Raw genomic sequence first — 461373 nt, 5'->3', positions numbered from 1 at the left:
AAGGCCATCACCACGTCCATGTGGTGCTCAATCAGGATGATGGTGATGCCGTGGTCGCGGATCTTGCGAATGATGGCCATCAGTTCCTTGATGTCGGGCGCGGTCAGGCCGGCGGCCGGTTCGTCCAGCAGCAGCAGGCGCGGGCTAAGGCCAAGCGCGCGGCCGATTTCCAGCAGCCGCTGTTTGCCGTACGGCAGGTTGCGCGCCTCTTCGCCTGCCAGGTCGGACAGGCCGACGAATTCGAGGATGCTGGCGGCCCGCTGGCGCGCGCCCTGCTCTTCGCGCCTATAGCGCGGGGTTTGCAGCATCACGTCCAGCACGTTCGAGTGGAAGGTGTTGTGCAGGCCGACCAGGACGTTTTCGGTGGCGGTCATTTCGCCGAATAGCTGGACGTTCTGGAAGGTGCGGGCGACGCCGCCCAGCGCGATCTCGGACGGCGTGCGGCCGGAAATAACGGCGCCGGCAAAGGCAACCTTGCCGGCGGTGGGTTTGTAGATCCCGGTCAGCACGTTCATCATGGTGCTCTTCCCGGAACCGTTGGGGCCGATCAGGCCGTGCACCGCACCCTGGGCGACATTCAGGTTGACCTGGTTAAGCGCTTTGAGGCCGCCGAACTGCATCAGGATCTGGTCGACGGACAGCAGCGTGTCGCCGTCCTTGCCGCCTTGCGCGCGCGGGAACGGTTCGGCGCCGGCGCCTGATGCCAGCGGCTGCGCATGCACACGCGCCCTGCCCAGCAGTCCTTGCAGGAAGCCGACGATACCGTCCTGCAGGTAGTAGACGACGAACAGTGTCATCAGACCGAAGATGGTCAGGCGCCAGTCGACGATATTTTCCAGCTTGAAGGAGAACGCCGCCATGCCGATGACGGCGACCAACGGCACGGCGACGCTGCGCGCAGTGGCGCGCTGGCGGACGATGGCCAGTGCGGCGCCGATCACGCCCAGCACGGCGGCCACCACGGCAATCTTGCGGAACAGGTCAATGTCGGCCAGCAGGCTGGGCAGCATGACCACGATCAGCGCGCCGATCAGCGCGCCGGAGCGGGTCTTGCGGCCGCCCATGATGACCGCCAGCAGGAACAATATAGTCAGCTCGAAGGTGTAGGTGCTGGGGTTGATGTACTCCTCCGAATACGCGTACAGGCTGCCGGCCAGGCCGGCGAAGCCGGCGCTGATGATGAAGGCATAGACCTTGTAGCGGTAGACCGAAACGCCCATGCAGTCGGAGGCGATCGGGCTGTCGCGCAGCGCTTCGAAGGCGCGGCCCAGGTTGGATTTGAGGATGCGGTGGACCACGATCAGCGAGATCACCATCAGCGCCGCCACCATGTAGTAGTACTGCACTTCATCCAGCTTGGCGCCGAACAGCATCGGCTTGGCGATCTTGATGCCCATCGGGCCTTCGGTGAGGAAGGTCATTTCGTTGATCAGGATCTGGATGATGGTGCCGAAGGCCAGCGTGACCATCGCCAGGTAGGGCCCCGTGACGCGCAGCGCCGGCAGCGCGAGAATGGCGCCGAACACTGCCGCGCCGATCACGCTGGCCGGGATCGCGATCCAGAACGGCGCGCCAAGCTTGAACACCACCACGCCGGTGACATAGGCGCCGATGCCGAACAGGCCGGCGTGGCCCAGCGACACCTGGCCGGTGTAGCCGACCACGATGTCGAGGCCAAATAATAGTATGGCGTAGATCAGAATCGTTTCGAATAGATGGATATAGTAAGGATTAGGAATCAGCACCGGATACAGCACCAGCACCGCCAGTCCCACCACGCTTGCCGCGACGATCGTCTTATTCATGGGTCAGACCTTTTTGATGGCGGCTTTGCCGAACAGCCCGGACGGCTTGACCGCCAGCACCAGCAACAGCAGCACCAATCCCGGCACGTCCTTGTAGCCGGTGGAGATGTAGTAGCCGGCGGTGGTTTCCGTGATGCCCAGTATCAGCCCGCCGACGATGGCGCCGACGCCGGAGGTCAGGCCGCCGATGATGGCGACCGCGAAGGCTTTGAGACCGAGCGAGGCGCCCATGGTGGCGCCGGTCAGCGTCAGCGGCGCTACCAGCACGCCCGCGAACGCGGCCACCGCCGACGACAGCGCGTAGGAAAAGGTGATCACGGCGCGGGTATTAATCCCCATCAGGCCGGCCGCGTCGCGGTCGTTGGCGGTGGCGACGACGGCCTTGCCGTAGATCGATTTGCGGTTGAAAATCTCCACCGCCGCCATGATGGCCAGCGCGCCGACCACCACTGCGATCTGCATCGGCTGAACGTTGGCGCCCAGGATATCGATCGGCGCCGATGACAGCGGCGACGGGAACGTCAGGTCGTCCTTGCCCCAGATGTTTTCGGCGACGTTCTTGAAGATGATGGCCAGCGCGATGGTGGACATGATCCAGCCGAATTCGGATTTGATCTTGATCGCCGGCCGCACGCCGATCCACTCGACCAGCATGCCTTGCAGCGCGCCAAACACGATCACCAGCGGAATCATCAGCAGGTAGCTCATGTAGGGGCCGCCGTGGATGGTGCCGACCAGGCTCAGCCCGACCAGGGCGCCAAGCATCAGCGACTCCCCCTGGCCGAAGTTGAGTGTGCCGGAGGTGGCGAAGGTGAGCTGGTAGCCGAAGGCGATGACGGCGTAGATCATGCCCAGCGCGATGCCGCTGAACACCAGTTGCAACAGAATTTCCATGGTAAGCCCCCTGGACGACAAGAAAATGGCCAGGCTTGCTGCCGGAACGGCACAAGTCTGGCCACAGTGGCGCGATGCGGCCTTGCTGGCTTACTTGGCCAGCACCACTTTGCCGTCTTTGACTTCGCCGAAGACGGTGGTCTGGGCGTTGATGGCTTCGTGGTTGTCCTTGCTGTACGGTTTGTCGTAAGTGGTGACGACGCCGTCGACTTTTTCGCTCAGGTTCTCCAGCGCGGCCTTGACTTTGGGGCCGTCGGTGCTGCCGGCCTGCTTGATGGCGGCGGCCAGCAGGTAGATCGAGTCGTAGCCCTGCGCGGCCGACACCGGCGACGGCATGCGGCCTTGCGGCGGGTTGTAGGCTTTGACGTAAGCGTCGATGAAGGCTTTGCGTTTCGGCGTGTTGGGGTCCTGGATGAAGGTCTGCGGCATGCGGGTGCCGTTGCCGTTCTTGCCGGCGTTGTCGATGAAGTTGGCCATCGACAGGGTCCAGCTGCCGATCAACGGCACTTTCCAGCCCAGTTTTTCCATGCCGTTGGCGATCTGCGCCAGCTCAGGGCCAATGCCGTAGGTGAGCACGACGTCGGCGCCGGCCTGCTTGGCTTTGAGCAGCTGGGCGGTCATGTCGACGTCCTTGATGTTGTACTTTTCGACGGCGACGGCTTTCATGCCGCGCGCGGTCAGCACTTTCTCCAGGTCTTCGCGGCCCAGCTGGCCGTAATTGGTGGAGTCGGCCAGGATCGCGACCTTTTTGAATTTGCGATTATCGACCGCTTCCTTGATGATCATCTGCGACTGGATCTGGTCGTTGGCGGAGTTGCGGAAGATGTAATTGTCCGGCTGATCGGCGAACTGCTTGGTGATGATGGAGCCGGTGGCGACGTTGTTCATGACCGGGATCTTGGCGTCCTGGTAGAAGCGCTGCGAGGCCAGCGCGACGCCGGTGTTGATGTAGCCGACGGTGGCCACGACTTTTTCTTTGTTGATCAGTTCCTGGGCGATCTGCACGCCGCGTTCGGGCTTGGCTTCGTCGTCGCGTTCGATCAGCTGGATTTGCCGGCCGAGGACGCCGCCTTTGGCGTTGATGTCGGCTACCGCCAGTTTGACGCCGTCGCGCATCGACACGCCCATCGGCGCGGAGCCGCCGGTGAACGGACCGGCGACGCCGATCTTGATGGGTTCCGCCGCCAGCGCGGATGCCGAAAAACCGAGTGCCAGACCTGCTACAAGCATGTTCAACTTGAAGTTCATGTGCCATCTCCTGTTATACAACGATTTTTATCGTAGTCGTACGCTGGATAGTCGCCCCATCGGAAACCCATTGTAGGTTAGTAGAACTTCATCAGCAACAGATAGCTGTGCGGCATCGCAACAAGCCGCAGCGGCGGCCTGGCGTTGGATTAGCGGCAGATTAGCGGCTGGCGCCGGCCAGCTTGAGGGCGCGGTTGGCGAAGCGCATCTGGGTTTCGGCCAGCGCTTCATTGCGCTCGAAGCCCATGGAACCGTCGCGCAGGCCGATGGCCATGGCCATCACGGCTTCCGGGTAGTCGAGGTCGGCGGCTTTTTCGATCCAGCGGCGGGCCGCCAGTTCGTCGCGCTTGACGCCGTCGCCAGCGAGGTAGAGTTTGGCCAGCGCGAACATGGCGGCAGGGGTTTCGCGGTTGGCGGCGAATTGCAGCCAGTGGGCGGCGGCCGGCATGTTGCGCGCGACCGCCATGCCGTTCTGGTACATCATGCCGAGGTAGTAGGCGGCCATTGGGTCGCCTTTTTGCGCGGCGCCGCTGAACAGCTGGAAGGCGCGCGGCAGGTTGGCCGGCGTCTGGTCGCTGCCGCGCAGGCACTGGCGTCCCTCTTCCACGGGGCTGGCCGGCGTCGACCGGGACAGCGGCGGGCCAATCGATGCCGCACCGGCCGGCGCCAGGCTGGCGGCGAGCGCAGCAAGGATGACGGGGACGATGAAAGCGCGGCGCACGGTCTTCATTTGCTCAGGTCGATGCCGTAGAGGGCGAAGCCTTTGCCGCCGCCGTCGTCGGCTTTCAGCTGGCTGACGTTGGCCAGGCCGGCGGCGCGGGCCAGCTCCAGCTGGTTGGGCGCGGAGTGGAACACCACCGGGCCTTTGACGGCGGCCGGGGCAAAACGCCAGCTGCGCGTGGCGCCGTTGTTTGCGCGCGTCAGTTGGCCGGTATGCTTGATGTAGGCGATCAGCACGTCGCGGCTGGAGTCCGGCGCGGCGATGACGGTACGGCTGCCATCCAGGCCGGGGAAACCGCCGCCACCGCTGGCGCGGTAGTTGTTGGTGGCGATCAGGAATTCCTGCGTCGGCGACAGCGGCGCACCTTTGTAGTGCAGGCCGACGATGCGCTGGCCGACCGGCTGGGTGACGTCGATCTGGTAGCGGATGTCGGCATTGGTCAGCATGTCGAAGTTGAAGCCGGCAAAGCCGGTGTTGACCAGCTCCTGCGGCGCGCTGCTGGCCGGGTCGATGCGGTTGAAGCGCTCGGCGGATTTTTCCAGCCAGGCTTTCAGCTGGGCGCCGTTGAGTTTGACGGCGTGCAGCGCATTCGGGTACAGATACAGGTCGGCGGCGTTGTTGAGCGCCACCGCACCCGGCTTGACGTCGGTGTAGTCGGCCACGCCGGCGGCGCCGGTCTTGAACGGCGACGCCATCGACAGCACCGGCAGCGCGGCGTACTGCGGCAGGTTGGCCTTGACGTAGTCGCGTACGTAGGCGGTCTGCGCCTGGTTGACCAGTTCGATGGCGCTGATGTCGCCGACGTCGGCGAAGTAGCTGGTCATGCGGAAGTCGCTGGTGCCGACCGGCGTTTGCACGTAGCGGATGGTGGCGGCGTGTTCGCTGCTCACCAGCGCGGCGATGGCCGGGTCGGCGGCGACGTAGCTGCCGTCGGCCTGTTTGGTGCTGCGCGCTTCGACCGTGGTGCGGCGCTTGTCGACTACCCAGCGGCTGCCGTCATAGGTCAGGTGCAGGCCGATCACGCCCAGGTGCTTGCCCCACAGGTTGGCCATCACGGCCGGCACGCCGTAGATGGTGCCGTTGACTTTGTCGACGCCCGGCAGGTTGAAGCCGGCGCGCTGGCTGGCGGCGTCCGGGAATGGCAGGTGTTCGTGGCCGATCAGCAGCGCGTCCACGCCCGGCACCTGCGCCAGGTAGTAGTTGGCGTTTTCCATTTGCGGCGTGTACGGGGCGCCATCGACGCCGCCGTGCGAAACGGCGACGATCAGGTCGGCGCCTTCGGCGCGCATCTGCGGGATGTATTTTTGCGCGGTTTCGCGCACGCCTTCGGCGTAGACCTTCCCTTCCAGCCAGCGCTTGTCCCACGACAGCACGCCCGGCGGCGTGAAGCCGATCACGCCGACCTTGATGGTGGCGCGCAGCGGTTTGCCTTCCGGGCCGGTGGCGATGATCTCGCGGGTCAGGATGCGGTATGGCGCGAACAGCGGCTGTTTGGTCTTGGCGCTGTAGATATTGGCCAGCACGATGGGGAAGTCGGGACCGGCGCAGCGCGGCGCGTCAGCAGGTACGCCGTCGACGTCGAAGTGGCTGGCGGTGACCTGATTCAGGTAGGCCAGGCCGTAGTTGAATTCGTGGTTGCCGATGCCGGCGATGTCGACCTTCAGCTGGTTCATGGCCTTGTAGATGGCCAGCGTGTCGCCGCAGGCCACCGGCTGGACCAGCGCCTGATAGTCGGCCAGCGCCGTGCCTTGCAGGGCGTCGCCGTTGTCGATCAGCAGATTGTTCGGGTATTCGGCGCGCGCCTGTTTGATCAGCGTGGCGGTGCGTTCCAGGCCGAGGGCGGGATCGGCCTGCAGCTTGTAGTAATCATAACTGAGCACATTCGCGTGCAGGTCGGTAGTCTCTAGCAGCGCCAGCGTGGCCTGCGCCCCGGCGCGCGGGCCGTTATTGAACGGGAAGCCGGCGCAGCCGGCAAGCAGCAGGGGCAGAGCGAGGTAGACGAGACGCATGGGCTGGGCGAATTGGGCGAAATAGCGAATTTACAGGCTGCAGCATTCTATCTGGTTTTCGGCAAATATTGTGGCAAAAATGGCAGCATTGCGCGCGCGAAGCGGCCGGCGGCGCGCGGCACTGGGAGAGCCGGCCCGGCTAGCGTATAATTCAGGGTTTGATTTCAGCCTAAGAGAAGAAGAAAACCATGGAAGCCGAACGTATCAACGCCCTCACCTCACTGCTCGCCGATCTGACCACGCGCGAAGCCGAACTTCGGAGGTATCTTTGACTTCGATCGCAAGTCGGAGAAACTGGAACAAGTAAACGGCGAGCTGGAAGATCCAGCCGTCTGGAACGACCCGAAAAAGGCCCAGGACCTGGGCAAAGAGAAAAAATCGCTGGAAGCCATCGTCTTCTCGCTGACCAAGGCTGACGCCGACCTGAAAGACATGGCCGACCTGGTCGCCATGGCCAAGGAAGAAGGCGACGACGACACGCTGGAAGCGCTGATCCTCGACGCCGAGGAAGTGCGCAAGGTCATCGAAGGCATGGAGTTCCGCCGGATGTTCAACAATCCGATGGACCCGAACAACTGCTTCGTCGACATCCAGTCCGGCGCCGGCGGCACCGAAGCCCAGGACTGGGCCTCGATGCTGCTGCGCCAGTACACCCGCTATTGCGAACGCAAGGGCTTCAAGGTCGAGATCATGGAGCAGTCGGACGGCGAGGTGGCCGGCATCAAGACCGCCACGCTGAAGGTCGAAGGCGAATACGCCTACGGCTTCCTGCGCACCGAGACCGGCGTGCACCGCCTGGTGCGCAAGTCGCCGTTCGACTCGGCCGGCGGCCGCCATACCTCGTTCGTGTCGCTGTTCGTGTACCCGGAAGTGGATGATTCGATCGATATCGAGATCAACCCGGCCGACCTGCGCATCGATACCTACCGCGCGTCCGGCGCCGGTGGTCAGCACATTAACAAGACCGATTCCGCCGTGCGTCTGACCCACGGCCCGTCGGGCATCGTGGTGCAATGCCAGAACGACCGTTCGCAGCACCGCAACAAGGCCGAGGCGATGGAAATGCTGAAGGCCAAGCTGTACGAACTGGAACTGCGCAAGCGCATGAGCGAGCAGCAGAAGCTGGAAGACTCCAAGACCGACGTCGGCTGGGGCCACCAGATTCGCTCGTATGTGCTGGACCAGTCGCGCATCAAGGACTTGCGCACCAACTTCGAGACCGGCAACACCAAGGGTGTGCTGGACGGCGACATCGACGATTTCATCTCCGCTTCGCTCAAACAAGGCGTGTAATGACTACTCAGCGGACCACTCAGCGTGCTTTTATCTTCGACATGGACGGCACCATTGTCGACAATATGTCGTTCCATGTGAAATCGTGGCTGGAGTTTTTCCAGCGCCGCGGCCACGTGCTGGATGCGGAGGACTTCTTCCGCAACACGGCCGGCCGCCAGGGCCATGAAATCATGAGCACCTACTTCGGCAAGTCGCTCAGCAAGGAAGAAAGCGCGGCGCTCGATTTCGAGAAGGAAGCGCTGTACCGCGAGATGTACGCACCGCACCTGGCGCCGACCGCCGGCTTCGTCGACTTCATCGAACGCGCCAAGGCGGCCGGCATCAAGCTGGCCGTGGCCACCGCCGCGCCGAACGAGAACATCGACTTCACGCTCGACGGCCTCGATCTGCGCAAGCAGTTCCACGCCATCGCCGGCGCCGCCGACGTGGCGCGCGGCAAGCCGAATCCGGACGTGTTCCTGCTGGCAGCCGAACGCGCCGGCACGCTGCCGGCCAACAGCATCGTGTTCGAAGACGCGCCGTTGGGCGTGGAAGCGGCACGCCGCGCCGGCATGCGCGCGGTGGTGCTGACCACCACCCTGCCGGCCGAGGCGTTTGCGGAATTCGACAATGTGATCGCTGTCGTCAGCGATTTCAGCGCGCTGGATGTGGACGAGCTGTTCGCCTCCGCCACCAATTAATCATCACCTCAATCAAAGTAAAGACCATGACTACGGATCTTCAAGACCAAGCAGCCGCTCCTGACGAGAACAAAATCATTGCGGAGCGCCGCGCCAAGCTGGCCGCCATCCGCGAGCAAGGCATCGCCTTCCCGAACGACTTCAAACCGGAACACAAGGCTGCCGACCTGCACGCGCAGTTCGGCGAGAAGACGCGCGAAGAGCTGGAAGCGGCGCCGGTCACCGTCAAGCTGGCCGGCCGCATGATGCTGAAGCGCGAAGCCGGCAAGAAAGCCGCTTTCGCCACGCTGCAGGATTCGTCGGGCGCCAAGGCTGATGGCCGCATCCAGATCTACGCCACGCTGGACCTGACCGGCGAAGCCGCCATGGCCGCGCTGCACCACTATGACCTGGGCGATATCCTGGGCGTGGTCGGCACGCTGTTCAAGACCAAGACCGACGAGCTGACCATCAAGGTCACCGAACTGCGTCTGATCACCAAGTCGCTGCGCCCGCTGCCGGACAAGTTCCACGGCCTGGCCGACCAGGAAACCAAGTACCGCCAGCGCTACGTGGACCTGATCATGAACGAAGAGACGCGCCGCACCTTCAAGGCGCGTACCGCCGCGATTTCGTCGATGCGCCGTTTCATGGAAAAGAACGAGTTCATGGAAGTGGAAACGCCGATGCTGCACGCCATTCCAGGCGGCGCGGCGGCCAAGCCGTTCATCACCCACCACAATGCGCTGGACATGCAGATGTTCCTGCGCATCGCGCCGGAGCTGTACCTGAAGCGTTTGGTGGTCGGCGGCTTTGACCGCGTGTTCGAGATCAACCGTAACTTCCGCAACGAAGGCGTGTCGATCCGTCACAACCCGGAATTCACGATGATGGAATTCTACGCGGCGTACACCGACTATAAGTGGATCATGAACTTCACCGAAGAGATCATCCGCCAGGCGGCGATCGACGCGCACGGCACCGCAACGCTGACCTACGGCGGGCGCGAGCTGGATCTGGCCAAGCCGTTCCACCGCCTGACCATCGTGGAAGCGATCAACAAGTTCGCGCCGGGCTATACGCCGGAGCAGCTGGGCGATGCGGAGTTCATCAAGAAGGAACTGCTGAAGTTCGGCGTCAAGCCGTTCGCCACCGCCGGTCTGGGCGCGCTGCAACTGGCGCTGTTCGAGGAAACCGCCGAGGCGCAGCTGTGGGAACCGACCTTTATCATCGACTATCCGGCCGAAGTGTCGCCGCTGGCGCGCGCGTCCGATACCGCCGCCGGCATCACCGAGCGCTTCGAGCTGTTCATGGTGGGCCGCGAGATCGCCAACGGCTTCTCGGAGCTGAACGATGCGGAAGACCAGTCGGCGCGCTTCCTGGCGCAAGTCGCTGCCAAGGACGCGGGCGATGAAGAGGCGATGTTCTACGACGCCGACTACATCCGCGCGCTGGAATACGGCATGCCGCCAGCCGGCGGTTGCGGCATCGGCATCGATCGTCTGATGATGATCATCACCGACTCGCCAAACATCCGCGACGTGCTGCTGTTCCCGCACCTGCGCCGCGAAGAGTAATCTTCAGCATCCACGAAAAAGCCGCTCCATCGAGCGGCTTTTTTTTATCACAGGGGGAGAGAACTAGCTCCCCTCGCCCATGTTCTGCTTACTGGATCACGCGATAGCACGGCGTGTACGGCTTGCCGGCCAGCTTCATGCGCGACTGGGCGACAAAGGATGCCAGCAGCGCGTCCATGGGTCCCATGATGGCCTTGTCGCCGTGGATTTCGAAGTGACCGTACTTCTCGATCGCGCGCATGCCCTCTTCCTTCACATTGCCGGCCACAACGCCCGAAAACGCGCGGCGCAGGTTGGCCGCCAGCAGGTGCACCGGCTGGTCCTTGTGCAGGCTCAGATTGCGCATGTTCTCGTGCGTCGGCGGGAATGGACGCTGGAACTCGGCGTCGATCTTCAGGCCCCAATTATAGTAGTAGGCATCGCTGCGCGACTTGCGGAACTCGCGCACCGCCTTGATCCCGGCCTGCATCTCGCGCGCCACCAGTTCCGGATCGTCGACGATGATCTTGTAGCGCTGCTGCGCCTCAGGCCCCAGCGTATCGTGAATGAACTGGTTAATCTGCACGAAGTATTCGCGCGAGGTTTCCGGACCAGTGAAGATCAGCGGGAACGGAATCTCGGCGTTATCCGGATGCAGCAGGATGCCCAGGATGTAGAGGATCTCTTCGGCGGTGCCGGCGCCGCCCGGGAACACCACGATGCCATGGCCGGTGCGCACAAACGCTTCCAGACGTTTTTCGATATCCGGCATGATCACCAGCTCATTGACGATCGGATTCGGCGATTCGGCGGCGATGATGCCCGGTTCGGTGATGCCCAGATAGCGGCCGCGGTGCAGGCGCTGCTTGGCGTGGCCGATGGTGGCGCCCTTCATCGGGCCTTTCATCGCGCCCGGGCCGCAGCCGGTGCAGATATCCAGGTCGCGCAGGCCCATGGCGTAGCCGACTTCCTTCGAGTAGTTATATTCGGCGCGGTTGATCGAGTGACCGCCCCAGCACACCACCAGATTCGGATTGAGCATCGGCTTCAGCACCCCGGCGTTGCGCAGGATGTGGAACACGGCGTCGGTGATGCCTTCGGTTTTATCCAGGTCAAACTTGGGGTTGTCGGTCACTTCGTTGCTGACGAAGACGATATCGCGCAGCACCGAGAACAGGTGTTCGTGGATGCCCTTGATCATTTTGCCGTCGACAAAAGCGATGGCCGGCGCGCCCTTGATGTCGAGCTTGATGCCGCGCTCTCGCTGGACGATGCTGATGTCGAACGATTGATAGCGTTCCAACAGCTCCTTGCCATCGTCGATGGTGCTGCCGCTATTGAGCACCGCCAGCGCGCATTTGCGAAACACGTTGTACAAGCCGCCCTGGCTGGTATCGAGCAGTTTATTTACTTCCGCCTTGGAGAGAATCTCCAGGTGGCCTTCGGGGGAAATCTGGGTATCGACAACGTCATGTTCCATGATGCGTAAATCCTATTCAGTTTCTATAAGTGGTGCGCCACCAATATACGACAAACTCGTCACTTGTGGGCTGGCAAATGATTAACACAAATGACACAAGTTTGCAGGGGCAGCATCAAAAAGTGCATCAGCAGCCACTTTGTAGATTAAAATGGCGCCCAATTTGGCCGCCCCACAAGGGTGTCCAGTTCCTTAGACCATAATTATTAGGAGGAACCGCATGAGCGGTGCGACCACCACCAACACGGAAGCAGCGATTCCGGAGTTCAAGCAGATCCTGGGGCATCCCGCCCCACTGTGGATGTTGTTCATGACCGAGTTCTGGGAGCGCTTTGCGTTCTACGGCATACGCTGGGCGCTGGTGCTCTACGTGGTGGCACAGTTCTACAACGGCGATGCGGCGGGCGAATCGTCGGCCAACCTGGTGTACGGTTCCTACCTGGCGCTGGTGTATGCAGCGGCGCTGTTCGGCGGCTACGTGGCCGACCGCGTGCTCGGCTACCAACGCTCGATCCTGGTCGGCGCCGCCTTCATGGCGGCCGGGCTGTTCATGATCGCCTTCCCCAACGAGACGGTGTTCCAGTTCGGTCTGGCCACCATCATCGTCGGCAACGGCATGTTCAAGCCGAATATCTCGACCATGGTCGGCAAGCTGTACAGCACCGGCGACACCCGCCGCGACTCCGGCTTTACCGTTTTTTACATGGGCATCAACTCCGGCGCGATGGTGGCGCCGGTCCTGACCGAATGGCTGGCGACCGCCGTCTTCGGCACCGGCGGCATGCCGGCCTATAAAGTGGTGTTCATGTCGGCCGGCGTCGGCATGCTGGTCAGCCTGGTGTGGTTCTACATCGGCCGCGCCCAACTGAAAGGCATCGGTGCACCAGACGCCCGCAACGCCGATCCGAAACGCCTGCTGTACGTGGTGCTCGGCTCCGTGTGCGTGATCCCGGTGGTGTACTCGCTGCTGGCGACCGGCGCCAAGAACCTGCAAGTGGTGCTGTCGGTGCTGTTCGTGCTGCTGGCGGTGATGCTGCTGGTGGAAGGCATCAAGAATGGCAAAGTGGCGCGTGACAAAGTGATCGCCATGCTGCTGATCTTCTTCTTCAATATCATGTTCTGGTGCTTCTTCGAGCAGGCCGGCAGCTCATTCACCTTCCTGGCCGAGAAAATCGTCGACCGCGACATGTTCAACTGGACCTTCCCGGTGGCCTGGTTCCAGACCGTCAATTCGCTGGCCATTATCGCCTTCGCGCCGCTGGTGGCCTTCATCTGGGTGGCCATGGGGCGCGCCAACCCGTCGATTCCGCGCAAGTTCGGCCTGGGCCTGATCTTCAACGGCACCGCTTTCCTGCTGCTGATGTTCGCGCTATCGAGCCTGGTGGACGCCAACAACAAGATCCCGTTCTGGACCCTGTTCATGGTCTACGTGCTGCAATCGATCGGTGAGCTGTGCCTGTCGCCGATCGGCCTGTCGATGGTGACCAAGCTGGCGCCGACCCGTCTGGTGGGTCTGGGCATGGGCGGCTGGTTCCTGTCGACCGGCATAGGCAACAACCTGTCGGGCATCTTCGCCTCGGCGGTGTCGGGCGAAGGCGGCATGTCGGTGCCATCGGCGCTGCACGGCTACACCTTCGGCTTCTGGTCGCTGATCATCGGCGGCGCGCTGCTGTTCCTGATCGCCCCGCTGATCCAGAAGTTAATGCACGGTGTGAAATAAATCAAACGGCGCCCGCGGGCGCCGTTTTTATTTGGTGCTTGGCGGCCTAACGACTGAGCGGATGGACGTTGAGCCAGGCTTGCAGCTGGTCGGCGGCACTGGCCGGCAGATGCAGGCCAAGCTTGCTGCGGCGCCACAGGATGTCCTGCGCGGTGCGCGCCCACTCATAGCGGCGCAGGTATTCCACTTCCACCGCGTACAGGCCAGGGACGATTTCCTCGCCGAGGTCGGCCAGCGCGGCGCGGCCGTCCAACAGCGTATTGATGCGGGTGCCGTAGGCGCGGCAATAGCGCGTCAGCAGCGCCGCCGGCAGCCAGCCGTAGCGGCTGCGCTGGGCGCCGACCCAGCCATCGAATTCCTTGACCGCGCGGTTCTGCGGCGTGGCGCCAAACAGGTCGCCGCCCGGCAGGCAGGCGTCGTGGGTCCAGCCGCCGTGGCGGTTGTCGAGCGCCTTGGCGATGTGGTCGACCGCCTCCTCCGCCAGCTTGCGGAAGGTGGTGATCTTGCCGCCGAACACGCTCAGGATCGGCGGACCGTGACTATCAATCTCCAGCCGGTAATCGCGCGTGACGGCCTTGGCGTCGGCGCCATCCTCGACCAGCGGCCGCACGCCGGAATAGCTCCACACCACATCGGCCGGCACCACCGGCGCGACAAAATACTGGCTGGCCAGGCGGCACAAATAGGCGATCTCGTCCTCGCTGATGGCGACCTGGTTGGCGTCCCCCTCATAATCGAGGTCGGTGGTGCCGATCAGCGTAAACTCGCCCTCGTACGGAATCGCAAATACGATCCGCCCATCCGCATGCTGGAAAATATACGCGTGGTCATGCGCGAACAGCCGCTTGACGACGATGTGGCTGCCCTTGATCAGCCGCAGATGCCCGCCGTCCTCCTTCGGCAGCGTCGCGTGCAGCAACGCGGCGGTCCACGGCCCGGCCGCATTGACCACATAGCGGGCGTTGACCCGGATCTCGCCGCAACTCGGCTTGAACAGCGTGGCCTGCCAGTCGGCGGCCTGGCGCTCCAGCTTGGTGCACACCGCCTGGGTCAGGATGGTGGCGCCCTTCTCGCCAGCGTCGATGGCGTTCAGCACCACCAGCCGCGCGTCATCGACCCAGCCATCGGAATACACGAAACCGCGCGCAAATTCCGGCTTGAGCGGCTGGCCCAGCGCCTGGCCGCGCAGCTTGATGGCGGCCGAGGCCGGCAGCAGATCGCGCCGCGCCAGCCGGTCGTACAGCCACAGTCCGGCGCGGATCAGCAGCGCCGGCCGCTGGCCGGGCGCGTGCGGCATCACGAAGCGCAGCGGCCACATGATGTGCGGCGCGGCGCGCAGCAGCACCTCGCGTTCGCGCAGCGCCTTGCGCACCAGGTTGAATTCGTAATACTCCAGATAGCGCAGCCCGCCGTGAATCAGCTTGGTCGACGCCGACGACGTGTGGGCGGCCAGATCGTCCTTCTCGCACAGCACCACCGACAGCCCGCGGCCGGCGGCGTCGCGCGCAATGCCGGCGCCATTGATGCCGCCGCCGATGATCAGGACATCGCAATCGAGAATATGCTGGGGTTGCGCCATGTAATGCCTTGGGAGTTATATCCCTGTACGTTACGTCAAGTGACGCCAAGTAACAATAGCCTTGTTCTATAATCGCGCATACTTCCGCAACCGAGAGATAGTGCTTTGACAACCTCCAACCTGCCGGCGTGGGTCAACCGCCGCAATCTGATCCGTGCCGCCATCGGCGCCGGCCTGGCCGCCCTGGTGGGCGGCGGGCTGCTGCTGGCGTATCTGCTGCTGTACGTCGCACCCAATTTACCGTCGCTGGACGCCATCACCGACTACCGGCCGAAGATCCCGTTGCGCATCTACACCGCCGACAACGCCCTGATCGGCGAATTCGGCGAAGAACACCGCGACTTCATCCCGATCAAGGACATGCCGGAGCTGATGAAAAAATCACTGCTGGCGATCGAGGACAAGCGCTTCTACGAGCACAACGGCATCGACTGGAAGCGCGCGCTGGGGGCGGCCAAGGCCAACCTGGGCGGCGCCATGCGCCAGGGCGGCTCCACCATCACCATGCAGGTGGCGCGCAACTTCTTCCTGACGCGCGACAAGTTTTACAGCCGCAAGCTGACCGAAGTGATGCTGGCCCTGAAGATCGAGGCCGCACTGAGCAAGGAACAGATCCTGGAACTGTATATGAACCAGATTTACCTCGGCCAACGCTCGTTCGGCTTCGGCGCCGCCGCCCAGACCTATTTCGGCAAGCCGCTGAAGGACCTGGACGTGGCGGAAACCGCGATGCTGGCCGGGCTGCCGCAGAATCCGGCGCGCCACAACCCGGCCGTCAACCCGAAACGCGCCAAGCAACGCCAGCAGGTGGTGCTGCGCGCCATGCGCGACCTCGACTACATCACCGACGCCCAGTACCAGAAAGCGTCGCATGAAACCCTGCACATCAACCGCAAGGGCCAGGACTTTGACGTCCACGCCGAATATGTGGCCGAACTGGCGCGCCAGACCGTGTACGCGCAGTTCAAGGAAGAATCGTACACGCGCGGTATCAGCGTCTACACCACGATTCTCAAGGCCGACCAGAAAGCCGCCTACGACTCGATGCGCCGCAACGTGCTGAACTACGACCAGCGCCACGGCTACCGCGGCCCGGAAGCCTTCATCACGCTGCCGGCCAGCGAGGATGAGCGCGACGACGCCATCGAGGACGCGCTGCAAAAGCGTCCCGGCAGCGACGGCCTGATTCCGGCCGTGGTGCTGGAAGTCGGCGCCAAGGCCATCAAGGTGCAGAACCCGTCCGGCGAAGAAATCACCATCAGCGGCGACGGCCTGCGACTGGCCGCCGGCGCGCTCAGCGACAAGGCCAAGGACGCGATCCGGCTGCGGCCCGGCGCGGTGATCCGCATCCTGCAGGGGGACAAGGGCGGCTGGGCGGTCAGCCAGGTGCCGCAGGTCTCGGCCGGCTTCGTCTCGCTCGACGCCGTCACCGGCGGCTACCACGCGATGGTGGGCGGCTTCGATTTCAACCTGCAGAAGTTCAACCACGTCACGCAGGCGTGGCGCCAGCCGGGCTCGTCGATCAAGCCGTTCGTCTACTCGGCGGCGCTGGAGCGCGGCTTCTCGCCGGCCACCATCATCAACGACGCCCCGCTCAATCTGACCGGCGCCGAAACCGGCAACGAAGCGTGGTCGCCGAAGAATGACGATGGCAAGTTCGACGGCCCGATCACCATGCGCACCGCGCTGTCGGAATCGAAGAACGTGGTGTCGGTGCGCATCCTGCGCGCCATCACCGTGCCGTACGCACACGGCTACCTGGGCAAGTTCGGCTTCGACCTGGCCAAGCATCCGAAGAACCTGACCATGGCGCTGGGCACCGGGGCGGTGACGCCGGCGCAGCTGGCCGGCGCCTATTCGGTGTTCGCCAACGGCGGCTATTCGGTCGAACCGTATCTGATCGCCAAGATCGTCGATGGCGACGGCAAGATCATCTCCGAAGTCAAGCCGCGCGCCACGCTGCCGGACGACGCCCGCGTGATCGACCCGCGCAACGCCTACGTCACCGACTCGATGCTGCGCCAGGTGACCCGTACCGGCACCGGCGGCGCGGTGGCCCGCCTGGGCCGTCCCGACCTGGCCGGCAAGACCGGCACGTCGAGCGACGCGGTCGACGGCTGGTTTGCCGGCTACGGCGGCGGCATCGTCGCCGTGTCATGGATGGGCTATGACGACTCGCGTTCGCTGGGCGGCAAGGAATTCGGCGCCACCGTGGCGCTGCCGATCTGGATCGACTACATGAAAGTGGCGATGCAGAGCCGGCCGCCGCAAGAGCGCCCGGTGCCGGCAGGCCTGACGCAGGTGGATGGCGAATGGCTGTACGATGAATTCACCGGCGACGCCGCGCGCCATACGCTGGACATGGACGACCAGCCGGCCGGCGCCGAGAATGTGACGCCGGGCGAAGTGCTGACGCCGGGTGCGCCGGGTGCGCCGACAACGGCTCCGGCGGCAGCGCCGGGCGCGGAAAACATCAAGCCGGTGCCGACCGGGCCCGGCCGCTAAACTGGGCTTGCCGGGCCAGGCCGGGCTTCGCTAGGCCGCCAGATAGCCGCGCATCATCTGCACGGCGCTGTCGGCAAAGCGGTCCGGCCCGATGTCGGCGGCGCGGTACTTCCAGCGCTTGACGTACCAGTCCTGGAACGTGGCGAGAATATGCGCGGCGATCAGGTCTGGACTGCCGCGCAGTCCCGGCACTTGCGCGATCACCGCGGCAAATAGCGCCTGCACATGCAGCTCCGACTCCTTGGCCGTACCGCGCTGCTCGGCCTGCAACACGCGCGAATCCATGAAGACGAAGTAAAACCACGGCTGCAAAATCTCCGACACATAAATCGACGCGCGGATCAGCGCCTCCAGCCGGTCCAGCGGATCGGCGACGTCGGCGAACATCTTCGGCACCTCGTGGGTTGCGTGGCGCACCACATCCTCGATCATCTCGGCCAGCTGGTCCTTGTTGCTGATGTAGCCGTACAAGCCGCCCATCGACAGCCCGGTCTCGCCGCACAGATCGCGCAGATTCATGGCGCGGAAGCCGACCGCGTTGGCCAGCTTGAAGGTGGCGTTGAAGATTTTTTCCAGGTTCTCCAGCGCCGGCTTGCGGCGCTTGACCGTAATGCGGTCGGCATAGCGGTCGAGCAGATAGCCCCAGATATTGACGCCGTCGAGCGGCGTCATCGCCTGGAATTGGTGGAAGTCGAATGGCGCCGGCAAGGTTGTCCCTGTAGTTTATTTTTGGCTATGATTATAGCGCAGCCGATTGCCCCCACCCGCCGCCCGCTCAGCAGGCCTGCAAATTGGCTCCGCAGGCCCTGCGTGCGGACTGCAAGGCCCGCGCGCCGGTGCTACATTCGGAACACCGGGCCAGGCTGAGTCCGGCCACAACAACAATATCATCTCGGAGACCACCATGCGCCACCGCTTCCTGCAATGCCTGACCGTGTGCCTGATGTTATTTGCCGCCGTGCCATCGCCAGCGTCGGCGGCCGGCTACACGCAAACCCACTACCCGATCGTGCTGGTGCACGGCCTGTTCGGCTTCGACCGCGTCGGTCCGGTCGACTACTTCTACGGCATCGCGCCGGCACTGCGCAGCGGCGGCGCCGATGTCTACGTCACCTCCGTCTCAGCCGCCAACAGCACCGAAGTGCGCGGCGAACAGCTGCTGTTGCAGGTCAAGCAAATCCTGGCCGCCACCGGCGCCGCCAAGGTCAACCTGATCGGCCACAGCCACGGCGCGCCGACCTCGCGCTATGTGGCCTCGGTGCGGCCGGACCTAATCGCCTCGGTCACCAGCGTGGGCGGCGTCAACCAGGGCTCGCGCGTGGCCGACGTGCTGATCGGCGCGGTGCCGGATGTGACGTACGGCGTCGCCAACGCCGTGTCGGGCCTGATCAGCTTCCTGTCCGGCAGCCCGACGCTGCCGCAGAATGCGCGCGCGGCGGCGGTCTCGCTCAGCACCGCCGGCACGGCCGCCTTCAACGCCCGTCACCCGGAAGGTGTGCCGACCACGGCCTGCGGCGAAGGCGCGTATCAGGTCAACGGCGTATATTACTTCTCGTGGAGCGGCGCCAAGCCGCTGACCAATGTGCTGGACGCCAGCGACCCGGTGCTGGGCCTGACCGCGCTGGCCTTCAACGGCGCCAAGAATGACGGTCTGGTCAGCAGCTGCTCCAGCCACCTGGGCCGCGTGCTGCGCGACGACTACGCGCTAAATCACCTGGACGAGGTCAACCAGCTGATCGGCATCACCAACCTGTTCGAGACCAATCCAGTCACCTTGTACCGCCAGCAGGCCAACCGCCTGCAAGGACTGGGACTGTAATGCAGACTGTGACGCGCACCGTGCTGCGCCTGATGGTGGTCGGCGTGCTGGCGGGCGCTGGCGTCGGCCTGTTGCTGCACCATGATGCGCCGGCCGCGCCGGCCTGGTTGACGGCGACGGCCGGCGCTGGTCCCGCTGATCCCGCCAGCGACGCGGCTGCCGCGCCAGCGCCGGATGGCTCGCCCGTCGGCCGCGCCGCCGCCGACACGCAGCCGGATGGAGCCGTGCGCGCCGACGTAAACGACCGCCTGCAAGTCAACGCCGAACTGGCCTACCTGTTCGACTACTATCTGGCCGGCCTGGGCCAGCGTCCACTGGAAGCGATCCGTGCCGACATCATTCGTGAACTGGACAAGCGCCTGCGCCCCGCTCCGGCAGCCGAAGCGCGGCGCCTGCTGGACGCCTACCTGGCCTACAAGCGCGCGCTGGTGGACCTCGAACGTGACCTGCCGCCAGCCCCCGACCCCGTGCAAAACGCACGACAGCGCCTGGCCGCCGTTCAGCAACTGCGCAGCGCCTACTTCAGCAACGACGAAAGCGCCGGCCTGTTCGCCGCCAGCGACGCTTACGACCTGGACGCCATCGCCCGGCTCGACATCAACAGCGACGCCAACCTGAGCGACGCCCAACGCCAGCAACGGCTGGCCGCGCTGGACGCCCGCCTGCCGCCCAAGCTGCGCGAAGACCGCGAAGCGCCGACCCGCATCATCAAGCTGGAAGCGTTGGTCAGTCAGGCGCGCGCGCAAGGCGCCGACGATAACGAAATCTACCGCCTGCGCGCGACTGCGTTGTCGCCCTCGGCCGCCGCGCGCCTGGCCGATGTCGACCGCGAGGAAGCCGACTGGCAACGCCGCATCGGCGCCTACCAAACCCAGCGACGCCAACTACAGCAATCGACCAGCGACGCCAACGCGCTGCAGCAACTGCGCGACGCCGGCTTTACGCCCGACGAACAAAAGCGTTTGCCCGCCTACGAATAATCAATGCACATAGCGGGCGATGAAATACACGCCGCCCAGCATCAGCGAGGCAAAGCCGTACAGCTTCCACATATGGCTCATCAAGGACTTGTGCAGATCCTCACGTTGCTTGGCCAGCGCCGCATTGAAGTCTTCGCGCTGCTTGGCGAGTGCCGCGTTGGAGTCCTCTCGGTGTTTGGCCAGCGCCGCTTGAAACTCAAGCTTATTTTCATGCAACAGGGTCAGCACCCGCTGGATATCATCCTTGGTGGCAAAGCTGACGCGGATCACCGCCAGATCCACCTGCAGCGCAGTCAGGCGTGTTTCCAACGCCATCAGACGGACTTCAGTGGGCGGGCGTTCGCCGTTTTCCGCATGGGGCGGGCTGTCAATGGCTGGCATGATGGGCCTCCTTGATGAGTCACCAAGCTATCACCGCACCGCAGGCCGCGTTTGATGTGCATCAAACGAAAAAAAGGCAGCCGCGAGGCTGCCTTAGTGTACTACTACGCCAAACGTGGCTTACGTTCTTGTTGGTTAAAACTCTTCCCAATCGTCCGACGCCGCTGTCGCCATTTGCCGGGCCGGCGCCTTGGCCGCTGAAGAAGCTGAGGCCGCCGCTGGCTTGGTGGCAGCCGACTTCAGCGCCGGCCGCGATTTCGTCGCAGCCGCAGCTGCCGGTACCGTGGCCGTAGCCGTGCGCCGCGCCGCCATCGCCGGCGCGCGTGGCGCCGACACCGCATCCATGCGGAACACGCTGACCACCTCCGCCAGCTGCGCCGCCTGCTCCTCCAGCGATGCCGCCGCCGCCGCTGCCTCCTCCACCAGCGCCGCATTCTGCTGCGTCACCGTATCCATCTGCCCGACCGCCATATTGATTTGATCGATGCCCGTGCTTTGCTCCTGGGTCGCCATGCTGATCTCGCCCATGATATCGGTCACGCGCTGCACGCTGGTGACGATCTCGCCCATCGTCGCGCCGGCCTCTTCCACCAGCTTGCTGCCGGCGCCGACCTGCTCGACCGAATCGCCGATCAGCTGCTTGATCTCCTTGGCGGCCGCCGCCGAGCGATGCGCCAGCGTGCGCACCTCGCCCGCCACCACCGCAAAGCCGCGTCCCTGCTCACCCGCGCGGGCCGCCTCCACCGCCGCATTTAGCGCCAGAATATTGGTCTGGAACGCAATGCCGTCAATCACGGCAATGATGTCGACAATCTTGGACGACGACGCATTGATCGAATCCATGGTCTGCACCACGCGCGCCACCACCTCGCCGCCGCGCTGCGCCACCCCGGAGGCCGACGCCGCCAGCGTATTGGCCTGGCGCGCATTGTCGGCATTCTGCCGCACCGTCGAGGTCAACTCCTCCATCGACGACGCCGTCTCTTCCAGCGAACTGGCCTGCTCCTCGGTGCGCGACGACAAATCCAGGTTGCCGCTGGCGATCTGCGCCGACGCCGTGGCAATCGTCTCGGTGCCACCGCGCACCTGGCCGACGATGCGGATCAGGCTATCGTTCATTTCCTTCAGCGCCCCCAGCAACTGGCCGGTCTCCTCCTTGGTGGCCACTTCGATATGGCTGGTCAGGTCGCCCGACGCCACCGTCTGCGCCACCCGCACCGCCTCGTTGATCGGATTGGTGATGGCGCCGGCGATGTACACCGCGCAGCCGATCGCCACCATCGCCGCGATCACCGCCGCAATCAGCATCGCCCACTCGGCGCTGCTGACCGCCGCCATGCCCTCCCGCACGCTGGCATCGGAAATGCCTTCGTTGAGGCGTTCGATTTTCATCAGCGTGGACTCGGCCTTCTGGAACAACGGGCGCGACGGATTGAAGATCTGATAAAACTCGCCGAACAAGGCGTTCTGCGTCTGCTCGTCCTTGTTGACCGCCAGCTTGGCGATGATGGCGCCGAGCTTATCGTCGGCCGCCTTCCATGCCGCCCACTCGCCGGTGAACTGCTTCCACAACACCGCTTCCTCGTTCGTCTGCGGCAATGGCTCGTAGCGCTTCCAGCCGCGGTCGATATTGGCCCAGGCCTTCTTGCGCATCTCGATCGCCTCGGCGAACTTGTCCTGCGACTGGTACTCATGCGACCAGGTGCCCACATACAGCGTGGCCGCCGACACCGCCGTCTGTCCCTCGCTCATCACCAGCAACCCCTGGATCGAAGGCAGACGCACCACGCCGATCTCATTCACCGCGCCGCCCACCTTGGCAATCCCTCGATAGCCCGCCGCGCCCACCACCAGCAGCGCCACCATCATAATGGCGACCAAGGTCGCCAGCTTCCACTTGATGAGCAGATTTTTGAACATCCGGCCTCCGGCACATTGGTTAGATTTGGTGAATATTGTTCCTACCCAACTAATATGCGACCCCGACAACGTAACCGTCAATCACATTCGTGCCCAGTGTGGCGTGGCGCGCACAATCTCTCAGCCGGCGGCCACGCGGTTGCGGCCGGCCCGCTTGGCCTGGTACATGGCGGCGTCGCCGGCCGCAATCAGGCGGAACAGATCGTAGCTGTGCTGATCCGAGCAGACCACGCCCAGGCTGGCCGTGTAGCGTACCGACATGCCGTCCCACTCGACCACCTCGTGCTCGATGCGTGCGCGCACGCGCTCGGCGATATTCAGCGCCGCCGCGTGGTCGACGCCATCCAGCACCAGCACAAATTCCTCGCCGCCGAAGCGCGCCATCAAATCGTGCGGCCGCAGTTCCACCTTGAGCAGGCGGGCCAGATGGCGCAGCACCTCGTCGCCCACCGGATGGCCGTGGTTATCGTTAATCTGCTTGAAGTAATCGACGTCGATCATGATCACCGCCAGGCTGCGGCCGGCGCGCAAGGCACGCAGACCGACCCGCTTGCCCTGGGTTTCCAGGCCGGCGCGGTTCAGGGCGCCGGTCAGTGCGTCCAGCGCCGACAGCCGGCGCAGGCGCTCGGCATAGCGCCACATCACCATCTGGATCAGGCCGAAGGCGATGCAGATCTGCGCCAACGGAATTGCCAGCGTGCTCAAGCCCATCACCAGCGAACTGGTGTGGTCCATCGGATCGACGTGCAGCAGCATGTGCACGCCACGCAGGAACAGCGCCAGCCCCAGCAGGATAAATCCGGTCAGGCTGACGATGCTGACGCGCCACACGCCATGCCGCGCCACCACCACCGCGCACAGCCAGTTGAGCAGCGCGAAATAAAACCCGCTGAAACACAGGCGCGCGCGCAAGCTCGGCGCCACCAGCGTGAACCAGCCCGGAATCAGCAAGGCAAGCACGGTAATCACCGCGATGGCTTGCCACGACAAAGTGGAGGAACAATGCACGCGCAAGCCGCGCAAGGCCAGCGCCAGGCCGAAAGCGATCACGCCATAGCCGATCACGCCATGCAGCAGTACCGGCAGCGACTCGATGCCGGTCAGCGCCAGGCCGACGCACACCAGCACATTGCCGCCGGCCCACCAGCGCTGTTCCGGCGGACTTTCGGTGTAACACGCCGAGGCCACCAGCAACGCCGTGGTCAGCAGCGTCACGCAAACTTGCACCAGTAGAAGAGTATCGAGATTCAGCACACCAGCATCCATGTAATGAACTGTCAATGTAGCGCAGTGACTGCTTGGAGGCAATAATTAAATTGCAGAAAAGAAAGCCAACCGTCCGCCCCGAATCGGGTACAGTAACGCACATCATCCATTCCCTGTCGTTCCATGCCCTATCCTATCGAGCACAAGCTGGTGATCGGCATCGCCTCCAGCGCCCTGTTTGACCTGACTGCCTCGCACCAGGTGTATCTGGAACACGGCGCCGAAGCCTACCGCAAGTACCAGGAAGCCCAACTGTCCACCGTGCTGGACAAGGGCGTTGCCTTCCCCTTCATCCGCCGCTTCCTCAATATCAACAAATTCCACCCGCAGAGTGCGCCGGTGGAAGTGGTGCTGTTCTCGCGCAATTCACCGGAGACCGGGCTGCGGGTGATGAACTCGATCGCCCACTACGGCCTGGACATCTCGCGCGCCTGCTTCCTGACCGGCGAATCGCCGTACCGCTACCTGCCAGCGTTCAACACCTCGCTATTCCTGTCGGCCAACGAGGAAGACGTCAAGCGCGCGCTGGCGGCCAACTATCCGGCCGGGCTGGTGCTGCCGTCGCGCACCGAGGACGACGAGGCCGACGGCGAACTGCGCATCGCCTTCGACTTTGACGGCGTGATCGCCGACGACGAATCTGAAACTATCTTCAAGCGCAATAACGACGTCAGCGAATTCCACGCCCACGAGACCGAGCGGGTCGCCATCCCGCACCAGCCCGGACCGCTGGCCGATCTGTTCCGCAAGCTGTCGCTGATGCAGCAACTGGAGGAAGACGCCCAGCGCGCCGATCCGGCCTACAAAAAAATCCTGCGCATCGCCATTATCACGGCGCGCAGCGCGCCGTCGCACGAGCGGGTGGTGACCACGCTGAAAAGCTGGGGCGTGTCGGCCAACGAAACTTTCTTCCTGGGCGGCATGGAAAAAGCGCGGGTGCTGGGCATCTTCAAACCGCATATGTTCTTCGATGACCAGCTCAGCCACCTGCAATCGCCGGCAGGCAACATTCCGATGGTGCACATCCCGTTCGGCATCGCCAACCGCTAACCCGCACGGCGTTGCGCCGGGGTCTGACCCCGCACGGGGTCAGACCCCTTCTGCTGGGGGTTCGTCTATAATGTCGTGAGCGGCATGGCCACCCGGGCGATGCCTGGATAACCGTTGAATGTGTGTTGTGTCGTCAGCCTTAACTAAATCCATCCCAAAACCCGGCAACCGCTTTGCCCTGCCCGCGCTGCATGGCTCGGCGGACGCGTACGCCCTGGCGCAAATCGCGCTCGAACTCAAATCCCGCGGCCAGATGCTGGCCATCGTGGTGGCCAACGCCAGCGATGCCCAGCGCCTGCTGGACGAAATCCCCTGGTTCGGCGGCGCGCAGCTGCGCTGCCACCTGCTGCCGGACTGGGAAACGCTGCCCTACGATGCCTTCTCGCCGCACCAGGACCTGGTGTCCGAGCGCCTGGCCACGCTGCACGAAATCTCCAGCGGCCAGTGCGACGTCATGCTGGTGCCGGCCACCACTGCGCTGGTACGCATGGCGCCGCCGTCCTTCCTGGCCGCCTACACCTTCTTCTTCCAGCAAGGCGAATCGCTGGACGAAGCGCGCCTGAAAGCCCAACTGACACTGGCCGGCTACACTAATGTCACGCAGGTGATGTCGCCCGGCGAATACTCGGTGCGCGGCGGCCTGATCGACCTGTTCCCGATGGGCTCCGCGCTGCCGTACCGGCTCGACCTGTTCGGCGACACCATCGAAACCATCCGCACCTTCGACGCCGACACCCAGCGTTCGCTGTACCCGGTCAAGCAGGTGCGCCTGCTGCCGGGCCGCGAATTCCCGATGGACGAAGCGTCGCGCACCGCCTTCCGCAGCCGCTGGCGCGAGCACTTCGAAGGCGATCCGTCGCGCTCCGTGGTGTACAAGGACATCAGCGCCGGCATCGCCTCGGCCGGCATCGAATACTATCTACCGCTGTTCTTCGACGACACCGCCACGCTATTCGACTACCTGCCGCAAGGCGCGGTGGTGGCCACCGTGGGCGACATCGAAGCGGCCATCAAGCGCTTCTGGACCGACACCGGCTCGCGCTACCGCTTCCTGCGCGCCGACCGCGAACGCCCGATCATGGCGCCGGAACAGCTGTTCCTGTCGGACGAACAGTTCTTCGTGCTGGCCAAGCCGTATCCGCAGATCGCCATCCGCCAGAACGCGGACGCCGGCGCTTCCGAGCTGTCGGCGCCGGTGCCCAACATCGCCGTCAACCGCCACCTGGATGACCCGCTGACCAATCTGCGCGCCTACCTGATGCAGTCCGGCGCGCGCGTGATGATCTGCGCCGAATCCAACGGCCGCCGCGAAACGCTGCAGCAGTACTTCACCGAATACGGTCTGGAACTGGCGCCGGTGGAAGGCTTCGACGGCTTTATCGCCTCGGACGCCAAACTAGCGCTGGGCGTGGCGCCGCTGCACGCCGGCTTCGAACTGTCGGTCGACGGCAAGCCGCTGATCTTCATCACCGAGACCGAGTTGTACGCCGGCTCCGGCCGCCGCGCCGGCAAGAAGAAGCAAGAAGCCGTCACCCAGGTCGAATCGATGGTGCGCGACCTGTCGGAACTGAAGATCGGCGATCCGGTGGTGCACATCAATCACGGCATCGGCCGCTACATGGGCCTGACCAGCATGGACCTGGGCGAAGGCGATGCCGAATTCCTGCACCTGGAATACGCCAAAGAGACCAAGCTGTATGTGCCGGTCTCGCAGCTACACGTCATTTCGCGCTACTCCGGCGCCTCGCCGGACGACGCGCCGCTGCACACGCTGGGCTCCGGCCAGTGGGAAAAAGCCAAGCGCCGCGCCGCCGAACAGGTGCGCGACACCGCCGCCGAACTGCTCAACCTCTACGCCCGCCGCGCGCTGCGCCAGGGCCATTCGTTCGAGTATTCAGCGCACGACTACGAGCGCTTCGCCGACAGCTTCGGTTTCGACGAAACACCGGACCAGCAGGAAGCCATCAACAACGTCATCAAGGATATGACCTCGGGCAAACCGATGGACCGGCTGGTGTGCGGCGACGTTGGCTTCGGCAAGACCGAGGTGGCGTTGCGCGCAGCGTTCATCGCCGTCATGGGCGGCAAGCAGGTCGCCATCCTGGCGCCGACCACGCTGCTGGCCGAACAGCATGCGCAAACCTTCGCCGACCGCTTCGCCGACTGGCCGGTGCGCATCGCCGAAATGTCGCGCTTCCGCACCGGCAAGGAGATCGCGCAGGCGATCAAGGGCATGGCCGACGGCACGCTGGACATCATCATCGGCACGCATAAACTGCTGTCGGACGACGTCAAGTTCACCCGCCTTGGCCTGGTGATCATCGACGAGGAGCACCGCTTCGGCGTGCGCCAGAAGGAAGCACTGAAATCGCTGCGCGCCGAAGTCGACGTGCTGACGCTGACCGCCACGCCGATCCCGCGCACGCTGGGCATGGCGCTGGAAGGCCTGCGCGACTTCTCGGTCATCGCTACCGCGCCGCAAAAGCGGCTGGCGATCAAGACCTTCGTGCGCAGCGAGGGCGAGTCGATTATCCGCGAGGCCTGCCTGCGTGAACTCAAGCGCGGCGGCCAGGTCTACTTCCTGCACAACGAGGTGGAGACCATCCAGAACCGCATGGCGATGCTGACCGAGCTGCTGCCGGAAGCGCGCATCGCCGTCGCCCACGGCCAGATGCACGAACGCGACCTGGAAAAAGTGATGCGCGATTTCGTCGCACAGCGCTACAACATCCTGCTGTGCACCACGATTATCGAAACCGGCATCGACGTGCCGACCGCGAACACCATCATCATGCACCGCGCCGACAAATTCGGGCTGGCGCAACTGCACCAGCTGCGCGGCCGCGTCGGCCGTTCGCACCACCAGGCCTATGCCTACCTGCTGGTGCACGACGTGCAGTCGCTGACCAAACAGGCGCAGCGCCGCCTTGACGCCATCCAGCAGATGGAAGAACTGGGCAGCGGCTTCTATCTGGCCATGCACGATCTGGAAATCCGCGGCGCCGGCGAAGTCCTCGGCGACAACCAGTCCGGCGAGATGACCGAGATCGGCTTCCAGCTGTACTCGGACATGCTGAACGAAGCGGTGCGTTCGCTCAAGGCCGGCAAGGAGCCGGACCTGGCGGCGCCGCTGTCAACCACTACCGAAATCAACCTGCACGTGCCGGCGTTGCTGCCGGCCGATTTCTGCGGCGATGTCCACGAACGGCTATCGATCTACAAGCGCATGGCCAATTGCGAAACGCAAGGCAAAATCGACGACATGCAGGAAGAGCTGATCGACCGTTTCGGCAAGCTGCCGGACCCGGTCAAGGCGCTGATCGAAACCCACCGCCTGCGCATCGCCGCCAAGACGGTGGGCATCATCAAGATCGACGCGCATACAGAAGCGGCCAGCCTGCAGTTTATGGCGAAGCCGCCCATCGACCCGATGCGCATCATTGAGCTGATCCAGAAAAATCGTCAGATCAAATTGAACGGACAGGATAAACTGAAGATTACCGCCGCCATGCCTGACCTGGCCGCGCGCGTCACACAGATCAAGGCCGCCATCAAGCAGCTCACCGCATAACCACTACTGACACCACATTTATGCCCACGACTATCGCAAAAACCGCCATGAACCTCGTCCTGCAAGGGGTTGGCGATTGCAAGGCGCGGCTGGAGCGCATCGGCGCCCTCACCGCGTCCGCCAACCTGACCTGGCTGGGCGAGCGCGCGCTGCGCTGCGAAGGCATTGCCTTTTCGCCGGCGCTGCGCCAGACCCTGGAAGTGGCGGCGCAAGCCGCGCAGCTGGACGCCACCTATTCGATCGGCTTGCACAAGATGAGCGACTACAAGCTGGTGGCGATGGACATGGATTCGACGCTGATCATCATCGAGTGCATCGACGAAATCGCCGACATGCAGGGTTTGAAGGCGCAAGTGTCGGAGATCACCGAAGCGGCCATGCGCGGCGAACTGGATTTCGCCGCAAGTCTGCAACGCCGCGTGGGGCTGCTGGAAGGCCTGGACGCCTCGGCGCTGGAGCGCGTGTACGACGAACGGCTGCAACTGTCGCCGGGCGCCGAGACCATGCTGAAGGCGGTGCAGGCGGCCGGCATGAAAACGCTGCTGGTGTCGGGCGGCTTTACCTTCTTCACCGAGCGGCTGAAAAAGCGGCTGGGCCTCGACTACACCCACGCCAACGAACTGGAAATCGTCGACGGCAAACTGACCGGCAAGGTAGTGGGCGGTATCGTCGACGCCGAAGAGAAAAAGCGCACGGTGGAACGCGTGTGCAAAGAGCTGGGCATCTCGCCGTCGCAAGCGATCGTGATGGGCGACGGCGCCAATGACCTGAAGATGATGAGCATTTCCGGCATGTCGGTGGCGTTCCGCGCCAAGCCGGTGGTGCGCGAACAGGCCAACGTCGCGCTCAACTTCGTCGGCCTCGATGGCATCCTGCCGCTGCTGACCTGATCCGATTTAATGCCGGCGTTTGCGCGCCGCCTTGACCGCGTACATTTGCGCGTCGCCGGCGGCCAGCAGCGCCTCCACTGACTGCGGCGCGGCCGGATTGAATTCCACTACGCCCGCCGAAAACTGCAAGTCGTAGCCACGCGCCGCCCTGGCGTTGTAATCGGCCAGCAGGCTGCCGAACTTGTGCAGCACCTGTTCCGCGTCGTTCTTCCCGGCGCCGGTCAGCAGCACGACGAATTCGTCACCGCCCAGCCGCGCGAACAAGTCCGTACTGCGGAAGCTGGCCTGCATCACCTCTGCGAACGCCGCCAGCGCAATGTCACCTTCCGCGTGCCCGAACTGATCGTTGATCGGCTTGAAGCGATCCAGGTCGATGAACGCCAGCGCAGCCGGCTGGCGATTGCGCACGCAGAAATTCAGGCCATATTCCGCCAGCTGCAAAAAGCCGCGCCGGTTGGAAATGCGCGTCAGATCATCGGTGGTGGAAGTCTGGAATGCGGTGAATTCGTCCTGTACCATCGACGCCAGGTCCAGCAGCGCCAGCGCGTCTTCCTCGTCAAATTCACGCGGCACCGTGTCGATGATGCACAGCGTGCCCACCTTGGCGCCATCCGGCGCCCGCAGCGGACAGCCGACATAAAACCGGATATGCGGCGCGCCTGCCACCAGCGGATTGTCGGCAAAGCGCCGGTCGGCCAGCGCGTCAGGAATGAGGAAGATGCCGTCGCCCAGGATGGCGTGGCCGCAGAAGGAGATATTGCGCGGCGTCTCGCAGGCGTCCAGTCCCTGGGAAGACTTGAACCACTGGCGGTTCTCATCGACCAAGCTGACCAGCGCAATCGGAACACGGAACATGCGCTTGGCCATGCGGGTAACGCGGTCGAAGCGCTCCTCGGCAGGCGTGTCGAGGACATTCAACGACTTGAGACTTGCAAGCCGGACGGCTTCATCGAAGGGCATACCTGGCTGTTCCAAAGGATCTCCTATGCTTGTAAGGGCGTAGTCAGGGTCATGATACCTCAAAGCGCTGCGAGCTACTGTTTCTTCAACTTGGCGAGCAGACCGTCGCTGGCGTCTTCCAGATAGTCCAGCACATCGTCGAAACCGCGGCCACCGCCATAGTAAGGATCGGGCACCGCATCCACACCGCTGTGGGTGGCGTGCGCCATCATCATGCCCAGCTTGTGCCGATGCTGCGGCGGACAGGCGGCCAGCAGCAGCTTGAGGTTATCGTGATCCATCGCCAGCACATGATCGAAGTCTTCGAAATCCTGCACCGTCACCTTGCGCGAACGCTGCGCCGACAGATCGTAGCCGCGACGCGACGCATACTCCATCGAACGCTCATCTGGCGGCGCGCCAATGTGGTAGCCATGCGTGCCGGCCGAGTCGATCACGAAGCGGTCGCTCAAGCCGGCCGCCTCCACGCGCTGGCGGAACACACCCTCCGCCGTCGGCGAGCGGCAGATATTCCCCATGCAGACAAACAGCACCGATACTGGTTTCGCCATCGTCGCCGCTCCTTATATAATCATCATCGTTGCATTCTATGCGAAAAAGGATCGAGCATGAATTTGAGTTGCGGCTGCCGCGTAAGCAAGGTGCATGATGCTGTACAGGGCGCGGATATCCCGCTGGCGGTGCTGTATCCGGCACTCGGCGAGGAACATACGGAACACTTTGGCCCTTACTCGCTGGACGTGGCCAGCAACGCAGCGCCGGCCGTTGGCACTTACCCGCTGGTGGTGATCTCGCACGGCCATTCCGGCACGCCATGGGCGTATCGCCAGCTGGCCAAGCATTTGGCGCTGTCGGGCTTCATCGTCGCCCTGCCCGCGCATACCGGCAACACCCGCACCGACAACTCGCTGGCCGGCACCGCCGCCAACCTGGCCAACCGGCCGCGCCACATCACGCTGACTATCGACGCCGTGCTGGCGGATGCCACGCTGGCGCCGCACGTCAGCCGCAACGGCGTGGCGGTCATCGGCCACTCGATCGGCGGCTACACCGCGCTGGCGGCTGCCGGCGGCCTGCCGTGGACCGGCCCATATGAACGCAAGAACTCCAACGCGCTGCCGGAACCGGTGCCGGTCACGCCGGATGCGCGCATCCGTTCCTTGGTGCTGCTCAATCCCGCCACGTTCTGGTTTATCGCCGGTTCGCTGCGGCCGGTGCAAGTGCCGATTCTGATCCGCACCGGCGAGAAGGATGACGTTACGCCAATCGAGCACGCCCACAAGATCATCGAAGGCGTGGCCGAGCCGTCGCTGGTCGAGCACAAGGATATTCCCGGCGGCGGCCACTTCGCGTTCATGAGCAAATTCCCGCCGGAGATGACCAGGCCGAACTTCAAGCCGTCGCAAGACCCGGAAGGCTTCGACCGCGAAAGCATCCAGCCCGCGCTCTTCGCCGACGTGACTGCCTTCCTGCGGCGGACACTGTGCGACACGCCGGCCGCCGGCTAGCTATACTCAAGCCATCAACAAGGAAAGGAGAGATCATGTCGCAAGAACTCGTATTGGAAGGCCGCCTGGAATCGGCCAAGACCACCGCATGGTGGCTGTATGTGATCCACGCCGTCAGCTTTGTATTTTCGCTCGGCGCGTTCTCCATCATCCCGCTGATCCTCAACTACCTGCAACGGCCCAGCACCGAGGGCAGTTTCGTTCATAGCCATCACACCTGGATGATCCGTTCGTTCTGGTGGTATGTGGTGTGGGTGGTCGTCGGCGCCGTGTTTTTCATGACCATCATCGGCATTCCGGTGGCATGGCTGATCTGGATCGGCGCCTGGCTGTGGAAGGCATATCGCCTGATCGTCGGCATCAGCCGCATCAATCGGAACGAACCGGCCCCAGTGTAAGTGCTTGCCGCAGGCCTGCGACAATCACGTCGTAAGCCTGACGGCGGCTTTCCTCATCCCGCGCGCGCAGCACAAAGGACGGGTGGTAGACCGCTACTACCCAGCGACCTTCATGCTGGAATGGCGCATCGATCACGGCGCTCATCGTCGCGCTGCCATCCTGCAGCACCGACTTTAATGCGGTCGCGCCCAGCGCCACCACCACTTCCGGACCGACCTTCTCCAGCTCCTGCTCCAGCCAGACGTGGCATGCGCTGACTTCGCGCTGCGCCGGCGTCTTGTGCAGACGACGCTTGCCGCGCAGTTCCCACTTGAAGTGCTTGACGGCGTTGGTCAGGTAGACGCTGTCGCGAACTACGCCCGCTTCGGCCAGCGCGCGGTCCAGCACCGCGCCGGCGGGACCAACAAACGGCAATCCTTGCAGGTCCTCCTGGTCGCCCGGCTGTTCGCCGACCAGCATGATGCGTGCCTTGCGCGGGCCGACGCCAGGCACGGCCTGGGTGGCGTTGCGCCAAAGTTCGCAGCGGCGGCATTGGTCCAGCGTAGCCGGTTGATCGCGTTGCGGTTGCGCGCGTTCTGCCGTTACCGCGATGGTGGTGGCGCCGCTACGCTGGCCGACGGTGATGGTCTGGCCAGTGCGGCGGTCGCCGTTGGCGGCGGCGCTGATCATGGTCGGCACGATGGCGCCTTCGGGCAGATTCTTCCAGAAGCGTGATGGGATATGGCTGCGCAGCAGATCGGCGTTCAGGCGCGCCGGGTTGAAGATGCTGCGATAATAGGTGAGCCACAGCGCTTCGCCGGCGTCGTCGATGTCGGCGGCGCTGCGCATGCGGGGCGGTGCGTCGTGCAACTGCTGGCCGTCCCACAGCACGGTGGCGGTGGGCGTGGCGATCATCCAGGTGGCGTCGCCCATGCGGCGGGCGAAGTGCCGTGCCACTTGTGGCAGCACCTCGTGCGTCGGCTCGAACCAGGCGACGAAGCGTGGCGCGCCATCTTCCTCGTTACGTTCGCGGAATCGTACATAGGCATGCATGTCGTGCTCCTCGCGGCGGACGGCTTTGACCATGGTGTACAGGCGCGCACCATCCGGATCGGCCGCCGAGATCACATCGCGTTCGCCCAGCTGCCAGCGCCAGACTACCTTATACAGAAAAGCCCAGCGGTCGGCGGCACTGAAGCACGCCGCGCTAGCCAGCATCTCCACCAGTTCGCGCGGCAGACGCAACGCAGCCGTCGACGCGACCGGCTGCGCGGCGGCGTCGGAAGCGGGCGCCGTGGCGGCGGACGAGAACAAATCACCCTCATCCTCGCTGCCGGACCACTCCACCGACTCCGGCGGCACGCGCTGCGCGACCAACTGCCGCACCGCCGTCCGCCACTCGTCAAACGACTGCACCACCTTGCGTATCATGCTGCCTGCAACTCCGGCCACAAATTCATTTGCTGCGGCGCCTCCGCCATCGATCGCCGAAGATGCTCGGACGGGCTGGTGTCGCGCGCCGGGAAATAATCGGCCGTGATGATGAACGGCGAAATCTTCTTCATACTGCAACGCAAACGCGACAAGTCCGCATAGCGCACCTGCCGCAAGCGGCGCAAGTCCACGATGCGCTGCGCATTGCGTAATCCTATGCCAGGCACGCGCGCAATCATGTGCGGCTCCGCACGATTCAGGTCCAATGGAAAATGCTCGCGATGCGCCAGCGCCCATGCGAGCTTGGGATCGATATCCAGCGCCAGATTGCCACCGCTGTCCGGCAACAACTCCTGCGCCTGAAATCCATAGCTGCGCATCAGGAAGTCCGCCTGATACAGCCGATGCTCGCGCATCATCGGCGGTGGCGCCAGCGGCACGCTCTTCGGACTTTGCGGAATCGGGCTAAATGCCGAGTAGTACACGCGCTTGAGTTTATAGCTGCCGTACAGCGTCTCCGCCGTCGACAAAATCTGCTGGTCATCGCTGGCGTCGGCGCCGACGATCATCTGCGTGCTTTGCCCGGCCGGCGCAAAGCGCGGCGACTTCGGTTCCTCCGCCTTCTCATCCAGCTTGCGGCGGATCGAACCCATTGCCAGCTTGATCGTATGAACGCTCTTTTCCGGCGCCAGCTTCTGCACGCTGTCTTGCGTCGGCAGCTCGATATTGACGCTCAGCCGGTCCGCATAGCGCCCCGCTGCCTCGATCAGCGCCGGATCGGCATCCGGGATGGTCTTCAGATGGATATAGCCGCGAAACTGATGTACTTCGCGCAGTTCGCGCGCCACCTGCACCAGTTGCTCCATGGTGTAATCAGCCGACTGGATGATGCCCGAGCTGAGAAAGAGCCCATCAATGTAATTGCGGAGATAAAAATCGGTAGTCAACCGCACCACCTCCGCCACCGCAAAGCGCGCACGCGGCACGTTGGAGGTACGCCGGTTCACGCAATACTGGCAATCGTACAAACAGTAATTGGTCAGCAGGATTTTCAGCAGCGAGACGCAGCGTCCATCCGGCGTGTAGCTGTGGCAGATGCCCATGCCAGTGGTCGCGCCAAAACCGCCCTTGCCGATGGAATCGCGCTTCGGCGCGCCACTGCTGGCGCACGAGGCGTCGTATTTAGCCGCATCGGCCAGGATTTCCAGCTTGTCCTTGATCTCCATCACATTCCCGATACACTGTATTTTCATACAGTATATCAGCAAACCTCCCACAAAGCTTATTTTGTCATGGACAATCGGCGCGGCTGTGGCGCGGGCGCCATCAGCCGCCGCAGCGCGCCTTCCTCGTGCGAGTCAAGCTGGAACACGCTGACCAGCTCCGCCAGCGACGACGCCTGCTCCTGCATGCTCTGCGCCGCAGTTGCTGCCTGCTGCACCAGTTCCGCATTCTGCTGCGTCACCGTATCCATCTGCGCGATGGCCTGGTTGACCTGTTCGATGCCGTGGCTTTGCTCGCGGCCCGCATTGGTGATCTCGGAAATCAGATCAGTCACGCGCTGCACGCTGGAGACCACGCGCTCCATCGTGGTGCCGGCTTCCGCCACCAGCTTGCTGCCCTCCTCCACCTGGCTGACCGAATTGCCGATCAACTCCTTGATCTCGCGCGCCGCGCCGGCCGAGCGCTGCGCCAGATTGCGCACTTCCGACGCCACCACCGCAAAGCCGCGTCCCTGCTCGCCCGCGCGCGCCGCCTCCACCGCCGCGTTCAACGCCAGAATATTGGTCTGAAACGCGATACCGTCGATGACGGTGATGATGTCGCCGATCTTGCGCGATGACGCATTGATCGACTCCATCGTATTGACCACGCGGCCTACCACCTCGCTGCCCGCTTGCGCCACGTCGGAGGCCGAACCGGCCAGCTGATTGGCCTGCGCCGCCGCGTCGGAATTCTGCCGTACGGTGGACGTCAACTCTTCCATCGACGCCGCCGTCTCTTCCAGCGAACTGGCTTGCTGCTCGGTGCGCGAGGACAGGTCCAGGTTACCGGCCGCGATCTGGCCGGAGGCCGACGCAATCACATGCGTCGAGCCGCGCACGTCGGTGACGATCTTGGCCAGGTTGTCACGCATGGTCTTCATGGCGAACAGCAGGCTGCGGCTATCGCCCGACCGCAGCTCCACCTGCGCCGACAGATCGCCGGCCGCGATACGGTTGACGATATCCACCGCATACGCCGGCTCGCCGCCCAGGCTGCGCATCAAGCGGCGCGTGATCAGGAAGGCGCCGGCCGCACCGAGCACCACGCTGACCAGCATCAGCGTAATAATCAGCACCCGCGACGACGAGTAGCGCTTGGAACCTTCGGCCGCCGCGTCCTTCCCGCCCTGGGTGTAGAGGTCGACCAGCTTGTCCACCTGGCCGCGCATCGAGACAATCAACTTGTTCGAGTCGCCCCGGATCAGCTTCTTGGCTTTTTCCACATCACCGGCGCGCATGGCGGCGCGGATCTTAGCGTCTTCCTCCATATAACGCCCCCACTGCTCGGTAATTTGCGCATACATGGCTTTCTCATCCGGCGTTTCCATCAGCGCCTGATATTCATCCTGCATCTTTTTCAGATCATCCAGATCGGTGGCGATGACTTTATCGTATTTATCCATCTCACTGGCATCGCTGGAGATAATATATTGAAACTCCCGCGTGCGTATTCGCGCTATTTGAGATTTAATATCCTCAATAATTCTCACACTTGGTAACCAGCGCGAAGATAATCGTGTCGATATTTCATTTACTTGTGACAGCTCTACTATTGAAAAGATACCCACGATGGCTGTCATGGACAAAACCGCACAGAATGAGGCTGTCAGCTTGGTTGCAATAGGCAATTCAGTTAATCGCATGATGATATTCCCCGGTTAATAAGTCGCTTATCTCTTCCTTGAAAATCATCATAACGCAAGCAGATCATTTTTCGGAGTCACTGTCAGAATTAAACTACAAACCGATTATTAAAAATCCCTAGAATAAATTCAACAACCGGGGAGGTAATCATGTTGGCATCAATTAAATATCAAGGAAACATCGCGCAGGCGGAAGCAGATTTCTCATGGAATAATGATTTCAATATTATCTTTGAGATATTAGGCCGGCGATTCGATGGTTTTAATGACAATGGCTTTTATCCGCATCCGGACGAAGTGGCGCTGCGCCAGGAGCTGAAGGAAGTCGCAACGCTGCGCAAATTGAGCGAACGGATACGCGCGCTGGATGCCAATGCGCTGGTGTTGCGCGGACTGGGCCTGAGCGGCCTGCCGGAAGAGCGCCGCAACGCCGTGCTGTACGCGCTGACGCTGATGCTCGGCTACCCTACCTCCACCGACCAGCGCACCGGCCGCGTGGCGTGGGACGTCAAGGCGCGGCCGGACACCGGCATCGATGGCCGCTTCGTCACCTTCTCAGAGCGCGTGGGCAGCGCCGATATGCATACCGATTCGTCGTTCTATCCGATGCCGGAGGAGCAGTTCATTCTGTACGTGGTGAATGCGGCGCAGTGCCACGGCGGCCATTCGACTCTGATCGATGCGGACGATATCTATACCGCGCTGCATCGCACGGCGGAGGGCACGGCGGCGTTTGAACTGCTGCGCACGACGCCGGTGCCGTTCCGCGTGCCGGCTGTGTATGCGGCGGGCGATGAGACGATGGAGTTTCATGTGGCGCCAGTGTTTGGTCCGCCGTTGCGCGCGGGTGACCGCTTCACCATGCGCTGGCGGTATGACGCGATCAAGAAGGGCCTGGCGGCGCGGCCGGAAATGAATAATCCAGCACTGGCGGATGCGGTAGAGATCATGCACCGCGTGGCGGAGCAGGAAGCGCCGCGCTTCATGGAGCAGCTGCCGACCGACACGCTGATGTTGGCCGATAACCACCGCATGCTGCACGGCCGCACCACCTACACCGACGAGCGCCGCCACCTGATCCGCATCCGCATGTCGGACGTACCGAACGCCCAGCGCATCGGCCCTTCCGGCGTGGTGCGGGATTAAGCCAGGATTTGCTTGAGCGCTTCCACCAGCTTGGCGCATTCCTCATCGGTGCCGATGGTGATGCGCAGGAACTGGTCGATACGCGCCGACTTGAAGTGGCGCACCAGAATGGCGCGTTCGCGCAGCGCAGCCGCCAACTGCGCGCCATCGTGCTGCGGATGACGCGTGAAAATAAAGTTGGCCTGCGATGGCAGCACCTCGAATCCCAGCGCCTGCATCTGCGCCGTCAGCCGCCCGCGACTGGCGATGATGGCGTTCGACGTCTGCTCCATGTAGGCCACATCGTCCAGCGCCGCCACCGCGCCGGCTTGCTGCACCTGCCCCAGCGGATAGCAATTGAAACTGTTTTTCACGCGCTCCAGGCCCGCAATCAGGTCCGGATGGCCGAGCGCAAAGCCGACCCGCAATCCAGCCAGCGAACGCGATTTGGACAAAGTCTGAATCACCAGCAGGTTATCAAAGCGGCCCAGCAAGGCAGAGGCGCTCTGCGCGCCAAAATCGACATAGGCTTCATCGATTACCACCACCTGCTGCGGATGCGCCACCAGCAGCGACTCGATCTGCGCCAGCGGCAGCGCGATGCCGGTCGGCGCATTCGGGTTGGCCAGGATGATCGCGCCGCACGGCTGCTGATAATCCGCCACATCGATCTCGAAGCGCTCGTTCAGCGGCACATACACCGCCTCAATGCCATACAGGCTGCAGTAGGTTGGATAGAAGCTGTAGCTGATATCGGGCGTCAGCAGCGGCAAGTCGTGCTTGAGCAAAGCGTGGAAGGTATGTGCCAGCACTTCGTCCGAGCTATTGCCGACGAAGACCTGCTCGCGCGCCAGGCCGAAACGGCGCGCCACCGCATCCTTCACCACCGCGTTGAACGGATCGGAATACTTGCGCAAGCCATCGCCGGCCGCTTCCTGCATCGCGGCGATCGCCTTGGGCGACGGGCCATAGGGATTTTCGTTGGTATTCAGCTTGACCAGGCCAGGCATCTGCACCTGTTCGCCCGGCGTGTATGGCGTCAGGCCGTGAACGACTTTGCTCCAGAACTTGCTCATGCCATTTCCTCAAATGCCCGCTCGATATCGGCGATTAAATCATGGACGTCTTCCAGGCCCACGTTGAAGCGTATCAGTATGCCCTTGTCGGTCCAGTCCTTGCGCATATGCTGGATGCGGTACGGCATGACGAGGCTGTTGGCGCCGCCCCAGCTATAGCCGATCTTGAACAGCTTGAGCGCATCGACAAAGCGGTCGGTCTGCGCTTCGGTATAACGTTCGTCAAAGATCACCGAGAACAGGCCGCCGGCGCCGCTGAAATCGCGCTTCCACGTTTCATGGCCGGGACATTCCGGGAATGCCGGGTGCAGCACCCTGGTGACTTCGGGCCGCGTTTGCAGCCAGGCCGCCAGCTTGCGCGCCGCTGCGTCGTGCGCGTCGAAGCGCAGGCGCATGGTCGGCAAGCCGCGCTGAACCAGATACGCATCGTCCGCCCCCACACCCAGGCCCAGACGCATGTGCGCAAGGCTGATGCGGTCATGTAGCTCGCGGTCGCGCGTGATGACGGCGCCCATCAGCACATCGGAACCGCCGGACTGGTACTTGGTCAGCGCCTGCATGATGATGTCCACGCCCAGATCGAAGCCGCGCAACGCCAGGCCGGCAGACCAGGTGTTATCCAGCGCCACCAGCAGGCCGCGTTCATGCGCCGCCTTGCAGATGGCCGGCAGGTCCGGCACTTCCATCGACACCGATCCCGGCGCCTCGGTCCAGATCAGCTTTGTATTCGGCAGGATCAGCGCCGCGATGCCCGCGCCGATCAGCGGATCATAGTAGCGCGCAGTGATGCCGAAATCGGCCGACAGCCAGCGCCCCAGTTCCCGATTCGGGTTGTAGACGTTATCCGGCAGCAGCACATCATCGCCGGTTTTGAGCAATGCGAAATCCACCATCGAGATCGCGGCCAGGCCGCTCGGCGCCAGCAGGCAGTATTTGCCGTCTTCGATTTCCGCCAGACGTGCCTCCAGCGTAAACGTGGTCGGCGTGCCATGCAGCCCATAGGTATAGGCGTTCTTGTCTTTCCATTCGCCCGAGCGCATCGCCGCCACGTTCTTGAACAGCACCGTGGAGGCGTGATGGATGCCGACCGGGAAAGCGTCGAAACCTTCCGGCGCCTTGTAATCCGTGTGGATCAGCGCCGTCTGTGGGGATTTTTTCACGGTCGCCATCAGCGCATATTGCCGGTGTGGCCCAGCGAGTAGCGGCCTGGTTGCGGCCATACGGTCAGGCCGTGCGGCTCCTGTCCGACCTTGACCTGCTTGACGTCGCCGTTGGCGGTATCGATGCGGTAGACCACGTCATCGAAGCGGCCGGACAGCCACAGGTATTTGCCGTCGGCGCTGACGTTGCCCATGTCCGGGCTGCCGCCGCCGGGAATCGCCCATTGGGATACCACTTTTTCGCTGGCGAAGTCGATCACCGTCACGCGGCCCTTGCCTTTACGCTTGCCGTGAATATTGTGCGTGCCACGGTTGGCCACATACAGCTTGGTGCCGTCACGACTTGGATACAGGCCGTGCGCGCCAACGCCGGTCGGGATGAAGCCGACCTTGGTAAAGGTGGACGCATCGACGATGTGCACGCCGTCGGCGTCCATGTCGGCGATGTAGTAACGCTTACCGTCCGGCGAGACGCGGATATCCTGCGGCATGCCCTTCTTCTTGCTGCACACCTCATTCGCCAACAACTGGTCGATCGGGTCTTTTTCGGAGAAGCGCGTGGCCGGCATGGACAGCTTCAGATAGCCGTCCACCTTGCGGGCGGCGAGGTCGATGCGCGCCACGGCGCCGTCGAATTCGCAAGTGAACATGGCGTAGCGGCCGTCCGGCGAGAAGTCGGCGTGGTTGATGCCGCCGCATTGCGGCACATCGATCGCGTACTGCATCGCCATCGTCTTCGGATCGCGGAAGTCCAGGCGGTGCAACGCTTCCGCCACCACAATGGCGGATTTTCCGTCCGGCGAGAAGTACATATTGTATGGGTCGTCCACCGCCACCTGTGGGCCAGGCTTGCCGGTGCGCGGATCGATCGGCGTCAGGCTGCCCTTGTTAGTGCGCTCGGCGTTATTCGCCACCCACAGTGTTTGCAGGTCGTAGGCCGGCACCACGTGCTGCGGGCCGACGCCGACCTTGAACTTGTCGACCACCTTCAGCGTTTCCGGATCGATCACATACACGTCATTGGAGCGCAGGTTAGGCACGTAGACGCGTTGCAGCTGGTCCTTGGTGGCTGGGCTCATATTGGCCGGGCCGATGCCGGCGTAGACGTTGACCGGCGCCGCCGCAGGCGCAGTACCGGCGGCCGGCGCGGCTTGTGCAGCCTGCGCATTCTCCATATTGGCGACAGCCAGCAAACCGCCAGCGCCGATCAAACCAGCGACGGCCAGCGCCGCAAAGACGATACGATTAGTTTTCATTTGGATGCTTTACTAGAAGTAGACGGCGCGCCATGCGCCGCAAAATCGGAAATCGCTGCCACCGAGGCGTCGACAATGCGCTGCACGCCAAGCTTGCCCAATTCGGCGGTAGCGCGGCGCGCGTCACCGCGCACGCCTTGCGCTGCGGTCGGCGACGGCCCTTTGGCCAGCGCCTCGGTACGCACCAGGGATTTATCGGTAGCCAGCATCAGCGCCGCATCGGCCAGGCCGGCGTGCAGGCCGATTTCGGCCTTGCTGTAGCCGCGCTTTTCAAGGTCGGCGATAAACGGTTCCTGCGTGACGTCGTAGTAGGCCAGCAGCGCCAGGGCCGCAGCGTCGCCGTCCTTGGCCCAGGCCTTGTTCAGTTTCTGCGCCACGCGGGTTTCGCTTTTCTGGTAACCGCCATGGTCGCCGATGAAGACAATGCGGCGGAAGCCATGCTGGCGCAGGCTCTGCGCGGTGGCGACCAGCAGCTCTTCGAAGGTGGATTCAGGAATCGACAGGGTGCCGGCAAATTTCATGTGGCCGGCCGGCGGCGTGATGCTGCCTTCCGGGACGTAAGCCACTACCGGGGCGACCACCGCATTGCCGAGCTTTTGCGCGATCATTCGCGCCAGCACGGTGGCGCGCACATTGTGCTTGCCCAGCGCGATATAGGGACCGCTTTGTTCGGTGCCGCCGATGGGAATGATGGCGGTGGTGGCGCCGGCGTCGATGCGGGTGCGCAGCTCGGTGCTGGTCATCTCTTCCAGCATCACAGGTGCAATGACCGCCTCGGCGGCCATGACAGGCCGCGCCAGCAGGCAGGCCAGCAGGCAGGCGGCAAGCGCCGCCGGGAGTTTCAAGTCACGCATAAGGCTCACTAACAAAAAAAGGCGGACCGCGATAACGCCGGTCCGCCTTTATTATAGTGGATGTATCGAGAAAAACGCCTTAAAGCGCCTCGCCCCACAAATCATGCGCGTCGGACGTGGTGATTTTCACATCGACGAACTGGCCGACGGCCAGCTTCTTGTGCGGTTCGTACGGCGGCTTGACGTACACCACGCCGTCGATTTCCGGCGCGTCGGCAGCCGAGCGGCCCACGCCACCGGTACGGTTGACTTCATCGATCAGCACGCGCACGGTCTTGCCGACTTTCGCTTTCAGGCGCGCTTTCGAGATTTCTTCCTGCAGCAGCATCACGCGGCCGCGGCGCTCTTCGCGCACTTCTTCCGGCACCGGATTGGCCAGTTCGTTGGCGGTGGCGCCTTCCACCGGCGAGTAGGCGAAGCAGCCCAGGCGGTCGATCTGCGCTTCCTTCAGGAAGTCCAGCAGGTATTCGAATTCCTCTTCCGTCTCGCCAGGGAAGCCGGCGATGAAGGTCGAGCGGATGGTCAGGTCCGGATTCATTTTGCGCCAGGCCAGGATGCGGTCCAGGTTTTTCTCGCCGCTGGCCGGACGCTTCATGCGCTTCAGCACATCGGGATGCGCGTGCTGCATCGGAATGTCCAGATACGGCAGAATGTGTTCGCCCATCAGCGGGATCACCTGGTCGACGTGCGGGTATGGATATACGTAGTGCATGCGCACCCAGGCGCCGTAGGACTTGGCCAGTTCGCCCAGCGCTTCCATCAGCTGCGTCATGTGGGTCTTGATCGGACGGCCGTTCCAGAAGCCGGTACGGAACTTGACGTCGACGCCGTAGGCCGAGGTATCCTGCGAGATCACCAGCAGTTCCTTGACGCCCGACTTGAACAGGTTTTCCGCTTCCAGCAGCAGTTCGCCGATAGGACGCGACACCAGGTCGCCGCGCATCGATGGAATGATGCAGAACGAGCAGCGGTGGTTACAGCCTTCCGAGATTTTCAGGTAGGCGTAATGCTTCGGCGTCAGCTTGATGCCCTGCGCCGGAATCAGGTCGATGAACGGCTCGTGCGGTTTAGGCAGGTGCAGGTGGACCGAATCCATCACTTCAGCTAGCGCGTGCGGGCCGGTGACGGCCAGCACCTTCGGGTGGACTTTGGTGATGATGTCGTCGCCGGCGGCGTCCTTCTTGGCGCCCAGGCAGCCGGTGACAATCACCTTGCCGTTTTCGGCCAGCGCTTCGCCGATGGCGTCCAGCGATTCCTGCACGGCGGCGTCGATGAAGCCGCAGGTGTTGACGATTACCAGATCGGCGCCGGCGTAGGACTTGGCGGTCTCGTAACCCTCAGCACGCAGCTGGGTCAGGATCTGTTCGGAGTCGACCAGCGCTTTAGGGCAGCCGAGCGATACAAAGCCCACTTTCGGTGCTGGCGCGCCGGCGGCTGGCTGGGGAAAACGGGAGAGTGGTTGCGATTGCATATGGTTGCCTAAAGCTTCACAATAATTACGAGCAATCGACGATTATACCATGTTACGATAGTGGCTTAACGCCCATTGCTAGAGGAGATTGTGTGGCAACACTGAAAGACGTCGCAATGCTTGCAGGTGTAGGCATGTCGACAGCATCGCGCGCCATTTCCGGCGCCGGCCCGGTCTCGGCGGAAGCGATGAAGAAGGTGCAAGCCGCCATCGAGCAACTCAACTTCCGCCCCTCCTCCATCGGCCGTTCGCTGTCGGCGCAGTCGCTGGGCATGATCGGCATTTTCTGCCCCTCCTTCTTCGGCGCCTACTACGGCACCATCCTCAAGCAAACCGACATCGAACTGCGCGCCATGCGCCGCCACGTGGTGGTGGCCACCGGCTGCGGCGACGGCACGCCGCGCGATGAAGCCATCGAAGCGGTCAAGTTCCTGATCGGCCGCGATTGCGACGGCATCGTGGTGCTGGGTCACGATTTGCTGGATGAAGACATGCAGATGCTGCACAAGATGCATCCCAAGATGGCCTTCCTCAACCGCCGCAGTCCGGGCCTGGAGGCGTCGTCGTTCTGCCCGGACCACTACCACGGCGGCGAACTGGCGGCGCGCACCTTGCTGGACGCCGGCCATCGCCAGCTGGCGGTGATTTCCGGCCCGATCGGCACCTCGGACAATGAGGAGCGTTTGAACGGCTTCTTCGACGAACTGGCGCGCCACGGCATCGAACGCGATGCCGTGCGCCTGATCGCATCGGACTTCTCGCGCGAAGGCGGCTTTGGCGCCACCCAGCAGCTGCTCAACGAAGGCAGCCAGTTCACCGGCCTGTTTTGCGCGAATGATGAAATGGCGGTCGGCGCCATGTCGTGCTTCCACCGCGCCGGCGTGCGCGTGCCGGATGACGTGTCGATCGTCGGCTATGACGATGACTATTCGGCGGAATTCTCGTCACCGGGCCTGACCTCGGTGCACATCCCGATGCAGCAGCTGACGCAGAACGCGGTGCGCTGGCTGCTCAACATCTGCTACGGCACCCAGCACGAAATCGCGCGCGCGTTCCCGGTAACGGTGACGGTGCGCGGCTCGGTGGCGCGCCACGCCAATCGCTGAGCTATGTACGCCACGATACAGAAAACCCGCAAGCGCCGCCTATAATCGTTGCAACATCAACGATGAAAGACTCCCGTGGCGCTGAGCGGCATGCTGAAACGCGATTTGTCCTGGCTGTGGGCAGCGATTGCCGCCATGGTGATGGCGCTGATCTGGCTGCTGCTGCAACTGGGACGGCAAGGCGCTGATGCCCAGGTGGCATCGGCCCGCGCGCGCGCGGCGGTGATTTGCCAGATCATGCGCTCCGGCGTCGAACGCATGAATGTGCGCCAGACCGGCGGCGAAGCGCTGGAGCGCGCCGTGGTCGACATGGCACTGCGCGAGGACGCCGGCTTCGAAGGCGGCTTGTGGACGACCCAGCGCGGCGTGTATGCGTACGCCTTTCCCACGTATGACGGCAGCGGCGTCAAGAACGACGCCCCGGCAGCAGAACTGCCGCGCATTGCCGCCTTGTCCCAGCAGGCGCTGGCCGGCGGCGCGGCGGTCTTCGACGTCCGGCCTGGCCTGCGCGAGGCGGTCGTCTACAGCGCCTGCCCCGTCTCGGCCGACCTGGCCGGATGGACCCTGACCCGTGTCGCCACCATCGCCGCCGGCACCCTGAATCACCTGGTGCTGGCGGTCAGCCTGCTGCTCGGCTCATTGCTGCTGGCGGGCGGCTGGTTCGCCTTCCTGCTGACGCGCTGGGGCCGCGAGGCGCAGCGGCTCGGCGCTCTGCTGGCCGCCAGCGAACGGATGGCCGCGCTGGGCAGCCTGGCGGCCGGGCTGGCGCACGAAATCCGCAATCCGCTCGGCACCATCCGCATGAAAGTGGACAACGCACTGGCGGCACCGCCGGCCAAGCGCGAAGCACGCACCGACGCAGCCCTGCGCACCACACTGTTGCAGGTGCAGCGCCTGGAAACGCTGATCTCCAGCCTGCTGGCGCTGACACAGCCGTTTCATCCCCAGCGCACGCCGGTGGCATTGGACGACTGGTTCGCGCAGCGCCTGCTGGCCCACGCCGACGCCGCCGCCGACCTCGGCCTGACCACCGCGCTGGCGGTCCAGCCGGAACTGGCGCAAGCGGCGCGCGGCCTGCCCCTGTTCGATCCGGCCCACATGGCGCGCGTGATCGATAATCTGCTGTGGAATGCACTGGCCCATACGCCCGTCGGCGGCCATATCGAGCTGGGGGCGGCGCGCGACGGCGAGCAACTTCTTATATGGGTGGCCGACGACGGCAACGGCGTGCCGCCAGCGCTGCGCCCCACGCTGTTTGACCCATTGGTGACCGGCCGCGAGGGTGGCACCGGGCTGGGGCTGGCGGTGGTCAGGGAGGTGGTTCAGGCACACGGTGGCCGGGTCAGCCTGGACACCGCACGCCAGCGCGGCACCCGCATTGCACTGGAGTTGCCATGGCCTTGATACTGATCGTTGACGATGACACCGCATTCCGCATGACGCTGGCCGAGACGCTGGACGATCTGGGTTACCAGGTGCGCCAGGCCGGCAGCTGCGAAGCCGGCCTGGCCAGCCTGGGCGACGGCGCCATCGATCTGGCGCTGGTGGATTTGCGCCTGCCCGGCGACGATGGCCTGGCGTTCCTGCGCACGGCGGCGACAACGGCGCCTGGTCTGCCGTGCATCGTGCTGACAGCTTATGCCAGCGGCTCCAACACCATCGACGCCATGCGCCTGGGCGCCTTCGACCATTTGACCAAGCCGGTCGGCCGCGACGAGCTGGCGCAGGCGCTGGCCCGCGCGCTGCGCGCGCATCAGCCGGCGGTCGCCGAGGCGGTCGACGACGACACCCAGGCCGGCGAACAAATGCTCAGCAATAGCGCACCGATGCGGGCCATCTTCAAGCGCATCGGACTGGTGGCGGACAGCGATAACTCGGTGCTGGTGCTGGGGGAAACCGGCACCGGCAAGGAACTGGTGGCGCAGGCACTGCACGCCAACAGCGCCCGCGCGGCCGGTCCTTTCGTCGCGGTCAACTGCGCGGCGATTCCGGCCGAGCTGCTGGAGAGCGAACTGTTCGGCCATGTCAAAGGCGCGTTCTCGGGCGCCGCCAGCGACCGGCTCGGGCGCTTCCGCGAAGCCGACGGCGGCACCCTCTTCCTCGACGAAATCGGCGACATGGCGTTGCCGACCCAGGCCAAGATCCTGCGCGTGCTGCAGGAGCGCGAAGTGACGCCGGTCGGCGGCCGGCAGGCGGTGGCGGTCGACTTGCGGGTGGTGGCCGCCACCCATCGCGATCTGGAAGCGGAGGTGGCGGCCGGCCGCTTCCGCGCCGACTTGTGGTATCGCCTGCAGGTCATCACCATCAAGCTGCCGCCGCTGCGCGCGCGCGACGGCGACGTGGCGCTGCTGGCCGCGCATTTCCTGCGGCAGCATGCGCATGGCCGCGCCAAGCGTCTGGCGCCGGCGGCGCTGGCCGCGCTGCAAGGCCACCCGTGGCCGGGCAATGTGCGCGAGTTGCGCAACACCATACTGCGCGCCATCGCCCTCAGCGAGGGGGACTTGATCGACGTTGAACACCTCGGACTGGACGCGGCGCCAGCCACTGAGGCAGCGACAGCGGCGACAGCGACAGCACCAGTGACGGTGGCAGCCACGCCGGCCGGCACCGCGGAGATCGACTGGGACGGACCGCTCGATCGCGCGGTGGAACTGCTGGAATCCTGCATGCTGCGGCGGGCGCTGGCTGTCGCCGACGGCAACCGCAGCGAAGCGGCGCGGCGTCTGGGCCTGTCGCGGCAACAGCTGTACCGCAAACTGGCGCAATACGACATCGAATAGTGACAGTTGTCCGCTTTGGTGACGGCCCATCGTCACCAAAGCGGACACATTGTCTGTTGCGGCCGCACTGATTTGCGCAAATCAGGCACAGTCCGGCATGGCACGGGATCTGCATAGTCATGGGTACACCTCTTACAGAAGGAGTACATCATGAACGTTATCCAATCTTCCCTGCTGTCGCTCGCCCTGGGCCTGGCAACCCTGACCACCGGCGCCATCGCCGCGCAAGTGCCGCCACCGCCTGACCAGGCCGCGCCACCGTCACCACCGCCGGCACCCCCAGTTCCGCTGGAAGGGGCAACGGGCGTCCCGCCGGCACCACCTGCTGCGGCGCCAGCACCGCCGCCGCGTCCGGACAGAGCGGCTCGCCTCGCAGCCGCAGCGCCGGCCCGCCCAGCGCCACCGCCGCCACAACCACCGCGTGATCCGGGCGCGCGACCACCGGCACCCGGCGCGGACGCGCCTCCACCGCCGCCGCCACCTGCGCCAGGTGCGGATGTCCCGCCGCCACCGCCGCCTCCGGCTATTCCGCAACGTTAACCCGGCGCGAGGAACCGCTACCATGATCGTCACCCGGCATTTGGCTGCCCTGGTGCTCACAGCCGCGCTGGCGACCGTCGGCGCGGCCCCGGTGCGCGCCGATGCGCCGCCGCCAGCCACGTCGGACGTAGCCGACGGCGTCGTGCAGCGCTATCTGACCACGCCTTACGGCGAGCTCAATGGCCTGCGCCTCGCCGACGGCCGTGTGGTGGTGTTCGGTCCACTGATGGCGAACTCGGTAGCGACAGCGGCGCCTGTCGGCGAGCGCATCCGCGTGATCGGCAACAAAATGGCGGATGGCGCCATTCGCGCCGTCGCCGTGATCAACCTGGTTTCCGGGAGCACGGCGGACGACCAGCCGCCCAGCCCGCCCGCGCTGCCGCCATCCCCGCCGCCCGCGCGCAAGCCACTCGAACGCTGCGAAGCCACCGGTCCCATCGACCTGGTGCTGCACGGTCCGCGCGGCGAAGCCAACGGCGTCATCCTCGCCGACGGCAGCCTGATTTACTTCCGGCCGGACCTGGTGCGTGCGCCGTTGCGTCCCGGCCAGTTATTCGCCGCCATCGGCATCGGCTCGCGCGGGCCGCAAGGCCTGGCCATGGAAGCGATCGTCGCAGCAAGCGACCTGGCCACCGCCCGGGCGGCAGCCGCCACGGTTCTCAATCCCCCTTCACCACCACAGCCACCGTCACCACATGTCGACTGAACCCTTATTGTGGGCCATCACCGGCCTGACCATGACCGCCATCGTGTTGCGCCCATGGGGCCTGCCGGAAGCCATCTGGGCGTCGCTGGCGGTGCTGGCGTTGATCGTCTTCAAGCTGATTCCGCCGTCGCAGGTGCTGCCCGGGGTGGCGCGCGGCTATGACGTCTATATGTTCCTGGCCGGCATGATGACGCTGGCGGAACTGGGCCGGCGCCAGGGCGTGTTCGACTGGCTGGCGGCGCACGCCGGGCGCGCCGCCGCCGGCTCTGGCCGCAGGCTGTTCCTACTGGTCTACCTGGCCGGCACGCTGGTCACGGTAACACTGTCCAACGACGCCACCGCAGTAGTGTTGACGCCGGCCGTGTACGCCGTCGCGCGCGCAGTCGATGCGCCGCCGTTGCCCTATCTGTTGATCTGCGCCTTCGTCGCCAACGCCGCCAGCTTTGTGCTGCCGGTGTCCAACCCCGCCAATCTGGTGGTGCTCGGCGCCAACATGCCGAGCCTGGCGCATTGGCTGGCGCTGTTCCTGCTGCCGTCACTGGGCGCCATCCTCGCCACGTATTTCGCACTGCGCTACCTGCTGCGGACCGACCTGCCGGCCACCATCCGCGCCGACGTCGACACGCCGAGGCTGACGCCGGCCGGCCGCTTGACCGTCAGCGCGCTGGCCGGCACCGCTGCGGTGCTGGGCCTGGCGTCGGCCTACGGCATCGAGCTGGGCCCGGTCACGCTGGCCGCCGCCGGTGTCGCGCTGCTGCTGACCGCTGCGCGCGGCGGCGGCAATCCCATCGCCTTGCTGCGGTCCTTGTCGTGGGATGTGCTGCTGATGGTGGCCGGCCTGTTCGTGCTGATCGAAACGCTGCAGCAGCATGGCGTCGTCGCAGCGCTTGCGGTGCAGCAGCAACAACTGCAGGCCGCCGCGCCGAGCATGGCGAACCAACTCACCGGGACCATCCTGGCGGTCGCCTGCAATCTGGTCAACAACCTGCCGGCCGGCCTGCTGGGCGCCGCCACGCTCGACCATCTGGCCGCGCCGATGCCACTGCGCGCGGCCGCGCTGATCGGCATCGACATCGGGCCGAACCTGTCGGTCAGCGGCTCGCTGGCGACTATTCTGTGGCTGGCCATGTTGCGGCGCGAAGGCGTGCAGGTCGGCGCCTGGCAATTCCTCAAGCTGGGCGCCGTCGTCATGCCGGCCGGCTTGCTGGCGGCGCTGCTGCTGTTGCAGGTGACGTCATGATGCAGGCAGCGCGCGCACCGTCCCGCGCCAACCTGCTGGCGCTGGGCCTGCTGAATTTTTTCCTCGCCGATGCGCGCGATGGCCTCGGTCCCTTTCTGGACGCCTACCTGAGCACCAAGGGCTGGGCGCCGATGTATCTTGGCCTGCTGGCGACCGTCGGCGGCGTGCTGGGACTGGTGGCCGGCATGCCGGCCGGCGCGCTGACCGATCGCAGCCATGCCAAGCGTTTGCTGGTGGTGGCGCCGGTCACGCTGATTACGCTGATGAGTTTTTTGTGCCTCGCCGCGCCGAGCCGCTGGATGGTGTTCAGCACCCAGGCGCTGGCGGCGGTGGCCGGGGTGCTGATCGGACCGGCCGTCGCGGCCATCACGCTGGGGCTGGTCGGCGCCCAGCGCTTCGGCCCGCAATTGGGCAAGAACGAATCGTGGAACCACGCCGGCAATCTGGTGCTGATGGGCGGCACCTGGGCCGCCAGCGTGTGGTTCGGCCTGCCGGGCGTGGCGGCGCTGATGCTGGTTACCACCGCAGCCACGGTTGCCGCTACCTTGTCTATCGCGCCGGGCAGCATCGACCACGCGGCGGCACGCGGCATGGCCGGCGCTGACTGCGGCGGCGATGTCGGCGCCAGCGCAGTGGCCCAGCCCTCCTCTTTGCGCGCGCTGGCCGGCAACCGTCCGCTATTATGGCTGAGCCTGGCGTTGGCGCTGTTCCACTTCGGCAACGCCCCGCTGGCGCGGCTGATCGCGCAGCAGTTCGCGGTGCAGATGCAGCGGCCGTTCGAAACCACGGCCGTCATCACCATGGTGTCGCAAGTGGCCGCACTGGGAGCGGCGCTGGCGGCGCCATGGCTGCTGCGCGCGCGCCGGGCCGGTCCGGCCGCCGTGCTGGCCTTACTGAGTCTCCCGCTACGCGGCCTGCTGGCCTGGAATTTTTCCGAGTTTGACATGATCTACCCGGTGCAGCTGCTCGATGGCGTCGGCGTCGGCCTGCTCGGCATCCTGACGCCGTTCATGGTGGAGCGACTGACGCGCGGCAGCGGTCATTTCAACCTCGCGCTGGCGGCGGTGATGACGGTGCAAGGCATCGGCGCGGCGTCGAGCAACGTGGTGGCGGGCTACCTGGTCATGCGGTTCGGCTATCCGCTGACCTATCTGACGCATGGCGCGGTAGCCTTGCTGGCGATCGCGGCGTTGCTGCCGGCGCTGCGCGGCCTTCGCGCAGGCGACAACGACGCCAACCGCCGCGCCGGCGCCGCCATGGGCGCGAGCGCGGCGTCGGACACTTAGAACTTCACCGACACGCGACCACCAAAGGTGCGCGGGTTGTTGTAGTACGCCGCCCAGATCTGCTGCGTCGGCTGGCATGGTGCGCCAACCTGCGTGCAGACTTCGATCGCGTCGTACTTCACTTCCTTGTCGGTGGCATTGTTGACGAACAGCTCCGCCGTGTAAGCCTTGTTGCGCGGCTCGAAGCGCAGGCTCAGGTCCAGCGTGGTGTACGATTCCTGCATCTTCACGCCTGGATGGCCCGGCACGTCGTTGGCGAACGCGCCCGAACCGACAAACGACTTGGTCTCGTAGTGCGCCGAGATACGCGGCGTGATACGGCCCTTGCCGATGTCGAAGTCACGCTCGTACATCAGCGTACTGGCAAAGGTCGGCGCGTGTTTCAGCACGGTGCCGCCGACGTTGACGGTCGGCGCGGTGGTGCCGCAGGCCTGACCATTGGCGCGTGCCGCATCGACGTCGCACGACAGGAAGTCGTCATAGCGCGCCTTCAGCCACGTCGCGTTGCCGCTGAAGCGGTCGACGCTGGTCGGCCGCCACATCCACTCCGCTTCCACGCCCTTGACCGAAGCACCGGCCGCGTTGAAGTTTTGCAGCGTATTGTTGACCACTTGCGATTCCAGCTTGTCCTTGTACTTCATCCAGAAGGCGTCGATGTTCAGCGACAGCTGCTTGTTCAGCAGGTCCGACTTGAAGCCGAGTTCATAGCTGGTCAGCTTTTCAGGCTTGGTAGTAGCACCGCCGTCGCCGATGGCCGGCGAGTGGAAGCCGGTGGTCACCGAAGCGAAGGTCAGGATATCCGGCGATACCTTGTACTCAACCCGGCCCAGCCAGGTCGCCTGGCCATATGCCAGATCGGCCGTGTTGTCGCCATAGGTATTGCCGCAAGTGGCTTGATTCACCACGCCGCCCGGCCCGATGTTGTGGGTGTTGATGGTGCCCACGCCAGGCGTGACCAGTTGCGCGATCTGGCTCGGCGTCAGCGTGGCGCCGCGCGGCGCGTTGTCCGGCCAGTTCGGGCAAGCCCAGTTCTGGCCGCCGATGTCGAACTTGTGGTCCTTGGTATAGCGCGCGCCGGCGGTCAGCTTCCAGACCGGATCGATATCGTAGCTGGCTTGCGCAAAGGCGGCCTTGGAATGCAGCTCGCGGTCACCTTGAATGAAGGACATGGCCGATGCGTACTGGCCAACCGTCGGCTGGACGAAGATCACGCTGCCGTTGGCGATATCCTGCGCCAGCATGGCTTCTGAAATCTGGCTGCGGTCGATGTCGAAGCGTACCTTGTTCTTCTCGCGGAAGAAGAACAAGCCGCCCACCCACTGCAGCGGCGAGTCATATTCCGAACGCACCTGCACCTCGTTGGAGACGCTGTCGAACTGCGACCATTCGGTGCGGTTCTCGGCCTTGAAGCCTGGGTAGAAGCCGGCGTCCGCGTCGCTGGCGTTAGTCCGTTTCAAGCGACTCCACGCGCCGAGGTACTGGGTGGCGATGCCTTCCATTGGACGCCATTCGACCTTGGTCTTGGCGGTGATGATCGACTGGTCCAGGTTACCCGGCGTATCGATCAGCGCGGAGCGCAGGTTCTGGCCCGGCTTTGGTTCGGCCGACAGGTAGATATTGCCGGCGCCGGTGTCGCTGTAATAGTCGGCGATGAAGGTGGCCTTCAGCTCCGGTGTGAACTTCCACAGCAGCGAGGCGCGCGCGCCCGACTGGTTGCCCGCACCGTACTTCTGCGCGCCCGGCGAGACGTTGGAACCCTTAAGGAAATCGACATAGCCGTCATGCTGATCCTTGATGGCGGCGATGCGCAGCGCGATGTCGTCGCTGAGCGGGATGTTGATCATCGCCTGCGTCTGAATGTGATGATAGTCGCCGATGGTGACGCTGGCCGAGCCGAACACCTTGGCGGTGCTTGGCGCGCCGGACACCAGGTTGACCGCGCCGGCGGTCGAGTTGCGGCCGTTGAGCGTGCCTTGCGGGCCGCGCGCCACCTCGACGTGGTTCAGGTCATACATCAGCGCCGTGGCGCCTTGTGGACGTGGCACGTAGATGCCGTCCACATAGAACGCCACTGCCGGGTCGCCCAGCTCCGTGTGATTGGCCGAGCCGACGCCGCGCATGTAGACGTGGACGCCGCCCGAATCGCTGTGCGGCTCCACCACCAGACTAGGCACCATGGCGGTCATGGTCGCCAGGTCCTTGACCTGGTTGTTGGCCAGCGTGTCCTGCGTGTAGGCGGTGATGGCCAGCGGCGTGTCCTGCACCAGCGTGTCGCGGCGGGTGGCGGTGACGATGATCTTTTCCATGTTGTCGCCGGCGGCCGGGGTGGCGGCTGCAGGTGGTTGCTGTTGCTGCTGCGCGTATGCTACGCCGCCGCTCAACATCATCTGGGCGATACTTAAAGCTAGAACTGTTTTTTTCATTGATGTCTCCTCGCTTATTCCAAGTGGAACCGGTTCCACCACAAGACGCACCTAGGCGTCGGGCCATACCATGGCAGACCCGGTGATTTAGCAACTACGATTCTTTAGAGCCGCTGTTCGCTGGCTCCGTCAAACAGGGAAATACGATTGGTACGGATCGAGAAATGGATGTCCTTCTCGGTCTCGATCTGCAACTGGTCCTGCACGATGCCCGCAACCTGGGTGCCGTGGAAGTCCAGCCACACTACGCGGTGCGCGCCCATGGCCTCGATCAGCGAGACCGATGCGCGCACTGCTGCACCGCCAGCGACGCCGTCACCATGCCCGACGTCGATGTCCTCCGGCCGCACGCCCAGCACGCAATCGTGCTTGCCGGTGAGCGGCTGCTTGAATGGATAGCCGGTCACATCGACCGACAGGTGCTGGTTGCTGAAGATGGTCTTGCCACCCTGCTGCTCCAGCGTGCCCTTGAACAGATTCATGCCCGGCGAACCAAGGAAGGTCGCCACGAACAGATTGGCCGGGGTGTTGTAGATGACGTCCGGCGTGTCGAATTGCTGCACCACGCCGCCCTTCATCACCGCCATGCGCTGCGCCAGCGTCATCGCCTCCACCTGGTCGTGGGTCACGTAGATCATGGTGGCGCCGAGTTGCTTGTGCAGCTGTTTCAGTTCGCGCCGCAGCTCCGTGCGCAGCTTGGCGTCGAGGTTGGACAGCGGCTCATCGAACAGCATTACGTCCGCTTCGCGCACGATGGCGCGGCCGATCGCCACGCGTTGACGCTGGCCGCCCGACAGGTTGGCCGGCTTGCGCTTCAACAGCGGCCCGAGTTGCAGCATGTCGGAAGCGCGCGTCACGCGGCGGGTAATCTCCGCCTTCGGCGTGCCGTTGATGCGCAGGCCGAAGGACATATTCGCTTCTACGTTCATGGTGGGATACAGCGCATAGGACTGGAACACCAGGGCAATGCCGCGATCCTTCGGGTCGGCCCAGGTCATGTCCTTGCCGCCGATTTCGATCTGGCCGGCGCTGGTATCGATCAGGCCCGCGATACTATGCAGCAGCGTGGACTTGCCGCAGCCCGAAGGCCCCAGCAGCACCACGAACTCCCCCGCCTTCACGTCGAGGTTGAGCGATTCAATCACCTTGTTGCCGCCCAGCTGGATCTGCAAATTACGAATAGCTACGTTAGACATGATTTAACCCTTCACAGCGCCAGAGGCGATGCCGCGCACGAACCAGCGGCCAGAAATAAAGTAGAGCGCCAGCGGCACGATCGACGTCAAGATGGTCGCCGCCATGTTGACGTTGTACAGGCGCTCGCCGGTGGTGGTGTTAATGATGTTGTTCAGCTGGACCGTCATCGGCAGGTGTTCGGAACCGGCAAACACCAGGCCAAGCAGGAAGTCGTTCCAGATGCCGGTCACCTGCATGATCACCGCCACCACGATCACCGGCGTCGACATCGGCAGCATCAGCTGCAGGAAGATGCGCCAGAAACCGCCGCCATCGATGCGCGCCGCCTTGAACAATTCCATCGGCAGCGCCGCGTAGTAATTGCGGAACAACAGCGTCATCACCGGCATGCCGAAGATGGTGTGGATGATGATGATGCCCGGCAGAGAGCTGAACAGATTCACCGACGCCAGCACCCGCACCAGCGGATAAATCATCACCTGCACCGGAATGAAGGCGCCCATCATCAGGATCGCGAACAGTAGGCCGGCGCCGCGCGGACGCCAGAACGACAGTGCATAGCCGTTCACCGCGCCGATGGCAATCGACAGGATGGTGCTCGGTACCACGATGGCGACCGAGTTCCAGAAGCCGCTGCGGATGCCGCCGCATTCCAGGCCGGTACAGGCCGAGGACCAGGCTTGCACCCACGGCTCCAGCGTCAGGTGCTGCGGCAGCGCGAACAGCGTACCGAGGCGGATCTCTTCCATCGGCTTCACCGACGTCACCAGCATCACGTACAGCGGCAGCAGGAAGAACAGCGCCGCCACAATCAGGAAGCCGTACACGCCGAGGCGGGCCGGCGTCCATGCCGGGCTGCGGCGCGGACGTGGCGTCGGGATGCTGGCGTCGTTGGCGGCGGCCAGGCGCGCTGCTGCAGCTGCTGCGGTTGCGGCTTCTTCTGCCGCAGTTTTATCGAGTTTCACAACTTGTCCCATCATGCCCCCATTGCGGCGCGGCGATTGCGCACGAAGTACAGCGGCGCGACGATGGCCAGCACCGTCAACAGCAGCACGATCGAGGCGGCGGAAGCCAGGCCGATATTCGCACGGCCAAACAGATAATCCATGATGAACTTGGCCGGCACTTCGCTGGCCGTGCCAGGACCGCCCTGCGTCATGGCCACCACGGCGTCGAACACCTTCACCACCATGACGAACAGCAGCACGAAGGCGGTCGATACCGAAGGCTTCAGCATCGGCAGCACAATGCTGGTGTAGACGCGCCAGCGCGGGATGCCGTCGATGCGCGCCGCCTTCCAGATTTCGTCATCCACGCCGCGCAGACCGGACAGCATCAGCGCCATCACCAGCCCGGAAGCCTGCCACACGGTGGCGATGACGATGGTGTAGATCGCCATGTCCTGGTCAACGATCCAGTCGAACTTCGCGCTGGTCCATCCCAGCTTGTGCAGCACCTCCTGAATGCCCAGTTCCGGATTCAGTATCCATTGCCAGATCAGGCCCGTGGCCACGAACGACATCGCATACGGGTACAGGAAGATGGTGCGCAGCGCGCCTTCCGCCATCACCTTCTGGTCGATAAACACCGCCAGCAGAAAGCCGATGACCAGGCAGGCGGCGATGAACAGCACGCCGTACAGCGCCACGTTTTGCAGCGACAGCAACCAGCGCTCGTTGTTGAACAGGCGGATGTACTGCGAAGCGCCGACAAAATCGCTGGCCGGGAAGGTGCGCGAGCTGCTGACTGATACGCGCGCCGTCCACAGCATGGTGCCGAGGTAGGCCAGCAGCACGGTCAGCGCCATCGGCACCATGGCGATATAGGCCGCGAATGAAACGCTTTGACGTTTCTGTGTCATGGCTTATTCGCCCTTGATCGCGCGGGCGAACGCTTTTTGCGCGTCTTCCGGCGACTGGTTCTTGTTCCAATAGCTGGTCAGCACGTCCTGCAATGCGCCGGTGGTGTCCGGCGACGCCAGCATCTCGGTGTTAGGCAGCTGGCGCGACTTGTCCTTCATGATCGCCAGGCCCTGACGCGCGCAGATATCCAGCTGCGATTCGTCCACATCGCCGCGAATCGGGATCGCGCCCTTACGCGAAGCGAAGGCCACTTGCGCCGTTGGAGACGTTACCACATTGGCTAAAAGTTTTTGCGCCTTGATGGCATTGGCGTCGCTGGTCTTCGGGAAGACGAAGGCGTCGCCGGCCACGATGTACGGCGACTTCGGACCAAAGCCCGGATAGCAGCCGAAGTCCTTGCCCGCTACCTGCTTGGCGGCGGCGAATTCGCCCTTGGCCCAGTCGCCCATGATCTGCACGCCGGCTTTACCCTGAACTACCATGGCGGTGGCGTCGTTCCAGTTGCGGCCAGGCGAGCCTGCATCCACAAAGCCTTTCAGCTTTTTGAATTCGACCAGCACCTGCTTGAAGGCCGGCGACATCACGGCTTTCTGGTCGCGGTCGCGGTACACCTTCAGGTACAGGTCCGAACCGCCCACCATGGCGAAGATGGCGTCGAAGGTGATCTTCTCCTGCCACACCTGTCCGCCGAAGGCCAGCGGCACCACGCCGGCGGCTTTCAGCTTGCCCAGCTGCGCGAGGAATTCTTCCCACGTCTGCGGTTCGTTGGTGATGCCGGCTTTCTTATACGCGGCCTTCGAGTAGAAGAACCAGGCCGGCATGTGGATGTCCACTGGCGCGGCGTAGAAATGGCCGTTGATCTTGATCGCCTGGAGGATCGACGGCGGCATGATCTGGTCCCACTTGCCGGCGATGGCCACGTCATCCACATTGTTCAGCAATCCCTGTTCGACAAAGTCGCGGAATTGTTTGGAGGTGTTGAACTGTGCGGCGGTCGGCGCGTTACCGCCGACAATGCGGTTGATGGTGGTGGCGCGCGACTGGTCGGCGCCGGCCACGGCCTGGTCGACCCATTGGCCGCCCGCCTTGTTATAGGCTTCTGCAAACTGCTTGACGGCGGCGGATTCGCCGCCCGAGGTCCACCAGTGAATTACGGTTGCTTTCAACGGCGCTTGCGCTTGTGCGCCGCTTACTGCCAGGGCTAGCGCGATGGCGCTGCCCACTTTTGTGGCCTTCAACATTCTGTCTCCCATTGGGCGTCGTGCGCCCATTTTATTCGGATAGCTTACTGGCGGCTTACTGTGCGGCTCTCTCCGCCAAAAATTGTGTAACCAGTTTGGCGCTGCGCTTCAGCGTACGCTTCTGCGTGGCGTAATCGACATGGATCATACCGAAACGGCGCTCATAACCAAAGGCCCATTCGAAGTTATCCATCAGTGACCAGATAAAGTAGCCGCGCACATCGACGCCGGCCTTCACCGCCGCATCCACCGCCGCCAGGTGGCGACGCAGGAAGGAAATCCGCTGGTGGTCGTCCACTTCACCGTTGACGACTTTGTCATCGGTGGCCATGCCGTTTTCGGTGATGTAAATCGGCGGCAGGTTCGGGTAGTCGCGGTGGAAGCCGACCAGCAGGTGGCGCAGGCCCTCCGGATAGACTTCCCACCCCATCTGCGTGCGCTCCACGCCTTCCAGATCGACTTCGGTGTAGCCATGCTTGCCGTCGCTGATCACATTGGTGCGGAAGTAGTAGTTGATGCCTAAAAAGTCCAGCGGCGCGCCGATGATGTCCATGTCGCCGGCCAGAATGGTCGGCTCGGCGCCCGGCCACAGTTCCCACAGCGCCGATGGATAGGACTTTTTCAGCAGCGGATCGAGGATCCAGTTATTGTGCTGAAGCTCGAACAGCCAGGCGGCGCGTTGACCGGCGGCGCTGCTGTCGGTGCTGGTGCCACGTCCCACATTGGCGACGATGCCGACCTGCGCTTGCGGATCGTTGGCGCGCAGGTGCTGCACCGCCAAGCCGTGACCGAGCAGCAGGTGGTGCATGGCCTGGGTGGCGAACACCACGTCCTGCTTGCCCGGCGCGTGGTGGCCGGTGCCGTAGCCGTGCATGGCCGAGCACCATGGCTCGTTCAGCGTGGCCCAAGCGTCGACCAGGCCGGCCAGCTGCTTGCTGATCATGTCGGCGTATTCGGCGAAGCGGTAGGCGGTGTCGCGGTTGACCCAGCCGCCCTTGTCTTCCAGGTGTTGCGGCAGGTCCCAGTGGTACAGCGTGACGTAGGTTTTCAAACCTTTGGCGCGCAGCGCCGTCAGCAGCTCGCGATAGAATTCGATGCCCTTCTGGTTCGGCTGGCCGTCCTGCGTCATCACGCGCGGCCAGGAGATCGACAGGCGGTAGGCGCCGACCTTCAGCGCCGCCAGCAGTTCAACGTCGTCCGGCCAGCGGTGGTAATGGTCGCAGGCTACTTCGCCGGTGTCGCCGGCCAATGTCTTGCCCGGCGTGGCCGAGAAGGTGTCCCATATCGACGGGATGCGGCCGTCTTCATTGACTGCGCCTTCAATCTGATAGGCAGCGGTCGCCGCGCCGATCAGGAAATCCTTGTTCCACAGGACCGAGTCGGCCGGCGGCGTGAACTTTTCCTCATTTGCAACTGACACCACAAAAACTCCTTCGCTGAAACATGGAGTGGAAGCGCTTCCACTTGATGTTGTCAATAGTAATACTGATGAAATTGAGGTGTCAACGGAATTATCGGAATTTTGTAATCAAGTTACAAAAACGGCACAGCCACCGTGGTGTACTGTGCCGCTGAGCTACTGCAAAGCTGCGTAGCGAAATTACTTTTTGTCGGTCGGCGGCACCGGGACAAATGGGAAAGTACCGAACAGATTCTTGCTCTGGCTCTGCATCTGCTCCTGCATCTGCACGAACAGGCTCTTGCTCTGGTCGATGTAGTTGTTCATCATGCCCTGCATCATCGGGCCCTGGACGTTCATGAACTGGGTCCACATTTCCGGGCTGAACGGTTGGCCGCCCACGGCAGTGCCGGTGGTGAACTTGCGCTGGATGTCGGTGAAGGCCTGGACGTTCTTTTCCAGGTAGGAGCCCATCATGCCCTGCATGGCGTGGCCGTAGAAGCGGATGATCTGGGCCAGCACGTCGCTGGAGAACATCGGCGCGCCGCTGGCTTCTTCTTCCAGAATGATTTGCAGCAGAATGCTACGGCTCAGGTCTTCATTGGTCTTGGCATCGACAACGGTAAATACTTCGTTGTCCAGCACCAGTTGCTTCACGTCGGTCAACGTGATGTACGAACTGGTCTGCGTGTCGTACAGACGACGATTGGGGTATTTTTTGATCAGGCGGTCAGCATTTTTTTTCGCACTACTCATCACAAGTCCGTTTATTGCGCCGCAGCGCATGTCTCTTAAAAATCGGAAAGAAAGTGGACTCATGGTCCCCTTCCCGCGTGCCTACTTTTACTTATTATAGAGGCGAAACAGAATATCTTGCACAATCTGATATAAGTTTCGACCTTTATTGCAACGCAACTAATTTTCGCCGTTAATCGGCTTTTACTTTGACGTAGCGACCGGGCGCCGGTTCGATCGCCTGGTATTTGGCATTGCCGGGCTTGGCCTTGGCCTTGACCTTTTTGCCGCCGTTCTGGTTCAGGAACGCCGACCATTCCGGCCACCAGCTGCCCGCATGTTCGGCCGCGCCCTGGAACCAGGCGTCGGCGCTGTCGACCTTGCCGCTGTCGTTGGTCCAGTAATTGCGCTTGTTCTTGGCCGGCGAATTGATCACGCCGGCAATATGGCCGGAGGCGCCCAGCACGAAGCGCGTCGGGCCGCTCAGAATGGCCAGCGAATCATAGGCCGACGGCCAGGGCACGATATGATCCTCGCGCGAGCCGTAGACGAAGGCCGGGGCGTCGATGCGGGTCAGGTCGACCGTCTCGCCCGCCACCACCAGTTCGCCGCTCTTGAGGCGGTTTTCCAGATAGGTGTTGCGCAAGTACCAGCAGAACATCGGCCCCGGGAGGTTGGTGCTGTCCGAATTCCAGTACAGCAGGTCGAACGCGGCCGGCTCATTGCCCTTCAGGTAGTTGGACTGCACGTAGTTCCAAACCAGGTCGTTCGGACGCAGGCTGGAAAAGGTGCTGGCCAGATCGCGGCCCGGCATCAGGCCGCCGTCCTTGAGCTGCTGCTCGCGCAGCGCCACCTGCGTTTCGTCGACGAACACATCCAGCACGCCGGTGTCGCGGAAATCAAGGAACGTGGTCAGCAGTGTCAGGCTGTTGGCGACCTGTTCGCCGCGCGCGGCCAGCACCGCCAGCGCCGTGCCCACCAGCGTGCCGCCGACGCAGAAGCCGAACATATTCAGCTTGTCCTCGCCGCTGATCTCCTGCACCACGCGGATCGCCTGGATCACGCCCTGGTCGACATAATCGTCCCAGGTGGTGCGCGCCAGCGATTGGTCCGGATTGCTCCACGAAATCAGGAACACGGTATTGCCCTGCTCCACAGCGTAACGCACCAGCGAATTTTCCGGCTGCAAATCCAGGATGTAGAACTTGTTGATGCACGGGGGCACCATGAGCAACGGCTTCTGGTTGACGGTGGCGGTTTTCGGCGTGTACTGGATCAGCTGGAACAGCGGATTTTCATACACCACCGTGCCTTCGGTAATCGCCAGATTGCGGCCGACCTCAAACGCCGACTCGTCGGACAGCGAAATGTGGCCCTTGCCCATGTCGCCCAGCATATTGGCCAGACCGCGGGTCAGGCTTTCGCCCTTGGTTTCGATCAGCTTCTGCTGCGCTTCCGGATTGGTGGCGAGGAAGTTGGCCGGCGACATGGCGTCGACAATCTGCTGCACGGCAAAGCGAATCTTCTGTTTCTGCTGCGGCGTGACGTCGACGGTTTCCACCATCGCGTTGAGGAATTTGGCGTTGAGCAGATAGGCGGCGGCGTTAAACGCCGTCATCGGATTACCCTGCCACGCGGCTGAAGTGAAACGGCGATCGCTGACGGCCGGGGTTTTACCGGACAACAAATCCTGCCACAACGCGCCGAAATCCTGCAGATAGGACTGCTTGAGCGCCTCCATCGCCTCCGGCTTGATGTGGGCGCCAACATCCTGCATCATGGCGGCCATGGGATTAGACTGCATCCAGTTGGCAAAGGCTTGCGGATCGGGCAAATTCATCTGTGGTTCCCTAAAAGTGAGTTAAACACAATGCTGATTGTCGCTGTTGCTTGGATCTACGTGGTCGGCCTGATGGCGTTGACGGAACCGTCCATCGTTGCGGGAATTGTAACGTTTTTATTCTATTGCGTGCTGCCGCTAAGTACCCTGATTTACATCGCAGGGACGGGCAAACGCAAGGCCCGGCGGCGGGCTGCAGAGCAAGCCGCGCGGGATGCAGGTTCATTTGAGCCAGATTAAGGTGGCCTGGCGGCCCGTGACGCCGTCGCGCCGGTAGGAATAGAAGCGACCGGAGTTGGAGACGGTGCAGAACTCGCCGCCATGCACTTCCTTGACGCCGGCCCGGTGCAGCAGGTAACGGGCCAGACCGTAGATATCGGTCAGGTATTTGCCCGGCTTGCCGTCGATCAGGCTGAACGCGGCCTCGACGTGGCGCTGGTCCGAATCGTCCAGCGCGCCTTGCAGGAAAGCCTGCTTGACGTCCGGTCCGACCTCGAACTGGTACGGCCCGATGGCCGGCCCCATCCACGCCATCAACTCGCCGGCGCCGGCCGCGCGCATCGCTGCCACGGTATTTTCCAGCACGCCGGAGGCCAGCCCGCGCCAGCCCGCATGGGCAGCGCCGACGGTCTTGCCTTCCTTGTCGGCAAACAGCACCGGCAGGCAGTCAGCCGTCATGATCACGCACACCTTGCCGGGAATGGCAGTGAAGCTGGCGTCGGCGTCCGGCACCTGCTGCGGCCCGACTTCCGCCAGATTGACCACCGCGGTGCCGTGCACCTGCGACAGCCAGGCCGGATCATCCGGCAGCATGTCACGCAGGATGGAACGGTTGCGGGCGACGTTGTGCGGCTGGTCGCCGACATGCGTGCCCAGGTTCAGGCCGCCGGCGCCCATGCCGTCGCCATACGGCGCGGGGCTGACGCCGCCACGCCGGGTGGTCGACAGCACGCCCACATTGGCTGGCAAGCCCGGCCAGTGCGGGAACAACCACTGCTGCTGTGTAGCCATCAAATCTGTTCCGGTTCCTCAATTCCAGCCCGCGCCAGCAGGCCGGCAAAATCTTCTGCCAACGGCACGATCCATTCACATTGCTCACCCGTGGCCGGATGCACCAGGCCCAGGCGGCGCGCCTGCAGCGCCTGGCGCGGGAAGTAATCGGCCAGGTGCTGCTTGCCGTACACCGTGTCGCCCACCAGCGGGAAGCCGATCGACTGCATGTGCACGCGGATCTGGTGGGTGCGGCCGGTTTCCAGGCGACACTGCACCAGGCTCACCGGACGGCCCTCGCCCAGCTTGCCGCTGGCGATCAGCTGGTAATGAGTGATAGCCGGCTTCGAGCCCATGCCGGTCGAGACCGCCATCTTGACGCGGTCACGCGGGTGACGGCCCATCGCCGCATCAATAGTACCGCTAATCCGCGGCGTGCCCCACACCACTGCGAAGTACTCGCGCTTGACGGTGCGCGCGGCCAGCTGGCGTACCAGGTCGGTCTGGGCGGCCAGCGTCTTGCCGACCACCATCAGGCCGCTGGTGTCCTTATCCAGGCGGTGCACGATGCCGGCGCGCGGCACGCCGCTCAGTTGCGGATAGTGGTGCAACAGGCCGTTGAGCAGCGTGCCGGACCAGTTGCCATTGCCCGGATGGACCACCAGACCGGCCGGCTTGTTGACCACAATCAGGTGGTCGTCCTCAAAAACTATGTTAAGTTCCATCGGTTCCGGCTTAAAAGCCTCGTCTTCCGGCTCCGGTTGGGGCAGAATGACGATCTTCTCGTCGCCGTAGACGGTGTCCTTGGTGCTTTTGGCGGTTTTGCCGTCGACCGTCACGAAGCCATCGGTGATCCAGGTCTGCAGGCGGCCACGGGAAAATTGCGGTACCAGGCCCGAGATGACTTTGTCCAGGCGCTGGCCGCAGTGCTCAGTAGCGAGTTGCAGTTCGATGGGAGCCAGGCCGTCATCATCGTCGCCAAAGTCGCCGTCATTGACGATCACGTCAGTGTCGGCAGCGTGTTCGGAAGAAGATTCGGCCACATTCGGCTTTGCGTTTAATATCACGGTAATCCTATCGGCTATAATTAGCCTCGTAAAACTTTGGTTAAACAGTCTCTTGCAAAAGATATGCAAAAAAAATTAGCGGTAGTCGCAGCAACGGTTGTTCTGCTTGGTTTGTCCGGTTGCGGCCTTTTCTCTGAAAAGATCGACGAAACAAAAGGTTGGAGCGCATCGAAATTATACTCGGAGGCGAGCGAAGAACTGGATGGCCAGCACTACGAGCGCGCAATTCAGTTGTTCGAGAAGCTCGAATCGAGCTATCCATTCGGCACCTACGCCCAGCAGGCGCAGATGAACATCGCCTATGCGTACTACAAATCGCAGGACCAGGCGCAAGCCCTGGCGGCGGTGGAGCGCTTCATCAAGCTGCACCCGAACCATGCCAACGTCGATTATATGTACTACCTGCGTGGCCTGATCAACTTCAACGACCAGGTCAGCTTCCTGAACTTCGTCTACGAACAGGACGCCACCGAGCGCGACCCGAAAGCCACGCGCGAAGCGTACGCGGCTTTCAAGGAACTCGTCACCAAGTTCCCAAACAGCAAGTATACGCCGGATTCGCTGGACCGGATGCGTTATCTGCTGAATGCGATGGCGTCGTATGAGATCCACGTGGCGCGCTACTACTACCGTCGTGGCGCCTATCTGGCGGCGGCGAACCGCGCGATGGGCATCATGAGCGACTTCCGCGACACGCCGGCGATTGAAGAAGCGCTGTTCATCATGATCCGCAGCTACGACAAGCTGGGCATGACCGAACTGAAGACCGACACCGAACGCGTCTTCAAGCTGAACTACCCGAACTCCAAGTTCCTGGACGAAGGCAAAAAAGCCGAGCGCCACTGGTGGCGTTTCTGGAGTTCCAACGCCAGTATGTAAGACGGCGTAAAAAAACCGGGACCTGGATCCCGGTTTTTTATTCAGCCAGCTTGCGGCGGAACAGCCAGGTCTTGTCGTTGGAAGCGTCGGGCACGTAGGCATAGCCGTCGAGGTCGAACTTTTTCAGCTTTTGCGGATCGGTGATGCCTTTGACGGCGGCGTAACGCGCCATCAGCCCGCGCGCGCGCTTGGCGTAGAACGAGATGATTTTGTATTTGCCGTTCTTCCAGTCCTCGAACAGCGGCGTGATCACCGGTACATCCAGCAATTTTGGCTTGACCGATTTGAAGTATTCCTCGGACGCCAGGTTGACCAGCGTTTCGGCGCCCTGCTCCGTCGCCTGGCGGTTCAGCGCCTGGGTGATGGTCTCGCCCCAGAAGTCGTACAGGCTCTTGCCGAGTGGCGTGCTCAGGCGGGTGCCCATTTCCAGCCGGTGCGGGTGGATCAGGTCCAGCGGCCGCAGCATGCCGTACAGGCCGGACAGGATACGGATGCGCGATTGGGCATAGTCGAGCTGCTTCGGCTTCAGGCTGCGCGCGTCGAGGCCGTCATAGACGTCGCCGTTGAAGGTCATCACCGCCTGGCGGCCTTCGCGGGTGTCCTTGCGCCAGCTCGCATAGCGGGCCACGTTCAGCGCGGACAGATTGTCGGACAAGTCCATCAATTCGCCCAGTTCGGCCGGCGAAAATTCCCGCAGCCGGTCGATCAGTTGTTCGGAGTGGTCGAGAAACGACGGTTCAGTGTGCAGCTTGGTGGTGGGTGGCGTCTCCAGGTCGAGACTTTTTGCCGGGGAAAGCACTATCAGCATAAGATTCCAAATACATTTATACGTAACTAGCCTCCATGATACCTGTTCCAAAGAAAGTCGTTATCGACACCAACGTTTGCCTCGACCTGTTCGTGTTTCACGATCCGCGCTGGGCCAAGCTGGTGGCCGCCATCGAAAGCGGCGAAGTCGAGGCCGTCACCCGCGCCGATTGCCGCGATGAGTACAACATCGTGCTGCACTACAAGCACCTGCCGCTGGATGACGATAGCCGGCCGCTGGCCGCCGCCCGCTTCGACGCGCTGATCAAGGTGGTGGCGCCGCCGGAATCCAGCATCAAGCTGCCGGTGTGCAGCGACAAGGCCGACCAGAAGTTCCTCGAAATCGCCCGCGACGCCGGCGCCGAGGTGCTGATCACCAAGGACAAGGCGCTGCTCAAACTGGCCCGCCGCCTGGCCCGAGAAGGGATGTTCAAGGTGATATTGCCGGAGAAGTGGATTGCGCTAGAATAGGTCATCCATCATCTACTCAGCCGCCAATGAACAGCAGCACTTCCCTGCCGACCACGCCTTCGCTGACTACTCGCCTGCCGGCGGTCGGCACCACCGTTTTCACCCGCATGTCCCAGCTGGCCGCGCAAGCGGGGGCGGTCAATCTGGGCCAGGGTTTTCCGGATTTCGGTTGCGAGCGCAGTCTGATCCATGCCGTCAACGACGCCATGCAGGCCGACTTCAACCAGTACCCGATGATGAGCGGCGCGCCGGTGCTGCGTCAGGCCATCGTTGACAAGATCGGCGCGCTGTACGGCCACCACTACCACGTCGACACCGAAATCACCGTGACCGCCGGCGCCACCCAGGCGCTGACCACGGCCATCTTCTGCTGCGTGCATCCGGGCGACGAGGTTATCGTCATCGAGCCGGTCTACGACAGCTACGTGCCGGCGATTACGCTGGCCGGCGGGGTGCCGGTGGCGGTGGAAATGGAAGTCGGCGCCGCCGGTTATACCGTGCCATGGGCCAAGGTGGCCGCCGCCGTCAATAGCAAGACGCGCCTGATCATCATCAACACGCCGCACAACCCCACCAGCACCGTGCTGCGCGCCGCCGATATGCAGGCGCTGGCCGACATCGTGCGCGGCACAGACGTGCTGATCCTGTCGGATGAGGTCTACGAACACATGGTCTACGACGGCCATCAGCACCAGTCCGTCAGCCGCTACCCGGAACTGGCGGCGCGCGCCTTCGTGGTCTCCAGCTTCGGCAAGACTTACCACGTCACCGGCTGGAAGATCGGCTACGTGGCGGCGCCGGCGGCCTTGACGGCCGAGTTCCGCAAAGTTCATCAGTACAACGTATTCAGCGTCAATACGCCGATGCAACATGGCATTGCCAGCTACATGGCCGATCCGGCACCGTATCTGGAACTGCCAAGCTTTTACCAACGCAAGCGCGACCTGTTCCGCGACGGCCTGAAAAATTCGCGTTTTGAGTTGTTGCCAGCCGACGGAACTTACTTTCAATGCGTGCGCTACGATAAAATCTCATCACAGACGGAAGCCGAGTTTGCCGAATGGCTGACCACCGACATCAAGGTGGCGGCAATTCCCGTGTCGGCGTTTTACCAGCAGGGCAAGGAGTCGGGCATCGTGCGCTTCTGCTTCGCCAAAAAAGATGAGACCCTGGCACTCGCGCTGGAGCGCCTGGGCAAAGTTTAAGATTGGGATCCACCATGTCCGAGACCACCCAACTGGAGGCGCCGGTATTTGCGGAAGCCTCGCCGTCGGTGCTGCATCAGCTCAACCTGTGCAACCGCCGGCTGGAACGCCTGCTGCACAACCTGCGCAACGAGCACAATGCCGAGGCTGAAATCCGCGACATCGCGCGCGACGTGATCCGCGCGGTCGAGATCAATCCGGACGTGGCGCTGGCCTGCATCTTCCTCAGCCAGATCAACGGCACCTACGCAGTGCGGCACTGCATCGAAACCGCCGTGGTGACGGTGGTAATCGCCCGCAGCATGGACCTGAACCCGGCCAACTCGCTGACCGTGACCGCCGCCGCGCTGACCATGAATGTCGGCATGCTGCGCCATCACGAGGGCTTCCAGAATAAAAACTCGCCGTTGAGCCACGAGGAAATGGCCATCGTGCGCCGCCATCCGGAAGAAAGCGCCGACATGCTGCGCGACGTCGGCATCGACGATGACGACTGGATTTCCTGCGTGCTGATGCACCACGAAAATGACGAAGGCAGCGGCTACCCGGCCGGCATCGCCAGCCCGGAAGTGACGCTGAACGCCAAGCTGCTCAGCTTTGCCGACCGTTACTGCGCGCAGGTATCGGCGCGCAACTACCGCAAGTCCATCCTGCCCAGCCTGGCGCTGCGCAACCTGATCGACGACAAGCAGGCGCCGGTCGATCCGCATCTGGCCGACTGCTTCCGGCGCGAACTTGGCGACTTCCCGCCCGGCTGCCTGGTGCGGCTGGACGGTGGCGAAATCGGCGTGGTCAGCCGCCGCCAGGGCTGTAGCCGCGGCCTGCAAGTGCACTACCTGCGCGACGCCGCCGGCACGCTGCTGTCGCCGGCCCTGCCGCGCTGCCTCAATGACGGCCCACTGGCCATCGCCGAGGGGCTGAGCGAAGATCAGGCCGCCACCCGCTTCAGCATGAAACAGATCTGGGGCGCGCAGGCCAGCCTGTGATCAGCGCGACAGCTGTTCGATCTTTTTGTCGACGAAGGCTTTCAACTCCGCCGTGAGGCCGGCGTTGCCGCGTGCGCGGGTGTAGGCTTCGCGCGCTTCCGGCAGATGCTGATCGGCTTGCAGCGAGATGCCCAGACCCATCCACCAGATGGCGTTGCTCGGCGAAATGGCCAGGGCGTCGCGGTAATGCTGGGCGGCTTCGGCGTGACGCTGGTCGCGTTGCAGCACGCCGGCCAGGAAGGCTTGATAGTCTGCGTTAGCGGTAGCGTATGGCAGGGTTCTCAGCAGCGTGTCCAGCGCCGGGCCGCCTTTTTCCAGTTGCAGACGGGCCAGCACCATGGCCAGGCCGGGCTGGCGTGGCTCGATGCCGAGTGCCAAACGCAGTTGTCGGATGGCGTCGTCGGTGCGGCGGTTTTCCAGCAGCAGGCTGACGTAGGTCTGGCGCGCGGCGTCGTTGCGCGGATCGAGCTCGACGGCTTTGTCCAGATCGGCCAGCGCGGCGCTGACGCGGCCTTCCTGCAACGCCACCAGCGCTCGGCGATAACTGTTTTCCGACGCCTGCTTGGGCGTCAGTTCGCGCAGCAGCACGCCGTCAGCCGGCGTGGCTGCCGCCGGTCCGCGCGCAGCCTTGCGCGCGGACATTGGCGCTAGCGTTGCCGGCACCACCTTGACAGCGGCGTCGCCAGCCTCAGCCCCCTCGCTGTCCGCCGTGCGCGCGTGCGCGGCACGCAATGGCTTGGCGGCGGCGCGAGACGACATCGCTTGCACCGCATCGCTGTCTTCCGCCGACGCATCCTTGCGTGCGGCCAACTGCGCGCTTCGGGAAGACGCTGTGCCCGCGTCGCCGGCTGCTACGCCGTGCGCGGCAGCCGATGCATCGCCGGCCACCGAGGCTGGCGCAGCATCAACGTGCGCCGGTGCGGCAGCAGTGATCGCCTTGGCAGGCGGTTCCTGGAAGCGCGGTTTGTCCGGGGTGCGATTCCCCTGCACCGTCGGCACCGCCCCCACCGGCGCGCGGTGCGACTGCCAATACTGCCAGCCCAACCACCCGCCCGCCGCCAACACCAGCACGCCAACCGCCGCACCGCCCATCACCAACGGCCGACGATCGCGCTCCCCGGCCGGCACCGATTTCACATCCGCCTGCTGCACCGCCGACGCCGCGCCACCACCGCGCGCGTCCAGATCCTGCAGCATTTTATTAATCAAGCTCATTTCGTCAACGCCCAAGTCAGTCCGCCAGCGGCGATCAGCAAGCTGACACCCGCCGCCATCCACGGCCAGCGCAGTCCGCGCGCCGGCGCCACGGTATCGCTGGCGGCCAGGCTCACGTGCCGCCGCGTTACCTGCTGCTTACCCTCGCCAAAACACAGCATCAGCGACTTGTTCGCCATGATATTCACCAGCCGCGGAATCCCGCCGCTGGCCTTGTACAGCCGCGAAATCGCCGCCCTGCTGAACAGCCGCCCACCACCATAGCCCGCCACGCGCAACCGGTGCGCGATGTAATACTCGATATCATCCCGCGACAAAGGCCCCAAGTGATAGTGAAACGTAATGCGCTGCGCTAGCTGGCGAATCGCGGTCGCCTGCAAATGCTGGTTCAATTCCGGCTGACCGAACAGCACGATCTGCAACAGCTTGCGCTTCTCGGTCTCCAGATTGGTCAGCAGCCGCAGCGCCTCCAGGCTCTCGGTCGGAATCGCCTGCGCCTCATCCAGCAGCAACAGCACCTGCTTGCCCTGGCGTGCCAGATCCAGCAAGCGGTGCGTGATCGACTTCAACAGTTGATGCTGATCGACATCCTTCTCCTGCGGCACTTCCAGCTCATCGGCCAACGCCAGCATCAGCGTGCGCGGCTCCAGGTAGGGGTTGGGAATATACGCAGTGACGAACTCCGGCCCCACCGTGGCGATGAATTTACGGCACAACAGCGTCTTGCCGGTGCCCACTTCGCCGGTGATCTTGATGAAGCCTTCGCCGCTCTTGGCCGCCACCAGCAAAGTATTCAACGCCTCCTGCGAATGCGGGCTGGTGAAGAAATAGCTGGTATCCGGCGTAATGCTGAACGGTGCTTCGCGCAGGCCGAAGTGTTTGCTGTACATGATTAGCGTCCCTTGTTGCGACCGGGGTCCAGTTCTTTCAGGCGGCGGCCGCTGTCGAGCAGATCCTGGTTCCAGTCCGACGAGGTCTCGACAATGGTCGGCTTGATCAGCACCACCAGCTCGCGCTTTTGCAGCACCTCGCTCTTGCTGCCAAACAGCGCTCCCAGCACCGGCAAACTGTTGGCGCCTGGCACGCCGGAATTGTCGGTGGTCGTGGCCTGGCGCATCAGACCGCCGATGGCCACCACTTGCCCATTCTGGCCGCGCACCATGCTGTCCATCTCCGACGTCGACGACGCCGCCAGCGGCAGCGTGAACGTACCCAGCGAACCCAAATTCAAACCCTTGTTCACGGTCGACACCTGGCTGACCGACGGATGCACATGCAGGATAATGTTGCCGTCCTCATCGATCTGCGGCGTCACGTCCAGCACCACGCCTGAGAAGAATGGTTGCAGCGTCACAGTCGGCGTGGTGACCCCGGTGCCGGTGCCGCTGGTGGTCGTGGTGGTGCTGACGCCGGTGACGAAGAACTCATCGGTACCGATCTTCAGCAGCGCCTTCTGGTTGTTCAGCGTGGCGATACGCGGGCTGGACAGCACATGCACCGTGCCCTGCCCCTCAAGGAAGGAAATCAGCGCGGCGAAATTACTGGTCTGGAAGGCCATGCCGAACAGCGAACCGATCGCATCGCCCGAGGCGCCGATGGTGCTGCCCGGCGACGCGTTGATGCCGCCCGCCCCGCTGCTGCTCAGCGGCGTGCCCAGCGGCCCCAGCGTCGTACCCGGTTGCAGCGTGCCCGCCGAGAAGCGATTATTGCCACCCGCCGCAAACTTGCCGAACGCCGCCCAGTTGACGCCGCTCTGGAAGTTGCTGTTCAACTCCACCTCAAGAATCTTAGCTTCCAAAATCACTTGGCGGTCCACCGATATCTGCGTCGCTTTCAGGTACAGGTCGACATTGCGCAGCTCATCCGGCATGGCGCGAATGACGATCACGCCCGACTGCGGGCTGATGGTCACGCTGCGGCCATCCTTGCCGATATCGACCAGCGCTTCCAGAGCCGTCTTCAGCTCCAGCCAGAAATCGCTTTCCGACGTGGTGGAGACGTTGGCGGAATCGCGCTGCTGCTGGTTGCTGCCGCCGTTAGGATTATTCGGATCGTTGCCGCCGTTATTGCCGCCATTGTTATTGTTGTTATTCGAGCCGCTGTTATTCTGGCTGCCGCTATTGCTGGTGCCGGCACTGGACACCGAGGTCGACGACACGCGCAGGCTGGACACGCCCTTGCGCTTGGCGGTCAGATAATTAATCTTGAACATCTTGGTCTGCATGGTCAGCGGACGGATGTAGATGCGCGTGCCTTCCACCTTGTAGTCGTAGCCATACAGTTCGCGTACCGCGTCCAGCGCCTCGAACAGCGTCACATCCTTCAGGTTGGCGGTGATGTTGCCGGTCACCTCAGGATTGATCAGCATGTTGTAGCGCGTGCCGGCCACGATCGAGTTATAGAACTGCTGCACCGGCACATTGTTGAACGACACATTGAAGCGCTCCTCCAGCACCGCGCGTGCCTTCGGCAACTGGTCGGCCATCTGCGACACCGGCGGCAGCAAGGCGCTGGCGACCGCTTCGCTCTGGGTCACCACCGCCGGTTTGGCGGCGGCCGCGTTGACCTCGTTGCTGATCTTGTCGTAAGTGTCGCGCGTGGACGGCGTCTTGCAGCCGCTGAGCAGCAGCGTGGTCACGACAACGATGGTGAGGAGTTTTTGCATATGCATTCTTCGCGTTTAATAAGCTGCCTTGGGCGCCGGCTTCTTGGCGTCGTCAGGGAACAGGGTCAGCACTTGCTTGTGGCGGCCGCTTTGCAGCACGACAGAATTCTTATTGACCTGGACCAACGTGGCGCCGTTGAACTTCTCACCCTTGCGGATGGTCTGGCCGTCAATCACCGCCACCTGCCGGCCGTGCGATCCGATCAGCACCGATTGCAGCTGCGGGCCGCTATACACCGGCGCCATGTCCGCACCGGCCGGCAACAGGCGCGACTCCGGCGGCGGCTGGGTCGGGTCGGCCAGCGTTTGCGCGCCGGCGGCGGCGCTCAGCAGCACACCGGCGCACAGCATCAGCAGGCGGTTCATAGTTTCATCCATTTCTGATCCAGGCTCAGCGTGTACAGCGTCAGCGTCAGGCGCGAGTTCGGGTATTGCTGGGCGTCCAGGTTAGCCTTGCCCCAGAACAGTTGCACCGGCAATGACTCCAGCGCCGCCATATAGTTGACCATATCCAGGTAACTTCCCTGCACAACGATTTCCACGCCGTGGCGATACAGCAGCTCACGCGGCTTGGCGGGCGCCGGCTGGCCGGCCGGGGTCGGCGCGGGCACTGGCGTTTGTGCCGCCGCAGGCTTGGCAGCTTCGTTCAGGCCGGTCACCGGCAAGGTCTTGAGCGAAATCAGTTTCAGCCGGCCGTTGCCGCGCAACAGCTGCTCCAGCAGTGGCGCGATCTTGTCCGGCGCCACCAGGCCTTTTTGCACCGCCATCAGGCTGTTGCTGGTGGCGTCGATGTCGCGCCGCACCGTATTCAGTTGCTCACGCGTGGCGGCGTCCGGATCGACCTTGAAGCCCTGCGCCTTGGCGACGATTTCCTGGTCGATGCCGGTGATCTGGTTTTGCTGTTGCTTGATCTGCAATTGCAGCGCGCTCTGCTTCTTAAGCAGCGGCTCGGCCGACACCGTGTAGATCAGGAACAGGATGCCCGCCACCACGGCCGTAAACACCATCGCGCGTTCGCGCAGCGTCATCGCGTCCAGCCTGGTGCTCAGCTTAATCCATTGTTGCAACAGCTGCTGTTTCATTTGGCGGCCTCCTGCACGGCAGTCGATTGCAGGCTGAACTCCACGAACGGCGATGTCACCGGCGCGGCTGGTGCCGCAGTTACAGGCATAGCCGCCGGTGCCGGCGCCACCGCATCCGGCCGGGCGATATCCAGGCTGGCGAAGGTCTTGCCATGCATGACGCGCTCAGCGGTAAGACGGGCGATATAGTTGGGAATCAAGGTCGCCTGCATGGCCCTGCCTTGCACGCCGATATCGTTGCCGGCAGCGCCGATGGTCACGCCGGGCAGCCACAGGCCGCTGACGTTCTGGCGCGAGAACGCGCGGAAATATTCGGCATAGCCATTGGTATTGCCCAGCGCGCCGCCTTGCAGCACCGACGACACATCATGCAGCGCCTTCAACTCCGCCTGCGCATCGGCCAGCTCGGCCGCCAGCTTGGGATCGCTGGAGCGCGGCGCAAATTGCACATTGGCCTTGACCAAACGCTGTTCCCGTGCGGCCAGCATGGCCTTGCCCTCATCGGCTTCGCGCTGCAAGTCGGCCACCCGCTGTGCCGCATACCAGTTCAACAGCAGCGCGCCGGCGACGACGATGCCCAGCGCCTCGGCCATCGGCAAGGCGGTGAAAATCTTCTTCTGCTTGAGGAAGATCGGGTTGAACAGATTAATCTGCTGGCTCACAGCCGCACCTCCTCATGCCGCAGGGCCGCGCCCAGGGGCAAGAAGAAACGCCGCTGCTGCGCGACGTCCAGCAATTCCGGCGCCTTGCTGAGGTCGAACACATCGCCCAGGTCCATCGCCTCCACCGGCATGTACAGATTGCCGGTTAAGTGCTCGTGCAAACCCTCGGCCCCGGTCGGCGCCAGCAGCAGCTTGAGCACGTTCACAAACGAGAACTGGCGGTCGAAGTGATCCAGCGAACGCTGCAATTCCAGCGTGATCTTGTCGAAGTGGATTTGCTGGCGCATCGAATCCTGCTCCAGCAGATGATCCAGCGTCACATCGATGCGGCGCGACAGGTACAGTTCGCCCTTGTAGGTAATCGTCAGCAGGCCGCCATCGGCGTCGAACGACAGCATGGCCAGGCCGCGGTTGTCGGTTTCCAGCAGCGCCGAGATGTTCCGTTGCGCCATCTCGGGAATATCAATCACCGTCAGGTCCAGTTTGGCTTCGCTGAACAAGGCCTGGCGCGACTGGATCACCGTATTGCGCGCGGCGATGGCAAACATCGAATGCCCGCGCGAGGCGGCGGCGCTATCGACCGGGATGTCCAGTACATCGATGGTGGCGTCGTCGATATGGAAATCGAGCATATCCTTCAAGCGCCAGCGCACGGCGGTTTTCAATTCGTCCTGCGGCACGTTGGGGGCGTCGACCGTCAGCAACTGGTACTCGCCGCCGCTGAGCATGGTGCCGCAGCGATAGCTGCCGGCCTTCTGATCCTTGTTCAAGCGCTCCAGCGCTTCCGGCGAAAAACTGCTGTCGGCCGGATAGAACGCCGCCACCTCGACAACCGCCTTGGCGTCGCGCACGCGCTGCACGCGGCCCGCGCAGACGCCGTCCCTCAAGAAAGTGACAGTCAGCCAGCCATCGGTTTTTTTCGCTCTTTTAAAGAAACCCATATCTCAGTCGAGGTTTACGCGCTAGATGCTTGATTATATTCAACTTACCGGAAAGTTTATGCCCAAATTGGCAACACTTCTGCAAAAACAGCCACATTTCCGCACAGATCCAGCATTAAAGCTGCGCCCGGATCTCGCGCTGCACATAATCCGGCCCCGGCACCGTGTTCAGACAGACGCCGTTGACGGGCTGATTGCATGCGATCGACCTGATCAGGACGTGGTACGCCGTGGGATCGTTGGCGTCCTTGCCTGCGATGCCGCTGACCTGTCCGTCGCAAATAACCAGCACCGTCACTGTGAACGAAGACAGCGTATTCCCAGCCGGCATCGCCACGTTATTTTGCGAACCGCACACCAGGGAGGTGGCCGGCTGCGGCGGCGTCAGCCCCGATTGCAGGCCTCTATACAACGCCCACTCAATGCCAGCGCGCGCTGCCTGATAGGCGCGCATGCCTTGCAAATCCTTGCCCGACGCGTCTTCTTGCGTGGTCGTCAGCGAGACGATCGCAACCGCAAGTCCAGCTACCACTACCAACAGGAAAATCGCCGTCACGATGGCGATGCCGGCGGATCTCCGGCGTAGGAATATGGGTTGTCTCATGGCGTGTTATCCACGTGAATTTGCTGAGCTAGGGTGACTGTCTCGAAGCCATTGGCGGCGCCGGGTTTAGCACGCGCCAATGCAATGGCAAGGCCGACCAGCGCAGTCTGTCGGTTGGCCGTCGCCTGGACGGAGAAATTGCAACCCACCACGTTGTCCGCCAACAGCGCCATTTGCGCAGTCGCAGCTGGATCCCCCTGTGTCGCCATAAAGCCATAGCCCCAATACCGCCGCAACACACCCTTGCCACTGGGATCGTTCACGCAAGCGAAGGTCACCGGCGTACCGGCGACGATGAAACGCTTGCTCGGTGACGGATTGACGCGGGCGGCAAACGGATTGCTGGCAAGTGTGATCACCTTTCCGTTAATCTGACTAACAGTCGTGCGATTACTGGCGTTATTGGCATAGGCATCACCATCAGTAAAGCCTGTGCCAAAGTTGCTGATGATGACAATGTCATTCTGCACCAGTGCGTAAGGCGCCTGGGGCATAGGGCCGATCACCTCAAATGTTTTGGCGTTTGCATCGGTAAAGCTCAGCGCCGGATGCGGCTGCTGCGTCGTGTCCGCACCATCCTCTTCGGACAAATAGCGGCCGCCGGCCTTGCTGGGAATGAACTCCAGGAACGAGGTGCTGCCCGACGTGGTAAACCTAACGCTGTTGGGAACTGCGCCGTGGATCTCCCGCGCCATCCGGCGCAATGCGATTTCCGCCACATCGGTCAGCTCCGCCCGGCCAGCGCTATCGACATAGCTCTGCACCGGATTGCGGATGAACAGCACCATGATGCCGGCCAGGATCGACGTCAGCACGATGACGACGATCGCTTCCACCAACGTAAAGCCGTGATCGCGTTTGCGAGGCAGCCGCATCATCTCGCCTCCGGCGCGAAACGAGTGCGGTAGCCTTCCAGCGTAATGGACTGGCCCGGACCATAAGTGGTGGTGATCGTAATGCGAAGTGCAGTCAGATTCTGCAGATTGTTCGGAGCGGTATAAGTCGAATTCATGCCGCCCAATCCGGTGACGGTATTGAGTGCAAGCGTGGTGGTAATGCCATCCAGCGGGCTGTTGCCCAATACGCCACCGATCGAGCTGGCGCCCAGCGGGTTGCCGGCGACATCAACGTCGGTTTGTTTGCCGGACGAATCGGTCACCGCAAACGCGCGCAATGCATCACCCAACACATAGCCTGGCCGAACGTAGTCAAGGATGTTGTTGAGCGGCCTGCTGCTGTTGGCATTCTGGCCGAAGTTTTCCACAGTGGTGGCACATTTGGCAGGATCGTTAGCGTCAACAGCGGCGATGGTGGCGGTAGCGGCGTGGGCGTCGGCAGGATCGCAAACGGTGAACTGGGCTTGCTGGACCTCCTCCATGTACGCCTCCGCGATCAGCATGGCCTGCTTGCGGCGCAGCGGATCGGCACTATTTCTGGTCGACAGGTTCACCACCTGCATCAGGGCAGCCGCAGCAATGCCGACGATAACGATGAAGATCACCAGCTCGATGATCGTCACGCCCCGCTGACGGCGCGCGTTACGGGACATTTTGCACATAGCCGGTTTCCGGCCAGATCAGCGACTTGGTGGTATTACCGCCGCTAGCAAAGCTGAGCGTCATGGGATTCGTGACGGCCATGGGAGTGCCATCCTTGTTAAAAGGACGGCCCATCGAATCAAACGAGAAAAAGCCACCCGCAGCCAACTCAGGCCGCGCGCTGGTGGCAGTGACAGTCACGCCGGTTGGTCGGCCGACGCACATCCATTGCGGCGCGTAGGCATTGCCCTGCTGGCAGTAGAGTTTGGTTGAAGCGCTGCCGTTGTTGCTGCCGCCGGGAGCGAGAACGAGGCCGCTCGCATCACAAGCGGCGTTTGAGCAGACGGCAAAGCTGTTGCCGTCCGAGCGGACGAAGATGGAACGGTTTTGTGCAATGGCCAGCTTTTGCGCGTAGCGGATGATGGTCTTGGCCTGGTCGGCGTAGGTCCGGTTTTCGAAAACGCTGTTATCGAAAAACCGGGAAGCGCCGATCGCGCCCAATATCCCGACCAGGATGATCACCGTGATTAACTCCACCATCGTGAAGCCGGCAGCGCGGCGCGGAACGAAGGCGGAGGTTTGCACGGTGTCAGCAGGCGGGCATCAGACCGCCGTTATTGGCAATTGGTCGCGGTGGCGTTGACGGTGACCACTGGGGGCACAATAGCGCTAGTCGCCTGTTTATACTTGATCCAGCAGTTTTCGCCGGCAGCGGTGGAGACGCTCTTCGGACGCACCAGGATTTCGTCGGCGGCTACCGCAGGCGTGGAACCCGCAACCGCTGTGACCGGGCCTTGGTTGATCGTATAGTCAGCGGCAGTCAAACCGGCCGCCGTGGTGACGGTGGCGTCTGCAGTCGGGTAGGTAAAGGTCAGATTGACGACGGTGCCTTCCATGGTCGTGGTAGACCCGTTCGCCGCAGTCACACCAGGATTGTTGACCAGCGCCTGACCGTGCGCCATTGAGGCCACGGATTTGAGCGAGCCTGCCGCTGCATTCAGCGACGCAAAGCGGGCATCACCGCCCAGGTTGGCAAACTTCGGCAACGCGGTCGCCGCCAGAATTCCCAGGATCACGATCACCACGATCAGTTCGATCAGCGTGAAACCGCCTTGGGCGTGTTGACGGGATGCGATGCTAGCTTGCTTGTTCATTACTTTCTCCAAATCGTCCGAAAAATTTGCGCGGATTGCGCTAGTCCTTCACTTGCTCAAGGGCCACACCTACAGTTTCAGGTGCGCCTGACGGCTTGGCGGGGCTATGGGGCAAGCGAAGCAATTTTACCTTGAATTTCAAACGTTTCGTTTGAGCATCTATAAAAGAATTTCCAAAATTTAACAAATAAATCAGACTTTTATCAGTACGATCGAAACACCAATTGCCCGCGCCGACATCCTCGTTGCTGGGGCTAAACAACTCCCCTGCGTAATTCGCAGGCTTGGCTTTTAGTAAATCGAGCGGATTTTCTTCGGTTAAAAAGGTTAAATCGGTACTGCGCCCAGGCAATTTTGCTTGCGCCGCCTTAATTTCTAAGGCGGCGCGAACGCTGGCCACCGTCATCTGCACCGCTGCCTGTTCGGCTTCTCCCTGGTAGTACCAGAGCCGCTGCAGCAGCAAGCCCATCAAAATGCCCACCACAACGACTGCGACCGCGAATTCCAATAAACTCGCACCCCGTTGTTTTGCAGTCACAAATATTATTGAGAAAGCCACGTTTTTACAATCAATGATGCAAGGCAGCTTTGCCCAAGTCCCAAATCGGCAGGAAGATCCCCAGCGCCAGCACCAGCACCATGATGCCGAGGAACACAATCAGGATAGGCTCGATCTGCGACGACAAGGTCTTCAACTCGTAATCGACTTCGCGCTCGTACATCTGCGCGATCTCGTCCATGAGCTCGTCGAGGGAACCGCTCTCCTCGCCTACTGCGATCATTTGCAGCACGATCGGCGTGAACACATTGGTGGCGGTGGCGGTGCGCAAGATGCTCTCGCCGCGCTCGACGCCGTCGCGCATCTGCTCCACGCGGGCGGTCAGGTAGGCGTTGTCGACCGTCTGCGCCACCACCGACAGCGCCTGCACGATCGGCACGCCGCTGCGGCTGGACAGCGAGAAGCTGCGCGCAAACCGCGCCAGCGTGGCCTTCAGGATGATTTTGCCGGCGACCGGGATTTTCAGTTTGAACTTGTCCCACTGATACAATCCCTTCGCCGTGCCGACCCACATGCGGAAGCCCCACACCGCCGCCACCAGCGCCACCGCCATCACCGGCCAGTAGCGCACGGTGAAATTGGACGTCGCGATCAAGATCCGCGTCATCAGCGGCAGTTCGGCGCCAAACTTGGAAAACACGCCGACAAACGCCGGAATCACGAAGATGTTGACCACCACCATCGCCGCCACCATGGCAAACACCACAAAGCTCGGATAGCGCAGCGCGGTCTTGACGCGTTCGCGCATATCGCGGTCGAACTCCAGGTGGTCGAACAAACGCAGAAAGACTTCCTCCAGCCGCCCGGTCATCTCCCCCACCCGCACCATCGACAGGTAAAACGGCGTAAACACGGTCGGATGGCGGCGCATGGCGGCCGACAGTTCGCGGCCGGAATCCAGCGACTCGCGCAAATCCTTGATCACCTTGCCGAACGATTTGCTGACCGCCGATTCCTGCAAGCCCGCCAGCCCGCGCATGATGGGCACGCCGGACTTGAGCAGCGTGTACATCTGGCGGCTGAACAGTTGCACGTCCATCGACGTGACTTTCTTTTCCAGCAACTTGGCCCACCAACTGTCGCCATCGGCCACTTTTTTATTGGTGACGCTGATCTCGACCGGCGTCACGCCGGTATTGAACAGCTGATCGGCCACGGCGCCGCTATCGGCCGCCTCCAGCACGCCCTGCATCAGCTCGCCGCGCGCGTTGCGGCCCTTGTAGGCAAAGAAAGGCACGGCTTAGTCCTCGACCTGGTTACTGATGCGCATCGCTTCGGAAATCGTCGTGCGACCCTGTACCACCAGCTGCACCGCGTGACGGCGCAAGGTTTCGCCGGCCATCTGCTGCTGCGCCACCTTGAGAAAATGGGCCGGATCGGGATCGTTGGCTGCATCCACCACCGAGCGCGTCATCTCCAGCAACTCGTAGACGCCGGTCCGGCCGCGATAGCCCATGCCATTGCAATGCGAGCAGCCCTTGCCGTGGAAATAGCGCGCCTTGTCGACCTTGTCGTTCAGTTCCAGGCTGAGCCATTCGCGTTCGGTCGGCGTCGGCTCGTACGGCGTGGTGCAGCTTTCGCAGATTACCCGCACCAGACGCTGCGCCAGCACCGCCTGCAGCGACGAGCCCACCATATAACGCGGCACGCCCATGTCCATCAACCTTAGCGGCGTGCTGACGGCGTCGTTGGTGTGCAGGGTCGACAGCACCAGGTGGCCGGTCATGGCGGCGCGCAGGCCGATGGCGGCGGTTTCCTGGTCGCGCATCTCGCCGACCAGCACGATATCCGGGTCTTGCCGCAGCGCCGAGCGCAGCACGCGGGCAAAGTTCAGGTCGATCTTGTCGTTGACCTGCACCTGGTTGATGCCGGCCAGCCGGTACTCGACCGGGTCTTCCACCGTAATCAGCTTTTTCTCGACCGAATTCAGCTCGGACAGCGCGCAATACAGCGTGGTGGTCTTGCCGGAACCGGTCGGCCCGGTCACCAACACCAGCCCGTTCGGCCGCTGGACGATGGCGCGGAATTTCTCCAGCAGGCCGCGCGGCATGCCGATCGCGTCCAGCCGCAGCTGCGTGCCGCCCTGGCTCAGCAGACGCATCACCACCGATTCGCCGTACTGGGTTGGCATGGTCGAGATCCGCACGTCAATGCGCTGGTTTTTCACGCGGACGGCAAAGCGGCCGTCCTGCGGCAAGCGTTTTTCCGAAATATCCAGGTCCGACATCAGCTTCAGCCGCAGCGCCAGCGACGGCGCGATCTTCATGTCGGCCTCGGTTTGCAGGTGCAGCACGCCGTCGATGCGGAAGCGGATCTGCAAGCGGCCTTCCTGCGGCTCGATGTGGATATCGGAGGCGCGCACCTGCGCCGCATCCTCAAACACCGATTGCAGCAGCTTGACCACCGGCGCTTCTTCCACGTTAGGATTGGCTGCGGCCAGCGCGCCAAAGTCCACCGACACTTCACCGACGTCCTGTTCCAGCTCACGCGCCAGGTCGGAAATATCCTCGGTGCGGCGGTAGATGCGGTCGATCGCGGCCACCACCTCGGTCTCGTTGACCACCGCCAGCTCGATACCCTGGCGCACGATGCGGGCGATTTCGTCGTAGGCAAACAGGTCGGTCGGGTCGGACATGCCGACCAGCAGCGAGCCGCGCCGGTCTTCCAGCACCAGCGCGCGGAAGCGGCGGGCCTGGGTTTCCGGCAGCAGCCGCACGATTTCCGGATTGATGTTGAAGAACTTTAGGTTCAGGTAGGGAATGTTGAGCTGGCGCGCCAGCGCGCCGGCGATCTGTTCCTCAGTAACATAGCCGTTTTCGACAAACACGCGACCGAGCTTGCGGCCGCTGCGCTTTTGATCGGCCAGCGCCAGGCCCAATTGCTCCTCGGAGAGCAGCTTTTGCTGCACCAGAATTTCACCCAACCGTACTTTTTCTGGCCTCGACATGCCGACTCCCCGTGAATTGTCACCAAAACTTGCGGCCATTCTATGACAGATGGGCTGGCAGAGCGAGTTAGCGGGGGCCAGGTGTCGCTTTCTTTGGACGGATGCGCTACAGTGTGGCTCGTTTCTTTCATCCCTCGATCCATGACCGAACCTGCCCTGCGCTTCCAGCAAGTCGTCAAACGCTATGGCGCGGCCAGCGTGCTGCACGGCGTGGATCTGGAGCTGGGCGCCGGTGAATGCTTCGGTCTGGTCGGCGTCAACGGCGCCGGCAAGACCAGCCTGATCAAGTGCCTGCTGGATTTTTGCGCACTCGACGGCGGCCGCATCGATATCTTCGGCCAGCCGCACCATCAGCCGGCCGCACGCAAGCCGCTGGGTTTCCTGCCCGAAAGCTTCACGCCGCCCTACTACCTGACCGGCGCCGACTTCATCCGTTATCTGCTGACCTTGCAAGGACTGCCTTACCAGCCCGACGCCGTGGCCGCCATGCTGGCCTCCCTGGACCTGGATGCAGACGCCCTCAAACGCATGGTGCGCAGCTATTCCAAAGGCATGACCCAAAAGCTCGGCCTGGCCGCCTGCCTGTTGGCGCGCAAGCCGCTGTACGTGCTGGACGAGCCGATGAGCGGCCTCGATCCCAAAGCGCGGGCACTATTAAAAGAACAGTTGCGCGCGCTTCACCGCGCCGGCAGCACGCTGTTCCTGACTTCGCACGCGCTGGCCGATGTGGACGAGCTGTGCGACCGCATGGCCATCCTCCATGAAGGCCACATCCGCTTCGCCGGCACCCCGGCCGAATGCCGCGCCCGGTACGGCGCCGACACCCTTGAGCAAGCCTTCCTGGCTTGCATCGCGTGAGCGTGACCATGTACCAATCCCACTTCGGCCTGCGCGAGTCGCCCTTCAATATCACGCCCAACCCGGCGTTTTTTTATGCCGGCAACGACCGTGGCGACATTCTGGACGCCATGCTGTACGCCGTCAGCCATGGCGAAGGCATTATTAAAGTCACCGGCGAGGTCGGCGCCGGCAAGACCATGCTGTGCCGCATGCTGGAAAGCCGCATGCCGTCTCACATCGACGTGATTTACCTGGTCAACCCCAATCTCGATCCGCTGGAAGTGCAGCACGCCATCGCCGCCGAACTGGGCCTGCAAACGCACGGCTTGCGCGCCGATGAAGTCCAGCGCAGCCTGCAAGCCGAGCTGATCGCCCGTCACAGCGCCGGCCGCCAGGTGGTGTTGCTGGTCGAGGAAGCCCAGGCCATGCCGCTCGACACGCTGGAAGCCATCCGCCTGCTGACCAACCTGGAAACCGCGCGCAGCAAGCTGCTGCAAATCGTGCTGTTCGGCCAGCCGGAGCTGGACCAGAATCTCGACCTGTCCAGCATGCGCCAGCTAAAAGAGCGCATCACCCACAGCTTCCACGTGCCGCCGCTGCCAACCGCGCTGACCGGCGACTTCCTGGCCCACCGCCTGCGTGCGGCCGGGCATGACGGCGGCGCCATTTTCAGCCCGGCGGCGGCCCGGCTGATCGCCGACGCCTCGGAAGGCATCGTCCGCCGCATCAACATTTTGGCCGACAAGGCGCTGCTGGCCGCGTTTGCGGCCGACGCCGAGGTGGTCGAGGCCAGCCACGCCCGCCAGGCCATCGCCGAATCGCCATTTGGCCGCCGAAGCCGCATGGCTGGCCGCTGGCGCGGCGGCTTGCATTTCAGACCTGTTGTACTGGGAGGTTTGCTGCTGCTGTTAATTGGGGGAATTTGCTGGGCCATCCTTGCGGCGACACGAAATTTGTAAGATCATGTTACTCACAATTGCAAAAACGCAACAAAAAGAACCTCCTGCATCATGCTGGGCCGGAAAGATACGATGAAAAAATTCAGCTCCCCTCTTGCCCCTGTGGTTTGCAGTGTCTTGCTGAGCGCCTGCGCCAGCCATAGCATCCCCAATTCGCCGCTGCATATTACGGAAGCGCCGCCGGTGGCCGGCACCATTCCGGAGCCGGTGCAGCAAAGCGTGGCGCTGCCGCCACCCAAGCCGGCCGCCAAGGTCGAGACTTTCAGCGTCACGGTGCACAAGGTGCCGGTGCAGTCGCTGCTGTTTGCGCTGGCGCGCGACGCCGGTATGAACGTGGACGTCCATCCGGGGCTAGAAGGCACGGTCACGCTGAACGCGCTGGATCAGACGCTGCCGCAGTTGCTGAGCCGCATCCAGCGCCAGGTCGACATGCGCTATGAAATCAACGGCACAACGCTGACGGTGCTGCCGGATACGCCGGAGTGGCGCAACTATAAAGTCGATTACGTCAACATCGCCCGCAGCACCACCAGCAGCGTGAATATCGCCACGCAGATTTCCACCACCGGCGCCGGCGGCAGTGGCGGTAACGCGGTCCAGCAGGCGGTGCAGAACAATACGCAGCAACAGCAACTGGGGGCGAACGGCCAGCCGCTTCAGCAGCAGGGCAACAACGGCCAGCAAGGCAACGGCAGCAATAATTCGACCACCTCGGTCATCAACCGCTCGGACAATAACTTCTGGTACAACCTGGAGCGGAATATCCGCGACATGCTGCGTTCGTCCAACCTGAACGACAATCCGGTGGACCCGCTGGCAGGCCAGCAGCAAAGCGGTCCTGGCGGCACGCAGCAACCGCAGCCGCAACTGAACGTGCTGGGCGGCCTGGGCGGGCTGGATGCGGGCAACAAATCGCGCAACTCGGTCATCGTCAATCCGGAAGGCGGCCTGATCGCCGTGCGCGCCACCGCGCGCCAGCACGAGAAGATCCAGCAGTTCCTCGATGTGGTGCTGGGGGCCGCCAAGCGCCAGGTACTGATCGAAGCCACCATCATCGAAGTCAAGCTGAGCGATAGCTATCAGCAGGGCATCGACTGGAAGTCGGTCGGCCGTGGCGGCCTGACCCTGACGCAAAAGCAGGTTGGCACCACCACCCTGCCGAGCGGCGTGCAGACCAACGTGTCGCCCGGCGTGTTCCTGCTCAATTACACCAATCCGACCAGCCGCCTGGGCGACATCGCCGCCACCATCCAGCTGCTGGAGTCGTTCGGCAAGGTGAAGGTACTGTCCAGCCCGAAAATCAGCGTGCTGAATAACCAGACCGCGCTGCTGAAAGTGGTGGACAACAATGTATTCTTCTCGATCAAGGTGACGCCGGCGGTGCTCAATTCCAGCGGCGGCATCAGCACCCCCGCCGTGTATGAATCGACGCTGCAGACGGTGCCGGTGGGCTTTGTCATGAGCGTCACGCCGCAGATATCCGACAACGACGAGGTAACGTTGAACGTGCGCCCGACCATCACGCGCGTGGTGGACCACGTCAAGGACCCGAATCCGGCACTGGTCAACGTCGCCAGCGAGATTCCGGTGATCCAGGCGCGCGAGATGGAGTCCATCATGCGCGTGAACAGCGGCCAGGTGGCGGTCATGGGCGGGCTGATGCAGGATTCGGTGGATAACGCCAAGGACGGCGTTCCCGGTCTGAGCAGCCTCCCGCTGGTGGGCAACCTGTTCTCGTACCGCAATGAAAACAGCACCAAGACCGAGCTGGTGATTTTCATGCGCCCGGTGGTGATCAAGGACGCCAGCGTCAACGGTGACTACAAGGAGTACCGTTATCTGCTGCCGGGCCAGAAACCTGACGATGAACCGTACCCCGTGCCGAAGGCGAATGGATCATGAGTCTACTAATGCAGGCGCTCAAGAAGGCGGAGCGCGCAAAACAAAACTCGCTATCCGATGACGAGATCGACCGGCCGTCGGAAGCGTTTGATGAGATTTTGGCGCTGACGCCGGAGCCGGGGCCGAGCACGTCCGTCTCCGCACCCGCGTCCACGCCAGCACGCGCGCCCGCGCCCGCAGCGTTCAGCCTGGAGCCGATGGACGGCCTGAGCCTGGAACCGCTGGCGCCGCCAGTCTCCGCCGCTGCAGACGCCGCCACGCCACGCCCGGCGCCCAGCCCGCTGCCGCCCGTCAGCGACCATAAAGAGCCCGGCCTGACCATGGACCTGGCGCTCGATCCGATTGCCGCGCCGCCTTTGGCGAAGCCGACTCCGAGCGCGCCTGCGCCTGCGCCTGCGCCCGCCATTGCGCCACCACCGCCTCCGCCTGCAGCGCCGCCGCGTGCTGCCGCCGCCACGCCAGCCAGCGCAGCCCCAGCCGCTGCCGCAGCTGCCGCAGCGCCCGGCAAAAAAACCGCCAGCGAGGCCGCCAATGGAAAACCTCCCAGCGGCGCGCGCGCGCGCTCACGCACCGCCGCCGCTGCCGAACCAAGCAGCTTCGATCCAGAACGCCTGCGCCTGATTGGCCTGATCGCCCTGCTGGTGCTGCTGGTTGGCGGTTTCGGCATCTATTACTGGATCGCCCTGACCGGCCCCGGTGCAGGCGCCGGATTGCCGCCAGTCCCAATGCCACCGCAAAACGCCACCAGCGGCGCCACCAGCGCTGGCCAGATCATCGTCGCCAACCCAGGCGCCGGCAGCACTGCCACCGGCCCGGACGCGGCAAACGGCGGCAACACCGGCATCCCAGCCGACGCCGACGATCCCCTGCTCGGCCCCACCACCGCCAGCCGCGGCAACCAGCAAGACCTGGAACGCCGCCTGGAACGCACCGAGCAGGAACTGGCCGCCGCCCAGCAAGCCATCCAGGCCGCCGCCGCGCCACGTCCGGAACGCATGCCCGTGCTGACCGCGCCGAAAAATGACGACATCCGCGTCACCCGCATCGTGCAGCCAGCCCCGGTTGCGCCAGCGCTGGACCGCGCCTACCAGGCCTTCAACAGCGGCGACACCGCCGGCGCCCAGCAGCAATATGACGCCGCCCTGGCCCAGGACGCCAACAATCGCGACGCCCTGCTCGGCGCCGCCCACGTCGCCGCGCGCCAGAACCAGAAGGACAAAGCCGCCAGCTACTACCTGCGCCTGCTGGAACTGTCGCCCAACGACGCCGACGCCACCGCCGGCCTAATCGGCCTGCGCCAGGGCGACATCAGCCAGAGCGAAGCGCGCCTGAAAGCCATTCTGGCCAACACGCCGGACGCCGGTCCGATTCTGTTCGCCCTCGGCAACCTATACGCACAACAGGGCCGCTGGCCGGACGCCCAGCAAGCCTACTTCCGCGCCGTTGGCGCCGCGCCGGACAATCCGGACTACGCCTACAACCTGGCCATCGGCCTGGACCGCCTGAACCAGGGCAAACTGGCGCTCGGCTACTACCAGCGCGCGCTGGCGCTGGCGCAGGACAAGGCCGTCGGCTTCGACCGCAACGCGCTGCGCAAGCGCATGCATGAACTGAGCACCGTCCCCCACTGACACATGGCAGAACAACCCAAACTCCCACTCGGCAAACTGCTGATACAAAAAGGCATCATCAGCGAAGACCAGCTGCGCATCGCGCTGATCGAGCAAAAAAGCAGCAACGAGCCGCTGGGGAAACTGCTGATCACACTGGGCTTCGTCACCGAAGCCACGGTGCGCGAGGCGCTGTCGGAAAACCTCAACACCCAGAGCGCGGACCTCAACAGCCTGGTGGTGGACGCCATCGCCCTCAAGCTGATTCCCAAGGAAGTGGCCAAGCGCTATCGCGTGTTCCCGATCGTCTACGAGCGCGCCACCGATAATCTGATCCTGGCCATGTCCGACACCAGCAACATCGTCGCGCTGGACCAGATCAGCGCCATGCTGGTCAAGGGCATCACCATTACGCCGCTGCTGGTCAACGAATCCGACATCTCGCGCGCCATCGACCAGTATTACGGCTTCGAACTGTCGATCGACGGCATCCTGCACGAAATCGAAACCGGCGAAGTCAATTACGCCAGCATCGGCAGCACCTCGGACGAATACAGCCAGCCGATGGTGCGGCTGATCGACGCCATTCTGGCCGACGCCGTGCAAAACAGCGCCTCCGACCTGCACTTCGAGCCGGAGCAATCGTTCCTGCGCATCCGCTACCGCATCGACGGCATCCTGCGCCAGATCCGCAGCCTGCACAAATCCTACTGGCCGGCGATGGCGGTGCGCCTGAAGGTGATGTCCAACATGAACATCGCCGAAACCCGCGCGCCGCAGGACGGGCGCATCTCGATCAAATTCTCCGGCCGCCAGATCGACTTCCGCGCCTCGGCGCAGCCGACCACGCACGGCGAAAACTTCGTGCTGCGCGTGCTGGATCGCCAGAAAGGCATCGTGCCGCTGGATGGACTGGGCTTGGGCGAGAACGAACTCAATCTGCTCAAGCTGATGATCGCTCGTCCCGACGGCGTGATCCTGGTGACCGGACCGACCGGATCCGGCAAAACCACCACGCTGTATTCGATCCTGAACCACATCAACACCGAAAGCGTCAATATCATGACGCTGGAAGATCCGGTCGAGTACCCGATGAACATGATCCGGCAAACTTCGGTCAACGAATCGTCCAAGATGGGTTTCGCCGAAGGCATCCGTTCGATGATGCGGCAAGACCCGGACGTGATCCTGGTCGGCGAAATCCGCGACAAGGAAACCGCCGAAATGGCCTTCTCCGCCGCCATGACCGGCCACCAGGTGTATTCGACACTGCACACCAACTCCGCCATCGGCGCCATTCCGCGCCTGCTGGACATTGGCGTGCTGGCCGATATCATGGCCGGCAACATCATCGGCATCATCGCCCAGCGGCTGGTGCGCAAACTGTGTACCGCCTGCCGTGAGGCCCATGTAGCGGACGATGTCGAACGCCGCCTGCTCGGCATTTCGGAAGACGCCGCGCCGCAAACGCTGTACCACGCGGTCGGCTGCGACAAGTGCGCGCACCAGGGCTACAAGGGCCGCATCGCCATCATCGAGCTGCTGAAAATGACACCGGCGCTGGATGAATTGGTGGCGCGCCGCGTCTCCACCCGCGAACTGAAAAACGCAGCGGCCGCCGGCGGTTTCCACAGCCTGATCGACGATGGCCTGCGCCGCGTGCGCGAAGGCGTGACCACGCTGGAAGAGGTCGGCCGCGTGGTGGACCTCACCGAAAGGCTGGGCTGATGCCGCAATACCTCTACCGCGCGATGGACGCCACCGGCCATATCCAGCCGGGGAATATGGACGCCGCCAACGAGCCGGATCTGGAACTGCGCCTGACCCGCATGGGGCTGGACCTGATCGACTGCCGCGTCTCGCGCGCCAAGGTCATCGCCATCAAGCGCGTGATCACCCGCAAGGACTTGATCAACTTCGCCTTCCACATGGAGCAGATGACCGGCGCCGGCGTGCCGATTCTGGACGGCTTGAATGATCTGCGCGAGAGCATCGACCATCCGCGCTTCCGCGAAATGATCACCGGCCTGATTGAAAATATCGAAGGCGGCAAGCAGCTGTCGGCCGCGCTGGCCGAATATCCAGAAGTATTCGACCTGACGTTTACCAGCCTGATTACCGCCGGCGAGCAAAGCGGCAAACTGGCGGAGGTGTTCAGGAATCTGTCGGAAACGCTGAAATGGCAGGACGAGCTGGCGTCGCAGACCAAGAAGATCATCATGTACCCGGCCGCCGTAGGCCTGTTCGTCACCGGCGTGATGTTTTTCCTGATGATCTACCTGGTGCCGCAGCTGACGTCCTTCGTCAAAAACATGGGCAACACGCTGCCGCTGCATACCAGGGCGCTGATCTTCGTCTCGAATATCTTCATCAATTATTGGTACATCATGATCGCCATCCCGGTGATCGGCTTCTTCGGCGGCCGCGCCTGGCTGGCGCGCAGCGAGCAGGCGCGCTATGCGGCCGACGGCTTCAAGCTGCGCATCTGGATGATCGGCCCGGTGCTGCACAAGATTATCCTGGCGCGCTTCGCCACCTTCTTCGCCATGATGTACGCGTCCGGCATCACCATCCTCGAATGCATCCGCCTGTCGGAAGGCATCGTCGGCAACCGCGTGGTGGCGGCCGGACTGCGGCGCGCGGCGCAGCAGATCTCCGAAGGCCAGGGGATTACGCAGGCGTTCCAGAACACCGGCATCTTCCCGCCGCTGGTGATCCGCATGCTGAAAGTGGGCGAATCGACCGGCGCGCTGGATGGCGCGCTGCATAACGTCAGCTACTTCTACAACCGCGAAGTCAAGGAGATGATCGAGAAGGTGCAGTCGATGATCGAACCGGCAATTACCGTGGTGCTGGGCGTAATGGTGGGCTGGATCATGCTGTCGGTGATGGGACCGATCTACGACACGATCAGCAAGATCAGGACCTGAGGCCATCGTGTTCACCAAACATTTATTCTATCTGACCAGCGAACAGCTGTGCGCCTATGAATGGCACAATGGCCGGCTGTCGGGCGGCGTCTGTTTCGTCAACAACCGTGGCGGCATCGATGATTTCATGGACTACATCGACAGCCATCACCGCTTCTCGCCCGCCTACATCCTGGCCGACCTGATTGAAGAAGACTTCCAGCGCGTGACGCTGCCGCATGTCAGCGGCGCCGGCGCCCGCAAGCTGCTGCAACGGCGCTTGATGCAGCAGTACCGCGAAACGCCGTTCCGCCACCATGAAGTGCAAGGCCGCGAAGCGGCCGGGCGCCGTGACGACATCGTGCTGCTGTCGGCGCTGACCAATCCATCCTCGGTGCAACCGTGGGTGGAAGCGCTGGAACAGCTGCAAATGCCGCTGGCCGGCCTGTATTCGACCACGCTGATGAGCGAAGAGCTGGTGCGCAAGCTGCGCCTCAATGACGAGCACCTGTTGCTGGTGACGCAGCAATCGGCCGGCTGGCGCCAGAGCTACTTCCAGAACGGCATGCTGAAGTTTTCGCGCCTGACGCCGGCCATCGACCGTGACGGCAATCCGGTCAACATCGGCGTGGAAACCGCCAAGACGCAGCAGTTCCTCAGCAGCCAGCGCCTGATGGCGCGCGGCCAGGTGCTGGCTGCGGTGGTGGTCACGCCGGCCGCCGATACCGAGGCGCTGAACGAACAATGCGAAGATGGTGCGGAAACCGTGTTCCGCCTGCTGTCGCTGGAATCGGTAGCGGACGGCGTCGGCCTGAAAACCGACAGCGCCGACGTCGACGATCTCGCGCGACATCTGGCCGAACCCGCGCTGCTGGCGTTATTGGCGCGCAGCGCGCCGGCCAGCCACTACACGCTGGGCCTGTGGCAACGCTACTTCAAGCTATGGCGGGCGCGCGTCAACCTGTATGCGGTGAGCGCCACGCTGGCCATCTGCGGCGCGGCGTGGACCGGCGCCAACCTGTGGCAGGAACACGAAGCCAATAGCGACAGCAAACAGCTGACCGCCGAAACGGCCAGCTTTAATCAGCGTTATCGCGCCACCATGGCGGAGATTCCGCCGCGCGTGACCACCACCGCCAATATGCGAGCGGCCGTCAATGTGGAACGCATGCTGGCCACGCAATCCGGCTCGCCGCTGGGCATGGCGACGGTGGTCAGCGAGGCGCTGGAGGCGGTGCCGCAAATCCGCCTGCTGCAAATGGACTGGAAAGTGAACGCACCGAGCGCCAACGCGCCAGCGCCGGGACAGGACGCCACGCAGGCCACGCCGATTTCCTCGCTGGTGGCCGGCATTCCACAACGCGCGCCGCAGACACTGGTGCTGGAAGCGGAGATCATGAGCGAGCAGGATGACTATCGCAATGCGGTGGAAAGCATGACGCAGTTTGCCAAAGCGCTGGCGCGCCACCCGCGCCTGACGGTGGAAGTGGAGAAGCCGCCGGTGGACACGCGGTCGTCCGTCAAGCTGTCCGGCAAGGCCGGCGCGCAAGTGGCCGCGCCAAGCCGCGCGCGATTCACCCTCAACCTGGTGTGGAAGCCATGAGCATGAATCCTGTCCCCGGAAAAAAGAAAGCTGCGGCGGCCATCACGCTGCCGTACTGGATCGCGGAGTTTGCGTTAATCCGCACGGCGGTGCTGACGATGCTGGCGGCGATCACCATCTCGCTGACTGGCGTGATGCTGAGCCAACTGAAAAAACACGAAGCCAACGACACGCTGGAGACCAATCAGCGCGCGCGCGATGCCGCATCGTCACTGTACGCGCAGGTGGACAGCGAGAAGCGCGACATCCGCAACTACCAGCAGCGCTTTATCGCGCTGCGTCAGCGTGGCCTGGTGGGCGACGAGCGCCGGCTGGAATGGCTCGATGCGATCCGTCAGACGCAGGAACAACTCAAACTCGCGCCGCTGAGTTACGAGATTGAACCGCAACAGACCGTGCAACTGGAGTCGCCGCTGGACCTGGGCGACTTTGAGCTGCGCGGCAGCCGCATGCGGCTGCACATGGAGCTGCTGCATGAACTGGACCTGTTCAACTTCTTCCAGATGCTGCGCCAGCAAAGCTACTTCGCGGTGCAGGATTGTTCGATCAAGCGCATGGGCGTAACGGCCGGAGCGCCAGGCGCGCCGACGCTTGGTGCCGACTGCACCTTGAACTGGATCACGCTGAACACCGCGCCGAAAGCGCCGCGCCTGGCCGCGATGAAGCCAACGAAAGGCAAATCATGATGCGCCGCGCCGCCCTCTGCGCCGCGCCGGCGCTGCTGTCATTGCTGGCCGCCTGGCTGCCGTCGTCCGCGCAGGCGCAAGTCACGCTGGGCCGGCTGTTCTCGACGCCGGCCGAACGCGCCACCATGGAAGCCAGCCGTGGTGGCGCCGCCGCACCACCAGCCAATCCGCAAGATCCGCAGCAGCAGCCCGGCATGCCGGGTATGCCGGGTATGCCGGGTATGCCGGGTATGCCGCCAGCCAATGGCGGCCAACCCGGTGCCCCAGGCAGCGCGGCCGCCGTGCCTGAAGCACCGCCCCCGCCACCGGTGCTGCTGATGAGCGGCGTGCTGCGTCGAAGCGACAACCGCACCACCGTGTGGCTCAACGATGAGCCGCAGTACGGCGCGCAGAAAAGCACCTCGCAGCGCCCCGGCGCAGCCACGCCGAATGTCACGGTCACGCTGCCGTCCGGGAAAAAGATCATCCTCAAAGCCGGCCAGCGCTACGACCTGACGGAAGGCCGCATCAAGGACATCAATGAACCATAGGCTCACGCACCGCCGCCAGTCCGGCTTCACCCTGGTGGAAATCGCCATCGTGCTGCTGATCGTCGGCCTGCTGATCGGCGGCATGATGGCGCCGCTGGCATCGCAGCTGGAGCAGCGTCGCGTCACCGACACCCGGCGCGCGATGGAAGATGCGCGCGAGGCGCTGTTCGGCTTCGCGCTGCGCAACGGCTACCTGCCCTGCCCCGCCGTCTCGTCCACCAATGGGCTGGAAGACCGCACCGGAAACCTCTGCAACAAGCGCTTTGGCTACCTGCCATGGACCACGCTGGGCGTGAGCCGGCTTGATGGCTGGGACAGGGTGATGGGCTACTCCGTCACGCCGGCGTTTACCGACTCGCTCACCCCGTTTACCTTGCAGACACCGCGCGACATCACCATCGGCACCCGCAATACCGCCGGCCAACTGGTGCAGGCGACCGACATGAACGATATTCCGGCGGCCATCATTTCGTTTGGCCGCAACGGCTACGGCGCCACCAGCAACCAGGACACCCTGATCGCCGACGCCGGCGTCGGCAACATCGACGAGAAGGTCAACTTGCAAGCTGGCGGCACCACGCTCGTCGCCCGCGACATTGCCGAGGACGCGCGCGCGCCAGGCGGCGCATTCGACGACCTGGTGCTGTGGATTTCGCCCAACATTTTGTACAACCGCATGGTCGCGGCGCAGCGCTTGCCATGATGCGGCCGGCGCTCACCATCGCCCGCTACACGCTGCTGGAAGCCTTGCGCAACCGGCTGCTGTGGCTTGTGCTGCTGATGATGGCCGGAGCCGTCGCGGTCAGCGGATTTTTGAATGAACTAGCGCTGACCGAGAGCCGTCAATTGCAGGCGGCCTTGCTGGGTGCCGTGCTGCGCTTCGCGGCAGTGTTCTTGGTGGCGACCTTTGTCATCACCAGCATGGCGCGCGAGGCCAATGACAAAGGACTCGAATTGCTGATGGCGTTGCCGATGCCGCGCGCGGTTTATTTGTTCGGCAAACTGGCCGGATTTGGCGCGCTGGCGGTGCTGCCGGCGTTGCTGTTTGGCGCGCTGGGACTGTGCTTTGCGCCGCCCGAGCAAGCCGCGCTGTGGGCGTTTTCGCTGTTGTGCGAATGCTGGATCGTCGCGGCGTTCAGCGTGTTGTGCATGCTGACGCTGAACCAGGTGCTGCCGGCATTGGCGGCGTCGTTTGCGTTTTATCTGCTGGCGCGCGTAATCGGCGCGTTGCAGTTGCTGGGGCATGGCGCCGGCATCGTGCAAAGCGGCGGCCAGCAAATGCTCAACACCGGCATTGACGGCCTGGCGCTGCTGCTGCCGCATCTGGACCAGTTCACGCGCAGCGACTGGCTGGTGTACCACAGCGGCAGCGGTGCCGACCTCGCGACCATCGCCGCGCAAACCGCCATCTACGTCGCCCTGATGGCCGCCGCCGCGCTGTTCGACCTGCACCGCAAAGCCATCTGAGGCCGCACATGCCGTCCGCCACACCGCCTCCCGATCCAGCCGCCACAGCCGGAGCAATCAGCCCCGCCCAAGCGGCATCGCGCCACGCAGCACAGCGCGCCGCGCCGCGCCGTGTGCTGTGGGCCGTGCTGTTTGCGCTGACGCTGCAAATCCTCTGGCAAGCCAGCCGTCCGCCTGTCCGCGCGCGCGCGCGCGACCTGCCGCCGGCACCGTCGCTGGCCACGCTGCAACTGGCCGCGCTGGGCGACCCGGTCGCCCTGTCCAAAGCCACCATGCTGTACGTCCAGGGCTTCGACGAACAAGCTGGCGTCAGCATCGCCTGGCGCAACCTCGATTACGTCAAAGTTGCGCTCTGGCTGCAGCGCGTGCTGGACCTCGACCCGCGCAGCCAATACCCGCTGCTGGCCGCGAGCGAAGTCTATGGCGCCGTCAGCGACCCGGCGCGCGCGCGCCTGATGCTGGACTTCGTCTACGCCCGCTTCACCGAAGACCCCAACCGCCGCTGGCCATGGCTGGCCCACGCCGCGTTGGTCGCCAAGCACCGCCTGCACGATCTGCCGCTGGCGCGCCGCTACGCCGCCGCCATCCGCATGCAAGCCACCGGCCCCAACGTCCCCGCCTGGGCCAGGGAACTGGAAATCTTCATCGCCGAAGACATGAACGAACTGGACGCCGCACGCGCGCTGATCGGCGGCCTGCTGCAAAGCGGCCAGATCACCGATCCCAACGAGCTCAAATTCCTGGCCGCGCGCCTCGACCAACTCAACCAAAAACACTAGCGCTTGCTATACTACGAGCCATCATCAGAAAGGATTTCCCATGCGCCCACAATTCGCACGCCAACGCGGCTTTACCCTGGTGGAAATCGCCATCGTACTGGTCATCATCGGCCTGCTGCTGGGCGGCGTGCTCAAAGGCCAGGGGCTGATCGACAGCGCCCGCGTCAAGAACATCATCCAGCAATCGACCTCGCTGACTGCCGCCGTCAACGCCTATCAAGATAAATTCCGCGCCCTGCCCGGCGACGACGTGCAAGGCACCGTGCACGCACCCGGCGCCACCGGCAACGGCAACGGCGACGGCCAGATCGGCGAATACCTGCTGGCCCCGCAACACCTGGCGCTGGCCGGCTTCATCACCGGTTCCTACAACGGCACCAGCGACTTCATGACCAGCGCACAGGGCGGCGCGGTCTACATCTACAACGACGTGGTGGCCGGTCGCGGCGGCAACGGCATCCGCCTCGACAACCTGCCCGACTCGTTCGCCGAACAGCTCGATAGCAAGCTGGATGACGGCAAATACAACACCGGCTCGGTACGCGCCACCGGCGCCTACACCAACAACGGCAGCGTGATCCAACGCACCGCCGTGTTCTTCTAAGATTAAAAGCACAATCGTACTTTTTTAATCTAGAATGGCTGTCACCACCAACAAAGGCCGCTTTAAAAAGTGCACAGCGAGGCGTGGCGACGAAGACAGTGCGCCTGCACGGCAAGGAGCCGCAACGAAGCTGTGGACTTTTTAAAGCGGCCGCCAGCAGGAGACAGCATGTTTGAAGAATTCATCGGCACCAAACCGGTCTCGGCGCGCCACCAGTTCGACACGGTCGCCCTCAACGCCTGGCTGCGCCAGCACGTGGAAGGCTACCCGGACGGCGAACTGAGCGCCGAACAATTCAAGGGCGGCCAGTCCAATCCCACTTTCAAGCTGAGCGTCGGCGGACAACACTATGTACTGCGCACCAAGCCGGGACCGGCCGACAAGCTGCTGCCCTCCGCCCATGCCATCGAACGCGAATACCGCGTCATGGACGCGCTGCAACAGCACGGCTTCCCGGCGCCGAAACAATACGCGCTGTGCACCGACGAAACCATCATCGGACGCGCCTTCTACGTGATGGAATGCGTGGAAGGCCGCGTGCTATGGGACCAGTCGCTGCCCGGCATGACGCCCGCCGAACGGGCCGCCATCTACGACGAACTGAACCGCGTGATCGCCCAGCTGCACACGACCGACTACGCCGCCATCGGCCTGGCCGACTACGGCAAGCCCGGCAACTACTTCGCGCGCCAGATCGAACGCTGGACCAAGCAGTACCTGGCCTCGCAAACCGAAACCATCGAGGCCATGGACCAGCTGATCGCCTGGCTGCCGGCCCACATCCCGCCCGGCGACGACACGTCCATCGTACACGGCGACTTCCGCCTGGATAACATGCTGTTCCACCCGACCGAGCCGCGCATCCTGGCCGTGCTGGACTGGGAACTGTCGACGCTGGGCCACCCGTTCGCCGACTTCTCCTACCACTGCATGAGCTGGCACATTCCGCCCGGCCAGTTCCGCGGCATCGCCGGCCTGGATTTGCAAGCGCTCGGCATTCCGACGCAGCAGGAATATATCGCCCGCTACGCCGAGCGCACCGGCAAGACCATCCAGCTGAGCGATTTCAACTTCTACCTGGCGTTTAATATGTTCCGCCTGGCCAGCATCATGCAAGGCATCATGAAGCGCTACGTCGACGGCACCGCCGCCAGCGCCCAGGCGCTGGAATCGGGCAAGATGGCGCGGCCGATGGCCGAGCTGGGCTGGTCCTACGCCTGCGGCAAGCCGATCTAGCATACCGGGTCGAGGGCGATGTGGCGGCCAAGCGCCGTCCACGACAAAAGCCCTTTCTGAAACCGTTGTCCTCGGCTACTATCGTGCTGCCAGCACAAGACTGAGGCCAACCGCGTGCCAGAAACACAACGCAAACCATTACCATCCATCCGCTCGCAGATCGCGCTGCTGGTCCTGGCTTGCGCGCTGCCCACCGTGGTCGGCTTCGGCGCACTGGTCGGCCAGTTCTACAGCCGTGAGCGCGACACGCTCAAGGAAGATACCCAGCAAGCCGCGCGCGCCGTCGCCGCCGCCATCGACCGCGACCTGGTGCAGAGCGAAGGCGCGGCCACCGCGCTGGCCTCCTCGCCCAGCTTGCGCACCAACGACCTGGACGCGCTGCGCTTGCAGGCCGGCGCCCTGCTCAGTCCCCAGTTTCCCTCATCACAATTCATCTTGAGCGACAGCACCGGCAAAGCGGTACTGAACGTCGGCGCGGCGCTGCCCGATACGCTCAACCCGGTCGGCAACCACCGCCGGCTGGCGCCGCTTTTCGGCCACGGCCGGCCGCAGATGTCGGTTATCGTGGTGGAAGGCAGCGCCCTGCTGGCGCTCGACGTGCCGGTATTCATCGACAGCCACGTCGCCTACGCCATGACCGCGCTGCTGAAGCCGGACCGGCTGGCGCGCACGCTCAAGGATGAACACATCAGCGCCGACCAGGCCATGACCTTGTACGACGCCGACGGCAACGTGGTGGCCCAGGCCGGCGGCCCGCGCCTGCTGCTGGGCCATGCGGCGACGCCGGAGCTGCGCGCACAGATGCTCAAGGCGGCCGAAACCCTGCTCGATACCGAAGACGCCCAGGGCACGCCGGTGTATCTGGGCCTGAGCCGGGCCCCGGTGAGCGGCGCGGTGGTCGGCATCGCCACGCCGCAAGCCAAGGCCTACGAGGAACTGTTGAGCGCAGTGGCGCTGATCGCGGCCACCATGATCGCCGTGCTGGCGGCCGGCTTTTCGCTGGCGTGGGCAGTCGGCGGCCGCATCGCCCGCTCGGTGCGCGAGCTGGTGGCGCCGGCCCAAGCACTGGCCAGCGGCCAGCCGTTCGCCATGCCCGTCACTACCTTCCGCGAAGCCGAAATGGTGGCGCAGGCGCTGCACGCGCTGGAAGGCGACCTGCGCCGTCACAATCACGAACTGGAAAGTCTGGTGGCCGAGCGCACCAGCCAGCTCGAACGCAATCGCGCACAGCTCGAAACCCTGTACGCCACCGCCCCGGTCGGCCTGAGCTATGTGGACAACGAACTGCGCATCGTCCGCATCAACGAATACCTGGCCGCGCTCAGCGACCAAAAAGTGGTGGCCCATCTGGGCTGCCACATCGGCGAAGTGATCCCGGACCACGCGCTGCGCATCGCCGTGCTGGGCGACTACCGGACGGTACTGGAAACCGGCAAGCCGCTGACCAACCTGCGCCGCGCCGGCCACACCGCCGCCGCGCCGAACGAGGTGCGCCACTGGGTGATGAGTTACTACCCGCAATTCGGCCCCGGCGGCAACATCATCGGCATCACCTCGCTGGTGCTGGACGAAACCGACTACAAGCGCGTCGAAAGCGAATTGCACAGCTCGCGCCGTCTACTCAGCTCGGTGGTAGAAAACATCCCGGCCATGATCTTCCTGAAACGCGCCGAAGACCTGAGCTACGCCATGTTCAACCGTCACGGCGCCCGGATGCTGGGCCACAGCAACGAGCAGTTGATCGGCAAGAACGACTACGACTTCGTGCCGGCCGCCCAGGCCGACCAGTTCAAGTTGGACGACCTGCGCGTGCTCAATAGCGCGCCCGGCACCGTCGCCGAAATCGCCGAAGAACCGCTGGCCACGCCCGACGGCCCGCTGTACCTGACCACCCGCAAGGTGGCGCTGCGCGACGAGCACGGCATCGCCACCCACGTGCTGGGCATCTCGCTCGACATCACCGACCGCAAGCAGGCCAAGGAAGTGCTGCGCGCCACCGCCGAGCGGCTGGCCGCCAGCGAACACTTCGTCCGCACCGTGACCGATAACCTGCCCGGCATGGTGGCCTACTGGGACGCCGACCTGCGCTGCCGCTTCGCCAACCGCTACTTCCTCGAATGGCACGGACTGAGCCACGAGGCGGTGCTGGGCGCCCGCATGCCGGAGGTGCTCGCCGCCGACGAATACGCCGAGGGCGCGGCCTATGTTCAAGCCGCGCTGGGCGGCGAAGCACAGGGCTTTGCCGGCAAACTGCGCTGGCCGTCGGGCGACATCAGCCATACCTGGGTCAATTACATCCCGGATATGGACGATTCCGGAGCTGCAAAGGGTTTCTTTGTGCTAGTCTCCGATGTCACCGAATTAAAGGAAACAGAATTGCACCTGCAGGAAGTGAACGAAGAGCTGATCCTGGCGCGCGACCGCGCCGAAGCAGCCAGCCGCGCCAAGAGTGAATTCCTGGCCAATATGAGCCACGAAATCCGCACCCCGATGAACGCCATCATCGGCCTGGCGCGGTTGCTGGAGGAAGCGCCGCTGGCGCCGCGCGAACGCGGCTACCTGCACAAGATCCAGTTCGCCACGCAATCGCTGCTCAGCCTCGTCAACGACGTGCTCGACTTCTCGCGCGTCGAGGCTGGCCAGCTGGTGCTGGAGCATGCCCACTTCCATTTGCAGCACGTCCTCGACAGCATCAGCGTCATGCTCAGCGGCAGCGCCAGCGACAAAGGTATCGAGCTGGTGTACGACATCGACCCGGCCATGCCGACCGACCTGGCGGGCGATCCGATGCGCTTGCAGCAAGTGCTGCTCAACCTGATCAGCAACGCCATCAAGTTCACCGCCCACGGCGAAGTGGTGCTGACGGTGCGGCCGGCGCCCGGTTCGGCGCGGCCGGGCGACCGCGCGCTACTGGTGGAATTTGTCGTGCGCGACACCGGCATCGGCATCGCGCCCGAACAGCAGGCCGGCATCTTCGACGCCTTCTCGCAGGCCGACAGCAGCACCAGCCGCAAATTCGGCGGCGCGGGGCTGGGCCTGGCGATCTGCCGCCAGCTGGCCGATATGATGGGCGGCGCCATCAGCGTCACCAGCGCGCCGGGGCATGGCGCCGAATTCCTGTTCGCCTGCCCGCTCGAATCCATCGCCCCGCTGACCGCCGCCGCGCCGCCCGATACCACCGCCACGCTGTCGGTGCTGATCGTCGACGACAACGCCAGCGTGCGCAAGGCGCTGTACGACGCCGGCCGCAGCTTCGGCTGGCACACCGCCTGCGCCAGCGGCGCCGAACAGGCGCAAACGTTGCTGATCGAACGCGCGCGCGCCGCGCGTCCCTACGACCTGTTACTGCTGGACCAGGACATGCCCGGCACCGACGGCCCGGCGCTGCTGCACCAGCTGCCCCCCGACCTGCTGCTGCCGCCGGTGCTGATGATGACCTCGGAACACCGCGCCGCCACGCTGGTCCAGCAATCGGCCGCGCTGGGACTGGCCGGCGTGCTGTCCAAACCGGTCAGTCCGGGGCGGTTGCTGGAACGGGTCAGCGGTCTGCTGGCCGGCGACCAGGCCACCTCCGGCCTCATGGCCCAGCTGGAGCACACGCCGCTCAAGGATCGCCTGAACGGCATGCGCATCCTGCTGGTGGAAGACAACGAAATCAACCAGGAAGTGGCGGAATACATGCTGCTGCATGCCGGCGCCTCGGTGGAAGTCGCGGCCAACGGCCAGTTGGCGGTCGACCGGTTGGCCGCCGCCGCCGACCGCTACGACGTGGTGCTGATGGACGTGCAGATGCCGGTCATGAACGGCTACGACGCCACCCGCGCCATCCGCAGCCAGGGCCTGCTGACCTTGCCGATCATCGCCATGACCGCCAACGTGCTGGAAGACGACCGCCGCCGCGCCGCCGAAGCCGGCATGAACGCCCACGTAGCCAAGCCGATCGACGTCGAAGAACTCATCTCGGTGCTGACCCGGCTGGTGACCATCCGCGACGCCTCGCGCGACATGGTGGCGACGGTGCCGGCCAAGGCGCCGCACGCCATCCCGACGGCGTCGCTGATGCCGCCGCTGTCGCCGCTGCCGGGGATCGACGTCGACGCCGCGCTGGGCCGGCTGGGCGGCAACTATGAAGCGCTGACCGGCCTGCTCAAGCGCTTCGAACAATCGCAAGGCGGTGCTGTCAGCGAAGTGCGGCAGCTGCTGTCCGCCAACCAGCGCCAGCAGGCGGCGCAAGTGCTGCACCGTTTGCGCGGCGTGGCCGCCAACCTGGGGGCGTCGGACGTCGCCCGCCTGAGCGCCAGCGCCGAAGCCGTGCTGCACGACGCCAGCGCCGACTCGCTGGCCGTGCCAAGCGCGCTTAACCGGCTGGAACAAGCGCTCGACCTGGTGGCCCGCACCGCCCGCACGCTGGCTTCGCCGCAGCATGCTATTCCTACAAGCAACACTCAGCCTTCTGATCTAACGCAAAAACTAGCGGAGTTACAAGGATTGCTTCAGAATAACAATCTGAAAGCACTAGAACACTTCCGGGCCTTGCGACCGGCGCTGGCGTCGGCCAGCTTGGCCCAGGCCTTGAGTGAAGCAGTGGAAACCCTCAACTTCAAGGCCGCACGCCAGATGGTAGAAGACATGTTGCAGCGAAAGGAAAGTGCATGACTTGGACCGACCTGGCCCGTAACGGGCGCATTCTCGTGGTCGACGATGCCATGGAAAACATCCAGATCCTGCACCACGCACTGCGCGAAGAACATGAAGTGCTGTTTGCGCTGGACGGCGAACAGGCGCTGCAAATTGCCCACGACCAGCAGCCGGACCTGATCCTGCTGGATGCCGTGATGCCGGGCATGGACGGCTATGCAGTGGTGGCCGCGCTGCGCAGCTCGCCGCGGTTGCAGGACATTCCGGTCATCTTCGTCACCGCGCTGAGCCAGCCGGAAGATGAAACGCGGGCGCTGGAAGCCGGTGCGGTCGACTTCATCAGCAAACCGTTCAACGTCGCCGTGGTGCGCGCGCGGGTACGCAGCCAATTGACGATCAAACGCCAGGCCGACGCCATGCGCGAACTGAGCATGACCGACGGCCTGACCGGCGTCGCCAACCGCCGCAACTTCAACGATACCGTCGACGCCGAATGGCGCCGCTGCGCGCGCGCCGGCCTGCCGCTGTCGGTGATCATGATCGACGTCGACCACTTCAAGCTGTACAACGACCACTACGGCCACCAGGCCGGCGACGCCTGCCTGCAGCAAGTCAGCGCCGCCATGAAACGCTGCGCCAGCCGCCCGCAAGACATGCTGGCGCGCTACGGGGGCGAGGAATTCATCCTGCTGTTGCCTCAAGAGGCCAGCGACGGCACCGAAGTGGTGGCCAACCGCATCCAGGAAGAAGTGCGCAAGCTGGCGATACCCCACTCCGCCTCGCCGACCGCGCCGGTACTGACCCTGAGCATGGGTCTGGCCACTGCGACACCCCCGCTGGAAGGCAACGATCCCAGCCCCCTGATCCGCATCGCTGACAACAACCTCTACCGCGCCAAACAGTCGGGGCGGAACCGGTATTGCATCAGTCTGGATTAGCGCGAGCGGCGGTTGCCGCCCCAAGCCGACCTTCGTGAAGAAGGCCTCCATCAGAAGGCCATTTACTTGCACCATTGCTTCTCACATGGAATACCGTCATTATTGCCATCCATCTTGACGTTAGGGCAGTGCTGCAAAAAATAAGTAGCCTCCTCGCATGACTTCATTTGACTGCAAAAAGTGCGGCCGTCACATGCAAACGACGCCGCGCCTTCCATTTGAATCTTTGGTGCCGGTACAGGCTCCACCTGCACATCAGAAGCCAATGCCATCGCTTCAGCAGGCATCTTTGAACTAAAGCTGTATTTTTTATAGCCTGTCCATGCCAACGCAGCCAATATCACTATTAGAACAATTCTTCTCATCAAACGCGCTCGTAGGTGGCGATCGCCCCCAGCAACAGCAAGTAAAGTTTCGCTGTATTCATCAATTTAAAGATGACGAACTTCGGCTGGTGGTGTTTCCCAATTATCGTTTTTACCGTCCAGATAAGTGATCGGTATACTCACGAGTTCATCTGGGGTCACGTCGTCAAGGCAGCTCAGATTCACTGCATAAAACTCGCCCCAGCGCGGCGAGCGTCCGATGCCGAAAGAACGAATGCCGCAGTGCTTGCAAAACAGATGCTGGTCCGTCTTGGTCAGGAATTGGTATTTGGTGAGCTCAGCCTCGCCCGACAACAAGCGAAACGCGCTTGGCTGTACGATGGCAGGCCAAAACCTCGCTTTGGCGCAAATCGAGCAATTACAGCGGATAGAACCCTGGCTGAGGTCAATATCCGCCTCAAACCGAACTACACCACAATGACAGCTTCCATGATAGGTCTTCAATTGCGCTCCACGCGACTCCGTATCATCCAACTTTAACAGTCAATTGCCTGTTTTGCAATTTAGACTAGACCCGGAGTTTCGCGCGTTTGCTTAGGAATGCTGCTGGAACCCCCGCTGCGCCGTAAAGCGCTCCAGGTGATGATCCACATCCCCCAGCGTCAGCTCAATCATGGTCAAGCGCTTGAAGTGGTGCGCGGCCGGCAGTTCGTCGGTGACGCCCATGCCGCCGTGCAGCTGCACCGCCTGCTGGCCGATGAACTTGGCCGCCTGGCCGATGCGCACCTTGGCAGCCGACGCCACCCGCCGCCGCTCCTCGGCATCGCACACCATGCGCGCCGCCACCAGCATTGCCATGGAGCGCGCCTGTTCCAGGTGGATATACATATCCGCCATCCGATGCTGCAAGGCCTGGAAACTGCCGATAGCGAGGCCGAACTGTTTGCGCGTTTTCACATACTCCAGCGTGGCGTTGAACAGCGCTTCCATCGCCCCCACCGCTTCCGCGCACAACAGGCTGACGCCGTAGTCGGCGGCTTCTTCCAGCATGTCCCAGCCGCCGCCCAGCTTGCTCAGCAGCGCCGAGGCCGGCACCGCAACATGGTTGAACTGCACCGTCGCCGCGCGCTGGCCGTCGATGGTGCGGTAGTCGCGGATCACCACGCCCGGCGTGTCGGTCGGCACCACGAACAGGCTGATGCCGTTGGTGTCGCGCTGGGTGCCGGCGCTGCGTGCCGAGACGATCAGCGCATCGGCCTGGCCGCCGTGGATCACCACGGTTTTGGTACCGTCGATGCGATAACCTTCGCCATTGATGCCGGCGATGGTTTTAATATCCGCCAGATCGTAGCGGGAATGTTTTTCGCCCAGCGCGCATGCCAGCTTCAGTTCACCCTTGGCCACGTCTTCCAGCCGGTGATGCTGGTTACCCGCCAATTGCAGGAACTTCGCGCCCCACACGGTGGCGAAGTACGGCTCGACCACCAGCCCGCGGCCCAGCTCCTGCATCACCACCAGCATGTCGACCGCGTTGCCGCTGAAGCCGCCCTGCGCTTCCGGCACCGGCAGCGCCGTCATGCCCAACTCGGCCAGCATATTCCACGCCACATCCGACACGCCGCTCGGCGAGTGCACGATGCGCTTGCGCGTGTCGAAGCTGTAGTCCTTGTCCACCCAGCGGCGCAGCGCGTCCGCGAACTGCTGCTGTTCTTCGTTGAAAGTGAAATCCATTGCCGCTCCTTACAGGCCCAGGATCATCTGGGTGATGATGTTTTTCTGAATTTCGTTCGAGCCACCGTAGATCGAGGTCTTGCGGTAGTTGAAGTAGTAGCCGGCCAGCGGCGCGGCGGCGTCATCGCCGGTTACAGCGTGGTCGGCCTTGCCTTCCAGGTAGTCGGTGTCGAACGGCAGCGCGCCCGGTCCCAGCACTTCGACCATCAATTCGGTCAGTTGCTGCTGGATTTCGGAACCGCGCACCTTCAGCATCGACGCTTCCGGCCCCGGCGCGTGCGATTCGCGCGTGATCACGCGCAGCACCGTGGTTTCCAGCGCCATCAGGTCGATTTCCAGGCTGGCGATTTTGGCCGAGAACACCGGGTCCTGCATCAGCGGCTTGCCGTGCTTGTAGTGTTCGGAGGCGATCTTTTTCAGGAACAGCAGTTCGCGCTTGGAGCGGCCGACCGCAGTGATGCCGGTGCGCTCGTGGCCCAGCAAATACTTGGCGTAGGTCCAGCCCTTGTTTTCCTGGCCGATCAGGTTTTGCACCGGCACCTTGACGTTGTCGAAGAAGACTTCGTTCACCTCATGGTCTTCGTCCAGCATGATGATGGGACGCACCGTGATGCCCGGCGTTTTCATGTCGATCAGGAGGAAGGAGATGCCCTCCTGTTTGCGCACCGTACTGTCGGTGCGCACCAGGCAGAAGATCATGTCGGCGTGCTGGGCCAGCGTGGTCCAGGTTTTCTGGCCGTTGACGATGTAGTGGTCGCCGGCGCGCTCGGCGGTGGTTTTCAGCGACGCCAGATCGGAACCCGAGCCTGGCTCGGAATAACCCTGGCACCACCAGTCATCGCAATTCAGGATGCGCGGCAGATAGTGGGCTTTTTGCGCCTCGTTACCGAAGGCCATAATGACCGGCGCCACCATGTTGACGCCAAACGGCAGGATCGGCGGCGTGCCCGAGCGCGCACATTCTTCTTCCCAGATGTGGCGCTGGGTCGGCGTCCAGCCGGTGCCGCCGTACTCCACCGGCCAGGCCGGCGCCGACCAGCCCTGGCGGGCGACGATCTGGTGCCAGCGCACATAGTCCTGGCGACTCAGCCGCAGATGGTTACGGACTTTCTTTTGCAGGTCGCTCGGCAGGTTGGCGTCCAGGAATGCGCGCACCGTGTCGCGAAACGCCAAATCCGCCGCCGTGTAAGTCAAATCCATGCTGTCTCCTTATTATTCAGCCGATAAAAAAGCACGACCGTTCAAATAATTGTACTCCCATGTTCTTTAAAAGGGCGACGGTTTGAATAAATTTGTTCACTTTCTAACGATTTTTTTCACCACCGCCTGTGCCGGTTTGAGAATGTGCCCGTCGTGATCGCGTGGTTGCATAGGGCTCACGCGTTTGCCGCTGTCTTTTTCCAGCAGCACGGAGTGGGCTTCGCCAGCGGTGAACAGGTGGCGTTCGGCCCACTGCCGCAGCGCGACGATGGCCGGGAACAGGCTCTCGCCTTTGCTGGTCAGCACGTATTCCTGGTAGGCGCTGCCGTCGGAGGCGGGTTGGATGGTCAGCAAGCCTTCCTCCACCAGCGCGCTCAGGCGGTCGGACAGAATGTTGCGGGCGACGCCGAGGTTGCGCTGGAAGTCGCCGAAGCGGCGGATGCCGTCCAGCGCATCGCGCACGATCAGCATCGACCAACGGTCGCCCACCAGGTCGACCGCGCGGGCGACGGGACAGTCGTCTTGTTGTAAGGATTTTCGTTTGGCCATGGTTGCATTTTAAAACTGGTTTACGGTAGGCTGCAACCAGTTTTGTTTTGCAACTAGATTTGGAGGCTGATCGTGCCGCGTTCTTTAGTATTGTTGTTTGCCTGCGCCAGCGGGCTGAGTGTCGCCAATGTGTATTACGCGCAACCGTTGCTGGATGCGTTGGCGGCGGATTTTGGGATCCCCGATGCGGCGGTCGGCGGCGTTATCACCGCCACCCAGTTTGGCAGCGTCCTCGCATTGCTCCTGTTGGTGCCGCTGGGCGACCTGCTGCCACGGCGGCGCTTGATGCTGGCGCAGCTGGTGGCGCTGGCCATGGCATTGGCGGGAGTTTGCCTGGCGGCGGGGACAATTTCGCTGATGGCGGGCATGCTGGCAATCGGCATGCTGGGCACGGCGATGACGCAGGGTTTGATTGCCTACGCAGCCAGCGCTGCGGCCGACGACGAGCGCGGACGCGTGGTCGGCGCGGCGCAAAGCGGCGTGGTGGCAGGCTTGCTGCTGGCACGCGTGTTTGCCGGGCTGATCGCGGATCAGGCCGGATGGCGTGGCGTGTATGCCGCCTCGGCGGCGTTCATGCTGGCGCTGGCCATGCTGCTGTGGCGCGCGCTGCCGGTGCAGGCCCCAGCGGATGCTGCGCCACAGCGTGAGGGTGGCGTTCCGGCATCGCTGCCGCAGTCCTACCTGCGCCTGCTCGCCTCCGTGTTCAGTCTGCTGTGGCGCAACCGCGTGCTGCAAGTGCGCGGAATGATCGCGTTGCTGATGTTTGCTGTGTTCGGCACATTCTGGAGCGCGCTGGTGTTCCTGCTGAGCGCGCCGCCCTACAGTTATTCGCATACGACAATCGGCGCCTTCGGGCTTGTCGGCCTGGCCGGTGCGCTGGCCGCCGCCCGCGCCGGACGCTGGGCCGATCGGGGTCGCGCGCAACACACTTCCGCCATCGCGCTGACGCTGATGCTGCTGTCCTGGCTGCCACTGGCCTTCGCACCACACTCGCTAATCGCCTTGCTCATTGGCATCCTGGCGCTGGACCTGGCCGTGCAAGCCCTGCACGTCACCAACCAGAGTCTGATCCTGCGTTCCGGCACCGAGCACAGCCGGCTAATCGGCGGCTACATGGTGTTCTACGCCATCGGCAGCGGCGCGGGCGCGCTGGCCGCCACCAATCTCTATGCGATGGCAGGCTGGTCCGGCGTCTGCCTGCTTGGCGGCGGACTCAGCGTGGCCGCGCTGCTGTTCTGGCTCGCCACAAAGTGGCCTGTCCGGATTGCAAAAGTGGCCGGACCAATCTAGAATGGTCTGACCAAATAAACGTTTTACCAAAATAAAGAGACAAAAACCCGTGACCTCCCCATCCGCCCTGATTGCGGCTGTTGCCGCGACCCTGCTCGCCCTTCCTGCCCATGCTGAAGGCCCGTACCGCAACCCGGACAACAAAAGCGTCTACGACGCCGGCGAGGGCACCTACCCTGTGCCCTACAAAAAACCGACCGTCGCCGAAATCACGGCTTCGATGGACCGCATCCGCAGCTACCTGGAAGCCACCACACCAACCAAGGTCGTCCACAAAAGCACTGGCATCCAGATCACCGACTTTAGCCAGCCGGTGGCCGACGCTATTGTCGAGCCAAGCAGCGCGGAATGGAACTTCCAGGTCTACGAAATGGGTGTAGTCCACGCCGGCCTGATGAAGGCGGCGGCCGTCACCGGCGATAACAAATTCACCGCCATGACGGCGCGCCACTTCCAGTTCATCGCCGACAAGTACCCGTACTTCAAGGCGCAGGAACAGCAATTCCACCTGGAACGCGCCAACAGCTTCGCCCGCGTGATCGATCCGCGCTCGCTGGACGACGCCGGCTCCATGTGCGCCGCCATGATCCGCGCCAGGTTCGCCAAAGTCGGGCCGGACATGGGCCAGTTCATCGACACCTGCAGCAACTGGGTCGCCAAGAAACAGTTCCGCCTGAAGGACGGCACGCTGGCGCGCCAGCGTCCGCAAGCGGTATCGCTGTGGGCCGACGATATGTACATGGGCGTGCCGGCGCTGGCCGAGATGGGCCATCTGACCGGCAAGCGCGAGTACTATGACGACGCCGTCAAGAACGTGCTGCAGATGACGCACTACCTGTTCAATCCGCAGCTGAGTCTATACACCCACGGCTGGAACGCCAACAATCCGGACGCGCCGCGCTTCTACTGGGCGCGCGCCAATGGCTGGGCGGTGCTGACCATGAGCGACCTGCTGGACGTGCTGCCGAAGGACCACCCTGGCTATCCGAAAGTGCTGGCGCAGCTGCGCACCACGCTGCGCGGCATCGCCGAACTGCAATCGGGCGAAGGCCTGTGGCACCAGATGCTGGACCGTAACGACTCCTATCTGGAAACCTCAGCCAGCGCCATCTTCACCTACGTGATCGCGCACGCCGTCAACGAAGGCTGGGTTAGCGCCGCGACTTACGGCTCGATCGCGCAAGCCGGCTGGGTTGGTCTGACGACCCGCATCAACGCGCGCGGTCAGGTGGAAGGCACCTGCGTTGGCACCACCTTCGCCAGCGACCAGATCTACTACTACAACCGTCCGACCAGCGTTGATGCGCTGCACGGCTACGGCCCGGCACTACTGGCCGGCGCCGAGATGATCAAGCTGATCAACAATCCGAAGATCGATGTCCAGGTCAAGCTGCGCACCTACCACTACGTGCCGAAAGATGCCGGCGCCACCAACTACAGCCATGAATAAGGGGACGACCACCATGCGCACCTACCTGTTGCCGATTGCTTTCCTGCTGAGCGGCGGCGCCGCCCAGGCGGCCGAGCTGGCCAAGATCACCGTCACCAACGACCTGGACCTGGCACGGCCGTCGGAAACCATCGCGATACCCTGGAGCGAGATCAACCGCGCGCTGCCTGGTGCGCTGATTCAGAAAATCGCGGTCAAGGACAGCAAGGGCAATGTGCTGCCGTATCAGGTCAGCAATGTGGCGCCGCAGGCCAAGGATCCGAAAGGCATCGGCGTCGCTTATGGCGAGCTGTACTTCCAGCACAGCTTTGCCGCGGGCGAGAAACAGGCCACCTTCACGGTGGAAAAAACAGAGACAGTGACTCAGCCGTTCGCCCCAAAAACCTTCGCCCGTTACGTGCCGGAACGTCTGGACGACTTCGGCTGGGAAAACGACCACGTTGCGCACCGCACCTACGGCCCGGCGCTGGCAGCACCGGACACGGCCGGCGTCGGCAAGGAAGTGCTGGTCACCAGCGGACTGGACATCTGGTTCAAGCGCGTCGACTACCCGATCGTCGACCGCTGGTACAACAAGGGCCACGACCACTATCACCATGACGAAGGTGAAGGCATGGACATGTACAACGTCGGCAAGTCGCGCGGCGCTGGCGGCACCGGTGTGTGGGACGGCAAGCAGCTGTATGCAGGCCGCAACTACGCGTCGTGGAAAGTGCTGGCCAATGGCCCGATCCGCACCATCTTCGAGCTGAACTACGACAGCTGGGATGCGGCTGGCGCCAAGGTCAGCGAAGTCAAGCGCTTCACGGTCGATGCCGGCCAGGACTTCGACACCATGGACAGCACCTTCACCTTCAGCGGCCCGCAGCAGCTGACCGTGGCGGTCGGCCTGAATAAAAAGCCGTCCGACAAGAACCAGGATGAAAAGATCGCCGTCGGCCGTGACGGCGTGGCGGTAACGCAATGGGTCACGCAGGCGACCAAGGGCGCGTTCGGCACCGCCATCGTGCTGCCAAGCGCGACCGCCATTACCGAAGACGCGCTGAACGAGCTGATCGTCGCCCCGGTGGAGTCCGGCAAACCGCTGCGTTACTACATCGGCGCGGCGTGGGACCGCGCCGGCCACGTCAAGACGGCGGCCGAGTGGCAGGAAAAGGTCAAACTCATGACCGCGCGCGCCACCCACCCGCTGAAAGCCACCGTCGCGCCTTAACCCTATTGCATGATGAAGGTTTGCTGGGCAGTGTCGACGGCGTAGTTTTTGGCGCTGTCCCAGTAGGTGAAGGTGTAGCGCACGACATCGCCTGCCTTCAGGCCGCCGGCGGTGTAGCTGTTGATGCCGGCATTTTGCGTCATCCGCACGTTCTGCTGGCCGCCATTGTTGACGGTGTAGTGCACGTCGGCCCAGCTTGAACTGGTCAGCGAAAACTTCAGCATCGTTGCGCTGGCCTGGACGGCGGCTGGCGTTGGTGTCGGAGTCGGCGTTGGTGTCGGCGTTGGCGTTGGCGTTGGCGTTGGCGTCGGTGCAGGAGTCGGCGTCGGTGTGGGAGTTGGCGTCGGGGCCGGCACGCCGCTATCCCAGATGATGTCATCCACCGACATCTGGAACGCCGACTGCGGCAAGGCCGCGCCGTCACTGGCGATCTGGAACAGGTCCAGCATCGATTGCAACGCGACTTTGCTCCCTGCCAGGTCGGCAATCGGTATCGTCGCCGTACCCCAGTCGCCATTGCGCACCAGCCCGTAAGTGGTCGCATTCGCCGGGAATTTCACTGCGTTCTGGTTCGTGTAGGTATCCTGCACCCCTACCGTGAACGCGACGTTCGCAGGGATCTTGATCTTCAATTTCATATTGCCGTTGCGGAATCCGCTCATGTCGCGCGCCTGGCGCGATTCCACGCTGCCGCCAAACCACGAGCCCGGCTGGTTGAAGCTCCACGACATGGCGTTCGCGCCCTCATACGGCGCGATGGTGCCGGCCGTGGTCGAGGCGGTATTCCAGACGAAAACGTCCGAGGTGGTCCCCGCGTTCAGCTTGTTGTTGACCACGGTATTGTCCGTGAACACGCCAAACTTGCCCACTTCCGCCGGCGTCTGGTTACCCAGCTTGACCGACCCCTTGCCGTCCAGCTGATACACGCGCACGTAGTCGACGTACATGGTGCCCGGCAGCGGCGCCGTTACCTGCGCCGGCGTGGCCGCGTCGGTAAAGTTGCCGCCCACGGCCAGGTTAAACAGCAGATAGAACGGCGCCTGCAGCGCGGTCGAGTTGACCGGCAGCGGGCTGTTGTACATATCGTATTCCAGGCCGTTATCCACCACCGTGAAGCGCATCTGCGATTCGGTCCAGTAGAAGCGATAAATCACGAAACGGTTGGCCAGCGATTGCGCCGGCGTGTACCAGTTCTTGGTCTGCCACGCGGTGGAGGCGGCGCAGCTCTCGTTGCCGGTCACGCACGCGGCTTGCTGCCAGGTGATCACATTGGCGCCGGTGAAGTTGTCGATGGCTGGCGTCGGCGTGCCGGCCGCTGCGCGGCTGCTGGCCTTGTGCCCCATCTCGACGATGTCGATCTCGCCCTTGCGCGGCCACGCCTGCGGGCTGGTGCCCAGCATCCACGCAGCCGGCCACAAGCCCGTGCCCAGCGCCGGCGTCGCCATGCGGATCTCGACCATGCCGTACTGCACCTGCACCTTGTTGAACGAGTCCAGTTTGCCGGAGGTGAACACGTTGCTGCCCACCGTCTGGCTGCGCGCCTGGATCGCCAGCGCGCGCGTGTTCGGCTCGAACGGCACGTTGACCAGCGACAGGTTGTTGGGACTGTAGTATTCCAGCTCTTGATTGCCGTAACCGCACAGGTTGATCTGGCAGCCATTGCCGTCGTAGGTATTCCACAGGCTGGTGTTCAACGTGGCACCGTTGAACTCCTCCGACCACAGCAACTGCCCGATGACAGGACTGGTGACGCTGGCCATCGCGGGGGCCGCATACGCCAGTGCAATGCTGGCGGCGACGGCGGACAAAACGAATTTCTGGTGGTTCATTATGTCTCCTTTTATTATCACTCCACGCAAGTTGGAAACGATTCCAATTGCTGTTGAAAATATATTCCCATAAATATTTTTTGTCAACGGCGGTGCGCAAACGGAACGCGTTGCTGTAATAAATAGACAACTGCGACACAATTCCGTATGCTAGACCACGCAATACCCATTGCTAACGAGCATGGGAAATATGAAAACGGTTACTCGTGCGCAATTTCTTTTCCTTTTTAGCTAGCCGGGCAGCCTGGGCACTGTTGTGTGCGCTGGCGGCGCCGCTGGCCGCAGGCGCGCCGTCGCCGTGGAAACAGCTGGCGCCCACCATGTTCGAACACCTGGTGCCGGCCGAGCGTGGCTTTCCCAGCCCGGTCACCATGAGCATCGCCCAGGATGGCGACGGCTTCCTGTGGTTTGCCACCCAATCCGGTCTCGGTCGCTGGGACGGTTACCGCATGCGCAATTTCTTTTACCGTGCCAATGACCCGCATTCGCTGCCGGCCGACTTCGTGCAGACCTTGCACGTCGACCCGCAGGGCCGGCTGTGGCTCGGCACGACCACCGACGGCGTCGCCATGTACGACAAGCGCAGCGAGACCTTTGTGCGCTATCCGGCCGGCCCGAAAGGCCTGAGCAGCCCGGCTGTGGCCGCTTTGGCCAGCGATCCACGCGGCGGCCTGTGGGTCGGTACCGCCGCCGGCCTCGACTACATCGACCTGCCCCACGGCGGCGCCATCCGCCACTATCCGCGCGCCAGCGACGCCGCCGGCGGCGCGCGCAGCAACCAGATCCGCTCGCTGCTGACCGAGGCCGACGGCACGCTGTGGATCGGCTCCAACGCCGGTCTGGCGCGGCGCGACGCCGCCAGCGGCCAGGTCGCGGATCTGCCGGTCGCTGGCGTGGACGACGCCGTGCTGTCGCTGGCCAGCAACCGCGCCGGCGAAGTGCTGTTCGGCACCACCAAGAGCGGCATCGGCGTGGCCAGCGTGGCGGTCGGCGCGCGCCTGCTGCAACTCGACCAGGTCAAGGACGCCGCCGACACCATGGTGCTGTCAATCGCCGAAATCATGCCCGGCACCTGGTGGGCCGCCACCTATGGCGGCGGCCTGATCGAATTCGACATCAACGGCCACAGCCGCCGCATCCAGCACCGCCCGGCCATGTCAATCAGCCTGGCGCACGACCGCACCGCCGCCATCTGGCGCGACCGCAGCGGCCTGGTGTGGGTGGCCACCGAGCGCGGGGTCGACATCCACAACCCCGCCAACCGCACCGTCGACACCATTCTCGACGGCGCCGGCCTGGCCGAGATTTCCGCCTTCGCCTTCATGACCGACAGCGGCGGCCGGCTGTGGGTCGGCCTCGGCGACCAGGGCATCGACCTGATCGACGCCGACGGCCGCCGCCACGCCGGTCTGCGTCCCGACGCCAGCCGCCCGGACAGCGCCCTGCCCAACCGCCTGGTGCTGAGCCTGACCGAGGCCGAACCGCAGGAAGCCTGGATCGGCAGTTCGCTCGGCCTCTACCACACCAGCGGCCTCGGCACGCAAGTGCGGCGCGTGCCGTTGCCGCTGGGCGATCCCTATCCGCGCATCGCCAGCGTGCTGCGCCAGGGCGAGGTGCTGTGGCTGGGCCTGCCTTCCGGCCTGATGCGCTACGACCTGCGCAGCCGCAGCGCCACCCTGTTCACCCAGGGACCGCCCGGCAGCGGCGGTCTCAGCGACAACCGCGTCAGCGTCATGCGCGAAGGCCCGGACGGCGCGCTGTGGATCGGCACCCGCAAGGGCCTCAACCGCTTCGACCCGGCCAGCGGCAAGGCCGAACAGATCCTGCCCGGCGGCGATCCGGCCACCTCGCTGCCGGCCAGCTACATCGGCTCGCTGACTTTCGACCAGCAAGGCCGGCTGTGGGTGGCCAGCAGCAGCGACGGCATCGCCATCCTCGACGGCCGCAACGCCGACGGCACGCGCCGCTTCCGCCGGCTCGACGTCAGTTCCGGCCTGCCGGTCAATAACGCCGCCGCGCTGCAAACCGACCGCAGCGGCCGCATCTGGGCCTCGACCTCGGACGGCATCGCGTCGATCGACAGCACCACTTTGCAGGTGCAGGTGCTGGACCGCGCCGCCGGCCTGGTGTTCCAACCCTACATCACCAACGCCGCCGGCCAGACCGCCAGCGGCGACATCGTGTTCGGCACCTCGGGCGGCTACGTGGTGGTGCAGCCGGTGCCGGCGCAGCCGTGGGGCTACCAGCCGCCGCTGGTGGTCAGCTCGGTGCGGCTGGACCATGACATCGTGCCACCGGGCGGCCTGCTGGGCGCCGACGGCGCCGCGCTGGAGATTCCCCCTGGCACCCGCAAGGTCGAGGTCGAAATCGCCGCGCTCGACTATTCCGCCAGCCAGCGCAACCGCTACGCCTTCCGTCTCGACGGCTACGACAAGGACTGGGTCGAGGCCGACGCCAGCCACCGCGCCGCCACCTACGCCAACGTGCCGCCCGGCCACTACCGCCTGTACATGCGCGGCAGCAACCGCGTCGGCGCCTGGAGCCCGCACGAACTGAGCATGGAGCTGCACTTCCTGCCAGCCTGGTACCAGACCTGGTGGGCCCGCCTGGGCGCGCTGCTGGCGGTGCTGGTCTGCGCCTGGGGCACCTACCGCTGGCGGGTGCGCAACCTGCAACAGCAGGTGTACTCGCGCACGCTGCACCTGGAGCGGGTGCACGCCATCGTTAAGTCCATCAATGACGAGCTCGACTTCGACGCCCTGCTGCACACCATCCTGCGCGAATCGTCCGCCATCGGCGACGTCAACGTGGCCTATGCGCTGATTTCGCAATCGCCGGGCGGGCCGATGGCGATCCGCGCCCGCTGGGGCTACGACGCCCTGCCTTCGGCGCGCGACGGCGTCTCGCCGCGCGCCGCCCAAACCCAGTTCGTCGACGCCGCCGTGGTGATCGCACCCGATATGTTCCTCAAGCAGCGCACCATGCTGGCGGTGCGCATCCGCGTCGACAACCAGGTGCAGGGCTACCTGGTGTTCAAGCAGAGCGCGCCGTTTGTGCGCAAGGACCTGGAAATGTTCAAGGCGCTAAAGGAACCGTTTGTCTCGGCCTTCCAGAAAGCCAGCGCCATCAGCGCCATCCAGCAGGCCCGCGCCGACGCCGAGGCCTCGACCCGCGCCAAGAGCGAGTTCCTGGCCAATATCAGCCACGAAATCCGCACGCCGATGAACGCCATCCTCGGCTTTGCCGGGCTGGGCGTGCACCTCGACCTGCCGGCCAAGCCGCGCGATTATTTCACCAAGATCGGCCGCGCCGGTCAGAACCTGCTCAACATCATTGACGATGTGCTGGACTTCGCCAAGATCGAGTCCGGCAAGCTGGAACTGGAAACGGTGCCGTTCGACCTGTCCGAAACCCTGGCCCAGATCGCCGACCTGTTCTCATGGCGGGCGGCGGAAAAAGGCCTGGAACTGCTGGCCTGGGCCGCGCCGGAAGTGCCGCTGCAACTGGTAGGCGATCCGCTGCGGCTGAACCAGGTGCTGGTCAACCTGGTGGGCAACGCGCTCAAGTTCACCGCCGACGGCCATATCGGCCTGCGGGTGGAGCTGTTGGACGGCACGGCCGCCTCCGCCCCAGGCACGCCGGTGCGGCTGCGCTTCAGCGTCGAAGACAGCGGCGTCGGCATCAGCGCCGAGCAGCAGGCGCGCCTGTTCCGCGCCTTCTCGCAAGCCGACACCAGCACCACCCGCCTCTACGGCGGCACCGGCCTCGGCCTGGCGATTTCGCAGCAACTGGTACAAGCCATGGGCGGCGTCATCGGCATCAACAGCACGCCCGGCCAAGGCAGCTGCTTCTTCTTCGACCTGAAACTGCAACGCCAGGCCGACGCGCTGCCGGCGCCGGTACCGTTGCCGGCCGACGCCGCCGGCAAGCGGATCCTGGTGGTGGACGACTGCGCCATGCTGCGCGACATGCTAGGTCGCCAGTTGCGCGCCGACGGCTTCGCGGTGCACGCCGTCACCAGCGGTGCCGAGGCGCTCGATTACCTGGCCACACAATCAGCCGACCTGGTGCTGCTGGACTGGGATTTGCCCGACCTCGACGGCGCCGAGACCGCGCACCGCATGCACCAGCTGCCGGGCCACGCACAACTGCCGCTGGTGCTGATGATGACCGAATTCGCCCGCGATCCGGCGGCGCAGGCGGCCGGCCAGGCCGACATCGCCACCATCCTGGTCAAGCCGCTGACGCCGCCACAGTTGCTGGACGCGGTGCTGGTCGGTCTTGGGCTGGCAGCGCCGGCGCGGCCGCCGGTGGCGGTCTCGGCCTCGCTGTCGGAAGCGGCGCAGCGCATCGCGGGCGCCCACGTGCTGGTGGTCGATGACAACGTCATCAACCAGCAGGTGGCGCGCGAAGTGCTGCTGCGCGCCGGCGTGCGGGTCGAACTGGCCAGCAGCGGCGCCGACGCCCTGGCGCTGGTCGACCTGGCGCCGTTTGACGCGGTGCTGATGGATATCCAGATGCCCGGCATGGACGGCTACGAAACCACCGCCCGCATCCGCGCCCAGCCGCGCCACGCGCAACTGCCGCTGATCGCCATGACGGCGCACGCCGTACCCGGCTTCCGCGAGAGCAGCCTGGGCATGGGGATGAACGATTACGTCACCAAGCCGATCGACCCGGAGCGGCTGTTCACCGTGCTGGCCGGCCAGATGCAGCATACGCCGGAACGCGCCGCAGCCGCCGGCTCCGCCGTGACGGCCTTGACTGCGGCAGCCGTCGCGCAGGACCACATCCCCGCCCTGCCCGGCATCGACATGGATGCCGCGCTGGCGCGGCTGGGCGGCAACGTCAAGCTGCTGAATGTGCTGCTACAACGCTTTGTCGGCGACTTTGCGCCGGCGCCGGAGCGGCTGCTGGCCGCCATCGAGAGCGGCGCCTACGAGCAGGCGGCGCTGCTGGTGCACAAGGTGCGCGGCGCGGCCGGCAATCTGTCAATGCCGGAGTTGCACCGCGCGTCGGGCGAGCTGGAACAATTGCTGATGGCGCCGCAACGCGCGCCGCTGGAAGAGGCGCTGGCCGCCTTCGCCGCTGCGCTGGAACGCGTGCTGGACGGCGTGCAGGCACAGCGCGGCGAAACCCGGGATCAGATCGCGTCGGTTTCGCCGTAACGCAATTCCACCATGCTGCGCGGACCGTCCGCAGCCGGACCGCAGCCGCACATGGCCACCACCGCGTGGCGTAGATGATCCAGGCCCAGCGTCTTCTCGATGTCGGCGTCGTTGATGGCGGCGGTGATGAAGGCCGGCAGCCCGGCCTCGGTCGCCAGCAAGTAGAAGGTCTGCGACAAATGGCCAGCATCCAGCGCCACCGCGCGGAACGCCTTCTGGTGATTGCGATACTTCCAGTAGCTGCGCTCCAGCCGCGCCACCAGCACCACTTGCAGCGGCGCTCCCGACAGCCAGTGCTGGTCAGCCAGCATGTAGCGCGACAACGCGGCGGCGGCTTCATGGTCCATGGTCTCCAACGGCCGCAATTCGTGCGCCATCGGGTGATAGTGGTACAGGCCCGGCGCCACGCCGTCGACCCGCTGCGCCAGCACGAAGGCTTCGATCGGATGCAGGCCGCCGCCGGACGGGCTAGTCTTCTTCAGCACCTCGGAATGCGGCCCGACCTGGCGCACTTCCTGCGCGCCGAAAGTGCGTTGCAGCAGCCGCGCCACGACCTCCAGCGGCACACTGGCTTGCAAATCGTAATTCCTTCCGGTGTAACGTTGCAACAGCTGCTCGTCCATGCGGCCCGCTGCGGGCGCCGGCAGCGCGATGGCCTGTTCGGGATGGATGTCCAGCGTCGGCGGCGGCGGTTCGCCGAAGCGGTCCAGCAGCGCCTGGAAGCTGGGCGCCTCCATACCGGTTTCCTCGACCACGCCGCGCCAGCGACCAAAGGTATGCGCCAGCGCCGACAGCGGCCGCCAGTGGGTGTCGCGCAGCGTATCGTCGCGCGCGCGCTGGGCCGCGTACTGCGGCGTGTCGCCGATCAGCAATCCCAGTTCCAGCAGTTTGGCGATGCACACTTCGCCGTATTCCTGCTCGGCGGCGCTGCGTTCGCGCCACACCGTTTGACTGGCGCCGCCCAATGCGGCCAATTGCGCAGCATCAATCGTGATTTCCTGGTCCAGGTGCGGCGCCAGCGCCACCCAATGGCTGCTGGATGCCAAAGCGTTGCCGCCGGACAACACCGTGCGCCAGTCTATCGATAAATCTTCGCGCGACTCTATGTACAAGACGGCGCAGCGGCGTAGTTTCATGGGGCATCCTCTCAGGCCAAGATACGACGAAGTCTAGCGCACGGTTATTGATCTGGCAATTAAACTCTTGGCAAGCAGCACGCTTTGTCGTAGCATGGATTGGAAGCCACGACCGTGACTTCCTATCCTTTTGTAAGGGCTCATTCCATGCATACTTCGAACGAACTCCGCTCCATCCTCGACAAACTGGCCAGTGATGACAAGTTTCGCACGCAATTGCAGGCCGACCCGGTAGCCACCCTGGCCAAGCTCGGCATTACGCTGAGCGCCGACCAGGTGCCGGACCACATCAGCCTGCCATCCAAGGCCGATATCGCAGTGGAACAGCACGAGTTGCAACGTGAACTGGAAACCACCGCCGCCATGATTCCATTCCTGCTGTCAGGCGCGCTGGTCGCGGCTTAATCTCTTCCCTAGTCAATCGTCACCGCTACTTCGCGGTTACGATTGGCTGCATTCCCGGCATAGTCTTCGGCGTCGATACGCAGCAGATAATTGCCGGGACCTAGCTCCCCTACCTTCCAGCCGCCCGGCGTCAGTTTCCCGTTGATCAGCTTGTTATTGATGGCGTAGGCAAAACGCGTCTCGCTGGCGCCATGCACGGTGATGCCACTGTTCGCCGCATAGGCTAGTTTGACTGCTTCGCGGTTGCGCGGCAAGCGGTCATACTGCTGCGTCACCACCGGCACGCTCACGCCCGGAATGATCTCGCCATCCTGATTCAGCAGCTGGTAGCCCAGCTTGTACAGGCCGAGACGGCGGCGCGCCTGGTTGCCGTTGATCTGGTCGCTGGCCTCCACCACGATCTGCACCTGGCCCAGGCTGCGCGAGATCAACAGGCGGCCGTCGCGCTTCTCGGTCAACAGCTTGCCGTTGGCGTCGATAATACTGATGCTGTGGATGGTCGGCGCGATGCTGTCTTCCAGGTCGATGAACGGCAGTTGCAGCGGATTCAGTGCGCCACCGTTGGGCTTGTAATCCAGATGGACATGCGCCATGCGGTTGACCGTACCCAGCGTTTCGCCGGCCACGAAGCGCGTGCCGCGCCGCACCCGCACCGCGTCCGCCACGCCCTTGTCGTTCCTCGACAGCAGGAAGCGCGGATCATTGAACAGCTTGTCCTTGGCGTCGCGCCCGACGCGCAGGTGGATGTAATGCAGGCTGCCAAACGCCAGCCCTTCCGACAATTCACCATAGCCCGAGCTGGCGCGCGGATCGCTGACCTTGCCAGGCGTGATGGTCAACACCGGCGTGCCGATCGCCGCCTGCACATCCATGCCGGCATGGAAATGGTCGCGCCGCTCGCCGTTGAAATCGCCGCGCACCTCGCCCATCAGGCCGACCACCTCATGCGCCTTGTTCTGTGGCGCTACCGGCCACTGCATGGTGGCGCTGCGCGACGGCGCGCCCGGCAGCGGCTCGTCGGCCACCGGCTCGGTGTCGGCGCCGACCATGGCGATGTGATGCAGGCGGAACGTCGCGCCATCGGTGACGAACAGAGTGCCGTCCTTGAACACGGCGATGCCGCGCGGCGAGTACAGGCGCACGCTGCCATCCGCGCCATAGCCAGGCTGGGCCGGATGATCGACATCCTGCAAGGCCGCCACCTGCCCCTGCGGCGTGATCTGCGCCACACGGCCGTGGGCGCTGCTGGCGATGTACAGGAAACCGTCCTTGGTGACGGCGATGCCGACCGGCGAGCGCAGCAGCGAATCGCGCTCGTCGTCCTTGGCCTCGGCAATGGTGCTGACGTTGCCGTCCTTGCCCAGCTTGCGGATCGCGTGGTTGGAGGTGTCGGCGATATACAGTTCGCCGGTGGGGCCGAGCGCGATGCCGGTCGGCGTATCGAACAACGCCTGCTCGCCGGCGCCATCGGCCATGCCGGCACGCTTGCCGCCGGCGAGGGTGCTGACCGTGCCGTCCGGCGCGATGCGGCGGATGCGGTCGTTATAGGTATCGGCCACGTACACCACGCCAGCGCCATCCACTGCCACGCCCACCGGACCGTTAAACTGAGCGGCGGCGCCCTTGCCGTCCTTGCTGCCGGCCAGACCGTCGCCGGCCAGCGTCGACACCGTGCCATCGGGCTTGATCTTGCGGATGGCGTTGTTGCCGGTGTCGGCCACGTACAGATTGCCGGCGGCGTCGATCGCCAGCCCGGACGGCGTGTTGAACGCAGCCGCCGTGGCCGGGCCTTCCGCGTAGCCCTCCGTGCTGCCGGCCAGCGTGGTACTGATGCCGTTCAGGTCGATCTTGCGGATGCTGTTGTTATCGCCGCCATCGGCGACGTACAGATTGCCCTGTGCATCCAGCACCACACCGAACGGATCGGCAAAGCGCGTGCGCTTGCCGCTGCCATTGCTACTGCCCGGCAGACCGTCGCCAGCCAGCGTGGTGACACGCGCATGCCACTGCACCGGCGTGCCGTTGGCTGCGGACGGCGTCTGCGCGCTGGCCTCGGCCGCATGTTTGGAAGAATGCACCAGCACATATGCCACGCCGCCGCCGACCGCGGCGCCGCCCAGCATCAGGCCAGCCAGTAAGAGTTTGAATTGAGTAGGAGACACTTGCCGGAACCTAAACGTTGACTTATAGAAAGCTTAACCGATCTACGGCACGTTGCGGCGAAAAAAAAAGCCCGCTACTGAGAGCGGGCTGAAGTCTATTTCCTTGGAGGAGATAGAGGAGACAGGTGAATGATGCTGCATTGCGACATATAAAGCTAATTTATCTTAGCAATAGCAGAGATTCACCAGCCGCATAATGTCACAGCATCATGCCGCCCGAGGCTTCGATGCGCTGGCCGTTGAACCATCTACTCTCGTCCGACAGCAGCACCGCCACCGCGCCGCCGATGTCGTCCGGCAGCCCCACCCGTCCCAGCGCCGTGTTGGCCGCCACCATGGCGTTGACCTGCGGATTGTCGCGCACCACGCCGCCGCTGAAATCGGTAGCGATCGCGCCCGGCGCCAGCGTGTTGACGCGGATGCCGCGCTCGCCCAGTTCCTTGGCCAGATAGCGCGTCAACACCTCAATGCCGCCTTTCATCACTGCGTACGCCGCCTTGCCCGGCATCGAGAAGCGCGCCAGGCCGCTCGACACGTTAAGGATGCTGCCGCCGTCGGCCAGCAGCGGCAACAGCGTCTGCGTCAGGAAAAACACGCCCTTCAGGTGCACGTTCATCAGTTCGTCAAACTGCTGCTCGGTGGTTTCCGCGAACGGCACGTTGGCGCTGTTGCCGGCGTTATTGACCAGTGCGTCGAACGTCTGGCGGCCGAACTCCCTTTCCAGCAGCGCGGCGAAACTGGCCTTGAATGCGGAGAACCCGGCGATCTGACCGGCGTCCAGCTGCAGCGCCGCCGCCTTGCGGCCCAGCGCCCGCACTTCCGCCACGGTGGCGTCGGCCGCATCCGAGCGCGCCTGATACGTAATGACCACATCCCATCCGGCCCGCGCCAGATGCAGCGCAGCAGATTTGCCCAAACCCCGGCTGCCGCCGGTAATCAATGCAATACGGTTACTCATGATGTCTTCCTTTCTGGATGGCGGTCGCCATGTGGACCACCCAGACTAGAGTCTAAATCCGTATAATCAACAGATAAACTGCGTTAAATCGACATCACTGATCCAAAAATGAAGACAATCCCCTCCACCGATGACCTGCGCATTTTTCTGTGGGTGGCACGTCTGTCCAGTTTTTCGCGCGCGGCCGAGCAGTTGCAGCTGCCGCGCACCTCGATTTCCAACGCCATCCAGCGGCTGGAGGACAGGCTAGGCGCCCGCCTGCTCCAGCGCACCACGCGCCGCGTGCAGATCACGCGCGAGGGCGCCGAACTGCTGGAACGCGCCGAACGCCTGCTGGACGACCTCGACGACATCGGCGCGCTGTTCCAGCAAGGCAGCCAGTTGCAGGGGCGCATCCGCGCCGACATGCCGCTTGGCATGGCCGCCGGCGTCGTGCTGCCGCGTCTGCCCGAATTCCTGAAACGCCACCCGGGGCTGCAAATCGACATCTTCAGCACCGACCGCCGCGTCGACCTGCTGAGCGAAGGCTTCGACCTGGTGGTGCGCGCCGGCGCCGTGGTGGATGAGTCGCTGGTGTCGCGCCCGCTGCTGACGCTGGCGCTGATGAACGTCGCCAGCCCCGCCTACGTGGCCGCGCACGGCCTGCCGACTACGCTGGACCAGCTGGCGGACCACTGGCTGGTCAACTACCAGCCCAATCCGGCCAGCCAGCCGGCCGCGTTCGAATATTTCGACGCCGCCAGCGGCAATAGCGTGTACCTGCCGATGCGCCACAAGGTCACCGTCAACAACAGCGTCGCCTACAACGCCGCCACCCACGCCGGACTGGGCATCGCGCAAATCCCGGCCTCCCGGGCCCGCGTCGAGATCGCCGCCGGGTTGCTGGTGTCGGTGCTGCCGCACCATCCAGCAGCGCCGATGGCGGCTCGCATCCTGTTCCCGCACCGCCGCAACATCCCCCAGCGGGTGCGCGCCTTCGCCGACTGGATCGTCGACATCACACGCGCTGAAGCAAACTGATAACAGCATAAAAAAAGGGCCGAGTCCCGCAGTGCAGGACTCGGCCCTTCCAGTATTTCCAGCCTGACGCTTACTTGCTGTCGGCAGCGTACGGCAATACGCGCGATGCCATGCGGGTGTCGGTTTTCAGCAGGCCCACTTCATCGGCCAGAATGTGCACCGCTTCGTTCAGCAGCACATCCTTGGCCGCCTTGGCCTGCTTCTCCGCTTCCAGCTCGGCCGCCAGCGAACGCTCGGAACCCTGCAAGCCGTCATCGCTACGCAGCGCGCCTTTCACGCCCGCCACTTTCGGCGTTTGCGCCTGCTTGCCGGTCGGCGTCTTGGCCGATGCCGAGATCGCCTTGTTCAGCGCCTCTTTCGGATCCGGCACCAGGATCGGATCATCCGCGCCCGGCGTCGGCGACAGCAGACGTGCTTCGCGCAGCTTGGAGCGGGCTTCCTGCTGGTCGCGTTCCTTGCGGCGCACCACTTCGTTCAGCGACACCGAATTTTCCTTGCGCTGCTTCTTGACCAGCGCAATGTCCTCGGCCAGGTACTGGAAGTCCTTGTCCTTGGCGACGCGGGCGTCATGCTTCTTGTCCAGCAGCGGCACGATTTCCTTGACGTCGCCGGTCGGGATGTAGACGGCCGGCTTGATCTGCGTCCACGGCAAAGCGTTGTCGTAGCTCGACTCGCCGAAGGTGTCGGAATCGCCCATGGTCGGCAGCTTGATGTCCGGCGTCACGCCGCGCAGCTGGGTGGTGCCGCCATTGATGCGGAAGAACTGCGCAATGGTGAACTTCAGTTCGCCGTAATGCACTTTGTCGCTCTGTGCAAAGCGGTCCAGCCCAAACAGCGTCTGCACGGTGCCCTTGCCGAAGCTCGGCTCGCCGATGATGACGCCACGGCCGTAATCCTGGATCGCCGCCGCGAAAATCTCCGAGGCCGAGGCCGAACCGCGGTTGATCATGACGCCCAGCGGACCATCCCAGGCCATGCCGGGATCGGTGTCGCTCTCGACTTCGACCTTGTTCTCGCCGTTACGCTGCATCACCACCGGGCCCTTGTCGATGAACAGGCCGGTCAGTTCCACCGCCTCGGTCAGCGAACCGCCGCCGTTGTTGCGCAGATCGATCAGCACGTTGTCGACCTTGTCCTTCTTCAGCTCGACCAGCAGACGCTTGACGTCGCGGGTGGCGCTCTTGAAGTCCTTGTCGCCCTTGCGGCGCGCTTCGAAGTCCATGTAGAAAGTCGGCAGCGAAATCACGCCGACGCGGCGCTTGACGTTGCCGTCCTTGATTTCATACACGGCTTTCTTGGCCGACTGCTCTTCCATGCTGATCTTCTGACGCACCAGCGTCACGAAGGTGTGCTTGGCGTCCGGACCGGCGTCGGCCGGAATGATCTCCAGCTTGACGGTCGAATCTTTCGGGCCGCGGATCAGCGCCACCACGTCGTCCAGGCGCATGCCCAGCACTTCGGTGATTGGCGATTTGTCGTCCTTGGCCACGCCGACGATCTTGTCGCCGACCTTGATCTTGCCGGACAGGCCAGCCGGGCTGCCGGTGACGACTTCGCGCACCACGGTGTAATCGTCGCGGCTTTGCAACACGCAGCCGATCCCTTCCAGCGACAGGCGCATGGCAATGTCAAACGCATCGGCCGCGCGCGGGCCCAGGTAGTTGGTGTGGGGCTCGATCGACATCGCATACGCGTTCATGAAAATCTGGAACACGTCTTCGGCGGTCAGCTTGCGCGACGGGCTGAGGTAGCCTTCGTAGCGTTTGTCCAGCGTTTCTTTGATCGACTTGTCGTCCTTGCCGGCCAGCTTCAGGCGCAGCCATTCGTTCTTGACGCGCTTGCGCCACAGGTCCTTGACCTCGGCGTCGCTCTTGGTCCAGTCGGCCTTTTCGCGGTCGTACTGGTAGGTTTCGTCGGAGGTGAAGTCGAACTTGCCCTGCTTGACCAGTTCGCGTGCATAGGCGATCCGCTCGTTAAAGCGCTGCTGGTAGAGGTTGAAGATGCCGAACGGCACGCTGAGATTCTGGCCGGTGATGGCGTCATCCAGGCGGGTGCGCACGATGGCGTACTGGTCGATATCGGCCTGGGTGAAGAACATTTTTTCCGCGTCCAGCGACTTGAAGTAGCGGTCGAAGATTTTCTCCGACATCGCATCATCGAGTGGCACCGGCTTGTAATGCAGCTTGGTGAGGACCCGCGAAGCCCACAATGCCGCATCGGTCTGGCCGGGCTGTGGTTTGAGAGGGGTGTCCGCCGTTTTCTCTGGCACGGCGGCGCCGGCCTGCACTGACAGGGCCGCCAACACGGCCACCAACAGTAGTTGCTTCTTCATCGGCATTGCTCCCGGACATATTGATTAAGTTTTGCCCCATTTTACAGGCTAGCGCACGCATGGGGGGCTGGTATTTCAGAGTTTCTCTGGCTAAGCTTAAGGGCGGCTGAAACACCACATTCTTCACCCCGTTTTACTAGGTAGATTTACTTACGCTTTCACACGTTTTCATCCAAGTCATTGTTTTATAAATAGAAATCTTTTGAATAGCTCTTCGGTTTTATTGCTTTTTGGCAAAAATGTGCTATTCTTCTGATCTTAGTTTCATGTTGACGGCCCGCCAGGCAGCACTTACGGCAGTGTCCATCGCCTACGCAAACGCTCCCCCGCCCCTGGAGCCTGCTCGATTCCGAGCGACCTCAAACCGCTGTACCTTTTTCTCTAAAGAGATCAATGAAAACAATAATGATGAATCCTCGTAACTGGGGTGTCGGTACTAAGATTACCGTTTTTACGTTCGCCCTGATCAGTGTCATTCTGGCATTGCTGCTGACGCTGATTAACCTGAGCACCTCGGCCATGCTGAAAGACCGCGCCAAGGCCAATGTGGCGTACAACCTGACCGGGATCAGCAACACCGTCGAGGTGTTCAATTCCGCCATGATGAACGAAGCGTCCAGCTTCGCGCGCCTGTTTGCCTCCGACTTTAACGACGCCCCGTTCACGCTCGATCCGTCCACCACCGTCGAAATCGCCGGTAAGCCGACTCCGTCGCTCAAGCATGGCGGCAAAACGCTCAACCTCGACTTCAGCATTCCAGATAAATTCACCAGCGACACCGGCGTGGTCGCCACCATCTTTGCCGCCGATGGCGAGGAGTTCGTGCGCGTCACCACCTCGCTGAAAAAAGAAAACGGCGAGCGCGCCGTCGGCACCCAGCTGGACCACGCTCACCCGAGCTACCCGCTGCTGCGCGCCGGTAACAGCTACATCGGCCTGGCCACGCTGTTCGGCAAGCAATTCATTACCCAGTACGACCCGATCAAGGACGCCAGCGGCAAGATCATCGGCGTGCTGTTCATCGGCCTCGACATCTCCAAGAACATGGATGTGCTGAAGCAGAAAATCAAGGCCATCACGATCGGTGAAACCGGCTATATCTATGTGCTGAACGCGGCGCCCGGCAAAAACCTTGGCAACGTGCTGGTGCACCCGGCCAAGGAAGGCGACAACCTGCTGGAAATGAAGAGCGCGGACGGCCGCAACTTCGTCAAGGAGATGCTGGACGCCAAGGAAGGCAGCCTGACCTATGACTGGGCGGACAAAGACAACGGCGCGGCGCGCGAGAAGATGGTGGAATTCCATACCTTCAAGCCATGGAACTGGCTGATCGTCGGCGGCACCTATACCGAAGAAATCACCCGCGAAGCGGCGCAACTGCGCAACCGCTACGCGCTGCTGGGCCTGGTTGCGCTGGTGCTGTTCGCGGTGGTGCTGTTCCTGCTCGTGCGCGCGGTGGTGTCGCGGCCGCTGGCGCGTGCCGAGGAAGCCGCCGAGCGCATCGCCGCCGGCGACCTGGACGTGCATCTGGAAATCCACAACAAGGATGAAATCGGCCTGGTGCTGCGTTCGCTGAACAATATCAGCGACAACCTGTCCGGCGTGGTCGGCCAGGTGCGCCGTGGCGCCGAGCAGATCACCACCGCCTCCAGCGAAATCGCGCAGGGCAACCTGGACCTGTCGCAGCGTACCGAAGAGCAGGCCTCCAGCCTCGAAGAAACCGCCGCCTCGATGGAAGAGCTGAGCAGCGCCGTGACGCAGAATGCCGAGAACGCCTCGCAAGCCAACCAGATGGCGCTGGCCGCTTCCGGTATCGCCGCCAAGGGTGGTGAGGTGGTGGCGCAGGTGGTCGAGACCATGGGTTCGATTACCGATTCGTCGCGCAAGATCGCCGACATCATTTCGGTGATTGACGGCATCGCTTTCCAGACCAACATTCTGGCGTTGAATGCGGCGGTCGAAGCGGCCCGTGCGGGCGAACAGGGCCGTGGCTTTGCCGTGGTGGCGTCGGAAGTGCGCAACCTGGCGCAACGCTCGGCGACCGCCGCGAAAGAGATCAAAGAGTTGATCGACGATTCGGTCAACAAGGTGGAAACCGGCAGCAAGCAGGTGGAAAAAGCCGGCACCACGATGCAGGAAGTGGTCGATAGCGTGCGCCGCGTGACCGATATCATGGCCGAGATCAGCCACGCCAGCGAAGAGCAGCGCGCCGGCATCAGCCAGGTGCATGAAGCGGTGACGCAGATGGACCAGGTCACACAGCAGAATGCCGCGCTGGTGGAACAAGCCGCCGCAGCCGCGCAAGCCTTGCAGGATCAGGCGCATGAGCTGGAAGATGTGGTCAAGATCTTCAAGCTGGGCAGCCAGGCCGGCCAGCCCGCGCTGCGCCAGGACCGCTATCTGTCGTTGAAGTAATCCAGCTCGCCAGCCGCCAAAGCCGCCACGTGAAAACGTCGGCGGCTTTTTTATTTTATAATGGAAAAATGTCCACCTTCCTCCAGCGCCGGCGTCTGACCAGCCTGATCGTCTCCCTGGCGATCCTGCTGAACCTGTACGCCCCGGCCATCAGCCACGCGATGAGCGTGCTGTCGGCCACTCCGCTGGCACTGGACATTTGCAGCGCTGCAGCGGCCAGCGGCGCTGGCAAGCCCGCGCCAGGCGGCCTGCCAGCGCATGGCATGAAACACTGCATGCTGTGCGCCGTCCACAGCGGCAGCGACGCGCCACCGCCTGTCTCCAGCGGCCTAATGGCCGTACTGGAAGGCCACGACATCTATCCCGCGCTGCGCCCCGCCGCTGCGCCGCAACAGCCGATCTGGCCCGACGCTCAGCCGCGCGGCCCGCCTGCCGGCGCCTGACTCCGTCCGCCGCAGCGCCACGCGTCCGTATCGCCTCATGCCGGCATCGCCACATGCCCACGTACCGACGCAGCGCCTGCCTTAGTAACATCCCTACAGGATTATCTATGCAACGCCGTCTATTCATTTCGTCGTTGGCCGCCCTGCCATTCGTGGCCGGCAGTGCCCACGCCGCGTCCGGCTTCACCGCCATCGACATCACCGGCAGCGCCATCGGCCCGGATTACCAGCTGTTCTACACCAACGGCAAACCGGCCGCGCTGCGCGACTTCAAAGGCAAGCTGGTGCTGCTGTTCTTCGGCTTCACCCAATGCCCGGACGTATGCCCGACTGCCCTAGCGCGCGCGGTGGAAATCAAGCGTCTGCTGGGCGCCGATGGCGACAAGCTGCAAGTGGTGTTCGTCACGGTCGACCCGGAACGCGACACCGCGCCGCTGCTAAACGACTACATGCGCGCCTTCGACCCGAGCTTTGTCGCCGTGCGCGGCAACCTGGACCAGACCGCCAAAGCGGCCAAGGACTTCAAGATTTTCTACCGCAAAGTGCCGAGCGGCAGTTCCTACACCATGGATCACACCGCCCTCACCTACGCGTTCGACACCAGCGGCAAGATCCGTCTGGCCATGAAACACGCAGAAACCGCCCAGCAGTGCGCCGATGACCTGCGCCTGCTGCTCAACCCCAAGCAAGAAACCGGATTCCTGAAAGGACTCTTCAAATGAAAAAGATACTCTCCCTGCTGTTGATGGCCGCGCTGCCTGCGCTGGCTCAAGTGACTGTCGGCGAACCGTGGGTGCGCGCCACCGTGGCCGCCCAAAAAGCCACCGGCGCCTTCATGACGCTGACTTCGACTCAGGCCGTCAAACTGGTTGCCGTCAGCTCGCCGGTGGCCGGCACGGTCGAAGTGCACGAAATGAAAATGGTCGACGACATGATGAAGATGCGCCAGCTGCAATCGCTCGACTTGCCGCCCGGCCAACCGGTCAAGCTGGCGCCCGGCGGCTATCACCTGATGCTGCTGAACCTGAAGCAACCGCTGAAGGAAGGCGACAAAGTGCCGCTGACGCTGGAAGTGGAGGACGCGCAGAAGGTGCGCAGCAAGATCGTCGTCGACGCGCCGGTCAAGCCATTAACCGCAACGCACTGATCATCCACCACGCCAATCCGGCGATCAGCAGATAAGGCCACGACTGCAGCGAGATTTTCCAGTCTGTCGTCGATGGCCAGCACGCCAGAAACTGTGGCGCGACGGCGAAAGCCAGCGCCACATCAATCCACTGGAAATGCAGGCCGCTGCGGGTGCGCCACCAGGCCACCACAAACGGCAGCACCGCCACCGCAAACGGCGCCAATGCCGACGGCGCGGCGTTGTACCAGCGCACGTGCGTCAGCCGCACCGATCCCAACTCCCAGCCACGCGCGATACGACGCGGAATCACCGTAAAACTCGCCGGCCGCGCGCCGGTCAACTTGCCGGCGACCAAGTGCGCCAGCTCGTGGCAGATGGTGCCGGCCAGCGTGAACAGGAAAAAGAAGGGATGGCGCGCCGACAGGACGCGGATCACCAGCGCCAGCATCAGGGACGGCGCCAGGTAGATCAGGATGTCGCGATGGTCGCAGAACCACGAAGGCGCCAGCGCGCTGCATTCGAACAGGCTGTTCATGCGGCATCCTCGCACGGCGTTGGGATGGCGTCAATTCTGCCACCTATGAGAGAGATGGCCGCTGCCAGTTCAAGGGATTCAGAATGACCAGCGGCCGCCTACAATCTGCGATCCTCCCCTCATTGCGAGAACATACCATGCAAGATTTACTGACTCCCCAAAACGCCGCCCTGGTGCTGCTCGACCAGCAGGCCGGCCTGCAATTCGCCGTGCAATCGATGGAGCGCCAGACGCTGCTGAATAATTCGGTGGCGCTGCTGGAAACCGCGCTGGCGTTTGCCTTGCCGACCGTGATCAGCACTTCGGCCAGCAAGGTCTACAGCGGCCCGCTGCTGCCCGACCTGCACGCGCTGGCGCCCGACCATCCGGTGCTGGAGCGCCGCAACATGAATGCGTGGGAAGACGATACGGTGCGCGCCGCCATCGAGGCGACCGGCCGCAAGAAGCTGGTTTTCTCCGGCATGCTGACGGAAGCGTGCATCACCTTCGCGGTGCTGAGCGCGTTGGAAGCAGGCTATGAATGTTACGTGGTGGGCGATGCGTGCGGCGGTCTGACGTTGACCGGGCATGATCTGGCGCTGCAACGGATGGCAGGCAAAGGTGCGCAGCTGACCAGCTGGGTGCAGGTGCTGCTGGAACTGCAACGCGACTGGACCCGTCATGAAACCTATGACGCGGCCCGCGCGGTGATCGAGAAGAACGGCGGCGGCTATGGCGTGGGCTTGCGCTACGCCAAGCAGATGCTGACGCCGCTGTAACCCAAAAACGAAAAGGGTCCGACCCCGTATGGGGTCAGACCCTGGCCGCATCGGTGTGCGGGTTGCGCCGGTGCCGCATACGTGCATCGGCTAGCTTTTACACCGCGTCGATAGCGGCGTTGAACGTCGCGCTTGGACGCATCACAGCCGTGGTCTTGGCTGGGTCCGGCTGGTAGTAACCGCCGATTTCCTGTGCCGAACCCTGCACGCTGTTCAGTTCGTCAACGATCTTGGTCTCGTTTTCCGACAGCTGCTTGGCCAGCGGCGCGAACTTGGCGGCCAGTTCCGCATCATCCGTCTGCGCTGCCAGCGCCTGGGCCCAGTACAGCGACAGGTAGAAGTGGCTACCACGGTTATCCAGCTCGCCGGTACGGCTCGATGGCGACTTGTTGTTGTCCAGCAGCTTGCCGGTTGCAACGTCCAGCGTCTGCGCCAGGATCTTGGCTTTGGCGTTGCTGTTCTTGATGCCCAGCTCTTCCAGCGACACCGCCAGCGCCAGGAACTCACCCAGCGAATCCCAACGCAGGTGATTCTCTTCCACCAGCTGCTTGACGTGCTTAGGCGCCGAACCGCCGGCACCGGTCTCGTACATGCCACCACCGGCCATCAGCGGTACGATCGACAGCATCTTGGCCGAGGTGCCCAGTTCCAGGATCGGGAACAGGTCGGTCAGGTAATCGCGCAGGATGTTGCCGGTCACCGAGATGGTGTCCAGGCCGCGCGAGACGCGCTCCAGGGTGTAACGCATGGCGCGGGTCTGCGACATGATGTGGATTTCCAGGCCGCTGGTGTCGTGATCTTTCAGGTAGACCTGCACTTTTTTGATCACTTCGGCTTCGTGCGGACGGTAGGTATCCAGCCAGAACACGGCAGGCATACCGGACTGACGCGCGCGGGTCACGGCCAGTTTGACCCAGTCACGGATCGGCGCGTCCTTGACCTGGCACATGCGCCAGATGTCGCCCGCTTCCACGGTCTGGGTCAGCAGCACTTCGCCGGTGGCCAGATCGGTGATGTTGGCGATGCCGCCTTCAGCGACTTCGAAAGTCTTGTCGTGCGAACCGTATTCTTCAGCTTGCTGCGCCATCAGACCGACGTTCGGCACGGTGCCCATGGTGACCGGGTCGAAGTTGCCGTGCCATTTGCAGAAGTTGATCATCTCCTGGTAGATACGGGCAAAGGTCGACTCAGGCATGACTGCCTTGACGTCGGCGGTGCGGCCATCGGCGCCCCACATTTTGCCGCCGATGCGGATCATCGCCGGCATCGATGCGTCAACGATGACGTCGTTCGGCGAGTGGAAGTTGGTGATGCCCTTGGCCGAATCGACCATGGCCAGCTTCGGACGGTGTTCCAGGCAAGCGTGCAGGTCTTTCAGGATCTCGTCCTTCTGCGACGCTGGCAGCTTTTCGATTTTCTCGTACAGATTGGCCATGCCGTTGTTGACGTTCACGCCCAGCTCGTCGAACAGCTTGGCGTGTTTTTCAAACGCGTCCTTGTAGAAGATACGCACGCAGTGACCGAAGACGATCGGGTGCGACACCTTCATCATGGTGGCCTTGACGTGCAGCGAGAACATCACGCCGGTTTTGTAGGCGTCGTCGATTTCTTTCTCGTAGAAGTCCAGCAGCGCTTTTTTGCTCATGAACATCGAGTCGATGATTTCGCCGGCTTGCAGCGAAACTTTCGGTTTCAGCACGATGGTTTTGCCGGAGGCGGTGATCAGCTCCATTTTGACGTCGCGCGCTTTATCCAGCGTCATCGACTTTTCGCCGTGGTAGAAGTCGCCGGCGTGCATGTGCGACACGTGGGTGCGCGACGCCTGGCTCCATTCGCCCATCGAGTGCGGGTGCTTGCGGGCGTATTCTTTCACCGCTTTTGGCGCGCGGCGATCGGAGTTACCTTCGCGCAGCACTGGGTTCACGGCCGAGCCGGTGCACTTACTGTAGCGGGCTTTCAGGGCTTTTTCTTCGTCGGTCTTCGGATCGTCCGGGAAGTCCGGCAGCTTGTAGCCCTTGCCTTGCAATTCGCGGATCGCCGCTTGCAGCTGAGCAACGGAGGCCGAAATGTTCGGCAGCTTGATGATGTTGGCTTCCGGCTTCAGCGTCAGCGCGCCCAGTTCAGCCAGGGTGTTCGGGACTTTTTGCTCGTCGGTCAGGAATTCAGGGAACTCAGCCAACACGCGCGCAGCGACCGAAATGTCGCTCGCAACCACGTCAACGCCAGCTGGTGCGGTGAACTTCTTAATAATTGGCAGCAGGGAATACGTTGCCAGCAGTGGCGCTTCGTCAGTCAGCGTGTAGATGATTTTTGGATTTTGTGTTGCCATGTTCATTCCCTCGTAATCGATCGGTGCTATGGAGTAATTCCGCCCGTTATTTTAAACCCTCAAGGCCCGCTTTGTGCAAACGATGCCAGAGTATTCATAAGCAGGCTTGTCATCATACAACCCAGGCCTGCACTGCCGTGGTGCATGTGTATAGAAATCAACAAGTTAAACGTTTACTAGCAAGGCAGGAGTAGATATGTAGTTGTATGATGTCTGATATCTAGGCTATGATCGTCGCACCAAAAGTAAGGAGACCGCATGACCACGCAACAACCTCAAGCCACCCGCGTACGGTGGACTATCCTCGCCATCCTGTTCGCTGTCACCACGATTAACTACGCCGACCGCGCCACCATCGCGATCGCCGGCCCCGAACTGAAACGCCTGCTGGGCCTGAGTCCGGTGGAAATGGGCTTCGTCTTCTCCGCCTTTGCCTGGTCCTACGTATTGGCGCAATTGCCGGGCGGCTGGCTGCTGGACCGCTTCGGCTCCAAAATCACCTATTTCTTCAGTATTTTCCTGTGGTCGATCTTCACCATGCTGATGGGTACGGTCGGCTTCCTGACCGGCGCCGCCGCCGTCACCACGCTGTTTATCCTGCGCTTGCTGATCGGCGCCGCTGAAGCGCCCTCCTTCCCCGGCAACTCGCGCATCGCCTCGGCATGGTTCCCGACCAGCGAACGCGGCACCGCCGCCGCCATCTTCAACTCGGCGCAGTATTTCGCCACCGTGCTGTTTGCCCCGATCATGGGCTGGCTGGTGCACACCTTCGGCTGGGAAAGCGTGTTCTTCGTCATGGGCGGCCTGGGCGTCGTCATGGCCTTCATCTGGCTGAAAACCGTGTATGGCCCGAAGGATCACCCGAAAGCCAATGCCGCCGAGATCGCCTATATTGGAGCGGGCGGCGCGCTGGTGGACCTGGAGAGCAAAGACAAAGTCGCTGCCACCACCAAGCTGGACACCTGGTCCTGCATCAAACAACTGCTGGGCAACCGCATGCTGCTGGGTGTGTACATCGGCCAGTATTGCATCAACACCCTGACCTACTTCTTCCTGACCTGGTTCCCCGTGTACCTGGTGCAAGAGCGTCACATGACCATCCTGAAGGCGGGCTTTGTGGCCGCGCTGCCGGCGGTGGCCGGCTTCCTCGGCGGCGTGCTGGGCGGTGTGATTTCGGATCGCCTGATCAAATCGGGCAAATCGCTGTCGGTGGCGCGTAAAACGCCGATCGTCTGCGGCATGCTGCTGTCGACCTCGATGATCGTGTGTAACTACGTCGATGCCGACTGGCTGGTCATTACCGTGATGTCGCTGGCCTTCTTCGGCAAGGGCATTGGCGCGCTGGGCTGGGCAGTGGTGGCGGATACCTCGCCGAAAGAAGCCGGCGGCATGAGCGGCGCGCTGTTCAACACCTTCGGCAACACCGCCGGCATCACCACCCCGATCGTGATCGGCTACATCCTGCAAACCACCGGCACCTTCGCTGGCGCGCTGGTGTTCGTAGGCGCCAACGCGGTCGTGACCATCCTGTGCTACTTGCTGATGGTCGGCGAGATCAAGCGTTTTGAATTCAAGACGCCAGTGATGCGCAGCATCTAAGCTTTACCGCCCTGCGCCACAGCCTGTGCGCTGATGGCGTAGGAAAAACCGTGCTGCTGGAGGATGTCGATTAATTCCTCCGGCGCACCACCTAACCGCAGGTTCTCTGCGATCCAGCCCTGCCAGTCGGGCGTGATTTCCTTATCCTCTTCTTCCAGTTCGATGCCGGCGATGGATTTGGCCAGCAAGGCGTTGATGCGCTTGGTGTCGATCAGGTGCTGCACCACCGGGTGGCCGGAATACGGGAAAGGATACAGCGTGCAATTGCCCAGCGCCGACAGCCGGTGCGCGTGCATCGCGTCGAGGTTGACTGACTCGGTGCTGCCGTCCTTGTCCGGCCTGGTGCCGAACAGGATATGCATGTCAGGCAGCTTGTCGGCTTTGCTGCGGCCCAGCGCCAGCAGATCGTCGTAGCGGGATGGCGGCGGATTGGTGGCCAGGTCGCGCATCACCGACAGCCAGCGCCGTTCGTGATACAGCAAGGCTTGCGCCGGATCGAGGAAAGATAGCGGCCCGAAGGCGATCACCTGCTCCACCTCCAGCAGCAACCCATACATCAGCGCCGCATACGCCCCCATCGACTGGCCGATGGTCACCACTTTGCTGGGGCGGATGTCGCGTATCAGCGCGCGCAGGCTGGCGGCGGTCTCATCCGGATGCGCGCCGAGGCCGCCTATCGCGCGGTGATACCAGCTATTGCCGGAATCGCGCACCAGGATCTTGTTGATGTGGCGGCCGCTGAACTGTTCCAGCTTTTTCAGCCGGCCGTAGAAGTCGAAATCCGGCCGCTTGTCCCACGAGACGAAGCCAAAGGTAATCACCAGCAATTCGCCGGGAATGACATGGTCGACCATCACATCCTCGGTGCTGGTCTTGACGTGGCGGTTGTCCAGGGCGGGCAAATCGTGGATCAGTATCGGCATAAACGCAGAGTTTAGCAGCTTTGATTGTCAACCACACCACTCCTCCCCACCGTCGGCCTTGACCGGCGCCCCACCCTTGCCTCATCAAATCGACAGCAGGCTTGATACCGATCAAATCCACTTGTCAAAAAAGCCATAGCATAAGCATGCTTCAAGGTCAATCGTTCACTATTTGCTTTTTCTCAAACGAAAGGTATTTAAAATGAAACCTGTTATGCGGAAACTCAAATCATCACGGCAACAACTCGGTCAGGGGATGACCGAATACATCGTGATCGTCGCCCTCATCGCGGTTGCCGCCATCGCGGTCTACCAGCTTTTCGGCGCAACCATACGCAACCAGACGGCCGGCATCGCGCTGGAAGTCTCCGGCAAAAACGGCAGTACCGCCATCACCAAGGCGGGCGATGCCGCCACCAAGGCCGAGACGGCGGCGAAGGACACCGCGAAGAACTCGCTTTCCACCTATGGCGACCAAGCCACCACGGGCACCCAGAATTAAGCCGCTCCACCTCGACCAACTCGCCGGCCTACCTCTTGAGCGTCCGTCTATCATCCCACGCGCAACGCCATTCGTACCATGAAATCGGCACATTCATCCGTCACGACCAAAATCGCGCAACGCTGCCAGCAGGGTCAGGCGCTCATCTACGGCATCTTCGTTCTCATGGGCGGCCTGGCCGCCCTGATGTTCCTCTTCAATACCGGCCAGCTCACCGCTGAAAAAACCAAACTGGTCAACACGGCCGACGCCGTGGCGTACAGCGCCGGCATCCTGCATGCGCGGGCGCTGAATTTTGACGCCTATACCAACCGCGCGATGATGGCCAACGAGGTCATGATTGCGCAAGCGGTCAGCATTGCCTCCTGGTCGGCGCACGTAGTCAAGCATACCCAAAACGTTCCGCCGCTCAGCTGCTATACCTACTACTCGGTGCCGGTGGCCCTGGCGCTGACCGAATATATCCCCGTTTGCTATTTGCTCAGCCTGTATGGCGCCGACGTCACCGCCGAGACGGTGGATGCAGGCGTCCAGGCCGCCGCACAGGCCACCGTCGTCGCATCCGAAGTCGCCAAGGCCATCCTGCAAGGCGCGCAGGCCAATATGGCAGCCACCTTTTTGATCGAAAGAAAATTGCTGATGCAGCAGGTGGCCGATGCCAACTATGCCGGCGACGGCGCCGTCCACGTGGACACCATTCCCCTCACCGATAATTTCGTCAAATTCGACGACGACACCTTTATTCATGCCTACTCGGGCGAGGACCGCGGCCGCCTGAAGGACGCGGTGGTGGCGTCCGCCAACCGGGACGCCTTCGTTAGCCAGCGCTCCTGGACGTCGGCCAACAACTTCGCCTGCATCCTCGGCAACAAGGCCGCCTTCCGCCGTCGCGGCGGCACCGAGCTGGTCGACTTCGACGAATGGAAAGCCATGGACACGGCGTCCCTGCACCAGTGGACCTGGCACACGCACGGCATTTTCCACCTGCCCACCTGTGACGACAGCGAGATGGCGCTCGGCTACGGCACGCAGGCAGCGGCCAACGGGTCGCCCGACGACGCCGGCGCCAGCTATGGCAACTCGCGCGTCGACAATCCCGCCGCCAGCGCTGCGGCCAGCAGCACCGATTGGGGTTACAGCGGCCTGCCCACGTTCTACGACATCTCGACGGCGGCATTGACGTACACCTCCACCGATCCGAACCCGCGCCTGAAATTCGCCATACGCCTCACGCGGGCCAAGGATCAATTGAAAACCTCGGATGCGGCGTCGGACGTCAAACCGAGCGGCAGGTTCGCCATCGCCGGCCTGGCCGCTGGCGACGTGCTGGCGGCAGTCGCCACCTCGGAGGTTTATTTCGAACGGCCCAGCGGCCGCGCTGACGGCAAGACCGAACTCGCCAGCCTGTTCAACCCTTACTGGCAGGCACACCTGGTTTCCACCTCGTCAGCCGACATGGCCCTGGCAATGACCTTGGGAGGTCCACGATGAACACCCTGTTTCGCTTGCTGCTTGTCTGTCTCTGCGCAGTGTCGCTGACCGGCCGCGCCAGCACACAGGCCGAGGAGGATATGACGAGGGCGCCGATGCCGCACGCGCAGCTCGGCGCGCAGGGCACGCCGGTCAAGGTACACCTGGTCAGCTTGCAGGGCTATCTGGTCGGACGGCCAGACAACGCCGCGCGGCTGGCCATGCTGCACGCCGAAGTCGAGGACTGCGTGCGGCGCAATAGCGCGGCGGGCATGCCATCCAACCCGCCGCGTGCATGGCCCGACCATATCGACAGCCAACGCAGCGACGTTTATTCCGCCATCAACCGAACCATCCACTACACCAGCGCGCTGACCTACGGCGTCAACCAGCGCGATTGCAGCTTGATCGAGACGCGCCTGAGCGGCGCCAGCCTGTTCTCCAGCCAGGGAATCTGCGATATCGACCTGCTCAAGAAGACCGCCCACGGCGCCTGCGACGCCACCGGGCAAGCCAGCGCCAGGCCGCCCATTCGCCGTCCTGGCCTGAGCGCAGGGCAAATTGCCGCCATCCAGCGCGACGCAGCAAGCAACCCTTCCATGGCCGCCCTGGCGGAAGCCATCCGCACCAACCCGCCGTCCGGGACCGGGGAACGCAAGACCATCCTCGGCATCGAGTGCGAGGTGAGGAAAAGTCCGCTGAACCCGGACGGCACCGTTTGCCTATCCCGCGGCGGCACCTTCCCGGCGTCGACTTCGCCCAGCACCACGCAGCAATCGGCGATGACACTCGAAGAAGACAGCGCCACATCGGGCTTCAAACTACAGGCCACCAGCGCAAAATTGGACACGCTGGTCAATGGCGCCGTATTCACGCCTTATCTGGCCGGTGGTTTCCGCATTACCAATACCGGGGTGCGCCCATGAAGACCGCGCGTTGCGATGGCCAGGCCTTGGCTGAATTTCTCGTCCTCGCTGCGGCGCTGGTGCCGCTGTACCTGCTACTGCCGGTCATCGCCAAATACCAGGACGTCGCCAGCCAGGTCGCCATGGCCAGCCGCTACGTGACCTTCGAGGCGATGACGCGCAATGACGTCCAGAGCAGCTGGAAGACGCCGGCGGAGTTGGCGGGTGAAGTACGGCGCCGCTTTTTCGGCAACGCCGACGCCCCGATCAAGACCGGCGATGTGGCCGGCAATTTTCTCGCCCACCAGAACCTGTTCTGGCGTGGTCCCGACGGCGCCGCGCTGATTGCCGATTTCAACAGCGACGTGGCGGTCAGCTTCGGCCCCGACCAGAAAGCCACCCACGACGACGGGTTCACCCCGCTAACGACGGCAAGCCGTTCAACGGCATCGTGGCCAGCGCGGTCGGCATTCACACTGCGGAGAAGCTGGGCCTTGAGAGCCGCGGAATCTACACCGCGAACGTCACGGTCCGCCTGGCCAATATGCCGGCCGGACTGACTGCGTACAAGCCGCTCGACAGCATCGACCTGACGCTGAGCCGCCACACCAGCGTCGTCATCGACGGTTGGGCGGCCAAGTCACCAGCGCAGGTGCAGTCTCGCCTCGACAGCGGCGTGCTGGTCCCCGCCACCAAACTGCGTGCCATCGCCTCGGTGGTCAACGGCAGTGTCGTCCTGGTCGAAGCGGGCCATATTGCCGGTCCCAAGCTGGGCGAACTCGGGTTCTGGACCGACGTCGTACCGGCCGACCGGCTCAAGTAGCCAAGGACCAGCAATATGGACTCGCAACGCAGAAGAACCATCGCAACCGCCGGACGGCTGGCCTTCAGACAGGTTCGCCCCCTGTTGGCTGTCGTGCTGATGCACGGCGGCGCCGCGTCAGCCGCGCAGACATGGCCGACCGTACCGATCCCTCAAGGCGTGGCCACCTTCGCCATGGGCGACGAGGTCACGGTCAACGGCCTGCCGCTGCGCATGCGCGGCTTGCTGTCGAGCCAGCCGCCGGCGCAAGTGGCGGCGCTGTTCCGTGCCAGCCTGGGGCATCCGTTGGTCGAAACCACGCAAGGCGAAAAATTGGTGCTGGGGCGGGCGCTGGGCGAGTTCTACGCCACGGTTCAGCTTGAACCGGCTGCCGCCGGCACGCGCGGCCTAGTAGCGGTCACCAGGCTGAGCGCGACGATGAATGGACGCGAGGCTACCAGGCAGACTAGCCAGCACCTGCTCTCCCGCTTTCCTGCCGGTTCCACGCTGCTGAGCCACATGAGTTCCGTCGATGCCCAGCGCCGCAGTGACGCCCTGACACTCAGTAATTCCCTGGGCGTCGAACTGAACGTCCAGCATCTCAGGCAGATGCTGGAAGCCGAGGGTTACCGGCTTGAACGCGCTGCTGCGACGGCGCCGACAACCATCTCCAGGCGCCAGCCCCAAGGACCGGGCGCCACGCTGTTTTTCGCGCGCCCCGGCGCCCAAGCCGTTGCGGTGGTCTATCGCGAAGCCAGCGGCAACACCGCCATCGTCCTGAACACCGTCACCGAACTGGAGCCCGCGAAATGACACGCCACCCGATGCATCATCGCGCTCAAGATGGCCAGTCCAGCATGGAATTCGTCATCGTGTGCGCCGCCCTCGCCCTCGCGCTCGGTATCGGCGTGAGCGGCGATAGCAGCGTCCTCAAGCAGCTACTCGATGCCTTCAAAACGGCCTACCAGGATTTCAGCTACGCCATTTCTCTTCCGGGCTAATCATGAAACTCAAACTCCCCGCGCTCTCCAAGGTGAACAAAACGTGGGCCGTGCTTGGCACCGCGCTCGCCATCGGTCTGCTGGCCGCCGTCGCCACCCGCAGCTTTCTCAGCACGCAGGTGGCCGAGATTGCGGCACGCAACCAGCATCAGACCGTCAGCGTCGTCGTGGCCAAGACCGAACTGGCGCCGCACACCATCCTGTCGAACGCCAACCTCGCCGTCCGCAAGATACCGGTGGAGTATGCGCACTCGGGCGCGGTGCTGCCGGCCGACTTCGGGCGCATCGATGGCGGCGCCATCGCCTTTCCGGTCAAGCCCGGCGAGATGATTATGTGGAGCCAGATGGCTGGCAAGCGGGCGCCGACCTTTTCCGCCCGCCTGCAGAACGGCCAGCGCGCCATTACCGTCGTGGTCGATGAAATCAACTCCATTTCCGGCATGCTGGAACCAGGCGACCTGATCGACCTGATGTTCAGCATGGACCAGAACGGCAAGAAGCTGGTGCTGCCGCTGTTGCAAGGCATACAGGTCATGGCCACCGGCCAGCGCTCGGTCGACGATCCGAAAAGCGGTGAGCGCATGCAGTTCGCCACCGTGACGCTGGACGCCACACCGGACCAGGCCAGGAACATCATCATCGCGCGGGAATCCGGCAAGCTTACCGCCTTGCTCAGGAACCCTTCAGACAAACAAACCATCGGCAACCAGCGCTACGACCTAGACGCCTTGTTTGGCGCCCAGCCGGTCGCGCGGCCGTTTCGCCAGGCAACCGGCATCCCCGTGCTGTACGGCGGCAGCGGCGCGAAATTCCCGCCCGAAGCCTTGCATCTCGGACGCTACCGATCCGGCGCGGCGCCATCTCCGCCACCGCCGGTCGCCGCGCCGCCACCAGCCGGCGCCACATCGACCACGTCACCCTGACCTGACGACGCAACGTCACCGCCCGGCACCGCCGCGCGCCGCACTCTCACGCCCTTTTTTGGACAGTGCTCATGAACAGCCTTTTCCGCAACTGGCTCTCCGTCCTGCTAATCACAACCATGGCCGGCGCGCACGCGCAAACCCCGCCACAGCGCGTCACGCAGGGCAAGCCAGCCGAACGCTATGCCCCCATCAAAAAGCAGGAGGATGCCGAGCCGGCGCCGGAACTTGAACTGTTCACCGGCGAGTCGCGCGTGTTCCCGGCGCCCGGCATCGCGCGCATCGCCGTGGGCAACGGCCAGGTCATTACCGCCAATGCGCTGGACGACAAGGACGTCATCATTTTCGCCAACGGCGCCGGCAACTCGACCCTGTTCCTGTGGCACCAGGACGGCCGCGTCCAACGCGTGAAAGTCACGGTGCTGCAAGCCGACATGGGCCGCTACGCCCGCGAAGTCGCGACCTTCCTGGCGACGATACCGAAGGCCAAGGCCAGCGTGGTGGGCGACAAGGTAGTCGTCGAAGGCGACGAACTGTCCGATGCTGACCGCGATAAGGTCGCCGAACTGGCCAAGCGCTACCCGTTGATCGTCAACTTCACCAGCCCCATCGGCTGGGAGCAGATGGTCATGATGGACGTCAAAGTGGTCGAGTTTCCCAAGACCGAATTGCGCGAACTCGGCTTGAAATGGAGCGCCACCGGCGGCGCGGCCGTGGGCGGCATCTGGGCCCCCTCCAGTCGCGGCGACGCCGGCGGCTACGCGATCACCGTCAGGACCGGCGACACCAACGCGCCGCCGATCAGCGTGCCGGGTGGCGGCAGCGGCAGCTACGTGCCGCTACCGTCCAATCTGACCATCCTCAGCGCCATCAACCTGGGGCTGAACGCGCAGCTGCTGGCGCTGGAACAGAAAGGCACGGCCAGCGTACTGGCTGAACCGCAATTGTCGACCCGCAGCGGCTACAAGGCCAGCTTCCTGGCTGGCGGCGAAATCCCCTATTCGGTGGCCAGCATCAACGGCGTGACCGTGCAATTCAAACCATACGGCGTCAAGCTGGATATCGAACCCAAAGTGGGCAGCAATGGTGTGATCCGCGCCGCCATCGAATCCGAGGTCAGCTCGATCGACGCCTCGCTCTCCACCGCCAGCGGCCCGGCCCTGCTCACGCGCCGCACCAAGACCGAATTCAACGTCCGGCAGGGTGAAACCATTGTTCTGTCCGGTCTGCTACAACGCAACAGCAGTACCGATATCGACAAGGTGCCGCTGCTGGGCGACATTCCGATTCTCGGCGCGCTGTTCCGCTCCAGGCGTTTCCAAAACAAGGAGACCGAGCTGGTGGTATTCGTCACGCCGAGCATTGTCGACAGCCGCAGCGCCGGCCTGGTGGACCGGACGCAACGCGCCGGCGAGCGCCTGGAACGCAACCTCGGCCGGCAGCCCTACCTGAGCAATCCGCTCCAGCCCGGCGCCGATGCCGCCGGCTTCAACCAGGCGCCGGCGGCGGCCGTGCCGGACGCGCCAGCGCCATAGCGGGAGCCAAGCATGTTCCAGGTCGACATCCTCAACCCCGACGGTAGCGGCAGACAGGTCCACGTGCCGGACGACTGCCTGGTCGGCAGCAAGACCAGCAACGACATCTGGCTCGACAGTTGGCGGGTGGCCAAGGAGCACGCGCGCCTGCTGCGCACGCCCTCAGGCGTGCTACTGGAAGACCTGGGTTCCTACATCGGCACCAGCGTCAACGGCGTGCGGGTCACCACCGAGCATGGGCCGCTGGCCGCAACCGACGTGATCGGCATCGGCCCGTATAAACTACAGGTGCCGTACCAGCCCAGTGCGGTGCAGCCGGTGCAGGCAGCCGCGCCACATTCGCGCTCGGCCAGCGCCGCCGCGCGCAACCAGCGCGCCACGGCGGAAATCCACTCCTCTCGCCTGGCGGCCGAATTGGCCCAGCAAAAGCGGACAGAGCCGCTGGAGGACGGCTACCCGCTGATACTCGCCCCGCTGGCGCGGCAGCAGCTCGAATTCGAGTGGCGCCAGCGACTCCACGCCATCCTGCTGGAAACCATGGACCTGCGCCGCCACGACGTCTCGAAAATGAGCGACGCGCAATTGCGCGCGGAAACCCAGCGCTACCTGCACGACATCATGCGCGAACAACGCGCCAGCCTGCCGCCGCAGCTCGACCACGAACTGCTGGCCCGGCAAGTGCTGGACGAGGCCGTGGGCCTGGGACCGCTGGAAGAACTGCTGGCGGACGCCGGCGTGACTGAAATCATGGTCAACCAGTTCGACAAAATCTACATCGAGCGCCGCGGGCGGCTGGAAAAACACCCGCTCACCTTTACCAGCGACCGCGCCGTGCTGGGCGTGATCGAACGCATCGTCGCACCGCTGGGCCGGCGCATCGACGAATCCTCGCCGATGGTCGATGCGCGCCTGAAAGACGGCTCACGCGTCAACGCCATCATTTCACCGCTGGCCTTGAAAGGCCCTGCCCTGACCATACGCAAATTCGCCCAATACAAGATGACGGCGGACGACCTGGTCTCTCTGGGGGCGCTCAGCGCCGCGATGGCGGCGTTTCTGGAGATCTGCGTGGCCGCGCGCAAAAATATCGTCGTGTCCGGCGGCACAGGGTCCGGCAAGACCACCCTGCTCAATATTTTGTCCAACTTCATCCCGGCTGGCGAGCGCATCATCACCGTCGAAGACGCAGCCGAACTGCAGTTGCACCATGAGCACTGGATCAGCCTGGAGGCACGGCCTGCCAACGTCGAAGGCAAAGGCGCCGTCCCGATCCGGGAGCTGGTCCGCAACACGCTGCGCATGCGCCCCGACCGCATCGTGGTCGGCGAATGCCGCAGCGGCGAAGCGCTCGACATGCTGCAGGCGATGAACACCGGCCACGACGGCTCGCTCACCACACTGCATGCCAACAGCCCGCGCGACGCGCTGGCGCGCCTGGAAACCATGGTGCTGATGGCCGGCATGGAATTGCCGCTGCCCGCCATCCGCGAACAGGTCGCCGCCGCCATCCAGCTGATTGTGCAACAGACCCGCTTTGCCTGCGGCACGCGCATGGTCACCAGCATCACCGAGATCACCGGCATGGAAGGCGGAAAATTCCAGATGCAGGAGCTGTTCCGCTTCGTCAATCTTGGCTACGTGACGACGCCGGACGGCAACAAGGTGCGCGGCTATTTCAGCGGCTGCGACATGGTGCCCAGCTTCTACGAGAGCTTGCGCGCCGTCGGCAACGCGCTGGACATGAGCATCTTCAAACCGGGAGCGCCGTCATGAGCGCCACCTCCATGCTGATGTTCATTACCTGCGTCGCCGCGCTGGCCGCCGCCATCCTCGCCTGGCTGGTCATTGATATCGGCATCGTCACCATGGCCAGCTACCGCGCCCACTTCACGGAACGCACGCGTTTTCAAGTCCGCGAATTTTTCCTGTTTATCGACCCCGCCAAGATATTCATGGCGCACGCCGCACTGATGACGCTGGGCGCGATTGTCGCCGGCCTGGCCAGCGGCAGCGTGCTGGTGGCCGCCACCGTCTGCGGTGGCCTGGCGCTACTGCCGCGCGCAGTCTACGCGTGGCTGCGCCTGCGCCGGTTGCGCCAATTCGAAGAGCAATTGCCGGACGCCCTGATGATGCTGGCCGGCGCCCTGCGCGCGGGCCTGAGCCTGAACATGGCCATCTCGCAGCTGGTGGTGGAGGCGCCGGCGCCGCTAGGCCAGGAGTTTACGCTGATGCTGCGCGAACAGCGCCTCGGCGTCACGCTGGAGCAAAGCCTGAATGGCCTGGTGCGTCGCATTCCGACCCAGACCACGATCCTCGTGGTCTCAGCCATGCGCATCGCCACCGAGACCGGCGGCGGCCTGGCGGAAATGCTGGAACGCACCGCCAACACCGTGCGCAGCCGCCTGCAAATCGAAGGCAAGATCCGCGCACTGACGGCACAGGGCAAATTGCAGGCCTGGATCGTCGGCCTGCTGCCGCTCTTGCTGATGCTGGTGCTCGACCACATGGAACCGGACGCCATGGCGCAGTTGTGGCATACGCGCATGGGCTGGGGCGCCCTGGCCGTCATCATCACGCTCGAATGCCTCGGCATCCACGTGATCCGGCGCATCGTCGCCATCGATGTCTAGGAGCATGCCATGGCCGCTACCCGCATCGAACTGATCATCACTACGCTGGCCATGCTGTCTGGCTTGGCGGTGGCGCTGGTTGCCATGCTGATTGCCCGCACCGTCGCCGCCATTCCGGCCGAGGACCGCAGCTACAAGGATCGGCCGCCGCTGGGCTTCCGGCTGTTCTGGTGGCCGATCCATTGGTGCGGCCATGCCTTGCACCCCTTCATCTCGCGCGCGCCGACCGCCGCGCTGCCGGTGCGCTTGCGCAAGGCCGGCCTGGAATACAGCATCAGCCCCGCCCAATTCACTGCGGCCCGCCTGTTTTGCGCGCTCGCCGTCGCCAGCTTCTCGTGCTGGGTGCTGGACTCGCTGGGCCAGGGCAGCACGTCCGGCGGCTTCGGCGCCGCGCGCTACTGGGAAGTCGGCGTCAGCGCCGCGCTGGCCGGCTGGATCTATGTCGGCATCTGGCTGCGCGACCGCATCGCGCTGCGCAAAAGCGAGCTGCACAAGACGCTACCGTTTTATCTCGACCTCATCACTCTTTGCGTGGAAGCCGGACTCAACCTTCAGGGTGCGCTCAACCAGGCCGCGCTCAAGGGGCCGAACGGCACGCTGCGGGAGGAAATCAACCGGGTGCTGCGCGATGTCCGCAACGGCAAGGCGCGGGCCGATGCGCTGCGCGCCATGAGCGAGCGCGTGCAGGAGCCGGCCGTCACCAATTTCATCACGGCGATGATACAGGCCGAGCGGATGGGCATGAATCTGGGGCCGGTATTGCGGGCGCAGGCCGATCAGCGGCGCTCGGAGCGCTTCCTGCGCGCCGAAAAACTGGCGATGGAAGCGCCCGTCAAGCTGCTATTTCCGCTGATCGCCTTCATCTTCCCTTGCACCTTCATCGTCTTGTTCTTCCCCATCGTCATTCAGTTCATGCATTCGGGACTATAAGGAACGACCGCCATGACCTTCCCACAAACCTGCACCATCCATACGGCCAGCGGCGCGCACCGGCTCGATGTGCGGCTGGCAAATAGCTTCCTGTCGCGCTTTCGCGGGCTGATGCTGGCCGGACCTTTGCAACCCGCGCAAGGGCTGCTGATCACCCGCTGCCGCAGCGTCCACGGCGCCTTCCTGCGCTATCCCATCGACGTGGTGTACCTGGACCAGCATGGCGTCGTCACCGAATGCATCACGCCGCTGCATCCCTGGCGGGTCAGCTTCAGCGGTATTGGCAGGGACGGTGACGGCCAGCGCTACCGGCGTGCCGCCCACACGCTGGAGCTGGCGGCCGGCGCGGTCGAGGCGATGGCGATTCAACCGGGCGACCGCCTGGTCCATCCCCACCTGCCCCACGCGCCGGTGCAGCAGCCCCGGCATAGATCACAGCGCGGCTCGGCGATGATTGAGTTTACCGTCGTCGGCCCCATCATCACCTTGCTGGGGCTGGCGGTGCTGCAATACGGCATGCTGTTTTTCGCCAGGACTCAAATCAACTACGCGAGCTTCATGGCGGCGCGCGAGGGCGCCACCGCCAATGCCAGCGTCGACAGCGTCCATGCGGCCTATGTGCGCGCACTGGTGCCGCTGTATGGCGGCGGCCAAACGCCGGATGATCGGGCCACGTCGCTGACCAAGGCAAGCGAAGACATCGGCGCCAATGGGACCGGCAACGTCAACATCGAACTGCTCAACCCGACCAAGGAAAGCTTTACTGATTGGAATGACCCGGTACGGCAGGCCGCACTGCATACCGGCAGCCGCCGCGTCATTCCCAACAGCGGACAAGCGTTCAAGGACCAGACGGTGGGCGCCACCTCGGGCCAGACCATCCAGGATGCCAACCTCATCAAACTGCGCATCACCCACGGCTACCTGCCCAAGGTACCGTTTGTCAAAAACCTGTACGGCACCTACCTGAAGTGGCTGGACCCGCATACCGACGCCTTCCATACCAAGCTGCTCGCCGACGGCCGCATTCCGGTCGTGACCAATATCACGCTGCACATGCAATCCGACGCTATCGAGCCCGCTGCGCCAACTTCATCACCCGGCCCAGGCAACGGCGGCACGCCAGTCAACCCCGGCGATCCACCCGTCACGCACGACCCGCCGCCGTCCTGCAACAACGCCAGTTGCGCCGACCCGACAACGCCCACGCCACCGACGCCACCGGCATGCAACCCGCTGATCGACCCAACGCATTGCGAGGGGCCGCCGTGTTCCGTGATGTGCTGCAAACCAGACTGAGGCAGTCAATGAAGACATTCCATCGAAGCATGCTGCTATCGTTCTGTTGCCTGCTGCTATCCGGCGCCGCCATGGCAGAGTGCGGCCCTGTGCCGGGCGGGCCTCCGTCCGCATGCACGCTGAGTTCCCCGGCCAGCATCAGCGCCAGCGGCGGCGTCGACGCTGGCGCCGGCAACCCGCTCAACGTCATGACCGGCAACAAGTACCAGCGCGAAGACGACATGCCGGCGCTACCCGGCATCCTCGGGCTGGAAGTCGTGCGACACTACAACAGCGCCTACAGCAAGCCTGGCACGCCAAGCGGACCGATGGGCCGAGAGTGGAAACTGTCCTACGAGACGGAACTCATCGACAAATCCCGCAAGATCCAGATACTCCAGGCCGATGGTTCCCGGCTGATCTTCGACAGGAACCCGAAACATCCCAACCTGTGCAGCACTGTCCTGCCGGCCAACGGCCGCATCGTACTCGGGCAAGAGCCGAACGGTGCCAACGACTACACCTGGACCTGGCCCAGCGGACGCCGCCTGCACTTCAACAGCGGCGGAAAACTCGATCGCATCACCGCCTCCAGCGGCGAAGCCGTCTCCCTCCAGTACGACGCCGACCAGCTCCTGGTCAGCGTCACTGACCCGCAGGGCCGCAGCCTGCACCTGGCTTACCTGGACCGGCAGACCGCCAAGGCCGGCGACCGCTTCCGTGGCGTACAGCGCATCGACAGTCCAGTTGGCCGCTTCGCCTACGAATATGGCAGCACTGTCCCCAAGGGCAGCACCGCCTTCGACGCCCGCATCCTGCTAGCCAATATGGCCCGTGTTCGACTGCCGGCGGGTTCTGCGGCCGGCGTCAGCCGCGTCTACCATCACGAAGATCCGCGCTTTCCCTGGCTGCTGACCGGCATCAGCATCGAAACGCCAGGGCCGCGTGGCCAACCCGTCGTCACCCGCTTTGCCACCTTTGGCTACGACGACAACGCCCAGGCCAATCTCAGCACCCACGCCGGCAATGTCGGCAAGGTCACGCTCGACACCCGGGAAGGCGGCAAGACGGTGCTGACCAATAGCCTGGGGCAGCGTACTGTCTACCGCCACGCCATTGTCGGCGGCGAGCACCGCCTGCTGGAGGTGCGCGGTGCGGGTTGCTCCACCTGCGGCGAGACCAATGTGCGCTACACCTATGACAAGCTGGGCCAACTGGTCGAGGCAATCAAACTGAGCGAAAACGGCGAGCCGATCAGCGCCATCCGGCGCACGCTCGACCAGCTGGGCCGCCCGGTCGCCATCAGCAAAGTCAGCTACGAGCACGGCAAACCTGGCGCGGCCGTGCCGCAACTGCGCCTGGCGTACCAGGGCGAAGACGTCGCACCGACGCTGCTCGCCTGGCCCAGCGTGGTGCCCGGCAAGGAGCGCCAAACGCGCATCGCCTACAACGCCGCCGGCCAACTGCTGAGCGTGACCGAAACCGGCTGGATTCCTACCTACGCCGGTAAACAAGCCGCAGCGCCAATTGCGCGCACCACCACGTATCGCTACGCCACCATCCATGGCCGCAGCCTGCTTACGCACATCGACGGGCCGCTGCCCAATGGCAAAACCAACAGCCCGATTGACTCCGACGTCACCGTGTTCGAATACGATAACGGCGCGGACAGCAACAGCGCCTCCGCGCAAGGAAAACTGGCACAATACGACGAGCGCGCAGGATCACACAACGGACGGCTCACACGCATCACCGCCCCCGGCAATCTGGTCACCGAGGTGCTGGCGCGCGACGAAGCATTGCGGCCCAGCCAGCTGCGCGTCACGGACGGCGATCTGGTTTGGCTGGCCAGCATTCGCAGCAATCGCCGCGGCCAACCGGAACATATCGAACTGAGCGGCGGCGCCATGCAGCGACAACTGCGTTATGAGTACGATGCGGATGGCCGTATCCAAACCGTGACGCGTCCGGGAAACCTGCGCAGTACTTTTGAATATGACCCGGCAGGCCGGCCCAGCAGTATCATCCTGCCGGACGGCAGCGGCGTCGCGATTACCCACGATACCGAGGACCGCGCCGGCAGCGTTTCACGCTACAACGACATGACAGCGGCAGCGGCGCAAGCGCTGGCATCGATCCGCTTCGACTATAGCCGTGACATCGACAAACCTGGCCGCCTCACGGCACAGGCCGATTCACTCGGCCTCCTCAACAGCTACCGCTACAACGACATCGGACAAGTCATCGCCATCACCAACGCCATCGGCGCGCGCGCCACCTTCGCCTACGACGCGGATGGCCGTCTTGCCAATCGCACCGACGCTGCCGACAGCAAGGACGCGGCCTCGCTAGCTCTGGCCTACGACAATGCCGGCCACGCAACCCAAGTCACCGCGCCAAACGCCGTCAACACGCTGCGGCGCTATGACGACTTCGGCCTCAAAGTATTCGAAGCGGACCCGGACCGGGGCGTTACCCTGTTCCGCTATGACGTGGCAGGCCGGCCACTGGTTCGCATCGATGAAACCGGTACAGCCACCAGCTACAGCTACGACCACGCCGGCCGGCTGCTGGCAGTCGGCAAGGACAAGATCACCAATCTGCTGCAATACCGATATCGCGGGAGCCGGCTGGCCGGCATGGTCAGCACCACCGATGGCAACCCGGCACATGCCGTCGAGCGCCTGGAATACCAATACGACGCGTTGGGCCAGAAAACCAAAGAGACACGCTGGCTGGCCGACGTGACCGCGCGCACCGCCTCTGAAGCACTGCTCTTCATTACCCGGTACGAATACGACGAAGCTGGTCGCCTGGTTCATCAAGTCCTGCCTGACGGGCATAGCCTGCACTACCGCTTTGCCGCAGCGGGCGATGCGCGTCAACGGGCGGACCAGCGTTACCGTCCCGGCCAGCTCCACGCGATTCTGTTCGATGATCAAATCGTCGTCAGCGACATCGAGCAAACCATTGCTGGCGGGCTGACCGGCTACACGATGAGCAACGGCGCGCGGCAACAAATCCAGCTGGACCGGCGTGGCCGCATTGCGCAATTGCGCACGGTCGCGGATTCAGCAAATGGCCCGTGGTGGCGCCGTATCGCGGCATGGTTCTCCTCCAAGCCGGATAGCGCCAACACGCCGCTCTACCAGCAAATCAACCATTACGACGAAGCTGACAGACTGGTCCAGATTGAACGCCAAATAGCCGCACCTGACGTTGGCAAGCCGCCCAACGCGCGGCGCGAAATATACGCTTATGACAGGATGGACAGACTGACCAGCATCGTCTCCAGCGACGGAGCGGACTCAACTTTCCGCTACGACCCGGTCGGCAACCGCGTCGCAGAGTCGGTCAAGTTTACGCACCAATTCGGAGATGAGATTCCTGCCACGGAGCCAACGGCACTTAGATTCAATTATGCACCGAGGGGCAACTGGCTGCTCTCGACCACACAGGCGAATGCAACCGCAGTCCCACATGTGCAGAATGCTTGGTTTTACCATCCTACAGGGCTACCAATAGTACAACTGCGATGGCAGACCAGCGGCGCGACTAACAGACACATCTTCTATAGCCGCGACAAACGCCCTCTCTCTGTATACGAGAACAGTCAACTTATTGCGCGTTACCACTACAACAGCCAAGGCGAGCGCATCGCGAAGACTATTTTTTCACTTCGATCAGAGCTTGTACCGGTCTCGCTCGCCAAGGTGGCGATCCGAGGTGAAACCACCTATTCGCTGTATAACGACGAACGTCTAGCCGCCGAGACGGACAGCCGTGGACACATCACCGCCCACTACGTTTACCTGTACGGCAAGCCGGTGGCAAAAGTTGAAATGATGGATAGCACCTCTCTGATCCGTCGCTTGTGGAGTGCAGTCAAGATGCGCACTGAAGGCAAGGCCCGCAGCAGCCTGCCACAAGTCTTTGCTATCGTGGCAGATCACTTGGGCACCCCTCAGGAAGTCCTAGATGAGCGACGGCAGGCGGTATGGCAAGCAGCCACGGCCGCATTTGGCCAAGCGCGCGTGACCTACGCGGCGGTCTCAAAAAATGGAAAACCATTCCAGATGGATTTGCGCTTCCCTGGTCAAGTCTATGACGCAGAAACCGGCCTGCACTACAATTACCTGCGCGACTATGACCCACTACTGGGACGCTACCTGGCCCCCGACCCGCTGGGGGTCAGCGCCGGAACTAATCCATACACATATGCGTCAAATAATCCGCTCACGAACGTCGATCCTCTAGGTTTGTATCAAATCGACGTTCACTATTACATGACGTTCTTTCTGGCGATCACAGCGGGAGTAGATAAAGATGTCGCGCGCCAGATTGCGCTAGCGACTGAGTATATCGATACGAACCCGGTGACTAGGCCAATGAAGGACGGAAGGTTTCTGGACTATTGGGATAGTGTTTTCATAAATCAGCCCGCGCTAGTGCGCTACCATTTCGTGGAGGATGGTTACGACCCTCCTCGAACCGCAGTTGAAAGCCTCTACTACATTACGACTGGTAGTGATTTGCAGAGCTATGTAGATCGACGTATTGTCATGCCGGCAAGTCCACAACTTCAGCGCCTACTGGATGCATCCAATTTCGCGAAGACCGACCCCAATGCCAACTGCCTTTCAAGCGCTCAACTCTTCGGTGAATATCTTCATGCTTTTGAAGACACGTTTGCACATCGAGACAGGTTCAACGAACCGTATGCAGCGACTACCGGAGGACTTGGTATTGGCCACTTAATGGGAAGCAAAGACCCGGACTATACATATAACCATCCCACTCTAGAAATAGCAGGTATTCCAATTGCGCCATGGGACAACAATGAAGCAAGGACCCTAGAGATGGAAACAGAAGTGTTCAGTAAACTGAAAGCTTTCAGCAACCCCGCAAATCACCAAGAGTCGTCAATAAATACGATCACGTATACATTGAAAGTTTTCAATGCCTTCCAGGCAAGTGAGGATTCGGCAAATATAGGCGACAAAGTTGCGATACTTAACAATGCTCTTCAGTACTTAGGCTATTCCGGAATTGATCTTACCTATCAACAGGGACGAGATGCGTACAGCGATAATCAAGCCGCGACAAACCGAGATGACGCCCTGAGCAGACTTACTCCCTCGGATTATGTTGGCACGATTCTACCTAGGGGGACCTCTCCGTTGCCAAAGTAAAAACGATGAAAATCGATATGTTTAGCTGTCGGTCAAAGCTACTCCTTATGGCTTTATTACTATGTGCCGTTTGGCTGCTTTGGCCGACGGAACAATTGAAGTCATTCTTACAACCACCGGTGTCGACTCCGAATGGGTTTGCTTTTTGCAGCGAGGTACGACCAAAATTCGGCCCCTATCAACAAGCAGTAATTAAAGAGCCGGGACTCCACTGCGTTAGCGTTGATTTCTGGCAGCAGCGTCTTGCGGATTTTGCAGGCCATACCGGGCCGACCTCAGACAGTAACTTGATCTCAATAATAGCGAATGATGTGACGATCGAAATGTCCAATCACACCATACACAGTGACGGAAATTCCAATGGTATTGTGGCGCAACGGATCGAGCAAAACGATAGATCTATACCAATCAATATCGTCATCAAGAATGGAGTCCTGGACCTCAGGGGCGCAGGAACAGGCGTGGCCATATTGGATCAATGGTCCATGAATAATATCAATGATCAAGCTCCGAAAAACATTTCCGGTTTTAGAAAATCAGGTATCGTACTTGAAAATCTACTTATCAAAACAGACAACGTCGGCATAAAACTCGAGGGAGATGGCAACATCATCCGCAACTGCATAATTGAGAGTGGCGGGAACAGCGCTGTCATGTTGGCAGGTCCTAACGGAAAAATTATAAATAATATAATTACTCTCACTGAGCCCATGCCACCCGCCAATGGTGAATCAGGTCTGCTGTCTCAATTCGACAATCTATCTGATTTCAGAAAAAACCAACGCGCAGCCATAGCCTTGCATCGAGCGACCAACACAGTAATTAGCGGCAATAGGATTCAAGTCAAGGGGACGTCTCGGACCTACCACAACATTTATCTCACCGATGCCAGCGTTAGCGTACATATATCAGACAACACAATTGTAGGCTCTGCCGATATCGTGACTTCTACAAAAGGAAGCACAGCCGACATTAAGAGTAATGTAGTTGAAAAACACAGGAACAAGCAATGGTGACTATAGTAGTTTTTTTGCAACCCTAGGTAGGAGAGCGCGCCATGAAAACCAAAACAAGTCGAACGCTTCGGTTAATTTTATCACCGCTTGGATTATACTCACTATACATTTTAAACATATTAATTACTCCTCAGCCTTACTTAATAAAATTTTGGAGTATTTTAATTTATTTTAGCATCTTGCTTCAGGGATGTAGGCTTCTAGCTATGGCGGTGCTTTCCTTGGGTGTGAATATTTTTCTAAACCGTCCCTTGAGCCCAAGCTGTTTCAACGCGATAGCGGTAATTCTTGTAGGTCAATTGATTTGTTGGCCTTTATTTTTCTTGCATAGCACTTACATCATACTATTACCCTACGCGATCAGTATTGGTGTACCGGATGCTCCGACGCCAAGCCGCGTGGATTTAGGCACCGTAGCCCCGTTTTATCTTCTATACGTTCTGGTACTGCCTTTTCTGATAGTGACACTTGGATTACTTCTCTTCCTATGCTTTTCCCACAGGCTTTACCAGGAAAAATGCATCACTTTCACTATTTTCGTGTCTACTTTTACTATCGTGCTAGTACTGAATGTGAGCGGAATTGCCCCAATTCCAAATGAGTTGCTATACATATTTTGGCTGCTGCCATCGATCCTCGTGTCCGCGTACTTGGTCGATAGACAACCGACGACGACTTCATCCTCAAGTTGATTAATTATTTTTATCAGGCGACATAAAATGCGCATCAACTTTCGTACGATTAAAATTTTTATCAAAATTTTCATAATTCACAGAATACTTACTCCTTCATTTTCAAATGCAGAGCAATTAAATCCCAAAGTACACAATTCATTCTGTGAAGTCGCGGTGGACCTAACAACGGACAATTGGTCTGTTTCAATCCGTAATTCAGGAATTTTTTGTATAGGAAGTACTCTTAAACAAACTTTTCCTTTGATTCGGTTGACACATCAGGCGGTCCCAATGAGCCCGTTGATCAGCATATTTTCGAGTAATGTTACTGTTGATTTAATGAATCGAAATCTTTCCGCACAAACCCCAACTGGGCAAGGGGTGGTGGCGGAAGATACGTCGAGAATGCCTCGGCATACTATTGAAATAAGAAGCGGAACAATCCGTACCGCGAGTCAGCCAACCATATTTATGGTTAATTCTTGGAACAGCAATAACGTACGCTTTGGCAGCGGCCGCTTTGCCATTGCGGAGTCAGCCGGTGATCTTACTCAATACAAACCTACCGAGTTCGTGCTGGAGAACCTCACGCTCACGGCCGAAAATCACGTCATCATCATGCAGGGCATGAACAACATAATCCGGCATTGCAAGATCATTGGCGGTAACGGCACAGTCAATGTTTTCGGTCCCAATCTGATTTTTGAGGATAACGAAATTATTTTGCACGCCAGAGCCCAGGCTGAGGCAAGCGACCAAGCGCCAGCCGCCCTGTATCTCGAAGACGCAGCCGGCAGCGTCGTTCGCAACAACCGCATTACGATCAAAGGCAATACCTCCGGCAGTCAAGCTATTGTCCTGAAAAATTCACCGAACGTCACCTTGCAAGGCAATACTATCAGCGGTACCGATTCCCTCTATAACCTCCTCGACGAACAGAGTTCTGTCATGGCTACCGACAATCACCTCAACCGATGAACTGTGCATATGGCTACCCATACCGCGATTCGCATTGCTGCAATTTGCATGTTGGCATTGATAACTTCACCAAGTTTAGCGCAGGAATGTTTTCAAATACGACTGCCTGAGGGCCACAAGGAAATCCGCGTCCCAGCCAACCTTGCACTGGTGAGATATGAGGGCCAATCTACCTTGACTCCGGCTGGGTTTTGGCTGTATCACGGGGGAGAAAATTTGTCGCTCAGCGGCCCAGGTCGCTTTTGCTTGGCCCAGGATATTGTCCGAAACGTGGGAATCGCCAAGCTACTCGGCGAACCAGGTGGGTCGGGTCCGCTAATTCAACTTTCAAATAGTGACATTACATTAGATTTACGCGGGCACACGCTACGCTCAGATCGTGCCGGCGTCGCAATTGAGGGCTACGTTGGAGGGAAAATCCACCAGACCTCCCCCATACATTTTCGTTTACGAACGGCAGTATTGAAGTGAATGGCAAAGGCGTATCTTTCACGGGATGGCAGTACGTGGGATATAGACACAACTATCGACCTGATCCAGCTCTACTCGATACCGTGACAGAGTGGTACGGTCCAGACTTTGGAGATTTCAGCCACACAAATATTCTCTTGGAAAACCTCACCATCAAAAGCGGTGGGTTGGCTGCCTATCTAATCGGTCGCAACAACGTCATTCGTCATTGTCGTATTGAAGTGGAAGGCCATGAAGCGGTGGCGCTGTTCGGCGCAAACAATCAACTCATCGACAACGAAATTATCGTCAGGCGTACACTCCCTCCACCGGTTGCCCAAGACAATTCGCGCCCGAGATTTGGTACCTACTATTTGGATTATGCCGCCATATGGATCCGCGATGCACCAGGACTCATCATCAGGGGCAACAAAATCACGATCGAGGGTTTGTTCAATGCCGAGCAAGCGATTCTGCTTGCCAATAGCCCCGACGTTGTCATCGAAGACAACGAGGTCACCGGCGCTAACAACCTCTACAAAGCGCTCGACGGGCAATCTTCCGCGCGGGCGCACAACAACCGAAAACGATTTGGGAAGTGGCCAGAAAATTGATTATTGGCGGAAAAGAAAACCATGATTTCCACAAGTTCAGCCCTGCATAGTAAACCCGATGAAACTCTACGCGCCTCGCTTTCGCTCGAAGCTTTTCCTGATGGTCCCCTTATTATGCACCCTCTGGATCCTATGGGCGACTGAACAGACAAAGTCATTCTTGCAGCCGCCGATGCCGAGTTCGAACCGTTCCGCGTTTTGCACCGATTTACGACCAAAATTCGGCCCCTATCAACAAGCAGTAATTAAAGAGCCGGGACTCCACTGCGTTAGCGTCGATTTCTGGCAGCAGCGTCTTGCGGATTTGGCAGGCCATACCGGGCCGACATCAGACAGTAACTTGATTACAATAATAGCGAATGATGTCACTATCGAAATGTCCAATCACACCATATACAGCGATAGAAATTCTAATGGCATTGTGGCGCAACGGATCGAGCAACCGCTGACAGTTCTATGAATCCCAAGAAATATTTAATATATAACAAGGACAGCAACGATCACAAGGTCGGGGACAAATTCCAGCAAGATGATTTCAATGGAACTATTTTTAAATAAGGGCATGTATGTTTTCGAATGAGTATATAACCATACTAATCTCCTCCTTACTCTTTGCCAGTATTTTTTCTTCCGAGGCTGCGCCTCATTTAAATATGAGTGGCGATGTTGTTTGTCAAAGAGTCGTTGATACCAGCGGAGATAACTGGACAATCGCAATTTGGGACAGTGGCAAGTTTTGCGTCGGCCAAAACTTGAGCCAAGACGACCCTATTTTTAAATTACCACATCAGCCAGTCCCGAAGTCCCCATTGCTATTGATCCGTCATAGCGAGGTTTTTGCAGATCTGAACGGGCATAATCTGAAAACCCGTGTGGAACATAGAGAAGGTATTCGAGTATTTGCCATGGAATCCTCTCCACTAAGGGCGATATCGATTCGAAACGGCTTTATTAGCAGCACTTCGGGACCAACTATTTACATGGTGGATGCCTTTAATGACAAAAACAGAAATATTAGATTTGGACGGAATTTTCCTATTGCAGTGTTTAACGGCTATGCAGCAATCTATCGACCTACCGAGTTTATCTTGGAAAATCTTACTCTACAAGGAGATAGCCAAGTCATTATCATGCAAGGGATGAATAACATCATCCGGCACTGCAAAATCATCGGCGGAAATGGCACAGTCAATGTTTTTGGGCCCAATCTGATTTTTGAGGACAACGAAATTATTTTGCACGCCAAAACCGAATCCGAGGCGAGCGGCGAAGCACCAGTCGCCTTGTACCTCGAAGACGCAGCAAACAGCGTAATACGCAACAATCACATCACGATCAAAGGCAATACCTCCAGCAGCCAATCCATTGTCCTGAAAAATTCACCGAACGTCACCTTGCAAGGCAACACCGTCAGCGGTAACGATACGCTCTACAAGCTTCTAGACGAACGTAGTTCTGTCATCGCGACCGACAATCACCCCAACCGATGAATCGTGGATATGAATACCTATACCGCGCTGCGCATCGCTGCAATTTTCATGTTGGCATTGATAACTTCGCCAAGTCTGGCGCAAGATTGTTTGCAGATACGAATGCCTGAGGGCAGCAAGGAAATCCGCGTCCCAGCCAACCTTGCGCTTGTGAGATATCAGGAACGAGACACCATGACTCCCGCTGGATTTTGGCTATATCACGGGGGACAAAATTTGTCCCTGAGCGGCCGTGCTCGCTTTTGCTTGGCCCAGGACATTGTCAGAAACTTCGGAATAGCCAAACTGCTCGGCGAACCCGGCGGATCGGGTCCGCTAATTCAACTTTCGAATAGTAACATTACATTAGATTTACGCGGGCATACGCTGCGCTCAGACCGTGCCGGCGTCGCAATTGCGGGCAATGTGGGAGGGAAAATCCATCAAACATCACGCCGCGTATTCACCTTTACGAACGGAAGTATCGAAGTGGATGGCCAAGGCATATCTTTAACTGGATGGCAGTACACAGGAAACAGACACAACTATCGACCTGATCCAGCTCTACTCGCTACGGTAGCAGAGTGGTACGGTCCAAGCTTTCGAGATTTTGACGACACCAAAATTCTCTTGGAAAACCTCACCATCAAAAGCGGTGGGTTGGCCGCCTATCTAGTCGGTCGCAACAACATCATTAGGCATTGTCACATTGAAGTCGCAGGCCATGAAGCGGTTGCGCTGTTCGGCGCGAACAATCAACTCATCGACAACGAAATCATCGTCAAACGGACGCTGCCTGCGCCGGCAGCCGAGGACAACTTGCGACCCGAATTAGGAACCTATTATTCGGAGTATGCCGCCATATGGATCCGTGATGCACCAGGACTCATCATCCGGGGAAACAAAATCACGATCGAGGGTTTGTTCAATGCCGAGCAAGCGATTCTGCTTGCCAATGGCCCCGACGTTGTCATCGAAGACAATGAGGTCACCGGCGCTAACAACCTCTACAAAGCGCTCGACGGGCAATCGTCCGCGCGGGCGCACAACAATCGAAAGCGGTTTGGGAAGTGGCCCGACAATTAAGACTCGTTTTACTAAAACTTTGTCAACAAATCCAAGAGCGCTAGTGCACGGTAGGAAGCGGCGCTGGTGCGCGCGGCCGGCGGGTGATCTCCACCAGATCGCCCTGCCCGTCGCTCGCTTTGACGGTAACCGTCACTTCGCCGGCGCTCACCGACTGCCCTGCGGACAGTAGCGCCTTCCAGTGGCGCTCGTCCCGGTCATCCACCGGCTGCACGCGGATGGGGCCGTCATGAGAAGTCAGTGCGGTGTCGACGGTGTAGACCAACACGCCGCTGCGTGGCATGGCGCTATCTTCGGCTTCGGCGCGGCGACTTTCGGCCACCACCGCCGTGTGCGGTCCCGTCGGCATGACAGCAATTTTGACGTTGCCCGACCGCTCAATCGGCGTCAACCGCACGGTGCCGGCGCCGCAGGCAATCTGTTGATCATCAAGCCAGCCCAGTTGCCAGCGCTCCCAGCCGAGATAACCCGGCGACAGCCCTTCCGGCTCGCCCATCACGCTGAACTGGCCGACGTAGGTATGCCACAGCTGGTTCGACGGCAGCGGTCCGGCCAAGTCCACCAGCGACAAGGCATGGCCGATCTCATGCACAAACCAGCCGCCGCGCAGGATGGGCAGATCGGCGCCGGAGGTGGCGCCGTTGAAGAATTCGCGTCCGCCCGCCATCACGCCCGAGCCCGGCGCTGCGGTGAATGCCGGGCCCCAGTCGATAGCCTTGGCATCGGGATTGGCCACCACCAAGATGGCGTCATTGTGAGAATAGTCGATGCCGGGACCGGCGAGGTTGATGGCTTCCTGCAGATAGGCGCGTTGCACCTCGAACGGCGCGCCACGGCCGAAGTGGTAATCGGGCACCGGCTGCCGCATGCGTATCCACTGCGGGCTGACGTCGAAGACCAGCTTCATCCGGCCATATGACACTGCACTGAAAAACTGTTCTGCGCGTGGGGAAATGATGTCCAGCACCTGCTGCGGCGACACCGTGGCCGGCGCATCGCTGAAGTCGACAAACAGCACGCGGAAGCGCACCTCGCCGAGCGTCCTCAGCCGCAGCGGATTGCGTGGGAAGCCGAGACCGACATCACTGCGCAGCTGCATCTCCGGCAAGCGGCAGGCCGCCAGCGGATCGACAGCTGACGCGTCGGCAGCCGAGGCCGACAGCACGCCGCAAAACGCGACCAAAGCGCTCAAAGCAACCGCTTTAGCGGCCATCCTTGACGCCCCACGCAGGCCAGCCACGCCTAATGCGTTTCGCTGTAGAAGCAGCGGCCGCAGGCCTGGCGATAACTCTCGTTGCCGCCAATACTGATCTGCTCACCTTCCTTGATGCGTTTGCCGTTTTCGTCGACACGGATATTCATGGTCGCCTTCTTGCCGCACGAGCAGATATTCTTGATTTCCTCGATATCGTCAGCCAGCGCCAGCAGGTAGGCCGAGCCGGGGAATGGCTCGCCGCGGAAGTCCGAGCGCAAGCCATAGGTGATGACGGGAATGCCGCGCACCTGCGCCAACTGGTGCAGCTGCTTGACCTGCTCCTTGCTCAAAAACTGCGCCTCATCGACCAGCAGGCATGCGATTTTTTCGTCTATCGTTAGAAGAAAATCGGTATTAGCGTCGAAGACCTCGGTATCGCGCTGGGGGCCCAGACGCGACGTCACCTTGCCCACGCCATAGCGGCTATCGATGGCGGCCGTGAACAGGCGCACTTTCTGCCCCTGCTCTTCATAGTTATGCGCCACCTGCAACATGGCGGTGGACTTGCCCGCGTTCATCGCGGAGTATCGGAAATAGAGTTTTGCCATAGGCGAATTATAAACCGCGAAAATAAAAAATAGAGCATACTTGCCCGACCTGCCCATAGGAGAACTCATGCGCCAACCTGCACTGTTCAACCTGATTGGCAAGACGCCGCTCGCCGAGGTGACCCGCCTCGATACCGGCCCTTGCCAGTTGTTCCTTAAACTGGAATCGCAAAACCCCGGCGGTTCGATCAAGGACCGTATCGGTCTGGCCATGATCGAAGCGGCCGAAGCCCAGGGTCTGCTCAAGCCCGGCGGCACGATTATCGAAGCCACCGCCGGCAATACCGGCCTCGGACTGGCACTGGTCGGACGGCTGAAAGGCTACCGCGTGCTGCTGGTCGTCCCCGACAAGATGTCCACCGAAAAAGTGCTGCACCTGAAGGCGCTTGGCGCCGAGGTGCGCACCACCCGTTCCGACGTCGGCAAAGGTCATCCCGAGTATTACCAGGACTATGCCGCGCGGCTGGCCGCCGAAACCCCGGGCGCCTGGTTCTCGGATCAATTCAACAATCCCGCCAATCCGCTGGCGCACGAAACCACCACCGGCCCGGAAATCTGGGAACAGATGGGCCACGACATCGACGCCATCGTGGTCGGCGTCGGCTCGTCGGGCACGCTGACCGGCTTGACCCGCTACTTCCGCCAGGTCGCGCCGCACGTCGAATTTATCCTCGCCGATCCGGCCGGCTCCATCCTGGCCGAATACATCGCCACCGGCCACGTCTCCGAAACCAGCGGCTCGTGGGCTGTGGAAGGCATCGGCGAAGACTTCATCCCCGCCATCGCCGACATGACCGGCGTGACCAAGGCCTACACCATCGCCGACGTCGAAAGCTTCGCCACCGCGCGCGCCTTGCTGAAGGAAGAAGGCATACCGGGCGGCTCGTCCACCGGCACACTGCTGGCCGCCGCGCTGCGCTACTGCCGCGAACAGACCACTCCCAAGCGCGTGGTGACCTTCGTCTGCGACACCGGCACCCGCTACCTGTCCAAGGTGTACAACGACGGCTGGATGCGCGACCAGGGGCTGCTGGAACGCCAGCGCTTCAACGACTTGCGCGACCTGATCGGCCGCCGCTTCGACGCCGGAGAAGTCATCAGCGTCACGCCGCAAGACACGCTGATGATCGCCTTCAACCGCATGCGCGCCGCCGACGTGGCGCAGCTGCCGGTGCTGGAGAACGGCCAGCTGGCCGGCATCATCGACGAATCCGACGTGCTGCTGACGGTCGGCGCGGAGCCGGAGCGCTTCAACAATCCGGTCGGCGCCACCATGACCAAGCGGCTAGAAATCCTCAAGCCATCGGCCGACATGCAGGCGCTGCGCGCCACGCTGGACCGCGGCCTGACCGCCGTTGTCGCCGATGGCGACACCTTCTACGGCCTGATTACCCGTTACGACTTGCTTAACCATCTGCGAAGGACGCTATCTTGAGCGACAAACCGAGCAACCACAAAGCCGCCCTGGCCACCCGCGTGATCCACGCCGGCCAATCGCCCGACCCATCGACCGGCGCCATCATGCCGCCGATTTACGCCACCTCCACCTTTGTGCAGGAAAGCCCTGGCGTGCACAAGGGCCTGGACTACGGCCGCTCGCACAATCCCACCCGCTGGGCGCTGGAACGCTGCGTGGCCGACCTGGAAAGCGGCGCGCAAGGTTTCGCCTTCGCCTCCGGCCTGGCGGCGATATCGACGGTGCTGGAGCTGGCCGATGCCGGCTCCCACATCATCGCTGGCGACGATATGTATGGCGGCACCTACCGCCTGTTCGAGCGCGTGCGCCGCCGCAGCGCCGGTCACCAGTTCACCTACGTCGACCTGACCAATCCCGAGAACCTGCTGGCCGCCATCAAGCCCGAGACCAAAATGGTATGGGTAGAAACGCCGACTAACCCGATGCTCAAGCTGGCCGATTTGCAGGCCATCGCCAAGATCTGCCGCGAGCGCGGCATCATCGCCATCGCCGACAACACCTTCGCCAGCCCGATCGTCCAACGTCCGCTGGAACATGGCTTTGACATCGTGGTGCATTCGACCACCAAGTATTTGAACGGCCACTCCGACATCATCGGCGGCATCGCCGTAGTGGGCGGCGAGGAACGCCAGAAGGAATGGCGCGAGCAGCTGGCCTTCCTGCAAAACTCGGTCGGCGCGATTGCCGGCCCGTTCGACAGCTTCCTGGCGCTGCGCGGCGTGAAGACGCTGGCGATCCGCATGGAGCGCCACTGCGCCAGCGCACTGGAACTGGCGCGCTGGCTCGAGCAGCAGCCGGAGGTGCGCAAGGTGTTCTATCCGGGACTGGAGTCGCATCCGCAGCACGAACTGGCCAAGCGCCAGATGCAGGGCTTCGGCGGCATTATCTCGATCGACCTGAACACCGACCTGCCGGGCGCGCGCCGTTTCCTGGAAAGCTGCGAAGTATTTGCGCTGGCCGAAAGCCTGGGCGGCGTCGAAAGCCTGATCGAACATCCGGCGCTGATGACGCATGCGTCCATCCCGGCGCCGCAGCGGGCGGCACTGGGCATCGGCGATGGTTTGATCCGCCTGTCGGTGGGAATTGAAGATTTAGAGGATTTAAGGGCCGATATTCGTCGTTCGCTCGACGCTATTTAACTGCTAAGATTCGGCGCATGACTTATCTCATCTTCATCATCATCGCCTTGCTGGCCCTGGGTTTCGCCTATTCGATCCTGGTGGCGGACGCCAAACCGGTGGTCGGCAGCGACTACTACAAGGTTTCGAAGGACGGCCGCGTGCTGCTGGCCGCCGGTCCCAAGGTCAGCGCCATCAAGCCGACCCTGTATCCGGAAGGCTTGAAGGTCAAGCTGCGCGGCGGTAAGCGCGAGGGCGAATTCTACGTGCACGACCTGGTGGCGGAAGTGTTCCTGCCCAATCCGAACAAGCTGCCGGCGGTGCGCCATCGGGATGGCAACGTCCGCAACAACAAGGTCGAGAACCTGCAATGGGCCCGGCTCGAAGACATCGAACACCCCGAGCCGGTGGTCTACCCTCGGCCGTAAAAGCGCGCGGCGCCTGCAAAACCCGCACGCCGCGACGCCAGGGTCTGACCCCGTACGGGGTCAGACCCTTTTCGTTCGGTGTAATTATTCGCCGGGATGGTAGCGGCGTTCGAGGTTTTTCTCCACGTCCGCCTTGTAGAACAGCACATCCTTGAATTCGCCGCGCGCGTACATCGCCGCCTGATCGTTGAAGTGCGGCGACGCAGGATCGCCACTCTGCCCGCCCGCCAGAATGCTGCGCGCCTTGACGCGCGGCCCAAACTCCACCGCCGCCACAAAGCTGTTGCCACGCTCGCCGTAAATCCGCCTGGTTTTCTGCTTGGACGTGGTCCCGTAGGCCGCCAGCGATCCCCAGTTGGCCGAGGCGAATGGTACCGGTAAACTCGGTTTGCTGTCGTCAAACGGCTGCAAGATATCGCCGGTTAAGCGCTGGAAACGATTGATCTCGCCCCACGGCGTCTGCCAGTTGCCGAAGTCCTTGGTCAGTTTGGCGGTGGCGCGTTCCAGCGCCTCCAGCCGCTGCTGCGGCGTGATGGCGGCCTGGATGTAATCCAACACCTGCACTTCCTTGGCCTTGGCGGCCGGCTGGTACGTGGTCCACAAATCCTGCGCCCAGAACACCGCCAGCGAGGTGGCGGTCGACTCCAGCGAGTAACGCATGTCCCAGCCGCGCAGCGCCTTGATCTGCGGCGCCAGCGCCGCCTTGCGCGCATCGTCGGCCGGCAGTTCGTCGTAGGCGGCGAACAGCTGCGGCAGCAGCGGCTCAAACGCCGGCAGCTGGGTGTCGTAGGCCGCGGCGATCAGGCTGTCGATGGTGAAGCCCTTTTTATTTTCCAGCACGCGCACGGCGTGGATGCCGCGCGGGTTCTCAGGATTCATCGACATATACGCCGGATAGTCCTTGACCTTCGGGCTGTAGGCGCCGGCCGCCGTGTACGGCCAGTTATTGGTGTTCTGAATCCAGCCGTTCTTTGGATTGAACAGCGTGGTGGTTTCCTTCACTTCGTGCAAGCCTTGCCACTCGGTGGCCGGATTGCTGCCATCGACCGGATGCTTCCAGTCGAATTGCGGATCACGGCGTGGGATAAAATTCCCGTGGAAGTAAGCGATATTGCCGTCGGCATCCGCATACACGGTGTTGTTCGACGAATTGGTGCGCAACTCCATCGACTTGTAGAAAGCCTTGTAATTGCGCGCCTTGGTACGGCTGAAGGACTGCGTCAGCGCCTTCAACGGCTCATTCATCAGGCGCACCGCCACCCATTTGCCATCCTTGGCGCGAACGATCGGGCCGTGGTGGCTATAGTAGACACGCACCGTCTTGCTGGCCATGCCGTCCTTGGTCTTGTACGGCAGCGCGATGTCGACCGCCTTCAGCGGCCGCTGCTCGTTGCCGTACTGGTAGAAGAACTGGCCGTCTTTCTCGGTGATGGTTTCGAGGTACTCGTCGATCACGTCACCGCCGCCGGAGGTATGCATCCAGCCGACACGGTCGTTAAAGCCCTGGTAGACGAAGAACTGGCCCCAGGTCACCGCGCCATACGCGTTCAGGCCTTCTTCGCTGTGCACCGCCACTTCGGGACGGAAGTAGAACGAGGTGTGCGGGTTGATCATCAACAGCGCGTGCTTGTTTCTGGTCAGCGCGGGAGCGATGGCAAAGCCGTTCGAGCCGCCCGGCTCTTTATCCAGGTCGATGCCGTCGCTGGACGACATCAGCACCGGCGGCATCAGCGGCACTTTGGCGCCGTCCGCGTACAGCGCTTGCAGCTGCTTGATGTCGATGGTCTCGATATCGCCGCCGATGCTGCCTTCGCTGAAGCTGAGCGCCATCCACGGCTCAAAGTGCGTGAACAGCGCCGGCTTCACATCCGCGTGCGTTTGCAGATAGTAGTTCAGACCATCGGCCCAAGCGTTCATCAGCTTTTGCAGCCACACCGGCGCGGCCGCATACTGGCGCTTCAGCTCATCGGGATTGATGAAGAGCTTCATGCGCAGGTCTTTATACAGCTCGGCCTCGCCCTCCACTTCCGCCAATCGACCCATGGCGTTGATGAAGTTCAGCTCCACGCGCGGGAAGTCATCCTCCGCCTGCGCGTAGACCATGCCGAAGACCGCATCGGCATCGGTTTTGCCATAGACGTGCGGGATGCCCCACTTGTCGCGCAAGATGGTCACGCGCTGGGCGGCGGCCTTCAGCCGCACCGGCTCCGCTACCGAGGCTGTTTTTGCAACGACAGGCGCCGAAACCGCCTCGCCGGCGGCGGCAACGCACACCGACGCGGCACAGATCAAAGCTACCCGAGCGCGCGTCATCATCAGGCGCTGGCCAGCTCGGAAATCCGGCGTTGCAGAACCGTGATCTCTTCCAGCAACGCGGCGTTCTTTTCGCGCAGCGCCATGTTTTCCGCGCGCAGTTCGCGCACGTCGGTCGGCATATCGCTGTAATCGACTTCCGGCGCGGCCTTGCCCTCTTTCGGCTCCTTGGCCGGACGGGCGGCGGCGCGCAGGTCGCGCACTTCCTTGGCGGCCTTTTGCAGTTCCTTCTTGCCGCCGGCAACCGCCGCCAGCTGCTGCTCTTCCGACAGCGACGCCACCGTGGCCGCCGCATTGATCGAGATGGTGCCGGCGCGGACCGCTTCCACCAGTTCCGGCGTCGCCGTCTTCTGAATCTTTTCGATCTGGCCGATGGTCGCGCTGCTCAGGCGCGCGGCGCGGGCAATGTCCTCGCGCGACGCCAGCGGCATGGCGGCCGGCTTCTTCGCTGCGGCCTCGCCTTCTTCCGGCGCGATGCGGGCATCTTCGGCGGCGGCTTCGGCGGCCAGCTCCAGCGCGCGCGCGGTCATGATTTCCTTCTTGCGCAGCGCCAGCACGCCGCGCTGGTAATCGGAAATGCTGCGGCGGCCCAGATTGTTATCGATCATCCACAGCTTCACGTCTTCCATGCTGCGGAAGCTGGTGTTTTCCGTTACCTTGAACGGAATGCCGTGCTGCTGGCAGATCTGGTAGCGGTTGTGGCCGTCCACCAGCACGTCTTCCCACAGGACCAGCGCATCGCGGCAGCCTTCCGTCAGGATGCTGCGCTCGAGCGCCTGGTATTCACTCTCAGTCAGCGGCTCGATGTAAGCGCGCAGCACGTCATTAATTTTGATTTGCATATCTATCCTTGAAATACCGGCGCCGGGGTGTGAATGCCGGCCCGCACGCCGAACAGCATGCTACACCATCCGGCTGTCCGCCAAAAGCATCAACTTGCAAGATGGCGACTAAGGCAATTTTAAGAAACCACCATTACTATGTCACTCAGTCAAACGTGCTTTCTCCGCAAATTGACCAAAGCCCCGACAGGTCCCCCGCCTGCTCGGGGCTTTTCTTTTGCGTTTTTGCAACAGGCATTTCACTCTGATAACGACAGCAAACTACATTCATGTTATCTTCAATGTACTGGAGTAAATATTAATTCTTTGGAGAAATAATATGATTGCAAAAATGTCTCTCAAATTGGCTGCCGTTGTCGTCGCCGCCGCGTTTAGCAACGTCGCCGGCGCCACCGTGGTCGACGTCAGTGGTCAATATACTTTGCAATATTCGGTCGCTGCGGTGGCCGGCCAAAGCCATGAATATGTCTTCAATTACGCGATCACCAACGTCGCGCAGGGTTACGCCGGCAGCCAGACCGGTCTGGATGGCTTTACCGTCTACATCCCGACCAGCGCGACTGTGCTGAACGTGACCGTGCCGACGCCCTACGCCGGCAGTCCCGGCTTCTGGAGCAACAGCGCCTCGCCCAGCCTGAGCCTGGGCGGCAACGGCAGCCAGGACATGGTTGCCCCGGCCGGTTACCAGGCCTACACTTTCTGGGGGCAGAATACGGAATCGGTCTACCAGCAAAACGGCACCGCCCACTTCAGCCTGACGCTGGGCAATGTCTCGCTGGGGACGAATACGGTCGGTATTTCCAGCTACTACGGCTTTGCCACGCCGCCGAGCGGCCAGCAATACGTCTCCAATCAGTGGGGCAATTACACCACCTTCACCACGCAAGCCTTGTCGGCGGTGACCGTGGCGGCCGTACCGGAACCTGAAACCTACGCGATGCTGCTGGCCGGACTGGGCATCATGGGTGCAGTCGCCCGCCGCCGGCGCCGTCAAGGCTAAAAACAGAAAAACGCGCTACGGCGCGTTTTTTTTGTGCTCAGCGGCCTTGCTCCTTGGCCGCTGTCTTGATCTCCGCGCAGGACATCGGCTTGCCGTTCTTCGCAGCCTCCGCCTCCAGCTGCTGGCAGCCCTGATAGTTATGCCAGAACACCAGCACATAGCCGGCCACACCCAGCACCACGGCAATCATCGCCGCCGCCAATCCCACCTTCACCACTTTTTCAGACGCCATTTCCAATCCCTCTAGCCTGCCAGACAAAGGAGTAATGGTAGCACCCCGCCATTTGCGCGTCGCAAAAAAATAGTTCGGATTAGAATCGGACACAAGGAGGAACACTATGTACGAACACTTGACCGGCAAATATATTCCACTCGCAACCGAGCGCACCAAGGATGCAGTCAAAGACCTGCAACCTGGAGAGCGGCGCAAAATCGACGTCATCAATCCCAAAGACCCGACCGACCGCATCATTACGGACGCGTGGGTGGTGGTGGATGACGAAGGCGCCCACTTCAGTTTCCAGGATGGTGCGCTGGGCGGCGACGCTTATCTGGGACCGGCGGATCAGGTGCGGATCGCGATCGAAGAAGCGCCGCTGGCGGACTGACGTGGCCTCAGCAGCGGTGCTGAACGTTTACACCTTGCGGCGACGACGCGCGACACCGCTCAGCAGGCCCAGGCCAGCGAGCAACATCGCATACGTTTCTGGCTCAGGAACCTGGGACACCATTCCCACCTGAGTAATAGTCACCGCCTGGGAGCCGCTGGACCAGAACCCTGGTGCGACCAGACTTGAGTAGGTCAGCGTAGCAGTGTTGTCGTCATGAAACACCGAAAAGGCAAAGTCATTCATGCCGGAATCAAGGTGGTTTTCATCGCTGAGGCCGCCGACATTGGTGTAATTGAAGTGGTTTGCAAACTTTACATCGCTCATCGAGTAACTGACGTCACCAATCGTCAGACTGAAGGCTTTGAGTGTGTCCCAATCGGAACTAGCCGAGGCAGCGGAAAAAATAACGCTACCGAAAGCGGTCTTGAACGGTGCCATGCCCACCCCAGGCTGGACAGCACCGAAGCCAGACATCGAAAAATTGACCTTATAATCGTTGGCATGCGCCATCGACATGGACAACAACAGCGAACTTGCAACAGCAGCAAACTTCTTCAACATGGCAGTCTCCAGAAAAACTTTTAATCCGATAATAATATTATCACAATAAAAATACCTGGGACAGCGAGTAAATTAGTTACTGCAATTTGCACTGGTGCCTCGAGCCGGAATCGAACCGGCACGCCTTGCGGCGGGAGATTTTAAGTCTCCTGTGTCTACCGATTTCACCATCGAGGCCCACACAGCCCAATATTATGACATGAACTCTACATAACTGCCAGACAACTACTGATCTAAGATAACGGTGGCTGACGGTCGCGCGCCACTGGCGGCAAGCGGTACTTGACCAGGCTGACGCGCTGCGACCGGTATATGCCGCAATGGCCTGAGAACAGATACGCCACCACGCACGCCAGCGCCGCGAAAGGTCCGATCTGCGGACCGAACAACTCGATCGCCATGATGGTGGACGCCAGCGGCGTATTGGCGGCGCCCGCGAACACCGCTACAAAGCCCAGTCCCGCCAGCAGCGCAAACGGCAGCTGCAACAGCGGCGCCATCGCATTGCCCAGCGTCGCGCCGATATAGAACAGCGGCGTCACCTCGCCGCCTTTGAAACCACTGCCCAGCGACGCCACCGTGAACGCAAATTTGCCGAGAAAATCCCAAGGCGCCACCGGCTGCTGGAACGCTTCAACAATCACCGGAATGCCAAGGCCGATATAGCGCGTACCGAGCCACCACACCGCCAGCGCCACCAGCGCGCCGCCCACCATCGGCCGCAGCGGCGCATAGCCGATATGCCGCTTCATGAACGCCGATGCGGCATGCGTGGATTTGGCGAAGACCATGCCCACCAGCCCAAACACCATGCCCGCCACCATCACCGCCAGCACGCTCCAGATGCCGATCGGCGCCATGGCGTTCATCGCGTAATGGGTGTGATGCACGCCCCATGCCATGCCCACCTGGTCGGCGACGATGGCGGCGACCATGCACGGGAAGATGGCGTCGTAGCGCAGACGGCCGATCGCCAGCACTTCCAGTCCGAAGATGGCGCCAGCCAGCGGCGTGCCGAACACCGAAGCGAAACCAGCGCTGATGCCGGCCATCAGGATGATGCGCCGTTCGCTGTGGCGCAGGTGGAAGATCGGCGTCAGCTGGTCGGCCAGCGTGCCGCCCATCTGCACTGCCGTCCCTTCGCGGCCGACCGAGGCGCCGAACAAGTGCGACACCACAGTCCCGATCAACACCAGCGGCGCCATACGCAGCGGCACGACTTTCTGGGGATCGTGGATTTCGTCGATCAGCAGATTATTACCCGCTTCCACGCTGCTGCCCACTTTCAGATAGATCCAGCCGACCGCGAAACCGGCCAGCGGCAGCAGCCAGATAATCCAGGGATGGGTTTCACGCCAGTGCGTGGCGTAGTCCAACGCAAACAGAAAACCGGCCGACGCAGTGCCGCTTAGCACCGCAATCACGCCGGCCAGCAGAGTCCACTTACCGATATATGGCAGCAGCAGGAGTTGTTCAGGGTAGCGAGATGGCTTCATAGAGCGGTCGATACTAACAAATCCGCTGAGATGGATCAAATCTCATGTGGATAGGTCTAATACCTTATCAGCCCGCCATTGCCCGATTCGCTCGACAGGAGGACGATTTTCATGATGGAAGAGCGCATAACAACACTGGAAGCAGCGTCCGACAACAACGCCACGGCGCTTGCTGCGCTGGGGAACGAGATGAACGATCGATTCAATCGCATCGAAACCGAGTTAAGCGAACTGCGCCAGAACAAGGCTGATAACGACTCGACCTTATACCGGCTCACCAATATGCAGGACGAGATGAACCGGCGTTTCGGTGAATCCAAAGATGAATTGCAGCGACGCGCAACCGAATTACGCGAACACATCGAACGTGCCTCGACCTCGGGTCGCGAGGAAACCGAGGACTGCAAGCAGGAAATCCGCACGGAAATCGAGCGGCGCTTCACAGAGCTGCGCGGCAAAATTGAACTCCGCTTCGAGATGTTGCGCAGCGCGGAAGAGAAAGATTTCAAAGCCGCCAGTGACAACCTGTCCACCCACACAGCAATGATACGAGAGGACATTGACCGGCGATTTAACGAATTGCGACAAGAGCTGGACCGACGCTTCGCCGAACCAAGGGAGGAAACCAACCGAAGATTCGGACTCGTAGACGACCAATTCAAACAAGTAGAAAAGCGCTTTCAGGAGGTGGATAAGCGCTTTGACGAGGTAGACAAGCGCTTCGAAGCAGTTGACAGGCGCTTCGAACAGGTAGACAAGCGCTTTGATTGCGTGGAGGCCTCCATTGACGAATTGCGTAAGGAACTCCAGCGCTTTATGCGCTGGGGCCTTGGCCTCCTGATGATGATCGCCGTGGCGGCAATCTCAATGGTTGCCAAGGCCTTTTTCGGCTAGTGATGGTGATGCATATCCCCATCCCGCTTCACGTCCATCGCTTCTGACGCTTTGGCCGGCGGTGCGCCGGGTGCGCGCGGAGCGGGCGGCAGTTCGCCGGTCCACTCGTGCGCCACACTGCCCGGCGGATGCTTGTACCAGCCCGGGTCCTTGTAGTCGTTGCGCGCCAGCCCTTCCCTCACCTTCACCACCGTGAACATGCCGCCCATATCGAGACCGCCGAACGGACCGTCGCCAGTCATCATCGGCAGCGTGTTCTCCGGCAGCGGCATCTGCATGCCGTCCATCGCCGCGCCCTTGTCGCCCATGACCATATAGCCCGGCACCAGGTTATTGATCTTTTCCGCCACGCCGCTGTGATCCACGCCGATCATGGTCGGCACCGAGTGCCCCATCGCGTTCATGGTGTGATGCGATTTATGGCAGTGGAACGACCAGTCACCCGGCTCGTCGGCGATAAACTCGATCGCCCGCATCTGGCCCACCGCGATATCGGTGGTCACCTCAGGCCAGCGCGCCGCCGGACGCACCCAGCCGCCATCGGTGCCGGTCACTTCAAATGTATGGCCATGCAAATGCACCGGATGATTGGTCATCGTCAGGTTGCCGACGCGGATGCGCACCCGGTCGTCCTTGCGCACCACCATTGGATCGATGCCCGGAAACGCGCGGCTGTTAAACGTCCACAGGTTAAAGTCCGTCATGGTATTGATCTTCGGCGTGTAGCTACCCGGATCGATATCGTAAGCATTCAGCAGGAAGACAAAATCGCGGTCCACCGCATGCTGCTTCGGATCGCGCGGATGCGTCACCCAAAAGCCCATCATCCCCATCGCCATCTGCGCCATCTCGTCCGCGTGCGGGTGATACATGAAGGTGCCCGCATGCTTGGCCACAAATTCATACACAAACGTCTTCCCCGGCGGGATGCCAGGCTGCGTCAGGCCCGTCACGCCGTCCATGCCGTTCGGCAGACGCTGACCATGCCAATGCACGCTGGTGTGCTCCGGCAGCTTGTTGGTGACGAAGATGCGCACCCGGTCGCCCTCCACCACCTCGATGGTCGGACCGGGACTCTGGCCGTTATAGCCCCACAGGTTGGCCGTCATGCCGGGCGCAATCTCGCGCACCACCGGCTCGGCCACCAGATGGAACTCCTTGACGCCATCCTTCATCCGCCACGGCAGCGTCCAGCCATTCAGCGTGACGACCGGGTTATATGGACGGCCATTTGGTGGCGACAATGGCGCCTGCGTGGCAGGGCTCGATTGCACCGGTGCTTCCGGCAGCGAGGCCACTGCGGCCTTGGTCACCATGCCGGCGCCGATCAGCGCCGCACCGGACAAGAAAGATCTGCGGTCGGTCATGGTTGTACTCCTTTATTCGTTGACAGACGGCCGCCCTGTGCGGCCTCCAGGTTGGCTTGCGCGATCCAGTAGTCCCGCAGCGCGCCGATGTAGCCGCTGACGGCTGTGGCCTGCTCGCGCGCATCGGCCAACAGTTCGAAGACGCTCATCAACATGCCGTTGTAGCGCAACAGGGTTTGCTCGGAAATCTGCTTCCGCAGCGGCAGCACCCGGTCGCGGTAGTGGCGCGCCAGGTCATACGAAGCGCGATAGTCCGCATAACTCGCGCGCGCCTCGCTGCGCGCTTGCACAGCCGCCTGCGCCAACTGATTGACCGACTGCATATAGGTCGCTTCCGCCCGCGCGACACGCGCCGAGCCCCAGTCGAACAGTGGAATCTCCAGCGTCAGTTCATAGCCACGCGTAGCGGTTGGACCGTCGGTATTGCGCACCGCACCCAGATCCAGCACATTGATGAAGCGCGTGGTGCGCGTCAGGCCCAGCGTGGATGCGGTTTGCTCGGTATCCAGCTTGGCGGCCTGGATGTCCAGCCGCTCGTCGACCGCAGCCTGCTCCACGTTCGCCAGTTCGCGCGGTGCGGCCGGCAGGTCGGGCAGATGATCGGGCAAGCGGTACGCCGCCTGTTCGCCGCTTAAGCCCAGTAAGCGCGTCAGCTTCTCGCGTGCGGCCACGGCGGCCTTTTGCGTATGCGTGACATCGGCCACCGTCTGCGCGTGATAGGCCTGTTCCCGCGCCATATCCAGCGCACTCCAGTTGCCGGCTTTGCGCATGCGTTCCGACAGCTCGGCGCTGGCCTGCGCCGAAGCTTCGACCTGCTTGGCGTAGTCGGCGATCTGCGCCGCGGCGACGGCATCAACCCAGGCGCGGCGCGTATCGGCAGCCACCTTCAGCGCCTCGTTCGACACCAGCAGCTTGGTTTGTTCAAAGCGCCGGCCTTCGATGCGGCTGGCCATCGGCGCGGTAATCAGCCCGACCAGATTGAAGGTCAGCGTGCGTTCGATGCCAACCTCGCCGCCGCCATGGCTGCGTTTGAAATCCAGCACCGGATTTTGCACACGGCCGGCCTGCACCAGGTCCGCCTCGGCCACACCGAGCGACCAGTAGGTGGCTTGCAGCCCGCGGTTATTCAGCAGCGCGACCTGCACCGCATCGTCGGCAGATAAAGGCTGTTCGAGTTTTTTGCCGATAACGGCGGCCAGTGCGCGCGCGTCGTCCTCATTGCGTGGGAGACGGCCAGCCACGCTGGCAGGCGCACCGGTGCGCTGTTCGCTCACGCTGGCGACCGCGCCAAAGCCGCCGTCGCCGGACAGCGATGCGCAACCGCCCAGCAGCGCCAGCAAGCTTACGCCGCCGACGAGTTTATACAGAGAAGTCATGTCCTCTTACCTCAAGAATCGTTATGAAATACCCAGCTCGCAGACGGAGCTGTCGTGTGATCAGGCGTGCAGGCCTTGAGGGGGACGTTCAGGGTGGGCCAGGTCGACCGCAGGGAGGAAATCGGAATAGAACGGAATGGCGCGCGACGCCGATGGCAATGCCGGCGCGGCCACTTCCAGCGCCAATACCGGCGCCGCAGCCGCGCAGCATGCGGAGCCGCTGCACTTCATGGTGGTGTGGGAGGATGAACCGTCATGTTGATGGTGATCGGCCTTGGCCTGCGCCGCCATCATGGCCGCATGGTCATGCGGACCGGCTGGCATGGTCATCGACGTCTCTTCGGCGGTCGCAGGCGCGACGCACAGCAGCATCTGCGCCGAAGCGTATCCCTGATACGGGAGCGCCAGCAGCATCAGCCAAACGACGAGAGATCGGAGCAAGACAGTCATACGGCTATGTTATCACAAGCCGCAAGCACGGGTAATCAGGCCATCCGCACCAGCGGATTGGCGATGATGTTATCGATCTGGACCACCGCCTCGTCGCAGGCGGCAGCGATGGCGTCTTCCTTCATGTCGCGCACAAACTGCATGGTCGCGCCCTCGAATACCTGCTCGCCGTCGGCGTTCACACGCGCCAGATCGCAACTAGCGGTCCATTTCTGGTCGCTGGTCGGCAGCGCGGTCGGAATGATGTCCCATCCTTTGTAATGCAGCTTGTCCATGATGGCCTCCTTATTGAGTCAGAAGGCTATCACGGACTGCCTAAATCCGGCGCACGTCTTAATCCGTCTTGGCGACGCGGCCGATGTTCTCATCCATATTGGCGAGGAACCAGCTGAGCGAAGTCATGACCGCCACGTGACGCTTCAGTTCCAGCGGGCTGACCTTGTCCAGCGTATCGGCCGGCGTGTGGTGGTAGCTGAAGTAGAAGCTGGCGTCCACCAGCGGCTGGAACGACGGCACGCCGGCGCGCTCCAGCGGGCCGATATCGGCGCCGGCAGCCTGGTCATGGCGCTGGAACACGCCCGCGCCGATCGGATCGAGCGCGGTTTTCAACGGCGCGAAGTACTTCACCATCTGCGGCGTGACGCTGGCGATGAAGCCGAACGGACGGCCGCCGCCTTCATCGGATTCAATCGCGGCGAAGTGTTTATCCAGCTTGTCCTTGTTGGCTTCAAAGTAGGCCTTGCCGCCACGGGTGCCGTTTTCCTCGTTCATCCAGGCGATCACGCGGATGGTGCGGCGCGGATGCAGGTCGAGCTTTTTCAGCGTTTCGATCACGCCCATGGCGCCGGCCACGCCGGTGCCATCATCGTGCGCGCCGGTGGCCAGATCCCAGGAATCCAGGTGACCGGAGACGATCACCACTTCGTCCGCCTTGTCGGTGCCCGGCCAGTCGGCGATGACGTTGAAGCTGTCGGCGTCCGGCAGCGTTTGCGGGGTCAGCGTCAGATGGAGTTTCAACGGACCGCGCGCCGACAGACGGCTCATCAGCATCGCATCTTCCGCCGTGACGGCAGCGGCGGGAATGCGCGCGCCATCGACCAGGCCTGTGGCGCCGGTGTGGGCGATACGGTAGTTGGCGCCGCCGACCGAGCGCACCAGCGCTGCCGCCGCGCCCATTTCCGCCGCCAGGCGCGGGCCCTGGGTACGGATGCGCGAACCTGCGCCGTAGGCCGGACCGGCCTGGCCGCGATCAGCCATCTCCTGGTCGAAGGCGACGTCGAACAGCACGATACTGCCCTTGACCTGCGCGCCTTTGGCCTTCAATTCCTCAAAGCTGTGCACCACGATCACCGGCGCGGTCAGGCCGGCGGCCGGCGTGGCGCCCGAGCCACCCAGGGCGGTGAGCACCACTTTTTGCGTCACACCGTTGGGACGGCCGGCGTATTCCACTACTTCCGCCTTCTCCTCGCCACGCACCCAGTGCGGCACCTTGACAGGTTGCAGCGTGACTTTGGCGCCCAGCTTGCGCATCGCAGCAGACACCTGTTCCACCGCCGCCTGCGCGCCGACGGAGCCGGACAGGCGCGGACCTACCAAGTCGGTCAGGTCGGCAAGGCGCTCGTAGGCCCAGTCACTGTTCATGGCGCTGTCGCGGATCTGGCCCAGCGTGGCCGGATCGTTGGCAGGTGCGGCGCTGGCGCCAAGGCTTAACAGGCTGCTGGCCAGGACGGTCAGCGACAGGGATTTCTTGAAGACGGATTTCATGCGGTTCCTGTAGTGGTAAAGGTTGGGTAGCAAGATCGTCTTAAACAATACCCCATCATGACGCTCTTGTCATTCATATTGATTTGCTATCGCGCTTGCTCTACCATGTACGTTCAACTGCATGAAGAAAGCGTCTATGCTCAAGGGTTCACTTTGCACCGTACGCCATCTGCTCACCACAGACCTGAACACCTTCATCGCGCTGGTCAACGACCTGCCGTCACGCGGCGACTACTTTTCCACGCACTTCAAGTCGCCGGAAACCATGCGCAAGGAGTTCATGCAGAACGGCTTCGTCACCGAAGACAGTGAACTGTTTGTCATCGAAGACGCGCTGCACCACATCATCGGCGTCATCACCCACTTCAAGAGCCGCACGCCAACCACGCGCGAAATCGGCTATCGCCTGTTCGATACCAAGCTTTCCGGGCGCGGATATGTAACCGAGGCGTGCCAGTTGATGGTCGATTATCTGTTCAGCGTCTACCAGTACCAGCGGCTGGAGCTGCTGTCGGCGCCGGAGAACGTGGCATCGGTGCGGGTCGCGCAAAAATGCGGCTTTCAGCCGGAAGGCACGCTGCGCCACGCCTTCTTTATCAACGGCCGCTACCAGGACGTGGTGGTGTTTAGCCTGCTGCGTCCCGAATGGGAGGCGCGCCGTCTTTCCATATCTGTCTAAATGTTACAAGCCATTACCAGCGAGGTCCGTTTGTAAGCATCTGTATAAGACATGGAAATTACATTTAGGAGAGGTATAGTGGAATCACTGGCCAACGAATCATTCTGATCCGCGCCACAGCAAGGGGAATTACCATGTTGAGCAAAAAAATGATGGGTGTAGCGTTACTGGCCACTGCAGCAGTATCGTCGTCGGCCTTCGCAGGCGACCGTGATTTCAACACGGTGGCCGGCGCTGTGGTAGGCGCTGCAATCGGCAATAGCACCGGCGGCCGCGATGGCGCCATCGTCGGCGGCGTACTTGGCGCGGCGGTGGGTAACAGCATCCGCACCAACGATGACCGTTACTATCGCGGCGGTGGCCGTGGCTATGTCGAGACCCGCGTGTACTCGCAGCCAGCCCCGGGTTACTATGAGCGTCCAGCGCCGGTGTATTACGCGCCGCCTCCACGCTACTACCAGCCGCCACCACGCGTAGTGTACGTTGAACCAGCCCGCCCATACTATCGCGAATACCGCGAAGAGCGCTGGGAGCACCGTCACCGCGATCGCTGGGATCGTTGATTTTTAGTCTACCTTAGTCTGCGAAGCCCCGACGCGTCGGGGCTTTTTTCATTCCCTCCGCTAGTTTGCTGCGACGGGGGGAAACATGACAACAGCAGACGCAATCATCGCTTTGGAACTGGGCCACTACCGGCTGCGCGAGCAGATCGGTGGATCGGCCTACGGCATCATCTGGCGCGCCAGCGGGCCGCAGGCCACGCGCGACGTCGCCATCAAGCTAATCAACCAGGAGCAGATGACGCGCGCTCTGCCCGCCCAGCGCGCGCGCTGGACCACCAGCGCCAATAACGAAATCGCCTTCCTCCAGTCGCTGGAGCCGTGGGACGAACGGCATATCGTCAGACTGCTGGATAGCGGCTGGCACGACGGCCTGCCGGTACTGGCGCTGGAGCTGATGGGCTCAGACCTGGGCAAGCACATGGTCGCACTTAAAAGCCGTGCCGAAACCGTGCCGCTGGCGCAGGCGCTGGGCTGGATCGCGCAAATCAATCAGGCGCTGGCCAAGGTCCACCAATACGGCTGGCGATATCTGGATCTGAAGCCGGCCAATGTGCTGCTCGATCCGCATCTGCATACCGTCAAGCTGGCCGATTTCGGCACCAACCGCGAATTGGGCAGCCTGCAAGCGCACTCCTACGCCGGCACCGCCAACTGGCAGGCGCCGGAACAGTTCTTTCCGGCCGATGGCGGCGGTTACGCCACCGGTCCGCGCAGCGATTACTTCTCGCTGGGCGCGTTGCTGTACTTCCTAGTGACCAGCGGCACGCCGCTGCGTTTTTGCAGCGATTGCGGGCAAGCGTATCGCGAGCATCACGTGGCCGGCGCTAATCTGCTGCGCGGCATGCATGGCGGCGAGATTCCAGCCGCATTACACGCGAGCGAAGAGGATCGCTTTGCCGCTGCCATCCCCTCCGACAGGCGCGATGCGGCGCTGGAACTGCTGCGCACCTTGCTGCAAATCGATCCTGCCAAACGTCCGCGCCACGCACTCCAGATCAGCCGCATGCTGAATGCGATCCAGGGCGTCAAGCCAGCGCGTGGCGCATTCGATGCGGTTGATCCGGTGCTGGCCATGCGCCGGCCTTCCGCCATCAATGGCTGGCAAACCTTGCAGGTGGCATGATGGCCGCCTCTCACGCATCCGGAGGCACCGCCAGCCGCGCGACCACGCTAGCCGCAGGTCGCTCCGCACGCCGCCCGCTGCTGCGCCGCCTGATGCCCCGCCAGGCTGACGCTTTCGGCACCTTGGCCACCTTGGTCAGCGCGCTGTACGCCACAGCGCGCGTCGCCTCGCGTAACGTCGGCCTTGCGGTCACGCTGTCAATCCTGGCAGGCCTGTCCTGCCTGCAGGTGATGGCCTTGTTGCGCGCACCCGCTGCCTGGCTGCCCCACGCAATCACGGTCACCCTGCCGGCCGGCGACAGCATCATCCTCGGCCAACGCGAACTGGCCGCACCGCAAACCGACCGCAATCACCTCTCGCTGCGCCGCGATGCCAGCGGCAGCTGGCTGCTGCGCAATCTCAGCACCAGCAACCACGTCGTTCTGCTGCGCGACGGGGCCGAACAGCGCATGGGCAGCGTCGCCATGCAGAACCTGCAGCGCTTCCAGATCGACGGCGCCGTCTTCGACATCCGCGCCGCCAATGCAGACCAAGTCACCTTCACGCGCGACGGCCACGAATGGCGCTACGACGGCGCCACGCTGTACCGAGACGGGCGCCAACAAGCCAACTGCCCGGAATCGCCCCTGGCATCCAAAGCGCTGGCAGCATGGAACGGCATCATGCCGCTGACCATCGTCCGCCCGCTCACCTTTGGCGGCAATCTGTATTGCGACAATCGTCTCGGCCTGGCGCAAGTAACGCCGGGCGCCGCGCAGATTAGCCGTATCAACGGCCGCCTGCTGCTATCGGCCGGCAATCCAGATGGCGACCGCACGGCGGTGCTGGTCACCGGCGCCGGCAAGCAGACCGACTTGCGCAAGCAGGAAGCATCGCTGGAGGGCGTCAACGCCATCGTGGTCGGCCACACGCGCTTCCAGATCAGCGCCAGCGGCAACCAATTGACGCTGCAACCAAGCCGCCACGTCAAACTGTTCGCCGAGCCGGAACTGAAACAACCGGAGCAAGTGAACTGGCAATGGCAGCAGCGCGCGCTCTGGAGCAGCGGCCACGCCAACACGCTCTGGATCGGCATCGCCCTGTGCGTGGTCTGCAGCGGCGTCAGCGCCGTCGCACGCCAAGCCGCCGCAACCACCTCCTGGGCGGCAAAGGTGGCGGGCGGCAGCAACCTGCTAGCCACGGCGGGCATGCTGGCGCTCGGCCTGATCGCGCTAACCGCGCAACGCGCCGGCTACGCGCCTGCCGCCGCTTGCTCAATGCTGCTGGCCGCCAGCGCGCTGCTGTTGTGGATTTCCTTGCCCGGCCGCCTGACGCTGGCCACCGCCGCCGGCGCCGTGCTGCTGGCCACCGGCTTGCTGGCGCAACTGGAACTGGGCCTCGGCGCGCCGGAATCCTCCTGGCTGCGCTATTACCAGAAAAGCGCCGCCATGCTGGCCATCGGCGCCGGTCTTGGCGGCTTGCTGCGTCTGTGGGCACAACACCAGGCGGCGCGCGGCATCCACCTGCAACAACGCACCATCGAATGGATACTCGCACTGTTCGCCGCCGTGGCGCTGACCGCCTTGGCCGCCCAAGTGCTGTGGGGCGACGAAACCGGCGTCTTCGACCTGCAACCGGTGGAACTGGCCAAACTGGCGCTGACCGCCCTCACCGCCCATTGCCTGGCGTTGCGCTTCCACTGGCACAGCGGCCCGCAGCGGCTCGTCGACCATGGCGCGCGCTGGCTGCAACTGATCGGCCCTGCCTTGCTGTTCCTCGCATTGCTCGGCCTCGCGCTGGTGCAGGTGGACGACTTCTCGCCGTTGATCCTGCTGCTGGTCTGGAGCACCGGCATGGGACTGGCCTACGCCATCGCCGCCGGCAATCGTCTGCTGTCCGCGGTGCTGGTCGGCGGCGCCTTGCTGGCGGTGGGCGCTGTGGTCTACCTGCGCGTAGTCGGCACCGATGACCTGATCCGCTGGGGCTTCTACGCCGACCGCTTCCTGGTCTGGCTCAATCCTGCCGAGCATCCGCACACCGGTCAACAGCTGCTACTGGGCGCCCGCGCCATCGGTGACGGCGGCTGGCTGGGCGCCGATCACTGGTTCGGCCTGCGCGCGCTGGGCCAGACCGCCGGCAGCGTGGTGCAAATCCCCGCTGTGCAGGACGACTTCGCGGCGTCCTTCTTCGTCAACCGCCACGGCCTGCTGGGCGGGCTGCTGCTGTGGGCCGTGCAGGCGGCCTTCCTGACCGGGATAGTATTCGCCGCCATGCAGGCCTACCACGGCGGCGCCGCCGCGCGCCACTTCCGCCAAGCCTGGCTGGGACGCTTCCGCTATTTCGCCCTGTGCGGCGGCGGCGCCTTCGTGCTGGCGCATTTCCTGCTGTCGTGGGGGACCAACCTGGCGATCTTCCCGATCATGGGGCAGCCGATGAGTTTTCTGTCTGCCGGCGGCAGCCATCTGCTGTTTTTCCTCTGCCCCCTGCTTACCTTCGTTGCGATATCTACTGAAGGAGTTTGAATCATGCCGACCTATGTTCAACACGCCGTCCTGGGGCGCATTCCGGACGTATTCAACGCCGAGGCAATCTGGCAGACGCCGGGCCTGGCGCTGTTCTCGCGCCGCCCGCTGCTGCGCGATCTGCTGGAGCGCAGCCCGCGCGAACACAAGGGCCGCGCCGCCACCCGCTGCTTCTCGCACGTGACGCTGGTGCTGCCGCAGGAAGATGTGGACGATGACTACCACCTGACCCGTGGCGCACGCGCACGTGATCTTGCCGAGACGTTGGCTGCGCTGCATCAAAAGGATTTTGGCGATCTGCTGGGCAGTGACCAGGTGCGCTACGACGTGGTCGGCGCGACGTCGCTGGCGCCGGGCGAAATCGAAGTGAAGTTCGGGCATGCCGTGTATTTGCCGGCGCCGGATGAGAAGATTTTGTACAACGTCAGCGTGTCGCGGGACAGCGCGATCTGGCATCCGGTGTGCCCGCTGTACCCGAATCAGCGTTTGGCACTGATCGGTGGCGAAGGCGCGGAGGCCAGCGCCGTGGCGCAAGGCTGGCCGTTTGGGCCGGATGCGGCGCTGCTAATTCTTAACGATGGTCCGGATGCACCGCCGGTGGTGCAGATGCGTCCCAAAGAGGCGTTCGATTGCCGCTACGATCCGCGCAGTGGCTACTACACCGTCAAATCGCTGCGCGAGCCGCAGGGCGGCCGGCTGCTGGTGAAGATTGCCCGCACCTCGGCATTCCCACTGCGACCTCGCCACCAAAGCGATACAGGTAGCGCCACGCCGGCCGTCAGTCCGGCGGTCTGGCAAAGCCGCTCCGGTGCGGGCAGCAACGCGATGGCCGGCGGCGACATTTCGCCACCCGCCGCCGAAGTCAGCGCACCGGTCCTTACTGCGGGCGGTGTCGCCAGCATGGGCATCGGCGCGGCGGCTGGCATGCGCGCGGGCCTGGCGCCACGCCCATCCGCAGACGGCGGCGGTATCGGCCTCTCCGCACGCAGCGGCGCTGGCGCCATCGACCTGACCGCCGTGCCGGCCGCCAGTCATAAGCCGGCCAACCGTGCCGGCGAAAGTGACGCGACCTATGCACCGGTCTCGCAGCAACGCGTCAGCCTCGTGGCACTGGCCTTGCCACGTCTGAGCCGCTACCGCGACACTGGCGCGCAAGCGCTGGAGCTGCCGTTTAATCAGTCGCTGGCCCTGTCGGCGGACGCGCAACCGGCCATCAGCCTGATGGTCGACGCCGCAGACGATTTATACGCCTGCACACCAGAAGGCCGCCAACGCATCGAAGCCCCCGCCACCTTCGCCCCGGTCGATACGCGCGCACTGCGCCTGCTGGCCGTCGCACCAGAAATGGCGGACCGCTACCGCGCCGTGATCTGCCTTGCCCAGCCAGTCGGCGCCGGCGTGGCAAGCGGCGTGCGCTTCACCTTCGGCCGCAACTCGCCGATGCTGGCCTCTTTGCGCCTGCTCGACTCGCCGCGCTTCCTCAAGCGCGCAGACGGCGCGGGCAACGCCAGTGCGGACCGCATCGGCCTGTCGCGCAACGCTTTCACCTTCGAAGCCACGACCAAGGGCTATACCATCGCCCGCCAGAGCGCCACGCAATCGCTGTATCACCTGGACGACAAGCTGCAATTCGTCGCCAGTATCGGCGATGCGCCTTACCAACTGCCGCATGGCCATCACCTCGTGGCAGGCCACTACGTGCTGCGTTTTGACGCCTGAGTCATCATGGAAGCCGTCAAACTCTACGCCGTTGCCGCCTTCGCTGCGGGCCTGATCGTCACGCTGTTCCTGGCCGCGTACCTGACGCCGCGCACCTGGTGGCGCCGGCCCAACGCGCGCGCGCTGCTCATTATGGTGGTCGGCGCATGGGGCTTCGGCAGCCTGATTTTGTATGCAACGCACGGCGCAGCCAGCGCCCAAGCCAGTCCATTGATCGCCGCAACCACGCCCACCGCCTTCACCGACGACAGCGCGACGGAAAGCTGGCGCAGCGCCGCCGCAGGCCACCCATTCCTCGTCCACCGCGACCTGAACCTGCGCGCCGCGCCTGGCGTGCACGCCGCCCGCCTCGCCATCGTGCCAGCCGGCGCCGAAGCCACGCCAACCGGCATGCGCAACGGCGACTGGTGGCAAATCAAAACCAGCGTCAATGGCCACGAAAACACCGGCTGGGTGAGCAGCCTGTGGCTGCGCCGGAGCGGCGAATGACGCACACGCCACCCACCGCCGCCGCCACTTTTTCGGCTAAGCTGTGGCCTTTCGCATCCCGCGCTGCGGCGCCCGCACCGATGACACGCATCACCGACCAACTCAACTTCGGCCCCACCTTGGACATCGCCGCCCGCAGCAGCGCCAGCATCAGCAAGCTGCAAGTGCCGGAAAACCAGGACAACCTGCTGCTCATCGATGCCGACGGCCGCGCCGTGCTGCTGCGCGACCAGACCGCGCAGACCACCCAGCTGCCCGACTGGCCGCAAGGCCATGTGCGCCTCGCGGTCCTCGACGGCATGGGCGGCCACGGACACGGGCGCCAAGCCGCCGAAGCCGTCGCCACCGGCCTGCTGCGCATCCCTGCCTGCACCTCGCTGGAACAACTCGGCGCGCAGCTCGACCAACTGCATCGCAAGCTGCAAGCCCACTTCAGCCGCCCGGACGACCACGACACCTTCCGCCGCCCCGGCACCACGCTCACGCTGCTGGAAATCCCGCCCGGCCGCGAACCGATGCTGTATCACGCCGGCGACTCGCGCTTGTACGAAATCACGCCGCAAAGCGCCAACCCGCTGACGGTGGACCACGTCCCCGCCACCTCCTTCGCCATGCACGGTCTGCTGGACGAACAGGAATGGTGGCAGCAAGTGCACGGCGAACACCGCGCGCAGATCGCGCAAGCCTACATCCTCGGCAACGCCTTCACCAATCCGCAAGTGCTGGACGATGGCCTGCTGCCGCTGGACGCGTCCAACCTGCCGCCCTTCCTGCGCCACCTGGCCGACCGCCGCGCCGTGCAGGTGCGCGCCGACGCCACCTACCTGCTGGCCACCGACGGTTTCTGGTCCTGCGCCCATCCGCAGCCATGGATCGCCCGCTGGCCGGCGCTGATGACGCAGCCGGCCGCCGCGCAAGCTCTGGACGCGCTGTTCAACGACTACGCCGCCAACCCGCCGCCGCAACTCCACATCGACAACCTGAGCGCCATCGTGATTCGCTTCGTTCAACCAACTGCACGGCCCCAAATGGCCAGCAATGTTGACGAAACAGCACTGCCAGCGGCACCAATTCCGTCGCATTTTTGATACCCGCACAGCCAACCTGAAAAATCGGTTGCAAAGTTTGCCAAACAGAGCGAAAACCGCATAAACTTGCGGGTATCCCATCGGTCGGTTTGTCATGAAAAAATGCAGTAATGCCCAGCACCCGCATTGCACCTTCTGGGTCATGCCTGGAACGCAAACTTGTGAAGGCGGCCACGCCCAAACGGAAGCGTCCAGTTACGATCTGCTGACTGCCTTGCGCACCACCCGTCCCGCTTCGCCGGTCACGGTGCTGGATGTCGTCCCTGCATTGACCAACACCGCCGATATTCCAGCCGCCGAACCAAACTACGCCCGCCCGCATCAACGCGCGCAGGCGCTGCGTCCGCAACTGCACATCAGCGGTTTCGACCCGCGCGCCGCCGGCGGACGCCAGACCTTGAAAATGGAACTGCGCGGCATGCCGGACGCCTGCGCGCCGCAACTCACGCTGCAACTGCAATCGGACCTGATCCCCAACGGCGCCGCGCGCCAGCACTTTGTGCGCGCGGTCGGCGGCGAATGGCGACCGGTGTTCGTCGAGTTCTCGTCGCGCGGCAAGGAGCATGGCCAGTACCAGATCAGCATCGAGCTGCTTAGCCAGCATCCCGGCATGGCGGCGCGCAAATGGGTATGCACCTTCGTCATCCTGGTGCCGCGCCTGGACGCCACGCTGACCGAAATCCACCGCATCTTCCTCAGCACCCACAAGAACGTGCGCGTGATGGCGGACGACGCCTCCATCGCCCGCGTCAGCGCGCAAGGCGGCGACAGCCTGGATATCGACGTCACCGCCCGCAACGCCGGCATCGCCCATCTGGACCTGAACGCGCCGGCTGGCAAAGTGGACCTGGGCTTCTCCACCATCGCGTGGGACGAAGACCTGATCGAAATCGACATGCCGCAAGCGGCCGCCGTGCATCCACACACCACGCGCGCCGCCTCGCTGGTCAACGCCGCACCGGAAGCCGGCGCGCAACGCCAGATCCGTTTGTTCGCGATGGAAGAATGCGTGATCGGCCGCTTTGAGCTGGTCGATCCGGAAGCGGACGTGATGCTGACCCACTACACGGCGGACGGCCAGGACACCAACGGCCTCACGCGCCGCCTGTCTGGCCGCCATGCCATCATCCGCCGTTCCGGCCTGGGATTTGAAATTGAAGATGTGTCGCGCTACGGCATCCTGCTGGATGGCGTCTGGCCGGGCAAGAATAAGCCGACCGCGCTACGTCTCGGCATGCGGATTGAATTCAGCGCCAGCATCAAGGGCATTGTCACGCTGGCGGTATCGGCCATCATGCCGCATGGCGTGATCCTGCACCGGGTCGACCATGGCGCCAATGCCGAATGCTTCTACCTGCTGGCGCCTGACGCGCATCCCGGCTATCCGGTCAAATCGTATGCCGCCGCGCCGCATGCGGCCGCGCTGCCGCTGCTGCTGCACCGCGACGGCGGCTTCTGGCACCTGGACCAGTTGACCGGCCAGGAAACCGCGCTGGCGCCGACCGTCTCGCTGGATAAACTGAGCCGCGTGCCGCGCCATACCCGCTTCGCCAGCGATCCGTATCCGGAACACTGGATCATTCGCACCGGCGCCGATGACATGTACAGCACGGTGGCGGCGAACGCACTGTCCACCGCCTGACTGTTACAACCAGCGTTTACGCCGCCGGCTTCTTGGCCGGCAGTGGAATCCAGTCCGTCTCTCCCGGCACCGGCGCAAAGCGCTGCGCTTCCCAATCTTCCGCTGCCTGCGAAATACGCTCCTTGCGCGACGAAACAAAGTTCCAGTACATGAAGCGATGGCCGTCCAGCGGCTCGCCGCCAATCACCACCAGGCGAGCTTCCGACTTGGCTTTCACGCTTTGCGGACCTTCGGTGTTCAGCAGCGCCATGGTGTGCAGCTCCAGCGGCGCGCCGTCGACTTCCAGTTCACCGCTGATCGGATAGACCGCCGCTTCCGCCGGCAGGCTATCGAGCACCAGCTCATGGCCTGCTTGCAGCACCACGTCCAGATACAGCGTCTGGCTGAAAGTCTTGACCGGTGAGGTCCGGCCGAAGGCCGAACCAATCAGCACGCGCACCTTGGCGCCGGCGATGTCCAGTTCTGGAATCTCAGCGGCTGGCGTGTGGTGGAACGCCGCAGCTTCCTCTTCATGCGCCACCGGCAGCGCGGCCCACAGTTGCAGACCATGCGTACGGTGCGGCTTGCCGATCAAATCCTTCGGCGTGCGCTCGGAATGCACGATGCCGCTGCCGGCCGTCATCCAATTGATGGCGCCAGGCTCGATGCGCTGCACCGTGCCCAGGCTGTCGCGGTGATCCATCGCGCCTTCAAACAGATACGTCACGGTGGCCAGGCCGATATGCGGATGTGGACGCACGTCATGGTCGGCATCCAGCGGCACGTCGAGCGGACCGAAATGGTCGAAGAAAATGAACGGGCCCACCGCCTGCTTGACGGCGGATGGCAGGAAGCGGCGCACCAACAGGCCGCCGCCCAGGTCTTTCTCATGGCCCTTCAGCAGATTTGTTACGCTCATGATGTTATCCCAGTACGGTAGTGATTTCGGTGGTCACGGCAGTCATCAGCTTATGGATCGGGCATTTCTCGGCCACGGCCAGCAACTCCGCGCGCTGCGCGTCGGTCAGGTCGCCGGTCAGGTGCAGCGTGGCGGTCAGACGGTAGACGCCATGACGCTCTTCCTTGTCATCGCGTTCCATCGTGACTTCCACATTCTCCAGCGGGATGTTCTTGCGCTTGGCGTACCACACCACGGTCAGCCCCTTGCAGGCGCTCAGGGATGCGTCATACAAATCGTGCGGCGACGGGCCGGCGTCACTGCCGCCCTCTTCCACCGAAATGTCGCTGGAGATGATGTGATTGCGCACATGGACGATATGGCGCATCGGCAGGGATTGATCACGCAGGGCTTTGATCGTCATTCTATGTTCCTTGTAAGCGTTAAATCAGAACCGACAATGTACACCGAATGACGGAGTTATGCTTCTGCTAAAAGCACTCATGAGGATAGCAAAATATCCAGCATGCGCTGCGGGTTCGTGACGAAATCGTGCATGATCTGGAAATGCTCGGTGTCTTCGTAATGCACACGCTTGAGTCCCGCGTCCGAGCAGTGAAAAACGTCCGCGTCGGGGTAGGCCATTAAGATCGGCGAGTGCGTGGCGATGATGAACTGAGAATTCTCATTTGCCAGTTGATGAATGCGGCTGAGCAGCGCCAGCTGGCGTTGCGGCGACAGCGCCGCCTCAGGCTCGTCCAGTATGTAAAAGCCGTTGCCGCCGAAGCGGTGCATCACCAGCGACCAGAAAGACTCGCCATGCGATTGTTCGTGGAGGGATTTTCCACCGTAGGAGTTAATCACCGGCGGTCCGAGCGCGCCTTGATCCAGCCGCTCAATTTCAGTCGCCAGATTGAAGAAACTCTCGGCCCGCAGGAAGAAGCCATCTAGCGGCTGCTTGACGCCCTTCACCAGCCGCAGATACTGATGCAGCTCCGAATGCGAGGCACGCGTATTGAAGCCGAAATTTTTGGTGCCGCCCTCCGGATTGAAACCAAAGGCAACCGCGATCGCCTCCAGCAAAGTCGATTTACCCGAGCCGTTTTCGCCGACCAGAAAAGTCACCTTCGGATGCAGCGGCAGCGTGCTCAGATGGCGAACAGCGGGCAGGCAAAACGGATAGCGATCAAACCCCGCGATCTCCTCCACCTTCAAGCGCACCTGCGACACATACTGTCTAGAGATCATACCGATTCCAGTCATATAATTCGATCAAGGATAACATCAAGCGTGAGGATTCAATGAGCAACGTAGATCCGCAATTGCTGGCCAGCTGGCTGGCGGCCCGTTCGATCGCACGCGGGCTGCCGGCACCGGTGCCGGACCGCGGCGGCCTGCGCGTGGACACCGGGCAGCCGGACGAACTACGACGCTATGTGTTCGCCAGCGCCCACCCGGGCATCACCGAGCTGGCGCGAGAAATCCATCAGCCGGGCGTGTTGATCAAAATGTGCGGCCGGCCGTCGCTATTGCAGGCGCACGTGACGCCGCGCTGGGAGCTGCACCCGGACGCCTACCTGATGACCAAAGACGCCGGACGCAACCCGGTGCCGTCACTGCCGTCGGGATTCTGGATGCAGGTGTCCACCGAAGGCAGCATCACCACCGCACGCATCTTCGCCGAAGACGACACGCTGGCCGCCAGCGGCTACGCGGTGGAACATGAAGGCGTGTTCGCCTTCGACCGCATCGCCACCGAGGCCCAGCACCAGCGCCAGGGTCTGGGCGCCGCGCTGATGGCGGCGTTGGGCACGGCGCAGCAGTCACAAGCCGCCCAGCGCGTGCTGGTGGCGACAGAGCAAGGCCGCGCGCTGTACGCGACACTAGGCTGGCGCGTGCTGTCGCCATATTCCACGGTGTCGCTACCGGCGGCCTAGCGCCCGCTCTCGGCCAAAAGTCGCAGACGGCGATTCCAAATCCTCGCTATGGCAAGGCTGATCTTAATGCCAGTGGCCAGACGGTGCGGCGCATGATGTAATTGTTACATCAGCGACCAACCAAGAAAGCGCACCATGACCACTTCAACACTTCGTTCCGCACTGGCCACCGCAACCCTGGCGCTAGGAACGTTCAGCCTTACTGCCCACGCCGCCGCACCGCTGTCGAAGATCGCCACACCTGGCTTTGCCCGCATCATGGTGGGCGACGTTGAGATCACGCCGCTGAGCGACGGCACCGCCGACCTCCCGATGGTCGACCTGCTGAAGAACGACAAAGCCAAAACCCAGGCCGCGCTGGACAAGGCGCATCTGACCACGCCCACCACCACCTCGACCAACGCCTTCCTGGTCAACACGGGCAGCAAGCTGATACTGGTCGATACCGGCAGCGGCGCGCTGTTCGGGCCTACCCTCGGCAAACTGGCCGACAACCTGAAAGCGTCCGGCTACCAGCCGGAGCAGGTCGACGACATCCTGATCACGCACTTCCACCCGGACCACGTCGGCGGTCTGGTGGTCAACGGGAAGGTCGCCTTCCCCAACGCCACCATCCACGCCGACAAACGTGACGCCGATTATTGGCTCAGCCAGGAGAACATGGCGCATGCGCCCAAGGATTTCACCGGCTTTTTCCAGGGCGCGATGACATCGCTCACACCATACGTCAAGGCTGGCAAGTTCAAGCCCTTCGAGCATAACGGCGAAGTGGTGGCCGGCATCAGCTCCCTGTCCAGCTATGGCCACACGCCGGGCCACACCTCGTACATCATCGAAAGCAAGGGCAAGAAACTCGTGATCCTCGGCGACCTGATTCACGTAGCCGCAGTGCAGTTCGACGCGCCGTCGGTGACCATCGGTTTCGACAGCGACCCAAAGCAGGCCTACGCTGCGCGCACGGCGGCGTTTTCCATGATCGCCAAAGAGAATGACCTGGTGGCGGCGGCGCACCTGCAATTCCCAGGGTTGGGCTACATCCGCGCCAACGGCAAAAGCTGGACCTGGACGCCGGCCAACTACACCCTGCGTCCCTGAGCGGGAACTAGCGCTTACGCCAGCGAAGCAAGCATCGCCGGCAGGTTGTCGATCTCAAAAGTCGGCACCGCTTCCGACACGTTTGGCAGGCGCTCGGGATTGAACCAGCAGCTGTCGATGCCGTAGCGATTGGCGCCGAGGATATCGGCATCCAGGCGGTCGCCGATGATGATCGCGTCTTCCTTGGCAAACGGGCGCGCCATGCGCGCCGCATATTCAAAGAAGCGCACATCCGGCTTGGCGTAGCCACAGGCTTCCGAGGTCGCCACGAACGAGATATGCTCGCGCAACCCTGACTTGGCGATGCGCTGGTTCTGGATCGCTTCCACCCCGTTGGTGATGATGCCCACCTCGCCCATGCCGGCCAGCGTTGCGCACAGCTGCAAGGCGCCGTCGATCAGCACCACGGTATCCGACAGCGATTCCAGGTACAGGCGGCTGGCCGCTTCCGGGTCCAGTTCCAGGCCGTTCTCGGCGAAGGTCTTGCGGAAGCGCTCGACCTTGAGGAAGTCCTTGGACACGGCGCCGGTTTCAAACGCGCGCCACAGCGCCAGGTTGATCGCCTGGTAGCCGAGGAAAAGCTGCGCGAGATCGCCGTCCATGCCCAACGCCTGCAAGGTGCGCGCAAACGACAGCTGCTCGGACGCCTTGAAGTCCAGCAGCGTGTCATCCAGGTCGAACAGGAAAAGCTTGTGCGTCATACCTTGCGCACGAATTCGGTTTTCAGGCTCATGGCGCCGAAGCCATCGATCTTGCAATCGATATCGTGATCAGAATCGACCAGGCGGATGTTCTTGACCTTGGTGCCGACTTTGACGGTGCCGCCGCCGCCCTTCAGCTTCAGGTCCTTGATGACGGTGACGGTGTCGCCGTCTTGCAGCACGTTGCCGACCGAATCGCGGTACACGCGCGGGCCATCTTCAGCCGCATCGGCAGCGCCGCCGGCCGGCCACTCGTGTGCGCACTCAGGGCACACCAGATTGGCGCCGTCTTCGTAGGTGTATTCGGAACTGCATTTAGGGCATGGTGGCAAAGCGCTCATGGATAATCCTGACTTTCAAAGTCCGGCAGTATACCTCATGCGAGCTTGCGGGCGACCCTGAAGCCGACGATGTCGTTGGCCAGCACCGCTGAAAATCCATTGCGCACGGCAGAACGCAGATAGCGCGGGTTGTACAGCCACGAGCCGCCGCGCAGCACGCGCCGCACCGCGTCGCCGCCCTCTTCCCATGCGCTGCCGTCGGCGGGCGCGCCGGCGTAGTTATCGTGCACCACGTCCTGCGTCCACTCCCACACATTGCCGTGCATGTCGAACAGGCCCCATGGATTGGGCTGGAACGCGCCGACCTTGTTGGTTCCTTGCAGGTACGTGCCGCGCTTGCCGCCGTTGTAGGTGTAATGGCCGTCGTAGTTGGCCTGCTCGGTGCTGATGGTGTCGCCGAAACTGAAGGCGGTCTTGGTGCCGGCGCGGCAGGCGTACTCCCACTCGGCCTCGGTCGGCAGGCGGTACACGTGACCGGTCTTCTGCGACAGCCAGCGCAGGTACTGCTGCGCATCCATCCAGCTAACGCCGACCACCGGGTGCTCGTCCGATTGCTTGAAGCCCGGATCGCGCCAGTCGGTATCCGACTGCGACTCCCAGCCGGTGTCCTTGACGAAGCGCCGCCACTGCCCCACCGTCACCGGGAAGCGCGCCATCGCAAACGAATGCTCGATGCCGACCCAGTGCTGCGGCAGTTCGCGGTCCAGCCAGTTCTTCTGCGCGCCGGCCTTGATGGCCAGCGCCTGTTCGTGTTCGTGAGAGCCCATCTGGAAGCGGCCGGTCGGTATCAGCACCAGGTCCGGTCCAGCGCCAGTGCCGTCAAGGAAGCGGTCGCGCAGCACGCCGTTGGCGTCAGCCACGGGTGCACTGGCGGTCATCGCCGCCACCTCCGCAGCATGGCGCTCGGCCTGCTGCTTGCGGTGGCGCTCCTGCTCCTGGCGATACGCCACTTCCGCCTTCAGCTGCGCGACCTTGCGCTGCTGTTCCTCGCGCTCGTCGCGCGCAGCCTTGGCGTCGGCCTCGCGGCGTGCCTGCAACTGCTCGCGCAGCACCTGCTTGCGGGCCTGTGCGGCGACTTCCGCTTCGGCGCGCTGCTTGGCTTCCAGCGCGCGACGCTGCACGTCCTGCCGCTGCTTGTCCACCGCTGCGGCTTCCAGTTCCGCCTTGCGGCGCGCCGCCAGTTCGGCCACCATCGCTTTGCGCTTTTCTTCGGTCTGGCGCGCCAGTTCCGCTTGCGCTACTTGTTCTTTCTGACGCTGCTGCTCGCGTGCCGCCTGTTCGCGCGCGGCTTGCGCGGCCTTTTCGGCCAGCTCCGCTTCGCTCGGGCCGGCGGCGCGGTGCAGTTCCGCCAGCAGCGCGTTCACCGATTCAGGACGGCGCTCCTGCAAATACGCAAAGCCTTCCTGCAGCACTTTCCACTGGCGCTCATTCAAGCCGCGTGGCGGCGATGGGTGGAAGTCGGCCGGCCGCATATCGTCAAACGGCATGCGGCCTTCCAGCAGCTGGTAGATCATTACCGCCACCGCATACACGTCCAGCTTGGGCGCTGGCTGGCGTTGATGCGTGCCCGCCTCCGGCGCGCGGTAGCCGGCGGTGCCGGCGTTCGGCGTCTGCAAACCCAGGCTGCTGCCGGCGCTGCGCGCGCGCGAGGCAATGCCGAAGTCCAGCAGCTTGACTTCACCCTTCTTGGTCAGGAAGACATTACCCGGCTTGATATCGCGGTGCACCAGCTTGTGCTTGTCCCATGCGTATTGCAGCGCATCGCCAATCGGCGCCAGCAGCTTGTACACCGACTCCAGCGGCAGCGGACCTTGCTCGGCCAGATACGCATCCAGATCCTGCCCCTCCAGACACTCCATGATAATGAAATAGCTGGACGTGGCGGGGTCCTGCGCCCATTCGTATACACGGACGATATGTTCATGCGCCAGCTTGCGCGCCTGTGTCGCTTCCTCGATCAGCAGCTTGGCGTGGGTGGCGCTTTGCGTCAGTTGCGGCGGCAGGATCTTCAGCGCCACCTGGTCGCTGTGGCCCAATTCCGCATGGGTGGCAAGGTCGGTCGCCAGCCACACCTGGCCCATGCCGCCCATGCCGATCAGGCGCTCCAGCCGGTAGCGGCGGTTTTGTGGACCGATTTCCTGGCCGGTCATCAGGCCCAGTTCCGTGCCCTGACGCACCGGCATCGGTGGCGGCGCAGACGCGCCAACGCCTCCGGGCGGCGCGTACTCCGCGTCCAGGATGGCGTTCTTGCGACGGTCGAACTCTTGGAGACTCAACAGACCGTCATCATGTAAGGCCCGCAGTTCGCGGATCTTGTCTCTTGCTGTTTGCATCATTACCCGAACTATACCCGTTCCCTGCTAGACGATAGGCGCGCCGCATTCGGCGCAAAATTTGTCACGTTCACGACCCGGCGGCACCACATGGCCGTTGACGCAGCGGTGCACCACAGGCGCCACCATCACCGACGGCGCGCCTGCTTGCGCCACGCCCACGCCCAACTGGCTTTGCGTGGTAAGCGCACTGGCGCTGGCGGCGTTCTGGATATTCAGCAGATCGACCTGGTGGCTGCGGTCCTTGTCCAGCTCCGTGTCGCGGTGCGCGCGTTCTTCCAGCACCCGTTCATACGCCATGCGCGCCGCTTCCACCGGCGTGACGCCATGTTCGGCCGCCACCACATGCGACAGCGCCTGGATCTGCTCTGCCGTCATGCCGCCCTGGATTTGCAGTTTCATGATCTGCGCCACCGCCTCCGCATTGGACGGCGCGGCCACGGCGGCCAGCGCCATGTCGCTCAGGCGGCCCATGGTCTCCATGCGGCGGATTTCATGGTCCTGCTCCGATTGCTGGACCGTCAACGCCGCTGTACGCTCCTGCTCAAACTTCTTCAACTCGCGCTGCCATGCGGCTTCGTGATCGCGCTGCTTGATGATCTGGCGCTGCTCTTCCACCGCCAGTTCGTCCAGCATGGCCTGTTTGGCGTTGGCTTGATTCTGGCGCGCGTGAACGCCGTCCGCCTCGATGGTGCGCAGCAGCTTTTCATACTGGGCGATCGAATCGGCCTGCGCGCCGGAGCGCTTAAGGTCTTCAATCTTCTGGTTGATCTCCGCCACCGCCACCGCATTGCTAGCGTCCTTGACGGCGTCGCCACGCAGCAGGTCACGCTGTCGCGCTAATGCCAGTTGGTCTTCCCACTCCTGCACCCGCTCGGCCTCGCGGCGACGGGCGGCATGGGCCAGCGTCATGCCCTGGATGCGGGCGGCATGGGCTTCCGCCTCGATTTGCAGCTCATGCGCCTTTTCGTCTTTTTCACGCTGGCGCAGCGCGGCCAGTTCGCTGCGCTTGTGCGATTCATCCTCGATCAGCAAGGCCTGCGCGATCTGGTTTTCAATCGACTGCTGTTTTAGCTGATGCGACAGGCGTTGCTGCGCCAACTGGCGTTGCTCGGCAGCGGTCTGCTGTAATACTTCCAGTTCGGTGCGCATGCGGATCTGCGCCAGCTGGCGAACATGATCCCAGTCAGCCTGCTCGCCCTGGCGATGCGATTTGTTCTTCGCCAGTTCGTGCTCCAGGTCCGCCAGCACGGTACCGGCGCCTTTGTCGAGAGCGACCTTGCGGGTCTTGGAATCCATTACGCGGCTATACAGCTCCACTTCGCGCGCGCGCAGGGCTTGTACGCGTTCGGCTTCCTTCAGCGTCAGCTCGGCCTTGCTGACACTGGCGTCCTGACGCAGCTCGGCGCGGCGAAAGTCGGAGTGCATCTTCTGCTCTTCGCGCCAGATGGCCTGCCATTCTTCGTCGTTATAAATCTGGTCCAGCTGCTTGACGTGCTCCAGCTGCACGTGGCGCTCATCCGCCACCAGCCACAGGGTACCGATGCGTTCACGGTTATGGTCGAATTTATCGTGACGCAGCGCGGCTGTATCCACGCCTTCCACCGCCAGGCCGTAGGTGGCCAGGCGCAGTTTGAGTGCGGCTTGCAGGCGCTCGTTCAGCTGCAGGCGCAGGTCGGCGTTGCCGGCCATCTCGCGGATCGAGCGGCTGCCGACAAATTCCGCCGCCAGTTGGCGCACGGACGGTTCCAGCAGCTCTTGCAGGTTCTGGGTGCTGACCACGCCCGGCACGGTCATGAAATGCTGGGCAAACGCCGAGACGTTTTCAATGCGGATAGCGACCGTGAAACGTGCCGATATCTTCAGGTGTTCTGCGGTATGCAGGTCGGTGAACGAAAACTCAACCGGCAGCGGCAAGGTGCGGGTGATGAGGATTTCGGCGTTCTGGTTGCGCAGCAGGTGATTCAAGCGAGTGAAGAAGCCTTCGATTTCGTATTCGCCCTGCGGCACTTCGGTGGCCTTGTCGGCCTGCAGAATGTAGGCGCGCGTGGTGGCCGGCACCCGCAGCGTCTTGGTGAAGATGCCGGACAGCGTGCTGACGCCGAAATACACGGCCAGTTCATTGTCGCCGGGGATCCAGCGGTTATCGCGCAGCACCGGCACGTTGCGCGGCGCGCCGAGCGTCAGGCCGCACTGCTTGCAGTAGCCCGACTGGTCGTCGTTTTTGTGCTCGCATCGCGGGCATTTCACGCCACCAAAACCAAACATTTGGAACATGCCAGACTCCTTCTACGATTCATCTTCCAGGCTCGCCTGCGATCTTCAGATTTTAGCAGGGCGAACGCGGTTTGCTTCTTGCGCACGGTTTAAATCATGCCAATCTTGTCGATGCAGGCCAGGCTGGCGCCTTTTTGGCGCAGCCCGGCCGCAAATCCGGGTGGCAAATGGTCTTGCCAGTCTTTAGGCAGCAGCACGCGGTCGCCGCTGTTTACTTGATTGAATATTAATTCCAGCTTGGGCTCGCGGCCGTCTACGGTGTCGACGCGGCCGGCGTGCCAGGCGCTGGAACAGCCGGTGGCGATGATGCGGCCGCGCGGCACGAACTCGCGGCCGCGTGCAAGGCGGTCGGCCATCACCAGCGCCAACTGGTAGGAGCCGCCCTGGAAGCGTGGCTGGTCGAAGCGCACTACGCTGCGCCAGCGGTTCAGGCCTTTGCCGTCGAAATGGCGGGCAGCGATGAGGGTTTGTTTAACTTCCTGTTGGGCGGTGAGGTCTAGGCCGGGCGCGGCGATGCTGTCTTCTTCCGTGGCGGCCGGCGCCTCCAGCGGGAAGACGCTGACTTCTACCCAGCCGAGGGTGTCGTTGATGCCGCCGCTGTGCAGCGGAAACCACGCGCGCACGGTGGAGATGGCGGCCGATGGATCGGCATGCCCCAGCAGCGCGCCCAGATGGGTGATTTGCAGCGAGCATTCGCCGTTGCGGGGCACGTGCGGTGCTCCGGCTGCCGGCGGCGTCATGCCAGCGGTGTGCGGCGCGGTGGTGTGGACCGTGCCGGTGACGCGGCCGGTATGCCAGGCCTCGGAGCGGCCATGCGCGGTAATGATCGCGCCCGGCTTCGCGGGATGCAGGCCGCGCACCATGCGGTCGGCGAGGACGGCGGCCAGTTCCCAGTCGCGCTCCGTCGCGGATGGCGTGATGTCCATGCTGAGCACCACTTGGTCACGGCTGTCCAGCCGCGCTTCGGTGTGACGCGCCAGGCGGACGATTTGCTGCATGTGTTCTGCTATTGCCGGCGCGTTGGGCGCCGTGCATTTGACATCGGCGCGGTTGGCACGTGGGCGGCGGCTGGCGGTGATGGTCAGCGTGCGGCCGTCGGCCAGAGTGGCGCGGCATTCGGCATTAGTGGGAACGGCGCTGGTGGAGATGGTGGTCATAGCGATGGCTCCATGCGTTCGAGCTGCGCGATGCGGCGCAGGGACAGGCCGGTTTCCAGGTTGGTGCAAATGCGGTCTGCTTCATCCAGCAGTGCAGGCCATTGCTGCGGGTCCGCCAGTTGAAGGCGGGCTAGCAGGGACCAGGCTTCGTCCAATGCGGATTGGGCGATCATGGTTTGGGCGACGCGGCGGGCCTGGCCGGCCACAGACAGCGGCTGGTCCGGCGCGGCCCACGCCAGCGACGGCATGGTGTTGACATTGAGCGCGGCCATGCCGAGGCGTAGCAGCACGGCTTGATGCTGCTGGAAGATCGGCAGGCCGTCGGGCAAAGTAAGCAACCGCAGTCCGCTGCCGAGGGCTGGCAGTTCCAGAAACAGGCGTCGCAACGCCCGCGCATCCTGCTCCGCTGTCGTGGCGGTGGCTCGGACATAAGCCGCGCCGGACGGCGTGCGACCAGCGGGCTGGCGGGACACAGCAGCATCCGAGGGTAGCGCGACGTCTGACTCGCGGCCCAGGCAAGGCGTGGCCGGAGACGCTGTTGCCGAGGTGGCGCGACTCTGTGCGCCGGGCGCATTGGTCTTCGCTTTGCCTGCGGCGGCAGCGGCGGCGGGCGTGGCAGTGTGCAGCGTGGGTTCGATGGCGGCAGGCGTGCTGACGGCTGGCGCGGCGGCCGGGGCGAGGTCTGACTGCACGGCTTTTGCGGCTTCTGTGGCGATAAAGCGCACACGTTCGGCTTCAGCGGCTTGCTGGGCGCGGGTTTGGAGGATGGTGGCGTAATCGATCTGATCGCCCAGATCAACCGGCACGCAGTCGTCCACCGTCACGCCATAGCGCGTGTACATCAGCTGATTCAACCCGGCGCGGAAAGCATGCCACTCTTCCAGCGTGGTACATGGCGGCAGCTCCAGCGCCCCTTGCGCCAACTCGGCTTGCAACGCCATTTCAACGGCCGCAGAAAAATCGGCCAGCTCCAGCCGTCCCGCCGTCTCGCTATACAAATACAAATCAAACCGCTGCTGCGTCACGCGCGGATTGGCCGCATCCACCACAAACCGCAGCCGCAAGCCCCACTCTGGCGCCGATGCAAACGGCGTCACATCCACCGTGTACGGCCCCGGATGAAAACAGAACACCGTCTCGCCCTGCTCGCAAGACACCTTGCCAGCTGCCACACGTCGCGCATGGCCGCCCGCATTAAACACCACCACCGTGCTATGCGACGGCGCGACATCACCCTCGTCGAGCCGAAGCGCGATCAATGTGGCGCCCAAACCGCCCGTATCGGCGGAGAACTTGCGGCGGCGGCTAAATAATCCCATCATCTACGGCGCTACCGGTTCGACGGCAAAGCCGGCTCCATAAAGTTGAAAGTGTTCTGCCGGCGCGGTAGCGAACGGCCAGGCGCGTTCGCACTCGCCATCCGCATCCAGCCGTCCTTGCAGCACAATCGCGCCACCGCCGTCGATCACCCGCAACTGCGGCTGATCATTCAGCAAGCGCGCTGCGAACGGCGCCTCCGCCGACAAGCTCAATATCACCTGCCAGCCGCCGTCCTGCGGCAGAAAGTGCAAGGTCCAGTGACCGTCATCGGTGACCAACGCTTCCAGCGCCTCTGTGGTCGATGCCGCGCGCAGCATGCCACGACTGCCGCTCCACACCGGATCGTTGGCGGCTTGCGGCGCTTGCGCGGCGGCGGCATAGCGCTCCAGCGACAGCTGCCGGAAACGGCGCAGCGTCAGCGGCGAGGATGACAGCGCCTGACGCTCGTTCGGCGTCAGCGCGCGCGTGCCGTTCAATGCGGCCAGCAGCGTGGTGTCGGCCAGCATCAGCCGGTCGCCAGATACGGCAGGCGACAACAGCAAGCGTTCGCGCAGTTGGGCATCCAGATTATCTTGTGTTGAGTTCAAATCATTCTCCTTCATCGCGTCCCCGCTGCTTGCAGCCTGGCGATTGCTTCATTCCGGCGCTTGCGCAGCGTCGGCATCGAAATCTGGTCCAGCGCCGCCAACTGCTGCAAGGTTGGCAACTCACCGGTGGCCGGGTCCAGCCAGGCGTCGGGATAAGTGTCGTCCGCTACGCCCAACAGTTTTTGGTACACGGCCAACCGGACCGGCAGCGATTCGTCGCGCAGCATGCGCACCGTCCAGCTGCCGGATTCCTGTGCGGCCCGCGCTACTTCCAGATAGCGGAGGGGCAGGGAAAGCCCGGCGGCGCGCGCTTGTTCGGCGGCCAGTTCGGCGGCGCTGAATGTGGCCTCGCCTTCGCGCGGGTCATCGGCAGCATAATCGTCAACATCCGCGTGAGCGTCGGCATCCGGCTCCGGCGCGGCCAGAATCTGATCTTCCTCTGCTGGCTGGCCGCTGGCTTCCGCCTGCTCGGACTCCCCGACTACGCGCCAGTAGTCCTCCAGCCACAGCGCCGCCTCGCCGGCCTCGCCCTGCCAATCCTCGGCGCGGTCCATATTGGACGACAACTCCTCATAATCGCCGATTTCCGCCATCAGCGACGCGATCTTCTCGGGACTGTTTTTCAAGCTGGCGAAGCGCTTGGACTTGGTGTGCAACGGGCCTGGCGAGCCGCCAAACTGCTCCAGCGTCTCGCTCCAGCGGATAATCCACTCGGCCTTGCAGCCGCCGATGGACTTCATCTGCCGCACCTCGATCGGCGTGCCCTCTAGCGTTCGGCCAAGAATCGCGCCAATCTGCGCGGCATGCTGCTCCCACGCCGCAAACAGGCCGGATATTTCGCGATACGCCGTATCCAGCATGCGGTAGGTGTAGATTTTATTCGGCGAACACTCCCGTCCCGTGGTCACGATGTAGTTGTCCGCATCGACCTTGTCGCGCAAGGTGGCGTACATATCGTTGACCTTCTTGCGCAGCACGCCCTCGGCGGCGGCGTCGCGCCAGAACGCGCCGCTGCGCGCATGCTCGTTTGCCATGGCGGCGACAAACGCCGTCCAGTAGGAAGGCTGCGCCTGAAGTTCGTACAGCAGGCCAAGCGATAATTCATACACGCTCTCGCCGTAGCTATTGCCCTCCGCCTCGCCGCGCGCGGTGCGGGCGCTGGCGCGCAGGCATGCGGCTACCGCATCGGTATAGGCGTCGAGCAGCGTCGCGTGCTGCCCGGGGTCGAGCACCTGGTGCATCTCAATCTGCCGGAACGCCTGCAACGAGCAGAGTCCCAACAGCTTGCGCACTTGTTCCCAGCCGTGCTCCTGATACCGGGTTCCTGGCAAGCGCATAAAGTCCTGTAATGTTGTAAATAGGGTAAATCAAAAGGCTTTTCAAGAATGCCATAAAAACGTGGTTTGCATTATCCCGTTTACAAGGCTATTTCCCCTTCTGTTCACCGTTCTGCGCTGCCAGCGTGGACAGGATGGCCGCCATAACTGGCGCCGCATGTTCGCCGCCGGTGGCGTCGGAATGGCTGACGAAGGCCGCCATCGCCAAACGGTGCGTCTGCCCGGGCAGGCTGCCCGCTTCCAGCCAGCCGGTGAACCACACCGTGGCGGTATCGTCGCCGCTTGGCGCGGTGCCGGTTTTGCCATACAGGCCGGGGCGCACGCTGGCCAGCGCCGCGCCACGGAAAGCGCCGGCGCCGGTGCCGACATCGACCACGCCTTTCATGCCGGCCTTGATGCGGTCCAGACGGATGCCCAGCGGCGGCGCGGTCTGCTGAGCGCCATCGCGGCCGTCCAGCGATAGCAGCATGCGCGGCGAGACTACCCTGCCCTGTCCCACGGCCGCCGAGGCCAGCGCCATTTGCAGCGGCGTGACCTGCATGCGCAGACCAATCGACATCTGGCGCAGTTCGTGGCGGGTGTGGATCGGGTCCATATGGGCTGGCGTGGATTGCAGCGCATCCCAGTTGCGCCAGTTGAAATCCGCCGGCAGCAGGCCGCCGTCGAGACGCTGCGCTCGCTCAAAGCCCAGCCGGTGCGCGGCGGCGACGATGGGACGCACCGAATCCAGCGCGTCCGCATCCAGCGCTTGCAGATCAGGCGCGCCGCCGTCCGGACGACCGAACAGGCTGCGGTCACTCAGCTCTCCGGACCACGCGAACCAGGTATTCAGGCTGTAGGTCAGGGCCTGCGCCAGTCCCAAACGGCCTTCCTGCGCGCGGCGGTCCAGGCTTTGTTCGCGGTAGTTGGTGATGTGGGCCAGGCGTGGATTGAGCGGATAGCTAGCGGCATCGGTCTGGAAGCCGTAGCCTCGCTGCGCCGCCATGCGGTTGATCGCTTGCAGCGGCATGCCGCCCAACAGTGTGTCGATTTGCGGGTCATTTTGTGCGGCCAGTTCCAGCCCAAGCGCGCTGACCACCTTGAACGTCGAGCCGGGACTCTGGTGTGCGCCGCCGTCGTGCTGCAATGCCGGCAGCCGCAATGGGCTGCGCGCGGGGCTGGTGCGGTCGAAGTCGCGCACCTCTGCCCAGTTGGCGGCGCTGACGTCGCCGGCTCCTGCGCCAGCAGCGGCGAGAATGTCGCCGGTTTCGGTGTCGAGGATGACGAGACCTGCGTGGCGGCCTTCTGGCGCGGGCTGGCCGCCGGCGCAGCGGCCGCCCTCCCAACGGCCGCGATGCATGGCGACGCATTCCAGCACGCGCTGGCTGAGGGCTTGCAGTGGCAAGTCCAATGTCAGCGTGGCGTCCACCGCGCCTTTCGGTGCGGGCAAGCGGGCCAGCATGCCGGCGATGCTGTTGGCGTGTTCGGTACTGACGCCAAGCAGTGGCGCCAGGCCTGCCTCCACTGCCCCTTCGCTCGGTGCGCCATCGGTCCACAACATAGTGCCGTTGCGGTCTTGCAGCCGGACCGGCGATGGCGCGCTGCTACGTGGCACGGTGTTGTCGCTTTGCGCGAGTGCTTGCCAGATCAGGCGTCCGTTCGCCACGCGCAGATGGCGGTATTTCTGGTCTTCCGGGGTGTTGAAGTCCAGTGGCTGCAAGTCCAGCTGAATGCTGCGGGCGCCGGCTTGCAGCGTCAGCGTGATGTGCTGGACGTCGTTGTTGCTGGCGCAGGCGCGGCCGCTGCAAGCTGGCGCGAATTGGGCGCTGGCGCCGGTGACGCCACTCCCTACGCGGCCGGCGATCAGCATGTGGACGACTTCGCCGCCGCTGGCGGCACGCGGCAGGTTGAGCGCGAGGTGCACCACCGGGCTACCGCCATTGCCCTCGCCGGCCTGCGACCAGCGGGCGACACGCGTCCATGGCTGCCAGCCTTGTGGCAGCGTAGCGAACAGGCGCGAGGCGGCCACCGGCATCTGGCCGGTGGTGGCAATCATGACCGGGGCGTTGCCGTTGGCGGCATTGCCGCCGGTGCTGGCGCTCCAGTCAAGCGTGAGGTTGGCCGGTGCTTTGATACGCCAGGCCAGCAGGCGACGTTCGCTGTTATAGATGTCGATTTGCTGGCGGACGTAGGCGCCGTCAGCCTGGTAGTACAAACGCTTGAAGAGTTTTTTGGTGACGGCGCCGGATGGCACCTGCTTCCAGTTGCCCAACTCTGCGGCGCGTTCGGTGCTTGGCGCGGACTGCCATTGCGGCAGGTCGCGCGGCGCGATGTCGATGGTGCCGCTGGCGGTGAGGCGGATCAGGCCCTGGGCCTGCAACGCATCGAATAGCGATTGATCTTCCAGTTCACCGGGACCGGCGCTGGGCACTTGGTACTGGCCGGGGGCGAAGTAGGCGCTGACGGCTGCGCCACGCGCGGGGAATGCGGTGACCAGCGCGGCGCTGGGGGCGGCGGAGGCAGAGATGCCGGCACCAGCGCCGGGAGCTGTGCCGGTGCTGCCAGCCGGGCGATACATCTGCACCAGCAGTTCGCCGGCCTGCGGGCACATAGCGTTGGCGCGGCGTTCGATCCGCAAGGCTGCATTGGCGCCCCACAGCAGCCAGCCTTGCTGGCGCAGCCCGACCTGGCCATTGACGCCCTGCTCGATCTGGCCGAAGCTGGCGTCGCTGAGCCAGCGGGCCTCGCCCTGGCGGGCATGCCAGCTGAGTTTCAGCGGTTCGCTTGCCGGGTCGGTATAGTCGGCGCGTCCGGTGCCTTCGATATCGATTTCCGGCATGGCATCGGCGGCGCTGGCGCGGTCGGCCACCAGCAGCACGTTGCGCAGCGAGATCTGGACATTGGCCTCCTCATTACGCGCAACCCAGCGTTTGACGTCGTCGAAGCGATAGCCCAGACGCAGCGGCAGCAGGCGCGGATCGGTCGGACCGCGCATCTGGCTGCACAGGTCCACCCGCACCGGCGGCGCGGCCTGTAGCCCTGAAACGATCAGCAGAGCGCCATCAGGATGCAGGCTGGCGTTGACGCCCGGCTGCTCAGACACGGTGAAGCCGATCCCCGGCAGCACGGCCTGATAGGCGTTGGCGGCGCGGATATTGGCGGCTGATTGCGGCGTACTGGCGGTGGACGCGGCCAGATGGCGCGCATGGCCGGCGATCAGCGCGCCGCCGCCCAGCGTGACCACCAGGCCCGCCACCACGATCCATACCACGCGCGCCGGGATCACGCGCCGGGTAGTCGGTACCGGCGACGGCGCATGGGGCGCGGATGGCGGGCGATGCGACGACACCAGCGTGACCGATGGCCGTCCGCGCAGGCCGACGCGCAGGTTGGCGCTGCGACGGCGCGCGCGGCGGCGCTCTTCCCAGGCTTGCAAAATGGTACGGATGACTCGCGGCATATGCCCCTCACGCTAGTGGACGGTATCTGCCTGCACTTAGCAGAGGGGCAAGGAAAAGCGGCCATCGCGCCAAAATGCATTTCGGGCCGCAAAACCTGCGTCCCGTCGCAATCCCGGTGCGGCTTGCAGGGGCTTGGCATACAGTGACTACATCGAAACACAGTTCAACCACCCCAAGGAGAAGATCATGAATGTCCTGAAAAACTTTGAAGCCCTGTTCGTCGTCGTTGCTGCCCTGGCCTGCTCGGCCGCCTACACCTTCGAACACCCAACGGCCGACACTACCGCCACCGCTTCCGCCTCCAACATGCAAGTTGTGGTAGTCAGCGCCAAACGCCTCACGGCAGAAGAAAAACTGCAATCGCTGCTGCAAGAACGCGCTGCTACCGTGGCTGCCAACACCACCACCAGCGCGAGCAAAATTTGAACCCGCGTTACCCCTTCGCCTGTCCGCACAGCCGCGCTGCCGCGTAACAGGCGAAGCCCTTCCGGCGATACTCTGTTCGCCATCGCACAAAATCTGCACACAGCTTTGTGTCATATGTAAAAAGTTGCATCATCCGGCACACACTCTTGCCGCAGTTGATATAGTTCTTTCCAAGCGCAGTCACAGCGCAGATAACAACGGAGGACTACATCATGATCAAGCCTATTTTTGCCACTGCCATGCTTGCGCTGAGCGCCGCAGCCTTCGCACCATCCATCGCCTCCGCACAAGTCGGCGTGAGCGTCGTGATCGGCAATGCGCCGCCTCCAGTACGATATGAAGCCGTGCCGGCACCGCGCCGCGGCTACGTCTGGGCGCCTGGCTACTGGAACTGGGACGGCCACCGCCACGCATGGCTGGGCGGTCACTGGGAACGTGAGCGCGTCGGCAGCAGCTGGCGTCCAGCGACCTGGATTCGCGATGGCGGCGGTTGGCGCTTCGATCCAGGCGGCTGGTATGTCGTCAGCGGCCCATCGCGTGGCGACTACATCACCGTCGCACCGCCGCCACCACGCTATGAAGTGATCCCTGCTCCGCGTCCAGGCTTTGTCTGGTCGCCGGGGTACTGGGACTGGCGCGGCAACCGTCATGAATGGATCGGCGGGAACTGGATCGCCGCACGTCCGGGCTATGTCTATTCGCAGCCTCGCTGGGCGCAGCGTGATGGCCACTGGTACCGCGAAGAGGCGCGCTGGGAGCGCGGCCCGAATGGCGATCGCGATCATGACGGCATTCCGAACCGATACGACCGTCACGATGGCCGCAACGACCATCGGGGCGATAACCGTGGACGTGGTGACCGCGATCATGACGGCGTTCCCAACCGCTATGACCGCGACCGCGATGGCGACGGCGTCCCTAATCGCTACGACAACCATCCCGACAACCGTCGTCGCGATTGATGAGCAATACAGGGTTTGACACGCTGGCCACGGCCGCCTTCAAAGGCGAGCGCGTGGCCGCGCGCCGTTTGGCGGCACGCATGCAGTTGAGCGAGGCGCAGGCCTTGTTGCAGGTGCTGACCTTGGCCGCCGGTGCGCTGGGACTGGCGCATCTTCTCGCCGAGCGCGAGACCTTGCGCTTGCGTGATGCAGAACGTCGCCAGTCCAGGCAAGCAGCTCACGCGCACAAGCTGGCGGTGCGCAAGGCGGGCATGCAGCCTTCTGCGGCAGCATGGCGCGGCTGGTTTGACGGCTCGGCGCATCCGAATCCAGGCCAGATCGGCATTGGCGCCCTGCTCTGCGGCCCGGATGGCCAACGCGTGGAAATCAGCCGCCGCGCGGGATATGGCAACAGCAGCGAAGCGGAATACCTGGCGCTGACGGCGTTGCTGGAAGCAGCGCGCGACCATGGCGCGCATGGCCTGCTGGTCTACGGCGACAGCCAGGTGGTGGTCAACGACGTGAATTTCGGCGCAGCACGCGGCGCCAAGGGGCTGGAAGAACATCGCGCGCACGTGGTCTCGCTGATGGCAGCGCTGGGCGAGGTCCAACTACGCTGGCTGCCGCGCCACCGCAACGGTGATGCGGACCGGCTGTCGCAGCAAGCGATTGACCGATCAGCCCACGCTACGTCGCAGCCTTAGTCAGCGCAACGCTTTCAAACGGTCGGCTGCATGACCGTTCTTCGGATCGAGGTCCAGCGATTTCTGGTAGCTGGCGATGGCGGCGGGCTTGTTGTCTAGTGCTTCGTAGCCCTCGGCCAGGCTGTCGTGCAGGTTGCTGGCGTTCGGGTATAGCGAGACGCCCAGTTTGAATATCTCCACGCCGGCCGCCTGTTTATCGGAGCGCAGCAGTTCGTAGCCCCAGGCGTTGAGGTCGGACTCGGATAAGACGAAAGTGCTGTCGCGGCCATGCAGCGCCGTGTAGACATCCACCGCGTGATCGAAGCCGCGCTTTGCCAGTTCGGTGGCGAAGCCGGCACGCGTGGCCACCGGACCAACGTCGGCTGCGCGCGGTTCGTACAAGGTCATATGGCGCGGGGCGCCGTTCTGCGTCGGCGAGCGCTGGACGAAGGCCAGGCCGGCCGCGTCGTTCTTCAGATAGGCATCGACAAACGCCAGCATGTAGCGCGCGGTCCAGTAGTAGGCCTGCTCCACTTCCTCGCGGGTGTATTCGTCAAAATGCGACGGCGGCTGGAACCGCAAGGCTTCCGGCGAAAAGTCCACGTGCACCATCGGCTGCATCACCACCTGGTATAGCTGCATGTGGCGCGCTGCGTTCAGCAGGCTGAATGAGCTCTCGATACCGCGCTTGTTAAGCTCCGAAATGGTGGCCAGCTTGCGCGAAATGTACAGCCACGGAATCGTCAGGCGCGACACCGGCAGCATCTTGGTCAGATCCGGCTCGCGCGTTCCATCCAGGCTGATGACGGCGGAAATACGATTGTCGGCGGCCGCCGCAAAAAGATTGGTCATGCCGCCCCAGCTCCAGCCGGCCGCCGCGATATGGGCGGTGTCGGCAAACGGCAGCGTGTGCGCATAAGAGACGAGGAAACTGATGTCGCGCGCCTGCGTTTCAGCACCTTCGCGATCGACCGTCATCAGGTAACTGCGCGTGCCTAGGTTGCGGCTGACGATTACCACATAGCCATGGCTGGCCAGATACTCGCCGACATCAGCCGCTTCGTGCGCGGGACTGCCGCCGCCTGGCGCATACACCACCACCGGATATTTCCCCGCCAGCGGCGCAGCGTCGCGCACCGCCCACATGCGCTGGGCAAATTTGGCCTTGGCCTGCGTTTCGCCGATGGCCGCAACGGCCGACTTAAGTTGGTTCGCCACGAAGGCGTCCACCTCGGATTTGGCGCGGCCGTAATCGATGTCGGTCGCCTCGGTACGGATATAGTCGGAATAAGGGATGCGCGTGCCGGCATTGGACGCGGCGGGATACCAGATCAGCGTCTGCACCGGCCGGGCGCGTTCGCCGGTGAATGGCTGGCCGTTGACGACATCGTTTTTCTCGCGATAGCTGCGCGAATAATCGTATTGCTGAACGAGGCGGAAGCCGACGCTGTGCGGCCCCCGTTCAAGATTGGCAAAGCCAGTTTCGGCCTGGACCAACGGCGCCAGGGCCGCCAATAACATCAATAACAGATATCGCATCACACTCCCACGCACATAGCCAAAAAGGCAATGCTACGTGAAAAGTTCAGACGCTGCGAGTGATTTGTAGCTGCGGACGGGCAGGACGCGCATGCGACAGGCGCGGCGTGCCATCGACCTTGAATACGCTGACGGCATGCGCCAGCGCGGCGGCCTGCTGCTGCATCGATTCCGCCGCAGCCGCAGCCTGTTCCACCAGCGCCGCGTTCTGCTGCGTCACCGCGTCCATCGAACCGATGGCCTGATTCACCTCGTTGATGCCGGCGCTTTGTTCGCTGCTGGCGGCGGTAATTTCCGAGATCATGTCGCTGACCTTGTGCACGCTGGCGACGATTTCGTCCATCGTCACGCCGGCATCGGCCACCAGTTTGCTGCCCTGGTTGACCTTCTCCACCGAGTCGCCGATCAACGCCTTGATTTCCTTGGCGGCCGAGGCGGAACGCTGCGCCAGATTGCGCACTTCCGACGCCACTACCGCAAAACCACGGCCCTGCTCACCGGCGCGTGCAGCTTCCACCGCTGCATTCAGCGCCAGGATATTGGTCTGGAAGGCGATACCGTCGATTACCGCGATGATGTCGACGATCTTGCTGGACGACTGGTTGATCGAATCCATGGTGCCCACCACTTGCGCGACCACGGCGCCGCCCTTCACTGCCACCTGCGCGGCCGATGCGGCCAGCTGGTTAGCCTGGCGCGCATTGTCGGCGTTGTGCTTGACGGTGGAAGTCAGTTCTTCCATCGATGACGCGGTTTCTTCCAGCGCGCCGGCTTGCTGCTCGGTGCGGCGCGACAGGTCCTGGTTACCCTGTGCGATTTCGCTCGACGAGGTGGTGATGTGATCGGTGCCCGAGCGGACTTCGGTGACGATGCCCAGCAGGCTGGCGTTCATGTCTTTCAATGCCGTCAGCAGCTGGCCGGTTTCGTCCTTGGCGCTGTCGTCGATATGGCCGGTCAGGTCGCCGCTGGCGACGCGGCGCGCTGCCACTACCGCCTCTTGCAGCGGACGGACGATGCCGGTGGTCAGCAGCCAGGCGCTGGTGGCGCCGAACGCCAGCACCAGCGCCGCCAGAATGAACAGCAAACGACGGCTGCTGTTGGCGATTTCTTCGATGTGCACTGCGGCAGCGTCAATCTTGGCGCGCTGCATTTTGAGCAGTTCGACGATCAATTCCTGATACTTGGCCGTGCCTGGCTTGAAAACGTTTTCAAAAATCTTCGTTGCTTCGTCCAACTCACCGGCGGTTTTCAGCTTGTTGATCTGGTCGCGCGACGACAGGTACACCTTGCGCTGCTCGCCGATGCGGGTGAACAGGGCTTTTTCATCGTCATCGCTGATCAGCGTTTCGATTTTTTTCTGCAGTTCGCCGGAAGCGGCGGAAGAAGCCTTGGACTCCTCGGCGAAGTAGGCGCCCAGCGACGGATCGCTGCTACGGGCAATGGCGGTGGTGCGGCGGATGCCGCTGTCGATCTTGCCGGACCAGTCGGAGATCATGCGCTCCTTGGCCAGCGGGTTCTGCATCATTTCGCTGGTGGCCGAGGCCACGCCTTGCAGCCGCCACACGCTGATGCCGGTAATCAGCATCGCAAACGCCAGGATAATCGTGAAGCCCAACGCCAGGCGTTTGCCGATACTGATATTCGCCAACATATTCATTCTTGCACCTACCTCTCAGAGTAAACCAAAAACAAAACTACGGGATCAGCATCGGGTCAGGCCCGGCGTGATGTGCGCAAGCTTAGGCCGCCAGCGCGGTGCTTTCGATCAGGCCCATATCGGCGCTGGACATCAGCTTGTCGATATCGACCAGGATCAGCATACGCTCATCGATGGTGCCGAGGCCGACGATGTGGTCGGTATTCAGTGCCGAGCCGATTTCCGGCGCCGGTTTGATTTGCTCAGGCAGCAGCGTGGTCACGTCCGACACGCGATCGACCACCATGCCGACCACGCGGTGGCCGATGTTGAGGATGATGACCACGGTGAACTGGTCATAGGTCGGGGTGCCCAGATTGAATTTGATACGCATATCGACGATCGGCACGATGATGCCGCGCAGATTGACCACGCCCTTGACGAAGCCCGGCGCGTTGGCGATGCGGGTTGGCGTTTCGTAGCTGCGGATCTCGCTTACTTTTTGAATATCAATGCCGTACTCTTCCTGGCCCAGGGTAAAGGCCAGGTACTCGCCGGCGGTCGAGGACGTCGCGTGCAATTCGCTTACGTTAGACATGGGTTTTCCTTCTATGCGATAGTGACTATGCGTAATGTTACCGCAAGTCAAGATCAATAGCACCAAATAAATGCGGCACGGCAACAAAATAAACTTAATGCAATTCTCAGATTGACAATTCCACTACAGTTTTTCTCCTGCACAAGGTTCGGCAAGCCTGTATCATTTACACAAAATCGACCAAACACTCCGGGAGACCGATGAATAGCTTGCTTACTGGTTGGCACCCGCGCCTGGTCGCCCTGGCCGCTGCGGCACAGGGCGTGGATGGCGCCCACGATACCAACCATCTGCACCGCGTATGGCGCAACGCCAGCCTGCTGCTGAATGATTACCCCGAGGCCGATGCGCTGGTGGTGCTGGCCGGCTGTTATCTGCATGACTTGGTCAACCTGCAAAAAAATGACCCCGAACGCCATCTGGCGTCGCGCAAGGCGGCGCTGCTGGCCAGCCGCCAGCTGGCCGAGCTGGACTTCCCGCCCAATAAACTGGCCGGCGTCGCCCACGCCATCGAAAGTCACAGTTTTTCCGCCGGCATCCGCGCCGAAACCATCGAAGCCAAAATCGTGCAGGACGCCGACCGGCTGGATGCACTGGGCGCGGTTGGCCTGGCGCGGTTGTTCTACACCGCCGGCCGCATGGATTCGGCGCTGGCGCATCCAGACGATCCGATGGCGCTGCACCGCGACCTGGATGACAAGGCGTACGCGCTGGACCATATCGACACTAAGCTGGCCACCCTGCCTGGCACCATGCAGACCACCGCAGGCCGCCGCCTGGCGGACAACCGGCTGAATGAATTGATCGCCTTCCGCGACAGCTTTATCGCCGAATGGGCCGCCAGCCCGGCCGCGCCGTAACCGACCCTCGCCCACCTCCCCTACATGACCACCACCGACACCTCGGCAGCGGCGCCGCTGCCGGTACCGGGCAAGCCGCCGGGTAATCTGAACTTTGTCCTGATCTGCGTTTTCATCGATATGCTGGGCATCGGCCTGATTGTGCCGGTGTTGCCGGTGCTGGTCGGCGAATTCACCGGCACGCGCGACAACCAGGCTTACTGGTATGGCGTGATGAGCGCGGTGTTCGGTTTGATGCAGTTCCTGTTCATGCCGATGCTCGGCGCGATCAGCGACCGCGTCGGCCGCCGTCCGGTGCTGCTGTATTCGATGGCCGGCATGAGCATCAACTTCCTGACCACGGCGTGGGCGCCCAACCTGGCCTGCCTGTTCATCGGCCGCGTGATCGGCGGCATGTCGTCGGCCAGCATGTCGGTGGCGTCGGCGTACGCGTCGGATATCTCGACGCCGGAGAACCGCGCCAAGAGCTTCGGCAAGATCGGCGCGGCGTTCGGTCTGGGCTTTATTTGCGGGCCGATGCTGGGCGGGCTACTGGGCACGGTCGATTTGCACCTGCCGTTCTATGTGGCCGGCGCGCTGTCGGCCGCCAATCTGGTGTACGGCTATCTGATGGTGCCGGAATCGCTGCCGGCGGCCCGCCGCGCGCCGTTCAAGCTCTCCAAGATCAATCCACTGGCGGCACTGGCCAAGCTGGTGCGCCGCACCGACATCCGCGGCCTGGTCGTGACTTACACGCTGGTGACGCTGGCGGCGATGATGCTGCAAACCACCTGGGTGCTGTACACCACCTTCCGCTTCAACTGGACGCCGGGCCAGAATGGCGCGGCGCTGTTCTGCGTCGGCCTGACGGCGGCCGTGGTGCAAGCCGGCCTGCTCGGCCTCCTGATCAAGCGCTTCGGCGAGGTGCGGCTGGCGCAGCTGGGCATGGTCTCCGGCACGGTCACCTATCTGCTGTATGGCCTGGCCACGCAGGGCTGGATGATGTATGTGCTGATCGTCTGCAATGTGCTGTCGTTTGCGATTGGCCCGGCGCTGCAGAGCATCATCTCCAAACACACGCCGGCCGACGAGCAAGGCGAATTAATGGGATCGCTGCAATCGATCAGCAGCGTGGGCGTGATCATCATGCCGCTGCTGGGTTCCGCGATTCTTGGAGAAGTCAGCCACCTGCCGGCCGGCGACTGGCGCGTGGGCAGCACCTTCTATCTGTGCGCGGCCATGCAGGCGATGGCGGTGCTGGTGGCGCAGCGCTACTTCGGCAAGCACAAGGCGGAGGAAGCATGAAGCTGCGTTTATTGATGGCGGCGTGCGCCGTCAGCCTGGCATTTGCCTCACACAGCGCCGGCGCCACCGGCTGTTCGCGCGAGATCTCGGTGCCGGTATCAGCCAACGGCGCCAGCGTCATCATCGACGGCGCCCATGTGAAGGGCATTTATCCGGATCTGCTGCGCGGCCTTGGGCAGAAGATCGGCTGCAGCTTCGTGTTCACCGTGGTGCCGCGCGCGCGCCAGGTGGCAATGTTCAAGAACGGCACGGCGGACGTGCTGGCGCCGGCCTCGCGCACGCAGGATCGCGACCAGATGGGCACCTTCATCCCGATGATCAATCACCGTCCGATGCTGATTTCGGTGAGTAGCGGCCGCGCGCCGATCCCCGACCTGCCGGACCTGCTGGCGCGGCGCGAATTACGCGTGGCCGTGGTGCGCGGCTTTGATTATGGCGAGAAGTATTCGGCGCTGCTCACCGAGCTGCAAAAACAGGGCCGCCTGTTCGTGGAGGTGGACGTGATTGCGGTGGCGCGGCTGCTGCATGCGGGTTCGGCCGACGTCACCATCATGGGGCCAACGCTGATGGCTGGCGCGATTCGCCGTGAGCAGCGCGTGCACGGCTTGCAGGAGCGGCTGAAGATGGAGACCATTCCGGAGCTGCCGTGGAGCCAGAGCGGCGCTTACATCTCCAACGCGCTCAAACCGGAAGACCTGGCCATCCTGCGCGAGGCGCTGGAGAAAGCCGGCAAATCCAATCAGGTGATGGATGGTTACCGGCACTACTTCCGCACCGACCTGCTGTCCGACAGCGTGCGTCCGCGTTAATGTGCCGCCAGCCGGCCGATAAATTCGCAGTAGGCCGGCTGCACCATCGCATTGGTCAGCACATCGTTATGGCCGGCGCCCGGCACCAGCAGCAGCCGTTTGGACGATGACGGCAGCGCCGCGTACACCTGCTTCGCCAGGCGCGGCGGCGTGGTGTTATCAGCCTCCCCTTCCAGCACCAGCGCCGGTCCGGCGTAGCCCGCTGCCGCCGCTACGTTGTCGATATCCTGCAATTCCGGGCTGATCTCCAGCCGCACGAACGGCCACGCATACCATGGCAGCATGGCGTTGCCCCAGTCGCGCGCGTTGGTGGTGGTCGATTCCAGTATCAGGCCCCGCGCGGCGGGACGCTGCTGCGCCACGTAGGCGGCGACGAAACTGCCGAGCGATTGCCCATGCAGCACTACTTGGCCGGGACGGCGCGCGTTGACGTCGTCGAAGATCCGCAGCGCGTCGCTCTTCAGCGTGGCGATGGTTGGCACGCCCTTGCTGCGGCCATAGCCGCGATAGTCGAAGATGGTGACGTCGGCGCCACATGGCGCGATCGCGCCCAGCACCTCCGCGCCGTGCTGGTCGAGATGGAAGCTGTTGCCGCCGAAGTACAGCACCGTCAGCGCATTGCCGGGACGGGTGGCCGAGATCCCGTGCAGTTCCGCATCCGCAGCCGGCAGCGAGACTTTATCGAGCTGCCAGGCTGGTGCGCTGGTGCTGTCGAGGGTGTGAGACGGCGGTGCATCGCCGGGTTTGTCGGCGCGCAGGATATTCCGCTCCCCTACCTGCATCGCACATCCGGACAACATCAACACGATTACCGCCAGCCATGCTTGCCTCATTTCCCGCTCCTGTTTTTAAATGTACAATTCAATATACAACAACAAAAACTTACTGTAAAACGATAAATTTATGAAAATCTCACTGATCCGCACTTTCCTGTGGCTGTGCGTTGCCGTGCAGGCGGCGTTCTTTGTGTTTGCGTGGACCACGTTTGCGCCGGCGATCGGCAGCATGACCATCGAGATCACGGCGGAAGGCGTCAGCACGGCGGCCAAGCTGGCGATGTCGCCGTCGCAGCGGGCACTGGGTGCGGCGCTGGCGGCCCTGCCGCTGCTGGTGATGGGCTATGGTTTGTGGCGGCTGGACCGGTTGCTGCTGAATTTCCGGCGTCAGGATTTGTTCACGGCGCAATCGGTAAGCCATCTGCGCGCGTTCGCCGGCGCCACGCTGGCGTCAACGCTGCTGACGATTGCCGAACCGCCGGTGCGGACGCTGGCGTTCTGGCTGATGGCGGGCGGCGACCGGCATGTGTCGGTGGGGGTGCGGTCGGAGCAGATCATCCTGCTGCTGGTGTGTGGACTGTTTTATCTGGTCACGCGACTGATGCAGGAAGGCAGCCGTCTGGCGGCGGAGAATGAGGCGTTCATCTGATGGCCATCGTGATCAATCTCGACCTGATGCTGGCCAAGCGCAAGGTCAAGTCGCGCGAGCTGGCAGCGTATGTGGGCATTACGGAGCAAAACCTGTCGCTGCTCAAATCCGGCAAAGTCAAAGGCATACGTTTTTCCACACTGGAAAAAATCTGCGAGCGGCTGGACTGCCAGCCAGGCGACATCCTGGAGCGCACGCCGGGGCCGGACAACGACGATGCAGCTAGTGCAGAAGTTTGAACAGTACCGCCGTCACACCGGACTGCACAAGCATAAGACCAACCATCCACTGAATGATTTCGAACTTTAATTGCACCAAGCGCATATCCAGATAGTCTTTAGTTACCAGGTGCATATCGATGAGATGAAGCAACGCCACCGTAAGCGCTTTTGCCTGTTTTTGGGAGAAGTGGCCTTCCACCAAAGTATCCATGAACGTTACCGTATCAAAGTTGTTCGACATGTTGTTCTCCTTTTTGGTTTAGACCGCCTTCCGCGCAAAAGAGTTCCGAACTTGACAGACCGCCACCAAACTGCAACCATACGGCCATGATTTTTTATGCCCCGCCTCACACCCGCACGTATTGGCGCCGCTCTTAGCGAGCGCGGCCACTGTACAACCATAGTGATGTGATATTTTTATCAACGCCGCCCTAGTCTGGTGGCGTTTTTGTATCCGCTCACCGGACCGGGGCAACGTAAAGGAACCCTGATGAGTCTGCCTGAACTGCCACAAACCGACGCCGCCGAAGTCTCCTCGGTCGCCACCGCACCCAAGGGTCCGCAAATCATCCTGACCGGCGACCGTCCAACCGGCCCGCTGCACCTCGGCCACTTCGTCGGCAGCCTGCGCAACCGCGTGGAATACCAGCACCAATTCAAGCAATTCATCATGCTGGCCGACTCGCAAGCGTTGACCGACAATATGGACGACACCAATAAGGTGCACCGCAACGTGGTCGAAGTGGCGCTGGATTACCTGGCAGTCGGCATCGACCCGGCCAAGTCGACCATCCTGATCCAGTCGCAGATTCCGGAGCTCGCCGAGCTGACCTTTTATTACCTGAACATGGTCACCGTGGCGCGCCTGGAGCGCAACCCGACCGTCAAGACCGAAATCGCCCTGCGCGGCTTCGAGCGCGATATTCCGGCCGGCTTCCTGACCTACCCCGCCTCGCAAGCCGCCGACATCTCGGCCTTCAAGGCCACGCTGGTGCCGGTCGGCGAAGACCAGATTCCGATGATCGAACAGACCAACGAAATCGTGCGCCGCTTCAATCGCATCGTGAATAAAGACATCCTGGTCGAGTGCAAGGCGCTGGTGCCGGACATTGGCCGCTTGCCGGGCATCGACGGCAAAGCCAAGATGAGTAAATCGCTGGGCAACACCATCAACCTGGGTGCCACCGCCGCCGAGATCACCGCCGCCGTCAAGAAGGTCTACACCGACCCGCTGCACCTGCGCGTGGAAGATCCAGGCCACCTGGAAGGCAACGTCGCCTTCATCTACCTCGACGCCTTCGATCCGGAAAAAGACAAGCTGGAAGAAATGAAAGCCCACTACGTGCGCGGCGGCCTGGGCGATTCGATCGTCAAGAAACGCCTGGAAGTGGTGCTGCAGGAACTGCTGGCGCCAATCCGCGCCCGCCGCGAAGCGCTGGAGAAAGACAAGGGCTACATCATGCAGTTGCTGAAGGAAGGCACCATGCACGCCCGTGAAGTGGCCGCCAAAACCGCCGACGAAGTCAAGGCCGCCCTCGGCCTGAGCTACTTCTGAACACACCGGCGCTGAACTGGCTGTGGCTGGCGTCGTTCTATGGCGTCGCCAGCGTGGCCTGTTTCATCGCCTACGCCATCGACAAATCGGCGGCCATCCACCAGCGCCGCCGCATTCCTGAACGCACCTTGCTGTTGCTGGGCCTGGGTTGCGGCTGGCCGGGCGGACTGCTGGCGCAGCGCTGGCTGCGGCATAAGACGGTCAAGACTTCTTTCCAGGTCGCCTACTGGGGCAGCGTGGTGCTGAACGTCGCCGCCGTGGGCTGGCTCTCTACTCTCAACTAAGGAATCCGACGATGCTGCAAGGCGTGTTGTGTGGTTTGCTGGCAGGCGCCATGTGGGGCATGGTGTTTGTGGCGCCGGAATTCCTGCGCGCGTTCACGCCGCTGGAAATGGCGTGCGGGCGCTACATCTGCTACGGCCTGATCGCCGCCGCCGTGATGTCGACGCGGCTGCCGAAACTGCTGCGCAGGCTGGACCGCGGCGACATCATCGCCATGATCAAGCACGCGCTGGCCGGCAACATCGTCTACTACATGCTGCTTGCGCTAGGCGTCAAGCTGGCCGGCGTGGCGGCGACGTCGCTGATCATCGGCGTGCTGCCGATCTCGGTCACGCTGGTGGGGCACAAGGACCACGGCTCGGTGCCGCTCAGGCAGCTGACCTGGCCGCTGCTGCTGGTAGCGGCGGGCATCGCCTGCATCAATATCGACGTCTTCACGCATGATGTCGGGAATGGCCTGCCGCTCGCCAGCAAGCTGCTCGGCGTGCTGTGTGCGACGGTCGCGCTGACGTGCTGGACCTGGTACTCGGTCGATAACGCCCGCTATCTGAAGCGTAATCCGCATTTCAGCAGCGGCGAGTGGTCGGCCTTGTATGGCGTGTCCAGCGGACTGATCGCGCTGGTGATTGCGCTGGTGGGCCTGGTGTTCTTCCATGGCCAAGTGACCGGCGCCGGCGCAGTGGCTAGCGGGCGTGACTGGGGACTGTTCTGGATCGTCAGCGCGGTAATTGCGCTGGGAGCGTCGGCGGTCGGCAACCATCTGTGGAATATCGCCAGCCGCAAGGTGCCGCTTACCTTGTCCGGCCAGTTGATCCTGTTTGAAACGCTGTTCGCGCTGCTGTATGGATTTATCTACAAGCAGCAGTGGCCGCGCGGGCTGGAGATTGCCGCCATGGTGCTGCTGATCGCGGGCGTGATGTGGTCGGTACGCATCCATGCGCTGGATGACGCCAGCGAGGCGCACGCCGGCTGATCAGTTATCGAGCAGACCGTTTTCGCTGAGCACGTCCTGCACCAGTTCCAGCCGCAGCACGGGATTTTCCTGTAGCAGCAGACGCTGCTTTTCCTCCAGGTCCAGCCGCAGCAGTTCGCACCAGCGGTTGGCGACCCAGCCGGCTTCGTCCAGCCGGTACGGCGGCGCCAGCGACATATTCGCGGTGGAAATCTGTTTCTTTTGCAGAGAACGGATCAAGGCGCCTAGCGCGTTGGCGACGTCCTGCTGTTCGCTTGGGATGGGTACCACCATGTCTTCTGCCACCTCTTCCACCTCGGCCATCCACAGGCCGTGCTTCAGTTGCTCGGCGGATTTCACCTGGAAGCGCGTGGTGCCGATGCAGGAAATCTGCAATAGCCCCGGCAGCGGCGCCGCCCAGTCCAGGATGCGCGCCATGGTGCCGCAGGCGGACAAGGTCTCGTGCTGCTCCGGCAAACGCACCTCGCTCCCATCCAGCAGCGAGACCACGCCGAACTCTTCGCCCTTGGCGATGCAGCGCTTGACCAGGTCCAGATAACGCACTTCGAACACCTGCAAAGGCAAATGCCCGTCAGGAAACAGGATGGTCTTCAGCGGAAACAATGGAATAGATGGCATTTCGCAATCATCTCACGAAATGGCCGGGCTCGGCTCATTGCCGACGGAAAATCATGCCGCCTTTCATGACAAAACGCACCTTGCGCAGCGCGCCGATATCCTGCGTTGGATCGCCCTCGACCGCCACCAGATCAGCCAGGTAGCCGGCACTGATCTGGCCCAGCGTGGCGGACTGGTCCAGCACCGCTGCGTTGACCACCGTGGCGGCGCGCAAGGCCTCGACCGGCGTCATGCCCAGCCGCACCAGCCACTCCAGCTCCCGCGCGTTGTCGCCGTGGGCGAACACGCCGACATCGCTGCCGTTGCCGATGGTCACGCCCTGCTGTCGCGCCAGCGCGAAGGCGCGCGCAGCTGCCTGCATAGAGGGCGTCGCAGGCCCGCCACGCTGGTATTTCTGGAAGTATTCGCTGGTGGCTTCCGGCGCAGTCAGCGTGGGGAAATACGCGACGTGGCGCTCGGCCATCAGCTTGAAGGTGGCGGCGCTGCCACCGTAACCATGCTCGATGGTATCGACGCCGGCCAGCGTGGCGCGCCGCATGCCTTCGTCGGTACTGGCGTGGGCCGCCACCTTGCGGCCGGACTCATGCGCGGTTTGCACCAGCGCGTTCAGCTCGGTCTGGTTGAAGGTGGCGTGAGAACTACCGTCGGCGCCGGTGCGATAGTCGGCGTAGACCTTGATCCAGTCAGCACCGCGCGCGCCCTGCTCGCGCACCGCTTTGACGACTTCATCCACGCCACTGGCTTCCTGCGCGCCTTTGGGCAAATCAACATCGTCGCGATAGCTGCGCGGCGACGGTCCGTAACTGCCGCTGGCGACAATCGCGCGCGTGGCGATAAATAAGCGCGGACCGGGAATCACGCCGTCATTAATCGCTTTTTTAATAGCGACATCGGCATACAGCGCGCCTTCGGTACCCAGATCGCGCAAGGTGGTGAATCCGGCTTGTAATGTGGCGGCGGCGTGGCGGCTGGCCAACAAGGTACGGTATTCGACTGATTCCTTTAAGACCTGATCGTCCCACGAAGTCTCGTTATATGGATGCAGTAGCACATGCGAGTGCAAATCCATTAATCCGGGGATCAGTGTGGTGTCTGGCAAGTTGATACGCTCGGCGCCGACCGGTATTTTGATTGTTTCTATCGAACCGACTGCTGCAATCTTGCTATCGGTGATAAGCACGGCCCAATTGGCGTGCGGCGCACCGTTACCGGTCCACACCCGCGCGGGCGTTAACAAGGTATCGGCCGCTTGTGCGGCAGGCGAGAATAGCCCTATTAAGACGGAGAATAATACGGCGAGACGGCTACGCTTCATGGAGTGCGCCCGAAAAAGAAAAAAGCTGGTACTGGGTTTATGCGGTATAAACCCCGACTACCAGCTTTTGCTGAGGAATTACTTAATCAGATAATCTTCTTTTTTCTTGCCTTCGAGCCATTTCGGCGCGCGGCCACGGCCGGTCCAGGTCTGGCCGGTCGCGTCGTCACGGTACTTGGTTGGCACAGGAGCGCGTGGTTTCGAGACCTTGGCCTTGGCGGTAGCGCCCAGGTCGGCGATGGTCAGACCATAATCGCGCATGATGGTGGCGATTTGTTCTTTAGCTTTGGTAATTTCGTCCTTGCGGGCGGTCTCAGCCAGATTTTCCAGTTCAGCAATCTTGGCTTTGTATTCCTGGTAAGTCGTCATCTTATTTCCTTGTTGATCGATGGGGCAGTTTTAAAAACCACAAGTGACAATGTGTGAGATTTGATAGGCGCAATTTACCATAACTTTGCTGAGATACTCCAGATATATCCTAACAAATACCAATATAGCGATAAAAAAGGATATTTTCCACCACTGTTTGGGGAATATAAATGTCGCGTCATTCACACAGTGGCCGCAACTGTATCCCATCCGCCACCACTTTCCGGATTAAATTGGCCAGCCGGCAGGTGCCGGGACCGGCTAATTCCGGATTGGCCACTACCAGCGATAAGGACAATTTACGCCGCTGGCCGACGCGTAATGGCAAAGGCTTGAGCAAGCCCTGCTCCAGTTGTTGTTTGATCTTATGCTCGGCCAGCCAGCCAAAGCCGATGCCATTACAAATCATTTCCATCCGCGTGTGCGGACTGGTAACACTCCAGCGCTGATTGGCATTTAGCCAGCCATGATCGCGCGGATTCAATGTGCCGGAATCGCGCACCACGATTTGCAGGTTGCGACTTAAATCATCGAGTTCCAGTTCTCGCCCCAGCGCATGGAGAGGATGACAGGGATGGGCGACCGCGACAAACTCAATATCCATCAGCGCATCGCCGAGGAAGCCGGACGGAATGCGACTGACGATCGCCAGGTCGACGCGTTTCTCCAGCAACGCGTCTTCCGAGCCGGACAGCACCGTTTCTTCCAGATTGACGACCGTGTGCCGCGCCCAAGGCTCGAACTCGCGCAGCACCTTGACCAGCAGTTCGACCGGAAACAGGCTATCCACCGCGATACTGACTTGCGGTTCCCAGCCATCGGCCAGACTACCGGCGAGTTGTTCCAATTGAAAAGCGTCGCCCAGCAGTTCGCGGGCTTTGTTGAGGAGTGCTTCGCCGTTGCGGGTCAGGCGGGCGCGGCGGCCGTCGATTTCCAGCAATTCGACGCCCAGCTGCTCTTGCAGCTTGGCCACCATATAGCTGACCGAGGACTGGCTGCGGTGCAGCGCCTCGGCCGCCTGCGCGTAGCCGCCGCACTCCACGATGGCTTGCAGGACCTGCCACTGCTCAAGCGTACTCTTGGGTATCTTCACGAGGGCATTCCACGGCGAATGAATTCACCGTGGAATCATATCACCTCAGAAGCGCGTCTCCACGGTCACGCGCAGCGTCGTTTCTCCGTTCGCCACGGTGGTTCGATTGAGGCTGCCGTTGCTGTCGTTGTACAGGCTTTCGGTGGTGTAATCCTGCGCCAACAGATTGGAGACGGCGACGCGCAGATTATTTTGCGTGTCCAGCTTCCACAGCGCATAGACGTCGAGGTCGCGCCGCACCGAAGTGTAGCCGCCCTGCGTGCCGCTGAGGCGCGCCAGGCCGCCGTTGCGGAAGCTAAAACTGCTGCCGGTGCTGAGCTGGCCATCCGGCGTCTTGTAATCGACACCCAGCGTGGCGCTGAGTGGCACTTGCTGGTCGAGACGGTTGTCCGGCCCCGGCACCACGTCTACCCGCGACCAGTTGCGGCTGACGCTGGCGCGCAAGTCCAGCTTGGGCGCGTGATCCATCAGCGCGCTGACCGGGAACTTGGCTTCCAGTTCGATACCACGGGTCTCGGCGCGGCCGTCGTTGATGGCGTTCGACACCCAGCGCTGGTCCTGGTAGAACAAACCCTGGTGGGTGTAGTTCTCGATGCGGCGCACCGAGGCGCTGGCGCTCAGCAAGCCACCTTCGCCCCAGTAATGTTCAAACGAGGCGTCCAGGCCCGTGGCTAGTTCCGGCTTGAGGTCGGGATTGCCGCGGCGGTCCGGCTCGGTCGGGCTGTTGTTGGTGGAGGTGAACTTGCGCGGGATCAGCGCGGCGGTGCTGGGCGCCTTGTAGGTGCGGGTCAGCGCCAGGCGCAGCTGGTCCTTCTTGTTCGGCAGCTTGATCAGCGTCTGCATTAGCGGGCTCAGCACGCTGGAGCGATTCTGCACCGGGTCGATGCTGCCGCCGTCGGCGCGGGTGTCCAGGCCTTCCCAGCGGACGCCGGTGTAGATCGACCACAGCGGCGTGATATTCCATTCATCCTGGCCGAACAGCGCCAGCCGCGTGACCTTGGCGGTAAAGCCTTCGTCGCTGTTGATCGGCGTGGCGCACGGCAAATCGGCATCGCGCTGGATGCGGGTGTCGTCGCGCTGGGTGACGCCGGCGTCCCAGCCCAGCGACAGCGCGTGCTCGACCGCATCCGGCTCGCCTTCGGCCGGTTTGCTGAACGTGAACGGCGTCGAATATTTGCCCTGCGTGCTGAAGCCCTGCTCCGAACTGTCCGAATGGACATTGCGGACCAGCGTCACCGGGCCGCCCCCGTTGCCGCCGATTTGCAGCGAATCGGAGGTGTTGCGGGTGTCGCTGACGGCGGCTTTCAGGTCCAGCTTGGCGCCCTCCGCCAGCTTGTGCACCCAGTTCAGGTCGGTGCGACCGAAGGCATTGTGAGTGCTGAAGCTGCTGTCGATGCGGTCGTAATCGGGGCCGGTGCCGAAGGCCGTTTCGGTGCGGCTGTGGCTGGTGCTGGCGAAGCGGCCCCAGTTCAGGAACGATTGCGAAGTCAGCGTATCGCCGCCATCCAGGTTCCAGTTGATGCGCGGCGACAGATTGAAGCCGTCACCGTGGCCGGCGTCCTGCCAGGTGGAGGCGCGCGACACGTTCGGCACGCCGTTGGCGTCGTTGCCGGTTTCCAGCGTCGGCGTGGTCCGGTCGTACATGAAGCGCCAGGCATTGCCGCCAAAGGAGTACGAAGTAGAATCCTTCTTGTCCGACATTTGCAGGCTGATCGCGGGCGAGCTGGAGTGACTGCTCTTGGCCTCGGTGAACTTGACTTCGTGCTGCGCCGGCTTGAGCGCCTTCTTCAGCACAATATTGATGGTGCCGGCGATCGACTGCGTGCTGAACTCGGCGCTGGCGGCGCGCAGCACCTCGATGCGTTCGATCACGTCCGGCGCGCCAGGCTGTCGATGGCAAAGCCGGCTGGCGCGCGTTCGCCGTTGATCAGGATTTGCGTGTAGCCAGCGCCGAGGCCGCGCATGCGGATCTCGCCACCGCTGCGGCCGGCCGCGCCGCCGATGGTAATGCCGGGCAAGCGCTTGAGTACATCGTTGACCGAGGTGTCGCCGTACTTCTGGATTTCCTCGGCGTTGACGACGGTCTTGCTAGCGGTATCATCGCGGCGCGCATCATATTTGGCGGCGGAGCCTTTCACCTCCACTTTCTGCATTTCCTCCTGCTTCGGTTGCTCCTCGTCAGCATGGGCGGAAGCGATACAGAGGGCGAAAACAGCAGCGGCGATCGGAGTCAAGCGGGTAGGCATAGTGCAAGTCAAGCAAATATAGGGGTGACGAAATTATGCCTCGAATCAAAAGAAATGTTCAGTATTTAGCAACGGAACGCCCTGTTTAGCGAAATTTCATAAACAGCCATGCTGAAAAAGATAAGCAGCGGGTCTAGCCGCCACGTTGGACGCTATAATGCGCGATCGTTATTGTTATGGATCTGCCACCGTGTCCCGTTTAGCCGTTTTGCCGCAATACCTGCTTCCCAAGGGAGCGCTGACTAATTTCGCCGGCCGCGTCGCCGGGGCGAAGGGTGGCGCGTACACAACCCGTCTGATCCGCTGGTTTGTCGGCAAATACAACGTCAATATGAGCGAAGCGGCCAATCCGGACATCGCCAGCTATAAAACCTTTAACGAATTCTTCACCCGGGCGCTGCGCCCGGACGCCCGTCCGCTGGCCGACGCCGCCTATGTCTGCCCGGTCGATGGCCGCATCAGCCAGTTTGGCGATATCGAGGACGACCAGATTTTCCAGGCCAAGGGCCACAAGTTCAGCACCACCGCGCTGGTCGGCGGCGACGCCCAGCTAGCCGCGCAGTTCCAGCACGGCAGCTTCGCCAACTTGTACCTGAGCCCGCGCGACTACCACCGCATCCACATGCCGCTCGACGGCAAGCTGACCCGCATGATCTATGTGCCGGGTGAGCTGTTCTCGGTCAACCCGACCACCGCGCGCGGCATTCCCGGTCTGTTCGCCCGCAACGAGCGCGTGGTCTGCGTGTTCGACACCGCGCACGGCCCGTTCGTGATGACGCTGGTTGGCGCCACCATTGTCGGCAGCATGGCCACCGTCTGGCACGGCGTGATCAATCCGCCGCGCCTGCCGCAGGTGACGGAATGGAAATACGACGACCAGAACATCATGCTGAAAAAAGGCGATGAGCTGGGCCGCTTCCTGCTGGGTTCCACCGTGGTGATGTTGTTCCAGAAAGACGTGCTGAAGTTCAATCCGACGTGGCAGCCAGCCGGCCCGGTCCAGCTGGGTGAAGAAATGGCGCAGCTGAAGTAATCACACTCCGCTCGGCGCGGCGCTGTCAAAGGCCGCCTGCAGCATATCAATGAAGACCCGGGTCTTGGCCGGCATCAACCGCCGTCCCGGGAATACCGCCCAGCCCGTCACTTGCGGGAACGACCACTCAGGCAACACCCGCACCAGCTCGCCGCGCTGCAAATATGGCCGCGCCACCGCCTCGGTCGACGAGCCGATGCCTATGCCGGTAGCCGCCATGCGCACCAGCAGTTCCGGCGAATTGGCCAGCAGCCGCACCGGCAGGTCACGCGCCCATTCGGTTTTGCCGCGCGTTAAATTCCAGCGAATCAATCCGTTCACGCGCGGTGGCAAGCTCAGCAAATCGTGCTTGTACAAGTCGTCGGGATGCTCCGGCAGGCCGCGCAGATTGGTGTAGCGCGGCGATGCGTACAACGCCCACGAGCTAAAGGTAATGCGGCGCGCCGCCAGCGAGGCGTCGTCAGGCAGCGTGCCCATGCGAATGGCCACATCAAATCCTTCCGCCACCAGATCGACGCGGCGCGGCGACAAGTCCAGCTCCAGCGAAATGGCCGGATAGCGGTCCATGAACTGGGCCAGCACCGCCCCCACCGCCACGTTGGCGAAGTCGGCCGGCATCGACACCCGCAGCAAACCGCTCGGCGCCACTTGCCGGTGCTGCGCCAGCGCCCCGGCCGCCTCGGTCTCGTCGGCCACTTTTTGCGCGTGTTCCAGCAGACTGGCGCCGAATTCCGTCAGCACCAGCTTGCGCGTGGTGCGCTGGAGCAGCCGTTCGCCCAATTTGCCTTCCAGCAGCGTAATGCGGCGCGATACCGTCGATTTTGGCAACTGCACCCGCTCCGCCGCCAGGCTGAAGCTGCCACATTCCACAATACGGGCAAATAGCATCAGGTCGCCAGGGTCGATTTCCATAGGATTGTTCCATCAGTGGATTAATGTTATCCATTTTAACGGCTTCCGGATGGAATTTGAAACGGTTAAAGTTACTCCATCGACGCAGCACTCAACCAAACATCAAGGAGCACTACCATGAACATCCTGCAAATCAACTCCAGCGCCCGCAGCACCGGTTCCGAATCCACCCGTCTGGCTGATGCACTGGTCGCCAAACTCAGCGCCGCCAACCCAGGCGTCGCCGTCACCCGCCGCGATCTGGCTGCCCAGCCACATCCAGTGCTGGACGAAGCCGCCCTGCAAGCCCTGTTCACCCCGGCTGACCAGCGCAGCGCCGAGCAAGCAGCCCGCGTGGCGCTGGACGACGCCATGATCGCCCAAGTGCAAGCAGCGGATGTGATCGTGATCGGCGCACCGACTTATAACTTCGGCGTAACCGCGCAACTGAAAACCTGGTTCGACGCGATTGCCCGCGCCGGCGTGACCTTCAAGTACGGCCCAACCGGCCCGGTCGGTCTGCTGACCGGCAAGAAAGTCTACGTGGCCCTGTCGCGTGGCGGCATTCACCGCGATGGTCCAAGCGACACCCAGCTGGCGCACCTGAAGATTTTCCTGAATTTCGTCGGCCTGAGCGATGTGCAGTACGTATTCGCCGAAGGTCTGGGCATGGGTCCGGAAGCGGTGGCCAAGGCACAAGCGCAAGCCGAAGCAGAAATCAACGCCATCCTGGCGTAACAGTAACAGGCGGCGTTAGCACAACAACTTTTTGGAGAATGACATGACCGATCAAGTGAACACCCCTCGCAGCGTAGAACGCATTATCACCGGCCAGGCCGTGATGGACGGCGCCGGCGTCAAGATCAATCGCGTGTTGACCCAGACCCTGCAACGCCGCCTCGACCCATTCCTGATGCTGGACAACTTTGGCAGCGACAAGGCCAACGATTACATCGCCGGTTTCCCCAGCCATCCGCACCGCGGCTTTGAAACCGTCACCTACATGATCGAAGGCCGCATGCGCCACAAGGACAGCGCCGGCAACGAAGGTCTGCTGACCAACGGCGGCGTGCAGTGGATGACCGCCGGCCGCGGTGTGATCCACTCGGAAATGCCGGAGCAGGAAGACGGCGTGATGGAAGGTTTCCAGCTGTGGCTGAACCTGCCTGCCAAGGACAAGATGCGCGCACCGTGGTATCGCGACTTCAACGGCGCCGACGTGCCCGTGTTTGAAACGGCCGCAGGCGCCAAGGTCAAGGTGATTGCCGGCCGCAGCCACGGCGTGGACGGCGCAGTGCAACGCGAAGTCACCGAGCCGCTGTACATTGACGTTGACCTGCCGGCCGGCGCCACGTTCAACCAGCAGCTGCCGGAAGGCCATAACGCCTTCGTCTTCACCTACCGTGGTTCGGTGACGATCGACGGCAAAGCGGTGGCGAGCGGCCGCATGGCGATCCTGGCCAATACCGCCGGCAGCGATGGCGTGACCATCACCGCCGGCGAAGCCAGTCGCTTCATCCTGATCGCCGGCCAGCCGCTGAACGAGCCGATCGCACAATACGGCCCGTTCGTGATGAACACGCAAGCCGAGCTGCACGCCGCCGTGGACGACTTCCGCGCCGGCAAACTGGGCGAAGAAGCCCAGGTATAACAGTTACTACGGTCACCAGGCGCGTCGACCCGCGCCTGAGACTGCCGAATTCGATCTCCCTAGTTTGGCCGGGCATGCCCCGGCCTTTTTTGTGTTGCGGGCCAGGGCGATAAAGACATATAGACTCACTCTCGCCCATGGCAATTATCTTAAGCGTATGCGCAAGGCCGCTTCTGGCCAGATTCCAAGCATCGATGACAGCACTGTTTGAATATTCTTAAAATCTAAAACAGTGAGCCTGTTGTCCATCGCTTCGCATAAACGGAATGGTTAATAGTACAGAGGTCTCTCGCTGGCAATCCAATAGCATTTTTCTGGTTTCCTCCACCCCTTCTTCAATGAAGTCTCTTTTCCAAGCTCTGGCAAGCGCAACCGAAAGCGCTGTATTGGGCGCTGCTGAATTTATCATCACTACTCTTCTATCCGTCGAGACCTCTTCGTCAAGCTGTGTATGCAATATGCCCGGCATTTTCTTCTGGGCCGAACGAACAAGAGATGCACCGTCAGATGCCATAAATTGGTAGCTGGTATCGAGGTAGGTGTCGCTTATCTTCGATCCCTGAGCATGGCTTAATGATGCTACAAGCGCAGAGCATGCAAAAAATATGCGTCGATTAATTTTAGCTCGATGGACCATACCTGCTCCTGACAACACCGTATATCTATTTCGCTCAGTTTTTCGAAGGCACTCGAGCTAGCCTTAACTGTTCTGGCTCGAGATCCGGGTGGGCTTTATGAATGGGAACCATCAGTTTGATATACAGCTCTGCCATGATTTTCGCCACTTCCTCTCGATATTTTAAAAATTCGGATTCGGGACAGTTATCCAACACGACACGGATAGACGTATTGAATTTTTCACTCGCCACATTGAGGTGGGCCAACACTTCTCGCGCAACCTCTTTTTCCATAAATATTTCCTTTATTCCCGCGCCAGCTCCTTTACCGAGAACTCTTCGTTAACGGTTTCCCTGCAGTGGCTGGTTATCATCAAATGGCTAACAGGATAACACTGTTGAGTAGACCTTTTCTCACCCTGCTAAAATGCCGCCATGATCCCCATCCTGATGACATGGCTGCGCCGCCTGAGCCACCTGCTCGGCTTCGAGACAGCCGACTCCTTCCCGCCTGGCCACCCGTACGAACGCACACGCTGGAATGGCGCCTATTTCGACATCGCCTCCGACGTCAAGCCGGACCAGATCGAAAACCGCCTGTGCGAAGCGATCAGCAACACGCCGCTGGTGTTCGGCTACATCACCAATCCGACGCCGCGCATGCAGCGCGCACTGTTGGCGGTGCTGGAAGAACGCATGCGCAACAACCGCGGCCGCGCCGGCGAACTGGCGGCGCTGCTGGTCACTACCTATGACGAAAACTCGCTTATCACCGAGGTCATCCCGGGTCTGCGTGACGCCATCATCGCCACCCGCCACGAAGACATGGCCGCCCGCGCGCGCGCCGTCATGGCCTTCCTCAGCTCGACGCAGTCGCCATTCGACGTGATCGACATGCACTAGCCGGACACAGTCATGGTCAGTACGCTGTTCGATAAAGTCAGCACCGCCGTGCAGTTGGCCGGGATCGCCACATTCTGGCTGTGGCAGGAATAAAAGTCGGTCACACCCAGGCGGATGTGGTCGATGGCGGCGCTGACGCCATTGCTGATGGTGTACGCCCCAGCACCAGATCCGGCGCGGTGACGAATTTCAGCGTCACGTCCTGCCCGGTGTTGTTAAGAAATACGGTCTTGGATGGTTTGACGGTCTTGCGCGAAGGGGTTTCCGTGAAGCAAATATTCATGATCATAACACCCGGAACAGGCCGGCCGGACGCTCTGCGTGCTTGGACGCCATGCCCACGCTGATACGCTGGCCGTCGTCCACCGGCAGCGTCGCGCCGTCCAACTGCTTCAGGCTGTAGCCAGCGTAGTCAACCGTCTCATCCGCAAGCCAGCTCAGCGTCGCCAGCCCGCCCGCCACCATAGCGGCACAGCAGGCGGCGGAACCATATACGCCGACCTGATATTGACGCTCGGCCGCCGAGGCCGCTTGGAACGCTTGGTTGACGCCCTCAAAATAGCGGGTGACCGGGCCGGCGATTTCGGCCGTGTCAGCATCAAAGTTGACCGCGAAGTACACCGCCGATCCGGACGGCTGGGTAATCACCGACTGCGCCATCAAAAAGGCGGCAGCGCCGTCAGCGCAACCTTGCGCCCGACTGAAATAACTGAGGTGGGCATCCGGCGTTTCCCACACCGCCCCGATCTGGATGCCGGCGTCGGTCAGCGCGCGCGCCTCGGCTAACGATAAACTCTTGCCCGCCTGATGGGTGTAATGGCGGATGGCAAAGTCAATCCCTTGTTGCTTGATTGCTATCGCGTACTGCGTCAGTTCGAACGGTGCTTTCACGCCGGTTAAAACAGTCATGGCCTCTCCGTGGTGTTTGTAAAACATCTGCAACTATTTCCTTCGAGATAATGTTAATATCCAGATGTAATGACTTTAGGCAACTTACTGGAAGATAGCCTTCAGAAAACCTTCCGGGTGCCAAGTCATTGATTTCACAGCGTTAGTTGAGAGCAAAGAAGGTTGGATTGTGAACCACAAGAGTTTTCGTTTTGGCGAATGGCGGGTTGATCCGGCCACGAATACCCTCAGTTGCGGCGTCTTGAATCGGCAACTGGAGCCGCGCGCGATGGATGTGCTGTTGTACTTATGCGGCCATCCGCATGTGGTCGTTTCGGCCGACACGCTGCTCGATGCGTGCTGGGGTAATGTCTCGCCAAGCGACAACGCCATCCATAAAATCATCACCCAGTTGCGCCGCGCGCTGGACGATTCCGCCACCGAACCGCGTTACATCGAAACCATCCGCAAGCGCGGCTACCGCCTGTTGGCCGAGCTCAGCTATGACGATGAAGTCAGCCAGGGCAGCTGGCTGCACGCCTCGCCGTTCCGCGGCCTGGAAGCATTTGAAGAACAACATGCGGCCATCTTCTTCGGCCGCAAACTCAGCGTCGACCAGTTGGTGCAAGTGGTGGTGGCGCAAGCCCAAGCCGCCTGCGCGATGGTGCTGGTGCTGGGACCGTCCGGCGCCGGCAAGACCTCGCTGGTGCAGGCCGGCCTGATTCCGGCGCTGAAAGCCGGCGCCGCACCGGCCGAGTCCGGCATCGCCATCAGCAGCCACGTCCAGCTAGATTGCGCCGACATGGGCCAGTCAGGCCTGCTGGAAACCCTGGCCAGCGTGTTGCTGGATGCCGAAATCGGCGAGCGGCTGCTGTTTGAAAACACCAGCTCAGCCGCCCTTGCCCAGCGCCTGGCCCATGACCTGCCGGGCCTGATCGAGCAATTGCAGGCGCGCCTGCCAGCCATCCAGCTGCTGCTGTTCATCGACCGCTTTGAAGCCGTGTTCCGGCTGCCGCATATCAGCGACGCCGACCGCGCCGTCTTCATCAACGTGCTGGACCAGCTAGCACGCTCGGGCACCATGCAACTGGTGCTGGCCTGCCGCAACGACTTCTACCCGCACCTGGCGTCCTATCCGGCGCTGATGAATCTGAAACTGAGCGGCGGCCACTACGACCTGACGCCGCCCGGCAGCGCCGACATCGCCCAGATCGTCCGCCACCCGGCGCAAGTGGCGCAACTGCGCTACACCGTCGACGACAAGGGCGAGGGTCTGGACGACGTACTGTGTCACGCCGCCCGCTCCGGCCCGGACAGCCTGCCGCTGCTGCAATACTGCCTGCAAGAGCTGTACCGTCAGCGCACGCCAGATGGCGAACTGACGCATGCGGCCTTCCACGCGATGGGCGGCCTCGAAGGCGCCATCGGCGCCCGTGCCGAACAGGTGATTTCTGTCCTGGGCGCCGCCCAGATCGCCGCCCTGCCCCACGTGCTGTCGCAACTGGTGCTGGTGGCCGAGGATGAGTCGACCGTCAGCTCGCGCCGCGTGCCGTGGTCAGCCTTGCGCAGCGATGACGAAAACAAGCTGGTGCAAGCGCTGGTGGATGCCCACCTGTTCGTCAGCGACCTGCAAGGCGGCGCGCCAACTTTCGGCATCGCCCACGAAGCCCTGCTGCGCCGCTGGCCGCGCGTGGTGGAATGGATCGAAGAACATCGCCAGGCACTGCAAATCCGCAGCCGCATCAGCGCGCAAGCCAACCGCTGGCAAGACAGCGGCCGCAAGCGCGACATGCTGCTGCCGTCCGGCACCCAGACCAACCAGGCGCGCGAAGTCTTACGAGCCGGAAGCCTGAGTTTCACGCCACAAGAGCAGGATTTTATTCAGGCGTCGTTGCAAAGCAAGCGCCGAAATGAACGATTGCGTCTGACCATCATGGCCATCATGGCGGGACTGGTGATTCTGGCTGGCGGCCTGGGGATCACTGCACGTTCGGCGCAGACGCTGGCAGAGCAGCGCCGTACCGAGGCGGAAGACCTGATGAGCTACATGTTGGGCGAGTTCGTCGAGAAGCTGCGTCCACTTGGCAAGCTCGATCTGCTTGACAGCATAAGCAACCGTGCGCTCGTCTACTTATCGGGCAAAAGTCAGAGCGAAGACAGCGACGCGTCCCTAATGCAGCGCGTCAAATCTCTACAGTTGATTGCAGAGGTAAAAATTGCCCGTTCAGACCCTGCGGGAGGGAGCACGGCATTACTCGCAGGGCGAGAAATTCTGCAAAAACAATTAAAAGTAAAACCAAATGATGGCGCTTTTTTGAAGGCCGCTGGGGAGAATGCTTATTGGCTAGGCAAGATTCGCCTGGATCAAAAAGAGTGGGATAAGGCGCAGAATTATTTCTTAGAATACAGCGCTTATGCTGATAAACGATCTATCGTCATCCCAGAAGATATCGATGCGTTGATTGAGCAGTCATATGCACATAATAACTTAGGCAGTCTCGCGCTTCGACAAGGCAACGTGGAGAGTGCAGCTAAAGAATTTGCGGTTTCGGTAGATTTTAAAACCAAGGCGCTTGCAAAATCGCCTGATGATAAAATCCTAATTGCCGCTCTTGCGGACAGCCTTTCTTGGCTCGCCAGCGCAAAATTGCAGCTAGGGAAACTGTCCGAGGCGGAAGCGCTGTCGGCGAAAGAATTGGCGCTCATGCTTAGTTTGCACAATGCCAGTCCAAATGATATGCGTTGGTTCAAACCATTAGCGTCGGCATGGCTCCATCAAGCGGAAGCAAAACAGGCGATCGGAGATATAGCATCAACTACAACAAGCCTGAAAAGCGCGCACAAGTTGTTACAGGTTATTGTGGAGAAGGACACCAGCAATAAGATTTGGCAAAGAACGTTGTACATTACCGAGCTTAGGATGTTTGACCTCAGTAGCACAACATTCAGTAAAGATCAGGCACTGGCGTCATTGGATAAATTAAATTCCGCACTGTCGTCACTTAGTACGCTGGATCCAAAAAAATTAAATGTTCAAATGCTCTTGGCCGGAGTGGAACAACGTCGGGCTTTGATACAGCTTCATCATGGCAAGGCGAAGGATGCCGCCATGACGCTTGATCCTGCGCTGAGAAATTTGCAAAAAATTTACGCTGCGGCACCGACAGATCAGATGATACGTAATTTCCTGTTGGACGCACTGCTTTTGCAAGCCGATGTTAGTTTTGCAATTAACAATACTAGTGCGGCGGAAAATTCCTGCACAGAGGCACAAAAGGTACTGGAACCCTTGGTAAAGAATAGCGCAGACTACCGATTGTTGGCTCCGTGGGTAAAAACAGCGGTGTGTTTAAACAAAATGGAACAAGCTGCCGTGGCCCAGAATTTTTTAAAAAAGATTAGTTTTCACGATGTGACTTACTTGCAGTACCTTTCAACCCACCGAAATAAGAAAGCCAATTTATGAATCAAATTGTTCCTCCAGCCTCATTCCAGAACGTTTTGGTTTCAGTTAAACCAAGAGAAGGAAAACCAGGTAAATACGATGTTTCGACTGTACCAGCGGTACCGGTCATCACCCAACAAGATACCATTATCAATTATCAAATCGTGGACACCGATGGCCAGTCTATCGTTTTCAGTGGAATGAGCGTTAAACCCAAGGATAACAATCAGCTGAGTGAAGAAACGCTGAGTCTCGACAAAAAGATGTTGGCCTTCTTTGATGCCAATACTGAAAAAATGACTCTTAACATTACTCTTCATTTCCAGGATGGAGAAGGCATTGAGTTCTCGCACGATCCTCAGGTTGACAACGACCCGGAAGCCTAATTCGTTCGTGCCGGCACTTCAGTACCAAGGCCGGCCATTCTTCTACAATCCGCCATGCCTAATCCGCGCGATATCCAGATAGATTCGTTTCAATACTGCGGACAGCATGGCGGTACACGATTGATGATTACTGGCGCAGTCCATGGGAACGAAACTTGTGGCACGCTGGCGATTCAACGTGTCATGACAGAATTCGACCAAGGCAAACGCCATTTAACCAAAGGACGTGTTACCTTTGTACCGGCGACTAATCCGCTGGCTTATGCCAAGCACGAACGCGCTGGCGATCGTAATCTCAATCGTAATCTTTTCCCTAATTCCGATCCGCAGGACTTTGAGGACCGCGTGGCCAACTGGCTGTGCCCTCTTCTAGCGCAGCATGACGTGCTGTTGGATCTGCATTCGTTCAATGCGGCGAGCGAGCCGTTTGTCATGGTCGGGCCGCGCAATAATGATGGGCCGTTGGAGCCTTTCAAGCATGAGCAGCAAGAGCGTGCGTTGGCCAAGCGGCTGGGCGTGCGGCGGTTTGTTGATGGCTGGTTGCGGACTTACGGCGATGGCGTGCAGCGGCGCATGAGTGGCAGCAGTGAACTGCAGACCGTGCTCCGCTATGGCATGGGCACTACTGAATACATGCGCTCGGTCGGCGGCTATGCGCTGACGCTGGAGTGCGGCCAGCACGATGATCCGCAAGCGCCCGAGGTGGCGTATCGCGCCATTTTGAATTCGCTGGCGTTCCTCGGCATGATTGACGCGCCTGAGCCGGAACCGGTAGCGCCGGAGCAGATGGAGGCGCTTAGCATGGTCGCCGTCTACGATAAACAGCACGCTGACGATACCTTCAGCCGCAACTGGTCCAGTTTCGATCCCGTCAAGCAAGGCGAGGAAATCGGCCGGCGCGCCGATGGTACGCCGGTGTTGGCCGAGTTTGACGGCCGCATTCTGTTCCCGGACGCGGCCGCCGAAGCCAACAGCGAATGGTATTACCTCACCCGCCCTAACCCTGCGTTTTAAGCGTTGGAGATTTTCAGGCCGATGATACCGCCGACAATCATGGCGATGCACGTCAGCCGCATCACGCTGGCTGGCTCGTTCAGCATGACGATGCCGTAAATTACCGTGCCGACCGTGCCTATGCCGGTCCAGATCGCATACGCGGTTCCCAGCGGCAGCGTTCGCAGCGCCAGGCCCAGCATGCCGACACTGCCGGCCATCGCAGCCAAGGTCAAGGCGGATGGCAGCAGTTTGGTAAAACCTTCGGTGTATTTAAGACCGACAGCCCACACGACTTCCAGCAGGCCGGCCAAGAGGAGAATAATCCAGGTCATGACAAACTCCTCGTTGCGGCCAGGTCGTCCAGGCCAAGTGAAACGCCGCAACGGGCGTCGTGTTTCCGGTCCAAGGCGGGGTCGTCCCCACAGAAACACAAGAGTCGGAACTATAGCATTGCGACAAAATTGGTGCCCGGCCTCTAGGCGCGACCGCCTTACGCAGGCAATAATGTTCCTTCAACATTGATAAGAACAAGGAGACCCCATGCATTTAGCCGCCCAGATCGTCACCGCCCTGGTGGCGCTGATCCATGTGTACATCGTCCTGCTGGAAACCGTGCTGTTCAACTCGCGCGGCCGCCGGGTCTTTGGCCTCAGCAAGGAGAAGGCCGAGATCGTCCAGCCGGCGATGTCCAATCAGGGCTGCTATAACGGTTTCCTGGTGGCCGCGCTGGTGGTGGGCTTGCTGCATCCGGATGCGGCGATTGCGTCGGCCTTCACGGTGTTCGGTCTGGCGTGCGTGGCGGTGGCCGGCGTGTGGGGCGGCGTAACGGTCAAGCGTTCGATCCTGCTGATTCAAACCCTGCCGGCAGTTATCGGTCTGGTCCTGCACTTCGCGGCTTGACCATGCAGATGAAATTAAATACGGTCCTGGTGGCCGCAGCCACCGTGGCGTTGGTGGTGACCGGCTACAAGGAGATGAACCGCAAGCCGCAAGTGCACGCCGTCAATGACAACGCCTGCACGCCGCAAGCGATCAAGGGCATCGACAACATCACCGAGCGGGCGATTCAGTCTTCCAGGTGCGCGCAGCGCGGCAAGTAGTTTTACTTGCGCAGGCTTGGCAGCGTTACGACGGTTGTTGGCGCTGCCGTCGTCTCCGTTGCCGGCTTGGCGCCGGTGCCACGCAGCGCCAGCAGCCAGCCGACGCCTTCAAACCAGAACGGCGAACCGAGCGAGGCGGCGAAGGCGGTGGCGATCCAGCCGATGAGCGCGAACAGCAGCGCCATCGTGATCGGGCCGAAGCCTTTCACGCCGTCAAAGCGCGCGGATGGCCAGCCGATCGGCAGCTTTTGCACTTCCTCCGCTTGCGCCTTGGCTTGCTTGGCCTGCGCGACGCCGGACGCTGGATCCGTTGGCAGTCCTGGCGGCACGGGCGGCTTGGCGTCTTCCGCCTTCTGCACCAGTTGCGATGTCAGCGCAGCATCGCTCCACAGGCGCTGCGACAATTGCAGCGCGTCGATGTTCATCACCACCGCATACAACAGCCCCACCAGAAACAACACGAACTGCGAGCGCCGCTTGTACCAGCCGCTGATGCGGTCCATCACCGTGTCGTACCAGATGCGCACGGCGTTTTCCAGCGCCGCCGCATCGTCCGGTCCTTCGCCGATGATGGCCAGCAGCGTCTTGGTCAGGCCTTCGTTGCCGATGCTGTTGAGCAGCGCGGCGGCGGTCTTGCCCTTGCCATATTTAGCCGTCAGCGTCGAGACGAAGGCCCGCGCAAAGATCGCCGAGGGGATGTAGGACGGCATGCGTCCCTGTTGCGCCATGCCGGTGATCAGCGGATGGCGCATCACTTCGGCCGTCAGCGATTGCGATCCCAGTTTCTCCAGCCCGAAGCCGCCGCGCACCCGTAGCAGCCGGAGGATCGACGGTCCGATGCCGCGCAGGCGTGGCTTGGCGGCCGATTCGTGCAGCAAGGTCAGCACGCCATCCAGCAGCACTTTGGCGCGCGTCTGGAACAGCGACGCGATCGCTTCGCGCGTGGCGCTGCACAGCAGGCTCACCGCCAGAAAAGTGTAGGACAGCCCTACCGCCACATCCAGGTAATGACTCGACATGCCAGCCTCGTTAGATTTACAACAATGTTCGCATAACATAAATGATTTTCAGGCCGCCAGCACGTTTTTCTTTTATATCGTAAGATCACGATATTGAAATCGGAAAAACACGATACATATACCCAGCATGGACATCGACGCTATCCACAAAGCCCTCGCCAACCCGATACGGCGCCAGATTCTGGCCTGGCTGAAGGAACCCGAGGTATTTTTTGCCGAGCAACAGCACCCGCTGACCTTGGGTGTCTGCGCCGGCATGATCGACCGTCGTGCCGGGCTATCGCAATCGACCATGTCAGCCCACCTGGCTGTACTGGTGAAGGCTGGGCTGGTGACGTCGCAGCGCGTCGGCCAGTGGAATTATTTCAAACGCGATGAAGCGCTGATCAAGGCCTTCATCGATCAAATGCAACTATAGGAAACGCATCATGCCAACTCTGTTCGATCCGCTCACCATCGGCGATATCACGCTGAAAAACCGTATCATCATGGCGCCGCTGACCCGCTCGCGCGCTTCCGAAGGCCGTGTGCCGAACGCGCTGATGGCCAAGTATTACGAGCAACGCGCCACCGCCGGCCTGATCCTGAGCGAGGCGACCGCCGTCACGCCACACGGCGTCGGCTATGCCGATACGCCAGGCCTGTGGTCGGATGAACAGGTGGAAGGCTGGAAGCAGATCACCGCTGCCGTGCACGCCAAGGGCGGTGTGATCTTTGCCCAGCTGTGGCACGTGGGCCGCATTTCGGATCCGAGTTTCCTGAACGGTGAACCGCCAGTGGCGCCAAGCGCGATTGCGGCCGATGGTCATGTCAGCCTGCTGCGTCCGCAACGTCCTTACCCGGTGCCGCGCGCACTGGAAACCGAAGAGCTGGCCGGCATCGTGGCAGCCTACAAGAAAGCGGCCGAGAACGCCAAGAAGGCCGGCTTTGACGGCGTGGAAATCCACGGCGCCAACGGTTACCTGCTGGACCAGTTCCTGCAAAGTAAAACCAATCTGCGCACCGACAACTACGGCGGCTCGGTCGAGAACCGCGCCCGTTTGATGCTGGAAGTGACCGATGCCTGCATCGAGGTATGGGGCGCCAACCGCGTCGGCATGCACCTGGCGCCACGCCGCGATTCGCACGATATGGGCGACGCCAACCCGGCCGAGACCTTTGGCTACGTGGCGCGCGAGCTGGGCAAGCGCAAGATCGCGTTCATCTTCACCCGTGAAGCGCTGGGCGAAGACAGCCTGTCGCCGATGATGAAGCGGGAATTTGGCGGCGTGTTCATCGCCAATGAGAAGATGGACAAAGTCGTGGCGCAGGAATTGCTGGACAGCGGCAAGGCTGACGCGATTGCTTTCGGCAAGGATTACATTTCCAATCCGGACCTGGTGGAGCGTCTGCAAGCCAATGAGCCGCTGAACAAGTGGAATGCTGACACGTTCTATGCAGTCGGCGCTACTGGTTACACCGACTACCCGGCTCTGGCCTGATGCTTAGCGCGGCTGCGTGTAGCTGACTGGCACAAACACGTAGCCGCCTTTGCCGTTGCTGCGCACATGCCCCAACCCGGGGAATGACAGATGGGCGGCGCCGATCAGGTAGCCGTCCTTCGCTGCAGCCGCAAACGCTTCCTTGCGTTCCGAGATCGCCACCTTGCTGTCGCTGTCGAACGAAATGCCGACGCCCGGATCGTCAAACTGCACCGCCTGCACGTGCAGCAAATCTCCCAGCAACACCAGCTTCTGCCCTTTGCTCTCCACCACATACGTGATATGGCCCGGTGTATGGCCGCCGTTGAAGTACGATTTAATCCCCGGCACCAGCTCGCTATTGGCCACGATCGGCTGGAACTTGCCGGCCTTGACGTACGGATTGATCGACACCATCGGCCCCTGGAAATTATCCTTGGCTTCGCCCGATGCCTTGTCCAGATTGGCCGGATTCAGATAGTAGTCCGCATCGAGCTTGCCGGCGCGAACGATCGCATTCGGAAACACGCGCTGTTCGTTGGACGCCAGCCCACCCACGTGGTCGCCATGCATGTGGGTGATCAAGATCTCATCCACCTGCTCCGGTTTGTAGCCAGACGCCTTCAGATTACCCAGCAGTTGTCCCAGCGTCGGACCGAACAGGCTGGCGGCGCCGGTATCGATCAGCACCAGCTTGCTGCCGGTGTTGATCAGGAAGCCATTGACCGAGGTCTGCAGCGGCACTTTCTGGAACGACTTGCCCAGCGCGGCATTGGTCCTCTCCGGCGGCTGCTTCAGCAGCTTGTCGACCGGCAGGTCCAGCGTGCCGTCGTTGAGCACGGTTACTTCGAAGTCGCCCAGCGTGGTGCGATAAAAGCCCGGCGCCTGGAAGCGCGCCATCGGTGCGCCCGCCTGGACTGCCGCAGTGGCGACCAGCGCCGCAATCACGGCCAAAGGTTTCAGAATACGCGTGGACATGGCTTCCCTTGTTTTGAAAAATTGTCAGGAGCACTACAATACATCAGATCCACGCGGAGCACGATTAGAAAGTGAATGGCAGCCGCAGCGACAACTGCACATCCGGCGTATCGCGCGTCAGCCCGGCGCCGACGGCGATGTTGAGGGTGCGCTTGTCGTTGATGCGATACGAAAACCCCAGCAGCAGCGTACCCAGCTGTGTGCGCACCGAGCCCTGCACCGGCACGCCGTTCTGCCTGGTGCGGGCAATCGAACTGTGGTCGTAGCCAAAGCTGATCAGCGCCCGTTCGTTCAACGCCAGCCCCAGGCCAAAATTAAATCCCACCACATCGCCCGGCGCTACCGTGCCGAGCGGCTCCCACTCGCCGTTCAGCACCTTGCGGCTCAGGCCACTGCGCTTGAAGTTCTTCAGGTAGCTGACGCTGCCGAACAGGATGGCCGGGTCGCTGGGATACAGCCACGTCAGGCTGGGTTGCACGGCATAAAATCCGGAGCCGGTCGGCAGCTCCAGCGGCAGGCCGGTGCCGGTGGCGTTTGGCCCCACGCAGCGCTGGCTGCAATCGGTCACCACGCTGAACGGATCGGTGCCGGTGCGCGACTTGACGCGCAGGCCCGCCACGTAATAAGCACGATCGGCGCCGCCTTCGTTCAACTGGTAACGCAAGGCCAGCTCGGCATCGCCGACGCCGCGTCCGCTGGTGTCGAACACACGGTCGACGCCGGTGCCGGTAAAGATCTCGCGGCTGACGGTGGAATCGCTGCGGTACACATACGGCACCTTCACCTCCAGCTCGCCGCGGTTGCTCAGGCCATAGCGGCCGGTCAGCGCGCCGGTGCTGGTGTTGCGCTTGACCTCGCGCACGTCCACTAGCCCGATCAGCAACGCCGGAATGATGGTGTAGCCCACCAGCACCACGCGGTTGCTGGACGAATAGCCAAATTGCAGCGACGGCTCCAGCACCAGCTTGCCGCGCGGCGTCAGCACGCCAGGCTGTTCGAACAGCGGCGCCACCGCCGGCGGCCGTCCATCCTCGGCGGGCGCGGCGCCCACCGGATTTTGCGCCTGCGCCGCTGCGCCACCGCCCTCCAACATCATCAGGATCGCCAGCACACTGGCCCGCCGTTTCGCACTCGCACGCATCGCCGCTCCTCAAGTTGGTTACTTGACGACCGCTGCGCTCAAGGCATCCCGCAAACTGCTTTCGAAATTGGCCGCCTTGAGCATGGCCAGGTTGCTGACGGTGGTGGAAATCGTCGTCTGGCTGCGTATCGCCTGATCGTTGACGCTGTTCTGTATCAACAACGCCCCCAGTCCCTGCGTGGCCTGCGGCGCGACCAGGTTGCCGGCGCCGTTCTGGACCACCACGGCAGCCAGCGCATCGCTGGCCATCGCGGCTTCCGCAGCACTCAACTGTGTCATATCGGGGATGGAAAAATGGGTACTGGCTACAACACTGCCATTGATCGAAACCAAACGTTCGACACCTAGCGATACCAGCAAGCCATCGCCCAGCGAGAAGCCGCCGCGCACCTGCTCCAGTTCGCCATCGTCGACGGCGTTCCAGCCGTCGGTGACATCGGTGGCGCCGGCGCCGCCGGCCAGTAGCGCGATCAGCAGGGGCAACGAGCGGATACGCATGGCCGCCTCCTTATTAGAAATTGCCACTGCCGTTCTTGGGCAGCGTCAAGTCGGTCAGGCTGCCGCGATTGATGGCGGCGTCCAGCGGTGCCTGTGGCGCAACATGCCACTCCGCCGGCTGATTGAAATGCGGCTGGCCGGTCCAGTTGTGGATCACGAACAGCAGCCGGTCCGGCCACATGGCGTCGAAGGCGTCGCGGCGCACCGCGCGCGTGCCGCCGGACGGATCGCCGATCAGCACGCGCTGCGCGTCCATGCCCTTGACCACGACAAAGTGCATATAGCCGTTCTCGACAATGCGGACGATGGCGGGAAAGCGCGCCTCGGCCAGCTTGTCGAGCGGCTGGCGGTAGCCATCGGCGATAAATCCGCGCTGCGCCAGGTAACGCTTCATGTCCAGCAGCGAAAAGCCTTCGCGCTGGATGGTCGGCTGGTCGCCTTGCGCGTACATGGCGGCAAACACCTGTTCCTCCGTCACCGGCGTATCGTAGTGGTAACTGAGCAGCGTCGCCACGGCCGCCGAGCCGCAGCTGAAGTCGTGCTGCTGGCGCACCGTCGAACGGAAGCGTGCTTCCTTCAGGCTGGTCACGGGCAGCGCAAAGCCGGCGCCGCCAATGCCGGGCAGGTCCGCCGCCGCAGCGGGGCTGGCGCTCACTGCGGCCAGCAACAAAATGGTCAGGGCTTTCATTGCATCTGGATGTTGATGATGGTGGCGTTCTGTATCAGCACATTGGCGCCGGAATTCTGGATCGCCACCGGCAAGCCGGAAGCGTTGCTGAAGGAACCGCTGCTGATGGCATTGGCTCCGGTGACGACGTTGACCGCCGCGTTGCCGCTGACGGCGCCGCTCAACTGCATGTCATTGTTGACCGTATCGGTGCCGCCGCGCAGGCGCGCCAGCCGCGCGTCCGGCGTCCGCAAGGCATCGAAGCCGGGCGGGTCGGCCAGCGCGACCACCACTTCCGGCACCAGCGGCGCCAGCGTCAGGGCCGGCGGCGCCTCCACCGCGCTCAGCGGCCCGGCGCCGGCGTGCCAACAGGCGGCACACGTCAGCAGCATCCACGCGTTTTTTCCTGGTAAGTGCATCATTGCTCCTTTTCTCGACGGCGGGACGCGCCATGTCGCGCGCGCCCCGCGTTTTGCTTAGCGGCCTACCGCCAGGTTGGACTGGACATTCACGCTTTGCTGCACCAGCGAGGCGATACCGCTGTTCTGCGACGCCACCATGATGCCGGCGGCCGACTGGCCGACGCTGGTCATCGTGTTGGACATATTGAAGGTGCCGGCATTGACGGCAATGCTGCCGCCCGCACCGCCGGTGCCGCCCATGCCGACGCCGCCAGTGGCAGCGCCACCGGTGTTGGCGCCGCCCGAGCCGCCAGCGCCGCCGGTATTGCCGCCGCCACCCGCACCACCCGCGCCGCCGGTGCCGGCGGTCGCGCTGCCGTTGGTCGGATCGCCGTTGGTAGCGCTGCCGCCCGTCGCCGCGCCACCCGTCGCACCGGCTCCCGCCGTGTTCGACGAAGCACCGCTGCTGGCGCCGCTGCCGCCGGCCGCGCCGGCACCGCCGGCCGCACCGCTGCTGCTGGCCGTGCCGCCTGCCGCACCGGCGCCACCGGCGCCGCTGGTCGCCGTCGCGCCGGCGCCGCCGTTCTGCGCTACGGCGGCGCCCGCGCCACCGTTGCCGCTGGTGGCCGAACCGCCTGCGGCGCCATTGCCGGCGGTGGTGCTGCCGCCGGAGCCAGCCGCCCCGGCGCCGCTGGCCCCACCTCCGGCTCCGCTGCCGCCGGCGCCGCCGGTCGCCGTGCCGGTGGTGGTGGTGCCATCACCGGCGCCGGCATTGCCGCCGGTGGCCGTACCAGCCGCCGCCGTGCCGGTCTGCGTCGGCGGCGTCGCGCCGCCTTCGCTCGGGGTGCCGCCGCTGTTGGTGACGCCGGCCGTACCGCCGTAGCCGCTGCCGCCGCTGGCACTGCTGGTGGAACCACCCGAGCCACTGCCCGCGTAGCCGCCGGCGGCACCCGCGCCACCGGCGCCCGCTGCGCCGCTGGAACCGCCGACGCCCGCGCCGGCTGCGCCCGCGCCGCCCCCGGCCCCGCCGTTGCTGCCGTTGGCCATGCCGCTGGCGCCGCCGCTGCCGCCGGTGGAGCCGCCGACACCGCCGCCGGCGCCGCCAACCGCAGTCCCGGTCGCGCCCCCATAGCCGCCGTTACCGCCATAGGTTTCACCGCCTGCGCCGCCGGCGCCGCCGTAGCCGCCGGAACCGCCTGCGCCGCCCGGTCCGCTATAGGCCCCGGAGGCCGTGCCGCCGGCGCCGCCGCTGCCGCCGACACTGGCGCCGACCGCAGGCGAACCGTTGTAGGCGCTGCCATTGGTGGCGACGCCGCCGGCGCCGCCCGCCGCGCCATTGCCGCCATAACTCATGCCGCCGGCCGCGCCGGTGCCGCTGGCATTGCCGCCGGTGGCCACGCCGCCCGCGCCGCCGTAGGCGACGCCGCCATTGCTGTTGCCGGCATTGGTGGCGCGGTTGCCGATGTCCTGCACCGTGTTATTGTTGACCGAGCCGGTCAGCGTGGTGGTGGCGTCGGCACTCGACTGGTTGTAGGCATTGCTGAGGGTCGATGTGGCAGCGCCGCCGTTGTTGGCCGCTACGCTGCCAAGCTCGCTGGCGCGGGCGGCGCCGCTGCTGTTGTTGTTATTGTTCTTGTTGCTGCTGTCCTGGGTGGCACTGGCATTGTCGGTAGCGTGCGCTCCGGCGCCGGACTGCGTGGTGGCGGTCTGTGCATAGGCCTGTGCGCTGAAAGCCAGCGCGATGGCGGCTCCGATCAGTGATTTGTTCATAGTTACTCCTGCCTCAAGAATGATAGAAAGTGAAGGTGTTTGCGCATGGAGACCTTTCTCCCGCCCACACGGCTTTTGCAACCTTGGTGCCAGCATCGTCAAGGCTTTGATATCAAAAGAGAAGCCGGCCGGCGGCACGCCTGTGCCGCTTGATTCGCGGCATACAATGTCACAGCGCTGTGACAAAGCGGGCGCTCGCGGCCCGTTCACTCACTCTCCACAATGGTGTAACGGTCCTGTGACGGCGCACTGATCCCATGCTTGGCCAATAGGCGGTACAGCGTCATACGCGAGACGCCGAGGTCACGCGCGGCCAGCGTAATGTTGCGGCCGGCGCGCAGCAGGCTGGCGTCGATGGCGTCGCGTTCGGCGCGGATGCGGGCGTCGTCCAGCTGCACCGGCGCGCGCACCGGGGCTGCGGCGGCCAGGCCGAGGTCCTGCGGCAGGATCAGGCGTCCCTCCGCCATCACCATCGCGCGCCGCACACGGTTGATCAGTTCGCGCACGTTGCCGGGCCAGTCGTGCTCGCGGATCGCCTGCGCGGCGCGGCTGCTGATGCCTTTCAGGCGCGGCGCCCGTTCGCTGGAAAAGGTATGAAAAAAATGTTCGGCCAGCGGCAGCAGGTCTTCCTTGCGCTCGCGCAGCGGCGGCACATCCAGCGCCAGCACATTCAGGCGATAGTACAAATCTTCGCGGAAGGCGCCGCGCTGCACCGCCTGCGGCAGGTTGACATGCGAGGCGGCGATCACGCGCGCATCGACCGCGATGCTGCGCGTGCCGCCGACGCGGTAAATAGTCTTCTCCTGCAGGAAGCGCAGCAGGTTGGCCTGCAATTCCAGCGGCAGATCGCCGATTTCATCCAGGAAGATCGAGCCGCCCTGCGCGCTTTCGATCAGGCCGCGCTTGTCGCGCGCGGCCCCCGTAAAGGCGCCGCGCTCGTGGCCAAACAATTCGGACTGAATCAGTTGCGCCGGAATCGCGCCGCAGTTAATCGGCACGAACGGCCCCTTGCAGCGCGGCGACCGCGCGTGGACAGCCTGCGCCGCCAGTTCCTTGCCGCTGCCGCTCTCGCCCCAGATCAGCACCGGCGCACTGGCCGCCGCCACCTTGACGATCTGCCGCTGCAGGCGCGTGATGGCGGCACTTTGGCCGGTCAGCGTGGCGTCGTCACCGGCGCGCGGCGCGGCGGCGTCGGCCCGCAGCGCCGCCATGCCGAGCGCGTGGCCCAGCGCGTGGCGCAGGCGCTGGTGGTCCAGCGGCCAGGTGTGGTAGTCGGTGCAGTGATCGCGCAGCAACTGGCGCCACGCGGGACGCTCCAGCGCGGTCGGCGGCAGCACGGCGATCCAGTGCAGCGTCCAATGATCGAGCAGGAAGGCGCCGAGCTCGGCGCAGTTGTCGCTTTCCCGCACCAGCAGCAGGCCGACAGCGCAGCCGCGCGCCTTCAAATGACGGCGCGCGTCGGCCAGCGTCTCCGCCCGCGCCACCGTCCAGTCTGGCGGCAAGCCCGGCTCGCCGACGCCCACGCAGAGTATCGATTTCGTCGTCATGTGGCGTTGGACGCGAAATGATATGAAAAGTTCAAGGGTTGCCCCACCGTCGAGGCCAATATAGAATGCGCGCTGCTTTTTAAGCAGGCGAATAACAGCCTGTCAATAGTGCATAAAGCCTAAAACAACAACTGGGTGGTGTGAGATGAGTGATTTTGAATTGAAAACGGCTGCGTTGCCGAGCTGGCCGCAGCGGGCCGCGCTGCGCATGCTGAATCTGTTCGGCTGGCGCATGCTGTACCGCCCCCTGCCCGGTCCGCGCGGCATCATGGTGGTGTATCCGCACACCTCCAACTGGGACTTCTTTGTCGGCCTGTTCGGCAAGTGGGCGCTGAATCTGCCGTTCCGCTGGCTGGCCAAGGACTCGCTGTTCAAATCGCCGCTGGGCGGCTGGTTCCGCGCGCTGGGCGGCGAGCCGGTCGACCGCAGCGCACCGCAAGGCATGATCCGCTCGCAGGCCGAACGCATCAACGCCGCCGACTGGTACTGGCTGGCCATCACGCCGGAAGCGTCGCGCAGCTACCGCCCCAACTGGAAGAGCGGCTTCTATCACCTGGCGCTGGAAGCCAAGGTGCCTTTGTGCCTGGTGTATATCGATTATCCGAACAAGACCCTGGGCGTGGTCGACCACCTGCATTTAAGCGGCGACCAGCAAGCCGACATGGCGGCGATCCGCGCCATCTACGCCGGCCACCAGGGCCTGTATCCGGAAAACCAGGCGCCTATCGAGCTGCAGGAACGCCGCGCCGAAGAGCGCAAATAAGTCTTACGCCGTCGCCGCCAGCATCACGCCGGTGGCGGCAATCGCCGCGCCCGAGGCCTTGACCGCCAGCGCCGGGCTGACGCGGCCCAGCAGACTGCCGCCATACACCAGCAGCAGGCTGGCCGCCAGCAGGCCGGCCGCGCTGATCGCCTGCGGCAGTTCGTGACCATGGGCGTTACCGTGCAGGACCGCGAACACGCCGACCATGACCGCGCCAGCCGCCGCCGGCAAGCGCACCGCCGCCACCAGCAACACGCCCAACAAGGCCACCGTCAATCCGATGCCGGTCTCCAGGCCGGGAATGCTCAAGCCCAGCGCGCCGCTGGCCATGCCGATCAACAGCATGCCGACAAAGGTGGCCGGCAGCCATTTGGCGTTCGGCTGGCGCACGCTCCAGGCGCCTACCGCCAGCATCGCCAGCAGGTGATCGAGACCGGTGAACGGGTGCGCAAAACCTTGCAGGAAGCCGTGCGTGTGGGCGCCGGCGCCGGGGTGCGCCAAGGCGCTGCTGCTGGCGGTGGCCAGCGCGACGAGTGCGACGGCGGTGAGTGTTTTTTTCATGGTCTCTCCTTTATTGGTCCAGCAAGCCTTGTTGGCGGATGTAGTCGATGACGGTGTTCACGCCTTCGCCGCTGCGCAGATTGGTGAACACGAACGGACGGTTGCCGCGTTGCTGCTTGGCGTCGCGCGCCATCACGTCCAGGTCCGCGCCGACGTGCGGCGCCAGGTCGGTCTTGTTGATGATCAGCAGATCGGAACGGGTGATGCCCGGACCACCCTTGCGCGGAATCTTCTCGCCGCCGGCGACGTCGATCACGTAGAGGGTCAGGTCCGACAGTTCCGGGCTGAAGGTGGCGGCCAGGTTGTCACCGCCGGATTCCACCAGGATCAGGTCCAGGTCCGGGAAGTCGGCCTGCATGCGGGCGATGGCTTCCAGGTTGATCGAGGCGTCCTCACGGATCGCGGTGTGCGGGCAGCCGCCGGTTTCCACGCCCATCAGGCGTTCGGCCGGCAAGGCGTCCGCGCGCAGCAGGATCTCCATGTCCTCCTTGGTATAGATGTCGTTGGTGATGACGGCCATGTCGTAGTGGTCGCGCATGCCCTTGCACAGCATTTCGCACAGGGCGGTCTTGCCCGAGCCTACCGGGCCGCCGATGCCGACGCGGAGTGGATTGGATGTCGTCATGTTTGCTCTTTCAGGATCTGTATAAACGGCTGTATTGAACTTCGTGCTGCATCGACAGCAGCGACAGGCCCGGCGCCCAGTTGCACATATCGTCGTCGCTGACGGTTTGCGCGTAGCGGGCGGCCGCTTCGATGTCGGCGCGCAGCGATAGCAGCATGCGCTGGCCGGCCACCTGCCCCAGTGGCACCGATTTGACGCACACCAGCACCTGGTTTTCCGCCCACGCGAACAGCATCGCCAGCAGCGCCGCGTCGTGCGGGATGGCTAACGCGGCGACCGCGCAGCTGAAGGCGGTCGGCAGTGCGACTTCCGCTGCGCCTTGCAACTGCGCCAGCATGTCGGCATCGGTAATGCCTAATTCGGCCACCAGCTTGGTGAGCGAGTAGCCCATCTGGATGGTCTCGGCGCGGAATTCGCTGCTGTCGCGCGAGGCGATAAATTTTTCGCTCCAGTCGCTGACGGCCTGCCAGTCGCGCCGCGACCAGGCTTGCATCAGGCGCCAGGTGACCGGGGCTTCCCATTGCGCCACCACTTCGTGCAGGTGACGCGCGATCCAGGCGCGGGCGGTATCGGCGTTGTGCACCGTGCCGCTTTCCAGCGCCGCCTCCAGCCCTTGCGAGTAGCTGTACGCGCCTATCGGCAGGGCCGGACTGGCGAATTGCAAAAGGTTGAGCAGCGCGGCGGCCTGCATTTATTTCGGGTCGCTCGGACGGTGGATCTTCTGGCGCAGCGGGATCGGCGCCAGCGGGCCTTGTCCGTGGTCGTGATGGTGGCCATGGCCGCCGCCGTACGCGCCGGACTCCGGCTCGAACGCTGCTTGCTCTTCCACCACCGTGGCGCCCAGACCAGCCAGCATCTCCTTCAGCACCGCATCGGCACGAATGCGCAGGAAGCCGTCGCCCACCTGCGCCTGCGTGTGGCGGTTACCGAGGTGGAAAGCGCAGCGCAGCAGCGCATGCGCGTCCACGCAAGTGACTTTGTAGGTCGGCTCCGGCGCAGCGACCACGCGGATCACGCGCTGGTCTTCGCCGGTCAGCAGGTCACCGTCCCGCAGCACCGTGCCGCGCACGGTGAACACGGCCACTTCTTCGCCACTATCCAGCGTGGCGCGCAGCCGGCATTTTTCGCGCAGTTCGTATGGCAGCACCAGCTGGGCAGCAATCACCTCAGCGTGCGGAATCTTGGAATGTAAGGTCAGCATAAAGCGGTCAGCATCGTCAGAACAGGAAATAGCGCTGCGCCATCGGCAGCACGGCGGCGGGTTCGCACACCAGCAGCTCGCCATTGGCGCGTACTTCATAGGTTTCGGGATTGACGTCCATCTTCGGCGCCAGACTGTTGTGGATCATGTCGGACTTGCGCAATGCGCGCATGTTCTTGGCCACGATCAGCGTCTTGTTCAATTTGAGCGCATCGCCGATGCCGGCGTCATACGCCGACTGCGACACGAAGGTGAACGACTTCTTCAAGCCGCCGCCGTAGGAACCGAACATTGGCCGGTAATGCACCGGCTGCGGCGTTGGAATCGACGCATTCGGATCACCCATCAGCGCGGCGGCGATCATGCCGCCTTTTAAAATCATCTGCGGCTTGACGCCGAAGAAGGCCGGCTTCCACAACACGATGTCGGCGATCTTGCCCACTTCCAGCGAGCCCACCGCGTGCGCGATACCGTGCGTGATGGCAGGATTGATGGTGTACTTGGCGATGTAGCGCTTGACCCGGAAGTTATCGTTGCGCGAAGAATCCGGCGCCAGCGGCCCGCGCTGCACCTTCATCTTGTGCGCCGTCTGCCAGGTACGCATCACCACTTCGCCAACACGGCCCATGGCCTGCGAGTCGGACGACATCATCGAAATCGCGCCGAGGTCGTGCAGGATGTCCTCGGCGGCGATGGTCTCGCGGCGGATGCGCGATTCGGCAAACGCCACGTCCTCGGTAATCGCCGCATCCAGGTGATGACAGACCATCAGCATGTCCAGGTGCTCGTCCAGCGTATTGACCGTGTACGGCCGCGTAGGATTGGTCGACGATGGCAGGACATTCGATTCGCCCACCGCCGCGATGATGTCCGGCGCATGGCCGCCGCCCGCGCCTTCGGTATGGAAGGTGTGGATCGTGCGGTCCTTGAACGCCGCCAGCGTATCGGCCAGGTAGCCGCCTTCGTTCAGCGTATCGCTGTGAATCGCCACCTGGATATCCATCTTGTCCGCCACCGACAGGCAGTTGTCGATCGCGGCCGGGGTGCTGCCCCAGTCCTCGTGCAATTTGAGGCCGATGGCGCCGGCGCGCACCTGCTCTTCCAGCGGCGCCGGCAGGCTGACATTGCCCTTGCCGAGAAAGCCCAGGTTCATCGGAAACGCATCGGCCGCCTGCAGCATCGAATGCAGATGCCACGGTCCCGGCGTGCAGGTAGTGGCCGAAGTGCCGGCCGACGGCCCGGTGCCGCCGCCGATCATGGTGGTCACGCCGCTCATCAGCGCTTCCTCGATCTGCTGCGGGCAGATGAAGTGGATGTGCGTATCGACGCCGCCGGCGGTGACGATCATGCCCTCGCCCGCAATAATCTCGGTGGCGCCGCCGATGGCCATGGTTACATCCGGCTGGATGTCCGGATTGCCGGCCTTGCCGATGGCGGCGATCATGCCATTCTTTAAACCGATATCCGCCTTGACGATGCCCCAATGGTCGATGATCACGGCGTTGGTGATCACCGTGTCCATCACGTCGGCGGCCACGCGCTGCGACTGGCCCATGCCGTCGCGGATCACTTTGCCGCCGCCGAATTTCACTTCCTCGCCGTAGGTGGCGTAGTCCTTTTCAATTTCGATAAACAGTTCGGTATCCGCCAGCCGGATGCGGTCCCCCGTGGTGGGACCGAACATTTCGGCATAGGCACGGCGCGAGATTGTAGCCATGAGAGCCTTTTAGCCTTTTGGTGGTGTGGTGAGCTTGCCCATTACTTTGCCGTTGAAGCCATAGACTTCCTGGTCGCCGTCCAGCGTCACCAGTTCCACGGTGCGCTGCTGGCCCGGCTCGAAACGCACGGCGGTGCCGGCGGCGATGTTCAGGCGTTTGCCATAAGCCTTCCAGCGCTCAAGCTTGAGCACCGAATTGACTTCAAAAAAATGAAAGTGCGAGCCGATTTGCACCGGGCGGTCGCCCTGGTTGGTGACCACGACAGAAATGGTTTCGCGCCCCACGTTGAGGGCGATCTCGCCCTCTTCAAGCTTGTATTCCCCTGGGATCATGATGAACTCCTTTATGGAATCGGATTGTGGACAGTCACAAGCTTGCTCCCGTCGGGGAACGTCGCTTCGACCTGGATGTCAGGGATCATTTCGGGAATACCCTCCATGACGTCGGCGCGCGTCAGAATGCGCGCGCCGTCGGACATCAATTGGGCGACAGTCTTGCCGTCGCGGGCACCTTCCATGATGGCGCAGGTAATCAGCGCCACCGCTTCCGGGTAATTCAACTTCAGGCCACGCGCAAGGCGGCGTTCCGCCACTATGCCCGCGGTAAAAATCAACAACTTATCTTTTTCGCGTGGAGTCAGGTCCATGTCGTTTTTCTCTTTCGGCTCTTTCAGGTTTGCCAGATGCGCGGCGTAACGGCTTCGCGCTCCAGCAGATGCGGACGCACGCGGCGCCATACATTCAGCATCAGGCGACGCGCGGTTTCGCTGTCGTCGCCCAGGTGACGTGCCACCAGCACGCCTTTCGTCTGTGTCACGCCGAAAACATGCTCGCCATCGGCGGCAATGTCAGCGCGGATTTCATTCAGTACAGCAGCCGGCAGCGGCTTGCCGGCGGCGGTCAGCGTCGCGCACACGGTGCGGCCGTTGAGCGCCAGCGGACTATCCAGGCGGCCGCCGACCATGTCGCCCTGCTCCCACCAGATCAAGCGCCCTTCCCGGCGGATGCTGCTGCGCTGGCGAATGCGGCCGCTATGAAATACCTCGCCCGAACCGCGCCGGCCCATGCACAGGATCTCGCAGCCGATGAAGGTGGCGCCGGCCGCCAGTTCCACATGCTGGTCCAGCACCACGTCGGCGGTGTCGAAGAAGATGGTTTCCTGCGGCAGCCACTCCAGCGCCGCGTCCTGGTTCACGTGCAGGTGCACCGACTGGCGCGACACCTTGCCGTTGGCCTGATACCACTTGGCCGCGCCGGGCGTACTGATAAAGGCATGCGCGCGGTCGCCGACGCCGATGTCGATTTCCAGCTGGTCGCCGCCCACCACGCCGCCCGGCGGATGGACGATGATGGCCTGGCACACCCTGGCGTCTTCCGGATACAGCGCCTTCTGCACACGCAGCGGGCCGTAGTGCAGCTTGTCCAGCAGCCGCGTGGTGCCGGCGTCATCCGCAAAACCAAGCGTCAGGCTGGCATGCCAGGCGCTGCTGCTGGCGGCAAGGTCACGCGGTGCGGTGCAATCGGGCATAAAACCACGCAGAAGAAATAATGTTCAGTCCTATGCAATCGGCGTGCCAGCTGAAAGCGGCCATCCGGCAGCTCGCCTGCACCGTTACGCTGCGCACCGCACCAATATGGTGCAATCAGTCAAACCGCTGCAAATAAAAGGATTCTCGCGTCCGGCAAAAAGTCGCTGTTGTAAAAAAGTGCCGTCGGGCAAATAAATTTTGCGTTTTCTACGCCGGCAAAAGCATTGCCTCACGTAACAAAAGCAGGTTTTTTACTGTTGAGGAATAATGGATTTCATTGAAGCGCGGAAATAAAAGTTGTCGAGATAGCGCGGAAACCAACATCATCACTTATTTAAAAGGAGAGCATCATGATCAGCAAATCCGTATCCCGCATCGGCCTGGTTGCCGCACTCAGCGCCACGCTGCTGCCACTCCTGAGCGGCGCCGCCGTCTACAGCAACGGTAGCAAAACCTCGGCCTTCGACGTCACCCTGAAGATCATCGCCGACTGCACCATCGCCGCCACCCCGCTGGACTTCGGCCAAAGCCAGGGTGTGCTCGCCAGCAACGTCAGCGTCAACACCTCGCTCGCCGTCACCTGCACCAACACCACGCCATACAACATCGGCCTGAACGCCGGTACGGTCGCCGGCTCCACCACCTCGGCGCGTCTGATGGCAGGCACCACCGCCGGCAATACCTCGACCACCGTCGCCTTCAATCTGTACCAGGCCGCCGGCACCACCAACTGGGGCAATGTGCAAGGCACCGACACCAAATCGAGCACCGGTACCGGCACCGTGCAAACCCACACCGTGTATGGCGTCGTTCCTGCACAAGCCACGCCGCAGCCAGATACCTACAAGTCGACGATCACCGCGACCGTCTACTTCTAAGCACTACCCTTCTTTCCGCCGCCAGCCCTATCAGCAGCTGACGACGCGACACAGTATCTCCCCAGCGCCCAAGCCCGCGCTAAGTTTTCCCCTAGTCTTTCCCCATACCGCCCCAGCGTAGCGGCAACGATCTATCTATAGCCCTCACTGGAGAATCACCATGGCACGCCACGTCCTCACCCGCATCGCCGCCGCCGCAACCGTCATCGCCATGCTTGCGCCCATGATCGGCGGCGCCGCCGTGTACAGCAATGGCAGCAGGACCAGCAACTTCGATGTGACGCTGACCATCATCGCCGACTGCACCATCGCCGCCGCACCGCTGGACTTCGGCCAGTCGCAAGGCGTGCTGGCCTCCACGGTATCGGCCAACAGCTCGCTGCAAGTCACCTGCACCAACACCACCCCCTACAATGTGGGCCTGAATGCCGGCACCGTATCCGGGTCCAGCACCTCCGCGCGCCTGATGGCCGGCACCACTGCCGGCAACACCTCCACCACCGTCGCCTTCAACCTGGCCATGACGGCCGGCGGCGGCAACTGGGGCAACACCCAGGGCACGGACACCAAATCGGGCACCGGCACCGGCTCGGTACAAACGCTGACCGTGTATGGCTCCGTGCCGGCACAGGCCACGCCGCAGCCGGACACCTACAAATCCACCGTCACCGCCACCGTGTATTTCTGATTCTTGAAACCGGCGCAAGGGAGCTTTGATCCCGGAACCCTTGGTCTGCAACCGTGTGATCCCCATACTGTCTGCTTCTTGTATTCATTCGGGAGCAGCACATGAAAGTATTCGTTACCGGCGCAGCCGGCTTTATCGGCGGTTCGATTGCCGCAGGCCTGGTCAAGGCAGGACATGAAGTAGTTGGCCTGGTGCGCAAGCCCGAACAACTGGACGAAGTGAAAAAAATCGGCGTCACTGGCGTGCTGGGCGCGCTGACTGACCGCGACCTGCTGATCGCGCAGGCGCAGGCGGCGGACGCCGTCATCAACGCCGCCAGCAGCGACAACCGCGCGGCGGTGGAAGCCTTTATCGACGCACTGGCCGGCAGCGGCAAGGTATTCCTGCACACCAGCGGCTCCAGCATCGTCGGCGATGCCTCGGGTGGCGAAGGCACCGACAACATCTATTACGAAGACAATCTGCCAGCGCCCACCGAGGACAAGGCCGCGCGCGTGGCCATCGACAACCTGGTGCTGGACGCGGCCAACCAGGGCGTGCGCTCGGCGGTGCTGTGCAATACGCTGATCTACGGCCACGGCGCGCTGCCGCGCGATTCGGTGCAGCTGCCACGCCTGCTCAAGCAGGCGCGCAAGAGCGGCGTGGTGCGCCATGTGGGACCGGGCCGCAATATCTGGTCGAATGTGCACATCGACGACGTGGTCGACCTGTACCTGCTGGCGTTGGAAAAAACCGCAGCCGGCGCCTTCTATTTTGTGGAAAGCGGCGAAGCCTCGTTCGGCGAGATGAGCGCGGCCATCGCCAAGGCGCTGGATCTGGGCCCGGCGCAGGACTGGCCGCTGGAACTGGCCAAGGAAGAATGGGGTTATGAAATGGCCTCGTACGGCCTGGGCTCCAACAGCCGCGTGCGCGGCGAGCGCGCCCGCAAGCAATTGGGCTGGCAGCCGCATCGCCCGCCAGTGCTGGACTGGATCGCGGGCGATATGCTGCGCGGCTAATGCCTTAGTGGACTGGCGTGTAGGTCAGTCCAAACATCTCGGCATATTCGGCCATCGGCGGCAGGCCGATCGCGCGCCGCCGTTCGTCGACGTGGGCTTCGTCTTCGATCGGCTCAAACTGCAACGGCGTGCCGCCCAGCTGCGAACCGTAGATCTGCGGCTTGCCATCGGCGATACGTATGCGGTCTTCCAGCAGCGCCAGGTTGTTGCCACGGGCATCGCCGCGTTGAACCGCATCGCGCAACAGCGGCAGGTATTTGCGCTGGGTGTCATGATCGGCATGCTGCACGACCAGGAAAGCGGTCTGCGACGCCGCACCAGCGAAACGCAATCCCGGCCAGCCGAAGGCGTCGATGATCTCTGCCAGACGTTTGGTGTTGGCGACGTCGATTGCAGTCTGCTGCTGCCATTCCTCCGGCGTCAGATCGCCCTGCACCGAGCGGCCGCGATATAACTGGTCGGTTGCCGCCATCGCCTCCAGATCCCGCACCGCCTTGGCACGTTCCGCGCTGATAGGCGCCTTGCTGAACACGACATCTTCGCCAAACAGGATGAACGATTGCCCGCCATCCGGAATCAGGCGCGCCTGCACATTCCCCGTCAAGTGACGGCTGGTCGCATCGCTATCGACATGATTGGCCTGGGCGCTCAATTCGGCTTTGGCGCCGATGGCAAAGATCATGCCGCCCACCGGTTTGCCGCCGGCGTAGAACGATACCGTGGTTTGTGTCAGGCCGTCCTCTGCCCGGCCGGACAGCGCCACGCCGGCCAGCGCGCCAATCAGCAGGATGCGTGGATACAGGGTCATTGTGCTGGTTGCGGTGCTGGTTGCGGTGCTGGCTTTACTACCGGCTGCGGTGCCGGTTTGGCTTTCAGGCTATTGAGCACGCCCGCTGGCACCTCGATCGGCTTGCCGTTGACCGTCAGCTTGCCTTCCTTGATGTCGATCACGGTGCGCAGTTCGTCCTGCACCAGCGTGCCAAAGCCGCCGCTGACGGTCTTGCCGACCACCATGCTGACTACCGCATCGGCGCCAGCGTCGATCTGCTTGGCCGCATCCGGCAACGACGGATCGACGGATTTGCCAGCAAAGACGCGCGCCACGTCGCGCACCAGCGCCACCGGCACCCGCACTTCAAAGTGCGCCACGATTTTCTTCATCAGCGCATTGATGTTGCTGAAATCGGCCTCCACCACTTTCTGGAAGCTGACGCGGCCCTTCAACGACGCCACGTGGCCGTGGTACGCGGCGCTGATGTCGTCGATGAACAGGGTAGCACCGGCGGTGACCATGCGCTTGCCGAAATCGGTCATCGTCTTCAGGGTGCGTTTCACCTCGGCTTCGTCTTCCATATTGGCGCCCTGCTGATCGCGCAGTTGCTTGGTCATATCCGCCAGCGCCTTGGCCGGCACATTGGTGATATGGACCGCAAAGTTGCTGCGCTCGACGCGCTCGTCGCCAACCACAATCGCCTTGATCGTATTGCTGTAGACGATTTCCGCCATCGCACCACGGCGGCGCACATCCGACTTGGCCTCGATACCCTCGAAGCGCATCATTTCCTTGATCTCGCGGCTGCCTGGCGCCGAGTCGCGCACCACCAAACTGCCAACCTTGATCAGGGCCGTGCCATAGCCGACCTGATCGGCGCCGTACACGGCCCGGGTGGTCATGCTGATATCGTTGAAACTGACCGAACCGCCCGGACGCGTCACCATCAGCGACGGCCAGGTACTGTCCGTATTCAACGCGCGACCGGCCTTGTCGGTCGAGAGCTTCACCGTCATCTCGGTCCAGGTGAAATCGGTGCCGTTGCCTTGCAGGTAGGTGTACGGCGCCAAACCGCCGACATAGTTGATCTGGCCCTTGGGACCGTTCGCCACGCGCTGGATCGCGAATGGTTGCGCGGTGCCGAAGATCTCTTTCAACTTGGGCTGCAGCTCAGACGAAAACTGGAACCTGGTGTACATCTCCAGTTTCTTGCCCACATTGACTTCCTTGCCCACCGCGAGCTGCACCTCTTTCTGCGCAGCGCGAAGCGTAGCGGAGGTTTCCGGCTTCAAGATTTCCGGCGGCTTAGGCGGCGCGGCCGGCGGCACGGGTGCTGGTGCAGGCGCTGGTGCAGGCGCTGCTGCTGGCGCCGCGTTCTGGGCGTGGGATGGGATGGCCAGCATGGCGCTGGCCATTGCTACTGCAAGAAGAGTCTTTTTCAAGGTGTGAACCGGTGAGTGTGTAAAGATATAGCATTTTAATTAAACAATCTCTCCGGAAATACACACATTGTCACTCCAGGTCGGGGTACGGGCTCTTGCCGCCGTCCGCGATAAACTGGTCGATGCGCGCCTCCAGCACCGGCAGCGGGACCGAACCCAGTTGCAGCACAGTGTCGTGGAAAGCGCGGATATCGAACTTCTCACCCAGCGCCTTCTCCGCCTTCTTGCGCGCATTGATGATGCTCATCTCACCCAGGTAGTAAGACAGCGCCTGGCCGGGCCACGAAATGTAGCGGTCCACTTCGGTCTCGATTTCATGGTCCGACAGCGCGGTGTTTTCGTGCAGGTAGTCCTGCGCCTGTTTGCGCGTCCAGCCCTTGCTGTGGATGCCCGTATCGACCACCAGCCGCGATGCGCGCCAAGCCTGGTAACTGAGCATGCCGAAGGTTTCATACGGCGTCTCGTAGATGCCCATCTCCGCGCCCAGGCGTTCGGTGTACAGCGCCCAGCCCTCGCCGTAGGCCGAGATGTAGGCGTTGCGGAACGGCGGCCGCCCCTTCTGCTCCATCGCGATCGGCATCTGGAAGGCGTGGCCCGGCGCCGATTCATGCAGCGTCAGTGCCGGCATGCTGTACAGCGCGCGCGCCGGCAGGTTGTAGGTGTTGACCAGATAGACGCCCGGACCGCCACGGCCCGACGTATAGAACGGCGCCTGATCGTCCGGCACCGGGATCACCGCAAAGCGGCGGCGCGGCAGGTAGCCGAAGTATTGCGACACCTTGCCGTCGAACTTCTTGGCCACCCAGGCGGAGCGCATCAGCAGCTCGTCCGGCGTCTTGGCGTAGAACTGCGGATCGGTGCGCAGGAAGTGCAGGAAGGCGGGCAGGTCGCCCTTGAAGCCGACCTGCTTGATCACGTCCTGCATCTCGCCGCGGATCTTGGCCATTTCGGCGATGCCGATCTGGTGGATCTGGTCCGCGCTCATCGAGGTGGTGGTGAATTCGACGATCTTCGACTGGTAATAGGCTTTACCATCCGGCAGGCTCTCGGCCGCCAGGTCGTCGCGCGACTTCGGCACATACTCTTCGCGCATGAACTTCAACAGCGTCTGGTGCGCCGGAATGACGTCGGTGGCGATGACCTTGATGGCTTGCTGGCGTAACTGCTCCTGCTTATCGGCCGGGATCGAGGCCGGCATGGTCTTGAACGGCAGGTAGAACACGGTGTCCTGCGGCGTTTTGGCATCGGTCACGGAAGTGATCGAACCATCGCGGCCGGTCAGGGTGACCTTTGGCGGCGTGAAGCCGCGCGCCAGGCCCACGCGCATGTTGACGATTTCGTCGTTGAAGTAGCGCGGCACATCGGCCAGCTGCTTGAGGTAATCGCGGAGCTCCACTTCCTTGGTCATTGAGCGGCGCGCGGTGCCGGCCATGTTGGACCAGAACGCAGTGTCGGCGTTCAGCGGCTTTTCGTAATCCTTGAACTGCTGGGCGGCGATAAAGGCGGCAATCTGCGCCTTGTACACCTGGTAGTTGATACGCTCCGGCGGCGACAGGCGCGCTTCCTTGATGCCGTCCAGCTTCTTCATCACGTCCTGCCAGTAGGCCAGGCGCTTGTTCTGCGTGGCCAGATCGACGCGCGGCAGCGACACCGAAACGCCGCTGTCGTCGTCATCCTCGCCATCTTCCATTTTCTGGCTCAGGCGCCATTTCCATTCCTGGGTGTAGACCGCCTTGAACTGGGCGTCCGACGGACCGGCTTTGACGGCCGGCGTAGCAGTGGCAGCGGAGACACCGAGACACAACAACATGCAGGCACCGGCGATGGCGGTGCTGAACTTCTTTTCCATAACACTCCAGGAGATGATTGATTACATGGTCAACAGATTGCGGCGTTCGCGCATCAGCGCGGTGAAGCCTTCCGCGTTGATCGGACGGCTGAAATAATAGCCCTGCATCTCGTCGCAACCGCGCGCGGTGAGGAACTCCATCTGCTCACGGGTTTCCACGCCTTCGGCGATGACGCGCATATTCAGGTTGTGCGCCAGCGAGATCACCGACAACGCAATCGCCGCATCGGCGCTGTTGGTGGTAACGTCGTCGACGAAGGATTTGTCGATCTTCAGCACATCGATCGGGAAACGCTTCAGATAACTCAGGCTGGAATAGCCGGTGCCGAAGTCGTCCAGCGAGATGCTGACGCCGATGTCCTTCAGGCGGCGCAGCGCCGCCACGGCTTTATTCGGATCGCCCATCACCGTGCCTTCGGTGATTTCCAGGCCCAGATATTCCGGCGCCACGCCGAACTTGCGCAGCGTGCTTTCCACGTACGGCACGGTGGCGTCGTTGGCGAACTGGCCGGCGGCCAGATTGACCGCCACCTTGATCTTGCCCAGTCCCTGCTCGTGCCAGACCTTCATCTGCGCGCAGACGCTTTCCAGCACCCATTCGCCGATGGAGTTAACCAGGCCATATTCTTCGGCCAGCGGGATGAAACGGTTGGGCGGCACCTTGCCCAGCACCGCGTTATCCCAGCGCAGCAGCGCTTCGGCGCCGACCACCGCGCCGGTTTTCAGGCAAACCTGCGGCTGATAGTGCACCTCGAATTCGTCGCGCGCGATGGCGCCGCGCAGCTGGCTCTGGATCGCCAGCTTGTCGCGGATTTCCGCGTCCATGCGCTCGGTGAAGAAAGCGTAGTTATCGCGGCCGATTTCCTTGGCGCGGAACAGCGCCGTGTCGGCGTTGCGCACCAGCTCATCGAAGCTCTCGCCATCGGTCAGGCTGACGGCGATGCCAATACTGGACGTGACGGTGATCTGCTGGCCGTCGATCACCAGCTCCTTGCGCAGGCCGGCCAGGATCTTCTGCGCCAGCGCCATGGTGGCGCTCAGCTGCGCATCGTCGGCGACGATGATCTGGAATTCGTCGCCGCCCTGGCGGGTCACGGTATCGCCTTCGCGCACTGTCTCGGTCAGATAATGCGAGACCACCTGCAAGGCCTTGTCGCCCATGTCGTGGCCATACGAGTCGTTGATGCTCTTGAAGCGGTCCAGGTCCAGGCACATGACGGCCACGCAGCGGCCCTCGCGCCGCGCCGCGTTGAGCGTCTGCGCAAAGCGCTGGCGCGCCAGCAGGCGGTTCGGCAGGCCGGTCAGGGCGTCGTGGTTGGACAGGAAATCGATCAGGTGCTGCTCGGCCTTGCGCTCGGTGATGTCCATGAACACCGCCACGTGGTTGACCACCTGCCCCTGCGCGTCGCGCACCACGGAGGCGCTCAGCAGGCCCGGATAGGTTTCGCCGTTCTTGCGGCGCGCCAGGATCTCGCCCGACCAGTGGCCGGTCTTGGTGACCGACTGCACCAGCGCGTCAAACGCCGCAAGGTCCGGTTCCCTAGCCAGCAGGAGGTTGGCGTTCTGGCCCAGCACTTCCTTGCTGGTGTAACCGGAGATGTGCGTAAACGCGGGATTGGTGGCGACGATGCGGCCTTCGCGATCGGTGACGACGATAGCATCCTGGGTCGCTTCGAACACCTGGCTGGCCAGGCGCAGGAATTCCTCGTTGGCGCGGCGCTGTTCGATTTCCTTTGCCAGTTCGGCGGTGCGTTCGGCGACGCGCTCTTCCAGCAGCGCGCGCTCTTCCGCCAGCGCCTTCTGCGCGCGTCCCAGCCGCACATGAGCGTCGGTGCGGGCCAGGATTTCCTCGGCCTGGAACGGCTTGGCGATGAAATCGACCGCGCCCAGCGCAAAGCCGCGCACTTTATCGTCGGTGTCATGCTGGGCTGACAGGAAGATCACCGGCACCTGGTTCAGGTCCGGATTGTCCTTGAGCCGGCGGCAGACTTCAAAGCCGTCGATGCCGGGCATGCGCACGTCCAGCAGGATCAGCTCCGGCGGCCGCGATTGCGCCGTCCAAAGCGCCAGTTCGCCATTGGGGGCCTGGCGCACGTAGTAGCCCGCCTCCGTCAGCAGATCGCTCAGCAGCTTGAGCGAGGCCGGCGTGTCTTCCACGATCAGCACTTCGCCCTTGGTGTGTTGTTCCGACAAATCCCGGTGCATGTAAAAGTCTTTCGCCAATTTGCCCATCTGTTCACTACTATAATATACCCGTCAGGCGATAGGCTCCAATTCGTTGCCGGCGTCGTCCAGCAAAGCGCACAACTGCGGATACTGGTGCAGCTGCACCATGTGCTCGATGCGCGCCACCACGTCGGCCAGCGCTGGCGGCAAGGGCTCCAGCAGCCCCGCCACGCGCGCCAGGTTCAGCTCCTGCAAGGCGACTTTCAATTCCTCGCGCAGCGCCGCATCGAGCCGCTGCAAATCGCCCGGTTCCAGCGGCGTTGGCGGCAAGCGGCGCACGGCGGCGCGGTGACGGCGCACAAACTGCAGATTAAGCTGCTGCTCCAGCACCGCATACAACTGCGCCTGCTCCACCGGTTTGCGCATGAATTCATCGGCGCCGGCGGCCAGCGCCTCCTCGCGCTGCTCGGCAAAGGCCGACGCGGTCAGCATCACAATACCCGGCTGCACAATCTCGGGATTGGCACGGATCTGGCGCGTGGCGTTGATGCCGTCCAGCCCCGGCATGCGCCAGTCCATGAACACCAGGTCCGGCTGCCACACGTCCACCATGGCCAGCGCCTGCACGCCGTCGCCCACCACGGCGACGTCGAAGCCGAGTGGCTTCAGCAGGCTTTCCATCAGTGCGCAGCCATCGGCGTTATCGTCCGCCACCAGGATGCGGCGGCGCTGCTGCGGCTCCAGCGCGGTGACTTCGTCCTCGCCGGGCTGCGGCGCTTGGTCCGCCACCTGCACGCCGACCGTGAAGTAGAAGGTCGCGCCCTGCCCCGTCGCCGATTGCACCGCCAGCGTGCCGCCCATCAGCTGCACGAACTCGCGCGAGATGGTCAGGCCAAGGCCGGTCCCCTCTTTCGCGCCCGGTCCCTCGGCCTGGATGAACGGCTCGAAGATGCGCAACTGGTCTTCCGCGCTGATGCCGGGGCCATCGTCGATGACCGCAAACGTCAGTTCGCACTGGCCGTTGCGCGAGGCGCCACGCACCTTCAGCGTGACCTTGCCCTGCGCGGTGAACTTGACCGCGTTCGACATCAGATTCAATAGCACCTGGCGCAGCTTGGTGCCGTCCACGCGCGCACTGGCCGGCAGGCCGACACTATCCACCACCAGCTCGACGCCAGTCTGCACGGCACGCATGCTGACCATGTCCAGCACTTCCTGCAGCATGTCGTTGAGCTGCACCACTTCCGTCTGCAGCACCGCGCGGCCGGCCTCGATCTTGGACAGTTCGAGAATATCGTTGATCAGCGTAAGCAGGTGCTGGCCGGAACGGTGGATGATGGCCAGGTTGCGCTTCTCTTCCGGCAGCATGTTCTTGGAGTCGGCCATCAGGCGCGAGAAGCCGATCACGGAATTAAGCGGCGTGCGCAGCTCGTGGCTCATATTGGCCAGGAAGGTGCTCTTGGCGCGGTTGGCCGCCTGCGCCTGGCGCACCGCCACCGACAACGCATTGGTGCGCTCGGCCACCAGCTCTTCTAGGTGGATGCGGTGACGGCGCAGTTCCTGCTCCGCCGTGCGGCTGTCGGTGACGTCGTAGTTGACGCCCACCATGCGCATCGCGTGGCCGTCGGTGTCGCGGAAAGTCATGGCGTCGGCCTTGATGTAGTGCACCGTGCCGTCGGCCCAGATCAGGCGATATTCGATATCAAATTCAGCGGTGCCATTGAGCGCCTGCTGCAACAGCATTTCGGTCGGCACCACATCGTCCGGGTGCACCATCTTGCGCCAGGCCTCGAACGGGTCGTCCAGCTTGCGGCCTTCCATGCCGTGCAGGCGGTACATCTGCTCATCCCACACCATCTGGCGGTTGACGATGTTCCAGTCCCAGATGCCGATGGCGGCGGCGCCGGAGGCGATCTGCAAGCGCTCCTCGCTGGCGTGCATGGCGACGTAGCGGCTTTCCATCAGGCGCACCATTTCGCGGATCGAGGCATTCAGGGTTTTCAGTTCGCCGCTGTACCAGTCGCGCGGCGGCTCCACGCCGGAATTCTGGCCTGCCTTGACGCTGGCGGCGTAGCGTTCAATATTGGTCAGGGGCTTGAGGATCAGCTGCCATAGCAGCAGGTAGAGGCTGAGCACCAGCGTCACGTCCAGCACGAAAATCAGGCCGGCGATGGTGTACAGGCGCTGGCGCAGCTGCACCACCAGTTGCGCCGGCGAGGCGTACACGGTGATGGTGCCGATATTCTGCCCACCCGCCACAATCGGCCGCTGCTCGGACAACAGCTCGGGATCGGCCGGCAGGCGCTCGGCCGGCACCAATTGCGCCTGCTCATTGCGGGTGAGGATGAAAGGATGGCTGCTGGCCACCGGCGCCACAGCGCTGGCGTACAGGTCACGGTTACTCAAACCGCTCTTCATGATGGTGACGATCTGGGTCTCGTCGAAATTCCAGGCCGGCAGCGCGACGGCGGCCGCCAGTTCGTCTGCGCTGTTGGCCAGCGTTTTGCGCAACTGCTCCCAGCGTTGTTCGCGTTCGACATGGTAGAAGTACAGCGCGAAGGTGGTCAATACCAGCGTGACCACCGCCGTCAGCGTCACACTGACGAAGACGGCGATGGAGACTTTTGCGGCACGGCGGGCAAGACGGACCAACATCGGCAAACCATTCTTCTGAGGTTAATCTTGATAGTAACGTCTTAGATCATAGGTTCAATCCAGCATGAAGTCCATGCATATTTGCGGCTAAGCAACATCCTTAGCGATATGTAATTGATCGAAGGCGTTGGCGGTGCTGAGGAACAGTTTGCCGTTCAGTTGCTGTAGCAACGTACTATTACGCAGGCGGTCCATCACCGGCCCCTTGACCTCGGCTAGGTGCAAGCCGATGCCGCGCCGTTTCAGGCTCTGGTTCAATTCCGCCAGCGCCAGCAGCGCCGTGGTGTCGATCGAGCTGACCGCCGTCATCACCAGCAGCAGGTGGCGCGCGCTCTGGTGCGTGGCCAGCTCGCATTCGATGCGACCGGTCACTGCTTCCATATTGCCGAAGAACAGATTGGCGTCGATGCGCAGTACCAGCAATTCCGGTTGCGTCTCGGCCGGATAGCGGTCGATATTACGGAAATGCTCAGTGCCGGCGATGCGGCCCAGCACCGCGATGTGCGGCCGGCTGGCGCGCCAGATCAGGGTGCCCATCGACAGCGCCACGCCGACCACGACGCCCGCTTCGACGCCCATCACCAGCACGCCGAGACAGGTCGCGCCCCAGGCCAGCGCATCGCCACGGTCGTATTCCCAGGCGGTGCGCAGGATGCCCAGTTCCAGCATGCCCAGCACGGCGACGATGATGGTGGCCGCCAGCACCGGCATCGGCAGCAGCGCCAGCCAGCCGGTCGGCGCCAGCAGCGCGCCGGCCAGCAAGCCGGCGGTGATCAGGCTGGCCAGCGGCGTGTTGGCGCCGGCCGCGAAGTTGACGGCGGAGCGCGACAGGCTGCCCGTCACCGGAAAACCGCCCGACAGCGCGCTGGCCACATTGGCCGCGCCCAGGCCGATCAATTCATGATTGCTGACCAGCTTCTCGTTGCGTTTGAGCGCCAGCGCCTGGGCGCCGGACATCGACATCAGGAACACGATGAAGCCGATCAGCAGTCCCGGTTGCAGCAGCGCGCGCCAGTGCTGGCTGGAGGTGGCCAGGTTCAGATGCGGCAGGCCCGCCGGAATGGCGCCGGTGGTGCGCACGCCCATCTCGGCCAGGCCGGTGGTCGCCATCAGCACGATGCCGCCCAGGACCACCACCATCGGCGCCAGCTTGGCGCCGATATCGGCCACCACCGGCGGCAGGCCGCAGACCCTCAGCAGCCCGGCCAGATATTGGCGCGACAGCACCAGCAACAGCAAGGTGCAGACACCCAGCACCGCGCTTGGCGTGTGCACATGCGGCAGCTCGGCGCCCAGCAGCGTATGCAGCTGGTCGTAAGCGATGACGATGGCCGAACCGACCGTGAAGCCGCTCATCACCGGACGCGAAAAGAAGTTGGCCAGGAAGCCCATGCGCAGCAGGCCGCACAGCAGCAGCACCGCGCCGGACACCAGCGCCAGTTGTGCCGCCAGCACGCCGGCCAGCGCCGACCCGGCCGGCGCCAACGGGCCGATCACGGCGGCCGTCATCAGCGAAATGATGGCCATCGGGCCGACCGATTGCGTCATGCTGCTGCCGAACAGCGCATAGACTATGGGCGGCAGAATGCTGGCGTACAGGCCCACCACTGGCGACAGCCCCGCCACCACGGCGTAGGCCACGCCCTGCGGGATCATCATCATCGCCACCACCAGCCCGGCGCTGATGTCGCCAGGCAGCTGGTCGCGCCGGTAGTGCTTCAGCCATTGCAGCATCTTGGTCCCCGTGCGGAAAACCAGCAGTGTAGGGTGACGGCCGGGCTTCATGCAAATTTTCTCTATCGATATGCGGAAATCGCATATCAGAACCCCGCTAGGCGCGCGGTGTGAGCGCGTTTAGCGTTTCGGCGGCGTCCAGCAACGCGGTGGCCACATCGTTCAGCTTGCGCTGCTGCGAGCGCGCGTGGGTACGCAACATGCGCAGCGCCGCGTGGCGGTCGATGCGGTAGCGCTCCATCAGCATGCCGACCGCCATGCCGGTTTCGCGGCCGTCGCGCAACGCCTGGCCCAGGCGCGCCTCTTCGGCGCGCAAGCCCTGGATCTCGGCGCCGCGCGCCAATGCCGCCCGCACCGCCGGCAGCAGCTGGGCCGGATCGATCGGCTTGAGCAGGAATCCCACCGCGCCGGCCGCGGCCGCCTGCTCGGCGATGCCGGCGTCATCGTTGGCGGACAGGAACATGTACGGTATGTCGCCCATCTGCCGCGCCAGTTCCAGCCCGGACATGCCGGGCATGGTGATGTCCAGCACCGCCAGCTGCGGCTGCACGCTGTGGTCGGCCAGCAGCGCCAGCGCCTGGCCGCCGCTGCCGGCCTGCCGCACGCGTAGGCCGGCAGCCTCCAGCGCGCGCGCCAGCAGGCCGAGGATCAGTGGATCATCGTCCACCAGCAGGATTAGCGGTGTGGTATCGGCGGGTAGATTCATGGGGCATGCTCCTGGAAATCGAGTTCGGGGGCTTCGCGCGCGGCTGCCGCGTGTAGCGCCTGCAGCGCGGCGTCCACCGCCGGCAGCTGCGCCGCGCGGCAGGCCTGTTCGAGGATGGCGGCGGCGGCGCCAATCGCCGGGCAGCCAAAGGTGGCGGCCGAGCCTTTCAGTGTGTGGGCTTCCATCTGCATCGCCGCCAGGTCGCCCTCGCCCAGCGCGCGCCGCAGCCCGGCCAGACGCGCGACCAGGCCGCCGCGGAAGGCGGCGCGGATGGCGGCAAACTCGGGCAGGTCGGCAAACGTCGCCTGCACCGGGGCGGCCGGCAGGAAGCGCGCCAGCGTCTGTTCAAAGACCTGGCGCTCGATCGGCTTGGCCAGGCAGGCGTCGAAGCCGCAGGCCGCATAGCGGGCGCGGTCGTCGGCCATGACGTTGGCGGTCAGCGCCACAATCGGGCCGTGGTAGCCGGCCGCGCGCAGCTGTCGGGTTGCGCCGATGCCGTCCAGCACCGGCATCTGGATGTCCATCAGGATCAGCTGCGGCGGCGCCGCCAGCGCCAGCGTTACGCCCTCGGCGCCATCGGCCGCGCACTGGACCTGCAAGCCCTTGCGCGCCAGCATGGCGCTCAGCAGGCGCCGATTGTCCTCGCCGTCCTCCACCACCAGCACGCTGCCGGCCAATCCTTGCGCCGGTGGTGGCGGCACCGGCGTCGCGGCCGGCGCCAGGGCCGCCAGCGGCGCCGGCACCTGCACCAGGACGCGGGTGCCTGCGCCGGGTTGGCTGTCGACCGTCACCGAGCCGCCCATGGCCTGCGTCAGACGGCGCACCAGGAACAAGCCCAGGCCGGAACCGCCGAAGCGGCGCGCGATGCTGCTGTCCGCCTGTTCAAATGGTTTGAACAGCTGCGTCACCTGCTGCGGCGCCATGCCGATGCCGGTATCGGCCACCTCGCAACACAGCTGCTGCGGTCCCGGCTGATACCAGACGTTCACCGTCACCTGGCCATGTTCGGTGAACTTGATGGCGTTCGACACCAGGTTGATCAGGATCTGACGCCAGCGCGTCGGGTCGCCCAGCACCGCCGCCGGGCACCCGGGCTGGACCGCCACTGCGAGGCCGATGCCGCGCTGCTCGGCCTGGCCCCGCATCAGCAGGCCCACCGCCGTCAGCGCCTCGGCGGGCGCGAACGGCACCTGTTCCAGCACCAGCTTGCCGGCCTCGACCTTGGTCATGTCGAGGATATCGTTGATCAGCGCCAGCAACAGGTGGCCGTTGCGGGCGATGATGCCGCCCAGTTCCTCCGCCTCGGCCAGCGCGCGCACCTGCTCCAGCTGTTCGGCAAAGCCGATCACGGCGGTGAGCGGGGTACGGATTTCGTGGCTCATCATGGCCAGGAAGTCGGTTTTGGCGCGGTTGGCCGCGTCGGCCTCGGCTTTCAGGTCGCGCTGCTGGCGCACCGCGACATCGCGCCGCCGCATCTCGCGCAGCAGGATGGCGAAGGTGGCCACCACCGCCGCCGCGCACAGCGCCCCCACCGCCGCCAGCTGCATCAGCAAGGTGCGCCACTGCTGCAGGAACAGCGTTTCGGTGACGGTGACGTTGATGATCATCGGGTAATTCGGGATCAGCCGCACCGCCCCCATGCGTCGCACCGGCTGCCGTCCCTGGGCCTGGCGCGGGGTGTCGACCACCACCACGCCGTGATCGCGCCGCTGGCGCTCGATCACCTCGTAGGTGCTGCCGCCGCGGTTGGGCAGGCCCATCTGCGCGTCCAGTTGCGGCCAGCGGGTCAGCATGCTGAAGTCGCGCCGGTACAGCGTCACGCTGGCGTCGTCGCCCAGGTTGATCTTGCTGAAGAAATCGCTCAGCTGGCGGCACGACACGCCCACCAGCACCAGTCCGAGAAAGCGGCCGTCGGCGGCGCTGATGCGCCGGCTCAGGTAAAAGGTCCACTCGCCATTGCCCTTGTTGCGCACCGGCCGGCTGACGAACACGCCCAGCTGCGGCTGGTCGCGGTGGGCGGCAAAGTAATCGCGGTCGGCCAGGTTGATGGCCGGCGCCGGGTAGCTGCGGCTGAAGTTGACGATATCGCCGTTGGCCGCCACCACGGTGGCCACGTCCAGCTGCGGCACCACCCGTTTGCGGTCGACCAGCCGGTGGAATTCGGCCTCGGTGCCCAGTTGCGCGCGCAGTCCGGCGTCGTCATTCACTTCCAGCAGGCGTATGCGCTCCAGCATGGCGTCCAGCACCAGGTCGGCCACCCCCATCGAGTTGGCGGTCTGCTGCGCCAGCAGCAGCGCGGTATTGTTCAATTGCACCTGCCAGTCATCCAGCTCGCCCTGGCGGTCCTGGTACAGCACGAACGACAACGCGGCCGTCAGCGTCAGCAGCAAGGCGGCGGCGGTGGCAAGGACCAGGCGGCGGGATCGGCGGGCTTCGGGCATAGGGAGCAAGGGGTTTTTTTCACCATACCATGCCCGGCCGCCGCCCGGCGGTTGACGGGCCCGGCTGTCGGTTGGCCGCAACGCCATCCCGGAATAAATATTGCGCCAAGTCAATTAATGCAGTACCATGAATCTAGTTGAATATCCGCGTTTGCGGCGCCGGCCCCTTTGCCGTCGTGCTGCGCGGTGTCAGATCTCCAGCCTGGCCCGCGCCGGCCCGCTGCTGGTTCCCACGGCCCTCTATTGCGCCGTTGTTGTGTGATGCTGCCACGCTGCGCGTGGTCCGCCGCCTGAACCGGAGTGCCCTATGTCTACCCTGTCCGCCCCCGCGCCGCTCGTCAGCGCGCCGCCCGATGTATTGCCCATCCCCGCCGCCGCCGCGCTGCGCGTGCTGCTGGTCGAGGACGACGCCGTCCAGCGCGAGCTGCTGACGGCGGCGCTACGCCATTTCGGCGTGCGCGAATTGCTGGTGGCCGCCGACGGCTGGACCGCGCTGGCCCACCTGGCCGCGACGCCCTGCGATCTCGTCATCAGCGACTTGAGCCTGCCAGGCATGGACGGCGTCGAATTCCTGCACCGCGCCGCCGCCTTCGATATCGGCGCCTTCGCCATCGTCTCTGGCGCCGAACCGGCCATTATGAGCACGGTCGAACACGCGCTGGCCGATCGCGGCGCCATCGTGCTCGAGCGGCTGACCAAGCCGCTGTCGCTGGCGGCGGTGCAATCCCTGCTGACGCAGTGCGGCGCGGCGCTGGCGCCACTGGCGCCGGCCCAGCCGCTGGCGCCGGCCACGCCGCCAGCGCGGGCCGCGCTGCAGCAGGCGTTGGTGAACGGCGAGTTTGTGCCGTACTACCAGCCCAAGGTCGACCTGACGAGCGGCGCGCTGCTCGGCGTGGAAATCCTGGCGCGCTGGCGCCAGCCGGACGGCGTGCTGATGCCGGCCCATTTCATCGGCGCCATGGAAGACAGCCCGCTGATCGACACCCTCACCTACCAGCTGCTGGAACAGGCCCTGACCGACGCCGCGGATTGGGGGCCGGAACCGCTGTCGATGGCGCTCAACCTGGCGCCGCACACGCTGGAAGATCCGGGCCTGCCGGATCGCCTGCTGGCCATGGTCCACCGGCACGGCATTGCCCCCGCCCGCGTCACGCTGGAACTGACCGAGACCGCCATGGCGCGCAACCCGCAACTGGTGCGCGACTGCGCCGCCCGCCTGCGGCTGCGCGGCTTCCGCTTTGCGGTCGATGACTTCGGCATCGGCTATTCGTCAATGGCTTTGCTGCTCAGCCTGCCTTTCACCGAACTCAAGATTGATCGCTCCTTCGTCGCCAGCCTGGTTTGCTCGCGCAAGGCGCGCACCATGCTCGAAGCGATGGTGGCGCTGGGGCGTCGGCTGGGCATGCAGGTGGTGGCCGAGGGCATCGAGCAGGAAGCCGAACTGCGGCTGCTGCGCCACATCGGCTGCCCGGCGGCGCAGGGTTACCTGTTCTCCGTGCCGCTGCCGCAGGCGGAGCTGCTGCGCTGGATCGCCAAGCCGACCCTGCCGACCGAGATGCTGCAGCACTGAGGTCGCCATGCATGCGCCACGATCGAGGCCGATTTTGTTGAATGATTCAGCCATGGGGTGGGCAACATGCTGAGCGGCCAACAGTATCAGGCGCGGCTGCGCCGGACCGCCGGCGCCTTCGAGCTGGCGCGCGAGGGCATCCTGATCACGTCCGTGCAGGGAGAGATCCTCGACACCAACCCCGCCTTCACCCGCATCACCGGCTACAGCCGCGACGAGGTCGTGGGCCGCACCCCCGCCATGCTGCAATCGGGCCGCCAGGGGCCGGACTTTTATCGGGCCATGTGGCAGACGCTAGGCGCCAGCGGCCATTGGGAAGGCGAAGTATGGAACCGCCGCAAGGACGGAGAACTCTATCTGGAAACCCTGACCATCAGCGCGCTGCGCGACAGCGATGGCGCGGTCAGCAACTACATTGGCTTCTTTGCCGACGTCACGCTGCAGAAGGAACATAATAGCCGGCTGGAGCAACTGGCCAACTACGATGCGCTGACCGGCCTGCCCAACCGGCGCCTGCTGATGGACCGCCTGCGCCAGGCCATGGCACAGGCGCGCCAGCACAGCACGCTGGCGGTGCTGTACCTGGACCTGGACGGCTTCAAGGCGGTCAACGACCGCTTCGACCACGCGCACGGCGACGCCTTGCTGGTGACCCTGGGCAGGCGCATGACGCAGGCGGTGCGCGCGAGCGACACCGTGGCGCGCGTCGGCGGCGACGAATTCGTGGTGGTGTTGCAGAATTTGGCCAGCATCGCCGACTGCATCGCGTTGCTGGAACGGCTGCGTGGCGCCTGCCGGCAGGGGCTGCAATGCGGTCAGCGCCGTGCGCAGGTGTCGGCCAGCATCGGCGTCACCTTCTTCGATCGCCGTGACGACGACCCGTACCAGCTGCTACAGCGCGCCGACCGCGCCATGTACCAGGCCAAGGCGACGGGCAAGGACCGCTACCAGTTTTCCGGCGACCGCCACCGCTAGGCGCGGTTGCGCGCCGGCCCGCATTCGATTATCGTGACAGCACGCTGCACCGGCTGGCGGGGCGGCCACGATCATTGGGGAGGTCATATGAAGCGCGTTACCGGCATTGGCGGCATCTTCTTCCAGGCGAAAGATCCTGTGGCGCTGCGCGCCTGGTATCAAAAGCATCTGGGCATCGACGTGCAAGTCTGGGGCGGTGCGGCGTTCACCTGGCAGGGTTCGGAAACCACTATCTGGTCGATTGGCGAGAGCGGCGGCGACCATTTCGCGCCGAGCACCGCGCCGTTCATGATCAACTACCGCGTCGACGACCTGAGCGCGCTGCTGCAAGCGCTGCGCGAGGAAGGCTGCCAGGTGCTCGACAAGACCGACGATTCCGAATACGGTAAATTCGGCTGGGTGGTCGACCCCGAGGGCAACAAGGTCGAACTGTGGCAACCGCCGGCCGGCCAATAAGTTGTCAGCCGGGCAGCGTGTCCTTGACCGCCGCCAGCACTTCCAGCGACAGCGCTTCGTCATCCACCGCGCGCGACAGCACGATGGCGCCGACCATGGCGGCATAGTTGGCCAGCGCCTGCTTGCGCTGTTCGGCGGCGTCGGCGCCGGGCATCAGCTGTTCCAGGATCGCCATCTGGCTGCGCGCGCCTTCGGTCATGGCGTGACGCGCCTTGGGGCCGAGGCGGGCCACGTCCGGACCCAGCGCAGTGACCGCACAGCCAAGCTCGGGATGGTCGCGATGCTGCTCGTTCAGATAGCCGTCGTAGATTTTTTCCAGCGCCACGTCAGGGCCAGCTGACAAATAACCTTCCCAGCGCTCGACCGATTTTCTCAGCGCGTGCGCGGCCGCTTCAGCCAGCAAATCCTCCTTCGAGTCGAAGTGACCGTAAAAGCCGCCGTGCGTGAGGCCGGCGCTCTTCATCAGATCGGCCACGCCGATGCCGTCATAGCCTTTTTCGCGGAACAGCCGGGCGGCGGTTTCCACGATGCGCTCACGGTTGAGCGCCACTTGTTCCCTGCTCACTTTCATTTTGGACTCCTACTTCTAATCTATTGACATTATACAGTACGAGCATAATATATCAATCATTGCGATCATCATCAAAAGGAAACCCACCATGAAAGCCGTTATCAGCGCCTATGCCCGTTCGCCGTTCCACTTCTCCCGCAAGGGCAAGCTGGCCGAAGTCCGTCCCGACGACCTTGGCGCGCAAGTGGTCAAGGGCCTGATCGAGCGCACCGGCGTCGATCCAAAACTGCTGGACGACGTCATCCTCGGCTGCGCCTATCCGGAGTCCTCGCAGGGCAACAACCTGGCGCGTATCGTCTCGCTGCTGGCCGGCTTTCCGCATGAAGTCAGCGCCATGACCATCAACCGCTTCTGCGGCTCGTCCATGTCGGCGGTCCACATCGCCGCCGCCAATATTGAGGCCGGCCTGGGTGAAGCCTATCTGTGCGTGGGCGTGGAATCGATGACCATGGTGCCGCAAGGCGGCTTTAACTTCTCGCCCAATCCGCAGCTGCTGGCGGAAACCGACGCCTACATCAGCATGGGCGACACCGCCGAAAATGTCGCCCGCAAATACGAAGTGTCGCGCGCCGACCAGGAAGTGCTGGCGCTGCAATCGCACCAGAAGGCCGCTGCCGCCCGCGCCGCCGGTTTGCTGAACGATGAAATCGTCCCGATCACCACCGCCAGCGGCGACGTGATTGCGGAAGACGGCTGTATCCGCCCCGGCACCACGCTGGAAGCGCTGGCGTCGTTGAAGCCGGTCTTCGATCCGGAACATGGCGTGGTTACCGCCGGCACCTCGTCGCCGCTGACAGATGGGGCGTCGGCGGTGCTGGTGACCACCGAGGAATTCGCCCGCAAGCATGGCCTGACGCCAAGCGCGCGCATCGTCTCGATGGCGGCGGTGGGCTGCGATCCGGCGCTGATGGGCATCGGTCCGATTCCCGCGACGCAGAAGGCACTGCGGCTGGCCGGCCTGACGGCATCAGACATCGACGTCGCCGAGATTAACGAAGCCTTCGCCTCGCAGGCGCTGGCCTGCGTGCGGGAGCTAGGCATCAAGCCGGAGGTGTTGAACATCGACGGCGGCGGCATGGCCATCGGCCACCCGCTGGGCGCCACCGGCGCGCGCATCACCGGCAAGGCGGCGGCGCTGCTGAAACGCACCGGCGGCCGTTACGCGCTGGCCGCACAGTGCATCGGCGGCGGCCAGGGTATCGCTACCATTCTGGAAAAAATTTAGGCGGCCAACTCGATGCCGTTGCGGCCCGCGCGCTTGGCGCGGTGCAGCGCGGTGTCGAGGCGATCCAGCACCGCGTCGCTACCCTCTTCCGCGCCGACCTGCGCCACGCTCAGCGCAATGCTGACAGCGGCGCCGTGGCCGACCAGCGGCAAATCGGTTTCCGCAATCGCGCCGCGCAGTTTTTCCGCCAGCCGCAAGGCATCGTCCGAATTGGTGTGGGTGGCGACGATCAGGAATTCTTCACCGCGCATGCGCGCCAGCGTGTCCGAGGTGCGCAGGCGGCCGTGCACCGTTTCGGCGATCTTGCGCAGCGCCGCCTCACCCACCGGCGCGCCGTATAAATCGTTGGACGACTGGAAGCTGCCAACGTCAAACGACAGCACCGCCAGCGGTAGGCCATAGCGGCGCGCGCGGCGGATTTCGTTGTCTAGCGCATCCTCGCCGGCGCGGCGGTTGCCGGCGCCGGTGACCGCGTCCACCGTGCTCATTTGCGACAACTGGCCGGCGAGCGCATCGTTGCGATGTTTTAATTCGCTCATGCCGATGCCGAAGCTGACAAACTGCGCCAGGCTGGCGAAGCAGGCAAACTGCTCACGCGTAAAGCTGATGTGACGGTCGAACATCAGACAGATGGCGCCCATCTTCGGCCCACCCGGCTCGGCGCACAGCGGCAGGGCGAGCACCATGCGCACATTGCGATCATGCAGCGCCATCGCCAGTTCCGGATCACCGGCCTTCTCCGGCGCATCCAGCAACACCATTTCGCCGCGCGCCGCCGCCATCAGCGCCGGGAACACGTCGCGCAGCGGTGATTGCAGCAGATGGTCGCGCCGCTCCAGCAAGCGGCCCAGATCGAGGTGGTTGCGGGCCTCCTGCGCCACCAGTTGCAGATCGCCGCGCTCTTTCACATGCAGCACCGAGGTATGACGCACGCCAGGGAAGTTACACAGCGCTAGGCAAATTTGCGAGGCCATGGTGTTAATGGTGTCGATGCCGGCCAGCGCGCGTTGCAGGCTGCGTTGCACGCCCAGCAGGTCGCGCAGCTCCTTTTCCTTGTCGAGCAGCTCTTGCTGCATGGCGGCGGCCGGATCGGCCGGCACCGTCAGCGCCTGCCCCACGGCTTGTTGCAACTCGTCGTTCAGCACTGGGCAGATGCGGTAATCGAAACTGCCGTAAGCCATCAGTTCCGGCAACCAGGCGCTATGTTCGTAAGCGCACAGCACCAGGATCGGCGCGCCGGCGCGGCCACGGATCAGCGCGCCGAGGCCGGACAACTGGTTCAGGTGATCAAAACCGTTGAGGTCGAGGATCAACAGGTCCGCCTCGCGCTTGGCCAAGGCGGCGCCGACGGCGTCCACATGGTCGCACAGCAACAGCTGGGAAAACATTTCCCCACAGCAGGATTGGAATTCCGCGCGCCGCTCGGCGCCCGGATTGAAGAAGATGCCCGTGCTGTTCGACCGGCTGTAGACTTGCGACATGGTGTGACTCCCCTAGTATCTTTTTTGTTTTGTTTGTTCCTCGAACGATAGTGTGCCATAGAGTTCAAGATTAGCAATCTTTTTGCAAAAATTTTATGATAGCGCGCACTATGTGAACAAGCGTACCGTCATGCAACCGGCCCGCGCCAATACTGGGCGTTCGTGTATTAGGAGAGCACCATGTCACAATCGGAAAGCGCGCCGGTGCAAACAACCGAGCACATCTATCCCGGCACGCCGCTGCCGGCCCAGCACCTGGACAAGCCGGGGCTGGAAGCGGACATGCAGCAAAAACCCGAGTTTCTTGCGCCCGACTACTGCGGCAGCGGCAAGCTGGCCGGCATGGCGGCGCTGATTACCGGCGGCGATTCCGGCATTGGCCGCGCGGTGGCGGTATTGTATGCACGCGAAGGCGCCGACATCGCCATCGTCTATCTGAACGAAGATCAGGATGCGCAGGACACCAAGCGCTATGTGGAAGCAGAAGGCCAGGCCTGCCTGCTGCTGCGGGGCGACGTGCGCGACACCGCGTTTTGCCGCGAGGCGGCCCATCAGGCGCACGAGCGCTTTGGCCGGCTGGACATCCTGGTCAACAACGCGGCGTTTCAACAACACGAGGAAAAGCTGACCAACCTGACCGAAGAGCGCTTCGACCTGACCATGAAAACCAATGTGTATGGCTACTTCCACATGGCCAAGGCGGTGCTGCCGTATCTGAAGCGCGGTGCGGCGATCATCAATACTGGTTCCGTGACCGGGCTGCAAGGCGCGGAGAACCTGCTGGACTACGCCACCACCAAGGGCGCGATTCACGCCTTCACCAAGTCGCTGGCCTCCAACCTGCTGGAGCAAGGCATTCGTGTGAATGCGGTGGCGCCAGGACCGGTGTGGACGCCCTTGAATCCGGCGGATGCATCGCCTGAAGATATCGTCAAATTCGGCGCCGACACCGACATGAAACGTCCGGCGCAACCGCAGGAGCTGTCGCCGTCGTATGTGTTTCTGGCGGCGCCTTGCTGCTCCAGCTATATCACCGGCATAGTGCTGCCGGTGACCGGTTCGGTGGGTGGTTAAGTCATGGCCGCGCGCGCGTTGTGGAAAGGGGCGATCAGCTTTGGTCTGGTCTATATTCCGGTTGAGATGTACACGGCGGTGCAGGAGCATGACCTGGACCTGACCATGCTGGACCGGCGCGATTTTTCGCCGGTCGGCTACAAGCGCTATAACAAAAAGACCGGCAAAGAGGTGACCTGGGACGATATCGTCAAAGGATACGAGTACGAGGATAACGAGTACGTGGTGCTGTCGGACGAGGATCTGAAGCGCGCCAATGTGGAAGCGACCCAGACCATCGACATCGTGGCGTTCGTGGAAGCGGCCGATGTGCCGTTGACGTATTACGAGACGCCCTACTACCTCGCACCATCAAAGGGCGGCAACAAGGTCTACGCGCTGCTGCGCGAAACCTTGCGCAAGGCCGGCAAGATCGGCATCGCCACGGTGGTGATGCGTACCAAGCAGCACCTGTGTGCACTGGTGTGCGTAGAAGACAAGATCGTGCTCAATACGCTGCGCTACGCAACCGAGATCCGCAGCGCCGAGGAATTGAAACTGCCACCCGCGACTTTGAAAGCGGCCGGCATCAGCGACAAGGAGCTAAAGATGGCGCTGTCGCTGGTGGACGGCATGAGCGAGGAATGGAAGCCGGAGCAGTACCACGACACCTACAAGGAAGACGTGCTGGCCATGGTCAAGAAAAAGATCAAGGCCGGCCAAACCAAGACCATTACCGCGCCGGAGGCCGAGCCAAGCGCGCCGAAGGCATCCAATGTGGTGGATCTGGTGGCGCTGCTGCAAAACAGCCTGGGCAAGCGTGGCGGCAAAGGGGCTGCCGCGAAGGCGCGTCCGGCCGAGGACGAAGACGAGGGAGAGGAAGTCGCGGCCAAGCCTAAGCCGCGAGCCGTGAAGTCCGCTCCCGCGACCAGCGCCAAGCCGGCGGCGAAACCAGCAGCCAAGCCGGCAGCAAAGCGCGCCACGAAGAGCGCCAAGCCGGCTGCACGCGCGCCGGCAGCCAGCCGCAAGGCTGCCTAACCACGAGGTGACTGCGGCCCGCTGCGCTTTAAACCACCGCCGCGCTGAACGACTCGGGCCGCCGTGCCAGCAGATAGGACAGCCGTTGCAGCCCCGCCTGCAAGCGTGCACGGTCCTTGATGCTGCCCAGGGAGATCCGGATCGCATTCACGGATGCGCTGCCAGTTGCGAATGCCTCTGCCGGCGTGACGGCGATGCCCTCGCCTTCGGCTGCGCGGGCAAGCTGCGAGGAGTTCCAATACCCCGGCAACTCCAGCCATATATGCAGGCCGTCTCCGGCACCACTGTACCGCCCCGCCAGAATATCCCGCGCCATCCGGTGACGCAGGCGCGCCTCCTGGCGTACGCCTTCCATCAATGCGTCCGCCGAACCGTCGAGTATCCACTGCGTCGCCAGCGCGGCCGTCAATGGCGCGACCATCAGGGCAAATGATCTGAGCGCAACAAGGAAACGTTCGCGTTCGTGCGGGTCGCGTATCAGCACGAAGGCGACGCGCAAGCCAGGCGTCAGGCATTTCGACAGGGTTGAGATGTAGTACACCTGTCCCGGGGCAAACGTGGCAATTGGCGGCGGCGGCGCATCGGCGAGCAGCCAGTAGGGATCATCCTCGATAATGCGCACATTGCAGCCGCTGGCGATGCTGGCCAGCTCCTTGCGCCGGCGCGCCGGCATGGTGACGGCGGTCGGATTCTGTAAGGTCGGATTGAGGAACAGCAGCGCAGGCTTGTGCTGACGGCACGCATCCTCCAACATTGCAGGCACCATGCCGTGCTGGTCCGCAGCCACCGCAACAATGCGCCGGCCGAACTGGGTCGCGGCGGCACGCAAGCCGGGATAACTGGCTGGCTCTGCCAGGATCACATCGCCAGGCTCCGTCAGCGCAAGGATCAATGCGGCGATCGCCGCTTGCGCCCCGGGACAGACCAGCACCTGCCGCGCATCCAGCTGTCCAAACATCGGTTCCAGCCACTTGGCGCCAGCCTTACGGTCGGAGTCACTGCCCCGGCCAAGTGATACGTCATCAGCAATTCATTGTCTGCCCTCATCAGCACCTGGGACAAACCTTGTTTCAACATATCGTCGAAGTCCACGCCGTCCGGCGGCGGTGGCGTGTTCATGCTCAGATCGAGGATAGCGGTCAACTCGACTTTCGACGCCGCGACATAGGTGCCGCGCGCGCCGCGCCCCTCCAGCAAGTTGCGGCGCCGGGCTTCGTCGTAAGCACGCGTGACCGTCGTCAGGTCAACGTCCAGCTGCGCTGCCAACTGGCGCTGCGGCGGCAGGCGGTCACCCGGTTTCAGCGATCCGTCGACCAGCGCCGCCTGCAACGCATCCGCAATCTGCAAAAAACGTGGTCCGCCATGCACGGCCAATCGCGGCAGCCAGACTGGCACATCCTCATCTTGTATGGCTTTCAACTGGGACATTTTGTCTCAATGTATGGAAATTGCTTTAAAGTAGTATGCCTCATAAGGTGCAGTAACACCATGCTTGCATGGTAGTCGCTGACACTCGCTCCTCTTTTATAGGCAGATGCAAATGGACTGGATACCGATAGTCTTCGTTATATTCAAACTTGGCGTGCTCGGCACGGGCATGTTCTACGCCATCAAGTGGCACTACGATCAAGGGAAGAAGGGGAAGATCGAGGAACGGCGCGCAGTACTGCGCGCGGCCGGCAAGATTGCCGCATTCTTCGTGCTAGCGCTGCTAGGGTTGGGATTGGTCACCTTCATCGTTGTCAAGACGCTCGGGATGGATCTGACTTTCCCTTGATGGCAGAAGCGGCGTTATGCCTCGACTTCGGCAAGAGGACACTGGGCGAGTAGATGTGCCATGTCTAGAGAAAATGCGGCTGAGTCAAAATCTCTCGGTTTTCTCTTCATCTCAGCTACGCGTGCAATTGACTGCAATAAAACTTCGCCGAATATCTTGAATTGATCTTGCGCTGACAAATCTTTCACGTCAGGCCAGTTAATTTGGCCTACTGAAAGCATTAATTTCATCTTTGGACGATAGCTGGTATAGCGACTCGACGAGTTGAAAAGCTCACCCCAGCCCTCCAAATCAGCGATTTCAAACCCTAGAACGAACATATCAATCGATTCGCCGTACGATTTGTCTGTAAAGGTAGCGTTGAAATAATCTTTGATCTTGCCAGTACATAACTTCCACTCTCCGGTTTCCGGTGGCGGGCCGCCGTAATAGACGGGTCCATTATCAATATGCCCGGCCCACTTCACTTCCCCACCACATCTAATTTTTATATCAAATTGCACTAGCACATGCTCCACGTCGAATCCAAAGTTTGCTGGAGCATAGCAGCTTTCTTGTCAAAAATGTACGCCGAGTCTTAGCCTTGCCCAGGCTTGAATTGCATTCGCTTCATGGCGGAGGCCAGCCCCTTGGCGGATTTGGCGTAGTCGTCCCACGGCGTGTTGCCGACATCGAGCCGCGTGTGGACGTTGGTAACGTTCCAGTGATCTGCGCTTTGCAGGCTATCCAACTCTTCCCACGTGATTGGAACTGAAATGCCCAGGCCCGGCCTGGTGCGGGCCGACCAGGCGCTGACTGTGGTAGCACCGCGTCCATTACGCAGGTAGTCAATGAAGATTTTGCCGACGCGGTTGCGCGGACCGCTCTTCAGGACGAAGCGCTCCGGTATGGTCTCCGCCATGTGCGCGACAATGGCTTGCGAGAAGGACTTCACATCATCCCATCCATAGCCTGGCTTGATCGGCACCACGACGTGCAATCCCTTGCCGCCGCTGGTTTTGAGGAAGGCCGGCAGACCAAGCTCGGTCAGGAAAGCGCGCATCAGTTGCGCTGCTTCCTTCACCTGATCCCATGTGACGCCCTTGCCCGGATCGAGGTCGAAGATCATGCGGTTGGGCTTTTCGTAGCTGCTGCCGTTGGCGTTTTGCGTGTGCAGCTCGACCACGTTCATTTGTGAGGCCGAGAGCAAGCCCTCTTCCGTCGGCACTTCCAGCATCGGCGGATGGTCCGGGTCCAGCGACTGTCTGAACTGCTTCACGCCCGGCATGCGTGACACTTCCGCATGCTTCTGGAAGAACAGTTCTCCGCCCACGCCCTCCGGCGCGCGCACCAGCGATACCGGGCGGCCTTTGAGATGCGGCAGCATCAGCGGCGCCACCAGCGCGTAGTAGCGCACCAGCGTGATCTTGGTGGCGCCGCTTTGCTTGTCGATAACGCGGTCAGGATTGGTGATCTTGAGTGACTTGGGCAGCGTGCCCTCAACGGCGGTTTGCATCGCGGGTTCCTCCTTGATGTGCGCCGGTTGTTCGCGCACGATGGCGTTGGCTTTTTTGTCCTTGCGCAGGCCCTTGAAGACGGCGTGGCGAATCGAGCCCGAATGCGTCCACTCGCCGAAGGCCACTTCCGCCACTAGCACGGGTTTGAGCCAGTGCGCTTTCTTATCGATGTCGCGGCTCGGTGCGAAAGGGCTTTTGTCGGCGGCCTGTTTGTCCATTTTGGCTTTCAGGTCGTCCAGCGTGGCAGCATTGAAGCCGCTGCCGACGTTGCCGGCGTATTGCAGTTTGCCGTCCTTGTCGTAAGTGCCGAGCAGCACAGAGCCAAAGCCACTGCGCGTACCCTGCGGATCGGTGTATCCGCCGATGACGAATTCCTGTCGCTGGCCGCATTTCAGTTTGATCCAGGTGCCGGTGCGACGCGCGGTGTAGCGCGAGTCGCGGCGTTTGCCGATGATGCCTTCGAGGCCCATCTGGCAGGCGGCGGCGATCATGTCCTGTGGCGTGGCGTTGAGTGCTGCGCTGAAGCGCACCGTGTCGGTCTGGCGCTTGGCGAGGACTTTTTCCAGTTCGGCGCGGCGCTGTTCCAGTGGTACGTCGCGCAGGTCGCGGCCATTGTGGAATGGCAGGTCGAAGATGAAGTAGACCATGTCGCCGGGATTGTCTTTGTCAAAAGCGTTTTGCAGGAGGCCGAAGTCGGGGCGGCCGTTGTCATCGTGAACCACGATTTCGCCGTCGTACCAGCCGGACGGCAGTTTCATTTTGCTCAGCGCCGCGTGCAGCGGTTGCAGCTTGTGCGTCCAGTCGTTGCCGTTGCGGGTGACCAGGCGGATGTCCTTGCCGTCGATGCGGGCCAGGATGCGGTAGCCGTCGAATTTGACTTCGAATATCCAGTCTTCCGCTGCGGCGGGCGGGGCGTCGACCAGCGTGGCCAGTTGGGGCGATAACGTCTCGGGCAGCGCGGCTTTGGGCGCGGCGCGTTCGGCGGCGCCGGCGCGAGGAGGCGCTGCTGGCACGGCGGCAGGCGCCGATCCAGCGGGCATCGGCAGCGCCTTGACGCTGTCGGGCATCTCGTCCACAACGCTGAACTCCGCTGCCGGCCGCGCGTATTCGTCGTTCTCCTTGATCAGCAGCCAGGGCTCCTGCTTTTCGCCTTTGCCCTTCATGCGCACCAGTACCCAGCGGCCATGCATCTTGTGGCCGTGGATTTCAAATTTCAAGTTACCCGCTTTGAGTGCCTTGCGCGGATCGTCTAGCGGATGCCAGGTGCCCTTGTCCCAGATGATCACCTTGCCGGCGCCGTACTGCTTGGGCGGGATGGTGCCTTCAAAATCATTGTAGGAGATGGGATGATCCTCGACGTGCACCGCCATGCGCTTGTCGTGCGTGTCGTAGCTGGGGCCTTTGGGAACGGCCCAGCTCATCATCACGCCGTCCAGTTCGAGACGGAAGTCGTAGTGCAGGCGCGTCGCCCAGTGCTTCTGGATGACAAACGTCAGCGCCTCCCTGCCCTCGTCGCCGCCTTCGGCAGGTTCAGGGGTGATGGCGAAGTTGCGTTTGGCCTTGTAGGTTTTAAGCGAATCATTCATTCCGCCAGCCTATGCCCGTCCGCTCGCGCGCTCCGTGCGATGACGAACATGTAAGCGATTGTAAAGACCGTCAACGACACCGGTCCGGGCCGCGTTTTTTGCTCAGAGACGCGGGAATTGTCCCGGGCCCAGAAAAACTGATAGAGGATTGAATCATGACCAAAATTATCGCTACCCTGATCGCCGGCCTGTTCGCAACCGCTGCTTTTGCACAGACCCCAGCCCCTGCTCCGACTCCTGCTGCTGCCAAGGCGGAAGCCAAGGAAGCCAAGACCGCTGCCAAGGCAGAAGCGAAAGAAACCAAGGCTGAAGTCAAGGCAGAAGCCAAGACTGCCAAGGTAGAAGCCGATGCCAAGAAAGACGTCGCTGTCGCCAAGGCGGAAGAAAAGTCCGACAAGGCCGATGCCCACGCCAAGGCCGTGAAAACCAAAAACAAAGCTCACGCTAAAGCCGAAAAAACTGAAGCCGCAGCAACGCCTGCACCAGTCGTCACGAAATAATCGTCCCCCCGCGAACGCGGGGGGCCATAGAACACTTGCTCAGCATGGACTCCCGCTTTCGCGGGAGTGACGGGCAAAAAAAAAGCGGACCGAAGTCCGCTTTTTTCATTGCTGCCGCGCTTAGTTCTGCGCGACGGTCGGTGCGGCGCTGGCGCCGTCCCAACCACCACCGAGGGCGCGAATCAACGCCACCGTGGTCACGGCGCGATTGCCACGCAGTTGTACCGCAGTGCGCTCCACCGTCGCCAGATTGCGCTGCGCGTCCAGTAGATCCAGATAGCTGGAACGGCCGGCCGCGTACAGCTTCTGCGCCAGATCGGCCGAACGGCGCGCCGATACCACCGCATCTTCAATCTGCACCGTCTGGCCAGCCAGGATACGCAGGCCCGCCAGGTTGTCTTCCACTTCCGCGAACGCCGTCAGCACACTTTGACGATAGGTACCGACCGATTCTTCCAGTGCTGCTTCGCTGCGCGTGATATTGGCCTTGTTGCGACCACCATCGATCAGCGGCATCGACAACGCCGCGCCCAGCAGCCACGAACGGCTGCTCCACTTGAACACGTCGGCCACAGTGTTACCCGAAATGCCGCCCGCATTCGCGTTCAGCATCAGCGACGGGAACATCGCCGAACGCGCCACGCCGATGCGGGCGTTGGCCGCTTCCATCGCGCGCTGTGCGGCGGCGATGTCAGGACGGCGCTCCAGCAGCGACGAAGGCAGACCGGCTGGAATCAGCGGCAGCAGCGTGCCATCCAGCAGCGGGCTGTTACCAGCCGTGTAACTGGCTGCCGGTTTGCCCAGCAGGACCGCCAGCGCATGCTCGGTGGTCACGCGTTGACGCTGCAGGCCAATGGCTTCGGCACGCGAGGTCGCCAGTTCGGTCTTGGCGCGCGCCAGATCGAATTCGCCGATGTCGCCCAGGTCGAAACGACGCTGGTTGACTTTGACGTTTTCTTCGCGGGTCTGCACCGTGCGTGCCAGCGTGTCCAGTTCAGCATCGGTGGCGCGCAGACGGAAATACGTCTGCGCCACATCGGCCTGCACCGACAGCAGCACCGAGCGGTAGGTCGCTTCGACCTGCGCCGCATCGCCACGCGCCGCAGCAACGTTGGACGATACGCGGCCGAACAGATCGACTTCGTAGCTGGCCGTCAGGTTGGCGCTGAATACCTTGGCCGGCGCCACCGGCGTACCGGCCGGCAGGCCCAGTTCCACATCCGACTGGCGCAGGCGCTGGGCGCCGACACCGACGCCGACTTGCGGAATGCGGTCTGCTTCAGCGATACCGGCAATCGCGCGGGCCTGCTTGACGCGGGCCGCCGCCACCGCCAGGTTGGCGTTGGCGCGGGTGGCTTCGTTGATCAGCTCATTCAGGGCTGGATCATTGAAAGCCAGCCACCACTCGCCGCGCGGCTGGGCTTCGGCGGCTTGCGCCGCTTTCCAGGTGCTGCCGTCGGCGGCGGTTTGGGTGGCCGCCGGTTGTTGCGATTCCTTGAACGCGGTGGGCACGTCCATCGCAGGTTGCTTGAACTCCGGCGCTGCGCATGCGGTCATCAGCAAGGCCGCCAGGATGGGCGCTACGCCCTTAGCGATCATATGCAGCTTGTTCATATTAGTGGCTCCCTTCCAGTTTTACCGCAGCGGCATCGCCATCCACGGCAGGTTTTTTCTTCTCCATCTTGACGGCCAGCTTGCGCAGCAGGACGTAGAACACCGGCGTCAGGAACAGGCCGAAGAAGGTTACGCCCAGCATGCCGGCAAACACCGCCACACCCATTGCATGACGCATCTCGGAACCGGCGCCGTGCGAGAACACCAGCGGCAGCACGCCCATGATGAATGCGATCGACGTCATCAGAATCGGACGCAGACGCAGGCGGCAGGCTTCCAGCGCGGCTTCGACGATGGTACGGCCATGGTGCTCCAGCTCCCGTGCAAACTCCACGATCAGAATCGCATTCTTCGACGCCAGGCCAACCAGCACAAACAGCGCGATCTGGGTGAAGACGTTGTTGTCGCCGTGGGTCAGTTTCACGCCCACCAGTGCGCAGAAGATCGACATCGGCACGATCAGGATCACCGCCAGCGGCAGGGTCCAGCTTTCGTATTGCGCCGCCAGCACCAGGAACACCAGCAGTACGCACAGCGGGAACACGTACATCATGGTGTTACCCGACAGGATGTCCTGGTAAACCAGCTCGGTCCACTCGTAGCCAATACCCTTCGGCAGCACTTCGTTGACGATCTTGGTCATTTCAGCCTGCGCTTCACCGGTCGATACGCCAGGTGCGGCGCCGCCGTTGATTTCAGCTGCCACGTAAGCGTTGTAGCGCTGTACGCGATCCGGGCCATAGCTATCCTTGACGCGCATCAGCGACGACAGCGGAATCATCTCGCCCTTGTTGTTGCGGACCTTCAGTTGCGCGATGTCTTCGGCGTGCGAACGGAACTGCTTGTCAGCCTGGACGCGCACCTGGTAGGTGCGGCCGAACTGGTTGAAGTCGTTCACGTACAGCGAGCCCAGATTGATCTGCAAGGTCTGGTAGATCGTATTCAGCGGCACGCCCAGTTGCTTGGCCTTGGCGCGGTCGATGTCGGCGAACAGCTGCGGCACGTTGATCTGGTAGCTGGAGAACACGCCGGCCAGTTTCGGATTCTGCCAGGCCTTCATCTGCACCGCTTGCACGGCTTTGTACAACTCGTCGTAACCCAGGTTGTCGCGGTCTTCGATCATCAGCTTGAAGCCGCCGGTGGTACCCAGACCGCTGACCGGTGGTGGCGACAGCACCAGCACGAAGGCGCCTTCGATTGCGCCCATGCGCTTGTTCATTTCACCGGCGATGGCTTCCGCCGTTTCATTCGGCTTGGTACGCTCGTGGAATGGCTTCAGGCCGAGGAACACGATACCGGCGTTAGGCGCATTGGTGAAACCGTTGATCGACAGCCCAGGGAACGAGATCGAGTTATCGACACCCGGAATGTCCTTGGCGATCTCCGACATCTTGCGGATCACGGCGTCGGTACGGTCCAGCGATGCAGCGTCGGGCAGCTGGGCGAAACCGATCAGGTAACCCTTGTCCTGCGGCGGCACGAAGCCCGGCGGCACGATCTTGAACATGAAGCCCGCAGCGACAGCCAGCACCGCGTAGACGATCAGCGAACCGCCTTTGCGTTTCAGCGCGCCTTTCACGCCGCCTTCATAGCCATGCGACGCACGGTTGAAGAAGCGGTTGAACCAGCGGAAGAAGCCACCAAAGACTTTGTCCATGCCGCGGGTCAGCGCATCTTTCGGTGCGTCGTGTGGTTTCAGCAGCACGGCCGACAGTGCAGGCGCCAGCGTCAGCGAGCTGAATGCCGAGATCACGGTCGAAATCGCGATGGTCAGGGCGAACTGCTTGTAGAACTGGCCCGACAGACCGGAGACGAATGCGATCGGCACGAACACCGCGCACAGTACCAGCGCAATCGCGATGATCGGACCACTCACCTCTTTCATCGCCTGGATGGTCGCGTCATGCGGCGACAAGCCGTTTTCGATGTTACGTTCAACGTTTTCCACCACCACGATCGCATCATCGACCACGATACCGATCGCCAGCACCAGGCCAAACAGCGACAAGGTGTTGATCGAGAAGCCGAAGCCCAGCATCACGGCAAAGGTACCCACCACCGAGACCGGAACGGCCAGCAGCGGAATCAGCGACGCGCGCCAGGTTTGCAGGAAGATGATCACCACCAGTGCCACCAGAATGATCGCTTCGACCAGGGTGTGGATCACGGCGTCGATCGACTCGCGCACGAATTGGGTCGGGTCGTATACAACGCTGTATTCGACGCCTTCCGGGAAATCTTTCGACAGGCGGGCCATGGTGGCGCGCACATCGGACGACAGTTGCAGCGCGTTGGCGTTAGGCGCTTCGAAAATCGGTATCGCCACGGCGGACTTGTTGTTCAGCAGCGAACGCAGGGCATACGAGTTACCGCCCATTTCCAGACGGGCCACATCCTTCAGCAGCGTGACGGCGCCGTCGGCGTTGGTCTTCAGGATGATGTTGCCGAATTCCTCAGGCGACTGCAGACGGCCCTGGGTATTCACGGTCAGCTGGAAGTCCGCGCCTTCGGCCGGACCCTGGCCGATCACACCGGCGGCAACCTGCACGTTCTGCTCGCGGACGGCGTCAACCACGTCGCCGGCGGTCAGGCCGCGCTGGGCCACTTTCTGTGGATCGAGCCAGACGCGCATGGCGTAGTCGCCGGAACCGAACAGCTGTACCTCGCCCATGCCAGGCAGGCGCGCCAGTTGATCCTTGACGTTCAACACCGCGTAGTTACGCAGATACAGGTCGTCGTAACGGCCGTTCGGCGAATTCAAGTGGACCACCATCGTCAAGTTAGGCGACGATTTCACGGTGGTGACACCGATCTGGCGCACTTCTTCCGGCAGGCGGGGCAACGCGCGTTGGACGCGGTTCTGCACCTGGGTTTCAGCTTGCTCGACGTTGGTGCCGATCTTGAAGGTGACGGTCAGCGCCAGCGCGCCGTCCGAGGTGTTTTGCGAGGACATGTACAGCATGTTCTCGACGCCGTTGATCTGTTCCTCAAGCGGCGCAGCCACGGTTTCGGCGATGATCTTCGGATTCGCGCCCGGATATTGCGCGCGCACCACGATCGATGGCGGCACCACGTCCGGATACTCCGAGATCGGCAACTTGAAGATAGCGATCAAGCCGGCGACGAAGATGATAATCGACAGTACCGCCGCAAAAATCGGCTTGTCGACAAAGAATCGAGAGATATTCATTTTTAATTATTCCTTGGAAGTGCCCGTTTTTTTACCATCAGCAGCGGCTACTTTCTGGTCTTTTTTGGCATTCATTTCAGCGGCCAGCGGATCGGCGTCCATCGCCACGGTGGTCGGCGTCACTGGCGCGCCAGGCTTCACGCGTTGCAGGCCGTTGACGACGATTTTCTCGCCGGCTTTCAGACCGTCACGCACGATGCGCAGACCATCGACTTGCTGCCCCAGTTGCACCGGACGGTACTCGGCCTTGTTGTCCTTGCTGACGACGTAGACGAACTTGCGGTTCTGGTCCGTGTTGATGGCGCGGTCGTTGATCAGCAGCGTCGACTTGGCGCCGGTGCTGCCGGCCAGTTGCACGCGGGCGAACAGGCCAGGCACCAGCAGGCCGTCGGCGTTGACCAGGATGGCGCGCATGCGTACCGAACCGCTGCGCGGGTCGAGCTGGTTGTCGACGAATTCCAGCTTGCCTTCGTGCGGGAAGCCGGTTTCGTTGGCCAGGCCGATTTTCACGCTGGCCGGCTTGCCCTGGTGAGCGGCGGCGCCGACGCGCAGGTAGGTGTCTTCGTCACCGTCGAACGAAGCGTAGATCTGGTCCAGCGAAACGACGGAAGTCAGCACGGCCGATGGATCGACCAGATTGCCCAGCGTGATTTCCGCTTTCGACACGCGGCCGTTGATCGGCGACGTCACCTGCGTGTAGCTCAGGTTGAGCTTGGCGGTTTCGTACTGGGCCTGGGCAGCGCGGGCGTCCGCTTCCAGCTGCTTGAAGCTCGACGCCGAAGTGTCGTATTCGCGCTGGGCGATGGCTTTGTCGGCTAGCAGCTTTTCAGCGCGGACCAGTTCCACCTTGGCCAGTTCGGTCTTGGCGCGCGCCGAGCTGGCGGCCGCTTCGGCACGGTTGGCTTCGGCCTGGAATGGACGTGGATCGATGACGAACAACACTTCGCCCTTTTTCACCTGCGAACCCGGCTTGAAGTTGATGGCCGTGATGAAGCCGCCCACGCGCGGACGAATCTGCACCTGGTCGATGGCTTCCAGACGGCCGGAGAACTCCTGCGTCTCGGTGATGGTTTTCTCGACGACCAGCGCTGCCGATACCGGCGGACCGCCGGCAGCGGCCGGTGGTGCTTCGGCTTTGCTGTTCGCTTCGCCGCAACCGGAAAGTGAGAATGCGGCCAGGCCCGCCAGTGCCAGCGCGGCGACCAGCGGTCGGGCGATAGCAGTCATTGAGTTAACGGTTTTCATGTTAATTCCTTTTTGTATGAAAATAATTAATGGAAAGGGCGGCACCGGGCGGTCTCAGGCAAAATCGAGAAAACACGGTACTAGCGCCCCGCTGGCAAGCCAGTGGGGACGTAACTCGGGTACTACTTAAGAAGTGGGGATTCCTATGCGGCTGACGGCGTCTCGGACCGTTCCAGGCCAGCGATGAAACTGGCAATTTCTCCCAGTGCCGAACAACGACAGGCACATTCATTGCGTGCCCCCGCATCCTTCAGGGGCGCCGGCTGCATCCGGCGGACAGTGGTTTTGACGCCGCAGCCGATCAACTTGGCGCCGTACTGTTCCGCCTCGTCGCGCAGCGGATCATCTTCGGTCGACAGGATCAACGCTGGCGGCAGGTTCTTCAGGCGGCTCGACTGCAGCGGCGACGCGTACGGGTGCGTACGATCGGCGGCGTTCGGCAGGTAGCCACGGTAGGCCTTGGCGCAGGCATCGGCCACATCCAGCAGCTCCGGCTCGGCCTGGATTTCGCGCATCGAGCAAGTGGTCAGGCCGGGGTCCAGCATCGGCATCACCAGCACCTGGCCAGCCAACGCCGGACCGCCGCGATCGCGTGACATCAGCGCGCAGACGGCTGCCAGGTTGGCGCCCGCTTCAATCCCGGCCACCAGCAATTGCTTGCCGGTCCAGCCCAGCTTGGCCTTGTTCTTCTTGGCCCATACCAATACCGCGTGAGCATCTTCCACTGCTGCCGGGAAGGGTTTTTCTGTCGCTAAAGTATAAGCAGATGCTAACACCGCCACATGCTGGCTGTCGTCTGCCAAATGGCGCAAAAACATGTCCGCGTCTTCCAGATCACCACCGACAAAGCCGCCGGCGTGGAAGAAGACCAGCAGCATGTCGCGCTTGGCGCCGGCATCGCCGCTGGTATAGAGGCGCGCGGCCAGTGGACCTTCCGCGCCCTTGACTTCCAGGCTGCGGATTTTGAGTTGGTCCGATAAAACCGGCAGGGCCTCTACTGGATTGTTCATTGCTGCACCGTTCCTGAGTCGTTGGAGGACAACATGTTAGCAGGATCGCAGGGGTTATCGCCGCTAGCGACCAGCATCAGCGCGCGCACGCCGCGCACCTCCGCCTTGGCGCTATGAGAATAAGCATCCGTATAAATCACGCTTGCCAGTGCCGCCGATGTCAGCGCCAGTGTAACCATTGCAAAAATTGCATCCCGATATTTCATGATGAGTCCTCCTTTCTTCGTCTTTTACTTTGTGCAGTACAGCAATCTTAAACTTGATCTACAATCCGATAAAGATGGCAAAGTCGAATTGATTGTTCAGGATTCCGAACAATTGGACCAAAGATGAATAAACTTCAAGCGATGGAAGTGTTTGTGCAGGTGGTAGACGCGGGCGGCTTTACGCGCGCGGCGGACGCCATGAAGCTGCCGAAGGCAACCGTCTCCACCCTGATCCAGTCGCTGGAAGGCGCGCTGGCGGTCAAACTACTGCACCGGACCACGCGCCACGTCAGCGTCACGGCCGATGGCGCGGCCTATTATGAGCGCTGCCTGCGCATCCTGTCCGACGTGCGCGAGGCCGAGGAATCGCTGTCGCGCACCCGGCTCAGCCCGTCCGGCCGGCTGCGGGTCGACGCCCCCACCGGTCTGGCCAGCGACGTCATCGTGCCGGCCCTGCCGCAGTTTTTTGAACAGTATCCGGACATCCAGCTGGAACTGGGCTGCAGCGACCGCCCGGTGGACCTGATCGAGGAAGGCGTCGATTGTGCCGTGCGCGGCGGCGCGCTGGGCGATTCCAGCCTGATCGCGCGCCGGGTCGGCATTCTGCACTTCGTCACCTGCGCCTCGCCGGCCTATCTGGAACGCTACGGCCGGCCGGCGCACCCGAACGAACTGCTGCGCCACCGTTGCGTCAACTATTTTTCCGCGCGCACCGGTAAAATCTTCGACTGGGACTTTACGCGCGACGGCGAGCGGGTGCAGGTCGCCCTGCCCGGCCACATCGCGCTGAACGACAGCAATGCCTACATCGCGGCCGGCATCGCCGGGCTGGGCATCATACAGATGGCCAACTTCATGATGGAGCCGATGCTCAAGGACGGCCGCTTTGAACTGATACTGGACGAGTGGATCAGCGATCCCTTGCCGGTGCACGTGGTCTATCCACAGAACCGCCACCTGTCGGCCAAGGTGCGCGTGTTTGTCGAATGGGTCGCCGAACTGTTTTCCAATCACCCCGGTATGCGCCTGCCGAAGATGCCCGCGCGTGCCACACCGCTGGAGATAGCCATATGACTGAAACCACCCGCATTGTCTTCCTGGACCGCGACAGTGTCATCGCCAACGTCCGCAAGCCGTCGTTTGCGCATGAATGGACCGAGTACCCGTCGACCCCGACGGGCGAGACGGTACAGCGCCTGCGCGACGCCCGCGCCAGCATCGTCATCACCAACAAGGTGGCGCTCAGCGCCGACGACCTGGCGCAGCTGCCGGACGTGAAGCTGATCGCGGTGGCAGCTACCGGCACCAATATCGTCGACCTGGCGGCGGCCAGGGAGCGCGGCATCGTCGTCACCAATATCCGCAACTATGCGGTGCACACGCTGCCCGAGCACACGTTTGCGCTGATCCTGGCCTTGCGCCGGCAACTGGTGGCGTATCGGCAAGATATCGAGGCGGGACTGTGGCAGAAGTCGGAGCGCTTCTGCCTGTTCGGCCATCCGATTTCCGACCTGGCCGGCAGCCGGCTGGGCCTGTTCGGCTACGGCGCGCTGGGCAAGTCCACGGCGCAGATCGCGCGCGCGTTCGGCATGGAAGTGATCGTGCATAACCGTTCGCCGCTGCCGGATGCGGCCGCCGACGGCGTGCGCGAAGCCAGCTTTGACGAGGTGTTGGAAACCTCGGACGTGATCAGCCTGCACCTGCCGCTGACCGACCAGACCCGCAATATGATCAGCGCCAAGGAGCTGATCCGCATGAAGCGCAGCGCGCTGCTGATTAACACCGCGCGCGGCGGCCTGGTGGATGAAGTGGCGCTGGCCGATGCCTTGCGCAGCGGCCTGATCGCCGGCGCCGGTGTCGACGTGCTGGTGACGGAACCGCCACCGGCCGACAATGTGCTGCTCAACCTGCGCCTGCCCAACTTCATTTTGACGCCGCACTCGGCCTGGGCCAGCACGCAAGCGATGCAGACGCTGGTCGATCAGCTGATCGACAACATCGAAGCGTGGCACGCGGGCGCGCCACGCAACGTGGTTACTTAACGTCCAGCAGTTCGACGTCGAAGATCAGGGTGGCGTTCGGCGGGATCGGGCCGGCGCCGTTGGCGCCGTAACCCATGGCGGCCGGCACGATCAGGGTGCGCTTGCCGCCGATCTTCATGCCCTGCACGCCTTCGTCCCAGCCCGGGATGACCTGGCCAGCGCCGAGGCGGAAGCTGAACGGCTCACGGCCGATCGACGAATCAAACTTGGCGCCATGCTGGTCCGGTGCATCCGGTACGAACAGCCAGCCGGTGTAGTTGACGATGGCGGTCACGCCAGCCTTGGCTTCCGTGCCGGTGCCGACAACGGTGTCATTTTTTTGCAGCGCAGTGACCGCAGCAGCAGCTGGAGCGGCGGCAGGCGCGGCGGCAGGCGCATCGGCAGCGCCGGCGGCAGGCGCCGAAGCTGGCGCGGTCTCAGGCGTTTTGTTGCGATCGCAGGCGGACAAGGTCAGGGCCAGCGTCAGGCCGATTGCGCAAGAAGAGATCAGATGTTTCATGGTGGCTTTCTTGTTGATGAGGCCAGCAGCTTACACGATATTGATCTCATCCACGCGCAAATGGTGCTGCGCATCGAAGGCCCACACGGTTTCATAATCGACTTCAAACAGGTGGCCGTCCGGGTCCTTGAAATAGCCCGCCACGCCCCAGTCCGTGCGCGTGGCCGGCTTGACGATGACGCCGCCCGCCTCCACCGCCTGGGCCAGGATGCGCGGCACATCCTCGGCGCTGCGCGTCAGATGGATCAGCGCCACGCCGGAGAAGCCCGGCTTGCCCGTGTCGGAAGCCAGCGCATCGCGCGCGAAATCGGCGCGGTTGATCAGGCAAATCGCATAACCGCCCATATTGAATTTGACGAAGCCGTCGTTGCCGGTCGGCGAACGGCGCCAGCCCAACGCCTCGTAAAATTTGGCCGAGCGCGCCACATCCTCCACCCCCAGCAGCACCAGATGGATGCGCTGGCTGGGCGGCAGCGCGCTGGCCGCTTCATAGGTATGTCCTGACGGCTGATCCAGCATCAGAAACTTCCCGGCAACAGAATGTTTTGATCGACCTGCTGCACATCGCGCAGGCCGCAGAAGGCCATGGTCAGGTCCAGCTCGTTGCGGATGATGTCCAGGCACTTGCTCACGCCCTGCTCGCCCATCGCGCCCAGTCCATACAGGAAGGGACGGCCGATATAGACGCCTTTCGCCCCCAGCGCCAGCGCCTTGATTACGTCCTGGCCGGAACGGATGCCGCCGTCCATGTGCACTTCAATGTCTTTGCCGACCGCCGCCGCAATGCGCGGCAGCGCGCCGATCGACGATTCCGCGCCGTCCAGCTGGCGGCCGCCGTGGTTGGAGACAATCAGCGCATCGGCGCCGTTTTCCACGCACAGCCGCGCATCCTCTTCATCCATGATGCCTTTGATGATCAGCTTACCGCCCCAGCGCTGCTTGATCCACGCCACGTCTTTCCACGACAGGCTGAGGTCGAACTGCTGCGAGGTCCACGACGACAGCGACGACATATCCGACACCGACTTCGCGTGACCGACGATATTGCCGAAAGTACGGCGCCTGGTGCCCAGCATGCCCAGGCACCAGCGCGGCTTGGTGGCCAGGTTGAGCAGGTTGGCGACCGTCAGCTTGGGCGGGGCCGACAGGCCGTTGCGCAGATCCTTGTGGCGCTGGCCCAGTACCTGCAAGTCCAGCGTCAGCACCAGCGCCGAGCAGTTGGCAGCCTTGGCGCGGTCGATCAGGTTGTTGATGAAATCGCGGTCCTTCATCACATACAGCTGGAACCAGAACGGCTTGCTGGTGTTGGCGGCGATGTCTTCAATCGAGCAGATGCTCATGGTGGACAAGGTGAAGGGCACGCCGAATTTTTCCGCCGCCTTGGCCGCCAGGATTTCGCCATCGGCGTGCTGCATGCCGGTCAGGCCGGTCGGCGCCAGCGCCACCGGCATCGCCACCGGCTGGCCGATCATGGTGCTGGCCAGCGTGCGGTTTTCCAGGTTGACCGCCACCCGCTGGCGGAACTTGATCTTGCCGAAGTCTTCGTTATTGGCGCGGTAGGTCGATTCGGTCCACGAACCGGCATCAGCGTAATCGTAAAACATGCGCGGCACGCGCTTCTGTGCCAGCACGCGCAAGTCTTCAATATTAGTGATGATGGCCATCCGCGCTCCCCTTTTATTATGATCAATAGATCATCAGGCATTTCGCGGCAAAAGCCAAGTTCGGCGATGATTTAGCGAATATAGAGCTGGAACATCGCATACTGCATAGCGAATTGCAGCGCGGTAGTGGATAGCACCACGGCGATCACCCAATTGCGCAGGCTCTGGTTGACCCGCTGGAGGTCTTCCTTGGTGGCGAAATGTGACAGGCGCTCATCGAGAATGGCCTTTAATTCCGCCTTGGTTACGTAGTTATCGCGAATTTCTTTCACAATATCGAGTACTGATTCCATGTGATACTCCAACAATGAGATGCGCACCTCGCCGCTCTTATCATTCGCCATGATGCTCTCCTGGTCAAGACAGGCAGTCTATCGTGCGCCGCACAGCGCATATATGCGTAAACGCAAAACGCAAAGCAAAAGGGCCTGAAGATTTCTCTTCAGGCCCTTCTACTCACGAATTTTGGTGCGGCTGGCAGGAATCGAACCCACGACCCCTTGGTTCGTAGCCAAGTACTCTATCCAGCTGAGCTACAGCCGCGAAACACTACATCATAGCCGGACTACGACATCCGACTATTTACTAAATTTTGGTGCGGCTGGCAGGAATCGAACCCACGACCCCTTGGTTCGTAGCCAAGTACTCTATCCAGCTGAGCTACAGCCGCGCAAAACAAGATTATAACAGCACTTTCTTGTTTAAAAACAGAAGAATCTTCCAATTCTCCCGGTAAAACTAGTGGTGCGGCTGGCAGGAATCGAACCCACGACCCCTTGGTTCGTAGCCAAGTACTCTATCCAGCTGAGCTACAGCCGCACTGTGCAAGCATTATAAAGCATCAATTTCGTTTTGCAAAGTTTGATATTTTCTATCATTTAATCGGTTCAGTGCACGAAACACCGAATCAACCGCTTTGCAAACTGCTTTACCGCAAGCCTTTCAAACAGCATGCCGTTCGAAAGAAGCAGCATTATAGGGACACTCCCCGGGCTTGTCCAGCACTCTGTGCTTGGAGCAACTTCAGGTGCCGAATTCGGCCGCCGCCTTGGCCGACCACAGCGCCTCGTTATACGACGGATACGGATCGCCATAACAATCCACATGGCCGTCGGCGCCGACAAACTTGATCCACCAGCCGGCGCTGTCCGACAGGATGGCAATATCGCCCTCGCGGCAATGCCCGCCTATCTCCTCGCCCGCCGCCAATACCACGATCTTCACCTTGCGGTGCTTGATGACTTCAGCCATGTTTCCCTCGCTTCATTCATGCCAGTGATTGCGCACATTACGAATTTGAATTTGCATTCTTTTGCGCGTTGCAGCATTATGCAGTTGTCTCCTCTATTCTCCTCCAAGGAAATAGATTTAGCCCGCTCCTGTAGCGGGCTTTTTTTTTACCGTGTAGGATGCACTCAGCTGTGCCTTTTAACAAGACAGATAGAAGATAGATAACAGAGAGCGCCCGCATCGAATGAATCACCCTGCCGCCGTCACGCCGCCAACGCCCGATTGGTCACAAACCGCCCTCGGCGATGCCGCCAGTTGGCCGTCCAGCCTGCGCCTGACCATCGACATCCTGCTCAACTCCCCGCAAGCCATGCTGCTGATGTGGGGACCGCAGCAAATCATGGTTTACAACGAAGCTTACGCCGCCCTGATCGGCCTGCCCAGCCTGCGCGCGCCCGGCGGCAACGTGCCGTCCATGCAGCCGGCCGCCTGGAGCTGGAGCAGCGCCGCCCTGGCCCCGGTACGGGAAGGCAACAGCCTCAGCTATCGCGGCTGCAACCTGCCGCTGTGGCGCGACGGCCGCATGGAGCAGCAAGCGCTGGACCTGTATTACACACCGGTGCCCGGCGACGACGGCATAGCCGGCTTCCTGTGCACGCTGGCGCTGGCCCGTCCAACCGCCTCGGCCGACAACCAGGCGCCGCTGCGCCTGCTGGTGGTGGAAGACAACAACGATGCCCGCTACCTGGTGTGCGAAACCCTGCGCGCGCTGGGCCATGAAGTGGAAGCCGTGGCCAGCGGCGAGGAAGCGCTGCCGATGCTGGGCCAGCACCAGTTCGACGTGTTGTTCACCGACGTCAGCCTGCCCGGCATGTCCGGCGTCGACCTGGCGCGTCAGGCTCTGCAACAGCGGCCTCAACTGGCAATCTTGTTCGCCTCCGGCTATGGCGACGAGCTGACCCGGCGCCTGGAATTCCCAGCCCAATCCTTGCAAAAACCCTACGATATCGAGCAACTGCAGACCATGCTGGAACAAATCGCCGCAACGCTGCGCCCCGGCTGATTAGCAGCCGCGTCGGCGGACTGCCAACCGTGCGGAGGCAGCGCGGGGGTTGGAGCTAGAATGAATCCATGATAGTTCAGAACGACTCCAGCGGCCCCCTGCCTCTTGCGCCGGACGCGCATGATGAGTTGTTGCGCGCCAGGGAGGCGTTGCGCCAAAGCCAGCTGGAACTGCGCGCGCTGGCCAACTCCATGCCGCAACTGGCCTGGATCGCCGAACAGGACGGCGCCGTGGTCTGGTACAACCAGCGCTGGTACGACTACACCGGCACCACCCCGGAGCAGATGACCGACAACGGCTGGCAGCGCGTGTACGCGCCGGACTGCCTGGCCGCCATGATCACCCACTGGGAACAGTCCTGCCGCAGCGGCAAGCCGTTTGAACTGGAAGTGCCGATCCGTAGTGCCAGCGGCGAGTTCCGCTGGTTCCTGATGCTGGCCAATCCGGTCCACCGCGCCGACGGCAGCGTGTTGCGCTGGTTCGGCACCTGCACCGATGTCGACCAGGTCAAGCGCGCGCAGGAAGCGTTGCGCGACGAGACCGCCGTGCTGGAGCTGCTCAACCGCACCGGCGCCGCGCTGGCCTCGCAACGCGACCTCAATCCACTGTTGCAAGACGTCACCGACGCCGCCACCAGCATCAGCGGCGCGCGCTTCGGCGCCTTCTTCTACCACAGCACCAACGGCGCCGGCGAGACCATGGCGCCGCACACGCTGTCGACCGGGGCCGCCGACGCCTTCGCCCATTTTGCCGAACAGCGCGCCGCCGCCCTGTTCGGCCCCAGCATGCGCGGCGAAGGCTCGGTGCGCTGCGACGACCTGGCGCCGGACGGCCCACCGGGCCAGCCGCTGGTGCGCAGCTACCTGGCGGTGCCGGTGGCGCTGCGCAGCGGCGCCGTGATCGGCTGCCTGATGTTCGGCCATCCGGAGCCAGGCATGTTCAGCGAGCGCACCGAACGCATCATCCGCGCCATTGCCGCCCAGGCCGCTGTGGCGATCGACAACGCGCAGCTGTACGAAGCCTCGCAGCGCGCCGCCGAAGAACGCAAGCTGCTGCTCGATTCCGAACGCCAGGCGCGCGCCGAAGCCGAACGCACCAGCCAGCTGAAGGATGAATTCCTGGCCACGCTGTCGCACGAGCTGCGCACGCCGCTGACCGCCATCCTCGGCTGGGCGCAGGTGCTGCGCCGGGGCAGCCGCGGCGAGGCCGACCTGCACCGCGGCCTGCAAACCATCGAACGCAACGCCCGCACCCAGGCCCAGTTGATCGAAGACTTGCTGGACATGAGCAGCATCGCCTCCGGCCGTGTCAAGCTGGAGATGCAGACGCTGGGGCCGGCCGCGATTGCCGCCGCCGCCATCGAATCGGTGCGCGCCGCCGCCGAGGCCAAGCAGATCCGCATCGACAAGGACTTTGCTGTCATGCCCGGCATGGTGGTAGGCGATCCGCACCGCCTGCAACAAATCCTGTGGAATTTGCTGAGCAACGCGCTCAAGTTCACGCCGCGTGGCGGCGCGGTCACGGTGGGCGTACAGCGCGAAGGTGATCAGATTGCCATCAGCGTGCACGACAGCGGCATCGGCATACCGGCCGACTTCCTCAACCATGTATTCGAGCGCTTCCGCCAGGCCGACGCCACCACCACCCGCGAGCACGGTGGCCTGGGGCTGGGGCTGGCCATCGTCAAGCATCTGGTCGAGCAGCATGGCGGCACCATCAGCGTGGCCAGCGAGGGCGAAGGCCGCGGCGCCTGCTTCACGCTGCGGCTGCCGCGCCACGATGCGCTGCAAGCGACCAATGACCCGCTGCCACTGCCGGCCAGTGCCCATGGTGCGGCGCATGATTTAACCGGCCTGCAAGTGCTGGTGGTCGATGACGAAGACGATGCGCGCGAACTGATCCGCCGCATCCTGTCCGACTGCAATGCCGACGTACTGACCGCCGCCACCGCCACCGAGGCCTTACTGTTATTGCAACACGAGCGACCGGACCTGATGGTCAGCGATCTCGGCATGCCGGAGGTGGACGGTTACGGCCTGCTGGACCGGATCCGCGCGCTGGGTCCGGCGCGCGGCGGCGACTTGCCGGCCATCGCGCTGACGGCGTTTGCCCGTTCCGAAGACCGTATCAAGGCGCTGTCCAGCGGCTTCCTGGCGCATATCGCCAAGCCGGTCGAACCGAATGAGCTGATTGCCAAGGTGGCCGCCATGGGCGCCTCCCGCCGCATCGCCTGAAATCGATGCCATCATGATCACAAGCGTGATTAAATTTCCATGCGGCAACTTTACAACTCCTACTTTATGACGCGGCAATGTCCTACAAGCAATCTACGAAACTCTTGATACACTACAAAACTGCATAAAACGGTGTGGAATGTTTTCCATTAAGTAATAAAAATGCTTGTGTGCGGCGCACCACCCCAACATTGCGCTATTATCGAATTACTATTAAACGTAAAAGACTGAGACCATCATGCCGAGCCGAGACGAAATCCTGAACGCCAAGATCCTGGTGGTGGATGACAGCGCCGACAATGTCGAACTGATGTTGGAGATTTTGCGCGAGGCCGGCTATACGGATGTGTCCTCCACCATGCTGCCGGAACAGGTGTGCCCGCTGCACCGCCAGCAGTGCTACGACCTGATTTTGCTGGACCTGCAAATGCCGGGCCTGAACGGTTTCCAGGTCATGAAGGGCCTGAAGGAAATCGAACAGGGCGGCTACCTGCCGGTGCTGGCGCTGACCGCCCAGCCTAGCTTCAAGATCGCCGCGCTGGAAGCCGGTGCGCGCGATTTCATCAGCAAGCCCTTCGATCTGCTCGAAGTCCACAAACGCATCCACAATATGCTGGAAGTACGCCTGCTGTACAAGGAACTGGCACAGTACAGCCGCCAGCAGCAGGAACTGGCGCTGCACGATCCGCTGACCGCCCTGCCCAACCGCCGCTTGCTGGAAGACCGCATCGCAACCGTCTTGCAGCACGCCTCGCGCCAGCAGAACAAGGCCGCCGTCATGTATCTCGATCTTGATGGCTTCAAAACCATCAACGATACCCATGGCCACGCCTACGGCGACGACATACTCAAGCAGGTGGCGCAACGCCTGGTCGGCTGTTCGCGCAAGGAAGACACCGTGGCGCGCGTTGGCGGCGACGAGTTCGTCATCGTCATGGGCGACATCGCGCATGTCGGCGACACCCAGGAGCCGGCCAACAAGCTGATCGAGGCAGTCGCGCAGCCGTATATCGTCAACGGCCTGACGCTGCAACTGTCGACCAGCATCGGCGTCGCCCTGTTCCCCGACGACGCCACCGAAGTGGCAGCGCTGATCGCCGCTGCCGATGGCGCGCTCTACGAAGCCAAGCGCTCCGGCAAGAACCGCTGCTGCACCGCGCAGTCGATGCGCAACCAGCCAGCCCAACACCACACCATGTCCGCCACGCCGGCATGAAACAAGCGGGCCGCAGCCCGCTTGTTTCATATCGCAGCAGCGCTTAGTGCGCTGCTTCTTCCTTCAGGCCGGTCTTGGTGGACTCTTCTACCTTGCCGGCATGCTGATGGTCTTCATGCGCGTTCACTACGTCCGGAGGGACTTCGATGCGGGTAATGCCGGAATCAATCGACACCGGATCGCTGGCCGGGAAAGTCATTTCCACGGCGCTGTCCAGCAGGGTTTCGCGCGCCTGCTCGGCCGGCGTTTCCTGCTCCAGCTCGGCCAGGGTAGTGATCGCCACCGCCCATTTGACGAACTCCAGGTTGGCCAGGTCGCGCACCGTGACCACGTTGAAGGCCTGCGTCAGCGCCTTGGCATCCTTGGCGCTCAGGCCGCGCAAGGCGCTGGTCGGTGCATCGGCCAGCGCGCGGAAGCTGTGGCCCACATATTCTTTGTCCACGACAGTATCGATGTTCATGATGGAATCCTTTAAGTTGACGTCCTGGCCTACTCTGACAGCAAGGCGCCGGCGGGTCTGTGCGCGAGCGAACACTGCCCCGGCCAGGCGCCGTCCGTGTCCGGTTCAACTCAGCTGTTTTTGACTTTCATTTACCCCCTTGTTATGATCAATTGTGCATCTCGCAGCGTGCAGAGAACCCGTGCCTAACGTGCCTAAAATCGACAAACCCAAGATTCTGGTCGTCAATGACGACGCCAACAGCCTGTTCGCGCTGACCAGCCTGCTCGCCCAATGGGCCGAGCAGGAAGCCTATGAAGTCCTGGCTGCACGCTCGGGCCAGGATGCGCTGCGCCAGGTGCTGATGCACGACTTCGCCGTCATCCTGCTGGACGTCAACATGCCCGGCATGGACGGCTTTGAAACCGCCGAAGCGATCCACGCCCGCGCGCGCTCGGCCGACATCCCGATCATCTTCATCACCGCCTTCCTCGCCGACGAACTGGACCGCCTGAAGGCTTACCAGCACGGCGCCGTCGACTTCCTGTTCACGCCGGTCATCCCGCAGGTGCTGTACGCCAAGATCGCGGTGTTCGTGGCCTTGGCCATGAAGAACGAGGAACTGAAGAAGCAGGCGCGCCAGCTGAGTCAGCGCACCACTGAACTGACCGCCACCAACCAGCGCCTGACCCGCGAAATCGAAGAACGCAAGTCGATGGAGCGGCAGAACCATGCCAAGGATGAATTCCTCGCCATGCTGGGTCACGAACTGCGCAATCCGCTCAGCGCCATCAGCAGCGCCGCTTCGCTGATCGGCCTGCCCGGCGTGTCGGTCGACGGCGTGCAGCGCGCCAAGAAAATCATCCAGCGCCAGAGCCAGCACCTGGGCCGCATCGTCGACGATTTGCTGGACCTGTCACGCGCCATGTCCGGCAAGATTTTGCTGAACCGCGTGCCGCTCGACCTGTCCAAGCTGGTGGCGACAGCGCTGGAAACCTGCCGCGCCACCGGCCGCAGCACCGACTACGACCTGGTGCAGGACCTGGATGCCGGCTGGATTGAGGGCGATCCAACCCGGCTGGAACAAATCACCAGCAACCTGCTCGATAACGCCCTCAAGTACACGCCGCCCGGCGGCCGCGTCGAAGTTCGCACCTGGACCGAAAACGACGACGTGGTGCTGAGCGTGCGCGACACCGGGGTCGGCATCGCCGCCGAGCTGCTGCCGCATGTGTTCGATGTCTTCGTCCAAGGCAGTAGCACGCTGGACCGTTCGCAGGGCGGGCTGGGCATCGGCCTGTCGCTGGTACGCCGGCTGGCTGAGCTGCACGGCGGCGGCATCGATGCCGAAAGTGCCGGCGAAAACCGCGGCAGCACCTTCACGCTGCGCATGCCGCGCATCGAACATCAGGTGGCGCCATTGGCGCTGCCAGTAACGTCGCTGAGCGAGCACGGCAAGCCTCGCGTGCTGCTGATCGAAGACAACGACGACGGCCGCGAAATGATGACCATGATGCTGGGTGGTTACGGCTACGACGTCACCTCGGCCGCCGACGGCCTGCTGGGACTGGACGCCGCGCGCGACCACCAGCCCGACCTGGCGCTGGTCGACATCGGCCTGCCCGGTATCGACGGCTACGAAGTGGCGCGCCGGCTGCGTGCCGACCCGGCCACGCGCGACATCAAGCTGATCGCCCTGACCGGCTACGGCCTGGCGGAAGACCTGCGGCGCGTGATGGAAGCCGGCTTCGACCGCCACCTGGTCAAGCCGGTCGATATCGACCAGTTGATGGAAGTGATCGATACCTGTGCGCGGGTGCCGGTCCGACAATAGGGATAGCCGCCGCGCACGCTTGCACCACGTGCGCCACGACCGGCAAAGCTCGGGTATGATCGGGTCACACCGTCGTCCGTCTGACTTTAACGAGAAAAACCCATGTCCGTACCGGCATCGCAAGAACCACCTACTCCACCGGCAGATGCCCTGCGCAGCGCCGACCTGAGCGACCTGCTCGGCCACGTTCACACTTGCTGGGATAACGAACGGCGTTCCCTGTCGCGCCAGCTGCACGACAGCCTGGGCTCGTCGCTGACGGCGCTGACCATGCACCTCGGCCTGCTGATGCAGAAGCTGCCGCCGGAACCGGCCTTGCAGGACCGCGCCGGCCACATGAAAAAGCTGCTGGGCCAGATCGTCGAAACCAACCGCCAGATGCAGCTCAAGCTGTGGAACGACAAGCTGGAATTCCTCGGCGTGCGTGTGGCGCTGGATGAGCTGGTGGAGCAGTTCGGCCAGCAGCAAGGCATCACCGCCCGCTGCAGCCTGCCGGAAGAGGAACTGGACTGCCCGCGCAGCCACGGCATCGTGCTGCTGCACACGCTGGAAGAAGCGCTGCGCAACATCACCGCCCACGCGCAGGCGAGCGAAGTCGACGTCATCGTTGACGATAACGAAGATGAAGTGATGATGACGGTGAAGGATAACGGCGTCGGCCTGAGCGGACCCGTGCTGGCGGAGCAAAGCCTCTCGGCCGGCAAGTTTGGCCTGCGCATGGCGCGCGAACGTGCCGCTTATCTGGGCGGCACGCTGACCTTGTCGGCCGGTCCCGAGCGCGGCGTCACCTTGACGATGATCCTGCCCAAGCCGGCCAAGCCTGCCTAATGTAGTTTAACTAGCGGCGTGGTGCGCTTGATCAGGAAGCGCGCCACCGCCAGCACGCCCGTGCGCACCGTGCCCAGCACTGCCTGGTGGTGCATCAGGTGCAGGCTGACGTACATCATGCGCGCGACGAAACCGTCGACGAACCAGCTCAATCCCTTCAGCGATCCCATCAGGCTGCCCACCGAAGTGGACTGGCCGAACGACACCAGCGAACCATAATCGCGGTACACATACGGCTTGCTCTGCGGCGGCTTGCCCTTGTGCTGGCGCATGAAAGTCTCCAGCAGATAATCCGCCATCTGGTGCGCAGCTTGCGCGCGCGGCGGCACCAGCTTGCCATCGGGGCCGACGCAGGCGGCACAGTCGCCCAACGCGAAAATATAATCGAAGCCCTTGACGGCCAGCGTGCCGTCCACATCCAGCTGACCGGATTTGACGGTCGGCAGACCCAGCGTCTTAAGGAAATCAGGCGCCTTGATACCGGCCGCCCAGACGACGATCTGCGCCGGATAATGCGTCTCGCCCGCCGTTACGCCAGCGCCATCAATGGCGGTCACGCGGGTGTCGGTGACAACCGACACGGCGCGTTGGCGCAGCAGTTCCAGCGCGGCGCTGGAGACTTTTTCCGGCAGCGGCGCTAGAATGCGCGGCGCCCCTTCCAGCAAGGTGATGCGCACATCGCGCTCGGCCTGCAACTGGCGGAAACCGTAAGTGGCATACACGCCGCTGGCCTCGCGCAGCTCGGCCGCCAACTCAACGCCGGTGGCGCCGCCGCCGATGATGACCACGTCCACACCGGCAGCGGCATTGACGCTCTTTTTCAGTTCGGCCAGGGTCAGCAGCTTGAGCAGCGACAGGCGGAAACGTTCGGCATCCTCGGTGGCATTCAGCGAAATGGTGTGCTCGGCCGCGCCGGGCACACCGAAGTAATTCGAGGTGCTGCCGACCGCGACCACCAGCTTTTCAAAGCTGACCTGGCGCTCGGGCAGGATTTCTTCCTGATGATCGTCGCCGGCAACGATGGCGCCAACCGTCAGCACGCGCTGCTGGGCGTCCAGCGCCAGCATCGGGCCGTAGACGAAAGTGAAATGGTTGTCGTGCGCCAGCATCTGGTAGGACAGCCCCTCCTGGTGCACATCCAGCGTGCCGGCCGCAACCTCGTGCAGCGACGGCTTCCAGATGTGAAACAGACGGCTATCGACCAGCATGACCGCTTGCGGTCCCAGTTTACGCCCCAGTTTGCAGGCAAGCTCCAGCCCGCCTGCTCCGCCGCCAACAATCACGTATTTACTCTGCAAAACTTCCTCCTGTGGCGGCGCTTGCCGCCGGTTTAACGGTCGTGCCGGTCGTGGCCGCGGCCGTGATCGTCGCCGCGATCGTGACCGCGATCATGGCCCGGGCCGGGGCCGCGATGATCGCGGCGGTCGTCGCGGAATTCCGGACGGCCTGGGCCGCCATGACCATGATGCTCGCGGTAACGCGGCACGTACTCATTGTTGTACCACCCATCCTGCACAAAATACACTCTCTGATTGCAGGCATGGTAAGCGCGGCAGTGCTTCGACCAATGCTTGGCGTGGCCCGGAGGCACACGCAGGTAGATCGGCGCCGCCTCCACATAACGCACTGGCCGCTCGACGATCACCGGCTGGCGATACAGCACCTGAGGCGGCGGGTAGTCACCCACGTCAAGGCGGCCGTAAAAACCCGGCTGACCGACGCTGATGGAAACACCAACGTCAGCGGCAAAGGCAGAAGCGGACAGCGCCAGCAAGCTGGCGGCGAGGATCGTGGCTTTCATGATGAGTCTCAATTCTTTGTTACGAGCGAACTTGCTCATCAATTAGCATAATAGACCTTCCGCGCAACGTCTGTACGCTGACGAACATAAATGTCCTGTGCTAAACTAATGGTTCGATACCTAACGATTAGCCATGAAATAATATGTCGTCTATAGAAGAACGTTTCTCGGCCGCCCTGCACGGCTCGGCTCGCGCCTGGCGGCTGGCGATTGACCGTCGCCTCAAGCATCTGGGCCTGAGCCAGGCCAGCTGGATGGCCATCGCCCTGACCGCCAAGGAAAAAGAGCCGCCTTCGCAAACCCGGTTGGCCGCGCGCGCCTGCGTGGAAGATCCGACCATGGTGTCCACCGTGGACCGCCTGGTGAAGGCCGGCTTAATGGTGCGCACGCCGTCTGAAACCGACCGCCGCGTCAAGCTGTTGAGCCTGACGCCAGCCGGGCAGGCGGTGTATGCAACGGTGTCGCAGGAAGCCGCGGCCGTGCGGCGCGAACTGCTGGGCAAGGTCGATCCCGAGATGCTGCAAACCGTCACCCTGTTCCTGGAAGCCATCCAGACCAATATCGAGTCGCTGTCATGAGCACTGCCGTTGCCAACGGCGTCCCCGCCGCTGCCGATGATGGCCTGAACCGCCGCATGATCACCGTGTCGATCATGCTGGCCACCATCATCCAGGCGCTGGACGGCACCATCGCCAACGTCGCGCTGCCGCACATGCAGGGCAGCCTGTCGGCTTCGCAGGACCAGATCACCTGGGTGCTGACTTCCTTCATCGTGGCGGCCGCCATCGCCACCCCGCTGACCGGCTGGCTGTGCGACCGCTTCGGCCAGAAGAACATCTTCCTGACCTCGGTGGCCGGTTTCACGATCGCCTCGGTGCTGTGCGGATTGTCCGGCACGCTGAGCGAAATCGTCATCGCGCGCCTGCTGCAAGGCGTGTTCGGCGCCGCGCTGGTGCCGTTGTCGCAGGCCACGCTGCTGGACATCAACCCGCGCGAAAAGCATGGCTCGGCCATGGCCGTGTGGGGCATGGGCGTGATGATCGGCCCGATTCTCGGCCCCACGCTGGGCGGCTGGCTGACCGACAGCTACGACTGGCGCTGGGTGTTCTTCATCAACATCCCGATCGGCGCCATGGCGTTCTACGGCATCTGGCGCTACATCCGCAAGACTGACGCGCCGCGCAAGATGAAGTTCGACGCGTTCGGCTTCGCCACCCTCAGCCTGGCCATCGGCGCCTTGCAGATGCTGCTCGACCGCGGCGAACAAAACGACTGGTTCAGCGCCACCGAAACCTGGGTGGAAGCCATCATCCTGGCGCTGAGCTTTGCCTACTTTGTCGCCCATACCGCCACGCGGCCGGCCGGCAAGTCCTTCTTCGACTACCGGCTGCTGAAGAACGCCAACTACGTCAGCGGCCTGCTGTTCATCTTCATCGTCGGCCTGGTGCTGTTTGCCACCCGCGCGCTGACGCCGTCCATGCTGCAAAGCCTGATGGGCTATCCGGCCAAGATCGCCGGCCTGGTGACGGCGCCAAGCGGCATCGGCACCATGATCGCGATGATGATGGTGGGCCGGCTGGTCGGCAAGGTCGACCTGCGGCTGTTGCTGGGCATCGGCTTTGCCATCACCGCCTTCTCGCTGTGGCAGATGACCCGCTACACGCTGGTGCTATCACAGAGCGACATCGTCTGGCCGGGCGTGATCCAGGGCCTGGGACTGGGACTGGTGTTCGTGCCGCTGAGCGCCGCGACGTTTGCCACGCTGTCGCCGGAAATGCGCGCCGAAGGCACGGCTATCTACAGCCTGATACGCAATATCGGCAGCTCGATCGGCATCGCGCTGGTGCAAACGCTGCTGGTGCGGAACACGCAGACCGTGCACGCCTCGCTGACGGACCACATCACCACCACCAACCCGGCGCTGCTGGACAACCTGGCCACGCCGCAAGCGGCAGCCGCGCTGAATAACGAGATTACGCGCCAGGCGTCGATGATCGCCTATGTCGACGATTTCTGGCTGATGTTTATTTTGACGCTGTGCGTCATCCCGCTGCTGATGCTGATACGGCCACCGGCCAGGAGCGCCCCGGTGACGGTCGATCACGCCGCCATGGATTGAGGAGAACCGAATGAAAACACTATTACAACCAACCTTGCTCGTCATGGCCCTGGCGCTGGCCGGCTGCGCCGCGATCGCGCCCGACACCCATCCATTGGCCAAGCGCGACATCGCCAGCGCCGAACTGTCGTCCAACATCAAGCTGGCGCACGAAGGCTGGCCGGAAGCGCAGTGGTGGACCGCCTACCACGACGAACAGCTGAACGCCATCATCAAGCAGGCGCTGGCCAGCGGCCCGTCGCTGGAAGTGGCGGCGGCCCACATTGGCACCGCGCGTTCCTCGCTGTCGCGCAGTCTGGCGGACCTGGGGCTGGAGACTTCGCTGTACGCCAACGCCAACCGCCAGCGCTATTCCGGCACCGGCCTGTTCCCGGCGCCGATCGGCGGCGCTTATTACACTGAAGAGACGCTGCGCCTCGACCTGCGCTACAACTTCGACTGGTGGGGCAAGAACCGCGCGCAAGTGGCGGCCGCCGTCGGCGAACTGAATGCCGGCCGCGCCACCTACGCGGAAGCCGAACAGGCGCTGGCCGCGTCCATCACCCAGAGCTATTTCCGCCTGCAGGGCGCGTGGGCGCGACTGGCCAACACCGAGCAACTGGCCGCCACACAAACGGCGCTGGTGCAGGACCAGGCTAAACGCGTGGCGCGCGGCCTGACCACCGCCGACGACCAGCGCGCCGCCGACATGGAACTGAGCCTGATCCGCAAACAGCAGATGCAGCTCAAGTCCGACATCGAGCACGAACGCGAAGCATTGCGCGCGCTGGCGGGCGCCGACAACACCGCGCTGGCCGATCTGAAACCTGCGGCGCTGTCGCCAACGCCGCACGCCCTGCCCGCCCGCCTCGGCATCGAGCTGCTGGCGCGCCGTCCCGACCTGCAGGCCGCGCGCTGGAAGCTGGAGGCCTCGCTGAGCCGGATCGACGCCGCCAAGGCTGCGTTTTACCCGGATGTGAACCTGACGGGCTCTATCGGCCTCGATACCGTCAAGGTGGAGAACCTGTTGCAAGCCGCCAGCCGTACGCTGTATGTGGGACCGACGTTGTCGCTGCCGCTGTTCGACAGCAAGCGCTTGGACGCGCAGCTGGACGGCGCCCGCACCGCCCGCAACGAGCGCATCGCCGAATACAACCAGACCATCATCGAGGCCGTGCGCGACGTGGCGCAAGGCGGCGCGCAGCTGCAAGGCATCGAACAGCAGATTACGCAGCAAACGGCGGCGACTGCGTCGGCGCGCGCGCAAGTGGCGTCCGCGCAGGCGCGCATGGATCAAGGCCTGGCCAACAACGCCAGCGTGCTAAATGCGCGCCTGGCGCTGCTCAAGCAGCAGGATGCCGACCTGTATCTGCAACAGATCCAACTGCTGGCCGAAGTCGCGCTGACCAACGCGCTGGGCGGCGGCTATCACGAAGAAGCGCCGCTGGCGACTGCATCCAAATAATTCAACGGACATTATCATGAGCACTGACACCACCCAACCTAACGACAAAAAACGCAAGGCCGTACTGGCCGCGATCACGCTGGCCTTCATCGCCGCCGGCGTCGCCTATGCGGCCTATTACGAAATCGTGCTGTCCAAGATCCAGGAGACCGACAACGCCTACGTCGGCGGCAATCTGGTTAACCTGTCGTCGCAGGTGACCGGCAACGTGATCGCCATCCGCGCCGATGAAACGCAGATGGTGCAAGCCGGCGCGCCGCTGATCCAGCTGGATGCCGCCGACGCGGACATCGCCTTGCAGCAGGCCGACGCCAAGCTGGGCGCCGCCGTGCGCCAGCAACGCCAGCGTTATGCCGACGTGGCGCAATATGACGCCACGGTCACGCTGCGCAAGCTGCAATTGAAGAACGCCGAAGACGATCTGGCGCGCCGCAAGCCGCTGGCGGCCGATCACACGGTCTCCGGCGAGGAAGTGGCGCACGCGCGCCAGGCGGTGGACGATGCGCGCGCCGCGATTGCGGTCGCGCTCAAGCAGGAAGAAGCGGCCAAGGCCGGCGTCAGCGGCGTAGCGGTGGCGCAGCATCCGGCGGTGCAAGCGGCCAAGGCGGATTATGTGCAGGCGTGGCTGGCGTCACGCCGCAATACCATCCTGGCGCCGGTGTCGGGCTATGTGGCCAAGCGCAGCGTGCAGATCGGCGCGCGCGCCACGCCGGGAACGTCGCTGATGGCCATCGTGCCGCTGGACCAGTTATGGGTGGATGCCAATTTCAAGGAATCGGAGTTGAAGAATATCCGCGTCGGCCAGCCAGCCAAGGTGGAGGCGGATATGTATGGCAGCAAGGTGGAGTTCCATGGACGCGTAGTGGGGCTGTCGGCCGGCACCGGTAGCGCCTTCTCGCTGCTGCCGGCGCAGAACGCCAGCGGTAACTGGATCAAGGTGGTACAGCGCCTGCCGGTGCGGATTGCACTGGACGCCAAGGAGTTGCAGGAACATCCGCTGCGGATTGGTTTGTCGACTACCGTGTCGGTGGACATCAGCAAGACCGACGGGCCGGTGCTGGGCGCGGCCATGCCGCAAACGCCGGTGTACACCACGCAGGCGCTGAATCAGCCCTTGCAGCAAGCCGCCACCGCAGCCGACGCCATCATCGCGCACAACCTTTAAGCCTTCAGCAGCTCCGTGTCGAGCTGCCGGATTGCCGCCTGCGCTTGCGTGATGACGCGGTCGGCGATCCGCTGGCGCATGCCGGGCACGCGTCCCGCCGCTTCGGCCTCCAGCAAAATCGGCGTCAACACTTGCAAGGCCGAATCGCGGAAGCCTTCCGCCACCTGGTCCAGCTGCACATTGAACGACTGCTCCGCCGCCAGCAGCTGCTTGCGCAACTCCTCCTCAAACGTCAGGCGCTTGTCGCGGATCTCGGTGCGTTTGCGCTTGCCGCCATCGGTAAACCACTTGAACGCCCCGGCCAGCAGTACCGCGCCGCCGACAAACGGCGCCACTGGCGCCACCACCGGCAACACCACCGCCGCACCGATCAGATACGCCGCCGTGCCGGTGCTGGCCGCCACCGCCGCGCCGCTGACCAGCGTCACATTGGCCGCCGTATCCAGCTTGTTGACGATGCGCGTGCCGACCCGCAAACGCGGCATCAGGCGCGCCAGCGCTGCATGGTGCTGACGCTGGAACACCGAGGCCTGCCCCAGCTTCATCCCCGACTGGAACAGCCGCAGATCTTCCTGCAGCAGATGCAAGGCCTGCTCCTTGCGCCGCACGATGCGGTCCAGCCGCCGCTCCATCTCCTGCCCGAACTGGTTGCGGCCGATGCTGGCCCACACATCCTCGTCTTTCCACTTGTCGGTATTCAGGCGGTCGGTCATCGCCAGCTCGATGGCGTTGCCGGCATCGTGCACGGCGTCGTCGATTTCCTCGACCAACAAGCGACGCTCGTAGGCGATGCGCTGTTCGACCAGCACCAGCCGCTGCGCCACCTGGTTTTTCATCTCATTCGCCGCCGTCACCAGCGACGCTGCCGCCGTCTCGCCCACCGCCAGCAGGCGCGCCTGTTCCAGATAGGCGTTGATGTCCTGCGCAATGGCGGCCGTGGTGCCGCTGACCAGTTCGCGCAACTGCACGTGATCGATTTCGCCGGACTGGAAGTGGCGCGCATGATCGACCAGCGCCGGCTGGCCCGCGGTGCGGCCAAAGTCCGCCACCGCGTCGGCCACCGAGCGGCCACGCACCAGGCGGCGCGCCTGTTCGCCGAGGTTGGCCAGGATGCCGCGCTCCTCCGACTGCGGCAAGCGGCTCAAATCGTCCGGCGACACCCTGACCGCCAGGGACTTGGCCAGCCGCTGCGCCAGCGCGCGGGCGTCGGCGCCGTGCAGCGCCAGCAGCGGAATCACCATGTGCAGCGCCTGTTCGCGCGCGGCCTGGTCGATGCCGGCGCAGCTGCGGCTGAGCGCATTCAGCGCCCAATCGACTTCCACCCCGGATTCGATGGCGTTCAGCACCAGCGCGGTGAACACGGCGGAGGATTGGCCGTCGCCGGCGATATCGGTGACAGCGGCGAACTGGGCCAGCGTGAGGCTGCCTTGGTTGCCGGCAATCGCCCCCACGGCGCGCGCGTAGGCGGAGCTGAAACTCTGGTCGGAAGATAAGTGTTCGTCCAGCGAACGGACGACGAGCTGCGACGACGAACTATTCACGCCTGCTCCAGTTGGTTGTGATGCCATAATGGCATTGTAACTGAAGCGGGCTCAATGAGGCAGGTAGCGGATGAGGGCGATGACAGTGCCGATGGTGATGCCAGTCTGGGCGATAAACATCGTAAACATCCACTTCAACAGGTCAATCTTGAGGTCTTGCAGTTGCCGGCTGATTTCGGCCCGCACCCAATCCTTGGTAGCCAAGGTCTCTTTAAGGTTCTCCAATACTTCGCCTAGCGCATCGGCGTGCGCCAGCGCTTGCTGGGGCGGCACACCGCCCTCCTCAAGACGTTTGCGGTATTTGGTGGATTCAATGGAGTTCATGCAAAACAGTATGCGCCGCTCGCCGTCGATTGCAAGCGGCGCACTTTGATCTGCATCAACCGGTCGCTAGCGTCAGCGTCTCCTTGATTTCCTCCATGACGACATAGCTTTTCGACTGCGCCGCCCCCGGCAAACTGAGCAGCATATCGCCCAGCAGATTGCGGTACTCGGCCATCTCATGAATCCGCGCCTTGATCAGGTAATCAAAATCCCCCGACACCAGATGACACTCCTGCACTTCCGGAATCCGCAGCACCTCGCGCCGGAACTGCTCGAACGCGGGGCCGGACTTCTGGTTCAGCGTAATCTCCACAAACACCAGCAACTTGGCGCCCAGCGACGGCGGATCAATGCGCGCGTGATAGCCGGTAATCACGCCATCGCGTTCCATGCGCTTGACCCGCTCAATGGTCGGCGTGGTCGACAGCCCCACCTGCTCGCCCAGGTCCTTCATCGAGATGCGCCCATCCTCCTGCAGGATCTGCAATATCTTTCTGTCCAGTTTGTCGAGACTTCTAACCGATTCTTTTTGAATTCTCATGAAAATCCACTATTTTTACGAAGATATATAGTAACAAACACTATACAAACGAGAATACCATAGCGGAATATCTGGTAGTTAAATAATCGGGGGACTCTATGCGTGTCGTAATCCTGGGTAGCGGCGTCATCGGCGTCACCAGCGCCTACTATCTGGCCAAAGCCGGCCATGACGTTACCGTGCTTGACCGCCAGCCCGGTCCAGCCCTCGAAACCAGCTTCGCCAATGCTGGCCAGATTTCGCCCGGCTACGCTTCGCCCTGGGCCGCGCCCGGCATCCCGCTGAAAGCCATGAAGTGGATGCTGCAGCGTCACGCCCCGCTGTCCATCACGCCCGACGGCACGCTGTTCCAGCTGCAGTGGATGTGGCAGATGCTGCAAAACTGCACCGCCGACCGTTACGCCATCAACAAGGAACGCATGGTGCGTCTGGCCGAGTACAGCCGCGACTGCTTTAAAGCCCTGCGCGCCTCGACCGGCATCGAATACGAAGGCCGCCAACAAGGTACGACCCAGCTGTTCCGCACGCAAGAGCAGATGGACGCCGCCGCCAAGGACATCAGCGTGCTGGAAGAAACCGGCGTGCCCTACGAACTGCTGAGCCGCGAACAACTGGTCGGCGCCGAGCCCGGTCTGGCCCGCAACAAGCTGGTCGGCGGCCTGCGCCTGCCCAACGATGAAACCGGCGACTGCCAGCTGTTCACCACCCGCCTGACCGCCATGGCGGAAGAGCTGGGCGTCAAGTTCCGCTACGGCGTCGATATCACCGGCCTGCTGACCGAAGGCGACGCCATCCGTGGCGTCAAATGCGGCGACGAGCTGGTGACCGCCGAATCCTACGTGGTGGCCATGGGCTCCTATTCGACCGCGCTGCTGAAAGACCTGGTGCAGATTCCGGTCTACCCGATGAAGGGCTATTCGATCACCGTGCCGATCGTCAACGCCAGCGCTGCGCCGGTCTCGACCATTCTGGACGAAACCTACAAGATCGCCGTTACCCGCTTTGACGACCGCATCCGCGTCGGCGGCATGGCCGAGATCGCCGGCTTCAACACCGACTTGAATCCGCGCCGCCGTGAAACGCTGGAAATGGTGGTCAACGACCTGTTCCCCGGCGCCGGCAACACCGCCGCCGCCAGCTTCTGGACCGGCCTGCGTCCGATGACGCCGGACGGTACGCCGATCGTCGGCCGCACTGGCCTGCGCAACCTGTTCATCAACACCGGTCACGGCACCTTGGGCTGGACCATGTCGTGCGGTTCGGCGCAACTGCTGTCGGACCTGATCTCGGCCCACCGTCCAGCGATCCGCGCCGACGACCTGTCGGTCAGCCGCTACCACACCACCCGCACCACCCGCCAACCGCAACTGGCCAACGCCTGACCGGCGTCCCTTCACCACGGACGCGGCGCCCGATCAGCGCGCCGCGTCCGCCTTATTTCCCGCGCCTAGCCCGCCCGCGCGTCATCATCTGTCGCATTGCCGCCCTATCTGCCGCCGAACCCGCAACAACGCCTGCATGAGCGTTGAGATTGGGGCCAAGCCTGCGTATAATTTTGACCATGAATAAATTAGAAGCATTTGGCCATATTGCGGCCCTGGCCATCCGTGGCGAACTCATCTTTCCGACCAGCGTCAACGCGGCGCTGCGCGTCCAACTGGCATTGGACGATCCCGATTGCCCGATCGATACCGCGATCAGCCTGGTGCTGGCGGAACCCTTGCTGGCAGCGAAAACCGTGGCCATCGCCAACTCGGCCATGTTCAACCGCGCCGGCGCGCCGGTAGTGACCAATGTGCGCGGCGCCATCATGCGCATCGGCTACCAGAACCTGTTTGCGCTGGCGGCCGCCATGGTGGTGCGCCAGTTCGGCAGCAAGATCACCGACCCCAAGGTGCGCAACATGGCGGAAAAGCTGTGGGACCACACCATCGCCGTCGCCGCGCTGGGCCGCCTGATCGCGCGCCACGTCACCGGCGTCAACGAAGATACCGCGCTGTTCGCCGGCATCGTGCATGAGGTCGGCGGCTTCTACCTGCTGTCGCGCGCTGACGAGTTCCCGGGCCTGCTGGACGAGGACCCGGAAAACTGGCACTCGGCCAGCGAAGAAATCATCACCCGCGAAGTGATGCGCAAGCTGTGCATTCCCGAGCCGGTGGCCGACGCCATCGAAGGCCTGCGCGACAGTTTCATGTCGATCCCGCCCGACACGCTGCTCGACACGCTGCTGCTGGCCAACCACCTGACGCCGGTCAAGTCGCCGTTGCAGGAACCGCAGCGCGACCTGCCGCCGCATTCCGACTCCGCCATCGACCTGTTCATCGACGAGCAGCGACTGGCGTCGATGCTGGAAGACGCCAAACGCGACGCCGCCGACATGAGCGCGGCCCTGCTGGTCTAACCAACGCTGTACCTCCGGAGCCGTCCGGCGCAGGCGGCTTCTGGCTCATCCCTGATGGAGAATCTGCATGCAAGCTGCGCCACTGTCCTACGGCTCCGATCAATCCGGCCTGGTATGCGGCTATCTGTTCGGCCGCGACGGCGACGGCAAGGCGATTCCGCTGGACACCGACGCCGCCTGCCGCTGGCTCAAGCAACGCGAACAGACACCGCAGGAATTCATCTGGCTGCACTACAACCTGGCCAACACCGCCAGCGAAAAATGGCTGCACGAGCACACCGAACTGGCGGAAGAGTTCTACGACAGCCTGCACGAAGGCCCGCGCTCGACCCGCATCGAACTGGCCGACAACACGCTGGTGGCGGTGGTCAATGATGTGGTGCACGACTTCACCTTCGAGCCGTCCGACATTTCCACGCTGTGGCTGAGCGTCGACCGGCAAATCGTCATCAGCGCCCGCCGCAAGCCGCTGCGCGCGGTGGACAGCCTGCGCAATGCGGTGCGCAACGGCGAGCCGATCCGCTCATCGGTCGAGCTGCTGATCCATCTGCTGCGCGACCAGGCCGATGCGCTGATCAAGATCGTGCGTGACGCCATCAGCACCGTCGACGGCATCGAAGATAATCTGCTGGCCGGCAAGCTGACCACCAAGCGCGCCAGCCTGGGCGCCTTGCGACGGGTGCTGGTGCGGCTGCAGCGTCTGCTGGCGCCGGAACCGTCCGCGCTGTTCCGCCTGCTGCAAAAGCCGCCGGCGTGGATGGCCGAGATCGACGCGCAGGAGCTGCGCCAGTCAACCGAGGAATTCTCGATGGTGCTGGCGGACATGGCGTCGCTGCAGGAACGGATCAAACTGATCCAGGAGGAGATTGCGGCGCTGGCCAGCGAGGCCAACAATCACAGCCTGTTCGTGCTAACCGTGGTGACCGTGTTGGCGCTGCCGATCAACATCATCGCCGGCCTGATGGGGATGAACGTGGGCGGCATTCCGCTGGCCCAGTCCGAGCATGGCTTTTTGGTGGTGGTGGTGATCGTGGCGAGTTTTACCGTGATCGCCGGCTGGCTGGCGTTTCGTCGTCAGCGCGACGTGGGGACGGACTGAACTTCAGCATCCGCACCCGCCATATGCCGGCCAGGGTAGCCAGGATGCCGAGCACCAGCGCGGTCAGGTTGTCGCGGCGATAGGCGCTGCGCACCGCATCCAGGCTGGCCACCTCCTTGCCGCCGACCGCCACCACGTAGGCGGTATAAAAATCGCCCGGCGCAAAGCCGGTGCCGGCTTTTTGCTGACGATAGAATTTCACGCTGACCGGATACAGCTCCGCATCACGAATCGTCTGGCGCTGGCGGATGTCGGGGTCGCCCTTGGTGTACAGCACCAATTGCTGTTTATCCGACAGGATGAAATACATCGCCCCGTGCGTCTCCTGCTGCCATAGCACGCGGCCGCGCGCCGTCTCCAGCTGCTCCGCTTTCGGGAAACGATACTCCAGCGCGCCAAACAGCGCGATCAGGCCGATGCCGAGCAACAGGAAAAAATACGCCCCGCGCTCGCTGGCAAACCAGTCTTTCATAATCAGATGACGTCGATAGCAATGCCCGCATCATACCTGCAACAGCTTGACCACGACGAGTACCAAGGTGGAATTCAGCGCCGCCACGCCCACCAGCGTGGTGATCATCCACTTCATGATGCGCGTTTCCAGCAGCGCCAGATCGGCCTTGGTGGCGCAGTTTGCCTGGAGGGCCGCAAGCGTGGCGTCAATCCGGGCAATGTCTTCCTTGGTAGCGGCCGTTCTGGACAGCACCGTCACCTCAGTGGTCAGTACAGCGACGGCCTCAGTCAACGTGTCCACTTGGCGCTTCAGCCCGGCAACCTCGTACTCGACGACCGTTAGTCGCCGATCAATCGAGGCCAATTGCTCACTCATTTGTGTGGTGTCGGTTTCCATGTAACCATCCTGCGCCATGCGGCTGGCGTCTGGCAAGCTGGGCAGGGTTGAGTCAGATCAAACCAATAAATAAACTTTTTCGTTTACTTATTATCGCACCGGCAGTACAGTGGAGGGCATGAAAACGTCCCTACTGATCTTCTCCGCCTGCCTGCTAGCCCTGCTTTCCACGATCGGCGCGGCGTTGCCGTACCCGATCCTGCCGCCGCTGTTCGCGGCCGGCGCGACCAACGGCCTGAACGCCTTCCTCGGCCTGCCGCCCAAGCTGCTGTTCGGCCTGGCACTGACCATCAACCCGATCGGCCTGCTGATCGGTTCCGCCCTGCTCGGCCCGATGTCCGACCGCTACGGCCGCCGCCCGGTGCTGCTGATTACTGCGGTCGGCGCCGCCATCGGCCACGCCGTTACCGCCGCCGCGCTGCTGATTGAAAACTACCCGTTGTTCATCATCGCCCGCTTCGTCACCGGCCTGCTGGAAGGCAGCGGCTCGGTGGCCCGCGCGCTGCTGGCCGACCGCCTCGAGGGCGACCTGCGCCGCAAAGCGCTGTCGTGGCTGAACGGCGCCTTCTACATGGGCTGGCTGGCCGGACCGCTGCTGGCCGGCGCCACGCTGCAATTCGGTATCACCACGCCATTCTGGGTCGCCGTCGCCGCGCTGTTGCTGGTCGCCGCACTGGTTGCCATCACGCTGCCGAAGGAAGCCCCGTCCGCCGCCACCACCTCCTGGTGGCAAGTAGCGCGCCACCGCCACGCGCTCAACCTGCTGCGCGAACCAGACCTGCGCAGCCTGTTCATCATCACGCTGGCCTACACCTGCGGCGTCACCGGCTTCTACGAGTTCTACCCGCTGTGGCTGGTGGAAGTGCCGGGCTACGGCGCCCAGGGCATCGCCTGGACCACCGCCGCCATGTGCGCCGTCATGACCGCCACCACCATTGTGGCCGGCCGTCCGTTCCAGGGCGAACCGCTGCTGCGCGCGCGTCGCTATGCGTTTGCCGTGGCCGGCATCATCGCCGCGCTGGCGGCCAGCAACGCCACCTTCGGCATCCTGTGCATCGTCCTGTACGGCATTCCGCACTCCTTTTATAACGCCATCGTGCCCAACTACTGCGCCGAACGCTTCGGCGGCGCCCACGGCCAGGGCGCGGTGATGGGGCTGATTTCCACCACCTTCTGCCTGGCCAACATCATCATGGCGCTGGTCGGCGCGGTGCTGACGCTGATCGACACCCGCCTGATCCTGCTGCTGGGCGCCGCCCTCACAGCCTGGTCGGCCTGGCGCATGCTCAGCTGGCACCACAGCATGCAGACGGAGGTGACGGCATGAACACCGCCGACCACACGCTCTTCCTGATCAAGACGCGCGGCCCGCAAACCGCCCAGCAACTGGCGACACTGCTGGACCTGACCTCGATGGGCGCCCGCAAGCAGCTGGAAGCGTGGCAGGAAAAAGGCATGGTCACCTACGAAGACGTGGCCGACAAGCCGGGCCGGCCATCGCGCCGCTGGCTGCTGACCGACGCCGGCCACGCGCGCTTTCCCGACCGCCACGCCGAGCTGACCGTGCAGCTGATCGACCAGGTGCGCAGCCTGTTCGGCGACGCCGGCCTGGAAAAGCTGATCACCTCGCGCGAACAGATCAGCGAGCGCGATTACCGCCAGCACCTGGCCGCCGCCCGCAACCTGCCCGAGCGCGTGCAGGCACTGGCGCAGGCGCGCAGCGCCGAAGGCTATATGGCCGACATCGAAACCCAGGCCGACGGCAGCCTGCTGCTGGTGGAAAACCACTGCCCGATCTGTGCCGCCGCCAAACAGTGCCAGCAATTCTGCCGCTCGGAGCTGGACCTGTTCCAGCGCGTGCTGGGACCGGACTGCTCGGTCGGCCGCGTGGAGCACATGCTGGCCGGCGCGCGACGTTGCGTGTATGTCATCAAGAAGATATAATAAGAATCGTTCTCATTTCGATTCTTATTAAGGAGTTGTGCATGCCCCGTCACCTGCCCCTGCGTCCCATGTTGCTGGCGCTGTCGATGATTTACACCAGCCACGCTCTGGCCGCCACCGACGATGTCCCTGAAACGCAGTTGCAGACGGTCACCGTGACCGGCGCCTCGGAGCAGGACTCCTATACCACGCGCGCCACCAAGTCGGCCGGCAAGCTGGAACTGTCGCTGCGCGAAACGCCGCAATCGATTTCGGTGGTCAGCCGCGCGCTGATGGACGACTTCAAACTCGACAACATCAACCAGGTGCTGGCCACCACCACCGGCGTCACCGTCGAAAAAGTCGAAACCAGCCGCACCTACTACACCGCGCGCGGCTTCGACATCGTCAACTTCCAGTATGACGGCGTCGGCATGCCTGTCGTCTTCGGCAACATCCAGGGCGATCTCGACACCGCGCTGTACGAGCGCATCGACGTGGTGCGCGGCGCCAACGGCCTGATGGCGTCGACCGGCAATCCGTCGGCCACTGTCAACTTCATCCGCAAGCGACCGACCGTCGGCACCCAGGCCAGCGCCAGCGTCACCGTCGGTTCGTGGAACGACCGCCGCATTGAAGGCGACGTCAGCACCGCGCTGAACGAAAGCGGCAGCGTCGCCGGCCGCGCCGTGCTGGTGCACCAGCAAAGCGATTCCTATCTGGACCGCTATGCGCCGAAGAAAGACGTCGCCTACGCCGTGATCGACGCCCACCTGAGCAAGGACACCCTGCTGACCGTCGGCCACACCTACGAAACCAACCGCGACAAGGGCCCGATGTGGGGCGCGCTGCCGCTGTACTACACCGACGGCACGCCGACCAACTATCCAATCGGCACCAGCACCTCGGCCAGCTGGTCGCGCTGGGACACCACCACCAACAGCACCTTCGCCGAGCTGAACCACAACCTCGGCCAGGGCTGGCATGTGCAAGGCACGCTCAACTACATCACCGACAAGTCCGACTCCGACCTGCAGTACGTCTACGGCACCCCGGTCAAGGGCGTGGGCGGCGGCCTGTATGCTTACCCGTCGCAATACGGCGCCGACCAGAAACAGACGCTAGCCGATATCGCGGTGGACGGCAAGTTCATGCTGGGCGGCCGCCAGCACGACCTGGCCTTCGGCTACAGCTGGTCGCGCTCCAAGCTGAGCGACTTCTCCAACTATGGCCAGGGCATCGGCACCGAACTGCCGGGCCAGACCGCGTTTGACGGCAGCTATCCGATGCCGACCTTCGACGCCGCCTACGACGGCAGCCACTACGAGGACCGGCGCAACACGGTCTACCTGGCGGCCCGCTTCAACCTGGCCGACGACTGGAAAGTGCTGACCGGTCTGAACAGCACCCGCGCGCGCAGCAGCGGCGAGTCCTACGGCACCAGCAAGTACAAGTCCGCCAGCAAGACCACGCCGTACGTGGGCGTGGTGTATGACATCACCCGCGAGCTGTCGGCCTACGCCAGCCACACGCAGATCTTCAATCCGCAAAGCGAGACCGACGCCAACGGCGTGCCGCTCGATCCGGTCGAAGGCAAGACCACCGAAGCCGGCCTGAAAGCCGCGCTGTTCGACAACAAGCTGAATGTATCCGGCGCCCTGTTCCAGACCAAGCAGGAGAACACCGCCGAGCAGGCCGGCATCATCGGCGCCAAGGCTTACTATCGCGGCATCAATGCGGAATCGAAGGGCTTTGAATTCGACAGCTCGGGCGAGCTGGCCAAAGGCTGGGAAGCGAGCGCCGGTCTGACCCGCCTGACCTCGATCAAGGGCGACAACGGCGTCACGGTACGGACCTACGTGCCGCGCACCACGCTGCGCGCCAACACCACCTATCGCCTGGCGGCCGAACCGAAGCTGAAAGTCGGCGCCACGCTGGCGTGGCAGAGCGAGACGTCGACCGACCAGGAGCCGGGCATCCGCACGGTGCAACCATCGTATGCCACGCTGGGCCTGATGGCGCGCTACGAAATCGACAAGCACCTGTCGCTCTCACTCAACCTGAACAACGTCACCGACAAGAAGTATTTGACCAGCCTGTATTGGACGCAGTCGCTGTACGCAGCGCCGCGCAACGGCAGCGCCACGCTGAGCTGGACCTACTAAGCGGCTTCAATGACTGGCGCAACTAACAGTAGCGCCAGTTGTTCCGGCGGCAGCGGACGGCTGAACAGATAGCCCTGCATCTCGTCACAGCCGTTCTCGCGCAGGAAGCTGCGCTGCTGTTCGGTCTCCACACCTTCCGCGATCACCCGCAGCTTGAGGCGATGCGCCAGGCCGATGATGGAACTGGCGATCGCCTCGTCGCCGCTGCTGCGGCCCAGATCGCGCACGAACGACTTGTCGATCTTCAGCGTCGAAATCGGGAACGACTTCAACGCCGACAGGCTGGAATAACCGGTGCCAAAATCGTCGATCGACAACGACACGCCCATCGCCCGCACCGCCGCCATCTTGGCCACGGCCTGCTGCAGGTCGCGCATGATCACGCCTTCGGTCACTTCCAGTTCCAGCCATTCCGCCGTCAGGCCGCTGTCGGCCAGCGCGCGCTGCACGCGCTCCACCAGTTGCGGATCTTCGAACTGGCGCGGCGAGACGTTGACTGAAATCCGCAGCGGCGCCAGGCCGGCGCGCTGCCAGGCGCGGTTCTGCGCGCAGGCGCTGCGCAACACCCAGTCGCCCAACGCGATGATCATGCCGCTTTCCTCGGCCAGCGGAATGAAGCGATCCGGCCCGATCACGCCATGCTCGGGATGGTCCCACCGCACCAGCGCCTCGACGCCGAACACGCGGCCGGTGCGCAGGTCCACCTTGGGCTGGTACACCAGCCGGAACTGGCGCTCGTCCAGCGCGCTGCGCAAGCCTTCCAGCAGCAGCAGCTTTTCCTCGATGCTGGCGTTCATCTCGCGGGTGTAGAACTGGATATTGTTCTTGCCCAGTTCCTTGGCGCGGTACATGGCGGCATCGGCGTTCATCAGCAGCGTGCCGGCGTCGCCGCCGTCATTCGGATACACGGCCACGCCGATGCTACAGCTGACCTGCACTTCCTGGCCGCTGACGCTGATCGATTGCAGCACCGCCTTGCGTACCCGCTCCAGCACCGGCGTCGCATCGACCACCGATGCCGGTTCGTCCAGCAGCAGCACGAATTCGTCGCCGCCGAAGCGGCCCACGGTGTCGCTCTCGCGCAGGCAGCCGGACATGCGCTCGGCCACCACCTTCAGCAGCTCATCGCCGGCGTTGTGGCCCAGGCCATCGTTGACCAGTTTGAAGCCATCCAGATCCATAAACGCCACCAGCACCGTGCCGCCATTGCGGCGCGCCTGGGCGATGGTGTGCTCCAGCCGATCGGAGATCAGGCTGCGGTTCGGCAGGCCGGTCAGCGTATCGTGGTGGGCCAGGTGCAGCATGCGCTCCTCGGCCGCCTTGCGCTCCGAAATGTCCCGCACAATCGCCACGATCCCGCCCTGCACTGCCACCACCTGCTGGTGCAGCCAGCGCGCGCGCAACTGGGGCACTGTGTTCTGCCATTCCTGTTCGTGCATGCCGCCGGCGGCGATCACTTCAATCAGCCCTTTCAACATGCCGTTGCCGCGTGCCGCAGGGATCAGCTGGCACAATGTGGTGCTGCACAATTCCTGCTTGCTGGTGCCGGTCATCTGCGCGGCGCGGACGTTGGCCTCGACGATCTTGAAGTCGACGATCACGCCGTCGCCATTGCGCACTTCGCGCATGACGAAGAACGCGTCCATGCTGGCTTCCGACGCCGCCGCATAGGTTTCCTGCGCGCGCCGCATGCGGGCGCGGGAGCGCGCGCCTTGCCAGGACCACAGCCAGGCCAGCGCGGTGAGCACCACCAGGCCGGCGCTGAGCGTGGCGGCCTCCCACAGCTTTTCGCGGCGCTGGCGCTCAAAGCCGGCCATCAGTTCCTGCTCGTCCAGCCCCACCAGCACATTCAACGCGATGCCATGCAGTTCGCTGATGCCGCTGTATTTGCCGCCGATCTGATTTTCGATCTCGCCGTCGGCGGTGCCGAGGCGCTGGCCGAACGACATCTTGTCGCCGGTGCGCAGCGCGCGCACCACGCCGTCCGATCCCACCAGCCCGAGCATGCCGCGCTCGCCCAGCCGGCTGCGCTCATAGCTGCTGGTGAAATAGGCGGGATCGGTTTCGACGATGACGATGCCGGCGAAATTGCCGTCGACATCATCCAGACGCCGCGTGAAGTGCAAATGCCATTCGCTGTTGGCGGCATCGCGCAGCGCCGGGCTGACGAAAGTCGCGCCGCTGTCGCGCTCCTGGTGGAATTTGAAGTAGCCCTGGTCCGCCACCGAAATCGACAGCGCGCGCGGGTTGCTGGCCACCGTCACGCCGTTGCGATCGACGATGCTGACCACGAACACCACGCCCGGCGGCAGCAAGCCTTCGCGGCCCAGCTCCGGCAAGGCGCCCAGTGGCCCCTTGCGCTCCACCGCATACTTCAGCATGCGCAGGGTCTGGTCGATGCCGTCGATGCTGCGCGCCACCTGGGCTTCGTAGGTGCCCAGCATTTCGTGCAGCGAATCGGCGGCGGCGTCCTGCGCGTGCTGGCGTTCGGCGTCGATCTCGTGGAAGGTCACCAGCCAGATCGCCACCAGCAGCAGCAAGGCAAACAGCGGCAGCGACACATGGGTATCGAGACCGCGGCGCAGCCAGCGCGCGCGCAGGCTTTCTTTGGCAGAGTTCATTGCATCACCTCCAGGGCTTTGACGCTGGCATCCAGCGCCGACTTGTCGATGTAGGCGATCATGGCCGGATTGTCGGCCACCAGCTTGCGCGCGGCGACGCTGCTGGCCAGTTCGCGCGGCGGCTGGCCACGTCCGGTGAACACCATCTTGGTCCAGTAAGCTTTCATCAGCGCCGGCGTACGGGCCGCCACCGTGGCATAGAACTCGTTGCGCAGCGGGCTGCCCAGCGGCAGGTCGAGCGCTACTGCCTCGGCGCCGCCGGGGAAGCGGCCGCTCTGGGCAAGAAAGATCGCCGCCACCTGGTCGGCGCGCAGCGCGTTGAGCGGATTGCGGGCGGAGACCACCACCACGAAATCGGCGGCGCTGACCATGCCGCTAAAGAGCAGGCACACCGCGAAACACCAGCGCAGACGGGAAAGGAGCTTGGCCATGGTCAGAACACAAAATCCACAGCGGCGCTGAACAGCGACACCGGCTCGCCGGCGCGGAAGCCCGGCTGCACGTTGATCAATGTGCCGGTCGACCCCGATAGCGGCAGGATGCGGTCGTATTGCAGCTTGAGCGCATAGCCGGAATAGAAGTCCCAGCGCACGCCGGCGCTGGCCGTGTTCTGGCGCGCGATCGCCGCCAGCAGCTGATTCAGGCCGCCATTCAATTGTGCGCCGGCCGCCACGCGCTGCGCTGGCTGCCCGGCCAGGTCCAGGCCCGCCACGCTGTTCGGCACATTCGGGCGCGATATCGCATAGATCACGTACGGTGTCAGGTCGCGGTGGCGATAGCCGGCGCTCAGATAGGCGGCGGTTTTGTCGCCCATGTAGGAGTGAGCGTTCATGCGCGCGATCTCGCCCATGGCGAACCAGCGGCCCGGATCGTAATTGAAGCCCAGCGTGGCGACATAGGCGCGCTTGGGGTTGAGCTGGTATTGGTCCGCCAGCGCATCGCCCTGGGCGTCGAACTGGCGCAGGCCATCGAACAAGGGACGCGCGAGATCCACGCTCAGATCCGCGCGCAGTACGCTGGCGCGCAAGGTCAGCGCGCCAGCCGTGGCGATATGCGACACCCCTGTCAGGCCATGCGCTTTCGCGCGCGCCTCCGGCGTGGCTGGAACGTCGGCGCGACCATAGAAAAACTGCGTGACATGGTTGGCTGCCCCCGACTGCCAACGGTAGCTCAGGTCCACGCCATCGCTGCTGGACAGCGGAATCGCGCCATACAGTTCCACCGGCGGCCTCACCCAAGGCAGCGCGTAGCCGGCCTTGCGATAATCGCCGGCTAAAAACAGCGGCAGCGTGATGCGGCCGACGCGCAGGCTCAGGTCCGGCGTGGCGCGGTACTGCACATACGCCCACTCCACCGCAGGCCCGTAGCCGTTGCGCAGCGTGCGCTCGGACACCAGTTGCACCACCGCCGACCAGTCGCGGTTGAGATGCACGCCGGCCTGCACGCCAGCGCGGCTGTCCACCGTCGCGCTCCACTGCCGGCTATAACCGACCGCCCCCGGACTCAGATAGTTGGCGGTAAAGTCGGCCTGGTCACCGTTGCTGCGCGCCACACCCAGCGTGCCGAAGCCGCCGAACGTCCAGCGCGGCGCATCCTCATCCACCACAGGCGCGGGCGCGGACGCGGGCTGGCCTGCCAGGGCTGCACAGCAGCTCAGCATCAGCACAGCGGCCGTGGCAATCACGGAGGCTGGTGGTTTCGGCGCGAGGTCTACGGTCATACGGTTCCTGTTATCTGCATCGGCAACCCACCGTCATGGCGCGCACGCGCGAGCGCGGACTGCGCTGGGCGGCGTCTGTTTTTAAGACTGAGTGGGAAAATTGTTCGGCGTCAGGCCGGCTATGAAAGCCGCTAGGGACGCGCGAGGCACAAGGCTGGGGTGCCGATCCGACGAATTATTCGGATAGATGAACTTTATACCGCTTCGATGAAACTGTCGATGCCTTAGAGCAACATATATCGACAATTCTCTCCAAAAATCACATATTGGCGTAATATTTAGACAATTGAGATATCAAAATGATGACAGATAGCTTGCACTATCCGTCATCTTATCCTTGCGCTAATGCCAGGATCAGCTTGTCGATACTGTATGGCTTTAGCAGTAGCTGCGCACGCTCCAGCGGCGCGCTGGGATGCTGGCCGCTGGCGTAGATAATGCGCAGTTCGGGATGGGCGGCGCGCGCCTTAGCCGCCAATACTTCGCCCGACATATCGGGCAGCGAGATATCGGTCAGCATGACGTCGACCGGATGGGCGGCCAGCAACGCCAGCGCAGTGGCGGCATCGCCGGCAGGGTGCACCTGATGGCCCAGCAGCTCCAGCAGCTCGGCGGTGGTGTCGCGCAGTTCCGGTTCGTCTTCCACCAGCAAGATGCGGGTCATGCCTGCCGGCGCTGGCGGCGCTGGCGCTGGCGGCGCAGCCAGTTCCGCCGTCACCTGCAACTGCTGCTGGCGATTGCCCAGCACATGGCGGATCTTGCGCGCCAGCGCCTCCCGCGTGTACGGCTTGCCCAGCAAATCGACCCCCGCATCGAGCCGGCCGCCGTGCACGATGGCGTTCTCGGTATACCCGGACGTAAACAGCACCGCCATGCCGGGCTGCCGCTCGCGCGCCTTGCGCGCCAGGTCCGGACTGCGCAACGGGCCAGGCATCACCACGTCGGTGAACAGCAGGTCGATCTGCATGCCGCTGTCGATGATGCTGAGGGCACTGGCGGCATCGCTGGCCTTCAGTACCTGGTAACCCAGTTCGCTCAGCAGCTCGACCACGGTGGCGCGCACGCCCTCGTCGTCCTCGGCCACCAGGATGGTCTCCTTGCCGCCGATGACGGCGCGTGCTTCCAGCGGCAGCGGCGCATCCTCGTCCTCGGTGGAGCGCGGCAGGTACAGCTTGACGGTGGTGCCGTTGCCCGGCTCACTGTAGATCTTCACATGCCCGCCCGACTGGCGCGCAAAGCCATACACCATCGACAGCCCAAGGCCACTGCCCTTGCCTTCCGGCTTGGTGGAGAAGAAGGGATCGAAGGCCTGCTCCAGCACTTCCGGCGTCATGCCGGTGCCGGTGTCGCTGACGGCGATCATCACGTACTGGCCCGGATTGAGTTCCGGATGCGCCAGCGCATAGGCATCATCCAGATAGGCGTTGCCGACTTCGATGGTCAGCTTGCCGGCGCCGTCCATCGCATCGCGCGCATTGATGCACAGGTTGAGCACCGCGTTTTCCACCTGCGTGGTATCGACCAGCGTATTCCACAAGCCGCCGGAAATCACCATCTCGACCTCGATCTCCTCGCCCAGACTGCGGCGCAGCATGTCCTCCATGCCGGCGATGAAGCGGCCGATCTTGACCACGCGCGGATCGAGCGCCTGACGGCGGCCGAAGGCCAGCAGGTAACTGGCCAGACGCGCGCCGCGCGTCACGCCGGCCAGCGCGTTGTCCAGCCGCCGTTCGGCGCGCGCATTGCCGGCCACGTCGCCGGCCAGCAGTTGCAAATTGCCGGAGATGACCTGCAACAGATTGTTGAAGTCATGCGCCACGCCGCCGGTCAGTTTGCCGATGGCTTCCATTTTCTGCGACTGCTGGAGCGCGGCGGCGGTGCGCTTCATCTCTTCCGCTGCCGCCCGTTCGGCCGTCATGTCGCGGCCCACGGCGTGCACAAAGCGCGCGTCCGGCGCCGCCGTCCACGCAAGGATGGCGTAACCGCCGCCCTTGCGCTGCGTGCGGTTTTCAAATTTGAAGGTGACCGCGCCGCTCGCCAGCGACGCCATTTCCGCCCTGGACGCATCCAGGTCATCGCGGTGAATCAGCGCATACACCGAAGTGCCCAGCACCTCGGCGGCCTCCCAGCCCAGCAAGCGGGTAAAGGCCGGATTGATGGCCTTGATCCAGCCTTCAAGGTCCGTCACCATCATCACGTCGGTGGAGTATTGCCACATGCGGTCGCGCTCCGCCGTGCGCTCGGCCACCTGCCGCTGCAACATGGCGGCGGTCGATTTCTGGTCCTGGATGTCGGTATTGGTGCCGACCCAGCGCTGCACCACGCCTTGCGCGTCCACGATGGGCTGCGCGCGCACCAGGTGCCAGCGCCAGTCGCCATCGGCGCGGCGGATGCGGAATTCGGTCTCATAGGTCTGCGCAGCGGCAATCGCAGCGAACCACAGGTCGCCGGCGGCGTCGCGGTCGTCCTCATGCACCATCTGGCGCCAGCGCTCGCGGTCCATCTCTCCCGCCGGCGTACCGGTATAGCGGTACAGCTGGTCGTTGAACCAGTCGACGATGCCGTCGGCGCCGGAGGTCCACACCTGATTGGGCATGGTCTGCGCCAGCGTGCGGAAAGTGTTCTCGCTGGCGCGCAAACGTTCGCTCTCTTCTTGCAGCGCACGTTCGGCCTTGACCTTGCCGCTGGTCTCGATCACCACCACCATCACCCCCACTGGCACCCCCGCCTCGTCGACGATGGGCGAGTAGTCCAGATTCATCCACACCTGCTCGGCCTTGCCGGAACGGTACAGCGTCAACTCTTGGTCGACGTACGCCAGCGTGCCGCCGGCCAGACCGACCTTGATCACATGGTCATTGAAATCCGCCACCTCCGGCCAGGCCTCGCGCACATTGGCGCCGAGCGACATCGGATGGCGATTGGCCGCAAACTGCGCGTAGCCGTCGTTATAAATCATCACCCCCGCCTCGCCCCACAACGTGACGATCGGCACGGGCGAGCGCAAAATCAGCGCCACCGTGGTTTGCAGCGATTGCGGCCAGCCGGCCATCGGCCCCAGCGCGGTCTGGCTCCAGTCAAAGGCCGCGATGATGTGCGCGAGTTGGCCGCCGCCTTGCAGGAATGGTGGAGTCACAGGGGAAACAGAATGAATGAGGTTGCTGGATTATAGCTTTGTCTAATACAGAAAAAACGCACACCGCTGCAATCGTGCATTGCTAACAAAATAAATTTCGGATAACATAGTGAGAATAGGAATCATTATCATATAGAGACACATGGATATCCCTCAAGAATTGCGCAAACTCGGCTTGAAAGCCACCCTGCCCCGGTTACGCATCCTGCAATTGTTCCAGGAATCGAAAAGCAAGCACCTGAGCGCGGACGATGTGTACCGCCTGCTGCACGATGAAAATATCGACATGGGACTGGCCACGGTCTACCGCGTGCTGATGCAGTTTGCCGATGCCGGCATCCTGATCCGCCGCCATTTCGAGTCGGTGGCATCGGTGTTTGAGCTGAACGAAGGCGGCCACCACGACCACCTGATCTGCACCAACTGCGGCAAGATGGAAGAATTCCTCGACGCTGAAATCGAGCAGCGCCAGGAAGCCGTGGCGGCGGAGCGCAACTTCGTGCTGCACGAGCACTCGCTGTCGCTGTACGGCTTTTGCGGCGACTGCGCCGCCAGCATCAAGCCGATGGGCGCCAAGAAGCTGCGGCGTTCCTGAACAGCTCTTCCACAAAGTCGACAAACACCTTGATTTTGGCGGCACGCTGATGGCGCTGCGGGTACAGCACCGACACCTCCGGCCCCGCCGCCTGCCACGGCTCCAGTAGCGGCACCAGCGCGCCGCTGCGCAGCGGCGCAATCAGCGACACCGTCAGATGCTGGACCACGCCGCCGCCCTGCACCGCCATGGCGATCAGCGAATCCACATGGTCCATCGCCACCACACCGCGCGGCGTGGCGGTGAACGGCTGGCCATCCTGCTGGAAGGCCCATGGCCTGATCTGGCGCGCCTTGGGATAGACAAAATTCAGGCATGGCAGGCGGTCCAGGTCATCCGGATGCTGCGGCTGGCCATGCTGCGCGATGAACGACGGCGCGGCGGCGCAGATATAGCGATTGCTGAAAATACTGCGGCCGATCAGCGCGGAATCCGCCAGCTCACCGATGCGCAGCATCACATCCACGCCCTCGTCCACCATGTCGATCAGACGGTCGCTGGCCGTCAGGCGCACGCTCAGTTCCGGATAGGCGGCCAGGAAGCGTGGCAAGGCCGGCGCCACATAGCCCTGCGCCAGAATGCCCGGCATGTCGACCCGCAGGCTGCCGCGCGGTTCGTGCAGGGCGTCGCTCAGGTTCGACTCCAGGTCGTCCATCTCGTCCAGCAGGCGGCGCGCCTGTTCGATGCAGCGGCGGCCTTCGTCGGTCAGCGACATGCTGCGCGTGGTCCGGTTCAGCAGCCGGACGCCGAAATGCGTCTCCAGAAGGCCGATTTGATGCGTGACCGACGAGGTGGAAATCCCCAGCTTGGCCGCCGCGCGGCTGAAGCCTCCCTCATCGACCACCGCGCAAAACACCTTCAGCGCATCCAGCCTGTCCATCCGATTTCTCCTTGATTATCCACGATTGCGGGATACTGCATCCCAGCTTGCCCGGTTTTTCCCGCCACGCGACTGCCTCAGAATGACTCCATCATCCAACGACAGGAGTCATCATGCAAGCCATCGTTTTGAATACCTTCGGCGCCCCGCTCACCCAACAGGATATCGCGCGTCCCGCCGCCGGCCCTGGCCAGGTGCTGGTGAAAGTGCACGCCAGCGGCGTCAATCCGCTCGACATCAAAATCGCCGCCGGCAAAGCCGATCATGCACGCGCCGTGCTACCGGCGGTGCTGGGCATCGATCTGGCCGGCGTGGTCGATAGCGTCGGCGACGGCGTACAAGGCTTCGCACCGGGCGATCGCGTCTACGGCATGACCGGCGGCATCGGCGGCGTGGCCGGTTCGCTGGCCGACTACGCGGCGGTGGATGCGCGCCTGCTGGCCCGCATGCCGGAACAGCTGCCGATGCGCGACGCCGCCGCCCTGCCGCTGATCTTCATCACAGCATGGGAAGGACTGGTGGACCGTGCCCGCGTCAGCGCCGGCAAAACAGTGCTGGTACAAGGCGGCGCCGGTGGCGTCGGCCACATGGCGGTACAACTGGCGATGACGCATGGTGCACAGGTTTATGCAACCGGCAGCGCCGGGCAGCGCGTCGTCATCGAAAGCCTGGGCGCCGTCTTCATCGACCGCGACACGCCGGTTGAAGACTACGTGCAGCAGCAGACCGGTGGCGAAGGTTTCGACATCGTCTACGACACCGTCGGCGGCGCCGTGCTGGACGCCTCGTTCCGCGCCGCGCGCCGCTATCACGGCCATGTGGTGAGCTGTCTTGGCTGGGGCACGCATGCGCTGGCGCCGCTGTCATTCCGCGCGGCCACCTACTCCGGCGTGTTCACGCTGCTGCCGCTGATCAGCGGTGAAGGTCGCGCCCACCATGGCGACATCATGCGCGAAGCCAGCGCGCTGGCCGCCGCGGGCAAACTGAAAGTGCTGCTGGACACGACGCGCTACACGCTGACAGCGGACAGCGTCAGCGCCGCCCATCGCGCCCTCGGCGAAGGCACCGCCAAAGGCAAAGTGGTGGTCGAGCTTACGGTATAAGCGTATCCGCCTCGCCGAAGGAAGCCGGCGGCGCGAACTGCATGCCCGGATTGGCGAACATCTTGACCGGTTTGGAGCGGTCATCCTTGATGTAGCCGAACTGCCCCGGATCGTAACGGAACTCGCCAGCGCTGTTGACGATGGAGATGCCACCGGCGCTGACGTGCACGTGCAGGCCCGGCTCCAGGCCGGAGGCCGGCACCGTCAGGTACTCCAGAAAGAAGGTGGTGCCGCGAATGCCGATGGTAGCGCTAGGCGTTTTGACCGCAAACTTTTCCTTGCTGCGCTTACCCAGCAAGCCGGTCACCGAGCGCAAACCGCCCTTCACCAGCGTGAAGGCGGCGCGGTCGCTTTCGGGCTTGGCGCTATCGAACAAAAACTGGTCGACCACCACCGTGGTCCCTGGTTTCAGCGTCAACTCGCTGTTATCGATGAAGCGCACCAGCGCATAGGCGCCGGCGGCGGTGATCAGCGTATCGCCGCTCTCCACCTCCGACCTGGCCTGCAAGGCCTTGACCGCGCCAGACGGCGAACGCGCGCTCATCGCGCCACTCACCTGCACCACCACGCCCGCCACCTGCGCCGCCATGGCGCAAGTAGCAGCGACCCACAGCAGCAACGCTACCAGTATTCGCATACGACACCTGTACAAGATATGAACAGGCGGTCTTATACCACGGATGCCGGCTCGTGGAACGGATAATCCGTGTAACCTACATGCGTGCCGCCCCAGAATGCCGAGCGGTCGTAGGCGTTCAACGGCAACCGGTACTTCAGGCGATACGGCAGATCCGGGTTGGAAGCGAAGAAGCGGCCGAAGGCAACCAGATCGGCTCCCCCTTTGCGCAGCAACGCCTCGGCGCCCTCACCATCGAATCCGCCGGCCGCGATAATGGCGCCGCTGAATACCTTGCGCAGCATCTCGGCAGCCACCGGTGGGCGATCATCCAGCGTCACCACACCTTTGACACGCGGCTCGATGATGTGCAGATAAGCCAGGCCAAATTTATCCAGCTCGCGCGCGGCATGGCTGAAGGTTGCCTGCGGATCGTAGTCCGACACCGATCCCCACTGCCCGCTCGGCGACAGGCGCACGCCAACCCTGTCCGCGCCCCACACCGACACCAGCAGTTCCAGCATCAAGCGCGCCCGCTTGGCGATGCTGCCGCCGTAAGCGTCGGTACGCAGGTTGGTGCCGTCCTGCAGGAAGGTATCCACCAGATAGCCGTTGGCCGCGTGCAGTTCGACGCCATCCAGTCCCGCCGCCTTGGCGCGTTCGGCGGCGCGGCGATAGTAACCGATCACGCGCCGGATTTCCTCCACATCAATGGCGCGATGCGGCGAGGCCGGCACCCAGCCATCCTGCGTCAGCATGTCGGTCTCGAACGGCACCACCGACGGTGCGATCGGCAGCGGACCGCCTGTCAGGTCAGCGTGCGACGCCATCGCCGCCGGCAAAGACGTCTACAGCGAATGGCCGCTGACGCCGCGCGCCGCGCTGACGCAGGAGCTGATCGTCTTGGCCGACAAGGCCGGCGCGCGCCACCTGGCCGGCTTGCAGCGCCGTCTCGGCGCCGACTACCGCTATGTGCGCGACCTGGTACGCGACGGTTATATCGGTGAACTGCGTTCGGCGCGGCTGCACGTCAGCGTCGAGTACTTCCAGTCCTCGCGGCTGCAAACGCTGTATTTCACCGTCCCGCAGGAGAACTATTCCGGCCTGCTGCACATCTACGGCGGCCATTTCTTCGACGCCGTCTTCAGCATGCTGGGCCACCCGACCAGCATCAGCGCGCTGGCTGTCAACCAGTTCAAGGAAGTGACGCTGATCGAAACCGGCGCAACGCTGCCGCACACGCTGGCCGACCAGGTGGTGGTGAATGGCAGCCCGACGATGCACCGGCTGATCGACAACATCGAGCTATCGAACGCCGATGGCCGCCGGGTTCAGACCAGTCCCGCCACGTAGCCTGACGACGCCATGCCGGTGCTGTAAACCGGCGCCGGCCGGCTGCGTTGGCGCTGCGGCTGCGGCATCTCGATCACCGCCAGCTCTTGCCTTGCGCTGCCGGCCAGCTTGAACACGCTGACGCTGCGCGCCAGGCGCTCCGCCTGCTCCTGCAGCGAGACGATGGCGGCCAGCGATTCCTCCACCAGCGTGGCGTTCTGCTGGGTCACGCTGTCCATCGAGGCCAGCGTGCGATTCACCAGTTGCAGGCCAAGGCTCTGCTCCCGCGTGCCGCTGCTGATATCGCCCATCAGCGTGGCGCCGCGCAGCACGCCCTGCACCACATCGTCGATGGTGGCGCTGGCGTTCTTCACTGCCTGGCCGCCGCTGTTCACTTCCGTCAGCGATTGCGCGATCAGATCCTTGATTTCCTTGGCTGACTGCGCGCTGCGCTGGGCCAGCGCCCGTACTTCACTCGCCACCACGGCAAAGCCGCGTCCCTGCTCACCGGCGCGCGCCGCTTCCACCGCCGCATTCAGCGCCAGCAGATTGGTCTGGAAGGCGATACCGTCCATCAGGCCGACGATGTCGCCGATGCGGCGCGACGAGGCGCTGATGCGCTCCATGGTCGCCGTCACCGCCGATACCGCCACTTCGGCCTCACGCGCCACGGCCGCCGTCTGGTCCATCAGCTTGTGCGCCTGCTCCGCCTTGTCGGCGTTGTCGGCGACGGTGGTGGTCAGTTCTTCCACGGTGGCAGCGGTTTCTTCCAGCGTGGCCGCCTGGCCTTCGGTGCGCTGCGACAGATCGCTGGTGCCGGCGGAAATCTGTGCCGACGCGGTGGCGATGGTGTCGGTGCCGCCGCGTACCTGCGTCACCATACGTTGCAGGTTGGTGCTCATCTGGTTCATGGCGCGCAGCAGTTCGGCGGTTTCATCGCGGCCGGCGATATCAGCATCCACCCGCAGGTCGCCCTCGGCCACCCGGCGCGCCACGTCCACGGCGCGCGCCAGCGGCACCGAAATCATGCGCGCCACACGCGCCGCCAGCAGCAGGCCAAGCATCAGCGCACCGGCCATGAAAGCGAAGATCAGGTGCCGCGCATGGCGGTAGGTCTGGTCCGCCGACAGCGCTGCCTGGGCGCTGCCCGCTTCGTTGATGGCGACCAGCTTGTCGATCAGCGCCATCGCCTCAAAGTCATACTTGCGCGATTCGCCGCGCACCACGGCCAGCGCGCCGGCGTCGTCGCCATGGCGCGACAAGGCCACCACCTGGCGCACCGCGCCACGGTAGGCATTCATCGAGACCTGCAATTGCGCCACGATGTCCAGTTCCGCGCTGCTACGCGGCTGGGCCGCGTAGGCGCTCAGCGACGCCTGCACCTGCTGCATCTGGTTTTCCATATCCTGCTCGTACTTGCGCAGGATGTCGGGTTCAGTCGACACCACATGGAACAGCTCAAAGGTGCGGAAGCGCGTCAGTCCGTACTTGATGTCCAGCGCATTGCGCACGCCCGGCGCCCAGCGATGGTCGATTTCATTGGTCACGCGGTCCAGCTCATACAGCTGGAACACGGAGAACACCCCCAGCGCCATCATCATCGCCAGCACGGCGGCCACCACCACATTCAGCTTTTTTGCGATCTTCAGATTGCGGAACCAGTTCATGTCGATCTCCTAATTCTGATTTATGCAGCCTGCAGTTGCAGGCTGCCTTCGAGGAAGTCCAGCGCGGATGCCGCTGGCAGCGGGCGGCTGTAGTAGTAACCTTGAATCTCGTCGCACCGCCAGCCACTCAGCATGGCGCGCTGCACTTCGGTCTCGACGCCTTCGGCGATCACCGTCATGCCCAGCGCGTGGCCAAGGCTGATGGTGGCCTGCACAATCGCACTCTGCTCGCTGACCGCATGCATATTGCGAACGAAGGACTGGTCGATTTTCAGCTTGTGGATCGGGAAGCGCGACAGATAGGCCAGGCTGGAATAGCCGGTGCCGAAATCGTCGATGGCCAGCTTGAGTCCCAGTGCACGCAGGCGGTGCAGCAAGGCGATCGCGCTTTCGGCGCCTTCCATCATCACGCTCTCGGTGATTTCCAGCTCCAGGCAGGAAGGATCGACATGACTGGTGGCCAGCAGGTCTTCCAGGTGCGCCAGGAAGCCCGGCGCGGCAAACTGGCGTGGCGAGATGTTCACCGCCACCGCTACGCGCTGGCCGGTTTCCGCCTGCCACACGCTGATCTGTCTGACCGCTTCTTCCAGCACCCAGTTGCCGATCGAGACGATCAGTCCCGATTCCTCGGCCAGCGGAATGAACTCCGCTGGCGAAATCAGCTTGCCGTGACGGCGCCAGCGCACCAGCGCCTCGAAGCCGATCAAGCTGCCATCGCTCAGCGATTGCTGCGGCTGATAATGCAGTTCCAGTTCCTCGCGTTCCACCGCATGGCGCAGCAGCGCTTCCATGTCCAGGCGTTCGCCGGCTTCCGCATTCAGTTGTTGCGAGTAGACTTCCAGCCTGTCGCCGCCGGCCTTGCGCGCCGCTTGCAGCGCGGCGTCGGCATTGCGCAGCAGGACGTCCGGATTGGCGCCGTGCTGCGGATAGTTGACCGCGCCCAGGCTCAGGGTGGTGTAGATTTCGTGGCCTTCGCAGTCATAAGGGTTGCGGACTTCATCCCGCAGCACCGACAGCGCTTCGGAGAAGGCCAGGTCGCTACAGTCGGTGCGGAACAGGATGGCGAAGTTGGCGCCGTCCAGGCGGAACACCTCGCCGCCATGGCGTTCCGCTGCGCTGCGGATGCGCCCCGCCAGGCCGATCATGACGCGGTCGCCGAATGCGTGGCCAAAGCCGCCGATAATGCGCGAGAAGCGATCGATGGTGCCCAGCACCACCACATGCGGCAGCGCCGGCAGCGACGCCAGGCGCGCCTCGAAACTGCGCCGATGGGCCAGGCCGGTCAGCGGGTCGTGGCGCGCCTGGTGGCTCAGTTCATCCTCCACCCGCACCCGGGCCCGGACGTGGTACAGCATGAACAAACAGGTCACCAGCGCCAGCACGTCGAACACGTGTACCAGACCGGTGATCCAGCCGATGGCGCGGTTGGCCATGGTGCCATTGTCGTAGATGGCGTCTTCCACGCCCTGTTGCAGGCCATCGACCCGCAGGCGCAGCTGCTTGACTTCCTCATTCATCTTGATCAGCACCGCGCGGGCGGCGTCTGGATCGGCGCCGACCTGGCGTTCAAATTCCGGGGTCAGCTGGATAATGCGCTGGTAGCCGGCGCGCAGTGCACCCAGCTCCGGGCCATCGCCCAGGCTGGGACGCAGTTGCTCCAGTGTGGCTTCGAGTTCGCTGCGGCCCATGCTTTCCAAAAATTGGAAGCGGTCCGGCGTGATCGAATCCGTAAACCGTTTGTCCAGCGCCAGCTGGTAGCGCAGCAAGGCGCTTTCAAAATCGCCCAGGTAACGCATCTGCGGGATAGTGCGGTTCAGCAGCGGCGTTTCGTTGTGGCGGATATTGTGCGCAGTGCGCTCCATGAAAATCGACAGCGTGACACTGGCGACGATCACCAGCAGCAGTAACAAATAAATAAGACGACGCGAACTGCTGATGGTGTGTTTCATGGTTTGTTACTCCTCGGCGTGGGTCGGGAAGCTGCCGCTGGCCTGATTCAGGCAACGCAGCAATTCGTTCGCTTCAAAGGGCTTGCTCAAAAAGCAGGAGGCGCCACCTTGCAAGGCACGCTTGCACAGGTTCGCTTCCGGGAAGGCGGTCATCAGGATCAATGGCAGCGGATTGCCGCTACGACGCAGCTGCTCCAGCAGCTCGATGCCGCTCATGCCGGGCATTTGCAGGTCGGTGATCACGCAGTGATAGTCGCCCAGGGCGCCGGAGGCCAGCAGGGCCAAGGCGGAATCATAGGCATTGGCGGCGTAGCCGTAGGAGCGCAGCAGGCTACGCAGACCGACGCGAACGGCTTCGTCGTCGTCAACGATAGCGATATTACAAAATTTTGGATCCGGATCTGACACTGGTGACTCCCATGTTCGGACGGCGGCTCGCGGCCGTCCAGCGCATGGGAGAACAATACAGTTCAGCGCGAATTGAGAAAATTATACAAGGGTATAGGTGGGCTAAACCTTGGCCAGCCCCAGCGCTTCGGCCATCCGCACCAGATCGGCGAAGGTTTTGGCCTGCATTTTGCGCATGGCGTTCCCGCGATGGATCTTGACCGTGATCTCGCTGGTGCCCACTTCGCCGGCGATCTGCTTGTTCATCAGCCCCCGCGCCGCCAGCGCCATGATCTCGCGCTCGCGCGGGGTCAGCGTCGCATAGCGGGCGGTCAGGCCGTCGCTGGCCTGGTCGCGCAGGCGCCGCGCCTGGTCGGCCGCCAGCGCCGTGTGGATGGCGTCCAGCAGGTCCTGGTCGCGGAACGGCTTGGCCAGGAAATCCACCGCGCCGGCCTTCATGGCCCGCACCGACATCGGAATGTCGCCATGGCCGGTCATGAAAATGATGGGCAGCGCCACGCCGTCGCGATTCAGCTCGGCCTGGAAATCGAGGCCGCTGAGGCCTTGCAGGCGCACGTCCAGCAGCAGGCAGCTGGTCAGATCGCGCCGCGGCTCGGCCAGGAACGCGGCCACCGACGGAAAAGCCGCCACCTGCATGCCGACCGAGCGCAAAAGGCTGGAAATGGCGTCGCGCAGCTGCGCCTCGTCGTCGACGATGTAGACCAGGGCGTCGGAATAGTCAATCTGGTTCATGAACAGGCAATGTGAAAAGAATGGTGGCGCCGGCCACAGGGCTGTCTGGCGCCGGCTCCCGGACCCAGATCCGGCCGCCGTGGGTTTCAATAATGGAGCGGCAGATCGGCAGTCCCATGCCCATGCCGTCTTCCTTGGTGCTGTAGAAGGCTTCGAACAGCCGTGGCACGGCGCTGGCCGGGATGCCGGGACCGGAGTCGCTGATGCTGACCTGGAGCGCGCCGTCGGCATTGCGCTGCGTCTGCACCGTCAGCACCGCCTGGCCGGGCGCGCACGTGCCCATGGCCTGGATCGCGTTCATCAGCAGGTTGATGAACACCTGCTGCAGCTGCACGCGGTCGCCGTTGACCGGCGCCAGGTCCGGCGTCAGTCCCAGCATCAGCGCCACGTGGTGGTTATTCAGTTCGCGCCGCACCATGTCGACGCTCTCCTCCACCACCGCATTCAGGTCCAGCCCCGTATAAGTCGGGTCGGTGCGGCGCGCCAGCGCGCGGATCCGCTTGATCACGCCGGTGGCGCGCGCGCTCGACTCCAGGATGCTGGTGACGGTGGCCTTGGCCTCGTCCAGTTCCGGCTTGGGACGATTCAGCCAGCGCAAACAGGCCTCGCCATTGGTCGATATCGCCGCCAATGGCTGATTGACCTCATGCGCGATGGACGCCGCCAGCTCGCCCAGCATGGTGACGCGGGTGGCGTGCGCCAGCTGCACCTGCGAGCGGTGCAGCGCTTGTTCGGCCAGCACCGCCGCCGTGACGTCGGTCAGCGCACCCAGATATTCGCAGTCACCGTCCTTGTTGTAGCGTGGACGCGACAGCACGTGCACATATTTGAGTTCCCCATCCGGCATCAGCAGGCGATGGCGGATGTCGATGTCACCTTCGCAGCGCAACGACTGGTCGATCGCCGCCTGCACGATATGGCGGTCTTCCGGCGCGGTATGGGCCAGCACGCGCGCCATGGTCGGCTCGACGTCGAGCGGATAGCCATAGATGCGGGCCGCCTCGTCGGACCAGAACATGGCGCCGTTGGGGGCCTTGAAACTGAAGCTGCCGGTCTTGCTGATGCGCTGGGTGCCGGCCAAAAAGGCCTCGCTACGGCGTAGCGCATCTTCGCGCGCCAGCAGCTCATCGGTGGCGGCCTGGCCGCGCAGTACCAGCACCGTGGTGACCACAATCGCCAGCAGCCCGACCAGCAGGCGCCCGGAAGCGGCGGCGGAAAACGCCTCGCTGTGCGTCACCGCATACGACAGCACCGTCAGCGCCAGGCAGGCGGCGCTGGCCAGCAGCACGCCGCGCCGAGCCCAGATGCCGGCCGACAGCAGTACCACCACCACGTACATGACGGCGATGGCCATGTCCAGCGGTGAAAACGTGTCGATCGCGAAGATCAACAGCATCAGCAAAATCAACAACGCAGACATCCATGGAGAACGCGGTACCCGAAGCATGCCTATCCTTTTTGGTTATATTGGCAATCTCCTGAATTATAGTGTGGTTTCGACGACTTGCATCCTATACTCCTGTATACGGTTATGTTCCAACTCCCTATTCCGAGGTATAGTGCCGGCCGCACCGCAATCAGCTACTCTTGGTATATTAATCTGCGGGAGACAAACCGTGAAATTGTATGAAACGCTGGCGGCCGATATCGCCAGCCAGATCGCGCAGGGGGTAATACGCGAGGGCGAGAAAATCCCCTCGGTGCGCCAGACCAGCCAACACCACAATTTGAGCGTCTCCACCGTCATCCGTGCCTTCCTGCTGCTGGAAAGCCAGGGCGTGATCGAAAGCCGGCCGCAGTCCGGCTACTTCGTGCGCCGCAAACCGACGGTGCAGGCCAGCGCCGCTGGCGATACGGCCGCGCCAACCGGGCCGGCCGACATGGCGCGCGGCGAAACGCTGGACACCAGCGAATTCGTACTCACCACCCTGCGTTCGATCAACCAGGGCAGCGTGCCATTGGGTTCGCCCTATCCCGATCCGGCCAGCTTTCCGTGGGCGCGGCTGAACCAATACGCCAACAGCCTGGCGCGCCGCGCCGGCCAGATGGGCATGACGGCCGACCTGCCGCCGGGGAATCCAGAGCTGATACGCCAGATCGCCCGTCGCCATCTGGAGAACGGCCTGCCGGTGGACGCCGGCGAAATCATCATCACCACCGGCGCCACCGAGGCGCTCAACCTCTGCCTGCAAGCGGTGGCGCCGCCCGGCAGCGTGATCGCGGTGGAATCGCCCACCTATTACGCGCTGCTGCAGGCGATTGAGCGCATGCGCATGCAGGTGGTGGAGATCCCCACCGATCCGGTGACTGGCATCGACCTCGAAGCACTGGAACGCGCGATTGTCGAGCGGGGCGTAGCGGCCTGCATGGTCATGCCCAACTTCCAGAACCCGCAGGGCTACCAGATGAGCGATGAGCGCAAACGCGCCATGGTGGAGATGCTGACGCGGCACGACGTGCCGGTGATCGAGAACGACGTCTATCACGAACTGTATTACGGCGATGTCCATCCAACCTCGCTGAAGAACTACGACACGCGCGGCCTGGTCCTGCACTGTAACTCGTTCTCCAAGACGCTCAGTCCCGCCAACCGCATCGGCTGGGCGCTGCCCGGCCGTTATCGCGCGCAGGTGGAGAAGCTCAAGTTCCTCAACACGCTCAACACCCCCGCACTGCCGCAGTTGGCGATTGCCGAGTACCTGAAGAACGACGGTTACGACTACCACCTGCGCAAGGTGCGCAAGGCCTACGCGCAAAACGCCAGCATCATGGCGGCGGCGGTGCGGCGCTTCTTCCCGTCCGGGACGTTGGTGTCGACGCCGGTCGGCGGCTACCTGCTGTGGGTGAACCTGCCGGACGGCATACAGGCGTTGGAACTGTATGCGCGGGCGCAGGAGCGCGGCATCAGCGTCGGCGCCGGCAATATCTTCGCCACCGGCGACGCCTTCCAGCATTGCATACGCCTTAACTACAGCTACCCGTGGACGCCGGAAGTGGAAGCGGCCGTGCGTACGCTTGGCCTGCTGGCCGGCGAACTGGCCAACTGTGCTCCTCGTCAAAAGGCGAATCTGTAGCCGTTGCCCTGCCAGTAGCGCGCTTATTCTGATAGCGTGCCAAACTACTGGGTCAAACTGCCATGAAAACCGCTCGCATCAAAGTCGCCAATCTCCTGATGATCGGCTTCGGATTGATTTGCCTGTTTCTTGCCGCCGTCATTACATTGGGCCTGTCGGAACAGGCCAAACTGAATGACGCCGCCGCCACCATGGCCGACGACCGCTGGCCGAAAATTGAACTGGCCACCGACGTGCGCCTGCGCGTGACCGATATCGCGGTCTCGCTGCGCAACCTGATGCTGACTACCGATTCCGCCGTGCGAGCGCACCAGATCGACAGCATCGAAGGCTATCGCCGCGACGCCGAAAGCAAGATCGCCGAACTGGATAAGCGCGTGGTGACGCCGGCCGGCCGCGCGGCGCTGGACAAGCTGCGCAGCGCCTATCAGGACTACGTCGTTGGCCAGAAAAAGCTCATCTCACTGGTGCAGGCCGGCCGCGATGACGAAGCGCGCGACTACCTGAACACGCACGTCAAGCCGATGCTGCAAGCCTGCCGCGAAACGCTGGCAGCGCAGATCAGCAACGAAGTGTCGTTGATGCGCGCCGCCCGAGAGCAGGCGGTGGAAGCCTACGCCGCCACCCGCCTCAAGATGCTGGCGCTCGGTGCGGCGGCGATGCTGATCTCGATCGGCGTGGCCGCCGCCATCATCGGCCGCCTGCGGCGCGACCTGGGCGGCGAACCGGATCAGGCGGCGCGCACCGCCGCCAGCATCGCCGACGGCGACCTGACGCGCGCCATCGCGCTGCGCCACGGCGACCGTAGCAGCATGCTGTATGAAATGGAGCACATGCGCGATAACCTTAGCCAGCTGGTGGCGCAAGTGCGCTCCGATACCGAGATGATCACCTCCGCCTCCAGCCAGATCGCCAGCGGCAACCTCGATCTGTCGGCCCGCACCGAGCAGCAGGCATCCAGTCTCCAGGAGACCGCCGCCGCCATGGAGGAACTGACCGCCACCGTGCAGCAGAACGCCGACCACGCGGCGCGCGCCAACACGCTGGCGTCGCACGCCTCCTCGATGGCCGGCAAGGGCGGCCAGGCGGTAGCCGCCGTCACAGAACGCATGGAAGCGATACGCGGTTCGGCCGCGCAGATGGCGGACATCATCGGCCTGATTGACGGTATCGCCTTCCAGACCAACATCCTGGCGCTCAACGCCGCCGTGGAAGCGGCTCGCGCCGGCGATGCGGGACGCGGCTTTGCCGTGGTGGCGGGCGAAGTACGCCAGCTGGCGCACCGCTCGTCCGAAGCGGCGCGCGACATCGGCAACTTGATCAAGGCGGCGGTGCAGCAGGTCGGCGCCGGCGACCAGCAGGTGCGCGAAGCCGCAGGAGCCATGCAGGACATCGTCGACAGTGTCGCCAACGTGGAGCAGATCATGGCGCAGATCAAGCATGCCAGCAGCGAGCAGCGCGCCGGCATCCTGGCCTGTAGCCAGGCGGTGGTGCAGATGGATCATGGCACGCAGCAGAACGCCGCGCTGGTGGAACAAGTTGCCGCCGCCGCGCACGCGCTGCAAGAACAGTCGGTACAGCTGGAGAATGCCGTCTCACGCTTCAAGATCGCCCCTGCCCCTGCCCCTGCTGATAATCGCACCCCACGCTTGATGGTGCCGTCATGACCCGCTTCCCCGACACCGCATTCGCGCTGCGCGCCGTCGTCATCGACGACTGCCCGGCGGACCTGGAAGCCACCGTCGCACAATGCCGCGCCGCCGGCATCATCGTCAACGGCTGGTCCGACTGCGGCGCCGGCGCACTGGAACTGATTGAGTCCCTGCCCTTGCCGCCCGACCTGGTCGTCACGGAACTCGACCTGCCCGACATGGACGGCACCGACCTGCTGCAAGCCCTCTCCATGCTGGAACCCGGCCTGCCGGTAGTGCTGGTCAGCCGCCACAGCGCGCGCCTGCACGACGCTGCGCTGACGCTGGCCGCCACGTTGGGACTGGAAGCGCTGGGTGCCCTGAACAAGCCACTGGAAGCACAAGCACTGCAGGACCTGGTCCAGGGCTGCGCACCCGCCGCCGCCCGCAGCGCCGCCCTGCTGGCCTTGCGGCCGCGCTGCGACGCCAATGTGCCACGGCCGGACGCCGGTGAAGTGCTCGGCGCCGTGCAGCAGCACCAATTCGAACTGTATTACCAGCCCAAGACCGCCCTGCATGACGGCGTTCTGCGCGGCGCCGAAGCCTTGCTGCGCTGGCGCCATCCGCATCACGGCCTGTTGTCGCCGGCCTGTTTCCTGCCGCAGGCGGAAGCGGCCAACCTGGTCGATATCCTTACCGTAGAAGTGGTCCGCATCGCGCTCAAGGACTGGCGCCGCTGGCATGCCGATGGCCTGTCGCTGCCGATCTCGATCAATCTGTCGCCGCTGTCACTGGCCGATCCGCACCTTGCGGAACAGCTGATCAAGGCCGTCAACGACGCCGGCGTGCCGCCGCGCGCCATCACCTTCGAGATTATCGAGCATGAGGAAATCGCCGACTTGGCCACCGCGCTGCGCATCCTCATCAAGCTGCGCATGCACGGCTTCGGCCTGGCACTGGACGATTACGGCGCCGGCTACGCCTCGCTGTTGCAGCTGTCACGCTTCCCGTTCACCGAGCTGAAACTGGACCGGCGCCTGGTGCACAACGCCAGCAAGCGCCCGCACATGCAAGCGTTGCTGCGCCACGCCATCGCCACCGCGCACGAAATCGGCGTCACCAGCGTGGCGGAAGGCATAGAGCTGGAACAGGATCGCCTGCTGTTGCGCGAACTGGGATGCGACCTGGCGCAGGGTTACCTGATCGCCAGGCCGATGCCGGCCGCTGCACTGCCGCTGTGGAGCGGCAAATCAGCTGCGGCAGGCAAAGTTGCAGGGACGGGTGCGGTGATCCAGCTGCGACCGTAGGATGTAGTTCCAGGCTAGAGCACAGGCGCCCGGCGATCCGGGCAAACAGAAGATCAAGGTATCGTTGGCGATACCCGCCACACAGCGCGACTGGATTGCGGCCGAGCCGATGTCGTTATACGATAGCTGGCGAAACAGCTCGCCAAAGCCGGGGATCGGCTGATCGAACAACACTTCCACCGCCTCCGGCACCGAATTATGGCGCGCAAAGCCAGTACCGCCGCTACTGATCACTACATCGATCTGCGGATCGGCGATGCATTCGCTGAAGGCGCGGCGCAACTGGTAGATATCGTCAAACACAATCTCGCGCCGCAAAACACGATGGCCGCCCTGTTCCAGATTGGCGGCCAATAAATCGCCGGCATCATCGTCGGCGGCGGTTCGTGTGTTGCTGACTGTGATAAGGGCACAGGTAAGCATATTTTCCTTTATGAGATGTTATAGCGTTCGCACGGTTCCATTTGATCCGGCACCTGTTCGCCGCACTGCTCCAGCAGCGAACGTTCGATATTGCGCGTCATGGCGTTCAGCGCCAGGCAGTTGGGATCGGTGCCGAACGGCTCCGAAATCTCCTGCGCGATCGCTTCCAGCGCAAACAGCGTGTAGGCCACGAAGACGCACACCAGCGGCGTCACCATGCCCAGATCCGCCACTAGTCCAAACGGCAGCATGAAGCAGTACAGATACACCGTGCGGTGTACCAGCACGCCGTAGGCAAACGGGATAGGCGTGTTGGAGATGCGTTCGCAACCACCAACGGCGGCGGCCAGTTCGCTGACCTGGGCATCCAGTATCCACAGCAGCGGTTCGCCTTCGCCGCGTTTGCGGCCGGCGCGCGACAGCATCAGGCGGATGCGGTCCAGCAGCGCCACTGGAATATAGTGCATGTCGCGCAATTCACGGGACTCCTCCGGCGAAAGATAGCGCGCCAGGTCTTCCGAAGGATCGGTTTTGCGCAGCTGGTGCGTGAGTGCGTAGACGAATGCGATCAGGCGCTGCACGAACAGCTTGCGTTCGAAGCCATCGCCATCTTGCGGCAGGTAGTTGACTACTTGCGACGTCAAGGCCCGCGCCGCGATCAGGATGCGGCCCCAGATCTGGCGCGCTTCCACATAACGCGCATAGGCGGCGTTGTTGCGGAACGCCAGGAAGATCGCCAGGCTGACGCCGATCAGCGGGAACGGCACCGTATCCAGCGGCATCTTGCCGCCCAGGATATGGCCATGGGTGACCACCGCCACCCCGCTGATCGCCAGGATGATCAGCAACTGCGGCACGATGGTTTTGAGTACGGAGCCATCCCAGATGAACAGCATCCGCAACCAATTGGTTGGCGGACGGATGATCATGATGCCGCCGCTGCCGTCAGCAATACCGGAATCGATTTGGAGGTCGGCGTGCCCGCGCCATCGGCCACGCTGGCCAGCGGCACCAGCGGATTGGTCTCCGGGTAATAGGCGCCGATGCAGCCGCGCGGGATATCGTAGGCCACCAGCATGAAGCCATCGGCGCGGCGCTCGATGCCATCGTCCCACACGCTTTGTACATCCACCCAGTCGCCGGCCTTCATGCCCAGCATGTCGATGTCGGCCTGGTTGATGAAGATCACCCGGCGCATGCCGAACACGCCGCGATAGCGGTCATCCAGCGCATAGATGGTGGTGTTGTACTGGTCATGCGAACGGGTGGTCATCATCACCATCAACTTTTCGCCATACTTGGCGCGGGCGCGGTGAATCGGCGTATCCAGCGCAATCCCATGCGGAACGAATTGCGCCTTGCCGCTGGTGGTATGCCATTCGCGCTCGCGCGACGCCACCTTGAGGTGAAAGCCGCCCGGCTTGGCCACGCGCGCGTTGTAATCGTAAAAATCGTCGAACACTTTTTCGATATCGTCTCGGATCAGCGCATAGTCGTCGCGGTAGGCCTTCCACTTCAACTGATAGCGGTCGCCAAGCGTGGCTTCCGCCATGCGCGAGACGATGGCGATTTCCGACAGCAGCTCCGGCGACGCCGGCTTGTTCAGGCCAAAGGAAATGTGCACCATGCTCATTGAGTCTTCCACCGTCACGCCTTGCGGCACGCCGTTCTGCGCATCGATCTCGGTACGGCCCAGCGTCGGCAGGATCAGCGCCTTGCGGCCGTGGATCAGATGGCTGCGATTCAGCTTGGTGGCCACGTGCACCGTCAACGCGCACGATTGCAGCGCCTTAAAGGTCAGCGGCGTGTCCGGCGTGGCCATGGCGAAGTTACCGCCCAGGCCCACAAACACCTTGACCCTCCCTTCCGCCATGGCGCCAATGGTGGCCACCACGTCCAGCCCATGGGGGCGCGGCGGCACGAAGTCGAACACACGCTCCATGCGGTCGAGGAAGGCGGCGGTTGGCTGTTCCTCGATGCCGACGGTGCGGTCGCCCTGCACATTGGAGTGGCCGCGCACCGGGCACAAACCGGCGCCCCGGCGGCCGATATTGCCGCGCATGAGCATCAGATTGGACAGCATCTGGATCGTCGCCACCGAATTTTTGTGCTGGGTCAGGCCCATGCCCCAGGTGGCGATCACGCGTTCGCCGCGCGCATAGATGTCCGCCAGCTGATCGATCTGTTCGCGCGACACGCCGGATTCCGCCACCAGCAGCGGCCACTTTTCCGCGCGCAGGTCACGCGCAAATTCCTGGAAGCCGGTGGTGTGCTGGGTGATGAAATCCAGGTCGATCAGGCGCTTCATGCCGATCAACACGGCGCGGTCATCCAGTTCCAGCAGGCGTTTGGCCAGGGCCTTGATCAGCGCCAGGTCCCCACTCAGCTTGGGTTGCACGAACAGTGAGCTGATCGGCGTGCTCGACATGGTCAGCATCTCCAGCGGGTGCTGCGGGCTGGTAAACCGCTCCAGCCCGCGCTCGCGCAACGGGTTAATGGAGACGATGGTGGCGCCGCGCTTGGCGCATTCGCGCAACTCGCCCAGCATGCGCGGGTGATTGGTGGCCGGATTCTGGCCGAAGATCAGCAGCGTGTCCGCGTGTTCGAAATCATCCAGCGTCACAGTGCCCTTGCCGATGCCGACGGTGCCCGGCAAGCCACGGCTGGTGGCCTCGTGACACATATTGGAGCAGTCGGGGAAGTTGTTGGTGCCATAGGCGCGCACGAACAGCTGGTACAGGAAGGCCGCCTCGTTGCTGGCGCGGCCGGAGGTGTAGAACGCTGCCTGGTTCGGGTCGTCCAGCATATTCAATTCATCGGCGATCAGGTGGAAGGCGTCGTCCCATGCAATCGGCGCGTACTTGTCGCTGGCCGGATCGTAGACCATCGGATGCGTCAGACGGCCATGCTGTTCCAGCTCATAGTCCGATTGCTGCAGCAGTTCGGCCACCGTATGCGCGGCGAAGAAATTCGGCGTCACGCGTTTGCTGGTGGATTCCGCCGCCACCGCCTTGACGCCGTTCTCGCAGAATTCGAAGGTGGAGGAATGCTCGCGGTCCGGCCATGCGCAGCCGGGGCAATCGAAACCATCCGGCTGGTTCTGCGCGAAGAGCGACTTGTAATTGACGCCGCTCACGCGCTCCTTGAACAGGTTAATCGCCACATACTTCAACGCGCCCCAGCCGGCGGCGGCGTGGTGGTAGGGTTGAATGTGTCCTGTTTTTTCTTTTTGGTCGGCCATGATGAACGCTCCTTAGATTGACGTGTCCAGCATAGCGTCAGCCAGCTGCATGGAAGGAGCACAGAACGCGCCCACCTCGGGGAGTACAGCCAGTTCGCCCAGCGGCACGGCGCGGCCGAACAGATAGCCCTGGAAGGCGGCGCAGCCAAAGGCTTCCAGCGCCGACCACTGTTCGCGCGTCTCCACACCTTCCGCCACTACCGCCAGATCCATGCTGTACGCCAGCGTGATGATGGCGCGCACAATGCTGGAAGCGTGGCGGGTGTGCAGCATGTCGTGCACGAACGAGCGGTCGATTTTCAGTTGATCGATCGGCAGCAGCTTCAGATAACTCAGCGACGAATAGCCGGTGCCGAAATCGTCCAGCGCAAAGCCGACGCCATGGGCTTTCAAGGTTGTCATCTTTGCGATAACGTCATCCATGTCGGTCAGCAGCATGCTCTCGGTCAGCTCCAGCTTGAGCAGGCGCGGATCGGCGCCGGTGCGTTCCAGCACCGCCAGCACTTGGTCGACAAACACCGGCTGGCGGAACTGGCGCGCGCTGACGTTGACCGCCATGGTCAGATGCGCGCTATCGGCCGCCGTCGCCCAGCACACCAGCTGGCGACAGGCCGCCTCCAGCACCCAGTCGCCCAGTTCGACGATCAGGCCGGACTTCTCGGCTTGCGGAATGAATTCGCCTGGACCGATCAGGCCACGCTGCGGATGCTGCCAGCGCAGCAGCGCTTCCACGCCGGTGACGCGGCCGCCGATGTCCACCACCGGCTGGTAATACAGCCGCAGCTCATCGCGCTGCAAGGCGAAGCGCAGGTCTGCTTCCAGCGTGGCGGAAGCATCCAGCGCCACCTGCATATGCGGATCGAAGAAGCGGAACGTGGCGCGGCCGGCCGCCTTGGCTTCATACATCGCCATATCGGCCTGGCGCAGCAGATCGTTGATGGTGTGGTGTTCGGCGCCGAACAGCACCACGCCGATACTTGGCGTGCTGCGCACCTCGTGGCCTTCGAGCAGATAGCAGCGGCTCAGCGAATCCAGCACCTTGCCGGCGACAGCAGCGGCATTGCCCATGGCCTGCTGCTGGTCCTGGCCCAGGTCTTCCAGCAGGATGACGAATTCGTCGCCACCCAGCCGCGCCACGGTGTCGGTTTCGCGCGTGACTTCACCCAGGCGGAACGCCACCATCTCCAGCAGGCGGTCGCCCATGTCATGGCCCATGGTGTCGTTCAGGGACTTGAAGTTATCCAGGTCGACAAACAGCACCGCGCCATACAAGCTGCTGCGCGTGGCCTTAGCGATGGCGTGATGCAGGCGGTCCAGCAGCAAACGGCGGTTGGGCAAGTTGGTCAGGCCGTCGTAGAACGCCAGGTGGGCAATCTCGGCCTCCGCCAGCTTGCGCGCGCTGATGTCCATGCGTGTGCCCAGCATGCGCAGCGGCTTGCCGTCAGCGGTGCGCTCCACCACCCTGCCCCGGCTCTGCACCCAGATCCACTGGCCGGCGCGATGGCGCATGCGGTATTCGGCTTCAAAAGAACGTGAGCCGTCGGCCAGGTGCGCGGCCAGCGCCGCCTCGATACCGGGAATGTCTTCGCTCTTGACCATGCCGCGCCAATCGACGGCGCTCAGGTTCAACTCATCCTCGGTGTAGCCCAGCATGGCGGCAGCGCGGCCGTCCACAGTGCGGCGGTCGTTCACCATATGCCATTCCCACAAGCCCAGATTGGCGCCGTTGAGCGCCAGTTCGATCTTCTCCGCAGCAGCGGCTTGTTCCTGCTCACGCGCTGCGGCCACGTCTTCCAGCACCTGCCGGCGGCGCTGCACCAGGATCAGGCCACCGCTGGCGCTCAGACCGAACACCAGCCACGCCACGCCGCAGGTCCAGGCCATGCTATGCCAGCCGGCAGCTACGAGGGCCTGGTTGCGGCCCAGGCTTACCACCAGTGTCTTGTCCAGCCCAAGGCCGCGCAGCAGCATGGTGCGCTGGACCACCAGCCGCTGTTCGCCGCTGGTGGCCACGCCATCGAACACGGTTTCGGAGCGATGGCTGTTTTGGTGACGCACAAAGAAGGGATCGGGCGCCGCGCTGGTGTTTCGCATGGCGGCGGGATCGGCTGGCACGAACAGGATGCGGCGGCCGCTGTCTTCGGTGATGGCGCTGTTCATGTCCGGCGCATACAGGGCCGAGCGCATCACGGCATCAAAGTATTCGGGGTTGAGGATGGCGCTGACGGCACCATTGTTCCTGCCGTCCGGCCCAATCAGCGCCATCGACAGCTTGATGTTGAAGACGCCGGGGGTATTTTCGTAAGGCTGCGACAGGTACAGCGTGTCTGGATCGCGCATGTGCTCAACGCGGCTGGTGTAGTTCTGGTCATCCAGGCGGCGGTCGCGCAGGTCGTCGTCGGACATCACGATCTCGCCTTTGCGGTCCAGCACCAGCAGTGCGCGCACGCCGGGCATGGCGCGTTTCAGCGATTGCAGCAGCGTGCGGCGGCAATCGGCGGTGCAGTTGCCGCCACCGCGCAGCGCATCGCGCACGCTGTCCAGCGCACTGCGCACGCCTTCCAGCTGGTGGCTCAGGCTTTCGTCGATGATCAGCGTTTGCAGGCGCATCCGCTCGATGTTGGAGGTCAGCAGCAGGCCGCGCTCATTCCAGACGAAATAGGCAATCAACAAGCCGCTGAGCGCCAGCACGAAGGCCAGCATCAGCCATTCCACGGCGACCGTGCGAAAACCGGACAGATTCCTGTAACGTTGGACGAACATACTTCCTCCCTGATTGAGCATGACTCAATATAAAATCCGGGAAGATTTATGGAAATTGCACCTTCGTATGCAAACTCATACCAAGGTTTAGGTTGCTCTCCGCAAGCTCCTCAAGGCCTTGGGCGCGCTGGATAAAAAAACCTCTACCTTTTGGCTGACCAGGCGGTCCAGGTCTTGCGGCACCGACAGGCCATACACCCATTTACGCACGCCGATGTAGAAAATCGCCGCATGCAGGCCCCAGATGAACTCAATCTCATCGTCGTACTGCTGCGGCGTGGGATCGGTCACGCCGGTTTCAAAGCGCAGCTCTTGCAGCACCACGTCGAACACGCGTTCGCGCAGGCCGGCCAGATAGCGATCGTTGATGCCCTGGCGCGTCAGCCCTGCAAAAATGAAGATGCGGATCCAGTCACTTTGCAGGATCATGGCGGCATACTGTTTATAGAACACCTGCAACCGGCGAGACAACGGCATGCTGCGATCGCGCAGCAGTCCATCCCACTCCGGATTCCAGCGCGACAGGTAAATCACCTGGAACACGCGGTCCACCAGCGCCTCCTTACTGGGGAAGTAACGGTACAACAGCGGCTGTGTGATGCCGATTTCCTTCGCCAGCTCGCGCGTGCTGGCCGAGAATCCATGGGTGGCGAAATAGCTGATGGCCTTGGAAACGATCTGCTGCTCGCGCTCTTCCGGCGACAGGCGTTTAATCACTTTAGCCGCGGTTTTCTTTTGTGTGCTGGATGTCATAGGCCGAGTATATTATCTTTTAATTTATCAGTCGATCATTTATACTGAATTCTCTACTTCAGGGGACGTTGATGAACCGCACCCGCCGTTATTTTCTCTGCACGCCGCTGCTGGCCGCACTTCCACTCACTGCTGCGACGCCCCTGACCATGGTGGTAGTCGACTTGATGCCATGGGCCGGACGCAACGCCGACGGCCAACTGGAAGGCGTGGCGGTAGATCTGGCGCAGCAGTTGTCGTCGCTGAGCGGCCTGCCCATCGTCACCCGCGCCGTTCCCTACGCGCGCGCCGTCGCCATGCTGGCCGGCGGTAGCGCAGACCTGATGCTGGCGATTGACGCCGGCCAGCAAACAGGCTTGCTGCCGCCACTGGCGCCAGTCGGCGTGGAAGATATCATCATCATCGGCCGCCGTGGCGTCGTCTACGACAATACCGACGCGCTGTGCGGACGCAGGGTCGGCCTGCTGCGCAGCGCCAGTTTCAAAGGCGCGCTGCACCAGCACCCATGCCTGGTCCGCTATCCAACCAACAGCTACGAACAAGGCCTGCGCATGCTGCGCCAGGGCCGGCTGGAAGCCATGGCCGGCGCGCGCTCCACCATGGACTACGCCATCCGCCACCTGGGCCTGAAGCCATCCGACTTTGGCGCGCCGCTGGTGGTTGGTCAAGCAGCGCTGTCGTTATATGTCGCGCCTTCCGTCCTCACACCGGCGCTGGGGGCACGCCTGCAACAAGCCTGCCAACAGCTGCAACGCCAAAAACAAATGCCGGCATTGCTTGCGCAATACCGGCAAACCACCGATTGAAATTCCCGGTCAGTTCAACGCCAAGAGCGGCCGGCGCAAGTCCGCGCCGCCTTGCGCCAGACGGAATACGCCAACGCAGCCGGTCAGATAGCTGGCCTGCTCCTGCATGCTGCCCGCCGCCGCTGCGGCCTGCTCCACCAGCGCCGCATTCTGCTGCGTCACAGCGTCCATTTCCGTAATCGCCTGATTGACATGACCGATGCCGGTGCTCTGCTCACGCGATGCATCGCTAATGGCTGCCATAATCTGCGTCACGCGCGACACGCTGCTCACCACCTGCGCCATGGTGCTGCCGGCTTGTTCCACCAGGGTTTGACCGGCAGCGATGCTGGCCACCGAGTTATCAATCAGCTGTTTCACCTCGCGCGCTGCTGCCGCACTGCGCTGCGCCAGGTTGCGCACCTCGGTCGCCACTACTGCAAAGCCGCGCCCCTGATCGCCGGCGCGCGCCGCCTCCACTGCCGCGTTCAGCGCCAGGATATTGGTCTGGAAAGCGATACCGTCAATCACACCGATGATATCCACCACGCGACTGGAGGCGTTATTGATATCGCCCATGGTCTGTATTACGCGACCGATCACCTGCCCGCCCTGCTGCGCCACCTGCGCCGTGGTCTGCACCAGTTCATTGGCCTGGTGCGCGTTCTCCGCATTCTGCCGCACGGCGGCGGTCAGTTGCTCCATCGACGCCGCCGTCTCCTCCAGCGAACTGGCCTGGGTCTCGGTGCGGTTCGACAAATCCAGGTTGCCGACCGCGATCTGGCTGGATGCCGTGGCGATGGTCTCGGCGCTGCCGCGTATCTCGCCGATGGTGCCGACCAGGTTGTACTGCATGGTGTGCATCGCGTGCAGCAGGCTACTGTCGTCGCCGGCGCTCAGCACCACAGGCTTGCTCAGGTCATTGGTGGCGATGCGGTTGGCCACTGCTACCGCATACTCCGGCGCGCCGCCCAGCGCCCGGCTCAAACTGCGGTTGACCGCCCCGGACACCAGCAACAGCACCGTGCCCGCAGCCACCAGACCAAGCGCCGAAATCATCAGCGAGCGATGAAAATCCGCCTCGATATCGTCGGTATACACACCAGTCAGGAATACCCAGCCCCACGGCTTGTAGCTGCTGACGCGCGCCAGCTTGGGCGTGGCTTGCTGCTTGCCAGGCCGCTGCCACAGGAAATGCACAAAGCCGCTGCCCTCCGCCGTGCCGGCGATGCGCGCAAACTCGCGGAAGATATACACGCCGTCGGCATCGCGGAAGTCCAGCATGTTCTTGCCGTTGGAGGCGGGATTGCCGGGATTTTGCAAAATCGTGCCGTCCGCGCTAATCAGCGACACATAGCTATCGCCGGCGTAACGTATGCTGTCCAGCGTTGTCATCGCGCGCCGCTGGGCACCGGCCAGGTCGGTCTTACCGCTGCTGGCTTCCGCCGCATAACGCCGCACGATATTCAGCGCGGCGTCATTCATATCCGTCAGCGCCTGCTGACGTTCCTCAAAGCGCGTGGTGCGCAATTGCAGCGCGTCGACTACCGCAACAGCGGTCAGGCATAACAGGGCGCAAATCACTGGCAGCCACAGTTTCTGTTTAAAGGTCAGCGTAGGCATGGGGTTCTCCGTCGGGATAGTCAGGCAGCCGACTTTAATTGATCGTTCGATTAATTACAATCCAGCCAGCCATGCAGTTTCGGAATAGTCACCATGCCATATGGTGAGTTACCAAGCCGCGCCGCCGATGGCAAAGTAGCACCATGGACCAAAAAGGGAACTCCAATGAAAACAAAAACCTGGATCTGGATCGCCGGCGTGCTGGTCGCCGGCAGCGCAGCGGCGGCGGCATGGATGATCCAACCGGCCATCGCGCCCATCCAGCCACCATCACCGAACGATTTCACCAGTGACAGCATCGCGCGCGGCGCGCGCGTCGTCGCCCAGGGCGATTGCATGGTCTGCCACACGGCCGCCGGCGGCGCGCCTTATGCCGGCAGCCTGCCTTTGCGCACGCCGTTCGGCACCATCTACACCACCAACATCACGCCGGATACGGCGACGGGCATCGGCAACTGGTCGCTGGCCGCATTCACGCGCGCGCTGCGGCATGGCGTGGCACGCGACGGCCATCTGCTCTACCCTGCCTTCCCTTACATTCACTACACGCGCATGTCCAGTGCCGACATCAGCGATGCCTACGCCTATCTGATGACGCGCACGCCGGTGGTGTCCCGCGCGCCGGACAACGACCTGCTGCTGCCACTCCGCTTCCGCCCCATGCTGGCCGGCTGGAACCTGCTGTACCTGCGTCCTGGTCCGCTGCAGGATGATCCGACCCAAAGCCAGGAATGGAACCGTGGCCGCTACCTGGTGGACGGCGCCGGCCACTGCGCTTCCTGCCATAGCACGCTGGACCCGATCGGCGGCGAACGCAGCCCCGCCTTCAGCGGCGGCAATATCGACGGCTGGGATGCGCCGGCGCTGACCGCGCTGCTGCAAACGCCCAAGCCATGGAACCGCGACCAGCTGGCCCACTATCTGCGCCATGGCTGGTCGCCGGAACACGGCGCTGCCGCCGGCCCCATGGGCCCAGTCGCGCATAGCCTGTCGCAAGTGCCGGAGGCGGATACCAACGCCATCGCCACCTACATCATGTCGCTGCAAAAGCCGGCAACCAACCCTGCTCCGGCCGCCGCCAGCACCAGCACTGACGCAGCCCGCGTCCAGCAAGGCGCCATCCTGTTCGCCGGCGCCTGCGCCAGCTGTCATGGCACGGCGGCGCCGATGATGGCGGCCGGCGGCCGGCCATCGCTGGCTCTGAGCAGCGCCGTCACCGGCGACAAGCCGGACAACCTGATACAGATCGTGCTGAATGGCGTGCCGTGGGCACATCCGGAGCCGACCACCTTCATGCCGCCGTTTTCCGCCGTACTGACCGACACGCAGATCGCCAGCATCGCCGCCTACGTCCGCGCCGACATCGGCAAGCGGCCCGCATGGTCCGACGTTGAGCAGCGCGCCACCAAGATCCGCAAGGAGAACCAACAATGAGCACTCTGATTGTGAATGGCGTCCGCCATACACTGGACATCGATCCCTCGACGCCACTGCTGTACGCGCTGCGCAACCAGCTGGAACTGAACGGCGCCAAATTCGGCTGCGGCATGGGACAGTGTGGCGCCTGCACCGTCATGCTGGACGGCCAGCCGGTATTCAGCTGCCTGACGCCGGTGACCGCGTGCGAAGGCCGCCAGGTGCGCACTATCGAAGGCCTCGGCACTGCCGAAAAGCCGGGCAAGCTGCAAGCGTCGTTCATCAAGCACCAGGCGGCGCAGTGCGGCTATTGCATCGCCGGCATGGTGATGCGCGCGCAAGCGCTGCTGGAACAGAATCCGCATCCGACCGAAGCGCAGATCCGCGCACACATGGAGCCTAATCTTTGCCGCTGCGGCACCCACATGCGCATCATCGCCGCCATCAAGGACGTCGCACAGGGAGCGAAAGCATGAGCGACGACATCATCGATCTGCGCCGCCGCACCATCCTCAGCGCCGGTGCGCTGGTGCTAGGTTTCACCATGCTGCCACGGCGCGCACTGGCGGAATTCAACGGCATGGGCGTACCGCCGATCGCCAATAAAGACCTGGCGGGCAGCCTGCAACGTACGCCGATGCTGGACGCCTGGATCAAGATCGCGCCGGATGGCAAGGTCACCGTCTTCACCGGCAAGGTGGAACTGGGCACCGGCGTGCGCACCGCGCTGCTGCAAGTGGCGGCCGAACAGCTGGACGTAGCGCCTGCCGACGTCAACTTCGTCACCGCCGACACCAGCCTGACGCCGAACGAAGGCTTCACCGCCGGCAGCCACACCATGGCGGACAGCGGCACGGCCCTACTGAACGCCGCCGCGCAAGTGCGCGCGCTGGTGGTGCAAGGTGCGGCTGCCCAGTTCAAGCTCACTCCGGAAACGCTCAAGACCAGCAACGGCAAGGTGACTGCACCGGACGGCCGCACCATGCATTACGGCGAAGCGGTGCGCGGCGTCGACCTGCATCGCGCGGCGCAAGTCAAATCGCCGCTGAAGAATGTCAATGACTACACGCTGATCGGCCATTCGCTGCCGCGCGTGGACATTCCCGCCAAGCTGACCGGCGGCGCCGCTTATGTGCAGGACATGCGTCCCCCTGGCATGGTGCACGCGCGCGTGGTGCGTCCCCCGGCCTATGGCGCCAAGCTGCTGTCGGCGGATACCGTCGGCGTGGCGCGCATGCCGGGTGTGCTGAAAGTCCATGTGGATGGCAACTACCTGGCCGTGATCGCCGGCGGCGAATGGCAGGCGATACAAGCCATGCTGGCGCTGTCGGCCAGCGCCAAATGGCAACGCGGACCGGCGCTGCCGTCGCCGGCCAACATCCACGCCACGCTGCGCGCGCTGCCGTCGCAGGATATTGTGATCGATGACAGACGTGGCGCAGGCATCAAACCGGTACTGACGCTGAAACGCCGCTACACCAAGCAGTACGTGCTGCATGGCTCGATCGGCCCATCGTGTTCGGTGGCGCTGCTGGAGCAAGGCGCCATGACGGTGTGGACCCACACGCAAGGCGTCTACCCGCTGCGCGCCGCGCTGGCGGAGATGCTGTCGCTGAAGATGGACGATGTGCGCTGTATACATACCGAAAGCGCCGGCTGCTATGGCCAGAACGGCGCCGACGACGTGGCAGCCGATGCCGCCCTGCTGGCGCGCGTCATGCCCGGCCGCCCGGTGCGGGTGCAGCTGATGCGAGACCAGGAAAACCAGTGGGAACCCTACGCGCCGGCCATGAGCACACAGCTGGCGGCATCACTGGACGCCAGCGGCAAGATCTGCGACTGGCAGTACGAATTATGGAGCGGCTCGCACAACGAACGTCCCGGCAACGCCGGTAAGCTGATACCGGCGCAACTGCTGGCCAAGGCCTTTATCCCGAGTCCCTCGCAACCGATGCCGATGCCGGAAGGTGGCGGCGACCGCAACGCCATTCCACTGTACACGCTGCCGCAGACGAAGATCATCAACCACTTCCTGCCAGTGACGCCACTGCGCAGCTCCGCCATGCGTTCACTGGGCGCGCATATCAACATCTTCGCGATTGAAGGCATGATGGATGAACTGGCGGCGGCGGCCCATTCCGATCCGGTGGAATTCCGTCTGCGCCACCTGGATGATGCACGAGCGCGCGACGTCATCGAACGCGCCGCCAAGCAGTTTGGCTGGAACCAACGCCAGCGCCGTCGCGACCATGGCTTCGGCTTTGCCTTCGGCCAGTATAAGAACATCATGGCGTATGTGGCGCTGGCGGTGGAGGTTCGCGTCGAGCGCAGCACCGGTGCGGTGCACATCATGCGCGTGACGGCGGCAGTGGATTGCGGCCAGGGCGTCAATCCGGACGGCATTCGCAACCAGATTGAAGGCGGCATCCTGCAATCGTCCAGCTGGACGCTATACGAACAGCTGCAATTCACGCAGGAAGGCATCACCAGCGTGGACTGGGCCAGCTATCCGATCATGCGTTATTCGAATGTGCCGGACAAGGTCGATGTGATCCTGATCGACCGTCCCGGTGCGCCGCTGCTCGGCGTGGCCGAAGCGGCGCAGGCGCCGATGGCGGGAGCGCTGGGCAATGCGCTGGCCGACGCCACCGGCAAGCGCTGGTTCGACTTGCCGCTGGCCGGGCCGCAGTTACGGAGTTAATAGCTCTTCAACGAAGGCCGCAAATGCCCGCGCCTTGGCGCTGGCCTTGCGGCCGGCCGGGAACACCGCCCACAGGTCCATGGCTGGCAGCGTCCATCCGGGCAGCACGCGCTGCACCTGGCCGCTGGCCAGTTCCGGTCCGAACATCCATTCCGATGTGATGGCGATGCCCATATCGGCCAGCACTGCCGCGCGCACGCCCTCCGCCGCCGACACCCGCAGGCGGCCGTCGAGCGTCACCGTCTCCTGCATCTCGCCGCACTGGAACATACAGGTCACGCCACCACCGGCGCGGTGATACACCACTGCCTGATGCCGCGCCAGATCGGCAGGATGAAGCGGCGTGCCATGCCGTTCGAGATAGGCCGGCGTCGCCAGCACCGCGCGCGGACTGCGGCTGATGCGGCGCGCCGTCATGGCGGAATCGCTCAAGGCGCCGAGACGCAGCGCCACATCGATGCCGCCTTCCAGCAAGTCGATATTGCGGTCGTCCAGCACCACATCCAGCGACATTTGCGGATGCTCGTCTAGGAAGCGCTGTATATGCGGCATGACGTGCAGCCGCGCGAACGTCACCGGCGCCGTCACCACCAGTTTGCCATCCATGCCGGCGCTGGCGCCACGCGCGCTGTTGTCCGCCTCGGCGGCGGCGTCCAGTGCGCGTCGCGCGCCGCGATAATAGGCCAGCCCCGACTCGGTCGGCGTCAGTCCGCGGTTGGAGCGCAGCAGCAGCTGCACGCCGAGATCGGCCTCCAGCTGCGCTACCACCTTGGAGACACTGGGCTGACCCACATCCAGGCGGCGGGCGGCGCCCGAAAACGACCCCGCCTCCACCACGTGGACCAGCGTTTCCATCGCCTGCCATCGGTCCATGATCAGCCCAGCGTCGGATAGTCGGTGTAACCGCGCTCAGTGCCGCCGTAGAACGAGAACGGGTCCGGCTGGTTATACGGCCCACCAGCGGCGATCCGCGCCACCAGGTCGGGATTGGACACGTATTGACGGCCAAACGCCACCATATCCGCCTTGCCCTGCTCCACCAGCTGCTGCGCGTCTTCCGGCGTCAGGCCAGCGTTGGCGATTAACACACCGCTATAGTTGCTACGGATGATATCGAGGATCTTCGGCATATCCGCCACGCCGCCCCAGGCGTTGGTGTCGGCGCCGTGAATGTAGCCGATGCCGTACTCATTCAGCATGCGCGCCACGTAGCCGTAGGTTTCGGCGACGTCCGTATCGGTGGCGTTGTTATAGGCGGCATAAGGCGAAATGCGCACGCCAATGCGCTGTTTCGGAAATACCGTCAACACGGCCTCGATCACCAGCCGCAGGAAGCGCGCGCGGTTTGCCACGCTGCCGCCAAATTCGTCGGTGCGGCGATTGACCAGCGGCGACAGGAATTGCTGCGGCAAGTAGCCGTTGGCCGCGTGGATCTCCACGCCATCCAGACCGGCGCGTTTGGCGTTTTCGGCGCCGACGCGGAATTCCTCCACGGCCGCATACACTTCTTCGTTGGTCATGGCGCGCGACGGCGAGGCGTAGATGCGGGTGTAGTAGCCGTTACGCAGCGCGCCGTACACCTGCAACAGTCCCAGGTCGTCGTTATAGCCCGACGGCGACAGTGGCTCGGCGCCTTTCAGCAGTGAATACGCGCTTACGCGGCCGCTATGCCACAGCTGCATAAACATCTTGCCGCCAGCCGCATGTACCTGCTCGGTCACGCGGCGCCAGCCGGCTAGCTGCGCATCGTTGTAGATGGCCGGCGCCAGTTCGAACGCGGCCGAATTGGGCGACACGTTGGTGGCCTCGGTGATGATCAGGCCCGCCGTGGCGCGCTGCGCATAGTATTCGGCGTTGAGCGCGACCGGCACGCCGTCTTCGCCGGCACGGGCACGGGTGATGGGCGCCATGGCGATGCGGTTGTTGAAGGTGACGTCGCCGATCTGGATCGATTGCAGCAGCTGGTTCATGGTAATGCTCCGGGTGAGTGGTAGATGAGCGACTGTACCGCCCGCGCCGCGCGGTGATAAGACAGCGTGGTTCATCAACACCTTTGCGCAAAGCGCAAAAGTCAGCACAGACCGGATTCGGTGCTACATTGGCAGGATTCGATCCATCTGACTGATTTATGCCGTTGGCAGTAGCGCCTAAAATCGACACATCGATCACTTACTGCCACCAACATCATGAAAACCAAACTGCTACCTGCATCATTCTTCGCCCTTACATTGGGGCTCGCTGAAACCGGCAACGCCTGGCGCTTTGCCCACAATTTGTGGGCCCTGCCGCCGCTCGCCGGCGAACTGCTACAAGCGCTGGCCGTGCTGTCCTTCCTGATATTTGGCGCGCTGTACGCGCACAAATGGCTGGCGCATCGCTCCGCCGCCATCGCCGAAACGCGCGACCCGGTGCAATCGTCCTTTCTGGCGCTGATACCGGAATCGCTTATTCTGGTGGCGCTGGCGCTGCAACCGTACGCGCCGTCGGGCGCCAAGCCACTGTTCTGGATCGGCTCCGCCGCCAACCTCGCTTACGGCGCATGGCGCATGGCCGCGCACTGGAGCAGCCAGCGCGACGCCGCGCAGATCGTCCCGCCGCTGTATCTGCCCTACACTGCCAGCGTATTGGTGAACGCCCTTGCCGCCGGCATCTTCGGCTACACCGACTACGGCTGGATGCTGTTCGGCGCCGGCGGCATCTCGTGGCTGATACTCGATTCCACCATCACCCACCAGCTGATGACCGGCGGCCTGTCCGACAAGACCCGCAACTTCATGGGCATCTACAGCGCGCCGCCGGTGGTTGCGTTGGTCGCCTACCAGATACTGAGCGGCGCCAGCGTCAATCCCGCTATCAGCTACGCACTGGCCGGCTATGCGCTGTTCGTGTTTGCAGGTCTGGCGCTGGCCATGCCATGGTTGGCACAGCAGGACTTCGCGCCGGGTTACTGGGCTTACACCTTCGGCCTCGCCACGCTGGGTCAAGGCCTGATGCTGATGGCGGGACATCAAGGCAGCATGCTGCTGCAAGCAGTCGCCGGCGTCGTCTTCGCCGCCACGCTGATGCTGGTGCTGTATGTGGCCTGGGGCTCGTTGCGATTGCTGGCGCGCGGCAGCTACTTCCCGGCCGCGCCGCTGCCGGCAGCGGGGCGGGCATCTTGAAAACCCTGGCGCTCGTGCTGTTCCCCGGCGTGCAGTCGCTGGACGTCTCCGGCCCGATGGACGTTTTCGCCGAAGCCAATGCCTTCCTGCCGCCGCAGCAGCACTACCGCCTGATCACCATCGGCACCACGCCGTCGCCGGTTCGCGCTTCCAACGGCCAGCAGTTGGGCTATGACCTGACGCTGGATGCGGCGGGAACGGATTACGACATTGTGCTGGTGGCGGGCGGCCCGCAGCTGGCGCAGCAGGCGGACAATCCGCAGCTCTCAGCCTGGCTGCGCGAAGTGGCGCAGACGGTGCCACGCTACGGTTCCATCTGCACCGGCGCCTATCTGCTGGGCCGCGCCGGCCTGTTGGACGGCAAGCGCGCCACCACCCACTGGAGCGACGCCTCCAGCCTGGCTGTGGAGTTCCCGCTGGCGCAAGTGGAACATGACCGCATCCACGTGCGCGACGGCCGCCTGGTAACGTCGGCCGGCGTCACCGCCGGCATCGACCTGGCACTGGCGCTGGTGGCAGAGGATCACGGTCAGGCGGTCGCACTGGCGGCAGCCAAGCGCCTGCTGGTGCTGGCGCAGCGCCAGGGCGGGCAATCGCAATTCAGTCCTTACCTGTCGGAGGCATCCACGCCCGACGCACTGGCCACCATCATCCAGCGCCATGTCATGGACAATCTGGCGCAGCCGCTGTCGGTGGAACAGTTGTCGGCCGTCGCCGGCATGAGCACGCGCAGCTTCGCGCGGCAGTTCGTGAAGGAGATGGGCGTCACGCCGGCGGAATTCGTCCAGCGCGCCCGCGTGGATGCGGCGCGCAATCTGCTTGAGGGCAGCGAACTGGCCCTGAAAACCATCGCCTACCGCTGTGGCTTTGGCAGCCCGGCGCGCATGCGACTGGTTTTCGCGCAGCGCTTCGGCGTGACGCCCAACCAGTACCGCGACAGTTTCCGCGTCGGCGGCTAGACCACGCGCGCGCTTTGCAGCAGCGCGTCCAGCCGGGTCAATTCCAATGGCTTGGTCAGGTGATGTTCAAAGCCGGCCTCCCGCGCCCGTTGTCGATCCGCATCCTGGCCGTAGCCAGTCACGGCGAACAACCGTAATGACCCAGCGCCAGGCTGCTCGCGCAAGCGCACGGCCAGCTCATAGCCATCCATGCCCGGCAGGCCGATATCGAGCAAGCCAACCTGCGGCTGGAACTGCGGCGCCAACGCCAACGCCTCCGGCGCACTGAACACCACCTTGACGGTATGTCCCATCAGCTCCAGCCCTTCGCCCAGCGCCCGCGCGGCATCCTCGTTGTCGTCGACCACCAGGATCGACAGCCCGCCCGCTCCGCATGCGGCGATCGTTTCCTGCGCCGCCGTCGGCTGCTCGAGTCCTTGCCGCGCCGGCATGCGCACCGTGAAGGTGCTGCCACGGCCAACGCCATCGCTGCTGGCCGTCACGCTGCCGCCATGGAGCGCCATCATGCTGCGCGCAATCGCCAGCCCGAGCCCAAGGCCGCCCTGCGAACGGCTCAGGGCCTGGCGCGCCTGCGTAAAGCGCTCGAATACGGAGTCGATCATATCCGGGGCAATGCCGATGCCATTATCTCCCACCTGGACTATCACCTGCCCGCCGTCCCGCCGCGCGCACACTGTCAGCCGGCCACCCGCTTCCGTGTACTTGGCCGCATTGGTCAACAGATTGGCCAGCACCTGTGCAAACCGCACCGGGTCGGCCTGCACCGCCAGCCCGGACGATGGCACGTCCAGCGTCAGCACATGGCGCTTTTGCTCAATCAAAGGGCTGGCGGTTTCGATCGCGCGCCCGATCACATCACCCACTTCCAGCACCTGCCGGCTTAACTGGATCTTCCCTTCCGCCACGCGCGACACGTCCAGCAAGTCGTCCACCAGCGACACCAGATGGTTAGTCTGGCGCTCGATCACAGCACGTTCCTTGATGGCGAAGTCGCTGCCGCGCATGCGCATCAGCTGCAGCGCGGTGACGATCGGCGCCAGCGGATTACGCAGCTCGTGGCCCAGCATGGCAAGGAATTCATCCTTGGCGCGGTTGGCCGATTCCGCCGCGCGCTTGGCGGTCGCCAGTTCGGTCACCTCGAACGCCACCACGGCTACGCCATATGGCGTGCCATCGTCATCCAGCAACGGCTGATAGACAAAGTCGAACCAGCATTCGCTCGGTTCCTGCTCCGGTGCGCGTCGCATATTCAGCTGCACCGAGCGCCCTACATACGGCTGGCCGCTGGCCAGCACGCCATCGAGCAGTTCATAAATGCCTTGCGACGCCAGTTCGGGGAACGCCTGCCGTATCGTCAGTCCAAGCAGTGGACGCGGGCCGACCAGCCGCTGATAGTAATCGTTCGCCTGCTCAAATACGTGCGTCGGCCCATTGAGAATGCAGATCGCCACCGGCGCCTGACTGAACACGCTTTGCAAGCGCCGCGCCGCCGCGCCTTCCACCACGCGCATGCGCTGGCGCAGACGCAACACCTCAATGCGCGCCGACAGTTCGCGCGCGGAAAACGGCTTGACCAGGTAATCGTCCGCGCCCGCCTGCAAGCCTTCCAGCCGCGCCTCTTCACCGGCGCGCGCCGACAGCAGCATGAACGGAATATCGCGCGTGGCCGGGTGCGCGCGCAACGCCGCCAGCAAGCCAAAGCCGTCCAGCTGCGGCATCATCACGTCGGACAAGATCAGGTCCGGCGGATCGCGCTCGATGACCGCCAGCGCTTCCATGCCGTTGTTGCAGACCTCCACCTGCCACTGCGCCTGCAGCAGGCGCTGCAGATAGTCGCGCATGTCGGCATTGTCGTCCACCACCAGCAGACGACCATGCGTCGCTTCGACGGCGGCCGGCGCCGCGTGCTGCTGTACCCAGCCCTCCGCTTCCGCCACATAGGCGTCCGCCGCTACCGACAGCGAAGCCGATGGCGACGGCGCCGCATCCACCTGCCCCGCCGGCAGATGCGCGCAGCCCAGCGGAATCGTCACGGTGAAGATACTGCCGCGTCCCGGTTCACTGTCGACATCGAGCTGCCCGCCGTGCAGCGCCACCAGGTCGTGCACCAGCGCCAGGCCGATGCCGGAACCTTCGTGCGTACGCGATCGCGCGCCTTCCACGCGGTGGAAGCGCTCGAACAAGTGCGGCAACTGTTCGCGCGGGATGCCGGTCCCGGTATCGGCCACCTCCAGCCGCAACCGGTCGCCGGCAATGTACTGGCGCACGCGGATCTCGCCGTCAAACGTGAACTTGAAGGCGTTCGACAGCAGGTTCAGGACAATCTTTTCCCACATGGCCGGATCGACATACACCTGCGCCACCAGCGGCTGGCAATCGACCGCCAGCCGCATGTCGGCGCCTTCGATGGCGGAACGGAAGCTGCTGGCCAAGTCGCTGGTCAGCGCCACCAGGTCGACCGCCGCAAACCGCGCCTGGGCGCGGCCAGCCTGCACGCGCGAGAACTCCAGCAATGTGTTGACCAGCTTTTGCAGCCTTTGCGCATTGCGCTGCATGAGCACCATGCGGTCGCGCTGCACTGGCGCGAGCGGCGCGTCGACGTCCTCCAGCGCGTCATTGGCAGGACCCAGCAACAACGTCAAGGGGGTGCGGAATTCGTGACTGACATTGCTGAAGAACTGCGTCTTGGCCTGATCCAGCTCCGCCAGTTTATCGGCCCGCAGCCGCTCATCCTCGGCCGCGCGCGCGTGGCGGATCGCGTTGCCGGCCTGGGTGGCGATCAGCTCCAGGAAACCGCGGTAGTCCGCATCCAGCCGGCGCGCGGAGCTCACGCCCAGCACCAGCGCGCCGGCCGACTGCTCCGCCACGCTGCCCGGCAGCGGCAGCACCAGCACTTCGCGCAGCGGCTGCTGCGCCAGTCCAAGCGGCAGTCCGGCCGGCAGCGCGCGCGGGTCTAGCGACACCAGGCGCGGCACCCCTTCGGCGATCACGGAATCCACCGCAAACACCGCGCGCGCGCCGTCGATATCCGCATGCGTGGCATGCAGCAGCTGCGCCGGGCCGGCGTCGCCGGCCAGGTACAACTGCGCAAACGGCACGTCGTCCGGGTTATCGGCGATGGTGGCCAGCGCGATGGCACAGACACCGTGCACCGTCTTTTCCTGCAGCGTGCGGGCGTTCAGGTCCGACAGCATGTGCATGCGCCGCACGTTCAAATGGCGGCTAGTCACGTCCAGGTTGGCGCAGAACAGCCCTGCCACAGCGCCCGTTTCATCGCGCACCGGGCTATAGGAAAAGGCGTAGAAGGTCTCTTCCAGGAAGTCGCCGCGCCGCATGAACAGCCGCACGTCATCGGCCATGGTCGATGCGCCTTGCGAGAACACGCGGTCGGCCAGCGGGCCACAGATATCCCAGATTTCGGCCCACACTTCTTGCGTCGGCCGCCCCAGCGCCCAGGGATGCTTGGTCATGCTGAGCACATCGATGTAGGCGTCGTTGTATAAAAACGTCATCTGCTCGCCCCAGCCTAGCCACATCGGCTGCGGAGAATTGAGCATCAGGTTAATCACCGTCTTAAGGCTATGCGGCCAGGCGCTGATGGGTCCCAGCGGCGTTTGCTCCCAATCGTGTGCCCAGAAACGCGCGCCCAGTTCACCTGGAGCGTTGAGAAACATGGGGATGCCTTCGGGTGCGCGCGTAGACATGGGAGTAACAGCCATTCATCATTTACAATATTTTCAAGTTTACCATGTCACTGCTGAGATACAGCGTACAGCGCAACATTGACTTTGGCGCCAGCGCCCCCATCATCCCCTCATGACAGAAGCCATGCCCGCCGCCCACGCGTATCACTTCCACCCTGCCGTCTCGGCGTGGTTCGACGCGGCCTTCCCCGACGCCACCGAGGCGCAGCGCCAGGCCTGGCCGCACATCCAGGCCGGCCGCACCACGCTGATCGCCGCGCCGACCGGTTCCGGCAAAACCCTGACCGCGTTCCTGGCCGCCATCGACGCGCTGGTGCGGGAGAGCCGTAACGCGCCGCTGCCGGATGAGACGCGGGTACTGTACGTGTCGCCGCTCAAGGCGCTGTCGAACGACATCCGGGTCAACCTGCTGGCGCCACTGGAAGGCATCGGCCGCGAACTGGAGGCCTTGAATTTGCCGCCGCACGGCATCCGCACCGCCGTACGCACCGGCGACACCACCCAGACCGAACGCAACGCCATGCGCCGGCGCGCCCCGCACATCCTGGTGTCGACGCCGGAGTCGCTCTACGTGCTGCTGGGCTCCGACAGCGGCCGCGCCATGCTGGCTGGCGTGCGCACGGTGATCGTCGACGAGATTCACGCGGTCGCCGGCAGCAAGCGTGGCAGCCACCTGTCGCTCAGCCTGGAGCGGCTCGCTGCGCTGTGCGCGCAGCCGCCGGTGCGGGTCGGCCTGTCGGCTACGCAGAAGCCGATATCGGCGGTGGCCCACTTCCTGGCCGGCGCCGGGCGGCCGTGCGCGGTGGTAGACGTGGGCCATGTGCGCGCGCGTGACCTCAACCTGGAACTGCCGCCGGTGCCGCTGGAAGCGGTGATGGCAAACGACGTGTGGGAACGCGTCTACGACCGGCTGGCCGAACTGACCGTCATGCATCGCACCACGCTGGTCTTCGTCAACACCCGGCGCATGGCCGAGCGCATGGCGCGCCACCTGGCCGACCGTCTCGGCGCAGAACACGTGGCGGCGCACCACGGCAGCCTGGCCAAGGAATACCGGCTCGATGCCGAGCAGCGCCTCAAGCGCGGCGAATTGCAGGTGCTGATCGCCACCGCGTCGCTGGAGCTGGGCATCGACATCGGCGATGTGGATCTGGTGTGCCAGATTGGTTCGCCGCGCAGCATCGCCTCCTTCCTGCAACGCGTGGGCCGATCGGGCCACCATGTGGGCGGCCTGCCCAAGGGCCGGCTATTCCCGACCTCACGCGACGATCTGATTGAATGCACGGCGCTGCTGGACTGCGTGCGCCGCAATGAGCTGGACGCGTTGCGCATTCCGCCGGCGCCGCTGGACGTGCTGGCGCAACAGATCGTGGCGGAAGTGGCCTGTCGCGAGTGGCGCGAGGATGAGCTGTTTGCCCTGCTGCGGCAAGCATCGCCGTATGCGCAACTGGACCGCCAGCATTATGACGATGTGCTGCACATGCTCACCGACGGCTACACCAGCCGCCAAGGCGTGCGCGGCTCCTATCTGCACCGCGACACGGTGAGCGGCACGATGCGCGGACGGCGCGGCGGCAAGATGACGGCAGTGATGTCCGGCGGGACCATTCCGGACAACGCCGATTACACGGTGATGCTGGAACCGCAGGGCCAGAACATCGGCACGGTGCACGAAGATTTTGCGGTCGAGAGCCTGGCCGGCGATGTTTTCCAGCTTGGGAATACGTCCTACCGCATCCAGCGCATTGAAGCCGGCAAGGTTCGGGTGGAGGATGCGCATGGCGCGGCGCCGAATATCCCGTTCTGGCTGGGGGAAGCGCCTGGCCGCACCGACGAGCTGTCAATCGGCGTGGCGCGCTTGCGCGGCGAGATTGACCGCTTACTGGCCGGCGATGGTGACAGCGATGGCGATGCCGCGCTGGAACGCGTGGTTGACTGGCTGGCCGAGCATCTGGGACTGCGCGACGATGCTGCGCGCCAGATCGCCGATTACATGGCGCGGTCGCGCGCCACGCTGGGCGCCCTGCCCACCCGCGATACGCTGGTGATGGAGCGCTTCTTTGACGAATCGGGCGGCATGCAGCTGGTGGTGCATGCGCCGTACGGGAGCCGCGTCAACCGCGCCTGGGGACTGGCGCTGCGCAAGCGCTTCTGCCGCACCTTTAACTTTGAATTGCAGGCTGCGGCCACCGAGGACGCGATTGTGCTGTCGCTGTCGGAGAGTCATAGCTTTCCGCTGGATGAGGTGTGGCGCTATCTGCGGTCCACCACGGCGGAGCATATTCTGATTCAGGCTTTGCTGGACGCGCCACTGTTCAATGTGCGGTGGCGCTGGAACGCGACCACGTCGCTGGCCTTGCCGCGCTTTGCCGGTGGCCGCAAAGTGGCGCCGCAACTGATGCGCATGAAGAGCGACGATTTGCTGGCGGCGGTGTTTCCCGATCAGGCGGCGTGCCTGGAGAATATTGTCGGCGAGCGCGAGCTGCCCAGCCATCCGCTGGTGGACCAGACGCTGGACGACTGCCTGCACGAGGCGATGGACAGCGAAGGCTGGCTGGCGCTGTTGCGACGCATGGAGGCTGGCGAGGTGCGGCTGCTGTCACGCGATCTGCCGGCGCCGTCGCCGCTGGCGATGGAGATTCTGAATGCGCGGCCGTATGCGTTCCTGGACGATGCGCCGTTGGAAGAGCGGCGCGCGCAGGCGGTGATCAACCGGCGCTGGACCGATCCGGCATCCACCGATGATCTGGGTGCGCTGGATTCTGGCGCGATTGCAGCGGTGGCGGAGGAAGCCTGGCCGTCGGTGCGCAATAACGATGAGATGCACGAAGCGCTGATGTCGCTGGCTTGCGTCACGCATGACGAGGCGACGCGCGCGGAAGGCTGGCCTGCATGGCTGGAAGGCCTCGCCGCCACCGGCCGCGCCACGCGCCTACGCGACGCCGCCAGCGGCGCCGATCTGTGGGTCGCGCTGGAGCGGCTGCCCTGCCTGAGCGCAGCCTATCCGGCAGCCGACGCCACGCCGCTACTGACCGCGCGCCTCGCCGCCGGGACGCTGGTCGCTGGCGATGCGCAGACCGCTGGGGATGGGCTTGCCTTGCGCATCGGGGCGCTGGCTGCGGCAGAAGAATGGACGCGCGATGCTGCGCTGGTGGAGATTCTGCGCGCGCGGCTGGGCGGCACCGGGCCGCAGACCGTGGCCGCGATTGCCGCACCGCTCGGCCTTACCGCGTCCACGGTAACCATCGCGCTGACGCAACTGGAAACCGAAGGCTACGTGATGCGAGGCCGCTTCACGCCCGGCGCCGCCGTCGAGGAATGGTGCGAGCGCCACCTGCTGGCCCGCATCCACCGCTACACCATCAAACGCCTGCGGCGCGAGATCGAGCCGGTGGAACGCCAAGACTTCATGCGCTTCCTGTTCGAGTGGCAGCACCTGACGCCAGATGCGCAACTCAAGGGCCCGGACGCACTGCCGCAAGCGCTGGCGCAACTGGAAGGCTACGAAGCCGCCGCCGGCGCCTGGGAAAGCGATCTGCTGGCCCTACGCGTGCAGGACTACTCCTCGCTGTGGCTGGACGACTTGTGCCGCGCCGGCAAAATCGTCTGGACGCGGGTCGGCGCGCCGTCCAGCGCTGTCGGCGGGCCGGTGCGCAATACGCCGTTGGTGCTGCTGCCGCGCCGTCAACTGGCGCTGTGGCATGCGCTGCCCGCCGTGTCGGATCAGGTGGAAGTATCGCCCCGCGCCGCGCGCGTGCTGGAGGCGCTGCGGCGCGACGGCGCAATGTTCTTCGATGAACTGTCGCACGACGCCCGCTTGCTGCCGGTGGAACTGGAGAACACGCTGGGCGAACTGGTCGCCACAGGCCTGGTCAACGCCGACAGCTACGCCGGCCTGCGCGCCATGCTGGTGCCGGCCAACAAGCGCGCCAGCAACGACAAGCGCCGCCGCCGTGGCGCCGGACCGACAATGGAGGAAGCCGGCCGCTGGGCGCTGGTCCGTCGTGGCGACAACCTGACCATCACGGTGCGGGCGATTGAAACCGCTATCCCCACCGCCAGCAGCGATGAAGACAGCATCCCCTCCCTGACAGCCACCGCCCCCAGCGCGCAGACGCCGCTGGCCACGGCCCCGCACGCAATCGCGCTGCCGGCCGCACGTCCCGCGCCACCTGGCCGCAAGCCGCGCACCGATCCGGACACGCTGGAACACATCGCCATGACGCTGCTGCGCCGCTACGGCGTGATGTTCTGGCGTCTACTGGAGCGCGAAGCTGGCTGGATGCCTAGCTGGCGCGAACTGCTGCCCATCTACCACCGCCTGGAAGCACGCGGCGAAATCCGTGGCGGCCGCTTCGTGGCCGGCCTCTCAGGCGAACAATTCGCCCTGCCGGAAGCCATTCCCCTGCTGCGCGAAATGCGCCGCCGGCCGCATGACGGCAGCTACGTCTGCATCTCCGCCGTCGACCCGCTCAACTTGTGCGGCACCCTGCTGCCCGGCGACAAAGTCCCGGCGCTGGCCGGCAACCGCCTGCTGTTCCGTGACGGCGCCCCCATTGCCACCCAGGTCGCAGGCAAATTCCACTACGCGCCAGACACGTCGGACCGCGAATTGCTGCACGCCTGGCTGGTCGGCAAACACGCCAGCATTTAGCCTATTGTGGCGTACCGCACATAAGCGACGCCCATGGAGGCGTAGCATCGGTAGTCATGAAAAAATCGCGCCCACTTAAAATATTCGCTGGCCTGCTCGTCACGCTCCTGTTGGTGCTGGTGGCGATCGTCATCTTCGTGCTGACGTTCGACTGGAACCGTGCGCGGCCCTGGATTAACCATCGCGTGTCCGACAGCATCGGCCGCGAATTCGCCATCAACGGCGACTTGCGGGTGCATTGGGAACAGGGCAGCGCCGCCGAACATGGCTGGCGACGCTACGTGCCGCGCCCACGCATCAGCGCCAATGACGTCTACGTCGCCAATCCTGACTGGACCAGCACCGGCCCGAAACTGGCCAGCGCCGGCAGCATCGTGGTGGCCATCCACCCGCTGCCGCTGCTGCACAAGGAAGTGGTCATCACCGACCTCGCCGTCGACAAAATCACGCTGGCCGCACAACGCCGGGCCGACGGCAGCAACACATGGACCTTCAAGGACAACGGCCCATCCGAATGGGACGTCGATATCCAGCGCCTGACGCTGGGAGACGGCGATCTGCGCTACCTCGACGACGGCATCAAACTCGATCTGCGCGCCAAAGCCAGCGGCATCAACGAAGGCGTCGACGCGCAAAAATACGGCATCAAGTTCGACCTTAGCGGCAGCTACCGCAACGCGCCGGTCACCGGCGGCGGCAAAGTCGGTAAAGTCCTGGCACTAACCGACGAACACACGCAATTCCCGGTGCAGGCCAACGCCAACCTGGGTAAAAACAAAATCGCCGTGGAAGGCATGCTGACCGACCCGCGCGCGCCGGCCGGTCTTGATCTGAAACTGTCGCTGGGCGGCGCCAGCATGGCCGACCTGTATCCGCTGACTGGCGTGCTGCTGCCGGAAACGCCACCCTACGCCACCACTGGTCGCCTGATCGGTAAAAAATCCGGCGCTGTCTGGAACTGGACTTACAAAAACTTCACCGGCACTGTGGGCGGCAGCGATCTGGAAGGCACGCTGGCCTACAGCCCGCGCAAACCGCGCCCGATGCTCACCGGCGAACTGACGTCACGTCAATTGCGACTGGAAGATCTGGGGCCAACCATCGGCGCGGAGAGTAACGAAAGCAAAGCCAATCGCGGCAAAGCGAAAAATCAGCCAGACGACAAAGCGCTGCCGGTTGAACAATTCAACACCGCCAAATGGGATGCGCTGGATGCCGACGTCAAATTCAATGGCAAAAAGCTGATCCGCACGCATGACATTCCGCTTAACGACATCCAGGCACACATCAAGATGAACAACAAGGTGCTGACGCTGACGCCACTCAACTTCGGCATGGCCGGCGGCGACATCACCTCCAACATCAAGCTCGATGGCCGCCAGAAGGTAATCGACGCCGATATCCGCATGGCGGCGCGCCACCTCAAGATCAACCAGCTGTTCCCGAAACTGGAATCGATGAAGGCCAGCGTTGGTGAAGTCAGCGCAGACGCCGCGCTGGCCGGCAAAGGCAATTCCGTGTCTGCCATGCTGGCGACGTCCAGCGGTGAACTGGGGACCACCGTCAGCGAAGGCTCGGTCAGCAAATTCATTCTGGAAGCCGCAGGCCTGAACGTCGCCAACCTGGTGTTCGTCAAATTGTTCGGCGACCGTCAGGTGCAGCTGAACTGCCTGGCCGGCGACTTCGTGGTGGAACACGGCAAGGCGGACGCGCGCCGCTTCGTGGTCGATACGCAGGAAGCAATCATCAACGTCAGCGGCAATGTGGACTTGGCCAAAGAGACGCTGGACCTGGACGTTCGTCCGCAAACCAAGGGCGTACGCATTATTTCGCTGCGCACGCCGCTATACGCAAGGGGCACTTTCACCAATCCGGACGTCGGCCCGCAAAAAGGCCCGCTGGCGCTCAAAGCCGGCGCCGCCGTGGCGCTGGCCAGCATCGTCAATCCGCTGGCGGCCGTGATCCCGCTGATCAATACCGGCAAGGTCGATTCAGTGGACTGCGGCGCCCTGCTGGCGCAAGCCAACAAGACCCGCAACGAAGCGAAGACGCAGCCGATCAAGAAGAAGTAAAGAGCCGCACGCCAAACACCGGACCGGCCGTGTGCCCCGGTTCAGGATCGAAGCGCACCACCACGCTGCTCTTGCCGCTGGTGAGGCGCTCCGGCAGCGGATACTCCTCGTCGATAAACGCGCCCGGATGGCTGCCATCCAGCATGACGCGGGCGATCCGTTCGCCGTCCACGCTAATGTAGAAATCGCGGTTGCGTTCCTCTCCCCAGTAGCTTGCTTGCAGCACCAGCGGGCCGGTCGTGCACTTCATGCGGAAGCTGAAGTAGCCGCCGGTGCGCGCATCGCGGCCGTTGCGGCCACGGTAGGACACCGGATATGAGATGTCCGATTGCAGATCGTGATCGCGCTCCGGCTGCATTTCGCCGAGGTGCATCACATCCACCGATCGTGCCGCCAAATCCTTGAGGCGCGCTTCTTCTTTGCGGAAGGCCACCTCCGACGCCGCCCACTCCGACTCCGTGTAGGCGTTGAAGTACACCGCCGCGCGCCGCTCGTACTGCGAGAAGAATGGCGCAAACTTCATATCGCCCGGCCGGCCGCTGCCCACGCTGCGGTAAAGCGCCTTGCTCTTGTCCGCCGGCGCAAACGAAGCGAGAATATTCGCGCCGACCAGCGCCGGCGCCAGTCCGTCGAACGGCTTGTCGGCCGCGCCAAGATCGGCCGCCAGCACCATCGGGCCGCGCAGCAGCGCCACCACATGGTCATTGCCAGCGGTCGATTCCAATCGCAGATCCAGCGGAAGCGACAGGCGCACCGTGTCGCCCGCGCGCCAGCGGCGGCGGATCAGCACATAGCCCTTGTCTTGCTGCGCCTTGTGCGGCCTGCCGTTGACCAGCAACGTATGCTGCGCGGCCCATGCCGGGATGCGCAGCGCGACAGTGAACGTGCGCTGCCCCGCCAGCCGGCGCACCTTCAGGTCGATATCGCCTTCATACGGATAGCGCGTGTTCAGTTCTAATTGCGCAGCACCGGCTTTCCACTCCACCGTCGATGGAATATAGAGGTTGACGAACAATGTATCGCCATTCTCCCAGTAGATCGAATCGCCATGTTTGGCGTGGCTCTCCATGCCGGACAACACGCAGCACCAGAAATCATTCTCCTCGCTGGAGTATTCGCGCGCCACACCGGACATCAGCGGAGTCATATAGGTGAACATGCCTGTGCGCGGATTCTGATGCGCCAGGATGTGATTGAGGTGCGTGCGTTCATAGTAGTCGAAGTACGCGGCATCCGGCGCCCAGCTATACAGATGACGCGTCATCTTCAGCATGTTGTAGCTGCAGCAGGCTTCGCAGGTCTGCTCGGTGATGTGGGCGGCGATGGTGTCCGGCGCCGAAAAGTATTCGCGGTCGCCGTTGCCGCCAATGACGTAGCTGTGATGTTGCGTGACGCGCTTCCAGAAGAAGTCCACCGCGTTGGCGTCGCTCTGGCGGCCGGTCAGTTCATGCAGTCGCGCGAGGCCGATCAATTTCGGGATCTGCGTGTTGGAGTGCAGGTTGGCCAGTTCGTCGCGGCCTTGCGTCAGCGGCAGCAGCACCTTGGTGTGATACAGCCGCTGCGCCAGCGCCAGCCAGCGTTTGTCCTGCGTGCGCGCATATAGTTCGGCGAAGCTTTCGTTGATGCCGCCATGTTCGCAGCCCAGCACCTGCTGCACTTGTTCGTCATTCAGCGCCGCGAATACTTTGTCGATGTAGCCGGCCAAGCCCAGCGCCACTTGCAGCGCCTGATCGTTGCCGGCGTAGGTTTGGGCGTCGAACAGGCCGGCAAATACCTTGTGCCAGTTATACAGCGGCACCCAGCAGCCGTTCAGGTCAAAGCCCGCCGAGCGGATCTCGCCGCGCATGATTTCGGGGAAAATCTCCTTGCCGTCGACGACTGTGCCGTCCTTGCGCTTGCGCATAAAGCCGGCCGCGTAGCCGTCGCCTTGCGCCTGCTGCACGCGTGCCAGTTCGGCGACGATGTAATCGATGCGCGGCTTGAGCGCCGGCGTGCCGGTTTGCGCATACATCAGCGACAGTGCGGACAGGTAGTGGCCCAGTCCTTCGCCGGCGATGGTGTCGGATTCCCAGCCGCCGTAGATGGCGCCTTTGACCGGCAGGCCGGCGAACAGATGGTAATTATGCAGGAAGCGGTCGGCGCTCAAGCGCAGCAGGTATGCCTGGTTAGCCTGCACGGCGTCCGCGTACACGGAAGGCAGCAGACGCACCGACGACAACGGCAGCGCCTGGGCGGTGGCCGGCACGCTGGAGGCAGCGGTGGCCAATCCGGTGGCAACGGTGGCCGCGCTGGCGGCACTCAATCCGGGGACCAGGCCCAGGCCGGCGGCGCCGCGCAGCACCAGGCGGCGATGATGGAAAGACGACAAGGCGCGCATGGAAATCCTGAATAGATTAGTATGCCGATAATGTACCGCGTCCCTCTTCACCCGTCTTGCATGACAGGAGCATGAAAAATGACGAATTCCGCACAATGCTGTTTGCCCCACCGCCGCGCGTCAGGCGCGCCATGAGCGCCGTGCCGCATCAGGGCTGCGACCGAGCCATTGCCGCAGCTGCCGGCGCACCAGAGGTCACGCCGGCACCCGCCGATCATCCGCGCATCGTGCTGGCGACCACCATCCTGGCTTCCAGCCTGGCTTTCATTGACGGCTCGGTGGTGAATGTCGGCCTGCCGGCGATTGGTCGCAGTCTGCATGCCGACGGTGGCGTGCTGTCGTGGATTATCAACGGCTACCTGCTGCCGCTTAGCGCCCTTTTGCTGCTGGGCGGCGCGGCTGGCGACCGTTTCGGCAGGCGCCGCATTCTGGTGCTTGGCGTGGCTTTGTTCGCACTGGCGTCCGCCTGGTGCGCGCTGGCGCCGACGGCTACCCTACTAGTGGCCGGACGCATTGTCCAAGGCGCCGGCGCAGCGCTGCTGATGCCAAACAGCCTGGCGATTCTCGGCACGCACTTTCAAGGCGAGGCGCGTGGACGGGCGATTGGCATCTGGGCCGCAGTCGGCGCGGCGGCGGGCGCCATCGGCCCTTTGCTCGGCGGCTGGCTGGTCGACGTCACCGGATGGCGCGCGATCTTTTTCATCAACTTGCCGCTGGCAGCAGCGACCATCGTGCTAGCCCTGCGCTATCTACGCGCCGATGCCCCAGCGGCCGGCGATCTGCGGACAGACGATGCGGCGACCGGATTGGCCAGAGCGGCGGCAAGGCCCGCCGCCACGCTGGACATCGCCGGCGCAGCCACGGCCAGCATCGGCCTGGCGGCGCTTACCTGGGGCCTGACGGTGGCTACCAGCGGCGCCGGCCTGCACTGGCAATCCGGCCTGGGAATCGTCGTCGGCGTGGTGCTGATGCTGCTATTCCTGCGCGTCGAGCAGCGCGCTGGCGACAGCGCCATTCTGCCACTGTCGCTGTTCCACTCGCACAGTTTCAGCGGCCTCAATCTGATGACTTTCCTGTTGTATGGCGCGCTGGGCGCACTGCTGCTGGTGCTGCCGTTTGTACTGATCGAATACGACCACTACTCGGCCAGCGAAGCCGGCGCCGCGCTGTTGCCGCTGCCGGTGGTAATTGCGCTCGCCTCCTCCACCATGGGTCGGCTGGCCGGCAAACTAGGACCACGCTTGCCGCTGACGGCCGGCCCGATCATCGTCGCCGCCGGCTTCATGCTGGCGATGCGCATCGGTGGCGGCAGCTACTGGACCACCACGCTGCCAGCCATGCTGGTGATCGCCATCGGCATGGCCGTCGCAGTGGCGCCGCTGACCACCGCCGTGCTGTCCTCGGTGGATGCCGCACATAGCGGCGTCGCCTCCGGCTTCAACAGCGCTGTAGCCCGCGCCGGCGGCTTGTTCACCACCGCGCTGCTGGCGGCGGTGCTCGGCGCCCAAGGTGCTGCCCTGCTGGACGCTTTTCACGTCGCGGCATTGGCCTGCGCCGTTACCGCACTGGCCAGCGCCGGCTGCGCCTACCGCTGGATCGCGGCCTGACGATCAAGGGCCAAACTCAAATCGGATCGAACATCTCGCGGTCGATATAGCACCAGCCCCACGTCTCGCCACGTTCACCAGAGCGCATGATCGGGTGGCCGGTGGTGTTGAAATGCTTGGTGGCGTGACGGTTCTTCGACTGGTCGCAGCAGCCCACGTGACCGCAGGTCAGGCAGACGCGCAAGTGCACCCACTCATCGCCGGTCTTCAGGCACTCTTCGCAGCCGTTGGTATTGGCGTGGTGGGTGTGGATCTGGTTGAAGTGCTGGCACTGATCGCTCATCGCGGCCTCCGGATTGTAAAACCGCCAGTCTACCGCGTTAAAGCGAGGATGTACTCTCCCCTTGGATCAGTCGAACGCGCCCTTACCAGCCCATTTTCTGGCGAATGAACGCCGTCAACTGCGCCGCATTGGCCTGATGCTGCTTGATGCGCGGGTGGCCGCCGAAGCCATTCCACGGAAACACCAGCGTATCGATGCGCTGGTCGCCCGACGCCTGCATCTGGTCCACCGCCGTACGCACATAGCCCGGCCACTTGGAACCCTCCTCCACCGCATCCATGCTACCCAGCGCGCAGACGATGTACGCGTTCGGATACAGCGCGCGGATCTTCTGCACAAACGTGCGATACGCGGCGATGCGCTGCTCATCGCTCGGTATCGGCGACAGGCGTTTCTCGCGGTCGATTAGCCAGTGGTCATTCTGGAACAGATTAATCACCACCACATCCGGCGTCCACGACGTGAAGTCCCAGTGCGTATCGTTGTTACCGACTGCGCTCAACTGGTCGTAAAAATCCGGCATGGTGAACGGGAACCAGCTGATCATGATGCCGATGCCACTCTGCGAGGTGATATGCGCCTCCGCATCCAGCGCGCGCGCCGTGATCGACGAGTAGGACATGAAGTTGTTCTTGTCCTTCAGCAGATGATCCGGCCCGTCATCCGGCGACTCATTGCCCATGCCAGTGGTGATGGAGTCGCCAAAGAATTCGATATGCCGTTTCTTGCGCGGCGGTGGCGCCAGCAGCTTGCCGCCGTCGGCCAGCTCCAGTCCCTGGAAGAAGGTGCCGCCCTCCTCGCCCTCGGTGCGCTTGGTAATCAAGAAACGGTGCGCGCCCGGCGTCAGGCCGCTGGCGACCGGATAGGTCTTGCTGCCCTGCGCCGCCTCGATCACCACGGGCTTGGCCAGGTCGCCATCGATAAACACGTTGAAGAAGTTCTTGCCCTGCTGGTCGTCCAGCTTGACGGCCAGGCTGGCGCCGGTGAAGTTGCCTTCGATACTGGTGCCAGGCCAGGACAACATGGGACGCGCGCGGTCGGCGAAGTCTATGCGGCCGGTGTACTGCAACTGCGCGTTATCCGGCTGGATGGCCACGCCGGCGAAAGCCTGCCCCGCCAGCAGCAACGCCAGCATCCCTGTCTTGAACTTCATCGATACGTCTCCTTTATTGTTGGCGGAACCGCTCCGCATGTCCGCTGGCGCGGAATTGCTCGATCATGTAATCGACAAACACCCGCACCTTGGCCGGCACCAGCTTGCGGCTTGAATAGTATATCGATAGCGGCCGGATTTCGGCATACCACTCCGGCAGCACGCGCAGCAGCTCTCCGCTGTCCAGGAACGGCAAGGCGTGCGGCAGCGGCAGCATGGCAATGCCCATGCCGGCGGCAGCCGCGCGCGCAATGGCTTCCGGGTCGTCCATCACCGCCACCGGCCGCACGCTGGCCACCACTTCCTGTCCTGCCTTATTTTTCAGGGTCCACGCAGCCAGCCGGCCGGTGGCCAGTGAACGGCGCAGCAAACCGCGATGACGCGCCAGCTCCTGCGGTTGCGACGGCGCCGGCGACGCCTTCAGATACGCCGGCGAGACCGCCAGGATGATGTCCACCCGCGCCAGTTCGCGCGCCACCAGTGCGTCGGTCAGCTCGATGCCGCCGCCGATAGCGACGTCGAAGCCTTCCGCGATCAGGTCCACCTGGCGATTATCGAAGTGCAGGTCCGGCACCACGTCCGGATAGCGTCGCGTGAATTCCGCCAGCAGCGGCACGATGTAATTGCGGCCCACCGTATGCGCCAGCGACACCTTGAGCGTGCCGGCTGGCTTGCCCGCGCCTTGACTCAGGTCGGTCAGTGCGTCGCCGATCTCGCTCCACGGCAGCCGCACCTGCGCGTACAGGCGTTCGCCGTCGGTGGTCAGCGCCAGGCTGCGGGTGCTGCGCTGGAACAGGCGCACACCCAGCCGCAATTCCAGTCGGTTAACGCTTTTGCTGACGGCGGCCGGGGTTAGTCCCAGGCGGCGCGCGGCTGCGGAAAAGCTGCCCTCGTCGGCAGCGGCGATGAAGGCGTCGAGATAGCTGCTTAATTCAGTAAACATGCGCTCATCTTATACCAATTGATACCTTGGGTTGAAACTGTAAGCGGTATTTCATAACTACCGCGATCAAGTCGCGAAGACCATACTGTGTTCATCAACCAACCGAAAGGAACCAAATCATGACCTCGAACACTAAATTCAACGGCAAAGTCGCTTTCATCAACGGCGGTTCGCGCGGTATCGGCGCTGCCACTGCCCGTCGCCTGGCGAGCGAAGGCGCCAAAGTCGCCATCGGCTACGCCGCCTCGGCCATCGCTGCCGAAGCACTGGTAGAAGAAATCAAAGCCGCCGGCGGTCAAGCCATCGCCATCAAGGCCGATGCCGCCGATGCCGCAGCACTGACCAAAGCCATCGACAGCGTGGCAGAACGCTTCGGCCGCCTGGACATCCTGGTCAACAGCGCCGGCGTGCTGCTGCTCGGCCCAACCGACCAGTTCTCGCTGGAAGACTTCGACCGCACCGTGGCCGTCAACGTGCGTGGCGTGTTCGTCGCTTCGCAAGCCGCCGCCAAACACATGACCGATGGTGGCCGCATCATCAACATCGGCAGCACCAACGCCCAACGCATGCCGTTCGAAGGCGGCGCGGCTTACGCGATGAGCAAATCGGCGCTGGTTGGCCTGGTCAAAGGCATGGCGCGCGATCTGGGTAGCCGCAACATCACCGTCAACAACGTCGCGCCAGGTCCGGTCGATACCGACATGAATCCGGCCGACAGCGATTTCGCCCTGGGCTTGCATGGCCTGATGGCGCTGAAACGCCACGGCAAGGCAGATGAAGTGGCAGCCATGGTGTCCTACCTGGCCGGCCCTGAAGCAGGCTTCGTCACCGGCGCCGACCTGCTGATCGACGGCGGCTTCGCAGCGTAAGCTTAGTTCCTGCCGGCTGCTTCGACATAGATTTCGTCGGCGCAGCCAACAGCGCGACTGGCGGCCGGCTTGGCGTTGGCCACCAGTTGCGGCAGTTCGCGGTCGGTGGCGAAGTCCAGCGCCAGCGACACGCGGATCTCTTGCAGGTATTTGTGCTGCGTGCAGACCAGCGTGATGGTGTCGGCGACCTTCTCGCCATAGCGCGCCTTGATCTTGTCAAAGAAGTCGCTCACGCGAATGCTCTTGCCGGTATTCCCCAGCACGATCTTTCCCACTTCCGATTCATTCACCACCCGCACCGCCGATACGGCCTTGATGAAGTAGTCATCAGGCGGCAGCGACTGGCACTTGCCATGCTTGTTCCACTCGTAGGCGCCGAAGGTGCGTTCGTAGAAGAAGTTCGGCATCCACGGTGCGATCTTCTCGATGGTGTCCTTGCTCAGCGCGAAAGGCTGGCCACTGCAGCTGCCGTACTGCGTGCCGCATTCCTTCTTGTTTGGCCACAGGCCGTGCAGGCTGAGGGTCTTGGCCTCCAGCGTGCCGCCGTTCATGGCGTCGCATTCCGGCTTCTTGCCGTTGTATTTGGTGTGTTCGCAAAAGCCGGGCTGCCAGGTGATCGCCAGCACATAGCTATCCTGCTGGTTGGCCGCCGAGCATACCGCGCCGCTGGCGCCTTCCGGCAGACGGCTGGCCTGCTGGTCTTCCAGCGCCGGCTTGCCGCATTCGCGCTGTACCCAGCGCAGGGCCGGCTGCGCGCCGGGCACCTCGATGCGCACCCAGTCGTAATCGACCTTGTTGATTTCACGGACCGTGTAGCTGGTGCCGGCGCTGACTTTGATGTCGCCGGGATTGGTGCGCTTGGCGAACGAGGAAAACGCCTCGCAACTTTGGGTGGCGGCAAAGCTGCCGCTGGCAGATTCACTGGCGCTGCAAGCCAGCGAAGTGAACGCCAGCAGCGCGGCGGCGATATAGATGCGCATGAAATCCCCTGGTATTTGATCGAATTGCCAATATTCTACCGGAGCCGGACGGCGACCACCCTATTCCGTCAGCGACTGCGCGTTTGCGTGATATTCAGGCGTTCGGCGTCGCGCACCAGATCTGGCAAAGAACGCGCCTGCATTTTGTCCATCACCTTGCGCTTGTGGGTCTTGGCCATGATTTCGCTCACGCCCAGTTCATCGGCGATCTGCTTGTTCAGCAGGCCGCCGATCACCAGTTGCATGGTCTCGCGTTCACGCGGGGTCAGGCTGTCGTGACGGGCGCGCAGTTCGTCCAGCTCCTGCCGCTCACGATACGCCACCGCGCCGGCTTCCAGCGCGCCGCGCACGGCGCGCAGCAGTTCTTCCGGCTCCACCGGCTTGGTGAGGAATTCCAGCGCCCCGGCCTTCATGGCCTGTACCGTCAGCGGAATCGAACCGAAGCCGGTGACGAAGATGATCGGAACGCCGGCGCCGGTGCGTTCCAGCTGCGCCACCACCTCAAAACCGTCCACTTCGGGCATGCGCATGTCCAGCAGCAGGCAGCATGGCGCGTCCGGCAACGGCTGTTCAAAGAAAGTGGCGGCCGAGCCGTAAGCCTGCACCGTGTAGCCTTCTGATTCAAGCAGATTGACAAAGCCCTGGCGCACGCCCTCGTCGTCATCGACCACGATCACCACCTGGTTCATGCTTAATTCCATCAAACTCGCTCCGGTAATCTGAACAACACACTGCATCCATGCGGCTGGCGCGGTTGCGCGGAGATCGTGCCGCCATGCGCTTCCATGATGGAGCGGCAGATCGCCAGGCCCATGCCCATGCCATCCTGTTTGGTCGTGAAATACGCTTCAAACATCTGCGCAGCGCCTTCTTCATCAAGGCCGCTGCCGCTGTCGTCCACCCGTACCGCCAGCTGGCCGTCCTGCGTGCTGGTGGTGATGGCCAGGCTGCGCGGCCGGTCCTGCACCTCGCTCATCGCATCCAGCGCGTTGACCACCACGTTCAGCAGCACCTGTTGCAGCTGCACCGTGTCGCCATCAACCCAGCCGCTGGCGGCGTTCAATGCCAGCGTTACCGCCACGTTCTGGCGTTCCAGCTCGGCGCGCGAGATGCCGATGATGTGGCGGATGGTGGCGTGCAGGTCGAACGGCGCCGATTCCTGCGGCGCCTTGCGGGTCAGCGCGCGCAGGCCGCGAATGATACCGCCGGCGCGCTGGCTCTGGGCCGCAATCTCCTGCAAGCCGGCGCGCACCCGATCCAGCTGTGGCGGATCGCGTTCCAGCCAGCGCAGGCTGGCGCCGGCGTTGGACGAAATCGACATCAGCGGCTGGTTGATTTCGTGCGCGATCGAGGACGTCAGTTGGCCGACCGTGGTCACGCGCGCCACGCGGGCCAGTTCGGCCTGTGTCTGGCGCAGCGAGTCTTCCGCCGCGCGGCGCGCCGTCACGTCCACCGTGGTGCCGACGTAGACGGCGTTGTCGTTGACGCCAAACGGTTCGCCGGCGCCGGTCAGGTAGCGCACCTTGCCGTCGGCGTCCAGCAGGCGGTAGTCGACGCGCAGTGCATGGCGGTGTTCGATGCCGCGGTCCAGCGCGCGCGTGACGCGTTCGCGGTCGTCCGGGTGCACCCGTTCGATAAAGGCCGCCAGGCTGACCTGCGGCTGCGCCGGATCGAAGCCGAAGATGCGGCAGAACTCCGGCGAGCAATTGAGCATGGCGCGGTCCAGGTCCCAGGTCCAGCTGCCACTGCGGTTGATCTGTTCCCCCAGCAGCAGCGTGGCGCGGCTTTCGCGCAGCGCTTTCTCGGCCTGGCGCCGCTGCTGGTTTTCGTCCAGCAGTTCGGCGTACAAGCCGGCCGTCTCCAGCGACACCGCCGCCTGCGCCGCCAGCAGCGACAGCACCGCGGCCTGCTCGCTGGTGAAGGCGGCCGATGCCAGCCGGTTTTCCAGGTACAGCATGCCGACCAGGCGCGCCTGCTTCAGCATCGGGATGCAGATGGCGCTGCAACGCGGATAGCACAGCAGATAGGCGTCGCTGTCCCACGGCGCGGCACGCGGTGCACCGGCCACGCCGACCGGCTTGAGGGTGCGCATGGCGGTGTGCAGCATGGTGAGCGGCAGATCGAGTTCGCCCGGCGCGGCCTGGCGCAAGTCGATCTGGATGCCATGTTCGCCCAGCACGGCGCTGGCTTCCATCAGCGGCGTTTCGCCATCCATGCGTATCAGCAGGCCACGCTGGGCGCCGGCGTGTTCCAGCGCGATGGTCATCAGCGTGCGCACCAGCGGCGCGGTCTGGATTTCTTCCGACAGTGCGCGCACGGCGCGGATCACGCTGTCGATGTTGCGGATCTCCGCTGTTTCGACGATGGAGATGGTGTCCTGCGCGGCGACGCCGGCGCCCTGCCCTGGCGCGCGCGGCGCGCGTTCCTGTCCCTGTAGCTCGGCCACTTTGCGCAGCGCGCCCCAGCGCCGGTAGGATTCGATGGCGGCCAGCCGATGCGCCTGTGCGCCGGTGACGTGGCCGTGCTGCCGGCACAAAGCGGCGGCCAGTTCGTGGGCGACGGCGGCGCAATGTTCAAAGCCTTGCGCGTGGGCGTGGCGGATGGCCTGGTCGTACAGCGCCAGGGCCCCGAAGGCGTCGCCCTGTCGCTGGCGGATGGCGGCTTGCGCCAGCGCGTATTTGTCGGCAAAGGTGGCCGCATTGGACTCGGCCCATGCGGCCAGTGGCGCCAGGTGGGCGGCGACCTGCGCGTCTAGCGCATCATTGTCTACCGGCTCGGCGCACAGGCTCAATACGCTGAACAGGTGGAACTCCATCAGGTGCAGGTGGCCAGGCGCGGACCATGCCAGCTGCGCCGCTTCGGCCAGGCTGGCGCGCGCCTTGGCGATGTCGTTTTCCAGGAAGGCCGCCATGGCCAGGTACAGCCAATGCCAGAAGCGCAGCGTGGCCATGCTGTCGGCGCCGGCCGGCGGTTGCAGCACGCCTTCGCCGCTGACGCCGCGCAGGTGATCGACGAAGTCCTGCTGCACTTGCAGGATGCCTTCGACATCGCGGAATTCGATTTTGCCGACGAAGGCACGGGCGCGGGCGATTTCGCCGGACAGGGTATCGAGCTTGTCGCCGCGCGTCAGCATCATGCAGGTGCGGTGGCAGGCTTCGAAGGCCGCCGTGGTCAGGTCGCCGACGGCCAGCGCGGCGTCGTAACCGGCTTGCGCGCAATCGAGCGCAAAACCGAGCGGCTGGGTCCACACGCTGAGCTGGTCGAGGCCCAGCAGCACGAAGCCGGCGTAGGCGCGGTAGCTGTGCTGTTCGACCAGCGCGCGGGCCGCTATGCCGTACTCAAAGCCGTCTTCATTGTGGCCGTAGCGATGACAGACCTGCACGCCGAACCACGCCAGCGCTACCGCCGTTTCGCCGCTCATGCCGTGTTCCAGGCTCACTTGCAGCGTGGCGCACAGGTGCAGGAACAGCAGCGATTGCGAGGTGAAGGTGGCCGGCGCCAGCAGGCTGGATAACAGCGCCATCACCACGGCGGTATCGGGATCGGTTTGTTGCGGCAAGCCGCGCAGCAAGCCGCGCCAATCGCCTTGCAGGCTGGCGCGCAACGCGGCGTATGCGCGCTCGCATTCGGCGTCGGATGGAGCGGCGGCCATCTCAATGCCGAAGGCACGCAGTCCTTCCAGAATCAGACTGACAGCCAGCGCGTAGTCGCCGCGCCGGGTGGCGATATCGGCCGCCAGCCGCAGCACCTGGCCTTGCACACGCGGCGCCGACGGGCCAGTGCGCAGGGCCGGCACCATCGCAGCGGCAGCATCCAGGTTACCGCTAAAGAAATAGCAACTGGCCTGCTCCAGCGCCAGGTCGAAGGCCAGCCGCTCAGCTGCGCTGTCGTCGCCAGCATCCAGCAGGCTGCGCGCCATGCTGAGGTAGGACAGCGCCGGAAGGTAGGCACAGGCGCGGCGGGCTTTGCGGCCTGCCATCAGGCCGATGGCAGCCATCTCCTGCCGCTCTTCGGCCGGCACCAGGTGCACGGCTTTTTGCAGATGGTCCATGGCGCCGAACAGCAAGTCGTCGCGTGCATTCTCCAGCGCGGCGCTGGCCATCAGGCGCGCCAGGCGGGCATGCAGGCGGTGGCGCGCTTCGCCATCCAGCTCGGCGTAGGCGGCTTCCTGCAAGCGGTCGTGGGTAAAGACGTAGCCGTCGGCGTCAGCCAACAGCACGTCGGCCTCCACCGCTACCGTAAGCAGACTGTCAATCTCGCGCTCTTCCAGTTCGTACAAAGCGCGCAGCAGCACGGTGCTGCCACTGCGGCCCATGCAGGCCAAGGCGCCCAGCATGCGACGAGTCGGCGACGGCAGCCGCGCCAGCCGGCCCAGCGCGATGTCGGCAAGGTTGTCGGTATAGCGCAGCGCGCCGACTTCCGACAAGCGGAAACGCCACTCGCCACTGGCCGCATCACGCGCCACCAAGCCTTCATCGACGGCGGTCTGCACGAACTGCTGGACGAAATAAGGATTGCCGGCGGTTTTCTGATACACCAGCGCCGCCAGTTCGGTGATCTGCATCGGGTCGGCGGACATGGCCTCGGCCAGCATGGTTTGCAGCGCCACTGGCGTCAGCGCCGGCAGCGCGATCTCCACCGCCTGCTGTGCACGGGCGCGCAGATGCGCCGCAGCTGGCGGCAGCGCATCGCCGTCAGCTGCGCGGCTGGTCAACAGCAGCAGCAACGGCAGGCCGCTGGCCTGTTCCAGCAATTGTTCCAGCACTTGCAGGCTGGCCGCATCAAGCCACTGCACATCGTCGATCATCAGAATCAGCGGCCGTTCGCGCACGGCGAACAATTGCAACAGCCGGAACACCGTCATCGTCAAACGCGACGGCGATTCAGGCGCGGCGGGCGTGGTAGCGTGGGCGACATCGCCGGCCAGCAGCGCCAGCTCCGGCACCAGTGCGATCGCCAGTTCGGCGTCGTCAGCCAGCACTTGCTGCACGCGCTGGCGCCAGAACGCGACTTCCTGCGCGCTCTGTCCAAGAATGCGGCGCACCAGCGTGCGCAAGGCAGCCGATAGCGCGGCATACGGCGCGGCGCCACCAAACTGGTCGACCTTGGCGCTGGCGACCAAGGCGGTGCGCAGTTGCGGGTCGCGCAGAAACTGCGCCACCAGCGCCGACTTGCCGACGCCGGAAGGACCGTGCACCAGCGCCAGCACTTCCTTGCCGTCGGACGCCACCTGCTGCCAGGCGGCCAGCAGTGCGGCCATGGCGTCGTCGCGGCTATACAGACGCGCCGGAAAACGCAGCGCCGGCGCGCCGCCCTGCCCCAGCGGGAATTGCGCAATCTGGCCCCGTTCGCGCCATGCGTCCTGGCAGCGCCGCAAATCCGCCTCCAGCGCCGCCGCGCTTTGATAGCGCTCGCCCGGCTGCTTGGCCAACAGCTTGAGCACCACCTTGGACTGCATTACCGGCATGGCCGCATGTTCTCGGTGCGGCGGCGCCGGCTCGGACGCCAGGTGCGCATGCATCCACTCGCCCGCCGCCGCGCTGGCGTTGACCATGAATGGCAAACGTCCGGTCAGCAGTTCGTACAAGGTCACGCCGAGCGAGTACAGGTCGCTACGGGCGTCGATGCCCAGTTGCGTGCGGCCGGTCTGCTCGGGCGACATATACGCCGGCGTGCCGCGCACCACGTCCGCCTGCGCGGCGCGTGCATGGGCAGCGCCGACGCGGGCCACGCCAAAGCCGGTCAGGCGGCAATGGCCGGCGCTGTCGGTCAGGATGTTGGCGGGCTTGATATTCTGGTGCAGCAGGCCGGCGTCGTGCAGGCCGCGCAGCGCGCCGCAGATGCTCAGCGCCAGCGCCAGGAAAGCGTCCGGCGCCAGCGGACCGGCAGCGCGTTGCGACAGCGGCGTGTCGCCGGCATCGGGATAAATCAGCGCCATCACGCCGTTGTGCCACGCCAGCCCTTGCGGCGCGCGCGACCACGCCGGCAACAGGCGTTCGCGCAGCGCGTATTCGTTGTTGAGGTACAGGGCTGCTTCAGCGGCGTCGCGCTCGGAGGCGGCGGTGGTGATCAGGATTGCGCCGTGGCCGGCGGTTAAATGGCCACGCAAGGTGGCCAGCACGCCATCCTGATAGAGAGGTTGGAACGTGTAGTCGTCCAGGTTCATGCGCCGTCGCGCCCGGACAGCGTTTGTTCGATCAGCGCCAGCAGGCGGTCGACATCGATCGGCTTGTGCAGCAGCGCGATGGCGCCGGCACGCAGCGCCAGCTGCTCCATCGCCTGGTCGGCGTGGCCGCTGATGAACACCAGCGGCAGGTTCAGGTCGAGCGCATTCAGGCTGGCTTGCAGTTCGAAGCCGCTCATGCCGCCCAGCTTGATGTCCACCACCGCGAAGTCGATGTCGCCCAGCCGCGCATAGGACAGGCACGCCTCGCCCGATTCGAAGCACAGCGGAATGTAGTCGGCGGAAGTCAGCAGGTTGTCCAGTGCCTGGCGCACGCCGTCATCGTCGTCCACGACGCAAATCAGTGCAGGCCGCACGCTCATAGTGTCTCTCGGTTCATGTATTGGGCTATTCGATGGTTCGGTTGCCATCATACCTTGCCCTTTCGGCGGCTGGCAGTATCCATCCGTATAGGTAGCTTGGGCATAAGACGGGCAGTTGTCCTACAAACGCAGTGCAGTCACGCCGATACGACTCGGCCGCGCGAATGGCTAAGATGGCAATCACCCACTAACAGGAGTCCACCATGAAACAGTTCCATCTTACTGGTAAGTTTGCTTGTGCCCTGCTCGTTACCGCTGCCGTATTGGGCGGCTGCAAGAAAAAAGACGCTGACGTGCCGCCACCGGTGCCGGAAGCGACCCCAGCTCCAGCGGCCACTCCGGCACCAGCTACGCCGCCGGTGACCAACACGCCGACCACGGAAGGCGGCACGGCTACCCAGCCAGATCCGAACGCACCGCCGGCAGCGACCACGCCACCGTCCACCACCGAACCGCCACCAGCGACTCCGCCGGCTAACCGCTAAGCGATCGCTGTTCCCGAACCCGCACAGCGCTGCGGCACAGGGTCTGACCCCGTACGGGGTCAGACCCTTTCGTTCGGGGTAGCAAACGCCGCCGCGAATGCATCGCGGGCGGCGTGTTGGGCGATGTCGCGGCGCCAGACCAGCATGGTCTGGACGCGCGCGACGTCGTCCGGCAATGCGTGCACGCGCACGGATTTCGCCAGTTCGCGCTGCTTCAGCACTTCCTTCGGCATCATCGCCACGCCCATCCCGGCCGCCACGCAGCCGATAATCGCCTCGAACGTCCCAAACTCCGAAATCCGCGCCGGCGACACGCCGCCTTCTGCAAACCAGCGTTCCAGCCGCCGACGGTAGGAACAGCCACTGCGAAATCCCAGCAGCGTACGCTTGGCCACATCGGCCGGCGACGTCACCGGGCCGTGCAGGCTGTCGGTCAGCAAGACCAATTCCTCGTCAAACACCGGCAACTGCACCAGTTCAGGCCGCTCGACCGGGGCCGCTACCAGTGCCACATCCACCTTGTGATTCAGCACCGCCTGCAGCAGATAATCGGTGGGGCCGGTATCCAGCACCAGGTCCACCTGCGGATACTGGCGGTGAAACTGCCCCAGCACCAGCGGCAATCGCGCGGCGGCGGTGGTTTCCATCGAGCCGATGCGCAATTGGCCGGATGGCTGGCGGTCGCCGCGCATGGCTTCCTGCGCCTCGTCCGCCAGTTGCAGCAGCCGCTCGGTGTAGGCCAGCAGCCGCGCGCCGTCCTCGGTGATCAGCATGCGCCGCCCGGAGCGGTGGAACAGGCTGACGCCCAGCGATTCCTCCAGCTGCGTCAGCCTGGCCGAGACGTTGGATTGCACGCGGTTGAGCCGGGCGGCAGCCTGCGTCACGCCGCCCTCCTCGGCCACGGTTTTAAAGATGCGCAGGGATGAAAGCTCCATATCATTCTCAATAAGCGAATTACTAGTTCAGTATAATTCATTTTTAATGATGCGCAATCAGGTCTATATTGGCAATATCGACCTCTGGAGCACCATCATGAAACCCACGCCCTCACTGGCCATCCTGCTCGCTTGCAGCTTTGCCTTCATCATCGTCCAGCTGGACGTCACCATCGTCAACGTAGCGTTGCCGGAAATCGGTCGCGAACTGCATGCCGGTGTCAGCCAGCTGCAATGGGTGGTAGACGCCTACACGCTGGGCTTTGCCGTGTTCCTGCTGTCGGCCGGCGCCATGGGCGACCGTTTCGGCTCGCGCAGCGTGTTCCTGACCGGCTTCGCCCTGTTCACCGCCGCATCGCTGGCCTGCGCCATGGCGCCCGGCGCGCTGGCGCTCAACCTGGCGCGCGCGGTGCAAGGCGTCGGCGCCGCGCTGCTGGTACCGAGTTCGCTGTCCATCCTCAACGCCGTCTATGCGCATGAGCGCAAGCTGCTGGCCCAGGCCATCGCCTGGTGGACCGCCGCCGGTGGCGTCTCGATCGCCGCCGGGCCGGTGTTGGGCGGCATCCTGATGTCGGCCTTCGGCTGGCGCAGCATCTTCTGGGTGAATATCCCGATTTGCCTGATCGGCTTCTGGCTGACCTTGCGGGTGGTGCCGGTCATTCGCCACAATGGCCCGGCCCGCCATTTCGACATTCCCGGCCAGTTGCTGGCGGTGATCGCGCTGACCGCCTTTATTGGCGCGGTGATCGAAGTGCATGCACTGGGCCTGACGCATCCGGCCGTGCTGGGCGCGTTCGCCGTGGCGCTGGCGGCGGCCGTACTGTTCGTCCGGGTCGAAGCGCGCAGCGCGGCGCCGATGCTGCCCTTGCAGCTGTTTAAGCTGACCGGTTTTTCGCCGGCGGTACTGTTCGGCGTGTTCGTCAACTTTGCCTACTACGGCATCATCTTCGTGCTGAGCTTCTACCTGCAACAGGTGCGCGGCTTTTCGGTGCTGCATGCCGGCCTGATTTTCCTGCCGCTGACCGGCACTTTTTTGTTCGCCAATATCGCCAGCGGCTGGTTGCAATCGCGGGTCGGTTCGCGGCTGCCAATGATCATCGGTGGCGTGCTCGGCGCCAGCGGCTATGCATTGCTGGGCGTATTTGGGATTTCCACTTCGGCCAGTTTCTGGGCCATGCTGCCGGGGCTGGCACTGATCCCGGCCGGCATGGGACTGGCGGTGCCGGCCATGACGACCGCCATTCTCGGCTCGGTTGAAAAGCATCAGGCCGGCACGGCGTCGGCAGTATTGAACACGGCGCGCCAGGTCGGCGGCGCGATGGGGGTGGCGGTCTACGGCGCGCTGGTGGCGGCGACGGCTACGGCTGCTATCCTGTCGGGTATCGAAATCGCGCTCGGCGTATCGACCGCCCTGCTGCTCGGCGGTGCGCTGCTGGCCCTGTCGACCAATTTTAACCAAGGAGAAAAGCTATGCCATTCGTAAATATCCGCATCACCAATGAAGGCGCTACCGCCGAGCAGAAGCAGGAACTGATTCAGGGCGTGACCGATTTGCTGCAAAAAGTGCTGAACAAGAATCCAGCCACCACTTTCGTCATCATCGACGAAGTGGAGACCGACAACTGGGGCGTCGGCGGCACCGCCGTCACCACGCTACGCCAGCGCGCCAGGGAGGCGGCGGCGAAGTCGTAAGGGCTGCGCCCACCAGCTGGTGTTTTGCTGGCCGATAGCACGCGATTTTTCATGAAGGCGCGAAGCAAGCTGTGCGGCTAATCGAGAACAACATTGCGCAAGGTTAGGGGCTGGGGTTGACAATGGCAGTTAATTCCCTGGCCTGCGCCATTCTGTGAGAGGCTGATTTCGCCCCTTAGCGGAAGTACGCAGATTATTTTCCCACTCTCTCGATGGTGTTGAGAAGTTGAATGATAGACTTTTCACTTCTTTGTAAATCAATTAAAGACGAGAATTTGGTGTGCGTCTCCAATCTTCGCATCAACTCGATTAATTGCCCATTCTGAGAATTCGGCTCCGGAGACCAAGCCCACGCGCAATCTCCCTTCCCCGTCGAAAGCACGTAAGCGGTCCCATCCAATCCCATCCTGCCCGATTGTGTTGCTTCAGTAATAGCTTTTGAGTACGCACGCCCAATACGTTGCGCTGTATCTGAGCTTAATGGAGCGCTTCTTGATTTCGCCACCGTTCTGGGCTTGGTAAAGTCCATGCGGCCATTCCCTTTACGGTCAACCACATACGAATCGCCCCAGAACGATGTTTGAAACTCCACAAAGTAGACCTTGGATGCGACTAACCGCAACCCAGATTCAGCCTGAAATGATGGAAAAGTCGTTAGCTGAAGTGAAGAAGGTACGGCAACAGCATCATCAATGACTTTGTTGACGCCGACATGGTAGGCATCAATGAAATCTTTTCGACATGGCTCAAGTGAGCTTTGCGCTAACGCAGTGCTTTGAAAGAAAGCTAAAAATATGAGCTGAGCAAGGCGGTTCTTCATAACGCTGGAATTGATGAATAAAGTATCGATTCTCGATTAAGCACGACATTCCGCTTTTGGCCGATTACGGAATTAGTGCCAGCTCAGCCCAGGCGACGGACGGCGTTAAGAAAGAATAGCCTTCTACTCGATTCCATACCGAAGACCTATCTTGCCCATTCCCAAGGTGTAGCCAGCCTGCGCCACATGACTTAATTACCTCAAGAAACGAAGTCTCGCTCGCTGGGCTAAGGTTGAACGAGAATTCGAAAAGCTCAGGCATTTTCCAATATGGCTTCGGTTCTGAAAAATCTACCGGGTCAAACTGAAACAACACCAGTCGAATTGCATCGGAGATTTCTTTAGCGTTTTCCAAACTGCCACAACTGGCATACGCACGAATGAACAGATTCAACACAACTCCTAAAAATCAATCGCTCGGCGTGGCGGGCCGCTAATGGCCGAGAGCCGAATTATTCATACAATTCGGACCAAGCCAGTCGTTCGTCAAGCCATTCATCTAGTTCGGATTCATCCAGGCCGGAAAGCATGGCTCCGAGTTTTAACTCGCCCCTTGTCAGAGCGAGCACACTGAGAATGGCTCTCGTAGTTGGACTGTCGATTTTTGAACCGATGTCAGCCAAAGCTAAGGCGGCTGCTTGTGCCCACGCACCATCGTAATCGGCTTTCAACCAATCGGGTACTGGCGGATTACCTTCCCGATGGCGCGCTACCTCGATGGTCGCCAGTAATCCGTAAAAATTCCAATCGCGCCCTGTGCCTTACTTACGATACCCACCAACTGAGGCACTGCCGCGTAAGAGGCCATATCACGTCACCTTGATGGTGAAGCTCATTCCACAGTTCATCCCATACATCGATTCCTTCTCGCATCGACCGCAATGCTACCGACACATCGTATGGAACTCTGTAGCCACCGTGAAGCTCTCGCCACTTTTTATCTTCCAGGCTCAGCATTAATTGTCTTTCGTTTTTGACGGACCGCTTTTGGCCGTTACGCGCCATGTTCAAGCTTAGTTGTTGAGGCGATAGATGTCCTCAATTTCGTCTGAGGACAACTTGGTAAGGCTATCTCTAATTTCCTGCAATAACGCCGATGCAGGGAAATGTAAGGTGATAATTTCTCCTCCAAGCCGTTCGACTGTAGTCCGGTAATCGTAGGGTAAGTCGCATTCCTCGCATAGGTAGTCTTCGATGAAGTCAGCCAACTCATAATCGCCCACAACGACGACGACATGCTCATCGTTGTGCAGTCCGATTTCAATATGGGGCAGAACCCGCTTCATCTCTTTTCCTACAAATTTATATAAAAACGCCGCTGATGACCGGCGGCTTCTGGCCGGTTTCGGACAAAACCACTTTGATTTTACTGGAACCGATGTTTCACCGCTCCTTATGCCCTGGCACTATCGTTCAATTGCATGACCCACCGATAGAACTAATTACCATGACCAAGAATATCATCTGGCCGACGAAGAGGCGCAGGCTTTATGACGACTTGGCTTCACTGTGACCTACCTTCTCGGCTGCGCGCTTGCCAGCGCACAGCCTCTCCACGCATTAATCGTTCTTTTCAGACCGCCATTATCTGACGCAGCCGATGGTTTAGCTGCTCCACCTTCGCATACCCGCCGCTGACTTCGACGATCTCACCGCCTTTGTCCAACAGCAGCGCCGGGAAGCTGCGCACACCCAGCGCGCGAGCGCGGCTGAAGTCGGCTTGGGTTTGGGCGATGGTGTCGGCGTGCTGCCACATGCCCAGCACGGCGCCGACATCCAGTTGCAGCTGCGCCGCCACCACCGCCGACAGCACGCGGCCGTCGGTGGTGTCCAGCCCCTCCACGTAGAAGGCCTGCTGCAAGGCGCGGAACACGGCCAGCAGATCGGCCGCCGGCGCCAGCTTGCGCCCCGTGACGACCGCGCGGCAGATCGGTTCGGTGTCGTAGACGAAGTTCTCGCGCGCCATCAGCGCCGCTCGGTTGAACGGCAAACCGCTCTGCGCCTCCACCCGCTCCCAGTGGCCAAGGCGGAACTCCTTGCCCGCCTGGTCCAGCAGGTCGGTGGCGCCGGCGCGCACGCCGCCGACGATGATCTCCAGTTCCAGCCCGGGGTGCAGGGTCATCAGCGCGGTCATTTCCTTGCCGAAGCCATAGCACCACGAGCACATGGGATCGCCCACGTACAGAAGCTTCATTTGGTCGCTTTCTCGCGTTGTCGGCGCGTGGTGATGTTTTCGCGATTGACGCCCCAGTTGTCGGTCTCCACTTCGTCGATGATAACGAAGGTTGTGGCCGGGTCCTTGTTCAGCACGCGTTGCAGCAGGTCGGTCGCGCCTTCGATCAGTTGCTGCTTCTGCGCGGCCGACACGCCTTCATTGGTGACGCGGATATTTACGTATGGCATGGTGATTCTCCTTGAATGATTACCAGGTGCCGGCGCTGCCGCCGCCATCGACCGGCAAAATGGTGCCGGTTGTGAAGTTGGATTCGGTCAGGTACAGCACAGCGTTGACCACATCCTGCGTCACGCCGGTCTGGCCGGTTGGCGCCAGGGTGCGGTAGAACGCCTGGGTAGCGTCGTCCTGGCTGTGCATCGGCGTGGCAATGATGCCGGGCGCCACTGCGTTGACCTTGATGTTGGACGCCGCCAGTTCAATCGCCAGCGCACGGGTGGCGTTGTTCAGGCCGCCTTTGATCAGCACCGGCAGCAGCGCCGGCACTTTGACGTTCGGCTGCATCGCAATGGCGGCGGTGATGTTGACGATGTGGCCGGATTTATTCGCGCTCATGTGCGCAGCCGCCTGCTGGGTCGGGAAGAACACACCCTTCAGATTGGTGTTGAGCAGCTCGTCCAGTTCCTGCTCGGTGTAGTCGGTGGTCGGCTTGGCGATGAAGATGCCGGCGTTATTGATCAGGATATCCACCTTGCCGAACGCCGCCACGGCGCGCTCGAACAAAGCCTTGGCCGTGGCGGGCAAAGCGATATCGCCCGGCACCAGCAAAAAGTTGGCGGGATTGCCCAGCTTGTCCGACGCCTGTTTCAGGCGATCGATGGTGCGCGCGTTGCCGACCACGTTGTAGCCGCGTTGCAGATAAGCCTCGGCGACGGCAAAGCCGATCCCGCTCGATGCGCCGGTAACGATGACTGTCTTGTTCATGATGTTTCCTTTCAAGGTTGGTGTGAGCAAACTATACTTTTGCGCAGAACCTTGATAAAGACATGGAAACACAAGACAATAGATACATCATGTAATCAATAAACCGCTATGAAACGCCAATTCGATGATGTGCTGCTGGGCAGCATAGAGCTGTTCTGCCTGGCCGCCGAGCTGTCCAGCTTTACCGCCGCCGCTACCGCCGCCGGGGTCACGCCGGCCGCCGTCAGCCGTTCCGTGTCACGGCTGGAGGAACGCCTCGGCGTGCGCCTGTTCGTCCGCACTACGCGCCAGATCCGCCTGACCGATGGCGGTCGCGTCTACTTCGAGCAATGTCGCCAGGCGCTGTCGCAGCTGACCGAGGCCGAACGGCAGATCACCGGCGCCCAGGTCCAGCCGTCTGGCCCGCTGCGCATCAGCGCGCCGACGCCGTATGCGCACTACCGGCTGCTACCGCTGCTGGGCGAATTTCGCCGCACCTATCCGGAAGTGACGATCGACATCCACGTCAGCAACCGCAACATCGACTTCGCCGACGAAGGCTACGACCTGGCGATCCGCGGCCGCGCGCCGGCCGATTCCAACCTGATCGCCCGCAAGCTGGAGGACGCCGAACTGGTGCTGGTGGCCGCCCCCACCTACCTCAAGCGCGCCGGCACGCCGGCCTCGCTGGCCGATTTGAGCCGGCACGAATGCCTGCAATTCGACTTGCCCAGCACCGGCAAGCGCATTCCGTGGCCGTTCATGCAGGACGGCCAACAGGTCGATGTGGTGACCGAAGGCGGCCTGTGTTGCTCGGAAGATGTGCTCGGCATCGTCACCTTGGCGCGCGGCGGCGCCGGCGTGGTGCAAACCTACCGTTTCATCGTCGAACAAGACCTGGCCAGCGGCGCGCTGGTTGAACTGCTGCCGCAGCACGGCGGCACCTCGCGCCCGTTCATCCTGCTGTATCCGCACGCACGCCACCTGTCGCTGCGGGTGCGCACCTTCGTGGAGTTCCTCCTGAGCAACTTAACCTGAACTGCTATACCCAAATGGTATTGCTAATGATTTTTTTGGCATTGGAGAACATACGCACCCTGCGATAGCATACGAGGTTAAGAAAACTTCTAGAGACATCCATGCCCGCACCACTCACCACCGCTGCCGTTTCCGCCGCACCGCAGACCAGCCCGGGCGCCAGCCCGCGCGCTGTCCTGTCCCTGTTGACCAGCCTGTTCTTCACCTGGGGCTTCATCACCGTCATCAACAACACCCTGCTGCCGCACCTGCGCAGCGTGTTCGACCTGAACTACACCCAGACCACGCTGATCGAATCGGTCTGGTTCATCGCCTACTTCTTCGCCTCGATCCCATCGGCCCGCCTGATCGAGCGCATCGGCTACCAGAAATCCATGGTGTTCGGCCTGGGCATGATGGCGGTCGGCGCCCTGCTGATGATTCCGGCCGCGCGGCTGCCGTCATATGGCGTAACGCTGTGCGCGCTGTTCGTGATCGCCTGCGGCATCACCTTGCTGCAAGTGTCGGCCAATCCTTACGTTGCCGTGCTGGGCTCGCCGGAGACGGCATCGTCGCGCTTGAACCTGGTGCAGGCGTTCAACTCGCTGGGTGCGACGCTGGCGCCGCTGTTCGGCGCCTACCTGATTCTGGGCCGCTCGGCTTCCGGCACCGCCGAAGCCGGCCACGTGCTGACCCAGGCTGAAAAGCTGGCCGACGCCCAGGCCGTGCAGCTGCCGTACCTGATCGTGGCCGGCGTGCTGGTGATCCTTGCGCTGGTGATTTCCCGCTTCCCGATGCCGAAGATGCACCACGGCGCCACCAGCCGCGTGTCCGATACCGAGCGCGAGAAACTGTCGCTGTGGAAGCACCGCAACCTGGTGTTCGGCATTCCGGCCATCTTCATCTACCTGATCGCCGAAATCGGCGTGGCCAACCTGTTCATCAACTTCACCGGCCAGCCGGAAATCGGCGGCCTGTCGCATGAGCAAGGCGCGCACTACCTGTTCCTGCTGTGGGGCGGCATGCTGGTTGGCCGCTTCGTCGGCGCCTGGGCGATGAACAAGACCACCGCCGAGCGCGTGCTGGCGTTCTGCGCGATTGGCGCCTTCGTCGTTATGATGATCGCGGCGCTGGGTACCGGCAGCGTCGCCATGTGGGCGCTGATTTCGGTCGGCCTGTTCCACTCGGTGATGTTCCCGACCATCTTCACGCTCGGCATCAAGGGATTGGGACCGATGACCGAAGAAGGCGCCGGCCTGCTGATCATGGCGATCGCCGGTGGCGCGCTGGTGGTGGTGCAAGGCTGGCTGGCCGACACCGTCGGCCTGCAACTGTCGTTCCTGCTGACGGCGGCATGCGAACTGTACGTGCTGTTCTACGCGCTGTGGGGTTCGAAAGCAACCAACGCCTTCCCGGAAGCAAAAGTCGGCTAAGCCCCCCTGCGTCAAGACAATGCCCGCATAACGCGGGCATTTTTTTTACCAGCCAGTCGCGCCACTGTGAACCGCTTTTGTCCGGCGTTTTTACAACATCTCCCACCTTCAGGATGTCAAAGGGCAACTTTCCTACGGGTAATTATGATAAGCTCCCGACATGATCAACGCCCGATGCCTGCGCTGACCTTTCTCCCGTAACAACTGCTGCGTCCGCCACCTACCGCAATCGCAGCCAAGTCCTATCACCCGCATCGCCATCTATTGCATGCGGGGCCGCCGAGCGCCACGTCGCGCTGACTTCTTGTCAAATTTTTAATGTTTATTGCACGCGGCCGTCAGCGTTTCGGATCGCAGTCTATTTTATTCGGGGGTCATCATGTTTTTCTTTCAGCAGCGTCTTAACCGCCAGCTAACCATCGCTTTTTCCATCTTGGTTGCCATCATTATGGTGATCTCTGCCCTGGCCGTGTTCAGCTTGAGTCAGGCCCAATCCAACTTCGACGGGTTTGTCGGCGATGAGTTCAATCGCGGCAGCGTCGCCCGAGATGTGCGCTCGGCGGTCAGCGCCAGGGCGATTGCGGCGCGCAATCTTATCCTGTTGAAGGCGCCGGCCGACATCGAGTCGGAGAAAGCTGCTGTGTTGGCGGCCCACGAGCGGGTCAAGGACCGCATGCTGTTGCTCAAGAAATTGCTTGATCAGGACAAGGCAGCAAGCGCAAGGGAGCATGAGCTGTACCAGGAACTGGTCGGTATCGAGCAGCAGTATGGTCCGGTTGCACTGGCGATCGTCGATCTGGCGCTTACCGGCAAAACGGCGGAAGCCACGGACAAAATGAATGCGGAATGCCAGCCGTTGCTGAAAAAACTGATTGCAACGGTCGGCGAATATGCCAAATTGATTGCCAGCTCGGCAGAACACGAAATCCAGAAATCGGCCGACAAATTCCGCACCAAGCGCATGCTGCTGGTGTGCGTGTCGCTGATTGCCGTGGCCACGGCGGTCGCGCTGGCGAGTTTGATCAAGCGCAGCCTGCATCGCTCGCTGGGCGCCGATCCGCAAGATTTGCGCAAGGCTGCGAACCAGGTCAGTTCCGGCGACTTGAGCACCTTGCACCACGCCGCGGAGGCGCCGGCGAACAGCGTGATGGCGTCGCTCGGCGAGATGCAGCAATCCCTGGCGAACATCGTCAGCAGCGTGCGCGGCTCCTCCGACACGATCGAGTCCGGTTCGACGGAGATTGCGGACAGAAATAAAGACCTCTCGGCCAGAACGGAAGATCAGGCCAGGCAGTTACAGCAAAGCGCCAGCGCGATGGAGAAAATCACCGAGACCATCCGGCTCAACGCCGACACCGCAGCGCGCGCCAGCGACCTGGCGTTGAGCGCGCGTGCCGCTGCTGAAAACGGCGGCGCCATGGTTGGCCAAGTCGTCTCGACGATGCAAAACATTACGGCCAGTTCCAGGAAAATCGAAGACATCATTTCCGTCATCGATGGCATCGCGTTCCAGACCAACATTCTTGCCTTGAACGCAGCCGTTGAGGCGGCCCGTGCCGGCGAACAGGGACGCGGCTTCGCGGTGGTGGCGAGCGAGGTCCGTGCGCTGGCTCACCGGAGCGCGCAGGCGGCCAAGGAAATCAAGGAGTTGATTGTCGACAGCGTGAGCATGATCGACTCCGGGGCAGGCCTGGTCTCCAGCGCCGGCGAAGCGATGAACGAGATCGTCACGGAAGTGAAAAGCGTTGCGCTGCTGATCAGCGAAATCAGTACGGCGACCCGTGAGCAAACCGTCAGCATCGGCAGCATAGGCGAGACCGTCATAGCGCTTGATCGCGGCACCCAGCAAAACTCGTCACTGGTGCAGCAGATGGCCGACGCGGCGGACACCCTGAACCAGCAGGCTCATAGCCTGGTGTCGGCCGTCTCCGTATTCAAGGTGACGGATGGCGAGAGCATGAAACAAGAGACGGGCATGCACCGGTCCAATCGCCAGCGCCAGCGGCCGTTGCAACTGGTGAGCGCGATGCAAAACGCGTAACGTCGCGGCGCGAGCGGGCCGGCGGACATCTGGCGCAAGTCGACTGCGCCGGCAACGCCTGCTGGGCACCGCGATTACTCGGCGCGCTGCGAATGAGGCAGCATCAGCGTGAACCGCGCGCCGCCGGTGGCGGCGTTGTCTGCTTCGATGCGTCCGCCACACGCTTGCATGATGGCTTGCGATAGCGCCAGCCCGAGGCCGACGCCGTCCACTTCGCCTGCGCGCGCGCCGGCGCCGCGGAAGAAACGCTCGAACAGGAACGGCAGTTCGTGCTCGGCGATGCCGCGGCCTTGGTCTTCCACCGACAAGGTCACGCCCCCAGCGCCGCGTTGCAGGCGCACGATGATATGGCCGTCGGCCGGCGAGAATTTCAGCGCGTTTTCCAGCAGGTTGCGCAGCACCAGGCTAACTGGTGCGCGGTCCACCTGCACCGCTTCCTGCAGCGCGTCGTGCAGCAGGATCTCGATGCGGCGCTCGGCGGCAGGTGCGCTCAATCGCTCGATGGTTTCCTGCGCCAGCGCCGACAGCGACGCCAATTCCACCTGCGCCAGCTGCTGACCGGCATCCAGCCGCGCCAGCATCAGCAGTTCTTCCACCAGCATGGTCAGCCCGCCGACTTCGGCCAGACAGGAGCGCAAGGCGCTGACATATTCCTCGTTCGAGCGCGGCCGGCGCAGCGTGATTTCGATCTCCGTACGCAGCCGCGACAACGGCGAACGCAGCTCATGCGACGCATCCGCCGTGAAGCGTCGCTGCACCTCGAAGGCCTGCTCGATCCGTCCCAGCATGGCGTTCAGCGTATCGGCCAGATGCCCAATCTCGTCATCGTTGCCAGGATGCGGCAGCCGCCGGTCCAGGCTGGCGTCGCCAATCTTACGCGCCTGGTCGACGATGTTTTCCATCGCCACAAAGGTTTTTCGCGACAGCCGCGCGCCGGCCCAGCCGACCAGCGCCAGCAAGGCCGTCGCCATTACCGCGAACAGAATCGCCGCCGATTGCAGGATGTGATCGGCGTCGTCCAGCGACCCCGCCACCTGCACCGCGTAGCGCTGGCCATCGACCAGCGCCGGCACCGACACCATGCGCAGCGGCTCTTCGCGCGCGTCGGGCAAGGTGTCGAAGGCGGTCTCGCCGGCGGCTAGTTGCGCCAGCAGACGGGCCGGCGCCGGCAGCTTGTCGCCGCCCAGGTTGGCGCTACGTGCCAGCACCCGGCCATTGCCATCGATGATCTGCACCAGCCGGTCCAGCCGCGTCAGCGACAGCGGCGCGCTGCCAGCCGCCGCTTCGTGCACCCGCACGGCCGCGCCGTTGGTGTCGGCCAGCATGCCGACTTCGGTATCGGCCAGTGCCAGCAGCGCCGAATCGAGCTGTCCGCGCACCGAGCGCGACAACTGCCACCAGCCGCCCACCGCCGTCGCGCCGACCGTCGCCACAGTGGCCGCCAGGTGAATCAGCACCAGCCGGCGGCGCAGGCTAAGCATCCGGCGCTCCCGGCGCGGCCAGCCGGAAACCGCGTCCGCGCACGGTTTCAATCAGCGGTGCGCCGACCGCATCCACCTTTCGGCGCAAATTCTTCATGTGGACGTCAATCAGGTTGTCGATGGCGATCAGGTCGGCGTGCCACACCTGCTCGGCCAGTTGCGCACGGCTGACCACCTCGCCCACGTGCTGCACCAGGAAATCCAGGATCGCGTATTCCTTCGGCGTCAGGTCCAGGCTGGCGCCGCCGCGACGCACCGCATGGGTCTGCGGATCGATGCTGAGGTCGGCCACTTGCAGCAGTACCGGCGCCACCCGCACCGAGCGTCGCAGCAGCGCCCGCACGCGCGCCAGCAATTCGTCGAATTCAAACGGCTTGGTCAGGTAATCGTCAGCGCCGGTATTGAGGCCGGCGATGCGGTCGGCCAGCGCATCGCGCGCGGTCAGCATCAGCACCGGCAATTGCAGGCCGCGCCGGCGCCATTCGCCGCACAGCGTGATGCCATCCTTGCCAGGCAACATCCAGTCGAGGATGGCCAGGTCGGCACGCGCCAGCACGTCGGCTTCGACCTCGTGTGCGTCGTGCGCCACGCTGACCGTGTAGCCCTCTTCCTCCAGCCCGCGGGCCAGCAGACGCGCTGCCTTGTGATCGTCTTCTACCAACAGAATGTGCATGGATTGCCCTCGACTCGACAGCCGCAGTATATCAGCGGCCCCGGCCGCCTTTCCTGAAGAAGAATTCAGGATGCAGTGCAGCATATTTTCGTACCATAGCGTCATTCCAGCCTCCCCTTGATTACCGTGTCCCCACCGAGGGACACAGGCCGCGCTTTGCCCGGCGTTCCGGAGAAACATGATGAAAAAAGCCACGCTGTTGAAACTGTCCTTGTCCACCCTGCTGGTTGCGGCCGCGCTGCGCCTGTACGCCACTCACGCCAGCGAAGCCCCGCCGCCGGCCGACGTGCCGTCGCTGGTGCACGAGGGCGATCTGCTGCGCATCCCGGAGCTGTCTCCGCTGAGGCGGTCGCTGACCGTGGCCGCCATCGATGAGCAAAGCATTGCGGCGCCGTTTACGCTGCCGGCGCTGGTGGAAGCCGATCCGGCGCGGCTGGTCAAGGTAACGCCGCCGCTGGCCGGCCGCATTGTCAGCCTCAACAAGCAGCTGGGCGACGAGGTCAAGGCTGGCGAGGTGCTGTTCACCATCGATGCGCCGGACATGGCGCAGGCCGGCGCCGATAACGCCAAGGCGCAATCCGCACTGTTGCTGGCGCAGCGCAATCTGGCGCGCCAGCGTGAACTGGCGCAGTCGGACATCGCCGCCAAGCGCGACGTCGAGCAGGCGCAGGGCGACTACGACAGCGCCGCCGCCGAAGCCGCTCGCGCCACCGCGCGTCTGGCCCAGCTGGGCGCGCACGCCGCCTCCGGCGCCGATCTGGCCGCAGACGGCCACGCAGGTCGCAGCAGCGGTCGCGCCGCAACCGCCGGTACCGGCCGCATCGTGGTCCGCTCGCCAATTGCCGGCCGCGTCGTTGAGCTGTCGGCCGCCGCCGGCGCGTTCTGGAACGATGCTACCGCGCCGCTGATGACCGTCGCCGACCTGTCCAAAGTGTTCATCAGCGCCAACGCGCAGGAGAAAGACCTGCCGCAGCTGTACATCGGCCAGCAAGCCAACATCAAGCTGGACGCGTGGCCGCAGCCGGTGGCGGGCCAGGTGCGCTACATCGGCGAGATGCTGGACGCCGACACCCGCACCATCAAAGTCCGCCTGCCGTTCGACAACCGCGACGGCCACCTGAAGCCCGGTATGTTTGCCGAAGCCACGCTGCTGGCGCGTCCGCACAATGGCATGCTGGTGCCGATGACGGCTGTGATCCAGAGCGGCTTCGCCAGCCGCGCCTTCGTCGAAGTCAAGCCATGGCAGTTTGAAGCGCGCGAGCTGAAACTCGGCACGCAGATCGGCGAACAAGTCGAAGTGCTGGACGGCCTCAAATCCGGCGAGCGTATCGTCACCAAGGATGGAGTGCTGCTCAATGATTGAACGTCTGGTTAACCTGTGCTTCAACCGGCGCGGCATCGTCACCCTGATCTTCCTGCTGGTGGCGCTGTACGGCGGCTACTGCTGGACGCAACTGCCGCTGGAAGCCTATCCCGATATCGCCGACGTCACCTCGCAAGTGGTCACGCAAGTCAACGGCCTGGCCGCCGAGGAAGTCGAACAGCAGATCACGATTCCGCTGGAACGCGAAATCATGGGCACGCCCGGCATGCACGTGATGCGTTCCAAGTCCACCTTCGGCCTGTCGCTGATCACCGTGGTGTTCGAGGACGGCGCGGAAGACTACTGGTCACGCCAGCGCCTGCAGGAACGCATCGCCGGCGTCACGCTGCCGTATAGCGCGCAGCCGTCGCTCGACGCCCTGACCTCGCCGATCGGCGAAATCTACCGCTACACGCTGGAATCGAAGAGCCACGACCTGCGCGCGCTGTCCGAGCTGCAACGCTGGGTGGTCATCCCCCGCCTGAAGCAGGCCACCGGCGTGGTCGATGTCGGCAACTTCGGCGGCCTGACCACGCAGTTCCTGCTGGAGTTCGATCCGGCCAAGCTGTCCAAATACAACCTGTCGCTGGCGCAAATCACGCAAGCGATTGCCGCCAACAACGCCAACGCCGGCGGCAGCATCCTGACGCGCGGACAGCAGGGACTGGTGGTGCGCGGCGTCGGCCTGATCCACAACCTGGACGATCTGGGCAACGTGGTGGTGACGCAGAAGAATGGCGTGCCGGTGCTAGTCAAAGACCTCGGCAACGTCACGCTCGGCAACCAGGAACGCCACGGCGTGCTGGGCAAGGACAAAATCTCCGACACCGTCTCCGGCATCGTGCTGCTGCTGAAGAACGAGAACCCGTCGCGCGTGATCGCCGGCGTGCACGAAGCGGTGCAGGACTTGAACGACCACCTGCTGCCGAAAGACGTCAAAGTCGTGCCGTATATGGACCGCAGCACGCTGGTGGACGCCACCGTGCACACGGTCGGCAAGACGCTGATCGAAGGCGTGGTGCTGGTCACGCTGGTGATGGTGCTGTTCCTCGGCAGCCCGCGCGCGGCGCTGATTGCGGCGTCGGCGATTCCGGTGTCGCTGATGGTGGCCTTCATCTTGATGCATCACTTTAAGATTCCGGCCAACCTGCTGTCGCTCGGCGCGATCGACTTCGGCATCATCGTCGACGGCGCCATCTTCGTGCTGGAAGCCATCCTGCTCCAGCGCGAGCGGCAGCCGGACGGCCTGCTGTCGGCCAAAGACGCCATGAAAGCCACGCTGCAAGTGATGAAGCCGACCTGCTTCGGCATGCTGGTGATCATGGTCGCCTACCTGCCGCTGTTCGCCTTCCAGCGCATTGAGTACAAGCTGTTCTCGCCGATGGCGTTCGCGGTCGGCTTCGCGCTGCTCGGCGCGCTGCTGATGACCATCATGCTGATTCCGGGCCTGGCTTTCTGGGCCTTCCGCAAGCCGCGCAAGATTTTCCACAATCCGGTGCTGGGCTGGCTGATGCCGCGCTACGAAGCACTGCTGCACCGCCTGGTCGGCAAGTCCAAGCTGGTGCTGGCGGTGGCCGGCGCCACGCTGGCGGCGGTGATCGTGGTGGGCGGCGCCATCGGCCGCGACTTCCTGCCGTCGCTGGACGAAGGCTCGATCTGGCTGCAAGTCACGCTACCGCCCGGCATTTCGCTGACCAAGGCGACACAGATGGCCGACGCGCTGCGCGCCGCCACGCTGCTGGAACCGCAGGTGGCGCACGTGGTCACACAGCTGGGTCGCAACGACGAAGGCACCGACCCGTTCACGCCGTCACACATCGAATGCGCGGTGACCTTGCAGCCCTATGACAAGTGGCCGTCCGGCATGAGCAAGCAAGACCTGATCGACAAGCTGTCGGCGCGCTACAAGCAGCTGCCGCGCACCGACGTCGGCTTCTCGCAGCCGATGATCGACGGCGTGCTGGACAAGCTGGCCGGCGCCCACAGCGACCTGGTGGTCAAAGTGTATGGCGACGATTTCCACGCCACCCGCAAGCTGGCCAGCGCGGTCGAGCATTTGCTGCGCACGGTGCCCGGCGCGGCCGACGTCATCATCGACCAGGAACCACCGCTGCCGCAGGTGCGTATCGACGTCGACCGCGCTGCCGCCGCCCGTCTCGGCATCAATGTGGCCGACGTCATGGCGCTGATCCAGACAGGCATCGGCGGTAGTCCGGTAGCGCAGGTGTATGTGGACGACCGCAGTTACGATGTCGCCGCCCGCTTCAGCGGCCCGACCCGCAACGACCCGCAAGCCATCGGCGATTTGGTGCTGAACGCTGCCAACGGCGCCCACGTAGCGCTGGCGCAAGTCGCGCACATCCACCTTGCCGAAGGCGAAACCACCATCACGCGCGAGATGAACCGGCGCCACCTGACAGTGCGCACCAACTTGCGCGGTCGCGATCTGTCATCGTTCCTGGCCGAGGCGCAAAACCGCATCCAGAAGGAGATCCCGTACGACCACGCGCGCTACCAGATCACCTGGGGCGGCCAGTTTGAAAACCAGCAGCGTGCGCAAGCCCGCCTGGCGGTCATCGTGCCGGCCGTACTGGCGCTGATGTTTGTGATGCTGTTCTCCGAATTCGGCAACCTGCGCCAGCCGGGGCTGATTCTGCTGGCGGTGCCGCTGTCGCTGCTGGGCGGGCTGGTGGCGTTGCAGATGCGCGGCATGACATTGAACGTCTCGTCGGCGGTTGGCTTCATCGCGCTGTTTGGCGTGTCAGTGTTGAACGCGGTGGTCATGCTGGCCAACCTTAACCGCTGGCGCGACCTGATGCCGAATGACTTGCGCAACGCCGTCATCACCGGCGCCCGCGAACGGGTGCGACCAGTGCTGACCACCGCCACCGTGGCCGCACTGGGCTTGGTGCCCGCTGCACTGGCGCACGGCTTGGGCAGCGACGTCCAGCGTCCGCTGGCCACCGTGGTAGTGGGCGGCCTGGTCACCGCCACCGTGTTGACGCTGGTGCTGCTGCCAGCGCTGTATTACCTGATCGAAGAACGCGTGGCCCGCCGCACCGCTTCGGTGCCCGAGCCAGAAGGAGAGCAACCATGATGAAAAACCTGAACATGCACCTGAGTGCAGCGACCGCCCCGACGGCACTGGCCCCGCTTCCTGCAGGTGGCCGCGCGCGCTTAGCCGCCCGCACCACTGCTGCCGCCCGTGCAACTGGCGCGGCCCTTGCTGCACGCGCCGCCCGCGCGCGTAATCAACTCGCGCCGTGCATCACCGCCCTGGCCGCGTCGTTCGCTAACGCCCCGGCAGCGACTGTGCTGGCGGTGGCGATGCGCCTGCTGATTGCAGTTCTGGCCACCGGCTGCGCCGCCGGTCCGGACTTCGTGCGTCCTGCCGCGCCGATGGTTACCGGCTATACCGCCGCACCGCTGCCAACCGCCACCGCCTCGGCACCGGTCACTGGCGGCGAGGCGCAGCACTATGCCGAAGGCCAAACCGTGTCCACCCAATGGTGGACCGTCTTCGGCTCCGACGACCTGAACCAACTGGTGACCGCCGCCCTGCAAGCCAATCCCGACCTGCAAGCTGCCGACGCCGCCCTGCGCGCCGCCAGCGAAACCGCCGCCGCCCAACGCGGCGCCTTCCTGCCGACGGCCGACCTGCACCTGCAACCCACCCGCCAGCGCGTGGCCGACACCCTGTCCAGCCCAACCGCCTCCGGCGCCAATCTGTACACGCTGCACACCGCGCAACTGAGCATCGGCTACACGCCCGACGTGTTCGGCGCCACCCGCCGCCAGGCGGAAGCCACCGACGCCCAAACCGACCTGGCCCGCTACCAGCGCGACGCCGCCCGCTTAACGCTGACCACCAGCATCGTCAACGCCGCCATAGTCGAAGCCGCCCTGCGCGCGCAACTGAACGCCATGCAACAGCAAGCCACCATGGCGCGCCAACAACTGGACGCCGTCCGCAAACAGCAACAAGCCGGCCAACTTGGCGCGGCCGATGTCGCCGCCCAGGAAGCCGCGCTGGCGCAAGTCGAAGCCACCCTGCCGCCGCTGCAAAAGCAACTGGCCCAACAGCACAACCTCCTGTCCGCCCTGGCCGGCCGCTACCCAAGCGAAGGCATCGCCGAAAACCTCGACTTCAGCAAACTAACGCTGGCGACCGAACTGCCGCTCAGCCTGCCAGCGCAACTGGTCGAACAGCGCCCCGACATCCGCGCCGCCGAAGCGCAACTGCACAGCGCCTCTGCCCACATCGGCGTCGCCGCCGCCGCGCGCCTGCCCAACATCGCGCTGACCGGCACGCTGGGCAGCTCCGCCCTCAGCGCCGGCACCCTGTTCAAATCCGGCGGCGGCTTCTGGAGCATCGGCGCCGACCTGGCGCAACCGCTGTTCCACGGCGGCGCCCTGCTGCACCAGCAACGCGCCGCCGAAGCCAGCTATGACCAGGCCGCCGCCCAGTACCGCAGCACCGTGCTGACCGCATTCCAGAACGTCGCCGACACCCTGCACGCCATCGACGCCGACGCCCACTCCCTGCGCGCCGCCGCCACCGCAGAACAAGCCGCCCACAAAAGCTGGAGCATCGCCCAGCGCCAATGGCAACTCGGCCTGACCGGCTACCCGCCGGTGCTGCAAGCCGGCCAAATCTGGCAGCAAGCCAGCATCGCCCTGATCCAGGCCCAGGCCAGCCGCTACACCGACACCGTCGCCCTGTACCAGGCCCTGGGCGGCGGTTGGCAAAGCGACTAGGCGCTAGGCAGGCGTCAGCCGGATCGCGATCGACTTGGCAGCCGGCACCTTGCTCTCCAGCGCGTGGTGCGATAGCGCCATCAGCGGATTACACTCCGGGTAGTAGCCGGCCACGCAGCCGGCCGGCACATCGTACGCCACCAGCCGCAGGCCCTGCACGCTGCGGGCGACCCCGTCCGAAGTCACCGCGTGGGCCTGCACCAGCTGATCTTCCGCCAGCCCCAACCGCGCCAGATCACCGGCATTCATCAGCAGCACCTTGCGGCCGCCTTTGATGCCGCGGAAGCGGTCATCCTCGTTGTAGACTGTTGTGTTGAACTGGCTGTCGCTGCGCACCGTGAACAGGCGCAGCACATCGGCATGCGGCACCGCTTGATCAGGATCGGCTTCCATCGTCTTCGGCACGATGAAATTGGCTTTGCCGTTCGGTGTCTTCCACTGCCGGTGTGCGGCCGGGACCGGGCGGCGGAAACCACCCGGCGTCCACATGCGCTGGTTGAAGTCGTGGAAGATATCAGGGAAGGTCCGCGCAATCGCGTCGCGCACGCGGCTGTAGTCATCCACCCATTCCTGCCACGGCACCGCCGGATTGGCGTCCAGCGTGGCGCGCGCCAGTCCCGCAACAATCGCCGCCTCAGAGCGCAGCAACTCGCCGGCCGGCTCCGCGCGGCCCTTGGAACCGTGCATGCAGCCGGTGCTGTCCTCCACCGCCACCGCTTGCTCGCCACTGGCTTGACGGTCGATCTCGATTCGTCCCAGACATGGCAGAATATACGCGACCTCGCCATGCACCAGATGGCTGCGATTCAGTTTGGTCGACACCTGCACCGTCAGCCGTAGCCGCGACCAGGCCGCCTCCATGCGCACCGTATCCGGGATCGCGCGCAGGAAATTACCGCCCAGGCCGACGAAGGCGCTGACCGAGCCGTCCAGCACACCCTCGCACGCTTCCACTGTATTCAGGCCCTTGTCGCGCGGCGGCTCGAAATGGTACAGCTCCTTCAGTTTCTCGAGCGGCGCCAGTTCCGGCTTTTCCGTGATGCCGACGGTACGCTGGCCCTGCACGTTCGAATGCCCGCGCACCGGGCAGATGCCGGCGCCAGGCTTGCCGATATTCCCGCGCAGCAGCAGGAAGTTCGACACCATCTGCACGTTCAGCACGCCATGTCGGTGCTGCGTCAGGCCCATGCCGTAGATGCCGATCACCTTATCAGCCGCCGCATAAGTGGCCGCCGCCGCAACCAGGTCCGCTTGCGTCAGCCCGGACGCGTCGACGATGTGCTGCCAGGTAGTGGACCGCACCTCCGCCACAAATGCTTCCAGCCCGGCGGTATGCTCGGCCAGGAAGGCCACGTCCAGCACGCGCGCCGAACCGGCCGCCTGCGCCGCGTCATCCGCCTCAATCAGCGCCTTGCACAGGCCGAGTAACGCGCCGATATCGCCGCCGGCGCGTACTTGCAGGTACTGGGTGCTGATGGTGGTCTCGGCCGGCGTCAACATCTCCAGCGGCGACTGAGGATTGGAAAAATTCAGCAGTCCCGCCTCCTTCAGCGGATTGAAGGTGATGATCGGCACGCCGCGCCGGCGCGCTTCCTGCAACTGGTGCAGCATGCGCGGGCTGTTGGTGCCGACGTTCTGGCCGAAGAAGAAAATGCAGTCGGTCTGCTCGAAGTCGTCCAGCGACACGGTGCCGATCGGCACGCCGATCGTCTTGGGCAGCGCCACCGAGGTGCTCTCGTGGCACATATTCGAGCTGTCCGGCAGGTTGTTATTGCCGTACATGCGCGCCAGCAGCTGGTACATATACGACGTTTCTAGAGAGGCCCGGCCGGATGCGTAAAACACCACGCCCTTGCGTTTTTCCGCGGGCACCGCGCGCAGCTCGCGGCCGATTTCTGCAAACGCCGTCTCCCAGTCGACCGGCAGATAGCGGTCGCTGGCGGCGTCCCATCGCAAAGGCGTGGTCAGGCGGCCGACCGACTCCAGCGCGCAATCGCTCCAGTCCAGCAATTCGGTCACGGTGTGCCTGGCGAAGAAATCCGGTTCGCAGCGCTTGCTGGTGACTTCCCAGGCCGTGGCCTTGGCGCCGCTCTCGCAAAACTCAAACGGATGCGGATTGGCCGGCTTGGCCCAGGCGCAGCTGACGCAGGCGAAGCCGTCCGTCTTGTTCTGGTGCAGCAGCAATTTGCTGCCCTCGATCAGCACGTGCTCGTGCAGCAACGCATTGCTGACTTCTTTGACCGATCCCCAACCGCCTGCCGCGTGCCCCTGTTCGCCGTGTTTCATCCGCTATCCTCCAAAAAAAGATAGTGTGCGATACGGCTGGCGGGCAAGCTGTACGCCAGCGTACCAAGACGGCGCTCAAGACATGGCGCGGCGCAGATATGGCGCGGTGCGGCTGCTCTTGTGACGTGCCACCTCGGCCGGCGCACCGCTGGCGACGATATTGCCGCCCTCCTCGCCGGCGCCGGGGCCGACGTCAATCAACCAGTCGCTGTCGGCCAGCACCTGCATATTGTGCTCGACCACGATCACACTGTTGCCGGCATCCACCAGCTTGTGCAGTTGCGCCAGCAGCAGGTCAATGTCGGACGGATGCAGGCCGGTGGTCGGCTCGTCCAGCACGTACAAGGTGTCGCCCCGGCTGGCGCGTTGCAGTTCGGTCGCCAGCTTGATGCGCTGCGCCTCGCCGCCCGACAGCTCGGTGGCCGGCTGCCCCAGCCGCAGATAGCCGAGGCCGACGGCGCGCAACACATCGAGCGCGTGGTGCAGCGGCGGCACGTCTTCAAAGAATTCCCACGCCGCGTCCACCGTCAGCGCCAGCACCTCGGCGATATTGTGGTCACGGTAGCGCACCGCCAGCGTTTGCGGGTTGTAGCGCGCGCCGTCGCATTCCGGGCACGGCGCGTACACGCTGGGCAGAAACAGCAACTCGACCATGACGAAACCCTCGCCGGAACAATGCGGGCAACGGCCCTTGGCGACGTTGAACGAGAAACGGCCAGCGTCATAATGCTTGGCCTTGGCCGCGCGCGTGCCGGCAAACAGCTTGCGCACGTGATCAAACAGGCCGGTATAAGTCGCGAGATTGGAGCGCGGCGTGCGGCCAATCGGTTTCTGGTCCACCTGCACCAGCCGTCGCAGCTGCTCCATGCCGCCGGCGATATGCCCTTTCAGCTCGCCCGGCTCGGCCGCATCCAGCAGTTCCTCTGTCGATTCGACCGGCTCGGCGGCCACCGGCTGGCCCAGCTGCGCCTGCACCAGCTGGATCAGCGCCTGGCTGACCAGGCTGGATTTGCCGGAACCGGAGACGCCGCTGACGGTGGCCAGCACGCCCAAGGGAAAATCGGCATCCAGCCCACGCAAATTGTTGCGCACCACGCCGCGCAGTTGCAGCCAGCCGCTCGGCTGGCGCGGATCGCGCGCAGTACGCTCAGCCGCGCCAAACAGGTAATGCGCGGTGCGCGACTCCTTCACCGTTTTCAGCCCATCCGGCTTGCCGCTGTATAGCACCTTGCCGCCGTGCTGCCCCGCCTTCGGGCCGACATCGATAATCCAGTCGGCATGGCGGATCACATCCAGCGCATGCTCGACCACGAACAGGGAATTGCCGGCCGCCTTCAGCCGGTCCAGCGCGCGCAACAGCGCTTCGGTATCGGCCGGATGAAGCCCGGCTGACGGCTCGTCCAGCACATACACCACGCCGAACAGGCTGGAGCGCACCTGCGTGGCTAGCCGCAACCGCTGCAATTCGCCCGGCGATAAGGTCGGCGTGCCGCGTTCCAGATTCAGATAGCCGAGGCCCAGGTCGAGCATTACTTCCAGCCGCGCCAGCAGGTCGGCGGCAATCCGCTGCGTCACCACCACTTTTTCCGGCGACTGTTTGCCCTTGCGCGCCGGCGGCTTCCCGGCCGCATACGGCTGCAACAACTGCGCCAGCTGGCGCAGCGACAGCCGCGAAATCTCCGTGATGTCGTGTCCGGCAAACGTGACCGACAGCGCTTCCTGGCGCAACCGCTTGCCCTCGCAGGTCGGACAGGCCATGCTGACTAAGTACTGCGCCACGCGCTTTTTCATCAACGCGCTCTCGGTACCGGCAAAAGTCTGCAACACATACTTGCGCGCGCCGGTGAAGGTGCCCTGATAGCTCGGCGTTTCCTTACGCTTGAGCGCGCGCTTGGTCTCGGCCGGCGTCAGGCCGGCGTACACCGGCACCGTTGGCTGCTCGTCGGTAAACAGTATCCAGTCGCGGACTTTCTTCGGCAACTCGCGCCACGGCGTATCGACATCGTAGCCCAGCGTGACCAGGATATCGCGCAGATTCTGCCCATGCCAGGCGGTCGGCCAGGCGGCCACCGCGCGCTCGCGGATGGTCAGGGTGTCATCCGGCACCATCGATTTTTCGGTGGCCTCATAGACGCGGCCCAGGCCGTGACATTGCGGACAGGCGCCCTGCGGCGTGTTGGGAGAAAACGATTCCGCATACAGCAGCTCCTGACCCGCCGGATAATCGCCGGCGCGAGAATACAGCATGCGCAGCGAATTCGACAAGGTGCTGACGCTACCCACCGACGAACGCGTGGTCGGCGTGCCGCGCTGCTGCTGCAAGGCGACCGCCGGCGGCAAGCCATCGATGGCGTCGACTTCCGGTACCGGCATCTGGTGGAACAGCCGCCGTGCATACGGCGACACCGATTCCAGATAACGCCGTTGCGCCTCCGCGTACAGCGTGCCGAACGCCAGCGACGACTTGCCCGAGCCGGACACGCCGGTGAACACCACCAGCGCATTGCGCGGGATATCGACGTCCACATTTTGCAAATTGTGTTCACGCGCGCCGCGCACGCGGACGTAGCCGTCAAAGTCGGAAGACATGGGCAATCCATTAAAAGATGATCGTCAAAGCATAGCCGCTGCGCGGACTCAGGCACTGTACGCGGACGCACCATGCCACGGCAACTCAGCCATTTGCGTGCGCGAGACAGTAGAACTACCAGCCCCGCGCCACTCCGTAATTTTGGCATTACCATCACGTTCCCGCGTTCACCGGCGCGGTCAACACCGATAACAGGAGACTTCAATATGGCTACTTTCGTCCGTCAGTTGCGTATCCGACAGGTCCTTCTTTGCACGTTGACGGGGGCCGCGTTTGGCGCTTCCGCCGCCCCGGTATCGCTACCCTCTTACAACATCGATCCAGCGCTGATCTCGGTCTCCGGCCTATCGTCCGGCGGCTTCATGGCGGTGCAATTGCATGTGGCGTATTCCGCCACTTTCCGCGCCGGCGCCGGCATCGTCGCCGGCGGCCCGTTCGACTGCGCCCAAGGTTCCGTGGTCACCGCAACCGGCCCCTGCATGGCCGCCACCAGCGCCAGCAAGCCGGCCACCAGCACGCTGATCAGCACCACCAACAGCTGGGCTAGCCAAGGCAGCATCGACGCCACCAGCAACCTCGCCGCCTCGCGCGTCTACCTGTACTCGGGCAGCATCGACAGCACTGTCAAGCAACTGGTGATGAGCGAGGCCAACACCTACTATCAGCACTACATCAACAGCGCCAACATCTTCTACAAAAACAACCTGGCATCCGAACACGCGATGGTGACCGACGACTTCGGTAGTGGCTGTAGCGTCAAGGCCAGCCCCTATATCAACGACTGCAACTTCGACCTGGCCGGCGAGATCCTGAAATGGATCTATGGCCCACTGAACGCGCGCAACACCGGCACGCTAAGCGGCAGCTTTATCGAATTTAATCAGGCCGAGTTCATCGCCAGTCCGGCCAGCCACGGCATGGCGTCCAGCGGCTGGGCCTACGTGCCCGCCAGTTGCGGCGCCGGCCAGCAGTGCAAAGCACACGTGGTGCTGCACGGCTGCCAGCAAGACCCGACCAAAATCCAGGACAGGTATTACCGCAACACCGGCTACAACCGCTGGGCCGACAACAATAACATCGTGCTGATTTATCCGCAGACGGCGCCCAGCAGCAGCGGCAATCCCAACGGCTGCTGGGACTGGTGGGGTTATGACGACGTCAATTATGCGAAGAAAAGCGGGCGGCAGATGGCGGCCATCAAGGCCATGGTGGATCGCGTGGCGGCCGGCACGGGCGGTGGCGGTGGCGGTGGCGGTGGCGGCGGCAGCGCCCTGCCCGCGCCAACCGGCCTGCAAGTCACCGGTGTGACTACCACTTCCGTCACGCTAGCGTGGAACGGCACCGCCGGCGCGGCGGCCTACGACGTCTACCGGGGTGGCGCAAAAGTGAACAGCACACCCGTCGGCGCCACCACCTACACCGACAGCGGCCTGATGTCGGGCGCGACATACAGCTACACGGTGCGGGCGCTGACGGCGGCCGGCGCTGCTGGCGCCGCATCGGCCAGTGTAACGGCAACCACCACGCAGTCGGGCTACGCCTGCACCACGACCACCGCCAGCAACTACGCGCACGTGACGGCCGGGCGCGCAGTTTATAGCATGGGCTACGCGCTGGCCAAAGGCTCCAACCAGAACATGGGGCTGTATAACGTGTTCATCACCACCACGCTGGCGCAGACCAGCACCGGTTACTATGTGATCGGCAGTTGCCCGTAAAGCCAGGCTAGCGTTCGGCGGTCGGCGTGCTGGCGTTGGCATGCCAGCCGGACTGCGTCTGGCTGACGGCGATCAGACCCGTATTGGCATCGGGCGGCACCAGCCCGATGCCTTTGCGCAGCGCCTCGTGCAAGTCCATGCCGTCTTCGATCCAGTGATAGACCCGCAGCGCCAGCATGGTGCGGATGATGTATTCGCCGATGCCGGTGGCCGCCACCGCGCCGGCCGGTCCGGCGTAAAAGCCGCAGCCGACCAGCGGCGTGTCACCCACCCTGCCCAGCAGTGATGGCGCCGAACCGCCGGTCGAGCCGGCCACGGCGAAATGACCGTCGGCGTCGCGTACCACCGCGCCGACGGTGTCGCAGCCCTGGCTGCCGGCCAATGTGGGCACGCTGTCGTAATTCCAGTAGCGGGAAAACTCGGCGTTGTCGACGCCGGCCATTGGTCGCTGTCCGGCATCCATTTTTGCCAGCAGCGCCGCGTGCTTGCGGCGCGCAGTTTCGGGGATCACGTCATACGGCGCATGGCCCATCAACCGCGCAAAGCGCTGCGCGCCCTCGCCCACCAGCAGGTAATGCGGCGTGCGCGCCACGTCGCGCGCCACCAGGATGGGATTTTTGACCGAGCGCAGCGCCGCCACGGCGGCCAGCGTGCCGTGCGTGTCCATCAGCGCGGCGTCCATTTCGACCGTCTCGCCGTCCAGGCCCAGCGCGGAGCCGGTACCGGCATTGAAACGGTCGTCATCTTCCAGCACCAGCACGGCGGCAATCGCCGCTGCCAGCGCGCCATCGCCTTGCGCCAGCGCGCGACCGGCAGCCTCGACGGCCAGCTGACAGCCATCGCTGTGCTCCGCCCCGGCCCCCGCGCCACCGTGCACCACGATCGCGGTTAATGCTGAATTGATTGTCATCGCCTGCCTCCAGTATGCTGAGCAGGCATTATGTGGCGGGGCGCCCGCCGCCGGCATCGGGGCGCGTGCTGCGTCCGCGTAAGACCAGGCTTACGCGGCTAGTGTTTTACGTCCGGCACATAGGCGGTGATAAAGGCATAGCAGACTTGGGCATCGCCGGCGATGGCGTCAAAACGCATCGGCTGCACCTGGCGCCCGCGAAAATCCGGGCCGTGGCGGCGTGCCGCCGCATCGTCCGGCAGCAGCATGCTCCAGTGGGTGAACACACGGCGCTTGGCGCGCTGGTGGATCACCACCCGCACATTGTCGTGCAGGTGGCTGGCGCGGATGCGCTCGAAGGTCTCCATCACCTTGCCGTGCTCGCCTTCCAGCATCTGCATGAAGCGCTCGTTCTCGTACAGCAGGCAGCCGGTCAGGCCGGCGCGGGCGTTGTTGACGCGGGTGCGCTGCAACAACTGGTCCAGCTGCGGCCGCGACAGCGGCGCCACCGCCTCGCTGACGTACAGCAGGAAGTACAGGCCGGTATCCTTGGCGGGCTCGACGTTGAGCGCCTGCCGCTCGAACGCCGCCACCAGTTCGCCGGCCGGCATCGGCCGGTAGAAATAATAACCCTGGATCAGGTCGCAGCCGTAACCGCACAGCTCCAGCTGCTGGGCGGCCGTCTCCACGCCTTCGGCCACCAGCTTGAGGCCGAGCGCGCGGCCGAGGCCGACCACCGCCTCCACCACCGCCCGGCTCTCGCCGCTCTCGGCGATGTCCTTGATAAAGGAGCGGTCGATCTTCAGCACATCCACCGGCAGGCGCGCCAGCTGCCCGAGCGACGAATAACCGGTGCCGAAATCGTCCATCGCCAGCCGCAGGCCCATGTCGGCGAAGCGCGCCAGTACGCGCAGCTTGGCGTCGATATCGGCCATCAGCATGCTCTCGGTGATTTCCACCAGCAGGCGGCGCGGGTCGGCGCCGGTCTCGGCCAGGATGGCGGCGAACACGTCCGCCAGCGCCGGATCGTCCAGCTGACGCACCGAGACGTTGACCGACACATACGGCGCCGCCGCGCCCCAGCGTCGGTGCCAGTCGCGCTCGGCCAGGCAGGCCTGGCGGAACACCCAGGCACCGATCGGAATGATGGCGCCGCTGGCCTCGGCAATCGGAATGAATTCCACCGGCGACACCTCGCCCTGCTGCGGAAACCAGCGCAGCAGCAACTCGGCGCCGACGATGCGGCCGCTGCCGGCGTCGACAATCGGCTGGAAACGCGGCGCCAGCTCGTTGCGCTCCAGCGCCAGCTGCAGGCCGTGCGCCAGGTCCATGCGCTGCAAGGCGCGCTGATGCATTTGCGGGTCGAAGAATTGCCAGCCATTGCCGCCGGTCGCGCGCGCCGCCTGCACGGCTGTCGCCGCAAAACTCAACAACAGGTCGCCGTCCTCGTCGGCCGCGTCGTTGGCCGTCGCCAGGCCGATGCTGGCGGTGACCACGGCGCTCACGCCGCCAATGGCGGCCGGCGCTTGCACCGCCAGCTGGATGCGCTCAGCCAGCGCCGCCAGTTCCGCCGGCACCGTCACCTGCTCACAGATAATGGCGAATTCGTCCGCCCCCAGCCGCGCCACCAGTTCGCCGGCGCGCGCCAAGTGCTGCAGGCGGCGACCGATTTCGCGCAGCAGCGCGTCACCATTGTCCTGGCCGTGCAGGTCGTTAATCGTCTGAAAGCCATCCAGATCGATCAACACCAGCGCCACCTGGGCGTTGGCCCGCAAGGCGCGTTGCAGCGCGGAGCGCAAGCCCTCGCGGAAGGCGGCGCGGTCCGCCAGCCCGGTCAATACATCAAACGTACTCATTTAACACCCTGAAAAGCAGCTTTGTCGTCGTCGGAACCACAAGTATAAAGGCTTACTAAAAGCAACGCTTTTTCGGTGACCGGCTAGCGGGCGTCCGTTACGCAGCGGAAACCGACGGTGGCGGCGCGGTCGCGCCCGGGCGCCATTAGCAAGAGCTTGCCGTGCTGGTCGTTGCGGTAGGCTTGCGGGAAGTACCAGATCGACCCTTGCGGCTGGTAGGAACTGCCGCCGCGCAGGATGGCGAAGCGGGTGTGGGCGTCGCTATACTCGTCGGTCCACTGCCAGACGTTGCCGACCAAATCCTGCACGCCAAACGGGCTGGCGCCTTGCGGATGGGAATCCACGTCGGCCGGCGTGGCCACAGCGCGGCCGGTGGCCGGCTGCGGCGCCGCGTCGGCGCGCCAGTCGTTGCCCCATGGGTAAACGCGGCCATCGCTGCCACTGGCGGCGTATTGCCACTCCCATTCACGCGGCAGCCGCTTGCCGGCCCAGGCGGCGTAAGCGCGGGCGTCCTCCAGGCCGACCCAGGTGACTGGCTTGTTGCCCCAGCCGGCGGGATAGCTGCCGTTCTGCCAGTGCTGGAGGAAATTGGCGTCGTCGGCCGGATGGTAATGGGTGGCGTCGACAAAGGCCTTGAACTGGGCGTTGCTGACAGGGTAACGGTCGATGAAGAAACGCGGCATCTGCATGCTGCGCTGGTGGAAGCGGCGCGCGCCATCTTCCCATGCATACTGCACATCCACGCCGACGCTGTTACCGCCTTCTATCGCCAGCCCGCGCACGGTGAAGTCGAACGGGCCGGCTGGGATCTCGACCATGCCGGCCGGCGCGCTGCTGGCCGGTTTGGTGGATGCGACCGGGGTTTGCGTCTGCGGCAAGGCGGCCCACTCGGCGGACCAGTCGCGCAGCGGACGCGCGGTTATTGCCTTCATCTTCTCCAGGCTGGCCACGGTGGACGCATCCGGCGGGGCGTTGGTCATTAGCACCGCGCCAAAACCGCGCGCTTCAATCGGGAACGACAGCAGCACGCCGTCGCCGTCACGCGAGGCCGCCAGTTCCACGCCGTGATAAGCGTCGAAATAGCGCGCGCCGGTTTGGTACGGCACGCGCAGCTGCACGCCGTCGCTATCGTATTCGTTGCGGTTGACGATGGTCCACAGCGTGGCGTCGGCCAGCGGCCATCGGCTGGTGAACACACCGTACTGGCGCGCCGGATAATGCGGCTCCCAGTCCGGGCTGACCAGGAAGCGCGCATAGCTGCGCTCCAGCATGGCGACGCGGCGGGTGGCTTCGCCGTCGCGCGGTGTGATGCCGTTCCAGATGCCCCAGATGTTTTCCCAGCTTTCCCAGCCGACGCCGTTGAAGAAGGCGAATTGCAGGTCGTCGGTCTTGCTGCGGTTCCAGCGGTCCGAGATGTTGACCATGTGGCGCGGCTCCAGCCACTTGTAGCGGTCCACCGTCGGCGCGAAAGGGAAAGTGTACTGGCCCCAGGTCATCAGGTTCCAGGCCAGCGCCTCGTCGGACGGCAGGCCTTCGGGCTGGAACACCAGCGGGTGGGCGGCCTTATCGGCGGCCAGCGTGAAGGCCAGCGGCACGCCGTCCTGCGTATCGCCGTTGATGCCGTCGGCACCGAGCTCCTTCATCAGCGCGGCCAGCTCATCCGGCCAGGATTTCGCCAACGCGCGCGTGCCCTGGTCCCACAGCATCATCGGAAACATCACGCGCACGCCGCGACGGTGGAAGTCGGCCACCATCTGCTTCACCGCCGGAATGCCGCCAGGCAGCGAGCGCACCATGTCGATGGTGTTGCGGTCGTCGAGACCGATATTCGGATAAGTCGGCCACACCAGCACCGCATCGATGCCGCCGAAGCGCTGGACCAGATCGTCCAGATAGCGGTCCACCGTGTACCGGCGGCTGGCCGGATCGTAGAAATAGCGGTCCTCGACCATCATCTGCGCCTGCATGAAACTCGATTGCGTCCACGCCGCCGACGGCCGCGCATAGCGGCTGCCATCGTAGCCGACGCGGATGCGGCGCTCATCGCGCCAGTGGCGCAGGTCTTGCAGCCAATCCTGATGATCGGCCGTCGAGCACGGATTCCAGTGCCCTTCCCAAGGCTGGTTCATCGTCAAACAAGCCGGCGCCGGAATCGCCAGCTGCGTGTACGACCCATGCGGCACATGCCGCGTATCCTGCGCCTGGGACGGCAACGTCAAAGCCAACAGCAGCGGCCAGCAGCATTTCAATGAAGGCAATTTCATGCAGCGGAGTTCCTGAAAATAGTAAATTTTTCCAATTTAACGTATCCAGCCGGTTTACACTAGGCGGGTTTGCCATCTCATCCACAAGGATTCCATGAAAGCCCGTCTTACCGCCCTTGCCCTGTCGTTGATGCTGGGAGGCGTGTGCCACCAGAGCGTGCTGGCCGCCGATGCGCCGAAGTACAGCCTGCGCGAGCATTACACCAAGTATGAATTCAACATTCCCATGCGCGACGGCGTCAAGCTGTTCACCGTGGTCTATGTGCCCAAGGACAGCAGCAAGAGCTATCCCTTCCTGATGCAGCGCACGCCGTACAGCGCCGGCGTGCAGTCGGGCGGCGAACTGCATTACGGTGAAGACTACTATCCGGAACACATCGGCCCGTCGCAGGAGTTCGAGGACAGCGGCTATATCTTCGTCAAGCAGGACGTGCGCGGCCGCTATATGTCGGAAGGCAAGTGGCAGGAAATGACGCCGCACGTCAACCCTAACCGCACCAAGGGCCAGGGCAACGAGAGCGAAGACATGCACGACACCGTCGACTGGCTGCTGAAGAACGTCGCCAACAACAACGGCAAGGTCGGCATCCTGGGCATTTCGTACCCGGGCTTCTACACCTCGGCCAGCATCATCGACTCGCACCCGGCCATTAAAGCCGCGTCGCCGCAGGCGCCGGTGACCGACCTGTTCATGAACGACGACTCCTACCACGGCGGCGCCTTCATGCTGGCCGCCAATTTCGATTTCTACTCGGCCTTCGTGGAAGCGGAAAATCCGACGCCGCTGCCGAAAACCTGGGACCGCTTCGACTACGGCACCGCCGACGGCTACGAGTTCTTCCTCAAGCACCTGACGCTGTCCAACATCCTCGGTACGATGACGCCGAAACAGCAAGCACTGCTGCGCCCTACCATCGACCACAGCACCTACGACGAATTCTGGAAGTCGCGTAACATCGCCGCCCACCTGAAAAACATCAAGGCCGCCGTGCTGACCGTCGGCGGCTGGTATGACGCCGAAGACCTGCAAGGCCCGCTGACCACCTACGCCAGCATCAAGAAAAACAACCCGACCACCTACAGCGGCCTGGTGATGGGTCCGTGGGTGCACGGCGGCTGGGCGCGCGGCGAAGGCAAGCGTCTGGGCTACGTCAACTTCGACAGCAAGACCAGCGAGTATTTCCGCACCAATATCCAGTTCCCGTTTTTCGAGCAGCACCTGAAAGACGCCAAGGGCAAAAATCTGGCCGAGGTGACCGCGTTTGAAACCGGCAGCAACGTCTGGCGCAACTACGCGGCCTGGCCACCGAAACAGGCCCAGGCCCGCACGCTGTACCTGGGCGACAACGGCACGCTGAGCTGGAAACAGCCGGCCGCCGGCGCCGCCTTCGACGAATACGTGGCCGATCCGCGCAAGCCGGTGCCGTTCACCGCCTACCCGGCCAACGGCGCGCCGAAGGAATACATGGTCGGCGACCAGCGCTTCGCCTCGACCCGTCCGGACGTGCTGACCTACCGCAGCGAGCCGCTGGAGCAAGACGTCACCTTCGCCGGCCCGGTCAAGCCCAAGCTGTTCGTCTCCACCACCGGCACCGACGCCGACTGGGTGGTCAAGCTGATCGACGTCTACCCGCCGGAATACCCGGCCGGCGATGACGGCGACGAGCGTCCGCGCGGCGGCGACACGGCCAAGCCGCAGGTAACCATGGCCGGCTTCCAGCAACTGGTGCGCGGCGACCCGCTGCGTGGTAAATTCCGCAACGGTTTCGACAATCCGCAGCCGTTCACGCCAGGCAAGGTGGAAACCGTCAGTTACAGCATGAGCGACATCAACCACACCTTCCGCCGCGGCCACCGCATCATGGTGCAGATCCAGAGCTCGTGGTTCCCGCTGGTCGATCTGAACCCGCAAACCTTCGTCGATATTCCGAAAGCCAAGCCGGAAGACTTCCAGAAGGCGACCCAGCGCGTCTATCACGCGCCGGCGATGTATTCGGGCATTGAGGTGCAGGTACTACCAGCAAAACCATAAGTCACCGGCGACGGCGGCGCTGGCGGATTTCATTAGAACGGTTGGTGAAATTCGTCCTTGCGCCGCCGTTGACGTGCTCGCAAAATGGGTTGGCATTTCACAATAATTCGCACCCATGCGAGCATAATCGGAGACGACATGAAACACATCCTGTTGGCCATCGCGGCCTGCACCACCATCCTGCCAGCCCTGGCGCAAACCACCTCCCCTTTCGTCGCCTACGACGATGAACTCAAAAACGATTGGCAGAACTGGAGCTGGGCCAAAGTCCAGTTTTCGGCGCCGGTCGGCGGCGCCAGGCCGATCAAGGTCGAAGGCGAACCCTGGTCGGGACTGGCGCTGCACCATGAGGCGTTTTCCAGCGCGCCGTTCACCAAGGTCAGCTTCTACATCAACGGCGGCGTGGAAGGCGGCCAGAGCCTGACCGTCAAGGCCATGGCCGACGGCAAACCGATGGAAGCCGGCTACACCATCCAGCCCAAAGCCAAGACCTGGGCGGTGGTGGTGGTGCCGCTGAAGGAACTGGCCGCAGCCAACAAGACCATCGACGGCATCCTGCTGCAGGGCGGCGCGGATAGCTACAAGCCGTATTACGTCACCCGCATTCAGTTCGAATAACCGTACAACTGTCTTTTTATGGCGACACCAAGGATGAATTTATTCGTACTGATGTCATAGTGTTGTCATAAAGTTTTCTTATTCTCACGGTTTTCCCACGTCGAGAGAGCAAGAAAACCATGAAACGATTCGCCATGAGCGCCGCGCTGGCCCTGTGCGCCAGCCCCGCCTTCGCCCTGAATATCGTGCTGTCCAACGATGACGGTCTGACCAGCAACCTGAAGGCGCTGTACGACGAGCTGAAGGCCGCCGGCCATTCGGTCATCGTCTCGGTACCGTGTACCGGCCAAAGCGGCCGCAGCGCCGCCATCGTGATGTACAGCACCACCACCATCATTGCGGACAACGACAAGACGCAGATCGACGCCGAAGGCGGCTGCCACAACGGCGCCGCCGTCACCGGTGCGCCGGCGGTCGGCCCGTTCACCAAGAGCGGCTACACCGGCGGCGATTTCAACTACGTGCACGGCACGCCGGTGATGGCCACCATGTACGGCCTGGACGTACTGGCCAAAGCGCGCTGGGGCAAGGCGCCCGATCTTGTGCTGTCCGGCCCCAACGAAGGCCAGAACGTCGGCAAGGTGGTGATCAACTCGGGCACCATCGGCAACGCCCAATTCGCTGCTGGACGCGGCATCCCGTCGATCGCCCTCAGCGCCGGCACCGATACCATCGACAACGCCGGCCTGGCCAACGCCAAATCCAGGACCGTGGCGCAGCTGACCACCAGGCTGATCACCGCCTTGCAGGCCAAGGCCGGTAGTTCCGCCCTGCTGCCGACCGGCACCGCGCTGAACGTTAACTTCCCGGATGCGGTGGCGGCCAACGCCGGCTGGGCGTTCTCGCGCATCGGCACCTACGATACCTACGCGCTGAAATTCAGCAGCGCCGCGCCATGGGGCCTGAGCGGTTCGCTGCCGGCCGCCGCCACTGCCGACCAGGCGGAGGATGAAGCCATCGTCTACAAAACCAAGATCAGCGTGACCGCCATGCAGGTCGGCTACGACCAGCGTCCGGCCGGCCAGCAGTGGCTGCGCTTGCGTCTGCGTGATCTGTTTGCCCAGTGAGCCGCGCCATGAACCGTTCTCTTACACTCCTGGCCGGTGCGGCCGCACTGCTGCTGAGCGCCTGCGGCAGCAGCAACGATGTGCCGGCGCCTGAAGTCAAGGTCACCGAACTGGCGGCCGGCGCCTACGCCGTCAGCGCCGGCGACGCCGCCAATCCAACCGCCGGCAAATACTATGCGGCGGCCGATGGCAGCCGTCTGCTGGTGCTCAACAACAGCGGCCAGCAAGCCAGTGCACTGTACCGTCGCGACGGCAACGGCAGCTGGCAGATGACGCCCGCCGCCACGCAGAACACCACGCTGGATCTGCTGAACAGCAGCGCCACGCCGTCCACCACCGTGACGGTCAGCGCGCTGGCCCGCAGCTACAGCGTGCGCCTGTCGAGCGGCGCGACGGCGGCATTTTCCGTCAGCAGCAGCGGCGATATCGTGGCGGGTAGCACCAGTTGCAAACTGTCCGGCAAGCTGAGCGCCAGCACGCTGCCGAATACGCTGAAGGCGTCGCTGAGCACGTCGGGCTGCGGTGACTTGCCGGCGCAGTCGGACGGTTATCTGGTGGTGGATGGCGACTACGCGCCAGCCGTGTTCCGCCTGCTGACCTATAGCGGCAGCACGCTGGTCGACTTGTGGGCCTACGCCGAGTAAGCGAAGTCTACGGCTGCTGTTGCAGCCACTGCGCAGCCACACCGAACGCTGCGGCGACCGTCTTGTCGGACGCGTCGCCGGGCGGTTCGGTGTTGGTCAGGCCCGTCAGGCCCATCGAGATGACTTGCGCGCACAGCCCATCGATGCCGGCCGTTTGCGGCAAGTATTTCGTGAAGACTTTCGCCAGATTGTTGCCGCGCCGGCTGCGCATGTCGGCCGTGTAGGTGCTGAGTTCGGGCATGCGCGTGGCGGCAATCGCCACCGCAAAGTTGGCGCGCGCCAGGTCCAGCTGCTTGCCGTCGCCTTCCACCCGCAGGCGTTGCAGTTCGGTCAGGCTGTCGGCATCCACCGCAAAACGGATGTGGGCGATGATCGATTCCAAGCCGGCAATCACCAGATCGCGCTGCGCCGGGTAGCGGTAGCTCAGCGTGGTGTGCGGAATGCCGATTTCCGCCGCAATGGCGCGATGCGTCAGCCCGTGCACGCCCTGCGCCGCCAGCTTGCGTCCGCAGAGGCGCGCGGCCTGCGCGGCCCAGGCCGATGCGCCACCGGGTTCATCCGACAAATCACCGCTCACCACCTGCATCTGCTCTAGCAACAGTGCGAACAGCGCGGCGTCGCCGGCATCGGCACGCGTGGCTACGCCACCGGCAAACAGGCGGCGCAAGCACAGCCGCCGCAGCGTGCGATACGACGACACGGGATTCAGCACCAGGCTATACGCCAGTTCCGCAATCATGTAGCCATGCCACCAGCCGCTGGCCAGCAGGGACGGCGCCAATTCGGCGCGTTCGGCAAACAGCTGCCAGAAGCCGTGCCGCTCTGCCGACCAGGCGGCAAACAACGGCCGCAGCGCCTCGTCCCAGGTGCAGGCATGTAGCACTTCCAGATACAGCACCGACACCGCGCGCTGTTCGGTCGCACATTCCTCCAGCATGGTTTCCGCCAGCCCGGCGGCAATCGACGGCGACAGCGTGCCGAGCGCGTCCAGCATGGCGCGCCAGCGGTCCAGCAATTGCCGGTCGTGTTCGCAGGCGGCGTCGCACACTGCGGCGATGACGTCGGCGCGCGCGCCATAGTGATTAGTCAGCACGGTGACCGATACCCCCAGCGCTTCCGCCAGCGGCCGCAGCGTCAGTCCGGCCAGCCCCTCGTTGCTGACGATGCCGCAGGCGGCAGCCAGCAAAGCCTGCGGCGACGGCGCCTTGCGGGAACGGCGGGCGCCGGCGACGTCGGTCACGCCCCGCCCTCGCCTTCGGTCAGCGCCTTGACCCGCCGCGCCAGCACGTCAACGGCAAACGGCTTGGTGATGATTTGCATGGCGCGTTCCAGATGGCCGTGATTCAGCACCGCGTGCTCGGCGTAGCCAGTGACGAACAGCACCGGCAGATCCGGCCGCCGGGCACGGATGGCGTCGGCCAGTTGACGGCCGTTCATACCGTTCGGCATGCCGACATCGGTGATCAGCAAATCGATGTCGGCGTGGGCGGCGAACACCGTCAGCGCCGACAGCCCGTCTTCCGCCGCGATGACGTCGTAGCCGAGATACTCCAGCATCTCGACCGCCACCGTGCGCACCAGAGGTTCGTCGTCCACCACCAGGATTTTCTTGCGCCACACGACCGCCGGCGCCGCAGCGCCATCCGGCGCGGCCTCTTCCCACACTTCGCCGCCCGCATGGCGCGGCAACAGCAGGCTCACCGTGGTACCCCGGCCCGGCTCGGAAGCGATATGCACCGCGCCGCCGGACTGGCCGGCAAAGCCGTACACCATCGACAGGCCCAGTCCCGTGCCCAGTCCCGCCGGCTTGGTGGTGAAGAACGGATCGAAGGCGCACGCCAGCACTTCCGGTGTCATGCCGGTGCCGGTATCGCTGACGGTCAGCGCGACGTAGTCGCCGGCCGCCAGGCCGCGCTGTGCGGCGGCGTCCGCATCGAGCGTCTGGTTGGCGCTGGCGATGCGCAGCTTGCCGCCGTCCGGCATGGCGTCGCGCGCATTGATGCACAGGTTAAGCAAGGCGTTTTCCAGCTGGCTGATGTCGACAAAGCTATTCCACAACCCGTCCGGCGCCACCGTCTCGACCGCGATAGCCGGACCCATGCTACGGGAGATCAGCTCCTGCATGCCGGCAACGATGCGGTTGAGATTGGACGTTTTCGGGTCCAGCGTCTGCCGGCGCGAGAACGCCAGCAGGCGCTGCGTCAACGACGCCGCGCGCTTGACGGCCGACTGGCCGGCGTTGACGTGGCGCTCCAGGTCTTCCACGCGCCCCTGGCCGAGGCGGATCTTCATTAATTCCAGGCTGCCGGAAATGCCGGCCAGGATATTGTTGAAGTCGTGCGCCAGGCCGCCGGTCAATTGGCCGACCGCGTCCATTTTCTGCGCCTGCCGCAGCGCGGCCTCGGCCTCGAGCAATGCGGCGGTGCGCTGCTCGACGCGCTGCTCCAGCGTGTCATTCAGCCCGCGCAACGCGGCCAGCGCGCGGTCGCGTTCGGCCTCGACCGCGCGCCGCCCGTCGATATCGATCAGCACGCCGGGGAAAGCGCTGACCTTGCCATCGGCGTCCAGTTCGACCCGGCCATTCGCTTCCAGCCAATAGTAATTGCCGTCGCGACGGCGCGTGCGGTACTGGTGGGCATAGGCGCCGCCGCGCAGCAGCGCGTCATCGATCGCCGCCGCCAGGCCGGCGCGGTCGTCCGGATGGACGCTCGCCACCACTTCGGCCAGCGACAACCCGGTGCGGCGCGTGCCCACCCCGAAACCGAACGCTTCGGCAAAGCCTTCATCGACGCTGAACTGGTCCTGCGGCACATCCCAAACCCAGGTGCCGATGATGGCCCCGGCCGCCAGCGCCAGCTGGACCCGCTGCACGTTCTCTCGCAGTGCCGCCTCGGTCTTCTTGCGCGCCGTGATGTCGCGGAACAGCACCGCCACCTGCCCCAGCTCGACCGGTCCGACGCGCATCGCCGACACTTCGATATGCCGGCCGACAGCCTGGAACTCTTGCTCAAAGCGGGCCGATTCACCAGTGCGCAGCACGGCGCCATACAGGTCGAGCCAGGTCTGGGCATTGTCCGGCTCGATCTCGCGCAGGCGCTTGCCGACAATGCCGCCGATGCCGGTATGCCGCTCGTAGCCGGAGTTGGCCTCGATATGCAGGTAGTCGCTCAACGGCCCGTGCGGCCCGTCGATGAACTGGATGACGCAGAAGCCGTCATCAATCGCCTCCAACAGCGCATGACGCCGCACGCTGCTGTAGGCCAGCTGCTGCTCCAGCTCGGCGCGGCTGAGCGATGCCAGTTCTATGTTCAAGATAGGGCCTTTCGTGATCGGAGCGATGTCGCCGGGAATTATACCGCTGCGGCTGCGCTGGACAGTTGCGTACGACAGCGTTCAACGCAGCGCAGGACGGCCTGCTCCACCGTGTTGCGCTGGCGCTCGAAACGGCCGGTCGGCAGCACCACCGAGATCGCCAACGCCACGCCCTGATGCACGCCCACCGGCAGGCCGATCGCGCTGCGGCCCAGCGCATGCTCTTCCAGATCGTAGGCGAACGCGCCGGCGCGGATGCCGTCGATTTGCTGCAACAGGGCCGGCATGCTGGCGACGGTATTCGGCGTCAGCTGCTGCAGCGGCGCATCGGCATACAGCGCTTCCACCTCCTGATTGGACAGGCAAGCCAGCAAGCCCTTGCCGCTGGCCATGGTGTACGCCGGATAAATCGCTCCCACCGATGGCACCGCGCGCTCCGGCTGGTCCGACAGGAAGCGGTCCACGAACAGCACCTCGCCGCCGGTCAGCGTCGACAGGTCGATGGTCTCGTGCGTGGCCTCGAACAGCTCATACAACGCCGCCCGTAACTCCTGGGCGATGCCCGAGCCCGGCAACTCGCCCAACCGCCGCAAGCCCCAGCCCGGCCGCACGCCGCCGGCGCCGGCCTGCACCAGATGCTCCATTTCCAGCGCGTCGACAATCCGCTGCACGGTCGAACGCGCCAATCCGGTGGCCTGGGCCAGTTTGCCCAGACTCAGCCCGTCCGGCTGCGCACCGACGGCGCGCAAAATCGCCGCCGCCCGTGCGATCACTTGAATACCTTCCATCTTCGATTTCCCTTGCTCAGCAAACTGTACCGCATCGTGATACACTACTGTACCGCCTAACGATACACCCCATCATATGTCACGTCACTACATCCGGTCCACTTCGCCGTTCTACATCGTCATGCTCGGCCTGCTCTCAGCGCTGCCGCCGCTGGCCATCGACATCGGCCTGCCGGCCATTCCCGCGCTCCAGGACGCTTTCCACATCAGCATCGGCGAGGCGACACGCACGCTGACCATGTTCCTGCTGGGTTTCTCGGTCGGACCGATTTTGTTCGGTCCGCTGTCCGACCGTTACGGCCGCAAGCCGGTGCTGCTGTTCGGCCTGGGCCTGTTCTCGCTCGCCGCGTTCGCCTGCGCCTACGCCGACCACATCGGTACGCTGCTGCTGGTGCGCCTGCTGCAAGGCGTGGCGGCAGGGGCGGCGGCGGCCTTGCCGGCCGCCATCATCCGTGACGTCTTCAGCGGCCACGCGGCCCTCACCCGGCAATCGTACGTGGCGCTGGTCAACGCCGTGGCGCCGCTGCTGGCGCCGTTGCTGGGCGCGGCGCTGCTGCAACTGGGCAGTTGGCGGCTGATCTACCAGAGCCTGGGCGGCATCGGCCTGGTGCTGCTGGTGCTGGCCGCCTGGGGTTACCAGGAAAGCCGGCCGCAGACTGGCGGTGCGCCGCAACGCAATGTGTTCCGCGACGCCGTGCACGCCTACAGCCAGGTGCTGCGCAACCGCCACTACCTGATCCACGCGGCGCTGCTGGCGGCCTCGTTCGGCACTATGTTTGCCTACATCACCGGCTCATCGGCGGTATTCATCGATATGCTGGGCGTGTCGAGCGGCGTCTACGGCATGCTGTTTGCGCTGACGGCGGCCGGCACCATCATCGGCGCTGCCGCCGGCGGCCGGCTGGCGCGCGTGTGGAGCGCCGACCACCTGTTGATCGGCGGCGTACTCGGCTCCGGCGTCATCAGCCTGTTACTGCTGCTTGCGTCCACGCTGGGCCTCGGTTCGATTGCGCTGATCGCCGCTTGCGTGGTGCTGAGTAATATCTGCGCCGGCATTGTGATGCCTAACGCCACCCACCAGGCGCTGGCCTCGGTCGGCAATGTGGCCGGCAGTGCGGCGGCACTGTTGCGCTCGATGCAGATGCTGGCCGGCGCCGCTGCCGGCGCGCTGGTCGGCGTGTTGGCCGGCAACCAGTTGACGGTGATGGCAACCGTGATGACCGTCGCCGCACTGATCGGCGTGGCCCTGATCTTCGTCAGACAGACGCTGCTGGGTTCACCGACCAGCCATGCGGATGCCCGATAAAAGCACGTAGCGCGTCCAGCAACGCCGTTACCCGTGCCGGCGGCTGACGCAAGGCCCGCAAGGCGTAGATGCCGGTGCTGGCGCGCGCCTGCGCCGACCATTCCGGGATCAGCTGCCGCAGCTGGCCCGCCTGAATATCCTCTCCCACCACCCAGTCCGGCAGATAGGCAATGCCGAGCCCCTGCTGCGCCGCCAGCCGCATCGCCTCGAAATCGTCGCAGGCGAACACCGGCTGGGCGCTGTAGGCGCGCGCCGGCAGGCCCAGCACGTCGGTCCAGCCCAGCAGGTCGGCGCCATGCAGCTTGTCGATCAGGCGATGGCCGCTCAGTTCCGCCACCGCTGTGGGCGTGCCGGCCTGGGCCAGATAGGCCGGGCTGGCGCACAGGATGCGGGTCTGGGTGGCGATGCGGGTGCCGATCAGGGTGCTGTCGGCGATATCGCCGATGCGGATCACCAGGTCGAGCCGCTCGGCCACCGGATCGGCCAGCCGTTCGGTCAGGTCCAGTTCCAGCCGCAGGTCGGGATACTGGCGCGCCAGCTGGCCCATCACCGGCAACACATAGCGTTTGCCGAAGGTGGGAAAGCAGGCCACCCGCAGAATGCCGGTAACCGCCCCCTTCATCGACGCCAGCTCCTGCTGGGCGTCGGCCAGCGCATCGAGAATCTGACGCGCGCGCACCAGCAGCGCCTCGCCGGCATCGGTCAGCGTCAGCAGCCGGGTCGAGCGCAGGAACAGCGCGGTATCCAGATGCTGCTCCAGCAGATCAATCTGCCGTCCAACCGACGACGGCGTGCGGCCGCGGCGCCGCCCCGCGCCCGAGAAGCTGCCTTCACGCGCGACATCGACGAATACCCCGAGGAATTCCGCGAATTTTTCTGACTGCATCTCCGTCCCTTTCGTGGCCGTCCCCATGCTAGCAAACCCGGCCGCACCTGACCACCTCCACAAAGATAGGCGTCCACACGTAGTCGGGGATACGCGGCTTGTGCAAAAGGCGCACAACGGTTTATTGCTAATAGCCAGTTATCACGCCGCCAAAATATTGCTAGCCTAAAAAGAGTTTTTCCACTTCTTCAGGAGCAGTTCATGTCATTTACGATCAAGGTCAACGACCGCCAGCATGTGGTGGACATCGATGGCGACACCCCGCTGCTATGGGCCATCCGCGATGTGATCGGCATGACCGGCACCAAGTTCGGCTGTGGCATCGCCCAGTGCGGCGCCTGCACCGTGCACCTCGACGGCGAGCCGGTGCGCTCCTGCGTGCTGCCGATTTCAGCGGTGGGCACGCGCGAAGTCACCACCATCGAAGCGGTCGGCGCCACCGACGCCGGCAAGCGCATCCAGGACGCCTGGCTGGCGGTGGACGTGGTCCAGTGCGGCTACTGCCAGTCCGGCCAGATCATGTCGGCCGCCGCGCTGCTGAAGCGCAATCCGTCGCCGTCCGATGCCGACATCGACGCCGCCATGTCCGGCAACATCTGCCGCTGTGCGACCTACGTACGCATCCGCGCCGCCATCAAGCAAGCCGCCACCGGCAAGATCGTCGTCACGCAAGCCATTCCGGTGAGCGCCGTGGGAGGACGGAAATGAGCGCCGATCTCCACTCCGCCAAGCGTCGCAGCCTGCTGAGAGCCGGCGGCCTCTCGGTCGCCTTCGTCATGATGGCAACGCCGAAAGCCGCAGTAGCGATGATGAGCGCGCACCGCCAGCCGGGCGACGCCGCCGCCGCTGCCGCCGATGGCGCACCGGCCTTCGCTCCCAACGCCTTCGTTCGCATCGACACCAGCGGCGCGATCCGGCTGGTGATGCCGATGGTGGAAATGGGCCAGTCGATCTACACCGGTTCCAGCATGCTGCTGGCGGAGGAACTTGATGTCGGCCTGGACCAGATCCAGATCGAACACGCGCCGCCCAATGAGGAGCTGTACGGCATGAAACTGCTCAGGGGCCAGATCACCGGCGGCTCCACCAGTACCCGCAGCACCTTTGCCGAATTGCGCCAGGCCGGCGCGGTGGCGCGCGCGCTGCTGGTGTCGGCCGCGGCCAGCCAATGGAAAGTGGCGCCGGACACGTGCGAGGTAGAACGCGGGGTTATCACGCACCGCCCATCCGGCCGCAGCCTGCGCTATGCGCAGGTGGCGGCAGCGGCCGGCAAGTTGCCTGATCCGGGCGACGTGAAACTGAAGCAGCCGAGCGACTTCCGCCTGATCGGCAAACCGATGGCGCGCCTTGACTCGTCCGACAAAGTGCTGGGGCTGACCAAGTTCGGCATCGACGTCAGTGTGCCCGGCATGCGCATCGCCACCGTTAAGGCCTGCCCGACGCGCGGCGGCACATTGGTGCGCGTCGACGACCGCAAGACGCGCGCCGTGCACGGCGTGATCGACGTGCTGCGCATCGACAATGCGGTGGCCGTGGTGGCACAGCATTTCTGGGCCGCCAAGCGCGGCATGGAACTGCTGGACATCACCTGGAACCACGGAATCAACGCCAACCTCAACACCAAACAACTGCGCGCCGGTCTGGCCGACAGCCAGGCCAATGGCAAGGCCATTGTCGGACGCGAAGTCGGCAGCAAGCCGCAAGGCGATCTGGTGCAGGCCACCTACCAGATGCCGATGCTGGCCCACGCGACCATGGAGCCGCTCAACGCCACCGTCCACGTCACGCCGGAGCGTTGCGAGATCTGGGCCGGTACCCAGGTGCCGACACGCGCGGTGGCGGCTGCCGCCAAGCTAACTGGATTGCCGGTCGATAAGGTGATCCTGCATCCGCAATACCTGGGCGGCGGTTTCGGCCGCCGGCTGGAAACCGACTACATCGAACAGGCGGTCGCCTTTGCCAAGCTGGCGCCTTACCCGCTGAAAATCATCTGGACCCGCGAAGAAGACATCCGCCACGACATCGTGCGGCCGATGTACCACGACGTGATTTCCGCCGTGGTGGACGCGCAAGGCAAGCCGGTCTGGTTCGGCGACCGCATCTGCAGCGGCACCGTGCTGGGCCGCTGGGCGCCGGCCGCGATGCGCAAAGATGGGCTGGATCGCGACGCCGTCGAAAGCGCGGCCGACCTGCCCTATGCCGTGCCCAACCTCAAGGTCGAATGGGTGCGCCACGACATGCCGCCCGGTCTGGTGGTCGGCTGGTGGCGCGGCGTCGGCGCGTTGCACAACCTGTTCGTGGTCGAGAGCTTCTTCGACGAACTGGCGCACCGCGCGAAAGCCGATCCGGTGGCGTGGCGCAAAGCGCTGTTGCGCCACAATCCGCGCAGTACGGCGGTGCTGGATCTGGCTGCCGCCAGGATGGGCTGGGGCACACCACTGCCGCCACGCGTCGGACGCGGCGTCGCGCTGGGTGAGCCGTTTGGCAGCAAGGTGTGCGCGATGGTGGAGGTGGAAGTCAGCCCGCAGGGCGACGTCAGGCTGCGGCGCGCCGTGGTGGCGGTCGATTGCGGCGTGCCGGTCAACACCGGCTCGATCGAGGCGCAGGTCCAGGGCGGACTGCTGTTCGGACTGAGCGCGGCGCTGTACAACGAAGTCACCATCGAACATGGCGCCGTCCAGCAAAGCAACTTCAACGATTACCGCATGATACGCATGAACGAAACGCCCAATGTCGAAGTCCACATCGTCCACAGCAGCGAAGCGCCCGGCGGCATCGGCGAAGTCGGCACTGCGATTGCCGCACCGGCGCTGGCCAACGCCATCTTCGCCGCCACCGGCGTGCGCCTGCGGGAACTGCCGATAAGACGAGAACAGCTGGCGCAGAAAGGCGGTGCAGCATGAAGTTCAGTAAAAAAAGCCGCCTGCTCCTGATCCCGGTCTGCGTGGCCGCCATCGGCGTCGCCGCCTATGTCTGGCTGACGCGTCCCGATCCCTCGCCCGGCACCGCGCCGATGCTGCACGGCGCGCTGGCGACCGCGCCGCAAATCGTGCGCGGCGAATACCTGGCGCGCGCGGCCGACTGCGTGGCCTGCCACACGGTGGCCGGCGGCAAGCCGTTTGCCGGCGGGCTGCCGTTCAAGCTGCCGTTTGGCACGCTGTACTCGTCCAACATCACGGCCGACAAGAAAACCGGCATCGGCAACTGGAGTGACGACGACTTCGTACGCGCGCTGCATGAAGGCGTGCGCCATGATGGCCAGCGCCTGTATCCGGCCTTCCCGTACACCTCGTATTCGCTGCTGAGCCGCGACGATGTGCTGGCCATCAAGGCTTATCTGTTCAGCTTGCCGACAGTGGAGCAGGCCACGCCAGAGCCGGGCTTGTCGTTCCCGTTCAACCAGCGCTGGGCGATGGGTTTCTGGAACGCCGCCTTCTTCCGCAGCGAGCGTTTCAAGCCATCCACCGACAAATCGGCCGAATGGAATCGCGGCGCCTATATGGCGATCGGCCTGGCCCACTGCGCCGAATGCCACACGCCGCGCAACATCGGCTTCGCGCTGGAGCATCGCAACGAACTGGCCGGCGCCATCATCAACGGCTGGCAGGCGCCGAACATCACGTCCGACCCGGAGTACGGCATCGGCAAATGGACCGACGCCGACCTGTACCAGTACCTGCGCTTTGGCCACGCCGCCGGCCACGGTCCCGCCTCCGGACCAATGGGCGAAGCGGTGGACAACAGCCTGCAGTATCTGGACCCGCAGGACACCAAGGACTTGATCACCTACCTGCGCAGTATCCCGGCGCGCAAGGGCGAGCATCCGGTCATGGTCAATCCCAAGCCGGACACTGTGGCCAGTTCAACCGCCTACACACCGGCCGCCAACACACCGGCCGACTTGCAAAACGGGCTGAGACTGTTCGAGGGCAGCTGCGCCAGCTGTCACCAGTGGAATGGCCAGGGACCGCAAACGCCATATGCCGCCTTGCTCGGCGCGCGTTCGGTCAACGATCCAAGCGGCCGCAACGTCACGCAAATGATTCTGCATGGCGGCAAAATGCGCATCGGCACGGAAGACGTCTTCATGCCGGCCTTCAGCACCCTTACCGATGCCGAAATCGCCCAGCTAAGCAATTACGTGATCTTCCAGTTCGGCGGCAAGCAGGGCAAGGTGACGGCCGAGGCGGTGGCAGCGCAGCGCAAGGACTGAGCGGTGCAGGCCCAACGAGCGCTAGCGAACATCCGGTCGCGCTTGGTGGGCGTAGCATGGCGGTATTCTTGTTATTGGTGTCATCATGACGCGCACAGACTTCTGCCTTGTTGCCCACATCCTGCCGGTACGCCAGCGTGCTTTCCACGCGCCGGCCGTACCGCCGTCGCATGCGCCGATGTTGCGCGTGGTGAATCGGCAAAACGAGCGCGCGGCAGCCATCATCGATGAAGGCGTCCGTTATCTTCTGTTTAGAGGTAGCAATGCGGCGGTCGATTTTCTCTGCGCGCAGGGGATCTCGCTACGGATTATCGGGCGGGTCTTGTTCCGCCCTCACCTGCGCCGCGCTCGCGCCTAGTTTTACGCCACGCGGCGCGAACGCAGCCAGCCCACCACCGCCGGCATGATCGACAGCACTACAATGCCCAGCACCACCGCCGTCAGGTTGCGGCTGATCCAAGGGATATTGCCGAACAAATAGCCGGCTGCCAGCAGGCTACCCACCCACAGGAAGCCGCCGGTGACGTTATAGGTGAAGAACACCTTGCGCGGCATCGAACCCAGCGCGGCTACAAACGGCGCCAGCGTGCGTACGATCGGCACGAAGCGCGCCAGAATGATGGTCTTGCCGCCGTGCGTGGTGAAAAAATTCTGCGTGTGCTGAATGTGCTCGGCCTTCACGAACGGGATCTTGCTGGTGTCCAGCGCCCGCCGCTTGAACCATGCGCCGATGCTGAAGTTGAGCGCGTCCCCTGTCACAGCAGCGACGAACAACAGCACGCACAGCGTCAACGGATCGAGCAATCCCTTGGCCGCCAGCGCGCCAGCGATGAACAGCAACGAATCACCCGGCAGGAACGGCATGATGATCACGCCGGTTTCAATAAAAATCACCAGGAACAGAATCAGGTAGACCCAGTCGCCATGCGCATCAATCAGCTCCAGCAAATGCGCATCCAGGTGGATGAACCATGCCATCAGGGTTGCCAGAAACTCTTCCATCACAATCGTCCTTAATCAAGTTTCATCAATTGTAATGGAAAACATATTAACGGAGGGTTAACGTAGCTGCTTTGCCCACAGGTGCGCGGCGGCATCCAGCATCTGGCGACGCTCCGGTGCCACCAGCGGAATCAGCTGCGCCCGCGCGGTGCGCGAAGAAGCGCAACCGGCGGCACGATCGCGGCGGCCGAACTGGCGCTTGAGTACGCAGTCATATTCGTACACGCCGGCCGCATCTGCGTAAGCTGATTCCAGCTGCTGCGGCAAGTCGGCCGCGTAGCGCGCCACCAGTTCCGCCACCGCGCCTTTTTGGCCAACGTCGAACGCGCCGGCCTGGTGGCCGTATTGCACCGCCTGATTCAGCGCGCGCCACGCGGCCGGCTGCTTGCGAATATTGGTGATGCCGGGCGGCAGCTTGGTTTCCGACGTGCCATCCGACGAGGTGACGATCATGCCCCAGCCGTTGTTGCCGGTGAGTTTCTCCTCATAGCAAGCCAGGCGATTATGGGCCTCCATCGCCCGCAGACGAATAGCGTCGCGGTCGCCCGCTTCGGCTTGCTTATGGTTGGTCTTGAGCCAGTCCTTGTACTCGACGTTGGATTTTTTGCCGATCAGGATGTCGCAGTCGCTTAACTCCAGATCAGCGGCGTGTACGCTGGCGCAGCTCAGCATCGCCAAGACAATGGTATACAGCAAACGTTTAGTCATTTTTATCGTTACCTTCAGCGAACTGCGGCACCGCCGCGGAGGACGCCATCATAAGCTGAAAGAATATACTTATAGCAACACGATTGAAATCACTGCGCAGGGGCGGCCTATACTTCACAGATGACTTCTTCCACGCCTGACCTGAAACCCTGTTGCGCCGCGTCGCGCGCATGTACCGACATCCTGACAGCAGCACCGGCAATCGCGCCAGCAGCCGCGCCGGCACAGCGGGCCACGGTCGCCTACCCCGCCGTGACCTTCCTGATGGGCACGGACTACGAGCGCGCCAATCGCGGCGACGGCGAAGGCCCGGTGCGGCCGGTCGCGCTATCGCCGTTCGCCATCGACGTCTATCCGGTCACCAATGCCGATTTCGCCGAGTTCGTGCGCGCCACCGCGTATGTCACCGAGTCTGAACGTTATGGCAACTCCTTCGTTTTCCAAGGACAGATCCCCGCAGGCCGTTATGACGAACTGGTGACGGACACGCTGGCGGCAGCGCCGTGGTGGTGTCTGGTAGACGGCGCGTCGTGGCGCGCGCCGGAGGGACCGGGATCGAGCATAGCCGAGCGCCTGACGCATCCGGTGGTGCATGTATCGTGGAACGACGCCATGGCGTACGCGGCCTGGAGCGGCGGCGCCTTGCCGACCGAGGCGCAGTGGGAATACGCCGCGCGCGGCGGCCTGGAGCAAAAATTGTATCCGTGGGGCGATGAACTGAATCCACAGGGCCAATACCTGTGCAACGTTTGGCAGGGTGAATTCCCGGACGTGAATACGGCCGCCGATGGCTACGCCGCCACCAGCCCGGTCGATGCTTTCCCACCAAATGGCCACGGCCTGTATTCGGTCACCGGCAACACCTGGGAATGGTGCCTGGACTTCTGGCACACGACGTTCAGCGCCGCGCCGAGTAGCGATCCACTCGGCCCGCCAAGCGGCGACGCGCGCGTGATGAAAGGCGGCTCCTTCCTGTGCCACCTCTCGTATTGCAACCGCTACCGTCAGGCGGCGCGCACGCGCAACACGCCGGACAGTGCAGCGTCCAACATCGGCTTCCGCTGCACGCGTCCCCTGCCCTAGCTCTTGCCCGGCGCCGGGTCCGGATACTCGACAGACGCGACGTGTTCGCGCGCCATGCCCTCCGCCATGCGGGCCACGATGTCCGGATGGCTGGCGGCCAGGTTCCGGCTCTCCTTCGGGTCGCGCTCCAGGTCGTATAGTTCGAGCGGCCCGTTGCGTTTCAGGCGCACCGCCTTCCACTTGCCCCAGCGCGCCGCCTGGCGGAATTCCGGATCGTAGAATTCCCAGTACATGAAGCGCTCGGCCGGCTTGCTATGCGGATCAACCAGCAGCGGCTTCAGGCTGACGCCGTCGGTGCGTTCGGCCGGCGCGCCGGCCAGGTCGAGCGCAGTCGGCAGAAAGTCGGGGAAATATACCGGGACATCGCTGACGGCGCCGGCCGGAATCTTGCCGGTCCAGCGCACGATCCACGGATCGCGGATGCCGCCTTCGTACATATCGCGCTTGTAGCCGGTCAGGCCGCCGTTGGAATCGAAGAAGTCGGCGACGCGGGTCTGCTGCACCGTCGGCTCCGAACGCGGGCCGTTGTCGGAGGCGAAGAAGATCACTGTGTCCTGCTCCAGCCCGGCGCTGGCCAGCTTGTCGAGCAACTTGCCAATGCCCTGGTCCAGATAGTGAATCATCGCCGCATAGTATTTCTCGTCATCGGCCCAGCTGGCGCGGTCGGCATATGGCCCGAAATCCGGCGCCGTGTACGGCGAGTGCGGGCTGTTGTAAGCCGCGTATAGGAAGAACGGCGCGTCCTTGTGGCGTTCGATGAACTCGAGCGAATCCTCGGTCACCATGAACGGCTCGTAGCGGCCATGCTTGCCGTTGGCGTTTTCCGGGATATCGACCAGCTTGTCGCCATGCACACGCTGCGCCGGCCAGTAACCTGGCGTGGTGTCATGCTGGATCAACCAGCCCTTGAATTCGTCGAAACCGAATTTCGACGGTGTAGCGTTGGCGTCGAAACCGTCGAGATGCCACTTGCCCATCAGGCCGGTACGGTAGCCGGCCGCTTGCAGATACTGCGCCACCGTGCGGTCTTCCGGCAGCAGGTTCGGACGGCGCCACAGCTGCGGGCTGCCGCCCTTGGTGCCGAGCTTGCCACCGCCGATGGACGTGTTGTCGCGGATGCGCGTGTGGCCCGTATGCAGGCCGGTCATCAGCGAACAGCGCGACGGCCCGCACACCGGTGCGCCCGCATAGCCCTGCGTAAAAAGCATGCCGCCGCGCGCCAGCCGGTCGATATTCGGCGTGGCGATCTTGCGCTGGCCGTAGATGGCGGTATCGCCATAGCCCATGTCGTCGGCCAAGATGAAGATGATGTTGGGACGGCGTGCGCCTGACAGCGGCGCGGCAAACACTGGCGTCGCGGCAATCGCGGCCAGTGCGCTGAGGATGAATTCTCGACGGATCATGATGTCCTTCCTATCAGTAGCGGTAGCCGAGCGTGACGCCCAGCGTCCGTGGATCGCCCAGGTAGCCGGTCACCGAGCCGTATTCATTGTTCACCAGACGCTTGTAGTAGGTGCGGTCGAAGGCGTTGTTGAGCCAGATGGAGGCGTTCCATTCACCGCGCTCGGTCTTGCCCGAGGTTCCGGCCGCGAACGCCGCCAGGCCATAACCGTCCACGCGCGAGAACTGGGAATCGTCCACCGTGCCGTACATCCAGCTGCGCCACGCATAGCGGCCGGAGACGAAGTTCTTCAAGCCGCCCGTGGTCCATTCATAGCGCGCGCCGACGTTGGCCGTCACACGTGGCGCGTTGAACACGCGTTGCCCGTTCAGGCTGCACGATTTGGGCGGCTTGGCCCCCAGCAGGATCTCCGGCGGGCAACGGGCCTGGTCGTAGTCGGTGTAGTAGGTATCGTTGAAGACGGCGGCGGCGTCGAACTGCCAGCTGCGGTTGGGCGCCCAGTGCACGGTGGCCTCGGCGCCGCGCGAGATGTAAGCGCCGGCGTTCAGCAGATAGACTTGCTGGTCGACCGCGTCGTAGCCCTGGGTCTGGAAGTCGCGCACCTGCGTGGCGAACAGGTCTGCCTTGAGGTTGAGGCGCTTGTTGTCGAAATCGGCCTTGATGCCCAGCTCGCCGCTGGTGGCGCGTTCCGGCTTAATGATCAGCGAATCGAGCCCGGCCTGCGCCGCCGCGCCCGACGAGATATTCAGGCCGCCGGATTTTTCGCCGTACGACAAGGCTGCGTAACTGCTTAGGCCCGGCGCCGCTCGCCAGCTCGCCACCACGGTGCCGGATGGCAGATTGTTGGTGGTCTCCAGGTAGCCGGAATTGAAGGGCTGGCGGTTGTAGCGGATGAAGCTGCCGCCGCGCTCGTCGTGGTTGAGACGCACGCCGGCCGTGACGTCCACGTCCGGATGGAGGTGCCAGGTGCCCTGCACGAAAGGCGACAGCGAGCGGTCACGCAGCAGGCCCAGGCGGATGACGTCGAGCTTGCGGGTGACGCCGGCGGCGGTGCCCAGCCAGATATCCGGCAGCGTGGTGTCGGCATAGTAGGTGTGCGCCGTAATGTCCAGCTTCTGGCCGAGGTAGCTCAGGCCGAAGGCGTAATCGACTGGGCCGCCGGTGGGCGAATCCACGCGCAGTTCCTGCGACCAGCTGCGGTCGTGCTGCTGGAAGCCGCTGTTGGAATAAATCTGCACTGACTGGTAGTCCGCCAGCGATGGCGCCGAGTGGAAGTAGCGCAGTGAGGTCACCGAACGCAGGCGCCAGCCGCTGTCCAGCTGCCACTCGGCCAGCGCCGAGGCGCCGCCTTGCAGGATATGCGTGTGCGTCTCGTCGTCCAGATCGACGTTAGGGCCGAACACCACGTTGTTGCCGACCGCTTTGGAGCGCGCCAGATAGGTGTCCACACCGTTGACCGTGTGGGTGGCGACCAGCACCTGGGTCGGCTCGCTGTTGCTGTTGTTGTAGTCGGCCGACAGGCGCAGCTTAAAGCGTTCGCCGTCGCGGTACAGCAACTGGCCACGGGCGCCGTTCGAGCGTGCGCCATTGAGGTTGTGGCCGTTGCGGAGGTTGGTGACGGCGCCATCGCTGCCGTTGCTGATCAGGTTCAGGCGGCCCGCCCAGTTGTCCGACAGCGGGCCGGACAACATTGCAGTCACCCGCTCATCATTGTGCTGCCCGGCCGACACCGAAATCGACGCCTCCGGCACGAAGGTGGGTTCCTTGGTGTGCAGGTCCAGCACGCCGCCGGTGGCGTTGGCGCCGAACATCGTGCCCTGCGCGCCGCTCAACACGTCCGCCCAAGCGAGATCGTTCAGGCCCGATAGCATGCCCGGCCGCGCCAGGTAGACGCCGTCGACATAAATCGCCACGCTGCTCGGCATGCCGATATTCTGTTCGCCGCTGGTCTGGCCGCCGCCATCGCCCACGCCGCGGATGGTGATCTGCATGTCGGCCGGGTCGGTGCTCTGCACATTCAGGCCCGGCACCAGTTGTTGCAGGTCTTCCAGCGAGTGAACGTTCTTTTGATCGAATTGTTCGCCGGTAATGCGGTAGGCCGAGGTTGGCGTACGGCGCGGATCGTCGTCGGCCGCGTCAGTACGGCGGGTGGCGGCGACGGTTACGGTGGAAATCGGCGCTGACGATGCGGCGACCTGGGCAGCGGCGGTCTCCGGGAGGCTGGCCAGCACGGCCAACGCGAGCGTCGTCTTTTGAAGCGTATGGAACATCGGTAATCCTCATGGCTGTCGTTGATACCTCTCTTGTGCAACGAGAAGTCAAAAGCGTCAGCGGCATGAGGAATTTATTTTGCCAGGACCGTTACAAGGCGTCCCGAGGCGTATGGCCGGCCAATGCGTCCATCACGTTGTCCAGCGCGCGGTTGCCCATGGCAGCCCTGGTCTCGACCGTCGCCGTGCCCATGTGCGGGGTCATGAACACATTCGGCAGATGCTGGAAACGCAGGTCGTATTCCGGCTCGGAACGGAACACATCCAGCCCGGCAGCGGCCAGCTGACCATTGCCAAGGGCGGCAAGCAGGTCGTCTTCATTGACCAGCCCGCCACGGGCGGTATTCACCAGTACCGCGCCGCGCGGCAGCAAATTCAGCATGGCGGCGTCGATCTGGCCGTCCGACTGCGGACCGCCGGGCGCGTGCAGCGACAGGATCTGGCAATGCGGCAGCATGGCGCGCACATCGTCGACATAGCTGGCGCCCTGCTCCTGTTCCGCAGGCAAGCGCGTGCGGTTGTGGTACAGCACCTTGACGCCAAACGCCCGCGCCCGCCGCGCAACCGCCTGCCCGATCCGCCCCATGCCAATGATGCCCAGCGTCTTGCCATGGAAATCCAGACCCAGCATATCGCCCAGGCCGAAGCGCTGGCGCCATCCTTGTTCCATGATGGCGGCGTATTCCCGGCCACGGCGCAAGGCGCCCAGCATCAGGAACAAGGTCAGGTCTGCGGTCGCTTCCGTGACCACGTCCGGGGTGTTGGTGACGAAAATGCCTTTCGCCCTGGCGGCGGCGAGGTCGATATGGTCGTAGCCCACGCTGCACGTCGCAATCAGCCCGATTTGCGGCGGCAACATGGCGATCGCCGTCGCATCGAAGCGGATGCGGCTGGAAATCAGCAGCGCTCGCACCGCAGGCTGTTCCTTCAGCACATCCATGATTTGCGGTGCGGACAGCTGGCCTTGCTGACAGGTGATGGCGTCAAACTCGGCCTGGGCGCGGTCGGCAATCGCCGGCAACAGCGGCGACGCGCACAGCAAGCGGGGCGTCATGCTGCGCCGCCGCGCTCTGCCATCGCGTCCACCACGCGCCGCGCGGAAGGGTCGCTCACCAGCGTTACCGGCGCGGTGCTGGCCGGCTCAACCGGCTTCGGCAGCGGCAATTCGTGGCCTGCGGCAGCGGCGGCGAACGCCAGTTTCATCTGCTCCACGTCCAGCGCCCCTTCCCACTTCGCCACGGCGATGGTGGCAATGCCGTTGCCGATCAGGTTGGTGACGGCGCGCGCTTCATTCAGGAAACGGTCTATCCCCACCAGCAGCACCAGGCCGGATAGCGGAATCTTGTGCATCGACGCCAGCGTCGCCGCCAGTGCCACGAAACCGGCGCCGGCCACGCCGGCCGAACCTTTGGACGTCAGCAGCATCACGCCCAGAATTCCGAGCTGATCCCAGATGGTCATGTCGACATTGGTGGCCTGCGCGATGAAAATGGCCGCCATGGTGAGGTAAATGGCGGTGCCGTCGGCGTTGAAGGTGTAGCCGGTCGGCAGCACCAGGCCGACAATTTTCTTCTGGCAGCCCATGGCCTCCATCTTCAGCATCATTTGCGGCAGCACGGCTTCGGTCGAGGCGGTGCCCATCACGATCAGGATTTCATCCTTGATGTATTTCAGGAAGCCCCACAGCGGCACGCCGCAATAGCGCGTCACCGTCCCCAGCACGAGCACCACAAACAGGAAGCAGGTCAGATACACCGCAATCATCAGTTCCGCAAACGAATTCAGCGTGCCGATGCCGTATTTGCCGATGGTGAAGGCGATGCCGCCAAAGGCGCCGATCGGGGCCAGGTGCATGACAATCCGCACCACGCCGAACATGCCGTGCAAGAACATATCGAGACCGTCGATCAGCGGCGCCACTTTACGGCCGAGACGGTTCAGCGCAAACGAAAACAACAGCGAAAACAGAATAATCTGCAGCATATTGCCCTGCGCGAAAGCGCCCACCACACTGTTCGGCACGATGTTCATCAGGAATTCCAGCGTGGTGTTGTGCTCGGCCGCTTGCGTGTAGGACTTGATCGAGGCGGTGTCGATGTGGGCCGGATCGATGTTCATGCCGACACCGGGCTTCATCACATTGACCACGATCAGGCCGAACACCAGCGCGATGGTCGAGCAGATCTCGAAATAAATCATGGCCTTGGCGCCGACCCGGCCAGTCTCCTTGACGCTGCCCATGCGGGCAATGCCGACCACCACCGAGGCGAAGATAATTGGCGCCAGCAGCATCTTGATCAGTTTGATGAACAGGTCGCCCAGCGGTTTCAGCTCGACGCCGATGTCGGGATAGAAGTGGCCGAGCAGGATGCCGGCGGTCAGGCCGACGATGACTTGAATGTAAAGCGTGGATGCCAGTTTCTTAAAGCGTTGCGCACTCATGGGGGGTCTCCTCCAGCGAAACAGAATCATTGGGCGAACGCGCGCGCAGGGCCGGCAAGCGGGATAACGCTTGCGCCCTGGGCGGCGTTCTGTGGGTGGTACCACGGGCAATGCACCAGTTCTGCGACTGTTCGCATTGTCACTGCACGATCGCTGCCGGCTTATTCCGCCAGCTTGCGCATTTCCGCGTACAGGTCGGCTTTGCCTTCAAAACCGATGCCCGGCAGGTCCGGCATGGTGATGTAGCCGTTGTCGACCTTGACGCCGTCCGGGAAGCCGCCGTATGGCTGGAACAGGTCCGGATAGGACTCGTTGCCTCCCAGGCCCAGGCCGGCCGCGATGTTCAGCGACATCTGGTGGCCGCCGTGCGGAATGCAGCGCTCCGGCGACCAGCCGTGCTCGCGCAGCATGTCCAGCGTGCGCAGGTATTCCACCAGGCCGTAGCTCAGCGCGCAGTCGAATTGCAGCCAGTCGCGGTCGGCGCGCATGCCGCCGTAACGGATCAGGTTGCGCGCGTCCTGCATCGAGAACAGGTCTTCGCCGGTGGCCATCGGGTTCTTGTAGTAGTTGCGCAGCGTGGCTTGCAACTCGAAGTCGAGCGGATCGCCCGGTTCTTCGTACCAGAACAGGTCGTACTGTGACAGCGCCTTGGCGTACTGGACCGCGGTGTCGAGGTCGAAGCGGCCGTTGGCGTCCACCGCCAGCTTCTGGCCATCCTGCAGCACTGACAGGATGCTGTCGATACGGCGCAGGTCTTCGTCCAGCGACGCGCCGCCGATTTTTTTCTTGACCACCGTGTAGCCGCGGTCGATGTAACTGCGCATCTCATCCTTCAGCTTGCCGTGGTCCTGGCCCGGGTAGTAGTAGCCGCCGGCGGCGTAGACGAAGATCTTGCGGTCCGGCGTGCCGTTGCCGTAGCGGTCGGCCAGCAGCTGGAATAGCGGCTTGCCTTCGATTTTGGCGACCGCATCCCAGATCGCCATGTCGATGGTGCCGATGGCCACCGAGCGCTCGCCGTGGCCGCCCGGTTTTTCGTTGGTGAACATGCAATTCCAGATCTTGTGCGGATCGAGATTGCTGCCGTCATCGCTGACCAGCGAGGCTGGGTCCGCTTCCAGGATGCGCGGAATGAAACGTTCGCGCATCAGGGTGCCCTGGCCGTAGCGGCCATTGGAATTGAAGCCGTAGCCGATCACCGGCTTGCCATCGCGGATGACGTCGGTCACCACCGCCACTAGGCTCAGCGTCATTTTGCTGAAATCGATGTAAGCGTTGCGGATGGGGGAGCTGATCGGGACGGTCTTTTCGCGGATTTCAACAATTTTCATGGTAGGTCTCCAGATGAGTAGATGGCTGTGTTTAGCGCATGCGGTAGCTTACTCTTGAATTTCACTGCTAAAATTAACTTAGATTGAAACCTTTATTCACTTTAAATGAAAATTGAAACCGCCCCTGACCTGGCTTTTTTTGTGCTGTTGGCCAAATCCGGCAGCATGACGGCCACCGCGCGCGAGCTGGGCGTGACGCCGCCGGCCGTCACCAAGCGCCTGAGCCTGATGGAGCAGAAGCTCGGCGTGCGGCTGGTCAACCGCACCACGCGCCGCATCAGCCTGACCAATGAAGGGGAAACCTATCTGGCCCAGGCCTCCCAGATCCTGCACCAGATCCGGGAAATGGAAGAGTCGGTGGCCAGCGGCCGCGCCGCGCCGAAGGGGCTGCTGCGGGTCAATGCCACGCCCGGTTTCGGCCGCACCCACATCGCCCCCATCCTGTCGCGCTTCGCACATGCCTATCCCGAGGTGGAAGTGGAGTTGCACCTGACCGATCGTCCGATCAGCCTGGTGGAGGAAGCGTATGACCTGGCGATCCGCTTTGGTGAACTGCCGGATACCCGACTGACGGCGCGCAAGCTGATGTCCAACCGGCGCTTTCTGTGCGCTTCGCCAGCCTACCTGAAAAAAGCCGGCGAGCCGCAAAAGCCCGCCGAGCTGCACCACCATCGCTGCATCCTGCACCGCCAGAACGATGACGTGTACGGCACCTGGCGCATTCAGAAGGGCAAGACGGTGGAGCTGGTCAAGGTGCGCGGCGCCGTCTCCAGCAATGACGGCGACGTGGTGATGAACTGGGCGCTCGATGGCCACGGGATTGTGCAGCGGTCCGAGTGGGATGCGGCCAAATATCTGCAAAGCGGGCGCCTGAAAGAGGTCATGACCGATTACTCGCTGCCGGATGCGGACTTGTACCTGTATTACCTCAGCCGCAGCAACCTGCCCGCCAAGGTGCGCGCGTTTATCGATTTTATTGTCGAGGAATTCCGTGGCAGGGCCTGAAACCAACGCCTTTGCCTGCGGTAGAATTGCCGACCTTTCACGCATGCCCTACTCTATGAGATCGATCGCCTTCCTGGCCCCGCTACTGCTGCTGGCCGCCTGCGCCGGCACGCCAAGCCGCTATGACCTGCCGCAGGAACCCACGCCGCACACCATCCACGTGATTCAATACGGCTGGCATACGGCGCTGCTGTTTGACGGCCAAGACATCCTCGCCCGCAGCACCAAGCTGGCGCAGGATTTCAAGGATCACAAATACATGCTGATCGGCTGGGGCGACGGTGGATATTTTGTCGAGGACGATCCGGGCGTGTCGCAAGCGGTCAAGGCGCTTGTGGCGTCCGACTACCCAGCTCTGCAAGCCGGCGGGCGCGAAACCAATCCGCCGCTGGGCGTGGCGCCGGGCGACAGCATTCCGCTCGCGATCACCGAGCGGGGCTACGAGCAGCTGGTCGCCTACATCGATCACAGCATCGCGACCGGCGCTGACGGCAAGCCCGTCTACCTCGGCAAGCGGCTGGCCAACCTTAATCTGTTTTACAAGGGCACCGGCAACTACAGCCTGCTCAACAACTGCAACTCGTGGGTGGTGGGGGCGCTACGCGCGGCGGAACTGCCGGTCTCCGGCTTCAATCTGACCGCGCGCAGCGTCTTCGAGCAAGCCCGGCGCATCTCTGAACTGCAACAGGCAGATCGCGCCGCCGCCCGGCCGGAATAACTGCACGCGCATCACTCCCGTCGCACCGTCCGGAAACCGATGTGGGCCGCCGCCAGATTGCGTTCCTGCGACTCGCGCGCCGAAGCCCGATAGCGCACGCAGTAGTCCGGCGCGCACAGGAACGAGCCGCCTTTGATCACCGTCGCGGCATCGGGCGCGTGCGCCGCCCCGGCCGCGACGGCAGTGTCGCCGTTGGCATGCGGATGGCGCGGTCCGGTGTAGCGATCGGACGTCCACTCCCAGGCATTGCCGATCATGTCATACAAGCCAAAACCGTTGGCCGCGTAACAGCCGACCGGCGCCAGGCCGGCATGGCCGTCTGCGCCGGCGTCCAGCAATGGAAACGAGCCTTGCCAATAGTTGGCGGTTGGCTTGCCTTGCGCATCGGTTGGCGCGGTGTCGAGCTGGTCGTCGCTACGGCCGGCCTTGCCCGCATACTCCCATTCGGCTTCGGTGGGGAGATCCCTCCCCAGCCAGCGGGCGTAGGCCAGTGCATCGGCCTGCGTGACCAGAGTTACCGGCAGATGGCCGCCGGCCGGCTGCGCGCCGCGCCATTGCGCACCTTTCTGCAACGACCACCAGGCGTAGGGCCGCTGCGTCAGCTCCTCGGCGGTCGGCGTATGGAATACCACGCCGGCGCCCTGCTTTTCGGCGTCCGTCACATAACCGGTGGCAGCCACGAACGCGGCGAACTGGGCTTGCGTGACTTCGGTGCGATCGATCCAGAAACTCTTGACGCGGACCTGGCCAGGCTGCGCCGGCCGCTCGTCGGCGTAGCCGCGCTCACTGCCGAAGACGAAACTTCCGGCAGCGACACGCACCATGCCGGCATGCGCATCCTTGCCCCAGCCAGCCGGCAAGCCGCTGTAGGCGGCGCAGGACTGCTCGTTGCCCAACGCCGGGGCCGGTGGTGCACCGGTCAGCACCGCGCTGACGCTGAGCAGAAACAGCCATCCCAGCAGCGCCAGCAGCACCGCCACGCCGGCGCCTAGCGTCAGGCGCAGGCCACGATGTATCAGAGACATCAGTAGTAGCCTTGCGGCTTCAGCGGTTCGACGCCGCCAACATGGGTCATGAATTGCTGCCATTGCAGCACCATGCCGCTGGTGACGGCCGGATTTTGCGCCGACACGTCGCTGGTCTCGCCGCGGTCATGCGTCAAATCATACAGCTCCCAGTGACCGTCGAGCGCGCCGACAGGGGGCTCGTTCCACAAGGCCTTCCACTTGCCGTCGCCGCTGATCAGGAAAGCGCGGCCGTAGGACTCGTGTCCGAGCGGATCGCTGCGTACCGCCTGCACGCTGCCCTCCAGCAGCGGCAGCAAGGACTTGCCAGTGACCGGATAGACGTTGCGGCCGTTGTAGACCACCTTGCCCAGATTGTGGTCCACGCCGGCGGCGTCGACGGCCTTCGGTGCGGCCTCGCTCGGCAAGGGGATGCCGGCCAGCGCCAGGAACGTGGCGGTGTTGTCGGTCACGTGCGTCAGCGCGCTCAGGTTGGGCAGGCGCGCGGTCTGTCCCGGCAGCTTGACAATCAGCGGCGTGGAGACGCTGCCTTCACCGGCGTAGCCCTTGGTCAGACGAAACGGCGTGGCGCTGACCTCGGCCCAGCGCAAGCCATATTGCAGCCGCTTGGCCGCTTGCGCGCCATTGTCGGTGCCCAGCGCGGAATAGACCGGCTCGGTGGCGTTGGCTTCATCGGTCGCTTTCGGATCGGCGCCGCTATCGATCGGCCAGCCTTCGGCGCCGTTATCGGACTGGAACATGACGTAGGTGTTGTCGTATTCGCCGATGTCCTTCAGGTGCTGGATCAGCAAGCCGATGTTGTGGTCGAGGTTATCGACCATGCCGGCGTAGATTTCCATGTAGCGCGCCTGGGCCTTTTTCTCCAGCGCCGTCAGGCTGCCCCACTTCTTGTTCACCTTGCCTGCGCCGTATTCCGTGTAGCCCTGCGCCACGCCATTGTTGGCGTTGATGTATTTGGCGCCAGCCTTGCCGTAGCCCGATGTGGCCGGCGTGGCCGCCAGGGTTTCCGGCGCCCCCTCGTACGGTTTGAAGTCGGCCGGCACCAGGCCCAGCTGCTTTTGACGGGCGATGCGGGCGTTGCGCACGGCGTCGTAGCCGGCATCGTATTTGCCCTTGTACTTGGACAGCCACGGCTCCGACACTTGCAGCGGCCAGTGCGGCGAAGTGTAGGCGGCGTAGGCGAAGAACGGCTTGCCGTCGGCCTTATGCTGGTCGATATAGGAAATCAGGCGCTTGGTGTAGAAATCGGTGGAATAGAACGGCTCCGCGCCCGTGCCGCCTGGTTGGCCCGGCTGCCCCGGTTGCACGAATTTGCCATCCTCCGTGTAATTGCTGGAGCCTTCTTTTTCGTGCGCATAGTGATTGCTGGCGGCGCCGGCCAGCAGCGCGTAGCTGTGCTCGAAGCCCCACTGGTCAGGCGTCTTGCCGGCGGTGGTGACGGCTCCGCCGGCGATGGCGGAACCCAGGTGCCACTTGCCGGCCATGTAGGTATGGTAGCCGCCGTCGCGCAGCAGCTGGGCGAAGGACAGCGCGCTTTCGTTCAGAAAGCCTTCGTAGCCAGGCAAGCCTTTGCGCTCGTCGTTCGGCGCGCCCATATTGCCTTCGCCGACCAGATGGTGATCGGTGCCTGAGACCAGCATGGCGCGCGTAATGGCGCACACGGTGCCCGTGTGGTGATTGGTCAGCAAGCGGCCCTGTTTGACCAGCGCGTCCAGATTCGGCGTCTCGATCTCGCCGCCGAAGGCGCCGATGTCCGAGTAGCCGAGGTCGTCAGCCATGATGTACAGGATGTTGGGCTTTTTCTTGACGACGGGGGCTGGCGCCGCGGCGATCTCCGGCGGTGCAGCGGAATCACCGCAGCCAGCCAGGATCAGCGCGCTGGTGATGGAGAGGCCCAGCATGCCGTGTTGCACGGCGCGCTGTATGCGTGGAGCGAGTGTCATGGATTTCCTTGCAGTCGAAATGTGCAAAGAATAATTGTTGGGCGGGAGATAACAAACGAAGCATTTCGCGTTACCTCATGCGCGCAACGGATATATCACTGCTTGAATTCTCTTCTTGTCTGCGGTCGGAAAAATCTGCAGCGAAACCGGAAGTGAAGCCAGCGGTTCGCTGCGCCGTCGGGTCGGCTACAGTTGTTTTTCGATGGCGACCGTTCCCGCGACCAGTTCGTCGCCCGTATGCAACGTGGTCACGGTCTCAATGAGAACAATGCCGCACTCCTCTTCGGCGACCGGGTTATGCCGGACATTCTTGGGCACCGTATAGAAGCTGCCAGGTTTGAGTACGACCTCCCGGTCCTCCAGCTGGATCTTCAACGTTCCATAGACCACCAAGAACATTTCATCCTCGTGCTGATGCGCATGCCAGACCAGTTCGCCCTTGAGCTTGGCGACCTTCACATACTGGTCGTTCACGCGGCCGACCACCTTCGGCGTCCAGTAACTGGACACGCTGGCCAAGGCCTGTTCGATATTAATTGGATCGATACTCGTCATTTTGAAGCTCCTTGATTGAAGACATCAAGGTACCGGAAACAAGGATCGCGGCCTATCAAATGTTTGTCATGGCGCCATTACGATTCTTCATGCCCTGTAATGTTCGCGAATCACCGTTGCCATGGCGAGCGCTGCCTTGCTTGGCCGCTGCTTTATATTCAGCTCTATCGCGAAGTCCGGCAGCTGAGGCAAGTTCGCGTCGGCCGCAACCTCACTGAGGCCGTCCGGCACCAACGAGCGCAGCCAGGGTGTCACGGCGAGGCCGCTTTGCACAGTTGACAGCGTCGTTTCAACAGACGCGTTTTCAAACACCATTCGCCACTCAATACCGGCCTGGCTCAGAAGCGGAAATACGGTCTTACGGAACGTGCAGGTGACCGTCACAAAGCAGAGCGGCAACGGACGCTGCATCACGCAATCCCCTGGTCCGGCCACCCAGACCAGCGGTTCGAGCGCTAGCCGGTCCCCGACGGCCTGCGCGTCTGGAACTTGGCTCAGCGTGAGATCGAGGCTTCCTGCAGCAAACAACTCCATCAAGTCCACTGACGACCCCGTGAAAATACGAACATCGACCACCGGATGACGCTGGGCATAGGCTTTCAGAATCGGTGCGAAATGCGCGCCGGCCATGTCGTGCGGCACACCGATGCATAACGTCGCGGGTGCAGTCACTGCGCCAACCTCGTCGAAAATCAGGTCGTTGAGCGCCAATAACTGATGAGCACGCTCGATGAATAGCGCCCCCTCGGCAGTTAGCCGGCAGCCGCGCGCATCGCGGTCCAGCAGGCAACAGCCGATCGCGTCTTCCAGACGCTTAATCTGATGGCTCAAGCCACTTTGCGTCACGTGCAGCCGCCTGGCAGCGACAGTCATGCTGCCGGATTGCGCTACCGCGACGAAGGCACGAACAAGTTGGAGATCAAGGTGACGTGAAGGCGGCATGGAGTCTGATGAGAATTCCTACTGTGGGCAGTATAAACAGCTGGGAGCTCCTCCTGCAATGCCTCGACACTGATGGACGAGTTAAAACAATGACAGCGTGACAACCAAGGGAGCGACAGCACAGCGGATCCGTATGAGACACAAGCCTTTGGAGCGGTGAAAGCTGGCCATAATCCGGTCCGCAACAAGCCGTGCGCGCCGAGTTATTTCGACGAGAACTGCAACAACCTCCATGCCGCTTGGTGCCGACATCATCCTGCTGAGTGCCAGAAAAATCCGTTTCGCAACATCGGGACGGCTGTCTGCCCGGCGATTGCTATAGTCCTTACACGCAGCGCGGCCAGCGCATCCCGCCCTGGCTGTGGCGACCATCAGGGAGACCTATCCGTGTACGACATTTCAAAGATGACCTGCGGTGTCATCGCGCTGATGTTCAGCGCCAACCTCTTCGCAGCAGACCTGGCGTCCGACACGGTCGACGTCCAACACGTAATGGATGCCTACCACGAAGCCGTGGTAAATCACGATGGTGCACGCATGATCGACTTGTTTCTGCCGCAGGCCAGCCTGTGGCTCAACGTGTTGTCCGACGAGGCCTATGCGGCGGCGCGCTTAAAATCGCCCGATGCGGCCAAGGTGCGGCACGCCACCGTGGCCGCGTTTGCCAACCTGGTTTCGACCACGCGGTCAAACTTTAATCCCACTCACACGCAACTGCATGTCGACAGCGATGGCACGATTGCTGCGGTGTATTTTGATTTCGTGTTCTGGGTCGATGGCAAAGCGCAGAATCATGGCAGCGAAGCATGGCAACTCGTCAAAGGCAGCGACGGATGGCGCATCGCCGCCATTACGTATTCCTCGAACGGTGCGCCCAAATAAGCACTGGCATACAATGCACGTACGTTACGCAATCTCGTCAAGTCGCTCCACATCATGTCGAACAACTATCCCGGCTGGCGCCTGCCGGCGACCGCCCTCTTCTGGACCTGCGTCGGCGTCGTATTCGCGCTGCCGGTGCTGAATAACGGCCCGGACTGGCGCGCACCGCTGGTTCAGGCGCTGACGCACTGGTGGGCGTGGGGACTGCTGGTCCCGCTGATCATTGCGCTGGATGTGCGCCTGCGGTTCAGCAGCGCCGAGGCCTCCCTCCGGCTGGCCTCGCAGTTAATGCTCGGCGTTGTATTTTGCGTGATCCAGGTGTACGTGCGCGCATTGCTGGCGGCGCCGCTGGCACTGATACTCGGCTTGGACCCATGGTCACGCCTGGCCGGGATTGACCTGTTTACCCGCAGCGCGGGCGAAGGTATTTTGTGGTCGATGCTGGTGTATGGCCTGATTGTCGGCGGCTGGTGGGCCTATCAATCGCACGGGCGCATGGCGGCGGCCGAACTGCGCATGGAACGCATCGAACGCAGCTATTCAGAGGCACGCTTGCATGCGCTGCGTCTGCAGCTCGATCCGCACTTCCTGTTCAACACCCTGAACACAATTTCGGCGCAGATCCAGGATGAACCGGCGGAGGCCCGGCAAATGATCGAGCATCTTGGCGACCTGCTGCGCGTGTCGCTCGATCCGCGCAGCCGCCACGAAATTCCGCTCGCCGACGAGCTGGGATTTCTCGACCGGTATTTGTCGATCCAGGCCATCCGATTCGGCGACAAGCTGCGCGTCGCCGTACACGTGGAGGACGATGTGCGCCATGCAGCCGTCCCCAGCCTGCTACTGCAGCCGCTGGTCGAAAATGCCATCCGCCACGGCATTTCACGCCGTGCAGCCAGTGGCAGCATCACGATTTCAGCCCGGCAGCTGGGGCGCGATCTGATGATCACCGTGCGCGACGATGGTATCGGTCTCGGCGCCGAGGCGCTGGCGCCCGGCGGCCATGGCCTTGGTCTACGGCTGACACGCGAACGCCTCCAGGGACTGCACGCTGACGGTACAACCAGCCTGACGCTGGCCAACCATGCCGACGGTGGCGCCATCGCGACCGCGCGCTTGCCGTTACGCCTGATACAACAACTAAGCCCATGCTTGAACCCATGCGTATACTGATTGCCGACGACGAAGCACCGGCCCGCCGGCGTTTGCACAACCTGCTGCGTGAAGATGCCGGGGTTACCGAGGTCCGCGAAGCAAGCGACGGACGAGTGGCGCTGCAGATGGTTATCGACTGGAAGCCGGATTTGTTGCTGCTGGACGTGCAGATGCCGGAATTGACCGGTATTGACATGGTCATGGCAGTGGGTGCGGCGCAGCTGCCGTTGACGATTTTCGTGACAGCGTGGGATCAGCATGCGGTCAGCGCTTTTCAAGCGAACGCACTCGACTATCTGCTCAAACCCTACAGTGATGCACGCTTCCACGCTGCACTGGCACGGGCGCGTCAGGCGATGGCGGACCGGCAACTGCGGGCGGTTAGCGCAAACATCTTTCGGATGCTGGCGTCGCAACAGGCGTCGGTCGCCCCCGTCTGGTTGGAACGCTTGATCGTCAGGTCACAGCGCGCGACGCAGCTCGTGCGTGTGCTGGACATTGACTGGATTGAAAGCGCCGGCGTGCACGTCATCCTGCATGTCAAGCGCACCGAACTGCTCCACCGGATTGCACTGTCCGACCTGGCAAGCCAGCTGGACCCTGCACGCTTCGTTCGAGTGCATCGCTCCCTGATTGTCAATATCGACAGCATCATGCGTCTTGAAGCCCTGTCACATGGCGAATTCGCGATATGGATGAACGATGGCGCGCGCCGCAAAATCAGCCGTACCTACCGCGCGGCGCTGGAGCGCAGCCTGGGGCAGCCCCTGTGACGCTACCTGAGGCCTGTCACGCCTGACGATCCGCCCGAAGAAAATGCCAGCGATATCTCTTCACCGCCGTAATGCCCATAAAGCAGCAGTCAGCAACCAGACGCCGCCGGTTTGCAGGGTGCTTAAATGATGTCCGTACACCAAGCGGTCCACCAGGATCGCAGTCAGTGGGTACACGAATTGCAGCACCGCGATACGGCCAGTTCGCAAGCCGGTCATGCCGGTATTGAGCAGCATGTAGGCCAAACCGGTCTGGATGCTGCCCAAACTGGAAAGCCAAAACCAGGTTGCCGTCGTTTGCGGCCAACCTTGCCACATCGGCCACCATGCAGTCAGGACAACGCCAATAGCACACTGCCACCACGTCAGAGCGAAGGAGCTGATCGTCGTTGCTGAACGAGCGGCAATCGCCATGCCGGCATAAGCCACGGCGCCTATGATGCAGAAGACAACGCCGGTCTGGTAGTCGCGCGTCATGTTGCCAGTGCTGCCGCCCTCAAACAAACCGGTGGCAAGCGCCAGGCCGGTCAGTGCGATGACCGCTGATGCAGCTTGGGAGCGCGATATTTTTTCCCCGTACAGCCAGACGCCGGCCCCCATCACCAGAAATGGTTGGACATGAAACAGCACCGTCGCCACGGCAATGGAGACGCGGGGCACCGCGGCAAAAAACAGCACCCAATTCGATACGATCAATATCCCGGCAATCAGCACCACCCCAAACTCCTTTGCGCGCAACCTGAGTTCACAAAGTCGGCCCGTGCATGCTCCCCATACCAACAGCGCCAGCGCGCCGAAAAAACATCGGAACAATACGGTCGTCATCGGGCTAACGTTTGCTTCCTGGATGAAGACCCCGATCGTCCCTAGTACCAGGCCGCCCGTTACCATGTGCGCCGTTGCGCGTCGTTCCTGCGATGGAGAAATGTCTGCTGTCATCCTCGGAATTATGTAATGCTTATAGCCTCGCAAAAAGCGAATTTATCGACGGGCATCCATTCGATTTTCAAATGGCACTGAATATGCAATCTTCCGACCTTCAACTCGACTGGCTGCGCGCGTTCGTTGCGGTCGTCAATACCGGCTCGCTGACAGCCGCAGCACGTCAGGTCAACCGGTCGCAATCGGCCGTCAGTATGCAAATCAAAAAACTCGAGGAGGCGGTTGGACAGTCATTGTTGCTGCGCGGCCCTCGCCACATGCTGCTGACTGCGGCGGGAACGGAATTGTTGGGCCATGCACGCAAAATGCTCGACATCCATACGCAGGCGTTGACGGCGATGCGCGGCCATGAAGTGACAGGACGCGTCAGCCTTGGCGTGCCGGACGATTACGCCATGCCTTATCTGACGCCAGTCCTGCGGATCTTTTCTGGCAGCTACGCAGGTGTAGAGGTCACGTTGGTTTGCGAACAGTCCACCGCGCTCATTCCCAAAGTGGAGCGGGGCGAAATTGACATTGCCGTCGTAACCCGTGACCGGCCCGACCGCGGCATTCTGCTGGGCCGCGAACGACTGGTGTGGGTGGGCGACGACCGATATGAGGCCTGGCGACGCAATCCCTTGCCGATCGCAGTGCATGAACTCGGCAGCCAGGCACGCGCCGCGGTGCTGGCGGCGATATCGGCGGAGCGGCGGGCATACCGGATCGTGTACAGCAGCCCCAGCGTGGCCGGACAGTTGACCGCCGCGCACAGCGGCATGGCCGTTGCGGTACTGACCCACTCCAGCCTTCCCGGCAACCTGAAGGCACTGGATAGCCGCCATGGATTGCCGGCTTTGCCTGAAATGGAGATTGCACTCATCCGCAGCAAGCAAGCGGAACAGTCTCCCGCAGCCATTGCGATGCATGCGCAGATATTGCGGACGCTGCGAGGCGCTGAGGGCTAAAGAAATGCAGTCATGCCGGTGTCGCCAACAGCGCGTTCGCCGCCCCGACACCGAAGCTGATCGGGCCGACGACGGCGGACGTCACCGGACAGCAAAAAGGCCGTTTCTCCTATGAGAACCACCAATGAAAAAACCCGCCGAAGCGGGTTTTTGGGGTTCTGGCGGAGACGGTGGGATTCGAACCCACGATACAGGTATAAGCCGTATGCATCCTTAGCAGGGATGTGCCTTCGGCCACTCGGCCACGTCTCCTAGTCGATTGCTCAACTATGTCCTCTTGTTAAGAGGACGTGCGATATCTTATAGGGCAGGCTTCGTTTGGTCAAGGGATGCGCTGTTGTGATGCGGGCGTCGCGCGCCCTCGGCGCGCGGGGCTGGTGCGCAGCACCAGCAGTTGGGCGATTCGGAGGGGATTTGCGCTTGCAAGCGCAAATCCTTCGAATCCCACCGTTCCGTCCAGACAAATAAAAAAGCCTCCCGCAGGGGAGGCTTTTTTATTTGTTCTGGCGGAGACGGTGGGATTCGAACCCACGATACAGGTATAAGCCGTATGCATCCTTAGCAGGGATGTGCCTTCGGCCACTCGGCCACGTCTCCTAGTCGATCACTCAACTATGTCTTTTCCAGCAAACTGCGCTAGAGCAGACGACCGTCATAGTATAGACCACAACCAATTTGGTCAAGGCAACTTGACGGTTTTTTGGGGAAAATTTATGCCTTTTCCAGTTCAAACGCTTTGTGCAGCGCACGCACGGCCAGTTCCATGTATTTCTCGTCGATCAGCACCGAAATTTTGATTTCCGACGTCGAAATCATCATGATGTTGATGCCCTCTTCCGACAAGGTGCGGAACATTTTCGACGCCACGCCAACGTGCGAACGCATGCCCACGCCGACCACCGAGATTTTCGACACTTTGGCGTCGCCGGCGATGCTGGCCGCACCCAGCGATTCTTTCGAGCTGTTCAGCACATCCAGCGCGCGCTGGAAATCGTTGCGCGGCACGGTGAAGGTGAAGTCGGTCTTGCCATCCACCGACTGGTTCTGGATGATCATGTCGACTTCGATGTTGGCCTCGGCCACCGGGCCCAGGATGTGGTAGGCCACGCCCGGACGGTCCGGCACGCCCAGCACGGTGATTTTGGCTTCATCGCGGTTAAAGGCGATACCGGAGATGACTGCTTGTTCCATGTTTTTATCTTCCTCAAACGAAATCAGGGTGCCCGAGTTGGCTTCCACTTCCAGGTCCAGCATCGGGTCGGTCAGCGACGACAGCACGCGGGTCGGCACGCGGTAGTTGCCGGCGAATTCCACCGAACGGGTCTGCAGCACTTTCGAGCCCAGCGACGCCAGTTCCAGCATTTCTTCAAACGTGATCGCCTTCAGACGGCGCGCTTCCGACACCACGCGCGGATCGGTGGTGTACACGCCGTCTACGTCGGTGAAGATCAGGCATTCGTCGGCCTTCATCGCGGCGGCAATCGCCACGGCCGAGGTGTCCGAACCACCGCGGCCCAGCGTGGTGATGTTGTCTTCGTCATCCACGCCCTGGAAGCCGGTAATGATGACGATCTTGCCGTCGTCCAGGTCGCGGTTGACCTTGTCGTTGTCGATCGACTGGATGCGGGCCTTGGTGTAGGCGGAATCGGTTTTAATCGCGACTTGCCAGCCGGCGTAGCCGACCGCTTTCTTGCCGATCGCTTGCAGCGCCATCGACAGCAGGCCCACCGAGACTTGTTCGCCGGTGGCGGCGATCATGTCCAGTTCGCGTGGGTCCGGCTGCGATTGGATTTCCTTGGCGAGGCCGATCAGGCGGTTGGTCTCGCCCGACATTGCCGACGGCACGACCACAATGCGGTGTCCGGCGTCATGCCACTTGGCGACACGCCGCGCGACGTTCTTGATACGGTCCGTCGAACCCATCGACGTACCGCCATATTTGTGCACGATTAAAGCCATAACAGAGAGTTTTCCGCTCAAATAAAGGTAAATAGAACCCTAAACTCTACCTGCCGCAGTGCAAAATAACAAGTCAAAAAACTCATAATCTCATACTGAATAGACATATCTACATACAAAATTCGGCAGAAAGGGCCTCAATGTCTATACAGCTTGCCAGCGCAGGCGAATCCGCCCCGCTCCGTTGCTCAGATGGTGGCAGTCCATGCCGATGCCGGCAGCGAACAGCAGGTCTTTTGCGCTTTTAACCACAGGCAGGCGGCCGCGCTCCCACGCCGGAATCTCCAGCGCCTGGTAGTGGTATTTGATGGCGCGGGTGGGCCGGTTGTGCGCTGGCTTGAGTTTTTCGCCGCCACGGCGGAATTCGATCAGCAGCGGCTGGCTACGCAGCCAGTCGGGATCGAGGCCCTCTTCAGCCACTTCAAAGTGCAGGACGCCGCCGTAGGCCGGGAACGCCAGTTCGGTTTCGCCGTTCCAGCGGAAGGCAGTGCCGGGCTTGTCGTCGAACTGGTCTTCGCGCTGGCCTTCCAGCTCGGCCAGCTTGGGCGTCAGGTGCAGGCGGTCGCGGTAGCGGCGCACGTGGCAGTCGGGGTGCGTGACCAGCAACTGGGCGTCGTACTTGGCTTCCAGCAGCTGGGTCAGCATCTCGGCCAGCCAGGCGGTGCTCGGCATGCTGTAGCCGCGCGTGGCGAACCAGTGGCGCAGCAGGTTGTAGGCGCGGTCCTGGCTCAGCGCGCGCAGCTTGCTGATGTCGAGCTGGTCGCCGTCTTGGGTGGCGAGAAGGTCTTGCTCGGCCAGTTCGGTCAGCAGGCGGGTCGCCGATTGCGCGTGCTGGGCGCTGCGGGCGAAGCGTTCCTGGAAGCCGGGGAAATGCTGCTCCAGCGCGGGCATCACGGTGTGGCGCAACGCGTTGCGGGCGTAGCGCGGGTCGTCGTTGGATTCGTCGTGGATGTGGGTTACGCCCTGTTGCGCGACGTAGCTTTCCAGCTGCTTGCGCGAAACTTGCAGCAACGGGCGGGCCATCACGAGGTTGTCGTTCTGCAGCAGGCTGGCGGCGGTGTTGGCGGCGTCCATGCCGGACAGGCCGGCCGGCCCGGAACCACGCAGCAGTTGCAGCAGCACGGTTTCAGCCTGGTCGTCCAGGTGGTGGGCGGTCAGCAGCAGTTGGGCGTCGTGTTCCCTGCACAGCGCGCCGAGGGCGGCGTAGCGGGCTTTGCGGGCGGCCGCTTCGGTGCCGGACTTCTTGGCGTCTTGCAGCTGGATGCGGCGCGCTTCGAACGAGACGTTGAGCGCGGCGCATTGCTGCTCGCAGTGGGCCAGCCAGGCGTCGGCGTTGGGGCTGAGGCCGTGGTGGATGTGGAAGGCGCACAGGGTCAGTTCGTGCTGCTGGACGTAAGCGTGGGCCAAATGCAGCAAGGCCGACGAGTCCAGGCCGCCGCTGAGGGCGATGGCGATACGTGGCGCGGCGCCCTCGCCTGTGCCGCTCTGCGCGCGGGCGGCGGCGATGGCTTGCTCAAAGGTGGACGTGAGGGTGGGCTTTTGCTGCTTCAATCGTGACTCCGAAATGCAAACCGGGAGCGGCGCATGCGCGGGCTCCCGGCGGGTGTGCATGGGCTCCCGCCTGCGCGGGAGCGACGGTGGTGTAAGCCGGCCGTCATTCCCGCGCAGGCGGGAATCCAATTTACTCTTGCGGCGTGGTTTCCTTGAACTTACCGTAGCTCATCAGCTTTTCGTGACGGGCTTCCAGCAGGTCCTTGGTTTTCATGCCGTGGAACTGGCGCAGCGAGTCAGCCAGCGCGCGCTTCAGCAGCGTCGCCATCTGCTTCGGATCGCGGTGCGCGCCGCCCAGCGGTTCGCTGACGATCTTGTCGATCAGGCCGATCGCTTTCAGACGATGCGCGGTCAGGCCCAGGGCTTCGGCCGCATCGGCCGCACGTTCCGAGGTCTTCCACAGGATCGAGGCGCAGCCTTCCGGCGAGATCACCGAGTAGGTCGCGTATTGCAGCATGATGACCTGGTCGGCCACAGCAATCGCCAGCGCGCCGCCGGAGCCGCCTTCGCCGATGATGGTGGCGATCAGCGGCACTTTCAGTTCCGCCATCACGTACAGGTTGTGGCCGATCGCTTCCGACTGGCCGCGCTCTTCCGCGTCGATGCCCGGGAAAGCGCCCGGGGTATCCACAAAGGTGAATACCGGAATGCCGAACTTCTCAGCCAGCTTCATCAGGCGCATGGCTTTGCGGTAGCCTTCCGGCTTCGGCATGCCGAAGTTGCGCATGGCGCGTTCTTTGGTGTCGCGGCCCTTCTGGTGGCCGATCACCATGCAGGACTGGCCGTTGAAGCGGGCCAGGCCGCCAACCACCGACAGGTCGTCCGCATAAGTGCGGTCGCCGTGCAGTTCGTGGAAGTCGGTGAAGATTTCGTTGACGTAGTCCATGGTGTATGGACGTTGCGGGTGACGCGCGATCTGCGAAACCTGCCATGGCGTCAGCTTGGCGTAGATGTCTTTGGTCAGTTGCTGGCTCTTTTTGGCCAGACGGTCGATCTCCTCAGAGATATCGACTGCCGAATCGTCCTGGACGAAGCGCAATTCTTCGATCTTGCCGTCGAGTTCAGCAATCGGTTGCTCAAAATTGAGGAAAGTCGTTTTGGTCATTGTACCTCCGTGTTTATTCTCGGCTGCGGCATCGTGGCCCGCTTGTGACGGGCACAAAAAGGCCTCGCGCAGCGATTAGAGTATCTATTCTACAGCAACCGGATCCAAACTACGCCATAAGTACCATGTGGCGACGGTCCGGTAGGGTTCCCAGTTGGCCGATACCTCGCGCGCATCGCTGCGCGAGACCGGTTCGCCGGAGAAGTAATTCTGGCTGATGCCCTGGATCAGACCGGGGTCGTCCAGCGGCAAAACGTTGGGGCGCAGCAGATTAAATATCAAAAACATCTCGGCTGTCCAGCGGCCGATGCCGCGGATCTGCACCAGCTCGGCGATCACCGCCTCGTCGTCCATCTGGTCCCACTGGGCCGTGTGCACGCGCTTGTTCTTGAAGTGGTCGGCCAGGTCGAGGATGTACTCAGTCTTGCGCTTGGACAGGCCGCAAGCGCTCAGTTGCTCGGCGCCGGCCTTGATGATCTGCGCCGGCGAGCATTTCGGGCTGATCAGCAGCAGCTTTTTCCAGGCGACATCGGCCACCTTGGCGGTCACCTGCTGGCCGACGATTGAGCGCGCCAAGGTGGTAAACGGGTCGTGGTGGCCCACGAGGTGCAGGTCGCCGAATTGCGGGATGAGCTTGTTCATGATGCGGTCCCGCTTCATCAGCTCGATCTTGGCTTGCTCCCAGTACGGCGGAACGGCCGATACCGGGCTGGCTGCGCCCTCGTTATCCTTGGCGTTGACCATAGTTATGCGCGGCGCCAGTTGGTGGTGCCGTCAGGCTTGTCTTCGAGGATCACGCCCTGGGCTAGCAGATCGGCGCGGATCTTGTCCGATTCGGCGAAGTTGCGGGCTTTCTTGGCTTCCGCGCGCTGCACGATGGCGGCCTCGATGGCGCCATCGTCGCCGCCGGCGTCACCCACGGCGGCCTGGCGGAATTGCTGCGCAGTGCGCTGCAACAGGCCGATCACGGCCGCCAGCTCTTTCAGCTGGCGTGCCAGCACCGGCGATTTCGACTTGTTCAGCTCGGTCACGAGGTCGAACAGCGCGGCCACCGCCAGCGGCGTGTTGAAGTCGTCGTCCATCGCTTCGGCGAAGCGGGCGGCGTGTGCTTCCTGCCAGTCGAGCGGCTGGCCGTCGCCTGCCACGCCGTCCAGCGCAGTGTACAGGCGGGTCAGCGCGCCACGGGCGTCGTCCAGGTGGGCGTCCGAATAGTTCAGCGGGCTGCGGTAGTGGGCGCGCAGGATGAAGAAGCGCACCACTTCGGCGTCGTACTTCTTCAGCACGTCGCGGATGGTGAAGAAGTTGCCCAGCGATTTGGACATCTTCTCGTTATCCACGCGCACGAAGCCGTTGTGCACCCAGTAGTTGACCATCTGGTGGCCGAACGCGCCTTCCGACTGCGCAATCTCGTTCTCGTGGTGCGGGAACTGCAAATCCGCGCCGCCGCCGTGGATGTCGAAATGTTCGCCCAGCAGCGCCGAGCACATGGCCGAGCACTCGATGTGCCAGCCCGGACGGCCCTTGCCCCACTTGGAATTCCACTTGGCCTCTTCCGGCTCGGATTCCTTGGCGGCTTTCCACAGGACAAAGTCGAGCGGATCGCGCTTGCCGGTGTTGACGTCGACGCGCTCGCCGGCGCGCAGGTCGTCCAGCGACTTGCCGGACAGGCGGCCGTAGTTCGCGAAGTTGCGCACCGCGTAGTTGACGTCGCCATCCTCGCCCTGGTACGCCAGGTCTTTCGACTCCAGCGTCTCGATCAGCGCCAGCATTTGCGGCACGTATTCGGTGGCGCGCGGCACCAGCGTCGGCGGCAGGATGCCGAGCGCGGCGGTGTCTTCGTCCATGTACTGGGTGAAGCGGGTGGTCAGCTGGGTGATGGTTTCGCCATTTTCCACCGCGCGCTTGATGATCTTGTCGTCGATGTCGGTGATGTTGCGGGCGTAGGTGACCTGGTAGCCGGAGGCCAGCAGCCAGCGGTACATGACGTCGAACGCCATCATCATGCGGGCGTGGCCGATATGGCAGTAATCGTAGATGGTCATGCCGCAGACGTACATGCGGACTTTGCCCGGCTCGATCGGTACGAAGGTCTGCTTGTCACGCGCCAGCGTGTTGTAAATCTTTAAATTGCTCATCGGACTCTTGCGTTTGCTGGAGGTCCCGGGCAATACGATGGCCTGGCGCACTGGTGAAACCGCGCGCACTCGTCATCATCGTGTGCCTGGGGGAACCTCGGGAATGTTCTTGTTTCCACCTTCTAAGGGGTAGAATGGAACAAGTATAGCATTGATAAAAACAGCATAGGCCTCATCTGTAATTGGATTTTGCCTGTCTAACATTGATAAGAGGAAGCTCGATGCACCAAAAACTGATGACCGCCCTCGTCGGCCTGACCCTGTCCGGCGCCGTGCTGGCCGCCGAGCCGCAAGTGGAACTCAAGACCACCATGGGCGATATTGTGCTGGAACTGGATCACGACAAGGCGCCCAAATCAGTCGATAACTTCCTTGCCTACGTTAAATCCGGCTACTACAAGAACACCATCTTCCACCGCGTGATCGACGGCTTCATGATCCAGGGTGGCGGCTACGACGAAAAACTTAAGGGCAAGCCGACCAACAAGCCGATTCCGCTGGAAGCCAGCAACGGCTTGCACAACGTCAAGTACTCGCTGGCGATGGCGCGCATGGGCGATCCGAATTCCGCCACGTCGCAGTGGTTTATCAACGTCGAAGACAATGCGGGGCTGGACGCGCCGGGGCCGGATGGCAGCGGCGGCTATGCCGTCTTCGGCAAAGTCATCAAGGGCCAGGAGACCGTCGACAAGATCAAGGCGGTGCTGGTGGATGACAAAGGCATGTTCCAGAACGTGCCGGTAGTACCGGTGGTGGTCAAGTCGGCGACGATTTTGAAGACACCAATCCAGCCAAAACAGTAAAATAGCGGCCTGCCGTCATTCCCGCATTAGCGGGAATCCATGCTGAGCCAGCTATCCATGGGTTCCCGCTTGCGCGGGAACGACGATCATATTTTCACCATTCAGGATAACAAAATGACCAAAGTAATCATCAAAACCAATCTGGGCACCATGACTGCCGAACTGGACGCGGAAAAAGCGCCGAAAAGCGTCGCCAACTTCCTGGCCTACATGGAAGCCGGCCATTACAACAACACCATCTTCCACCGCGTGATCGACGGTTTCATGGTCCAGGGCGGCGGTTTTGAGCCAGGCATGAAGCAAAAGCCAGCCGACACCACCGTGGAAAACGAAGCCAAGAACGGCCTGAAAAACGAGCCGTACACGCTGGCCATGGCCCGCACCTCGGCGCCGCACTCGGCATCGGCCCAGTTCTTCATCAACGTGAAGAACAACTCCTTCCTGGACTACCCAGGCCAGGACGGCTGGGGCTACGCCGTGTTCGGCAAAGTGGTGGATGGCACCGACGTGGTCGACGCCATCAAGAAAGTCAAAACCACCCGCAGCGGCATGTTCGCTGACGTGCCGGCAGAAGACGTGATCATCGAAAGCGTCACCCTGGCCTAAGCATGAGTGAAGTCTGCGCGCTGTTCGTCTCCGATCTGCATTTGCAGCCTGCGCATCCCGCGACCAGTACGGCGTTTTTCGGCTTTCTGGAGCGGCATGCGCGGCACGCGCAGCAGTTGTATCTACTTGGCGACCTGTTCGAGTATTGGGCCGGCGATGATGACATCGCCGATCCCTTCCATCAGCAGGTGGTGGAGGCGCTGCGCGCTGTCAGCGATGCCGGGGTGGCGGTCTACTGGATCGCCGGCAACCGCGATTTCCTGGTCGGCGCCCGCTTTGCCGAGGCTGCCAACCTGACCCTGTTGCCGGAAACCTGGGTCGCCGACATCGGCGGCCAGCAGGTGGTGGTGCTGCACGGCGACGCCCAGTGCACCCAGGACATCAAATATATGGAATTCCGCGCCATGGTGCGGCAGCCCGCGTGGCAGCAGCAGTTCACCGCCATGCCGCTGGCGCAGCGCAAGGCGATTGTCGAGGGCCTGCGCGCCGACAGCCGCAAGGAACAAAGCGGTAAATCGTATGAAGTGATGGATGTGACGCCCGAGGCGATTGCCGACGTGTTTGCGCAGACCGGCGCCAGCGTCATGATCCACGGCCACACGCACCGCCCTGCCCTGCACCATGTCGGCGACAAGCTGCGCTACGTGCTGCCGGACTGGGAGCCGGACGCGACGCCGTCGCGCGGCGGCTGGATCGCCATCGACGTCGATGGCGTCATCACGCGCCACGATCTGAGCGGCGCGGTCATTCTCAACGATTAATCAGCGGATCGAGCCCATCGCCGCGTTCAGGCGGCGCACCAGTTGCTGGTTGAGGTCGCGCGTGTGGCGTGCCCAGCGCTCCATGGTCCGTTGCAACTCAGTGTTCAACTGCCTGGCCTTGTCGGCGTCGCCGACGCCGGCCGCCCAGATGGCAAATTCGGCCTGCACCGTAAAGCTGTTGTAGCGGCTCAGCGCAAACTCAAACTCTGCCCGTGCCTCATCCTGACGACCCGCTGCGGCCAGCGCCTGCGCCAGCAGCAACGACACTTGCTCAGGACGGAATTTGTCATCGCTACTGCGGATGGTTTGCAGATGCGCCGCCGCCGCTGCCGCCCGGCCGCTGGCCAGCGTGGCGCGTGCGGCGCCGTAGCGAATTTCCAGGTCACCCGAAAACGGGCCGCTGAGGCAAGCCTCGTAGGTGGCGGCCGCTTCTTCGGCGCTGCCGGCTTCCAGCTGGGCCCTGGCCAATCGCATCTGATTCTGCGCGGTCGGCGTGAACTCGTAGGCGTCGCGCGCCTCGCGCAATTCGCGCCCTGGGTCCAGCGTCTTGGCGGCGGCGCTGACCGCCTTGCGGGCGCCGTGCTGCAACTTCGAATTCGGCAGGTAGATGGCGAAGAAATACACCACACTGCCCAAGCCGGGGAAAAGGAACAGAATCATCACCCAGTACAACTGCTGCCCGCTGCGAATGGCGTGAATGGCGAAGAAGATCGCTACCAGCACATGCAAACCGATACCAAAAATAGTCATACACGACCTCTACAAACTTGAGAACGACCGATTGTAGAGGCATCTGCTCCGCATCACAAGGCAGCGACTGCTACCGGCTGACGCTGCCAGGCTGCGGCGTAGCGGGCCAGGCGCCCCAGGAACAGGCCGTTAAACACGCCATACAGCAGAGCGACGGAGGCGGCAAACGGCACGCTATGCGGCAATTCAGGGTGCATGGCCGACATCACAGCCACGGCGTATTTTGTGGCAAAAATCGCAATCATCAGCACCAGCGGCATCCAGCTGCCACGCTGCACGATGGTGCCGGCGGCGCGATTAACCACGATCTCGCGAGGAGAAAGCTGCCAGATCGCCGCTGCCGACGCTACCGCGCCCAAGGCCCACAGCGCCCAGACGCCATCGCCCAGCGGGCCGTGACCGTTGATGCTGGTCACCGACAGCCCCACCATCACCAGCGGAATCAGCGCCACTTTGCGCAACGAGGTTTCGCGGTCCTGGCTGGCCAGCCAGCCGCGGTAGATCAGGAAGGCCAGCAGGGCCCAGACGTAGACAGGGGTGTGGGAAACGATTTGCTGAATCATGGTGTGCTCCGTGAAGTAAGTTAAGTGGCTGGGTTGATGTAGCCACTATGCGCTGAAGCTCAGCGCCACGGATCGCCATGCGACGAAATGCGCCGCACCGGCGCGAAATGCAGCCGGCCGGCGCGAAATACCCGCTACTGCGCCGGCTGCAGCCTTGCC

Annotated in this window: 398 protein-coding genes, 6 tRNA genes and 1 pseudogene (2 of these 405 only partly in view); 184 read left to right on the top strand and 221 right to left on the bottom strand. The window is 63.3% G+C overall.

The genetic code is table 11. The features are described 5' to 3' along the window. From HH213_RS24395 to HH213_RS24375, 5 genes are all read right to left on the bottom strand, one after another. A protein-coding gene (locus tag HH213_RS24395) for an ABC transporter permease subunit (RefSeq protein ID WP_169113966.1) crosses the window boundary here: on the bottom strand, window positions 1–1805 show its 5' portion. The gene continues 145 nt to the left of window position 1, outside the view; 1805 of the gene's 1950 nt are visible here — the first part of the coding sequence; the start codon lies at window positions 1803–1805; its stop codon lies beyond the left edge, outside the window. 3 nt (window positions 1806–1808) lie between these two features. Continuing rightward, a complete protein-coding gene (locus HH213_RS24390) occupies window positions 1809–2699 on the bottom strand; it encodes a branched-chain amino acid ABC transporter permease (RefSeq protein ID WP_110847666.1) in 891 nt (296 codons plus the stop codon). 90 nt (window positions 2700–2789) lie between these two features. Further along, window positions 2790–3947, bottom strand: coding sequence for an ABC transporter substrate-binding protein (locus tag HH213_RS24385; protein WP_110847665.1), 1158 nt, complete (start codon window positions 3945–3947; stop codon window positions 2790–2792). 160 nt (window positions 3948–4107) lie between these two features. Next, the gene (locus HH213_RS24380; protein ID WP_169113965.1) at window positions 4108–4677 is read right to left on the bottom strand and encodes a tetratricopeptide repeat protein; all 570 of its coding nucleotides are present in this window, start codon (window positions 4675–4677) and stop codon (window positions 4108–4110) included. Beyond that, a complete protein-coding gene (locus HH213_RS24375; protein ID WP_169113964.1) occupies window positions 4674–6677 on the bottom strand; it encodes a bifunctional 2',3'-cyclic-nucleotide 2'-phosphodiesterase/3'-nucleotidase in 2004 nt (667 codons plus the stop codon). The genes HH213_RS24380 and HH213_RS24375 overlap by 4 nt, the downstream gene beginning before the upstream one ends. A 188-nt stretch (window positions 6678–6865) precedes the next feature. Between HH213_RS24375 and prfB the strand changes: the two genes are divergently transcribed. The 3 genes from prfB (at window position 6866) to lysS (ending at window position 10209) form a co-directional block, all read left to right on the top strand. Beyond that, window positions 6866–7970 (top strand): peptide chain release factor 2 gene (gene prfB / locus HH213_RS24370; RefSeq protein WP_110847662.1). Its coding sequence is split into 2 segments (ribosomal slippage): window positions 6866–6946 and window positions 6948–7970, totalling 1104 coding nucleotides; the frame shifts between segments, so codons are not numbered across the junction. Continuing rightward, on the top strand, window positions 7970–8653 hold the full coding sequence (locus HH213_RS24365) for an HAD family hydrolase (protein ID WP_169113963.1): 684 nt from the start codon (window positions 7970–7972) through the stop codon (window positions 8651–8653). Before prfB ends, HH213_RS24365 begins: the two co-directional genes overlap by 1 nt. A gap of 26 nt (window positions 8654–8679) precedes the next feature. Beyond that, the gene (lysS, locus tag HH213_RS24360; RefSeq protein ID WP_169113962.1) at window positions 8680–10209 is read left to right on the top strand and encodes a lysine--tRNA ligase; all 1530 of its coding nucleotides are present in this window, start codon (window positions 8680–8682) and stop codon (window positions 10207–10209) included. An 88-nt stretch (window positions 10210–10297) separates the two neighbouring features. Here lysS and ppnN read toward each other — a convergent pair whose 3' ends face one another. Next, window positions 10298–11668, bottom strand: a complete 1371-nt coding sequence (ppnN, locus tag HH213_RS24355; RefSeq protein ID WP_110847659.1) for a nucleotide 5'-monophosphate nucleosidase PpnN — start codon at window positions 11666–11668, stop codon at window positions 10298–10300. Between the two features lie 220 nt (window positions 11669–11888). On the opposite strand from ppnN, the gene HH213_RS24350 reads away from it, so the two are divergent. Next, window positions 11889–13388 (top strand): peptide MFS transporter, encoded by a 1500-nt coding sequence (locus HH213_RS24350; RefSeq protein ID WP_110847658.1) that lies wholly within the window; start codon window positions 11889–11891, stop codon window positions 13386–13388. Window positions 13389–13434: 46 nt separating this feature from the next. Here the strand turns inward: HH213_RS24350 and glpD are convergent, their stop codons facing one another. Further along, window positions 13435–14967, bottom strand: coding sequence for a glycerol-3-phosphate dehydrogenase (glpD, locus tag HH213_RS24345; RefSeq protein ID WP_169113961.1), 1533 nt, complete (start codon window positions 14965–14967; stop codon window positions 13435–13437). A gap of 105 nt (window positions 14968–15072) precedes the next feature. Here glpD and HH213_RS24340 point away from each other — a divergent pair, with 105 nt between their 5' ends. Further along, a complete protein-coding gene (locus tag HH213_RS24340) occupies window positions 15073–17472 on the top strand; it encodes a penicillin-binding protein 1A (RefSeq protein ID WP_110847656.1) in 2400 nt (799 codons plus the stop codon). 30 nt (window positions 17473–17502) lie between these two features. Here the strand turns inward: HH213_RS24340 and HH213_RS24335 are convergent, their stop codons facing one another. After that, entirely contained in the window at window positions 17503–18180 is a 678-nt protein-coding gene (locus HH213_RS24335) for a TetR/AcrR family transcriptional regulator (RefSeq protein WP_229263138.1), read from the bottom strand. Between the two features lie 196 nt (window positions 18181–18376). Between HH213_RS24335 and HH213_RS24330 the strand changes: the two genes are divergently transcribed. Together HH213_RS24330 and HH213_RS24325 are read left to right on the top strand one after the other, a co-directional pair. Continuing rightward, window positions 18377–19291 carry a lipase family alpha/beta hydrolase gene (locus HH213_RS24330; protein ID WP_169113960.1) on the top strand — a complete coding sequence of 305 codons (915 nt, stop codon included), beginning with the start codon at window positions 18377–18379 and terminating at the stop codon, window positions 19289–19291. Beyond that, on the top strand, window positions 19291–20271 hold the full coding sequence (locus tag HH213_RS24325) for a lipase secretion chaperone (protein ID WP_169113959.1): 981 nt from the start codon (window positions 19291–19293) through the stop codon (window positions 20269–20271). Before HH213_RS24330 ends, HH213_RS24325 begins: the two co-directional genes overlap by 1 nt. On the opposite strand, the gene HH213_RS24320 is transcribed toward HH213_RS24325, so the two are convergent. From HH213_RS24320 to HH213_RS24310, 3 genes are all read right to left on the bottom strand, one after another. Beyond that, window positions 20272–20652, bottom strand: a complete 381-nt coding sequence (locus HH213_RS24320) for a hypothetical protein (protein ID WP_146235935.1) — start codon at window positions 20650–20652, stop codon at window positions 20272–20274. A 135-nt stretch (window positions 20653–20787) separates the two neighbouring features. After that, on the bottom strand, window positions 20788–22572 hold the full coding sequence (locus HH213_RS24315) for a methyl-accepting chemotaxis protein (protein ID WP_169113958.1): 1785 nt from the start codon (window positions 22570–22572) through the stop codon (window positions 20788–20790). Window positions 22573–22692: 120 nt separating this feature from the next. Further along, entirely contained in the window at window positions 22693–23826 is a 1134-nt protein-coding gene (locus HH213_RS24310) for a GGDEF domain-containing protein (protein WP_229263137.1), read from the bottom strand. Between the two features lie 135 nt (window positions 23827–23961). On the opposite strand from HH213_RS24310, the gene HH213_RS24305 reads away from it, so the two are divergent. The 3 genes from HH213_RS24305 to serB all read left to right on the top strand — a co-directional run bounded on the left by HH213_RS24305 (window position 23962) and on the right by serB (window position 29349). Continuing rightward, on the top strand, window positions 23962–24888 hold the full coding sequence (locus HH213_RS24305; protein ID WP_169113956.1) for a 5'-nucleotidase: 927 nt from the start codon (window positions 23962–23964) through the stop codon (window positions 24886–24888). Window positions 24889–25006: 118 nt separating this feature from the next. After that, window positions 25007–28459 carry a transcription-repair coupling factor gene (gene mfd / locus HH213_RS24300; RefSeq protein WP_371875682.1) on the top strand — a complete coding sequence of 1151 codons (3453 nt, stop codon included), beginning with the start codon at window positions 25007–25009 and terminating at the stop codon, window positions 28457–28459. A gap of 47 nt (window positions 28460–28506) precedes the next feature. Beyond that, a complete protein-coding gene (gene serB / locus HH213_RS24295) occupies window positions 28507–29349 on the top strand; it encodes a phosphoserine phosphatase SerB (RefSeq protein ID WP_169113955.1) in 843 nt (280 codons plus the stop codon). Between the two features lie 6 nt (window positions 29350–29355). On the opposite strand, the gene HH213_RS24290 is transcribed toward serB, so the two are convergent. Together HH213_RS24290 and HH213_RS24285 are read right to left on the bottom strand one after the other, a co-directional pair. Then, window positions 29356–30324: a sensor domain-containing diguanylate cyclase gene (locus HH213_RS24290; RefSeq protein ID WP_169113954.1), complete on the bottom strand. Its 969-nt coding sequence runs from the start codon at window positions 30322–30324 to the stop codon at window positions 29356–29358. A gap of 59 nt (window positions 30325–30383) precedes the next feature. Continuing rightward, window positions 30384–30860: a low molecular weight protein-tyrosine-phosphatase gene (locus tag HH213_RS24285; RefSeq protein ID WP_169113953.1), complete on the bottom strand. Its 477-nt coding sequence runs from the start codon at window positions 30858–30860 to the stop codon at window positions 30384–30386. Between the two features lie 57 nt (window positions 30861–30917). Here HH213_RS24285 and HH213_RS24280 point away from each other — a divergent pair, with 57 nt between their 5' ends. Next, window positions 30918–31817 (top strand): alpha/beta hydrolase family protein, encoded by a 900-nt coding sequence (locus HH213_RS24280; protein ID WP_169113952.1) that lies wholly within the window; start codon window positions 30918–30920, stop codon window positions 31815–31817. A gap of 35 nt (window positions 31818–31852) precedes the next feature. Then, complete coding sequence (locus HH213_RS24275) at window positions 31853–32215, top strand: DUF4870 family protein (protein ID WP_110847644.1); 363 nt, start codon at window positions 31853–31855, stop codon at window positions 32213–32215. On the opposite strand, the gene HH213_RS24270 is transcribed toward HH213_RS24275, so the two are convergent. Genes HH213_RS24270 through HH213_RS30595 form a run of 3 tightly spaced genes read right to left on the bottom strand, consistent with a single transcriptional unit; the run spans window position 32187 to window position 36537 of the window. After that, on the bottom strand, window positions 32187–33626 hold the full coding sequence (locus HH213_RS24270; protein WP_169113951.1) for a UdgX family uracil-DNA binding protein: 1440 nt from the start codon (window positions 33624–33626) through the stop codon (window positions 32187–32189). The genes HH213_RS24275 and HH213_RS24270 overlap by 29 nt on opposite strands. Continuing rightward, a complete protein-coding gene (locus tag HH213_RS24265; protein WP_169115369.1) occupies window positions 33623–34855 on the bottom strand; it encodes a putative DNA modification/repair radical SAM protein in 1233 nt (410 codons plus the stop codon). Before HH213_RS24265 ends, HH213_RS24270 begins: the two co-directional genes overlap by 4 nt. 56 nt (window positions 34856–34911) lie before the next feature. Continuing rightward, on the bottom strand, window positions 34912–36537 hold the full coding sequence (locus HH213_RS30595) for a methyl-accepting chemotaxis protein (protein WP_169113950.1): 1626 nt from the start codon (window positions 36535–36537) through the stop codon (window positions 34912–34914). A 150-nt stretch (window positions 36538–36687) separates the two neighbouring features. On the opposite strand from HH213_RS30595, the gene HH213_RS24255 reads away from it, so the two are divergent. Continuing rightward, a complete protein-coding gene (locus HH213_RS24255) occupies window positions 36688–37683 on the top strand; it encodes a TauD/TfdA family dioxygenase (protein ID WP_169113949.1) in 996 nt (331 codons plus the stop codon). On the opposite strand, the gene hisC is transcribed toward HH213_RS24255, so the two are convergent. From hisC to rimO, 5 genes are all read right to left on the bottom strand, one after another. Continuing rightward, on the bottom strand, window positions 37680–38738 hold the full coding sequence (gene hisC / locus HH213_RS24250; protein ID WP_169113948.1) for a histidinol-phosphate transaminase: 1059 nt from the start codon (window positions 38736–38738) through the stop codon (window positions 37680–37682). The two genes, HH213_RS24255 and hisC, sit on opposite strands and share 4 nt — an antisense overlap. After that, entirely contained in the window at window positions 38735–39907 is a 1173-nt protein-coding gene (locus HH213_RS24245) for a cystathionine beta-lyase (protein WP_169113947.1), read from the bottom strand. The genes hisC and HH213_RS24245 overlap by 4 nt, the downstream gene beginning before the upstream one ends. Further along, window positions 39907–41154, bottom strand: a complete 1248-nt coding sequence (locus HH213_RS24240; protein ID WP_169113946.1) for a YncE family protein — start codon at window positions 41152–41154, stop codon at window positions 39907–39909. The genes HH213_RS24245 and HH213_RS24240 overlap by 1 nt, the downstream gene beginning before the upstream one ends. Continuing rightward, window positions 41151–42008: a creatininase family protein gene (locus tag HH213_RS24235; protein WP_169113945.1), complete on the bottom strand. Its 858-nt coding sequence runs from the start codon at window positions 42006–42008 to the stop codon at window positions 41151–41153. The genes HH213_RS24240 and HH213_RS24235 overlap by 4 nt, the downstream gene beginning before the upstream one ends. A 79-nt stretch (window positions 42009–42087) precedes the next feature. After that, window positions 42088–43479, bottom strand: coding sequence for a 30S ribosomal protein S12 methylthiotransferase RimO (gene rimO / locus HH213_RS24230; RefSeq protein ID WP_169113944.1), 1392 nt, complete (start codon window positions 43477–43479; stop codon window positions 42088–42090). 92 nt (window positions 43480–43571) lie between these two features. Here rimO and HH213_RS24225 point away from each other — a divergent pair, with 92 nt between their 5' ends. The 7 genes from HH213_RS24225 to HH213_RS24195 all read left to right on the top strand — a co-directional run bounded on the left by HH213_RS24225 (window position 43572) and on the right by HH213_RS24195 (window position 51137). Next, on the top strand, window positions 43572–44585 hold the full coding sequence (locus tag HH213_RS24225) for a LacI family DNA-binding transcriptional regulator (protein ID WP_169113943.1): 1014 nt from the start codon (window positions 43572–43574) through the stop codon (window positions 44583–44585). Window positions 44586–44675: 90 nt separating this feature from the next. Beyond that, complete coding sequence (locus tag HH213_RS24220; protein WP_169113942.1) at window positions 44676–45989, top strand: sensor histidine kinase; 1314 nt, start codon at window positions 44676–44678, stop codon at window positions 45987–45989. Beyond that, complete coding sequence (locus HH213_RS24215; RefSeq protein ID WP_169113941.1) at window positions 45980–47365, top strand: sigma-54-dependent transcriptional regulator; 1386 nt, start codon at window positions 45980–45982, stop codon at window positions 47363–47365. The genes HH213_RS24220 and HH213_RS24215 overlap by 10 nt, the downstream gene beginning before the upstream one ends. 150 nt (window positions 47366–47515) lie before the next feature. Continuing rightward, window positions 47516–47905 (top strand): hypothetical protein, encoded by a 390-nt coding sequence (locus HH213_RS24210; protein WP_169113940.1) that lies wholly within the window; start codon window positions 47516–47518, stop codon window positions 47903–47905. Between the two features lie 52 nt (window positions 47906–47957). Continuing rightward, a complete protein-coding gene (locus HH213_RS24205; protein ID WP_169113939.1) occupies window positions 47958–48611 on the top strand; it encodes a hypothetical protein in 654 nt (217 codons plus the stop codon). After that, window positions 48601–49851 (top strand): SLC13 family permease, encoded by a 1251-nt coding sequence (locus HH213_RS24200; RefSeq protein ID WP_169113938.1) that lies wholly within the window; start codon window positions 48601–48603, stop codon window positions 49849–49851. Before HH213_RS24205 ends, HH213_RS24200 begins: the two co-directional genes overlap by 11 nt. Next, window positions 49848–51137 (top strand): MFS transporter, encoded by a 1290-nt coding sequence (locus HH213_RS24195; protein WP_217363462.1) that lies wholly within the window; start codon window positions 49848–49850, stop codon window positions 51135–51137. The genes HH213_RS24200 and HH213_RS24195 overlap by 4 nt, the downstream gene beginning before the upstream one ends. On the opposite strand, the gene HH213_RS24190 is transcribed toward HH213_RS24195, so the two are convergent. From HH213_RS24190 to phaC, 8 genes are all read right to left on the bottom strand, one after another. Beyond that, on the bottom strand, window positions 51134–53560 hold the full coding sequence (locus HH213_RS24190) for a TonB-dependent receptor (RefSeq protein WP_169113937.1): 2427 nt from the start codon (window positions 53558–53560) through the stop codon (window positions 51134–51136). The two genes, HH213_RS24195 and HH213_RS24190, sit on opposite strands and share 4 nt — an antisense overlap. Window positions 53561–53664: 104 nt before the next feature. Next, window positions 53665–54756 (bottom strand): ABC transporter ATP-binding protein, encoded by a 1092-nt coding sequence (locus tag HH213_RS24185; protein WP_110847629.1) that lies wholly within the window; start codon window positions 54754–54756, stop codon window positions 53665–53667. A gap of 3 nt (window positions 54757–54759) precedes the next feature. Then, window positions 54760–55638, bottom strand: a complete 879-nt coding sequence (locus HH213_RS24180; protein ID WP_371875717.1) for a carbohydrate ABC transporter permease — start codon at window positions 55636–55638, stop codon at window positions 54760–54762. Window positions 55639–55733: 95 nt separating this feature from the next. Then, a complete protein-coding gene (locus tag HH213_RS24175) occupies window positions 55734–56618 on the bottom strand; it encodes a carbohydrate ABC transporter permease (protein ID WP_169113936.1) in 885 nt (294 codons plus the stop codon). A gap of 3 nt (window positions 56619–56621) precedes the next feature. Continuing rightward, the gene (locus HH213_RS24170) at window positions 56622–57860 is read right to left on the bottom strand and encodes an ABC transporter substrate-binding protein (protein ID WP_169113935.1); all 1239 of its coding nucleotides are present in this window, start codon (window positions 57858–57860) and stop codon (window positions 56622–56624) included. 55 nt (window positions 57861–57915) lie between these two features. Beyond that, entirely contained in the window at window positions 57916–59280 is a 1365-nt protein-coding gene (locus tag HH213_RS24165) for a GH1 family beta-glucosidase (RefSeq protein WP_371875681.1), read from the bottom strand. Between the two features lie 180 nt (window positions 59281–59460). Beyond that, window positions 59461–60015 (bottom strand): polyhydroxyalkanoate synthesis repressor PhaR, encoded by a 555-nt coding sequence (gene phaR, locus HH213_RS24160; RefSeq protein ID WP_110847625.1) that lies wholly within the window; start codon window positions 60013–60015, stop codon window positions 59461–59463. A gap of 172 nt (window positions 60016–60187) precedes the next feature. Then, entirely contained in the window at window positions 60188–61834 is a 1647-nt protein-coding gene (phaC, locus tag HH213_RS24155) for a class I poly(R)-hydroxyalkanoic acid synthase (protein WP_169113933.1), read from the bottom strand. Window positions 61835–61864: 30 nt separating this feature from the next. On the opposite strand from phaC, the gene HH213_RS24150 reads away from it, so the two are divergent. Next, window positions 61865–62074 (top strand): hypothetical protein, encoded by a 210-nt coding sequence (locus HH213_RS24150; protein ID WP_110848070.1) that lies wholly within the window; start codon window positions 61865–61867, stop codon window positions 62072–62074. On the opposite strand, the gene pgeF is transcribed toward HH213_RS24150, so the two are convergent. Together pgeF and HH213_RS24140 are read right to left on the bottom strand one after the other, a co-directional pair. After that, window positions 62057–62845, bottom strand: coding sequence for a peptidoglycan editing factor PgeF (gene pgeF / locus HH213_RS24145; protein WP_169113932.1), 789 nt, complete (start codon window positions 62843–62845; stop codon window positions 62057–62059). The two genes, HH213_RS24150 and pgeF, sit on opposite strands and share 18 nt — an antisense overlap. Beyond that, on the bottom strand, window positions 62845–63891 hold the full coding sequence (locus HH213_RS24140) for an RluA family pseudouridine synthase (protein ID WP_161052254.1): 1047 nt from the start codon (window positions 63889–63891) through the stop codon (window positions 62845–62847). Before HH213_RS24140 ends, pgeF begins: the two co-directional genes overlap by 1 nt. A 63-nt stretch (window positions 63892–63954) precedes the next feature. Here HH213_RS24140 and HH213_RS24135 point away from each other — a divergent pair, with 63 nt between their 5' ends. Next, on the top strand, window positions 63955–64770 hold the full coding sequence (locus HH213_RS24135) for an outer membrane protein assembly factor BamD (RefSeq protein ID WP_110847621.1): 816 nt from the start codon (window positions 63955–63957) through the stop codon (window positions 64768–64770). 37 nt (window positions 64771–64807) lie between these two features. On the opposite strand, the gene yaaA is transcribed toward HH213_RS24135, so the two are convergent. Then, window positions 64808–65578, bottom strand: a complete 771-nt coding sequence (gene yaaA / locus HH213_RS24130; RefSeq protein ID WP_169113931.1) for a peroxide stress protein YaaA — start codon at window positions 65576–65578, stop codon at window positions 64808–64810. A 35-nt stretch (window positions 65579–65613) separates the two neighbouring features. Here yaaA and HH213_RS24125 point away from each other — a divergent pair, with 35 nt between their 5' ends. From HH213_RS24125 to HH213_RS24115, 3 genes are read left to right on the top strand one after another with little or no spacing between them, the layout of a single operon-like run. Next, a complete protein-coding gene (locus HH213_RS24125) occupies window positions 65614–66048 on the top strand; it encodes a putative toxin-antitoxin system toxin component, PIN family (protein ID WP_169113930.1) in 435 nt (144 codons plus the stop codon). A gap of 26 nt (window positions 66049–66074) precedes the next feature. Further along, a complete protein-coding gene (locus HH213_RS24120; RefSeq protein WP_169113929.1) occupies window positions 66075–67253 on the top strand; it encodes a pyridoxal phosphate-dependent aminotransferase in 1179 nt (392 codons plus the stop codon). Between the two features lie 14 nt (window positions 67254–67267). Then, on the top strand, window positions 67268–68239 hold the full coding sequence (locus HH213_RS24115) for an HD-GYP domain-containing protein (RefSeq protein WP_169113928.1): 972 nt from the start codon (window positions 67268–67270) through the stop codon (window positions 68237–68239). On the opposite strand, the gene HH213_RS24110 is transcribed toward HH213_RS24115, so the two are convergent. From HH213_RS24110 to HH213_RS24040, 15 genes are all read right to left on the bottom strand, one after another. Then, window positions 68240–69454, bottom strand: coding sequence for a tetratricopeptide repeat protein (locus HH213_RS24110; protein WP_169113927.1), 1215 nt, complete (start codon window positions 69452–69454; stop codon window positions 68240–68242). Next, window positions 69451–70344, bottom strand: coding sequence for an ExeA family protein (locus HH213_RS24105; protein ID WP_110847612.1), 894 nt, complete (start codon window positions 70342–70344; stop codon window positions 69451–69453). The genes HH213_RS24110 and HH213_RS24105 overlap by 4 nt, the downstream gene beginning before the upstream one ends. 2 nt (window positions 70345–70346) lie before the next feature. Next, the gene (mshL, locus tag HH213_RS24100; RefSeq protein WP_169113926.1) at window positions 70347–72119 is read right to left on the bottom strand and encodes a pilus (MSHA type) biogenesis protein MshL; all 1773 of its coding nucleotides are present in this window, start codon (window positions 72117–72119) and stop codon (window positions 70347–70349) included. A gap of 15 nt (window positions 72120–72134) precedes the next feature. Next, the gene (locus HH213_RS24095) at window positions 72135–72497 is read right to left on the bottom strand and encodes an MSHA biogenesis protein MshK (RefSeq protein ID WP_229263136.1); all 363 of its coding nucleotides are present in this window, start codon (window positions 72495–72497) and stop codon (window positions 72135–72137) included. Then, complete coding sequence (locus tag HH213_RS24090) at window positions 72482–73201, bottom strand: hypothetical protein (RefSeq protein ID WP_169113925.1); 720 nt, start codon at window positions 73199–73201, stop codon at window positions 72482–72484. The genes HH213_RS24095 and HH213_RS24090 overlap by 16 nt, the downstream gene beginning before the upstream one ends. Continuing rightward, window positions 73198–73863 (bottom strand): hypothetical protein, encoded by a 666-nt coding sequence (locus HH213_RS24085; protein WP_169113924.1) that lies wholly within the window; start codon window positions 73861–73863, stop codon window positions 73198–73200. The genes HH213_RS24090 and HH213_RS24085 overlap by 4 nt, the downstream gene beginning before the upstream one ends. After that, on the bottom strand, window positions 73860–74750 hold the full coding sequence (locus HH213_RS24080) for an agglutinin biogenesis protein MshI (protein WP_308494509.1): 891 nt from the start codon (window positions 74748–74750) through the stop codon (window positions 73860–73862). Before HH213_RS24080 ends, HH213_RS24085 begins: the two co-directional genes overlap by 4 nt. 169 nt (window positions 74751–74919) lie before the next feature. Further along, on the bottom strand, window positions 74920–75408 hold the full coding sequence (locus HH213_RS24075) for a pilus assembly PilX family protein (protein WP_169113922.1): 489 nt from the start codon (window positions 75406–75408) through the stop codon (window positions 74920–74922). Continuing rightward, complete coding sequence (locus tag HH213_RS24070) at window positions 75405–76286, bottom strand: PulJ/GspJ family protein (protein WP_169113921.1); 882 nt, start codon at window positions 76284–76286, stop codon at window positions 75405–75407. The genes HH213_RS24075 and HH213_RS24070 overlap by 4 nt, the downstream gene beginning before the upstream one ends. Next, window positions 76283–76966: a type II secretion system protein gene (locus HH213_RS24065; RefSeq protein ID WP_169113920.1), complete on the bottom strand. Its 684-nt coding sequence runs from the start codon at window positions 76964–76966 to the stop codon at window positions 76283–76285. Before HH213_RS24065 ends, HH213_RS24070 begins: the two co-directional genes overlap by 4 nt. Next, on the bottom strand, window positions 76947–77531 hold the full coding sequence (locus tag HH213_RS24060; protein WP_169113919.1) for a pilus assembly FimT family protein: 585 nt from the start codon (window positions 77529–77531) through the stop codon (window positions 76947–76949). Before HH213_RS24060 ends, HH213_RS24065 begins: the two co-directional genes overlap by 20 nt. A 29-nt stretch (window positions 77532–77560) precedes the next feature. Continuing rightward, a complete protein-coding gene (locus tag HH213_RS30590) occupies window positions 77561–78100 on the bottom strand; it encodes a pilus assembly FimT family protein (RefSeq protein ID WP_169113918.1) in 540 nt (179 codons plus the stop codon). 40 nt (window positions 78101–78140) lie between these two features. Beyond that, a complete protein-coding gene (locus HH213_RS24050; protein WP_169113917.1) occupies window positions 78141–78638 on the bottom strand; it encodes a type II secretion system protein in 498 nt (165 codons plus the stop codon). Between the two features lie 31 nt (window positions 78639–78669). Continuing rightward, window positions 78670–79896, bottom strand: coding sequence for a type II secretion system F family protein (locus HH213_RS24045; protein ID WP_169113916.1), 1227 nt, complete (start codon window positions 79894–79896; stop codon window positions 78670–78672). Window positions 79897–79899: 3 nt separating this feature from the next. Then, window positions 79900–81606, bottom strand: coding sequence for a GspE/PulE family protein (locus HH213_RS24040; protein WP_169113915.1), 1707 nt, complete (start codon window positions 81604–81606; stop codon window positions 79900–79902). Window positions 81607–81747: 141 nt separating this feature from the next. On the opposite strand from HH213_RS24040, the gene HH213_RS24035 reads away from it, so the two are divergent. The 16 genes from HH213_RS24035 (at window position 81748) to HH213_RS23960 (ending at window position 102307) form a co-directional block, all read left to right on the top strand. Beyond that, window positions 81748–82464, top strand: a complete 717-nt coding sequence (locus HH213_RS24035; RefSeq protein ID WP_169113914.1) for an ABC transporter ATP-binding protein — start codon at window positions 81748–81750, stop codon at window positions 82462–82464. Between the two features lie 8 nt (window positions 82465–82472). Further along, complete coding sequence (locus tag HH213_RS24030) at window positions 82473–83405, top strand: ExeA family protein (protein WP_110847597.1); 933 nt, start codon at window positions 82473–82475, stop codon at window positions 83403–83405. A 72-nt stretch (window positions 83406–83477) separates the two neighbouring features. Next, window positions 83478–85307 (top strand): pilus (MSHA type) biogenesis protein MshL, encoded by a 1830-nt coding sequence (gene mshL, locus HH213_RS24025; RefSeq protein ID WP_169113913.1) that lies wholly within the window; start codon window positions 83478–83480, stop codon window positions 85305–85307. Further along, a complete protein-coding gene (locus tag HH213_RS24020; RefSeq protein ID WP_229263135.1) occupies window positions 85304–86938 on the top strand; it encodes a tetratricopeptide repeat protein in 1635 nt (544 codons plus the stop codon). The genes mshL (HH213_RS24025) and HH213_RS24020 overlap by 4 nt, the downstream gene beginning before the upstream one ends. 3 nt (window positions 86939–86941) lie before the next feature. Then, the gene (locus HH213_RS24015; protein ID WP_169113912.1) at window positions 86942–88645 is read left to right on the top strand and encodes a GspE/PulE family protein; all 1704 of its coding nucleotides are present in this window, start codon (window positions 86942–86944) and stop codon (window positions 88643–88645) included. Next, on the top strand, window positions 88645–89847 hold the full coding sequence (locus HH213_RS24010) for a type II secretion system F family protein (RefSeq protein ID WP_169113911.1): 1203 nt from the start codon (window positions 88645–88647) through the stop codon (window positions 89845–89847). Before HH213_RS24015 ends, HH213_RS24010 begins: the two co-directional genes overlap by 1 nt. Window positions 89848–89854: 7 nt before the next feature. Next, window positions 89855–91429, top strand: coding sequence for a hypothetical protein (locus HH213_RS24005; RefSeq protein WP_110847592.1), 1575 nt, complete (start codon window positions 89855–89857; stop codon window positions 91427–91429). Further along, on the top strand, window positions 91426–92115 hold the full coding sequence (locus tag HH213_RS24000) for a hypothetical protein (protein ID WP_169113910.1): 690 nt from the start codon (window positions 91426–91428) through the stop codon (window positions 92113–92115). Before HH213_RS24005 ends, HH213_RS24000 begins: the two co-directional genes overlap by 4 nt. Further along, entirely contained in the window at window positions 92112–92645 is a 534-nt protein-coding gene (locus HH213_RS23995; RefSeq protein WP_169113909.1) for a hypothetical protein, read from the top strand. The genes HH213_RS24000 and HH213_RS23995 overlap by 4 nt, the downstream gene beginning before the upstream one ends. Then, complete coding sequence (locus HH213_RS23990) at window positions 92635–93348, top strand: type II secretion system protein (protein WP_169113908.1); 714 nt, start codon at window positions 92635–92637, stop codon at window positions 93346–93348. The genes HH213_RS23995 and HH213_RS23990 overlap by 11 nt, the downstream gene beginning before the upstream one ends. Then, the gene (locus HH213_RS23985; protein WP_169113907.1) at window positions 93345–94112 is read left to right on the top strand and encodes an ABC transporter permease; all 768 of its coding nucleotides are present in this window, start codon (window positions 93345–93347) and stop codon (window positions 94110–94112) included. Before HH213_RS23990 ends, HH213_RS23985 begins: the two co-directional genes overlap by 4 nt. Before the next feature lie 8 nt (window positions 94113–94120). Then, the gene (locus HH213_RS23980) at window positions 94121–94891 is read left to right on the top strand and encodes a hypothetical protein (protein WP_229263134.1); all 771 of its coding nucleotides are present in this window, start codon (window positions 94121–94123) and stop codon (window positions 94889–94891) included. Window positions 94892–94931: 40 nt separating this feature from the next. After that, a complete protein-coding gene (locus HH213_RS23975; RefSeq protein WP_110847587.1) occupies window positions 94932–95495 on the top strand; it encodes a prepilin-type N-terminal cleavage/methylation domain-containing protein in 564 nt (187 codons plus the stop codon). A gap of 168 nt (window positions 95496–95663) precedes the next feature. Then, entirely contained in the window at window positions 95664–96731 is a 1068-nt protein-coding gene (locus HH213_RS23970; protein WP_169113906.1) for a phosphotransferase, read from the top strand. Between the two features lie 114 nt (window positions 96732–96845). Then, window positions 96846–101387, top strand: a complete 4542-nt coding sequence (locus HH213_RS23965) for a response regulator (RefSeq protein ID WP_169113905.1) — start codon at window positions 96846–96848, stop codon at window positions 101385–101387. After that, entirely contained in the window at window positions 101384–102307 is a 924-nt protein-coding gene (locus HH213_RS23960; protein ID WP_110847584.1) for a diguanylate cyclase domain-containing protein, read from the top strand. The genes HH213_RS23965 and HH213_RS23960 overlap by 4 nt, the downstream gene beginning before the upstream one ends. Before the next feature lie 62 nt (window positions 102308–102369). Here HH213_RS23960 and HH213_RS30285 read toward each other — a convergent pair whose 3' ends face one another. The 5 genes from HH213_RS30285 to HH213_RS23935 form a co-directional block, all read right to left on the bottom strand. Continuing rightward, entirely contained in the window at window positions 102370–102672 is a 303-nt protein-coding gene (locus HH213_RS30285; protein WP_169113904.1) for an excalibur calcium-binding domain-containing protein, read from the bottom strand. Between the two features lie 66 nt (window positions 102673–102738). Further along, window positions 102739–103137: a GFA family protein gene (locus HH213_RS23950; protein ID WP_169113903.1), complete on the bottom strand. Its 399-nt coding sequence runs from the start codon at window positions 103135–103137 to the stop codon at window positions 102739–102741. 90 nt (window positions 103138–103227) lie between these two features. Next, window positions 103228–104364: an acyl-CoA dehydrogenase family protein gene (locus tag HH213_RS23945; RefSeq protein WP_169113902.1), complete on the bottom strand. Its 1137-nt coding sequence runs from the start codon at window positions 104362–104364 to the stop codon at window positions 103228–103230. Between the two features lie 9 nt (window positions 104365–104373). Beyond that, window positions 104374–105564 carry an acyl-CoA dehydrogenase family protein gene (locus HH213_RS23940; RefSeq protein WP_110847581.1) on the bottom strand — a complete coding sequence of 397 codons (1191 nt, stop codon included), beginning with the start codon at window positions 105562–105564 and terminating at the stop codon, window positions 104374–104376. Between the two features lie 96 nt (window positions 105565–105660). Continuing rightward, window positions 105661–106113, bottom strand: coding sequence for a winged helix-turn-helix transcriptional regulator (locus HH213_RS23935; protein ID WP_169113901.1), 453 nt, complete (start codon window positions 106111–106113; stop codon window positions 105661–105663). Between the two features lie 72 nt (window positions 106114–106185). On the opposite strand from HH213_RS23935, the gene HH213_RS23930 reads away from it, so the two are divergent. Genes HH213_RS23930 through HH213_RS23920 form a run of 3 tightly spaced genes read left to right on the top strand, consistent with a single transcriptional unit; the run spans window position 106186 to window position 110066 of the window. After that, window positions 106186–107403 carry an MFS transporter gene (locus HH213_RS23930; protein ID WP_169113900.1) on the top strand — a complete coding sequence of 406 codons (1218 nt, stop codon included), beginning with the start codon at window positions 106186–106188 and terminating at the stop codon, window positions 107401–107403. A 49-nt stretch (window positions 107404–107452) separates the two neighbouring features. After that, window positions 107453–108853 carry a glycoside hydrolase family 88/105 protein gene (locus HH213_RS23925; RefSeq protein WP_169113899.1) on the top strand — a complete coding sequence of 467 codons (1401 nt, stop codon included), beginning with the start codon at window positions 107453–107455 and terminating at the stop codon, window positions 108851–108853. Window positions 108854–108866: 13 nt separating this feature from the next. Beyond that, window positions 108867–110066, top strand: coding sequence for a BT3233 family polysaccharide utilization protein (locus tag HH213_RS23920; RefSeq protein WP_169113898.1), 1200 nt, complete (start codon window positions 108867–108869; stop codon window positions 110064–110066). Between the two features lie 2 nt (window positions 110067–110068). Here the strand turns inward: HH213_RS23920 and HH213_RS23915 are convergent, their stop codons facing one another. Beyond that, window positions 110069–111895, bottom strand: a complete 1827-nt coding sequence (locus HH213_RS23915; RefSeq protein ID WP_169113897.1) for a glycoside hydrolase family 16 protein — start codon at window positions 111893–111895, stop codon at window positions 110069–110071. Between the two features lie 206 nt (window positions 111896–112101). Between HH213_RS23915 and HH213_RS23910 the strand changes: the two genes are divergently transcribed. After that, window positions 112102–117063 carry a response regulator gene (locus tag HH213_RS23910; RefSeq protein ID WP_169113896.1) on the top strand — a complete coding sequence of 1654 codons (4962 nt, stop codon included), beginning with the start codon at window positions 112102–112104 and terminating at the stop codon, window positions 117061–117063. Here HH213_RS23910 and HH213_RS23905 read toward each other — a convergent pair. Next, window positions 117039–118199: a putative peptide maturation dehydrogenase gene (locus tag HH213_RS23905; protein WP_169113895.1), complete on the bottom strand. Its 1161-nt coding sequence runs from the start codon at window positions 118197–118199 to the stop codon at window positions 117039–117041. The two genes, HH213_RS23910 and HH213_RS23905, sit on opposite strands and share 25 nt — an antisense overlap. Window positions 118200–118346: 147 nt before the next feature. Between HH213_RS23905 and HH213_RS23900 the strand changes: the two genes are divergently transcribed. Next, entirely contained in the window at window positions 118347–118604 is a 258-nt protein-coding gene (locus HH213_RS23900; RefSeq protein WP_110847574.1) for an NHLP-related RiPP peptide, read from the top strand. A gap of 8 nt (window positions 118605–118612) precedes the next feature. On the opposite strand, the gene HH213_RS23895 is transcribed toward HH213_RS23900, so the two are convergent. Both HH213_RS23895 and HH213_RS23890 read right to left on the bottom strand, forming a co-directional pair. Next, entirely contained in the window at window positions 118613–120766 is a 2154-nt protein-coding gene (locus HH213_RS23895; RefSeq protein WP_229263133.1) for a gluconolaconase, read from the bottom strand. Between the two features lie 199 nt (window positions 120767–120965). Continuing rightward, window positions 120966–121724 carry an SDR family NAD(P)-dependent oxidoreductase gene (locus tag HH213_RS23890; protein WP_169113894.1) on the bottom strand — a complete coding sequence of 253 codons (759 nt, stop codon included), beginning with the start codon at window positions 121722–121724 and terminating at the stop codon, window positions 120966–120968. Window positions 121725–121832: 108 nt separating this feature from the next. On the opposite strand from HH213_RS23890, the gene HH213_RS23885 reads away from it, so the two are divergent. Beyond that, window positions 121833–122744, top strand: a complete 912-nt coding sequence (locus HH213_RS23885; RefSeq protein ID WP_217363461.1) for a LysR family transcriptional regulator — start codon at window positions 121833–121835, stop codon at window positions 122742–122744. A 70-nt stretch (window positions 122745–122814) separates the two neighbouring features. Here the strand turns inward: HH213_RS23885 and HH213_RS23880 are convergent, their stop codons facing one another. Beyond that, complete coding sequence (locus HH213_RS23880) at window positions 122815–125076, bottom strand: carboxy terminal-processing peptidase (protein WP_169113893.1); 2262 nt, start codon at window positions 125074–125076, stop codon at window positions 122815–122817. 408 nt (window positions 125077–125484) lie between these two features. On the opposite strand from HH213_RS23880, the gene HH213_RS23875 reads away from it, so the two are divergent. From HH213_RS23875 to HH213_RS23860, 4 genes are all read left to right on the top strand, one after another. Beyond that, complete coding sequence (locus tag HH213_RS23875) at window positions 125485–127491, top strand: methyl-accepting chemotaxis protein (protein WP_110848066.1); 2007 nt, start codon at window positions 125485–125487, stop codon at window positions 127489–127491. Window positions 127492–127559: 68 nt separating this feature from the next. Beyond that, the gene (locus HH213_RS23870) at window positions 127560–127934 is read left to right on the top strand and encodes a DUF2946 family protein (RefSeq protein WP_169113891.1); all 375 of its coding nucleotides are present in this window, start codon (window positions 127560–127562) and stop codon (window positions 127932–127934) included. 107 nt (window positions 127935–128041) lie between these two features. Beyond that, entirely contained in the window at window positions 128042–128656 is a 615-nt protein-coding gene (locus HH213_RS23865) for an SCO family protein (RefSeq protein ID WP_110847569.1), read from the top strand. Further along, window positions 128653–129081 (top strand): copper chaperone PCu(A)C, encoded by a 429-nt coding sequence (locus HH213_RS23860; RefSeq protein ID WP_110847568.1) that lies wholly within the window; start codon window positions 128653–128655, stop codon window positions 129079–129081. The genes HH213_RS23865 and HH213_RS23860 overlap by 4 nt, the downstream gene beginning before the upstream one ends. On the opposite strand, the gene HH213_RS23855 is transcribed toward HH213_RS23860, so the two are convergent. Continuing rightward, window positions 129056–129598, bottom strand: coding sequence for a hypothetical protein (locus tag HH213_RS23855; protein WP_169113890.1), 543 nt, complete (start codon window positions 129596–129598; stop codon window positions 129056–129058). The genes HH213_RS23860 and HH213_RS23855 overlap by 26 nt on opposite strands. Window positions 129599–129735: 137 nt before the next feature. On the opposite strand from HH213_RS23855, the gene HH213_RS23850 reads away from it, so the two are divergent. Then, window positions 129736–130356 carry a hydrolase gene (locus HH213_RS23850; protein WP_169113889.1) on the top strand — a complete coding sequence of 207 codons (621 nt, stop codon included), beginning with the start codon at window positions 129736–129738 and terminating at the stop codon, window positions 130354–130356. 97 nt (window positions 130357–130453) lie between these two features. Here HH213_RS23850 and HH213_RS23845 read toward each other — a convergent pair whose 3' ends face one another. Continuing rightward, window positions 130454–132685: an NADP-dependent isocitrate dehydrogenase gene (locus tag HH213_RS23845; RefSeq protein ID WP_169113888.1), complete on the bottom strand. Its 2232-nt coding sequence runs from the start codon at window positions 132683–132685 to the stop codon at window positions 130454–130456. Between the two features lie 258 nt (window positions 132686–132943). On the opposite strand from HH213_RS23845, the gene HH213_RS23840 reads away from it, so the two are divergent. Next, the gene (locus HH213_RS23840; protein ID WP_169113887.1) at window positions 132944–134284 is read left to right on the top strand and encodes an MFS transporter; all 1341 of its coding nucleotides are present in this window, start codon (window positions 132944–132946) and stop codon (window positions 134282–134284) included. Here the strand turns inward: HH213_RS23840 and HH213_RS23835 are convergent. After that, window positions 134281–135207 (bottom strand): alpha/beta fold hydrolase, encoded by a 927-nt coding sequence (locus tag HH213_RS23835; RefSeq protein ID WP_169113886.1) that lies wholly within the window; start codon window positions 135205–135207, stop codon window positions 134281–134283. The genes HH213_RS23840 and HH213_RS23835 overlap by 4 nt on opposite strands. 214 nt (window positions 135208–135421) lie before the next feature. Here HH213_RS23835 and HH213_RS23830 point away from each other — a divergent pair, with 214 nt between their 5' ends. The 19 genes from HH213_RS23830 (at window position 135422) to HH213_RS23740 (ending at window position 158662) form a co-directional block, all read left to right on the top strand. Then, window positions 135422–135709 carry a pilus assembly protein gene (locus HH213_RS23830; RefSeq protein ID WP_174864430.1) on the top strand — a complete coding sequence of 96 codons (288 nt, stop codon included), beginning with the start codon at window positions 135422–135424 and terminating at the stop codon, window positions 135707–135709. Between the two features lie 78 nt (window positions 135710–135787). Continuing rightward, window positions 135788–137200, top strand: coding sequence for a pilus assembly protein TadG-related protein (locus HH213_RS23825; RefSeq protein WP_169113884.1), 1413 nt, complete (start codon window positions 135788–135790; stop codon window positions 137198–137200). After that, on the top strand, window positions 137197–138105 hold the full coding sequence (locus tag HH213_RS23820; RefSeq protein ID WP_169113883.1) for a hypothetical protein: 909 nt from the start codon (window positions 137197–137199) through the stop codon (window positions 138103–138105). The genes HH213_RS23825 and HH213_RS23820 overlap by 4 nt, the downstream gene beginning before the upstream one ends. Next, window positions 138102–138644 carry a hypothetical protein gene (locus HH213_RS23815; RefSeq protein WP_169113882.1) on the top strand — a complete coding sequence of 181 codons (543 nt, stop codon included), beginning with the start codon at window positions 138102–138104 and terminating at the stop codon, window positions 138642–138644. The genes HH213_RS23820 and HH213_RS23815 overlap by 4 nt, the downstream gene beginning before the upstream one ends. Continuing rightward, a complete protein-coding gene (locus tag HH213_RS23810; RefSeq protein WP_169113881.1) occupies window positions 138629–138907 on the top strand; it encodes a hypothetical protein in 279 nt (92 codons plus the stop codon). The genes HH213_RS23815 and HH213_RS23810 overlap by 16 nt, the downstream gene beginning before the upstream one ends. A gap of 15 nt (window positions 138908–138922) precedes the next feature. Beyond that, a complete protein-coding gene (locus HH213_RS23805; protein WP_169113880.1) occupies window positions 138923–139699 on the top strand; it encodes a hypothetical protein in 777 nt (258 codons plus the stop codon). Between the two features lie 44 nt (window positions 139700–139743). Continuing rightward, the gene (locus tag HH213_RS23800; RefSeq protein WP_169109994.1) at window positions 139744–139887 is read left to right on the top strand and encodes a hypothetical protein; all 144 of its coding nucleotides are present in this window, start codon (window positions 139744–139746) and stop codon (window positions 139885–139887) included. A gap of 2 nt (window positions 139888–139889) precedes the next feature. Continuing rightward, window positions 139890–140810: a Flp pilus assembly protein CpaB gene (gene cpaB, locus HH213_RS23795; protein WP_169113879.1), complete on the top strand. Its 921-nt coding sequence runs from the start codon at window positions 139890–139892 to the stop codon at window positions 140808–140810. A gap of 71 nt (window positions 140811–140881) precedes the next feature. After that, the gene (locus HH213_RS23790; protein WP_169113878.1) at window positions 140882–142345 is read left to right on the top strand and encodes a type II and III secretion system protein family protein; all 1464 of its coding nucleotides are present in this window, start codon (window positions 140882–140884) and stop codon (window positions 142343–142345) included. Between the two features lie 12 nt (window positions 142346–142357). Continuing rightward, window positions 142358–144118 carry a TadA family conjugal transfer-associated ATPase gene (locus HH213_RS23785; RefSeq protein WP_169113877.1) on the top strand — a complete coding sequence of 587 codons (1761 nt, stop codon included), beginning with the start codon at window positions 142358–142360 and terminating at the stop codon, window positions 144116–144118. Further along, a complete protein-coding gene (locus tag HH213_RS23780; protein ID WP_169113876.1) occupies window positions 144115–144975 on the top strand; it encodes a type II secretion system F family protein in 861 nt (286 codons plus the stop codon). Before HH213_RS23785 ends, HH213_RS23780 begins: the two co-directional genes overlap by 4 nt. A gap of 9 nt (window positions 144976–144984) precedes the next feature. Next, window positions 144985–145905, top strand: coding sequence for a type II secretion system F family protein (locus HH213_RS23775; RefSeq protein WP_161056952.1), 921 nt, complete (start codon window positions 144985–144987; stop codon window positions 145903–145905). Between the two features lie 12 nt (window positions 145906–145917). Then, the gene (locus HH213_RS23770; protein WP_169113875.1) at window positions 145918–147204 is read left to right on the top strand and encodes a DUF192 domain-containing protein; all 1287 of its coding nucleotides are present in this window, start codon (window positions 145918–145920) and stop codon (window positions 147202–147204) included. Between the two features lie 8 nt (window positions 147205–147212). Next, window positions 147213–152375, top strand: a complete 5163-nt coding sequence (locus HH213_RS23765; protein WP_169113874.1) for a DUF6765 family protein — start codon at window positions 147213–147215, stop codon at window positions 152373–152375. Window positions 152376–152380: 5 nt separating this feature from the next. Then, a complete protein-coding gene (locus tag HH213_RS23760; RefSeq protein WP_169113873.1) occupies window positions 152381–153391 on the top strand; it encodes a right-handed parallel beta-helix repeat-containing protein in 1011 nt (336 codons plus the stop codon). A 719-nt stretch (window positions 153392–154110) separates the two neighbouring features. Continuing rightward, window positions 154111–155043, top strand: a complete 933-nt coding sequence (locus HH213_RS23755) for a right-handed parallel beta-helix repeat-containing protein (protein WP_169113872.1) — start codon at window positions 154111–154113, stop codon at window positions 155041–155043. Window positions 155044–155651: 608 nt separating this feature from the next. Beyond that, on the top strand, window positions 155652–156107 hold the full coding sequence (locus HH213_RS23750) for a right-handed parallel beta-helix repeat-containing protein (protein ID WP_158563730.1): 456 nt from the start codon (window positions 155652–155654) through the stop codon (window positions 156105–156107). A 566-nt stretch (window positions 156108–156673) separates the two neighbouring features. Next, window positions 156674–157597, top strand: coding sequence for a right-handed parallel beta-helix repeat-containing protein (locus tag HH213_RS23745; protein WP_169113871.1), 924 nt, complete (start codon window positions 156674–156676; stop codon window positions 157595–157597). A 9-nt stretch (window positions 157598–157606) separates the two neighbouring features. After that, entirely contained in the window at window positions 157607–158662 is a 1056-nt protein-coding gene (locus HH213_RS23740; RefSeq protein ID WP_169113870.1) for a right-handed parallel beta-helix repeat-containing protein, read from the top strand. A 40-nt stretch (window positions 158663–158702) separates the two neighbouring features. Here the strand turns inward: HH213_RS23740 and HH213_RS23735 are convergent, their stop codons facing one another. Next, window positions 158703–159854, bottom strand: a complete 1152-nt coding sequence (locus HH213_RS23735) for a metallopeptidase domain-containing protein (RefSeq protein ID WP_146235945.1) — start codon at window positions 159852–159854, stop codon at window positions 158703–158705. 50 nt (window positions 159855–159904) lie between these two features. Continuing rightward, window positions 159905–160465, bottom strand: a complete 561-nt coding sequence (locus HH213_RS23730; RefSeq protein ID WP_110848651.1) for a thymidine kinase — start codon at window positions 160463–160465, stop codon at window positions 159905–159907. 67 nt (window positions 160466–160532) lie between these two features. Here HH213_RS23730 and HH213_RS23725 point away from each other — a divergent pair, with 67 nt between their 5' ends. The 3 genes from HH213_RS23725 to HH213_RS23715 are packed head-to-tail and all read left to right on the top strand — an operon-like array spanning window position 160533 to window position 163488. After that, window positions 160533–161900: a pyridoxal-phosphate dependent enzyme gene (locus tag HH213_RS23725; RefSeq protein WP_169113869.1), complete on the top strand. Its 1368-nt coding sequence runs from the start codon at window positions 160533–160535 to the stop codon at window positions 161898–161900. Further along, window positions 161897–163081, top strand: a complete 1185-nt coding sequence (locus HH213_RS23720) for a trans-sulfuration enzyme family protein (RefSeq protein ID WP_169113868.1) — start codon at window positions 161897–161899, stop codon at window positions 163079–163081. Before HH213_RS23725 ends, HH213_RS23720 begins: the two co-directional genes overlap by 4 nt. Window positions 163082–163098: 17 nt before the next feature. Further along, the gene (locus HH213_RS23715) at window positions 163099–163488 is read left to right on the top strand and encodes an HNH endonuclease family protein (RefSeq protein ID WP_217363460.1); all 390 of its coding nucleotides are present in this window, start codon (window positions 163099–163101) and stop codon (window positions 163486–163488) included. 84 nt (window positions 163489–163572) lie between these two features. On the opposite strand, the gene HH213_RS23710 is transcribed toward HH213_RS23715, so the two are convergent. Both HH213_RS23710 and HH213_RS23705 read right to left on the bottom strand, forming a co-directional pair. Further along, window positions 163573–165804: an acylase gene (locus tag HH213_RS23710; protein WP_169113867.1), complete on the bottom strand. Its 2232-nt coding sequence runs from the start codon at window positions 165802–165804 to the stop codon at window positions 163573–163575. Beyond that, window positions 165804–166643 carry a ParB N-terminal domain-containing protein gene (locus HH213_RS23705; protein ID WP_169113866.1) on the bottom strand — a complete coding sequence of 280 codons (840 nt, stop codon included), beginning with the start codon at window positions 166641–166643 and terminating at the stop codon, window positions 165804–165806. Before HH213_RS23705 ends, HH213_RS23710 begins: the two co-directional genes overlap by 1 nt. A gap of 331 nt (window positions 166644–166974) precedes the next feature. Between HH213_RS23705 and HH213_RS30280 the strand changes: the two genes are divergently transcribed. Further along, window positions 166975–167643 (top strand): PEP-CTERM sorting domain-containing protein, encoded by a 669-nt coding sequence (locus HH213_RS30280; RefSeq protein WP_229263132.1) that lies wholly within the window; start codon window positions 166975–166977, stop codon window positions 167641–167643. Window positions 167644–167680: 37 nt separating this feature from the next. Here HH213_RS30280 and HH213_RS23695 read toward each other — a convergent pair whose 3' ends face one another. Further along, complete coding sequence (locus HH213_RS23695) at window positions 167681–167875, bottom strand: hypothetical protein (RefSeq protein WP_110889089.1); 195 nt, start codon at window positions 167873–167875, stop codon at window positions 167681–167683. A 106-nt stretch (window positions 167876–167981) separates the two neighbouring features. On the opposite strand from HH213_RS23695, the gene HH213_RS23690 reads away from it, so the two are divergent. Further along, on the top strand, window positions 167982–168251 hold the full coding sequence (locus tag HH213_RS23690; protein ID WP_110848119.1) for a hypothetical protein: 270 nt from the start codon (window positions 167982–167984) through the stop codon (window positions 168249–168251). 27 nt (window positions 168252–168278) lie between these two features. On the opposite strand, the gene HH213_RS23685 is transcribed toward HH213_RS23690, so the two are convergent. From HH213_RS23685 to HH213_RS23675, 3 genes are all read right to left on the bottom strand, one after another. Beyond that, window positions 168279–168815, bottom strand: a complete 537-nt coding sequence (locus HH213_RS23685; RefSeq protein ID WP_169113864.1) for a PEP-CTERM sorting domain-containing protein — start codon at window positions 168813–168815, stop codon at window positions 168279–168281. Window positions 168816–168907: 92 nt separating this feature from the next. Then, window positions 168908–168992, bottom strand: a tRNA-Leu gene (locus HH213_RS23680). Window positions 168993–169048: 56 nt separating this feature from the next. Beyond that, window positions 169049–170311, bottom strand: a complete 1263-nt coding sequence (locus tag HH213_RS23675) for a voltage-gated chloride channel family protein (RefSeq protein WP_169113863.1) — start codon at window positions 170309–170311, stop codon at window positions 169049–169051. A 111-nt stretch (window positions 170312–170422) separates the two neighbouring features. Between HH213_RS23675 and HH213_RS23670 the strand changes: the two genes are divergently transcribed. Continuing rightward, window positions 170423–171205 carry a hypothetical protein gene (locus HH213_RS23670; protein WP_169113862.1) on the top strand — a complete coding sequence of 261 codons (783 nt, stop codon included), beginning with the start codon at window positions 170423–170425 and terminating at the stop codon, window positions 171203–171205. Here HH213_RS23670 and HH213_RS23665 read toward each other — a convergent pair. From HH213_RS23665 to HH213_RS23645, 5 genes are all read right to left on the bottom strand, one after another. Then, entirely contained in the window at window positions 171202–172572 is a 1371-nt protein-coding gene (locus HH213_RS23665; RefSeq protein ID WP_169113861.1) for a multicopper oxidase family protein, read from the bottom strand. The genes HH213_RS23670 and HH213_RS23665 overlap by 4 nt on opposite strands. Next, window positions 172569–173948 (bottom strand): TolC family protein, encoded by a 1380-nt coding sequence (locus HH213_RS23660; RefSeq protein ID WP_169113860.1) that lies wholly within the window; start codon window positions 173946–173948, stop codon window positions 172569–172571. The genes HH213_RS23665 and HH213_RS23660 overlap by 4 nt, the downstream gene beginning before the upstream one ends. Window positions 173949–174008: 60 nt before the next feature. Next, the gene (locus HH213_RS23655; protein WP_110848124.1) at window positions 174009–174362 is read right to left on the bottom strand and encodes a hypothetical protein; all 354 of its coding nucleotides are present in this window, start codon (window positions 174360–174362) and stop codon (window positions 174009–174011) included. Window positions 174363–174433: 71 nt separating this feature from the next. After that, window positions 174434–174673, bottom strand: coding sequence for a hypothetical protein (locus tag HH213_RS23650; protein WP_169113859.1), 240 nt, complete (start codon window positions 174671–174673; stop codon window positions 174434–174436). A gap of 58 nt (window positions 174674–174731) precedes the next feature. Further along, window positions 174732–176162, bottom strand: a complete 1431-nt coding sequence (locus tag HH213_RS23645; RefSeq protein ID WP_169113858.1) for a M20/M25/M40 family metallo-hydrolase — start codon at window positions 176160–176162, stop codon at window positions 174732–174734. Between the two features lie 121 nt (window positions 176163–176283). On the opposite strand from HH213_RS23645, the gene HH213_RS23640 reads away from it, so the two are divergent. The 8 genes from HH213_RS23640 to HH213_RS23605 all read left to right on the top strand — a co-directional run bounded on the left by HH213_RS23640 (window position 176284) and on the right by HH213_RS23605 (window position 185966). Further along, entirely contained in the window at window positions 176284–176841 is a 558-nt protein-coding gene (locus tag HH213_RS23640; protein WP_229263131.1) for a GNAT family N-acetyltransferase, read from the top strand. A gap of 134 nt (window positions 176842–176975) precedes the next feature. Beyond that, entirely contained in the window at window positions 176976–177404 is a 429-nt protein-coding gene (locus tag HH213_RS23635; protein WP_169113857.1) for a glycine zipper domain-containing protein, read from the top strand. A gap of 85 nt (window positions 177405–177489) precedes the next feature. Beyond that, window positions 177490–178527, top strand: coding sequence for a serine/threonine-protein kinase (locus HH213_RS23630; protein WP_169113856.1), 1038 nt, complete (start codon window positions 177490–177492; stop codon window positions 178525–178527). Next, window positions 178524–181028 carry an FtsW/RodA/SpoVE family cell cycle protein gene (locus HH213_RS23625; protein ID WP_229263130.1) on the top strand — a complete coding sequence of 835 codons (2505 nt, stop codon included), beginning with the start codon at window positions 178524–178526 and terminating at the stop codon, window positions 181026–181028. The genes HH213_RS23630 and HH213_RS23625 overlap by 4 nt, the downstream gene beginning before the upstream one ends. Before the next feature lie 3 nt (window positions 181029–181031). Further along, window positions 181032–182747, top strand: a complete 1716-nt coding sequence (locus tag HH213_RS23620) for a hypothetical protein (protein WP_169113855.1) — start codon at window positions 181032–181034, stop codon at window positions 182745–182747. A gap of 6 nt (window positions 182748–182753) precedes the next feature. Further along, window positions 182754–183236 (top strand): SH3 domain-containing protein, encoded by a 483-nt coding sequence (locus HH213_RS23615; protein ID WP_169113854.1) that lies wholly within the window; start codon window positions 182754–182756, stop codon window positions 183234–183236. Continuing rightward, window positions 183233–184324 carry a PP2C family protein-serine/threonine phosphatase gene (locus HH213_RS23610; protein WP_229263129.1) on the top strand — a complete coding sequence of 364 codons (1092 nt, stop codon included), beginning with the start codon at window positions 183233–183235 and terminating at the stop codon, window positions 184322–184324. Before HH213_RS23615 ends, HH213_RS23610 begins: the two co-directional genes overlap by 4 nt. A gap of 142 nt (window positions 184325–184466) precedes the next feature. Then, on the top strand, window positions 184467–185966 hold the full coding sequence (locus tag HH213_RS23605; protein WP_169113853.1) for an FHA domain-containing protein: 1500 nt from the start codon (window positions 184467–184469) through the stop codon (window positions 185964–185966). Between the two features lie 16 nt (window positions 185967–185982). Here the strand turns inward: HH213_RS23605 and HH213_RS23600 are convergent, their stop codons facing one another. The 3 genes from HH213_RS23600 to HH213_RS23590 form a co-directional block, all read right to left on the bottom strand. Next, window positions 185983–186864: a pirin family protein gene (locus HH213_RS23600; protein ID WP_169113852.1), complete on the bottom strand. Its 882-nt coding sequence runs from the start codon at window positions 186862–186864 to the stop codon at window positions 185983–185985. 4 nt (window positions 186865–186868) lie between these two features. Further along, the gene (locus HH213_RS23595) at window positions 186869–187267 is read right to left on the bottom strand and encodes an OsmC family protein (RefSeq protein WP_110848133.1); all 399 of its coding nucleotides are present in this window, start codon (window positions 187265–187267) and stop codon (window positions 186869–186871) included. A gap of 77 nt (window positions 187268–187344) precedes the next feature. Next, on the bottom strand, window positions 187345–188091 hold the full coding sequence (locus HH213_RS23590; RefSeq protein ID WP_169113851.1) for an AAA family ATPase: 747 nt from the start codon (window positions 188089–188091) through the stop codon (window positions 187345–187347). Between the two features lie 53 nt (window positions 188092–188144). On the opposite strand from HH213_RS23590, the gene HH213_RS23585 reads away from it, so the two are divergent. Continuing rightward, window positions 188145–188780 (top strand): GNAT family N-acetyltransferase, encoded by a 636-nt coding sequence (locus tag HH213_RS23585; protein ID WP_169113850.1) that lies wholly within the window; start codon window positions 188145–188147, stop codon window positions 188778–188780. 135 nt (window positions 188781–188915) lie between these two features. After that, the gene (locus HH213_RS23580) at window positions 188916–189875 is read left to right on the top strand and encodes an MBL fold metallo-hydrolase (RefSeq protein ID WP_169113849.1); all 960 of its coding nucleotides are present in this window, start codon (window positions 188916–188918) and stop codon (window positions 189873–189875) included. 14 nt (window positions 189876–189889) lie between these two features. Here the strand turns inward: HH213_RS23580 and HH213_RS23575 are convergent, their stop codons facing one another. The 9 genes from HH213_RS23575 to HH213_RS23535 form a co-directional block, all read right to left on the bottom strand. Beyond that, window positions 189890–190576, bottom strand: coding sequence for a YjjG family noncanonical pyrimidine nucleotidase (locus HH213_RS23575; RefSeq protein ID WP_169113848.1), 687 nt, complete (start codon window positions 190574–190576; stop codon window positions 189890–189892). Next, window positions 190573–190917: a zinc ribbon domain-containing protein YjdM gene (locus tag HH213_RS23570; RefSeq protein WP_110848138.1), complete on the bottom strand. Its 345-nt coding sequence runs from the start codon at window positions 190915–190917 to the stop codon at window positions 190573–190575. The genes HH213_RS23575 and HH213_RS23570 overlap by 4 nt, the downstream gene beginning before the upstream one ends. 35 nt (window positions 190918–190952) lie before the next feature. Beyond that, entirely contained in the window at window positions 190953–193253 is a 2301-nt protein-coding gene (locus HH213_RS23565) for a bifunctional serine/threonine-protein kinase/formylglycine-generating enzyme family protein (RefSeq protein ID WP_169113847.1), read from the bottom strand. A 24-nt stretch (window positions 193254–193277) separates the two neighbouring features. Continuing rightward, a complete protein-coding gene (locus HH213_RS23560; RefSeq protein ID WP_169113846.1) occupies window positions 193278–195527 on the bottom strand; it encodes an SPFH domain-containing protein in 2250 nt (749 codons plus the stop codon). Between the two features lie 89 nt (window positions 195528–195616). After that, entirely contained in the window at window positions 195617–196684 is a 1068-nt protein-coding gene (locus HH213_RS23555; protein WP_169113845.1) for a hypothetical protein, read from the bottom strand. Beyond that, window positions 196681–198006 carry a hypothetical protein gene (locus tag HH213_RS23550; protein ID WP_308494508.1) on the bottom strand — a complete coding sequence of 442 codons (1326 nt, stop codon included), beginning with the start codon at window positions 198004–198006 and terminating at the stop codon, window positions 196681–196683. The genes HH213_RS23555 and HH213_RS23550 overlap by 4 nt, the downstream gene beginning before the upstream one ends. Then, on the bottom strand, window positions 198007–198591 hold the full coding sequence (locus HH213_RS23545; protein ID WP_308494507.1) for a hypothetical protein: 585 nt from the start codon (window positions 198589–198591) through the stop codon (window positions 198007–198009). A gap of 11 nt (window positions 198592–198602) precedes the next feature. Then, window positions 198603–199928, bottom strand: coding sequence for a hypothetical protein (locus HH213_RS23540; protein WP_169113843.1), 1326 nt, complete (start codon window positions 199926–199928; stop codon window positions 198603–198605). An 88-nt stretch (window positions 199929–200016) separates the two neighbouring features. After that, on the bottom strand, window positions 200017–203367 hold the full coding sequence (locus HH213_RS23535; RefSeq protein ID WP_169113842.1) for a penicillin-binding transpeptidase domain-containing protein: 3351 nt from the start codon (window positions 203365–203367) through the stop codon (window positions 200017–200019). Window positions 203368–203554: 187 nt separating this feature from the next. Here HH213_RS23535 and HH213_RS23530 point away from each other — a divergent pair, with 187 nt between their 5' ends. The 3 genes from HH213_RS23530 to HH213_RS23520 all read left to right on the top strand — a co-directional run bounded on the left by HH213_RS23530 (window position 203555) and on the right by HH213_RS23520 (window position 205439). Beyond that, window positions 203555–203794, top strand: a complete 240-nt coding sequence (locus HH213_RS23530) for a hypothetical protein (protein WP_161057011.1) — start codon at window positions 203555–203557, stop codon at window positions 203792–203794. Window positions 203795–204006: 212 nt separating this feature from the next. Then, window positions 204007–204756, top strand: a complete 750-nt coding sequence (locus HH213_RS30585; protein ID WP_169113841.1) for a YXWGXW repeat-containing protein — start codon at window positions 204007–204009, stop codon at window positions 204754–204756. Then, on the top strand, window positions 204756–205439 hold the full coding sequence (locus HH213_RS23520; protein ID WP_169113840.1) for a ribonuclease HI family protein: 684 nt from the start codon (window positions 204756–204758) through the stop codon (window positions 205437–205439). The genes HH213_RS30585 and HH213_RS23520 overlap by 1 nt, the downstream gene beginning before the upstream one ends. Here the strand turns inward: HH213_RS23520 and HH213_RS23515 are convergent, their stop codons facing one another. The 3 genes from HH213_RS23515 to HH213_RS23505 form a co-directional block, all read right to left on the bottom strand. Next, on the bottom strand, window positions 205440–206957 hold the full coding sequence (locus HH213_RS23515) for a prolyl oligopeptidase family serine peptidase (protein ID WP_169113839.1): 1518 nt from the start codon (window positions 206955–206957) through the stop codon (window positions 205440–205442). It lies immediately after the preceding gene. A gap of 46 nt (window positions 206958–207003) precedes the next feature. Continuing rightward, on the bottom strand, window positions 207004–208614 hold the full coding sequence (locus HH213_RS23510) for a methyl-accepting chemotaxis protein (RefSeq protein ID WP_169113838.1): 1611 nt from the start codon (window positions 208612–208614) through the stop codon (window positions 207004–207006). 82 nt (window positions 208615–208696) lie between these two features. Then, entirely contained in the window at window positions 208697–209191 is a 495-nt protein-coding gene (locus HH213_RS23505; protein WP_110848148.1) for a chemotaxis protein CheW, read from the bottom strand. A 200-nt stretch (window positions 209192–209391) separates the two neighbouring features. Here HH213_RS23505 and HH213_RS23500 point away from each other — a divergent pair, with 200 nt between their 5' ends. Genes HH213_RS23500 through HH213_RS23490 form a run of 3 tightly spaced genes read left to right on the top strand, consistent with a single transcriptional unit; the run spans window position 209392 to window position 212144 of the window. Further along, on the top strand, window positions 209392–210051 hold the full coding sequence (locus HH213_RS23500) for an HD domain-containing protein (protein WP_169113837.1): 660 nt from the start codon (window positions 209392–209394) through the stop codon (window positions 210049–210051). A 24-nt stretch (window positions 210052–210075) separates the two neighbouring features. Next, window positions 210076–211335, top strand: a complete 1260-nt coding sequence (locus HH213_RS23495) for a TCR/Tet family MFS transporter (protein ID WP_169113836.1) — start codon at window positions 210076–210078, stop codon at window positions 211333–211335. Next, window positions 211332–212144 (top strand): substrate-binding periplasmic protein, encoded by an 813-nt coding sequence (locus HH213_RS23490; protein ID WP_169113835.1) that lies wholly within the window; start codon window positions 211332–211334, stop codon window positions 212142–212144. Before HH213_RS23495 ends, HH213_RS23490 begins: the two co-directional genes overlap by 4 nt. Here HH213_RS23490 and HH213_RS23485 read toward each other — a convergent pair. Beyond that, window positions 212141–212977: an alpha/beta hydrolase gene (locus tag HH213_RS23485; RefSeq protein ID WP_229263128.1), complete on the bottom strand. Its 837-nt coding sequence runs from the start codon at window positions 212975–212977 to the stop codon at window positions 212141–212143. The two genes, HH213_RS23490 and HH213_RS23485, sit on opposite strands and share 4 nt — an antisense overlap. A 70-nt stretch (window positions 212978–213047) precedes the next feature. Between HH213_RS23485 and HH213_RS23480 the strand changes: the two genes are divergently transcribed. Next, the gene (locus HH213_RS23480; protein WP_169113834.1) at window positions 213048–213569 is read left to right on the top strand and encodes a DUF2975 domain-containing protein; all 522 of its coding nucleotides are present in this window, start codon (window positions 213048–213050) and stop codon (window positions 213567–213569) included. Then, complete coding sequence (locus tag HH213_RS23475; protein WP_110848153.1) at window positions 213569–213808, top strand: helix-turn-helix domain-containing protein; 240 nt, start codon at window positions 213569–213571, stop codon at window positions 213806–213808. The genes HH213_RS23480 and HH213_RS23475 overlap by 1 nt, the downstream gene beginning before the upstream one ends. On the opposite strand, the gene HH213_RS23470 is transcribed toward HH213_RS23475, so the two are convergent. Next, the gene (locus HH213_RS23470) at window positions 213792–214031 is read right to left on the bottom strand and encodes a hypothetical protein (RefSeq protein ID WP_169113833.1); all 240 of its coding nucleotides are present in this window, start codon (window positions 214029–214031) and stop codon (window positions 213792–213794) included. The two genes, HH213_RS23475 and HH213_RS23470, sit on opposite strands and share 17 nt — an antisense overlap. Window positions 214032–214280: 249 nt before the next feature. Here HH213_RS23470 and trpS point away from each other — a divergent pair, with 249 nt between their 5' ends. Genes trpS through HH213_RS23455 form a run of 3 tightly spaced genes read left to right on the top strand, consistent with a single transcriptional unit; the run spans window position 214281 to window position 216600 of the window. Beyond that, on the top strand, window positions 214281–215345 hold the full coding sequence (gene trpS / locus HH213_RS23465; RefSeq protein WP_229263127.1) for a tryptophan--tRNA ligase: 1065 nt from the start codon (window positions 214281–214283) through the stop codon (window positions 215343–215345). Window positions 215346–215398: 53 nt separating this feature from the next. Beyond that, window positions 215399–215629, top strand: coding sequence for a DUF1294 domain-containing protein (locus HH213_RS23460; RefSeq protein WP_229263126.1), 231 nt, complete (start codon window positions 215399–215401; stop codon window positions 215627–215629). An 11-nt stretch (window positions 215630–215640) separates the two neighbouring features. After that, window positions 215641–216600 carry a DMT family transporter gene (locus HH213_RS23455; RefSeq protein ID WP_169113832.1) on the top strand — a complete coding sequence of 320 codons (960 nt, stop codon included), beginning with the start codon at window positions 215641–215643 and terminating at the stop codon, window positions 216598–216600. On the opposite strand, the gene HH213_RS23450 is transcribed toward HH213_RS23455, so the two are convergent. The 6 genes from HH213_RS23450 to HH213_RS30270 all read right to left on the bottom strand — a co-directional run bounded on the left by HH213_RS23450 (window position 216601) and on the right by HH213_RS30270 (window position 222241). Continuing rightward, window positions 216601–217218: an LON peptidase substrate-binding domain-containing protein gene (locus HH213_RS23450; protein WP_110848157.1), complete on the bottom strand. Its 618-nt coding sequence runs from the start codon at window positions 217216–217218 to the stop codon at window positions 216601–216603. It lies immediately after the preceding gene. 34 nt (window positions 217219–217252) lie between these two features. Further along, entirely contained in the window at window positions 217253–218533 is a 1281-nt protein-coding gene (locus HH213_RS23445; RefSeq protein ID WP_169113831.1) for a metal-dependent hydrolase family protein, read from the bottom strand. A gap of 78 nt (window positions 218534–218611) precedes the next feature. Continuing rightward, window positions 218612–218902, bottom strand: coding sequence for an H-NS histone family protein (locus HH213_RS23440; protein ID WP_110848159.1), 291 nt, complete (start codon window positions 218900–218902; stop codon window positions 218612–218614). A gap of 178 nt (window positions 218903–219080) precedes the next feature. Beyond that, on the bottom strand, window positions 219081–219995 hold the full coding sequence (locus tag HH213_RS23435) for a LysR family transcriptional regulator (protein WP_110848160.1): 915 nt from the start codon (window positions 219993–219995) through the stop codon (window positions 219081–219083). A 45-nt stretch (window positions 219996–220040) separates the two neighbouring features. Next, complete coding sequence (locus HH213_RS23430) at window positions 220041–221867, bottom strand: TonB-dependent receptor plug domain-containing protein (RefSeq protein ID WP_229263124.1); 1827 nt, start codon at window positions 221865–221867, stop codon at window positions 220041–220043. Next, window positions 221864–222241, bottom strand: a complete 378-nt coding sequence (locus HH213_RS30270) for a TonB-dependent receptor plug domain-containing protein (RefSeq protein ID WP_229263123.1) — start codon at window positions 222239–222241, stop codon at window positions 221864–221866. Before HH213_RS30270 ends, HH213_RS23430 begins: the two co-directional genes overlap by 4 nt. A gap of 157 nt (window positions 222242–222398) precedes the next feature. Here HH213_RS30270 and asd point away from each other — a divergent pair, with 157 nt between their 5' ends. Beyond that, window positions 222399–223274 carry an archaetidylserine decarboxylase gene (gene asd, locus HH213_RS23425; protein ID WP_169113830.1) on the top strand — a complete coding sequence of 292 codons (876 nt, stop codon included), beginning with the start codon at window positions 222399–222401 and terminating at the stop codon, window positions 223272–223274. Here the strand turns inward: asd and HH213_RS23420 are convergent, their stop codons facing one another. Next, entirely contained in the window at window positions 223275–224186 is a 912-nt protein-coding gene (locus HH213_RS23420) for a LysR family transcriptional regulator (RefSeq protein ID WP_110848163.1), read from the bottom strand. Window positions 224187–224303: 117 nt separating this feature from the next. Between HH213_RS23420 and HH213_RS23415 the strand changes: the two genes are divergently transcribed. Together HH213_RS23415 and HH213_RS23410 are read left to right on the top strand one after the other, a co-directional pair. Next, window positions 224304–224903: an FMN-dependent NADH-azoreductase gene (locus HH213_RS23415; protein ID WP_169113829.1), complete on the top strand. Its 600-nt coding sequence runs from the start codon at window positions 224304–224306 to the stop codon at window positions 224901–224903. A gap of 43 nt (window positions 224904–224946) precedes the next feature. Next, window positions 224947–225816, top strand: coding sequence for a pirin family protein (locus tag HH213_RS23410; RefSeq protein ID WP_169113828.1), 870 nt, complete (start codon window positions 224947–224949; stop codon window positions 225814–225816). 217 nt (window positions 225817–226033) lie between these two features. On the opposite strand, the gene HH213_RS23405 is transcribed toward HH213_RS23410, so the two are convergent. Next, window positions 226034–226453 carry a hypothetical protein gene (locus HH213_RS23405; protein ID WP_169113827.1) on the bottom strand — a complete coding sequence of 140 codons (420 nt, stop codon included), beginning with the start codon at window positions 226451–226453 and terminating at the stop codon, window positions 226034–226036. A 34-nt stretch (window positions 226454–226487) separates the two neighbouring features. Then, window positions 226488–226727 (bottom strand): hypothetical protein, encoded by a 240-nt coding sequence (locus tag HH213_RS23400; RefSeq protein WP_169113826.1) that lies wholly within the window; start codon window positions 226725–226727, stop codon window positions 226488–226490. A 141-nt stretch (window positions 226728–226868) separates the two neighbouring features. Between HH213_RS23400 and HH213_RS23395 the strand changes: the two genes are divergently transcribed. Continuing rightward, complete coding sequence (locus tag HH213_RS23395) at window positions 226869–227336, top strand: hypothetical protein (RefSeq protein WP_169113825.1); 468 nt, start codon at window positions 226869–226871, stop codon at window positions 227334–227336. Between the two features lie 100 nt (window positions 227337–227436). Here HH213_RS23395 and HH213_RS30265 read toward each other — a convergent pair whose 3' ends face one another. Further along, window positions 227437–227619: a hypothetical protein gene (locus HH213_RS30265; protein ID WP_229263122.1), complete on the bottom strand. Its 183-nt coding sequence runs from the start codon at window positions 227617–227619 to the stop codon at window positions 227437–227439. A gap of 2 nt (window positions 227620–227621) precedes the next feature. Then, window positions 227622–228245 (bottom strand): glycoside hydrolase domain-containing protein, encoded by a 624-nt coding sequence (locus HH213_RS23385; protein WP_110848662.1) that lies wholly within the window; start codon window positions 228243–228245, stop codon window positions 227622–227624. Window positions 228246–228414: 169 nt separating this feature from the next. On the opposite strand from HH213_RS23385, the gene HH213_RS23380 reads away from it, so the two are divergent. The 3 genes from HH213_RS23380 to HH213_RS23370 are packed head-to-tail and all read left to right on the top strand — an operon-like array spanning window position 228415 to window position 233069. Then, window positions 228415–231690 carry an nSTAND1 domain-containing NTPase gene (locus HH213_RS23380; RefSeq protein ID WP_169113824.1) on the top strand — a complete coding sequence of 1092 codons (3276 nt, stop codon included), beginning with the start codon at window positions 228415–228417 and terminating at the stop codon, window positions 231688–231690. Continuing rightward, window positions 231687–232055, top strand: a complete 369-nt coding sequence (locus HH213_RS23375) for a DP-EP family protein (RefSeq protein WP_169113823.1) — start codon at window positions 231687–231689, stop codon at window positions 232053–232055. The genes HH213_RS23380 and HH213_RS23375 overlap by 4 nt, the downstream gene beginning before the upstream one ends. Before the next feature lie 54 nt (window positions 232056–232109). Then, a complete protein-coding gene (locus tag HH213_RS23370) occupies window positions 232110–233069 on the top strand; it encodes a succinylglutamate desuccinylase/aspartoacylase family protein (RefSeq protein WP_169113822.1) in 960 nt (319 codons plus the stop codon). On the opposite strand, the gene sugE is transcribed toward HH213_RS23370, so the two are convergent. Continuing rightward, a complete protein-coding gene (gene sugE / locus HH213_RS23365) occupies window positions 233066–233383 on the bottom strand; it encodes a quaternary ammonium compound efflux SMR transporter SugE (protein WP_169113821.1) in 318 nt (105 codons plus the stop codon). The genes HH213_RS23370 and sugE overlap by 4 nt on opposite strands. Window positions 233384–233591: 208 nt before the next feature. Here sugE and HH213_RS23360 point away from each other — a divergent pair, with 208 nt between their 5' ends. Next, on the top strand, window positions 233592–233951 hold the full coding sequence (locus tag HH213_RS23360; protein ID WP_161051407.1) for a DUF1304 domain-containing protein: 360 nt from the start codon (window positions 233592–233594) through the stop codon (window positions 233949–233951). Between the two features lie 2 nt (window positions 233952–233953). After that, window positions 233954–234151, top strand: a complete 198-nt coding sequence (gene trbK / locus HH213_RS23355) for an entry exclusion lipoprotein TrbK (RefSeq protein ID WP_110848171.1) — start codon at window positions 233954–233956, stop codon at window positions 234149–234151. A 2-nt stretch (window positions 234152–234153) separates the two neighbouring features. Here trbK and HH213_RS23350 read toward each other — a convergent pair whose 3' ends face one another. Beyond that, window positions 234154–235170 (bottom strand): hypothetical protein, encoded by a 1017-nt coding sequence (locus HH213_RS23350; protein ID WP_169113820.1) that lies wholly within the window; start codon window positions 235168–235170, stop codon window positions 234154–234156. Between the two features lie 127 nt (window positions 235171–235297). Between HH213_RS23350 and HH213_RS23345 the strand changes: the two genes are divergently transcribed. Together HH213_RS23345 and HH213_RS23340 are read left to right on the top strand one after the other, a co-directional pair. Beyond that, window positions 235298–235588, top strand: a complete 291-nt coding sequence (locus tag HH213_RS23345) for an ArsR/SmtB family transcription factor (protein WP_169113819.1) — start codon at window positions 235298–235300, stop codon at window positions 235586–235588. A 10-nt stretch (window positions 235589–235598) separates the two neighbouring features. Next, window positions 235599–236651: an alkene reductase gene (locus tag HH213_RS23340; protein ID WP_169113818.1), complete on the top strand. Its 1053-nt coding sequence runs from the start codon at window positions 235599–235601 to the stop codon at window positions 236649–236651. Window positions 236652–236654: 3 nt separating this feature from the next. Here HH213_RS23340 and HH213_RS23335 read toward each other — a convergent pair whose 3' ends face one another. From HH213_RS23335 to HH213_RS23305, 7 genes are all read right to left on the bottom strand, one after another. Beyond that, entirely contained in the window at window positions 236655–237608 is a 954-nt protein-coding gene (locus HH213_RS23335; protein WP_169113817.1) for an MBL fold metallo-hydrolase, read from the bottom strand. A 64-nt stretch (window positions 237609–237672) separates the two neighbouring features. After that, on the bottom strand, window positions 237673–238749 hold the full coding sequence (locus HH213_RS23330; RefSeq protein ID WP_169113816.1) for an acetate kinase: 1077 nt from the start codon (window positions 238747–238749) through the stop codon (window positions 237673–237675). A gap of 18 nt (window positions 238750–238767) precedes the next feature. After that, entirely contained in the window at window positions 238768–239247 is a 480-nt protein-coding gene (locus HH213_RS23325; RefSeq protein ID WP_110848176.1) for a hypothetical protein, read from the bottom strand. A gap of 13 nt (window positions 239248–239260) precedes the next feature. Continuing rightward, entirely contained in the window at window positions 239261–239935 is a 675-nt protein-coding gene (locus HH213_RS23320) for a C39 family peptidase (RefSeq protein WP_169113815.1), read from the bottom strand. Next, entirely contained in the window at window positions 239932–240336 is a 405-nt protein-coding gene (locus HH213_RS23315; RefSeq protein WP_229263121.1) for a hypothetical protein, read from the bottom strand. Before HH213_RS23315 ends, HH213_RS23320 begins: the two co-directional genes overlap by 4 nt. A gap of 54 nt (window positions 240337–240390) precedes the next feature. Then, complete coding sequence (locus tag HH213_RS23310) at window positions 240391–242085, bottom strand: hypothetical protein (RefSeq protein WP_146235947.1); 1695 nt, start codon at window positions 242083–242085, stop codon at window positions 240391–240393. Between the two features lie 206 nt (window positions 242086–242291). Then, window positions 242292–243632: a sigma-54 dependent transcriptional regulator gene (locus HH213_RS23305; protein ID WP_169113814.1), complete on the bottom strand. Its 1341-nt coding sequence runs from the start codon at window positions 243630–243632 to the stop codon at window positions 242292–242294. 145 nt (window positions 243633–243777) lie between these two features. On the opposite strand from HH213_RS23305, the gene HH213_RS23300 reads away from it, so the two are divergent. Beyond that, window positions 243778–244395: a 1-acyl-sn-glycerol-3-phosphate acyltransferase gene (locus HH213_RS23300; RefSeq protein ID WP_169113813.1), complete on the top strand. Its 618-nt coding sequence runs from the start codon at window positions 243778–243780 to the stop codon at window positions 244393–244395. 3 nt (window positions 244396–244398) lie between these two features. Here HH213_RS23300 and HH213_RS23295 read toward each other — a convergent pair whose 3' ends face one another. From HH213_RS23295 to HH213_RS23260, 8 genes are read right to left on the bottom strand one after another with little or no spacing between them, the layout of a single operon-like run. Beyond that, a complete protein-coding gene (locus tag HH213_RS23295) occupies window positions 244399–244956 on the bottom strand; it encodes a HupE/UreJ family protein (RefSeq protein ID WP_169113812.1) in 558 nt (185 codons plus the stop codon). A 10-nt stretch (window positions 244957–244966) separates the two neighbouring features. Beyond that, the gene (gene ureG / locus HH213_RS23290) at window positions 244967–245581 is read right to left on the bottom strand and encodes an urease accessory protein UreG (RefSeq protein ID WP_169113811.1); all 615 of its coding nucleotides are present in this window, start codon (window positions 245579–245581) and stop codon (window positions 244967–244969) included. A 10-nt stretch (window positions 245582–245591) separates the two neighbouring features. Then, complete coding sequence (locus tag HH213_RS23285) at window positions 245592–246272, bottom strand: urease accessory protein UreF (protein ID WP_169113810.1); 681 nt, start codon at window positions 246270–246272, stop codon at window positions 245592–245594. Continuing rightward, a complete protein-coding gene (ureE, locus tag HH213_RS23280; protein WP_169113809.1) occupies window positions 246273–246782 on the bottom strand; it encodes an urease accessory protein UreE in 510 nt (169 codons plus the stop codon). It abuts the gene before it with no gap. A 16-nt stretch (window positions 246783–246798) separates the two neighbouring features. Then, window positions 246799–248499 carry an urease subunit alpha gene (gene ureC, locus HH213_RS23275; protein ID WP_110848184.1) on the bottom strand — a complete coding sequence of 567 codons (1701 nt, stop codon included), beginning with the start codon at window positions 248497–248499 and terminating at the stop codon, window positions 246799–246801. A gap of 9 nt (window positions 248500–248508) precedes the next feature. After that, entirely contained in the window at window positions 248509–248832 is a 324-nt protein-coding gene (locus HH213_RS23270) for an urease subunit beta (RefSeq protein ID WP_110848185.1), read from the bottom strand. Between the two features lie 11 nt (window positions 248833–248843). Beyond that, window positions 248844–249146 carry an urease subunit gamma gene (locus tag HH213_RS23265; protein ID WP_161046610.1) on the bottom strand — a complete coding sequence of 101 codons (303 nt, stop codon included), beginning with the start codon at window positions 249144–249146 and terminating at the stop codon, window positions 248844–248846. A gap of 23 nt (window positions 249147–249169) precedes the next feature. Then, window positions 249170–250027, bottom strand: coding sequence for an urease accessory protein UreD (locus HH213_RS23260; RefSeq protein WP_169113808.1), 858 nt, complete (start codon window positions 250025–250027; stop codon window positions 249170–249172). A gap of 351 nt (window positions 250028–250378) precedes the next feature. Between HH213_RS23260 and HH213_RS23255 the strand changes: the two genes are divergently transcribed. The 3 genes from HH213_RS23255 (at window position 250379) to HH213_RS23245 (ending at window position 252592) form a co-directional block, all read left to right on the top strand. Continuing rightward, a complete protein-coding gene (locus tag HH213_RS23255) occupies window positions 250379–250906 on the top strand; it encodes a Csu type fimbrial protein (RefSeq protein ID WP_110848188.1) in 528 nt (175 codons plus the stop codon). Between the two features lie 160 nt (window positions 250907–251066). Further along, window positions 251067–251594, top strand: a complete 528-nt coding sequence (locus HH213_RS23250) for a Csu type fimbrial protein (RefSeq protein WP_110848189.1) — start codon at window positions 251067–251069, stop codon at window positions 251592–251594. Between the two features lie 101 nt (window positions 251595–251695). Further along, a complete protein-coding gene (locus HH213_RS23245; protein WP_169113807.1) occupies window positions 251696–252592 on the top strand; it encodes an NAD-dependent epimerase/dehydratase family protein in 897 nt (298 codons plus the stop codon). A gap of 4 nt (window positions 252593–252596) precedes the next feature. Here the strand turns inward: HH213_RS23245 and HH213_RS23240 are convergent, their stop codons facing one another. The 8 genes from HH213_RS23240 to HH213_RS30580 all read right to left on the bottom strand — a co-directional run bounded on the left by HH213_RS23240 (window position 252597) and on the right by HH213_RS30580 (window position 266357). Continuing rightward, on the bottom strand, window positions 252597–253400 hold the full coding sequence (locus HH213_RS23240) for a DUF6624 domain-containing protein (RefSeq protein ID WP_169113806.1): 804 nt from the start codon (window positions 253398–253400) through the stop codon (window positions 252597–252599). Further along, window positions 253397–254806: a DUF945 family protein gene (locus tag HH213_RS23235; protein WP_169113805.1), complete on the bottom strand. Its 1410-nt coding sequence runs from the start codon at window positions 254804–254806 to the stop codon at window positions 253397–253399. Before HH213_RS23235 ends, HH213_RS23240 begins: the two co-directional genes overlap by 4 nt. Before the next feature lie 70 nt (window positions 254807–254876). Further along, window positions 254877–256655 carry a DUF885 domain-containing protein gene (locus HH213_RS23230; RefSeq protein WP_169113804.1) on the bottom strand — a complete coding sequence of 593 codons (1779 nt, stop codon included), beginning with the start codon at window positions 256653–256655 and terminating at the stop codon, window positions 254877–254879. Window positions 256656–256676: 21 nt separating this feature from the next. Further along, window positions 256677–258860 carry a two-component system response regulator gene (locus HH213_RS23225; RefSeq protein ID WP_169113803.1) on the bottom strand — a complete coding sequence of 728 codons (2184 nt, stop codon included), beginning with the start codon at window positions 258858–258860 and terminating at the stop codon, window positions 256677–256679. 51 nt (window positions 258861–258911) lie between these two features. After that, on the bottom strand, window positions 258912–261476 hold the full coding sequence (locus HH213_RS23220; protein WP_169113802.1) for an ATP-binding protein: 2565 nt from the start codon (window positions 261474–261476) through the stop codon (window positions 258912–258914). A gap of 87 nt (window positions 261477–261563) precedes the next feature. Beyond that, the gene (locus HH213_RS23215; RefSeq protein ID WP_169115342.1) at window positions 261564–263210 is read right to left on the bottom strand and encodes a SulP family inorganic anion transporter; all 1647 of its coding nucleotides are present in this window, start codon (window positions 263208–263210) and stop codon (window positions 261564–261566) included. A 97-nt stretch (window positions 263211–263307) separates the two neighbouring features. Beyond that, the gene (locus tag HH213_RS23210) at window positions 263308–263916 is read right to left on the bottom strand and encodes an ANTAR domain-containing response regulator (protein WP_110848196.1); all 609 of its coding nucleotides are present in this window, start codon (window positions 263914–263916) and stop codon (window positions 263308–263310) included. Further along, a complete protein-coding gene (locus HH213_RS30580) occupies window positions 263913–266357 on the bottom strand; it encodes a hybrid sensor histidine kinase/response regulator (protein ID WP_169113801.1) in 2445 nt (814 codons plus the stop codon). Before HH213_RS30580 ends, HH213_RS23210 begins: the two co-directional genes overlap by 4 nt. Before the next feature lie 307 nt (window positions 266358–266664). Between HH213_RS30580 and HH213_RS23200 the strand changes: the two genes are divergently transcribed. From HH213_RS23200 to HH213_RS23190, 3 genes are all read left to right on the top strand, one after another. Further along, window positions 266665–267927, top strand: coding sequence for an EAL domain-containing response regulator (locus HH213_RS23200; RefSeq protein WP_169113800.1), 1263 nt, complete (start codon window positions 266665–266667; stop codon window positions 267925–267927). Between the two features lie 66 nt (window positions 267928–267993). Continuing rightward, window positions 267994–268902: a sensor domain-containing diguanylate cyclase gene (locus HH213_RS23195; RefSeq protein WP_169113799.1), complete on the top strand. Its 909-nt coding sequence runs from the start codon at window positions 267994–267996 to the stop codon at window positions 268900–268902. An 87-nt stretch (window positions 268903–268989) separates the two neighbouring features. Next, window positions 268990–269358 (top strand): VOC family protein, encoded by a 369-nt coding sequence (locus HH213_RS23190; protein ID WP_110848200.1) that lies wholly within the window; start codon window positions 268990–268992, stop codon window positions 269356–269358. 4 nt (window positions 269359–269362) lie between these two features. Here the strand turns inward: HH213_RS23190 and HH213_RS23185 are convergent, their stop codons facing one another. Continuing rightward, a complete protein-coding gene (locus HH213_RS23185; RefSeq protein WP_169113798.1) occupies window positions 269363–269929 on the bottom strand; it encodes a TetR/AcrR family transcriptional regulator in 567 nt (188 codons plus the stop codon). Window positions 269930–270017: 88 nt separating this feature from the next. Here HH213_RS23185 and HH213_RS23180 point away from each other — a divergent pair, with 88 nt between their 5' ends. Next, window positions 270018–271154 carry a thiolase family protein gene (locus tag HH213_RS23180; RefSeq protein ID WP_169113797.1) on the top strand — a complete coding sequence of 379 codons (1137 nt, stop codon included), beginning with the start codon at window positions 270018–270020 and terminating at the stop codon, window positions 271152–271154. Here the strand turns inward: HH213_RS23180 and HH213_RS23175 are convergent. Then, on the bottom strand, window positions 271151–272635 hold the full coding sequence (locus tag HH213_RS23175) for a GGDEF domain-containing response regulator (protein WP_229263120.1): 1485 nt from the start codon (window positions 272633–272635) through the stop codon (window positions 271151–271153). The genes HH213_RS23180 and HH213_RS23175 overlap by 4 nt on opposite strands. A gap of 180 nt (window positions 272636–272815) precedes the next feature. Between HH213_RS23175 and HH213_RS23170 the strand changes: the two genes are divergently transcribed. Both HH213_RS23170 and ku read left to right on the top strand, forming a co-directional pair. Next, on the top strand, window positions 272816–273709 hold the full coding sequence (locus HH213_RS23170; RefSeq protein ID WP_169113796.1) for an SDR family oxidoreductase: 894 nt from the start codon (window positions 272816–272818) through the stop codon (window positions 273707–273709). Between the two features lie 3 nt (window positions 273710–273712). Then, entirely contained in the window at window positions 273713–274726 is a 1014-nt protein-coding gene (gene ku / locus HH213_RS23165; protein WP_169113795.1) for a non-homologous end joining protein Ku, read from the top strand. 28 nt (window positions 274727–274754) lie between these two features. Here ku and HH213_RS23160 read toward each other — a convergent pair. After that, window positions 274755–276154: pseudogene (locus HH213_RS23160) on the bottom strand (aminotransferase-like domain-containing protein). Between the two features lie 112 nt (window positions 276155–276266). Between HH213_RS23160 and HH213_RS23155 the strand changes: the two are divergent. Further along, window positions 276267–276503, top strand: a complete 237-nt coding sequence (locus HH213_RS23155) for a hypothetical protein (protein ID WP_169113794.1) — start codon at window positions 276267–276269, stop codon at window positions 276501–276503. Between the two features lie 14 nt (window positions 276504–276517). On the opposite strand, the gene HH213_RS23150 is transcribed toward HH213_RS23155, so the two are convergent. Continuing rightward, window positions 276518–277006 (bottom strand): Imm44 family immunity protein, encoded by a 489-nt coding sequence (locus HH213_RS23150; RefSeq protein ID WP_169113793.1) that lies wholly within the window; start codon window positions 277004–277006, stop codon window positions 276518–276520. Between the two features lie 74 nt (window positions 277007–277080). Continuing rightward, window positions 277081–279585, bottom strand: a complete 2505-nt coding sequence (gene ligD, locus HH213_RS23145) for a DNA ligase D (protein WP_169113792.1) — start codon at window positions 279583–279585, stop codon at window positions 277081–277083. 155 nt (window positions 279586–279740) lie between these two features. Between ligD and HH213_RS23140 the strand changes: the two genes are divergently transcribed. Beyond that, window positions 279741–280085 (top strand): hypothetical protein, encoded by a 345-nt coding sequence (locus tag HH213_RS23140; RefSeq protein ID WP_169113791.1) that lies wholly within the window; start codon window positions 279741–279743, stop codon window positions 280083–280085. 120 nt (window positions 280086–280205) lie between these two features. Here HH213_RS23140 and HH213_RS23135 read toward each other — a convergent pair whose 3' ends face one another. From HH213_RS23135 to HH213_RS23115, 5 genes are all read right to left on the bottom strand, one after another. Further along, on the bottom strand, window positions 280206–281699 hold the full coding sequence (locus HH213_RS23135; RefSeq protein ID WP_169113790.1) for an efflux transporter outer membrane subunit: 1494 nt from the start codon (window positions 281697–281699) through the stop codon (window positions 280206–280208). Window position 281700: 1 nt separating this feature from the next. Next, entirely contained in the window at window positions 281701–284889 is a 3189-nt protein-coding gene (locus tag HH213_RS23130; RefSeq protein WP_169113789.1) for an efflux RND transporter permease subunit, read from the bottom strand. Window positions 284890–284895: 6 nt separating this feature from the next. Then, window positions 284896–286134 (bottom strand): efflux RND transporter periplasmic adaptor subunit, encoded by a 1239-nt coding sequence (locus HH213_RS23125; RefSeq protein ID WP_169113788.1) that lies wholly within the window; start codon window positions 286132–286134, stop codon window positions 284896–284898. Window positions 286135–286277: 143 nt separating this feature from the next. Further along, a complete protein-coding gene (locus HH213_RS23120; RefSeq protein WP_110848210.1) occupies window positions 286278–287144 on the bottom strand; it encodes an alpha/beta hydrolase in 867 nt (288 codons plus the stop codon). Next, window positions 287141–287350, bottom strand: coding sequence for a hypothetical protein (locus tag HH213_RS23115; protein WP_169113787.1), 210 nt, complete (start codon window positions 287348–287350; stop codon window positions 287141–287143). Before HH213_RS23115 ends, HH213_RS23120 begins: the two co-directional genes overlap by 4 nt. 123 nt (window positions 287351–287473) lie before the next feature. On the opposite strand from HH213_RS23115, the gene HH213_RS23110 reads away from it, so the two are divergent. Next, entirely contained in the window at window positions 287474–288424 is a 951-nt protein-coding gene (locus HH213_RS23110) for a LysR family transcriptional regulator (RefSeq protein WP_110848212.1), read from the top strand. Further along, complete coding sequence (locus HH213_RS23105; protein WP_169113786.1) at window positions 288421–289392, top strand: D-2-hydroxyacid dehydrogenase; 972 nt, start codon at window positions 288421–288423, stop codon at window positions 289390–289392. The genes HH213_RS23110 and HH213_RS23105 overlap by 4 nt, the downstream gene beginning before the upstream one ends. Here the strand turns inward: HH213_RS23105 and HH213_RS23100 are convergent. The 8 genes from HH213_RS23100 to HH213_RS23065 all read right to left on the bottom strand — a co-directional run bounded on the left by HH213_RS23100 (window position 289385) and on the right by HH213_RS23065 (window position 292806). Further along, entirely contained in the window at window positions 289385–289891 is a 507-nt protein-coding gene (locus HH213_RS23100) for an FKBP-type peptidyl-prolyl cis-trans isomerase (protein WP_174864428.1), read from the bottom strand. The genes HH213_RS23105 and HH213_RS23100 overlap by 8 nt on opposite strands. Window positions 289892–289921: 30 nt before the next feature. Continuing rightward, a complete protein-coding gene (locus HH213_RS23095) occupies window positions 289922–290410 on the bottom strand; it encodes a VOC family protein (protein WP_169113785.1) in 489 nt (162 codons plus the stop codon). Further along, window positions 290410–291555: an alpha-hydroxy acid oxidase gene (locus HH213_RS23090; protein WP_169113784.1), complete on the bottom strand. Its 1146-nt coding sequence runs from the start codon at window positions 291553–291555 to the stop codon at window positions 290410–290412. Before HH213_RS23090 ends, HH213_RS23095 begins: the two co-directional genes overlap by 1 nt. 71 nt (window positions 291556–291626) lie before the next feature. Beyond that, window positions 291627–291899, bottom strand: a complete 273-nt coding sequence (locus tag HH213_RS23085; RefSeq protein WP_169113783.1) for a hypothetical protein — start codon at window positions 291897–291899, stop codon at window positions 291627–291629. A gap of 122 nt (window positions 291900–292021) precedes the next feature. Next, window positions 292022–292098, bottom strand: a tRNA-Arg gene (locus tag HH213_RS23080). A gap of 50 nt (window positions 292099–292148) precedes the next feature. Then, a tRNA-Arg gene (locus HH213_RS23075) sits at window positions 292149–292225 on the bottom strand. Window positions 292226–292297: 72 nt separating this feature from the next. Beyond that, window positions 292298–292374: transfer RNA gene (locus HH213_RS23070), tRNA-Arg, on the bottom strand. A 204-nt stretch (window positions 292375–292578) separates the two neighbouring features. Next, a complete protein-coding gene (locus HH213_RS23065; RefSeq protein WP_110848217.1) occupies window positions 292579–292806 on the bottom strand; it encodes a hypothetical protein in 228 nt (75 codons plus the stop codon). A gap of 223 nt (window positions 292807–293029) precedes the next feature. Here HH213_RS23065 and HH213_RS23060 point away from each other — a divergent pair, with 223 nt between their 5' ends. From HH213_RS23060 to HH213_RS23050, 3 genes are all read left to right on the top strand, one after another. Next, entirely contained in the window at window positions 293030–293848 is an 819-nt protein-coding gene (locus tag HH213_RS23060; protein WP_110848218.1) for a response regulator, read from the top strand. 68 nt (window positions 293849–293916) lie between these two features. Next, a complete protein-coding gene (locus tag HH213_RS23055) occupies window positions 293917–296082 on the top strand; it encodes a PAS domain-containing hybrid sensor histidine kinase/response regulator (RefSeq protein WP_169113782.1) in 2166 nt (721 codons plus the stop codon). A gap of 238 nt (window positions 296083–296320) precedes the next feature. After that, a complete protein-coding gene (locus HH213_RS23050; RefSeq protein WP_110848220.1) occupies window positions 296321–297298 on the top strand; it encodes a diguanylate cyclase domain-containing protein in 978 nt (325 codons plus the stop codon). Between the two features lie 43 nt (window positions 297299–297341). On the opposite strand, the gene HH213_RS23045 is transcribed toward HH213_RS23050, so the two are convergent. Then, complete coding sequence (locus HH213_RS23045; protein ID WP_110848221.1) at window positions 297342–297758, bottom strand: hypothetical protein; 417 nt, start codon at window positions 297756–297758, stop codon at window positions 297342–297344. A gap of 190 nt (window positions 297759–297948) precedes the next feature. Between HH213_RS23045 and HH213_RS23040 the strand changes: the two genes are divergently transcribed. Both HH213_RS23040 and HH213_RS23035 read left to right on the top strand, forming a co-directional pair. Beyond that, window positions 297949–299571 (top strand): response regulator, encoded by a 1623-nt coding sequence (locus HH213_RS23040; protein ID WP_169115338.1) that lies wholly within the window; start codon window positions 297949–297951, stop codon window positions 299569–299571. Between the two features lie 102 nt (window positions 299572–299673). After that, window positions 299674–300399: a sensor histidine kinase gene (locus HH213_RS23035; RefSeq protein WP_169113781.1), complete on the top strand. Its 726-nt coding sequence runs from the start codon at window positions 299674–299676 to the stop codon at window positions 300397–300399. Here the strand turns inward: HH213_RS23035 and HH213_RS23030 are convergent. Beyond that, the gene (locus HH213_RS23030) at window positions 300396–301697 is read right to left on the bottom strand and encodes an NAD(P)/FAD-dependent oxidoreductase (protein ID WP_169113780.1); all 1302 of its coding nucleotides are present in this window, start codon (window positions 301695–301697) and stop codon (window positions 300396–300398) included. The two genes, HH213_RS23035 and HH213_RS23030, sit on opposite strands and share 4 nt — an antisense overlap. A 32-nt stretch (window positions 301698–301729) precedes the next feature. Further along, window positions 301730–302200 carry a hypothetical protein gene (locus HH213_RS23025; protein ID WP_169113779.1) on the bottom strand — a complete coding sequence of 157 codons (471 nt, stop codon included), beginning with the start codon at window positions 302198–302200 and terminating at the stop codon, window positions 301730–301732. Window positions 302201–302343: 143 nt separating this feature from the next. Between HH213_RS23025 and HH213_RS23020 the strand changes: the two genes are divergently transcribed. Genes HH213_RS23020 through HH213_RS23005 form a run of 4 tightly spaced genes read left to right on the top strand, consistent with a single transcriptional unit; the run spans window position 302344 to window position 306928 of the window. Further along, entirely contained in the window at window positions 302344–302778 is a 435-nt protein-coding gene (locus tag HH213_RS23020; RefSeq protein ID WP_110848225.1) for a MarR family winged helix-turn-helix transcriptional regulator, read from the top strand. Then, complete coding sequence (locus HH213_RS23015) at window positions 302775–304319, top strand: MDR family MFS transporter (protein ID WP_110848226.1); 1545 nt, start codon at window positions 302775–302777, stop codon at window positions 304317–304319. The genes HH213_RS23020 and HH213_RS23015 overlap by 4 nt, the downstream gene beginning before the upstream one ends. 10 nt (window positions 304320–304329) lie before the next feature. Next, on the top strand, window positions 304330–305763 hold the full coding sequence (locus tag HH213_RS23010) for an efflux transporter outer membrane subunit (RefSeq protein WP_169113778.1): 1434 nt from the start codon (window positions 304330–304332) through the stop codon (window positions 305761–305763). A 16-nt stretch (window positions 305764–305779) separates the two neighbouring features. Next, window positions 305780–306928 carry an HlyD family secretion protein gene (locus HH213_RS23005; protein WP_161056323.1) on the top strand — a complete coding sequence of 383 codons (1149 nt, stop codon included), beginning with the start codon at window positions 305780–305782 and terminating at the stop codon, window positions 306926–306928. On the opposite strand, the gene HH213_RS23000 is transcribed toward HH213_RS23005, so the two are convergent. The 3 genes from HH213_RS23000 to HH213_RS22990 are packed head-to-tail and all read right to left on the bottom strand — an operon-like array spanning window position 306925 to window position 309334. Continuing rightward, window positions 306925–308469, bottom strand: coding sequence for a hypothetical protein (locus HH213_RS23000; RefSeq protein WP_229263118.1), 1545 nt, complete (start codon window positions 308467–308469; stop codon window positions 306925–306927). The two genes, HH213_RS23005 and HH213_RS23000, sit on opposite strands and share 4 nt — an antisense overlap. A 51-nt stretch (window positions 308470–308520) precedes the next feature. Then, window positions 308521–308793, bottom strand: a complete 273-nt coding sequence (locus tag HH213_RS22995; RefSeq protein WP_110848230.1) for a hypothetical protein — start codon at window positions 308791–308793, stop codon at window positions 308521–308523. A gap of 55 nt (window positions 308794–308848) precedes the next feature. Beyond that, window positions 308849–309334 carry an Lrp/AsnC ligand binding domain-containing protein gene (locus HH213_RS22990; protein WP_110848231.1) on the bottom strand — a complete coding sequence of 162 codons (486 nt, stop codon included), beginning with the start codon at window positions 309332–309334 and terminating at the stop codon, window positions 308849–308851. A gap of 98 nt (window positions 309335–309432) precedes the next feature. Here HH213_RS22990 and HH213_RS22985 point away from each other — a divergent pair, with 98 nt between their 5' ends. From HH213_RS22985 to HH213_RS22975, 3 genes are all read left to right on the top strand, one after another. Next, window positions 309433–310716: a D-amino acid dehydrogenase gene (locus HH213_RS22985; protein ID WP_169113776.1), complete on the top strand. Its 1284-nt coding sequence runs from the start codon at window positions 309433–309435 to the stop codon at window positions 310714–310716. A gap of 179 nt (window positions 310717–310895) precedes the next feature. Continuing rightward, complete coding sequence (locus tag HH213_RS22980) at window positions 310896–311735, top strand: HDOD domain-containing protein (RefSeq protein ID WP_110848233.1); 840 nt, start codon at window positions 310896–310898, stop codon at window positions 311733–311735. A gap of 67 nt (window positions 311736–311802) precedes the next feature. Beyond that, complete coding sequence (locus HH213_RS22975; RefSeq protein ID WP_110848234.1) at window positions 311803–312834, top strand: transporter; 1032 nt, start codon at window positions 311803–311805, stop codon at window positions 312832–312834. Here the strand turns inward: HH213_RS22975 and HH213_RS22970 are convergent. Together HH213_RS22970 and HH213_RS22965 are read right to left on the bottom strand one after the other, a co-directional pair. After that, window positions 312776–313306, bottom strand: coding sequence for a hypothetical protein (locus HH213_RS22970; protein WP_169113775.1), 531 nt, complete (start codon window positions 313304–313306; stop codon window positions 312776–312778). The genes HH213_RS22975 and HH213_RS22970 overlap by 59 nt on opposite strands. 30 nt (window positions 313307–313336) lie before the next feature. Beyond that, window positions 313337–313684, bottom strand: a complete 348-nt coding sequence (locus tag HH213_RS22965; RefSeq protein ID WP_169113774.1) for a hypothetical protein — start codon at window positions 313682–313684, stop codon at window positions 313337–313339. A 118-nt stretch (window positions 313685–313802) separates the two neighbouring features. Here HH213_RS22965 and HH213_RS22960 point away from each other — a divergent pair, with 118 nt between their 5' ends. From HH213_RS22960 to HH213_RS22950, 3 genes are read left to right on the top strand one after another with little or no spacing between them, the layout of a single operon-like run. Beyond that, window positions 313803–315011: an MFS transporter gene (locus HH213_RS22960; RefSeq protein WP_169113773.1), complete on the top strand. Its 1209-nt coding sequence runs from the start codon at window positions 313803–313805 to the stop codon at window positions 315009–315011. Further along, the gene (locus HH213_RS22955; protein ID WP_169113772.1) at window positions 315008–315628 is read left to right on the top strand and encodes a helix-turn-helix transcriptional regulator; all 621 of its coding nucleotides are present in this window, start codon (window positions 315008–315010) and stop codon (window positions 315626–315628) included. Before HH213_RS22960 ends, HH213_RS22955 begins: the two co-directional genes overlap by 4 nt. Window positions 315629–315669: 41 nt before the next feature. After that, window positions 315670–317772 carry a TonB-dependent siderophore receptor gene (locus tag HH213_RS22950; RefSeq protein ID WP_229263117.1) on the top strand — a complete coding sequence of 701 codons (2103 nt, stop codon included), beginning with the start codon at window positions 315670–315672 and terminating at the stop codon, window positions 317770–317772. Here the strand turns inward: HH213_RS22950 and HH213_RS22945 are convergent. From HH213_RS22945 to HH213_RS22930, 4 genes are all read right to left on the bottom strand, one after another. After that, a complete protein-coding gene (locus HH213_RS22945; protein ID WP_169113771.1) occupies window positions 317769–320393 on the bottom strand; it encodes a bifunctional diguanylate cyclase/phosphodiesterase in 2625 nt (874 codons plus the stop codon). The two genes, HH213_RS22950 and HH213_RS22945, sit on opposite strands and share 4 nt — an antisense overlap. Next, window positions 320390–320824: a phosphate ABC transporter substrate-binding protein gene (locus tag HH213_RS22940; protein ID WP_229263116.1), complete on the bottom strand. Its 435-nt coding sequence runs from the start codon at window positions 320822–320824 to the stop codon at window positions 320390–320392. The genes HH213_RS22945 and HH213_RS22940 overlap by 4 nt, the downstream gene beginning before the upstream one ends. Before the next feature lie 2 nt (window positions 320825–320826). Then, complete coding sequence (locus tag HH213_RS22935; RefSeq protein WP_169113770.1) at window positions 320827–322113, bottom strand: hypothetical protein; 1287 nt, start codon at window positions 322111–322113, stop codon at window positions 320827–320829. Between the two features lie 331 nt (window positions 322114–322444). Next, window positions 322445–325249: a PAS domain S-box protein gene (locus tag HH213_RS22930; RefSeq protein ID WP_229263115.1), complete on the bottom strand. Its 2805-nt coding sequence runs from the start codon at window positions 325247–325249 to the stop codon at window positions 322445–322447. Window positions 325250–325391: 142 nt separating this feature from the next. Here HH213_RS22930 and fur point away from each other — a divergent pair, with 142 nt between their 5' ends. After that, window positions 325392–325844: a ferric iron uptake transcriptional regulator gene (gene fur / locus HH213_RS22925; protein ID WP_110848242.1), complete on the top strand. Its 453-nt coding sequence runs from the start codon at window positions 325392–325394 to the stop codon at window positions 325842–325844. Here fur and HH213_RS22920 read toward each other — a convergent pair. Continuing rightward, the gene (locus tag HH213_RS22920) at window positions 325807–326724 is read right to left on the bottom strand and encodes a LysR family transcriptional regulator (protein WP_169113769.1); all 918 of its coding nucleotides are present in this window, start codon (window positions 326722–326724) and stop codon (window positions 325807–325809) included. The two genes, fur and HH213_RS22920, sit on opposite strands and share 38 nt — an antisense overlap. A 113-nt stretch (window positions 326725–326837) precedes the next feature. On the opposite strand from HH213_RS22920, the gene HH213_RS22915 reads away from it, so the two are divergent. Then, the gene (locus HH213_RS22915; RefSeq protein ID WP_169113768.1) at window positions 326838–327827 is read left to right on the top strand and encodes a zinc-dependent alcohol dehydrogenase family protein; all 990 of its coding nucleotides are present in this window, start codon (window positions 326838–326840) and stop codon (window positions 327825–327827) included. On the opposite strand, the gene HH213_RS22910 is transcribed toward HH213_RS22915, so the two are convergent. Together HH213_RS22910 and HH213_RS22905 are read right to left on the bottom strand one after the other, a co-directional pair. Beyond that, a complete protein-coding gene (locus tag HH213_RS22910; RefSeq protein ID WP_169113767.1) occupies window positions 327817–328464 on the bottom strand; it encodes a FecR family protein in 648 nt (215 codons plus the stop codon). The two genes, HH213_RS22915 and HH213_RS22910, sit on opposite strands and share 11 nt — an antisense overlap. Window positions 328465–328496: 32 nt before the next feature. Then, the gene (locus HH213_RS22905; RefSeq protein ID WP_308494506.1) at window positions 328497–329201 is read right to left on the bottom strand and encodes an oxidoreductase; all 705 of its coding nucleotides are present in this window, start codon (window positions 329199–329201) and stop codon (window positions 328497–328499) included. On the opposite strand from HH213_RS22905, the gene HH213_RS22900 reads away from it, so the two are divergent. Beyond that, complete coding sequence (locus tag HH213_RS22900) at window positions 329200–329796, top strand: Gfo/Idh/MocA family protein (protein WP_217363459.1); 597 nt, start codon at window positions 329200–329202, stop codon at window positions 329794–329796. The genes HH213_RS22905 and HH213_RS22900 overlap by 2 nt on opposite strands. Here HH213_RS22900 and HH213_RS22895 read toward each other — a convergent pair. The 5 genes from HH213_RS22895 to HH213_RS22875 form a co-directional block, all read right to left on the bottom strand. Further along, window positions 329775–331442, bottom strand: a complete 1668-nt coding sequence (locus HH213_RS22895; protein ID WP_169113765.1) for a methyl-accepting chemotaxis protein — start codon at window positions 331440–331442, stop codon at window positions 329775–329777. The genes HH213_RS22900 and HH213_RS22895 overlap by 22 nt on opposite strands. Before the next feature lie 20 nt (window positions 331443–331462). Beyond that, window positions 331463–333391, bottom strand: coding sequence for a putative bifunctional diguanylate cyclase/phosphodiesterase (locus HH213_RS22890; RefSeq protein WP_169113764.1), 1929 nt, complete (start codon window positions 333389–333391; stop codon window positions 331463–331465). A gap of 6 nt (window positions 333392–333397) precedes the next feature. Next, entirely contained in the window at window positions 333398–333799 is a 402-nt protein-coding gene (locus HH213_RS22885) for a response regulator transcription factor (protein ID WP_110848248.1), read from the bottom strand. Window positions 333800–333901: 102 nt separating this feature from the next. Next, a complete protein-coding gene (locus tag HH213_RS22880) occupies window positions 333902–334531 on the bottom strand; it encodes a response regulator transcription factor (RefSeq protein ID WP_110848249.1) in 630 nt (209 codons plus the stop codon). After that, a complete protein-coding gene (locus HH213_RS22875) occupies window positions 334518–335927 on the bottom strand; it encodes a sensor histidine kinase (protein WP_169113763.1) in 1410 nt (469 codons plus the stop codon). Before HH213_RS22875 ends, HH213_RS22880 begins: the two co-directional genes overlap by 14 nt. 220 nt (window positions 335928–336147) lie before the next feature. Here HH213_RS22875 and HH213_RS22870 point away from each other — a divergent pair, with 220 nt between their 5' ends. The 3 genes from HH213_RS22870 (at window position 336148) to HH213_RS22860 (ending at window position 340543) form a co-directional block, all read left to right on the top strand. Continuing rightward, a complete protein-coding gene (locus tag HH213_RS22870; protein ID WP_169113762.1) occupies window positions 336148–337605 on the top strand; it encodes an aminotransferase-like domain-containing protein in 1458 nt (485 codons plus the stop codon). 62 nt (window positions 337606–337667) lie between these two features. Beyond that, window positions 337668–339272 (top strand): methyl-accepting chemotaxis protein, encoded by a 1605-nt coding sequence (locus HH213_RS22865; RefSeq protein WP_169113761.1) that lies wholly within the window; start codon window positions 337668–337670, stop codon window positions 339270–339272. Beyond that, window positions 339269–340543: an EAL domain-containing response regulator gene (locus HH213_RS22860; RefSeq protein WP_169113760.1), complete on the top strand. Its 1275-nt coding sequence runs from the start codon at window positions 339269–339271 to the stop codon at window positions 340541–340543. Before HH213_RS22865 ends, HH213_RS22860 begins: the two co-directional genes overlap by 4 nt. On the opposite strand, the gene HH213_RS22855 is transcribed toward HH213_RS22860, so the two are convergent. The 5 genes from HH213_RS22855 to HH213_RS22835 all read right to left on the bottom strand — a co-directional run bounded on the left by HH213_RS22855 (window position 340487) and on the right by HH213_RS22835 (window position 347687). Further along, the gene (locus HH213_RS22855; RefSeq protein WP_169113759.1) at window positions 340487–340966 is read right to left on the bottom strand and encodes a molybdenum cofactor synthesis domain-containing protein; all 480 of its coding nucleotides are present in this window, start codon (window positions 340964–340966) and stop codon (window positions 340487–340489) included. The genes HH213_RS22860 and HH213_RS22855 overlap by 57 nt on opposite strands. Before the next feature lie 8 nt (window positions 340967–340974). Further along, window positions 340975–341895: a bestrophin family protein gene (locus tag HH213_RS22850; RefSeq protein ID WP_169113758.1), complete on the bottom strand. Its 921-nt coding sequence runs from the start codon at window positions 341893–341895 to the stop codon at window positions 340975–340977. After that, the gene (locus tag HH213_RS22845) at window positions 341892–344207 is read right to left on the bottom strand and encodes an FdhF/YdeP family oxidoreductase (RefSeq protein ID WP_169113757.1); all 2316 of its coding nucleotides are present in this window, start codon (window positions 344205–344207) and stop codon (window positions 341892–341894) included. The genes HH213_RS22850 and HH213_RS22845 overlap by 4 nt, the downstream gene beginning before the upstream one ends. A gap of 12 nt (window positions 344208–344219) precedes the next feature. After that, window positions 344220–346970 (bottom strand): bifunctional diguanylate cyclase/phosphodiesterase, encoded by a 2751-nt coding sequence (locus tag HH213_RS22840; RefSeq protein WP_229263114.1) that lies wholly within the window; start codon window positions 346968–346970, stop codon window positions 344220–344222. A gap of 87 nt (window positions 346971–347057) precedes the next feature. Then, on the bottom strand, window positions 347058–347687 hold the full coding sequence (locus HH213_RS22835) for a TetR/AcrR family transcriptional regulator (RefSeq protein WP_308494505.1): 630 nt from the start codon (window positions 347685–347687) through the stop codon (window positions 347058–347060). Window positions 347688–347794: 107 nt separating this feature from the next. Between HH213_RS22835 and HH213_RS22830 the strand changes: the two genes are divergently transcribed. Then, window positions 347795–348529, top strand: coding sequence for a substrate-binding periplasmic protein (locus HH213_RS22830; RefSeq protein ID WP_169113755.1), 735 nt, complete (start codon window positions 347795–347797; stop codon window positions 348527–348529). 9 nt (window positions 348530–348538) lie between these two features. Here the strand turns inward: HH213_RS22830 and HH213_RS30575 are convergent, their stop codons facing one another. Then, window positions 348539–350131 carry a methyl-accepting chemotaxis protein gene (locus HH213_RS30575; RefSeq protein ID WP_169113754.1) on the bottom strand — a complete coding sequence of 531 codons (1593 nt, stop codon included), beginning with the start codon at window positions 350129–350131 and terminating at the stop codon, window positions 348539–348541. Window positions 350132–350296: 165 nt separating this feature from the next. On the opposite strand from HH213_RS30575, the gene HH213_RS22820 reads away from it, so the two are divergent. Genes HH213_RS22820 through HH213_RS22810 form a run of 3 tightly spaced genes read left to right on the top strand, consistent with a single transcriptional unit; the run spans window position 350297 to window position 354248 of the window. Beyond that, window positions 350297–351565, top strand: coding sequence for a c-type cytochrome (locus tag HH213_RS22820; RefSeq protein ID WP_169113753.1), 1269 nt, complete (start codon window positions 350297–350299; stop codon window positions 351563–351565). Next, window positions 351562–352023: a (2Fe-2S)-binding protein gene (locus HH213_RS22815; RefSeq protein WP_110848261.1), complete on the top strand. Its 462-nt coding sequence runs from the start codon at window positions 351562–351564 to the stop codon at window positions 352021–352023. The genes HH213_RS22820 and HH213_RS22815 overlap by 4 nt, the downstream gene beginning before the upstream one ends. Then, window positions 352020–354248 carry a xanthine dehydrogenase family protein molybdopterin-binding subunit gene (locus tag HH213_RS22810; RefSeq protein ID WP_169113752.1) on the top strand — a complete coding sequence of 743 codons (2229 nt, stop codon included), beginning with the start codon at window positions 352020–352022 and terminating at the stop codon, window positions 354246–354248. Before HH213_RS22815 ends, HH213_RS22810 begins: the two co-directional genes overlap by 4 nt. Here HH213_RS22810 and HH213_RS22805 read toward each other — a convergent pair. Both HH213_RS22805 and HH213_RS22800 read right to left on the bottom strand, forming a co-directional pair. After that, window positions 354237–355121: a LysR family transcriptional regulator gene (locus HH213_RS22805; RefSeq protein WP_169113751.1), complete on the bottom strand. Its 885-nt coding sequence runs from the start codon at window positions 355119–355121 to the stop codon at window positions 354237–354239. The two genes, HH213_RS22810 and HH213_RS22805, sit on opposite strands and share 12 nt — an antisense overlap. 2 nt (window positions 355122–355123) lie before the next feature. Beyond that, window positions 355124–356218, bottom strand: coding sequence for an alkene reductase (locus HH213_RS22800; RefSeq protein ID WP_169113750.1), 1095 nt, complete (start codon window positions 356216–356218; stop codon window positions 355124–355126). Between the two features lie 216 nt (window positions 356219–356434). On the opposite strand from HH213_RS22800, the gene HH213_RS22795 reads away from it, so the two are divergent. Continuing rightward, window positions 356435–357409 carry an SLAC1 family transporter gene (locus tag HH213_RS22795; RefSeq protein ID WP_169113749.1) on the top strand — a complete coding sequence of 325 codons (975 nt, stop codon included), beginning with the start codon at window positions 356435–356437 and terminating at the stop codon, window positions 357407–357409. Further along, the gene (locus tag HH213_RS22790) at window positions 357406–358368 is read left to right on the top strand and encodes a GlxA family transcriptional regulator (RefSeq protein ID WP_169113748.1); all 963 of its coding nucleotides are present in this window, start codon (window positions 357406–357408) and stop codon (window positions 358366–358368) included. Before HH213_RS22795 ends, HH213_RS22790 begins: the two co-directional genes overlap by 4 nt. On the opposite strand, the gene HH213_RS22785 is transcribed toward HH213_RS22790, so the two are convergent. Continuing rightward, entirely contained in the window at window positions 358365–362042 is a 3678-nt protein-coding gene (locus HH213_RS22785; protein WP_217363458.1) for an ATP-binding protein, read from the bottom strand. The genes HH213_RS22790 and HH213_RS22785 overlap by 4 nt on opposite strands. A 154-nt stretch (window positions 362043–362196) precedes the next feature. On the opposite strand from HH213_RS22785, the gene HH213_RS22780 reads away from it, so the two are divergent. Beyond that, window positions 362197–366726 carry a DEAD/DEAH box helicase gene (locus HH213_RS22780; RefSeq protein WP_229263113.1) on the top strand — a complete coding sequence of 1510 codons (4530 nt, stop codon included), beginning with the start codon at window positions 362197–362199 and terminating at the stop codon, window positions 366724–366726. 56 nt (window positions 366727–366782) lie between these two features. After that, window positions 366783–368798, top strand: a complete 2016-nt coding sequence (locus HH213_RS22775) for an AsmA family protein (protein ID WP_169113745.1) — start codon at window positions 366783–366785, stop codon at window positions 368796–368798. Here the strand turns inward: HH213_RS22775 and HH213_RS22770 are convergent. Continuing rightward, window positions 368785–371175 (bottom strand): glycoside hydrolase family 127 protein, encoded by a 2391-nt coding sequence (locus HH213_RS22770; RefSeq protein WP_169113744.1) that lies wholly within the window; start codon window positions 371173–371175, stop codon window positions 368785–368787. The two genes, HH213_RS22775 and HH213_RS22770, sit on opposite strands and share 14 nt — an antisense overlap. A 71-nt stretch (window positions 371176–371246) precedes the next feature. On the opposite strand from HH213_RS22770, the gene HH213_RS22765 reads away from it, so the two are divergent. Next, complete coding sequence (locus HH213_RS22765; RefSeq protein WP_217363457.1) at window positions 371247–372782, top strand: MFS transporter; 1536 nt, start codon at window positions 371247–371249, stop codon at window positions 372780–372782. Window positions 372783–372798: 16 nt separating this feature from the next. On the opposite strand, the gene HH213_RS22760 is transcribed toward HH213_RS22765, so the two are convergent. From HH213_RS22760 to HH213_RS22750, 3 genes are all read right to left on the bottom strand, one after another. After that, complete coding sequence (locus HH213_RS22760; RefSeq protein ID WP_110848272.1) at window positions 372799–373065, bottom strand: UBP-type zinc finger domain-containing protein; 267 nt, start codon at window positions 373063–373065, stop codon at window positions 372799–372801. An 82-nt stretch (window positions 373066–373147) separates the two neighbouring features. After that, window positions 373148–374218 carry an SGNH/GDSL hydrolase family protein gene (locus HH213_RS22755; RefSeq protein ID WP_169113743.1) on the bottom strand — a complete coding sequence of 357 codons (1071 nt, stop codon included), beginning with the start codon at window positions 374216–374218 and terminating at the stop codon, window positions 373148–373150. A gap of 13 nt (window positions 374219–374231) precedes the next feature. Then, window positions 374232–375161: a LysR family transcriptional regulator gene (locus HH213_RS22750; RefSeq protein WP_169113742.1), complete on the bottom strand. Its 930-nt coding sequence runs from the start codon at window positions 375159–375161 to the stop codon at window positions 374232–374234. 119 nt (window positions 375162–375280) lie between these two features. Between HH213_RS22750 and HH213_RS22745 the strand changes: the two genes are divergently transcribed. Next, window positions 375281–376030 (top strand): SDR family oxidoreductase, encoded by a 750-nt coding sequence (locus tag HH213_RS22745; RefSeq protein ID WP_169113741.1) that lies wholly within the window; start codon window positions 375281–375283, stop codon window positions 376028–376030. A 2-nt stretch (window positions 376031–376032) separates the two neighbouring features. Here HH213_RS22745 and HH213_RS22740 read toward each other — a convergent pair whose 3' ends face one another. The 4 genes from HH213_RS22740 to HH213_RS22725 form a co-directional block, all read right to left on the bottom strand. Beyond that, the gene (locus HH213_RS22740) at window positions 376033–377010 is read right to left on the bottom strand and encodes a ribonuclease T2 family protein (RefSeq protein WP_169113740.1); all 978 of its coding nucleotides are present in this window, start codon (window positions 377008–377010) and stop codon (window positions 376033–376035) included. 68 nt (window positions 377011–377078) lie between these two features. Next, window positions 377079–377711, bottom strand: coding sequence for a response regulator transcription factor (locus tag HH213_RS22735; protein WP_229263112.1), 633 nt, complete (start codon window positions 377709–377711; stop codon window positions 377079–377081). Further along, the gene (locus HH213_RS22730; protein WP_169113739.1) at window positions 377711–383176 is read right to left on the bottom strand and encodes a trifunctional serine/threonine-protein kinase/ATP-binding protein/sensor histidine kinase; all 5466 of its coding nucleotides are present in this window, start codon (window positions 383174–383176) and stop codon (window positions 377711–377713) included. Before HH213_RS22730 ends, HH213_RS22735 begins: the two co-directional genes overlap by 1 nt. Next, window positions 383173–383556, bottom strand: a complete 384-nt coding sequence (locus HH213_RS22725) for a response regulator transcription factor (RefSeq protein WP_169113738.1) — start codon at window positions 383554–383556, stop codon at window positions 383173–383175. Before HH213_RS22725 ends, HH213_RS22730 begins: the two co-directional genes overlap by 4 nt. A gap of 203 nt (window positions 383557–383759) precedes the next feature. Between HH213_RS22725 and HH213_RS22720 the strand changes: the two genes are divergently transcribed. Next, the gene (locus HH213_RS22720; RefSeq protein ID WP_169113737.1) at window positions 383760–384041 is read left to right on the top strand and encodes a hypothetical protein; all 282 of its coding nucleotides are present in this window, start codon (window positions 383760–383762) and stop codon (window positions 384039–384041) included. A 59-nt stretch (window positions 384042–384100) separates the two neighbouring features. On the opposite strand, the gene HH213_RS22715 is transcribed toward HH213_RS22720, so the two are convergent. Continuing rightward, entirely contained in the window at window positions 384101–384976 is an 876-nt protein-coding gene (locus HH213_RS22715; RefSeq protein ID WP_169113736.1) for a LysR family transcriptional regulator, read from the bottom strand. Between the two features lie 97 nt (window positions 384977–385073). Here HH213_RS22715 and HH213_RS22710 point away from each other — a divergent pair, with 97 nt between their 5' ends. Both HH213_RS22710 and HH213_RS22705 read left to right on the top strand, forming a co-directional pair. After that, window positions 385074–386459: an MFS transporter gene (locus tag HH213_RS22710; protein WP_169113735.1), complete on the top strand. Its 1386-nt coding sequence runs from the start codon at window positions 385074–385076 to the stop codon at window positions 386457–386459. Next, a complete protein-coding gene (locus HH213_RS22705) occupies window positions 386447–386668 on the top strand; it encodes a 2-hydroxymuconate tautomerase family protein (RefSeq protein ID WP_110848282.1) in 222 nt (73 codons plus the stop codon). The genes HH213_RS22710 and HH213_RS22705 overlap by 13 nt, the downstream gene beginning before the upstream one ends. A 193-nt stretch (window positions 386669–386861) precedes the next feature. Here the strand turns inward: HH213_RS22705 and HH213_RS22700 are convergent, their stop codons facing one another. The 6 genes from HH213_RS22700 to HH213_RS22675 all read right to left on the bottom strand — a co-directional run bounded on the left by HH213_RS22700 (window position 386862) and on the right by HH213_RS22675 (window position 390645). Further along, complete coding sequence (locus HH213_RS22700; RefSeq protein WP_169113734.1) at window positions 386862–387488, bottom strand: hypothetical protein; 627 nt, start codon at window positions 387486–387488, stop codon at window positions 386862–386864. A gap of 64 nt (window positions 387489–387552) precedes the next feature. Further along, a complete protein-coding gene (locus tag HH213_RS22695) occupies window positions 387553–387882 on the bottom strand; it encodes a hypothetical protein (protein WP_169113733.1) in 330 nt (109 codons plus the stop codon). A 619-nt stretch (window positions 387883–388501) separates the two neighbouring features. After that, entirely contained in the window at window positions 388502–388774 is a 273-nt protein-coding gene (locus tag HH213_RS22690) for a hypothetical protein (RefSeq protein WP_169113732.1), read from the bottom strand. 287 nt (window positions 388775–389061) lie between these two features. Continuing rightward, a complete protein-coding gene (locus HH213_RS22685) occupies window positions 389062–389682 on the bottom strand; it encodes a DsbA family protein (RefSeq protein ID WP_169113731.1) in 621 nt (206 codons plus the stop codon). Then, window positions 389679–389891 carry a 2-hydroxymuconate tautomerase family protein gene (locus tag HH213_RS22680; protein ID WP_110848286.1) on the bottom strand — a complete coding sequence of 71 codons (213 nt, stop codon included), beginning with the start codon at window positions 389889–389891 and terminating at the stop codon, window positions 389679–389681. The genes HH213_RS22685 and HH213_RS22680 overlap by 4 nt, the downstream gene beginning before the upstream one ends. Window positions 389892–389910: 19 nt before the next feature. Continuing rightward, on the bottom strand, window positions 389911–390645 hold the full coding sequence (locus tag HH213_RS22675; protein WP_169113730.1) for an SDR family NAD(P)-dependent oxidoreductase: 735 nt from the start codon (window positions 390643–390645) through the stop codon (window positions 389911–389913). A gap of 108 nt (window positions 390646–390753) precedes the next feature. Between HH213_RS22675 and HH213_RS22670 the strand changes: the two genes are divergently transcribed. From HH213_RS22670 to HH213_RS22660, 3 genes are all read left to right on the top strand, one after another. Next, window positions 390754–391662, top strand: coding sequence for a LysR family transcriptional regulator (locus HH213_RS22670; protein ID WP_169113729.1), 909 nt, complete (start codon window positions 390754–390756; stop codon window positions 391660–391662). Between the two features lie 101 nt (window positions 391663–391763). Then, window positions 391764–393074 carry a sugar MFS transporter gene (locus HH213_RS22665; RefSeq protein ID WP_110848289.1) on the top strand — a complete coding sequence of 437 codons (1311 nt, stop codon included), beginning with the start codon at window positions 391764–391766 and terminating at the stop codon, window positions 393072–393074. Between the two features lie 325 nt (window positions 393075–393399). Next, the gene (locus tag HH213_RS22660; RefSeq protein ID WP_229263111.1) at window positions 393400–395115 is read left to right on the top strand and encodes a methyl-accepting chemotaxis protein; all 1716 of its coding nucleotides are present in this window, start codon (window positions 393400–393402) and stop codon (window positions 395113–395115) included. Window positions 395116–395189: 74 nt separating this feature from the next. Here the strand turns inward: HH213_RS22660 and HH213_RS22655 are convergent, their stop codons facing one another. Continuing rightward, a complete protein-coding gene (locus HH213_RS22655; RefSeq protein WP_169113728.1) occupies window positions 395190–396596 on the bottom strand; it encodes a sensor histidine kinase in 1407 nt (468 codons plus the stop codon). Next, complete coding sequence (locus HH213_RS22650; protein ID WP_169113727.1) at window positions 396589–397269, bottom strand: response regulator transcription factor; 681 nt, start codon at window positions 397267–397269, stop codon at window positions 396589–396591. The genes HH213_RS22655 and HH213_RS22650 overlap by 8 nt, the downstream gene beginning before the upstream one ends. A gap of 178 nt (window positions 397270–397447) precedes the next feature. On the opposite strand from HH213_RS22650, the gene HH213_RS22645 reads away from it, so the two are divergent. The 3 genes from HH213_RS22645 to HH213_RS22635 all read left to right on the top strand — a co-directional run bounded on the left by HH213_RS22645 (window position 397448) and on the right by HH213_RS22635 (window position 403390). Further along, a complete protein-coding gene (locus tag HH213_RS22645) occupies window positions 397448–398632 on the top strand; it encodes an efflux RND transporter periplasmic adaptor subunit (protein ID WP_169113726.1) in 1185 nt (394 codons plus the stop codon). After that, window positions 398625–401729 carry an efflux RND transporter permease subunit gene (locus HH213_RS22640; protein WP_169113725.1) on the top strand — a complete coding sequence of 1035 codons (3105 nt, stop codon included), beginning with the start codon at window positions 398625–398627 and terminating at the stop codon, window positions 401727–401729. The genes HH213_RS22645 and HH213_RS22640 overlap by 8 nt, the downstream gene beginning before the upstream one ends. Window positions 401730–401959: 230 nt before the next feature. Further along, window positions 401960–403390: an efflux transporter outer membrane subunit gene (locus HH213_RS22635; RefSeq protein ID WP_169115328.1), complete on the top strand. Its 1431-nt coding sequence runs from the start codon at window positions 401960–401962 to the stop codon at window positions 403388–403390. Between the two features lie 3 nt (window positions 403391–403393). On the opposite strand, the gene HH213_RS22630 is transcribed toward HH213_RS22635, so the two are convergent. Together HH213_RS22630 and HH213_RS22625 are read right to left on the bottom strand one after the other, a co-directional pair. Then, complete coding sequence (locus HH213_RS22630; RefSeq protein WP_169113724.1) at window positions 403394–405676, bottom strand: FdhF/YdeP family oxidoreductase; 2283 nt, start codon at window positions 405674–405676, stop codon at window positions 403394–403396. A gap of 75 nt (window positions 405677–405751) precedes the next feature. Continuing rightward, a complete protein-coding gene (locus HH213_RS22625) occupies window positions 405752–408265 on the bottom strand; it encodes an excinuclease ABC subunit UvrA (RefSeq protein WP_169113723.1) in 2514 nt (837 codons plus the stop codon). 207 nt (window positions 408266–408472) lie between these two features. Here HH213_RS22625 and HH213_RS29810 point away from each other — a divergent pair, with 207 nt between their 5' ends. Next, window positions 408473–409984, top strand: coding sequence for an extracellular catalytic domain type 2 short-chain-length polyhydroxyalkanoate depolymerase (locus HH213_RS29810; RefSeq protein ID WP_174864427.1), 1512 nt, complete (start codon window positions 408473–408475; stop codon window positions 409982–409984). A gap of 7 nt (window positions 409985–409991) precedes the next feature. Here the strand turns inward: HH213_RS29810 and HH213_RS22610 are convergent, their stop codons facing one another. The 3 genes from HH213_RS22610 to HH213_RS22600 form a co-directional block, all read right to left on the bottom strand. Further along, window positions 409992–410894 (bottom strand): isoaspartyl peptidase/L-asparaginase, encoded by a 903-nt coding sequence (locus HH213_RS22610; protein ID WP_169113721.1) that lies wholly within the window; start codon window positions 410892–410894, stop codon window positions 409992–409994. Between the two features lie 98 nt (window positions 410895–410992). Beyond that, complete coding sequence (locus HH213_RS22605) at window positions 410993–412729, bottom strand: EAL domain-containing protein (RefSeq protein ID WP_169113720.1); 1737 nt, start codon at window positions 412727–412729, stop codon at window positions 410993–410995. A gap of 83 nt (window positions 412730–412812) precedes the next feature. Continuing rightward, on the bottom strand, window positions 412813–414993 hold the full coding sequence (locus HH213_RS22600; protein ID WP_169113719.1) for a formylglycine-generating enzyme family protein: 2181 nt from the start codon (window positions 414991–414993) through the stop codon (window positions 412813–412815). A 94-nt stretch (window positions 414994–415087) separates the two neighbouring features. On the opposite strand from HH213_RS22600, the gene HH213_RS22595 reads away from it, so the two are divergent. From HH213_RS22595 to HH213_RS22580, 4 genes are all read left to right on the top strand, one after another. After that, on the top strand, window positions 415088–417025 hold the full coding sequence (locus HH213_RS22595) for a CocE/NonD family hydrolase (protein ID WP_169113718.1): 1938 nt from the start codon (window positions 415088–415090) through the stop codon (window positions 417023–417025). 138 nt (window positions 417026–417163) lie between these two features. After that, the gene (locus HH213_RS22590; protein ID WP_169113717.1) at window positions 417164–417643 is read left to right on the top strand and encodes a hypothetical protein; all 480 of its coding nucleotides are present in this window, start codon (window positions 417164–417166) and stop codon (window positions 417641–417643) included. A 119-nt stretch (window positions 417644–417762) separates the two neighbouring features. Continuing rightward, window positions 417763–418710 carry a 5'/3'-nucleotidase SurE gene (locus tag HH213_RS22585; protein WP_169113716.1) on the top strand — a complete coding sequence of 316 codons (948 nt, stop codon included), beginning with the start codon at window positions 417763–417765 and terminating at the stop codon, window positions 418708–418710. An 8-nt stretch (window positions 418711–418718) separates the two neighbouring features. Continuing rightward, window positions 418719–419354 carry a hypothetical protein gene (locus HH213_RS22580; protein WP_169113715.1) on the top strand — a complete coding sequence of 212 codons (636 nt, stop codon included), beginning with the start codon at window positions 418719–418721 and terminating at the stop codon, window positions 419352–419354. 7 nt (window positions 419355–419361) lie between these two features. On the opposite strand, the gene HH213_RS22575 is transcribed toward HH213_RS22580, so the two are convergent. The 3 genes from HH213_RS22575 to HH213_RS22565 are packed head-to-tail and all read right to left on the bottom strand — an operon-like array spanning window position 419362 to window position 423454. After that, a complete protein-coding gene (locus tag HH213_RS22575) occupies window positions 419362–420594 on the bottom strand; it encodes a TetR/AcrR family transcriptional regulator (RefSeq protein WP_169113714.1) in 1233 nt (410 codons plus the stop codon). After that, complete coding sequence (locus tag HH213_RS22570; protein ID WP_229263485.1) at window positions 420591–422660, bottom strand: response regulator; 2070 nt, start codon at window positions 422658–422660, stop codon at window positions 420591–420593. Before HH213_RS22570 ends, HH213_RS22575 begins: the two co-directional genes overlap by 4 nt. Window positions 422661–422704: 44 nt before the next feature. After that, complete coding sequence (locus HH213_RS22565) at window positions 422705–423454, bottom strand: IclR family transcriptional regulator (protein WP_169113713.1); 750 nt, start codon at window positions 423452–423454, stop codon at window positions 422705–422707. Window positions 423455–423530: 76 nt separating this feature from the next. On the opposite strand from HH213_RS22565, the gene HH213_RS22560 reads away from it, so the two are divergent. Next, the gene (locus tag HH213_RS22560; RefSeq protein ID WP_169113712.1) at window positions 423531–424760 is read left to right on the top strand and encodes a Bcr/CflA family efflux MFS transporter; all 1230 of its coding nucleotides are present in this window, start codon (window positions 423531–423533) and stop codon (window positions 424758–424760) included. On the opposite strand, the gene HH213_RS22555 is transcribed toward HH213_RS22560, so the two are convergent. Then, on the bottom strand, window positions 424711–425646 hold the full coding sequence (locus HH213_RS22555; RefSeq protein ID WP_169113711.1) for a LysR family transcriptional regulator: 936 nt from the start codon (window positions 425644–425646) through the stop codon (window positions 424711–424713). The genes HH213_RS22560 and HH213_RS22555 overlap by 50 nt on opposite strands. A gap of 201 nt (window positions 425647–425847) precedes the next feature. Between HH213_RS22555 and HH213_RS22550 the strand changes: the two genes are divergently transcribed. From HH213_RS22550 to HH213_RS22535, 4 genes are all read left to right on the top strand, one after another. Beyond that, complete coding sequence (locus HH213_RS22550) at window positions 425848–426354, top strand: (2Fe-2S)-binding protein (RefSeq protein WP_110848308.1); 507 nt, start codon at window positions 425848–425850, stop codon at window positions 426352–426354. Continuing rightward, window positions 426351–428549, top strand: coding sequence for a xanthine dehydrogenase family protein molybdopterin-binding subunit (locus HH213_RS22545; RefSeq protein WP_169113710.1), 2199 nt, complete (start codon window positions 426351–426353; stop codon window positions 428547–428549). The genes HH213_RS22550 and HH213_RS22545 overlap by 4 nt, the downstream gene beginning before the upstream one ends. Then, window positions 428546–429859, top strand: a complete 1314-nt coding sequence (locus HH213_RS22540; protein WP_169113709.1) for a c-type cytochrome — start codon at window positions 428546–428548, stop codon at window positions 429857–429859. The genes HH213_RS22545 and HH213_RS22540 overlap by 4 nt, the downstream gene beginning before the upstream one ends. Before the next feature lie 85 nt (window positions 429860–429944). Next, window positions 429945–430217 (top strand): hypothetical protein, encoded by a 273-nt coding sequence (locus HH213_RS22535; protein ID WP_169113708.1) that lies wholly within the window; start codon window positions 429945–429947, stop codon window positions 430215–430217. Window positions 430218–430219: 2 nt separating this feature from the next. Here HH213_RS22535 and HH213_RS22530 read toward each other — a convergent pair whose 3' ends face one another. Further along, complete coding sequence (locus HH213_RS22530) at window positions 430220–430861, bottom strand: VTT domain-containing protein (RefSeq protein ID WP_110848312.1); 642 nt, start codon at window positions 430859–430861, stop codon at window positions 430220–430222. Between the two features lie 57 nt (window positions 430862–430918). Beyond that, the gene (locus HH213_RS22525) at window positions 430919–431569 is read right to left on the bottom strand and encodes a hypothetical protein (RefSeq protein WP_169113707.1); all 651 of its coding nucleotides are present in this window, start codon (window positions 431567–431569) and stop codon (window positions 430919–430921) included. Between the two features lie 120 nt (window positions 431570–431689). On the opposite strand from HH213_RS22525, the gene HH213_RS22520 reads away from it, so the two are divergent. Continuing rightward, on the top strand, window positions 431690–432652 hold the full coding sequence (locus tag HH213_RS22520) for a formylglycine-generating enzyme family protein (protein ID WP_169113706.1): 963 nt from the start codon (window positions 431690–431692) through the stop codon (window positions 432650–432652). Here HH213_RS22520 and HH213_RS22515 read toward each other — a convergent pair. The 5 genes from HH213_RS22515 to HH213_RS22495 form a co-directional block, all read right to left on the bottom strand. Beyond that, window positions 432649–434055 carry an arylsulfatase gene (locus HH213_RS22515; protein ID WP_169113705.1) on the bottom strand — a complete coding sequence of 469 codons (1407 nt, stop codon included), beginning with the start codon at window positions 434053–434055 and terminating at the stop codon, window positions 432649–432651. The two genes, HH213_RS22520 and HH213_RS22515, sit on opposite strands and share 4 nt — an antisense overlap. 13 nt (window positions 434056–434068) lie before the next feature. Next, complete coding sequence (locus HH213_RS22510; RefSeq protein ID WP_169113704.1) at window positions 434069–436324, bottom strand: TonB-dependent receptor; 2256 nt, start codon at window positions 436322–436324, stop codon at window positions 434069–434071. Between the two features lie 91 nt (window positions 436325–436415). Continuing rightward, complete coding sequence (locus HH213_RS22505; RefSeq protein ID WP_169113703.1) at window positions 436416–437378, bottom strand: 2-hydroxyacid dehydrogenase; 963 nt, start codon at window positions 437376–437378, stop codon at window positions 436416–436418. Then, on the bottom strand, window positions 437375–438766 hold the full coding sequence (dctA, locus tag HH213_RS22500; protein ID WP_169113702.1) for a C4-dicarboxylate transporter DctA: 1392 nt from the start codon (window positions 438764–438766) through the stop codon (window positions 437375–437377). The genes HH213_RS22505 and dctA overlap by 4 nt, the downstream gene beginning before the upstream one ends. Window positions 438767–438927: 161 nt before the next feature. Beyond that, window positions 438928–440094 carry a mandelate racemase/muconate lactonizing enzyme family protein gene (locus HH213_RS22495; RefSeq protein ID WP_169113701.1) on the bottom strand — a complete coding sequence of 389 codons (1167 nt, stop codon included), beginning with the start codon at window positions 440092–440094 and terminating at the stop codon, window positions 438928–438930. Between the two features lie 105 nt (window positions 440095–440199). Between HH213_RS22495 and HH213_RS22490 the strand changes: the two genes are divergently transcribed. Both HH213_RS22490 and HH213_RS22485 read left to right on the top strand, forming a co-directional pair. Then, the gene (locus HH213_RS22490; RefSeq protein WP_110848320.1) at window positions 440200–441099 is read left to right on the top strand and encodes a LysR family transcriptional regulator; all 900 of its coding nucleotides are present in this window, start codon (window positions 440200–440202) and stop codon (window positions 441097–441099) included. Between the two features lie 55 nt (window positions 441100–441154). Continuing rightward, entirely contained in the window at window positions 441155–441817 is a 663-nt protein-coding gene (locus HH213_RS22485) for a DUF2459 domain-containing protein (protein ID WP_169113700.1), read from the top strand. Window positions 441818–441828: 11 nt separating this feature from the next. On the opposite strand, the gene HH213_RS22480 is transcribed toward HH213_RS22485, so the two are convergent. The 4 genes from HH213_RS22480 to HH213_RS22465 form a co-directional block, all read right to left on the bottom strand. Next, window positions 441829–442842, bottom strand: a complete 1014-nt coding sequence (locus HH213_RS22480) for a formylglycine-generating enzyme family protein (RefSeq protein ID WP_169113699.1) — start codon at window positions 442840–442842, stop codon at window positions 441829–441831. Continuing rightward, the gene (locus HH213_RS22475) at window positions 442842–444785 is read right to left on the bottom strand and encodes an arylsulfatase (RefSeq protein WP_169113698.1); all 1944 of its coding nucleotides are present in this window, start codon (window positions 444783–444785) and stop codon (window positions 442842–442844) included. Before HH213_RS22475 ends, HH213_RS22480 begins: the two co-directional genes overlap by 1 nt. A gap of 186 nt (window positions 444786–444971) precedes the next feature. After that, complete coding sequence (locus tag HH213_RS22470) at window positions 444972–445340, bottom strand: cupin domain-containing protein (RefSeq protein ID WP_169113697.1); 369 nt, start codon at window positions 445338–445340, stop codon at window positions 444972–444974. Window positions 445341–445427: 87 nt separating this feature from the next. Next, entirely contained in the window at window positions 445428–446282 is an 855-nt protein-coding gene (locus tag HH213_RS22465) for a LysR family transcriptional regulator (RefSeq protein ID WP_110848324.1), read from the bottom strand. 387 nt (window positions 446283–446669) lie between these two features. Between HH213_RS22465 and HH213_RS22460 the strand changes: the two genes are divergently transcribed. Genes HH213_RS22460 through HH213_RS22450 form a run of 3 tightly spaced genes read left to right on the top strand, consistent with a single transcriptional unit; the run spans window position 446670 to window position 449092 of the window. Next, window positions 446670–447164 carry a nuclear transport factor 2 family protein gene (locus HH213_RS22460; RefSeq protein WP_199240518.1) on the top strand — a complete coding sequence of 165 codons (495 nt, stop codon included), beginning with the start codon at window positions 446670–446672 and terminating at the stop codon, window positions 447162–447164. A 54-nt stretch (window positions 447165–447218) separates the two neighbouring features. Continuing rightward, on the top strand, window positions 447219–448337 hold the full coding sequence (locus tag HH213_RS22455) for a sensor histidine kinase (protein WP_169113696.1): 1119 nt from the start codon (window positions 447219–447221) through the stop codon (window positions 448335–448337). Further along, window positions 448325–449092, top strand: coding sequence for a LytR/AlgR family response regulator transcription factor (locus tag HH213_RS22450; RefSeq protein WP_217363456.1), 768 nt, complete (start codon window positions 448325–448327; stop codon window positions 449090–449092). The genes HH213_RS22455 and HH213_RS22450 overlap by 13 nt, the downstream gene beginning before the upstream one ends. Before the next feature lie 60 nt (window positions 449093–449152). Here HH213_RS22450 and HH213_RS22445 read toward each other — a convergent pair whose 3' ends face one another. Then, the gene (locus HH213_RS22445) at window positions 449153–449983 is read right to left on the bottom strand and encodes a DMT family transporter (protein WP_229263484.1); all 831 of its coding nucleotides are present in this window, start codon (window positions 449981–449983) and stop codon (window positions 449153–449155) included. A 131-nt stretch (window positions 449984–450114) separates the two neighbouring features. On the opposite strand from HH213_RS22445, the gene HH213_RS22440 reads away from it, so the two are divergent. Next, the gene (locus HH213_RS22440; protein WP_169113693.1) at window positions 450115–450981 is read left to right on the top strand and encodes a LysR family transcriptional regulator; all 867 of its coding nucleotides are present in this window, start codon (window positions 450115–450117) and stop codon (window positions 450979–450981) included. A gap of 159 nt (window positions 450982–451140) precedes the next feature. Here HH213_RS22440 and HH213_RS22435 read toward each other — a convergent pair. The 7 genes from HH213_RS22435 to cysS form a co-directional block, all read right to left on the bottom strand. Next, window positions 451141–451233 (bottom strand) — tRNA-Ser (locus tag HH213_RS22435). 252 nt (window positions 451234–451485) lie between these two features. Continuing rightward, window positions 451486–451578 (bottom strand) — tRNA-Ser (locus HH213_RS22430). 114 nt (window positions 451579–451692) lie between these two features. Beyond that, on the bottom strand, window positions 451693–452940 hold the full coding sequence (locus tag HH213_RS22425) for an aspartate kinase (RefSeq protein ID WP_110848330.1): 1248 nt from the start codon (window positions 452938–452940) through the stop codon (window positions 451693–451695). 144 nt (window positions 452941–453084) lie between these two features. Continuing rightward, entirely contained in the window at window positions 453085–454491 is a 1407-nt protein-coding gene (gene tilS, locus HH213_RS22420; protein ID WP_229263110.1) for a tRNA lysidine(34) synthetase TilS, read from the bottom strand. A gap of 130 nt (window positions 454492–454621) precedes the next feature. Further along, window positions 454622–455596 (bottom strand): acetyl-CoA carboxylase carboxyltransferase subunit alpha, encoded by a 975-nt coding sequence (locus HH213_RS22415; protein WP_110848332.1) that lies wholly within the window; start codon window positions 455594–455596, stop codon window positions 454622–454624. 84 nt (window positions 455597–455680) lie between these two features. Continuing rightward, a complete protein-coding gene (locus tag HH213_RS22410; RefSeq protein ID WP_110848333.1) occupies window positions 455681–456340 on the bottom strand; it encodes a DNA-3-methyladenine glycosylase family protein in 660 nt (219 codons plus the stop codon). A gap of 2 nt (window positions 456341–456342) precedes the next feature. Beyond that, on the bottom strand, window positions 456343–457731 hold the full coding sequence (gene cysS, locus HH213_RS22405; protein WP_169113691.1) for a cysteine--tRNA ligase: 1389 nt from the start codon (window positions 457729–457731) through the stop codon (window positions 456343–456345). 221 nt (window positions 457732–457952) lie between these two features. Here cysS and HH213_RS22400 point away from each other — a divergent pair, with 221 nt between their 5' ends. The 3 genes from HH213_RS22400 (at window position 457953) to HH213_RS22390 (ending at window position 459901) form a co-directional block, all read left to right on the top strand. Beyond that, a complete protein-coding gene (locus tag HH213_RS22400) occupies window positions 457953–458534 on the top strand; it encodes a peptidylprolyl isomerase (protein ID WP_169113690.1) in 582 nt (193 codons plus the stop codon). A gap of 114 nt (window positions 458535–458648) precedes the next feature. Further along, window positions 458649–459140: a peptidylprolyl isomerase gene (locus tag HH213_RS22395; protein ID WP_110848680.1), complete on the top strand. Its 492-nt coding sequence runs from the start codon at window positions 458649–458651 to the stop codon at window positions 459138–459140. A 2-nt stretch (window positions 459141–459142) separates the two neighbouring features. Then, window positions 459143–459901 carry a UDP-2,3-diacylglucosamine diphosphatase gene (locus HH213_RS22390; RefSeq protein WP_110848336.1) on the top strand — a complete coding sequence of 253 codons (759 nt, stop codon included), beginning with the start codon at window positions 459143–459145 and terminating at the stop codon, window positions 459899–459901. Here HH213_RS22390 and HH213_RS22385 read toward each other — a convergent pair whose 3' ends face one another. From HH213_RS22385 to HH213_RS22375, 3 genes are all read right to left on the bottom strand, one after another. Beyond that, window positions 459902–460651 (bottom strand): tetratricopeptide repeat protein, encoded by a 750-nt coding sequence (locus HH213_RS22385; RefSeq protein ID WP_169113689.1) that lies wholly within the window; start codon window positions 460649–460651, stop codon window positions 459902–459904. A 53-nt stretch (window positions 460652–460704) separates the two neighbouring features. Beyond that, the gene (locus HH213_RS22380; RefSeq protein WP_169113688.1) at window positions 460705–461214 is read right to left on the bottom strand and encodes a DUF6622 family protein; all 510 of its coding nucleotides are present in this window, start codon (window positions 461212–461214) and stop codon (window positions 460705–460707) included. 134 nt (window positions 461215–461348) lie between these two features. Next, on the bottom strand, window positions 461349–461373 hold the 3' end of the coding sequence (locus HH213_RS22375) for a DUF1439 domain-containing protein (protein WP_169113687.1). The gene runs 533 nt beyond the window's last position; the window shows 25 of its 558 coding nt (coding positions 534–558); its start codon lies off the right edge, out of view; the stop codon is at window positions 461349–461351.

The sequence above is a fragment of the Duganella dendranthematis genome (genome assembly GCF_012849375.1).
GTDB classification, from domain to species: Bacteria; Pseudomonadota; Gammaproteobacteria; order Burkholderiales; family Burkholderiaceae_D; genus Rugamonas; species Rugamonas dendranthematis.
Note: the sequence above shows the minus strand (reverse complement) of the source record. Positions and strands in the feature narration are given on the sequence as shown.

Coding starts and splice junctions, on each gene's coding strand:
- HH213_RS30580 (WP_169113801.1), bottom strand. CDS start 266,357: ATGCCCGAAGCCCGCCGATCCCGCCGCCTGGTCCTTGCCACCGCCGCC.
- HH213_RS30575 (WP_169113754.1), bottom strand. CDS start 350,131: ATGCCTACGCTGACCTTTAAACAGAAACTGTGGCTGCCAGTGATTTGC.
- HH213_RS22385 (WP_169113689.1), bottom strand. CDS start 460,651: ATGACTATTTTTGGTATCGGTTTGCATGTGCTGGTAGCGATCTTCTTC.
- HH213_RS22590 (WP_169113717.1), top strand. CDS start 417,164: ATGAAACACATCCTGTTGGCCATCGCGGCCTGCACCACCATCCTGCCA.
- HH213_RS22545 (WP_169113710.1), top strand. CDS start 426,351: ATGAGCGCCGATCTCCACTCCGCCAAGCGTCGCAGCCTGCTGAGAGCC.
- HH213_RS22745 (WP_169113741.1), top strand. CDS start 375,281: ATGACCTCGAACACTAAATTCAACGGCAAAGTCGCTTTCATCAACGGC.
- HH213_RS23025 (WP_169113779.1), bottom strand. CDS start 302,200: ATGAAAGCCACGATCCTCGCCGCCAGCTTGCTGGCGCTGTCCGCTTCT.
- HH213_RS24185 (WP_110847629.1), bottom strand. CDS start 54,756: ATGTCTAACGTAGCTATTCGTAATTTGCAGATCCAGCTGGGCGGCAAC.
- HH213_RS23575 (WP_169113848.1), bottom strand. CDS start 190,576: ATGACGCACAAGCTTTTCCTGTTCGACCTGGATGACACGCTGCTGGAC.
- HH213_RS22455 (WP_169113696.1), top strand. CDS start 447,219: ATGTCGAACAACTATCCCGGCTGGCGCCTGCCGGCGACCGCCCTCTTC.
- HH213_RS22800 (WP_169113750.1), bottom strand. CDS start 356,218: ATGAACCAGCTGCTGCAATCGATCCAGATCGGCGACGTCACCTTCAAC.
- HH213_RS23440 (WP_110848159.1), bottom strand. CDS start 218,902: ATGACGACTTACCAGGAATACAAAGCCAAGATTGCTGAACTGGAAAAT.
- HH213_RS24075 (WP_169113922.1), bottom strand. CDS start 75,408: ATGAGACAACCCATATTCCTACGCCGGAGATCCGCCGGCATCGCCATC.
- HH213_RS24235 (WP_169113945.1), bottom strand. CDS start 42,008: ATGCGTGACTTGAAACTCCCGGCGGCGCTTGCCGCCTGCCTGCTGGCC.
- HH213_RS24175 (WP_169113936.1), bottom strand. CDS start 56,618: ATGACACAGAAACGTCAAAGCGTTTCATTCGCGGCCTATATCGCCATG.
- HH213_RS23935 (WP_169113901.1), bottom strand. CDS start 106,113: ATGGCCAAACGAAAATCCTTACAACAAGACGACTGTCCCGTCGCCCGC.
- HH213_RS24330 (WP_169113960.1), top strand. CDS start 18,377: ATGCGCCACCGCTTCCTGCAATGCCTGACCGTGTGCCTGATGTTATTT.
- HH213_RS24190 (WP_169113937.1), bottom strand. CDS start 53,560: ATGAAAAAAACAGTTCTAGCTTTAAGTATCGCCCAGATGATGTTGAGC.
- HH213_RS23815 (WP_169113882.1), top strand. CDS start 138,102: ATGAAGACCGCGCGTTGCGATGGCCAGGCCTTGGCTGAATTTCTCGTC.
- HH213_RS22495 (WP_169113701.1), bottom strand. CDS start 440,094: ATGAAAATTGTTGAAATCCGCGAAAAGACCGTCCCGATCAGCTCCCCC.
- HH213_RS22840 (WP_229263114.1), bottom strand. CDS start 346,970: ATGTTCGTCCAACGTTACAGGAATCTGTCCGGTTTTCGCACGGTCGCC.
- serB (WP_169113955.1), top strand. CDS start 28,507: ATGAACCTCGTCCTGCAAGGGGTTGGCGATTGCAAGGCGCGGCTGGAG.
- HH213_RS23890 (WP_169113894.1), bottom strand. CDS start 121,724: ATGAGTAACCGTATTGCATTGATTACCGGCGGCAGCCGGGGTTTGGGC.
- HH213_RS23665 (WP_169113861.1), bottom strand. CDS start 172,572: ATGACCGACCGCAGATCTTTCTTGTCCGGTGCGGCGCTGATCGGCGCC.
- HH213_RS23125 (WP_169113788.1), bottom strand. CDS start 286,134: ATGAAAACCGTTAACTCAATGACTGCTATCGCCCGACCGCTGGTCGCC.
- HH213_RS24240 (WP_169113946.1), bottom strand. CDS start 41,154: ATGAAAACTAATCGTATCGTCTTTGCGGCGCTGGCCGTCGCTGGTTTG.
- HH213_RS23875 (WP_110848066.1), top strand. CDS start 125,485: ATGAATCCTCGTAACTGGGGTGTCGGTACTAAGATTACCGTTTTTACG.
- HH213_RS24170 (WP_169113935.1), bottom strand. CDS start 57,860: ATGTTGAAGGCCACAAAAGTGGGCAGCGCCATCGCGCTAGCCCTGGCA.
- HH213_RS22400 (WP_169113690.1), top strand. CDS start 457,953: ATGCACCAAAAACTGATGACCGCCCTCGTCGGCCTGACCCTGTCCGGC.
- HH213_RS23255 (WP_110848188.1), top strand. CDS start 250,379: ATGATCAGCAAATCCGTATCCCGCATCGGCCTGGTTGCCGCACTCAGC.
- HH213_RS24380 (WP_169113965.1), bottom strand. CDS start 4,677: ATGAAGACCGTGCGCCGCGCTTTCATCGTCCCCGTCATCCTTGCTGCG.
- HH213_RS23265 (WP_161046610.1), bottom strand. CDS start 249,146: ATGGACCTGACTCCACGCGAAAAAGATAAGTTGTTGATTTTTACCGCG.
- HH213_RS23005 (WP_161056323.1), top strand. CDS start 305,780: ATGAGCACTGACACCACCCAACCTAACGACAAAAAACGCAAGGCCGTA.
- HH213_RS22555 (WP_169113711.1), bottom strand. CDS start 425,646: ATGCAGTCAGAAAAATTCGCGGAATTCCTCGGGGTATTCGTCGATGTC.
- HH213_RS22530 (WP_110848312.1), bottom strand. CDS start 430,861: ATGGAAGAGTTTCTGGCAACCCTGATGGCATGGTTCATCCACCTGGAT.
- HH213_RS22935 (WP_169113770.1), bottom strand. CDS start 322,113: ATGACCGTAGACCTCGCGCCGAAACCACCAGCCTCCGTGATTGCCACG.
- HH213_RS23115 (WP_169113787.1), bottom strand. CDS start 287,350: ATGAAATATCGGGATGCAATTTTTGCAATGGTTACACTGGCGCTGACA.
- HH213_RS23370 (WP_169113822.1), top strand. CDS start 232,110: ATGCCTAATCCGCGCGATATCCAGATAGATTCGTTTCAATACTGCGGA.
- HH213_RS22890 (WP_169113764.1), bottom strand. CDS start 333,391: ATGAAACACACCATCAGCAGTTCGCGTCGTCTTATTTATTTGTTACTG.
- HH213_RS23400 (WP_169113826.1), bottom strand. CDS start 226,727: ATGGAAAAAGAGGTTGCGCGAGAAGTGTTGGCCCACCTCAATGTGGCG.
- HH213_RS23295 (WP_169113812.1), bottom strand. CDS start 244,956: ATGAAAAAAACACTCACCGCCGTCGCACTCGTCGCGCTGGCCACCGCC.
- HH213_RS23845 (WP_169113888.1), bottom strand. CDS start 132,685: ATGGCAACACAAAATCCAAAAATCATCTACACGCTGACTGACGAAGCG.
- HH213_RS23120 (WP_110848210.1), bottom strand. CDS start 287,144: ATGAACAATCCAGTAGAGGCCCTGCCGGTTTTATCGGACCAACTCAAA.
- HH213_RS23050 (WP_110848220.1), top strand. CDS start 296,321: ATGCCGAGCCGAGACGAAATCCTGAACGCCAAGATCCTGGTGGTGGAT.
- HH213_RS24220 (WP_169113942.1), top strand. CDS start 44,676: ATGCTGAAACGCGATTTGTCCTGGCTGTGGGCAGCGATTGCCGCCATG.
- HH213_RS24270 (WP_169113951.1), bottom strand. CDS start 33,626: ATGATACGCAAGGTGGTGCAGTCGTTTGACGAGTGGCGGACGGCGGTG.
- HH213_RS24315 (WP_169113958.1), bottom strand. CDS start 22,572: ATGTTCAAAAATCTGCTCATCAAGTGGAAGCTGGCGACCTTGGTCGCC.
- HH213_RS24385 (WP_110847665.1), bottom strand. CDS start 3,947: ATGAACTTCAAGTTGAACATGCTTGTAGCAGGTCTGGCACTCGGTTTT.
- HH213_RS22995 (WP_110848230.1), bottom strand. CDS start 308,793: ATGAACTCCATTGAATCCACCAAATACCGCAAACGTCTTGAGGAGGGC.
- HH213_RS22475 (WP_169113698.1), bottom strand. CDS start 444,785: ATGACACTCGCTCCACGCATACAGCGCGCCGTGCAACACGGCATGCTG.
- HH213_RS23490 (WP_169113835.1), top strand. CDS start 211,332: ATGAAGCTGCGTTTATTGATGGCGGCGTGCGCCGTCAGCCTGGCATTT.
- HH213_RS24285 (WP_169113953.1), bottom strand. CDS start 30,860: ATGGCGAAACCAGTATCGGTGCTGTTTGTCTGCATGGGGAATATCTGC.
- HH213_RS22585 (WP_169113716.1), top strand. CDS start 417,763: ATGAAACGATTCGCCATGAGCGCCGCGCTGGCCCTGTGCGCCAGCCCC.
- HH213_RS22680 (WP_110848286.1), bottom strand. CDS start 389,891: ATGCCATACGTAAATATCCGCGTCACCAATGAAGGCGTGTCGGCCGCG.
- HH213_RS22640 (WP_169113725.1), top strand. CDS start 398,625: ATGATTGAACGTCTGGTTAACCTGTGCTTCAACCGGCGCGGCATCGTC.
- HH213_RS23830 (WP_174864430.1), top strand. CDS start 135,422: ATGCGGAAACTCAAATCATCACGGCAACAACTCGGTCAGGGGATGACC.
- HH213_RS23140 (WP_169113791.1), top strand. CDS start 279,741: ATGACCAAAATTATCGCTACCCTGATCGCCGGCCTGTTCGCAACCGCT.
- HH213_RS22700 (WP_169113734.1), bottom strand. CDS start 387,488: ATGAAGAACCGCCTTGCTCAGCTCATATTTTTAGCTTTCTTTCAAAGC.
- HH213_RS23660 (WP_169113860.1), bottom strand. CDS start 173,948: ATGACTTCTCTGTATAAACTCGTCGGCGGCGTAAGCTTGCTGGCGCTG.
- HH213_RS23755 (WP_169113872.1), top strand. CDS start 154,111: ATGCGCATCAACTTTCGTACGATTAAAATTTTTATCAAAATTTTCATA.
- HH213_RS22960 (WP_169113773.1), top strand. CDS start 313,803: ATGAAAACGTCCCTACTGATCTTCTCCGCCTGCCTGCTAGCCCTGCTT.
- HH213_RS22895 (WP_169113765.1), bottom strand. CDS start 331,442: ATGAACTGGTTCCGCAATCTGAAGATCGCAAAAAAGCTGAATGTGGTG.
- HH213_RS24000 (WP_169113910.1), top strand. CDS start 91,426: ATGAGCATGAATCCTGTCCCCGGAAAAAAGAAAGCTGCGGCGGCCATC.
- fur (WP_110848242.1), top strand. CDS start 325,392: ATGGATATCCCTCAAGAATTGCGCAAACTCGGCTTGAAAGCCACCCTG.
- HH213_RS23175 (WP_229263120.1), bottom strand. CDS start 272,635: ATGTCGCAAGTCTACAGCCGGTCGAACAGCACGGGCATCTTCTTCAAT.
- HH213_RS23685 (WP_169113864.1), bottom strand. CDS start 168,815: ATGTTGAAGAAGTTTGCTGCTGTTGCAAGTTCGCTGTTGTTGTCCATG.
- HH213_RS23195 (WP_169113799.1), top strand. CDS start 267,994: ATGCTGAGCGGCCAACAGTATCAGGCGCGGCTGCGCCGGACCGCCGGC.
- HH213_RS23385 (WP_110848662.1), bottom strand. CDS start 228,245: ATGACTGTTTTAACCGGCGTGAAAGCACCGTTCGAACTGACGCAGTAC.
- HH213_RS23675 (WP_169113863.1), bottom strand. CDS start 170,311: ATGAAGCCATCTCGCTACCCTGAACAACTCCTGCTGCTGCCATATATC.
- HH213_RS22670 (WP_169113729.1), top strand. CDS start 390,754: ATGAAACGCCAATTCGATGATGTGCTGCTGGGCAGCATAGAGCTGTTC.
- HH213_RS23715 (WP_217363460.1), top strand. CDS start 163,099: ATGACTTATCTCATCTTCATCATCATCGCCTTGCTGGCCCTGGGTTTC.
- HH213_RS22815 (WP_110848261.1), top strand. CDS start 351,562: ATGAGCACTCTGATTGTGAATGGCGTCCGCCATACACTGGACATCGAT.
- asd (WP_169113830.1), top strand. CDS start 222,399: ATGCGCGATCGTTATTGTTATGGATCTGCCACCGTGTCCCGTTTAGCC.
- HH213_RS23190 (WP_110848200.1), top strand. CDS start 268,990: ATGAAGCGCGTTACCGGCATTGGCGGCATCTTCTTCCAGGCGAAAGAT.
- HH213_RS23630 (WP_169113856.1), top strand. CDS start 177,490: ATGACAACAGCAGACGCAATCATCGCTTTGGAACTGGGCCACTACCGG.
- HH213_RS22465 (WP_110848324.1), bottom strand. CDS start 446,282: ATGCCGCCTTCACGTCACCTTGATCTCCAACTTGTTCGTGCCTTCGTC.
- HH213_RS23885 (WP_217363461.1), top strand. CDS start 121,833: ATGAAGACAATCCCCTCCACCGATGACCTGCGCATTTTTCTGTGGGTG.
- HH213_RS22720 (WP_169113737.1), top strand. CDS start 383,760: ATGAAACAGTTCCATCTTACTGGTAAGTTTGCTTGTGCCCTGCTCGTT.
- HH213_RS22955 (WP_169113772.1), top strand. CDS start 315,008: ATGAACACCGCCGACCACACGCTCTTCCTGATCAAGACGCGCGGCCCG.
- HH213_RS22845 (WP_169113757.1), bottom strand. CDS start 344,207: ATGGCCGACCAAAAAGAAAAAACAGGACACATTCAACCCTACCACCAC.
- HH213_RS22990 (WP_110848231.1), bottom strand. CDS start 309,334: ATGAGAATTCAAAAAGAATCGGTTAGAAGTCTCGACAAACTGGACAGA.
- HH213_RS23085 (WP_169113783.1), bottom strand. CDS start 291,899: ATGGCGAATGATAAGAGCGGCGAGGTGCGCATCTCATTGTTGGAGTAT.
- hisC (WP_169113948.1), bottom strand. CDS start 38,738: ATGAGCAAGTTCTGGAGCAAAGTCGTTCACGGCCTGACGCCATACACG.
- HH213_RS24375 (WP_169113964.1), bottom strand. CDS start 6,677: ATGCGTCTCGTCTACCTCGCTCTGCCCCTGCTGCTTGCCGGCTGCGCC.
- HH213_RS22580 (WP_169113715.1), top strand. CDS start 418,719: ATGAACCGTTCTCTTACACTCCTGGCCGGTGCGGCCGCACTGCTGCTG.
- HH213_RS22910 (WP_169113767.1), bottom strand. CDS start 328,464: ATGCGAATACTGGTAGCGTTGCTGCTGTGGGTCGCTGCTACTTGCGCC.
- HH213_RS23505 (WP_110848148.1), bottom strand. CDS start 209,191: ATGTCTAACGTAAGCGAATTGCACGCGACGTCCTCGACCGCCGGCGAG.
- HH213_RS24015 (WP_169113912.1), top strand. CDS start 86,942: ATGGCAGAACAACCCAAACTCCCACTCGGCAAACTGCTGATACAAAAA.
- HH213_RS23590 (WP_169113851.1), bottom strand. CDS start 188,091: ATGATCTCTAGACAGTATGTGTCGCAGGTGCGCTTGAAGGTGGAGGAG.
- HH213_RS23110 (WP_110848212.1), top strand. CDS start 287,474: ATGAATAAACTTCAAGCGATGGAAGTGTTTGTGCAGGTGGTAGACGCG.
- HH213_RS22515 (WP_169113705.1), bottom strand. CDS start 434,055: ATGATCCGTCGAGAATTCATCCTCAGCGCACTGGCCGCGATTGCCGCG.
- HH213_RS23495 (WP_169113836.1), top strand. CDS start 210,076: ATGACCACCACCGACACCTCGGCAGCGGCGCCGCTGCCGGTACCGGGC.
- HH213_RS24090 (WP_169113925.1), bottom strand. CDS start 73,201: ATGAAACAGCAGCTGTTGCAACAATGGATTAAGCTGAGCACCAGGCTG.
- HH213_RS23445 (WP_169113831.1), bottom strand. CDS start 218,533: ATGAAGCGTAGCCGTCTCGCCGTATTATTCTCCGTCTTAATAGGGCTA.
- HH213_RS22535 (WP_169113708.1), top strand. CDS start 429,945: ATGACGCGCACAGACTTCTGCCTTGTTGCCCACATCCTGCCGGTACGC.
- HH213_RS22940 (WP_229263116.1), bottom strand. CDS start 320,824: ATGGCCAAGCTCCTTTCCCGTCTGCGCTGGTGTTTCGCGGTGTGCCTG.
- HH213_RS30585 (WP_169113841.1), top strand. CDS start 204,007: ATGATCAAGCCTATTTTTGCCACTGCCATGCTTGCGCTGAGCGCCGCA.
- mshL (WP_169113913.1), top strand. CDS start 83,478: ATGAAAAAATTCAGCTCCCCTCTTGCCCCTGTGGTTTGCAGTGTCTTG.
- HH213_RS23690 (WP_110848119.1), top strand. CDS start 167,982: ATGTACGAACACTTGACCGGCAAATATATTCCACTCGCAACCGAGCGC.
- HH213_RS22595 (WP_169113718.1), top strand. CDS start 415,088: ATGAAAGCCCGTCTTACCGCCCTTGCCCTGTCGTTGATGCTGGGAGGC.
- HH213_RS22390 (WP_110848336.1), top strand. CDS start 459,143: ATGAGTGAAGTCTGCGCGCTGTTCGTCTCCGATCTGCATTTGCAGCCT.
- HH213_RS23970 (WP_169113906.1), top strand. CDS start 95,664: ATGTTTGAAGAATTCATCGGCACCAAACCGGTCTCGGCGCGCCACCAG.
- HH213_RS24040 (WP_169113915.1), bottom strand. CDS start 81,606: ATGTCGAGGCCAGAAAAAGTACGGTTGGGTGAAATTCTGGTGCAGCAA.
- HH213_RS23310 (WP_146235947.1), bottom strand. CDS start 242,085: ATGAACAAATCACTGATCGGAGCCGCCATCGCGCTGGCTTTCAGCGCA.
- HH213_RS22860 (WP_169113760.1), top strand. CDS start 339,269: ATGACCCGCTTCCCCGACACCGCATTCGCGCTGCGCGCCGTCGTCATC.
- HH213_RS23865 (WP_110847569.1), top strand. CDS start 128,042: ATGCAACGCCGTCTATTCATTTCGTCGTTGGCCGCCCTGCCATTCGTG.
- HH213_RS23420 (WP_110848163.1), bottom strand. CDS start 224,186: ATGGAAATCGACCCTGGCGACCTGATGCTATTTGCCCGTATTGTGGAA.
- HH213_RS23850 (WP_169113889.1), top strand. CDS start 129,736: ATGCAAGATTTACTGACTCCCCAAAACGCCGCCCTGGTGCTGCTCGAC.
- HH213_RS23790 (WP_169113878.1), top strand. CDS start 140,882: ATGAACAGCCTTTTCCGCAACTGGCTCTCCGTCCTGCTAATCACAACC.
- HH213_RS22805 (WP_169113751.1), bottom strand. CDS start 355,121: ATGGACCGATGGCAGGCGATGGAAACGCTGGTCCACGTGGTGGAGGCG.
- HH213_RS23020 (WP_110848225.1), top strand. CDS start 302,344: ATGTCGTCTATAGAAGAACGTTTCTCGGCCGCCCTGCACGGCTCGGCT.
- HH213_RS23730 (WP_110848651.1), bottom strand. CDS start 160,465: ATGGCAAAACTCTATTTCCGATACTCCGCGATGAACGCGGGCAAGTCC.
- HH213_RS23625 (WP_229263130.1), top strand. CDS start 178,524: ATGATGGCCGCCTCTCACGCATCCGGAGGCACCGCCAGCCGCGCGACC.
- HH213_RS24110 (WP_169113927.1), bottom strand. CDS start 69,454: ATGAGCTTGATTAATAAAATGCTGCAGGATCTGGACGCGCGCGGTGGT.
- HH213_RS23805 (WP_169113880.1), top strand. CDS start 138,923: ATGGACTCGCAACGCAGAAGAACCATCGCAACCGCCGGACGGCTGGCC.
- HH213_RS23855 (WP_169113890.1), bottom strand. CDS start 129,598: ATGAACAGCCTGTTCGAATGCAGCGCGCTGGCGCCTTCGTGGTTCTGC.
- HH213_RS22425 (WP_110848330.1), bottom strand. CDS start 452,940: ATGGCTTTAATCGTGCACAAATATGGCGGTACGTCGATGGGTTCGACG.
- HH213_RS23870 (WP_169113891.1), top strand. CDS start 127,560: ATGTCCACCTTCCTCCAGCGCCGGCGTCTGACCAGCCTGATCGTCTCC.
- HH213_RS24305 (WP_169113956.1), top strand. CDS start 23,962: ATGCCCTATCCTATCGAGCACAAGCTGGTGATCGGCATCGCCTCCAGC.
- sugE (WP_169113821.1), bottom strand. CDS start 233,383: ATGACCTGGATTATTCTCCTCTTGGCCGGCCTGCTGGAAGTCGTGTGG.
- HH213_RS22875 (WP_169113763.1), bottom strand. CDS start 335,927: ATGCTGTTGATCTTCGCGATCGACACGTTTTCACCGCTGGACATGGCC.
- HH213_RS23995 (WP_169113909.1), top strand. CDS start 92,112: ATGATGCGCCGCGCCGCCCTCTGCGCCGCGCCGGCGCTGCTGTCATTG.
- HH213_RS23345 (WP_169113819.1), top strand. CDS start 235,298: ATGGACATCGACGCTATCCACAAAGCCCTCGCCAACCCGATACGGCGC.
- HH213_RS24350 (WP_110847658.1), top strand. CDS start 11,889: ATGAGCGGTGCGACCACCACCAACACGGAAGCAGCGATTCCGGAGTTC.
- HH213_RS23510 (WP_169113838.1), bottom strand. CDS start 208,614: ATGAATATGTTGGCGAATATCAGTATCGGCAAACGCCTGGCGTTGGGC.
- HH213_RS23540 (WP_169113843.1), bottom strand. CDS start 199,928: ATGCGCTTGCCAGGAACCCGGTATCAGGAGCACGGCTGGGAACAAGTG.
- HH213_RS23320 (WP_169113815.1), bottom strand. CDS start 239,935: ATGAAAGCCCTGACCATTTTGTTGCTGGCCGCAGTGAGCGCCAGCCCC.
- HH213_RS22795 (WP_169113749.1), top strand. CDS start 356,435: ATGAAAACCAAACTGCTACCTGCATCATTCTTCGCCCTTACATTGGGG.
- HH213_RS23775 (WP_161056952.1), top strand. CDS start 144,985: ATGGCCGCTACCCGCATCGAACTGATCATCACTACGCTGGCCATGCTG.
- HH213_RS22750 (WP_169113742.1), bottom strand. CDS start 375,161: ATGTTTACTGAATTAAGCAGCTATCTCGACGCCTTCATCGCCGCTGCC.
- HH213_RS22610 (WP_169113721.1), bottom strand. CDS start 410,894: ATGACAATCAATTCAGCATTAACCGCGATCGTGGTGCACGGTGGCGCG.
- HH213_RS23260 (WP_169113808.1), bottom strand. CDS start 250,027: ATGCCCGATTGCACCGCACCGCGTGACCTTGCCGCCAGCAGCAGCGCC.
- HH213_RS22415 (WP_110848332.1), bottom strand. CDS start 455,596: ATGACCAAAACGACTTTCCTCAATTTTGAGCAACCGATTGCTGAACTC.
- HH213_RS22900 (WP_217363459.1), top strand. CDS start 329,200: ATGTCGGTCTCGAACGGCACCACCGACGGTGCGATCGGCAGCGGACCG.
- HH213_RS23530 (WP_161057011.1), top strand. CDS start 203,555: ATGAATGTCCTGAAAAACTTTGAAGCCCTGTTCGTCGTCGTTGCTGCC.
- HH213_RS22945 (WP_169113771.1), bottom strand. CDS start 320,393: ATGAACTCTGCCAAAGAAAGCCTGCGCGCGCGCTGGCTGCGCCGCGGT.
- HH213_RS23635 (WP_169113857.1), top strand. CDS start 176,976: ATGTTGAGCAAAAAAATGATGGGTGTAGCGTTACTGGCCACTGCAGCA.
- HH213_RS23285 (WP_169113810.1), bottom strand. CDS start 246,272: ATGCAGGCCGCCGCGCTGCTCAACCTTTTGCAATTCGCCAGTCCGGCC.
- HH213_RS22775 (WP_169113745.1), top strand. CDS start 366,783: ATGAAAAAATCGCGCCCACTTAAAATATTCGCTGGCCTGCTCGTCACG.
- HH213_RS29810 (WP_174864427.1), top strand. CDS start 408,473: ATGGCTACTTTCGTCCGTCAGTTGCGTATCCGACAGGTCCTTCTTTGC.
- HH213_RS23905 (WP_169113895.1), bottom strand. CDS start 118,199: ATGAAACTACGCCGCTGCGCCGTCTTGTACATAGAGTCGCGCGAAGAT.
- HH213_RS22770 (WP_169113744.1), bottom strand. CDS start 371,175: ATGCGCGCCTTGTCGTCTTTCCATCATCGCCGCCTGGTGCTGCGCGGC.
- HH213_RS22765 (WP_217363457.1), top strand. CDS start 371,247: ATGAAAAATGACGAATTCCGCACAATGCTGTTTGCCCCACCGCCGCGC.
- HH213_RS23535 (WP_169113842.1), bottom strand. CDS start 203,367: ATGCCGCGAGTCATCCGTACCATTTTGCAAGCCTGGGAAGAGCGCCGC.
- HH213_RS22395 (WP_110848680.1), top strand. CDS start 458,649: ATGACCAAAGTAATCATCAAAACCAATCTGGGCACCATGACTGCCGAA.
- HH213_RS22445 (WP_229263484.1), bottom strand. CDS start 449,983: ATGGTAACGGGCGGCCTGGTACTAGGGACGATCGGGGTCTTCATCCAG.
- HH213_RS22690 (WP_169113732.1), bottom strand. CDS start 388,774: ATGAAGCGGGTTCTGCCCCATATTGAAATCGGACTGCACAACGATGAG.
- HH213_RS23765 (WP_169113874.1), top strand. CDS start 147,213: ATGAAGACATTCCATCGAAGCATGCTGCTATCGTTCTGTTGCCTGCTG.
- HH213_RS22550 (WP_110848308.1), top strand. CDS start 425,848: ATGTCATTTACGATCAAGGTCAACGACCGCCAGCATGTGGTGGACATC.
- HH213_RS22505 (WP_169113703.1), bottom strand. CDS start 437,378: ATGACGCCCCGCTTGCTGTGCGCGTCGCCGCTGTTGCCGGCGATTGCC.
- phaR (WP_110847625.1), bottom strand. CDS start 60,015: ATGAGTAGTGCGAAAAAAAATGCTGACCGCCTGATCAAAAAATACCCC.
- HH213_RS22485 (WP_169113700.1), top strand. CDS start 441,155: ATGAGATCGATCGCCTTCCTGGCCCCGCTACTGCTGCTGGCCGCCTGC.
- HH213_RS22740 (WP_169113740.1), bottom strand. CDS start 377,010: ATGCGCATCTATATCGCCGCCGCGCTGCTGGCGTTCACTTCGCTGGCT.
- HH213_RS23130 (WP_169113789.1), bottom strand. CDS start 284,889: ATGAATATCTCTCGATTCTTTGTCGACAAGCCGATTTTTGCGGCGGTA.
- HH213_RS22665 (WP_110848289.1), top strand. CDS start 391,764: ATGCCCGCACCACTCACCACCGCTGCCGTTTCCGCCGCACCGCAGACC.
- HH213_RS22855 (WP_169113759.1), bottom strand. CDS start 340,966: ATGCTTACCTGTGCCCTTATCACAGTCAGCAACACACGAACCGCCGCC.
- HH213_RS23990 (WP_169113908.1), top strand. CDS start 92,635: ATGAACCATAGGCTCACGCACCGCCGCCAGTCCGGCTTCACCCTGGTG.
- HH213_RS22480 (WP_169113699.1), bottom strand. CDS start 442,842: ATGTCTCTGATACATCGTGGCCTGCGCCTGACGCTAGGCGCCGGCGTG.
- HH213_RS23520 (WP_169113840.1), top strand. CDS start 204,756: ATGAGCAATACAGGGTTTGACACGCTGGCCACGGCCGCCTTCAAAGGC.
- ureE (WP_169113809.1), bottom strand. CDS start 246,782: ATGCTGACCTTACATTCCAAGATTCCGCACGCTGAGGTGATTGCTGCC.
- HH213_RS24265 (WP_169115369.1), bottom strand. CDS start 34,855: ATGGAGATCAAGGACAAGCTGGAAATCCTGGCCGATGCGGCTAAATAC.
- HH213_RS24200 (WP_169113938.1), top strand. CDS start 48,601: ATGTCGACTGAACCCTTATTGTGGGCCATCACCGGCCTGACCATGACC.
- HH213_RS23360 (WP_161051407.1), top strand. CDS start 233,592: ATGCATTTAGCCGCCCAGATCGTCACCGCCCTGGTGGCGCTGATCCAT.
- HH213_RS22975 (WP_110848234.1), top strand. CDS start 311,803: ATGCAAGCTGCGCCACTGTCCTACGGCTCCGATCAATCCGGCCTGGTA.
- lysS (WP_169113962.1), top strand. CDS start 8,680: ATGACTACGGATCTTCAAGACCAAGCAGCCGCTCCTGACGAGAACAAA.
- HH213_RS23985 (WP_169113907.1), top strand. CDS start 93,345: ATGATGCGGCCGGCGCTCACCATCGCCCGCTACACGCTGCTGGAAGCC.
- HH213_RS24255 (WP_169113949.1), top strand. CDS start 36,688: ATGTTGGCATCAATTAAATATCAAGGAAACATCGCGCAGGCGGAAGCA.
- HH213_RS22565 (WP_169113713.1), bottom strand. CDS start 423,454: ATGGAAGGTATTCAAGTGATCGCACGGGCGGCGGCGATTTTGCGCGCC.
- HH213_RS22830 (WP_169113755.1), top strand. CDS start 347,795: ATGAACCGCACCCGCCGTTATTTTCTCTGCACGCCGCTGCTGGCCGCA.
- HH213_RS23960 (WP_110847584.1), top strand. CDS start 101,384: ATGACTTGGACCGACCTGGCCCGTAACGGGCGCATTCTCGTGGTCGAC.
- HH213_RS23135 (WP_169113790.1), bottom strand. CDS start 281,699: ATGAACAAGCTGCATATGATCGCTAAGGGCGTAGCGCCCATCCTGGCG.
- HH213_RS23015 (WP_110848226.1), top strand. CDS start 302,775: ATGAGCACTGCCGTTGCCAACGGCGTCCCCGCCGCTGCCGATGATGGC.
- HH213_RS22735 (WP_229263112.1), bottom strand. CDS start 377,711: ATGGAATTAAGCATGAACCAGGTGGTGATCGTGGTCGATGACGACGAG.
- HH213_RS24325 (WP_169113959.1), top strand. CDS start 19,291: ATGCAGACTGTGACGCGCACCGTGCTGCGCCTGATGGTGGTCGGCGTG.
- phaC (WP_169113933.1), bottom strand. CDS start 61,834: ATGAATTTGCCCGATCCGCAAGCCTTTGCCAACTGGATGCAGTCTAAT.
- ureC (WP_110848184.1), bottom strand. CDS start 248,499: ATGGCTACAATCTCGCGCCGTGCCTATGCCGAAATGTTCGGTCCCACC.
- ureG (WP_169113811.1), bottom strand. CDS start 245,581: ATGACGACATCCAATCCACTCCGCGTCGGCATCGGCGGCCCGGTAGGC.
- HH213_RS22650 (WP_169113727.1), bottom strand. CDS start 397,269: ATGCACATTCTGTTGGTAGAAGACGATCACAAGGCAGCGCGTCTGCTG.
- HH213_RS22780 (WP_229263113.1), top strand. CDS start 362,197: ATGCCCGCCGCCCACGCGTATCACTTCCACCCTGCCGTCTCGGCGTGG.
- HH213_RS23250 (WP_110848189.1), top strand. CDS start 251,067: ATGGCACGCCACGTCCTCACCCGCATCGCCGCCGCCGCAACCGTCATC.
- HH213_RS22785 (WP_217363458.1), bottom strand. CDS start 362,042: ATGTTTCTCAACGCTCCAGGTGAACTGGGCGCGCGTTTCTGGGCACAC.
- HH213_RS22410 (WP_110848333.1), bottom strand. CDS start 456,340: ATGGTCAACGCCAAGGATAACGAGGGCGCAGCCAGCCCGGTATCGGCC.
- HH213_RS30265 (WP_229263122.1), bottom strand. CDS start 227,619: ATGAATATTTGCTTCACGGAAACCCCTTCGCGCAAGACCGTCAAACCA.
- HH213_RS22965 (WP_169113774.1), bottom strand. CDS start 313,684: ATGGAAACCGACACCACACAAATGAGTGAGCAATTGGCCTCGATTGAT.
- yaaA (WP_169113931.1), bottom strand. CDS start 65,578: ATGCTGATAGTGCTTTCCCCGGCAAAAAGTCTCGACCTGGAGACGCCA.
- HH213_RS22710 (WP_169113735.1), top strand. CDS start 385,074: ATGAAACCCACGCCCTCACTGGCCATCCTGCTCGCTTGCAGCTTTGCC.
- ppnN (WP_110847659.1), bottom strand. CDS start 11,668: ATGGAACATGACGTTGTCGATACCCAGATTTCCCCCGAAGGCCACCTG.
- HH213_RS24095 (WP_229263136.1), bottom strand. CDS start 72,497: ATGGATGAAACTATGAACCGCCTGCTGATGCTGTGCGCCGGTGTGCTG.
- HH213_RS22810 (WP_169113752.1), top strand. CDS start 352,020: ATGAGCGACGACATCATCGATCTGCGCCGCCGCACCATCCTCAGCGCC.
- HH213_RS23185 (WP_169113798.1), bottom strand. CDS start 269,929: ATGAAAGTGAGCAGGGAACAAGTGGCGCTCAACCGTGAGCGCATCGTG.
- HH213_RS23350 (WP_169113820.1), bottom strand. CDS start 235,170: ATGTCGAGTCATTACCTGGATGTGGCGGTAGGGCTGTCCTACACTTTT.
- HH213_RS24020 (WP_229263135.1), top strand. CDS start 85,304: ATGAGTCTACTAATGCAGGCGCTCAAGAAGGCGGAGCGCGCAAAACAA.
- HH213_RS22760 (WP_110848272.1), bottom strand. CDS start 373,065: ATGAGCGATCAGTGCCAGCACTTCAACCAGATCCACACCCACCACGCC.
- HH213_RS24030 (WP_110847597.1), top strand. CDS start 82,473: ATGTACCAATCCCACTTCGGCCTGCGCGAGTCGCCCTTCAATATCACG.
- HH213_RS24135 (WP_110847621.1), top strand. CDS start 63,955: ATGCAAAAAAAATTAGCGGTAGTCGCAGCAACGGTTGTTCTGCTTGGT.
- HH213_RS24120 (WP_169113929.1), top strand. CDS start 66,075: ATGAACAGCAGCACTTCCCTGCCGACCACGCCTTCGCTGACTACTCGC.
- HH213_RS23100 (WP_174864428.1), bottom strand. CDS start 289,891: ATGAAACATCTGATCTCTTCTTGCGCAATCGGCCTGACGCTGGCCCTG.
- HH213_RS23770 (WP_169113875.1), top strand. CDS start 145,918: ATGACCTTCCCACAAACCTGCACCATCCATACGGCCAGCGGCGCGCAC.
- HH213_RS22730 (WP_169113739.1), bottom strand. CDS start 383,176: ATGAACCTGGACGACTACACGTTCCAACCTCTCTATCAGGATGGCGTG.
- HH213_RS23105 (WP_169113786.1), top strand. CDS start 288,421: ATGACTGAAACCACCCGCATTGTCTTCCTGGACCGCGACAGTGTCATC.
- cysS (WP_169113691.1), bottom strand. CDS start 457,731: ATGAGCAATTTAAAGATTTACAACACGCTGGCGCGTGACAAGCAGACC.
- HH213_RS30285 (WP_169113904.1), bottom strand. CDS start 102,672: ATGAGAAGAATTGTTCTAATAGTGATATTGGCTGCGTTGGCATGGACA.
- mfd (WP_371875682.1), top strand. CDS start 25,007: ATGTGTGTTGTGTCGTCAGCCTTAACTAAATCCATCCCAAAACCCGGC.
- HH213_RS23920 (WP_169113898.1), top strand. CDS start 108,867: ATGCGCACCTACCTGTTGCCGATTGCTTTCCTGCTGAGCGGCGGCGCC.
- HH213_RS22525 (WP_169113707.1), bottom strand. CDS start 431,569: ATGACTAAACGTTTGCTGTATACCATTGTCTTGGCGATGCTGAGCTGC.
- HH213_RS24125 (WP_169113930.1), top strand. CDS start 65,614: ATGATACCTGTTCCAAAGAAAGTCGTTATCGACACCAACGTTTGCCTC.
- HH213_RS23010 (WP_169113778.1), top strand. CDS start 304,330: ATGAAAACACTATTACAACCAACCTTGCTCGTCATGGCCCTGGCGCTG.
- HH213_RS22905 (WP_308494506.1), bottom strand. CDS start 329,201: ATGCTGACGCAGGATGGCTGGGTGCCGGCCTCGCCGCATCGCGCCATT.
- HH213_RS23550 (WP_308494508.1), bottom strand. CDS start 198,006: ATGATGGGATTATTTAGCCGCCGCCGCAAGTTCTCCGCCGATACGGGC.
- HH213_RS23975 (WP_110847587.1), top strand. CDS start 94,932: ATGCGCCCACAATTCGCACGCCAACGCGGCTTTACCCTGGTGGAAATC.
- HH213_RS23215 (WP_169115342.1), bottom strand. CDS start 263,210: ATGCTGCAATGGCTGAAGCACTACCGGCGCGACCAGCTGCCTGGCGAC.
- HH213_RS23245 (WP_169113807.1), top strand. CDS start 251,696: ATGAAAGTATTCGTTACCGGCGCAGCCGGCTTTATCGGCGGTTCGATT.
- HH213_RS22685 (WP_169113731.1), bottom strand. CDS start 389,682: ATGAAGCTTCTGTACGTGGGCGATCCCATGTGCTCGTGGTGCTATGGC.
- ligD (WP_169113792.1), bottom strand. CDS start 279,585: ATGAATGATTCGCTTAAAACCTACAAGGCCAAACGCAACTTCGCCATC.
- HH213_RS23200 (WP_169113800.1), top strand. CDS start 266,665: ATGTCTACCCTGTCCGCCCCCGCGCCGCTCGTCAGCGCGCCGCCCGAT.
- HH213_RS23500 (WP_169113837.1), top strand. CDS start 209,392: ATGAATAGCTTGCTTACTGGTTGGCACCCGCGCCTGGTCGCCCTGGCC.
- HH213_RS23475 (WP_110848153.1), top strand. CDS start 213,569: ATGGCCATCGTGATCAATCTCGACCTGATGCTGGCCAAGCGCAAGGTC.
- HH213_RS22950 (WP_229263117.1), top strand. CDS start 315,670: ATGCCCCGTCACCTGCCCCTGCGTCCCATGTTGCTGGCGCTGTCGATG.
- HH213_RS22600 (WP_169113719.1), bottom strand. CDS start 414,993: ATGAAATTGCCTTCATTGAAATGCTGCTGGCCGCTGCTGTTGGCTTTG.
- HH213_RS23560 (WP_169113846.1), bottom strand. CDS start 195,527: ATGTTCCAAATGTTTGGTTTTGGTGGCGTGAAATGCCCGCGATGCGAG.
- HH213_RS23315 (WP_229263121.1), bottom strand. CDS start 240,336: ATGATGCACTTACCAGGAAAAAACGCGTGGATGCTGCTGACGTGTGCC.
- pgeF (WP_169113932.1), bottom strand. CDS start 62,845: ATGGCTACACAGCAGCAGTGGTTGTTCCCGCACTGGCCGGGCTTGCCA.
- HH213_RS23570 (WP_110848138.1), bottom strand. CDS start 190,917: ATGAGCGCTTTGCCACCATGCCCTAAATGCAGTTCCGAATACACCTAC.
- HH213_RS22725 (WP_169113738.1), bottom strand. CDS start 383,556: ATGAGCGTGCGGCCTGCACTGATTTGCGTCGTGGACGACGATGACGGC.
- HH213_RS23325 (WP_110848176.1), bottom strand. CDS start 239,247: ATGCGTATCCGCTCGTTGCCCCTGCTGATCGCGCTACTGGCCGGCGGC.
- HH213_RS23615 (WP_169113854.1), top strand. CDS start 182,754: ATGGAAGCCGTCAAACTCTACGCCGTTGCCGCCTTCGCTGCGGGCCTG.
- HH213_RS23705 (WP_169113866.1), bottom strand. CDS start 166,643: ATGCAAATCAAAATTAATGACGTGCTGCGCGCTTACATCGAGCCGCTG.
- HH213_RS23240 (WP_169113806.1), bottom strand. CDS start 253,400: ATGACCCTGTATCCACGCATCCTGCTGATTGGCGCGCTGGCCGGCGTG.
- HH213_RS23580 (WP_169113849.1), top strand. CDS start 188,916: ATGACCACTTCAACACTTCGTTCCGCACTGGCCACCGCAACCCTGGCG.
- HH213_RS23335 (WP_169113817.1), bottom strand. CDS start 237,608: ATGTCCACGCGTATTCTGAAACCTTTGGCCGTGATTGCGGCGCTGGTC.
- HH213_RS24320 (WP_146235935.1), bottom strand. CDS start 20,652: ATGCCAGCCATTGACAGCCCGCCCCATGCGGAAAACGGCGAACGCCCG.
- HH213_RS22655 (WP_169113728.1), bottom strand. CDS start 396,596: ATGCTTAGCCTGCGCCGCCGGCTGGTGCTGATTCACCTGGCGGCCACT.
- HH213_RS23090 (WP_169113784.1), bottom strand. CDS start 291,555: ATGGCCATCATCACTAATATTGAAGACTTGCGCGTGCTGGCACAGAAG.
- HH213_RS24115 (WP_169113928.1), top strand. CDS start 67,268: ATGTCCGAGACCACCCAACTGGAGGCGCCGGTATTTGCGGAAGCCTCG.
- HH213_RS22715 (WP_169113736.1), bottom strand. CDS start 384,976: ATGGAGCTTTCATCCCTGCGCATCTTTAAAACCGTGGCCGAGGAGGGC.
- HH213_RS24365 (WP_169113963.1), top strand. CDS start 7,970: ATGACTACTCAGCGGACCACTCAGCGTGCTTTTATCTTCGACATGGAC.
- HH213_RS24195 (WP_217363462.1), top strand. CDS start 49,848: ATGATGCAGGCAGCGCGCGCACCGTCCCGCGCCAACCTGCTGGCGCTG.
- HH213_RS22705 (WP_110848282.1), top strand. CDS start 386,447: ATGCCATTCGTAAATATCCGCATCACCAATGAAGGCGCTACCGCCGAG.
- HH213_RS23585 (WP_169113850.1), top strand. CDS start 188,145: ATGAGCAACGTAGATCCGCAATTGCTGGCCAGCTGGCTGGCGGCCCGT.
- HH213_RS22980 (WP_110848233.1), top strand. CDS start 310,896: ATGAATAAATTAGAAGCATTTGGCCATATTGCGGCCCTGGCCATCCGT.
- HH213_RS23860 (WP_110847568.1), top strand. CDS start 128,653: ATGAAAAAGATACTCTCCCTGCTGTTGATGGCCGCGCTGCCTGCGCTG.
- HH213_RS23170 (WP_169113796.1), top strand. CDS start 272,816: ATGTCACAATCGGAAAGCGCGCCGGTGCAAACAACCGAGCACATCTAT.
- HH213_RS23620 (WP_169113855.1), top strand. CDS start 181,032: ATGCCGACCTATGTTCAACACGCCGTCCTGGGGCGCATTCCGGACGTA.
- HH213_RS23055 (WP_169113782.1), top strand. CDS start 293,917: ATGATAGTTCAGAACGACTCCAGCGGCCCCCTGCCTCTTGCGCCGGAC.
- HH213_RS23450 (WP_110848157.1), bottom strand. CDS start 217,218: ATGCCATCTATTCCATTGTTTCCGCTGAAGACCATCCTGTTTCCTGAC.
- HH213_RS23565 (WP_169113847.1), bottom strand. CDS start 193,253: ATGATGCAAACAGCAAGAGACAAGATCCGCGAACTGCGGGCCTTACAT.
- HH213_RS23650 (WP_169113859.1), bottom strand. CDS start 174,673: ATGGACAAGCTGCATTACAAAGGATGGGACATCATTCCGACCGCGCTG.
- HH213_RS23825 (WP_169113884.1), top strand. CDS start 135,788: ATGAAATCGGCACATTCATCCGTCACGACCAAAATCGCGCAACGCTGC.
- HH213_RS24390 (WP_110847666.1), bottom strand. CDS start 2,699: ATGGAAATTCTGTTGCAACTGGTGTTCAGCGGCATCGCGCTGGGCATG.
- HH213_RS24150 (WP_110848070.1), top strand. CDS start 61,865: ATGCTGATTGTCGCTGTTGCTTGGATCTACGTGGTCGGCCTGATGGCG.
- HH213_RS23740 (WP_169113870.1), top strand. CDS start 157,607: ATGAATACCTATACCGCGCTGCGCATCGCTGCAATTTTCATGTTGGCA.
- HH213_RS22645 (WP_169113726.1), top strand. CDS start 397,448: ATGATGAAAAAAGCCACGCTGTTGAAACTGTCCTTGTCCACCCTGCTG.
- HH213_RS23480 (WP_169113834.1), top strand. CDS start 213,048: ATGAAAATCTCACTGATCCGCACTTTCCTGTGGCTGTGCGTTGCCGTG.
- HH213_RS22635 (WP_169115328.1), top strand. CDS start 401,960: ATGCGCCTGCTGATTGCAGTTCTGGCCACCGGCTGCGCCGCCGGTCCG.
- HH213_RS23305 (WP_169113814.1), bottom strand. CDS start 243,632: ATGACGACGAAATCGATACTCTGCGTGGGCGTCGGCGAGCCGGGCTTG.
- HH213_RS23915 (WP_169113897.1), bottom strand. CDS start 111,895: ATGAACCACCAGAAATTCGTTTTGTCCGCCGTCGCCGCCAGCATTGCA.
- HH213_RS23610 (WP_229263129.1), top strand. CDS start 183,233: ATGACGCACACGCCACCCACCGCCGCCGCCACTTTTTCGGCTAAGCTG.
- HH213_RS23225 (WP_169113803.1), bottom strand. CDS start 258,860: ATGCACCGGGATTTGTCGGAACAACACACCAAGGGCGAAGTGCTGATC.
- HH213_RS23645 (WP_169113858.1), bottom strand. CDS start 176,162: ATGAAATCCGTCTTCAAGAAATCCCTGTCGCTGACCGTCCTGGCCAGC.
- HH213_RS23270 (WP_110848185.1), bottom strand. CDS start 248,832: ATGATCCCAGGGGAATACAAGCTTGAAGAGGGCGAGATCGCCCTCAAC.
- HH213_RS24010 (WP_169113911.1), top strand. CDS start 88,645: ATGCCGCAATACCTCTACCGCGCGATGGACGCCACCGGCCATATCCAG.
- HH213_RS23695 (WP_110889089.1), bottom strand. CDS start 167,875: ATGGCGTCTGAAAAAGTGGTGAAGGTGGGATTGGCGGCGGCGATGATT.
- HH213_RS23840 (WP_169113887.1), top strand. CDS start 132,944: ATGACCACGCAACAACCTCAAGCCACCCGCGTACGGTGGACTATCCTC.
- glpD (WP_169113961.1), bottom strand. CDS start 14,967: ATGGCGCAACCCCAGCATATTCTCGATTGCGATGTCCTGATCATCGGC.
- ku (WP_169113795.1), top strand. CDS start 273,713: ATGGCCGCGCGCGCGTTGTGGAAAGGGGCGATCAGCTTTGGTCTGGTC.
- HH213_RS23375 (WP_169113823.1), top strand. CDS start 231,687: ATGAATCAAATTGTTCCTCCAGCCTCATTCCAGAACGTTTTGGTTTCA.
- HH213_RS22470 (WP_169113697.1), bottom strand. CDS start 445,340: ATGACGAGTATCGATCCAATTAATATCGAACAGGCCTTGGCCAGCGTG.
- HH213_RS23220 (WP_169113802.1), bottom strand. CDS start 261,476: ATGTTGGTCCGTCTTGCCCGCCGTGCCGCAAAAGTCTCCATCGCCGTC.
- HH213_RS23395 (WP_169113825.1), top strand. CDS start 226,869: ATGATCCCCATCCTGATGACATGGCTGCGCCGCCTGAGCCACCTGCTC.
- HH213_RS24105 (WP_110847612.1), bottom strand. CDS start 70,344: ATGTACAGCAAACACTTCGGCCTGCGCGAAGCACCGTTCAGCATTACG.
- HH213_RS23210 (WP_110848196.1), bottom strand. CDS start 263,916: ATGAATCTACCCGCCGATACCACACCGCTAATCCTGCTGGTGGACGAT.
- HH213_RS23900 (WP_110847574.1), top strand. CDS start 118,347: ATGCATACTTCGAACGAACTCCGCTCCATCCTCGACAAACTGGCCAGT.
- HH213_RS23670 (WP_169113862.1), top strand. CDS start 170,423: ATGATGGAAGAGCGCATAACAACACTGGAAGCAGCGTCCGACAACAAC.
- HH213_RS23300 (WP_169113813.1), top strand. CDS start 243,778: ATGAGTGATTTTGAATTGAAAACGGCTGCGTTGCCGAGCTGGCCGCAG.
- HH213_RS24210 (WP_169113940.1), top strand. CDS start 47,516: ATGAACGTTATCCAATCTTCCCTGCTGTCGCTCGCCCTGGGCCTGGCA.
- HH213_RS23820 (WP_169113883.1), top strand. CDS start 137,197: ATGAACACCCTGTTTCGCTTGCTGCTTGTCTGTCTCTGCGCAGTGTCG.
- HH213_RS22490 (WP_110848320.1), top strand. CDS start 440,200: ATGAAAATTGAAACCGCCCCTGACCTGGCTTTTTTTGTGCTGTTGGCC.
- HH213_RS23340 (WP_169113818.1), top strand. CDS start 235,599: ATGCCAACTCTGTTCGATCCGCTCACCATCGGCGATATCACGCTGAAA.
- HH213_RS22865 (WP_169113761.1), top strand. CDS start 337,668: ATGAAAACCGCTCGCATCAAAGTCGCCAATCTCCTGATGATCGGCTTC.
- HH213_RS30590 (WP_169113918.1), bottom strand. CDS start 78,100: ATGAACAAGCAAGCTAGCATCGCATCCCGTCAACACGCCCAAGGCGGT.
- HH213_RS30270 (WP_229263123.1), bottom strand. CDS start 222,241: ATGCCTACCCGCTTGACTCCGATCGCCGCTGCTGTTTTCGCCCTCTGT.
- HH213_RS23405 (WP_169113827.1), bottom strand. CDS start 226,453: ATGGTCCATCGAGCTAAAATTAATCGACGCATATTTTTTGCATGCTCT.
- HH213_RS24275 (WP_110847644.1), top strand. CDS start 31,853: ATGTCGCAAGAACTCGTATTGGAAGGCCGCCTGGAATCGGCCAAGACC.
- HH213_RS22985 (WP_169113776.1), top strand. CDS start 309,433: ATGCGTGTCGTAATCCTGGGTAGCGGCGTCATCGGCGTCACCAGCGCC.
- HH213_RS22920 (WP_169113769.1), bottom strand. CDS start 326,724: ATGGACAGGCTGGATGCGCTGAAGGTGTTTTGCGCGGTGGTCGATGAG.
- HH213_RS23045 (WP_110848221.1), bottom strand. CDS start 297,758: ATGAACATCGATACTGTCGTGGACAAAGAATATGTGGGCCACAGCTTC.
- HH213_RS23455 (WP_169113832.1), top strand. CDS start 215,641: ATGCTGCAAGGCGTGTTGTGTGGTTTGCTGGCAGGCGCCATGTGGGGC.
- HH213_RS23835 (WP_169113886.1), bottom strand. CDS start 135,207: ATGCCGATACTGATCCACGATTTGCCCGCCCTGGACAACCGCCACGTC.
- HH213_RS23065 (WP_110848217.1), bottom strand. CDS start 292,806: ATGGCTGAAGTCATCAAGCACCGCAAGGTGAAGATCGTGGTATTGGCG.
- HH213_RS22625 (WP_169113723.1), bottom strand. CDS start 408,265: ATGTCTTCCGACTTTGACGGCTACGTCCGCGTGCGCGGCGCGCGTGAA.
- dctA (WP_169113702.1), bottom strand. CDS start 438,766: ATGAGTGCGCAACGCTTTAAGAAACTGGCATCCACGCTTTACATTCAA.
- rimO (WP_169113944.1), bottom strand. CDS start 43,479: ATGCAATCGCAACCACTCTCCCGTTTTCCCCAGCCAGCCGCCGGCGCG.
- HH213_RS23095 (WP_169113785.1), bottom strand. CDS start 290,410: ATGCTGGATCAGCCGTCAGGACATACCTATGAAGCGGCCAGCGCGCTG.
- HH213_RS22880 (WP_110848249.1), bottom strand. CDS start 334,531: ATGAACCAGATTGACTATTCCGACGCCCTGGTCTACATCGTCGACGAC.
- trpS (WP_229263127.1), top strand. CDS start 214,281: ATGAGTCTGCCTGAACTGCCACAAACCGACGCCGCCGAAGTCTCCTCG.
- HH213_RS23800 (WP_169109994.1), top strand. CDS start 139,744: ATGGAATTCGTCATCGTGTGCGCCGCCCTCGCCCTCGCGCTCGGTATC.
- HH213_RS23410 (WP_169113828.1), top strand. CDS start 224,947: ATGACCGATCAAGTGAACACCCCTCGCAGCGTAGAACGCATTATCACC.
- trbK (WP_110848171.1), top strand. CDS start 233,954: ATGCAGATGAAATTAAATACGGTCCTGGTGGCCGCAGCCACCGTGGCG.
- HH213_RS24280 (WP_169113952.1), top strand. CDS start 30,918: ATGAATTTGAGTTGCGGCTGCCGCGTAAGCAAGGTGCATGATGCTGTA.
- HH213_RS23605 (WP_169113853.1), top strand. CDS start 184,467: ATGCCTGGAACGCAAACTTGTGAAGGCGGCCACGCCCAAACGGAAGCG.
- HH213_RS23780 (WP_169113876.1), top strand. CDS start 144,115: ATGAGCGCCACCTCCATGCTGATGTTCATTACCTGCGTCGCCGCGCTG.
- HH213_RS24245 (WP_169113947.1), bottom strand. CDS start 39,907: ATGGCGACCGTGAAAAAATCCCCACAGACGGCGCTGATCCACACGGAT.
- HH213_RS23485 (WP_229263128.1), bottom strand. CDS start 212,977: ATGAGGCAAGCATGGCTGGCGGTAATCGTGTTGATGTTGTCCGGATGT.
- HH213_RS30280 (WP_229263132.1), top strand. CDS start 166,975: ATGTCTCTCAAATTGGCTGCCGTTGTCGTCGCCGCCGCGTTTAGCAAC.
- mshL (WP_169113926.1), bottom strand. CDS start 72,119: ATGCAAAAACTCCTCACCATCGTTGTCGTGACCACGCTGCTGCTCAGC.
- HH213_RS23470 (WP_169113833.1), bottom strand. CDS start 214,031: ATGTCGAACAACTTTGATACGGTAACGTTCATGGATACTTTGGTGGAA.
- HH213_RS22755 (WP_169113743.1), bottom strand. CDS start 374,218: ATGAAGTTCAAGACAGGGATGCTGGCGTTGCTGCTGGCGGGGCAGGCT.
- HH213_RS23710 (WP_169113867.1), bottom strand. CDS start 165,804: ATGATGACGCGCGCTCGGGTAGCTTTGATCTGTGCCGCGTCGGTGTGC.
- HH213_RS23655 (WP_110848124.1), bottom strand. CDS start 174,362: ATGCTGCTGGCGCTCCCGTATCAGGGATACGCTTCGGCGCAGATGCTG.
- HH213_RS22675 (WP_169113730.1), bottom strand. CDS start 390,645: ATGAACAAGACAGTCATCGTTACCGGCGCATCGAGCGGGATCGGCTTT.
- HH213_RS23640 (WP_229263131.1), top strand. CDS start 176,284: ATGAAGAAAGCGTCTATGCTCAAGGGTTCACTTTGCACCGTACGCCAT.
- HH213_RS23330 (WP_169113816.1), bottom strand. CDS start 238,749: ATGCGTGCGAGTGCGAAACGGCGGGCCAGTGTGCTGGCGATCCTGATG.
- HH213_RS22915 (WP_169113768.1), top strand. CDS start 326,838: ATGCAAGCCATCGTTTTGAATACCTTCGGCGCCCCGCTCACCCAACAG.
- HH213_RS24070 (WP_169113921.1), bottom strand. CDS start 76,286: ATGATGCGGCTGCCTCGCAAACGCGATCACGGCTTTACGTTGGTGGAA.
- HH213_RS22450 (WP_217363456.1), top strand. CDS start 448,325: ATGCGTATACTGATTGCCGACGACGAAGCACCGGCCCGCCGGCGTTTG.
- HH213_RS22850 (WP_169113758.1), bottom strand. CDS start 341,895: ATGATCATCCGTCCGCCAACCAATTGGTTGCGGATGCTGTTCATCTGG.
- cpaB (WP_169113879.1), top strand. CDS start 139,890: ATGAAACTCAAACTCCCCGCGCTCTCCAAGGTGAACAAAACGTGGGCC.
- HH213_RS24035 (WP_169113914.1), top strand. CDS start 81,748: ATGACCGAACCTGCCCTGCGCTTCCAGCAAGTCGTCAAACGCTATGGC.
- HH213_RS22630 (WP_169113724.1), bottom strand. CDS start 405,676: ATGAAACACGGCGAACAGGGGCACGCGGCAGGCGGTTGGGGATCGGTC.
- HH213_RS23945 (WP_169113902.1), bottom strand. CDS start 104,364: ATGGATTTCACTTTCAACGAAGAACAGCAGCAGTTCGCGGACGCGCTG.
- HH213_RS22440 (WP_169113693.1), top strand. CDS start 450,115: ATGCAATCTTCCGACCTTCAACTCGACTGGCTGCGCGCGTTCGTTGCG.
- HH213_RS23595 (WP_110848133.1), bottom strand. CDS start 187,267: ATGACGATCAAAGCCCTGCGTGATCAATCCCTGCCGATGCGCCATATC.
- HH213_RS23060 (WP_110848218.1), top strand. CDS start 293,030: ATGAATCACCCTGCCGCCGTCACGCCGCCAACGCCCGATTGGTCACAA.
- HH213_RS23600 (WP_169113852.1), bottom strand. CDS start 186,864: ATGAGCGTAACAAATCTGCTGAAGGGCCATGAGAAAGACCTGGGCGGC.
- HH213_RS23810 (WP_169113881.1), top strand. CDS start 138,629: ATGCCGGCCGGACTGACTGCGTACAAGCCGCTCGACAGCATCGACCTG.
- HH213_RS23230 (WP_169113804.1), bottom strand. CDS start 256,655: ATGGAAAAGAAGTTCAGCACCGCCATCGCCGGTGCCTGCATGTTGTTG.
- HH213_RS23415 (WP_169113829.1), top strand. CDS start 224,304: ATGAACATCCTGCAAATCAACTCCAGCGCCCGCAGCACCGGTTCCGAA.
- HH213_RS23745 (WP_169113871.1), top strand. CDS start 156,674: ATGTTTTCGAATGAGTATATAACCATACTAATCTCCTCCTTACTCTTT.
- HH213_RS23515 (WP_169113839.1), bottom strand. CDS start 206,957: ATGCGATATCTGTTATTGATGTTATTGGCGGCCCTGGCGCCGTTGGTC.
- HH213_RS24215 (WP_169113941.1), top strand. CDS start 45,980: ATGGCCTTGATACTGATCGTTGACGATGACACCGCATTCCGCATGACG.
- HH213_RS23785 (WP_169113877.1), top strand. CDS start 142,358: ATGTTCCAGGTCGACATCCTCAACCCCGACGGTAGCGGCAGACAGGTC.
- HH213_RS23940 (WP_110847581.1), bottom strand. CDS start 105,564: ATGGATTTGACTTACACGGCGGCGGATTTGGCGTTTCGCGACACGGTG.
- HH213_RS22540 (WP_169113709.1), top strand. CDS start 428,546: ATGAAGTTCAGTAAAAAAAGCCGCCTGCTCCTGATCCCGGTCTGCGTG.
- HH213_RS22560 (WP_169113712.1), top strand. CDS start 423,531: ATGTCACGTCACTACATCCGGTCCACTTCGCCGTTCTACATCGTCATG.
- HH213_RS23155 (WP_169113794.1), top strand. CDS start 276,267: ATGGACTGGATACCGATAGTCTTCGTTATATTCAAACTTGGCGTGCTC.
- HH213_RS22510 (WP_169113704.1), bottom strand. CDS start 436,324: ATGTTCCATACGCTTCAAAAGACGACGCTCGCGTTGGCCGTGCTGGCC.
- HH213_RS22380 (WP_169113688.1), bottom strand. CDS start 461,214: ATGATTCAGCAAATCGTTTCCCACACCCCTGTCTACGTCTGGGCCCTG.
- HH213_RS30595 (WP_169113950.1), bottom strand. CDS start 36,537: ATGCGATTAACTGAATTGCCTATTGCAACCAAGCTGACAGCCTCATTC.
- HH213_RS24065 (WP_169113920.1), bottom strand. CDS start 76,966: ATGTGCAAAATGTCCCGTAACGCGCGCCGTCAGCGGGGCGTGACGATC.
- HH213_RS23555 (WP_169113845.1), bottom strand. CDS start 196,684: ATGACCACCATCTCCACCAGCGCCGTTCCCACTAATGCCGAATGCCGC.
- HH213_RS23760 (WP_169113873.1), top strand. CDS start 152,381: ATGAAAATCGATATGTTTAGCTGTCGGTCAAAGCTACTCCTTATGGCT.
- HH213_RS22520 (WP_169113706.1), top strand. CDS start 431,690: ATGACTTCTTCCACGCCTGACCTGAAACCCTGTTGCGCCGCGTCGCGC.
- HH213_RS23725 (WP_169113869.1), top strand. CDS start 160,533: ATGCGCCAACCTGCACTGTTCAACCTGATTGGCAAGACGCCGCTCGCC.
- HH213_RS22970 (WP_169113775.1), bottom strand. CDS start 313,306: ATGAAAGACTGGTTTGCCAGCGAGCGCGGGGCGTATTTTTTCCTGTTG.
- HH213_RS23035 (WP_169113781.1), top strand. CDS start 299,674: ATGTCCGTACCGGCATCGCAAGAACCACCTACTCCACCGGCAGATGCC.
- HH213_RS23180 (WP_169113797.1), top strand. CDS start 270,018: ATGAAAGCCGTTATCAGCGCCTATGCCCGTTCGCCGTTCCACTTCTCC.
- HH213_RS23880 (WP_169113893.1), bottom strand. CDS start 125,076: ATGAAGAAGCAACTACTGTTGGTGGCCGTGTTGGCGGCCCTGTCAGTG.
- HH213_RS22605 (WP_169113720.1), bottom strand. CDS start 412,729: ATGAGTACGTTTGATGTATTGACCGGGCTGGCGGACCGCGCCGCCTTC.
- HH213_RS22820 (WP_169113753.1), top strand. CDS start 350,297: ATGAAAACAAAAACCTGGATCTGGATCGCCGGCGTGCTGGTCGCCGGC.
- HH213_RS23980 (WP_229263134.1), top strand. CDS start 94,121: ATGCCGTCCGCCACACCGCCTCCCGATCCAGCCGCCACAGCCGGAGCA.